The organism is Psychrobacter sp. CX14, from assembly GCF_057396205.2.
Genome location: NZ_CM183187.1, coordinates 807,400 through 1,268,772, shown reverse-complemented (window position 1 = coordinate 1,268,772; position 461,373 = coordinate 807,400). Strand labels below are relative to the sequence as shown.

Sequence of the window (461,373 nt, the reverse complement as noted above, 5' to 3'; positions counted from 1 at the left end):
CAGTGCTTGGGCGATAATTAAAGCGGTCATGGCAGTCAAACAGTACAAACAAATGGGAATTATCTCCAAACTGATATTACTGACTGTCGGTAATGGGCTTTGTTATTGGGGCGCTTTTAGTGGTGAGCAAAACTACCTGCGCATCGGAACGTATCTCGGTCTATATCTAGTCATTGGTGTGGTATTAACGATTGGTCGACGTGTTGTGCCTTTCTTTATTGAGCGCGGGCTTAGTGCCGATAGCAATGAAAAGGTGGTGGTCAAAAACAGCAAACTGCTTGATGGGTTAAGCCTAGTCTCATTTCTTGTCTTTATGATTGCCGATGTGTTCTTGACTAACCCTTACATCATAAGTATTAGTGCGCTGGTGGTCACGGTGGTCAACGCAATACGTCTTATGGGTTGGTATCATCCGCGCATTTGGCAAAAGCCACTACTTTGGTCGTTATTTATTGCCTTTTTGGGTATGTGTATTGGCTTTTTATTATTTGCAATACAGCCTTGGTTAGAATACAACCATAGTCTTGCTGTGCATGCGCTTGCCTTATCTGGCATCGGTATGATGACCATTGCAATGATGGCACGCGTGTCACTCGGGCATACCGGTCGTAGTATTCATGCCCCGCCCAAAACCGTTCCTATTATGTTTATATTAATGGTCATCGCCTTTGTATTTAGAGTTGTTGCGCCTTTGATTGATGTTGAGCATTACATTATGTGGATTATGATTGCTCAAACCGCGTGGATTGCGTCTTTCGCTCTGTTTTGCATCAGTTACATGCCCATACTTGCAAAATCCAGAACCGATGGACTGTTTGGATAATCAAGAACACCTCATCTAGGCTTGATGCATTGCGGCTTTAGCAGACACATGTTAGGCTTGCATCTCGCTGGCTTGAGTACAAAGGCTTGAGTAAAAAGCCTAATGGCTAGCCGCCTAGACCGGTGCGAAATAAAGAGCCCACAATCACAAAACTGACAGAGAGCAAGGTAATAGCAGCGATATGTAAGCCGAAAAAGTTTAATGTCGCCGCTGACAGTTTAGGGATGACGCGAAATCTTGCATGCAGCGCAATAAGCAGTGTCAGTGTTAACAAAGCAATTTTGGTAGTGATAAGAATACTTAGGTCATTATCTAAGCTAAACCATCCTGACGGATTTGGTAATATCTTATGCGCCATCCATAACCCTGTCGCTATTTGTAGCAATAATGCTGGCATCCCTATTTTCTCAAACTGCGCTTCAAATGCCATGAGTCCTGCGACATCTTTGGCTGCTAAAACTTTTGGCAATATAATCAGTGCTAAAATCAAATGCCCGCCGGTCCAAATCGCAGCACCTAAAAGATGGGCTACCAATACATAATTTATCATTTTAGCGACCGCTTAAAAGTTATAAAATCAACCTTATAATTATAACAGTTATTTATAATATACCTTCTATCTAATACCACTCACGGTGGAATTTACTTATGCGCCTGACAAACTATAGCGATTACGCCTTACGTACCTTAATGTACTTAGCGGTTATACCCGAATCCGATACGCTCGCTACCATCTCTGATGTGGCTGACAGCTATCAGATATCCAAAAGCCACTTAACCAAAATCATTCATCAGCTCGCACAGCTCGGTTATATCAAAAGTATCCGAGGTAAAAATGGTGGCATCCGCCTTGCTATGCCGGCCAGTGATATTAATCTGGGTATAGTGATGCGTCAGACTGAGCCTGACTTCGATATCGTGCCTTGTTTTAATGCTTTGGTAAAGAAGCCTGAGACTAAATACTCTAGTAAGCAAAATGCTATCGTCGTCGCAAAATCAGCACAACCTTGCGTCATTACATCTGCCTGTCAATTGAAGTCAGTATTTGCAGAAGCGACTCATGCCTTTTTGGAGGTTATGGATAAATATACCCTTGCTGATATTATTCAAAATGATGAGGTGCTTAGAGAAATCTTAAAGCGTCCTTTTTAATATCAGGCTTGGTGATAAATAGTTTCTAGTTACTATTAAAAAAGCCACTGCTCTATCACAGTCAGTGGCTTTTACTTTCAGATAACAGGGAGTGAATCAGAATTTGCTGCTGATTTAATCCTAACGTTTAATAACCATAAGGCGTGTTTCACTCATATCCTCAATCGCGTACTTAACCCCTTCACGGCCTAGACCTGAATCTTTCACACCGCCATACGGCATGTTATCAACACGGAAGGTAGGAATGTCATTAATTACCACACCGCCTGCTTCAATCTCATCCCAAGCCTGCATTGCCTTGTTTAAATCAGGCGTATAAACACCGATTTGCAGTCCGAAACGACTATTATTGACCAGTTCAATACCATGCTCAAAGTTGTCATAAGGCTCTAAAATCATAACCGGACCAAAGGCTTCATCTTTGTAAAGCTTGGCATCATGATCTACATTCTCAAGAATGGTGGCCTCAAGCATAACACCGTTTGCTTTACCACCGCATAGCAGTTTGGCCCCGCCGTCGACCGCTTCATCAATCCATTGTTTCAGACGCTTGACCTCCCCTTCATTAATCATAGGGCCGATAAGCACATCACCAGTGCTTGGATCGCCAGTTTTGACATCTTTCGCTAAAGATACTAGCTTGTCTTTCACTTCTTCATAAACGTCTTTGTGAATCAGCACTCGCTGCACACTAATACAAACCTGACCAGCTTGTGTATAACCGCCAGTAATAATGCGCGGTAGCGCAGTCTCTAAATCCACGTCTGGCTCAACCATCACAGCGGCATTACCACCAAGCTCTAAGACGACCTTCTTCTTACCGGCACGGGCTTTCATATCCCAGCCGACTTTGTCTGAACCTGTAAATGACAATAGTTTAATACGCTCGTCCGTCACAATGGCATCAGCAATCTTAGATGACATGGGTAGGATTGAGAAAGCACCTTCTGGTAAATTGGTTTGCGCTAATACTTCTGCAATCAGCAATGCCCCGATAGGCGTATAACTGGCAGGCTTAAGCACAAATGGGCAACCGGCTGCAATAGCAGGTGCAATCTTATGCGCAACTAAGTTTAATGGAAAGTTAAATGGTGAGATAAAGCCGCACAGTCCGATAGGTACCCGTTTGCTAAAACCTTTATAGCCTTGGCTTGCCTCTGTGCCATCTAATGCCAGCACCTCCCCTTCTGCCATGGTCGTTACCGCATCAGCAGCAAACTGAAAGGTATTAATCAAACGTTTTACTTCCGCTTCAGCCGCACTCTTGGGCTTACCACCCTCAGCAACCAAAGCTTCGGTAAACTCATCAAAGCGCTGTTTAAACTTATCAACACACTCTAATAAAATCTTCTGTCTTTCATATGGCGTCAGCGCCTTCATAGCCGGTATTGCCTTAACACCTGCATCAATGGCTTGCTCAAGCATTTCGCTGTCGGCACGCGCAACTTCTGCAACCACTTCTTGGCTGTATTTATTGACAACTTCTAGACTATCTGCACCTTCATGTGCTTTGTTAGCGAGGTAAAGAGGATAAAAATTTTGCATAGATCACCTTTTTTTAATTTTATTGAATTTAAGCCTTTGATTTAGCAGTTAGAGTTTAAATGTCTATACGAGTTTATGAGGTTTTATATAACTTGATAATCCTTCTAATATTTTAGGCTGTTTATATAATAGGATAATCAAAGTATCAGGCATCTAGTATTACTTTTTGTTGTTCATTGTTAAACCGCTTTTAAGAATATTGCTTTTTAAACGAAAAAACGCCCTCGTGAAGAGGACGTTTTTTTAAAGTGTAAAATTATTATAGGCTAAATAATGGTGATTGAGTCTTGCACCCAAATGAGATGTTCTGAGTTAGCGTCACCTTGGTACTGATAGATATTAAACACATTACCATCGGTGTCTGTATCAGATCCTACGTTATTCCAATATGTTTTATTAGAATTGATTGCAGAAGTATTGTCTTGGTATTTAATATCAGCCTGGTTCCCTGTTCTTGTACTATTATTACCAAAGTCAACAGTATCATTGGCATCACCATAAATGCGCACACCGTTAACACCCTCTCTAGCTAGTACATCAGCATAACTAATATCTAATTCCACTTCTCCATTTAGCGTTACGCCATCTCTTTCAAAGCCAGTAAGGTGAATTTCTTCAACACCTTCAAAGAAGGCTATATTGACATTATTATCATCACCTTCAATGTAAACTTTATCATTGCCTTCACCTCCGTTGATGTTAATTCTATCTATATTTGTACCATAAATATCATTTACACTGATAATGTCATCTCCACTACCGCCTTCAATGGTAATCGTAGAACCAGTTGCAGTACCTTGACTTAAACTACCTGAAACAATCAAAGTATCATTATCAGCACCCAAATCTATAGTGGAAGATACATTTGTAAGACCTCCAGCGCTTAAGTCATTAGCGACCTCAATGGTGTCATTACCAGCGCCAAGAGAAATATTGGATCTAGACAAGTCACCACTTCCGCTACCACTAAGTCCTACCTGAATCTTATCTTCTCCATTACCAGTAGTGATAGAAGTCCCATCAGCTATATTTTTAGCTGTGGTAATAACATTATTGCCATTGCCTAAATCTATTATAGAAGTTTGAATACCACCATTCTTAACCTCAATGGTATCATCACCTGTTTCGGTATTAATGGTAACGTTATTTATAGCTTCGGCACTATCATTTAGAGCAATTATTTTATTATTGCCACTACCAAGATTAATAATACTATTATTACTAATACCACCATTAGTCTGAATAGTATCATTCCCTGTAGTGGTTGTGATAACAGTGTCTCGTATTGAATCCGCTGCATTAGAATTAATAATAATGTCGTTATCACCACCCTCTGCAACAACCGTTATCGTAGCTAAAGCATTACCGTTATTATCAAGAGTTCTAAGTTGGTTATTACCGGTACCTAGATCTATAACGATACTAGAAGGTTCGCCTAAACCAGCTAAATTATCAGCTGCAAATGTATCATCACCCTCGCCCATTTTGATATTAACTCCGACATTAATTGCCCCTGAGACGTTCATGACATCATTGCCCGCACCAGTATCAACGAGGAAATAAGCGTTAGAGTAACTAGATATATTACCCTCTACATAAATAAATTGAGCATTTTCATCGAAGGTAGTTATATATTCGTCTACAGTATCACCATTTGTATTGGTCGTAGAACCTATCACTCCACCTGTTTCAAAGGCATTAATTGCCGATTCTGGACGATCATCAGGATTAAATACGCCATAGACACCGTCTGATTCATCAAAGTGATAAAACTCAATAGTCTCTGATAAAACATTACCTGCTTTATCGACAAATCCTAATGGCAGATACTCATCTAATGGATTGCCATCTATAGGTGTTGGTGCGCTACTTGGTGCTATAACAGTACTATTACCTCTGGTGTAGTTATCTTGATCGTTTTTGGCTTCGAAAGCAATTTTTTGCTCATCCGTTAGGGTTAACTCCCAAGTACCATCATCTTTAACAATACCGGGGTTCCCAACAGCATTGCCATTTTCATCCTTGACAAACACAGCACCCAACTCAGTATTAATACCCGTTAGTATTCCTAAATCTGGATCATAGTTTAATACAACTGGCATTTCCGCTACTGTATCGAGTGTCATATCACTAGATTTAATGACCTCTAATTTCTCTACGGTACCCCCTGCTGGGTTAACTACTTTAGCAGAGTATTGGTATTGCGTACCATTAGTATCTGCTAAATCAGTTTCAGTGTAGCTATAACTTAACTCTGATAACGAGTCAACAGATTTAACTACTGTTTCGTTAGTTGGTTCACCATTAACAACTTCAGAACGTATTATCTGTAAGATTTGACCAGGAGCCAAAGGATTGTCTAAAGTGACATCAATCGTTGGGGTCTTGTCATTCGTTAATCCTTGAAGTATATCTAAAGTTGAACTGTCGCTATCCGATACCAAACCTTCATATAAATAGTCAGAGCCAAATACACTACTATTCACATTTACGATCGTGTTTTCGTTACCGTCAGCTGACTCTGCCCCATCAATCAGATCATCCACATTATCAGTGATCGAAATATTGGTAACTTCTGCTAATGGTGTTACGTCAAGAATGAAGGTACTAGTGGTTGGCGTACTATCATCTTCATTACCATCTTCAACTGATACATCAAAACCAGCTTTACTATCAGTAGTAGAATCAGAACCATCATGGACAAAAGTTACAAGCCCTGCGTCTAGATCAGCTCCAGTAAAGGTTGACGCTGCGCTTCCATCTACAAATACATTACCATTCGAAAGATTAGTAACTTTAAAGGTTACATTCGCAGCGGAATCACTGCTATCTGGATCGGTAAAGTATAAGTCTTCTTTAGCAATCACCGTAGAATAGTTCTCAACGACAGTCGATTTAAGATCACCTGTTATAACGGGTGCTTCATTAACGTCTTGTACTTCAAGAGTTACCTTTTCACTCGCTTTATTGCCGGCAGCGTCAATAACTTGTATATCTAAGACGAATGAATTAGTGCCAGTTTCGAAATCATTTACGGCTGCCGCTTCACCAGCTGCGGTTAATGTAATATTGCCATCGTTATCGATTGCAAAATAACCATCATCGTTACCTTCAGTAATACTAAAGCCAGTCACCCCAATATCATCAGATGCAGTTACCTGACCTAGCTTAGCGTCTGCTGCTTGATTTTCATTGTATTGAAGCGTAGACGTAGTGATAGTAGGCGCAGTGGTGTCAAGGGTAAAGCCGCCTGTGGTGTCAGCATCACTGCTGTTACCTGCCACATCGGTGGTCACAGTACTCACGGTAATGTCACCATCACCTAAGGTTGTTAGCTCTTCAGCCGTTAATTGTACTGGCTGATCGGTACCATCATTAGTAATCGTCTTGGTTACTGTGCCATTAGGTCCCGTTAGCGTGACGACAGAGGTGCTACCGTCTTCTGCACTGACTGTAATCACACCATCAGCATCTGACGCTTCTGCTGCCGTTACGTCACCATCATTGGTATCGGTAATGGTTTGTGTTGGCGCAGTGGTGTCAAGGGCAAAGCCGCCTGTGGTGTCAGCATCACTGCTGTTACCTGCCACATCGGTGGTCACAGTACTCACGGTAATGTCACCATCACCTAAGGTTGTTAGCTCTTCAGCCGTTAATTGTACTGGCTGATCGGTACCATCATTAGTAATCGTCTTGGTTACTGTGCCATTAGGTCCCGTTAGCGTGACGACAGAGGTGCTACCGTCTTCTGCATTGACTGTAATCACACCATCAGCATCTGACGCTTCTGCTGCCGTTACGTCACCATCATTGGTATCGGTAATGGTTTGTGTTGGCGCAGTGGTGTCAAGGGTAAAGCCGCCTGTGGTGTCAGCATCACTGCTGTTACCTGCCACATCGGTGGTCACAGTACTCACGGTAATGTCACCATCACCTAAGGTTGTTAGCTCTTCAGCCGTTAATTGTACTGGCTGATCGGTACCATCATTAGTAATCGTCTTGGTTACTGTGCCATTAGGTCCCGTTAGCGTGACGACAGAGGTGCTACCGTCTTCTGCATTGACTGTAATCACACCATCAGCATCTGACGCTTCTGCTGCCGTTACGTCACCATCATTGGTATCGGTAATGGTTTGTGTTGGCGCAGTGGTGTCAAGGGTAAAGCCGCCTGTGGTGTCAGCATCACTGCTGTTACCTGCCACATCGGTGGTCACAGTACTCACGGTAATGTCACCATCACCTAAGGTTGTTAGCTCTTCAGCCGTTAATTGTACTGGCTGATCGGTACCATCATTAGTAATCGTCTTGGTTACTGTGCCATTAGGTCCCGTTAGCGTGACGACAGAGGTGCTACCGTCTTCTGCATTGACTGTAATCACACCATCAGCATCTGACGCTTCTGCTGCCGTTACGTCACCATCATTGGTATCGGTAATGGTTTGTGTTGGCGCAGTGGTGTCAAGGGTAAAGCCGCCTGTGGTGTCAGCATCACTGCTGTTACCTGCCACATCGGTGGTCACAGTACTCACGGTAATGTCACCATCACCTAAGGTTGTTAGCTCTTCAGCCGTTAATTGTACTGGCTGATAGGTACCATCATTAGTAATCGTCTTGGTTACTGTGCCATTAGGTCCCGTTAGCGTGACGACAGAGGTGCTACCGTCTTCTGCATTGACTGTAATCACACCATCAGCATCTGACGCTTCTGCTGCCGTTACGTCACCATCATTGGTATCGGTAATGGTTTGTGTTGGCGCAGTGGTGTCAAGGGTAAAGCCGCCTGTGGTGTCAGCATCACTGCTGTTACCTGCCACATCGGTGGTCACAGTACTCACGGTAATGTCACCATCACCTAAGGTTGTTAGCTCTTCAGCCGTTAATTGTACTGGCTGATCGGTACCATCATTAGTAATCGTCTTGGTTACTGTGCCATTAGGTCCCGTTAGCGTGACGACAGAGGTGCTACCGTCTTCTGCATTGACTGTAATCACACCATCAGCATCTGACGCTTCTGCTGCCGTTACGTCACCATCATTGGTATCGGTAATGGTTTGTGTTGGCGCAGTGGTGTCTACAGTAATAGCTCCTGCACTTGCCGTAGCAGTATTACCCGCAGCATCACTGGTATTGACTGTGACATCAGTGTAGACGCCTTCTGGTAGAACATAGTTGCCGTCTGCGTTTTTAACCGCGTTAACCGTACTGCCATCTGCTAAGGTACCGACCACTGAGTCAATGGTGTCGCCATTGTCATTGATGGTTAGGATACCGCTATTGGTAATGCCATCAGTTGCATCAGACCCTGAGTCCGTAGCAAGTTTAATCGTCGGATCAGTAATAGAGCTGTCTACGGTAATAGCACCAGTGCTTGCTGTCGCTGTGTTACCTGCAGTGTCCACGGTGGTGACAGTGACATCAGTGTACGCGCCTTCTGGCAAGACATAGTTGCCATCAACTGGGGCAATGGTCTCTTCACTACCATCTGCTTTAGTCGCTACTACTGATTGGATAGTCTCGCCATTGTCGGTGATGCTTAAGGTGCCATCATTGGTAATATCATCATCTGTAACGCTGCCTGTGTCAGTGGTTAGGCTAATAGCAGGCTTGTCGATTGATTTATCAACCGTAATTGGTCCTGCACTTGCCGTAGCAGTATTACCCGCAGCATCACTGGTAGTTACTACAACATCTGTGTACTCGCCTTCGGGTAGCACATAGTTGCCTTCTGTATTTTTAACCGCGTTAACCTCAGTGCCATCTGCTAAGGTGCCGACCACTGAGTCAATGGTGTCGCCATTGTCATTAATGGTTAGGATGCCGCTGTTGGTAATGCCATCAGTTGCATCGGCACCTGAGTCCGTAGCAAGTTCAATGGTAGGCTTAGTGATAGAGCCGTCTACGGTAATAGCACCAGTGCTCGCTGTCGCTGTGTTACCTGCAGTGTCCACGGTGGTGACGGTGACATCAGTGTACTCGCCTTCTGGCAAGACATAGTTGCCATCAACTAAGTTAATGGTCTCTTCACTACCATCTGCTTTAGTCGCTACTACTGATTGGATAGTCTCGCCATTGTCGGTGATGCTTAAGGTGCCATCACTGGTAATGCCGTCATCTGTAACGCTACCTGTGTCAGTGGTTAGGCTAATAGCAGGCTTATCGATTGATTTATCAACCGTAATTGGTCCTGTACTTGCTGTGGCGGTATTGCCCGCAGCATCACTGGTATTGACTGTGACATCAGTGTAGACGCCTTCTGGTAGAACATAGTTGCCGTCTGCGTTTTTAACCGCGTTAACCGTACTGCCATCTGCTAAGGTACCGACCACTGAGTCAATGGTGTCGCCATTGTCATTGATGGTTAGGATACCGCTATTGGTAATGCCATCAGTTGCATCAGACCCTGAGTCCGTAGCAAGTTTAATCGTCGGATCAGTAATAGAGCTGTCTACGGTAATAGCACCAGTGCTTGCTGTCGCTGTGTTACCTGCAGTGTCCACGGTGGTGACAGTGACATCAGTGTACGCGCCTTCTGGCAAGACATAGTTGCCATCAACTGGGGCAATGGTCTCTTCACTACCATCTGCTTTAGTCGCTACTACTGATTGGATAGTCTCGCCATTGTCGGTGATGCTTAAGGTGCCATCACTGGTAATGCCGTCATCTGTAACGCTGCCTGTGTCAGTGGTTAGGCTAATAGCAGGCTTGTCGATTGATTTATCAACCGTAATTGGTCCTGCACTTGCCGTAGCAGTATTACCCGCAGCATCACTGGTAGTTACTGTGACATCAGTGTATTCGCCTTCTGGTAAGACATAGTTGCCTTCTGTATTTTTAACAGCGTTAACCGTACTGCCATCTGCTAAGGTACCAATCACTGAGTCAATGGTGTCGCCATTGTCATTGATGGTTAGGATGCCGCTGTTGGTAATGCCATCAGTTGCATCGGCACCTGAGTCCGTAGCAAGTTCAATGGTAGGCTTAGTGATAGAGCCGTCTACGGTAATGGCACCAGTGCTCGCTGTCGCTGTGTTGCCTGCAGTGTCCACGGTGGTGACGGTGACATCAGTGTACTCGCCTTCTGGCAAGACATAGTTGCCATCAACTAGGGCAATGGTCTCTTCACTACCATCTGCTTTAGTCGCTACTACTGATTGGATAGTCTCGCTATTGTCGGTGATGCTTAAGGTGCCATCACTGGTAATGCCGTCATCTGTAACGCTACCTGTGTCAGTGGTTAGGCTAATAGCAGGCTTATCGATTGATTTATCAACCGTAATTGGTCCTGTACTTGCTGTGGCGGTATTGCCCGCAGCATCACTGGTATTGACTGTGACATCAGTGTAGACGCCTTCTGGTAGAACATAGTTGCCGTCTGCGTTTTTAACCGCGTTAACCGTACTGCCATCTGCTAAGGTACCGACCACTGAGTCAATGGTGTCGCCATTGTCATTGATGGTTAGGATACCGCTATTGGTAATGCCATCAGTTGCATCAGACCCTGAGTCCGTAGCAAGTTTAATCGTCGGATCAGTAATAGAGCTGTCTACGGTAATAGCACCAGTGCTTGCTGTCGCTGTGTTACCTGCAGTGTCCACGGTGGTGACAGTGACATCAGTGTACGCGCCTTCTGGCAAGACATAGTTGCCATCAACTGGGGCAATGGTCTCTTCACTACCATCTGCTTTAGTCGCTACTACTGATTGGATAGTCTCGCCATTGTCGGTGATGCTTAAGGTGCCATCACTGGTAATGCCGTCATCTGTAACGCTGCCTGTGTCAGTGGTTAGGCTAATAGCAGGCTTGTCGATTGATTTATCAACCGTAATTGGTCCTGCACTTGCCGTAGCAGTATTACCCGCAGCATCACTGGTAGTTACTGTGACATCAGTGTATTCGCCTTCTGGTAAGACATAGTTGCCTTCTGTATTTTTAACAGCGTTAACCGTACTGCCATCTGCTAAGGTACCAATCACTGAGTCAATGGTGTCGCCATTGTCATTGATGGTTAGGATGCCGCTGTTGGTAATGCCATCAGTTGCATCGGCACCTGAGTCCGTAGCAAGTTCAATGGTAGGCTTAGTGATAGTAGTATCAATGACTATTTCATTACTGCTTAAATCTTCAGTACTATTATTTGCAGAATCAATGATGGTTGCTACAACTTCATGATCACCTTCCGTCAGAGGTGTGAATTCCCCTGATACTGGCTCAGCACTCTCAGTGTCTAAAGTCCATTCATTATTGGCATCCGGTGTCACTTCATAAGTTGCACCACCAACAACTACTTGAAGAATATCGCCCTCTTCAAGGATTGCCGTTCCAGTTAGTATTGGAGTAGTGTCGTTTGTTTCAATTTCATTAACAGTTGGTGCGTTACTGGGCTTGGTAGTATCGACTTGAGCACTCTCATCAACCGGCGCACTCTCGTTACCGGCTTGATCCGTAATCGTTGCGGTCACATCAAGGGTCTCACCATCTACAGGAGCGGTTACTTTGGTCGTTACCTCACCGGCTGTGATAGCCTCCTCAGTCACTTCAACTTTAGTACCGTTAATCGAGACGATGTCACCTGCTTCAACACCTGCAGGTAGCCCAACGGTCACCTCAACGTTACCGTTTGCGTCAATCTCATCGGCAGTGATAAAGTCATCCCCATTACCAATGTCAACTTTGGTCGGTACTTTAGGGGCTGTGGTATCGGTATCCGCACTGTCTGTCACTTCGGCGCTTGGGTTTCCTGCCTCATCAGTGATGGTCGCTGTTACATCAAGCGTGTCACCTTCTGCTGGAGCCGTTACTTTGGTGGTGATTTCACCAGCAGTAATGTCGTCTTCTGTCAGTACAGTTTCAACGCCATTAACGGTGACGATGTTACCTGCTACCGCATCTGCTGGTAGACCAACGGTGACGTCAACCTTACCGTCTGCGTCAATCTCATCAGCAGTGATAAACTCATCACCGTTACCAATCGTTACATCAGTGGGTGCGTCTGGCGCACTGGTGTTTGTAGTGGCGCTGTCTGTTAAAGGCGCACTCTCGTTACCCGCTTGATCCGTAATCGTTGCGGTCACATCAAGGGTCTCACCATCTACAGGAGCGGTTACTTTGGTCGTTACCTCACCGGCTGTGATAGCCTCCTCAGTCACTTCAACTTTAGTACCGTTAATCGAGACGATGTCACCTGCTTCAACACCTGCAGGTAGCCCAACGGTCACCTCAACGTTACCGTTTGCGTCAATCTCATCGGCAGTGATAAAGTCATCACCGTTACCAATGTCAACTTTGGTCGGTACTTTAGGGGCTGTGGTATCGGTATCCGCACTGTCTGTTACTTCGGCACTTGGGTTTCCTGCCTCATCAGTGATGGTCGCGGTGACGTCAAGGGTGTCACCTTCCGCTGGAGCTGTCACTTTAGTAGTGATTTCACCAGCAGTAATGTCGTCTGCTGTTAGGACGGTTTCAACGCCATTAACGGTGACGATGTTACCTGCTACCGCATCTGCTGGTAGACCAACGGTCACCTCAACCTTACCGTCTGCGTCAATCTCATCAGCAGTGATAAACTCATCACCGTTACCAATCGTTACATCAGTGGGTGCGTCTGGCGCACTGGTGTTTGTAGTGGCGCTGTCTGTTAAAGGCGCACTCTCGTTACCCGCTTGATCCGTAATCGTTGCGGTCACATCAAGGGTCTCACCATCTACAGGAGCGGTTACTTTGGTCGTTACCTCACCGGCTGTGATAGCCTCCTCAGTCACTTCAACTTTAGTACCGTTAATCGAGACGATGTCACCTGCTTCAACACCTGCAGGTAGCCCAACGGTCACCTCAACGTTACCGTTTGCGTCAATCTCATCGGCAGTGATAAAGTCATCCCCATTACCAATGTCAACTTTGGTCGGTACTTTAGGGGCTGTGGTATCGGTATCCGCACTGTCTGTCACTTCGGCGCTTGGGTTTCCTGCCTCATCAGTGATGGTCGCTGTTACATCAAGCGTGTCACCTTCTGCTGGAGCCGTTACTTTGGTGGTGATTTCACCAGCAGTAATGTCGTCTGCTGTTAGGACGGTTTCAACGCCATTAACGGTGACGATGTTACCTGCTACCGCATCTGCTGGTAGACCAACGGTCACCTCAACCTTACCGTCTGCGTCAATCTCATCAGCAGTGATAAACTCATCACCGTTACCAATCGTTACATCAGTGGGTGCGTCTGGCGCACTGGTGTTTGTAGTGGCGCTGTCTGTTAAAGGCGCACTCTCGTTACCCGCTTGATCCGTAATCGTTGCGGTCACATCAAGGGTCTCACCATCTACAGGAGGGGTTACTTTGGTCGTTACCTCACCGGCTGTGATAGCCTCCTCAGTCACTTCAACTTTAGTACCGTTAATCGAGACGATGTCACCTGCTTCAACACCTGCAGGTAGCCCAACGGTCACCTCAACGTTACCGTTTGCGTCAATCTCATCGGCAGTGATAAAGTCATCCCCATTACCAATGTCAACTTTGGTCGGTACTTTAGGGGCTGTGGTATCGGTATCCGCACTGTCTGTCACTTCGGCGCTTGGGTTTCCTGCCTCATCAGTGATGGTCGCTGTTACATCAAGCGTGTCACCTTCTGCTGGAGCCGTTACTTTGGTGGTGATTTCACCAGCAGTAATGTCGTCTTCTGTCAGTACAGTTTCAACGCCATTAACGGTGACGATGTTACCTGCTACCGCATCTGCTGGTAGACCAACGGTGACGTCAACCTTACCGTCTGCGTCAATCTCATCAGCAGTGATAAACTCATCACCGTTACCAATCGTTACATCAGTGGGTGCGTCTGGCGCACTGGTGTTTGTAGTGGCGCTGTCTGTTAAAGGCGCACTCTCGTTACCCGCTTGATCCGTAATCGTTGCGGTCACATCAAGGGTCTCACCATCTACAGGAGCGGTTACTTTGGTCGTTACCTCACCGGCTGTGATAGCCTCCTCAGTCACTTCAACTTTAGTACCGTTAATCGAGACGATGTCACCTGCTTCAACACCTGCAGGTAGCCCAACGGTCACCTCAACGTTACCGTTTGCGTCAATCTCATCGGCAGTGATAAAGTCATCACCGTTACCAATGTCAACTTTGGTCGGTACTTTAGGGGCTGTGGTATCGGTATCCGCACTGTCTGTTACTTCGGCACTTGGGTTTCCTGCCTCATCAGTGATGGTCGCGGTGACGTCAAGGGTGTCACCTTCCGCTGGAGCTGTCACTTTAGTAGTGATTTCACCAGCAGTAATGTCGTCTGCTGTTAGGACGGTTTCAACGCCATTAACGGTGACGATGTTACCTGCTACCGCATCTGCTGGTAGACCAACGGTCACCTCAACCTTACCGTCTGCGTCAATCTCATCGGCAGTGATAAACTCATCACCGTTACCAATCGTTACATCAGTGGGTGCGTCTGGCGCACTGGTGTTTGTAGTGGCGCTGTCTGTTAAAGGCGCACTCTCGTTACCCGCTTGATCCGTAATCGTTGCGGTCACATCAAGGGTCTCACCATCTACAGGAGCGGTTACTTTGGTCGTTACCTCACCGGCTGTGATAGCCTCCTCAGTCACTTCAACTTTAGTACCGTTAATCGAGACGATGTCACCTGCTTCAACACCTGCAGGTAGCCCAACGGTCACCTCAACGTTACCGTTTGCGTCAATCTCATCGGCAGTGATAAAGTCATCCCCATTACCAATGTCAACTTTGGTCGGTACTTTAGGGGCTGTGGTATCGGTATCCGCACTGTCTGTCACTTCGGCGCTTGGGTTTCCTGCCTCATCAGTGATGGTCGCTGTTACATCAAGCGTGTCACCTTCTGCTGGAGCCGTTACTTTGGTGGTGATTTCACCAGCAGTAATGTCGTCTTCTGTCAGTACAGTTTCAACGCCATTAACGGTGACGATGTTACCTGCTACCGCATCTGCTGGTAGACCAACGGTGACGTCAACCTTACCGTCTGCGTCAATCTCATCAGCAGTGATAAACTCATCACCGTTACCAATCGTTACATCAGTGGGTGGTGTGGTGTCCACTGGCGTCTCGCTACCTGAGGTGGCTTCGCCAGTCGATTCGTTACCGGCGTCATCACTGTTAGTCGCTTTAACTGGCGTACCATCTTTGACAGCGTCTGCGGGTAAGGTGGTTTCACCTGTGGCTGGGTCAACACTCACGCCTTCTGGCAGTGTAGTGCCATCAGCTGGCGCCCACTCTCCGGTTGCGGGATCTTTGGTCAATTCAACCGTTTGTGGGTTACCCGCTTCGTCGGTGTAAGAGATGGTGGCTTTAGTGGCGTCATCCGCTGGGGTGATTGACACTGAACCGTCGTCATTAGCGTCAACGATTGGGGTCGCCGGTGGTGTGGTGTCCACTGGCGTCTCGCTACCTGAGGTGGCTTCGCCAGTCGATTCGTTACCGGCGTCATCACTGTTGGTCGCTTTAACTGGCGTACCATCTTTGACAGCGTCTGCGGGTAAGGTGGTTTCACCTGTGGCTGGGTCAACACTCACGCCTTCTGGCAGTGTAGTGCCATCAGCTGGCGCCCACTCTCCGGTTGCGGGATCTTTGGTCAATTCAACCGTTTGTGGGTTACCCGCTTCGTCGGTGTAAGAGATGGTGGCTTTAGTGGCGTCATCCGCTGGGGTGACTGACACTGAACCGTCGTCATTAGCGTCAACGATTGGGGTCGCCGGTGGTGTGGTGTCCACTGGCGTCTCGCTACCTGAGGTGGCTTCACCAGTCGATTCGTTACCGGCGTCATCACTGTTGGTCGCTTTAACTGGCGTACCATCTTTGACAGCGTCTGCGGGTAAGGTGGTTTCACCTGTGGCTGGGTCAACACTCACGCCTTCTGGCAGTGTAGTGCCATCAGCTGGCGCCCACTCTCCGGTTGCGGGATCTTTGGTCAATTCAACCGTTTGTGGGTTACCCGCTTCGTCGGTGTAAGAGATGGTGGCTTTAGTGGCGTCATCCGCTGGGGTGACTGACACTGAACCGTCGTCATTAGCGTCAACGATTGGGGTCGCCGGTGGTGTGGTGTCCACTGGCGTCTCGCTACCTGAGGTGGCTTCGCCAGTCGATTCGTTACCGGCGTCATCACTGTTGGTCGCTTTAACTGGCGTACCATCTTTGACAGCGTCTGCGGGTAGGCTGGTTTCACCTGTGGCTGGGTCAACACTCACGCCTTCTGGCAGTGTAGTGCCATCAGCTGGCGCCCACTCTCCGGTTGCGGGATCTTTGGTCAATTCAACCGTTTGTGGGTTACCCGCTTCGTCGGTGTAAGAGATGGTGGCTTTAGTGGCGTCATCCGCTGGGGTGACTGACACTGAACCGTCGTCATTAGCGTCAACGATTGGGGTCGCCGGTGGTGTGGTGTCCACTGGCGTCTCGCTACCTGAGGTGGCTTCGCCAGTCGATTCGTTACCGGCGTCATCACTGTTGGTCGCTTTAACTGGCGTACCATCTTTGACAGCGTCTGCGGGTAAGGTGGTTTCACCTGTGGCTGGGTCAACACTCACGCCTTCTGGCAGTGTAGTGCCATCAGCTGGCGCCCACTCTCCGGTTTCGGGATCTTTGGTCAATTCAACCGTTTGTGGGTTACCCGCTTCGTCGGTGTAAGAGATGGTGGCGCTAGTGGCATCATCCGCTGGGGTGACCGTCACTGAACCGTCGTCATTGGCGTCAACGATTGGGGTTGCCGGTGGTGTGGTGTCAGATGTCTCAGGTACGGCAACAGGCTCAACAGCGTCCGCTCGATTAGCAAGATCCGTTTTGTCGTCACTTGCTGGTAGTGCATCAACGGCTGCTTGCGCCGCAGTTTTGTCATGGGCAACTTGATCGTTGGCCTCTTCAATGGTAGCCACTTCTTCTGGGGTGATTAGACCGTCTTCATTGGCTTTGTCTAGTACCGCTTGGGCAGCGTCTTCACTCGCTTCGGCTTTAGCCACTAAGTCCTCAGCGGCTTTAACTAAGGCGGCAGCATCTTCTTCAGTATCTTTTTGACCATTGCTGTTAGCGTCATTGACAGCAGGTACGGCAACAGGCTCAACAGCGTCCGCTCGATTAGCAAGATCCGTTTTGTCGTCACTTGCTGGTAGTGCATCAACGGCTGCTTGCGCCGCAGTTTTGTCATGGGCAACTTGATCGTTGGCCTCTTCAATGGTAGCCACTTCTTCTGGGGTGATTAGACCGTCTTCTTTGGCTTTGTCTAGTGCCGCTTGGGCAGCGTCTTCACTCGCTTCGGCTTTAGCCACTAAGTCCTCAGCGGCTTTAACTAAGGCGGCAGCATCTTCTTCAGTATCTTTTTGACCATTGCTGTTAGCGTCATTGACAGCAGGTACGGCAACAGGCTCAACAGCGTCCGCTCGATTAGCAAGATCCGTTTTGTCGTCACTTGCTGGTAGTGCATCAACGGCTGCTTGCGCCGCAGTTTTGTCATGGGCAACTTGATCGTTGGCCTCTTCAATGGTAGCCACTTCTTCTGGGGTGATTAGACCGTCTTCATTGGCTTTGTCTAGTACCGCTTGGGCAGCGTCTTCACTCGCTTCGGCTTTAGCCACTAAGTCCTCAGCGGCTTTAACTAAGGCGGCAGCATCTTCTTCAGTATCTTTTTGACCATTGCTGTTAGCGTCATTGACAGCAGGTACGGCAACAGGCTCAACAGCGTCCGCTCGATTAGCAAGATCCGTTTTGTCGTCACTTGCTGGTAGTGCATCAACGGCTGCTTGCGCCGCAGTTTTGTCATGGGCAACTTGATCGTTGGCCTCTTCAATGGTAGCCACTTCTTCTGGGGTGATTAGACCGTCTTCTTTGGCTTTGTCTAGTGCCGCTTGGGCAGCGTCTTCACTCGCTTCGGCTTTAGCCACTAAGTCCTCAGCGGCTTTAACTAAGGCGGCAGCATCTTCTTCAGTATCTTTTTGACCATTGCTGTTAGCGTCATTGACAGCAGGTACGGCAACAGGCTCAACAGCGTCCGCTCGATTAGCAAGATCCGTTTTGTCGTCACTTGCTGGTAGTGCATCAACGGCTGCTTGCGCCGCAGTTTTGTCATGGGCAACTTGATCGTTGGCCTCTTCAATGGTAGCCACTTCTTCTGGGGTGATTAGACCGTCTTCATTGGCTTTGTCTAGTACCGCTTGGGCAGCGTCTTCACTCGCTTCGGCTTTAGCCACTAAGTCCTCAGCGGCTTTAACTAAGGCGGCAGCATCTTCTTCAGTATCTTTTTGACCATTGCTGTTAGCGTCATTGACAGCAGGTACGGCAACAGGCTCAACAGCGTCCGCTCGATTAGCAAGATCCGTTTTGTCGTCACTTGCTGGTAGTGCATCAACGGCTGCTTGCGCCGCAGTTTTGTCATGGGCAACTTGATCGTTGGCCTCTTCAATGGTAGCCACTTCTTCTGGGGTGATTAGACCGTCTTCTTTGGCTTTGTCTAGTGCCGCTTGGGCGGCGTCTTCACTCGCTTCGGCTTTAGCCACTAAGTCCTCAGCGGCTTTAACTAAGGCGGCAGCATCTTCTTCAGTATCTTTTTGACCATTGCTGTTAGCGTCATTGACAGCAGGTACGGCAACAGGCTCAACAGCGTCCGCTCGATTAGCAAGATCCGTTTTGTCGTCACTTGCTGGTAGTGCATCAACGGCTGCTTGCGCCGCAGTTTTGTCATGGGCAACTTGATCGTTGGCCTCTTCAATGGTAGCCACTTCTTCTGGGGTGATTAGACCGTCTTCATTGGCTTTGTCTAGTACCGCTTGGGCAGCGTCTTCACTCGCTTCGGCTTTAGCCACTAAGTCCTCAGCGGCTTTAACTAAGGCGGCAGCATCTTCTTCAGTATCTTTTTGACCATTGCTGTTAGCGTCATTGACAGCAGGTACGGCAACAGGCTCAACAGCGTCCGCTCGATTAGCAAGATCCGTTTTGTCGTCACTTGCTGGTAGTGCATCAACGGCTGCTTGCGCCGCAGTTTTGTCATGGGCAACTTGATCGTTGGCCTCTTCAATGGTAGCCACTTCTTCTGGGGTGATTAGACCGTCTTCATTGGCTTTGTCTAGTACCGCTTGGGCAGCGTCTTCACTCGCTTCGGCTTTAGCCACTAAGTCTTTTGCAACGCTCAGATCGTTATTAGAGTTAGTAGGCGGCGTATTGTCATTATCATCATCGTTGTTTGCTATAGCAGCGCCTACAATACCGATACCTGCTAGACCAACAAGCCATGGCAAGGCATTAAAACCTTCTACATTACCTGCATTAACCCACCAAGGCGTAACTTGGTGCTCACCACCTAATGCCTGGCCCTCAAGATTTCCAACTTCTAATTCAGTAACATAATCGGCTACTTCTCCAGAATCTGGAATATAGTAATAGTAACCACCATCCTCTGCGATACCAATTAAAGCGCTTTGAGGATATTCATAAAAACCTTCAATAATTAAATCACTACTATCGCCCTGATCTTCCATAGAAACATGTAAATCATCACCTACACGCTTGGTAACGATATGATTCGGTGCACGGCCTATTGCTTTGTCAAACAACTCATAGTTTGCATTTTGGACTGCACGAATAACGGTTGGCTTGCCGTCTTGGGTGACAACAACATGTTCGGCGATAGTTTGTGTGGCATTGTTTACTTTTACGATGATATTTTTCATAAGAACCTTTGTATTTATATAATTAAATTTTAGATAAGAGAAAGTCGATAAAATTATTGACTAATGATAGCAACGACGCGTCGATTGCTTTGACGGCCTTCATCAGTGTCATTGCTTGCTACCGGCTGCGATTCACCATAGCCTTGAGTCGTTAAACGTTGGCTTCTAATTCCATATTGATTAACAAGCATATTTTTCACCGCATCAGCGCGCTGTTGGGATAGCTTTTGATTATAAGAAGCTGCACCCTTACTATCGGTATGACCTTCTAAGACAGCAGTTACCTCTGAATTTTGTTTCATATAATCAGCAACTGCTTGGAGTTTTTGAGAATAGGTAGAGCGAATATTTGCGCTATCAAAGTCGAATAAGACATCTAACTTGATAGGCTGATTAATAACGATAGGTTCAGGTTCTACTTGTACAGGCTTCTGCTGAGGTTGAACGATTGGCTGACAGTCATTCGCCACTACTCGGCTGATTTGATGAGTCTGTTCAGGAGAGTTTTGCAATAAATTAATCGCTGTCGATTCATCAAGAGCACGTGCAACAGGCAGATTATGCTGTTCGTCAATGGTTACTTCATAATAATAGGTTTGCTTTGGCTCTAGAAGCTTTATTGAAGCAACATTATTTAGGAAGTTTGTCTTAGTACTGGTTATTTCTGTACTTAGGTTATGCTGACCAGTACATACAATTGATTGAGAATACTGACCAGGCTGCAAACTCGTTTGGAAGCGATCATCAATACCAACATTGATACTGCCTTGATAGTCTTCACTTACATTTGCTGATGGATTTGCTTGACGAAAAACGACAATGCGGCTTTGATTTTCTTCTAAATCCGTATTATTAGGAACCGTAAAATTCGCACCTTTTTTCTCCCAACGCACATTATTAACTTGTCGGCTACTGCTTCCATCAGAAGAAGAGTTTGTAGCTGACGCTGAGTTATGTGAATTATTAAAGTCAGGTAATGATTGGCAGCCACTTAAAGTAATAGCTGCAAATAAAGACGATAATGCGAGTGTTTTGAGTTTCATTTGGTTGTTCTCTATTAATTGTGAGATGAAGATAAAATTATGTTGATAGTGTAATAATTACAAAAGTTAATAGATGGTTAAACGGTTGAGTAAAACTAGGTCATCAAAGAAAGTAAATCATTATTGTTTTAAAATGATGAAATCATAAGATAATGAGAATTATTTATACAATATCAGAAATATACTGAGGCTCTATTACAAACCTTTTTTATATAGTACTCAAATGTATAGTAATTACAATGACTTATTAAAACTGATAAGTACATTTAAATAAACATTACTTAAAGAAATTAAAAGTAACTAAATGGAAAGGAGTACTTACTTATCTAAACATTCCTGCATTACATTCCTGCATTTTTAGCGCACGGATTTTTTTAATTAAAATTTGATTAAGGGATATACGGAATGAGTTTAGTCTGCTTAAACTAGAGGAAAGATATGATATTTCTCTTAGAGATTTATAAAGGAAGGTTGGATTAATATGACTTAGTATAGAATATAAGCGGAGGATCGACAGACATAAAAAAACCCCAAACTAGGATAAGTTCGAGGTTGAAACCGTTAAGCTAATATTGGCTTATAAGGTTTAAAATATGGCGCAGCGGACGGGACTCGAACCCGCGACCCCCGGCGTGACAGGCCGGTATTCTAACCAACTGAACTACCGCTGCTTAGGTCGCTTTAGAATATTTAGCCACTCTCTAAAATGAGTGGTGGGTGATGACGGATTCGAACCGCCGACATTCTGCGTGTAAGGCAGACGCTCTACCAACTGAGCTAATCACCCTAAATCTTAACCAATTGCATCAGCAATTATAGGTCTAGATACCAATAAAAGAAACAAGCTAATTACTGCTAAGCTCCCTTACTGTGGATGTGTATTATATACATTTCACATAGAGTGTCAAACACTTTTTTCAAAAAAACCAAATTCAGTTCAAACGCTTATTTGGTTATTCGAAACTGTCCCAATACCCACCCACCTCATAATGTCATTATTATTGATTAACGCTCACCGAGACCTTCAGATAAGGTCTTAGTAATCGGTTTGGTTAAATATGACAATACAGTACGCTCCATTGCTTTAATGTCAACGCTAGCTGTCATACCAGGTTTAATAATAATTTCATCACCACGACCTGCAAATTCAGCTTCACCAATTTTGATAAGCACACGGTAATAAGGCTCTTCACCTTTTGGTGTTTTCTCCATAAGCGTGTCAGGACTGATATAAGTCACTGTACCATGCATTGCACCAAAAATAGAATAGTCATAAGCATCTAGCTTAACCGATGCGGCCTGACCTTCTTTCACATACGCAATATCAGCAGGTGTGACTTTTGCTTCTACAATTAGATCACTACTGGTCGGTAGTAGCTCCATAATGACCTCGCCTGGCTTAACCACGCCGCCGATGGTAGTAATATTAATATTATTCACTTTACCATCTTGAGGCGATAACAGACGCTTTTCTTCTAAAACCTGACTGCGATCACGTAACTGCTCAAGCTCACTGTCTAACTCTTCTTGAGCTTTTGTCATCTCAGCCTGTGCTTCTTCGAAATACTTATTACGCTTGTTATTAATTTGCGCCTCGATATCTGCAACCTGTCTACGTAGCTTGATAACATCGGCTTGACTCACGTCACCATACTCTAGCAAAGGCTCGTTCATGCTAAGCTCTTTTTTGGCCAGCACAAGCATTTGCTCAAGAGAAGATACTTCTTCATTAATCGCTTGTTTACGGCGATTATAAAGCTGAGTTTGGTTCTCGACATATTCAGGATACTTAGCGACACTATCAGGGAATATCAGCGGTCGATCAAAGATTTCTGCTTGTAGACGCGCTAGTTTGGCCTCTAGGGCTGCTGATTTGGTTGCTGAGTTGTCATAAGCGGCTTGCGCTCGTTCTTCCTCAAGAATAACTAACAACTGCCCTTTTTTAACATCGTCACCTTCAGAGACCAGTATGTCAGTTAAGACGCCACCTTCGGATGCTTGTACTTCCTGCGTACGTGCGCTCGCAATAACCGTCGCCTTCGCTCGAGTTACCTGATCAATCGTTGCAAAGTAAGACCACACCAGAAGTATTGTAATACCGATAAGTGCAATCCAGATGCTGAGACGAGCACGGCCAATCTTAGGCTTGGTGGGTGTATATTGATATTCAGACATGCCTATTTCTCTTCTGGTTTGGGTTTAATAACAATGCTATTGGGAATACTTGGCTTGCTCTTAGGTGTACTATTTACCGAGTCCGTTTTATTTGGCTCTGACTGAGTGCTGGTATTGGTCGCTGATTGACTGTTTTCAGACTCAGGTTGAATAATAATCTTTGGCTTTTTAGCTGATGGTGCAGCCGGCTTATTATTCTGATTGGTTGACTGACTAATGTTTGGTTTAGATGCTTGCGGGGCAACCGGATTATTGGGTTGTGCCGGACTGCCAGAACCATTTGGTCCACCTGAGCCGTTCGGATGGTTATTCGGCGCATCAGGATTGGTCTGAATTGCTGGACGATTGGCGTTTTGCTGCGCTATTTTATCAGGACCACCTTGACGCTTGGCTTGCTCATTTTGCATCAGTTGCTTAAGTACTGCCTCTTTTGGACCATCCATAACAATTTGATGATTGTCCATAATAATAATACGGTCAACCAAATCAAGCAGTGCGGTTTTATGAGTTGAGACAACCAAGGTTTGGCCATCTTGTAACTCCTGATGCAATACTTGCAGACAGCGCTGCTCTTGACGGTTATCCATAGAGGCCGTTGGCTCATCAATGAGCATCACTGACGGTTTGGTTAATAACAATCGAGTGAAGGCAACTAACTGCTTTTGACCACCAGATAGCCCTCGACCACCCTCACTAATTGGCAGGTCTAGACCGCTTGAATGGTTTGCAACTAGGTTGAGTAGCCCTGTTTTTTGCATCGCTTCATGTAGCACATCATCGTTCGGTGCTGCTAAACCAATCAGTAAGTTTTCACGTAACGTCCCTTGGAATAAACGATGATCTTGTTGAAGATAGCCGACCTGCTCACTCAAAGACTCACGGCTGATTTGCTGAATATCAAGACCATCTAATAACAAACGCCCAGAGGTTGGTGCATACAAACCTGATAACAGTTTTAGTAAGGTTGATTTACCTGAACCAATCGGGCCCAAGATAGCAATACGCTCACCTGGCTGGATAACTAACTTTTTAACGGTTACCGCAGGGCGGTCATTGCCTAAATAATTAAATACCAAGTTATCACATTGATAATGACCTCTAATTTTGGTCGGTGATAATGGGTAGTTTACGCCGTGATTGTCTTGCTCAAGCGCGAAGATACCTTCAATCATACTCTTAGCCGCTTTGGCATGAGAATATTGAACCAATAAGTTAGGAATGCCCATTACTGGGGCAAGAACACGGCCACCTAAAATCGAACAGGCAATCAAACCACCCATAGTCATATCGCCACTCATCACCACAAATGCACCCATGATAACAATACCGACATAACTGGTCTGCTGTAGCATCTGGGTAAAGTAGCTTAAGTTATCGTTGGCATGCTTCATGTCCAAGTCATTTTTGATGGTGACATTCATCACATCAAGCCAACGTGATAGGAACTTCCAGCTACCTGCGCCTGCTTTGATGGTTTCCACGCCTTCAACGGTTTCAACTAACAGACCAGTTTTATAATAAGATGCTGATGCACCCGTTGCCGCAATCTCATCGATGCGTTTTCGTGCTGATAAGCCCATGATAATAGCAATCGTCGCTGCTACAATTGGCACTAACGCGACTAGTGGTGAGCCGATATAGGCAATAATAGACAAGAAAATAATCGTCATTGGGATATCGACCAGAGCGAACAAGGTACTGGCAGTAAAGAAGCTTCGTACTTGCTCATAACCACGTAACTGCGCAGCCATCGAGCCCACTGAGCCAGGCATTTGGTCAATTCGGACTCTGAGCAAACGCTGGAACACTTCACGAGATAAGTACTGATCCAACCCGACGACAACTTTATCCATGATTCTTGAGCGAGCGAATTTCATAAACGCTTCGAACAGAATAAATAACGCCACACCACTGGCTAGGATGATTAAGGTGCTTACCCCTCGCGTAGGAATAACTCGGTCATAAACCTGTAGTGAGAATAAAGATACCGCCAGTGCTAAGAAATTAATCAGAAAAGAGGCAACCACTGCCTCAACAATAACGCCTTTATAACTTTTTAAATCCGTCTTTAGCAGCGTGGTAAATGAGGCATTGCGTGTTTTGATATGGTCTTCTTTTAGACGCAAACGCAGCACTAAAGTTAAATCACTTGCCAGTACCACATGGTTGGTTGTTTCTTGGCGTAAGTTCCAGTTGCCTTGCGGTGTCTGTCCATCAACAATACCCCATCCGAATCTTGGATGATAAGCCAATAATGGTAGGAAGGCGGCATCAGGCTGTTTGAGGATTTCAGGGGCCTCATTAATACCCAATCCGTTTAATACCTCAATAATACCGCCAAGCGTATTAATACCACGCCCTTGGTTTACTGCTGCTTGGGTATCATGTTTACGGATAATATCTTGCAGACGAATATTATCAATGGGATAGCCTTGCTGACTAAGCAAGTGTCTGAGCGCATCGGCTAACGATTGTGCGGTAGTTAGGTTGTCAGAATTTGGGACTAAATCTCCATTAAACCCTGCATTTCCCGACTCTAAATTATCTGATGACGCTTGATGATTACTCATGAATGACTACTTATTAAAAATTATTATTACAGTATTAATTAAGATGACGATAAAGCAGCGCTTAGTCAGTACAGTAAAATGATTCATTTTACGGTTTATTATTTAAATTATTTACTAACCGCGATACTGCTTAAACGATAAAGCTACTTATTGGCTAGGCTCATTATCAGTGTGAGACTGATCATCTTCCTGAGATTCATTATTAAGTTGAGGCTCACTGTCAATCTGAGTAGCTCTATTCATAGACCCAATCTGATCTTCAGTAATAACGATAACGTCCCCATTATCTAATTGCTGCTGAGTAGAAGCTGGTAGATTCACAGAAATGTAGCTGTCCTCAAAACTGTCTGGAATATTTGACGGTCTTTGACCATAACCAAGCTTCTGACTGTCAGAATTTACCTTTTGCGTCTGGATCCACTCTCTCACCGGATCCATTGGGCTAAACTCTTTAACCGGTTCACGGTTATGTGCAAAGGTCTGCCATGGCATTAAACCGAAATCAACTTGTAGGTTATAAAAGGCAGCTAAAATATCTGAACGTGTTTGCACCAGGCGGATTTGATAATCACTAAGTTCACGAACCGCGTTTAGCACTTCAAGCCAAGTCTTACGGCCAGCGATAAACTGACGACGATAAGAGTTAACCACAATTTGAGCTCCGGCAACTGCTGCCACTAATGACAACTCTCGATTCTTAGCACTAGAGAAGCGTTGATATTCAACTTGAATATTTTCCATTACCTCACGGCGTGACGCTTCTTGGTTTTGCAGCAAACTATTGACACGTGCTTCTGAGGCACGGGTTAATGCAAGATTTGAAAAACCAGCACCCGGCTGATAGTTTAGACCCACATAAAATCTACCGTCATCTTCATTGGTATCATGATCATAGGTGTGTTTGTATTCAGCAAAAACGGTGGGATATTTGGAGGCATTCTGTGCTTTTACTTCTTGCTTTGCAGACTCTGCCTGAAAGTAGCCTTTTACCACAGAAGGGTTATAGAAACTGGCTTGGTTAAAGGCCATCTCTTCAAATCCAATGGCTGAGGTTTTGGCTTGATCGACTAATACTTTAAGCTGAGGCACATTATAAGCACTGCCCTCAGAAATAGGACGACCAACGATTTGCTCTAAACGTGCCGCTGCAATTCTTTGCTGTTCAACGGCCGCTTCATAAGCATTTTGCTCTTGTAGAATACGGTTAGTTACTAAATCTAACTCAATACGTGCAGATACCCCTTGTTTAACGCGGCGCTGCATCATCGCCTCAAAGTCATTAAGCTGTTCAAGGTTTTCAAGATAAACACGTTGTTGAGCAACGGCTGTGATATAGGTTCGCCATGCTTCAATAGTGGTCTTAGCAACTTGGTTTTGCTGCTCGTAAATATTTTCAACCGCTGCTTTGTCATCAAAGATAGCTTGGTTAACGTTGGCCGTTAGTCGACCACCAGTCCATAACGCTTGGCGTAGTCCGACCTCAGAGACGATATTATTGTCTGAGTTATAAGAGGTTGCTGCGCTCGGCTCTGGTAACAAATTAAGCTTGGCCGCGTTAATACCTTCAGTCGTTGCTTGTTGCTCTGCTTTAGCAGAACGAACCAAGGGATGCGTTTGAATCGCTTGAGATATAAGCGAGTTGATCTGGATATCGGTGATTGGCGTATTGGCGTGAGCAGATAATCCAACACCAGTAAGCAGCAATAAAGCAGTTAACAGTTTATTTTTATAACGCTGTTTGTGGTTATTTATTTTTTGATTACTTTTGCTAAACATCATAATGTATGAACTTATTGATTAATGGTTGATGCACTGTTTGGGTTACTATTGAGAAGGTAATAACTGTTATTTTTATATTGATAACCACTTTTTTTAGCGTTGATAATCCATGAAAACTTAAAACAAATTCTTGCAATTTTCATACATTATAACAACAGATATGACCTAATATAAGTTAATTTGTCGCAACATACAATTTATTTAAATTAATAGTCTACATCATACTTATAGCGATTTTATGACATATTAAGAGACAATATCAATATTGACCGATGCTTCTTTGGTCACTCTTAATACTTCTTCTAAGGTGGTTTTGCCTGCCAAAACCTTTCTAAGACCATCCGCGCGAATGGATGGCGTTAACTGGCGCGCATAGTCTTCTAGCTTATATTCTGCTGTACCGCCATGAATCATACGGCGTAAAGTATCATCAACGGGTATCACTTCATAAATTGCCGTCCGACCTTTAAACCCAGATTGATTACAGACATCACAACCAACGGGCACTGGTAACCTTAATGCCTCTGTTTGCACACAAAGACTGGCATTATCTTTTCGAATTTCATCAAACAGCTGCGATTGTACAGCATCTGCATCTTTCCACTCATGACAGTTTGAGCAGAGCGTGCGCACCAAGCGCTGAGCGACAACACCGATTAAGGATGAAGCCAATAAAAACGGCTCCACGCCCATATCTTGCAGGCGAGTTACCGCACCAATGGCCGTATTAGTATGGAGTGTGGATAATACTAGGTGACCGGTCAGAGACGCTTGGACCGCAATCTCTGCGGTTTCTAAATCACGTATCTCCCCCACCATGACCACATCGGGATCTTGACGCAGCATAGCCCGCAAACTGCGCGCGAAGGTCATATCCACCTTGGTATTAACCTGAGTTTGACCAATACCGTCAAGCTGAAATTCAATCGGATCTTCTGCAGTCAGAATATTACGTGTTTGATCGTTTAAATCGGTCAAAGCAGCATAAAGGGTTGTGGTTTTACCAGAACCGGTTGGACCTGTGACCAGAATAATGCCATGCGGACGATGAATCAGTTTTTTTAGCTGCTCATAATCTTTATCATCCAAACCAAGATAAGTCATATTCAAGCGACCTGCCTGCTTATCAAGCAAACGCATCACCACACGCTCACCAAAGCTTGACGGTAGCGTCGAGACACGCACATCAACTTCACGGCCGGCAAGCCTTAAGCTAATGCGTCCATCTTGAGGCACTCGCTTTTCAGCAATGTCTAACTTTGCCATAACTTTGATACGCGACACCAATAAAGGCGCAAGTTGACGTTTAGGACTGACAATCTCTTTGAGCTCCCCATCAACCCTAAAGCGAACCGATAACCTTTTTTCAAAAGTTTCGATATGGATATCAGAGGCATTTAGCCGAATGGCTTCGGATAGCAGCGCATTAATTAGGCGGATGATGGGCGCATCGTCTTGACTGTCCATCAAATCCTCAGTCTCAGGCACACTGTCTGCTAAGCTCACTAAATCTGGATGATCCTCTAAGCCCGCAGCAATATGTTGAGACTCCCCAGTATTCCCTGCATACGCTGCAGTCATACGTTTCTCAAATTCCTCTTGACTCACGTTTTGCAGTTCTGGAGGCTGGTTACTGCCCTGACTTACTGCAAAATGAATGGCTTCATTAATCGCATTAATAGGCGTCTCTTCAGTGAGTAAGAGTGTTGAAGCAGCCGTCGAGTCGGCGGAAGGCAATAATAAGAGCTGATGTCTTTTGGCAAAGCTGTACGGCAAAAACAACATAAATAGGCTACTTTTTCGACGGTCTATTATAAAAGGGAAATGAGCATAACTTTTGGTTAAAGCTATTGTAATGCAGGCAAAACCTCACCAATAGTATGGAATGAGCCACAGACTAAAATTAAATCCTCAGTCTCCGTACTCTCTACGACACCTAAACCAGCTACCGGTAAGGATTCATAGGCGGTGACATTAGTTTGCTGATGTTGCTCTAATATTTGTTTTAACTGTTGAGTACTGGCGGCTCTTGGATGGTCAATCTCTGCGATATGCCACGCTGCAATCGGCAGCTTTGAGTCGGTTAATAGCGTCACTACTTGTGCGATGTCTTTATCGGCCAGCATAGAGAACAGCAAGTGCAGTTTTGCATCCGGATACGCCTGTTTATGTTGCTGCCATAAAGGGATGAATTGGCTAAGTAAAAAGGTCATTCCGCACTCGTTATGCGCCACATCAAACAACCAATGACGATTTGATAACTGCCTATTATCAAAGCGACCTGCTAATTTAACTTGCGATAATGCTACTTTAATATGCGATTGGGTAATATTTAACTTGCTTGCTAATACCGCAGCAACTGCATTGGTAGTATTGGTCAAAGACAATGCTGGCTTAGGCAGCTGCATCGTGACCTGCGCACTGCTAAACTGCCACTGCGACTCTTGCTCAGTATAATCGTAATCTATGCCCACTTGAAAATACGGACAATCAAGCGCCTTGATTTTCTGTTTTACCGAATCCGGCATATCCGTTTCACCATAGATAAGTGGCATACCCTGTCGCAAAATACCGGCTTTTTCATAACCAATTTTATCACGCGTATCACCCAGCCAATCGACATGATCAATACTGATGTTGGTAATCACTGCCAAATCTGGATCAATGATATTCACCACATCAAGGCGCCCACCAAGACCTACTTCCAGTACCCAAACATCGCAATCTGCTTGAGCAAATATTAGCATTGCAGCCAAGGTAGTCATCTCAAAAAATGACAAGGTCAATTCGCACGCTAAGCGGGCCTGCTCGACTTGATAAAAAGCATCGATTAAGGTTTGATCACCTACCGGCTGACCATCAATACGAACACGCTCATTAAAATCAATCAAATGCGGTGATTGATACAGTGCCGTTTTATAACCTGCCTGCTGACAAATAGCGCTAATAACCGCTGTGGTAGAGCCCTTACCATTGGTACCCGCGACGGTAAATACAAACGCATCATCTTTGGCAGATTGAACCAAGCCCAAATGATTTGCCACTGGCATAACACGAGATAATCCCATATCGATGGCAGAGACATGAATTTGCTGCATATAATCAATCCACTCTGACAAAGAGCTAGATTGAGTTGGCGCAGTTTCAGGAGATAAAGAGGTATTGTTGGTCACAAAAAATCTCGACTAAGATAAAAGGAATAAGTCACCGCATAAGATTACTTATAAATATATTATTTCGCTATAAAGCTGCTCGTTGGTACGGATTAATAATGCATCAGCTTTGCAAGCAAACGATACACGGTATCATTTAATTGATGACGGTGAACCACTTGATCGATAACCCCATGCTCAAGTAGATATTCCGCACGTTGGAATGGCTCTTCTAGCGTCTCACGTACCGTTTGCTCAATGACGCGCTTGCCTGCAAAGCCAATCATCGCCTTTGGCTCAGCAATATGAATATCACCAAGCATCGCCAGTGAAGCTGTCACTCCGCCATAAACCGGATTGGTCAGTACCACAATATAAGGCACGCCGGCCAAACGCAGACGTTCAATTGCAGCGCCAGTACGCGCCATTTGCATCAACGATAATAAGCCTTCCTGCATACGGGCACCGCCTGAGGCCGCAAAGCAAATAAGCGGTATCTTCTTCTCAAGCGCAGCTTCAGCAGCGGCAACAAAACGATCGCCAACCACGGAACCCATCGATCCGCCCATAAACCTAAAGTCAAACGCACAGGTGACCACATCCATATCGCGCAGCTTGCCTTGCAGCACAATAAGAGCTTCTGTCTCACCTGTCTTATCCTGCATTTGCTGTAAACGCTGTGGATAGGGTTTGCTATCCACAAACTGTAGTGGATCGCCACTACTAAATTCTTGACCGAGCTCAGCATCTATCTGGTCTAAAAAGCCAGACAAACGTTCGCGCGCTGTCATTGCCAAATGATAATCACAATGCGGGCAGACATAACTATTAAAAATCAGTGCGGTGTTGGTAGTCATCGAGTGGCACTGCGGACACTGTGTCGACGGCTCAGTCTCTACCGCAGATAGCTGCGGTAAGCTATGTCTCTGCACCTTAGGGACCGGACGACTTAGCCAGGTATCACACTTTGGGTCCGTTTGAATGGAGGCCGGCTTGTCTACTTTTCCGCCCGTCTCATTGTTATTTTTAGCCATAGCTTAATCTACTTATGTTACTGTTAGTAGGACTTAGAAGATGTGCATTAAAATTACGCTAGCAATCGTTTTGAAAACAATAACTAAGCGTTAGGTAAATTATCCAAGGCTTGACGTAGCTCATCCATCTTATTCATGATGTTATCTTGAGCCGCTGTGATATCCGCGTCACTTGAACTGCTATCTAAGCCTTTGAAATGCTTCACAAGCTCACTGCCAACAATCACACCATCGGCAAACTGCCCGATTGCAGCGGCTGACTTGCCATCGCGAATACCGAAGCCAACACAGATTGGCAAGTCAGTTTCACTTTTAATGGCTTGCACCTGCTTGCCAACCTCAGCGGTATCTAGGCTAGCAGAGCCTGTTACCCCTTTTAAAGACACATAGTAGATATAACCACCACAGTGCGTCATCACTTGCTTACGGCGCTCAGGCAGCGTTGTTGGTGACAATAAGAAAATCTTATTCATATCATGCTCAGCCAGATGCTGTACAAATGTGCCCGACTCTGCTGGCGGTAAGTCAACAACCAATACCCCATCCACACCGGCATCTTGGCAAATATCGATAAAGGCATCATAACCAATAATTTCAATCGGATTTAAATAACCCATTAGAATAATTGGCGTGGTGGTATTGGTTTTACGAAACTCTTTCACCATAGCAATGGCTTTACGAGTACTGGTACCGCCCGCTAAAGCACGCTCGCCAGCTAAGGCAACGGTCGGACCATCTGCCATCGGATCTGAAAATGGCAGACCCACTTCAATCATATCAGCGCCATGCTCAACCAGTTTGTGCAATAAGCCCACAAAGCTATCTGGCGTTGGGTCACCGGCCATCACATACGGAATTAAGGCTTTTTTCTTCTGTTGTTGTAGCGTATTAAATGTGGTTTCAATTCGGGTCATGATATTCCCTTAAATAACGATTTTAATAGGGGCAATTATTAATGGATAACATCTATACTGCCCCAGTTTAATTAATTCTGGTTTATGCGTTTATACCTACTTCATTTAGCTTAAAGCTCGATACCTTCAGCTTTCATCACCGAATGCAGATCTTTATCACCACGACCTGACATATTGACGATAATGGTCTGCTCAGGGCTCATGTTCTTTGCAAGCTCTAACGCATAAGCAACGGCGTGAGACGACTCAAGCGCTGGGATAATACCTTCTTTACGGGTCACTTCATGGAAACCATGTAGCGCTTCTTTATCGGTACAGCCCACATATTGCACACGCTCAATGTCTTTTAAGAAGCTATGCTCAGGACCAACGCCTGGATAATCCAGACCTGCCGAGATTGAATGCGTCTCTAAGATTTGACCATTATCATCAGCCATTAAGTAAGTGCGATTACCATGCAATACACCTACACGGCCTGCCGCAAGTGGTGCAGAGTGACGACCCGTTTCAATACCGTCACCGGTCGCCTCTACGCCATACATTTTGACATCGGTATCATTTAAGAACTCATAAAATAGACCAATTGCGTTTGAACCGCCACCAACACAGGCCACTAAAGCATCTGGCAGCTTACCAGTTTTTTCTAAATGCTGAATACGTGCCTCTTTACCAATAATGGCTTGAAAATCCCGTACCAATAGTGGATATGGATGCGGACCTGCGACCGTACCAATAATATAATAAGTGGTATCAACATTGGTCACCCAGTCTCGCATTGCTTCGTTCATCGCGTCTTTTAGCGTACGTGAACCAGAATCAACAGGCACCACTTTGGCACCTAATAAACGCATACGGTAGACGTTCATTTTCTGACGCTCAACATCATCAGCGCCCATATAAATGATACATTCAAGCCCTAAACGCGCTGCAATCGTTGCTGTCGCCACACCATGTTGACCGGCACCAGTTTCGGCAATAATACGTTTTTTACCGCTCATTTTTGCCAATAATGCCTGACCAATGGTGTTATTTACTTTATGGGCGCCCGTATGGTTTAAATCTTCACGCTTAAAATAAATCTGTGCGCCACCAATCTCATCGCTCAGACGCTTGGCATGATAAAGCGGCGTTGGACGACCCACATAATTCACCAAATCATTATGATACTCTTCCCAAAATTTAGGATCTTGTTTGACCTGATAATACAGCGTCTCAAGCTCTTCTAGAGCTGCCATTAGTGTCTCAGACACAAAGCGACCGCCATGAATACCAAAGTGACCACTGGCATCTGGATACTGATTAAAATCTACAGCATCATCGTCTATTTCATCGTTGTGCGGAATATTATTAAAGGTTGTTGTCATAGTAGGTTTCGCTCTATAAATAGTGAAATATTAAAGTGTTATATGTTAGTTTTTGGATAGTGGAATTTAATTTGTGTTTTTATCATACCTCAGGATGGTTTAATCTTGCCATCGACTGCTTTTTACCGAACGAATAAACGCTGCCATCTTACCGGCATCCTTAACGCCCTTTGCCGACTCAATACCACCGCTCACATCAACGGCATGTATCGGTAAATTCTGACTCATAACCTCACCTATATTTTGCGGGGTTAATCCCCCCGCCAAAATAATCGGTAAGCTGGTATCATTCGGGATCAGCGACCAATCAAAGCGCTCGCCTGTGCCGCCATACGCGTCTTTATGATAGGCATCAAGTAGAATACTGCTGGCACCCACTTGTGCAAACGCATCAATCTTGGTACGAATCGAATCAGGCGTATCCTGCTCTTTATTAATGCGTAACGCTTTAATCCAGCGTTTGTTCACCGCTTTGGCTAACGATTGACACTGCTCTGGGCTCTCGTCACCATGAAACTGAATCACATCAAAAGTCGCGGTGTTCGCCAGTTCAACAAGCTCGTCTTTATTCATATTAACCACTAAGACAACCACGCTCACAAAGGCCGGGATATGCTGAATCAAATCTTTCGCCTGCGCGGCTGTCACTGTGCGAGGACTGGGCGGGTAACACACAAAACCTAAGGCATCTGCGCCAATATGCACCGCCTGCTTTACGTCCTCTACTCGCGTCAATCCGCAAAACTTAACCTGCATTATGCCCTCGTCTTCGCTAAATATGTTTGACCGTGTAACGTGATTAAATGGTTTTTATCAATCACTTATCCTATCATACTTTTTAGCATGATTAACGCACCGTCTATTACCCTTTAGGTAGTCGACGACTGTGCGTAAAGTATATGACATAAATTAATAAATAGCGCCATAATCAAACAATTAAATCACACTTTTTGAGGAGCACCACATGGCTGATGAAAATAAAATATCTGCACTGATGTGGTTTCGGCGCGACCTACGTCTGCATGATAATACGGCGTTAACTTTGTTAATCGAGCAAGCCTTAGAGTATGCAGACAACCATCATTTTGCAAGCTTGCAAGCCGTGTTTATCTGTACACCTAAGCAGTGGCTTGAGCATCATATGTCGCTTGTACAAGTGGACTTGATGATGCGCACCGTCAACAAGCTCAAAGATAACTTAGCAAACAAGCTTGGCATCACATTGCATCTATTGCAGGCCGATAGCTATGCAGATAGCGCTGAAGTGCTCACTGAGTTTTGTGTGGATAATAAGATTACTCATGTTGCGTGTAATTATGAATACGAGCTCAACGAACAACAGCGTGATACTAAGGTAAACAAAAAGCTATCAGCGCTAAACATCGATTTCAAGCAGTATCACGACCAATGTATCTTACCGCCCGACACCATTAAAACCGGTGATGATACGATGTACAAAGTATTCACCCCTTTTTATAAAAAATGGCTACAAACCTTAGAGATTAGCCCGCCAGTCCTTTATGAAATCGACTCTTTAGATATTAATCAACAACACTCAAATAATGACATAAATATTAAAGCGAATAACCTATCGCTCTCTCTAGATGACATACATCATGCGGTTTTAGATGCCTTTAAAGCGTATTACCAACTATCAGACAGTGAGGCAGATGCTTTATTAAAAATAGCACGGGCCGATTATCCTGCCGGCGAGCAAGCAGCTATCGAAAGACTGCATTATTTTATTAAAGAGGATATTGAAGAATATACCTTAACGCGTGACCAGCCAGCGTTAATAGGTACCAGTCATCTCTCTGCCTATTTGACCATTGGTGCCATTAGTCCACGTCTATGCTACCAACAAGCAGAGGCAAAGCTGCAAGAAAATAGCTTGAAATCTAATGGCTCAACCGATATTGAGCGCTGGATAAGCGAGCTTGCTTGGCGTGACTTTTATCGTCATGTGATTGTTGATAGACCTGATATTGTTCAGGGTGTGGCCTATAAAAAGGATACCGATGGCAAAGTAAATTGGTCATATGATAGTAACGATTTTGAGAAATGGTGTACCGGCATGACCGGTGTTCCATTAATTGATGCGGCAATGCGCTGCTTAAACCAAACCGGCTTTATGCACAATCGTCTACGCATGGTCACCGCGATGTTTTTGACCAAAGACTTGTTTATAGATTGGCGCTTGGGTGAGCGCTATTTTATGCAAAATTTAATTGACGGTGATTTTGCGTCCAATAATGGCGGTTGGCAATGGAGTGCATCGACAGGAACAGATTCAGCGCCCTACTTTCGCATCATGAACCCATTTAGCCAAGCCAAGACCCATGACAAAGAGGCTATTTTTATTAAGACATGGCTGCCAGAATTAAAAGACATCCCTGTCAGAATTTTGCACGATGAAAGTAAACTACGCAAAGCACTAAATGAAAAAGGCGAGTTTGCTCATGTTAACTACCCTGTACCGATGGTAGAACACATACAAGCCCGCCTGTATGCCATTGCTCAATTTAAAGGCGAATGACTTAAAACAGCAGTGCCTTATAAGAAAACGTACTCGTTTACCTAGTTGATAGTTTAGCTAATTGGCTGGCACGCACCTGTACCTTGCGTATGCACAGTGACTTCTGCGCCAGTCATCGCAAACAATTGTGTCATCTCTTTTTTGGCATTGGCTTCTGCTTGCTGCATTACCCCATCCGCACAAGCACGCTTAAGCACTTCAGCTTTAGCACTGGCCTGCGCCTGCTTTAATACTTCAGGCTCTGCTTGTACCATGCCGAACATACCGCCTGCCTGCCAATCATAGACCTCCAGATCATCCAGATATACTGAGAAAATCTGAGCAGGCGGCAAAGTAATCATAATGTTAGGCATGATGCTAATAGAATCCTCATTACCGTCGGCTTCTGCCTGAAGCTTGGCTTCCTCTATCTGCTCAGATGTTGGCTCAGTGATTTGCACCATCTCTGGGCTTATCTGACTTAAATCCACGCCAGCGACAATACGACCACGCGCAATAAACAGCCCCTTTTGTTGGTCTTGCCAAAGGCGCTGCCACGTGCCTTGCTGCTCACTGGTAATCACGGTATCGACATTATAGGCCATGGTCTCTAGACGGTTTAGCTCTTGAATTTTGGTTACCACGCCTTCTCGAGTAATGGTCTGTATTTGTAGCTCGTCCTTATCTTTTGACTGCTGCCACAATAATATGGCCAGAAAAATCAAAATAAGCAGTACGCCTAATTTTAATACCACCCCACTACTTTTTGTTGTGTTTTGTGTTTTAGTTGTCATAACCGTCACCGTATTCAATAAGAGAAATCAGAACAGAGTATTTTATCAATGTTATTAGCCTCTAATATAGCCAATAACCCCCATTTTGTCTGCTATTTTACGTTACACAAATGCCCGCCTAATCCGGCCAAAAAACCACATAATTTAAAAAAGGATTGCGTCATTGGATGACTTTACCTAACATAGGCGGATTGAACTTATTAATTTGAATAGTTTGTCTATATTTAACACCCAAAATGATGGTAGATTGATTACTCATTAAGGTGTTTTTCATCGTTTAATTTAGCTATTGATAGCTAATCTATACAAAGTAAAGTTGAGTCCGTTATGAGAGCCAGCCAGTTTTTATTTGCTACTTTAAAAGAAACACCAAGCGATGCTGATATCGCCTCCAGCCAGCTGATGGTCAGAGCAGGTCTTATTCGTAAGCTTGCCTCGGGTCTGTACGTCTGGTTACCTATGGGTCTGCGTATTTTGCAAAAAGTTGAGCGTATCGTGCGTGAAGAGATGCAAAATATCGGTGCCCAAGAAGTCCTAATGCCGATGACCCAACCGGCTGAGCTTTGGGAACAGACAGGCCGCATCACTGAATATGGCCCTGAGCTTTTACGTTTTAAAGACCGTCATAACCGCGACTTCGTGCTTGGGCCTACACATGAGGAGGTTATCACGACGATTGCTGATGGTGAGCTTAAAAGCTACAAGCAATTACCGCTGACCCTATTTCAAATCCAAAGCAAGTTCCGTGATGAGATTCGTCCGCGTTTTGGGGTAATGCGTGCCCGCGAATTCACCATGAAAGACGCCTACTCGTTCCATGTTAATCAAGAGTCATTGGCCGATACCTATCAAGATATGTACAACGCCTATTCACGTATCTTTACCCGTTTAGGTCTAAACTTCCGTGCGGTATTAGCGGATACCGGTTCTATCGGTGGTTTTGCCTCTCACGAATTCCATGTATTAGCTGGTAGTGGTGAGGATGCGATTGCCTTCTCTGACGGCTCTGACTTTGCCGCCAACGTTGAGCTTGTAGAAGCGATTTGTACCGATGAGCGCCCAGCACCGACCCAAGAGCGCCAAAATGTTGACACGCCTAAGATTCAGACCAATGAAGCATTGGCTCAATTCCTAGATATCCCTCTATCAAAAACCGTGAAGACCTTAATTGTTAAAGGTCATGATATTAATGACGACGGCACTGAGGGTGATGAAAAATTAATCGCGCTTGTGGTACGTGGCGATCATACGCTTAACGAAATCAAAGCGGAAAAAATTGCCGAAGTGGCAGTACCATTGACCTTTGCAACCGATGAAGAAATGAAAAACGCCGGTCTGAAAAAAGGCTACATTGGTGTTGATTTAGACATACCTGTTTATGTAGATCGCGCAGCAGCAGCTATGAGTGATTTCGTTTCAGGCGCTAACGAATATAACATGCACACTACCGGTATGAACTGGGAGCGTGATGCGCAAATTACCGAAGTCGTTGATATCCGTAACGTGGTTGAAGGCGACATCTCTCCGGATGGTAAAGGTACTTTAAGCATCAAACGCGGTATCGAAGTCGGTCATATCTTCCAGTTGGGTGATAAGTATTCTAAAGCGCTGAACTGTACAGTAATGGGTGAAGATGGTAAGCCAGTGACCTTAATGATGGGTTGTTATGGTATCGGTGTGAGCCGTATTATCGCCGCCTCTATTGAGCAAAATCATGATGATAACGGTATCATTTGGGCGAAGACGCCTGATATCAAAGACTCTATCGCACCATTTGATATCGCTATCGTGCCAATGAAATCTAAAGAAGAGACGGTCATGAACACTGCTGAAGCCTTATATGACGAGTTAAAAGCGCAAGGGCTAAACGTGATTTTAGATGACCGTAACGAGCGCCCAGGTGTTAAGTTTGCTGATTTAGAATTGATTGGTATTCCGCATCGTATTGTTGTTTCAGACCGAAACTTAGCTGAAGACAAATACGAGTATGTGGATCGCCGTACTGGTGAAAAAGAACTACTAAGCCGTGAAGAAGTCATTGCACGAGTCAGTCAGTAATTCAATGCTGCAATAGATACATTCTATTTTTACTGAGTTTTAACAGTCTTAAGCATAAAATCTTACAAAAAAGAATGCCAATTGGCGTTCTTTTTTTGTCTATATTTGGTATCAAGCTATATTAAACAATGAGGTAAACTGTCTACATCGCTGAATTTAGGCGTATAATTCTTATAAAGTTAACCCAATTGTTTTTAGGTTCATAAACAAATAACGAGGTATCAACATGCAATTTGCCGTAATCGGACTGGGTGTATTTGGTAAAGCCTGTGCGTTTGAGCTACAGAGCCAAGGCAACGAGGTACTAGGCATTGACCTAGATGAAGAAGAAGTTAATAAAGTCAGCGATACGTTGGCACACTCGGTCATTGCAGATGCGACCAATATTGAGACACTACAAGAGCTAAATCTTAGTCAATTTGATGGCGTAATCGTGAGTATTGGTGACGATTTGGAAGCCAGCTTATTGTGTACGCTAAATCTAATTAAACTGCCCGTGAAAAACTTGTGGGTGAAAGCCAAAACAGACGCTCATCACGATATTTTGCATAGCTTAGGTGTTGAAAATATCATCCATCCTGAGCAAGACATGGGTATTCGTATTGCTCAGTCTATGGCCTACCCGATGATGAAGCAGTATTTGGCACTGGGTAATAAAGAGTATTTAGTCCGTATCGATATGCCAGAGACTATGCCCCCTATTAGTATTGATAAAATCAAAAGCAAAAACCTTGATACGGATTTGTTACTTCTTATCCGCGGTGATGAGGTTATCCAAGACTTCAGCTCAGATATGATGATTCAATACCCTGATCGCCTAGTCTATAGCGGACGCGTCACTGCATTAAAGCATTTAGCCAAGCACTTCTTAGGTGACTAGACCGTCTCGACTTATTCTAATGATTGGTAAATCTGGTTTGTTCTGCGTTCGCTTTAAACGGACGCCCTAAAACAAGGTAACGTTCATGCCTAAACCCAAACAAACGCCGCGTTTGCTTTACTCTCCGCCGATGATTTTGGCCATTGGCTTTTTGTTTTTAATATTGTTGGGCAGCTGTTTGTTGATGTTGCCATTTGCTACTATTGAATCTATCTCTTGGCTTGAAGCAGCCTTTACGGCGACATCAGCTGTCACGGTAACTGGTCTTGCTGTGGTTGATACTGCTAACTACACTCACTTTGGACAAGTGGTGATTGCTATCTTGATTCAGTTCGGTGGCCTTGGCTTTATGACCTTTGCCGTATTGGCATTTTTTAGCTTACAGCGGCGACTGAACATTACGGGCCAGAAGATTGCCCGTGAAGCTTTTGCTGAGACCAGCTTTGGCAAGATTACCACCACTGCAAAATCGGTTGTCAGTATTGCACTTTGTGTTGAGCTGGCTGGATTTTTTGCGTTAACAGCCCTGTTTTCAAGAGACATGCCCATTGCAACTGCCATGTATCATGGGTTTTTCTATACCATCTCTGCATTTAATAATGCTGGATTCGCCTTATCCGGTGATAGCTTATCGCCTTATGTCAGTGATATTGGCATAAACATGGTTATCACCTCGCTTATTATGATAGGCGGCTTAGGCTTTATGGTGATTAAAGATTTAATCGATCACCGCAGTTGGCGCAAGATAAGCGTCAATACCAAACTGGTGGTAGGCACCACAGTGCTCCTTAATTTTGTAGCTTTTGTGTTATTTTGGCTACTCGAACATAACAACCCCAACACTTTAGGCTCATTAAGTCTTGGGGGTCAGTTAACAGCCGCTTGGTTCCAGGCCATTACTCCGAGAACTGCTGGCTTTAATACCATCCCCATTGATCAGCTGACCGATGCCAGTACTATCTTTACCATGTTCTTGATGTTCATTGGTGGTGGCTCATTGTCTACTGCCAGTGGTATTAAAATCGGTACCTTCGTTATTCTAATTTTGACCACTTGGGCATTTTTGCATCAGCGCGATCATGTGACGATTTTTGAGCGCCGTATCCCTGATAGACTGGTACGTAAATCTTTATCGATTATTAGTATCACCATGATGTTAATATTCTTAAGTGTGTTTATTTTATCGGTCGTTGAAGCGGAGCACGCCTTAGAAGATGTGTTATTTGAGGTGGTTTCTGCACTGAGTACCGTTGGCCTGACACGAGGGCTGACCACTCAGCTAAGTGACCCCGGCGAGGTGGTGATTATGTTTATGATGTTCGCCGGCAGAATTGGACCATTGACATTGGCATATTTGATTGCGATGCCCAAAAAATCACGCATTCATTACCCTGAAACTAATGTACTTGTTGGCTAGAGAAATTACTCATTTGTGGCGGCTTTTTTGTTTAGAGCCTATCTTTGACAGCCGCTGCAAATTTTAAGCGGTAAGGAAACGATATGAAAACCAAATCATTATGCGCAGCCCTATTGATACTTAGCGCTGGTTTAACAGGATGTAACCCGCCTGAGCATGATCCTAATATCTTATATAGTGAAGAGCATAAAGACCCCATTAAACAACTCGAGATTGATGCGGTGCCCGAGGGTAATATGCCCTATCAGCAGCTGTTTTATGTGCCCGTTTATTCCAATATCTATGTCGATGAGGACAATCCGAAAGTGATGCTCTCAGCCACATTAAGTATTCGAAATACCAGTTTAACCAGTAGTTTATATGTCACTAAGATTGATTATTACAATACCCGAGGCGACTACGTACGTCCTTATTTGACCAAGTCAATTGAATTGCCGCCTATGGGTACACTGAACTATATTGTTGAGAAATTTGATGATACTGGCGGTGATGGTGCCAACTTTGTGGTAGCGATTGAAAGTGATTCAAACAAAGTCAAACCCTTGATTGAGACTATTATGCTGGGTACCTTTAGCAACAAAGGCTTCTCATTTACAAGTGACAGCATCACCATAGATGAACTAGAAGCAGGCGATGCCTTTAACAAACCGGCGCATTAACATGTAGACTCAGAGCGTTTGAAATCCTAAGTAGTTAATATCGCTAATATCAATAGATAGATCGGCTAAAAGAGGCCTTAAAGGTTAATGAAAAGTTGTTATGAAAGTCTAAAAAATTATAAAACCTTACTAAGTGCACACCTAGTAAGGTTAAAAAATAGAACAGTATTATTATTTTTAGTTTTATCGTTTCACTTATGCTTTCATCTAACCAACAAATGGATGGAGGTAAGATTGGCTTGTACTAAGTGAAAATAAATCATTCACTAATAAAAGCAATTTTAGTCAAATTAGCACTACTGGCCGTTGCCAAGATTTGTGCCACCGTTTCATATCGCGCATCTTTATCCGCTCGCAAATGAATGGTTGGCTCTTGCTCAAGCTGTGATTGCGCTGCCATGCGTGTCTCTAATTCTTCCATCGACACTGGCTGATCATCCCAAAATATACCCGCATCTTTATCAACACTCACCTGAATCACTTTAGGTGGTTGCTCTTGCACGCTAGCACTGGTCTGCGGTAAATCCAAAGGCACCGACGGGTTCAAAACCGTTGCCGTCACCATAAAAATAATCATCAATACCAGCATGATATCGATCAAAGGAATGAGGTTCATCTCACTCATCCCTTGCATGTCATCTTCACCCAATTGAAAGGCCATATTACGCTCCTACCTCATCGTGATTATCTAGTCCGATATCTTCAATCACTATGCGCCTACTGGGCAGCAGATGATGAATACTGTCTTTTCTCGGAAGACTGTGACTGAGCAGTGATTGGTTGCATGTTACTAGAGGCAACGCCAGATTTAACGCCTACACTTTGAATTTTCGCTGTATCACCCAAGATACCATAAGCGGTGTCATTGGCATTAAACTGAGTTTGACGGTTCAAACGTACCGCGATGTTATAAAAAATAACCGCCGGTATCGCAACTGCTAAGCCAAGACCCGTCATAATCAACGCCTCACCCACAGGACCTGCCACTTGACCTAAGCCTGCTTGGCCAGACTCACCAATATTATGCAAGGCATGGAAAATCCCCCATACCGTACCAAATAGACCAATAAAGGGGGCGATGGCAGCAGTAGTCCCCAAAATCGGCAACCCTTTTTCCCCGTTATAACGATAACGACCAATTTGCTGCAAAAGTAGCTGCTCTGTAACGGTTTTGCGTTCAGCACTTGATAAGCTCGCCATATTCTGTGACTGCGCTTGATAAGCTTTCGAGATATCTGTAGCAACTTGGCCTTTCATTTTATAGCTGTTATAAAGCCGTAAAATACCGGTAACCCATGACAAGATAGAGAGCGCAATGAGAGTAAAAAACAGAAATCTAGTAACAATATCGGTATATTGCCAATAACTTGCAAAGTCCATAGTAAGTCCTTACTAAAATAAATTTAAACCGATTCATATAATAAAAATATCGTGTGCTTATTTTGTTTGACGTTTTAATTCGTGTGTTTGGTCTGCGATAGCTTTAAGGTACTCGGTAGTTAAAGGGTAGGATTAAATAGCCCATAATTGGCACCCCATTTTTGGTAAAAGGGTTAAATTTAGCCCGCTTAACGGAGTTTAATGCTTCATTGTCGATGGCATCATTTCCTGATGACTTTGTTACAGTAGCACCCGTTACATTACCTTGCTTATCAACCTCTAGTTTTAACGAGACACTAAACACATCTCCAGAGTTTGCTCTTCTTTCAACAGATGCAGGGAAGGTGAATTTAGGTTTACGTCGCCAACTTGCCTGACTCGCTGACAGTACTTGAGGTTTATTGCTTGCCGCTTCTGCCTCAGCGGCTTCTTTTGCTGCTCGTTCTTTTGCTGCTCGCTCTGCTTGTGCACGTGCTTCTTGCTCAGCACGTTGCTGTGCTTCACGCGCAGCCTGTTCTCTTGCTTCCCTCTCGGCGCGCTCTTTGGCTTCCTGTTCTGCTTTTTGTTGAGCTTCACGCTGCGCACGTCGCTTGGCCTCTTGTTCCGCTCTCACTTGGGCTTCTCGCTCAGCCTGCGCTTGTGCCTCACGTTCTGCTCGCTCCTTTGCTTCGAGCTGACGTTGTTGTTCAATTTCCCATTGGCGCTGTCGCTCAGCACGCTTCTGTGCGGCAATCACTTCGCTTTGATCAGGCAGGGGCTTGGGCTCTGTATTCGGTGATTTCTTAGGCTTAGGCTTAGGTTTAGGCTCCGGATCGGGTTGCGGCTTAGGGTCAGGCTGCGACTTAGGCTTTGCAGCAGGCTGCGGCTTTGGTTCTGGCTTAGGCTTGGGTTCGGGAGCAGGCTGCGGCGCAGGTTTAGGCTCTTGTGCCCCTCTTGGCTGAGGGGCTGCTTTTGGCTGCTCTGGCTGTGACTTAATCTCCACTACTTCAGGTGGCTTTTCTTGTATTGGTTCAATAAGCTCAATTTCTAAAAGCAGTGGCTCCTCGACCTTGGGCGGCTTTTGATGAGGCATTTTCATATTTACCAAAGCAGTAGCGACGGTACCATGGAACACAACAACAGCAACAAGTGTGGCTAGATTAAACGGCGTTAAACTTCTGGTTTTACGGTTATTTCTCATGGTGGCAGTCTTTTTGTCGTAAAAGTTTGCTTAAATTCGCACACGTCCCTACTTGGCACCTAACGCTCCCTATATATATAATTGTTCAAGGTTGTGCCCGCGTATTTTGTTATTGATATCAATCAAAATACGATAGCTTAGAGCGGAATATTAATACAAAATACCCTTTATGTAAATAATAATCGTTATCAATGGAGTATAAATATAGCCATATACAAGCAGCACAGTTCGCCGACACGGTGGTCATGCTAAAAAAAGGCCACATTATTGAGACCGGCCATCCCACAGATGTATTAATCAAAGACACTATTCGCAAGCTTTATAAAGTAGACGCCACCGTACTAGAACACGAAGGACGCCCGGTGATTGTTGATACGCTTTAGTGCTCAACTCTATAAGACTGGCATTATGATAATCTATTCTATTGCTATCGTTCATATTGCTCATAAAAAACGCCCATTAACTATTTAATGGGCGTTTTTTATTTAGGCTGGTTTTAGTTTTCGTTATTTGAACTAGCGATTATAATTTGAATTAGAGATTATAAATAGTATCACCATTTTCTTTGGTAAATTCAGAAACTGGATTCTCCAATACCTCAAATATGCGCTCTAACGGACGGCATAATACAGCGCCTTTATCAGTAACCACTACCGGACGATTAATCAAAATCGGATGCACTGCCATGGCATCTAATATTTGCTCGTCTGTAGCATTAGAACTGTTTAAACCCAGCTCATCACTTAAGTTCTCTTTACTGCGTAGCAATTCTTTTGCAGGTACTTTCATCAAACCAAGCAGCTCCACCAAATACTCTTGGGATGGCGGATTTTTTAAATACTCGATAACCTCAGGTGTCTCACCAGAGGCTTTCATGATGGCTAAGGCATTGCGTGAAGTGCTGCAATTTGGATTGTGCAGAATTAAAGGCGTCATGATTATTTTTTCCATATCAATTAAGAAAAAATCGCTTGAACTATCAATAGTGCGAGTGTATTGCGCCAGAGCTAAGCTGTCAAACTCCGCTATCAAGTCTGTCTATTGCTATTATTATCAATCACTCGCTTATATTATATGCTTAGGCTAGTATTATATGCTCAGGCTAGTTTACTTGGCCGCACTGGTTCACAGTCCACAATTAAGTTACCATAACCGCAATTATATTAACCGATAAACACCTGATAACTTTAAGGATTGTTATGGCCACTTATATACTCGATACCGAAACAACGGGGCTTGATGAGCCGCATATGACCGAGGCCGCCTACTCTATTGTAGAGATAAACCAAGGCCAAGTGGTCGTCATCCAGCCACCTAGATCCAAACGCTTCAACCCGCTTAAAAAGATTAGCTTGGGCGCGATGGCAACCTCGCATATTTGTGATGAAGACGTGACTCATGAAACGCCGCATACGGACTTTAGATTGCCTGCCAGCGTTGAGTACCTTATTGGCCATAATATCGATTTTGATATGCAAGTACTTAAAAATGCCGGCGTCACGCATACACCCAAGCTTATCTGTACTAAGGCCATGTCGAGCTACCTGTTACCGACGCTTGAGAATCATCAATTGGTCGCACTGCTTTATCACTTCCATCGTGATGTCGCCCGCGAGCAAGCCAAGCATGCGCACGCTGCGGTATATGATATTTACTTTACCCAATTGGTACTGAATAGCCTTATTGACTTAGCAAATACCCAAGGTCACACCATTACCGATGTAGCGAGTCTATATGCGTTTAGCGAATTGGCCCGTATTCCGACCCATTTAAGCTTTGGTAAACATAAAGGCAAAGCGATTGCAGAACTTGCCGCAGATAGCGAGGGTGCCAGCTATTTACAGTGGTTATTAAAGCAAGATACGGTTGATCCTTATTTGGCCGAAGCTTGTAAGAAAGCGCTATAGGCCATTTAAATGCCAGTATTGCTATAAATATATTTAAAGATAATTACTATATAACCCACTGCTTTAAAATTAATAAAATTAAATATATAGTTACATCTTACTTAACTTATAACCTATAATAGTCTTGTTGTTTTCTACCCTACTTTATAGTAGTAAAGATAGGGGTAAAAAATATCATTTGATAATAATATTAACATTAATTTTATAAGGTTTTAGGCAGGGATGAAGCAAATACGATTTAATGGCAGCGGCGAAGAATATTTTAAAATCTGGATTGTGAATGTCTTACTATGCATTCTCACATTAGGTATTTATTACCCTTGGGCAAAAGTACGAACACGCCGCTATTTTTATGCAAACACCGAATACACAGACCGCTACTTTGATTATCACGCCACTGGCAAACAGCTTTTCTTAGGCTATTTAATCGGGGTTGCGATACTCTTTGTATTACAAATCATCGGCTCTATATTCCCACTTGCCGGTGTCATTTTACCCATCGTGTTATTTACTATCATCCCTTGGATTGTGTGGCGCAGCTTAAAGTTTAATATGCGTATGACCAGCTTTAGTAATGTCCGCTTTAGCTTTGTTGGCAACTTAAAGTCCTCCTATCTTATCTATATGTTGATACCTGTTTTGGGCTATATCGCGTTTGGGCTTATTATTGCCGCTGCTATCGCTATTGCACAGACGCTGATAGGTAATACAGCAGGTGCGGAGTCAACCACCCCAATCATTATTATCTCTGTGCTCGGCTTGCTTGCTGCTATTGCTGTTGGTGTTTATTTTGTTGGTCTATTTACCAAAAGGGCTTCTGAATACCAGATTAGTCAGACAAAGTTTGGTCAAGGTCGCTTCCTTACTGATATTCGCACCCGAAAGTTTGTTGAAATTACCTTTAAAGCAGCGCTGATTGGCATCGCCTCTACCCTTTCCGTTGTTGTGTTTTTGGGATTGATACTCTTTGCAATAACACCAGGTGAATTTAGCTTTGAAAATATAATGGCATCACTGTCTTATACTGTTGAAAGCTCATTGTTCTCCGTCGCTGTCGTGATTGCCTACATTAGCTTTATCGCCGCATCCTTGTTTTCTGCCGCTTATAGCTACAGCCGCCAACGTCAGTACTTGTATGCCAACACTACCTTAGATAAGGCTATTACCTTTAAATCAACAGTCACCACTAAAGGCTACTTCTTTGTACTATTAACTAATATGCTGCTAACTATCTTCTCCTTGGGTCTGGCGCTACCTTGGGCAAAAGTACGTGTGGCACGGTATATTGCCGAAAATACTTGGATTGAAGCATCAGATATCGATATGAATCATTATCTGACCCAAAAAGAGCAAGAACAGTCTGCTATTGGTGAAGAGGTTGGTGATGTATTGGATATTGATATAGACATTGCTATATAGGCTGACATTTAAGTGATTTTATTATGAACATAATATCTGGTAAGTGGTATCCAAAGGACAGTGCAACGCAATATGCAGCCGAGCTTATAGTCGATAAAGATAGCTATAAGGTGAATATTACGTCCTCTGATTTAAACCCTGAGCTTTCAAGTGATAGTGATTCACAAGGTCACATATTAACTGGTGAATGGTCACAGATTAAGATTAATGATCGGTTAGGTAATACTGAGCGTAAGCTAATACTCGCTGACGGCTCCTTGTTTACCACCCATGAAAATGGCGACATTGACACCCTAATTCAGAGCAATAAAAGCAGTGGCTCAGAATCAAAACTAAGCTTACTGCTGCACCGACATGAGACAAAAATGAGTAGTGTCTTGGTGATGCTGGTGCTAACGATTGCTTTCGTTTTTGGCTTTATTAAATGGGGTATTCCATGGACAAGCCAAGCGGTTGCTCATGCCCTACCGCAGCAAACCGGTGACTTTATTGGCAAGCAGTCACTAGATTTTATAGATAGCTACTTCTTAGAGCCCACGACCATCAGTGAGGCTAAGCAGCAGCAAATCATCGATCGATTTAATACCCGACTTAAGCCTGTTGGTGGTGATGATCGCATTCATTATCAGCTGCATTTTAGAGAGATGAATGTCAATGGTGTTAGCTTACCGAAAGCTTTTGCCCTACCCTCTGGCGATATTGTTCTGACAGATGAATTCGTTAAGCTAAGCGAAAATGATGATGAGATAGATGCTGTCTTATTGCATGAGATGGGTCATGTTGTAGAGCGTCACAGCTTAGAGATGCTGACGCAGAACTCATTAACCACTATGATTGTGATACTCGTATTGGGTAACCCTGATGGTATCAGTGAGTTAGCCACAGGGCTTGGCACAGCGTTAGTTTCGAACCACTATTCTCGGCAATATGAAACCGAAGCTGATAAATTTGCCTTTAATAAAATGCTCAAGATTGGTATTAACCCTCAGTCCTTTGTCGATATCTTAAGTCGTATGGAGGATTATGCGACGGCAGAGATTACTGCTGATAATGAGCATGAATCGACACAGGAGCAGCAGACCCAAGACGTTGAGGAGGATAAAATATCTGACTTTTTATCAACCCATCCCAATACTCAATTACGCATTAAGATGGCTGAAAAATACAGTCAATGCTTTGAGCAGGGATTGCAAATCTGCGAGTGAGAGTAGAGATTTTATTATTGTCAGTTTGAGGGTTAAGAATGAATAACGGTCACTCCCGTTTACATCCTTCAAAGTTAAACTGTATTGTCTACTGAACCTTCCCGACTATATCGGGGAGTATTTTACTTGAGTTAAGCAGCAATACTTAACAGATTAAGGTTATCATAATACTGCTTTTCAAAATCAAAAGATGACACATAGCCAATCGCACTATGAATGCAAGTTTTGTTAAACCTGAGAAGCGTTAAAAATCGGTTAAGTATCGATTTAGCTTTGCAAGGCGATAGCTATGCTCGAGTGGCGACATCCAAGGGTTGCCAGTTCAACATCGTTTACTCCACTCCACTCCTCATTTAAATAATTGATCACTTCATACTTGTACAGCCCATTAACATTTCAGCCAACCCACTTTAATTCAATCATCAATTATTACTGATTAAGCATATTGGTTTTATCACCATAAGTTTAAATACTGTTCTTAAAAAATTACTTGCGACACTTATTGTCGTAATATAGTCAGACACTTATTGATAACCTAATTATATCAGCGTATCTTAAAAAGATAGATAATTGTTAGGAAGATAGGATTGATGGACTCTATAAGTAAGGTACAAAATGCATTACAGTTTATTGCGCATGTTCGTGCCAGCGATGGTGCAGAACAACCACTGTATGACCATTTAACGGGCACGGCTGAAATATCCAAACGCTTAGCTACTAAAATTGGGTTGCCTCTATCAGGTGAGCTGATTGGTTTGGTGCATGATTTGGGGAAATATAGTCAGGCGTTTCAGGATTATCTAAGGGAGTGTGTAAAGTATGATAATTATAAAGATTTAGGTCTTGATGAAGACGAAGAAGCTGATATTTTAATGAAAGGAAAACCTAAACGAGGCTCAGTTGACCATTCTACGGCTGGAGCTATATATCTATATCAGCAGTTTAAAGACAGACCCAAAAAGAACAATTTCGCTCAAGGTGCTTTGTTAGCCGATATCTTATTTATCTGTGTGGCATCGCATCATAGCGGTTTGGTCAATGTGGTGGATAAAGAAGGTCAGCCTTATTTATATAATCGTAAAATTAAACCTGAAGCTAAAGTCCATTTTCAAGAAGCATTACACCATTCAACTACTAACGAACTATTTGCTCATTTAGACAGTAAGATATTTAACGCTACAGTTAGAGAGTTTCATAACGCCTTTATTCCTATCCTCGCTGATAATAATATTAAACCCAAACAACAAGACTTTTATATTGGTTTTTATACCCGCTTATTGTTCAGTTGCCTTATTGATGCAGACCGTAGCAACAGTATCGCCTTTGAGCATCCTAGCCAAGCCCATCTCTTAGATTATGAGCGTCCAAACTGGCAAACCGCTATAGATAAAGTGGAAGCCCTCTACCAAGGTTTTGCAGAAAAAGCGAAGCACAGCCCGCCAAATCCTATCAATGAGCAACGGGATCGCATCGCCCAAACTTGTTATGAGGCAGGACAGCAAGCTCAAGGTATCTATACCTTAACTGTACCAACAGGTGGCGGTAAAACCCTTGCCAGCCTGCGCTTCGCTGTGCAACATGCCAAGAAACACAACCTTGATCGCATTGTTTATGTCATTCCCTTCACCAGTATCATCGAGCAAAATGCCCATGAAGTTCGCAAGATTTTAGAGCATCAGCACTCTGATGGTAGTTATGTTGGCGATTGGGTACTTGAACAACACTCAAACTTAGAACCAGACGTTCAAACGTGGCAAAGCAAACTCATTATGGACAATTGGAATGCGCCTATTGTGTTTACTACTATGGTGCAGTTTTTAGAGAGTTGTTTTGGGGGCGGTACTAAAGGGGTAAGACGTTTACATCAGTTAAGCCGAGCCGTGCTTATCTTCGATGAGATACAAACTCTACCCATTAATTGCTACTACCTCTATTGCAATGCGATTAACTTTTTGACCAGTTATGTCAAATCTACCGCAGTGCTATGCACCGCAACCCAGCCTGTGCTAGATAAACTGCCTATTGCGCAAAATGGCAGTCTTAACCCCGCCACTGAAATTATTGGTGACCGTGAAGATTTAGCCGTATTATTTGACACCTTAGAACGTGTAGACATTCATGACCATACTAAAAACCCACAAGATTTAGAAAGCTTGACAGAATACGTTAATAAAAATTTTACCAACTTCGCCAGTACGCTCGTTATTGTCAATACTAAAGCATGGGCAAGTGATTTGTACAAAGAATTGTCTAAAACGATTGGTTCGAATGAGTTATTTCATCTAAGCACAGGACAGTGCGCTCGCCACCGTAAAGACTTATTAAACACCATTCGCAAACGCTTAAAAGAGGGATTGCCTACTTTGGTTATCTCAACCCAACTCATTGAAGCTGGCGTGGACGTGTCATTTAAATCAGTGATACGCTTTTTAGCGGGGTTAGATAGCATTGCGCAAGCCTCAGGACGCTGTAATCGACACGGTGAAATGCTAGATGCGACAGGCACATTGACTAAAGGTCAGGTATTTATCGTCAAACCTGATAAAGAGAGTTTAAGCAAACTACCAACGATTGCGTTAGGTAAAGCGCAAATGGAGAACACTATTTTACCTATGTTAAGTGATTCTGAGAATTCAGGTAAGCACTTACTTGATCCAGATATTATGAACATATTTTTCAAAGGCTTTTATCAGACAGACCATGCTGAAAAACAAATGGCTTATCCTGTAGGTGATATTCATACCATATTTAATTGGCTAAGTAGTAACAAAGGTAATATTGCAGTAAATAACGACAATGAACGGCGTCTTAAAGAGGGGCAATTCCCCAAGCTGTGGCAATCGTTTATGGAAGCAGGTACAGCCTTCAAAGCAATTGATGCACCAACCAAAGCAGTTATTGTGCCTTATGGTAAAGGAGGTCGAAATATGATTACTGCGTTATACGGGACACAGGTTAGTGATAAAGAATTTTATAAATTGGTACGAGAAGCACAGCAATACAGTGTCAACGTGTTTCCATTTATGCTCGATAAGCTAATAGATGAAGGTGCTATTAATCAAGTACGTGATACGGGTATCCTTACGTTATCTGAAACATTTTACGATGAAGAGATGGGGTTGAATTTAGAGGGAAATAGTAAGTTAGATTTCATAGGTGGTTTTTAACCGATACAAAAATGGCAATGACCGTGGTGAGACGGGCATTGCCAATATAAGTTCAAATTAACCTATCTACCTTATAGCTTCAATCCGCATCATTAAAGAACGATGAAACAGTATTATAGCAAAATGATAAATTTCTGACTCAATACAATAACAATTATTTTTTAATGCTATCTACTTTATAGAAGATTTATTCATCAAATTAATATATACTCATGAAATAAACTAGATAAATACGGTTTATCGGGTAAATAAATTTAATGATAAGGAATCGCTAAAATGTTAAAAAAAATTATAAACATGTTTGTTACTAATCTTTCAAAAAATAATAAAGACAAAACCATGATCTATCTTACTCAAGCGACAACTTACTTTCTGATTTTTCTAGCTATTGCATTAATCGCATGCTACTTATCCATTATTCCTGCTAAGACCTCAATGACGCCAACCAAAGTAGCTATAACCTTTGCTTGTATCCTTAGTGCCATACAGGTATTCATGCGATTCTTAGATGTAGCGTTTGAAGGTGCAAAGCACGATCATGATAATAGGAATGATAAATGAAAAACTCAATAGAATTTCTTCTCACAGGACGTAACGCCCTATTCACCGACCCCATTACCCGTATCGGCGGTGAGAAAACCAGTTATCATTTACCAACCTATGAAGCATTGAAAGGCGTCTGTAAAAGCATTTATTGGAAGCCTAGCATTATTTGGGTCGTCGATAAGGTGCGTGTTATTAACCCTATTCGTACCCAAACCAAAGGGATGAAGCCAATACGCTATCATAAAGATGGCAATGATTTGGCTTATTATACTTATTTGCAAGATGTGGCTTATCAAGTGCAAGCACATTTTGAGTGGAACATGCATCGTCCAGAGCTAGAAGCTGACCGTATTGATGGCAAACATTACAGTATTGCCAAACGTATGGTCGATAAAGGCGGTCGCCAAGACATCTTTTTAGGTACAAGAGAGTGCCAAGGCTATGTTGAGCCTTGTGAGTTTGGTAGTGGGCTTGGTGCTTACGATGACATTGATGAGCTTGGTTATGGCTTGATGTTTCATAGCTTTGCCTACCCTGATGAGACAGGATTAGACGAATTACACAGTCGCTTTTGGCAGGCGGTAATGCGTTTTGGTGTTGTTGAATTTCCAAAACCGACCGATGACCTAGAGTCTGATAGTCGTAACGGAATGCCCAACCGTTTTGTCCGTGATATGACTGCTAAGACATTTGAGTTAGAGAACAACGTTGAGTCTGTTAGTCAAACGGAGGCATCACTATGAGTTGGTTGCAACGTCTTTACGAAACTTATGAGCAAGCCAGTCGACGCGATGAGAGTGAGCAAGCTCAAGATACCCACGCATTAATGCCTTTCTATCATGTTAATCAAAATGTGCAAATTATTGTGACTATTAATGACAAAGGCGATTTTGTCAGCGCAGAGCTATGTCGAGACGATAATGGTAAAGTTAAATCACATCAGTTAGTCATACCTGCAACTAATGAATCAGCTAATCGTACCTCAGGTGCAGTCGCCCATCCTTTAGCTGATAAATTGCAGTATGTGGGTAAAGACTTTTTCGAATATAGTGATAATAAAAAGGATTTATACCCACTTTATGAAGACGTTTTATTTACTTGGTGCGAATCACAATATACCCATCCAAAAGCTAAGGCAGTTTTAACCTATACACAAAAAGGCACACTGGTCAAAGACTTGCTCAATTCAGGTATATTAATTGCTGACCCTGATGACGCTAGTAAACTGGCATACCCCGAACAAGCAGGTGACTATCCAGACAGTATCTTATCATCACTTAATAAAAACAAAGGCGTGTTTGATCAAGGCTCAGCATTTATCGCTTGGCGAGTAACACTCACCGATATGGATGGCCAGCAAGATAATTGGGGCAAAGTTGAGACATGGCGAGATGAGAGCCTTTTTGAAGCATGGCAACAGTTTTATGCCACGCTAGATAGTGTCGATGGTTTTTGTTATATCACGGGTAAAGACAGTCCGCTTGCCAGCAAGCATCCTAATCGTATTCTGCGTAGTGCCACCAATGCCAAGCTTATTTCAGCCAACGACTTGTCAAGCTTTACCTTTTTAGGACGTTTTACTGATAATGACAAATCTATTAAAGCCTCTGGTTTGCAAGGCGCAAATATTAGCGCAGTAGTAACCGAAAAAGCCCATTCTGCTCTGTCATGGTTACTGGCTCGGCAAGGCAGAGAAGAGGCAGGGCAAGCCGTGGTTGCTTGGGCAATATCGGGCAAAACAACTGTACAACCTATAGAGGATGCCACCGATGATAATCCTTTTGATGTTGCGGAAGTCACGCAAAGTCTGCAACCACCTAAAGATAATAATAAAGGTTTTGAAGAGTTAGATGACGATGATTTTGAAGATGATGAGGAAGATATTTTTGGCAATATAAGTGGTGTTAGTGAGAGCCAACCTATCGTTAATGATACTCCGCCCCCTATTGAGCATAGTAATAATTTAGGGCATACCTTTGCCAAGCATCTTAATAACACTCTTAATGGTTATCGGCAACGCCTTGATAAACACGACCAAATATCGGTTATTACCTTAGATTCTGCAACCCCTGGGCGTATGGCTGTCACTTATTATCATGAAAGCCTGCCAAATGATTATATAGATTCGCTGGAAGCATGGTATACCCAGTTTGCATGGTACGCCACCTATAAAGACCCTGAAACCGAAGTGCGTAAGCTAACCATCAAAGCACCTATCCCTCGACAAATTGCTCAAGTCGCTTATGGGGCACGTCTTTCGGATGCTTTAAAAAAACAAGTCGTCTCGCAAGTATTGCCCTGTATTGTGGAGGGAGAAACTCGACAAATACCGTGGCAATTAGTGGACTTGTGTATTAAGCGTGCATGCAACCCATTGGCTTTAGAGAACTGGGAATGGGAGCAAGCATTGAGCGTGGCATGTGCTTTATTCCGTGGTTATCATTTGCGAGGGTTATCTACGAATACATCTTTATCAAACCAAAATAACGTTTTAAACGATCATACAGACAATAATAAAAGGAATTACACCGTGGCATTACAAACTGATTATACCAGCCGAGATTATTTATACGGTCGACTGTTAGCCGTAGCAGAAGATATCGAAAGCTTAGCTCTATATATTGCTGGAGAGAAGCGCAACACCACTGCACAGCGTTATATGCAACAGTTTGCCAATCGTCCGTTTACTACATGGCGTAATATCGAGCTGGCCTTAAAACCCTATGAAAACCGACTTAAATCCAACCGAGGAGGTTATCTTGCCAATATGCAAGATTTGCTAGACCAAATCATGAATGGTTTTGATATTGCAGACTTTAACGATGATTCAGCATTAACAGGTGAATTCCTGCTCGGTTATCACAGTCAAAAAATGCAGTTAAAATTAGATAAACAGCAAGCAAAGAAAACCCGTGCCGACAAAGAAGAATTAGACAATGATACTTAAACGGCTTAACTTTAATTTATAGTAAACCCCTATACAAATTAACTAAAAACACTATTATTTAAAAGGAATTCATATGACAACTTCAACTCCCATCGACCATAAAATTGATTTCGCTATTATCATGGGCGTACAGAATGCTAATCCAAATGGTGACCCGTTAAACGGTAACCGCCCACGTACTGACTTTGCAGGCAATGGTGAAATCACTGATGTATGCTTAAAGCGTAAAATCCGTGATCGTTTGCAAGAAGATGGCGAAGCAATCTTTGTACAATCTGATGAGAAAAAAACAGACGGTATGACCAGCCTTAAAAATCGAGCCTATGACGAGGAAGTCGGTTTAGGTAAAAATGCTTTTGAAGCCAATAAAAAAGAAAACATCGAAGCCAAGCGTGATGAAACTGCTCAAAAAGCATGTGATAAATGGTTTGATGTACGTGCTTTTGGTCAAGTATTTGCCTTTAAAGCGGATAGCAAAGGGGCTGATGGTGTATCTATTCCTATCCGAGGGCCTGTCACTATTCAATCTGCCTTTAGCTTGGAGCCTGTAGACATCACAAGTACCCAAATTACAAAAAGTGTTAGCGGTGAAGGTGATGGTACTAAAAAAGGTAGTGATACTATGGGGATGAAACATCGTGTCGATGAGGGGGTTTATGTGACTTATGGTGCAATCACCCCCCAATTAGCAGAGCGTACAGGCTTTAGTAATGCCGATGCCGAAAAGCTTAAACAGATACTACCTAAGCTATTCGAAGGCGATGCGTCGTCTGCTCGTCCTGAAGGTAGTATGCAAGTTAAAAAAGTGGTTTGGTGGGAACATAGCAGTAAATCTGGTCAATACTCCTCTGCCAAAGTACATCGCAGTTTAAAAGAATTGCTTGATGATAAAGGTAATTTTGATGAAGAGGCTTTGAAAACTGCTTTGGATGGTTTAGAGCCTGAAATTATTGAAGGATTTTAAGTAAAAACATGCAAACCCTTTACCTCTCACGCCTACAACACTACCTATTCTGTCCTCGCCAATTTGCGCTGATAGAGTTGGAGTGTGCGTGGGAGGAAAACGTCTATACCGCTGAAGGGCAAGTCATGCACGAGCGAGTCAATAGTGGCGAAAATGAAACCCGAGGCACTATCAAAACCGTGCGTACCTTACGATTAGGTCATAAAACTTTGGGGTTAGAAGGGGTTGCCGATGTGGTGGAATATCATACAAACGAGGACGGCACTCAAACTCCCTACCCCATCGAATATAAACGAGGCAAACCAAAGGCCCATCGAGCCGATGAAGTGCAACTGTGCGCTCAAGCCTTATGCTTAGAGGATATGCACCAGTGCATGGTTCATGAAGGAGCATTATTTTATGGTAAGACGCGTCGTCGCCATAAAGTTGAGTTTGATGATGAACTTCGCCAAATCACCCTAGACGCCATTATGGATTGTCGTCATATCATCGACAGCGGACACACACCCAAACCCATCTATAGCACTAGCAAATGCCGTAACTGCTCTTTAAAAGAGATTTGCCACCCGAAAATATTTAACAAAAACGCTAAGACTTGGTTAAACAAAAAAATAACGTCAAGTTTGGCAGATAGTGACTAAGACTTGAAAAGCTTATTGTTTAACAGGGTTTTTGTATTGATACGTGAGCGATAATGGTGAGAGCGGTTTAGCCCCGATTGACGCGGATATACTGGTGGCTAAAGTCGGTTGCGAGGGCTAGGTTTTGGCGTGGCGCGCGAAGCAGGCGACATGCCAAACCTTAGCCATCGCCCGACTTAAGACGGCAGATAGTAGCAAAAAGCGGGAGTGGCTACAAATTTCTTGTATTATGTAAATGACATATATGAATCCTACAACGAGACACACTTATGCACCCTCTAAAAAACACCCTGTTTGTGCAAACCCAAGGCGCTTGGCTCAACAAGCAAGGCGAAAATGTGGTCATGAACATCGATCACGAGGTCAAAGGACGTGTACCGATTCACAAGCTTGATGCCATCGTTTGCTTTGGACAAGTGTCGCTCTCCCCTGCCCTTATGGCGCACTGCACCGACAATGGCATCACTATTACTCATCTTAATCAATATGGCAAATTTCAGGCCCGAATCGAGGGTGCCGTCAGTGGTAACGTGCTATTACGCCGTGAACAATACCGCATCTGTGACGATGTGGAACGAGTACAACCCATCTGCCACAGCATCATATTGGGCAAAGTCCATAACCAGCGCCAAGTCGTACGTCGCTATCTACGTGATTATAAATCTGAACTGGATGATGCCACCATCACCAAGCTTGAGCGTACTCAAAAACGCCTACAAAACGGACTAGGTAGTATCCTAGCCACTCAAAACTTGCCCGACTTATTGGGCCGTGAGGGCGAGATGGCAAGCTATTATTTTAGTGTATTCCCGCATCTTATTCGTAACCCAGAGTTTGAGTTTAACAAACGCACCCGTAACCCGCCAACCGATGCCGTCAATGCTCTACTGTCATTTACCTATACTCTAATGACTCATGAATGCCGTAGCGCTTTAGAGACCGTTGGACTCGATCCTGCTTGTGGTTTCTTTCATCAACTGCGCCCTGGGCGTCCGTCACTGGCCCTTGATTTGGTAGAAGAGTTCCGCCCTATGGTCGATAGATTTGTGCTATCGCTTATCAACAAAAAACAACTGTCCAAAAAAGACTTTAAGCAAGAACCGAACGGTGCGGTATGGCTTAAAGACGACGCCCGCCAAACCTTTTTTAAAGCATGGCACGACCGCAAGCAACAAACGCTAAAACATGATTGGTTTGAAGAAACTGTGCCCTTTGGACTACTACCGCACTTGCAAGCCACCATAATGGCCCGCCATATTCGTGGTGATATTGACGCTTATGTGCCCTTTTTGTGGCAATAATTTTGATAATAATAGATTTGATAATGGATTGATAATTAACTCGATATTTTGGAGCTTACCATGATGGTACTGGTCACTTATGATATTGGCATGACGGAGGGCACTGGAGCTAAAAGACTGCGCCAAGTTGCCAAACACTGCTTAAACTTTGGTCAACGGGTTCAATATTCTGTGTTTGAAATTGAAGTGAACCCTGCCCAGTGGACGACGCTTAGAGCCACCTTGGAGGGTATTATTAACCCAGAAACTGACAGCCTGCGCTACTACTATATGGGCAAAAACTGGCAACATAAGGTTGAACATATCGGTGCAAAACCTGTGCTGGACCTTAATGATGTGTTACTATTTTAAAGTGGTATTATGAGAAATGATTTGGGGCTATTACTTAAAGTGAACCTGTTATTTGCTTTTAGTGGGTTCTCTTAGTTCTTTTGCGAACCCTAAGCACTCATAAAAACCCTAGAACACTCGCAACTCATGCACAATACTATTTAACAACATGATTTTAAACACTTTATTGTCTTACGTTACTCATTTGGCAGATGTCACATTTGCCAAATTCGCCTATGTTTTACACGCTCGCAGATTTCAGGGTTTTAGTCTAACCCAATCAGCGACTTAAACCATAGGCTGTCGCACCCATCACGGGTGCGTGGATTGAAACGATTTGAGTAAGAGTGATGAATAAAGGTTTTGAGTCGCACCCATCACGGGTGCGTGGATTGAAACAATGCACAGAAATGACTTAAATAAACCTGAATAGTCGCACCCATCACGGGTGCGTGGATTGAAACTTGCAAGTTTTACTCTTTTACCCAAAGCCATGGTCGCACCCATCACGGGTGCGTGGATTGAAACTAGCTGGATAAGCTGCGTCCAGCAGGTCGGATTGTCGCACCCATCACGGGTGCGTGGATTGAAACGATATTTGAGTTTGTAGATATTAATAGAGTTAATTATTGTCGCACCCATCACGGGTGCGTGGATTGAAACTACATGTCGCACCAAGCATCAGAGCTCAATACGTCGCACCCATCACGGGTGCGTGGATTGAAACTTGCAAGTTTTACTCTTTTACCCAAAGCCATGGTCGCACCCATCACGGGTGCGTGGATTGAAACGGTCTTGATGAATTAATTGATGTCAGCGAAGTGGTCGCACCCATCACGGGTGCGTGGATTGAAACGTCGCTTGGCATCCCAATTGGATCTTTACTAAGGTCGCACCCATCACGGGTGCGTGGATTGAAACGCCGTCACTGATCACTTTGCTAACTTTGATTAGGTCGCACCCATCACGGGTGCGTGGATTGAAACTGCTGTTAACTTGATTGGTTTAACAATGTCGTATGTCGCACCCATCACGGGTGCGTGGATTGAAACTTTGTACTACATAAACAAGAATTATCAAAAAATGTCGCACCCATCACGGGTGCGTGGATTGAAACACTAACGTTTTGCTAACTTTTTGCTAACTATTTGCGTCGCACCCATCACGGGTGCGTGGATTGAAACTTGCTCGTCATACTTCATGTATTGTTCAACAAGGTCGCACCCATCACGGGTGCGTGGATTGAAACCCACACTCCGTACCTTTTGGCTGTGTCCGCTGATGTCGCACCCATCACGGGTGCGTGGATTGAAACCGTTTGATTTTAAAAATCCTGATTATGCCCAAGTGGTCGCACCCATCACGGGTGCGTGGATTGAAACTTTTAACTCAACAATCATACTGCTATGGCAATGTCGCACCCATCACGGGTGCGTGGATTGAAACAAAAAGCACTTAATAATCTAAAGCCTAATAGTGGTCGCACCCATCACGGGTGCGTGGATTGAAACTGATTGGAGATTGTTAGCTTTATTTTTAGGGACGTCGCACCCATCACGGGTGCGTGGATTGAAACTTTAAAGATGGTGAGACTTTAGAAACTGAGGATGTCGCACCCATCACGGGTGCGTGGATTGAAACGTATGCAGCGTGGTGGTGGTGTTATAAACGTATGTCGCACCCATCACGGGTGCGTGGATTGAAACAGTTATACAAGCAAAGAGCCACTGCAATTTTTGTCGCACCCATCACGGGTGCGTGGATTGAAACCAAACTTTAATTCGCAGTCTGCATGGGCGCTTAGTCGCACCCATCACGGGTGCGTGGATTGAAACAAACCTTTTAGGGTAATCATGATAAACAACACTAGTCGCACCCATCACGGGTGCGTGGATTGAAACGATATCTAAAATAACTTGGTCTGCGTCATAGCAAGTCGCACCCATCACGGGTGCGTGGATTGAAACCTCCTGAATTTAGAGGAGGTTGGCAAAGGGAAAGTCGCACCCATCACGGGTGCGTGGATTGAAACAAAAAGAATGGCTGGACGTTTTGGAGTAAGTTGTCGCACCCATCACGGGTGCGTGGATTGAAACACACCAGTTTGAGAGTAAAGAAAAAGCTATGCGTGTCGCACCCATCACGGGTGCGTGGATTGAAACTGACGGCAAAAAGACAGCAAAGAAAGACCACAATGTCGCACCCATCACGGGTGCGTGGATTGAAACAAAACAGACAGGAAGCTAAAAAGCTTAGGTATGACGTCGCACCCATCACGGGTGCGTGGATTGAAACAACCGTCCATTTAGCGACACGCCCATACCCCTGGTCGCACCCATCACGGGTGCGTGGATTGAAACATTTCTTTGGCTTCTTTCACACCGCTGAATATCGTCGCACCCATCACGGGTGCGTGGATTGAAACAGCTAAGTAAGTCATCCTGCTGTAGGCCTCGCGTCGCACCCATCACGGGTGCGTGGATTGAAACTACATAGTAGCTTACTGATGCCATAGCAGGGGAGGTCGCACCCATCACGGGTGCGTGGATTGAAACGATGTCACAGCCAGTGATATTGCCTTCGGCCTTAAGTCGCACCCATCACGGGTGCGTGGATTGAAACGCTTACGCGATTGGACTTGGTTATATCGACAAGTCGCACCCATCACGGGTGCGTGGATTGAAACGTAATCGGTATTTGTTTCAAGCGAACTGCAATTTAGTCGCACCCATCACGGGTGCGTGGATTGAAACTTGAAACCATCTTGTGACAAATGCTCCGCAGAAGTCGCACCCATCACGGGTGCGTGGATTGAAACGACCGTTAAATCTATCCTAAATCTAACGCCCCTAGTCGCACCCATCACGGGTGCGTGGATTGAAACGGGTTAACTTGCAGGGCAAGAGTGTTGTAATTAACGTCGCACCCATCACGGGTGCGTGGATTGAAACCCAGTTTGGTTGGCTTAATCTGATCAGCTTACGGTCGCACCCATCACGGGTGCGTGGATTGAAACTTTAGAGGCTATAGAAGAAGATACAGCAAAAATGTCGCACCCATCACGGGTGCGTGGATTGAAACGCGGAAAATTTAAGGGTAAATAATGCGACAGTTGTCGCACCCATCACGGGTGCGTGGATTGAAACGCTTGCATGGTTTGTATAGGTTGCTGTTGATAGGTCGCACCCATCACGGGTGCGTGGATTGAAACTTTAACGTAACTTGCAGGACTCCAAGTTGATTTGGTCGCACCCATCACGGGTGCGTGGATTGAAACGTCTAAACTCGTCTAGTATGGCGCCGACATTGTGTCGCACCCATCACGGGTGCGTGGATTGAAACAACCAATATGGCAACTGCATCATCAACATATCGTCGCACCCATCACGGGTGCGTGGATTGAAACTGTACTCGGCCCATCCTGAGTTACCCTGATAAGTCGCACCCATCACGGGTGCGTGGATTGAAACACATAGCATTTGCTATCATGTGCTAAACAATTTGTCGCACCCATCACGGGTGCGTGGATTGAAACTAGCCACCAGTTATCATCACGCTCATAGTCTGACGTCGCACCCATCACGGGTGCGTGGATTGAAACAGGTTATCCATATAATGCTACGGAATGGGTAAGAGTCGCACCCATCACGGGTGCGTGGATTGAAACAAAGCCCTATTCCAAGCTGTCACAGTCAATGGGTCGCACCCATCACGGGTGCGTGGTGAGCAGCGTTAAAAAATTGCATTGCAATTTTAGTTGCGCAAGAGAAAATCCCTTTAAGGGGATTTTCTGAGAAACAACATACTCGTCGTGGAAAATTGTAAATTTTCCCTTGCGGTGGGCTGAACGTTCCCCAAACGTTCAGAAAACCCCCACCTCACATCACAGGTGCGTGGTGAGCAACGTTAAAAAATTGCATTGCAATTTTAGTTGCGCAAGAGAAAATCCCATTAAGGGGATTTTCTGAGAAACAACATACTCGTCGTGGAAAATTGTAAATTTTCCCTTGCGGTGGGCTGAACGTTCCCCAAACGTTCAGAAAACCCCCACCTCACATCACAGGTGCGTGGTGAGCAACGTTAAAAAATTGCATTGCAATTTTAGTTGCGCAAGAGAAAATCCCTTTAAGGGGATTTTCTGAGAAACAACATACTCGTCGTGGAAAATTGTAAATTTTCCCTTGCGGCGGGCTGAACGTTTCCCAAACGTTCAGAAAGCCCCCACCTCACATCACGGGTGCGTGGATTGAAACCATTACCGCCGGGCAAGCAATCACACGCACGACGTCGCACCCATCACGGGTGCGTGGATTGAAACATGTATTTGCACCTTACGGCAAACAAGTTAAGGTCGCACCCATCACGGGTGCGTGGTGAGCAACGTTAAAAAATTGCATTGCAATTTTAGTTGCGCAAGAGAAAATCCCTTTAAGGGGATTTTTTGAGAAACATCGTACTCGTCGTGGAAAATTATAAATTTTCCCTTGCGGCGGGCTGAACGTTTCCCAAACGTTCAGAAAGCCCCCACCTCACATCACGGGTGCGTGGTGAGCAGCGTTAAAAAATTGCATTGCAATTTTAGTTGCGCAAGATTCAATCCCTTTAAGGGAGTTTTATGAGAAACATCTTAATAACTAAGCATCGTGGAAAATTATAAATTTTCCCTTGCGGTGGGCTGAACGTTTCCCAAACGTTCAGAAAGCCCCCACCTCACCATCACGGGTGCGTGGTGAGTAGCGTTAAAAAATTGCACTGCAATTTTAGCTGCGCAAGAGAAAATCTCTTTAAGGGGATTTTCTGAGAAACATCGTACTCGTCGTGGAAAATTATAAATTTTCCCTTGCGGTGGGCTGAACGTTTCCCAAACGTTCAGAAAGCCCCCACCTCACCATCACGGGTGCGTGGATTGAAACCGTCACCAGTCACATCCCAAATGCGTTTTTCTAGTTGTCGTATCCATCACGACCTTGTATTTATTCTACATTTTCATAAAATTGTAACTATCCCCTAAAATAACAAAGCTCAAACGTAGAATTTCTTATAAGATACCCATAAGGAGTTTTGATATGAGAAAACGAACGACTGAGACTTTTTTTATAATCTGAATTTAGGATAAGATAAAATGTATAAAAAAATAAATCCAAAATTGCTAAAGTAAGTTTACCAAGACAAGCTTTGCAACAAGGACTTATTACATAGACAATCTAATTAAACTTACTGCTATATTGACGATTTTACCAAGCATTCAAACCAAAGTTTGAACGGTATCTTATCGAAAACAGCATGAAGCAATTAAGACCATGCAAGATAAGTGCACAAGAGATGATGACCCTGTTAATACTGCTTCATCAACGGCGTTATCGGCAGTTTAAAGGCTTTTACTATCATCATATGCTAGCCATGAAAAGACGCGAGTTTCCTAAATTTCTAATCTACTCGCGCTTTATTGAACTAGTACCAAAAACCATTATGGCACTGTTGTCTACCTTAATGGATTGATGGGAGCATGCACAGGATTTAGCTTTGTTGATGCTTGATTAATCAACTTAGCATTAAAAAGCCCCAACATAAATATAGCTTATGATGGGGCTTTTACTGTCGTCAAAATCTATTATCTATCTAAAATATCCGTAAACCACACAAGTCACTTTCAAAAGTATACATCACTCTGCTTTAGCAGGTTGGATATCAAACTTAAACGTCCATTTGCTAGGTGTTGTTGCCATGTCATCAACGTAGGCAATATCTTCTAGATAGAAACGAGCATAACTGTTGCCCTCGCTTGAACGAATCAACCCACCAATACGCTCTCCCTCAGGCTTAGCGAATAAGCGATGACCTTCATTTCCCTTATACACATACCAGCCATAGTCAATAACAGGATAGGTTCCGGTTGCCTCTGGATTTAACTGTGAGCTTGCAGCATCGGTTATCCATGGCACACCATCGGCACTAATGTCATAAGCGGACACCGTCGTTAAATCGGTTAGGCTTGCTGCCGTATTGTCCTCGGCAAACTTAGCTTTAATAGGTTCGCCATTAGCATCGTAATAACCTGCTGGTGTCTTTGCCACATAGCCGCCTACGTTACCAGAACCAGAAGCACCGCTGTTAAGTATAACGTCATAGCGTTTTATCCCTACTTGCCAGTCGCCCGATTTGGTAGTGGTTTCACCTGTGGCTAAGTTTAGGTATATCCAATCGTCACTTGAGCTGGCATCCAAGGTTTTGGTTTGTACTTGATTTGGGAGGGCGGTATCAATCCAGCGTATTGTAGGATGACCTGATTGACCAGCATCATCATAATAGTTGATGAATTGTAAGGCATAGACTGGCTTATTGACCAAGCTTGTTGTGGTGGCATCATTGGCATCTGTCGTGACCAGATAAACACGGTTATTGGGGGCAAGCTTGTGCTGCTCATTTAAGTTATAGGCATACCAAGGGTTTACTTTAAATACCCCAGAACCACTATCTGGTTTAAAGCCGACTGCAGGTACTTCTTGGGCATTTTTTAGATCAGTAAGCTCACTCCAAGGCATGGTATAAAAGGCTGCGCCTTTACCGTCGCCACTAATGCCACTATTGGTCCATAGGCTAACTGAACGATTTTTGTTTTCAAACTTGATATCCCAAGTGTCACTGGTACACGCTAACTGCTTTTGGGTATCAATGTCATAGCAGGCCTCGGCTGCTGCGCCATCCACTTCCCAAGTTGCTGACTCGCTAAAATCAGCCGTCGTCGGTTCAGGCTCTGGCGTAACTACGGGGTCATTGCTACTGTTATGGTGGTCATCACTGCCGCCGCAAGCCGTCAAACCTAACCACCCTAATACAAACAGCCCTGTCCCCATAACCCGTAAAACTGACTTAGTGATATTGGACAACTGGGGTTGCTTGGATTGCTGGGCGGTGCCTTGTAACATTGAAATCTTCATCGTGTTATGCATAGTTGTATCCTTAGTGGGTCGTTGGAAAATGGAGGATTAAAGTATTACCTAAACTTACCTATGACAGAGTATTTTGGCGACTGGTAATCATTTATGACTCATCTTAAGGTAGTGCCAGTCGATTCATAAATAACAACCAGTTCCCTCCAAAGTTGTGACATCTTATTTTTGTGTGAGTTAAGTCATTAAACTTTTCTTCTAAAAAACCTTTTTACCAATGATAGCTTGCCCCAAATAGCCACTGGCGATTGTCAACGGGACGTTGATCATTGGTATCAGTGGCATCTCGCTGCTCATCGAGTAGGTTGTTAATCGCTGCATAAATATCTAAATTAGGCGTAGCACTATAATTGACTCGACTGTCCAGCCCCCACCAGCTAGGCGAATAGCTTTGGCGGGTGGTATCGGTTAGTTGTTTTGACTCATAGCGAACTTGCTGAATCAGTTGTAAGGCGTCGGTTAACTGATAGTTTAGATTTGCAGTAACTTTGTGCTCGGGGCTGTAGGTTAAGTCTGACCCTGTGGCTTTATTTTCGGTATGCAGATACGCATACGCTACGTTTAGTTTTGCCTTATCATTTAGTTGCCAGTCCATGCTAGCATCAGCACCATAGGTGACGGCTTTATCAATATTGTTATAGCGATAAACGGCAATGTTGCCATCATAGTCAGGATTGCTATTATCGGTTTGAATCAGGTCTTTAACATCATTGTAAAAGCCATTAAGGGCTAATGAGAGGTCTGCCTTGATATTGGTTTGATAGCCTAACTGATAGCTGGTTGAGGTTTCGGGTACTAAATCGGGATTGCCCATGACCTTGTAACCAAAATTACTGTGGTCAAAAACATAATGACGTTCTTTTAAATTCGGTACTCGGTAGCCACTACCGATGCTGGCTCTAAAGCTGTGTTTGCGGTCGCTACTATCGAAATAATCTTGCTTAACGGCAAGCTTTGGCGCAAAGTGACCGCCAAAATCGCTGTCATTTTGATAACGTGCTCCAATGACAACCTCTAAACTATCACCAATCATCCAATCGTCTTGAATATAGGCCTCTAACACATGACGACTGACATCATCGCTGCTTAATTCAGAAATCTCATTTTTAGTTTGCTTTAGGCTATCTTGCTGCCATTTTGTCCCTACTTGTAAGCTATGCGACTGATTATATGAGTTGCTATTGCCACTATAGATAATGGGGAAATCAAGCTGGACTTGTGCCAAACTTGTCTCAATTTGGGCATCACGATTGCTGGTTAACGTGCTTTCTGATTGGTTGTAAGACTGCTTATAAGACCGGGTATCAGACTCGCTGTCATAGTTTTCATACAAAGCGGAACCTGATAGCTTATAGACTTGATTCGATAGGATAGGTTTATCAGAGTTACTGGCTTTATTATCACCACTAAAGAGGTGGGTAATCTGTGTAATACCGCCCACACTAAACCGCTGACGCTTAATATCTTCATTGCGCTGCTGTTTTAGATATTTTGGTGGCACATAATAACTAAAACGGCTGACATCCTCTTCTGCGTATACGTTTGCTTCAAGCCAATATTGATGACTGGGATTGATCTGGTTGACGTCATTTATATTAGGGGTATAGGTAACTTTTGCTGTCAGCTGTTGCTGCTTGCTAGGGTCTTTGAGTAGTGGCCAAGCCTCGGTATCCACACTCAAGCCTTTATCATCAAGGTGAGATCCTGATACTCTGGCTTTAAGGCGTCCATCTGCCGATATAGCCCCTTGTATGCTGCCCTCAATATAGCTGTGATTGTTATCTAGTCTCTTACCAGAGGGGTTTTGAGAGCCATTACTGCCCACCTCCATAGTTATCTCTGATTGGCTATCTATAATGGGTTGGGTAATGACATTAATGACACCACCCATAGCTGAGCTTCCATATTGTGCCGATGCAGCCCCTTGAATCACTTCTATTTGTGCCACATTGGTGTTTAAATATTGGTTCAGGTTTACGGTTGAGCCAGTGCTGGCACTAATGGGCAAGCCGTCTATCAGTATTAATACTTGGTCGCCTGAAAAGCCTTGCATCCGTACTTCATAGCCTGTTTTTCCATGTAAGGGCACCAAATTAACATTGGGCAGCAGTTGCAAAGCCTCTTTTAGCGTATGGGCATGGTGGTCTTTTAAGGTTTGTGAGTCTATAACCTGCATAGCAATTGGCGCATCACTAAGACTTTTTTGAGAACGAGTCCCAGTGACGACGATAGGATCAAGATAGGCAACTGGCATACGGGTGTCAGATCTGTTATCAAGGCTAGCATCAGAGCTAGATGGTGTACCCACACTTTCTTGCCCGTTATTGAGTGCTGTATTGGTATTTAATACTACATCGGCTTGGGCACTATTATTTACACTACTATAAAACAGCACAAAGGCACTGCTAATGGCCACTTTGCTAACCAGCTTAGCTTGGAACATAATATTTTCGGCAATATAGCCTCGTTTAATGATATCCAACCTTGTTTTCCTTTTTGTAAAAAAACCTCTAGGAACGTCTGTACTCTTTCATCTTTATGTATGATTTGTATCATACTGTAACTTAATTGCAAATGATAATCAATATCAATTGTTAATAATTATTATTTACACTTACTCTGTTAGTGTTTATACTTACTGTCGTTATTGGTATACATCAAACCCTGACTGGCTATAGGATGGTCTAAGCGCGAGTTGCGGATATTTCCCCTATTTAGTAGGCCTAAGTTAGTAGGATTAAATATGCTTTTAGCGATAAATGCTGCTATAGAAACTTAACTATACTGCAAAGCATTATTCAATTACTCAGCACAAGGATTGCTATGTCTGTTGCTAAACTAAACCCATCCCAGAATCTACTGTCTAAAAAGAATGCTTCACTGTGGGACGATTATCAAAAGCAAAAATCGCAAAATCGCATGTTATTTCCGCTAGAGGGGGCTAAACAATTAGCAGTGAGTGAGCTTGAGCTGATGCTAGCATCACCGCATAGCCAATATTTAGGCACAGATTGCCACTCACTACTACAGACATTGACCCAATTTAGTAAAGTCGAGAGCATCGTACGCAATGAGTTGGCGGTACATGAAAAGCTTGGCCAATTACAGAACCTAAAACTGGGCGAGCGTATGGGTATTGCGCTGAATGTGGGTGGGCTAGATTTACGCTTTTTTATGAGTCAGTGGCAACATATATTGGCAGTAACTGTACCTAGCGAAGCCAATAGCAAGACTCATAATAAAGCGGATAGCCAAGCAGATGACAAAACGAATGACCAATCTAATGTATCGTTGCCTGAATCGCTTAGTATTCAGTTTTATGACGGTTATGGCAGTGCCATTTGTAAGGTGTTTTTACGTGATTATAGCGATACGGCCCTACAGCAGTGGCAGGATTTAATCGCTGAGCATGCCAAGACAGTAGCCGACATTGATACAGACAAGGTGGTTGCTGATTTGGAAACGCTTCCTTCTTTTGCAAAATGGCAGCCTAAAGTTTTGGCAGCAGAGAAGAGGCAAAAGCTACAACGAAAATGGCTGGCATTAACCGATATTCATCAATTCCATATGCTACTAAAAAGCCTAGATGTTGATAGAGCAAGTAGCTATCGTCAAGCGCCAGAGGGTATGGCATGTCAACTAAAGCCAGAGGCTATCGAAGCCCTGTTGTTATTTACTGAGCAAAAAGCCAAGCCAATCATGGTTTTTGTGGGTAATAATGGTGTGGTGCAAATTCAAACGGGCGTAGTGCATCAGATTAAACGCATGGGCGATTGGATTAATATTTTAGATAAGAAGCAGACCGACTTTACTTTGCATCTTAAAGACAACGCTTTAGCTCAAGTATGGTGTGTTAAACGCCCTACTAAAGACGGCATTGTAACTTGTATTGAAAGTTTTGATGAATTTGGCACTAGCATTATTACTTTTTTTGGTCAACGCCAAGAAGGTGAGCCAGAACAAGATTACTGGCAGGAAATAACGGCTCATCTGGTTGAGAGCTATGCTCAAGTATAAAACTAGTCTTATCGCTACTGCAAAACTTTTTATACGTAAAGCTTTAATAGGATAGTTATGAATTTATTCACCTCGACTTACCCCCCTAATTGCTACGCTTTAGCAAGTGTACAGTCTGCTAAATCATTCTCAAAACAGGTAGCTGCTTTTAATGCTGTTAAAAGGTCAATTTTAGGCGGTTTAATTTGTAGCACTATATTGCTTAGTCAAGCCGCAAATGCTTATGAGCGCATCGTGGTACTAAGCCCTGATGTGGCAGATATCGTGGTTGCCGTTGGCGGCGCTAACAAAGTTGTGGGTAAGAATGCACTGAATAAAAACCCTGCATTACGCAACGCCAAGCCCGTAGGCATGCACCGCAACGTGACTGCCGAATCGGTATTGGCAGTGAAACCAGACCTAGTTTTGGGCAGCTATATGGTGCAGCCCAGCAGTATTTACCAGCGCTTAAATAGCCTTAATATAAAAGCGGTGAATGTGGCATCTAATGAAGACGTCAAAACGTTTGCCAATAGTATTAAGTTGGTCGGTAGCTATGTCGGACAACCGAGCAAGGCCAATCGTTTAGCGTCAAATTGGATGCAAAATATGGCCGCCAAGCCAGACACACAAACACGTTATATCCTAAGCTATGACGGGCGTATCGTTGCTGGTAAAGGCACGGTAGGTGATGAGTTAATTAGACGAGCGGGCGGTATCAATGCTGCCAATGTGACAGGTTTAAAACCCTTATCTCGGGAAGGCTGGCTGGCTGCCAAGCCCGATGTCATTATTATTGCAGACCATAATAAACCCGTCATTGGGTCGGTGGCTAAGTTTCGTCAGCGTCCCGAAGTCGCCATTAGCCCAGCAGGCAAAAATAATAAAGTCTATTTTTGGCCCGCCAATGACTTTTTGCGCTATGGGCTGGACTCGCCAAGAGTCATAAATAACTTGCATCGGCTATCATCCACCAGATAATGGGTTAGGTCATGTCCTCCTTTAAACTTACTCTCCTGTTAACGGGCAAGGCCTATGTCGCATTCAGAGTTATCTAAACAACAGTTATCTAAGCAGCAGCCCTGCAAACGCTTAAGTCCTGCCACTGTCAACAAAGCAGATGCTAGGCAAGCAGCTGTTCAGCAAGCAGCTGACAATCAGCAGAATACTAAGCAAAAAAATGACCAGCAAACAGCGGTCAATGAGTCATCTATCATCTCTACCTACCCTATTTTAGAGACAACACCGCCCTCACATTTGCGCCGATATTTATTGGCCTATACCTTTGCCCTTCTGGCATCAGCACTTATCATTTGGCTGAGCCTAGGGGTGGGCTTTGGCGAATGGCAGAACCCCGCAACGCTAGACGATATCCTTTGGCAGCTACGCTATCCACGTATTGTGTCTGCTCTTTTAGTCGGCATGGCATTGTCCGTCAGTGGGGCGGCGCTGCAAGCTTTGTTCGAGAATCCCTTGGCAGATCCTAGCCTTATTGGCACCTCAGGCGGCGCCGCTTTAGGTGTGGTATTAGTGCTTGCCTTTGGTATCTCAGGTATTGGTGTGCCTCTAGCTGCCTTTGTGGGTAGTCTAATTGTGTGTCTGTTTATTTTAGGCTGTCATCGCTTTTTGGGCGGTGGACAAATGGGACTGCTCATTTTAGGCTTTGTCATTAGTGCGTTTTGCGGTGCTTTGGTCAGCCTAATATTATTTATGTCTGATGATATGGTGCTGCGTAGTGCTACCAATTGGCTGGCAGGCAGTATGGCGGAAGCAGGCTTTGTACCGATGCGTTACGCCATTGGCTGTATCGTATTAGGTTTGGTACTTATCTTACCGCTTGGTCGCCAGCTAGATAGCTTAATGCTGGGTGAGAACACAGCATTATCTTTAGGTATTAAAGTGGGACGCACCCGCACCTTAGTGGTGATAGCCTCGGCGTTACTGACTGGGGCATCAGTGTCTTTATCTGGTGTGATTGGTTTTATTGGCATGATGATACCCAACCTGCTCGCTATTTTGTTTGGTGGTGGTAGAATGCGGCTAATGATATGGTCAGGCTGGCTTGGCGGCATCTTTTTATTAGTCATCGATAGCTTTGCCCGTCATATTGCCTACCCTGTCGATTTGCCCATTAGTATTGTGTTGGCATTATTAGGCGGCCCCTTCTTTATTTGGTTATTTATGCGCCGTTCTCGTCTTTAAGACGAGTCGACCCTCTCTTTTTAAAATGAAAGATGCTCATTGCATCTGTAGCATTTTTTTATATTAGGATAACAGCGATATGCCCTCCCCTCGTCATACTGTTAACCCATCAAAACCTACTAGCTCACACAATTCTTTGCTTAGTGCTAACTTGCAATCAGCAGAACCCAAAATTAGTGCACCTAATAACACTAATAAAGTGCCAAAAAAAGCATTGTTTGAAATACAAAACCTCAAAGTATATTCAGGCACTAAGCCGCTGTTAAGTGTTGATAATTTAACCATTTATAAATCGTTATTCACCACGTTTATTGGCCCCAATGGTGCAGGTAAAAGTACGTTATTACACAGCTTACTCAATCAGCACAGTGGTACAGGTTTAACAACAACAGGCTCTATTGACAGCACAATCGGGCAGCAAAACCAGCTAGTCAGTCAAGGGAAAATAGCGTGGGTTGGGCAACATGAGCGCTATGAGCTGCCATTAAGTACTTTACAATACGCCCTACTGGGTGCCTCGCCGCAACTAACTTGGTATCAGTCGCCTCGTCCTAGCCATACGTTAAAAGCCCATCAGCTGTTAATGGATTTTGAGCTGTATGATTTAAAAGACACACGGGTACAGCATTTATCGGGTGGCGAAAAGCAGCGGTTATCTATAGTTAGGGCGTTGATGCAAGATACCGATATCTTAATGCTCGATGAACCGACCAATCATCTTGACATTCGTCATCAACGTTTTTTGCTGGCCTATTTGCAAGACTTGGTTCGCCAGCAGCTTAAGACGGTGATTGTAGTATTGCATGATTTGACCCATGCCTACCGCTACAGTGATGAAGTTATTTTAATGAAACAAGGCGGCATCGTTGCCCAAGGCATACCTGATGCGGTGATGATTCAACAATTCTTAAACCCTGTTTATCAAGTGTCCATTGAGTCCTATGATACCGCAGGTGGCCGAGTGTTTATTTAGGCTAAACCATTCAGATTTGGTAACCAATAAAAGCTCATTAAGCAAAGGCTTAATGAGCTTTGAAAAACCCGCTTTATAGTTATTGTTTTTAGTTCTTTTGATATTCTCGGTTTTTTCTTTTACCGTTGCTGCCATCCATGCAGTAAAGACAGTCTAATACATTTATACCTAAATGTAAATAGTAATTATTATCATTTACTTCTTTTATTTTTAATTTTGATTACCGCCTTAGCTACTATAAATAAACCCCGCAAACTGTTGATTGATCTGACAAACGACCATAAAAACTGGAGCTTTAAACTATGCTTTCTATACTTAAGAAATGTACTCAGATTACCTTACAATCATAAGCGTGTTTATCGTATCTACCGTGAGCTTGAATTAAACCTAATCAAATCAGGGGTAATAATGGTCCTGAGTATATTAGCAATGATTTAAAGGACTGGGCTGATGAACAAGAGATTATCGTCGAGTATATCGAGCCTGGTAATCCTCAGCAAAACGCTTATGTTGAGCGCTTTAACAAGACAGTACGTAATGATTGGCTTAATCAAGAGTTGTTTGATAGTTTAGAGCAAGTGAGACAGCAAGCCCAAACTTGGCTCAATCACTATAATAACGAGAGACCCAATATGGGTAATGGTGGCTTTACGCCAATTCAGAAACTTAATATGACAGCTTAGTTCTACTTATTTAGTGTTTTAAATATGGGGGTGTTTCCCATCGGGCGTTGAAGCAGTTGTGCTCTGTAGAGAAGTTTCAAGTAAGACACAAACGGTTGATTAAAAACCATGTGTTTGCATCATTATTTGGCTTTGGCTATTTATCGACGATGTTTAAGTCCATGTACCAATGGCATATTAAGTTATTTAGACCTATTGTGGCTCCTGTTTGTCAGTTAGTCGATAATCAGTGGTGTCATTTGAGACCTAAGTTAAGTTCGATCTAGCATAGTCTTTGCGCCTATGATAGTGCGTAAGTTCTATTATTTAAACTAATCGGCCTAATTTACTCGCTATTGATAACCACTGGCATACGTAGCTCTAACAATAACAATTGTCGACATAAATAGACCAACTGTAGTAGGCTGATCGTTTGTAAGGTGTTTGATATAGTTAAAGAATTTATAGGCTCTGTACTTTCTACTGTATTAGTTCTGGTTGTATTTTTGGTCGTATAAAGAGACTTAATACTATTGGCGATAATACTAAGGCCTGCATCACTGGCCAACTTTTGTTGATAGCGTAACTGTTTAATTTGGCCTTCAGTAGGCTGAATTCTGCCATTAGCGGTTAAGCTTTCTAAAACAGTTAAAATAGGCTCACAAATTAAATGCGACAAAGTCATAGGTTTAATAACATCGATCTCATCCAGCCTTCTTTTTTTACTCATCAATTTACTTATTTTGCCAGATAACAGCTCTTTTAAAGTCAACTTCTTAGTAGGTACCCTATCGTAATTTAAATGAAATAATCCGTCATGCAATATTAAAGTTAAAGGGAGTAACTCTATCTTATCCTGATCAAAACTGACTTTTGCGACTACCATTTTGATATCATGCATATTGAGTCGTTCTAACTTTTTGATGCTATTTATACTTTGAGCATCGTCACTATCCCAATCCAAACGTAAACGCAGTTGGTTATTAGCCTTGTCAGCCAGCTGCCACCACACACATTGCTCAATTTCATCAACTAATAACTCCCCTATTTTAGTAGGATTTAACACCACAACTTTATCTAACTCACTATCTAAAGACAGTTTATCCTGCCAAGTTTGCACCAGCTCTGACCAATCTGCCACTGACACCGTTTCAACGCACGCCAAATAATCACTATAGTTATCCTTTAAAGAACTTTTCTCAGTGACTTTACTGCCCGACACTGCCAACCCCCCATTAGCATTAAACCTTGGGTTTGATAAGGTATTGACATGATTCATTAAACTTTGACTTGAAGATAGCCAGACCGCATTAAACCAAGCAGACTGTTTGTCAAAATTTAAATCTTGACCTTGCGCTCTAGCTTGAGTCAAATCTATGATTTGCTGCTCATTAGGTTCATAAAAGTACAAGGTAAGCCCTCTCGCTTTACCTTGACTCTGCCACCACTCAGCTGCAAGAGGATATAATGTTAACTTTGGAAGGTTTTGATCAGTATCATAAGCATTCCGCAATTTACCACGAAGAGTGACCAACTCATCGCCATCACAATGTTTTAACTGATAAAGATAGGCTGTTAAATCTGCCAGCCCAAATAAAATCTGCCGTTCATTAATATGATTATTACCCTTAACAAAATCATGCATCTGACCACTTATTTGACGTAATTGTGTCGCTAATCTAGGTAAGTGGTGACTGCGAGCTAAGGTATTATTGAGATGCATACGATTGGCTGCGAACGCATCAATGTGAGTCAAACCTCGTGTCACTAATTTTTGAATTTCACTCTCTATATCTTCAAGTAACACAAGCGTTGACTGTGGCAACTGCTGCATTAAATAAGGGTTTGAAGCTGGATTATTGGACGTTGAATCGGTTTGTAAGCTTTGTATCAACCATTGTTTAATAGGTTGAAAGTTCTGCTCAGAATCATAGGCACGTTTTACTTCCAGTATCGCTAACCAATGATAACTATCAGGGTCTTTTTCTATCTTAGATAGCATCCCTGAAAAACCTGCTCCTTGTATGTAACGTATCCGCTGACTTTGGTTGGCCAATTGAATATTGATACTGTTTTGCTCAATATCTATCTGGGTTTTATCGTTATCAGTGGTAGTAGTGGTTGCAATAGGGTAAGTTTCAAAATAAGTAAGCGCCATTGCCACCGCTTTTAACCGCTTCGCTTTAGTGATTTTTTTAGCTATCTTCTGTAAGTCTTCTAATTGCAAAGCCAATAATTCATTAAGAACAGTTGGACTTTTATACTCTGTAGCTGTCTTTAAGTCCTCAATATTAGTTTGGGCTTTTGCATGCTCAGTCGAACCATCATCAATTATGCTAGGCTTGCTATCTGACTTTACACTATCTTGCGCATCATTTTCCTCCGCTAGCTCATTTGATTTTACTAGCTTATTGGATTTTTGTTGCGTGCCGGCTAAGGTCTGAAGATACAACACTGAAGCAACGATATGCTTGCAGGCACTCACTGCGGGGCAATCACATTTGGCGTGGGTCAAACCATTATCTGGTAAAGTTACTATCTGGCTATCGCTGTTTAGTCGAACTTCTGTGGCAGATGGCTTTTTAGTTGATTGGTCATCAATGGACTCATCGTCGATAATTTGTATTTTGCCTGCCGCCACATCTTTTTTGGCTCGACGTAATAATCCGGCATTGGCATAAGTTTTCAATGCTTCTTCATCATAAGCTTGATAATGTGATATCAGGCTACTGATAGCCCTGTTGAAGGACTTGGTATTGGTATTTGAATTTGTGTTGGTGCTGATATTGGAATTGGGGTTGGCATGATTCATTAATTCATTACCTCTGCCAACCAATCGGCAAAATGCTCTGGGGTTAGTGCCGAAACCTGCATGCCGTGTTGCACCAATTTTTGGGCCATCTGAATATCGTAGACACTATTGGCATTATCATCAAGAGCCCCTAATCCTAATAATTTAACCTGTTGACCATGCATTCTAGCAACTGAACTTAACAAATGCGGTACCGAGCCCCCTTCTTCAAAGTCACTTATTAACGCAAATACCGTTCGTTTCGGCTCTGTAATAATAGACTCAGCATATTGTACAGCCTTTGCAATATTGGTCCCACCCCCAAGCTGCACTGTCAGTAAGACTTCAACAGGATCATCAGCCATATGACTTAAATCAACCACATTGGTGTCAAATACCAATAACTTAACGGTAACTGCAGGCAAACTGGCCAAAATACTGGCACAGACAGCACTGTACATTACTGAACTTAGCATAGAAGCACTTTGATCCACACATAATACGACCGTCCATGGCAAATGTCGCTGCACACGGGCATTAAATATAGGTTCACGTATGATTATCTTACCCAAATCATGATTATAGTTTTTCAGGTTGGCCATGATTGTCCGTTTCCAGTCAAAGTTTTGACTGTTAGCAATAAAGGATCGCCGAAAACGATTTCGTCGACCTTGTAGAGCATTGACAAAATTTGGCCGAAGTTTGGCAACAATATCAGCCACTACTTTTTCAATAATACGACGGATATTATCGCGAACTTCTTCGCTCAAGGTTCCTCTTAAACTAAGTAGGGCTTTGGCCAATTGTGGCGTGGGTTCTAACTGTTGTAAAACCTCCTCATTTTTGAGAAGTTTGGTTAATTGATAGCGTTCGAGGGCGTGATTTTGTACTCGTTCAAAAGTGCTTTGGGGAAACAGTTCACGAGCTTGATTCAGCCAATTTACGGCAGTTAATTGGGAGTCATCGAGTGAGCCACCACTGCCTTGTTTGCCTCGTTTATTACTTAATAAGTCGCCCCGATTATCATATTCCCGGTTATACAAATAATCCAAACTACGCTCCAACCGCATTTGATCTCCAGATAAAGCCACATCAGACAAAGCTTTATCACTATAGCGACCAAGTATTAATCGCCAACGGCTAAGGGCTGGATTATTAGAATTTGCACGGGTTTCGCTAAGATTCTCCGTATCTTTGAAGGGGTCTTTTTGAAAATTTTGATCACTGCTCATAGCTTATTCCCACCCCTATCACTCTACGCCAAACCATTGTTGTAATCCTCGGTCGTGCAATAGTTTTTGTAATCGCTGATTTAATCCTAAGCCATGCATCAAGTCCGACTCGCTTAACTGTCCTTGGTATTGAGTAACCTGAACAGCAGAGACACTATGTAATTTGGCAACCTGATTAGCAAGATCATTGGTCTGTATGGGTTTTAGTCCTGTAAAAGCCAATCGTAAATCTGGCAATAAACTGATAAAGGTTTCTTCATCCCAACTGGTTATTAATCTATCTAACATTGCGGTAGCTTCTGAGTAATGCAAAAATAAGGTCGGCACCGCTTGCAACATACCAGATATATAAGCCACAGCAGTTTCAGCATTAGCGCCTACGCCAAAATGTTGTTTTAAACGTAGTGCTAAATTGGTTTCATAAGTGATGCCATCAATAAACTCAAGAGCGTGTACTGCCCCTACCAAAAGTTCTATATCCTGCCAACTGGGTAATAACCTACTCAATGTTTCGTGAAAATCTGCAATTAGATCTACCTCAGTAGTTACCACCCTTTGTTCGTTCTCAGCAGCAATGCTCATCGAGTTATCAGGACTTATAGCTTGAGTGACTACTTGAGAAGTATCATTAATAATAGGACCGATTTGTTTTAGCAGATTATGCAAACTTAAAATATTGGCCAGCGTATCCGAGACTTGATCTTCATTAGGGTTTTGCAATTGTGATAATAAAAACAGAGCTGTAGACGGAACTTCAGCAATCAGAGTAGCAAGCTGTTCGTCTTTTTGTAATTGTAAAAAGGCTTTTCCCGTCCATAAATATAATAAATGCTGACCGCAAGCTATAACTGAACCTAAATCAGGGTCTTTAGGCAGAATACTTGTCATTTCGTCAAATAAGACGTTAATTTGAGAGTTCAACCCCATGAGTGAGGCTTGAATAAGTAAAGAAATAAGTTGTGCTGAAGATTGGTTTTGCCCCTGCTCAGCATAATCTTGGCGTTTACGTAACAGCTGCGTCGTGGCCAGTTGATAAATGTCCGAGCCTTGTTCAGACAATTCAATTAGTCGAGATTCAACTTGAGGAGTCCAAGCATATTGCCATTCTTCAAATAATAAGTGCAGTTGTCCTCCATGTAAGAAGTCCGGTCCACTTTGACGCCTTGCAAACCCTACATCCAAAAATGCGAGTAAATGAAGTAAGCAACTTCGTTTGCGATGGTTCGAATTTCGTAACACATCAAGCTTTGCAGTTTTGCTCAAAGTATCATTCAACTTGAAACGATTGGCTTTTACCAACTCATAAACCTGTGCCAAGATGGGTGGGGTTCTTTGATTACTAACCACCTCACCGAGTTTGGACCCACTAAGGTTTTGCCGCAGTAAACGATTAAAGCCTGAGCTACCTTCATCATTGCTGCCTTTTAAAAAACTACTAGCACAGGCATCTATCAAATCATAACGACCGATCAATCTATGCTCACGAAGTTCAGCGAGCCGCATAGCCTGTTCACTGGCCGTTTTAACGGTAATATAATTACTTTGAGTAATCTGCTCTTTTCGTAATTGGTGAGAAAAATCACTTAAAAAATTGATCACCAGTTGCAGTCGGTTTTGTGGCTCATCGCAGTTAACCATTTGTTCCCAGCAAGCTTGATAAAAAGCTGGTGAGGGCATGCCAGAAGCATAACCATTTAACGCATCTAACTTATCGAAACTGTACCTAATTAGCCAAGACTCATCTGCAGAGGTAGTGATAGACTGATTAGCGGTCGTTGAATGGGTTGTATCTATTGACTTGGTGCTTGTGATTGACTTGGTGCTTGTATCCGATGGCTTATCTAATGGTTGTGAGGCTTCTTTGTTGGTATCGGATAAGAGTGATTGCTGTAGGCTTTCAATTAACGCTAAAGTATGAAAACCACCAGTGACCACTACTATTTTTGGGGTATCTTTTAAAGGGTTATTTGAATTTTTTGAATTTTCTGGCTTTTTAACAGAGCCACTTTTCAGCGACTGATAGCACTCGATTATACGTTGGCTCATATAATCTTCGCGCACCACTGAACCTTCCATTTCAAGAACTTTTTGCTCATAGTCAAGTCGGGACATGGCACACCATACCAATACTTTGTCAAAAAAGGTTTGCCAATCCCTAAGCTGATAGATGCTATCTAACTCAAATAAATGCTCCCAGACTTCATCATGGTCTCGGCAATGTAGCTTTTCTGCCAATCTTTTGATATAAGTGCTATGGGCCAGATATCGCTCTTGTTGCAGGCTTTGTGACTCCCAGTTCTGTTCAGATAGTACCCACTGACGATGGGCGACTTGTTCTGAAAAAGGCAGATCTATACATTGCAGTTGACAGCTATTCAAGGTGCTTCTACCTGTTTGGCAGGTATTTGTTTGACTGGTATCAGTATTCTCTTGACCCTGAGACGCATAACGCAGTGCTACCCATTCCGGGGAGTATTCACAAAAGGGAAAATATGCAGAATAAGGATGCTGTACTAGACGTTTGCTTTTCTGTTTATCGGATGAGTTACTTTTATCGGAAGGCTTGTTGCTTTGCAAATCTTCTGATTCAATCTCGACTGAATCTGAATCTGAATCTGTAACGAAATAACTGACTTGGGTTTGACACAATACCGCTAGTGGCGGTTTATTATCAGGATGCTTTAAGTCCTCAAGCATCTCATCAAAACTGGCAGGCGCTTCAATTAACACCGCATTCGGCTCAATACTAACCAATGCTTGCTTAGTAGCATAGGCACAAGCTGGACTATGATGGCGAATGGGCAGTAGATAAATGCCCAGTTCATTCAATTTCGCTAAATCATTGAGTGCTGTTGCCAAACGCTTGGGGAGTTGTCCAGCTTCAAAGGTCAATGAATGTCTATCCCCTTGAGCCGTATCTACTGCCAAAATGTCTTACCCTCATTATAAAATGCCTTCCAAGTTTTATCTTTTCGCGCTCGTTCCTTAACCACATTATCCATATAAAAACGAATACGTTTAATATCATCGGCGTTGTCTTTAAGCACCACCCCAATTATCTGCTTCGCCACCGCAGCAGCTGATAGCGATTTATCTCCCAAATAATACCCCTCTAGTGCTGAGGCATAAGCCACATTAAACGCTTCTGCAGAAGACATTACAGCATCTGGTGTCTTAATAGCAGTGCCCGCCTTAGTCTGTCCTTGACGCAACTCTTGAAAAACAGTTACCAACAGATCAATGACTTCATCTTTTAAATCAATTTCATTGCCTATATTGGCTTCTAGATTACCAAGCTCGGTTTTCAACTGTTTTAAAATCAAAGACTTTTCAAACTCAGCATCGCTAATCGGGTGTACCGTCTCAAAATTAAAACGACGCTTTAAAGCTGAAGACATTTCGTGGACGCCTTTATCTCTAAGGTTTGCCGTAGCAATCACATTAAATCCGGGTTTGGCAAACAACCTACCTTGCTCACCAAACTCTGGGATCATCATGGTTTTCTCAGACATCATAGATACCAGCACATCCTGAATCTCAGGAGGACAACGGGTAATTTCCTCTAACCTGACTATTTTGCCTTGTGACATGGCTTGATATATCGGAGACGGAACCAAAGACTTTTGATTCGCCCCTTCTGCCAATAATAAAGCAAAGTTCCAAGAGTATTTAAGATGGTCTTCGGTGGTACCTGCTGAGCCTTGCACCATCAGTCCTGAATCATCACAAATGGCCGCTGTTAATAGCTCAGATAACATGGATTTGGCGGTACCTGGCTCACCCACCATCATCAAGCCTTGTTTGCCAAGTAAAGTAACTATACAGCGGTCGACTAGCGCATCATCGCCATAAAACTTACGGCTAATGTTTAGGGATTCATCGCCCAATATAAATTTTCGGACCGCTTTTGGTGAACGAAGCCAGCCACTTGGAATAGCATGTCCGTTAGCTTTGTCATCTTGCGACAGTCTATCCAGTTCTTGCTTATAACGCTGCTCCGCGGATTGCTTCAGAACGTTTTGGCTACTGTTATTAGCCTCATCATTGTCACTGTTCATGGAGTTGCTAACGTCGCTATCATTTTGAGCGGCCTTGGTCACAGTTTCGGTCGACATAATTTATCCAAATTTGCAATTTACTGTTTTAATTTTATTGCTTAGGTTTTAATTGATTGCTTTAAATATACTGCTCTAAAATTAGAGTTACTTTTATCATAGTGTCTTACCACAGTGTTTTCTTTTCCCACTCCTCATCATAACCTGACGTTGCTTCAGCGACCTTTTTATATTCAGCATAACTTTCTGCCAACAATATGGGGTTTACGTCTTTTAACAAGATATAATCAGTATTCCATGAATAAGATTGCTTGGTTTCAAAACACAACTCAAAAAGCACAGTGGGAATGTTCTCTTCTGGGACATAACTGCCACTAAATACTATTACAGCCGAGATACCCAAACTGTCGTAGTTTTTAAAATAACGATCAAATGAACCAGCATCTTCGATACTGGCCCTTTGATACCCCATCTTAGTTAACACTCCTCTTAAGGTGAAAGTATCGGTGACATAACCTTTAAATTCATCAATTTGGTTTGCCTCTTTTTCAAACTGTGGACAATGATGATCAAATTGACTGAATAAAGGTTTAACCTCATAATCTTTTAGATGCTCTCGCCAATTATCACAAGCTTCTTGATCTACTAATACTGCATGAGCCAGCTTTACAAAGCTATCATCACTTAGGCTAATTTCTTCATCATCTATGTCTAACAACGCGCCATCTTCATCTGGACGGAAAACTCGAATTAACTTGCCCTCAGCATCCACTTCCAGCCATACTAGCCTGCTAATCAGTCGCTTCATAATCGGATGGGTAAACAAGTATTGTAGCCAGTCACTGCTATGCCACATACGCTCACTACACATAGATTCATAGAGTCGAGCCGTTTGTAAACTGAGCACTTGTTTCAACTCTTTTTTACTATTGCTAAATAGCGATTTGGCTTCTTTAATTATTGCCGCATCGTCATTTTTCCTAGGTGCAGGCATCGATTTAATGACTTTCCCAGACTCGTTTTGCAATACAAACTTGTCTTTTTCATTGACAAAAGCAGTTAGTGTTCGTGAATCGTAATCCAGGATTAACAGTCCATTATCATCCAATCCAGCAGTAGGTATAGTACGGTCTGCAAGCTCGTCTGCTGTCCAATTATTGCGTTCTGCAATTTGAGTAACCAACTCTTTCGCCAAATCTTGAATTGAAGTAGTTCGGTAACGTCGAGATAAGCCCAATAACAACTGAATAACAAGCGGATCATCACTGTTGGCAAAGGCTGTCAACATCGCCATAATCTGTGCATTACGACGATAATGCTGTTTCATAAACTCTTGCAAGATACTTACTGCTTTACTACCCCTAGCTTTATAAGTTAATGCCAGTAAGCCTTTACTTTTAATTGCTGAGCCTAGATAAATACTCAGTTGCTCTCGTTTTATTTCTTCTATAACTTGTTCGAGAGTAATGTTCTCATACCGTGCCCACCAACTGTCTTCACTATCTTTGCCCCAGCGATTGTAAGAGTCTTTATAACTTTGCAATCTTGCCGGAGCTTCTTTCTGAGCCGTCTCAGTTGCTTCAGTCACGCTAACGGTACGGGTATCTTCTGCAATAAAGGTTTGCAATAAATATTCCGCCAAGGCTTGCTGACTGTTCTCATCAAGTAGCCCCATGTAGCGTTGCAGCAACCCATTGGGATTAGGGTCTTTTAGTTTTTCGGCCAAAGTTACCCACCATTGAATTATCAAAGGATTAACCGTTTCGCCATTTTGCCACTTCACTGGCGGCAAACTTTGTACATCAAACCACTGAAAACTTTTTAAAGTTTTGCCTTTAAGCCCTTTTTCGGCATCTTTTAATAAAGCTGAAGGGGATAGATACTTTGAGATATCTTCACCCAAGTCTTCTAATGCGGTTAGAATACTGGCGATAACAATCTCTTTTTTCTCTTTTTTCAGCAGTTGATAAAGGGCTTTTATTACTTGCTCCTTATGACTGTCATCCTGCTCATTAAGACGGACTAACCATTCAACAGCTGTTACTCGTATCGCTTGTTTGCCATTACCCAGAGCTTCTATAGCCCGCTCATGGATATTAGGTAAGTTAGATAACAAATCTTGAGCGTCTTGCCTTACTGTTTTACTTTCACCCAAAGCATACTCCAATAATCTAGGAATAAACTGCTTAGGGATGGTTTCAAACTTAGCTAAGATCTCCATTGCTTTAACAGGCTCAAATTTATACCAACTGCTTTCGCTTTGGTTAGGTAACAATCCCAGTGCTTCCGATAAATAATCTATATGTTGTGTAAAGAAAGGGACGATTTGTTCAGGACGATTGAGAAACCTAGGTAGCACAGGCGCCCAAGTATATTCCAAATACTGTTCGCCTATTTCTCGTTCAGGGTTTTCAATATCACAATCTTTCATTACCTGAGCCAATTGTCTAAGCTCAATATTGATCAACATTTCTGGGGTTATAACATTTTCAAATTTGTGCCACATAATCCCATTATTTTTTCTATTATTGTTCACTGAAAGTCTAATAGCGTGATGCAGACCATATTCAGGTAAACTTTGTAGCCTTTTTTTATAGCCAATAATTTCATTAAGGGCATTGTTATTAAACAAACCTTTATTGCCTTTGCCATTCAAAGCTGCTAGAAGATTAGCTCCATACTGAGTGGGCTTCAATTTATTCCAATATTTGTAGTTATCTTGCATCCATTTTCTAGGGTGTTCTGAGCTCTTATTGTCCTCAATCTCTTTTTCTGCCATTATTCGTTTTTTCTCAAGTAACTCTTGATAGTTTTCAGTTAAAATTTCGATAACATTATCAGTAAAAGGTTGAGTAACAAGAGGTTCAATCTCAGGTAATTTATAACTACTTTCTTCCATCTCATCTAAGCTTTGTAAGCGGCTTAAAGCAGACTGAATGCCTTGAATAACTGATGTTTGCTTTTCATTTTCTAAAGCTGCTTTTAAAATTGAGTAGGGAGTGTCTGCACTATTGGTTTCTGAACCCTCAATATTTTTATTCATTTCAGAATCTGTATCAGTATTTGAACCCTGCCTTGCAATAATATCTGCTGCTTGCCGGCGCTGACTGGCATTACCCTTATGTAATAGCTCTATTAAATAGGGTTGAATCATCTCTTTTGGCAAAGTATTAACTTTTGAGGCAGCTATTTCACGGACAGTTTTACTTTTACTGGTAGATAGAATGGCGACCAGCGAAGGGAATTTTTGAATTACATTTGGTTGCAAATTAGCTAAGTTGTCAATAAACTGCTTTTGTCCTTTGGCAGACAAGGTGGGAATTAACGATTCTACAAAAGCTCTGTTGTTTTCTAAAACTTCAAGCGTATCAGGCAATTGATAGATTAGATCTATTGAATTGGTATAATATTCATCGATTTCTTTACGCTCGAACATTAATTTGATTAATAATTCATTATTTTTGGCCACTAATGCTTGTTCACTTTCGTCAGTCAAACCATCACTTTCCGAGTCATCTTTATGTAACACATCATCGGCCATAAGTACTTTTAATAACTTCTCAAAAGTCCAGTTTGAACGATATTTAACCTCCCTATCTCTATCCATTGTGGACTTAAGACCGTCTACTACTAAATAAGTAAACCATTTTGGAACTGCTGGCGATATAACGCTATAGTTTTCTGATTTGGTCGCAGCTGCTAGTACTTTGCTATATCGAATTATTTGCTCTGGGGTCAGAGTTTTGAAAATATGCTTATAGAGTTTATGCCTAGCATTTTTGCTTTGGGTGATATGGCGGTTAATATTAGTGGTCATGTTATGTTGATGACGATAGCTGCCCCAATAATATCCAATCGTACCTGGAAAATCTAATAGGGTTCCGAGCATGTCATCATTACGATTGGCAAAGTCTTGCAATAGGATGGGATCTTTACCATGGATTATATAGTTGATGACTCGCTCTGGATACTTTTCATCAGCTAAAGATAACCCATTGAAAATAGGTAATAAGCTATCAATGGCGGCTTTATTTTCTTTATCCCCAAACGAGGCTATTGATTTTATCTTATCAAACAGACTTGCCATTTAATTTCCCTTCTTATTTTTTGAATTATTTAACTATATATTCTAGTTTGTTAATTGCTTATTACTAACTCTCCTTTAAATAAAATATAGTACATCTAAATGGTACAGTCTATAAAAATAATATTAAATTTTACTTTTGCTTTAATTTAACCTGGCAAATTCATGGAGGAAAATGCCCATGTAGATACAATTCGGGCTATAGCGCACCGCCTTTAATAATATCTAATTAAGATTGGGCCAATACCTTATATGGCTATAGCCGTATTAACAAAGAAATACGTATTTTTTAGTATACTTACCTTAGTAAATATTATTTTATTCTAAGCAATTGTTAGTCATTGCAGTAATAGGAACAGCGACGGTACACCATTAGGGTCTTATAAACAGCAAGCCTTTAAGCTTATAGTAATATTTCCATACAAAGCTCATCTTCACTACGGATTTTAATTACTTTAATAAACTTTAGAAATGCAATTATTAGATAACTAAAATGAGGTAGTAAAGATATAGAAACACCACAGCGCTAATCTCCATGCTTCAAATGATACTGCACTATTGACACCCACAGGTAATACTACATTCTTAACATATGGAATATCATTTGTTCTATATTTATTGAGTCCATTACACCTTGAATAAAAAAAACCAGACAACTTCAGCTATCTGGCTCTTAAATCTCAAAAAAATTAACTACCTACCATAGTACTCTTGCCATGTAGCATGCTCACACACCTCACAGCACCAACTCTCTTTAGACCTCATATAAGGAATGTCCGCAGGAACCTCCAAAGGGCATACATACCCACAGAAGTCGCACGTTACATCATCTAAGTAAGCAAAGCATTCAGCTACCTCTTTGAACAAAGCTTGAACTGTAATGCCGTATTTAGAACAGACATATTCAACGTGCTTAATATAATTCGTTGTAGGTTCGTATGCCCAGTAATCTTCACACATATTGAGCTCTTGGATACCCTGAGTTATGTTAGGTTGAAGTTTTAAAGTCATAATAAACGCCTCACTTAATAGCCATAACCAGGGTTTGTAAATAAATCTCGTAACTCACGCTCTAAAGAGGCGCGGAACTCCTCTGCTACAACAGGCTTTGTTGCCGCGTTGTCCAGCTTGTTTTGTACCCATACGCGCAGCGCCATATGGTTATTGAAGCAAGTGTCAACCTCTAAGAAGCGTGCTAAATCATTACCTGCCTGAATACAGTTATCACGTATTAAGGCATTTGCAATGCTATTTGCCTCAGCACTAATATGTCCTTGAGGTTTGTGATCAGCTAATAGTGTTTGATAATCAATGGTCTTCATTGTTAACCTCCTTGTCCATATCCATATTGCTCGTATCAAACTGTGCTTGACTACGATTGACCAACGCTTCAAAAGCGCTACCATCTTGACGAGTCATGTTAGGTACGTAGCGACTGTAAGTATTAAACAGCATCTTGGTGGTTGAATGACCCATCTGATATGCAATCCATTCAGGGCTCTCACCAGCGGCTAACCACAGAGTGGCTGCAGTATGCCTAGTTTGATAAGCATTGCGCTTTTTAAGGCCTAATGCCTTGAGCGTAGGGTGCCAAACACGCTTATTCACATTGTTGTAGTCCAGTGGATCACCAGTATGAGAACAAAACACATAGTCTGACCTCCCGAATGTGATTTTATACTGCTCTTGCAAGGCCTCATACACCCAAGGCGACATTTGAATCGCTCGATAGGACTCTTGAGTTTTAGGCGGTACGATTTTGCCCTTTACTAGTGCTTGATTAATGACAATCTCCCTGCGGTCAAAGTCAACATTCTCCCAAGTTAAGCCGTCAATCTCGCTGGTTCGCATACCTGTAAAAAAGCGCACAAGATAGTAAGCCTTATAGTCTACTCTGACACCGTTTAAAAACTTCCAAACCTCCTCTAATGTGAAGGGCTGAATGCTAACCTTAGGCTCTTTAAGTGCTTTGATGTCTTCATAAGGATTTTCAAACTTGTAGCGTTTGGCTGCTTCTTTTAGTATCATACCCAAAGGTACCATGATAGAGTTTATGCGTGCCGCTGACAGATGTTTGTTAGTTTTTCCGCGCGTAACTTTGGCGAGTGATGAGCGGAAGGCTAATACATCTGTCTTTTTTATGCCTTCAATGGGCCTGTTTTTAAACTCAGGCAGTAAGTACATATCGAGTATTTCTCTAACTTTGCGTCTTTGGGTAGCACGCCATTCAATCTCTTTTTCTGAAAACCAGAGCTCTGCAAACTGGGTAAAAGATGGCACATTGGTTGTGATGCATTCTTTTCGCTCACTTAGATACATCATCCGTTCAGCTTTATCACTCTTAGGAAAGTACTGAGCATAGTTGAATGTACCTAGTACTATCTCAGCTTCCATCCTCTCAATTATCTTTTGAAGCTTCTTACGGTTTTCAGGGGTATCAATCAAATTAGTTGTTTCGCGACAACGGACACCTAAGTACCGAAAGTCGACAAACAGTTTTTTACCTCGGCTTCTAATGCTGGCCATAATAGTCTCCTTATTGTAATGCCATGGCGTTGATACTGCCGGATACGCCGACACGCATGTCTTTTTCAATTTCTTCCCAAACATAAAGGATTTTTCTACCACCAAATGGTCTGATGTAGTGAATGCCTTCAATTAAGACACTGTCTTTGAGCTCATTTCGAATTGTACGAGGGGTGTACTTGATGCGTTCAGAAAGCTCTTGGGTTGTTAAGTAAGTATGTGACATAATACATTCCTTATATAAAGTTTAATCATGATGGTACTTTTAAATACCATAGTTGTAATTTAGCACATATTTATAACTATGCAAGTACTTTTTACAACTAAGATTGGAGTTTTTCTGTGATAGTTAATCATTTACCGACTTTGTTAGCGGAAAGAAGACTAAAGGTAGCGGATGCCGTACGAGCGACAGGAATTAGCAAAACAACGTTACATAAAATATATAATGACCAGTCATCAAGAATCGACTTCGATACTATTGATAAGCTGTGTGAGTTTTTAGAGGTTGGGGTCGGGGATATATTTGAGTATGTGCCTAGTGCAGAAGAGCTGGATTTGAAAAATTAGAGTAGAGGTCAAATTTAAGAAATTTATGAGTGCAAAAATATAGGGCAGGCACAGCTTGGGCACAATCTGGGCACACGGTTTTTTTGCAGTTTATAAAGATAGACTGAATCGATGTATTGTGGCGAGAGTTAGAATTAGTGTCAGCCCTTATAAAATGGACACAAAAAAAGCCCCAATCATAAAGATTGGGGCTTTCGAATTTGGTAGGCGTAACTAGATTCGAACTAGCGACCTCTACCATGTCAAGGTAGCGCTCTAACCAACTGAGCTATACGCCTATTGAGGTCACGTATTTTAGCAAGTTTTTGGGCTTTTGCAAGTGTTTTGTCATAATTAATGGTGATTAACCCTAAAATATTATCCTACTCCATTAACCACTTATAGAGTTTGAAAATAAGTTTAGCACCACTACCCCAGCGACGATCAGTCCAATACCAATAATTGCCGGTGTATCGATGCTATGCTTAAATACAACCAGCCCTATTAGTGCCGTTAATACGATACCCACACCGCCCCAAAGTGCATATGCGATGCCCAAAGGAATAACCCTTAACGACTTGGTTAAAAAGTAAAAAGAGAAGGCATATAAGATGACCATTGCTAACGTCGGCAATGCCTTAGTGAACTCTTGTGATTTAACCAAGAAGGTAGTGCCGATAATTTCGCAAATAATGGCGGCAGCCAAATAACTATAAGCAATAATAGTAGGAGACATAAAATCCGCCATTAATTCTTCACCATAGACCTAAAGAGCAATTAACGCTCAAGATGCAAGAACTGCATATGACGCTCATATTGATTCAGAATATCCACCAATACTTGCTCCTTCGTATAGCCGACTAAATCATACTCCTGAGAGCCTTCACTTAAGAACACCTCAGCACGGTAGTAATATTCCGCCTGAGTGCTTGAAGAGGCTAACGTAAAGCTCGGACGTTCTGCTTTTACCAAATAGACATCATATACAAAGTCATTTTCAGAACCATGACCGACCTCTAAGCTCAAACCTTCAAAGCCTTTGGTGCCATCGCGCTCTACTAATTTAGTCACTAGCCCGCCCTCATTAAGCTCTGCCCTTACCTCTTGCATAGCTGATAAAACGACTTCTTGCATAAAGCGTTCAACTTGTTTCTTATTTGGGAAACTAACAATACGCTGTAATCGCGCCTTCCAGCTTTTACCATTATTAAGCACATTCGCAGTACCTATAACACTGGCTTTACGCTTATTACCCTCTTCTTTTAGGCAACCCCACATAGATACCATATAAAGTAGAAGAATAATTGAGAAAGGTAGGCCTGCTATCACAGAGACAGACTGTAACGAGGTAAATCCACCTGCAAATAATAAGCCTAAAGTAATAAGACCTGTCGCTGCGGCCCAGAATAATCTTAACCACACAGGCGCATCCGCATCATTGGTAAGACCCCGTGAACTCAAGTTAGACAGCACTAGAGCGCCAGAGTCAGCCGATGTCACAAAGAACACCAGACCAATTATGACACCTGCAAAAGACAGTACATCGCTATAAGGATAATGTTCAAATAAAGCGAACATACCCATGGCAGCGTTGTCTACAGCAGTCTGACCTAACTCAGTCGCCCCATTATTAACCAAATCGATTGCTGAGTTACCAAAGATAGAGAACCAAGCGAATATAAAGCCCAATGGAATAAACATCACACCAAATACGAATTCACGTAAGGTACGACCACGGCTAATACGCGCGATAAATAGACCGACAAACGGTGCCCAAGCAACCCACCAAGCCCAGAAGAAGATGGTCCACCATGACTTCCATTCCGCACCAGCTGCACCTTCATACGCATAAACATCAAATGTTTTGGCGACGACAGTTTGGAAATAATCCCCTACGTTTTGAGTAAAGGCATTCAATAAATACACCGTATTGCCCATTACTAAAATGGCAATTAGCAACAAAGTTGCGGTTATCATATTAAATTCAGATAAACGTCTAACCCCTTTTTCCACTCCCGTCATGGCAGATAATCCCGCTGCCACAATAACCAGTACGATAATAATACTTTGTACTGTTTTACTATCTGCAATACCAAACACATGGGTAAGACCAGCATTGGCTTGTAATACACCAATACCTAAGCTTGTCGCAATACCCATTAGCGTACAGACGACACCAAAGGTATCAACGCTATCACCGAGCCAGCCTTTAACCAAACGCTCACCGAAAATCGGGGTCAATGCCGAACGCAACGCCAGTGGCATATTCTTACGGTACGCAAAATAAGCTAAGGTCATACCAATTAAGGCATAAATACCCCAGCCATGTAATCCCCAATGTAAAAACGTCTGTGGTAGCGCAGCGCGCATGGCCTCTGCACTCTCTGGAGTTAGACCGCTATGAGGTGTTAAGTAATGCATCAAAGGTTCAGACGCACCAAAAAATAACAGGTCGATACCAATACCTGCTGAAAAAAGCATTGCCGCCCACGTTATAAATGGGAATTGCGCTTTTTCATGATCTTGACCTAGCTTAATATCACCATAACGCGACATGCCCACGAATAGGGAAAATATACTATAAGCAGCAACGACTAACATGTAGTACCAACCAAAACTATTGGATACCCATGCCATGCCAGAGCTTAATAAATTTTCACTATAGGTTGGAAAAGAAATGGTCCAAATAATAAGTAAAATAGAGATAACGGCTGAACCAATAAATACCGTCTTATTTAATCTCAGGGTTTCCGTAGATTCCTCGGCGGGAGAACTGTGCATGAAATTTCCTTATCAATAAATAAAATGGTACTACTTACATAACCTCTTGACTAGTGATGAGACACTTTCAGTAGTACCAGTCCCAAAAATGGACTCAAAATATGAATCCCTATTAAGTAGGTCAATAATAATAAACTTTTATAACCACAATTAACTGGTGGCATCATATTGACGCATAGGCTCGCCGCGAATTGGCGCACCATCTGCCACATAATAATCCGCTGTCGAACGTGGCAGTTTTTTACCGCGCATCTTATCGGCAATCTTTTCAGCAATCATAATCGTCGTTGCGTTCAAGTTACCGCTAATAATGTTCGGCATAATAGAGGCATCCACCACACGCAGTCCTTCCATACCATGCACCAGACCTTCGGCATCAACCACCGCTTGATTATGATACCCCATCGCACAGGTACATGATGGGTGATAAGCGGTTTCACCATGTTCACGCACAAACTCATCGAGCTGTTCTTCAGTGACAATGTCTTCAGTCGGCGAGATAGCCTTACCGCGATATGGATCCATGGCAGGCTGAGCGATAATTTCGCGAGTCACACGAATAGCTTCTCTAAACTCGCGCCAGTCTTGTTCAGTTGACATATAGTTGAATAAAATACTGGGATGCTCATTTGGGTCACGTGATTTTAGTTTCACGCGGCCACGGCTTGGTGAACGAAGCGACCCAACATGCGCTTGGAAACTATGCGCATCAACCGCACTGCGGCCATCATAACGAACTGCCAATGGCAAGAAGTGATACTGCACGTTTGGATGGGTAAACTCTTCGTGAGTACGAATAAACCCACCTGCCTCAAATTGATTTGAGGCACCCAGTCCTGTTCCCATAAATAACCACTCTGCTCCAATAGCTGGCTTGTTCCACCATTTATTGGCAGGGGCGATAGAAACTGGCTGCTTACACTCGTACTGCAGATAAAGCTCTAAGTGATCTTGTAGGTTATTACCGACACCAGGTAAATCTTTTACCACAGGAATGTTTAACTCATTGAGCCATTCAGCAGGACCAATACCAGAGCGCTGTAACAGCTGAGGTGAGCCAATTGCGCCTGATGACACAATGACCTCACGATTGGCATGGAAGGTCTTGGTTTGACCCTGATGCTCAACGTTGACACCGATGGCACGATTGCCGTTAAACAAAATAACGTCCGTCAGTGCACCGGTTAGAATAGTGATATTGCTACGTGGTTTGGCTTTATCTAAATAACCACGCGCTGTGGATGCACGGCGGCCGTTTGGTGTCACAAATCGATCCATCGGGCCAAAGCCTTCTTGCTGATATCCATTTAGGTCCTCAGTGCGTGGATAACCTGCCTGCACTCCCGCCTCAATCATGGCTTCATACAAAGGGTTTACACCCGGCTTAGATGTTGTCACTTCTACCGGACCGCCCACACCATGATAGTCATTCTCGCCCGCATCACGGTTTTCACATTTTCTAAAATACGGCAAGCAGTCAAGATATGACCACTCTTCTAGACCTTCAATCTTTGCCCAATCATCAAAATCAAGCGCATTACCACGGATATAGCACATACCGTTAATCAATGATGAGCCGCCCAAGCCTTTGCCACGGCCACAGTCCATCTCTCGATTATTCATATAAGGCTCTGGGTCTGTTTTATATCCCCAGTTATAAGTTGTACCTTGTAATGGCATGGCTAACGCCGCTGGCATTTGGGTACGAAAGTCTAAACGATGATCGGGGCGCCCTGCCTCAAGTAGCAGTACTGTGGTATCCGTATCTTCCGTTAAGCGCGTGGCCAAAACGTTACCTGCTGATCCTGCGCCAACAATAATATAATCAAATTCTGATTTTACTGATGTCATAATCCTGTCCTTTTAAGCGACCCTTTTAAACCAGCAGAGTCATTTTTAAAACATAAGTGATTCATTCACTGCAATCATCGTTTGAGCATCTAAACATTATTTTGAGCATCTAAACAAAGAAAGCAGTGGCATAAAAAAGACGCTAAGCACTGTTACCGGATACTCAATACAGTAGTAACACAGTGAGTATTAGCGCTTTATATTAAAGAACGTCTTAAAATACAGATTCAAAGCCGCCCAGTTCAATTTGAACCGATTTGGTCTGAGTGTAATGCTTTAAGGTTTGCACACCATTTTCACGGCCAACACCTGAATGCTTATAACCGCCCACTGGCATTGGCGCAGGTGACTCGCCCCACGTGTTAATCCAGCAAATGCCTGCCTCAATCTGTGCAATCACACGATGGGCTCTAGTCAAGTCTTTGGTGACAATACCAGCAGCCAATCCGTAATTGGTATCGTTGGCACGGCGAATAACTTCTTCTTCGGTGTCATAACCTAAAATTGACATCACTGGACCAAAGATTTCCTCGCGCACAATACGCATCTCATCTGTGCAATCTGTAAATACGGTAGGCGCAATATAAGCCCCTTTAGCAAACTCACCAGAGGTTAATCGCTCACCGCCACACAGCAGTTTGGCGTCACTGGTTTTACCATCCTCGATATAGCTTAAAACGTTGTCCATATGCTTGAAGCTGACCATTGGCCCCATGGTCACGCTTTCATCCATTGGGTCACCAATTTTGATGCGATTGACACGCTCAACAATGGCTTGTTCAAACTTCTCTTTGATAGAGTTTGGTATAAACACGCGCGTACCGTTGGTACATACCTGACCTGAGCTGTAGAAATTGGCCATCATCGCAATGTCTGCCGCCATATCGATATCAGCATCATCAAAGATAACCAATGGCGATTTACCACCCAGCTCCATGGTGACATCTTTAAGTGATGAGCCGGCTGCTGCTTCCATTACTTTCTTACCGGTGTCGACACCCCCAGTGAAAGACACTTTGGCAATGTCTGGATGATTGGTCAGCGCTGTACCCACTTCATAATTACCTTGTACTACACTAAATACACCGTCTGGCAAACCGGCTTCTGAATAAATTTCAGCTAGTTTTAATGCAGACAGTGGCGTCACCTCCGATGGCTTAAATACCATGGCGTTACCTGCCGCTAGAGCCGGGGCTGATTTCCACATTGCGATTTGAATCGGATAGTTCCAAGCACCAATGCCAGCAACCACACCCAACGGCTCTTCACGGGTATAAACAAAACTTGTCTCACGTAATGGAATTTGACGACCTTCTAATGCCGGCGCCAAACCTGCATAATATTCAATGACATCAGCACCAGTGACAATATCTACCGCTTTGGTTTCAGACAGACCTTTACCCGTCTCATAAGTCTCAAGCACTGCTAAGTCGTCATTACGCTCACGTAAAATATCCACCGCTTTTAGCAAAATACGACTGCGCTCAACCGGTGTCATACTTGCCCAAATCTTCTGACCCTCTTGCGCCGCTTTTACCGCCTCATCGACTTGCTCTTTGGTTGTTTGCTGAATCGTCGCCACAACCTCGCCTGTCGCAGGATTAACGGTATCAAATTTGGTTAGTGACTCATCAACAGGCAAATAAGCGCCATTGATATAGGCGGTTTGCACTGCGTCATATTTAACCTTACCTTCGCTAATATTAGAATGATATGTATTGGTCATAACGAACTCCTTAAATCAAAAGAAAACAACACCACATACTCAACATCACGAAGAGCAGGTTGCTTACACTAAATTCTTATTCGGTAATACGGATGCTGATTAAAATACGCTAGTAACGAGTCATTTATATTCACTCAATGGCTAAAATCGTTTAATCAGATACTAAAACTATTAAATTAGGACGATTGGTCTAAAACCCAAACATTCGTACAAAACGTAACGTCTAATCGGCTATATAAACAGTAATAAATAAACACCAAGTGTCGTATAAACGCCTTAATTCAAGGCTTAATGGCTGATTAACATTGCCAATAGGCTAGCCATGATAGTCATGAGTTAATCAAAAATCTACACAATAGCTATCTGCAATTGGCTTTTTTGGGAATAAAAAAAGAGCTCAACCGCAAAGCAAACTCAATTTTACTTATCAGGTAGCTCTTCACTCAATAATTCTTTATTTTTCAATATAGTAGAATATAGTAGGCAGTCATGGAGCAAACTATTGTTCACTTATTATAACAAATTCATCAAAAAACGGTAGCCCGAATTCATCCTATTCAGTTTACGATACCTACTCCACAGCCAGATAAATCTCAATATTTAGTATATTATCCAATATATTTTACGCTTTTTTTAATTAACTATAACTTCATAAAATATATCTCATCTTATTTATTATTATTCTTATTGCTCACTATAAATAACTGTCATATATTAATTAGACCAATCAAGAATTCACGATTAATTTAATTTTAAAATGATAGTAAATAGGGTTAAATGAATATTGAAAAAAGACCGGTTAGCAATAAATTTAAGAGTTTGCTAAGGCTTGAGAGAGTCACTGTATTTAAGATGTGGTATCTAATGACGCTTTATTACCACTGAATTGATAACCTATATTAAGAATATAGCTTTATACCGTGATTGTTAGGTATGAGTTAACAATGTTTAGCTCGTGAGCAGCAACAGCACTTGGCTTAACCGTTGAAGATTCTAAAGCCGTTCGTGAGACAGACCCAGCTCGTCATTTGTCCAGTTTCCTTTAAAATTAAAACTGATACTTTTTGAAAGTATTCTATTGAATAGACTGTTAAGAAGGCTTCTCAAATGATGGCTTAACTTAAAATTATCATCAATAGATAAACAGCTGACGAATAACGCCGACTGCTCTATAATAATAACCCCTTAAAAACCTTATGATAATCTCTGCTATATAATGCGGGCCAACACACTATTTTGCCACTCCTATTGTAAAGGCTATTGGATGAGACCACCCCAACCACTAGAGCTCTACTTCGACCCTATCCTAACGTCAAGACAACGTCTACTGTGCCGCCTGTTTTGGACAAAAACCAAGATTGCGTCTTATAATGATATCGAAAGGCAAATAGAGAGGTTTCGCCAATTATTTAGGTTACCGAGCTCGACTGAAGTCTTTGCCATATTAGAATTTTGTCACGTCTATGATACGCGTTACCATTGCCAAGTATGCCAACGCCTACGCCGTATCCACTACCCTACTGAGTTAATACACTTGCCTGATGAACCTTGGCGCTGTGAAGATTGCCTAACCCTTATTGATTAATTACTGTGCCTATTGACTCGGTTATCCTTATCTCTCGTCAATCCAATCTCTACTGCCTGTGATAAAGGCCAAACAGGTTGTCACTGTTCATTAATAGACTTTTATTCACTGCTAAGGCAGTATGGTTCATATACTAATTACAGCGCTTTATCCGTTGAATAAAACTCATCCATTAATAAATAGAGAAAAATATGGCAGATAAGATAATTGACCTAGGTTCGGGATTTTGGAACATACGTGGCTCATTCAAACTGGGCGGATTTATAGATATCGGTACTCAGTGTTCATTAGTACAACTAGAATCCGGTAAATTTATCTTTTTGGACAGCTACACCCTAACCGGCGAAGTACGCGACAACGTAATGCAATTAACTGATAATGGTGAGAAAGTAGAAGCTATTTTAAACCTGCATCCTTTTCACACCGTACATTGTAAACAGATGGCCAAAGATTTTCCAAATGCTATTAACTACGGCAGTAGCCGTCATAAGACAAAGATACCTGAAGTAAACTGGGCTGATGACTTGGTAGAGAGTGATGCTGTTGCTGCCCGCTACCCTGAACTTGAGTTCTCATTACCAGAGGGTATTGACTATATCTCTGAAAACGAGATGATTCATGCCAGCTCACTGCTTGCTCACCATCCTGCTAGCAAAAGCTTGCACGTTGATGACACCTTTGTCACTCCGCCAGCAAAAATCCTACAAGCCGTTATGCCTGAGCTGTCACTGCACCCAACCACCAAAAAGGCGTTGAAAGACGAGCCTAATGCCGGACAAAAATACTGTGATTGGGCAGAAGAGTTAGCAGATAAATGGCAGGAGACACAAAACTTTTGCGCTGCTCACTCAGATTTAGTGAAGTTTGGACCAGGCGAATTTAAGGCCGCCCTATTAAAAGCAGTTAAAAAAGCACGTCCTAAATTACAAAAGTAATCACGCTATTTAAATACGCTTGTAGAACCCAGTATTTAAGCTAGTTTAATACTGCGCCTGATGATGATATAACCTAAGACTGTTAAGCGGTCTTAGGTTAATTTTTTGAATACTCCCCTTTATCCTGCCAACATGTATGCTCTTACAACTAACTTAAGCTTCTAGTTTAATCGGGACAACAACCGTACCTGTGGTGGGGTTACCTTGGCTGTCGGTAAAGGGGACAAGCTCACCGGTCTTTGCGATACGCTCCATTTCCTTATCAATTGAGGTATTACCAGAAGAATCTAAGGTTCTAGCGTTGGTCACATTCCCCTGCTTATCAACGGTTAGCTTAAGCCTGAGCACATAAACAACAATTGGCCCGCTGTTACGTCTAAATCTATTCGGTAGCTTAAATTTAGGTTCAGTAATCCATTTTGCATCACCTAATGCAAATTCTTTAGGCGGTTGATTGGTACGCTCTCCTCCTTTTTGACCGTTCTCGTTATGGACTTGTCCTTTGATAACATTGCCATCTTGATCATTACTGGCACTGTTGCTTTGTGAGGAGGCATCTTTAGTGGCAGTATCACTACCCGTATTACCTGCCTGCCCACCTGTATCTGGTTCGTTATCAACATCTAAATTGTCAATTAAATCGTCATTTAATATCTGATTATTGGACTTATCGAGAGGGTTGTTGGACTGATCCGTAGTCTGCGTAGCATCATTATCTACCGACTTTTTAGGAATCAAATTATTAGATGGCACCTCTTGTTGTTGCGCTTTGGGCTTAACGACATCTACACTCCTATCACTGTCATCAATATCAGCCTCTCCACTTTCACCAGTATTACTAGACAATTTATTGTTTGCATCAATAGCAGCCTTTGCAGATGCTATATCTGAACCAGCACTTGAAGCAGATGAATCAGAGCTGTTAGAACGACTAGCGGAGACATCAATAAATTGCACCTGCATTGGCCGTACTTTCTCAACCGTATCATTTTCTATCGTTAACACAGCAGGCTTAGGCGGCTGAGGCACTTTTGAATTAACAAACACCCATGCAAAAAACGCATGCAGCATAATAACGATGAATGTAGTGATGATATGAACTTTACCAAATTTGGATTTGGTCTTAGCGATTTCATCCATAGGCTTTTATAACTCATTGATTTGTTTATTGGTTAGGCTGTGTTAACGCGACAGGTCTAACTATAGCGTTTTGTTGGACTCAGGTTCTCGTATTAACAACGAGTGATACTTGTATAGAGAGCTATAAGGCGATTTAAATTTTTATTATTATTAATCATCATTGAATTAATATACACTATATAATTAGCATCACAACCTAGCAAACCTATGGGTTGATGACCAAACTTATCGCTTATTGACACGCACTCAGCACCCTATTCCATGAGTAAGTTATACAAATGGTCAAAAAAACTCAGCAGTAAGATAAGATTTCTCGAAAAATAGTATAAAATGATATGCCATTAAATTATCACTCATAAGGCAATATCTCTTATCTAAGTATTAAAGCATCTAAGCCGGCGTGATAATACGTTATTATGGAGTTCACTCCCATTCGTACCTTTCTTCTACTAGTCAGTCGCCATTATGTCATTATTTAAGTCAAAATCCGTTACCGCTGCTGATAAAAGCACTACCTCTATAGTAACAGGCTTAGCCTCTTACTGTGGCCAACCTCTTGTGCGCTCAAAAAACACGTCTTTAAGTCGTGCCATTAGCATTGCTTTAAAACTACCTACTGCACTAGGCATCTCCCTAGTACTCAATACGCTCAGTGCGCATGCCGAGAGTTTGGATGGCTATATCACGCCTTCTAATCAAGCCCATCAAATCAGCACCACCACACCAAGTATTACTGAAATCGCTGAAGGCCTAGAGGCCGGTAGTTATCAAACCTTTCCACTACAAAATATTATCGATCCGACGACTGGTATTGCGATCAACGATACTTATTCCATTGATGTCCCTGAAAAGCTAAGTCTAGGCCAAGCACAGCATGTGTTGTTACAAGTCTCACCGAAACTGGCAGGGAATAATGCGGGTATCGCAGCCAATCAGCTGCTGTCTGAGGCCACAGAAGACTTAAACAAGCCGATAGTTTTTTTGCGGGCTGGAGCAACGCGTTTTAGAGTAGATACAGATGTTGATTTAACCAGTATCAAAACAGATATTAATCGAGAGCTTGATAGAAATCTCTCCTCACTACCTACTATTGGCTCAGGTATCATATCGGAGCTACCTGCTATTGCTGATAGAAGCATCCCTGATGAGTATGAAATAAGGCGTGAGTCAAGTAATGTTAGTGCTGGAGTCGCCGTGTTATGGCCAATTTATACTGCGGGGCGTACTAAAGCCATTACTAGCCTTGCTGATGCACGTACCGAAGAGAGTCAAGCCGATGCGTTAATGGATAACGATACGTTGCAGACGACGCTGATTAATCGCTACTTTACCGCACAGCTTGCAATAATTGCGGCCTACTTACGTGAAGATGCGCTCAATACCATTAAAGAGACAGACTATACCGCAGAACGCTTATTGCAAGAAGGCTTTATCTCACGTGTTGAACGGTTAGAGGCAAAGAGCGCCTTAGCAGAAGCTGAGAGTGAGTCAATTAAAGCCAATCATGATGCACAGCTCGCGATGACTGCTCTACAGCGCTTACTACGTACACCTAATCCTGTTAAACCGGTTACGCCCCTATTTGTGTCATCAAAACCTTTACCCCCTTTAAAGCATTTTCAGGATATAGCTCTACAAAATCACCCAGGGCTAAAAAAAGTCGATGCCAAATACGCACAAGCCGAATCGTTAAGTCAATTCTCTAACACTGGATATAAACCAACCGTATCTTTATTTGGCTATCATGAGATTGATGATGACCCCAGTTGGATTGCTGGTATCTCAGCCAGTTGGAAACTATGGGGTGGACTCAATAAAAACGCGCAACACGCCTCAAGTAAAGCAAGAATGCGTCAAGCTCTATTAGCCAAAGTCGATGCCAGTGATAATATTATGTTATTGGTTGAGAAAAACTGGCAGTCGGTCGAGAACGCACGTATTCGCTATCACTCGTTAAACAGCAATATATTATTAGCCAAAGAGTTACTGCGCCTAAAACGCCTTGGCTTAGAAGAAGGGGTTAATACCGCACTTGATGTGACCACCGCACAGACCCGTTATTTGCAAGCGCAAACCGAGCAAACCTCAGCAGCTAACGATTATGTACAAGCACTGGCAGCATTGATGGAAAGTATCGGCACGCCGCAGGCCTTTAATGACTATATGGCAGCGGCAGATATTAAACTGCCAACTGTCTATTAATATTGAATATTAGCGAGCCTCCATTTCTAGGGCTCTTTATTTAATACGGCAATCAATGCCCATTTGCTCTTAGACTTACTATTAATTTTATTTTTATCGTCAGGATAAATGCATGAACGCTTCAAAAAAACCCAGCCCTATAATGCTTAGAAATATTATTATCACCCTAGTCGTTCTTATCGTTATAGGGCTTATCGTCTATGGTTTGAACAAAAGTGTTCAGAGTACTGAGCAGACAATTACTCTGCAAGGTGAGATGGAGATGCAGTCGACAGCGATTGCAGCCAAAGTACCGGGGCGTATTGCTAAAATCTTGGTAACGGAAGGCGATGCGGTAGAAGCGGGCCAGCAATTAATCGAGATGGACTCACCTGAGATTAGTGCTAAGATGAATCAGGCGCAAGCAGCACGTGATATGGCGCAAAGCCAGTTAGATAAAGCCGAAAATGGCGCACGTCCGCAAGAGATTGGACAAGCTAAAGCAGCATGGCAGGCCAACCAAGCCGCTGCCGATCTAGCAAAAAGCACGTACGAGCGCGTCAACCGCTTGTATCAAGAAGGCCTAATGGCACGTCAAAAGCGTGATGAAGCCTATACCCAATATGTGGCCAACCAAGACAAAGCCGATGCCGCTCGCCTGCAATATGAATTGGCACTAGAAGGCGCGCGCGAAGAGGACAAACAAGCGGCACAAGCGCAAGTAGCACAAGTTGATGCTAAGATTGAAGAGGCGCAAGTAGCGCAAGATGAGGCCAATCTAAAAAGCCCAATCTCAGGTATCGTTGATGATGTGATTATTAATCCAGGTGAAGTTATTGGTGAAGGTGTGCCTATCATGACCTTGGTTGATCCGAACCAGCAATGGGTGGTGCTCAATGTCACAGAAAATAATTTAAATCACTTTAGTATCGGCAAAGAGTTTGTCGGGACCTTACCTGCCTTATCGACAGCAGGCAGTCCATATAAGATGACGTTTAAGGTGTTTAATACCGCCTCAATGTCTGATTTTGCCACTTGGCGTGCCACCAATAGTGAAGACAATTATGATGTGCGCACGTTTGAAGTCAAAGCGCGCCCCACTACCCCAGATGCTAAGATACGTTCAGGTATGAGCGTGGTAGTCGAGCTTACCGCCGCCAGTGAAAATCCTAATAATGCCAATTAATATTGCGAGTATAGGCTAGATTATGTCCGAGTCTAAAAGCGATAAACCTGACATTGTCTTTGATAATACAAGCAATAGACGCTCATCCTTGCTGTCTGTATTTTTGCGCAGTGCGCGTTATGAAGGCAGATTCCTGCTGCATAACTCATGGGATTATGTGATGCTGCTATGGCTACCGCTGCTGACTATTTTGGGCGTATGGTGGATATTCTCAAAACCCTATATTGTCGATTTACCTATTGGTGTGATAGATAATAGTAAAAGCAACTACTCGAGACTGCTAACCCGTTATTTGGATGCCAGTCCTGATCTCAAAGTTACTGGTAATTATCAAAACCTTAAGCAGGCCAATGAAGACATCCTAAGTCAAAACATATATGCGGTCGTGGTCATTCCCAATGATTTTGCTGACCAAATAAACCAAGGAGCACCCTCTCCGGTCATCTTAAAGGTTAATGCGCAATACGGGACACACTCTGGTATCGTGCAACGCGGGGTGCAGACGGTAGTCGGAACTGTATCGGCAGGCGTGGAAATCAAGCGTACCGTCAAGCAAGGTAGCTATAGCGAGCAAGCCCGTATCTCCTACTCGCCTATCGGGGTTGAGCGCATTAACCTATTCAATATTGGTGCAAACTATCAACAGTTTCTGGCCTCAACCGTCATCCCTGCGCTGTTACATATTCTAGCGATGATTATTGGTGCCACGACCATTGGCCGAGAGGTTCGTGATAAGACCTTCTCTTTGTGGTATCACACCATGATTTATAAGGATATGCCTTATCCTGACTTCAAACGCCTCAAGCACGTACCTCCGAAGAAGAAACTGGCTTTTTTGCATGCCAAATTAGACAAGAGTTGGCAGCTGCCGGTTGATTTTAGCAAGTTACCTGAACTGAGCTATAGGTATCGGCAGCAGGTCGACCGTGTGCCTAATGAATTTAAATATCCATACCAGATAGATTTTAATAAAAACGTCAAACCCCGCATGCCAAAGAAGGTCTCTATTTTAGCTTTAGTGGTCGGACTTAATGGTAAACTGATTTGGGCACTGCTGTTCTTTATGTTATGGGGTGGCCTAGCCGTTACCCTAGCAGTGATTTCGCATTCTGCCAGTTTATTATCTGTGTTTATCGTCTTTATTGCGTTTATAGCGCTGACCATGATTTCACTTTGGCTGGGTGCAATTTTTAGCTTAACCAGTTATTCGCTGCGTATGGGGTTGTCGAGCACTGCTTTTGTGTCTGCACCCTCGTTTGCCTTTGCCGGTGTCACCTTTCCTCTACTGGCAATGAGTGATGGCGCTCAGCGCTGGGCGAATGCCCTGCCACTCACCCATTATCTAAAAATACATATCGGTCAGCTGCAAATGCTCGCACCTGCTAGCATCGCCTTGCCGACGTTAATGGGGCTCATTATTGCGGTCGCAGTTACCTTAGTGCTCACCGCCCTACTGAGTCTTCGTGCCTTTAAAAATCCAGATCGCTGGGGAGCACGTTAATGCCAAAATTCACCAAACCGTCTCCGCAGCAAATCACCCACCGCACCTTTCTGCAAGGCTTCTTAGGCACGCTTGCCTCTATTTTTAAAGACAAGGGCGTGTTATTAATGCTGATTATCGCGCCCATTATTTATGGCTTCTTCTACCCGTGGCCGTATCGCAGTGAAGTGGTCAAAGAGATTCCAGTTGGTATCGTCGATAAAGACCACAGTACCTTATCCAAAACCATCGCCCGATACAGTGACGCCAGTCCAAATCTTAGCGTGCGTGCTTATCCGACGCAGCAAGATGCGGTAGAAGCCATGTACCGTGATGAAATAGCCGGTTATCTGATTATTCCCAACAATCTAGAGAAGGATGTGTATGCCAGCAAACCGGCACATGTTTCTATCTTGGGTAATAACGGCTATTTTCTATTGAACAAGCAGGTACAAGTAGGCTTTACTCAAGCTATCGGAACCGTGTCGGCAGGCGTGGAGATAAAACGCAATGTGGCACAAGGCGCATACATAGAAACTGCCAAAACTAGCACTCAGGCGGTACCACTACGTATCGACCCTATGTTTAACCGCAGTGAAGGCTATGGCGCCTATGTCGTGCCTGCCGTGGCCCTATTGATTTTGCAGCAGACACTAATGATGGGAACTGCGCTGCTTATCGGTACATGGCATGAAAACAGACGTCAAAATGCCAGTATGTCTGGCTGGATTGGCCGCATATTGGCTTTATCTTTTATCACCTTTTGGGTGGCCTGCTTCTATTATGGTTGGGTATTTACCTTCCAAGATTACCCCCGTGGACATAATATATTAGGCACCTTAGTATTTATGGCGATATATGCACCCGTTGTCGCTACCATGGGCTGCTTGCTTGGCATGTGGTTTAAAGAGCGCGAGCGCAGCATGCAGATTCTTATTTTCAGCTCCCTGCCCATATTCTTTTTAAGTGGGTATCCATGGCCAGTTAGCCAATTACCCGTACCCTTGCAATATATACGTTGGATGTTTCCTTCGACCTCGGGTATGAATGCATCGGTTCAGCTAAACCAAATTGGCGCTTCCCTGTCGCATGTCAGTGGTTATTTATACCATTTAGTCGCTCTTGGTTTGATTACCTTTTTGCTACTACTCTGGGCTCAGCAGCGTCAGCTCAAACGAGCACCCAGACGCTAGGCTTAGCCTCTAGAAGCGTATAGCAAACCATACTCTACCGCATTAAAATAAAGCCGATTTTGACAATTTTATTATCAAAACCGGCTTTTTTATGTCTGCATTTATGCGCTATTTCCTAAACCAACACCGTATCGTTAAAGCGCCCAAAACGATTCTAACAGCATAACCGTTTAGTAGTCTGCTGACTATATTTTGTATACACAGTAACTTAAAGATAGTTTATTGCAGCATAGATACTGCCTATAATCGGTTTATGATTATATTTTTATATTTATCTTTATCGAAAGCTTAATACTTAATATTCAACACTTAGCCTAGAACTTAACCTATTTATCAAGGTCAATCGATACGATGGAAACCCTAAATATCATATACTTGGTAAGCGCATTGCTTATATTCTCAAGCATTATGGCCAGTACCTTATCGGCCCGCTTGGGTATTCCGTTGTTACTGCTATTTTTAGCCGTGGGAATGCTTGCCGGCGAGCAAGGTATTTTAGGGATTGAGTTTTCACAATATGGCTTAGCTAACTTTGTCGGACAAGCAGCCCTCGCCTGTATTTTGCTTGATGGCGGATTACGCACCTCATTTCAATCATTCAGGGTCGGTCTAAAACCAGCACTTACCCTTGCCACTTGGGGGGTGTTTGCTACTGTCTTAATATTGGGCTTATTCGTTACGTGGCTATTAGATGTCGACTGGCGTATTGGTCTTCTGATGGCAGCTATCGTGGGTTCAACCGATGCCGCTGCTGTATTCTCCTTGCTGCGTAATGGCGGTGTAAAACTCAACGACCGCGTCCAAGCCACTCTAGAGTTAGAGTCTGGTGCCAACGACCCCGCTGCCATCTTGTTGGTAACTGGTTTAATCGCCCTAAATGTTGATCCTGAAGGTCAAACGGCTATGGGCTTTATTGGATTATTGGTTGAGCAACTCGGCTTTGGCTTGATTATGGGTCTACTTGCCGGCTATCTGCTATCTAAGTTATTACCAAAAATCCATTTGGCCGAAGGTATGTACGCCATTCTGATTCTATCAGCAGGTTTAAGCGTATTCTCGGCAACCAACCTGATTGGAGGTAGTGGATTTTTGGCCATATATTTGGCAGGGATACTCATCGGGAACCATAAGGTACGTGCAACCGAACACGTTCTGCGGGTTATGGACAGCTTTGCTTGGCTATCACAAGCCATTTTATTCGTTGTACTGGGCCTGCTTGTCACACCCTCTAACGTGCTCAACGTCTGGCACTATTCTGTGGCTATCACCGCCTTTATGGTATTTATCGCACGCCCTATTGCGGTTTATGCCGGTATCAAACCTTTTGGGTTTAAAGACCGTGAAATTGGTTTTATTTCATGGGTAGGTTTGCGCGGTGCAGTACCCATTACGCTGGCTATATTGCCAATTATTGCTGGTGTCGAAGATGCATTTTTACTGTTCGATATCGCATTTGGCGTGGTAATTTTATCTCTGGTGGTACAAGGCAGCAGCATTCCATTTATGGCCAATGTATTCAAAGTACGCATTCCCAAAATTGCCGAGCCTGAAGAGGAAATGGAGATTTGGGTATCCAACCAAGCCCGCATTACCCTCTATGAATTCGAGGTCAAGGCAGGTTCCTTTGCGATGGGACGCCATCCCAAAGCCATCTCTACCACTATAGATACCGAAGAGATTGCGGTATTTGCACTAGTCAGAGCCGAAAAGATTGTCATCGTTGATAGAGACACCCGATTAAAATTTGGTGATCGGGTCTGGTACGGTCTTCGCGGTGATCATGCCGGCAAAATCGCGCGCATATTTAACAACATCAAACTCGATAGAAGATCTGTAGAAGACTTCTACGGCGACTGGATGATATCGCCGAACGTAAAACTCGGCGATTTACCCTTCTTTAATGAACAAATCGCCGCCACCCCGCCTAACACCAAAATGACTTATCATAAAGATGGCTCACTTATTAATATGTGGGAACAGACCGTCGCAGAATTTATTGAAGCCAATTTGGACACTGCTCCCGTTGCTGGCGATACGGTCAGAGTCAACGAAGAATGGTCATTAATTATCAAAGATATCGACAAGCAAGGTATATTGAGAACCGTCGGCCTTAAGCACTATTAAACCATCGTAATAAATTGTTCATAAATAATTGATATAATTAGCAATAACTTAATAACAGACAAGGGTATCCCCTACCTAAATCCGTTAAATAGAGAATGTTTTCTGCAATTAGCAAGGTAAATGCATACCTTATATTATGATTAACCATACCAGCTCAAAGCTGAATTTCTTGCGTAAGCTCTGACTTATTTTATATTTATTTATACTTAATTAAGAACAATACTTTGCACATAGGTTATTGATTTTATACTAAATTCCTGCAAGTCTAACACCCTAACCAATTCATTTTTAACTGTGATTGCTTATCAATATTTCCGCTTTTAACTATGCTATTTAAGGATGACCGATGAAATCTATGAAATTATCAGCCACAGGTCGTATCACCGCATTTATCGCCATCGCATCACTGTCAGGTACAGCGATGGCTGATATCCGCGCACTGGGCAATGTCAATGTGCAGAAACAGGCTAACGGCGTAGAAGTGGTGGACATCAACGCACCAAATGCACAAGGGTTATCGCATAACCAATATAATCAATTTAACGTTTCTAGATCTGGTGCCGTTCTTAATAATGCCACTCAAAGCGGACAATCTGTTTTAGCGGGCAACTTAGGTGCCAATGCTAATTTAAAAAATCAAGCTGCTACGGTCATTTTAAATGAAGTGGTTAGCCGTAAGCCCTCTTTGCTACTGGGTAAACAAGAAGTCTTTGGGATGGCGGCGGACTATGTACTCGCCAACCCCAACGGCATCAGCTGTGAAGGCTGTGGGTTTATCAACGCTCCAAGAGTGAGCCTAGCGGTCGCTAAGCCTGAAATTACCGATGGCAAACTCACAGGCTATAACACCAAAAACGATCGCGGACTACGCATTTACGGTGGTGTTCAGTTTGACGATACCAAAGTGGTGGATTTAATCGCCCCGCTAATCTATGCCGATACGGATATTAAAAATGCAGACAACGTCAATGTCGTGATGGGACGCAACAAAGTCGGTATTAATCCAGACGGTAGCTTAAGCGCAACTTCTATCGCTGCAAAAAGCGACCGTGTACTAGACGGTAATCTTTTAGGTAGTATGCAAGCTGGGCGTATCACGCTGCATAGTACCGACGATCGTGCCACTATGGATGTGAAAGGTGTCGAGTTTAATACTAAAGATTTCAATGCCCGTGCCGGTAATCTTAATATGCACGGTAACATTAAGAACTTCGAACAACAATACAGTCAAAAAGACTCTCCGCTGATTACCTCGACCACGTTGCAAATCGGTCAACACTATTTACCAACACGCATTAATGCCGACAATGTAGATATTCAAACCACAAAAAATTTATCGCTCAACGGTACCCAAATAGTCGCTAATAAAGTCAATCTTCAAGGCGATAATATCGGTCTAAACGGTGAGAAAACAATTAATACTATCTATCGCTCTACCAATACTCAAAAAGGTGGACTTAAAGAAGAGACCCTGTTTCATACCGATAAAGTAACCGCACTATATGGTTCTAGTATTCGAAGTAATAATATCAATATAGACGCTAAAACCGGCAGTATCTCCGGCAATTCCTCACAAATTGTTGCCCCTGTGGTACGTCTAAACGCAGGCAATGGCATTGCGTTAAGCGGTGGTAATGCCAATGAGTTTCACGATATTACCTTTGAAAATAGACTAGGTACTATTGCATTAAAACGCGTTGTTGATTCTGAATCAGCGAGTAGAGATTACTATATTCCAACCGCCATTTTGGCGAACAAAGCGGCGATGACCAGCGGCGGTGATCAAGAATACGCAGGGGCGCAAATTGTCGCAAAAGATATGGAATTTAAAACGCCAGGCACCGTATCTTTTAGTGCCGAAACCAGCAAGGCCACCCATAATATCGATCATAAAGTAACTTATTGGGGCGGATTATTTGGCTCACAAACCGACAATAATGACACCACTATCATTACTCAAAACGGTGCCGATGTGCAAGCCAGCAACTTGTTATACATTGATGCAGGCGAAGGGCTAAACCTGACGGGCAGCCGCGTATTGGCCGTTAAAAACGCCTACCTAAACTCTCCGCACGGTGATTTTAATATCAAAGGCGCAACCGAAACCACCACAAATGTAGACCTGCATCGTACCGGTACTATTTTTGATATTCCTATCGATGTCCTTACTACGACCACAACTGATCAGACAAATCATGAATCGGTCTTAGAATCCTATACCAATTTAGCCTTAGTCACTGACCAAAACATCAATATTGTCGGTAGCCAAGTGAAAGCAGCAGGACTACTTGATTTAGAAGCCGGTAAAGAGCTTAATATTGTGGGTGTTAAGGATGTTCATGATGTGACTACTGTTCATGACACCCTAGGTATCGTAGCGGATATAACCACAAAGCCTTCGCTCTATGCTGCTGATGCAAAAGTGGCTGATACTAATCTGACTGAAGCAAAAGCTTCTGAACCTACTTCAAAATCAGCTCAGGTAGCACAGCCTATAACTACTGCATTATATGCAGCTCAACCTGATGCAGGCACATTAAATGAAGTTACCCCTACTGAATCTACCCTTGAAGAAGATGCCTCCATACCAGAAGAAACTAATGTAATTGCCTTAGATGATGCGTCAGTTGATTGGCGTTTTGGATTGGGTATTACCCATGATGTCGATACTGACAATACCCAAACCGTATCAGGCTCTCTTGTTTCTGGCGGAACAACCAACCTTAAAGGGGGTGATGTTAATATTGCTGGTAGTCAAGTAACTTCTGAAAATGATCTTAATATCAGCGGTAATAATGTCACTACCTCTGCTCAAGATGACAGCCATACGGTTGCTAGTGACTATACCGATGTATTTTTAGGTCTTAAAGGCAGCGTTGATACGTCTGGTGTGACCGTTGGATTAGGACTAGATGTTAATAATCAGAAGAAATCTGATCAAACAACTACCCCATTGGCGAGTCAATTAAGCGGCCAAAACGTTACTATCAAAGCAGACAGTGACATTCATCATTCAGGCACAAATATTACTGCCCAAGATACCGTCAATGAGCAGGCGACCAATATTACCCATGACCAAGCCCATGCGACTCAGACCAAATCTGATACTAATGTCGATATTAATATTGGCCTTTCAGCTTCTGCAGATTATAAAGGAGGCCTAAGTGCTGGCCTTAATATTGGTGCAAGTGGTTCTGGTAACAATAATGTACAAACTCAAGGTTCAGGCACAACGATCACCGCAGGCACTATCAACGAACAAGCTACAAATGCCCTTAACGATGAAGGCACCCATTACAAGGCAACAGGTGATGTGAACCTGTCTGGTAAAGATGTAACCCTTGCTTCAGGCTATGACAGCACAAAAGACACCAGTAACACTGGTGGAGCTAGCATTAATCTCGGACTTGGCGGTCTTGAAGGCGCTAGCCCTACAGGTTCAGTTGGCGTATCAGCCAATTTCCAGCATGAGCAAACCGGTACCACCACTGCCAAACCTGCCACAATTGAAGGCGCAAACGTTAATATTCATGGCGATGATACGGTGGTTTCTCAAAGCGATATCACCACGCCAGGTAGCTTAAATGTTGATGCCGGTAAAGAAGTTAGCCTTGTCCAATCTGAAAATACCAGCAATGCAACTGGCGGTGGCTTCGATGTTAGCGTCAATGTTGGTGGTCTTGCACTAAATAAACCGACCCCTAAACCTTCGGTTGGCGTATCTGTTGGGGCAAACGGGCATAACGGTTCATCAGTTGAGGGCGTCAATAATACCGTTACCGCAGGTAATGTTAACCTGTCAACAAGCGGTACTAACGGTACAGTCAACGTACAAGGCACCAACCTCACTACTGACAAACTAAATATTGATACCAACACTGCTAATATCGCAGGCACAACAAATAACGCACATAGTAGTTCAGGTGCAGTTGATGCCAGCGTTAAAGTTGGTTCAGGAGGTAGCAGTTTAGATATTGGCGGCAATATCAAAGCAGGCACTAGTAATAGCCAAAGTACTGGCACCAGCGATGTCAACGCAGGCGAGATAAATATCAATGCCGATAAAGGCGTCAATGTGAGTCATGCCAACGTTACAGCGGACAATGCTACTATTAATACTGATGGCGACTTTAATGTTTCAGCGGGTTCAAACCATGGTCAGCACACATCTGTCGATCTTGGTGGCAAGATTGAAACCAAAAAAGAAAATGACGCTCTTGTTCCAAAAGCTGGTAATATCCATGTTGGCGTTGACACTGGAGACAGTCAGTCTTACACCCCTGCCAGCGTGAACGTCAGTCACAATGCAAATGTTAACGTTGGTGGTAATGTCAACGTATCAGGCAGCAGTGTCAATGCAGGCAACCTGCAAGGCAATGTTGGCGGCAATGTTAATAATGAGGTATTACAAAGCCATAGTAATGAAACTAAGGTCGATATCGCATTAGGAACAGAAGGCTCTCCGGTTAAATATACGCCTGAAAATGCAGCGTCTCAGCTTGCCTCAGATATTAAAAATGGCACGATTGCTGGAGTGAAGCCTATTGCCAATATTGACATCGATCATAGCGATGCCACGACTACCGACACGACACCTGTCGGCATTAAAGCAGGCGTTAAAGCAGATTATGATCAACTCACCATCGGTGGTAGCAGCACAAGCGGAGCGTTTGCGCCTAATAGTCAACACTCTGGGAGCTTTCACTTTAACCCAGACTTTAATTCAAACCCAATGGACTATTTGAAAGGTTATATTGGCCGTAATTAATCCCTTTAGACAGTAACCATAAGGGTGGCGTTTACAGTAAGAGAAAACTGCCCTTTTATTCAAACTAAAACGCGATAAGTCACCTTATCGCGTTTTTTATTTTCATTATCTTTCCACCTTTGTTGCATAACCCTTCCTTATGACATCTCTAAGATAACCTTAACTTGTTTTTACGCCTCACCTAAACAAACAATATAAAGGTCGTCTTATGCAAAAAACCCTCATTATCAAATTATCCATCATCGCAGGACTGTGCATGATATTTGGGATTGGTCTTAATATGATCAGCGCTTTAATCTCTGAACGGCAACACTATTCAGAAGCCGTTATCAAAGAAATCGCTGAACAGCACGTCAATCCACAACAAGTCATCACCCCGTTTATCACGGTCCCAGCGCTCATCACACCAAGCTGTTCAGCCCAACCTACGGATCTCAACGTCAAATGTGCCAAACCCTATACCGTGATAGACACTTTTTTCGCGTCACAAACCACGGCTACCCAAGATCTTGATGTCAGCACCGATACCTACCAGCGCGGCATCTATCATGCTACCAGTTACAATGGAGACTTATTATTTGACCAAACATTTAAAATCAAACCCTCAACTGACTCTCAGCAGGCCGAACTGACAGTCGCTACATCTAATGTCAACGCTACTAATGCCAGCGCTTCTAGTACTAATGCTTCCAATGCCAATGCTTCAACGGCTGATCAAACCTATCGTAAAACGATTCAGTGGGACAAAGCCCGCATCATTATACCGGTATCAGACCTACGTGGTGTCAATACACTTCCCACCATTACTATCAATAAACAGCACATTAAAGCCACTTACCCTGAGTCAAACACTCTCGGCAACTCATCGCAACTGAGCTATGTAGAAGCGCCCCTTCCCAGCTTTATAGCAAATCAATTAGCATCAGCTTCAAACCAGTCAACAAAACAGGCTTCTCAATCAAACACAGCTGACTTAGATAACTCCAAAGCCAACTCTACTGTCTCTTTTAACGCCTTAGTCACTCTGCCCTTATCTGGTATCAGCACCTTAAACACCGTACCAACGGGACAAAACTTCGAGCTTGCCATGACCAGCAACTGGCATGCGCCCAATTTTATTGGCAAAGCACTCCCCAATGCCAAAACATTTTCCAAACAAGGCTTTGAGGCAAACTGGCAAAACCAATACCTAACCATTGCAAATAACCAGTATCTGAACAACTGTCTCAGCCAATCAAACAGCTCTTGTGCATTCAATGACACGACGTCTTTAAGCACCGACGCCTCACAATACAATGATTATTATGATGACAGGTCGGCTATAGAAGTGGGTGAAGATAAGGGCTTAGGTTTCAATAGCTCTGGTTTAAGCAGCTTTGGCGTCAGTTTTGCCGAACCGAACGATGTTTACCTACAAACAGAACGCACCATGAAGTATGCGCTATTATTGATACTGGTATCTTTCGGAACCTTCTTCTTATTTGAAATCATCAAAGCAAGTCGCATCCATCCCATCCAATACTTGCTCGTAGGCAGCGCCTTATTGGTCTTCTACGTATTATTATTACCACTTGCCGAACAAATCACATTTTGGTTAGCATATGCCATTGCCGCCTGTGCCTGCGTCGGTTTAATCGGCTGGTATTCATACTATTTGCTAGGTAGTGCCAAACGCGCCGTACTGTTTACCGCTATATTGGGCGGACTCTACGCCTCATTTTACGGCATATTGACCATGGAAGATTTAAACCTGTTACTCGGCGCCGTCTTCTGCTTTGCCCTACTCGCCAGTGTCATGATAATGACTCGAAAAATCGACTGGTACAAAGTCGCATAACGCACATTATCACAACTCTAAAAGTAGCCGTATTTAAAGTTCTGATATTTAAGGTAGCGATATTAAAAGTAGCGATAAGCAGCCATTCTCGCTTTTCACACTTCGCTATCATTCCCAGTTGTGTCAATTATTCAATCTTTAGAAAGGTTAGCTCCCTTCCTTTTCCAAAGGAAGGGTTGGGGATGGATTTTCTAACTCAAATAAAAACAATGGCTTACAAAAGTTCTTATCCCGAATTTAAGTTTCTATAGACTCATAGACCTAGGAAGCGCTTCGATGGAATAGCTTAGGCAATAACTAGGAAATTAGCGTACTTTTTTAAAAACCAATATTTGATTGTTCGCAGGCATCTGATACTGCGAATGTAAGGTTAACTGATGGGTTGATGCTAGGCTAATAACATCCTCTTTATTACGAATTCCACTTTTTGAATCGCGCTGACGCAAATGTCTATCAAACTGTCGGTTACTGTCACTCGTAAAATGTCCATTTTCATTAAATGGCCCATAAATAATTAGCTTACCGTTTGCTGGTAGCGCATCCCCCACCAACTCAAACAGCCTCTCAACCAATTCCCAAGCAATGATATGTAATGTATTGGCGGTAAACACAGCATCATACCGTTTACCAGACAGTGCTAGTGGTATTGAGTCTGTGGTTAAATCAAACGCTAAAGGCGCATGCAAGTTCGGTGCAGGATGACGATCGTGCCAGCCTTTAATCACAGAATGGTTCTGACGGACATCGCTGGTCTGCCAGTCCAGATATGGCAGTCTTGGCGCGAAGTAGACACTATGTTGACCAGTACCTGACCCAACCTCCAACACATGATAATAGTCTTGCAGCTCGTTTTGCAGCACCTTTAAAATGGGGTCTTTATTATTCTCACACGCCTGAGAACAAGGCAGTCTAGACATATGCAAATTATTGACATCTGTGTTTCCTAAACTCGCTTGACTCATTACACCACTTCTCCGACCAATTATAATTTTGAATTAATAGATACCTGCTTCCAATCCAGCAGCCAGCGTCATTGCAAGCTCTGATACTTGATCCGTAAATGCTTCCTGCCAATCGCCTTTTAATATTAGCGCATCTTGCACCCACTCCCAACGAAGACCTGTGGTTATCGTCTTTAAAGCTCGTTTTGTGCCCGTACCATCTTGTCCTGCACGGATATACACCGCCAATGGTAGCCCTTGCTTTTTATCTAATACAGCATAATAACAACGATCAAAGAAGTCTTTGGTAAGTCCTGCCATATAGGCTAAGTTTTCAGTCGTGCCTATCAAAATGGCATCAGCAGCCAGCACATCTTCAGGTTGCGTGTCTTGAGGAGATTTAAGAATGACATTGATATCTATGTCAGGATGATTAGCACCCTCAAAAGCGACTTGTGCCAACTTTTGGGTATTTGGTGACGGTGCGTGGGCTATGATGAGTAGGATTTTTTTGGGCATTTTTGTTGTCGATTCGGTGAGAGAGCGGGATTTTATTAAAGGGGTTTAATGTCTTTCGTTTTAACTTATGTTCTTATAAACTTTGAAGGATCAATTGCGCTAAATAAACTTCTAAGCTAAAAGAAGACTGCGAAAGCGATCAACTATGACCCTTATGCAAATAAGATCATTAGGAACGTGATGTTTTAAGTATTCTAGTTTGAGCATTGAGATGACTAAAGTGTTGAAAAATGAATCTAATAATAATCTCTAGTTGTTTCCTTTATTATTGTATATTCCATAATGAATACATTCTATTATTAACTGGTTTTTGTAAGTATGGTGTTTTTAAGCCTAAACAAGCAGAAATAAGCTTAGCATTAAAAGCAGAAAATTCGAGGTTATAATTTTCTTCTGGATAACTGAAACCTATTGGTTGACCGGCATATATAGCTTCATGAGCTAAATCATTGCGCAGGGTACTAAGTTTACTTTTTCCTTTAGAGTCTAATTCAGCCCATATAGGTAAATCTATACCATATTTATCGGCTAAATACTTAGGTCTTTGAGCATGCGAAGGGTTTTTATTCGTATTCTTTGATTTTGCTAAGTGATATATACCGTCTAAGACTTTATATTGTGCATCAAACTTATCCCAAGCATACTCGTAGCTTTGTCCTAATAAAAACCAATGTATACAAGCAAACATGTTTTTTCTTTCATTTACACTTGAGTCAATATAAAACCTATTTACTTGCTCCATTCCTTTAATATAATCATTATTAGTCAAATATAATCCATTTAACAAGCCTGGTTCATATGCGGTTCGACTTAAATGACTCCAACCTTTTGGTACTAGATATAAACCTTGTAAGAACCCATAACCTAAAATTAGAAATCTAATATGTTCTTCTGTACATTTAGTTGATGAAGTTATTATATGCGTAGGACTCATTTCGAAGAATGAGGAATAAATAACGGGAGCGTTTGATCCAAAAAACTTTTTTTCTTTTGAAGATTTTGGTAAAGATGTTTTTGGACCATAAAACCACCCTTTACTAACTTCTGCATGATTATAGAAATTTTGCAAAATAGAGGGAAAGTCGTTTTTAGGAGCTATTTCAAATTCATCAAATTTAAAACTTTTATCATCTATTAAGAATCCAAATTCCATACTTGCTACTCAATAATTTAAATATATTCTGACCATAATAGAAAAAATACTTTATTTATAAAATTAAAAGTTTGGTTAACTCTTTTATTCTATTCTTGTATCTTACACATAAACCTACTCTTAATTTATGTGATAAATATAATTAATCCTAACACATGGGGTTTAATGAAGTGATAGCACGAATAATGTAGCCCTATAACCTCAAAGATTACTCTTAAAACCTTAACTAGGATAAATCATGAATAAAAAAATAGATACGCAGCACTTTTTATCGACCCATCAACTACCAGATAGTTATGAAGCTATAGCACAACAATGGTTCGAACCCTTATGTGAACGAATATTACAGCATCAACGTAATTCATCTAAACCATTTATCATTGGCATTACAGGGTGCCAAGGTTCTGGTAAAACGACCTTAAGCAGCTTTATCGACACCTATTTAACATCAGTACAGGGTAAGACCGTCGTCTCGCTATCGATAGATGACTTCTATCTAGACCAGACAGCTAGATTGGCTTTGGCGAACACGATACATCCCTTATTGAAGACGCGTGGTGTCCCCGGAACCCATGATATTGAGTTGGCCCTCAAAACCATTCGTCAATTACAAAATGGAACTCCCACACGGTTACCCCGCTTTGACAAAACGACCGATAACCCCTACCCTATAGATCAATGGCAAACCATTGATTATTCACCTGACTTTATTATTTTAGAGGGCTGGTGTGTTGGATTGAAGCCTCAGCTAGAGGCAGCATTACAGCACCCTATCAATGCCTTAGAAAGATCGCATGACCCACAAGCTATTTGGCGTTCATTTGTCAATACAAGGCTTGCCGGTGAGTACCAAACTCTATTTGATACGATTGACTATAGCGTATTGCTAAAAGCACCGTCGTTCGATTGCGTGTTTAATTGGCGCTTGGAGCAAGAGCAGAAGTTAGCAAAAGCAGCGGCGGCTTCACATAACGACAAGCTTCAACACGCCATTATGACCGAGAGTCAGATAGCGACCTTTATACAGCATTATCAAAGACTGACAGAGCACGCTTTAGAAACCCTTCCTAATGTAACCGACACGGTATTTTTTCTCGATGAAACACGAACCATTGCTTATCAAAAAGTGGCCAAATAACCTAAGATTGATTAAAAAATATGACTAAATCACTGATTTTCACTGACATGGACGCCACACTGCTTGATCATCATACCTATTCTTTTGCAGCGGCTAAACCCACTCTTAATAAACTAAAATCGAAAGACATTCCTGTCATACCAACCACCAGTAAAACCTATGCTGAGATGCAACCCCTTCGTGAGCAAATTGGTCTTGATGGTCCTTTTATTATTGAAAATGGTGCTGCTGTATTTATACCCCCTAGCTTTTTAAAGCATAAGCCCATCGACACGGTTGAAATAAATGGCTATTGGTGCAAAACCTTTAGTGCTAAAAAAGACCACTGGATTGACCTACTCGCACAAATAGGCGATGACTATGCGGGACAATACCAACAGTTTTCCAAAATGAGTGTCTCAGACATCCAAGATTGCACAGGGCTAGATGAGCAATCTGCCTCATTGGCTGCTAGACGTCAGTTTGGTGAGCCTGTTTTATGGTTAGGGAGCGAGGACGATAAAGCGAGGTTTATTGAGTCCTTAAAAGAAAAAGGCACAACTCCCTTAGAGGGTGGCCGCTTTATCCATGTGTCAGGCAACTGCGATAAGGGACAAGCGCTACAGTGGCTTGCCAATGAATATCAGAATCAATATAAAACCGAAGTAAAAACGATCGCCCTTGGGGATGGTAAAAATGATATTGCGATGCTAGAGGCCGCTGATGTGTCAGTAAGAATTTTATCGCCCGCTAATCCACCTTCAGCCGTGCAAAATGAAGCGGTCTATACCAGTACGCTTATGGGCCCTGAGGGCTGGAGCGAGATGCTGACTAAACTATTAGAACTCTAAATACTACCGTACCCTACTGACTTTAACGTTAACCGCTTTAACGTTAACCGCTTTAATGTTAATCGCTATAACGTTAATTACTTTAAAACTGAGCACTGAGCACTTTAACAATAACTATTATAATTAGGAATACTAATGGCCGACTTTTTCCAAAATGGTGTAGTAACAACCTTACATAACTTAACGCGCCGTCCCAGCGATGAGATTGAAGCTGAACTGGTACAATTCTCTAAAAAACGTCCTATGGGGCTTATACTGCCCTCTTTATTTTCGGAGCTTGAAGGCGAAGCACTGCCTCATATCGTGAGTGAGCTTGAAACTGTACCTTATTTATCTGAAATCGTTATAGGTTTAGATAGAGCGACTGAAGATCAGTATCGCCACGCTTTGACGTTTTTTAGCAAACTGCCACAACATCACCGAGTGTTATGGAATGATGGCCCGCGATTAAAAGCGCTTGATCAAGAGCTTGAGGCGAAAGGTCTCGCCCCTAAAGAGTTAGGTAAAGGTCGTAACGTGTGGTATTGCATGGGTTACATCTTAGCATCAGAACGCTCGGAGTCTATTGCCCTACACGATTGTGATATTACTACCTATGAAAAAGATTTGCTCGCCAAGCTGATTTATCCCGTCGCTAACCCTATGTTTAACTATGAATTCTCCAAAGGATACTACGCCCGTGTCGCTAATGGCAAAATAAATGGCCGAGTATCTCGTCTATTGGTTACGCCCCTCATTCGTGCTTTAAAGCGAATTTTGGGAGACAATGACTACTTAGAATTTATGGACAGTTTCCGTTATCCTTTGGCGGGGGAATTTTCGTTTAGACGGGATGTGTTAAACGATATTCGCATTCCTAGTGACTGGGGTTTGGAGATTGGTGTTCTATCTGAAATGCATCGTAACTACTCCCGTAACCGCCTATGTCAGGTAGATATTTGTGACAATTACGACCATAAGCACCAGGATTTATCGCTACATAATGACCAAGGTGGCTTATCTAAAATGTCGATCGATATCACCAAAGCACTATTTAGGAAATTGGCGACACAAGGTCACATATTTAGCACCGAAACCTTCCGATCTATCAAAGCCACTTACTACCGGATTGCCTTAGATTTTATTGAGACTTATCATAATGATGCGGTTATGAATGGCCTGACTTTGGATATTCACGTAGAAGAAAAGGCTGTGGAGATGTTCGCTAGCAATATTATGAAAGCCGGTGAAAGTTTCCTAGATAACCCTATGGAAACTCCATTTATTCCTAGTTGGAACCGAGTGACCAGCGCCATACCTGATATTCAACAGCGTTTACTGGCTGCCGTCGAAGCCGATACAAAAGAGTTTATGGAGTAAGTAATATGGTATGGCAAACGCTCTATGACAAGGTCATTCACCATTTAGAAAATATCTATACAGATGTTAATAGTGACGATAATAGCGATATAAATTATTCGGCTTTAGCCACTGACTTGCTTGCAACCATCGGCATCGAGTCAGAAGCTGATATCGTCTCTCCGCAATCTCATCACAACTACTGGGATCAAAGCGATATTGTTATGATTACCTATGGCAATAGTGTGGTTAAGAAAGGTGAAAAGCCTTTAATTACTTTAAATAAGCTTTTAGACGGTTACTTTGGCGACACTATAAACACTGTTCATATCCTTCCCTTTTATCCTTATAGCTCTGACGATGGCTTTTCGGTTATAGACTATACAGCTGTTAACCCTGAATTAGGAACTTGGGATGATATCGTTTGCTTGGGCAAGGATTATGGACTAATGGTCGACTTGGTCATTAACCACTGCTCAGTGCAGAGCCATTGGTTTCAGAACTTTATCGCGGGTAAAGGAGATGGCTCTGACTTTTTCTTTACAGCAAAACCAGGGGATGACTTATCTGAAGTGACGCGTCCCAGAGTGTCACCTTTGCTACGGAAAACTCAAACAGCAAAGGGGACTAAGTATGTATGGTGTACATTCAGCCACGATCAAGTAGACTTTGATTTTATAAACCCAAAAGTTCTGCTTAAGTTTATTGAGATCATTCGATTTTATATTGATAAAGAAGCTAAATTATTTCGAATCGATGCCGTCGCATTTTTATGGAAAGTGATAGGAACGAAATGTATTAACTTACCACAAACCCATGAAGTGGTTCGTTTAATTCGGACTTTAATTGAACATATCGATCCGTCTATTATTATCATTACGGAAACCAACATACCGAACCATGAGAACCTGACCTATTTTGGTAATGCCAACGAAGCGCATGGCATCTATAATTTCTCATTACCGCCCTTATTACTATATACACTAGCCTCAGGAGACTGCACCTATTTGAACAGTTGGCTGCTCAGCATGCCCCCCACTCAAAATGGTACGTTTTATTTTAATTTTATCGCCTCTCATGATGGTATCGGGCTGCGCCCTGCCGAAGGCTTACTAGATGATGAAGAGATTAATAAGCTTGTCAATAAGATGAAAGAGTTTGGCGGGGAGGTTTCATGCCGCACTTTAGAAAATGGGAATCAGAAACCTTATGAGATAAACATTACTCTGTTTGATGCGCTACAAGGTACTTTTAAGGGCCCTGATAACTATCAGATCGAGCGGTTTATATGTGCTCAAACCATTATGCTAGGTATGGAGGGCATACCTGGCATATATATTCATAGTTTACTAGCCACTTCTAATGATTACGATAAAGTAGCGCTTACGGGACACAATCGCTCTATCAATCGTCACTGCTGGGATTATGATGAGTTAGGATCTTTACTTGAGAACCCAGAATCTAACAATTACATCGTAATAAACATGCTAACTAGGCTTTTGAAAATAAGGAAAGCTCAGCCCGCATTTCATCCTAATGCGTCGCAATATACCTTACAATTAGGACAACAAGTATTTGGATATTGGCGTCAATGCTTGCAAGGTAAGCAAAGCATCTTCTGTATTAGTAATATTAGTGATCAAGACCAAACCCTACTGGTATCAGATATAAATTTGCTTGATACGGAAGTTTGGGTAGATCTTATCAAAAATAAGAAAATCGAGTTATCGAATGACTTTTTAACTCTACAACCTTATCAAACTGTATGGATAAGTCATTTATAACCTAATTTGAAACCTATTAACTCACTCAGCATACTTTAAAGGAATTACGCATCAAGCATTCTGGTTTGTAGGCTTGCCACCCTTATAAGTTGCTTATGCCCATTCATTAGGTTATTGATTATAGGTTTAAAGCATTATAGCTTAATCGTCTGAATAAATGACACTATTATAGCCTGTTAGTACGTCAAGTTCTACTGCCCATTGCATTAATTATTCGGATAACTAAACGTGATATCTTGATGGATATCAGGGTGTAAGCTCTTTGCTACTGGACAAGTCAAAGCTGCCGCTTCTAGCACCTTACGAGTACGCTCATCAAAATGCTGTTTAAACTCAATGGTGACTTTCACCTCACTCACACGGCGAGGGTCAGCCGCCATTATCTTGGTCACTTCAGCTTTAGTACCGATAACATCCACGTCCATACCAGTGGCCTTAATCCCAATTATAGTCAACATACAACTGGCTAAACTGGTCGCTAACAGATCAGTTGGAGAAAACGCTTCTCCTTTGCCATGATTATCCGTTGGCGCATCGGTGATAATTTCATTGTTTGATTGTATATGTAAAGCTTGGGTGCGTAGATTACCTTGGTATACAACGGTTGAAGTAGTCATATGAACTCTCTCTAGTTGAAGCTTGTGGAAGTTAGAAGTTTATAGCCATCATACTAGCTTATTTGGACATAATGATAAAATAAGCTACACGTTTGAATTAAACTTAAAAACTTAACTAATAGTGAGAACTGCCCTTAAGATAAAAGCCCTCTCAAAGAAAAAGCCCCCACAACGTAAGTTGCGGGGGCTTTTAGGTATAGGGAGCTGACGATGACCTACTCTCACATGGGCGAACCACACTACCATTGGCGCTACGATGTTTCACTTCTGAGTTCGAGAAGGGATCAGGTGGTTCCATCGTGCTATTGTCGTCAGCAAAGGGGGTATAGATATGAGTTGGTTAAGTGTTAGCTTAACTTTGTGTTGACTAGTATATCAAGAACCTGAATCAATGTATTATCAGGATGATATCGAAATAATTGGCTGTCTCTGTTTTATCAGAGCTACAAAACCACTTGGGTGTTGTATGGTCAAGCCAAACGAGCAATTAGTACAGGTTAGCTACACGCATCACTGCGCTTCCACACCCTGCCTATCAACGTTGTAGTCTTCAACGGCTCTTAAGGGAAATCTAATCTTGAGGTTGGCTTCCCGCTTAGATGCTTTCAGCGGTTATCCAATCCGAACGTAGCTACCGGGCAATGCCATTGGCATGACAACCCGAACACCAGCGGTTCGTCCACTCTGGTCCTCTCGTACTAGGAGCAGATCCTCTCAAATTTCCAACGCCCACGGTAGATAGGGACCGAACTGTCTCACGACGTTCTAAACCCAGCTCGCGTACCTCTTTAAATGGCGAACAGCCATACCCTTAGGACCTGCTTCAGCCCTAGGATGAGATGAGCCGACATCGAGGTGCCAAACACCGCCGTCGATATGAACTCTTGGGCGGTATCAGCCTGTTATCCCCAGAGTACCTTTTATCCGTTGAGCGATGGCCCTTCCATACAGAACCACCGGATCACTAAGACCTACTTTCGTACCTGCTCGACTTGTGGGTCTCGCAGTTAAGCGCGCTTTTGCCTTTATACTCTATGAACGATTTCCGACCGTTCTGAGCGCACCTTCGTACTCCTCCGTTACTCTTTAGGAGGAGACCGCCCCAGTCAAACTACCCACCATACATTGTCCTCGGTATTGTTATACCTGAGTTAGAACCCCAACATGACCAGGGTGGTATTTCAAGGTTGGCTCCACAAATACTGGCGTATCTGCTTCAAAGCCTCCCACCTATCCTGCACAAGTCAGGTCAAAGTTCAATGTAAAGCTGTAGTAAAGGTTCACGGGGTCTTTCCGTCTAGCCGCGGGTACACAGCATCTTCACTGCGATTTCGATTTCACTGAGTCTCTGCTGGAGACAGCGCTGCCATCATTATGCCATTCGTGCAGGTCGGAACTTACCCGACAAGGAATTTCGCTACCTTAGGACCGTTATAGTTACGGCCGCCGTTTACTGGGGCTTCGATCAAGACCTTCGCATACGCTAAGCCCATCAATTAACCTTCCAGCACCGGGCAGGCATCACACCCTATACGTCCACTTTCGTGTTTGCAGAGTGCTGTGTTTTTAATAAACAGTTGCAGCAGCCTGGTATCTGCGACTGTCAATAGCTTACGGAGCAAGTCCTTCACCATCGACAGCGTACCTTCTCCCGAAGTTACGGTACCATTTTGCCTAGTTCCTTCAGCAGAGTTCTCTCAAGCGCCTTGGTATTCTCTACCTGATCACCTGTGTCGGTTTAGGGTACGATTCGTTTATGACTATCGTTTAGAAGCTTTTCCTGGAAGCATGGTATTTGCCACTTCGCTGTACAAGTACAGCTTGCTATCAGATCTCAGTATTAACAGCCCGGATTTACCTAAGCCGTCTACCTACATCCTTTCACTCAGACAACCATCGCTGAGCTGGCATAACCTTCTCCGTCCCTCCATCACATCATAAACAAGTATCAGAATATTAACTGATTTCCCATCGACTACGCCTTTCGGCCTCGCCTTAGGGGTCGACTCACCCAGCCCCGATTAACGTTGGACTGGAACCCTTGATCTTCCGGCGTGGATGCTTTTCACACCCATTATCGTTACTCACGTCAGCATTCGCTCTTGTGATACCTCCAGCATGCCTTACGACACACCTTCACAGGCTTACACAACGCTCCCCTACCACTTGAAACATGTTCAAATCCGCAGCTTCGGCTCCTAGTTTGAGCCCCGTTACATCTTCCGCGCGGGCCGACTCGACTAGTGAGCTATTACGCTTTCTTTAAAGGATGGCTGCTTCTAAGCCAACCTCCTAGCTGTCTATGCCTTCCCACTTCGTTTCCCACTTAACTAGGAATTTGGGGCCTTAGCTGGCGGTCTGGGTTGTTTCCCTCTCCACGATGGACGTTAGCACCCACCGTGTGTCTCCCGGATATCACTCATCGGTATTCGGAGTTTGCATCGGTTTGGTAAGTCGGTATGACCCCCTAGCCGAAACAGTGCTCTACCCCCAATGGTGTTCGTCCGAGGCGCTACCTAAATAGCTTTCGGGGAGAACCAGCTATCACCGAGTTTGATTAGCCTTTCACCCCTATCCACAAGTCATCCCCTAGCTTTTCAACGATAGTGGGTTCGGTCCTCCGGTGCCTGTTACGGCACTTTCAACCTGCTCATGGATAGATCACTCGGTTTCGGGTCTATACCCTGCAACTAATTCGCCCTATTAAGACTCGGTTTCCCTACGGCTCCCCTAATGGTTAACCTTGCTACAGAATATAAGTCGCTGACCCATTATACAAAAGGTACGCGGTCACGGATCAAGTCCGCTCCCACTGCTTGTACGCACACGGTTTCAGGTTCTATTTCACTCCCCTCACAGGGGTTCTTTTCGCCTTTCCCTCACGGTACTGGTTCACTATCGGTCAGTCAGGAGTATTTAGCCTTGGAGGATGGTCCCCCCATCTTCATACAGGATTTCTCGTGTCCCGCACTACTTAATATGCTTGCATTTATGTTTCGAATACGGGGCTATCACCCACTATGGCCAGTTTTCCCACACTGTTCTTCTACATAAAATTAAGTCGGCTCCTCCCCGTTCGCTCGCCGCTACTAGGGGAATCTCTATTGATGTCTTTTCCTAAGGGTACTGAGATGTTTCACTTCCCCTCGTTCGCTTCCTAATAAATTAGGATACCTAACTTACGTTAGGTGGGTTTCCCCATTCAGAAATCTCCGGATCGCAGGTTATTGCCACCTCCCCGAAGCTTATCGCAGGCTGTCACGTCTTTCATCGCCTCTGACTGCCAAGGCATCCACCATGTGCGCTTAATTACTTGACCATACAACCCCAAAGGGTCTTTGTCAGCAATTATAACGATATCACCTTGATAATTTACGCTTGATTCAGTTCTCTTTACTTTGTAACCAACCTCTTGGGATAACAACTGATGTCGTTAAAGAGGTTGGTTACTGGTTGACACCTAAACGTGAAAGATTAGGTATCAACCGTATTACAACTCATATCTATGTTTTTAAATAATAATAACGCTGTCATCCAGTCGTCATATGCTTTCTGTATAAAACAGAAGTAAGTAATCAGTAATCACTTAATTCTGGTTTATCTATTACTCTTAATCTGTATCACCAAATGGTGGAGCCAAGGAGAGTCGAACTCCTGACCTCCTGCGTGCAAGGCAGGCGCTCTACCAGCTGAGCTATGGCCCCTGAGAAGCGTGAAGAAATGTGCTGGGAGCACATTTTAGCTTCGCAAGAGAAAATCTGTGATTTTCTAGTGCTTTCCGTATGATAAGTGGTGGGTCTGATAAGACTTGAACTTATGACCCCCGCGTTATCAACACGGTGCTCTAACCAGCTGAGCTACAGACCCTGAGCTTAAAGCTTACTAAAACCAAAGAACAACTTGTTGTGAATTCTTGCTGACCGGATGCGTCAATAAGGAGGTGATCCAGCCGCAGGTTCCCCTACGGCTACCTTGTTACGACTTCACCCCAGTCATCAACCACACCGTGGTGAGCGCCATCCTAAAAGGTTAGGCTACCCACTTCTGGTGCAATCAACTCCCATGGTGTGACGGGCGGTGTGTACAAGGCCCGGGAACGTATTCACCGCGGCATTCTGATCCGCGATTACTAGCGATTCCGACTTCATGGAGTCGAGTTGCAGACTCCAATCTGGACTACGATAGGCTTTTTGAGATTCGCATCACATCGCTGTGTAGCAGCCCTCTGTACCTACCATTGTAGCACGTGTGTAGCCCTGGTCGTAAGGGCCATGATGACTTGACGTCGTCCCCGCCTTCCTCCAGTTTGTCACTGGCAGTATCCTTAGAGTCCCCGGCCGAACCGCTGGTAACTAAGGAAAAGGGTTGCGCTCGTTGCGGGACTTAACCCAACATCTCACGACACGAGCTGACGACAGCCATGCAGCACCTGTATTCTAATTCCCGAAGGCACTCCCGCATCTCTGCAGGATTCTAGATATGTCAAGACCAGGTAAGGTTCTTCGCGTTGCATCGAATTAAACCACATGCTCCACCGCTTGTGCGGGCCCCCGTCAATTCATTTGAGTTTTAACCTTGCGGCCGTACTCCCCAGGCGGTCTACTTATTGCGTTAGCTGCGTCACTAAGGGATCAAGTCCCCCAACGACTAGTAGACATCGTTTACGGCGTGGACTACCAGGGTATCTAATCCTGTTTGCTACCCACGCTTTCGAACCTCAGTGTCAGTATGATGCCAGGAGGCTGCCTTCGCCATCGGTATTCCTTCAGATCTCTACGCATTTCACCGCTACACCTGAAATTCTACCTCCCTCTCACCTACTCTAGCTCACCAGTATCAGATGCAGTTCCCAGGTTAAGCCCGGGGATTTCACATCTGACTTAATAAGCCACCTACGCTCGCTTTACGCCCAGTAATTCCGATTAACGCTTGCACCCTCTGTATTACCGCGGCTGCTGGCACAGAGTTAGCCGGTGCTTATTCTGCAGCTAATGTCATCGCTTATGGGTATTAACCATAAGGTCTTCTTCACTGCTTAAAGTGCTTTACAACCAAAAGGCCTTCTTCACACACGCGGCATGGCTGGATCAGGGTTGCCCCCATTGTCCAATATTCCCCACTGCTGCCTCCCGTAGGAGTCCGGACCGTGTCTCAGTTCCGGTGTGGCTGATCATCCTCTCAGACCAGCTACAGATCGTCGCCTTGGTAGGCCTTTACCCCACCAACTAGCTAATCCGACTTAGGCTCATCCAATAGCGAGAGCGCAAGCGCCCCCTTTTCCCCGTAGGGTGTATGCGGTATTAATACGAGTTTCCCCGTGCTATCCCCCACTACTGGGCAGATTCCTAAGTATTACTCACCCGTCCGCCGCTCGACGCCTGATAGCAAGCTACCATCGTTTCCGCTCGACTTGCATGTGTTAAGCCTGCCGCCAGCGTTCAATCTGAGCCATGATCAAACTCTTCAGTTTAATCTTGCTATGAAGTCCTTTAAAGAGACTTCTAAACTTGGCTCATCCTATTACTAGCAAATTTGCTTTCCGTATGTTTCATATAATGAATTAACTTCGAGTTTCTTTACTAATTAAAGAATGATAATTTTTATAGTTAGTCACTACCCCGATAAGAGATAGCCCCAACTTTAATTTTTAGCATCCTAAATCAGCAAAAATCCACACAAGTTGTTCTTTGATTTTAGCTTTTAAATAGTTTCTTAGCTTGTCGTCCAAGCCTAAGTTAAATCTTTTGCTACACTCAGTTATTATTAATTAGTAATAACGTTGTTGCTTAGCAGGCTGACAATTATATAGATTTCGATATCTTTGTCAACACTTAATTTTAATTCTTTCTAAGTGAACTCGCTTCTAATCTCTCGATTAATTCGCTGTTGTCCGTCTTAGTGAGGGCGTATTATAGAGGGTTTAATTCTAGTGTCAACCCTTAACGAAAAAAATTTTCATTATTTTAATCAGTAGCAATTTTTTTGAACCGTTTGTTAGACAGGTATTGTATTAAGTTACTGCTACTATTTAATACCTACACCCAGTGGCTTACCGCTATGCCAGCGACAAACAATAGATTAGTTATGAGCGTTATCATGACGATATTTTTAAGCTGTTTACCTATTGATACTGTATCCACACGTGTTACTTGATCTTCATCTGATAAATTTCTTAGTAGAGTAAGATGTATAGCATTACTATGCTTTATTGCTAAGGGGTAAACAATTAATACAGACAATGTATACCAATTAAAGTTAATCGCATACGTTAGATAGCACATGTAAGAAGCCATAAACAGTAAACCATAAGCCGATTGCATACGGCTGTCACCTAACAAAACCGCCAATGTTATTTTGCCTGCTTGTTTGTCACTATAGATATCTCGCATATTATTTACGAATAACACGCAGGCCGCTAAGCCGCCACAGCCAGTAGCAACAATCAGATGAGCGATATTAAATTGGTGGGTTTGCAGATAAGCGCTACCGATTACTCCGAGCCAACCGAAGAATATCAGTACAGCCACCTCCCCCATTGCGCGGTATCCATAAGGACGTTTGCCCATGGTGTATGCCATCGCAGCGATAATAGCGAGAACACCAAACCCTAGAAATAGCAGAAAGTCGCGCAGGCTATCAAAGCCAATGGCAATTAATATAACACCTGAGCAAAAGGTTAATAATGCCCAACCTACTATTACTCGCTTTAAGTGTTTTGCGCTAATCTGACCACTGGCCATCACTCGCTGTGGACTATTATCATCCCGATTGGCATCAGTGCCTTTAACACCATCGCCATAGTCATTAGCAAGATTGGATAATATTTGCAGAGCCAGTGCGACCCAAAGTGTTAATGCAAAGACCAGCCAATTGTGACTGGTAAGCGATTGATTAGAAGAGACTATCTCAGAAAAAGCTAAGCCAGTACCACAAAGGATACTGGCTAGGGCTAAAGGAAAGGTGCGAGGACGAGCGGCTTGAATAAACGTAGAGACAGTAGACATTGTTAAACCATCGCTCACAATAAATAATAGAGGACTGACAGCTATTAATTTAACCTTTAACTTTGGCTTTTAAAGTAGACACAATGCCAGATAACGCATAAAGGACACCGATGGCTAAAATACCAACGGGAATATCATACAAAACAATACCCATCACCAATACAGCGATAATCAATGCCACAAAAGGCACTTTCTTTTTATCAAATTCTTTAAAGCTATAGTATTTAAGGTTACTGACCATTAATAAGCCGCACATTACGACCCACACAGCAGCGATTATCATCACTTGCGTGTCATATTGACCGACCCAGTGATTGTGATCAATCGCGACCATTACTGCACTGGTTACCAAAATAGCCGCTAACGGACTGGCCAAACCAATAAAGAATTTCTTATCAACTTCACCGATTTGCACATTAAAGCGTGCCAAACGAAATGCGGCACAGGCAGTAAACACAAAGGCACATGCCACACCGATACGACCTAGAGGCTGCAGCGCAAAGCTATAAATAAGAATTGCTGGTGCCACCCCAAAAGCAAGCATATCGGCTAAAGAGTCATATTGCTCACCGAACGGGCTTTGCGCATTTAGCATACGCGCTACTCGCCCATCTGCCCCATCCAAAATACCGGATAAGAAGATGGCCAATGACGCTTTATAAAACTCACCTTGGGTACTCGATAAAATAGAAAAGAAGCCAGACAACAAAGATAGCGTGGTAATCAGGTTAGGTGCTAGATACACACCGCGGCTAACCACTGGCTTACCGTCAGCTACTTCTTCTTCAATAATATCAAAGGTCAAACCATCATAATCACCACTTTCAGCAATGCGGCGATTGTAATCACTGTCTTGATGGGATATAGGTACATTGGCCGTACCCGACTCACGTGTTATAGACGCAGTGGTATGATTGGATTTGCTATTATCTGGTGTGTTTGAATGTGTTGGTGGTGTGGTCATAATAAATCCCTAATTTCTAGCACTCTGTTCCCTAACTGCTTAATATGCAATCGTTATTATGATGATAGATGTCAATGAGCTGATCAACTTTCAGACTGGGGTTATTAGATTTAACGCAGTAAATACTTGGGCCCACTGTGAGCTGAGTATAGGCGTCACCATCAGATTACTCTAATAATGACACTTCTTTTAGCTCCCTATAACGATAGACTTAAGAAATGATAGAACCCTGACTATTCTCCAACAAGCCAGCGAACGTTGACTGCTTGACTTTGTGGTAACTCAGGGGCATCTTCAGGACGCAGTAATGGCTGTAGGAAGTTTAAAATCTGACGTGCACTTTGATCAAACTGCCAAGGCGGGTTAATAATCAGCATGCCGGTACCGTTTAGGCCCGCTGCTACATCATTTGGATAAACATTTAGCTCACATAACAGCTGTTTGCGAATCTCTGTACGCTTCATTTTCTTATAAAACAGCTCAACCGCATCAATATTCTTGATTGGGAACCAAAGCGCATACACACCTTGTGGCCATTTATTAGTGCTTGCCACAAGTAAATCGACCAATCGGCTAAAGTCTTTGTGCTCTTGCTCATAAGGTGGGTCAATCAAAATCACACCACGGCGTTCTACTGGTGGAATAACCGCACGGATACCTTCAAAAGCATCACGGTTATGAATACCAATCGGTAGCTGATACAGCTGATAATTTAGCGCATCGTATTCTGTATTTTTGAATTCGAAAGCTTCGGCACGTAAGTTTGCATCTGGATTCTTCTCGGCATGGTTAGCAATCCACCATGGTGAACCAGGATAAACGTGCTTGTCGTAGGTTTGACGGGCTTGCTTGATATCATCAACATATTGACGAACGGCATCTGGTGCTTCAGAGATATCGGCATCCAAAATCTTTTGTACGCCGCCTTTGGCTTCGCCTGTTTTGCGCGACTCTTCACTGCTTAGCGAGTAAAGACCACGACCGCCGTAAGCATCAAGAACATAATAAGGCTTACCCTTTTTGCTCATTTGATTAAGCAGTTGGACAAGTAAGATGTGTTTAACAACGTCGGCGAAATTACCGGCGTGATAGGCATGTTTGTAATTCATAAGTTGGCTTGTTTTATTGTAGAAAGTTTCGGTATCAAAAATTAGTTCTATGGTAGCATAAGCAGGTTTAAAATGAGTATATTAATAGTTAATACCCCTATTTAGCTGACTGCTTGAATGCACCCATTATAGCCCATTGCTGTTCTTTATATCTGACAATCCTATAATTGATAATTGGTTGAAATTTATTCAGGCTGTAAGGGTTAGCCGCTGATTGGCAGCTAATTCAGAATTGATAGGATACTGTACCACCCTCTACCGACTTCTATATTTTCCTTAACCTATACAAGGGTATCGGTTCATGACTAAAGTCGTTGATACGGCCGTTGAAAGTAATTTAGACACTACCCAATGGGGCTATCAAGACCCTATTACCGTCGATATTCCGCCACCGCTGAAGCCAGAGGCACTAGAACAGTCCAGAGACATTGCCGACCATATTGCGCAAGAGATTTTATCAGGCGTGCCAGCAGCAGATATAAATCAGCTAGACTTGTCTGACACTCAGCAGGCTTTAAGACAAGCAGATTTTGAGACACATTGGCAGCAACGTTTGGACGACACGGTTTTAGATGATTTTGTCAATAAAGGCTTCATCGTATTAGATAATGTATATCAGCCCACTGCGCTACTGGCGCTGCAAGCAGAGAGCGGCTTTGTTGATTACCGTGATGCGCTATTAACAGAAGGCGTTCGTCAAACGGATATCCGTGGCGACCGTATTCGCTGGATTACCAAACACTTTTTTGCCGGCTACAACTATTTACAAAGTATCAATGAATTAGCGCATCTGTTTAATCGACTGTTTTTTGCTGGTATTCGCCATAGTGAAGCACACTATGCCTGCTATCCGCCAGGGTTTGGTTATAAATGGCATTCTGATAACCCCGTTGGCCGTGATGAACGCGTTATCTCAGCGGTATTTTATTTAAATGATGAATGGACGCTTGAGGATGGCGGCGCCTTATCGCTGATTGATATGCAAAATGAGCAGCATCAATTACTACCGAAAGCTAATCGTTTGGTTGTTTTTGATAGCAATCTACAGCATCAAGTCGAGATTGCCCATCGTCAGCGTTATTCTATTGCCACTTGGCTGCGCCGTGACGATGCGGTCTTTATCCCTGAACCTTAATAGCTGTTATGCTTATAAACATTAGAGTTATAACAACAACATTATCACCTACTTTATTGACTGTTTTGACCCTTTATTAACGGTTATTTATTTTCTATACATTACTTTGAGGTACCTATGAGCGCTAACAACCAATCGGATAATACCACCCATCATCAACAAGCCACGTTAGAGTTAAGTATTGATTTAATGCGTCGTGACTCTGTGACCCCGAATGACAAAGGAGCGCAGGATGTATTGGTTGAGCGCTTAGAGCCACTAGGATTTAACAGTGAGTTTATGTACTTCGGTGATAAAAATGCGACGGGCCGTGATGCTGAGGTCAAAAACTTATGGACACGACGCGGCAGCCAAGAGCCTGTTATCTGCTTTGCCGGTCATACCGATGTGGTACCAACCGGTAATCCTGATAACTGGAAAATCCCGCCCTTTGAACCGACGGTTAAAGACGGCTTTCTTTGGGGTCGCGGAGCTGCCGATATGAAGACAGGTATTGCCGCTTTTACCGTTGCTGCTGAAAGTTTTGTTAAAAAACACCCTGACCATAACGGCTCGATTGCGATGTTAATCACCTCAGATGAAGAAGGTCCTTCTATCAATGGTACAGTCAAAGTGATTGAGGCGTTAGAAGCACGCAATGAGAAAATCACTTATTGTTTGGTTGGTGAGCCTTCTAGCACAGACACGCTTGGTGACATCATCAAAAATGGTCGCCGTGGTTCGTTGGGCGGTATTTTGACCGTCACTGGTAAACAAGGTCATGTCGCTTATCCGCATTTGGCAGTCAACCCCATTCATGCCCTCTTGCCAGCGCTAACCGAATTTGAAAGCGCCGTTTGGGATGAAGGTAACGACCACTTCCCTGCTACGACTATGCAAATCTCTAATATTAATGGCGGTACGGGCGCTAACAATGTCATTCCTGAAACGGTAGAAGTGGTTTTTAACTTTAGATTCTCCACAGAAACCACAGAAGAAGAGCTTCGTGCTAAAACGCATGAGATCTTAGACAAACATTTTAATGACAGCCAGGCCACTTACAATATTGAATGGAAACTATCAGGCAATCCATTCTTAACCGCTGAGGGTAAGTTGGTGGATGCGTGTAAAATAGCCATCAAAGAAGTGACTGGTATTGATACTCAGTTATCGACCTCAGGCGGAACCTCTGACGGTCGTTTTATTGCGCCAACTGGTGCGCAAGTGGTTGAGCTGGGTGTACGTAATGCGACCATTCATCAGGTTGATGAAAAAGTAGAGGTAGACGACTTAGGTAAACTGGCACAGATATATGAGAAGATGCTAGAAGAATTGTTGTTGGGTTAATTTGCAATTCTGATTGAATTTTTTGGAGCTAATCCTGCTATCCGCTTGTAGTTGGTTGCCTGTGGGGCACAGCATCTAAACACAAGAGTGTTCCATTATTCAAGCGACCACTCCTGTGTAAGATGCTATATGCCCCACAACCCACCAAGCTACCGCTTCTATCAGGGCTAGCGGTAACATCTCATTCTTGCAAATATATTTTGTAATTATAAAGAGTGTGTAGGGTATAGGGTGCGGTTAGCAAAACGCCACCAAAATGGTAGGACAAAGATTGTTTTTCGCCACAAAAAAGGTAGGGTACGTTTTTATCTTCACCTCTTCGAGCCTTGATAAAACTAACCACACCCTACGTAAGCTTCCGATGGTCGATTTATTGCGCCAACGGCGCTCAAGTGGTTGAGCTAGGCATGCGTAACTCCATCATTCATCAGGTTGATAAAAAGGTAGAAATGGATGACATTGGCAAGTTGGCGCAGATATATGAAAAGATACTTGAGGCGTTGTTAGGTTAATATTTGAACCGCCCCGGGATTGTCGGAGACTCAACTTTCTGAGAGAATACGACAATGAAAACACGAAACTATACCCCTGAAATGAAAGAGCGAGCCGTCCGTATGCTAATTGAAGCTAAAGACGACTACCCATCCACTTGGTCAGCCATCAAAGCCATAGCGCCAAAGATAGGTTGCACGCCTGAGACCCTAAGATCATGGCATAAAAAGCACATTGATAAAACTATTCCTGCGAATATTCAAGCTCAAAGTCAAGCTGAGCGTATTAAAGAGCTTGAACGTGAGAACAGAGAGTTAAAGCAAGCCAATGAGATTATAAAGAAAGCAGCTGGTATTGAAGCCCAGGCGGAGCTCGACCGCAAACACAAGTAATGGTTGATTTTATAGACGATCACAAACAACAATATGGAGTCGAGCCAATCTGTAGAGTGTTACCGATTGCTCCATCCACATACTATCGTGCTAAAGATCTAGAAGAAACGCCTGAAAAGCGTTCACAGCGTAGTTGCCATGACGACTTCTATCTTAAAGAGATTAAACGTATTTGGAAGGACAGCAAATGCCGATACGGTGCTCGTAAAGTCTGGAAACAGTTGAAATCCGAAGGTGTACATCCTGCACGTTGCACTGTAGAGCGGTTAATGCGCCAGCATGGCATGCAAGGTATTTGGCGAGGTAAAGGTAAGATAACCACTAAGTCTCGTGATGATCAAATACGGGCAGACGACTTAGTTAATCGTAATTTCAGCGCACATAGACCGAACCAGCTATGGGTGGCTGACTTTACCTACGTTAAAACGCTGAGTGGTTGGGTTTATACCGCCTTTATCATTGACGTGTTTGCCCGCAGTATTGTTGGCTGGAAGGTGTCTAATCGTATGAACACCGATATGGTGATGGCAGCACTCAACCAAGCGATAGCGGACAGAAATCATCCTAAAGATGTGATTCATCATAGTGATAGAGGTGTTCAGTATTTATCCATTCGCTATACGGATAAGATGGCTGATTCAGGTATCATTGCATCTGTTGGCACGACAGGTGATTCATACGATAATGCATTAGCTGAAACGGTTAACGGGCTTTATAAAACGGAGGTGATTGATTATTTAAAACAGCAGTGGCAAGGTGTGAATGATGTTGAATTAGCAACTCTTGAATGGGTTGATTGGTTTAACAAAACACGTTTGCATAGTACGATTGGTTATGTGTCGCCTTTTGAGTTTGAGAGACGATACTATGATAGTCTTAGTGAGTCAGACAAAGCTGCCTGACTCAAGTAATCCACTCTCCGATATAGTCGGGGCGGTTCAGTCCTTATCAGAATGCTTATATTGAACGGTTTAATCGTAGTTATCGCAATGAGGTTTTGGATTGTTATTTATTCAATGATTTAAATGAAGTCAATAAGCTGACTGAAGAATGGATCAAGGTTTATAACACCGAAAGACCCCATGATTCACTTAATGATATGACACCTGCTGAGTACAGGCAGGTGGCTTAATTATTCTACGATGATGTTGTGTTAAGAATGGGGTATTTACAGTAATATTCTGATTGTGTAATTAAGTAAAAGATATAGAGAAATAAGGGGTTTACTCGTCAGGTTACCTAACAATCAACAGTAGATAACTCATTTTCGTTAAGCTGGAGTTGAAGATTTTTCTTTAAAAAGTCAGTAGCACAAAAGTCTGCCTGTCTTCGTATAATATCTAATGCGGCTAGAAATAAATGCTTTCCTTTGGAAAGATCACCTATAACATATGTCGTATTATTGACAGTATTGTCTGCATTAACAATATTATTGTTAATATCTACAGTTACTCCACCCCAATAGTCTGGAGAGAGTAGGCCTTTTTCAATAAGAAGCTTTCCTAAGGTAAAATCAGAATCGTTTATAATAGTGGGGCTACTTATTGCAAAAATAGCACCTTCAATATTTGACTGATGACAACCTGAATCTGATTTAAATACGATATTATCGTCAATTTCATTGACTAGATCGAAACTTCCCGATGAAAATGTTAGAGAGCCACTTCTTATGTATGACAAAATCTTCTCAGCGTTTTCCAAAGGTATTGATATTCGCATTCCTGTAAGCTTATTCATAAAGTTCTGGAGGAAACGCTCCTTATCGTTATCGTCTAAAAGCTGCCAAATAATTGAAACTACTTTATTAGTATCATAGAATATAGCCTGCCAAGCTCTTGGTTTCTTTGCGATTTCAATTTCGTACTCTAAAGTTTCCTCAAGCGAAGTTAGTGGGAAACGGTCGAAAATTTCTTGCACTCTTTCATTGCTAGAGCATCCAATTGTCGCTTGATAATTCTTCAATTCTAATTCAAATGCTTTTAAAACGTCATTAAAGGTGATTTTATCTTTATAATTATTTTGAATATAGTGTGGGCATAGATACTTATTCTCATAGCGTCCTTGTGTTCCTCTCACACTAGGGAACGTACCATTAATACAGTGCATAATAATCTTCCCGTCATAGCCAGATTCTTTTATAGTGATCACTGTATCTATTGCACTTAAACGTGCACCAATAACGACAATGTTTTTCATACCTTCTACAAGACTTGGAAGCTTCTTTGTTGGATAAGGGTTTTTAATCAACTTTATGCCCAAGTCTTCATATTCAGCGCTTATTATGCGATTAGAAGTTCCTGTAGCGAGTATCAAATAATCAGAAAAACCTACCTCTCCATTACAGCAATATAATATATATTTCGTGCCTAACTGATCAATGTCATCAACCTTAGTTGAATGAATTTCTATTTCGAGATTATGAGGAAGTTCGCTAATCACAGTCTTCCATTTCTCGGCTAAGTATTCACCGAACATACTTCTTGGAACATAAGTATCGCCATCAAGAACTTCCATTTGATAATTAGTTTTCAAGTAAATGTGTTTTGAAAGAATCCAAGAATAAAAATCACCTGGTAATCCATTATCATAAGTTAAGTAATTGGCTTTAGTATTCATTAAATTTGAGTTTAGATCATCAATGTATGCGTTTCCTCTACCAAAATTGTCAGAGTCATCATATACTTTGAGAATGATTCTTTTATTATTGTTATCTTTCAAATTACGCTTAAGTGTACTAACGAATGCAAGACCTGCTGCACCAGCGCCTATGATGGCTACCCTAATATTATTAGAATTCATTTTTTTCCTTATTTGAATGTATGAACGATCTGGTTATTAAAAAATTTTCCATTTTTTATACGAGATATCCCTTTTTCTGTCACAATAAGAATTTCCTTGTCAAAGAATTGGGGATGAGCTAAGTCTAAAGTTAAGTGTTCGACTCTATAGACAAACTTTTCTTTTCCATTAGAAGCTTTTGAAAGGCCGCATAGAATTATGTTTTTGGATGAGTTAGCAATATCAATGAAGCCTCCACAGCCTTTCAAAGCATCCCCAAACTTACTTACATTTACACAGCAATTCTCATCTATTTCTGCGAAACCTAATACTGCTAAATCAATCCCTATACCATGGTAAATATCAAATATAGTCGAAGGTTCTAAAATAGATTGGGGATTTTGCGAAGCGCCAAAAGCCATACCACTGAATGGCGTTCCGCCAATTACACCTGATTCAACAGTAACAGGCTTAGTAGTCCTAAGATGTTTTGGTACAAGAGCTGGGACACCAATACCAAAGTTAATATATTTAATATCATCTGGAATGATTCTAGCTACTTCTTTAGCGATTTTTTCTTTTAATGCTTCCGTAGTATCACCTGGACCTGAGATAGGGGTAGAACAGTCCTCGTAACACGATGTATGATATTTTTTATGCTCTGAAACTACTATGTAATCGACTAATAATCCTGGTATTTTTACTTCATGAGGCTCAATTCTCTCTACCAACCTCTCTACTTGAACTACTACTTGACCTCTAAACCTTTTACATGCAATAGCATCACTAATCGAAGAACCAGCGACTACTTCTCCTTCAAAACTGATATTTCCATGTATATCTGCACTTGTCCCTCTTAACAGTGCCCAATTAATTTCTATTGATGGAAAGTGAATTTTTTGCAGTTTATTGTGAGTCACAATGTTTAAAATAGGTCGTGTCATATCATTTAGGCAACCTCCACCGAGGTTTGGATCAATAAAGGTGCCTAAACCGACGTTCGAAAAATAACCGTCTTCTCCGCTTGCTAAAGATCTAATCCACTGCCTAACAACACCTAAAGGCCAATTATGAGCTTCTATCTCGCCTTGTAAAGCAAGCTTAGCCAAACTAGGAGTAAAGCCCCAGAACCCACTCATTGCAAATGATACCAACCCTCGGCTGGACAACAAATCCAATCCTAGTCCTTGCTTATTGCCTACCCCTGAAACTGAAAGCAACTTTAAAGCTAGAGGTTCAAGCGATTGTTCATATCTCTCTTTAATAGATACTAATAACTCGTCAGGAGAGCTACAGCATCCAAAGCCGCCCACCAATAAAGTTTCAGATTCCTTAATTTGATGGGCAAAATGCTCCTTACTAACTACTAACGCCATAGCCTATTCCTTAATAAGTTGAGTAGGCTTATATCTTGAAGCTAGGATTAGGCAACCTTCATCACTCTTTGCTGCTAAACTATGAGCTGTACCAGGTGATCTAACTATTAATGACCCTAGTTTAAACTCGATTCCGTTCTCAATATAAGTACCCTTTAGAACCAAAACACTTTCAAAACCGCAGTGAACATGAGCAGGAGATTTAGAACCGGGCGCATATCGCAAAATAGCCATATCTGCTCCATTCTGAATCTCTTTTGTCTCATCAAATATAATTGCAATATCTACTCCTTCTCGGACTCCTGGTAAATAAGGAATAAAATTGAGTAAGTCTTCATCGAACTGGCATTCAGAAAACATCAAATTGAATACAAAATCTTTTTCTTGAGGTGGTCTATCAAAAAAACGCATTCTTAATCTCTCTTATTGCTTAGCGAAAGTTGTGTTAAACCTCCATAACCCCAAGAATCAGCAGAGGTTTCCTCAATAGTTATATAGTTAAGAGTCTCACCCCCATCTGACATGAAGTATTTGTTCATGAAATGGTTTACCGTATTAATCCAGAGTTCTTTTTCTTCCTTAGAGTTAGTTTCTTTTGTTATTCTTATGTTGAGGCTGAAGTAATGCTCCCGTTTCTCTGAACCCGTAAAAATAGTGTCAGAGTTAACTTCATTTATTTTCACTAAGGTAGCTTTTGGATCTTTATAGAGAATGTCAGCAGTTAGTGAAATGAGCGCATTAGCAATGTACGTAAAGTTGACTTCTTTTTTATTTTTAACAAAACTTAATTCTATTACAGGCATATCTTATTCCTCTTTTTTAGAATCAATGAAGCCGAACCAATATTCAGGCCAAGCAGACAGAGATTTAGTGTTATTTACAAGCCAAGCAACTATAGTGAGTGCTACAGCACCTGATACTACTGGGAAAAGTAAAAAATCCCAGTTATAATTAATCTGATCTGCGGTTAGTAATATAACTAAGGGATTAGCACCAGCTGGTGGATGAACGCACCTTAATATTTGCATAGCACATATCGCAACCCCAACTGCCATGGCAGTTATAAGTAAAGAAACACCGAACACTTTTAGAAAAGCTAGTCCTACGAAAGCAGAAACAAAATGTCCGAAAATGACATTTCTTGGTTGAGCAAGTGGAGATTTAGATGCTGCAAAAAGTAGAACACAAGTAGCACCAAACGGAGCCATCATAAATATTGAACCTGAGTAAAGAGTTAAAATTTCTAAAATCAAGATAGCTAAAGTCCCCCCTAGCAACGAGCGTAAGAGACTTAGCAAATCTGATCTAGGTGGCAGCTTATGTGCTCTGTCAATAAATCGTTTCATTCGGAGTCCTTCATTAAATTTAAGAAATTAATTAGTAGCTCACTACAATTCGAACTTACTAATTTGTTATATAAAGTCCACGGGCGTATAAATGTACAGACCTGTACACAGGTTAACACGATAAAAGCTGATTGCAACTAATATTTGTTAGTCCTAGTCCTTAAAGAGAGAGAGATATGACAAAAGCTACTGATAGAATTATTGAAACAGCGGAAAGACTTTTTTATAGTAATGGGTTCATCAATACAGGCGTTGACCTAATTCGCGATGAGGCCAATTGTTCTAAAACTACTATGTACAAAAATTTTGGTAATAAAGATAACTTAACTTTAGAAGTCTTAAAAAGAAGAGATATGAACTTCCGTAACTCACTAAAGAACTATGTGGGAAATGAATTAAAAGATTTTGAAGCATTAGCTAAAATTTTTGAATGGCATGAAATGTGGTTTAGTGAGCTTAGTTTTAATGGATGCTTATTCATCAGAGCTTCATATGAGTTACAAAGAGAAAATACAGAAATATATGAAGTGGTTTTAGAACATAAATCGTGGGTTAAGGGGTTCATAGAAGAGAAGTTATCCAATAAATATAGTCAAGATGCAAACTTAGACTTCATTATGGTTCTTTTAGAAGGGTTAATCAGCCTTCACTCAGTCTACAGAGAAAGTGAATGCCGTGATCAATATGTGTATTCATCCTTAGAAATAATAAGGGTTACTATGGATAGGGTTTGTTGAACATTCGAAGTTTTAACGGAGCCCATCCCACATTCTGTGTAACTGCAATTTAGATTAAATGCTTACTAACACGTCCATCAAACATAATCATAAAGCGATTAAGAGCAGAGGTCCAGTTTCGAATGGGCATCGACCACTTTTTAGATGTCTGCTGAGTGGCTAGATAAACAACCTTGAAAGCTGCTTGATCAGATGGGAATATCTTACACTTATTCACAGCTGTACGAATCACACTATTTAATGACTCGATAGCATTGGTCGTATAAATGGCTTTTCTGATGTCTTTAAGATAACCAAAGAATATCGTTACGCCTTTCCAATTATTGCGCCAAGAGGTGATGTAGTGGTCAAGTAAAACTGGACAACTCATAAGAGGTGTTTATTGAAATAAAGCCTCTCTTTGGCTGTTGGTGTCAAATAATCATTAAAGCTAGGCGGTCTGACTGAACCGCCCCGACTATATCGGAGAGTGGATTACTTGAGTCAGGCAGCTTTGTCTGACTCACTAAGACTATCATAGTATCGTCTCTCAAACTCAAAAGGCGACACATAACCAATCGTACTATGCAAACGTGTTTTGTTAAACCAATCAACCCATTCAAGAGTTGCTAATTCAACATCGCTCACACCTTGCCACTGCTGTTTTAAATAATCAATCACCTCCGTTTTATAAAGCCCGTTAACCGTTTCAGCTAATGCCTTATCGTATGAATCACCTGTCGTGCCAACAGATGCAATGATACCTGAATCAGCCATCTTATCCGTATAGCGAATGGATAAATACTGAACACCTCTGTCACTGTGGTGTATCACATCTTTTGGGTTGTTCCTATCTGCAATGGCTTGATTTAACGCTGCCATCACCATATCGGTGTTCATACGATTAGATACTTTCCAGCCAACAATACTACGGGCAAACACATCAATGATAAAGGCGGTATAGACCCAACCACTCAACGTTTTTACGTAAGTAAAGTCAGCTACCCATAACTGGTTTGGTCGATGAGCATTAAAGTTACGATTAACCAAATCATCAGCACGCTTTTGATCATCACGAGACTTAGTGGTTATCTTACCTTTACCTCGCCAAATACCCTGCATATCATGCTGATGCATTAAACGCTCTACAGTGCAGCGTGCAGGATGTATACCTTCGGATTTCAACTGTTTCTAGACTTTACGAGCACCGTATCGGCATTTGCTGTCCTTCCATATACGTTTAATCTCATTAAGATAGAAATCGTCATGCTGACTACGCTGTGAACGTTGCTCCGGATTGTCGCTTAAGTCTTTTATGCGGTAGTAGGTTGATGGAGCAATTGGTAATATTTTACAGATTGGCTTGACCCCATATTGGCGCTTGTGGTCGTCAATAAAATCAATCATTACTTGGGTGGGCGGTCTATTTCCGCCTAGGCGAAAAAAGCAGCGGCTTTCCTTATGATTTCATTGGCTTGCTTTAATTCTCTGTTCTCACGTTCAAGCTCTTTAATACGCTCAGCTTGGCTTTGAGCTTGAATATTTGCAGGAATGGTTTTATCAATGTGCTTTTTATGCCATGATCGTAGTGTCTCAGGCGTACAACCTATCTTTGGCGCTATGGCTTTGATAGCTGACCAAGTGGATGGGTAGTCGTCTTTAGCTTCAATAAGCATACGGACCGCTCGTTCTTTCATTTCAGGGGTATAGTTTCGTGTTTTCATTGTCGTATTCTCTCAGAAAGTTGAGTCTCCGACAATCCCGGGGCGGTTCAGACACTCTGATAATAATCCCAAATATAAGCGCTTACAGCCTGTTTTGCCTCATCGATATTTTCGTAACCGCTCTTTGGCATCCATTCAGATTTAAAGCTTCTAAAAAAGCGTTCTGTAGGCGCATTATCCCAACAATTGCCACGTCGGCTCATGCTATGCGTCATATCACTACAGATTTCTACGAAATCAGAAAATGCTTCGCTAGTGTAATTGATCCCAATGTGTTTGATGTTGGGTTGTGTCATCACTAATAGGTAAAGCTAAAGCCCATATAGTGTCAGCTTGCTGAATAACCAAACAGTTATTTTCAATAGCTAATACCCCATATTTTCTACCACTTGCAAAAACTGGCGTATTACTACTTACTTTATATCTTAGAATTTCTACGTCTTCATTTTGGTTAATACTATTAATAACAGTATCATCTATGTGTGCATTTAAATTAGTTTTGTCATCTATATCATAGCGTATATCACTAGTCGTCAGAGGCGGGTCATAACATCCAGATAATGAAAATAGGATCATAAATAACAGTGTATTTTTCTTCATAATTATCCTAATAGAGTTAAGAGAAATACTAATCCGCTTCATCAATCCAGTTCATTTGGATGGCTTCTAAGATACCTTCGTTTGATTTATTAGGGTCATCATCGAAGTTCTCTAACTCAGTTACCCAGCGGTGTAAATCGGTAAAGCGAATATACTGTGGGTCGGTATCTGGAAATTTCTCGACAAGCTCGATAGCGATGTCTAGGCTATCTGTCCATTTTAGTTTTTGGTTCATAGTGGCTTCCTTTTGGCATGAAAGTAAAGTTAACTTGTAATTTATGGCTTAAGCTCAGCTAGCATACCAGCTAGTTATAAAGAGGGTAGATAGCTAGTGCGACTCTTAAAGTATGCGATAGATTTTAGCATATTTTGGATATCAGCTTTGCGTTAGGTGTGGTTTAGCCTCGATTAAAGCGGATATACTGCATGGCAGGACGAGTTGCAGGCGCTTGTGATGCAGTGGCGCGCAGAGCAAGCGACACGGCATCGCTTAGCGGCTGCCTCGTCATGACTTGCAGATAGTAGCGAAAAGCGAGAGTAGCTACTGATTGGATAGCTTTCAAGCCAAAATCTGTGGTTGCGATGAGTTATTGAGATTTGATGGCTTGTTGATTGCTATTCCATGTGGTGATGACTTCGGTTAGGTGCTCGTGTTGCAGACCCAAAATTTGCGGTTTGTGCAAGGTGTCTTCCTCGGTTAATACAAATTTGGTCAGACCGATTGCCATTAACGTGTTTTTGACATAAAAATGATGCTGAAAGTAGAGGTATTTGCTATCCCAGCCTTCAAGCTTGCTGGTGACGGTTATTTTGTTCCATAGTTTGATTTCTTTGAGATAAACCATTTCTTGCATGGCGATGACCCAGCCTAGCTTTTGGTACTGGGTTTGATGGGTGAGCGTGGTGAGCCAGCCGGTGATGTTGAGCTCGATAAAGGATAGATAGCGGTAGTTGGGTAGATGGTCCCGAAAGCCCATATCGTGTGGCAAAATACGATGACTGCGGGTGAAGGGTTCAAAGGTGTCTCTTTCATTGTGGGCTGTGCTGTATGTTACAGTTTTGGATGACGGCTTTTTGGGTTTTGAGAGCTCACGTTTTAGGAGCATCATTAAGATAAAAAATCGGATTAACATATTCATGGGCAGCGCTCCTATTAAGGTGTTCAGTATTTATGACATAGATTACATAAAGGATATAAATGAGTAAATGCCAGTCTATACAGGCATGTAGCTGTTGTCAGCTGACAAAATATAAAAAAATTAACGTTTCGTAGGTTGAAACTTTATCCACTTAACCCCATTTTCAATACAACCCCATAGCTCATTGTAGAATGACATTAATGATTAAAACATTCTGCCCAATAACAATACTTTATGAGTGATATGGGTACCTTTTATTAACCTAACTGAACTTTTTAATGGAGTGAACAATGAATATTCGCCCTTTACATGACCGCATCGTTGTCCGCCGCGTGGAAGAAGAACAAAAAACTGCTGGTGGCATCTTATTGCCAGGTTCTGCTCAAGAAAAACCATCTCAAGGTAAAGTCCTTGCTGTTGGTAATGGTCAAATCCGTGAAAACGGTGAAGTACGCGCTCTTGACGTAACAGTTGGCGATACTGTTTTATTCGGTCAATATGCAGGTCAAACTGTAAAAGTTGACGGCGAAGAATTATTAATTATGAAAGAATCTGATGTATTAGGTGTTCTAGAAGGTTAATTAATTCGATTGCGATTGCAATCGGGTGCCTCTCTCATTGAACAATTAACAACAGATACTTCTCATTCATAAACAGAAAACTCATTAACTAAAATAATTGGAGAGTAATTCTCATGGCTAAAGACGTAAAATTTGGCATTGACGCCCGCAAACAAATGATGGACGGCGTAAACATTCTAGCAAACGCTGTAAAAGTAACGCTAGGCCCTAAAGGCCGTAACGTGGTTATCGATAAATCTTTTGGCGCACCTTCAATCACTAAAGATGGTGTTTCAGTTGCTAAAGAGATTGAGCTTGAAAACAAATTCGAAAACATGGGTGCTCAGCTTGTTCGTGAAGTTGCGAGCAAAACAAACGACGTGGCCGGTGATGGTACGACTACGGCAACTGTATTGGCTCAGTCTATCTTACAAGAAGGCATGAAGTCTGTTGCTGCTGGCATGAACCCAATGGATCTTAAACGCGGTATCGACAAAGCGGTTAAAGTATCTGTTGAAGAGATTCATAAACTTGCGACGCCTGCTGACGATTCTAAAGCGATTGCTCAAGTAGGTTCTATTTCTGCTAACTCTGACACCAAAATTGGTGAGCTTATCTCTGAAGCAATGGAGAAAGTAGGCAAAAAAGGCGTTATCACTGTTGAAGAAGGTTCAGGCTTTGAAGATTCTTTAGAAGTGGTAGAAGGTATGCAGTTTGACCGTGGTTACATTAGCCCATACTTTGCAAACAAGCAAGACAGCCTAACTGCCGAGTTTGAAAACCCATATATCCTTCTTGTTGATAAAAAAATTAGCAACATCCGTGAAATCGTACCATTACTTGAGCAAGTAATGCAGCAAAGCAAGCCACTATTAATCATTGCTGAAGATGTTGAAAACGAAGCATTAGCAACATTAGTTGTGAACAATATGCGTGGCGGCTTAAAAACGTGTGCGGTTAAAGCACCAGGTTTCGGCGATCGCCGTAAAGCAATGCTACAAGACATCAGTATTTTAACTGGCGGTACGGTTATCTCTGAAGAAGTGGGCTTAAGCTTAGAGACTGCTACTCTAGAGCACCTAGGTACTGCTAAGAAGGTAACGGTTGGTAAAGAAAACACCGTTATCGTTGATGGCGCTGGTCAAAAATCTGACATCGAAGCACGTGTTGAATCAATCAACCGTCAAATCGAAGAGTCTACTTCTGACTACGATAAAGAGAAACTACAAGAGCGTGTTGCTAAATTATCAGGCGGCGTCGCCGTTATCAAAGTTGGCGCAGCGACTGAAACCGCTATGAAAGAGAAGAAAGACCGTGTTGATGATGCCCTACATGCGACTCGAGCTGCTGTAGAAGAAGGCGTTGTACCCGGTGGTGGTGTTGCTCTAGTACGTGCATTAAACGCACTTGCTGACCTTAAAGGCGACAATGACGACCAAAACGCAGGTATCAACATCTTACGCCGTGCGATGGAAGCCCCTTTACGTCAAATCGTTACTAACGCCGGTGCTGAAGCATCTGTTGTGGTAAACGAAGTGAAGAATGGTTCTGGTAACTATGGTTACAACGCAGCTTCTGGCGAATATGGCGATATGTTAGAGATGGGTATTCTTGACCCTGCTAAAGTGGCTCGTTCAGCGCTTGAGCATGCAGCATCAGTAGCAGGCTTAATGCTAACTACTGAAGCGATGATCACTGAGAAAGCGGAAAGTGATGATCCTATGGCTGGCATGGGCGGTGCTGGTGGTATGGGCGGCATGGGTGGTATGATGTAATCATCTCCCTATCCGCTTATGATACGCTTCATGCGTAAATAGCCAACAAAAACCCCGATAGGCAATCGCTTATCGGGGTTTTTTTGTCTTTTTATTTTGATGGTTTTACCTTAGAAGTCATTTCAATTTATTGACTCGCCTCATCACGTCTAAACACCCACGTTTTATCATCTGATAAATCATCAACATAATAATAACCAGCCAAATCAAACTGCTTTAAATCTTCAGCCTTAGTGATTTTATTATCAGCGGCGTATTTCACCATTAGGCCACGTGCTTTTTTGGCATAAAAACTAATGACTTTATATTGGCCATTTTTCTCATCTTCAAATCGCGGTGTGATGATATCAGCATTCAAAGACTTCTTTTTAACCGCTTTAAAGTATTCATTTGAAGCAAGGTTAATCAGTACATTATCTTCACCTTGCTTGGCAGTATCTTGCATACGCTGATTAATCACTTCAGTAATATGCTCACCCCAAAACTCATATAAATTATCGCCCTGCTCGTTTTTGAGCTTGGTGCCCATCTCTAAACGATAGGACTGAATTAAGTCTAGTGGCTTTAATACACCGTACAGTCCTGATAATACCCCTAAATGCTCATTCAGGTAAATGACCGTCTCTTTATCAAGATTATAGACATCAAGACCAGTATACACGTCACCGTCGAACAGATAAGCAGCCGGTTTGGCATTGTCATCGGTGAATGGCTTATCCTCACTCCATGCCCAATCTTGATTGCGCTGTGCATTGAGCTGAGCCAAATCATCAGAGATGCTCATTAATTCTTGCAGATCAATCGGTTCTTTTGACTTTAATATCTTCATCAATGCTTGCGAGTACTCAATCAGCTCTGGCTGACTATAGTAGTTGCCTACATTAACCGGTACCGCATCGCTCTCATTTAAGCTCTTTGCTGGAGATAATACGAAATACATAACGCCTCCTCGATGTATTGAAATTTAATTGATTATTATTTTAACTAAGCTGTTTTAGATGTATTCCTAAAAATGTAGTTCTAAATTCTTAGGCTCGCTATTTATGAACACTTAGTGATTGATTTGTTATTTTAACTGCTATGGTGCGCTATATGTGTTTAATTGACCTAATTATTTAAAGATAGGCTATTTGGATTTAAGCGTATCATAACTTTTTATAATGAGACAGTCGTTGTATCACCTCTAAACCTACCTTCTGATATTTTCCCAAAATCATTTTTTTAACGATACACATAACAGTATGTTATGTGATAGCCTGTAATTCATTGTCGGTATAACCTAAAGTTTGTTTCTAAAGGTTACTGGTCGGTCATGTTTCTGCAATGAAATTATTTGATTTATATTCTTATAATAAATATTAATGATGACTTTCTCATAACCATTTATTTAAATGATAACCTTTAGTTTTGTATTGCGTAACCGGAGGTTTTTTAGCGGCTAAGATAATTGCGCTTAAACATCGGATGTGAATGCGGGGAAAGTTTAGATAAACCATACAGCTAGGAGCGAACATGATAATAGGCACTATCCAAGCAAAGCAGGCACATGAAGGTCGCGTTGCCATCACTCCAGATTCAGTTAAGAAGCTGACCAAACTTGGTCACGAAGTGATTATTGAATCGGGTGCAGGTCAACATGCCTATTACGATGACACCGCTTATACCAATGCTGGCGCCAAAGTAACCAGCGAAGCTGAGGTCTTAAGCAAAGCGCAGATTATTTGTGTTGTGCAGAATCTAACTGCTGAGCAAATCGCTCAGTTGTCCTCTGGCAGCATTGTGATTGGCATGCTTGATCCTTATCGCAACGATCAGCTAGATAATTATGCCAAGCAAGGCACCACTGCTTTTGCGATGGAGCTGTTGCCACGTACCTTATCGCGTGCGCAAAACATGGATGTGTTGTCCTCACAGGCCAACCTTGCCGGTTATAAAGCGGTGTTAATGGCAGCCAACGAGTATGCCCGCCCCTTCCCTATGTTTATGACCTCAGCCGGTACCGTTAAGCCTGCCAAAGTCATCGTGCTTGGTGTGGGTGTTGCCGGTCTACAAGCCATTGCAACAGCAAAACGCTTAGGCGCTGTGGTTGAGGCCAGTGATTTACGCCCGTCAGTAAAAGAGCAAGTAGAGTCTCTAGGCGGCAAATGGCTAGATGTACCGATGAGTGATGAGGAAAAAGAAAAAGCCAAATCAACTGGCGGTTATGCATGGACACCGTCTGAGCAGTATATGAAGGATCAGGCAGCGGTGGTCGATAAAGCCGTTTCTAATGCTGACATTATTATTACCACTGCACAGATTCCAGGACGCAATGCGCCGCGTCTGATTCATAAGACGACGCTGGATAAAATGAAAGCCGGTTCGGTGCTTATTGATATGGCAGCCAGCTCAGGCGGTAACGTTGAGGGTACCAAATCTGGCGAAACGGTTATCACTGATAATGGCGTGCGTATCATTGGTGCGGCGAATATCCCTGCCACATTGGCAGCACAGTCCTCGGACTTATATGCCAACAACTTAGTGAACTTTATTACTACCTTATTTGATAAAGAAAATGGCAATGTACTGACGATTAATCTTGAAGATGAAATCCAAGGCGCATTGGCAGTAACCCATAATGGTGAAGTGCGTTTGCAGCGTAAATAGTCGCTTTAGGGATTAAAGCAGCTGCGCTTAGTAGGTAGTTAACACTTATAAATTTAAGAATTAGCTATCTACTAATTAAGTATTTAACATTCAAATACTTAGCGCTTATATGTACAAATTTTAGAAGATATTAGGAGAAGATTATGCTTGCTACGGTATTAGCAACCGCACCACTGGGGGCAGCCGTTACTAGTGGCACGCCGTTTGTGGCGATATTTACCATTTTTGTCCTTGCAATTTTTGTGGGTTATTACGTGGTTTGGGGTGTTACCCCTGCCCTGCACACGCCGCTTATGGCTGTGACCAATGCTCTATCAAGTATTGTGATTGTTGGCGCCATGCTGCAGACCATTTATATTAGTGGCAGTGCCATTTCAGTGACCAGTATTTTAGGTGCCTTTGCTGTGTTTCTAGCCAGTATTAACATCTTCGGCGGCTTCGCAGTCACTGAGCGTATGCTTGCTATGTTTAAACCAAAAGTCAAAAAAGCCAAACCAGCGACAGATACCGAAGGAGGTGATGCATGAATCCAGATGTAACTCATATGAATTGGATTGCGGCTCACGCAGATTGGTTCTACCTCGTTGGTGCGATACTATTTATCTTAACCTTACGTGGTTTATCTAGCCCAAAGACGGCTATTCGTGGTAACCGCTTTGGTATGGCGGCAATGGCCATCGCTGTTGCGACTACTTTCTTCTTAGCAGAAGGTCCGGTATTGTGGCTGATTATTAGTGCGATGATATTGGGCGCTTTAGTCGGTATCTGGAAAGCCAAAACCGTTGCTATGACTGAAATGCCAGAAACCGTGGCCTTGATGCACTCCTTTGTTGGTTTAGCAGCAGTCGCGATTGCGCTAGCGACAGTTTTAAACACGACTCATGAGCACAGTACAATTGCCCGTGTTGAGCTATTTATCGGCTGCTTTATTGGTGCCATTACTTTCTCAGCTTCTGTCTTTGCCTTCGGTAAATTGGGTGCGAAAAAGTGGGCGAAAACAGTGGGCGGCGCTTGGGTTAAGCCCGTTCAACTGATCCTATTTGTTGCCATGATTGCCTTTGGTGGTATCTATTTTGTCACCGAATCAATGGCTGCTTTCTATGCTATGACAGCCTTAGCGGTTGTGTTCGGCTGGATGTGGATTGCGCCAATCGGTGGCGGTGATATGCCAGTGGTTGTGTCATTACTGAACTCATTCTCAGGTTGGGCAGCAGCAGGTATTGGTTTTACCCTTGGTAACTCAATGCTTATCATTGCAGGCTCATTGGTTGGCTCGTCAGGTGCGATTTTATCTTACATCATGTGTAAGGCTATGAACCGCTCACTATTAAACGTATTGTTCGGCGGCGTAGGTACAACAGCTGCGGTAGCAGGCGATGGTGATGGCGCGCCTAAGACTTATAAGTCTGGCTCTGCTGAAGATGCGGGCTTCTTAATGAGTAATGCCAGCGATGTGATTATTGTCCCAGGTTATGGTATGGCACAAGGCCGTGCACAAAACGCGGTAAAAGAGCTGTATGAGTTATTAAAATCTGAAGGCGTTAATGTTCGCTTTGCTATTCACCCTGTAGCAGGTCGTATGCCAGGCCATATGAACGTTCTACTTGCTGAAGCAGACGTGCCTTATGATGACATTTTAGAGATGGATGAGATTAACTCAGATTTCCCCAGCACTGATGTGGTACTCATTATTGGAGCAAACGACGTGGTTAACCCATCTGCTAAAGATGATCCAAACTCACCAATTTTTGGTATGCCAATTTTGGATGCCGCAAAAGGTCAAACCGTTATGGTCATCAAACGCTCAATGAGCACGGGTTATGCTGGTCTTGATAACCCATTGTTCTACTTAGACAAAACTATGATGATCTTTGGTGATGCTAAGAAAATGGTTGAAGAGATGGTACGTACTATTAATGGCGGTGGACACTAATCCCCTATCTATAAGTAATAACTTAATAAAAAGACAGCTTAGGCTGTCTTTTTTATGTCCTCTTAAAACTGGCTATAGTCTGAAATGTTTACAAGGCAAGCGAGCGCAAGTACTACAAGTGTAGGCTTAGCAAGGTTAACGCCGTCACCCTTTAGCTAGCCGTTCTCTGACTAGTTGTTACTCGAAGCCATATTACTTACCCTATGGTTACCAATCCTTATGAATACAGTGCCTGTGGAAAGGTTGGCTAACAAAACAACCCCAATAGCGCCCTTGGAAATGTAACAAGGTATGACCATATATAGGGTATAGTAAGTAATAATTTATCCCACTTGAATACGCTGCTTGTTAATCGCTAGATATTTAATTATTAAAATAACCGCGAATAATAGCACAAACGAATACTAATTGATGAGGTCAACCCTATGTTTAACGCATTAAAAAATATCAACACTAAGAAACTTGCTGCCAGCATTGGTTTAGCAACCGCAACTGCCGTTGCTTCTACCTCGGGTATTGCAGCGAACAGCTTAACGCCTATGACTGCTGATTATAATTTGACGGTGGATAACAAATATAACGGTACCGCAACGCGTAGCCTAACCAAATCAGGCAACACTTGGAACTATAAGGTAGATGCAAGAGCCGCCGGTATCGCTTCTGCTAAGCAGCGTAGTACTTTTACGCTCAATGGCAATACCATTATTCCAACTTCTGCTAGCACCAATTTTAAGTTATTCGGTGTCGGTAATACGCATAATATTAAATTCAGCAACTCTGGTAAGACCATTAGCAGCACTTATCGCGGTAAAACCAGTAATTTATCAGCACCAAACAGAGCTTTTGATGATTTAAGCCTTGAAGCTCAAATTAGACAAGACTTATTGTCAGGTAAATTTTCTGGCAACTACAATATGGTTAAGAAAAACAAAATCGAGAAAGCACCGTTTAGACGTGCTGGTAATGCCAAAGTAACCGTTCCGGCTGGTACTTTTGATACTGTCCGTATTGACCGTATCCATGACGATAATGACCGTGCTACTAGCTTCTGGTTAGCGCCAAGTTTGGACTATCTACCGGTTCGAGTACTACAGAACAACGATGGTCGCCGTATGGAAATGACATTAACCAAAGTTCGTTAATAGCGGCTTATCGTTATAAATAACTAAAACAGAATCGTTGAATATAAAAGCAAAAAGCACCACCAGTTATCTGACGGTGCTTTTTTATAGCGATTTATTAATACAGTTGGCTTAAGCCATACTTATGCTGCGTAACTGAGTGTGATGACGCTTCATTTGTAGCCAATAAATCACTGCATATAAGCTAACGCCAATGGCGTAACTGACGTATTCATGTGGTAGGTTTAACCAACCTTGAACCATATTCGGTATCATTAATAAGACAGTAATGCCAATTAGCAATATCACTTCCAGCCAGTTGGTTTTAACACGTATCCAGCGCTGAGTGGCTGATGAAAATGCCAACATACCAAGTACCGCCATACCGAAGATAAGACCAATCTCAAATGGATTGGTAATCCACTGCCATCCTGACGGGTCTTTTGGATTAGCAGGATCTACCCCATCAATCAATAGCAATTTACTATTGAAGAAGAACATAAAGGGTAGAATCGCCGTTCGAATATCGTAAGCAAAGCCTTGCAAACCTGTCTTAATAGGATCAGATTTGGCAATCCCTGCAGCAGCGTACGCTGCCATACCCACAGGCGGCGTATCATCCGCTAAGATACCAAAGTAGAAGACGAATAAATGCGCGGCAATCGCAGGCACTAGATAGCCCAAGTCGCCACTTAACCCGAGAATAACAGGTGCCGTTAATGAGGCCATAACGATATAGTTGGCAGTGGTTGGTAGACCCATACCCAGTATGAGCGATACTACCGCAGTTAGCGCCAACACGGCTAAAATATAACCACCTGACAGCACTTCGATCACATCGGCTAATATCAGGCCTATACCGGTGATGGTCACTGAGCCGACCACGATACCGGCCACACCGGTCGCTACCGCAATCGGTACCATATTTTTGGCACCGTTAATCATACCGGCGATAATATCAACGAAAGCTGATTTACCGTTATCAACGACACTACGACCATCTTTTTTCCACAGCGACTTAATAAAGGGCTGAACCACCATAATCGCCATCAATACCAAAATACCATTAAAGGCAGCACGCTGCGGTGACATACGTAGTATCACTAAGGTGTACATCAGATAAAACACTGGCAATAAAAAGTGTAACCCGCTAACAAATACGGTCCAAACTTTTGGTAAGCGATCTTTGGCTTCCCCTTTAATACCCAGTTTCTTTGCTTCTAAATGCACAATATAGAACAGAGCAATGTAGCTCACAAAAGCAGGAATCGCTGCTGCCATAATAACGCCAGCGTAATCCATACCCAAAAACTCAGCAATAATAAACGCCGCTGCGCCCATAATCGGTGGCATCAACTGACCATTGGTCGACGCTGCAACCTCAACAGAAGCCGCTTTATGCGCAGGAAAGCCCAGTCGCTTCATTAACGGGATAGTAAAGGTACCGGTCGTTACTGTGTTGGCAATCGATGAGCCTGAAATAATACCCATCATACCAGAGGCAGCAACAGATGCTTTGGCAGGGCCACCATCGAATCGGCCTAACGCTGCATAAGCCAAATCAATAAAGTACTTACCCGCACCGGCTCGCTCTAATAGCGCACCGAATAAGACAAACAAGAAGACATAACTAGCACTAACGCCCAATGGCACACCGAAGATACCTTCAGTGGTCAAAAACATCTGACCCATCATTTTATTGATGCTAGCGCCTTTATGCGAGATCATCTCTGGCATAAATTGACCAAACTTCACATAGCCCAAAAACGCTAGGGCAATGATTGCTAAGGCCGGACCTAAGGCGCGACGTGATGCCATGAGCAATAGCACAATACCAGCAATAGCCGCCCAAACATCGACGGGTAACCAAGCACCGGAGCGTGCATTAAGTGCATCATAGAATATAAAGATATATAAAGACGTACCCCCTGCCGCAATCGCCAACGCATAGTTCCATATCGGAATACTGCTCATGGTCTTTTTGGTACGGAACATGGGGTACATCAAGAAGGTCATGACCAAGGCAAACGCTAAATGAATGGATCTAACAAACACGTCATTAACGGGTAGCAATACCACGTACAACTGAAAAAATGACCAGAAAAAAGCGATGACACCAATAATCATATAGCCGAATGAATTGGTCGGCAGCACACGCTTACCTTCCAAAACATCTGCGCTATCGATATTAGGATCATTAATATCTGTATTTAGCGGATCTGAGTTTGCTATTGCAGGCTCTGAGTGATTATTATTCACGGTCCTCTCCAAAAGGGGTGGTAGTCAGCGCTTTATTCAATCAAGGTCATATAGAGGTGCGTAACGGTACTGGCTACTGCCCTACTTTTACTGTGCTATGTATGATGACTATCGGTAGGCTGACTATGATTTGATTATATGGATTAAAAAAAATAAGCACAGACAAGGTGCCAGTGCTTATTCTTAAGTTAACGCATCATAATTGCTTACGATTGAGCGCTGTCTGTACCGATACCTTCTTTTGCAAACACAGCCGCTGCTGCTGGATGCTGAGGAACTGCTAGACCGTCTAATAAAGATTCTTTAGTGATATTCTTGTAGGCCGGATGCGAATCTTTGAACTCATCAAAGTTGTCTAAAATCGCTTGAGTAATCGCTGTTACTGCATCATCACTCATATTTTCACGAGTAACCAATACTGCTTTTACACCCAAACTTGGTACATCGGCTTCAACACCTTCATAGTCAGAAGCCGAAATCACACCTTTGGCATAATAAGGGTTATCTGCAATTAGGCCATCAATAGCCGCGCCATCGATAGGCACTAAATCGATACCAACTGAGTTAGCCGCATCTTTAATATTGGCAGTAGGATGACCAAACATACCGAAGTAACCATCAACCTTTTTGTCTTTTAGCATGGTTGGGCCTTCAGATGACTTAAGCTCATTTACAAGCGCTAAATCATCTAAGCTAATATTTTCAGCAGCCAGTACAGACTCTGCTGTCATACGCGTGCCACTACCTGGTACATCGATATTAATACGCTTGCCTTTGATATCCGCTAAGGTTGCGATGTTGGCGTCTTTACGCACCACAAGCGCTAATAGCTCTGGATAAATAGCCAATACACTGCGAAGCTCTTCAACAGGTGCATCACTGAATTTACCTTGACCATTGAATGCTTGATAAGCGGTATCACTTTGGCTAATACCAAAATCAAGCTCGCCGGCTTTAATGGTATTCACGTTATAAACTGAGCCGCCTGTTGATTCCACAGAACAACGAATTGGCGATTCAGCTGCTTTTACCATACGGCAAATGGCGCCGCCAGTAGGATAATAAGTACCGGTTACACCGCCAGTGCCAATAGTAATAAACTTCGTATCGCCAGCGGTTTCGCCGCCAGTTGCTGTATCGTCAGCAGGTTGTGAACAACCGGTAATTATCGCAATACCGAATGCCATTGCGGTTAAAGAGGGAAATAATTTCATGGGGACCTTCCGATTTGGTTAAATAGAGTTAACTTATTCGTCCTTATCAATTTTTATTTAATACAATTTGATAACAATAAGTTGCAATCTGTTAATACTAATACAGATTGTTAACCAAGTCTAGTGCTCATCTTTTTAATAGATTATTAAACCTCTCTTAGTACCACTAGTGACAGCCAGTTTTATCTACAGTCTATTTATGCCCTTGCGGACCGTTCATTGATGGCAACTTTTTGAGCAGTTTAAATAGCCACACATTAACCAACAAAATCAGTAGCGTATCTAACAAATAAATAGGTAGCGCCAGTCTTCCACTGTCATAAAAACGCTCAAACACCGTCACGCCGCTTGCCCCCAAGTATACCAAGGTCAGCATACTAATCACTAATAGCATATACGGTGATTTACCCTTAACGAGCCAAGGCGTTACCAACAGTGCGGGTATTAACCACAGTAGCTGCCAAACCATACCCCCGACAATATTAGGTTGGGTACCGAGTATTTGATTGAGCAGAATTGGTAACCCAATAGCTCGGTAAGCCAACCATGCCAGCCACGTTAATCGTAAACGACCTTGTAGCTTATTAATCACAGCCAGCGCATTCGCCTCATTTTCAATAGGCGTTTTCGTACCACGAGCTGCCATAAACTAAGCCCACTTCGCATTTAATAAAGCTTTGGTCGCAATCGCCAAACGTTTACCTTGGGCAATGGCCAATGTGCGCTCATCTTGAGTAACCGGTTCATCATGAGCAACACCGCTGACATGAGTGGCGCCATAAGGGGTTCCGCCGCGATTGGTATTGCCAAGCTCTGGATTTGAATATGGCAGACCCAAAATCATCATACCGTGGTGCATAAGCGGCATCATCATAGTCAGTAGCGTTGTCTCTTGCCCGCCGTGCATTGAGCCGGTACTGGTGAATACGCAAGCAGGCTTATTCTGTAGATTACCTGCCAGCCATAAAGTCACTGTGCTGTCCCAAAAGTGCTTCATCGCGCCGGCCATATTACCGAAATGGGTTGGGCTACCTAAAGCCAGACCAGAACAATTTTTCAAATCATCCATAGTACAATATAAATCGCCTTCATCTGGAATAGACGGTTTAATCTCAGTGGTCTCTGCAGCCACAGTCGGTACAGTGCGAATACGCGCTGTCATACCGGCATCCTCAATACCCTGAGCAATGGCATAAGCAAGCTCTTTGGTGGTGCCATACTGTGAGTAATACAGCACAAGTACGTAGTTTGATGCGATTAAAGAAGTGTCTTGAGTTGTCATAGTGTTGGGCCTTCTAGAGTTCAACGGTATTAATAGATGGATGCTAGGGTAATAAATAAAGTCATCAATCCGTAAAGATGCATATAATAATCATTAAAAAGGGGTTAATAAGGCGCTTATATTGTCAAATTAAAGGGGGACTATCATATAAGACACCATATAACATCAGCATCATATCATTATGGCATAAACATTCTTCACAATTAATATACGAATTTTTGTTAAACTAGCCACAATTTCCACTACTAACCATAAGCCGACATGGAAAATTTATTAAAAAAACTGCCCTTTTATGACCAAACTTGGTTTAGCTTTCTACGCTTTTTAATCAGTCATTATTTTGAAGACAATTGCCAACAGAAAGCCGCCTCACTAACCTATACCACCCTGTTATCCATCGTTCCTATTATTACAGTGCTACTGATGATTTTATCATCTGTACCTGCATTAGAATCGGTGCGTGAGCAGATATCACAGGTTATTTATAGCAACCTATTGCCGCAATCAAGCATTCAGGTTAGTGATTACATCAATAACTTTGCCGAAAAATCGAGCAACTTAACCGCTATCGGTGCCATGGTATTGTTTGTCACTACTATTATGACACTGACTACGGTTGAGCGTGCCTTCAACCAGATTTGGCGCGTTGAAGACCGTTCGGGTGGCCTTAAAAGTGTGATGCGTTATTGGACCATCATTACGCTAGGACCTTTGGTTTTAGGTACAGCATTTATCGTCTCAAGTGCGGTTCAAAGCTTAAGCTTTTTAAACCAACAAGTCGCCGGCTACGGCATTGATTGGGGCTTTTGGGTTCAAATTGCCTCTTATGCGGTGACTATGGCCGGCTTTGTCGGTATGTACTGGTTTATTCCTAAGGCAAAAGTGCCGATTAAAAATGCCGCTATTGCTGGTATTTTTGTGGCGGTTTTATTTGAGCTATTAAAGCATGTCTTCGGTACCGTTATGGCGAACTTCACCAGTTATGAAGCCATTTATGGTGCCTTTGCGGCATTGCCGATTTTCTTATTATGGATTTATCTATCTTGGAACCTAATCTTAGTTGGGGTCGAGATTAGCTATACCTTGACTATCTTTGAAACTGGTGAGGTCTATCCACGCCATCCTCTGCTTAGCTTATTGGATATGCTCAATCTGGTTTATGACCGTTATCAACAAGGTGAGTCCGTTAGCGAGCAAGAGCTACGTAACGTGCTCGGCCGTAAAGAGTTACCAAAATGGTACACCTATATTAACTATCTAAAAGATTGTCATCTAATTGCAATTACCGATGACGATGACTATATCCTCAAAAAAGACTTGGACAACATCACGCTTTGGGAGTTTTATCGCACCCTGCCTTATCCACTACCAATTAAAGATGAACTTGATGAAATGGATCCTAATACCAAGGATCCTTGGCTGAGCTTATTAAGCAAGCGTTTTATTCATACCGAAGATTACGCCAAGCAAGAGTTAAACATTCCTCTGTCTGTTGTCTTCTCAAAAGGGGGGCCACGTGCAAAAACGGACACCGATGAGGAAAGAGAGCGCAAAGAGCAGCAAAAAGGGACTCTTGAAGCGGAAACGTTTGAAAGAGACGCTAAGGTAACAAAGGATAATAAGGGTAAAGAAGCCATCATTCCTCAAGGAGATGATGAGGACTATGCCTCTGATTCAAGTAAAAAGAAAGGGCATAAAAAGCACGGTCTGTTAGGTGTGCTAGCACCGCATGGTGACAAGCCACTGATTACTGAAGACGATAACCCTGAAAAGTAACTCAAATATGGTCTATAGAGCATGGTAATAATTCTATAGAGCATGCTATTAATTTGACCGTTCTCTTATCCTCTTAATAACATCCAAACAAGCGCGGTCTAATATTGCTCTTATTTGGGTTCATCTTTTTCAAATATATTTAGGAATAATACAAATATCATGGAGCACAATACCGGCCTCAGCATTCTGGAAATCAGTGCTATTTTTTTAAGTATTACCGCCCTACTGGCTTATGTAAATAAGCGGTTTATCGGCTTGCCTACTACCATCGGCGTGATGGTCATCTCGCTTTTAGTGTCTATATTTGCCATATTTTTAGGGTTTATGGGATTTGATGAGCTAATTGATTATGAAAAAGGCTTATTGGCAGAGCTAGATTTCACAGAAGTGCTGCTTGATGGCATGTTATCGATGCTGCTGTTTGCCGGCGCTCTGCATGTCAATATCAGTGACTTGCGCGCTTATAAATTGCCAATCGCTATCTTGGCCTGTTTGGGTACGATTATCTCATCCGTTTTAATCGCAGCCGCTGTCTACTTCACTATGCCACTGCTTGGTTTTGACTTATCTTTTATCTGGTGCTTATTATTCGGCGCGCTTATCTCACCGACTGATCCTATTGCGGTGATGGGTATTCTAGCCTCCGCCGGCGCTCCAAAAAGCTTAGAGACGGTTATCGCAGGCGAGTCGTTGTTTAATGACGGCATTGGTGTGGTTATCTTTGTTATCTTACTGGGCATTTTGGCCAGTGGCGACATTCCTACCGGCTCGTACATTATGCACGCTTTAGCCGTAGAAGCCGGCGGTGGTATCGTCTTTGGACTTGTTCTAGGCGGATTTTTGTATTATCTACTACAAAGTATCAATAGCTATCAAGAAGAAGTGCTTATTACCCTAGCGGGCGTTCTAGGCGGTTACGCGCTTGCCAGTCATTTCCATTTGTCTGGTCCATTAGCTATGGTCATGATGGGCTTAATGCTTGGTAACCATGGCCGAGCTTATGCTATGAGCGATGAGACTCGCCATTACATTGACTTATTTTGGGAATTAATTGACGAGATATTAAACGCTATTTTGTTTGTTCTGATTGGTTTGGAAGTGGTGGTTATTGCTTACTCTGGCAACCTATTTATTGCCGCTGCCTTGGCTATTATTATTGCGCTAGCAGCGCGCTTTATCGTGGTCGGTATGACTACCAAGACCTTTAGAAAACAATTAGATTTGCCTACCGGTGCTTGGAAGGTACTGACTTGGGGTGGTTTGCGCGGCGGTATCTCGGTAGCATTGGTATTACAGCTGCCTGTTGGCCCAGAGCGTGATATCTTATTGAGCCTGACCTATGCAATTGTCATCTTCTCCATCTTGGTCCAAGGTCTGACCATTGGTAAAGTCGCACAAAATATAAAGCCAAGTAAAACCAAAGTACTCGGCCCTAGCGTATAGCGTGACAGCAATCCGTTGAACTGTCATATTTAAAGACTGCTTATCAGATAGCTTGCGCCAAAAAACAGCCACAGACACAAACTATATCTGGGGCTGTTTTGATTTATAGCGCTATAAAGACTAAGAGTCGGCAGTTAAGGCTTTACCCAAGATGACAATATCCGCCATAAAGTCTTGCATATCGCAGACATTAGGCAGCTTGCCCCACTGCTCAAACCCAAACTTGCTAAACAGTGCCAGACTGGCATGATTGTGTGCAAAGATTAGGGCCAAGATATTAGTAATACCCAGACTCGGCGCTTGTGCTAACATCCATTCTAATAGCGTGCTAGCAAGACGGCGGCGCTGAAACTGATTGCTAACATAGATGCTAATCTCACTACTGATATCATAGGCCGGACGGCTTTTGACATCACTAAAGCTGCCCCATGCCATAACCTCACCCATCTGATTTTTGACCACATAAATTGGCCGCGTTGGGTGAGTTTTATGCTCATCAAACCAAGCTTGTCTATCGGCAATCGTCACTGGCTGCAAGTCTGCAGTTGAAGCTTTGGTCAAGATACTTTGATTATAAATGGCCACAATCTCAGCCAAATCATGAGCAGCGGCACACTCTATTATTATCGAGTCTACCTGCCTTGTGATAGGGTCAAAGACCTGTGATGCCCGTGTGTCTGTTTGAATCTCGTTAATATCTAAATTTTTATTTGGCATAAGCGCAAACCTTACAATAACAACCATTAACTCATTTTGAGCATCTTAAGCTGCGATTTTACATTATAATGGGTCATTATTATTCTAGAACTTACGCAGAATACAGCTATTTGTGTCCCACATTAAAGCAAACCAATGGTCAGGCGGTCATAGCGACCATGCTTATCCGTCTTATCTTTGGTTGATAATATTTTTATATAACCGTTTGCGTTAATCAATAAGGCGTTATGAAAACAATTTTTTTAGACTTAGAACATCTCGATACCCTTAGCCAAACTCTGCCTGCTGCCAATGCCTTGACCATTGGTAATTTTGATGGCGTACATTTAGGCCATCAAGCCATGCTTGATCAGCTTAAAGCGACTGCCAGTGAGCAAAACTTGGCAACAATGGTGATGATATTCGAGCCACAGCCACGCGAATACTTTGCTCAGCTAAAGTCAGAGCCTCAGTCTGCACCGGCTCGACTGACCTCTCAAGATGAGAAACTAAGTCTATTAGATGAGTTCGGTATCGATACAGTGGTGATTGCCAAATTTAATGAAGACTTTCGCTCATTATCTGCCACTGAGTTTGCCGACCTGCTAACCGATAAGCTTCGTGTTACTGCGCTTGTCTTGGGCGATGATTTTAAATTTGGTCATGACCGAACCGGCGACAGTGAATTTTTGCGCAATTATGGCTTACCAGTGACCAACTTGCCGACCATTACCGATAGCCAAACAGGTGATGATCGTATTAGCTCAACGCGTATACGCGACCTATTACATGAAGGTGATTTGAGCGCAGCCAATCAATTATTAGGCCGAGATTACAGCATTACTGGAGTTGTGGTTGGCGGTGATAAGATTGGTCGTACGCTTGATTTTCCAACGGCCAATATTGAGCTAAATCGCATTCGACCTGCCCTACATGGTGTATACGGTGTTGATGTGGTAATTTTGGATGAGGCAGGTAATGTCATCGCCAATGCGTTTGACGACTTAGCCAAACCTGAACAATCTGGTATATCTGGCCTACGGGAGCACAGCTTATTTGGCACCGCTAATATTGGTATCCGCCCTTCGGTAGACAAACCACAGGATTGGCGACTTGAGGTGTTCTTTCCAGAGTTTGCCGGTGATTTATATGGTAAGACATTAAGCGTGCGGTTCTTGCATTACCTGCATGCTGAACGTAAATACGATGGCTTAGATGCCTTAAAAGCAGGTATCAAACAAGACGTTGTTGACTTGGTTAATTGGCGTCATAAGGCAGAATAATAGCCATTAATATCGACATACGCTCAATCTCATAACAACACATCGAATAAAAAGAGGGCCTATAATTTATCAGCCCTCTTCTTATTCGATGTAAATGGGTGGTTAGAAAGCAATGATATCAACTGCCTTATTTGCCGCTTTAAAGCAGCTCTCAATACGCCCTTCGCCACACCAATCTCCGGTCACAACCCACTGTCTTTTATCATCCACGTAAGCAATCTGCTCACTGACATTCGGCTGCTGGGTAGCCGCATAACGCCAACGATGACAATCAATATAATTAGGAGCTCTAGTCTCATCCCAGCCCAATAACGCTTGGGTAGCCTTTAACATCTGGCGCTTGATAGACTCGATATCTTCATCGACATGCGCCTGCGCCCAAGTATTGGAGGCGTGAATAGTAACACTGGATAATAATTGCTCACGACTGGGCTTATGATGTTCAAGGAATATGCGATCGACAATCGAGTGGTCGTTATTCTCAACTTCTAGAATATCCCATTCTAATGTTTCTAAAGGCTTAGGAAGCGACTGTTGTTCATGCCAGCCGAGCATTAAGGTATAGCACGCCAGCATTTGCGGCTGCTTAATAGCTGGTAGATGCTCAAAATCTGTATTAGTCAGCAGCTCAATTGCTTGTGCTTGCGGTGCGGTGCAAATAACCCAATCAAATTTGCCCAACTCATTATCTTGTTCATCAGATAAAGTCGTTCGCTTATTCTCTTGCTCAGTAACAGACTGAGTTAAAGGTGCAACTCTAGTTTTATACTTTAATGTTGTTTGGGTGAGCGTTTTGGCAAGCTCACGTCCAAAACTGGTCATTTTCGGGCTAGCAATATAGCGCGGCTGATGAGTGGTCCACTGCTCTACCTGAGTAATATCATAGTCATTATTAGATTGCCCCTTGCTAGCTGCTTGAGCCACTTTGGCAAACCATGGTTCGACTACACCTCGTTCTATCCAAGGCTGTAAATAAGATTGAAACGACGCTGATTTGGCAGTAAAAAACTGAGCGCCAAAATCAAACTGCCATTGTTTTTGACTCGCTGCCTCTGTCTTTTCAGTCGTCTGAAAATCACTGGCCTGTTTGTAACGTGTGGCCAGACGTCCTACACCAGCCGATTTTTCAAAAACGGTAATTTCAATATTTTGACCGACTTGCTGAGCCTTTTTTTCTAAAAGACTTGCCGTCATCAACCCTGTCAGACCAGCGCCAATAATGGCAATGCGTAGTGGTTCATTATTATCAGAATAAGACGGGGCTTGGTGCTCATTTATAGAGTGAGTGGTTTTTGAAGGCATAGTTAGCGTCATAATAAGGATATACTGTTTATAAGTAGTTATCGCTATTGTGACAAACTGGACAGCATTAAACCAGTGATATCAAACTCATGCCACAAAAAAGCACCGCCCAACTTAATATTGGACGGCGCTTTTTGGTCGAACATAATACTCTGGACTAATAACGCTAGCCTGCTTTAACTGTAGCAATTAAATCATCAATCACACTGGCGTCGGCTAGCGTCGACATATCGCCTAGACCTTCAAACTCGCCCGCTGCTAATTTGCGTAAGATGCGGCGCATGATTTTACCAGAGCGAGTTTTCGGTAGGGCATCCACCACATAAATCGCATCTAAGTTGGCAATCGGGCCAATCTCATTGCGTACATGACGATTAATCTCATTACGCAGTCTCTCGCTGTCCTCTTCACCATGTTTCAACACGATATAAGCACAAACGCCTTGACCTTTTAGCTCATGCGGCATACCGACAATCGCGGTTTCTGCCGCAGCTGGATGCGATACTAGCGCACTTTCAATCTCAGCCGTACCTAGACGGTGACCTGATACGTTTAACACGTCATCGACACGACCCGTAATCCAGTAATGACCATCTTCATCACGTAGCACACCATCACCTGTGAAATAGCTACCAGGGTAAGCGCTGTAATAGGTTTCTAAGAAGCGTTTATGGTCGCCATAGATAGTACGCATCTGCCCCGGCCAACCGTCAGTGATAATCAGATTGCCCTCAGTTTGACCTTCAATCTTTGTACCTTCTGAATCAACCACAGCAGGTTTGACACCGTAGAGCGGGTTCATCGCTGCACCAGGCTTCATATCCACTGAGTTCGGTAGTGGCGCCATTAAAATACCGCCAGTTTCGGTCTGCCACCACGTATCAACGATTGGGCAACGACCTTCCCCAACCACGCTGTGATACCAATCCCACGCCTCTGGGTTAATTGGCTCGCCCACTGAACCTAGCAGACGTAAACTAGAACGATCTGATTGACGGACATAGGCATCGCCCTCTTTCATCATGGCACGAATCGCGGTCGGTGCCGTGTATAAAATACTGACGTCATGCTTATCAATAATTTGACCGATACGCGCCCACGTTGGGTATTGCGGTACACCCTCGAACATCACTGTGGTCGTACCATTGGCTAATGGACCATAAGTTACGTAGCTATGACCAGTTACCCAGCCAACATCGGCGGTACACCAGAACACATCGTTGTCTTTGATATCGAACACATCACGAAACGTCGATAGCGCATAAGTCAAATAACCACCTGTGGTATGTACCACACCCTTTGGCTTACCCGTCGAACCAGAGGTATATAATAAGAATAGCGGATCTTCCGCGTTCATTACTTCAGGTTCGCAGTCTTCATTGGCATTGTCGATAACGGTGTGATACCACACGTCACGGCGACCACTCATTGGTACTGAATTACCAGTGCGATGCACTACGATTACTTTTTCAACACATTCGGTGCCGTCTACATCCAGTGCTTTATCGACATTGGTCTTAAGCGGTGTATGCTTGCCGCCACGCACCCCTTCATCAGCAGTGATGACCAATTTGGCTTCACTATCGACGATACGGCTGGCCAAGCTTTCTGCAGAAAATCCACCAAACACCACGGTATGAATCGCACCAATACGCGAACATGCCAGCATAGAGACAACTGCTTCTGGTACCATTGGTAGATATAAGACAACACGATCGCCTTTACCAACGCCCATTTTGCGCATGGCATTACCTAAGCGGCAAACTTCTGAATGCAGCTCTTTAAAGGAGATGATTTTGTGTAATGAAGGGTGATCACCTTCCCAAATAATCGCTGGTTTAAAGGGATTGTCTTTTAGGTGACGATCAAGACAGTTTACCGAGACGTTTAATTCGCCATCTTCGAACCACTTGATTTTAAAGTTGTCTAAATCGTAATTAACGTCTTTTATTTTAGTTGGTTTTTTGATCCAATCAATCAGCTCAGCGCGCTTTGCCCAAAACGCTTCGTTATTTTCAATAGAGTCTTGATAGGTCTCTGCGTACTTCTCAGGAGTAGTATTGGCTCGACTTGCAAATTCGTCGCTAACTGCAAATGTTTTCATAGAATAAAGTCCTTTTTATTGTGATTCCATGCCATAAAACATGAATACCATGTTACGCCTGCATAATATAACCGGTTATCATGATAAAATGCCCATGGTGATTAAGATAACCATTTGAAATAAAAATCACAGCAGGGAAACCACGATACAAGCCTTTGATTAAGTAACCTATTTATTAACCCATTAACCAATCGCTTAGCCACTGTTTAATACTCACGTTACTCGCACTTTATAGCGCTTGTTAGTCCTATCCCTTTGACTGTGGTACCTCATAGTTTTACTAGATTTTGATACAGTTGTAAACTGTTATTTTATCTAAACCCCTCAAATATTTATAATTTTTTATCAAATCACAGCAGTCAAATGACTGTTATTGACTGTTATTAATTGTCGAACTGCCCATAATGGCTGTTGTTTATTTCGCCTAAACCCTCTAATCTTTATTTAAAAGCCGATTACCATGACCCAACACTCAAAACACACTGCCTCATCTTCCTCAAACCATTCTGCTCAGACGACTGAAATCGATGTACTGATTATTGGCGCAGGTGCTTCTGGATTGTACTGTGGTATGACGGCAGGACAACGAGACCGCTCCGTATTGGTTATCGATCATGCCAATAAGGCCGGTAAGAAGATTTTGATGTCCGGCGGTGGTCGCTGTAACTTCACCAACTATGTGGTCGAGCCTGAAAATTTTATCGGTGAAAACAGTCACTTTTGCAAATCAGCATTAACACGTTATAGCCCTTGGGAGTTTATCAGCTTGGTTGAAAAGCATGGCGTGGCGTATCAAGAACGCGACCATGGCAAGCTATTTTGTGAAGACTCAGCCAAAGATATCTTAAATTTATTGCTCGATGAATGTCGTGATGCAGGCGTGCGTCTCCAACTCAAAACCTCTGTAACAAGCATTACTCCCATTGAATCACATAATGAATCACAGACGGAAGGCTTTGTTGTAGAAACCTCCGCAGGCAACATTAAATGTGCGTCATTAGTGATTGCCACAGGCGGTCTATCTATCCCTACTATGGGTGCCACTGGCTTTGGTTATGAAGTCGCTGAACAGTTTGGTCATAAGATACACCCCACGTCAGCCGGCTTAGTACCCTTTACTTTCACTGACAAGATTGGCGATATGATTGCATCACTGGCCGGTATCAGCTTGGATGTCGTGGCATTTAATAATCGCATCTCTTTCCCAAGACCGATGCTGTTTACTCACCGCGGTCTATCAGGTCCTGCGATGCTACAACTGTCTAACTATTGGGAAGTGGGCGAAACCATTCATATCAATCTGATTCCAAACGTAGATGTGGCCGACTTATTGATTACAGCAAAATCTGAACATCCGAAACAGAAAATTCGCAGTGTCTTGGCGGAATATTTCCCTAAGAAACTACTGCTAGCACTACAAGACTTGCACTGGGCAGATTATAAAGACAAAGAGCTTGCAAACCTTAAAGATGAGGTGCTTGCCACAATTGGCGAGAGTATCAACAACTGGACTATTAAGCCCTCTGGCACAGAAGGTTATCGCACCGCTGAGGTCACTCGCGGCGGCGTGGCGACTGATGACGTGTCATCCAAGACCTTTGAGAGTAAATTACAGCCTAACTTGTACTTTATCGGTGAAGTGCTTGATGTGACCGGCTGGCTTGGTGGTTATAATTTTCAATGGGCTTGGGCCAGTGGTAAAGCGTGTGGTGAAGCAGTTTAAATATTATTATGAATAGAGATGACAATGAAGTTTAGGTATGCAAGACACACTAATAATCTCAATGTGTTAGTAGATTTTTATCAAGACATTATTGGATTAAATAAGCTTGGTGAATTTACTCAGCATAATGGCTACAACGGTGTATTTTTAGGTTTCGAAGGACAAAATTGGCATTTAGAGTTTACATCTTCAAACGATGAACCAAACCAGCAACCAGATAAAGATGATTTAATTGTTTTTTATCTAGACAGTGAACAGCAGATTCAAACTATTTTAGAGAATGCCTCTAAAGCTGGGGTTATACCAGTTATTTCCCAAAACCCTTACTGGAATGAAAATGGTATAGAGCTCATAGATCCTGATGGGTTTGGTGTGATTATTACTACCAAACAAGTAAACTTATAAAAGATATAACCGTTATGACAAAGCCGATATCAATAGGGTTTTCTATATTCTGCTATTAATCTGTCACACTTTTTTAAAAATTAGTATGACAGACCTTCTAATATTTCTAAAACTAACATCTAACTCTTTAAAATTAAAAAGCCGGATCAGTAAACAGCCCTGCCGACTCAAACTGTGCCGCCAATGCAAATAAAGTCGCCTCATCATTCATACGCCCAATAAACTGCATCCCGACTGGCAAGCCCTTATTACTCATACCGAGCGGCACCGACATTGCCGGCAAGCCTGTGATATTGCCCAAAGTCGTATATGCCATTTTACTGAGCACAGGTGTGCTTAACTTCTCTACTAAATCTGAATGATAAATCCACTTACCGATATTCAATCCCTTATCCAAAATACCTGTGGCTTTGAGCATTAGCTCATCAATTCGGCTTGGGGGCAATACACCATGCTTCACTGCCGTAGTCGGGATGGTCGGGCACAAAATCATATCGTATTTTTCAAGCAGTAATCCGGTTTGATACTGCACCTCATGCCAGCCTTGTTTCGCATTGAGTAAATCTAGCGCAGTTAATGAGCGCCCTATCATCGCCATATTTAAAGTTTGTGGCTCTAATTTTGCCACCTGCTCTTTGCCATAACGTGTGGCTAAATCCTCTACCGTAAAGGCCGTATGTGCACATACCACAGTAAAGAAGTCACGCCACATCTTATTGATATCAATTTTAGGCGCAGCTTCATTGACATAATGTCCCATTGACTCTAACTGCTGCACAGTTTTATTTAAGGTTTCTACAACCGATTTTTCGACCTTGGTATCTGGAAATAATGGCTCTCGCATAATGGCAATTTTTAGTTGTTTCGGCGGTCGCTGAGTAGCGGCCAAAAAAGTGCCTTCATCAGGGCTAATCACATAAGGCGCGCCTACTTCACGTCCTGCGGTGGCATCGAGCATCGCCGCACTGTCACGCACACTGCGAGTAATCACATGATCGGCAATGGCTCCTTCCCAGCCCTCTCCATAAAAGGGGCCTGTAGGATTACGCCCACGACTGGGCTTAAATCCAAATACACCGCACCACGATGCCGGAAAGCGAATAGATCCACCCCCATCGCCTGCACCAGCCATAGGTACTATGCCTGCGGCGACTGCTGCTGCGCTACCACCAGAGGAGCCACCAGTGCTATAACCTTTTTTGAAAGGATTATGTGCCGCTCCAAATGATTTAGGCTCCGTGGTAATGATCAAACCAAACTCTGGGGTATTGGTCTTACCAAAGGTATTCACCCCCGTAGCGCGCATCCGCTTAACCAGTTCGCTGTCCTGCTCTGGAACAAGATTAACGCTACGGCTACCCATTCTTATTGGCTCATGGGCAAATATGAAATTTAAATCTTTTAATAGATAAGGTACACCACTAAAGACCCCTTGCGGCAGTCCTTTTTGGGCCGCATTAAAGGCACGCTCGTCAAAGCGGTGAATAATAGCGTTGAGTGAAGGGTTTAGTCTATTGGCTTGATAAATGGCGGCCTCTAAAGCTTCCTTTGCACTGATATCGCCGGATTTAATAAGACTGGCCAATCCCATGGCATCATATTGTGGGTATTCTTGAAACATAGCGTCCTCTGCTTTTATGTCTATTGGATAGTCGTCTGATAGCTTATATTAAAGTGTCCCGTCTTAAAATAGGTTGATAATTTAAACTTAGCCAGATACCCCGTATATCTGGTTTTCTATGCAGAATACCCCTGACTTTGATGAATATCGAAAGGCGCTCTCATATTCAAACTCAAATGCGGTCTCATATGATTATAAATATAAAGCGACTCATCAACGAGCACTCTTAGCTCATCTATCGTATTACACTGATGAATTAAGAACGCATCTTTTAGAATATCATTAACGCGTTCAGCTAAGGCATTTTGATAATAATCATAGTCATCTGTCATAGACGGTCTAGCACAGTACTGTAAACCCCTATCTGAATGATAATGAATATCCTCATAGTATAGTCATAGGCAACTAAATGAGATACAAGGCAACCGAGTGCAAGTACTGTACTACTCTAGTAGGCTTAGTGAGGTTAACGCTGTAGCTCTTTAGTTTGGCTAAGACTATATGCAATGACTTTTATCATAAAGTCTAGGTTGTAACACATGAAAATACCCCATAAGCTGTGTCGAACTTATGGGGTTCAGTTCAGTTAGAGAGTATGTTTAATTAAAATATGCAGCGCTTTAAATAACGCTAACCATAATTAATTAAGCACTTGGGTGTAAGCTCACATTTAGCTCATCAATGACTTCTACCCACGCCGCATCATTACTCCACTCTTCTTGTAAGAAGGCACGCTGTGAGTCTGTCCAAAAATCTGCTTCGATAAGCTTTTCATCTTTACCAAGCTTGTGCTCACTGATGAATTTTTCAATGGCTTCATCCGAGCTTTCAAGACCCAACTGGGCAAATAATTCGTTCATGTTATATTCTGGTTCGCCTAACATAGTTACTCCTCAAATTTACATTGTTTGTTGTTATATCCACGTTCGCATTGTAGCAAATTCTATTTAAAGTACTGTGCGTTTACTATTTAGAAGCTTTACGTTTATGTTAACAAATCGCTTTTAGTCAGCTCGATTTATATTAAGTCATAAAAAAAGCCTGCAATGGCAGGCTTTTATTTTTATCATCAAGATTTTCTTTCGTTTAAAGCAATGAAGATAGAGTGACTTATGGAAGTAAGTGCTCTACTGCATCACGCTCTTCGCTAAGCTCTTGCTCAGTGGCTTTCATTTTCTCTTGTGAGAAGTCAGAAGAGGTGTCTAGACCTTCAACAATTTTCCAATCACCATTGTTGCAAGTACATGGGAAAGAGTAGATTAGGCCTTTAGCGATACCATATTCGCCTTGTGAATAAACACCCATAGATACCCAATCGTTCTCATCAGTACCTAGAGCCCAAGTACGCATATGTGCGATAGCAGCATTTGCAGCAGAAGCGGCTGATGATGCACCGCGCGCTTCAATGATAGCTGCGCCGCGTTTTTGTACGCTTGGGATATACGTGTTTTCGTACCAGTCACGGTCTACTTGATCTAGAGCAGGTTTACCATTAACCGTACACTCAGTTAAATCTGGATACTGAGTTGATGAGTGGTTACCCCAAATGATCATTTTTTTGATGTCATTTACTGTGCTGTTGGTCTCTTCAGCAAGCTGAGCCATACCACGGTTGTGGTCTAGACGCGTCATAGCTGTGAAGTTACGTGGGTCTAGATCTGGTGCGTTACGCTGAGCGATTAGCGCGTTGGTGTTAGCTGGGTTACCCACAACCAATACTTTAACATCACGGCTAGCCACTTCGTTTAGTGCTTTACCTTGAGCTGAGAAGATAGTTGCGTTCGCTTCAAGTAGGTCTTTACGCTCCATACCTGGGCCACGAGGACGTGCACCAACTAATAGTGCATAGTCTGCATCTTTGAATGCAACATTTGCATCGTCAGTTTGAACAACACCTGCTAATAATGGGAACGCACAATCTTCAAGCTCCATCACAACGCCTTTTAGTGCGTCAAGTGCTGGTGTGATTTCTAAAAGCTGTAGAATAACTGGCTGATCTTTACCTAGCATCTCGCCTGAAGCAATACGGAAAAGCATAGCATAGCTAATATTACCAGCAGCACCAGTAACGGCAACGCGAACAGGTTGTTTCATGTAATTCTCCTAGTGATTTTTAGTGAGGTTGTTTGACAAAACAGTTATGACAAAGATGTCATAAATAGGCAGCTATTAGTAGCAGTGCGCGATTTTAAAGTTATAAACGATTATTAAAATATATATACCGCGGCACTACCTTAACACCAGAGTGTCAGCAAGTTATGCGACTTGGTGACGAGTCTACTATAAGTAACGCTACAAACAGCAAACTATCAAGAAGAATCATAAAGGCGCTGACAATGCCTAATTTGGAAATAATCATTCGCTTATTGGATTAGCAACGTATTGATTAATAATACCAAAGCAGTCGCTAAGCCCATATTATTTGAGCGTTAATTCTTAGTATTTTGCTAAGATTTCATTGCGCTAAAAGTGTAGCACCTTTCAAAATTTTGCTCAAACCTATTTATTGTACCAAGCACCGCTCTAAAGCGAGGGATGATTGCTAACATTGGTACCTGTTAGCAATCATCCCTCGTGCTTTATTGCCGTAAAACAGGTTTAGTATTCTGCCGGAATCGTACCCATACGCTGTGATAGCGGGGTTGTCGCACCCAGCAAACTGCTATAGATGGTGGCGTTCTCCATCACTCGCTTAACATAGTTTCGTGTTTCAGGATAGGCAATAGTTTCAACATACTGGTCTGCAGCAAGCGAGCCATATACCGGCTGCCAACGCTTGGCTTTGTTCGGCCCTGCATTATAACCGGCAGTTGCCAATACAGGCTGATAATTCAGCTTACCCATGATATCACTCATGTACCACGTACCGTATCGAATGTTGGTATCGCCGCTGTTTGCACGGCTAGCACTATAAGATTCACCTAAATTACGTGCAATATACTTGGCAGTTGCTGGCATGATTTGCATCAAGCCACTTGCACCCACGCCCGATTGTGCACTGCTCACAAAGCGGCTTTCTTGACGCATAATGCCGTATGCCCAAGCAGGGTCAATACCGACATTGCGACTATAACGCACCACAGAGTCTTGATACGGCATTGGGTGCGATAAACCATAGCTGTTAACGCTATCAGTATTATCAATGGCGTAAATCGAGCGGTCTAGCCAGCCAATATCGTGCGCATATTTAGCCGCTGCTAAAATCTTACTGGTGTCATTGGCATCACGCGCCACTTTTACCGCCCAGTTCCACTCACGGTTGGCATAACTACGGCTTGAATTGTTGTTATATAAAGCAAAAGCGCGCGCAAAATGTGGATCATTAAGCATGCGATTGGTATCACTGCTTGATACGTTAGGAATACCGTTACCACCGGCGCGGCGTGCGTTAAAGCGTTGCCCTACTTTGTCTTGAGCTAAGAAACCATAGTAATTATTGTGGCTAGCCAAACGCTGATAGATTTGTGTTGCTAAGCCTTTTTTACTGCGGTCACTTGAGCCTTCATAAGCACGAGCCAACCAATATTGCCAAATATCTTCTTTTTGAGTGGCATTGTCCATGCTACCGATGGCATTAATCACATCATCCCACTGGCTAAAGCGGATGGCGGCCATCGCGTAATCTTCTGCTTCCTCATAGTTGAATCTTTCGCCTAAACTCTTACGGAACCAAGTTACTGCTTCTTCGTTAAAGCCATCATCGGTGTTAAAGTTCATACGCTTTACGCCAATAATACGGTAGGCATGACGACGCGTCTCTTCGCTAAGCAATGGCTGACCGCGCATGCTGTCTTGATTGACATCAAAATCAATCTGCATCGCCGCTTCACGATACGATTTATCCGCAATACGGCCAATGGCATATAGATACAAATATTGATTCTTCTGACTAAAACCCTGATTCTTCATGCGGCTAATAAATGCCGTTGGATTTAGCTGAATCTCACTTAATTCACTATAACTAATGGGTATACCAAGTGACTGCGCAAGCGCCATAATATCGCCAGTCCGGCCAATACGTAGCATGCGGAATAGACGCTCTTTACGGTCAGTATTGCTAATCATAGGGTTGCTAATCATTTCAGTACCCAGCTGAGTACACAGCGCAGGCTGCTTTTTGGTGGTTAGCCAAACTTCGGTCTTTAATGACATCGCACGCATTGCATCGCCGCCATTATTAAAGCCAAGCGCCACCGCACAGCGCTCACTGTCATCTGCGTTGATAATGTAATTAGCCACTTGACGCACAGCAGCATAATCACCAGCTTTGGCCTTGGTTTCAGCATAATCGGCAGCTAACTTCTCTGCCATTACCGAACCACGATATTTACTTGCAAACTCTGTCACCACACTGGGGTGCAAAGTAGAAATATCATTATCTAAACGCCAATAGGCAGGATACATAGCAAATAGACCGCCATTCATCATCTGCTCATACTGATACAGCGCACCTGAATCGTTACGCTGACCGGCAGAGAGCGCCTCATTAAAGTAGTTAATACTGGTGTCATTGGCATAATTGGTGGCTGAGTCTTGAAAGCTTAACTGTGCGCAGGCAATCTGCGACATGCCTAGCATCCCCATTAAACAGAGGGCAAGCGAAGCCTTAGAGTTCGTTAAGGCTTGAGCATTAAAACGAGTCATAGAAGAGGTCTTGAGCATAAAAACGGTCTTATTGTTAAAGTGAATCTAAAGGGATAATCGAATTAGGGTAACGTCATTAAAGATAAACTGACAAAATAATGCCTGAAAATTAATTAAAGTTAGCGTACCGATTATAGGCAACAATAGCCACCACACCAAAATGCTTTATGTAAGCCGATGTTGCAGATAGCCCTATAAGCGGATAAAACAGCAATAAATCAGACACTATGAGCGTTAAACACATGAACTGCTTAACAATAATAAGTCACAATAATGCATACGCCATTTTCACTCAACCCTATAAGGCTTATGATATAATAACGCTCTTTTATTTTAGTCAACATAGTCAGCGACTGTTTAAATGGTCATTACTACAAAGCTTATAGTGAACATAAATAAGTCGTAACTGCCTGTACAAAGTCCGTTAAATTAGCTATCGCTTGATTGTGATGGCGTTATTTAGCCCTATCTATCGATAAAATAGCCAAATTCGACGTTTAGTCTATTAGCCATTGGCAACCCTTTAAATCAACACAACCTTGGACTGCTTAATATGAGTGCTACTTTATTTGACCCCAAATCTATCCGTAACACAGATGCAGAGACCAACCCTCTAGCATCGTCTGTGGACAGCGCCAGTCAAGAACAGCCCACTACTGAGCGCCCAAAAAAGAAAGTGTATATCGCAACCCAAGGTTGTCAGATGAATGTGTATGATTCTGAAAAAATGGGTAATGTGCTTGGTGATTCACACGATATGATTGTGACCGATAACATCGATGAAGCCGATGTGTTACTGATGAATACCTGCTCTATTCGTGAAAAAGCACAAGAAAAAGTATTTTCAGAATTAGGCCGTTGGCGTAAGCTCAAAGAAAAAAATCCAGAGCTAGTGATTGGTGTGGGCGGCTGCGTGGCATCACAAGAAGGCGACAACATTCAAAAGCGTGCGCCTTATGTTGATATGGTATTTGGTCCACAAACCTTACATCGTTTGCCAGAGCTATATGATCAATCCACCAGTCAGAAAAACATCAAACCAAAAGACCGTATCGGTACGGTCGATGTGTCTTTCCCAAGTATTGAGAAGTTTGACTTCTTGCCTGAGCCAAAAGTAGAAGGCTACCGCGCGTTTGTCTCTATTATGGAAGGCTGCTCAAAATACTGCTCATTCTGCGTGGTACCTTACACGCGCGGAGAAGAGTTATCACGTCCGCTAGATGATGTACTAGCCGAAATTGATAGCTTGGCTGAGCAAGGTGTGCGCGAAATCACCCTACTTGGTCAAAACGTAAACGGTTACCGCGGTGAGAAAGACGATGGCAGTATCTGCCGCTTCGCTGAACTATTACATTATGTGGCACACGTCGATGGCATTGAGCGTATTCGCTATACCACCAGTCATCCACTAGAATTCACTGATGACATTATTGAAGCCTATGCCAAATTACCGCAGCTGGTATCACACTTACATCTTCCGGTACAAAGTGGCTCAAACAAAATCTTAGCGGCAATGAAGCGTAACCACACCATTGATGTCTATATCAATCAGATTAATAAATTGATGGCAGTGCGCCCTGATATGCATCTATCAAGTGACTTTATTATCGGCTTCCCAGGCGAGACCGAAGCGGACTTCTTAGAGACGCTAAATCTAGCCAAAGCATTAGACTTTGACCACTCGTATAGCTTCATTTACTCAAAACGTCCAGGTACTCCTGCCGCTGAATTGCCAGATGATGTGAGCTTAGCGACCAAAAAAGAGCGTTTGGCTATCTTCCAAAAAGTGATTCGTGACTCGACGCTTAAGAAAACCGAAGAGATGGTAGGTAAAACGCTGCGTGTGATGGTGGAGGAGATTGCTGATCGCTATCCAGACCAACTATTAGGTACGGCAGACAATACCCGCTCTGTGTTATTTAAAGCCACCGAGCAACAAAAGTCAGACTTAATGGGTAAATTTGTGACCGTAAAAATCACCGACTTTGTGAGCCCGCATATGGTGCGTGGTGAATTGGTCGAAGTTTTAGATTAATTTGACCTATTTAAATCTATTACCGTAATTTAAGTGTTTTTACTCTAGACAACAAAAAGCGCCCAATGACTCATCATTGGGCGCTTTTTGTTGTTTGCTCGTTGTTGTTTACTCGTTGTTGTTTACTCGTTTATAAAGCTTGACCGACTTTGCTTAACTATTCGCTAAACATTGGTATGGCAACTTCCCACAATAAAGCAGCAGCGATAAACACAAACAACACACCACATATGCGGTTTAGCCATAACAATCTAGAGCCACTGCCTAACCAGCCTGATAACTTCGTACCACCTAGGGTATAGACAAACTGCCAAGTGGTTTCACTGACAAAAAACCCAATCGTTAAAATTACGTATTGTGGCCACAGCGGTGCATCAAAGTTAATAAACTTAGGGAAAAAGGCGGCAAAGAACAGTATTGCTTTTGGATTGGATAAAGACACCCATACACCGCGGCGAAAACGCTGCCCTACACTCTTAACACGATTCATTTCAGATGCATTATTGCCTTTAGAGAAAGACACATTATCATCGGCATGTCGCCATGCTTGAATGCCTAAATAAACTAAATACAGCGCGCCCACTACTTTTAATAAGGTGAGTAACCAAGGCAGTCTGCGGCTAATAATATCAATGCCCAGTAGCGCAGAGACCAATAAGATAAACAGTCCAGCACTTAACCCTGCTAGCACCCATACGCTCCGGCGTATCCCATGATTGATACCAGACTGAAAGGCCAATAGCATGTTTGGCCCGGGTGATGCAGAGATTAAAAAGACGCTAAAAAAGAACACTAAAAATAGGGATAAGCTCATGCCACTTGGCCTTAATAAAAGACTAAATCAGAAAAAAAAGATATCCATATAATCGGTATCTATAAAAAGGAGACAGTCGTCTGTCTCCTAGCTATTCTGACTAAACCACTTAGGCTTGTAATGAGCTTAGCAGTTTATCTAAGAAAGCATCACACTGTGCCAATTGCTCAAGCTCAACAAATTCATTGGCTTTATGTGCCTGCTCAATACTACCTGGGCCACAAATAACGGTCGGAATACCGGCATTGGTAAACTGGCCGCCTTCGGTAGCATAAGCAACCTTGTGACGCGCAGAAGAACCGACCAATCCAGCAATGAGCTCTTGCAGTGCAGCACTGTCACTATCGGTCATGGCCGGCACGCTTTCTAACTGCTCAATCTCGATACCCGTATCGCTATCTACCTGATGCATTTGCTTATTAAGCGCATCAATCTTTTGCTTAATTGCCGGCAGGATATCCTGCGTACCCATCATCGGCAAATTACGATAATCAAAAGTAAATTCGCATAAATTAGGCACAATATTGGTCGCAGTACCCCCTTGTATCGTACCAATAGACATGGTCGAGAATGGCACATCGAACTCATTATCTTGCTGACCCGATGCTGCTAATTCACTGGCTAACTCATCAATAAAGCCAATGAGTCTCGCGGCATAACTAATGGCATTTACCCCTTGCAGCGTCAATGACGAATGGGCAGATTTGCCATGTACAGTGCAGCGAAATACCGAAATACCTTTATGAGCAATCACCATTTTCATAGAAGACGGCTCACCAACGATACAATAATCAGGGCGAATACCGCGCTGCTCTAACTCCGCTAACATTAGCGGCGCACCCAAGCAGCCCACCTCTTCATCAAAAGATAAAGCAATGTGCAGTGGCTTATTAAGCTTGCCCTGCTTAGATAATTCAACAGCTTTGGGCAGCAGACTTAGCGCGCAAGCAATAAAGCCTTTCATATCACATGCGCCGCGACCATATAATTTATCGCCGCGTACTTCCGCATCAAAAGGGTCAGAATCCCACTCTTGACCGTCCACTGGCACCACATCGGTATGACCTGACAACACAATACCGCCACTCATAACCAAAGACTGATTATTTGACTCATTATCTGCAGCATCACTACCTGCCGGCACGGTCACAAACAAATTGGCCTTACTTTTATCACCACTGAAGGTTAATACCGGCTCTAATCCCAACTGCTGACAATAAGCCTGCACGTCATTGATAAGCGCTAAATTAGAGTGACGGCTCACCGTATCAAAGCTGATCAACCGAGTTAACCAATCAACACTTTGCATGGGATAATCTCTGTCCGTATCTGGCTTGTTACTTTGATTATGTGTGGTCATAAGACCTCCTTATTTTTGCGCTGCAAAGACAGTTGATGTAGAACTTTGACCTCGTCATCTAATCCTGCGACTGGACCTTCGACCTCGATATCGGGCGCTACTTCCTGAATGCTTAGGCTATTAATAGGCGACTTCGACTTGACTCCGAATTCTTGTAGCCACTCACCCAATTGCTTAGATGAGCTGACATAGACAATGCGGCCCAATCCTGCCCAAGCATGCGCAGCAGAACACATTGCACAGTGCTCACCTGAGGTATAGACCACTGCCTTTGCACGTGCCTTAGCGCTCATGTTTTGAGCAGCCCAGTGCGCTAGAGCAATCTCAGGATGATACGTCGCCTCAACCGTATTGATTCGGTTGCGATCCTCAGCGAGCACCTCACCATGTTCATCAACCAAGACACTGCCAAAAGGCTCATCGCCGGCAACGACTGCTTCGGCTGCTAATTCCACGCAGCGCTGTAAGTGAATCATATCGTTATCAGTAATCATAGTATCTCCTTTTAACGTGTATCGGTTAACCTTAGCTGACGGCTCTATAAATCAGTCCTCAATTAAGAAGGGTTGTCTTGATTCATAATATCAATGACCGGAGGTATCGGCTTTGGTTTTAAACCAGCTTCTTCAAGCTCTGCTGCTGTTTTCGCTGTTGGAGACAGACCAGCAATCAAAGGCAAGTCCATCATTTTCTTACGCTTACGGGTCGCCAGACTCACCGGCACCATGCGCACAAATTCATATAAATATAAATAAGACTCCTCACCGCCCTCAAACTCATCATCCGGTGTAATACGAATACTGCCAATTTTTGCCAAATCTGCAAGCATCACATTCTCTTCGGCGGTTAAGCTACAATCAGTCACACCAAAGCCTGTCATAAAGCCATTTGCCCACTGTTTTAGCGCAATCACACGCTCATATAAGTCGTGTTCATCATCAGGCACGAGCGGCGAATATTGATATGCATCGTCTTTGTCTTTTAGCTGAAACGAGGTATCTTCTGCCTCTTCTGTCAGTAGCGTCAACGCTGCCTCATCAGGAATAGAAAAGCTTAGCTCTGACAATAGACGCTCCCACTCCTCTTCTTTGGCGGGTGCATAACACACCGTCATCAAGCCGGTCATTAAGCCATGCAGCTCACTGATGCTCACATCCGTCCAATTTTCAAACACGTTTGACCACTCATTCCAGCCAGAAATATCATCGTTCATAAATAACCTCATTAAAACACTTGTGAAAATCAGATGCTGTTAACCAACATTTATCTTGTAGCACACCGCTTATTTAAGCCAAGTAGCAAAAACATTCATTAACATCCTAATGCTAGATATAATGTGGGCATCTGTGGCATTATTAAAGGTAATATACACATAACCTTTTATTTAAATTAAATCAAACCCGATTAGAAGTGACTCCTCATGACTGAACCGTTAATTGAAAAATTGCAGTACCTAGATGCCACCTTGCATGATATACGCCAGCGTTATGATGTCGTATATAACGAATTAAATGAGCTAAAATCAAACCCTCAAAGCAACACAGAGGAACTAGAACAATTACAGCAGCAGCTGGCAGACAGCCAAAACACTCAAAAACAAGCCAGCCAAGCGCAAAGCGAATTAGAAGAAAAACTTAGCCAATTAGATGAGTCTTATCAAAGTCTGGCAGAAGCGCATCATGAATTAAATGACAAATACACTGAGTTATTGAGTAAGTGTGACGCGCTTGAGAAATCCAATCAGCTGCTATTAGAGAAAAACCGTTTGGCCAAAGAGCATACCAAGATTGTTATGAAACGACTGACCATGATTGATCAGGCAGTTGATTAATGGCTCGGCTGCTTAGTCGATTAACCTATTAATCGCTAATACGGTCATTATTGACCTCTAATTACCCTATGAATTTCACCCTTATTTTTATGGTTTAACTGTCGCCACGACAATAATTATTCAAACCCTGTGGCTCATTCGGTTAGGCTGCCAAATACCCAATATTTGAAGAGAGCATTATGTCGAACCCATATCCATCTGAGCAAGAGTACCCTACTGACGATAATATCAATGATTTAGATAATGACGCCGTAGAGTCTCATGAGGTAAATCACTCCGAATTAGAAGCTGAGCCATCAAACTTGGTAGAAGTGGATGCGGATAATTCGCTACCGTCAGAAGCCTTTGCTGAAGAAGATTCGTTATCTGACAATCAAGATATGCAGTCTTACGACACCGAGTCAGAAACCGTCTCTGAAGTGATTGATATCGCTCCTGAAAGTGAAACCATCCCTGAAGATGAGTTAACTGTTTCAACACCGATTGATATTACTATTTTAGGTGAACAGTACACGATTAACTGCCCAGTAGGCGAAGAAGACGAGCTAAGTGAAGCGACCGTCTATATTAACGAATTTGTTAACGAGATTCGTGAAGCTGCGCCTCAACTGTCTGCAAAAAACTTACTGGTGCTCTCTTGCTTGAACTTATACGATAAGATGCAAAAAGCAACATCGGCTGCAGCAGTAGATTCAGAAACCCTACAACAAGCCAACCACTTGATTGATCAAATGATTGAAGACATGCAGTTGACCGATGACTAAACCAAAGCTTGCAAAATGCTAAATGGGTTTAACCCGTCCTAGCTTTTGTTATCAGGCTTTACGATAGTAGAATTACCCGCTTTTTGGTTATGAAACTGCGTTTGATGCTCATAGTTACAAAAGAACCAAGTCGTCAACTTTTTGACGGCTTGTTGTTTTTCGAACAGCGCTTCTTTCTGAGCTTCATACTGGCGTTTTGATTGCTTCTTCTGTTGACGTGATAAGCCTTTCACCCCTTTTTGCTCAACCACTTCTGTCGCAATAATATCCGTCTCTAATCTGTCTTTTTCGGCATTAAGGCGTGAAATCTCTGCTTGCTCTGTCTCAGTGACTGCTGAATCGGGCTTCTCTTCGATAACACCACGGTATTGCGCCAGTGGATAACCACAAAAATCACAATCTCTTGGCGTTAGCACATCGCCTTTTTTGGGCATAAACTCTCTAGGCGGCTTAGGGTACATAAACTTGAAGAACCCCCACATAACCACCCAAATAATAGCCAACGTAAATAAAAACGAAAAAAATGCACCCATGATAGTTTCCTAATCTAATGCCTACTTATAATCCCATCGCCTTTATTGAGGCCATCAATTACACATCGGTTAGACATAACAACAAAAATTTGATGTTATACTAAACCTAATTGCGTCTGTTTTCGACTAAAAGTTGAGCAAAGCTGTGGGATTAGAGTATCCCAAACCAAGACGTGACCAATATAACTCTTACCCCGCTTATCTATTTAATCTTTTGTTTGCGTGGTAGTTGGCTTTTTAGCATTGTTTATATTTTATGATATTCTCAAAAATAATGAGATTTAAATTAAATTTTAAATAATTTAGTGCTAAATGACTAAGTATAGGTCCAACAATAAAAAAACTTAATAAGTTGCTTCTATATATTTAGCATTTAGACATTAGACTCCATTTCACATACTAATAGGACCCTACAATGTCTACTGATAATAATCAAAATCAACCCAAAGGACGTATGCTCAAGTTCGCTTTGGCGCAATCGCACTTTATGGTTGGTGATATCTCGGCCAATATTCAAAAAATGCGCCAACAAGCTATTGAAGCGCGTAACAAAGGCGCTGATATTATCGTCTTTCCAGAGCTCGCCTTATTAGGTTATCCTCCTGAAGATTTATTACTGCGCCCAAGCTTGTCTGACCGTGTTAAATCAGCATTAAGCTCTTTAAGTGATATCGACGACATCGTGATGATTATTGGGTATCCGCATGTCGATTATCATGGTACCTTTAACTCTGCAGCCATTATCCAAAACGGTCAGCAAAAAGGCTTTTATCATAAGCAGTATCTACCAAACTATGGTGTTTTTGATGAACGTCGCTACTTTGATAAAGGCCGCAATCAGGTGCTGTTTGATTATCAAGGCGTGACTATTGGCCTGCTTATCTGTGAAGATTTATGGCAGAAAGAGCCGTTTAAAGCACTGAAAGATCAAGGCGCTGATTTAGTAGTAGTGATTAACGCCTCTCCCTTTGAAGCAGGCAAACAAGACTCGCGTCAGGCGATGCTAAAAGAGCGTACCGGTGATAATCAGTTGCCTATCGTTTATGTTAACTGTGTTGGCGGTCAAGACGATTTAGTCTTTGATGGCGGCTCAATGGCAGTTCAGGCTAATGGAGATATCGCTCATGAAGCACCCCGCTTCCTTGAGCATATGATGTATGCCACTTTTGATGTAGATCAAGGTCAATTTGATACTCAAGACAAAGCACCGCTTCAGTTAAGCCCAGAGTCTGAGATGTATCAGGCATTGGTGGTTGGCTTACGTGATTATGTCAATCATTCAGGCTTTGAGGGCGTGATTGTTGGCTTATCAGGTGGTATCGATTCAGCGCTGACCCTATGTATCTCAGTCGATGCATTGGGCGCCGATAAAGTATATGCGGTGATGATGCCGTATGAATACACCTCACAAATAAGCTTAGAAGATGCTCAAGCCCAAGCACGCCGCTTGAATGTATCATACACAGTTTGCCCAATTCATGACGCTGTTGATGGCATGCGTCACACCCTTGCACCGCTGTTTAGCAAAGCCAAAGCGGATACTACAGAAGAGAATATCCAAGCCCGTGCCCGCGGTATGGTACTCATGGCATTGTCGAATAAATTCGGTCATCTGGTTATTACCACCGGTAATAAGTCGGAGATGGCAGTGGGTTATTCAACCTTATATGGCGATATGGCTGGCGGCTTCGATGTCTTAAAAGATGTTTACAAAACCGAAGTATATGCTCTAGCCAATTACCGTAACCGCTTAGAGGATACTGACGTTATTCCAGAACGAGTTATCACACGTGCACCATCAGCTGAGCTACGCCCTGATCAAACAGATCAAGACAGCTTACCTGATTACGCTATCTTGGATGCGGTGTTAAAAGATTATATTGACAATGACTTAGGCTATGACGAAATCGTTGCCAAAGGGTTTGATCCAGCCATCGTTCGTCAGACCATTCGCCTAGTCGATAATAGCGAATACAAACGCCGTCAAGCGCCTATCGGTACTAAGATTAGCCATAAAGCGTTTGGCCGTGAACGTCGTTATCCATTGGTCAATGGTTGGACAATCGAAGGTTAATAGATTAATCCAAGATGACTTTTAGAGTCTTAAATATAAAAAAAGAGCCAAAGTGGCTCTTTTTTTATGTTTGTGTTTATGACTTGTCAGCTATTACCTAACTGGCAAGCAATAAGCAACTAGCTGTAATCTCTAGCACCAAAGATGGCACTGCCCACTCGCACCAAGGTTGAGCCTTGCTCAATGGCTTGTTGCAAATCCGCACTCATCCCCATACTCAAAGTATCCCAGTGCTCAAGTTCAGGATGGGCTTGCTGCAATTCATCGAATAGTGTTTTAGTGCGCTCAAAAGCGCTGGTGTCTTCTGGTGATGGAATAATCATCAAACCACGTAGATTTAAATTCTCATAACCCTTAACCGTATTAACCAAACTATCAACCTCATCCGGCAGACAACCTGACTTGCTCTCTTCATTATCAATATTAACCTGAATGAGCACATTAAGCTGAGACAGGCCCTCGGGGCGCTGATTGTTTAAGCGCTTAGCAATAATATCGCGCTCAATGGTATGCACCCAATCAAAGGTCTCAGCAATATCTCGGGTCTTATTACGCTGGATATGGCCGATATAATGCCAGACGATGTTGTCTTGCGAGTCATGCCCTTCCTCTTCTAATAGCTGCTTTACCTGCGCAATTTTATCCACTGCTTCTTGCAAATAATTCTCACCAAAGTGGTATTGCCCAGCTTTAGCAAGCGTGGCAACCATCTGCGCAGGCTTAGTCTTTGATACCGCTAACAAGGTTACCTCATCTCGACCACGGCCGCTTTGGGTGCAAGCAGCGTCTATCTGTGCATTGACCTCTTGCCATTGTTGTAGAAGATTAGACTCGCTCATGGTATGCCCTCTTTAATAACAATTTATCGCAAAATACTAAATGCTGTTCATACCTTAAATCATACCACTTCCTAAGCCACTTCTCTAATACCGCCTGTAGCGTATGCTTATCAGCCTACAGCTATTAAAGCAAAGTCCATCTATCTTCTTAAAAAAATAAACTCACCATCCGTGCAAAGCGCTTGTTATGATACAGGCAATGAGCCGTTCACTTTATTAAATAACGCAAGGATGCAATGTGCAACCCAACCCAATAACCCCAACAAATCATAGCGGCGACCAATTGCTGCGCCTTGCTCACAGTCAGCGCGCATCAGACTTGCACCTGTCCTCTGGCATGCCTGCTGTCCTACGTATCGATGGCGACATGATTCAGAGCGATACGCCCCCTTTATCGGCTAGCGAAGTCAAAGAGATTGTCTATGCGCTGATGACAGAGAGGCAAGTATCAGACTTTGAGCGCACGTTAGAAGCAGACTTTGCGTATGATATCCCAAACTTAGCCCGCTTTAGGGTCAATGTCTTTTGTCACAATCGTGGTATAGGTGCCGTTTTTAGAACCATTCCCTCCACCCTATTATCAATGCAAGCACTGGGAATGGGCAATATTTTTAAACAGATATGCCAATTCAAACGTGGTCTGGTATTGGTTACGGGACCAACAGGATGCGGTAAATCAACAACCCTTGCTACCATGATTGACCATATTAATCATACCCGTAAAGAGCATATCCTGACCATTGAAGACCCTATAGAGTTTATACATGAATCCCAGCAAAGCCTTGTTAACCAGCGAGAATTGTTTCGCCATACTGTAAGCTTTGAGTCTGCGTTACGTGCCGCCTTGCGTGAAGACCCTGACGTGATTTTAGTAGGTGAACTGCGTGACCTTGAGACCATTCGTTTTGCGCTGAGCGCCGCAGAGACAGGGCACTTGGTCTTTGCCACCTTACATACCAGTTCAGCAATTAAAACCATTGACCGCATTGTCGATGTGTTTCCAGCGGCAGAAAAGGAGATGATTCGGGCTATGCTATCTGAGTCTTTGCAAGCGGTCATCTCACAAGTGTTAATTAAAAAGCACAATGACACCGGACGCATTGCTGCGCACGAAATTATGCTCGGGACGCCTGCCATTCGACATCTGATTCGTGAAAACAAACTGGCACAGATGTATTCCTTGATACAAACTGGCGCTCATGCCGGTATGCTGACACTTGATCAGGCGCTACAAGAACTGGTCAATCAAAACCGTATCGATAAGCTTGAGGCTCAAAAAGTTGCCAAACAGCCGACCGCTTTTGCCTAACAGCCCTTATTTCATAAAGCGCAATATTCCATAAAACCTTATGTCATAAACTAAAGAAGCCCACACATTGTAGGCTTCTTTGCTAGATAGTTTTATGAAATAGCGGATTGCTAACGGTTAAAGCAACTCAAAATCAAGTCTTAAGACGCTGCATCTTGACATTCTTCATCATCACAAATACCGTATAGCACCAGTGAATGACCCGATAATTTAAAGCCGTTTTCTGCAGCGACTTTTAACTGCTCTTCTTCAATTTTCTCATTATGAAACTCGACGATTTTGCCACAGATATCGCAAACCAAATGGTCATGATGTTGTTCTTGAGTGATTTCGAACACTGATAGATTATTCTCGAAGTTATGACGTTCGACAATACCGGCCTGCTCAAACTGAGTTAGTACACGGTATACCGTTGCCAGTCCGACATCCTCACCTTGCTCTATTAGCGCCTTATACACCTCTTCTGCACTCATATGATGCATTTCGGCACTTTCTAGAAGCTCTAAAATTTTGACGCGTGGTAAAGTGATTTTTAAGCCTGCTTTACGTAAATCTTGATTGGTAAATTTCATTATAATCCTTATGACGTTATAATTTATGAGTTAAACAAGAATAAAACTAAAAATTAGTGAGAAATTAGTTAAATAGTGTCGCAAGTGGTAGGCAATTGCAAGTAATTGACGTATCATTTATCAAAATGAATCTATCCTTGCCAGAGTTTTGGCACCTTAAGTCGGTGTGTCAATCACCGTTATTATAACGGTTTGCCTGTTCATTAACCCACTCTAGCAATAATACTGAGTAACCATAAAACGTGAAACTATGAATATATTAAAAGCCTTACTGTACCCTGTCGCTGTTTCAGCTGTCTTGTCACTTTCTGCCTGCTCAATCTTTGGTGTTTATACCATTGATTTGCCTCAAGGCACGCCGATTACTAAATCGCAAGCACAAAACATTCGCCCTGGCATGACCAAAGACCAAGTGCTTTATCTCATTGGTAGTCCTGCTTTAAGAGACACACTTGAACCAAATCGTTGGGATTATATCTACGATTATACGCCAGGTACTTATGGTATTCGAGATGGTAAAGAAGTGGTTCGTAATGCCAGCCAACATTTGATTATCTATTTTGATAATGCCGATGTGGTGACTCGTATTGAAGGGCTTGAAACCCTACCAGAGACCCGTCAATAATCTTTAATAAGCTCTATCTGCAATACTATACCGATTAACCTATGATAATTAAAATTGACCCGCTTTACTCTTAAGGTCAATCATGGGTAATCGGTATTTTTATGTTCTATAACCTATATGGTGTCATCTTTAAGCGTTACAAGCACGCTAGAGGGCACTGTCTATAATTACTGTTGGGTTGCACGGCGCTGACGTTTACGCATCGGATCTACAGTCAACGGTCGATACACCTCAATTCGGTCGTGTGCTTGCAATACATAGGTCAATGGCTTTTTGTGAGAGAAGATACCCACACGCCAGTCTTTGTTATTAATTTTAGTATCGTCTTTATGCTGCTCACACCACTGCTTTAATGACGCATCTGTATCAAGCCAACCTACTTGAGTCAGCGCGTCAATTAACTGAGTACCGCTGGCCACTTCAAGCTCTTTATATAACATTACATCGGGCGTTGGTGCATAAGCCAAACTAATCGGTATCAGCGTGTCTATTGATTGTTGATTGTCCAAACTCATGAGATAAACCAACCAATTACCGCAGCGATAATCATAATCGGCACCAAAATACGCACAAACACACGCCAGACGTTATAGATGGCTTCAGACTTAAAGTTGAGCGATTTGCGCATGTGACTAATCTTCATCTGCCAACCAGAGAATATCGCCAATATTAGCGCACTTAACACGCTGATAACTACTAAAATGGTGCTGAGCACTTGAGTGCTAAACACAGCTACTAAGACAACAGTCACTGCAATACTAATGACTGACGCAATCCAAATACCAAAGCGCTGAAACCGAGTCGCTATCTGAGTGCTCGCATAATACATAAAAAATGCTGCGGCCGCCAACACACCTAATGCGTAAACTATAGTCGCTACAGGTGGTAGTGCGCCTGTAGTAAAGATAAGTGCCACACTACCGATAACTAACTGCGTCAGCCAAATTGGTAATACGGTTTTGGTTGCGACCTCACGGGTTTTACGACCAACTTCAGCATCTTGTGTCACATTTTGATGCACAAGTGGATTGTTAAACCAATATAAGCCGGTACCCACACCCACACTAACCAAGGCCAACGTCACCGCTCGTGCCCATTCACCTAAGCTGGCCTCTGTCATAACCAGGCTTAAAGAAGACAGGTTAGTCACGGCTCCGATGATAAACGCTATCGCAATCAATGCAATCGATGCTATCAAGGTACCGCCACCTAATAGACTAAGCATACCGGCAATAATAACCATGACAATCGCTAGCGCAAATGCGGGTACATCAACGTTAATACCCAAACGACCGGTCGCATCCAGTAAGTTACTGCTCACCGCATCAACACTCAGACCGGCGATAACCAAAGACAGTAAAACCGTGAGCCACACAAAACTGCGCCATATAGTACTGGTATCTGCTTGCCGGGTGAGCTCTTGAATACCCCGCGCCGGTGTTTGTTGACTGCGATGCGCCAAACCAATCTCAGCGTACAAAAGTGGTAACCCTACTGCCGCCATTGCTACCACCCACATTATCCAGAAATCAATCTGGCCGGCAGGCGATGGGACAAACCAACGAAACAATAAAAGTGGTAGTAGAGCAGCAATAAATAAAGAGGCGAATCGATTTTGCATGGTAATACCCACGGCTATTAAAGAATATGTGATGTAAAACAATCAACAAAGATAAAGCAGTCGAATGCGTGCAGTGTATTATAAATATTAAATCGTATAATAACAAAAACCCCGATTAACGGGGCCTTTGTTTACCAAACTCTGTTCATAAATATAAGCAGTTATAGGGCTAAGCGATAACGCCTAACTACTTTATTAATATTTTAGTGAACTGCACTTAAGAACTGCGATAAGATTTTGATATCGCGGTCTGTTAGACGAGCGGCTACGACCTGCATCATCCCTTTGTCGCCCTCTTTAGCGGCATCGTTAACACGCATCTGATCTTTAGATACATCATCTTCACGACCTGCCGCACGGAACATCTTAAGCTGTAGGCCTAAGTACTCTGCATGCTGACCACCCAGACGTGGGAAGGCTGCATAGGCATTACCGCCAGCTTTGGGACCATGACAACCGGCACAGCCGATTACGCCGCGATCTTTTGCACCGCCTAAGAATAATTTAGACGCTTCAGCCGCAGTCGCTTTGTTACCCGCGAAGGCACCCCAAGGCTGCTGAGAAGAATAATAGCCGGCAACGTTGGCTAAATCTTGCTGTGATAAGTTAGCAACTTGACCTTGCATGATACCATTGACACGATATCCAGTTTTGAAGTTGATTAACTGTTTATAGAGATAACGTACGTTCTGACCGCCAAGATTCGGCTGAGTTGGCACAACACTGGTGCCAGTCAAACCATGACAGGCCGCACAAACGGTCTCAGCAATCTGTTTGCCTGCTTCAACATCATACTTAGGAACCGTAATAACGGCATGAGCGCTGAGACTGGCAACACATAGGCTGGTGGCAACGAGCAATTTTTTCATTGTAGTCTAATCCTACTAAGTCTTTCAGGCGGTAGCTAAGTAACTATAACTTGAATAGCTGAAACGGTAATTGTGTGACGCACTCAAACCAAATAATCAGGCTTAAGCTATCAGCTTATGTTTAAGCTATAACTACTCACAGAGAATAATTAATACCATTATTATATCAATAGTTTTGTAAAAATAGCTACCCATCCGTGACATATTAGTCAAAGCAGCGCAATAAATAACACTAAGCATAACCCTTAATGTCAAAAAACCCTGATTTAATCAGGGCTTTTGCTACTTTGTAATGATTTTATTAACCGTTATTTTAGTAGTTAAATGTCATTTTTAAATGCGTCAGGTCGCCTATTCTCTTGAGCAAACTTAATTAACGCAATCAAACTCAATTAATAAACATCCGGTTAATCAGCTATAAATTATTTAGACATATATTCGATAAGCGCCGCATAATCTGCATCGCTGCAATTGCTGCATAAACCGCCTGCTGGCATTTGTTTGCCGCCATTTTTTACAGCATTGACCAAGGTTTTGATTCCTTTGTCTGCTTTTAGGCGCGACCAAGTGGCTGTATCACCGGTTTGAGGTGAATTCAACGCTCCTGTCTCATGACATGCCGCACAACTTTCTTGGTACTGTTGAGCCACGTTCGCATTGCCTAACAAAGGCATGCCAGTCATAACCAAGCCTGCAAATACTGGCGCAAATACTTTTGTGAATCTCATTGATGTTCTCCTTACCTATGTTGACACCCAATAGCAAATCCATATTTGCGTCAGGTGCGTTAGGTATCGTGCAATATTTAGAATAAGTATTACGGGTCTATATTACCCTATGTTTAATACATTTCGATGAACTTCAGTAAACACTTATTCACTTAATACTATTATGGCGACTTTTGACAAGAATTCAATAAGCTTTGATTTGCTTTATTCAATAAATTGACCTTGTTTTTAACGATCCGCTTTACGCTAACCTTAATCACATTAACTTATCTCGCCATCAATGCTAGAGACTACTGTCATTTAATTGGGCTTAGTTTAGCATTTTGTTATCTAAATAAAAGTATATTAATTCAATACGTAAGTTTAAATAAACTAAACTATCGTAGTATTATTTTAATATTAACTAAAATATAGATAAATTTATTTGGCTATATAACAGCTAAATACCAATCGAAACCCACAACAGATTCAATGCTTATATGAGGCGTTAATATAAGCTTAGTGAGCATGATGTACGCCCCCTATTAAAGCAGATGGATACGATATAATAATAGCCATTGTTCAGGCTATTATCATTCAAGCGCAAGAGTGGTTATAATGGGAGCAATAATACTTATTTATGACCTCTCTATTTGCGAATAACAACGCCTTAGACACCTATTTATACTTAGTTCAAAACTTGAGACACCCTATGGCTAATGCACCAAAAGTTAAAAAGACCAAAGCACCTGAGTACGTGGCGCCTGAATCTGCGGCAGATTTATCACATTTGTCACCCAGAAAGCGCTTAGAGCAAACTGAATTTATGATGTCTGCGCCGACCTTTAAGCTGTGTCCGCCTGATATCGGTTATGAAGTTGCCTTTGCCGGTCGCTCTAATGCAGGTAAGTCTTCTGCAATTAACGTGTTGACCAATCAGCGTCAATTAGCACGCTCGTCAAAGACACCCGGACGCACACAAATGATTAACTTCTTTACTATTGGTAATGAAGAGGCGCGTTTGGTTGATTTACCAGGCTATGGCTATGCAGCTGTTCCTGAGAAGATGAAACTGGTTTGGCAAAATGAGTTAGAAGAGTACTTAATTGCCCGTCAAAGCTTGGCAGGTTTGGTGCTATTAATGGATAGCCGTCATCCGTTGAAGATTTTTGACCAACAAATGCTACAGTGGGCTAAATTAGGTAACCTACCGGTTCATGTGTTATTGACCAAATCAGATAAGTTTAAATACGGGCCTGCCAAGACCATCCTACTGAATACCAAACGCGAGATGGAAAAGTTAGAATTACCCTTCTCTATTCAGCTCTTCTCTTCGCTTAAAAAGGAAGGTATTGATGAGCTTGCCGAAGTCATGGGTCGATGGTTAAGAATCGATGGCCATCCTGACAACAAAGACAGCCGAATTATTCGCTACTAATTACTACTTTGCTTTATGGCTAGGCCTCTAAGTCGATATTAAACTCATTTAATAAACACAATAGTATAAAATAGCCCTTACTAATGCGTTAGCAAAATAGGCATTATCTGAATAACGCATACCCTAGACTGCCGAGTACTATTTTTATACCCTTAATCTTTTAATCACAATATATAAGACTGCATTATGACTGATAATCAAACTGATACGCCAACCAAAGACTACAAAGACACGCTGAATCTTGCCGATACTGCTTTTCCTATGCGCGGCAACCTTGCCAAACGTGAACCGGATTGGTTGAAAGCATGGGAAGCCGATGACGTGTATGGCAAAATCCGTAAAGCCAAAGCCGGCCGTGAAAAATATATTTTGCATGATGGCCCTCCATACGCTAATGGTCAGATTCACTTAGGTCACGCGGTTAATAAAGTATTAAAAGATATTATTGTCAAATCAAAAACCTTATCTGGCTATGACGCACCTTACGTACCAGGTTGGGATTGTCATGGTTTGCCAATCGAACAGAAGGTCGAAGCCAAAGTCGGTAAAGTCGGTCAAAAAGTAACGGCCACAGAATTTAGAGGTCTGTGCCGTGAATATGCACGCAGCCAAGTCGACTTACAAATGGCTGACTTTAAACGTCTAGGTGTATTTGGTGATTGGGAAAACCCTTATTTGACCATGAACTTCCATCAAGAGGCCAATATTGTACGTGCCTTGGGTAAAATCTATGCCAATGGTTATGTGACCCGTGGCATGAAGCCGGTGAACTGGTGTCTAGACTGTGGCTCATCACTGGCCGAAGCGGAGGTTGAATATGAAGACAAAACCTCAGATGCTATCTATGTGGCCTTTGATATAGTTGACCCAACTCAAGTGCTACCAGAAGGCAATAGCGATAAAACGTCTGCTGTTATCTGGACGACCACACCTTGGACCCTGCCAGCTAACCAAGCCATTGCAGTTAGTGCTGACTTTGAATACAGTGTTATTAAAACCAGTAAAGGCAATCTGATTTTAGCAGCTGACCTAGTCGATGATGCTCTTGAAGCCCTTGGCTTAAAAAACGACGGCGTCGTAACTTCCTTGACTGGGGATAAGCTTGAGCTTATTAAAGCGCAGCATCCGCTTATTGCTGATCGCCAAGTACCAATTATCCTAGGTGATCACGTAACCGCTGAGAGTGGTACAGGTCTTGTACACACTGCGCCTGCACACGGTGCGGACGACTATGTGGTAAGCCTACGTTATAACCTGCCTGTTGTGAATCCTGTGGGCGGTAATGGTGTTTATTTAGATACCGCAGAAGTCTTTGTTGGTGAACACATCTATAAAGCACAGCCGAAAATCATTGCTGCGCTCAATGACAGCGGTCATCTATTAAAGCATTATAAAATGGAGCACAGCTATCCGCATTGCTGGCGCCATAAAACACCAATTATTTTCCGAGCCACACCGCAGTGGTTCATTCGCATGGATCATCAGGTAGAAGGTCGTAACAACACCTTACGTCAGCAAACCATGCACGATATTCCAAACGTGACTTGGACGCCTGCTTGGGGCCAAAACCGTATTGAAGCGATGGTTGAAGGTCGTCCAGATTGGTGTATTTCTCGTCAGCGCACGTGGGGCGTGCCCATTCCATTCTTTACTCATAAAGATACCGATGAGCTGCACCCTAATACCCTAGAGCTGATGGAAGACATCGCCCAAGTAATTGAAAAAGGCGGTGTGGAAGCTTGGTTTGATGCTGATGCCAAAGACTTTATTGGTGACGATGCCGATGAGTATGTGAAATCAACTGATACCTTAGATGTGTGGTTTGATTCAGGAACGACGCACTTTGCTGTACTTGAGCAAGAGGATGCTTTAGTGAATCCTGCTGATATGTATTTAGAAGGCTCAGATCAGCATCGCGGCTGGTTCCAGACCTCATTATTAACCTCAGAAGCCATGTATGGCAGAGCGCCATACAAGCAAGTTCTAACTCATGGTTTTGTGGTTGATGAAAATGGCCGCAAGATGAGCAAATCTTTGGGTAACATCATCAATCCGCAAGATGAGATTAATAAAACCGGCGCGGATATGCTGCGTATGTGGATTGCCTCAAGCGATTACCGTTATGAGATGAACGCCGGTAAGCAAGCCTTCAAAGGTGCGACTGATATGTATCGTCGTATCCGTAACACTTTACGCTTCTTACTTGCCAATACCGATGATTTCAATCCTGAAACAGACTGTGTGCCAATGTCTGAGCTAGTTAGCTTAGATAAATACATTATGCTACGTGCGCAAAAAGTACAGCAAGAAATTGTCGCGGCTTATGATGCAATGGACTTCCACCAAGTCACACAGCAAGTGACTGCATTTTGCTCACAAGACTTGGGCGGCTTCTATTTAGATATCATCAAAGACCGTCAATACACCACGATGGCAGACGGTGAGCCACGCCGCTCAGCACAGACGGCCATGTACCATGTGACGCATGCACTATTGCGCTGGATTGCCCCTATCTTAAGCTTTACCGCTCAAGAAGCTTGGGAAGCCTTCTTAAAAGACAGTGCGACCGGTGATAATGCATATGTATTCACTCAAGACTGGTATGAGCTGCCTGACTTTAGCATGGACACAATCAGTGAAGCAGATTGGGCGACTATCTTAGAAGCCAAAGATGCCATTAACAAAGTGATTGAAAACGCCCGTGAGCAGAAAATCATCAACTCTAACTTGTCAGCGGCAGTGACCATCCATGCTGATGGCGACGTATACGACAGCTTAGCCAAGCTTGAAGACGAGTTACGCTTTGTACTCATCACCAGTTCAGCCAACTTGCTTAAATTACATGATGCTCAGCCACAAGGTGATGCTACAGATATGGATAACCTTCATGTCAGCGTTGGCCCAGCACAAGGCGAGAAGTGTGTTCGCTGCTGGCACGTACGTGATGATGTAGATGCTAATCCTGAATATCCAGGCATTTGTACCCGCTGTGTGAGCAATATCACAGGTCCTGGTGAGGTTCGTCATTATGCCTAATTCGACTGGCTCTGATGTTAACTCGACCTCGCCTGCTTATGCGACAGCGACGCCTAGTTTGACCAAGCGCCCTAAACTCGTACCTAATGGCTCAAAAGCCTTATTATGGTACGTGTTATCGCTGATTGTGATTGGTTTAGATCAATGGACTAAGTGGCTTGCCGATACCAAACTTAATTTTCATGATCCGATACCAGTAATCGAGCCTTTTTTGAACTGGACGCTGGCTTATAACTATGGCGCTGCATTTAGCTTCTTGGCGGATCAAGGCGGTTGGCAAAAATGGTTTTTTGCAGCGCTGTCGGTTGCTATGTCGCTGTTCTTGGTGATTTATATCACAAAAGCACCGCGCCAAGCTAGATTATTAAATGTGGGTCTGGCTTTAATATTGGGCGGTGCCATCGGCAACCTTATTGACCGTATTCGCATTGGTAAAGTTATCGACTTTATTCATGTCCACTATGCGGATGTATGGCACTACCCTATTTTCAATATTGCTGATATTGCTATCTGTATTGGTGTTGCTATCGTGGTTATCGATATGCTGTTTTTAGAAGGCAAGCGTAACACTAAATATCAGCCTTAAGATGCAACTAAATGTGACTTTTATATCAAGAAGCCGCCCACTAGATTAGTGGGCGGCTTCTTTTTTATCTATTAAAAATTTGGTCGTCACTTTGTATTCAGATTATAAATACCCTTAAATCTGTGAGAAATCACCACCTGATACTAAATACAATAGTCCTGCTAAATTAATAACCACGGTTAGATAATACATTATTCGAAACTCAGACTTTTGCGTTTTGTGGCGTAAATGATTTTGAGCAATCATTGCCCCAACCCACCCGCCTAGTGCACTTAGTAGATGTAGCGTTGATTCTGGCGTACGCCATTTGCCTTGCTGCGCTGACTTCTTATCTTTGGCATAAACAAAATAAGTCACGATACCAATAATGACATACCAACCTGCTATAAGTGGGCTAATACTACCTGCAAATACGAGTACCGCTACCACCCCATAAAAGCCGAGAGCCAAAAATAATGGCTGTTTTTGTTTTTGTTGGAAGCTTTTTTGTCGCTTTGAGTGTCTTTTTTTACTATTTGTCATCACATTCCCATCATAAGCTAAACCAAATCCAATAAAGATAAGGTGTATTCTAGCCTCACTGTAAACGATGTATCTGTACATTACTAGCGCTTGTATATCACCTTATTCATCACCATACAATAGCTAACATCTGATTAAAGCTCGACTTTTATCTTGTTTGAACAGTCGTCCTTATTAAATCTCTTAATCGACTCAAATATAATGATAACTAGAACCAAAGAGAATACCCAATCTATGTCTGATTTATCGCAGAATCATACCCCAATTATTAATGACCAAAATAAAACGACCAAGGTGGGCATTATTGGCGGCGGTGTGGCAGGCTCTACTATCGCGCTGCGCCTAGCTGCTTTGGGCGTGCAGACTTATTTGTTTGAAGCCAGGCCAAGCCTTATTGATGGCCCGCCAATGTGTCACTTACATGCTGGCGGCAATCTATATCGTGAAATTCCAGATGCTGATTGCATTGAGCTGTTAAAACAGTCTATTGATATGTTGCGCTTATATCCTTATAGCATTGATGTGCGCCCAACTGTGATTGCTATCCCAAAACGTGATGAGGGCAATCCACAGGACCTACTGCCAAGACTTAAACGGCTCACTCAAGTGTATACCGATATGATTGTCGCAGACCCTGATAATAAAGTATTGGGGGAACCTGAAGATTATTATCGACTGTATGATAGAGCAGCTTTGGATGACCTAATCAAGTCTCAGGATACATCTTCACACCCATCAGATGCTTGGGTGGCGGCGGCTGCCAAGCAATTGGACTTGGATAAGCTCAAATTTCCGATTGTTGCGGTCAATGAATACGGCTGGAATATCTTCCGTCTCGCCGCTTCTGCTCAAACCGCGCTTGGGTTCTATGATAATGCTAGGATCATGCTTGCCACTAAAGTCACTAATGTTGAGCAAATTGAATTAACGAATGGTACAAAACAGTGGCAAATCCATTATGCTAATAAAGAGACGAATAATACTGAAAATAATGTGGTTAATGTCGACTATCTGATTAATGCTTGTGGCTTTAGAACTGGTGTTATTGATAATATGGTCGGCATTCCGGCTAAGCGCATGGTCGAATTTAAAGCCTCTTACGTGACCCATTGGGATGGCTTAAAAAACAACGAACCACAGTCTAATACTCAATCTCAATTGGGGTCAAATTCGATGGTCAATCATCCAACTAAACTGCCCGAGATTATTATTCATGGTAAACGAGGTACCCCACATGGGATGGTGCAACTCACGCCTTATCCAGATGGCTACTATCAAATCCATAGCATGAACAAAGCGGTGACTTTGTTTAAAGACGGCTTAGTAGCGACCACTGAAGATGATGCTCAGCCTGAACTAAAGAGCACGTATCTGGACTTTATCGATGAGGGTTGGAATCCAGACACTCTGCATCAACGTAGCCAAAGAGCCATTGATCAGGTGAGCGAATTCGTTCCTCGATTTGCAACAGCTAAACCGGCGGGTAATGCGCTATACGGCGGCCAACAGATTCCGGGTACCAATGATACCTTACGTGTGGCAGATGTGAGTCTATATCCTGAGCTACATTATGCACGTGCTGAAAACGTCAAAGCCTCATCCGCATTATTAGCAGCGGATGATGTGGTGGCTCAATTGCAAAGCCAGGGCTTGATTAAGGAGACTGAAGAGCAGTGCCAAGAACGCAACCATCACTATTGGCCTTACTTGCAGCATACTAATAAGCAAAATATCGATGAATTGGCATTATGGTTGGCAAAGCAACGGGCCTTCCCACTGCCCATGTCGGGTGTGGTTACGCCTTATCAACCTAAATCTCAATCTCAAAGGTAGCATGGACAAATAAACAGTCAACAAAAAAGTCCGCTTATCAGGTTCTGATAAGCGGGCTTTCATTAAGTATCTACACTACTAAAATACTGAACGAATTAATCTTAGATTTTGTGCGTGTCAACCGGATCGTGGATATGAACGTACTTGTTTAATAAGTCGATGGCCGAGTCAATATCGTTACATACTACCAATCTTTCTAAATCTTCTTTCTTCATAAATCCTTCTTCTGCCGTATGCTTTAAATGCTCAACTAGCGGATTATAAAAGCCATTAATGTTTAGAATAATCATTGGCTTTTCATGCTGATACAGCTGACGCCAGGTTGCAATCTCCATAATCTCTTCTAGAGTACCAAGACCACCAGGCAAAGTAATAAAGGCATCGGCATATTCTGCCATAATTGCTTTACGGGTGTGCATGGTATCCGTCAAATGCAAACGGGTTAAGCCTTCGTGAGCAATTTCATGATCAAGCATGAAGCTAGGTATCACGCCCACCGCTCGTGCGCCGCCTTCAATAACGGTATCGGCAACCGCACCCATTAGACCAATACTGGCACCACCGTAGACTAAGCCCATATTATTCTTAGCCAATGCCGTACCCAATTCTCGAGCTGCGGCTTCATAGATAGGATTTTTACCCACACGTGAGCCGCAATAGACCGCAACTAATGGCTGATCTATCTCGCCCTTATTTACCACTTCACTGACATGTTCAATATCTTTACTGGTAATAGTTTTAGTGCTTTCTTTCATTGCCGATTGGCCATTTTTCTCAGACAAATTTGTCATAAATAAAGGTCACCTTTATTAATTGATTTGATTTATTGTTAGTCTAATCATCATAACACAGTCGCTCGCAGTGGTATTTATCACTATGTTTTTTTTGGTTTATCCCTGTATGCATTACATAGCAGGATATAAGCTTAACGCATATAAGCTGAGTTCAGAGTCTGTACTTGCTACTGCTTTATATATGAGCTATAACGTATTGAGCCATCTGCTATTTAGGTGAGTTAAACGATATTCCACCCTAATCACTTGACGATAATAATACTAGAAGGATTTAGAGATGACTAAGCCTAGTAACGCGCAAGACTACACAGCAGACATAGACACATTGACGGTAATGACTGAGCGTAATCAGCCACTAACTGCCAGTGTATACCTTCCTAAAGATACCAAAAGCGAAGACATCAAAAATGCAATTATGATTGCGCCTGCAACAGGTATTAAGCGCTTTTTTTATAACAGTTTCGCCACCTATCTGGCCAGTCAAGGCTATGGCGTGATTACTTATGATAACGAAGGTATCGGTGACTCGTTAACCTCTGAATTATCAAAATGTGATGCCTCATTAATCAGTTGGGGCCGTCATGATGCAACCGCTATTTTGGATGCGCTGCAAGATGAGTTCCCTAATGCCAAATATCATTTGGTAGGTCACAGTGCCGGCGGTCAGTTAATCGGCTTAATGCCAAACTATGAGGCGCTCTCATCGGTAGTTAATGTTGCCTGCTCATCAGGTCGTATCAAAAACATGGACATGCCCTTTAAAGCACAAGCCATAATATTTATGGATGGCGCTATTACTTTGGGCAACTTAATATTGGGCTACACCCCATCAGATAAGTTCGGTATGGGCGAGCCGTTACCGCGCGGTGTGGCCAAGCAGTGGCGCGACTGGTGTAATGGCAAAGGCTATATCAAAACCGCCTTTGGCAAAACTGTCTTCACCCATTATTACGATGAATTCGCAGCGCCCTCATTATGGTTGAACTTCACCGATGATGACATCGCTAATGCCAAAAACGTCGACGATATGTTGGCTGTCTTTACCGCTATGCCCGCTGAGAAACGTATGATGCAGCCTAAGGAGTTTGGCTTACGTCACATTGGTCATATGAAATTCTTTAGCAGTAAAATCCATGCCAAAGCGCCACAACTTTGGAAGATTGCAACAAACTGGATTGAACAACACGGTAATCCATCGGCATCAGCTGATACATAGGGTTCGATTTAAACCTTATCTAATCTAACCATGATATTATTCTTCTGTCTCAGATAACCGTTTTTGTAACGCTGAATAGAGCGCAGGCTTTAGATTGGGAATGTTTTTTATCATCCATGTCACATAATCAACCGGTATCTCGCTAATCAACCGTCCTTTATATTTACCAAACGGCATTCTACTTATAGGCTTGGCAGTATTAGAGATTCGATGTGCAGCGGCAAAGTCCGTTGGTGCTATCTCCAAACGCTCACAGCAAGCCTGATATAGCAGATAACACATACGTGCATCACCTAGCGCATCATGAGCATGGGCTGTCATAGCTGCCGCTTGTTCACGACCTATTAACTGCTCGATACATCGAGACTGTGAATAGCGGTCCCATTCCGGAAAAGCAGCACGAGCGAGACGCACAGTACAAATGAGCTTAACGGATGGTCGACCAATAACACCCCAATCAAACCGAACATTATGTCCAATTAAATAATCACCCAAACTCATTTTATCAAGCTCGAATGGCTCAAGCCCTGCTACATCAGCATCAGTAATACCATGCACACGAGTCACCACAGGCGATATAGGGCGGCCACTATTAAAATAGGACATCCACTCATGACCTGTGGTGGCATCAATGGTTGCCACCTGAATGGGTCTTGGCTCACGACCTTGATCTGTTTCGGTATCAATCACCAAAGCCGTTGCCGCTATAGGGTCAAAAATAGGGTTGGAATTAGCCATCAGATATGCCTTTTATGTGTTACCAATAGCCATTTAGTATGATGACTATCAGCTGCTAAAACGTTTATCATTCATTATCGGGTTTTGGATTACTTGAGATAAGGGACTATTTAAATCTAAGATTTCGGATAATAATCAAGTATCGTTTCGGTAAGTGTTCGGCTTGAATCATACAATGTATACCACGGCGCTTGTTATACTCACAACATCACTTTAACAAATACATACTGATATGAATGCTATCTCTAATACCGAAAGTCCAACTCAAAAGATATCTCAGCTGTGGCAGCCTTGGTATCAATATAAGCGTCCCTTTGTTAGAGATTTGGCCTTTGCCTTAGCCTGCCCCGATGTTTTAACGCACTGGGTATCACCCAATGCCAATCTGGTATCACCTGAGATTCGTGTCCATCAGTCCGACTTTTGGCAAAGACAGTACGCTATTTATGCTGAGCGTTTGCATCAGCTCGATACCACCACTGCTTATCAAGACCTCACCCGTTATCTAATGTCTCGGCCTAGTCCATATCGCCTTGGCTTTCATTTTGAAGGCTTAATACACTTTTGGTTAGAGGATGGTTATCAGCTAAATCTACATCCTTATGAAGTCGTGGCTCATAATGTACAGCTGTATAACGGTGCTCAGACCACAGGTGAACTTGATTTTATTTTACGTAATCAAGAAACCGATGAGATAGAACATTGGGAGCTGGCCGTTAAATTTTATCTCGGCTCATCGCCCTATGATTTTGCTCATTGGGTCGGTATTAATTCACGCGATACTTTAGAGCGCAAGCTAACACATATGCAAACCAAGCCCTTTCGTAGCGTATGGGTAGATTTAGACTTCTACGAGAAAGTTAAAATAGATAAGCGTTATGTGGTAATGAAAGGCCGTTTTTTTCAACCTAAAGCAGCCCAAGGCAGGCGTCCTGAATGGTTAAATGACAGCTTTCCTTTGCATCTATGGCACTCTATCAGCAACACTGCCGATTTTAAGGCATTAGATGCAGATGATTTACGACCGACTCACTATATCGAATGGTTTACCGCACGTCCCTTTTATAACGCCAGCTATTTAACAGCAGCGTCTCATAGACAGAGTGAAGCAGAGCTTGAACAATTACCGATTAGCAAACAAGAGAGACGACTGCGCCGTAAACGTTTTGGGCAATGGCCCTATGTACCTCTCACCTTTGAAGATTTAGAAACCAATTTATATATGCAGCAAGATACTCCAGTCGTATTAGTCGTCGATAAGTAGAATCAGTGAACCAATAAACGGTTACGGTGTTAATCTCGCTAAGCCTACATCTGTAGTACTTGCACTCGATTACCTTGTAAACATATTAGACCTCTCGATGATAGCTTAAGTATATTAGCAATAGCCAAAAAGCCTCCATATCGGAGGCTTTCTTTATATCAAGTAAAGATTAAATCACTGTCGTACTTAACGCGCTAAGCGCCACACGTTTACTTGACCTGATTTAGTTTCTGTTAATAAATAACCAGACTCTGTGGTTAGCTTGTTAATAGCACCTTTTGATTTAACTCGGCTGACGATACGGCCATCTTGTGGCGATAAGAGATGTACCACACCATCTAAATCACCGATAGCAATATAGCTGCCAATAAGCACAGGATTGCTTAGCTTACGATAAGCCAGTGCATCGCTTTCCCATAATTCTTCACCGCTCACACGGTCAAAGGCTTTAACCAGTCCATCAAGTGTGGTCACGATAACAGCATTACCGGCCACGGCGACACTGTTTTTACTAGCGGCTTTCTGGATAAATAGAATTTGGCGACTTGCTAAATCCACACCAATTAACTGACCACTATAACTAACCGCATATAGCTGATTGTTATCAATGGTTGGTGTACCATCAACATCCGTCATGCGCTGGATTTCACTTGCGCCCGCTGGAATGCCTACACGGCGGTTCCAAAGTGGAATACCTGATTCGATATCTACTGCATGTAAGCGACCATCAGCACTGGCAATCAAGACTGTCTCATCATCTAGTAGTGCAGGAGAAGCCGTACCTCGTACGCTGATGGTTGGTGTTTGGGTTGCAAACTGCCAAATAGAATCACCCGTTTGTAGTGATAAACCATGCATAATGCCATCGTTACCAGACAATACCACTCTGTTATTGTGAATCAAAGCAGGTGCCAATACTGTACCCGCAATAGCCTTTTGCCATTTGATGCTACCATCATGGGTGTCAAAAGCAATGACGCGCGCAGAACGGGTCGTTACTACCGCTGTTTGTGTTGCGCTATCGAAGCTCACACCGCCCACAATATCTTCTTTTAGGTTTACCTCCCATAGCTTGTCGCCGGAAAGTGTGTAGCTTTCTACTCTACCTGCACCAGAGGCTGCAACGATTTGATTACCATCAAAACCAACATTAAAGCGGTTCACATCAGACAGTTTGGTACGGTTGCTAAGTGACGAATGGAACACCTCATCAACCACATTGACTGACTGCTCAAGTTGAACCAATTTTGTTGGCTTATGAACTTCAGGCTTAATGGTTTTACCACAGCCGGTTAGGGCAATTGCCGCACATAACAAACCAACTTTAGAGGTTTGCATGATGATATTTGCTCGTGATTGTTTGGTTTCGTTATTATGCATAGTTGGCTCAGCTCAATTAGGTTATCAATAAAAACACTAACCAATGGTTATTTACGATTATTTCTTTGCGAATGCTTCAGTTTTTAATCTATATTTTCTATATAAATAGGGGTGTCTAGAGGGTTGTTTAGTCTCCATTATTCTGGAGCGATGTCCTCTGTACCGGCTACTGCATCGGTGCCGATATCTTCAAGTAATGCGTCATCAGTCTCATCTTGTGCGATATCTTCAGTCATAGCTTCTGGCGCCGCAGTCTGCTTAACAATTTCGGGACGTGGCTCGATAGGCTCAGGATTGACACCCATACTCTCAAGCTTAAGTCTTAAGATAGCACGCTCTTCGTTACGCTTAGATAACAAGCTCCATGCATTTTCGTAAGCACGGACCGCTTTATCATTCTCTTTTTGTGCTACATAGATGTCGCCTAACAGCTCTTGCTGCGTCGCCTCAAAAGGCACAGGTACATCTCTTGACGCTTCTGTCATTGCCGCGTCAATATCACCGTTGGCTAGTAATATCGTGGCATAACGCAGCTGAGTGATTGATTCAAGGCCCGCATCATTTAGCTTAATCTCTTTGGCCTTTTTTAGCGCATCTAATGCCGTTTCATAATCACCAGCATCCACCGCATTGCGGGCTTTAATCATCAATGCTTGCCACGCATAAATGGTTGACCCATGCTCAGCAACCAGCGCATCGATGTCTGAGTTTAGCTTTTTACCCGCCTCTCCATCTTCGGCTTGGGCAAGACGTACTGTTTCATTGGCGGTCTCAATTGCTGAATACTTATCCGCGGCTACAGTATCGGTCTTCATTCCTGAGCTTTGTAGATAACTCCAACCAAAATAACCTGCCAAAATCAAAACAATGGCGCCCAGAATATAGCCGGCTGATTGCTTGAGCTTCTCTATAGACTGCTGATCACCGTTTGGCTGATTTAAATCAGGTGATGTGGGAGTAGGACGTTGAGCCATAAATCTACCTAATATGTTAATAACTTAATATAAAATAAAGCGCGCGGTTAATATATTTTGAGTAACCAGAGACTAACTATACCTTGTTTTGAGTCGATACAAAACAGGGTTTAGACACTCAATGTCTTACGTAAAGTTCTCAGCACTGTGTAACCACTGATTGTCATGGCTGACCTGCTCACCGGTTTGCATGGTTTTAACGCTGATACTGTTATTTTCAATTTCATCTTGAGCAATAATCACCGTTAATTTTGCGCCTGATTTATCCGCTTTTTTCATCTGTGATTTGAGACTGGTTGCGCTCGACATCTTAATACGTAAATCAGGACGCGCTTCTCTTAACGACTGTGCGTACTTTAAGCCTTCAGCATACAGCTCTGGATGCACGACCACGAAGACATCACAAGCGGTCATTTCAGGTAGCGGATTAACTGCTTGAATCAGTAACAATAGACGCTCAAGACCCATGGCAAAACCAACTGCCGGATCTGATTTAACCGCTTTTGCTTTGTCCGCAGGCTTACCAATAGACTTTAATTGCCCAATGAGACCATCATAACGACCACCGGCACAAACTGTGGCTTGCGAGCCAAGCTTATCAGTTACCCACTCAAAGACCGTTTTGTTGTAGTAATCCAAACCACGCACTAGGTTTGGATTCACTTTATAGTCAATGCCCAAAGCGGTTAAATACGATTTTAACTGTTCAAAATGAGCATTGCTCTCTTCACCTAAGAAGTCTGCTAATTTTGGCGCATCAGCTAATATGGCTTGGGTATTTTGATCTTTACTGTCCAAGATGCGCAGTGGATTGGTGGTCAATCGGCGCTGACTGTCGCTATCTAACTCATCTTTTTTGTCCGTTAAAAAATCAACCAAAGCGGTACGATAAGCCAAACGCTCATCTGATTCACCTAAGCTGTTAATCTCTAAGGTTAGCTCATGGTCAATACCGAAGCGTTTCCACATCATATAAGTCATGGCAATCAGTTCTGCCTCGACATCCACATGCTCACTACCGAAGGCTTCCACACCCAATTGATGAAACTGACGATAACGGCCTTTTTGCGGCTGCTCGTAACGGAACATCGGACCCATGTACCAAAGTTTTGGGCTGTCACCACGTAATAGATTATGCTCAATCACCGCACGTACTGCACCGGCAGTGCCTTCTGGACGCAGAGTAATCGGTGTCGGTGGGTCAGACTTATCGGTAAAGCTGAACATCTCTTTTTCTACGATGTCTGTCGCATCACCAATGGCACGGGCAAATAATTGGGTCTCTTCAACGATTGGCAGACGAATCTCTTCATAGCCATATTGATCCAACACATCACGTAGCAAACTCTCAAGACGACGCCAATCACTGGTCGGATAGCTCGTCGAAGTTGCTATGTGCAAGATGTCATTAAACCCTTTAATCGACTTAATCATAGTTAGTGCCCAAATTATTTGTCATTATTGTCAGTGCAAATTATTAGTGTTCATTATCAGTAATGAGCTATCGGTAATGATTTAAACAAATCAACTATTTAGTGATTAATTTAATGCTTGCTACCGTCTACACGTAGTATCTCATTGGCAGCTTTAGCTTCCGCTTTCGCGACACGCTCGCGTACCATCTTCTCAATATTATCCACTAAGGTGGTGGTATCAATCAGGTGGCTCTTCTCACCTTCTAAATATACCAGTGAATTAGGCGATGCGCCTACTACACCAATGTCCGCTTCTTTGGCTTCACCTGGGCCATTTACTTTACAGCCAATCACAGATACATCCATAGGGATACGCACGTCTTCTAAGCGCGCTTCTAGAGCATTCATTACGCGAATCACATCAAATTCTTGACGTGAACAGCTTGGGCAAGCAATAAAGTTAATACCGTTGGCACGGATATTAAGCGATTTTAGAATATCAAAACCAATTTTAATCTCGTCTTCTGGCTCAGCCGCTAGTGAGATACGAATGGTATCGCCAATGCCGTCTAATAACAAGCCGCCTAGAGCAATCGCTGATTTAACGGTACCTGTACGGTAAACACCGGCTTCAGTAACGCCAAGATGCAATGGATTATCAATCTGCTGTGATAATAAGCGGTAAGCATCCAGCGTTAAGAAAACATTACTGGCCTTAACCGATACTTTGTATTGATCAAAGTTTAAGCGCTCTAAGATATCAACATGGCGCATGGCAGATTCAACCATCGCCTCACCGGTTGGCTCTGTGTATTTGCGTTGAATCTCTTTTTCTAAAGAGCCTGCATTGACCCCAATACGAATTGGAATATCATAATCGCGTGCACAGGCCACTACTTCACGAACCTTGGCATCATTACCGATATTGCCTGGGTTAATACGCAAACAATCCGCGCCTGCTTTGGCTACCGCAAGGGCAATTTTATAATCAAAATGCACATCGGCAATTAGCGGAATATTAACGCGTTTTTTGATTTCAGCAAAGGCCGCTACGGTATCCATGGTAGGGGTTGAGATACGCATCATATCGGCACCGGCATCGACGCAGCGCTCAATTTGCGCAACCGTCGCATCGACATCACAGGTGTCAGTATTTGTCATACTCTGTACACTAATAGGCGCATCGCCACCGACTGCCACATCACCGACATAGATTTTTTTGGTTTCACGACGTTTTATTGGAGAGGGAGTAGACATAAAGCTTCTCAGTTGACTGAAAGTTTATTTGGAAGGGCTAGATTATTTTATATTAACTGTATTCTGTTTATTCTATTTAACTTACTGCACTTACTACATTGTGGGCTTGGTTATAAGCATTCATATAAAAGGGCGGATTGGCTGATTATACCAGTGACATAATCAACCCGTCTTTTCATAGCTACTTATACCAGTAACAGCATCTAGAGTTAAGCTAAATCTAAGGGGCTAAGCTAAAGTTGGCTTGGTTGCCTTGTGCAAAATCATTAAGCGCAATCGGTTCGCCATTTAGGTTTAAATTAACTTGAGAGACGTTATTGATTTGCACTTGAAACGGCGGCTTACCGGTGAGCTTATAGCCACCGCGTGACTGATTACCCGTTAATAAGGTTTTGCCTGTGGCATCGACCACACTTAATTCGGTCGGACCTCTCACCCAAAAATCTAGCGTCGCATCTTCTGCATTAGTCGCCGCTTGTTGGTTATTGGCATCATCAGCATTCGCTGTATTGTCTAAGTTCAGCGCTGAGCCTGAGTTATTAAGGTTAACCGCACTGCCACTACTGACTATAGCGGCACCGGCTGACTGCTCGCTGTCTGATAAATCATCAATGATTTGAGCATTTTCAGTTTCAGCTTCTGTCGCATCTTGAGCGTTTGACACGGTACGAATTAAGAAGACCGCTAGAATGATTAGACCAATTAAACCCAACACCAATAAAGGGTTGATACGGATGGAGCGTTTACCTTCACGCTGCAGGGTACCCATCGGCTTTAATGGCGACTCAATATCACCGACACTCTTCTTTTTGAGCTCATCAGGATAAGCACGATTAAAGCTCTCAGCGATTTGATCAGGATCTAATCCCAGATACTTGGCGTAATTAATCACGAACCCGCGAGAAAATGCTATCTGCGGTAGTGCCTTAAAATCCTCTGATTCAATAGCTTCTAAATGTCTGCGCAAAATAAACAGCTCACCGGCCACGTCATCTAGGCTTAAGCCCTTACTTACGCGAACTTGTTTGAGTCGATTACCGAATGAGCCGACAGTTTGATTAGATGTATCTAAGGTATTGTTCAACGGTGTTTGCTTGTCTATTTCCATGATGCCTCTGGGTTACGAATCCAAACTTCTAGCCTTTTTGATTCCTCACTTAATGGAAAGTCAGCCAAAAGTTGTCGCGAAAGTTTCTCTTGCAGTGATAAATTTTGTTGTTTATGAGCAAGCTGAATGCCTTGCAATAGCGTGCGTGGCATCTTATTAGCCATATCGCCCGTTTCGGCTAGCATCTCATTATATAATGCTTGGGCTTGACTGACTTTATTATTATTCATCAAAATATCAATCAGCTCAATGGTCGCTGTCATTCGGGCTCGGCGGTTATTGGGTCGACTGCTCTCTAACACTTTAACAAACGCTTGACTGGCAAGCGGCCAATTTTCTACCTTTGTAGCAGTTCGACCTAAGTTTTCTAACGCACCGATACGCCCTTCATATCCAAGTGCTGATCCGGCAAGTTCAAACTGCGCTATCGCCTCGTCATATCGCCCAACTTGGGATAAATACACCCCATAATTATTACGCGCTTGCATAAAGCTTGGGTCAAGTTCAATTGCTTGCTCGAAGTACTGCTCAGCCTTGTTAATGTTGTGCCGGCTGCCTTCTTGTTGCAACAAAACGCCCATCATATCATAGGCAGGCGCATAGTGTTTATTTGCCGCCAACGCTTTTTCAAGTTGCCGATATGCGGCGTCTAACTTATTGTCAGATAAATACTGCGCCGCCATTTGAGTTCTAATAGGGGCAACCTTATTGGCATTGCTTTCTTTGTCAGCAAAGGTGGCTGTATTAACTGACTGGTAGCCACCATTGGTAGACTGACAACCGGTCATACTCAAAAAGCCTATCACACCAATACTTAGCACACTGATAGCCGCTATATTAGCACCTTGTACTGTGCGGCCGCGGGTCATCATCCTGATTCCCAATCTCTTATCGCCTGTCTGGTTGCTTTCATTGTTTAAAAACAGTCGTCTATTGTTTTTGCGCATTCAATTCATATTGACATGATTGTACGCATTAATAATCGTATTGTAACCACACCACCGGCTTTGTGCACTTAAAAGATATAAAATTTTTATCATAATGCAAGCCAATGGTTCCTTTCAAGTACTGATAGTGTTTATTTTAGGCCATAATCTGACAGTGAATACACACTTAACTCAGTCTTATTCTAATTAGCTTTGTGCTTGCAATTCTTGCTCACGGTCTTTGATACTTTGCTGCCATTTGGCTGAACGACGGGTTCTATCTGCAACCTGGCCAACCAACTGACCACAAGCAGCATCAATATCATCTCCGCGGGTTTGGCGAATGGTACACACAAATCCGGCGTTATTTAAAATATTGCTAAACGCATGGATGCGGTTGTTGCTTGAGCGGTCATAAGGCGCATGTGGGAACGGGTTAAAAGGAATCAGATTAATTTTGCTTGGTAGCCCTTCTAATAACTCTACTAACTGATGCGCATGCTCATCACTATCATTGACGCCAGCAAGCATCACATATTCAATAGTGACGTGCTTTTTATGACGTGGATTATTATCATGCACATAGGCTTTTGCCGCGGCAATCAGCTCGCTTAATGGATACTTTTTATTAATGGGCACCAACTCATTACGCAGCTCATCGTTTGGTGCGTGCAGTGAGATTGCCAACGCCACATCGATGTCTTTATATAAGTCATACATCTTAGGCACAACGCCTGAGGTTGATAGTGTCACACGGCGTTTTGATAAGCCATAAGCGTGGTCTGATAGCATCAGGCTCATTGAGGATACCACAGGCTTATAGTTAAGCAGCGGCTCGCCCATACCCATCATAACCACGTTGGTAACGTTATTGTGCCATTCAGTGTTGTCCACGCCTTCCATGTACGAGGCGTTAGCGACCCAAAGCTGACCAATGATTTCTGCAGGGGACAAATCACGCTCAAAGCCTTGCTTACCGGTACTACAGAAACTGCAATCTAGCGCACAACCAACTTGTGAAGACACGCATAGAGTCTTACGTCCATTAACCTTACTGTCATCTGCTGGAATCAATACTGTTTCCACAAGCGACCCGCCAGCCACTTTGAATACCCATTTACGGGTACCGTCGTTACTAAACTCTTTATGCACCACCTCTGGCGGACGCACACAGGCTTGCTGTTTTAGCTTTTCGCGCAAGCCTTTTGATAGATTCGTCATCTCATCAAAATCAGTCACTCCATGCTGGTAAATCCATTTCATTACCTGTGTGGCACGAAACGGCTTCTCGCCTATCTCTTTGAAATAGGCGCCAAGTTCTTCCTGACTCATACCCAGAATATTGGTTCTGTGGTCATTAGCATTTGAGTCAGTTTGGCTTGGGTCAAAAGAGGTTAGCTGGCTGTCAGCAGGCTGCATAGGAATTTTGGTCATGATAACTTATCTAACCTAATATGGTGTGTGAATTAAAACGTTTTGGTATTCAAAGGCATATTATAACTTAATTTTATTAAGCACATGTTGTCGTATCTTACCATGCCTGTGAATTAACAATGAAAACGGCCGAGCAAATGCCCAGCCGTCTTTTTTAGAACGCGTATAGAACCAGACTTAAAAGAACTAAATCGCTTGGATTAACGAGTACGATCTAATACTTCGTCATCAGAGAAGAAATAAGCGATTTCGCGTTTTGCTGATTCAGCAGAATCTGAACCGTGTACTGCATTTTCATCGATGCTTGAAGCGAAATCTTTACGGATGGTGCCTTCAGCAGCTTCGCTTGGGTTAGTTGCACCCATGATTTCACGATGCTTAGCAATTGCGTTTTCGCCTTCTAGTACTGACACAACCACAGGACCTGAGGTCATGAAAGATACTAGATCATTGTAGAATGGACGTTCTTTATGCTCAGCGTAGAAACCGCCTGCTTTTTCATTGTCAAGATGTAGCATTTTAGCGCCAACAATCTTAAGACCAGCTTCTTCAAAACGGCTGTAGATAGCGCCAATGTGGTTGCCGCCAACAGCGTCAGGTTTGATGATAGATAGAGTACGTTCGATAGCCATGAGAAGCTCCTTAAAATAAATTATATAGGATGGATTTAAAAAGTATTGAAGGCCTGTCATTATATCTAAGCGCGTTATATTAATAAAACACCCTTCAAACTGTTGCTTATTATAGCGACTCATATGGTAAATGATAGGAAAAAGTGGTGCTTATTCGCAAAATCCAAACATTTTGACATCTGTGCTTAAAAATCAGGTGCTTAACCCAGACTATTGCCTATTCATTCTCCCATTTCCCACCTGTTTAAGCCTCTTTATCCTTATCGCTTTTTTAGTGCGCTCAAAAATAGGATTCGTTATCAATCTTGGTTATAATTAGAGACTCAACACTTAAACACAACTAACTCAGCGACGAATAGCCCATAATAGCCGCTTTGCGCTTTTGATGGGCTATTTCAGTATCTACTGACTTTTAATCATAGGACGGGCTAACTATTTGAGCCACGATTAATCAGCTTAACTAAACAGCAGTTGCTATCTATTTGTGGTGACGTGGCATGCTTTATTTTAAACTTATGATAACTGTGACCCTTAAAGACGTTATATAAAGTATGCTTTATCCCACACATTGATTTTGCTTAAAACACCTGTATTAAAACCTTCAACATTTAAGGGCAGATTGATATCAATTTGTCTGAACCAGACCCACTATTACTTGCTTTATCAAAGGAGCATTCATGCCCCAATCTCGTACCAATCTGAATCCAAAAGAAGACCATTTTGACAGTCTTAATGAGCGCAACTATCAAGTCAGCTTTTTAAAGCGTTATGGACTATTAATCGGTGTGTCTCTTGGCTTTATTATTGCCGTACTATTGTCTGTCTGGTGGCTTGCTATCTTATGTGGCGCCCTTGTTATCTTAGGCATTTATGACACGCTGCAATCAAAACACGCCGTTTTGTACAACTACCCGATTGCGGGTCATATCCGCTACTTTTTAGAAGACTATCGACCCGAAATACGCCAGTATTTCATTGAAGATGACAAGGAGCAGGTGCCTTTTTCTCGTCAGCAGCGTGCGTTGGTTTATCAGCGCGCAAAAGATGTTAGTGATACCAATGCCTTTGGTACATTAGATGATTTGTATGCACAAGATAAAGAGTGGTTTTTGCAATCGCAGACCAGCCATCCGCTTCATGACAAAGACTTTCGTATTACTGTGGGCAACCATTTATGCCAACAGCCCTACTCGATGTCTGTGTTTAATATCTCAGCAATGAGCTTTGGTAGTTTGTCTGGTAATGCAATTATGGCATTAAACCAAGGCGCCAAAATGGGCGGCTTCACCCATGATACTGGTGAGGGCTCGATTAGCCCATATCACCGTAAATATGGCGGCGACCTTATTTGGGAGATTGGTACTGGCTACTTCGGTTGCCGTGATGCTACGGGTAACTTTGATCCAGAACTGTTTCGAGAGCATGCCCTTGAAGAACAGGTTAAGATGATCGAAATCAAACTGTCTCAAGGCGCAAAACCTGGTAAAGGCGGTGTGTTACCGGCAGAGAAAATTACAGAAGAGATTGCCGATACCCGCCGTATTCCAATGGGCGAGGATTGTATTTCGCCTTCTACTCACTCTGCGTTTAGCACCCCTCGTGAATTGGTGCATTTCTGGCAGCAATTGCGTGAGCTTTCTGGCGGCAAACCGGTTGGCTTTAAGTTATGTATCGGTCAGCCTTGGCAGTTTATGGCCATTGTTAAAGCCATGATTGAAGAAGACAACTATCCTGACTTTATCGTCGTTGATGGTGCAGAAGGTGGTACGGGCGCTGCCCCTGTTGAATTTATGGACAGCGTGGGCATGCCGTTATTAGATGGTTTCTTATTTGTTCACAATGCCTTAGTCGGTGCCGGCGTGCGTAAAAAAATCAAAGTGGGCGTAAGCGGTAAAATTGTCTCAGGCTTTGATATTGCGAAGATGCTAGCCCTAGGTGCAGACTGGTGTAACTCGGCGCGCGGCTTTATGTTCGCTGTTGGTTGCATTCAGTCGCGTTCTTGCCACACTAATACGTGCCCAACTGGGGTCGCTACTCAAGACCCGTATCGTGAAAAAGCACTGGATGTACCAAGCAAATCTGAGCGAGTGGCTAATTTCCATAAAAACACGCTCAAGTCATTGGCAAACATAGTCGGTGCTGTTGGTCTGTCGCATCCTAATGATTTACATGCTTACCATATTGCGCGCCGTATGAATGATGGCTCGATTAAACTGCTGTCAAAATTCTTCTACTTTATGGATGAAGGCGTGTTACTCAATACAGCTGCGCGCGCCGATATTTATAATCAAATGTGGGTAATGGCCAATCCAGATAGTTTTCAGGCTGATAATGAGGCGTATGTGGCATATAATGAGGATTCTCGTGACTGCCACAAGGATCCTGATGAACAGCCTTAATACCTCTAAAAATATCGCAAAACTCAGCATCGCAGCGCTCGCTGTGATGCTGAGCTTAAGCGGATGTAAAGCTGAACAAGACAGCATTCACCGAAATGCTAAAGGCTCAGATAACAGCATAGTGGGCGGCGAGTTTTGCCAATCCGCATCAACGCCTTTTGTCCACTCCTTATGCGCGGTATCACAACAAAAATTATCCGAAGCCGATAGTCGGTTATCACTGCGTTTGTTTTGGAAAACGGGTAAAGAGAAGTCCGAGATATCTGACTCTTCTAGCACATCAGAGATGGCCGATAAACAGTCATCGCGTGAGCCACTATTTACATTCGATGCATTATTAAACGACTTACCCAAAGATAGCAGCTTAAGATTCGCTGCCAATGCTGGCATGTATGATGCCGAATTTGCCCCCATCGGCTATACCGTAATGCAAGGCGAGCAAATACTGTCTTTGAATTTAAAAGAAGGCGGCGGTAACTTTCATTTAACGCCCAATGGTGTTTTGTGGTGGGATAAAGACAGTCGGGTGTCGGTTACTGAAAGTCATCAATTGGCACAGATGCTCGAAGATGGTAGCGCCAAACCTTGGTACGCATCGCAATCCGGCCCTATGCTAGTCATTGATAATCAGATTCATCCTAAGTTTAATGCTGATAGCACTTCGCTTAAAATTCGTAATGGCGTGGGCGTTTGTGATGATGGCAAGATTAAGTTTGTCACCAGTCATGAGCCGGTTAATTTTTATCAATTTGCCAATTACTTTAAGCAAGAGTTGCAGTGTCCGAATGCGCTATTTTTAGATGGGGGTATCGCTTCTGCCCTCTACGCGCCAGACATTCATTATCAAGATAAAAAGAATATGGGTGTGATGGTTGGTCTTGTTGAAAAAGATTAGACGTAATAAACAGCTGATTAGGGCGTAAAAACAAATAATTGTTGCACTGGTACATTACCACACCCACTATCTGGCGAATTTTGCTACAATACGCCTTAATTTATTTAAGCAGCTGTTTTATTCACCTATTTAAAGCCATAAAGTGAAACGCTTAAAGTAATACCTTCTATTTAATACGTATATTCAATAGTCATTGTTATCCAATATCGCTATTCAATACATCACTTCATTTCAATTTTCATTAAATCAAGTTAAGAGAGACAAAACATGGGCTTTAATTGTGGCATCGTGGGCTTACCAAACGTCGGAAAATCAACCCTATTTAACGCATTAACCAAAGCAGGTATTGCCGCTGAAAACTTTCCTTTTTGTACCAAAGATCCCAACGTGGGCATCGTACCTGTTCCTGATCCGCGCTTAAAGAAACTAGCTGACATCGTACAGCCAGAGCGTGTATTACCGACCACGATGGAGTTCGTAGACATCGCTGGTCTGGTCGCAGGCGCATCACAAGGTGAAGGGATGGGTAACCAGTTCCTAGCCAATATCCGTGAGACCGATGCGATTGCCCACGTGGTTCGCTGCTTTGACGACGATAACGTGATTCACGTTGATGGCCGTGTCAGCCCAATCGACGATATCGAGACCATCAATACTGAGCTTGCTTTAGCAGACCTAGAAGCCGTAGAACGTGCGATTGTTAACTTAACCAAAAAGGCTAAGGGTAATGACAAAGACGCACAAGCTACGCTTGATGTGTTCAAAAAGATTGAGCCTTTGCTAGCAGAAGGTAAAGCTGCGCGCGCTGCAAACCTAGATGACGATGAGAAAAAGCTAATTAAGAGCTATGGTCTAATCACCTTAAAGCCAACCATGTATATCGCTAACGTTAGCGAAGATGGCTTTGAGAATAACCCTTATCTAGACGCAGTACGCGAGTATGCGGCAAAAGACGACGCTATTGTTCTGCCGCTGTGCAACCAAATCGAAGCAGAAATCTCTCAGCTTGATGAGAATGACAAAGCTGACTTCCTAGAAGCGATGGGTATGGAAGAAGCGGGTCTAGACCAAGTTATTCGCTTAGGCTATAAATTGCTTGATATGCAAACTTACTTTACCGCTGGCGTAAAAGAAGTGCGCGCTTGGACCGTAAAAGTAGGCGCGACTGCTCCTGAAGCAGCCGGTGTGATTCACACTGACTTTGAGCGTGGTTTTATTCGTGCCGAAGTAATTGCTTATGAAGACTTTATCGAATATAACGGTGAGAAAGGCGCTGCCGCTGCTGGTAAATCTCGCTTAGAGGGCAAAACTTACATCGTTCAAGACGGTGATGTGATGCACTTTAGATTTAACGTATAACACTAACCTCCTATCTGTAATACTAAACAGATTATAAATAAGGTTCGCAAATACGGTTAATACAACATAGCAATAAAGCCGATAATTGATTTATCGGCTTTATTTTGGATTGATATTGATATAATATAACATATCAACTCAACCACCATTCTTTTCATTCTGCTAATACTATTATAGGAAATTGCTTATGTCCGCCAATTTTACTCGTCTGTCTGGCTTAGGCCTTGTCACTGCCATACTTACCCTAGCCGCTTGCCAGCCTGCTGATGATCACTCGCAAACCAGTCCAGAACATACTGCAACTGATACTGCAGAAGCAATGCATGAGCATCATGAAGAAGATGAGATACATGAGCACCATGAGGAAGACGAGATACATGAGCACCATGAAGAAGACGAGACGCATGAGCATCACGAGCACGAAGCTCTAGAAGGCGAGCATGCAGAGCATGACGCACATCACGGCCATGAGCACCATCATGACAGCAATTATATTGCCTTACACTGTGAGCCTGAAGCGGATATTAGCGTTTACTACCACACGGATGTCACACCCAAAACAGCGCATTTACTAATTGACGGCATCGAATATGATTTAACCGAAGACAAAGCGCTGCAGCTTGAAAGCTACACCAGCAATCTTGGTTTAGATGAGAACCATGGCCTAGTTTGGCAGCGACAAGATGGCCAAGCCAGCCTATTTTCTGTTCCGGTCAGCATGGTACAAGCCAAGACCTTTGACGATCAAAGTCAGTTAAGTGCGCAAAACAGACTGTATCAATGTGAACAGGCTTCCTAGTTAGTGATTTAACCATTCATTAAATGCTCGATTTAGTCCCATTTAACCATCAATAATGGCTAATTAGTCCTAGAATTTTTACCGTTTGGTAACAGTTCTGACAACGCTAGGCTGCCTATCCGTTTTTCTGTTATTCTAATTAGCAACTGTCTTTTACTTTGTTGATTGGGTGACCTATGACGCAGCCTAGCCTTAATCTAAAAAATCCGCTTAACTCTTCCCACTCGGCTACTCTCCCTGCCAATAAACGCTGGTCGTATTTATTTACTGACCGCCGCTTAGGCAATATCAAAAAACGTAATCCGCAAGAAAAATCCCGCACGCCATTTCATAAAGACTATGATCGACTTATTTTTTCACAGTCCTTTCGTCAGCTAAACCAAAAGACCCAAGTGCATCCATTAACCAATCAAATGGGCATTCACACCCGACTAACTCACTCACTTGAGGTGTCTTGCATTGGGCGCTCACTGGGTATGATGGCAGCAGAAAAATTACAAGATACCCTGTCTGATGGTCTGCCGCGCGGAGTCAGTGTCGGCGATGTCGGTGTCATTGTGCAAGCGGCTTGTCTTGCACATGATATCGGTAATCCGCCCTTTGGTCATGCCGGCGAATACGCCATTCGTGATTGGTTTAATCAGCCTAGCCAACAGGCGTTTTTGAGCCATATAGCGCCAGAGCAACGACTTGATTTGCAGGGTTATGAAGGCAATGCTCAAGGCTTTCGATTATTAACCCGTAACGAGCACCATCCTGATCGCGGTGGTATGCGCCTGACCTGTGCCACTTTGGGCGCATTTATGAAATATCCGTGGCTTGCTGAGCATAGCAATATCATAGATACCCATTCAAATAATGGCTCGTACAATCAAAGTAGTGAGTCGCAAGCCCTCTCTCCCATCGGTGCGCTAAATATTAATAAATATGGCTGCTTTAATAACGATGCCCATTTATTAGACAAATTAGCCAGCCAATTAAAACTACCCTACTCGCCCAATCATGATGGTTATGCACGCCATCCGCTTGCTTATCTGTTAGAAGCCGCTGATGATATTTGTTATGCGCTGATTGATTTGGAGGATGGCATTCATTTAAATATGATAAATTATCAGGATGTCGAGCCACTCATGTTAGAGCTTATCGGCTCTCGTGGCGCGCCACCTGAAGTGACAAACAATGCACCTATCGTACAAAAATTGGCTGCTCTACGCGGACGTGCCATGATGCGCTTGGTCGATAAAGTGACCCAAGCCTTTGTAACGCATGCCGATGCCTTGCTCGCCGGTGAACTTGAAGGCAGTTTATTTGATCATTGTGAGCCCAGTGTCTGTAACGGTATTGCGCGTGCCAAGAACTTAGCATCCAGTCAAATCTTTGCTCACCCTAGCAAAGTACGTATGGAGCTGATGGCCAATCGCTGTCTGCAAACACTACTGGATGCCTTTATGCCGCTGGCCTTATTACCCGTGACCAAACAGCCGATGCATTTTGAGCAAAAGCATTTAACCCAGTTGCTTAATCAGCATTTGCATACGCTCAACCGTCAATTGGGCGAAGATATTTATGATAATGCTTTAAATATCCTAGACTATCTGACCGGTATGAATGACCATGAGGCCTACCATCTGGCGCAAGATTTAAATGGTATTGGTGATAAAGGTTGGTAAGCTAATGAGCGTTGCTATCAGTTATCACTTTGTGCCTTTGAAAATTTTAGTTACTACCTTGTAAAGACTTGGCTGCGTTATTCGCTTTTGAAGATGCTATTATTAAGCGATACGATTCACTTTTATTTATTGAGACCGCTGATATGACCACACCCTTAAACAGTCGCGAACAAAAGAAAAAACAGACCCGCCAAGCCTTTTTTAATGCGGTGCTTGATTTGTGCATGATGGGACAGTCGTTTGGGTCAATCAGCTTACGCCAAGTCACCCGTGAGGTTGGCGTAGTACCCACCGCTTTTTATCGCCATTTTGACGATATGGAGTCTTTGGGACGCAGCTTAGTAGAAGAAGAATTAGGCGAGGCACTGTCGACTCTACGTAGCGGCCTGCAAATGGGGCGCACCCGCAGTTACGATCGTCAGATTGCCAAAAGCATTCAGCTGTTTTTTGCCTCCATCGACGCCCACCCTCGTTACTGGCAGTTTATGGTCAGTGAACGTTTTGGCGGCTCAGAGTCGGTACGCAATGCCATTGATGCTCAAATCAAACTGTTCGCGCAAATCATGAGTGAAGATCTTGGCATTCAGCCGGCCTTTAAACATATTAACGCTAAGGACAGACGTCTATTAGCGGAGGCTGGATTAAATCTATTTTTGACATGGATTATCGATTGGTTGGATTTAACCTACTCGCAAACGCATGATGAAGATGTGGATGTTGAAAATTTAGAAGCCAAAAAAGAGCAAATGCTGCGTCAATGTACCCGTCAGGCGCAAATGCTGTTTTATGGTGCTGAAAACTGGCGCTCTAGTGAAAAGACATTTTTAGAAAACGATTAAATATGACATTCAAATAAGACTAAAAAGCAGGGCGGTAGGTCCACAAACGTGTACCAAATGGCTCAATGGTGACAGATGCCGCTGCTGCATCAGAGCCATTCATACCTCCTGCTCCAAAGACTGCACCCGAATTACTGCTCTCTTCACCCTCAGACTCAGTACTTAGCTTACTGATAAAAGTAGTGGCATAGCGGTGCTGCTCTTCTTCTCTTTTCTTGACAACCACATCAATCAACACATAAAAGCCATGGCTGCGACTGTCAATCAACGACGGTGAATCGCCTTGCACCGCCTCTATACTCGACCACGGTGCTTGTTGCAATAAGTCACTGATATTCTCAGTCGGCGCTGTTTGCCGAGCGGTCACCCAAGGCTCAAACGGCTCTGGCTGAATGTCCTTGGCCAAAGCGCTTAATAACATTGGTTCGGCAGTATTCACATTAATCGGTAAGTAATAAGGTACAGCGATAATATAAGGCTTTAATGAGGTGATAATCTCAGGCGTAAACCCTGTCACTGAGCTAAGCTGCTCCACGCTTAAAAACGGCTGATTAGGAATCGTACTTGCCGCCGACTGAGCTGAGTTTTTATTTAAATAAACCTCTGACTCACTACTGCCTTGTTCAAAGGCCTCATCATCTGCATCCTGCCAATCTAGCACTGCATACGCCAGATTCGGCTCATGACCCAATTGACTTAATAAACGCTGAAAGACTTCAAGCGCTTGCTGATCAACCTCACCATCATGATATAAATTATTCACATTAAACCGAGCAGATGCATCTTTGATGGTCAGCCGAATATCATGTCCACCTAGTGCAGTGGTTATCATTGGCTGAGCCCAAGCATCTTGCAGGCTATCGCTATCATTGACCTTAGCATCAGCCGCAATTAAGGTCGCCGCCAAATCTTCTGCAGCACGGATATCCTGAACAATTTCATCTTGAGTGACTAACAGCTCATATTGGCGCAAAGACAGACGTTGACTGGCCATCATAGAGCCTGCAACAACGGTAATAGCAACGACCAATAACAATACGGTCAATAGCGCTACACCTTGCTGATGGTCATAGGACACAGGGCTTAAACCCTTTTTGTGTCTACTAATAGATAGTGTGTTGACTGTCGATGTCAGCTTAGAATGACGCATCGGTAGCCCCTACATTCTGGTTAGTGCTTGAGTTGGCATTACCATTACTGGTATTAGTATTAGATTCCGTGTTAGTGTTCGTAGTGCCACTGCTTCCATTGGCTGTATTATTCTCATCGGGGACACCGTTTTGGTCAGCACTCCCGTTATTATTGGTCCTATTATTATTCTGAATAGCATTGCTAGCTTGGGCTGATTTGGGCGGTAATGGACTTAGCGCATACGTCCAAGAAATTGGAATATCCTCACTGCCCAATTGAATATTAAAACTCACCTGTAAGCCTTTAGGGAGCAAAGGTGGCGACTCCTCATTTTCTGGGCCATTGATAGTGGTATTAGTGGACAGACTTTGTTCTTCTGGAAAGAGTGTGGCAGGTTGCGGTAATAAGACGTGAAACTGACCACCAGTGACTTTTTTTAACACAACACTTTGTAAGGGGTGCTCATTAGTTCCGGGCTCTAGACTACGATAACGTTGACGAATTAAGTTACCCTGATCAAACACATAGACGATACGCTCTAAACTTGGCGAGCGCGCATAACGGGGATCAGGGTCAGCATAACGCACAAAACTCAACTCGTTTTTCTTAAGCTCAAAAGCAGCCAAAGCGAGTGACACGACGCCTACAGTTGCAGGGTTTGACGCTTGTGAGTTTTCATCGACTACTGACTCATTTTGAGCATTTTGGCTTGAGTTATTTGGACGATTAGCGGCTGCCTGAGTTGGCTGCTGATATGGTGCGGCTTGTAACATATCGCGCTGTATTTGAGCGTAGCCGTATTGCAGTTCGGTCAAAACGTCCAGCTGAAGTTTAGCACGTTCTTTACTGCGGCTTAGACTGTCAAAAACCTGCCAGCCTGCCACAGCTAGCATAGCAAAGATGGCCATCGCTACCATCAACTCTAAGAGCGTAAATCCATTTTGTTGATGGCTGTTGGCTTTAATTGGCATCTTGATTACCGTCATTTACATTCAAATTAGCATTGGCATTTGCAGGCGGCACAGCGGTATTGGTTATACCTGTTGCAGGACTTGAAGTTTGATTTAACACCTTGCCTTGAGTATTACTCGGATTAGGCACCAACAGGGTGACATCAGCAATTGAATGCTGTACCTCGTTTGTCTGCTCATTGATGGGAGCCACTTCGATAGATAGCGGACGAATACTGTCCTCTATATTACTCACAGAATAGTTGCCACTCCCTTCACCTAATACCTCGTCTATGCTCATAGGCACGATGGAAACTTGCCACGTTCTGCCTTGGCCAACTACTTTATTGACTTGGGTACTTTGCGGCCATTGTGGGCTTATTTGTAGATCCGCCGCAGTATTTTGTGCCACAAAATGGGCTAAGGTACGTGTCTTTAGATTATCAACGGAGCGCAGATACGTGCCACTTGCCTGACTAGCAACCACAGCAACGGTTGCTAGTATAGCAAGCGCTACCATGACCTCAATTAAGGTAAACCCTTGCTGAGCAGATGTATGCAGTGTTTGAGACTGTAATGAATCGTTAATTGTAGGTCTCATTATTCACCCACCTTAAGTCGCCCATCCGGCAATAAGATAATGGCATCACCGACTAGACGCCCATTGTGTCTTACCTCAATTCGAGCAGGCGCTGCCTCTCCTGTCCCAAACCATAAAGCTTGCGGCACGTCTGTACCCAAAAACCAAGGCTGTAATTGGTTGGTCTCAGGTTGGGATGTTGAAAAAGAAAAGGACATATTATTAGCGGCATTAGCACCACTTTGCGAGGCGACTGTATCAAGCGGGCTGACGTCAATACTGACATTAGACGGTAACTGCGGTAAATCCATATCCGGATCGACTACCCAGCTTGGCGTAGTTTGTGCACCGTCTCTTGACATCGCTGTCAGTTGCATACTGTTTCGGCTACTGGCTGATGACCCTGATTGGGTGTTTTGAGCCGCAGCTTCAAAGGGCGCATAGGCATTATTGAGCGTTACAATAACGGGTTGTACTTGACCTTGATTATCCGCCTGCATGACCAGACCCATCGGCTGCATACGCTCCGCTGACACCAGTCGCACATAGCTTAAGCTGTCAATCAGATGCTCATAAAAGGCACGGTTTTTGCGAGATTCGGTACTACCGACTGATAACGTCATCATGCCAGCAAAAATAGATAAAATAACCACCACCACCATGAGCTCAATTAACGTAAAGCCGTGCTGTGACTTAGTAGAATAAACCACAGGCTGATGTCGGCTGTCACGTTTTGGTGCTTGTGTCATAGGCTATGCCCTATGCTATATAAATAAATTGGTGGTCGTTGGTTTATCGTTTAACGATATGATTAACTCGTCTAGTACAGGTTATATTATTAGGAAGGATTAGGAGGTTTTAGATTGTAAATGAGCTTCGCTTTCTGAATCAATTTGCTTCATCAAATCAACCATATCATCGTCAACTTCGTTTAGGCTTGGATACTGTTTTGGTAAATCAAGCATCTGACGCACTAACGCTAAACGTAGCGTATCGCGTCGACCCAAATAACGCTGATAGAAGCTTGAGTTAAGCAGGCTTGCACCGCCCTGACCGATTGACCAAATGGTAGACAGATAATCGCGCGTACTTAAGCCGCTGTTTTGGCTTTTTAGATACTGACTGGTGATATCAATCAAACGCTTCATGCGTGCGCGTCTGATTTCATATAACTCGCCAAACATACGGTTCAAACCGTGGGCTGACGCTGCTAGACGCTCTTCAATCTGATTAAACAATAGCGCTTTTTGCGGATTAAATAGCTGCTGCAAAATCATGCGTGAGACACCAGCTGCAGCACAGTCATCGATTTTATTAATATTAAATAACTGCTCTTCATAACGAATAATAATACGAAGATATAGCTCATCTTTACTTGAAAAGTGCTTATACAATGTCCCTTTGGCCAGATCTAATTGATCAGCCAAACTGTCTAACGTAATATCACCACTACCTGCTTCAAGTAAGAGTTGCTCAGCGGTGGCTAAAATCTTCTCTTCGCGGTTCTTGAATTGCTGCTGCCTGCTCATGCAAACTCCTAACCTTGTATAAACTTTAATAAAAATATCTGGCGTTAAAGCTCGGTGATGTATTGAACAAATGACGCTCTAGCACCGAGCTTTAAACACAAATCCAATAAAAAAGAGGTATGACTCATTGGTCATAACCTTGCATAGGATACCCATTTTATTAGTATTGTGCCAGTAAATCCTCGAAGTTTTTTGTTGTGAGCTGTGCAACCTGCTCCTGACTCATATCAAACAAATCTGCCAAGCACGCTGCGACATAGGGCACATACGCAGGCTCATTCGACTTACCGCGCTTAGGTACCGGTGCTAAGTAAGGGCTGTCGGTTTCAATAAGCAGACGGTCTTTGGGTACTTTAACCGCAGCATCACGTAAGCTTTGCGCGTTTTTGAAGCTAACAATGCCCGAAAATGAGATATAAAAGCCCAAATCCAACGCCTTTTTTGCGGTATCCCAATCTTCTGTAAAGCAGTGAATGATGCCGTGCTCTGCTTTTTCAGCTTTTAGAATATCAATGGTGTCATGCTTGGCCTCGCGGGTATGAATAATTAGCGGCTTCTTTAGGCTTTGACTGGCATGTATATGACGCGCAAGACTCGCTTGCTGCTCCTGCTTATTCTCATCACTCCAGTAGTAATCAAGCCCTGTCTCACCAATGGCCCACACATGGTCTTTTGAAGCCATATCAACAAGGCGCTCAGTGGTCGCCGATTTTAAAACTGCCAAGTCTTCACACGGGTGGATACCCACACTCATACCTAGATTTAGCTTATCATCGCCATGCGTTGTAATGATGTCGTAAATCTCATCGTATTCAGCAAAGTCGCACATAATGGCCATGGCTCGGCTCACATTTGCCTCTTTCATTGCGGCAATGGCACCGTCGAGTTTGCCATCATATTTGCTTAAATCTAAACGGTTTAGGTGGCAGTGGCTATCTGTAAACATAAATACTCTTTTTAAATCAAATAAGGGTTTTGTGAATAATATTGCACATAATTGTCGTATCTACTTATTATCGTGACAACTGAGACAAATTCAAGCACCGCTTAACGGCACTGACTATTTAAAGCCTTTATTTTGCTGTCGTAAAGGTTATGAATCAACAGGCTGTATCGAGACGATTTGCAATATATCCTCATTAATAGGCTGCAAATCAGCACCCTCTTTTAGCACCTGCTCACTTGCTTGGCAAAAGCCGATATCATAGTGTTTATATCTCATAAAAAACACCCGCTCACTTTCATGCTGACGATACGCTGGACGTGGGTCTTGCGCAATGAGCTGAATAATGACACCCCTATCATCCAGAGTTAATGTACTGGCCGCTTGCTGACAGTAAGTGTCAAAATCAGACTGGGCCTCAGGCGTTACTATTACCTGCTTAAGCGGCGGCTTATCAGGAGCAAATCCGCTCACGGCATCACTTAGCGCATCGCTATAGCTAATATAGGGTTTGATATCGACAATCGGCGTGCCATCTACCATATCCGCCCCACTGATATGCAGTCGCACCGAACCTGAAGCGACTTCTACCCGCACCAATTTGACCACGGACAGTCCCAATTGTGATGGACGATAGGTGCTACGTGTGGCAAATACCCCAAGTTTGGTATTACCACCCAATCTCGGTGGACGCACTTTTGGTTTAAAGTCCTCTGCTGCATTTGTCTGAGAATTAGCTGCTTGTTTTAAATGATTATGATGGGTATGCCAAGTAATCCACAAATGGCTAAAGTCCTCAATACCCATAAAAGCGTCAGGTGTATCGTAGGGTGCGACCATCTCTATCACACTCGATAATGCCACTAGATTTGGCTGACGTGGAATGCCAAACTTTTGAGATAAGGCAGAGCGGTGATACCCAATAATCGGCAAGGTGAGCTGGGGATATTGTGTATGAGGCTGCGACATGGCTGTGGGTGAGGTACCTTTAATAGTCGAATAATAATTAAAAAAGTAGTTGTATTAAATAAATGAAATGAATCGTTAGACTGTAAAAGCCAGAATATAAGCAGTCTAAAATGCGGCCTTATATTGTTTTGAGCATCTGTTATTCCATTTTACTATGAAACATTCATCCATTTTTACACTTATTGCCGTTATGATAAGCAATAATTTGTTATGATGTGCATCTTTGAATTACCCCTTAGGTTCGGCTTGTATTAACTCGATACTGTCAATATTAATAAAGTTGCTACCTAATATAATGTACCATCGCACTGCTTAGTAAGTTAATCGTTTAAATAATCAGTCGATGGCACCATAACATAACGATGTTTTAGTCCTTGTTCTTATAAGAAAACTCTTTTTTTAATTCTTTGCCATCATTTTTTATTGAGGCCTTTATGTCAAAATTTCACACTGAAACAGTGACACACGTACACCACTGGAATGACTCTTTATTCTCTATTAAGACAACCCGTGACGCCGGCTTACGCTTCCGTAATGGCGAATTTGCCATGATTGGTCTTATGGTAGATGGTAAGCCATTGATGCGTGCTTACTCTATCGCGAGTCCAAACTATGAAGAGCATTTAGAGTTCTTTTCAATCAAAGTACAAGACGGTCCATTAACCTCACGTCTACAGCATATTAAAGTCGGCGATGAACTTATGATCAGTAAGAAACCGACGGGCACTTTAGTCTTAGACGACCTATTACCGGGCAAAAACCTTTATATGCTGTCTACGGGTACCGGTCTTGCGCCTTTCTTAGCGCTGTCTCGTGACCCCGAAGTCTTTGAGAGATTTGATAAAATCGTTTTATGCCATACTGTGCGTAAGGTTGAAGATTTAGCATATCGCGAAATGTTTGAAGAAGAGCTGCCTAATGATGAATTGTTCGGCGACTGGTTTAAAGAGAAGTTCATCTATTACCCAACCGTAACGCGCGAAGCGTTCCGTAATGAAGGCCGCATCACTGATTTGATGAAGTCTGGCAAGCTGTTTGAAGACATCGGCTTACCACCGATTAACAAAGACGATGACCGTGTCATGGTCTGTGGTAGCATGCCTTTTAACGCTGATATCTCTGAAATCCTTGATGGCTTTGGCCTAACAGTATCCCCTCGTATGGGTGAGCCTGCGGATTATGTGGTTGAGCGTGCTTTCGTTGGTTAGTGATTGTGTGATGAATAAATACTTATGAGCCGTAAATTGGCAATAAAACTTCTTGACCGTGTTTGAGAAGTTGCTATAATACGGCTCCTAGCTTAACTACCCTGTTACCTATCATATTTATATATGATTCAGAATTAACAGCAAGCTAACCCTACATGCCGGTGTGGTGGAATTGGTAGACACGACGGATTCAAAATCCGTTGCCTTTAAAAGCGTGTCGGTTCGAGTCCGACCACCGGTACCATATATAATTAAGCCCCTAAATTCATTTAGGGGCTTTTTTGTGTCTATTAACTCTATATCAGATGAGTCTAAAACGATTACAAGGCAGCCAAATACAAGTATGGCAAGTATAGGCTTAGCGAGGTTGACACCGTAACCGTTTAGTAGTTCGCTGACTATATAGGAGGGCCCCTGTTATTGATTAATACCAAGGGCCTTATTATTAGCAGTTTAAAATTGGATACGGGTCTACATCAAGAAAAAGTAGGCCCATGATCCAACGATAACGGATGCAATAATATTTAATAAAACGCCAGTTCGTACCATCTCGGATTGCTTAATCAATCCGGTACCAAACACAATAGCATTGGGCGGAGTTGCCACAGGTAACATAAACGCACATGAAGCACCGATACCAATAATCATCACTAATACATGTGTCGGTATACCCATCTGCTCTGCAATAGCGACGAAAATAGGTACCAGTAATGCCGCTGAGGCTGTATTCGAGGCAAACTCGGTTAGGAATATAATAAATAATGCCATCGCCAATAAGATGATAAACAGGGGTGCAGTTGCTAACGCGCCTGCCACCGTCTCCCCCATCACCACAGAAGCACCGGATAGTTTCAATACATTAGACAGCGCAATACCGCCGCCAAATAGCATCAATACACCCCAATCGGTGTTATCAGATACCTGCTTCCAAGAGACTAGCCCGAAGCTGACCACAGCGGCAGCGGCTGACAATGCAATGATGGTATCTGTCTTTGCGATACCAAAGGTAGCACCAATCTTCTTACTGAATATCCAAGCAAGTACCGTTAGTGCGAAGATAATAATGGTTAATACCCTAGACTTAGTCCATGGAATATCAGCGGCTTTTACTTGTGTGAACTTAACATTTAAGTTCGGTTTTAAGAACAAATACATCGCACCGATTAATAATGGCAGCAGTACCAGCATCATTGGAATACCAAATTTCATCCAATCTGCGTTTGATAGTTGCAGCGCTTCTGCAGCAATGCCGTTTGGTGGGGAGCCGGTAATTGAGCCTAGGCCGCCGATACTGGCAGAGAATGCGATACCCAGTAAAATAAACACAAAGGTACCACGGTCCTTCTCTCTATCTACTTGTGTCAACATACCAATAGCAAGAGGCAGCATCATCGCCGTGGTTGCTGTATTTGATATCCACATGGATAAAAACGCAGTTGCTGCAAATAGTAGCATCACCGCATTACCCAGTCGCCCACCAGATAAAGCAATGATATTTAATGCAATTTTGGCATCAAGCTTTTGTACATGCAGAGCGGCTGCCAGCGCAAAACCACCAAAAAATAGATAAATAAGAGGGTTCGAGAAGCTTGATAGCGCTTTGGTGGTATCAAAATCTGGAATACCAATGACTGCACCAATAATCGCCACCAATAGTGCTGTGATGGTAACGTGAATAGCTTCGGTCAGCCAAAGCCCACCGATGAATACTAATAAGGACAAGCCCTTATTCACATTAACATCAAAGGGTAAGACATTAAAAAGTATCAGGCTAATAGCAGCAAACAAGGCAACAACAATTAAGCCTTTGCCAGTACCCTTGGGAAAAGTATCGGTAAATAGGTATTCATTGCCATCATTGGGTATGTGGTTGTCTAAGTTTTGATTGTCATTGGGCGATGGTCGTACGTTATTAGGCTCTGTCATCGGACATCCTTATCCATAAAGTAGTTGTGTATCCCTTTTAATTCTTCTCAACTATATCACAACATTTAAACCAATTAATTAACTATCATAACAGACCGTCAATTTTTTACTTAACAGTTATTTCGAGACTGAAGACTGCACCGGCTACAACGACTATAGTTAAGACCCAAAATTGATAAGCGATAAATTAGTTGAGTGCTTTAGACCCCACTCTTAATATTGACTCTCCCTATGTTTGACGGTGGTGACGTGGATTCAAAGCCTTGTGCGCAGTGATGAAAAACGTCAGCTTTTGCATGATTCAGACATCAGTCATATTTTGCTACGTCAGCAATTACAAGCCAATACCAATGCCAATTCGACCTCGATTTCAATCAAAGATACACTAATTAATGAGCAACTCGATAAGCTTAATAAGAGCTATCATAATCTACTGCGCCTGTGGGCGGAGTAGGTTATGATAGCTTTTTTTTCTAAAGGGTCTACTCCTGAATCAAATAATCATAAAGCGAGTCTTCCACTGGCTTATCAAGTAAGAATCTAAAATGAACGACTGGCTGACCTTTGTCAGTCTCCCCTTGCTCAATCGAATCTGGCTCAATGGCAACATCGCCTAAATAATAAAAATCTGTGCCTTCACCATCTTCTTTTTTAACAAATAAAAGTATGCGCTTAGAGTCGATAACGTTCTTAATCTCAGCACTGCTAAGTTTTCTGTTTGATCGTGACTCCCAAGCAAAATCAGAAGGATTAATAAAGTGGTCGTTGTAATTAATATCACCTTCTAACTCTTCTGCCTTATGATAGGTAACGAAGCAAGGTGTGACCTCATTTCTTGTTCTATACCCGTAAACAGTACTACTAATATCATGTTCCCAGTTTAGTAATCGGCAAACATCTTTCCTGCTGTATTTGTGATATCTAAGTAGACCATCGACGTACTCTTTATCAGAAAAAACAGCGTTAAATGTGGTAATGGAATATTCAATCGAATCAACTAAAAATAGCTTAAACGTATTGTTTTCTAATGCCTTTTTTACGTCTTTACCTAATTTAAAGACATCATCTTCTAGCCTAATATTGTCATAGTCTTTTTTGATGAAATTAAAGTTAATATTAATCAGCATTGATTTGATGGTTTTATCATCAATAATATAGCCATACATGCTTTGTATTGCGCTTATAAAGTCGTCTTTATGTAGACTACCCTCTTTAATCAGTCGTCGTAGTAATAAACTTTCCTCAACACGCTTGCCGTTATTGATATTAAGCGTAAACAGCTCTAGAAGTGTCTTTAAATCTGGTGAAACTGTACCTTGATAATCGTTTTCAACTCTTTTAATGAAGTTTAAATAAGACTTTGAATATGATGCGAATAACCACGGGTCTCTTGAGCCATACTTGATGAAATCCATCATCATCGGGATTCTACCCGTCTTATGTTTTAATTCCTCGTAGTCCTTTTTTAAGTCCGCTAACTTTTGCATATTGGCATTTTTGATAGACTCAAAAATCTTTTCTCGTGCTATCTCATCAAAATTAACGGTCGATGCACCTGGAATAAAATCACTGCCACTTCGAATCAGTTTTCGAATCGTATCTTTGTTAAACGAGCGGTCACCATACAAGGCAATAGGCACTAAATAGTTATTGGAATAATTGCCTATAAAGTCGATAACCGTTAGATACTCTTTACCTTCTGCTTTTCTTAGACCTCGACCCAATTGCTGTACAAAGATGATAGCCGACTGAGTCGGTCTTAACATCATAATTTGATTCACGCTCGGTATGTCGATACCTTCGTTGAAAATATCTACCGTAAAGATATAGTCAATTTTGTCACTGTCTTTGCTCTCTAGCCGTCGAATCGCCTCTACTCTGTCATCCTCTGAACTTGCACCTGATAAAGCAATAGAAGGATAGCCCTGCCTGTTAAATTCATCGGCCAGTTGTGCCGAAATTTTATTGCTCGAACAAAATACCAGACCCCTCACTTCTCCAGAGTCGGTACCATAGAATTTGGATTTGGCAATAATATGGCTCACTCTCTCTTGGCTAGTCAATTTATTAAAGTCTGAATGCTCATCAATGACTTCATTATTAACAGTTATATCTGTCACCCCATAATAATGAAATGGCGATAGCATACCTTCATCAAGCGCACGATGCAGTCTAATCTCATAAGCAAGATTGTAACTAAACAACTCAAAGATATTAGCCCCATCCGTACGTTCTGGCGTCGCTGTCATTCCTAGTAAGAAACCATGATTAAAGTGCTTTAATATCGCCTTATATGAATGCGCGCCTGCCCTGTGGGTTTCATCAATAACGATGTAGTCAAAATACTCAGGACTAAATAGATCTAAGTTTTCTTGTTTTGATAAGGTTTGTACAGTCGAAAACAGATAGTCACATTCGGTCTCCTTATATTGACCCGAGAATAAACCCATAGATATTTTAGGGTCTAATAAGCTTTTAAAAGTTCGCATTGCATCTTCAGCAATCGTTCTTCTATGCACAATGAATAAGAACTTTTTAGGCCGATATTGCTGTACATCAAAGGCAGATAAATAGGTCTTACCTGTTCCCGTCGCAGAAATAATGAGCGCTTTATTCTTACCCTGTTTACGTGAATCACTTAGGTTTTTTAAGGCCTCATGCTGCATTCGATTTGGCGTGACTAACTTAGGTATGACCTTTTCCTCTGCAACCTTAACCTGCTGTCTGAGTAACTTTGCTCTATTCCAAACCTGTGAATACTCTTGAATAAAGTCAGGCGTGACATCTTTCGCTACCGCAAGCTCTTTATCAAATTCACTAATGACTTGCTCATATAGCAGTCCATCACCAGTAGTTGAAACTTTTAGATTCCACTCCTTATTGGAACAAAGGGCACTTGCAGTAAGATTACTACTGCCAATAATGACGTTATTTGTACGACCGTGTTTAAACAAATAGCCTTTTGAGTGAAAGTTATTGGTCGCAATTTTTAAAACAATATTCTTAAATTTAGACAACTTTCTTAACGCATCAGGCTGGGTAAAGTTTAAGTATTGCGAAACAAGTAGCGTCCCTTTAACGTTTTTTTTCTCAAGCTCTTGCAGGCAATTAATAATGGTTGCGACACCGCTATTTGTCACGAAAGCGACAGAGATATAAAACTCATCGCAGCCACTAAGCTCTCTTAATAAAGTAGATAAAAACTTCTTACCTTCTTTTTTATCATTGGTCAGCAAAGCAGCCTGATAATTTTTATTGGCATTATAATGTTTGTTGATAAAGCTCTTTTTTAGGCTTTGATCCAGAGAGTTAATCTCCATCATCTAGCCATCTCCTCAACCAATTTATTGACGATAGGAATATCAGCAGCAGCCCAATCTAGCTGCTTTAGTTCACTAACATTCAACCACTTAAATGAGATGTGCTCTGAAAGCTCAAACTCTCTGGTTGGCGTCGAACAGATAAATGCATGCATTTGAATCTTAAAATCAGGATACTCGTGATTCACAATTAAAAAGTCTTGTTCAACAGCCACGTTCATTTTCAGCTCTTCGTAAATCTCTCTAACCACAGTCTCTTGTGGTGACTCACCCGATTCTATTTTGCCGCCTGGAAATTCAAACTTTTTTGAAATGTACTCAAGTTTATTAGGACCCCTTTGAACACATAATATCTTGTCATTATTTGTAATAATCGCTGCCGCTACATTCACTTGTTTCATTTTTTCCATGCCCTTAAAATTTATAAATACTATTATTTTTATTAAATGCCGCTATTTTAAAGATTATATATGCTTGATTAAATTACCAATATCACTGACATCTATCACTTTATCAAATATTTATCGCATTATAATAAGGGTTTAGACACCAGAAACATATCTTAACCTCCCCGTTGACTGTTTTACACGCTACTCTATGTTTTAACAAAAACTCTAGAGATATCGGCCCCCGGTTTTGAAATACTTAATATCAGAACATCAAGATTTATATGATTTATCAGTATTTAAGGAGTTCACTATGAAAACCTTATCAGTATTAGCAACGTCAGTATTATTAACCTTTGGCGCAGTGGCACCAAGTGTTGCAGCGACCACACAAAGTGCCACCACTCAAGGTCAAATTGGCATTAATAAAGCCATCAGCATTGCCAAGCAAAAAGCGCAAGGTAAATTAAAAAGCGTTGAGTTCGATGATGATGATGCAGAATATGAAGTAGCGTTTGCCTCTACCACGAGCAAATCTGAAGTCAAAATCAATGCACGCACAGGCGCTGTCAATAGCAGCATACAAAAGCGTTTAGACAGTGCCGAAGTGGCAAAATATACATCGTTAAATAATGCCAAAGTAGACTTAACCGAAGCGATACAAATCGCTGCTCGCCAGTCAAAAGGCCGAGTCATTGAGGCGGAGTTTGATGTTAAGAACAACACGCCAGTCTATGAAGTGAAAACGGTACGTAGCGGCGAAGAATATGAAGTGGTCGTCAATGCCAATACGGGCCGTGTCATTAGTATGGAGCGTGATTAAGCCCATTTATGTACTCACTACCAGTCACCGATTAATAAAGACTTGTGTATTGTTTAATGAGTAACAACCACTGGTTTAAACAATAGCCGCATTGGCTATTTACCCCTTACAGGCTAGGTTCTGTAGGGGGTAATTTTTGTGGAGCGTATAAGACTGATATACTACAACTATAAATAGGCAGCCCGAATAAACCCCTATAATTTAGCTCTTTACTGACTTGATGACACCGTTGTTTATGATAACCCTATGAGCGAACCACTCACCTCTCCGACTGAGGAAACCACACCGCCACAGCGTAAAATTATTCATCTAGATATGGATGCGTTTTATGCCAGTGTCGAGCAGCGCGACTTTCCAGAGCTTAGAGGAAAGCCTTTGGTGGTGGGCGGTGATCCCAGTGGTCGCGGCGTGGTCGCGGCTGCAAGTTATGAGATACGCAAGTTTGGCGTACGCTCTGCTATGTCTTGCTATGAGGCCAAGCGCCGTTGCCCTGAGGCTATATTTGTACGACCAAGATTTGAGGTGTATCGCAGTGTGAGTCAGGACATTCGAGAGATTATGCTCAGCTTAACTGACAAAGTTGAGCCGTTATCACTTGATGAAGCTTATCTTGATGTCACAGGTATCAAAGAGCATCATGGCTCAGCCACTTTAATGGCGAACTGGCTACGCGCGCAAATTTATGAAAAGACGCAGCTACGAGCATCCGCTGGTGTATCCTTTAATAAAATGCTTGCCAAAATTGCCTCCGATATTAATAAACCCAATGGCATTGCCGTTATCACTCCCGAGCAAGCCGAAAGCTTTATATCCAGCCTGCCTATTGAGCGCTTTCATGGTATCGGCAAAGCCACGGCAAAACGCATGCATGAAATGGGCATATATAACGGTGCAGACTTAAAAGCCATGTCGGTAGATACCTTGGTACATGAATTTGGTAAACGAGGACGCTTTTATTCAGAGATTGCACATGGTAATGATACCAGACCGGTTAAGTCTGAACGCAAACACAAGTCAGTCGGCTCTGAGACTACCTTTCGCGATAATTTAAGCGATACTGAAAGCTTGCTGGTACAGATATTTGAACAAAATGCCGATGCCTTTGAACAACTGTCTAAAAAGGGGCGCTTAGGTCATACCATTACCCTTAAAATTAAGTATTCAGACTTCACCCAAATTACCCGCTCGCACACACTACACACGCCTTTCCCCAGTGCAGACTCCGCTCATTACTGGCTACGCAAACTGCTTGATGATGCGCCGCGCCATTTACCTATTCGTTTGGTTGGGGTCACATATTCTAACCTTACCACCTTGGACGCTGTGAATAATCAGCCTGATTTATTCGGTCTATAGCCTGTTTATACAACCAATACCTAGTCAAACTGACTCAAAAAAGCCGCGTTTCTGTTAAACTAACCGCCATTATTGATAGCCTAGATATAGGCTACATCTCTCATACCTCTAAATCGATTAAAGACCGCATATGACTCACTCTACTGATCAAAAAAATGACCAACATACAGACACTGCTGGCTATCTGAGTGTCAACGACTATGACTATAATCTGCCTGATGACTACATCGCCCGTTATCCACTGGCTGAGCGCAGCGCCTCACGCTTAATGTACTTGCCGGCGCAAACTGGCCCTACTATTGACATTCAAGACAAGCAATTCGCTGACCTACCGGACTTATTAAACACGGGTGACTTGATTGTGTTTAACGACACAAAGGTCATGAAAGCACGTCTGTTTGGTCAAAAAGACACCGGCGGTAAAGTCGAAGTATTGGTCGAGCGTTTAACCGATGACGTGCAGTTTACGACCAATGAAGAAGGTCAGACCTTTGACAATGTGGCACTGTGTCATGTGCGTGCTAGCAAAGCGCCAAAACTTGGGCAGACTTTGTTACTCGGTGACGGCAATATCGAATGTGTGATGATAGGTCGTCATGAGAACTTATTTATCTTAAGCTTTAAAAATCCAATACTGCCTGATTTAGAGCACTATGGTGAATTGCCGATCCCGCCGTATTTTGAACGTCATGCTGATGAAACCGATAATGTACGCTATCAAACTGTGTTCCATGACCCAGCCAAGCTAGCCAGCGTGGCGGCGCCAACCGCTAGCCTTCATTTTGATGATAAAGTGCTACAGCAGCTTGCTGACAAAGGCATTAACACCGGTTACGTAACCTTGCATGTTGGCGCTGGCACATTTGCGCCAGTCAAAACCGATAACTTACTCAATCACACCATGCACAGTGAGTATGCCAATCTGCCACAAGACACTGCGGACTTAATTAATCAGACGCATAAAAATGGCAACAAAGTGATTGCTATTGGCACCACCGTTACCCGTGTACTGGAAACAGCTTATCAAAAGACTGCCAATGACAACGCAGAGGTTTCCGCTTGGTCGGGTGATACTGATATCTTTATCTATCCTGGCTTTAAGTTTGGGGTGATTGATATGCTATTAACCAACTTTCATTTGCCTAAATCAACGCTATTAATGCTGGTCTCTGCGTTTGCTGGCAAACCTAATATTGAGCAGGCTTATCAACATGCTATTGAGCAAAAGTACCGCTTCTTTAGCTATGGTGATGCGATGCTTTTAGAGCGTCTGAGGTCATAATTACTATTGGCAACAAGAATATCTATGTCTTATAATGTATTAATCACGTTAATAATATGTTTATTTCAGGTGAATCTAACTCACTAAAGTTTAAACCAGCAATATATTCTTAAGTCTATGTAAAATAAAACGAGAATACTTATGAACCCTTATATTAAAATCACGACCCTTATGTTAGCCACTGCTTTAACCGCTTGTGGTGGTGATTCATCTGATTCAAGTCCTACTACTAAAGTAGCTAATCCGGCCTCACCTAAAAATATACAAGGGTATTATGAAAGTATCGTGCAAGCTGACAATGGAGATGAACTTGTATTAACCATGTTGGTTAAACCTAATGGAGAATATTTCGGTAGCTTCAATAACTACATAGGAAATACGACTGCCTACAACAAAGAAGTTTTTAGTGTTTATAGTGGAGAACTTACTCTCCAAGATAAGGTTATTTCAACTCAAGTCACTGAGTTCGATGATGCTGATCTTATTAGTACTATTCGTAATTATTCTGCTACTGCCAACCATACACCAAAACAAAGTATCGTATTTGATCTAACCAATACTAATACAAGTCTTGATAAGAAAGCTTACACCCTATCCTATATAGATTTTAACGGTTTACCATTAAATGACTTTAGCGGGACTTACACTGGCGCAATTTCCCAAGTAGCTTTCAAAAACAATATATCTTCTATGACTATCAGCAACACAACAGATGCCAATCGTAAAAGCCTAAATCTTAACTATTCTCAAAACTGTCGTTTTGAGGGCTCCATAATAGACAACAATTATGACATCAAGTTTTATGATTACGATGGTCACTTCTTCGGTACAGGGTGCCCAAGTACTGATCGTTTCCACGGCGTCACCTATGTTTTGAATAATACTTTTATATTAGTAGGTACTAACGATAACAAAACTAAAGAAATGAGGGTTCTTAAGCTGGGATTTAATAAATAATCATCCTAATCACTTAACTAAACATTAAAATCTCAAATTCTAGAATAGGTTTGAGATTTTTTTGTACACGCCTTTATGCTGATAGCGTTTATTTATAAAATAATAAAATCGCTTTTCTTATTTAATTAGCGCAATTTAACAAATGAGAATAATAGGATGCACAAGATTACTCCCATTAATTCAATGGACAATAAAACTGAAACATATAACCTTTTGCTCAAACAAGCCGAATCTATCATTAGTAATGAAAGTGATTTAATTGCCAATATGGCTAATCTGACTGCGTTATTAAAAGATACCTTTGGCTGGTTTTGGATTGGCTTTTATCGCGTTGATACTGCATCGAATCAGCTTATTCTTGCGCCATTTCAAGGCCCTCTAGCCTGTACTCGTATTGATTATGGCAAAGGGGTTTGCGGTGAAGTTTGGGCAACCGGCGAGACCCAAATCGTCGATGATGTGAATGCGCATCCGAACCACATTGCTTGCTCATCATTATCACAGTCAGAGATAGTGGTTCCGGTGAAAAATCAAGACGGTGAGGTTGTTGCGGTATTGGATATCGATTCAGATAAGTTGGCGACGTTTGATAACGTAGATGGTGAGTATTTGGAGAAGTTGGTTGAGTTGTTGAAGTAATCTCTATAAAAAAGATGAAGTTCATGGCAACTTTGTCTTTTTTAAGATTTTAAATACTTTATCTAGATAGGCGATAGAAAGCTGACGATCACTGCATTGAATATAAGCACTTAAACAATTCGTTACCAGTCTTAAAAACGTCACTTGCTTTCATCTAGTTCTATACATGCCAAGTTAAATCCATTATCACAGCTTTGTTGTAACAAGGATGCAGCTGTTACATAATCTTGATTAACGCCGATGCCTTATTCATATAAGACAGCAAGATAAAATTGCGCTTCTACATGCTTCTGGTTTGCAGCCGCTTGTAGCCATTTAAATGAGTGTGTCAGATTTTTCTCGACGCTTTGACCAGTGCCATACATTAATCCAAGTTTAAATTGGGCATCTGCATTACCCAATTCGGCTTCTTTCTGAATTGCATTAGTTAAAGTCATACCCACCCTTAACATTTAAAAAATTATGTATCATACACAGATGCTATATCAATAGTATGAGCTTAGAATGTTATTAATTGACTCAAAATATAGATAAAGCAGAACCAAAAATACTTGTATTTTAATACATTATAAGCGCAAAAAAAGCGAGACTGGCTAAGCCAATCTCGCTTTTACTCTCAAGCAACTGCCTAAGACTTGAATGACTAAATATTAAAGACTATTCAAGCTCTAAAGCCGGAACTTCTTGACCACGTTTGTGATAAAAATCAGCCACAAACTCATCGAAAGTGTCGTTATCAATCGCATCACGAATGCCTTGCATCAAGCGCTGATAATAACGTAGGTTATGAATAGTCGCTAATTGTGCGCCCAGCATTTCTTTGCATTTGTTTAAATGATAAAGATAAGCACGGCTGAAGTTTTGGCAGCAGTAGCAGTCGCATTCTGGGTCAAGTGGACCTGTATCTTCACGGTATTGACTGTTGCGAATACGCACCACGCCTTGGTTCTCTTCATTGCCAGTCACAAAATAATGACCATTACGGGCGTTTCGAGTTGGCATCACGCAGTCAAACATATCCACGCCGCGTCGTACCGCTTCTAAGATATCTTCTGGCTTGCCCACTCCCATTAAATAGCGCGGTTTGTCCGCTGGCATGATCGCTGGCATATAATTTAATACCCCGATCATCTCATCTTTAGGCTCGCCTACTGACAGGCCACCAATGGCGTAACCATCAAAGCCAATCTTTAACAAGCCCTCCATAGATTGACGACGCAGGTCTTCATACATACTGCCCTGCACAATCCCGAATAAGGCATTGGTATTGCCCAGTTTGTTGTGCTCATCGACGCAGCGCTGACCCCAACGTAACGATAGCTCTAGTGATTTTTGTGCTTCACCAAAGGTCGCAGGATAAGGCGTACATTCATCAAACTGCATCACAATATCTGAGTTTAATGAGTACTGGATTTGCATTGATTTTTCAGGCGATAAAAACACTTTAGCGCCATCAATCGGTGATTTAAATGCCACGCCTTCTTCGGTGATTTTACGCATTGCACCTAGGCTGAATACTTGGAAGCCGCCTGAGTCTGTCAAAATAGGCTTATCCCAGTTCATAAACTGATGCAAACCACCGAACTTATCGATAATATCCGTACCAGGACGCAGCCATAAATGGAAGGTATTGCCCAAGATAATGTCGGCACCAATGTCCTCTATATCACGTGGTAGCATGCCTTTTACGGTGCCATAAGTACCGACTGGCATAAAGGCTGGAGTTCGAATATCACCGTGAGCCAAATGGACGGTGCCTCGGCGCGCACGTGATTCGCCCGCTGCGGTTTTGTGTAGGGTAAATTGCATAGAATTAACTCTGAATAAATAGATTTAAAAATAGGATAAAAACTAGATAGTGCTCAAGCCAAAGGAAGTCGTGATTCGGTTGATTTGTACTAATGCGCTCAATGAAACAAATCGGCGTTAATCAATAACGTGAATTATAACATTGCTGGAATAATTGAGGGTGGCTATTGGGTATAATTGTTACGCTCACCAAACTACCCATTAACGGCTAATCATAGAATTAGCTAGTAATCGTTTGTTTACTTTGGTATAAAAGCGGTAGCACTGCGATAATCACTCGACTTCATACCTTATTTATGAGGCATAAATCGTGTATATCAATGCTGCCATAAATGACCGTTTATTTTACAGGGAATAGTTCTGACATGATATGCATTCGTAAGCAGCGCCCCGCGTTCGCAACAACCTTAGGCATGTCACTGTTATTGCTCGTTAATGTGTCTGCTATGGCAAATATATCTTTAGCACCTATAGCCCAGACACCCTCTGCTTTTAGCGTATTAAAGACCCAAACTATCGAAAGCCACGCCCTGCCAACACTTGGTACCTCTTCAAATAATTTTACTGCTTTAAGTTTGATAAACAACCAGACTCTGCCTCCCCTATTTAATAATACGTCTTCTACCGGCTCGTTCAATACGCTGTCTAACAAAGGGGAATACACACCGCTGAATCTATTAGCAGCCAATAAAATGCCCGTTTTTATTAAAGACTTAAAGCCATCTATTAAAGATGTATCAAATCATCAGCGCTTTCAGCCACTATTTCTATTTAATACAGTACCGCCAATGATGCCAACGACTGAGTCTTTTAATAAAAACAACAACAGTTTGCCCTATTATTTATCAGACAATTTGCCAAATTTTGCTAAAGAATAACCGCCAGACCCTATTATTAAAATCATAAGCCGCCTAACATTGACTTAATCTATTTTACTTATCTCACATCACTACTTATATTATGATGACATACAATTTAAAGGTGAGGACCATTTTATGCTGTTAAAGATTACCATCGTTTTTATTTTAATTGCCCTAATCGCAATCCTCGCCTATATCATTTCGCGTCATAATGACGGCGGCGCCATGCCAAGTAAACAAGGCAAGCATGAGCTGCCGCCTGAGCCTGCTAAAATAAGAGAGAATAACTACTTACATAATCCAGAAGCAAACGAACCTATTGCCAAGGCTACAGCAGACAGCTTACCTGAGAATCTAAAAAATCAGGCGCCGTTAGCAGAAAAACCAACAGACCAAAACCTAGAGCAATCGGCTGCAAAGGCAGTAGATAAGAAGGATGTCTTAGCCTCTTCTACTGCGCCTGTGACTACACTAGAGAACACACCTAAAGATTTACAGCCAGAAAAAGCTGCGACTAAAGCTATTGACGAGCCTAAAGTAGATAAGTCTAAGACGGCTGAGGTTAAACAAACAGATACCGCTCATAAAGCAATCGTTTCAGATGACGATACTGCTAAAACAGATACGCGTAATCAACCTTCTTTGTCTAAAGCAACCTTTAAACCAATCAAAACCAACACAGCTGCTAAACCAGAAGCACCGATTACTATTGATAATTCGGCCAATACCTTAGCCGAAACCAAGGCTAAACCTGTCACTGAAGCTGAAACCAACACTGACGTTGAACAACCGAAAACTGATGCTGAGCAGCCTATCGTAGTTGCTGCTAAGCGAGTTGATAAGACAGAAGCCAAATTAGATGATATAGAGGCAAAACCTGAGCCAACATCGAAATCGGATGTGAAAACGGAATCTAAAGTTGATGACGTATCACGCTCAGAATCAAAAACACATACCATTACTATTAAGCCGGCAGCAGCGCCAGAGATTAGTGAAGACACACAGGTCACTAGCAATCGTTACATCGTAGATAATGAAGAGAGTCAGAAGTCACCATTAAAAACTGATAGCTCTTTAACAGATACCGCTTCAACTGAAAGCCGCGAATCTGATAACGCAGCAGCTAACGACTTAGTTTCTAGCCTGCCAGCTGACATAGACTCACAGGTTAATGAGACAGCGGGTCAAAGTGATTCTCAAGACGCAAAACAGGTAAACGACGATACGACAAGCGAAAGCGAGTCAATGCCTGCCTTTGACTTTGTTAAGCAGATTGATAATGCACAGCTGACGTTAGATCTAGCTCATAAATACTTAGAAGTCGGTGAGTATGACAGCGCTAAACGTTTGGTAAGAGAAGTTATTTTGTCTGATAATGCTACAGCAGCGCAGAAGCAGAATGCACAAGAGGTACTCGACCGCTTATATTAAAAATCACTAAATAGGCAAACCTCATAGGCAAACTTCTTTTGAAAAGGCATCAGGTTATCACTTGGTGCCTTTTGTATTTTAGTCTCGGCTTAGAAGCGGTATACTGTTAGGCTAGCCTGCACGCTGCAAACACAAATACGATTTAGCCTTAAATAATAAGAGCCAGATATCTAATATGACCTCAACACATCGCTCAGATTCGACAGCCAATCTCCACGATCAAGCCAATCCTAATAAGATACAGCTGATTTATGCCGGTGGTACTTTTGGTAGCTATGGCAAACCTTTGGCTGCTCTACCCGCAACAACCTTCTTACCGCTGTTGATGGATAAAGTTCATCAAAATATCACTCCGAATATTGAGGTGTTGCAAAATAGTTGCGTGAAGGACAGTAGCCAGCTATCGCCGCAAGATTTGGCGCATTTTTATCAGCTTATTCTGAACCGTTATGCCAAAGGTCACAGGCAATTTGTATTAATCACCGGAACCGACACCTTAAGCTATCTCGGGTCATTTCTGGCAGAGGCCTTCGCCGGCTCTGACATTTGTGTGATTCTAACGGCTAGTATGCGCCCGTTATTCGATGCCGACGACATTCATAATTACAGCATCGATCCCAATAGCGATGCTTGGGGCAATTTATCTGAGGCCATAGGTTTATCTGCGTATGGTGAATCTGGTGTCTACATCACCTTTGCCGGAGAATCTTGGCCGGCTCAAACCGTGCAAAAAATCCACAGCCATGACTTAATGGCCTTTACCGGACACAGCCGTGCCGGATATCCGGCGACTAGTTATGTCAAATCCTTGCCTACCGCTAGGCGCAATAACTGGATTTCAGATGCTCAAGATAACTTAGCTCCCGTATTAGATAACGCGCGCGAAGCGGTCGTTGCTACCCTTTACTGCGTACCTAATAACGTTGATTGGATGGTAACCCAGCTAAAGAACTTACTGAACTTGCCACCTTGTGGCGTGATTTTAATTGGCTTTGGTGCCGGCAATATTCCCTTTAGCAAAGTCATTGCCAGTACCATGGACGACCTCTATCGACATGGGCATATATTGGTTTGTACTACCCAGTGCCCTTACGGCGGGGTTAGCGAAGCGTATGCAGCAGGCAGTTGGCAATATGAACATCATGTTCTCTCTGCCGGCAGACTCACTATTCCAGCGGTATATGCGCGCTTAATGTGGCTGCACCTTGCCTATAACACACCTACCCGCCGCAGACAACGTTGGCGTTATAGCGTGACCCAGCAATAGTTCAATAAACGCTCGCATTGATATTAATCTGCACGCCTTTATTCAAATTAAACCTTCCATCATTCCATCAATAGCATTTGGCAATACACATGACATCTGAGACCCAAGCAGCAGCACAAACCTCTATGGACGCACCTTCTGAGAAGCCCACACAAACTTACGCCCTAGGTATTGAGTTTAATGGCTCAAACTATCATGGCTGGCAGCGACAACAAGAAGTACTGTGTGTGCAGCAAGTGATTGAAGAGGCGCTTAGTAAAATTGCCAATGAGTCTGTCGAAGTCGTTGCGGCAGGACGCACCGATGCGGGTGTACATGGCGGCAACATGATGGCGCACTTTACTACCAGTGCCAAGCGCGGTATCTATAACTGGCTACGCGGTGCTAATAGTCTATTGCCTGATGATGTGGCGATCCGCTGGATACAGCCTATGCCAGATGAGTTCCATGCCCGCTTTGGTGCCATTGCTCGCCGTTATCGTTATATTACCCTCAATCAGCCGCAGCGCCCTGCCATGCTCAATCACTTAGTAACACACATTCATGAGCCACTCGATTTAGCATTGATGCAGCAAGCGGCAGCTTATATTGTTGGTGAGCATGACTTTAGTAGCTTTAGAGCTGCTGCCTGTCAGTCTAATCAGCCGGTGCGCAATATTCACCATGCCAAACTGTTTGAGCATGGGCAGTTTATTGTCTTTGATATTCAAGCCGATGGGTTTTTGCATCACATGGTTCGCAATTTGATGGGTACGTTATTTGCCATTGGCAAAGGTGAGCTACAACCAGAAGATTACCTACGCATCCTCGAAGCCAAGGACCGTACTATCGCACCGCCGACTGCTTCTCCTGATGGTCTGTACTTTATTAATGCCTACTATCCTGAGCATTTGCAAAAGCTATTACCTGAGCTGCCGCTGACACCGCAGTGGTTAAACTTGGCAGAGTCGCCTTAATGGTTAGCAGGTTGTATGTAAAACATCTCTACTTGCCCTATGCTTACAGGGCATAACAGGAAGCATACACAGTGCTAGTTTGCTAAATTGGCGCTATTTGCGTATAATAATGACCTACAATTCTATTAAACGGGTTAACCCAAATAATTATGGCAAAAAAAGACGACATTATTGAATTTGAAGGCGAAGTCATCGATACCCTTCCAAACACGCTTTTTAAAGTGCGCCTAGAGAATGGTCATGAAATCATTGCCCATATCTCAGGTAAGATGCGTAAACACTATATTCGTATCTTAACAGGCGATAAAGTTAAAGTTGAAATGACGCCTTATGACCTAACTAAAGGTCGTATCACTTACCGTGGCAAGACTTAATCGTCTGCTCTACGTTGAGTTGATAAGATAACAGGTGTCAAACAGCTGATTATCTTATCACTATAGAAAAAGCCGCTTAGTAAGCGGCTTTTTTGCGTGTATAATTCTTAACGGCTCTCTTAATCGGTCAGGCTTAAGCTTAATTATTAAAACTTGCTTATTAAAAAAAGCACCCAAATAAAACGGCCCTACTTTTAAAGTAGGACCATTTTATTGTATAGCGGATCATTAACGATATAGTCTGACAATAGCAATCAAATTGGCTTATTCAAATTCTACTGTCGCATCATCGTCAATTGTACCAAATAAGGCTAGCGCATCCCAGTTAGTAAGACGGACACAGCCTGCAGAGGCTTGACGGCTGATACGCTCAGGATCTGGTGAACCATGAATACCATATGACGGTTTGGTTAAACCAATCCACACCATACCAACTGGATTGTTCGGACCTGGTGGAATAATAGTTTTGCTACCATCATCCCCAGTATAGGTATAGTTTGGCTCATGGACCTTTACTTTTACCTCATGTGTACCTGAAGGCGATGGTGTCGCGGTGCTGCCCACAGTAGTGGGGTAAGTCGCGACTAAATTGCCGTCCTTATCATAGGCATATAGAGTTTGATTGCTCTTTTTAGCAACCACTCGGCTGACTGCAGCGGTATTTGGATTGCCTGGGTTATATACCGTGATGGTCTCGCCTGCTTTAAAGCTTTTACCTGGATTTAGCTGTTTAAGATACTGCATATCCATATGGAATTTCTCAGCTAGGCCCTCTGGAATGCTTTCATAATACATGCCTTCAAGCTCCCCTTTGGCTTCTGCACCTGCCGGAATCTTAGTAGTCTTAAAATTCACATCATCATCTGTCAACGTGTAATTAACCAACACAGGTTGATTGGCCAATTCACTGTTATTAGTCAATGCATTCCATGTCTCTTGGTTTAAGTTATTAGTCACTGACAACCCATTGGCTTGTTGGAATGCCTGCATCGCTTTGCGTGTGTTCTTGCCCCACTTACCATCAATAGCACCCACACCATGATGATTCCAGTTAAGCATGGCTTGTACTTTGGTGCCAATGGTTTGATTTAACTTAGTACCTGACTTCCAGTTACTGCTATTTACTTTTTTAGCGGTGCTAGATAAATTGTCGGTAGAGTATTTAAGCGTAGGTAATACCTTATTCAAGGTGCTTTTTACCTCACCGCTGCCCTCTAACTTTTGGCTTACACCAGTTTCAGCGATTGCGCCAGTAGATAATAAGATCGCACAAGCCAGTGCAGTCATTTTTTTGGTTAGCCCGAAGGGAGTATGCGTTTGCAAAGTCATTATTAGATATCCTCAAATTAATACAATATGAATGGTTAAATCAGGCGCTTGGTTCTAGTAGTCTTATCGTTATTCAATTGGCAGTATTGACCTATAGCTAAAAATTAAAAGTTAAAAGTTAAAACCGTTTGCCCTGCTAGATGTTCTTCTTATTGTGTGATGTCTATATTACCTATTAAGTAAGATGCTTTGAACGGCATAAAAGTTAAGATATGCTAACTTATGTATATCTGAACGTAAAAAAACGCATCAGACTCTTAAAGAGTGTAATGCGTTTTGAATTTTTATGGCCTTGTGCTTTGAGCCTTAACGATGTATCGCTTGGCTTATTGCAGTTTGGCAAGTACCGCTTGACCCATCTCTTTACAGCCAACCATTTTGAGGCCTGCCTCAGAGCTGTCCATGATATCGCCTGTACGTAGGCCATCGTCTAATACATCGCTAACCGCTTGTTCAATCGCAGCGGCTGACGCTTCATGCTTAAAGGTATAACGCAGCATCATCGCAACGGATAAGATAGTCGCCAATGGGTTAGCCTTATCCTGACCAGCGATATCTGGCGCACTGCCGTGACACGGCTCGTACATACCTTTACCTTGCGCATCCAAGCTTGCTGAAGGCAGCATGCCGATTGAGCCGGTCAACATCGCAGCTTCATCAGACAAGATATCCCCGAACATATTACCTGTAACCATCACATCGAACTGCTTAGGGTTTTTAATCAGCTGCATACACGCATTATCAGCGTACATATGGCTTAAGGCCACATCTGGATACTCAGACTCTTGCAACTTAATCATGGTCTGCTTCCAAAGCTCCGTCACTTCAAGCACATTGGCTTTGTCCACGGAGCAAATCTTTGCCGGTGTGCCATTGGCTTTGGCACGCACTTGCGCCAAATCAAACGCCACTTTACCAATACGCTCAATCTCTGAGGTCTTATAAACCATGGTGTTATAGCCTTGCTGCTCACCATTATCTAATGTACGGATGCCGCGCGGCTCACCGAAATAAATACCACCTGTCAATTCACGTACAATCAGCAAATCTAAACCAGAGATAATCTCAGACTTAATACTTGATGCATTTGCTAGTTGCGGATACAGCTTAGCGACACGTAGATTAGCGAACAAACCCAGTTCACTACGAATCTTAAGCAAACCGCGCTCTGGACGAATACTGCGCTCAATACCATCCCACTTAGGGCCACCAACAGCGCCTAACAACACTGCATCCGCTTTACGCGCTTTATCTAACGTCTCATCAGGCAGAGGCACGCCATAATTATCAATAGCAACGCCGCCAATATCAGCCGCTTCTGAGGTAATACCTAAGTCAAACTTATCATTGACTGCTTTTAAAACATCCACGGCCTGAGTCATAATCTCAGGACCAATACCATCACCTGCTAACGTTAATACGGTTGCCATGTTTTTATTCCTAAATAATATTCTTTTAAATGGGGAAATTATCGAGCAATTTGCGATTTATATCGTTTTGCTTAGTCATTTTAATTTTGCTTAGTTATTTTAATATAAATAACCTTTACGCTTTAACGTCTTTAAATATCCATGGGGTCTTTTGTAGCATCTTGGTTTCATACTCTTTAATCGCATCGCTTTGCTGCAAGGTCAAACCAATGTCGTCAAGACCGTTTAACAAGCAGTGCTTACGAAACTCGTCAACTTCAAACGGATACTCAGTACCATCTGGTGCAATGACCACTTGACGCTCAAGATCTGCTGTTAGCTCATAGCCCTCATTAGCAAAGCATTTCTCGAACAACTCATCTACTTGTTCTTCGGTCAGTACGATTGGCAACATGCCATTTTTAAAGCAGTTGTTATAGAAGATATCAGCAAAGCTTGGTGCAATAATCGTACGAAAGCCATATTCTGATAATGCCCAAGGCGCATGCTCACGGCTTGAACCACAGCCAAAGTTTTTACGGGCAAGTAAAATATTAGCACCTTTATAACGTGGTTTATTTAATACAAAGTCTGGATTAATCACACGTGTTGACGGGTCTTGACCTGGATACCCTTCATCTAAATAGCGCCAATCATCAAACAAGTTCACACCAAAGCCGGTGCGCTTGATTGACTTCAAAAACTGCTTGGCAATAATTTGGTCAGTATCTACGTTTGAGCGGTCAAGCGGACAAACAATACCAGTTTGAATATTATAAGCTTGCATAATAAATATATTCCTTAAAAATGGTCGAGAAGAGAGCGTCTATATTGGGTCAATGGGTGCAAATATGACTAGCGACTAATGAGGACTCTTTGCAAACCGCTAAGTGTCTGCAAATCACTAGGCGTATTATTAAAAGTGACGCACATCCACAAAGTGACCAGCCAATGCTGCCGCTGTTGCCATTGCTGGGCTTACCAAATGGGTGCGACCGCCATTACCTTGGCGACCCTCAAAGTTACGGTTTGAGGTTGATGCACACTGCTCACCTGGCTCTAATTTATCGGCATTCATCGCCAAGCACATTGAACAACCTGGCTCACGCCACTCAAAACCCGCTTCGATAAAGACCTTATCAAGTCCTTCTTCTTCTGCTTGCTGCTTCACTTGTCCAGAGCCGGCAACCACAATCGCCTCTTTGATGTTATCGGCGACTTTACGGCCTTTAATCACTGATGCCGCTGAACGCAAATCTTCAATACGCGAGTTGGTGCATGAACCGATAAAGATACGGTCTAATTTAATATCAGTAATCGGCTGACCAGCAGTTAAGCCCATATACTGATACGCACGCTCCCAGGCTTCGGCTTGAATCTCGTCTTGAGCTTGATCAAGTGTTGGTACATTATCAGTCACATCCACGACCATCTCAGGAGAGGTACCCCAAGAAACCTGTGGTGCAATCTCGCTACCGTCAATTTCAATAATTGCATCAAAATGAGCGTCTGCATCTGAGTGTAGCGTATTCCAGTATTCAACTGCTTGCTCCCACTCTGCACCCGTTGGCGCAAATGGACGGCCTTTAACATAATCGATGGTAGTCTGATCGACAGCAACCATACCCACGCGAGCACCCGCTTCAATCGCCATATTACATACAGTCATACGGCCTTCCATGCTCATGTTTTCGAACACATCACCAGCGAACTCAATTGCGTAACCCGTACCGCCTGCTGTGCCAATCTTAGCAATAATCGCTAATACCACATCTTTAGCAGTTACGCCCTCGCCAAGCTCACCATTAACGCGAATTAGCATATTTTTAGACTTTTTCTGTACCAAACACTGAGTCGCCAATACATGCTCAACCTCAGAGGTACCAATACCATGAGCCAAGCAGCCCAATGCACCATGAGTTGCCGTGTGTGAATCACCACAAACAACCGTCATACCTGGTAACACTAAGCCTTGCTCTGGACCCACAACGTGCACAATACCTTGACGCACATCATTGATGGTGAATTCAGCGATATTAAATTTGGCACAGTTGTCATCAAGCGTTTTTACTTGTAAACGAGAAATCTCGTCCTTAATGCCTTTAACACCTTCTAAACGCTCTTTACGCACAGTCGGTACGTTATGGTCTGGAGTTGCGATATTAGCAGACAAGCGCCAAGGCTCACGATTAGCCAATGCTAGACCTTCAAAAGCCTGAGGACTGGTTACTTCGTGTAATAAATGACGATCGATATAAATAAGACTTGAACCGTCATCGCGTTTGCTCACCAAGTGGGCATCCCAAAGCTTGTCATAAAGCGTTTTTGCAGTATTTGAATTTGTTGCTGACATGGAAGGTATCCTTGCTGGCTTATAAAATTAAATTAACTAAATATTGTGTTCTAAAAGCAGGTTAAAAAATTGAATAATAAAGAATAATAAGGGTTTTATTAAAGATAATGATAAAAATCAATTAAAACTAATCGCTTGATGCAAACATATAAATAATAATCAGATGTCTCATAACAATATTATATATAATAATAGGAATATGACTAATGGCATCTGTTGCTATAAGCTTAGCAGCTTTCTTAATTCACCCTCTCTTATGGGTTGACATTAGATTTAATGTTAGGGCGGTAGATTGAAACTTCAATCAACGTGTCTCTTATCTATTGAGATTATAACAGCTAAGTTATATAATAATAATTGATGATTTTTATCATAAAGCAAACTTTACCTTATATGTAATTCATACATACACTTTTTTTGTTTTAGGCTGACCATGAATACCACAAATTTGACAACCTTTATTACCGTAATGCAAACGGGCAGTATATCAGGGGCGGCTGAAAAGCTTTTTATCACTCAGCCTGCTGTCAGTAAGCGCATCAAGAATTTAGAAGATGAGTTTAAGGTCACCTTATTTGATACCTTAGGCCGCGGTATCGTGCCGACTGCGGCTGCAAATGAGCTGCTACCACATGCCAAGCGTTGGCTAGATGATTATGATAATTTTAAGATAAATATTCAAAATTCACAGCAAACAATCTCTGGTAAGTTGGTCATTGGTACCAGTCACCACATTGGTCTACATCATTTGCCGCCAGTTCTAAAGCAGTTTATTCAAGCTTATCCATCGGTACAGCTTGAGGTGCATTTTGTTGACTCAGAAGCGGCTCACAAAGCAGTATTAGATGGCGAGTTGTCTTTGGCCTTTTTGACCCTACCACCTGTCTATGACAAGCGCTTAACCTATCATACGTTATGGTCAGATCCGCTGTTTTTTGTGACTGGCACCTTATCACCCCTTGCACATAAAAATGCCGTAACTTTAGAGCAACTGGCACATTACTCTGCTATCTTGCCTGCCGCCAACACCTTTACGAGCCAGATTACCCTAGCAGAATTCGCTAAGCAGAACCTTAAGCCTTACGCGACCATGACCACCAACCCTCTAGAATCGATTCGTATGCTGGTATCGGTCGGACTCGGCTGGTCAGTATTACCGCAGACCCTAATTAACCAAGAGCTTGCCTGTATTGATATGGCAGATGACCTTGAGCTGCAGCGTTATTTGGGCGTGGTGATTAACCCAAGTCTAACCCGTTCAGCCAGCGTTGATGCCCTAATGCAGATGCTCGCCCCTATCGATTAATCATAAAAGTCTTTAAAGCATGGCTAATATCTGGGCAAAAACTGGTTGAATAGCAAATTTATCATCTATAACCATTAATGCTATTCGTAATAACCTTTATTTTGCTTTATAATACTCCTATATTGCCAAAAGTTAATAGGATGTAACCCAATGGTGAGAGCGCTGATACTAGGGCTTTTAAATTGATAGTGGATGATTGCTATGCAGGTAAACTATGTGAGAAAATCCATCAAATTATTCTATTAATTTTTGTTGATACATTTTTAGTTCACATAACAAAACCATTATGATACTAGCTGCATAATGGTTTTTTTGTGCTTAAAAAAATAAATCATATAAGGATTTTATTATGAATGGAGTATCAACAGGCGTGCTGATATCGCTCGCCTTATATTTTCTACTGATGATTGGCATCGGTATCTGGGCCTACTTCAAGGCTGAGAATGATTCTTCAGGCTATATGCTTGGCGGTCGTAACCTTAGCCCAGGCGTTGCAGCTCTTTCTGCTGGCGCATCTGATATGTCAGGTTGGTTGTTACTTGGTCTACCTGGTTATATGTACAGTTCAGGCGTGGTGAGTATTTGGATTGCGTTAGGCCTGACCATGGGCGCTTTTGCAAACTATATCTTAGTCGCACCAAGACTGCGCGTCTATACTGAGATTGCAGATAATGCCATCACCCTTCCCGACTACTTTGCTAACCGTTTTGAAGACAAGTCTCATCTGCTTAGAGTTATTTCAGCCATTGTTATTATCTTATTCTTTACCGTTTACACCGCAGCAAGCTTAGCTGGTGGTGGTAAATTATTCGACAGCGCTTTAGGCATGTCTTATAGCACTGGCCTTTGGGTAACTGCAGGCGTTGTTGTGGCTTACACCTTATTTGGCGGCTTCTTAGCGGTATCGACCACTGACTTCGTGCAGGGCGTTATCATGTTATTTGCCATGATTATCGTACCAGTTGTTGCCTTCACGGACCTTGGCGGTATTAGTGCAACGACCACAGCCATCCGCAATATCGACTCTGAGATGCTAAACATCTTTAGTGGCATGACCTTCTTTGGCATCATTTCATTGATGGCATGGGGTTTAGGTTACTTTGGACAACCACACATCATTGTACGCTTTATGGCCATCCGCTCTGTCAAAGATGTGCCAACTGCACGTAACATTGGTATGAGTTGGATGATTGTCAGCTTAATCGGTGCATTAATGACAGGTTTTGCTGGTCGCGCTTATGTACAAAAAACAGCGATGACCTTAGATGATCCAGAGACCATCTTCTTAGTATTTACTAACTTCTTATTCCATCCGCTGGTATCTGGTTTCTTATTGGCCGCTATTTTAGCCGCTATTATGAGTACCATTTCATCTCAGCTGTTGGTGGTATCAAGTTCATTAACGCGTGATGTTTATAAGCTTTTCTTTGATAGAGACGCGCCAGAGGCACGTCAAGTGTTAGTCGGTCGTATCTCTGTTGTACTTGTCGCTATCGTATCTATCTTCTTAGCATCAGATCCAGATAGCTCTGTTCTATCATTGGTTTCTAACGCTTGGGCAGGCTTTGGTGCTGCCTTTGGTCCATTGGTTGTGATCAGCTTAATGTGGAAACGTATGAACCGTAATGGGGCTCTAGCCGGTATGATTGTTGGTGCTGTAACTGTCATTCTATGGGTTTACGGCGGCTTTGAAACAGCAGACGGTACTGCGTTAAATGACTGGTTATATGCCATCATTCCAGGCTTTATCTTAAGCTCAATCGCTATCGTTGTTGGTAGTTTAGCAACTGCTGAGCCAAGCGATCACATTAAAGCGAAATATGAAGAGATGGAACTAAACCTAAAGTAAATCTTTTCTTACAAAAATCTTATTCTTAAATCTAAAAAACCTCGTCATTGAATGACGAGGTTTTTTTTGTAGGTTTTTATGGACAATTATTAGAATAATCTTAGAAAGTTTTAGTTAATAATACCGTTGCCGTCTTATCATCACGATCATCATAGTACTTGAAGTTACTCGAGGTTTTTTCATAATCAAATACCAGACGAGGGGTTAAACCCAATACAGTTAAGTCACGTCTCCAAACTTGTAACCCAATTGATTTAGTTTTGTCTTTTCGGCTTGTATCGGTGCCATCTACTCTATAGGTTCTATAGAAGAAATCAGCGATATCATCAGAAGGTTTGTCATAATCTTTGACCGCATAACTCATGGATGTCAATGTCGAAATACCTTGATTCCATTCCTTACCCCAACCGACATTGACTGAATTACGATCATAGCTCAGAAAGCTTGTCTTATCGACATCGTTTATATTATGACCGATACCTCCATAAAAATACTCGTTAGCATCTTTGATATACAGTCCATTTAAACCTAAAAATACACCATCTGCTTCACGAAGATTTTTATCATCATCGTCAATTGTTTCATTCGAAAACATTCCGGTTGCTGTCAATTTCAACTTTGGTTTCACCCAACGTGAACCACTCACTGTTATCCCTTTACGCCAACTGTAAGGTTCTTCACTATAGAATCGTTTGGTAACAAAAGGGCTGATTGAAATATCATTCTTGGCATCATCATAACCTAGTCCTACAGATGCCGTGACTAAATAATCATTATATTCACTATTATCCCAATACCCTTTAAGGGAGGCATTGCCACCTACTTCTGCATAATAATTCTGTGGTAAATTTATACGCTTATTGGCACTGGTAGATACCTGAAGGCCTTTGCCTGACTCGGGTTTATTCGTTGTTCCAAATTGACCATTGACAATAGGCTTTTCAGGAACGCCATTTAAGTTATCATCTTGAATATAACTTATTGATGCATTAAAACGCCACTGCTCTTGCATTTGAATACGTTCGATTAACTTATTAACATTGGCCATAACAGGCTCGGGTATATCAGCCCCTCGAAGCTTCAGTAGCTGGTCATGCGCAGCAGCATACTGTTTATCAGCATATAAAGTCTGAGCCAAGTTTAAACGTACCGGATGAAAGTCAGAGTTGTCTGCTAACATCCCTTTATAAATCTCAATGGCCTTTTTATTCTGACCTTCACTACGATAAACGAGTGCATCCGCAAACTTAATCAGCATCGGATCATTCACTTGTAGTGATTTATAGTGAGGTAATAGTGCTTTCACTGTTTCCATATCTTGAGCAGCGATTGCCGCATTCAGATATTTAGTGAAGATCAAAGGATCAGCTTTTAACTTGTCTAAATCATAACGCTGAGCGGTTCGCAATGGCTTACGCTCATTGATAGCTTTTTGCGCTTCGGCATTTGAGATATTAGCGGTTGGTACTGTGTTGCCTAAATTTATATTTTGTCGTTCTTGTTTGATAAGCTCTTCCGAAAGATCGTTCTCATTCTGTGCAAGCTCATCAACCTCTTCTGGATTAAGTTCAGCAGCATATATCATGGGAGCATAAACTGTGGCTGCCGTCAAAATTGAGGCACTAAGAGTTTTAAGAAAAAAAGATTGCGTCATAGTTATCCTTAACATTGTAACTTGAGTCAAATATTCCGTATTTATAACTGATTAAAGCACTTAACCTAGTTTGACTAGGGTACTAACACGAATACTGATCGTAAATTTAGTAGTATTTCGCAAAAGTAATATAAGCTACCTTAACTATAAGATATTTATAGCAATTTTGCGAGTAAAAAATATCTTTAAGCTGTTATTTTTTCTAACAACAGTCTATCTAATAATTTATGCTATCTAATTCAAATCGTTAACATCACCTCTCAACTAAAAAAGCGCCCCCATTTGGGACGCTTTTCTACTATAGTTCAAATAATCGTTAGGCTTTTGAATTACTGCTTTTCAGCACCGAACGTACCTTGGAACCTAGTACCTGTACCAGCAACTGTACCTTTGCCACCTTCCACAGAAGCATCTTGATATATACCTCCTAAGAACTTAGCGTCTGAACCATAGAAACCACCTGCAGTATCGATGCCATTGACATTACCAGCAAATGTATTACCATCAATAGTTGCTTCAATACCAATCTTATTACCTTCAGGCATATACTTAAAGTTACCATCAAACGCAAGCTCACCAGCTACTGAGTTATTCACGAAGTCAACGTCAAAGCTAGATGTCCCGTTGACTGGCGCTGTACTAGTATTGTCATCTAAATGAATATTCTCAATATAAGTTGCTATACCAGTGTACTGTGCCTTACCATCATTAACTTGTTTTAAGTAGTCAATATCAGCTTGATTGGTTAAATACCCTTCAACATAAACATTAGTCGCTCTAGAAACATCTCCTACAAGTGAGTTAAAGTTTCCATACACGTGTCCAACCTGCATCTGCTGGTCAAAGTTTTCATATACTGAAGTATACTCATATGTTGGATTTGAACCCCCTTTACCAGCATCTACTTTAATTTCTCCAGAGCTTTGTAAGGACACTTGGATGGGTTCAAGCACACTTGAAGGTTGAACCATATCTCCTCGAACAACGCCTTCACTGAAGCTCTTGAAGTTATCGCCTTGACGATTATCTACTGGAACTTCAGCGCCATTTTCTACGGTAGTTGTCGTAAATTCAGACTTATCATCACGTATAGCAACATAGCCTATAGCATTATCGAGCTGACCAAGACCAAATGGAAGGGTCTTCTCCTTACTACTCAACGCAGTTGATTGGAAGCCTGTCATTTTAGGATCAGGAGCTACTTCTGGATTAGTTGGCTCGCTTGGGTTTGTAGGTTCACCTGGCTCTACAATAACTGGTTTAACTCTTTCTGCACCATAAGTACCTTGAACGCCATTGCCGGCATAAACACCGCCTAATAAATCAGCACCTTTACCATAGAAACCGCCAGATGTTTTAATACCGTTCACATTTCCTGTGAATTTATTGCCGGAGATATCAGCACCAACTGTTATCGTATTGTTATCGTTAAATGATAGTTCACCATCAACTGACTTTGCAACAAAATCAACATCAAACTTAGAGCTACCGTTAACATCAACAATAAGGTCCTTATCATCCATCAACGTTGCGACACCAGTATATTGAGCTTTACCCTCTTCTGTTTCTTTACCTGCAGCTAACTTATCAATATCACTAACGCTCGTTGAATTACCTTGAACATACGTAGTAGAGGTGAAGTCTTTACTGACGCCACGTTGCAATTCACCATATACATGACCAATTTGCATTTGATCATCAAAATTATTATAAACTGACGTGTAGTTAAGTTTACTATTAACAGGTGAGTTTGCCCAGTTTTTAGCTAATACATCGACAGAACCTTTACTTTCACTAAATCCATTTTCTAAGTTAGTATCGTTATCACCCTTCAAATTAACTTCGATCGGATTTAGAACTCTATCACTTAACTCATTTGTGCGAAGTAATAGTTTGTCATACCCAGCCGAATAATTGTCTAGTATTTCAGACTTACCTTCAATTACTGAGTTTTGAACACCAGCAATTGCAGTATCAGGGTCATCAAACTGATTGGCTAATATTTCAGCCTCCTCAGCTCGTTTCTGAGCTTCTGCAGCTGCTAATTCCGCTTCTTGTTTGGCTACCTCAGCCAAAGCTTTCGCTTCTAAAGCAGCTTGCTTAGCCGACTCAGCTTCTGCTGCTTCGGCTTTAGCTTCTTCTGCTTGTGCTTTTGCAGTATCCGCTTCTGCTTGGGCGGCGTCTACTGCAGCCTCTGCTTCGGCTTTAGCCTCGCCAATCGCTTGCTCTGCTGCTACTTGTGCCGCAACTAAAGCTTCTTCTGCGGCGGCTTGGGCAGTTTGGGCTGCCGCTTCCGCTTGAGCAGCCTTAGTTGCCGCCTCTATTGCTGCCGCCTCTGCAGCTTCTGCTGCTTCTGCACGATCTATTGCAGCCGCCTCAGCAGCTTCCGCCGCTTCTGCACGCTCTATGGCTGCGGCAAGTCCACCATCTCCTCCTTCACCTGCATTAGCTAGGGCTTCTTGGGCTTTCTCTAACGCTTCTTGTGCCTTAGCTGCATCTTCTTGTGCTTTAGTCGCCGCCGCTTGGGCTGCTTCGGCTTTCGCTTGTTCCGCTGCTAACGCTGCTTGGCTAGCGTCTGCTGCGACTTGAGCTTCTGCTGCGGCCTGTTCTGCTGCTGTTTGTGCATCTGATTTAGCACCATAAGTACCTTGTGCGCCATTGCCTTCATATATGCCGCCTATATATTGGGCATCGCCACCGTAGAATCCGCCTTCGGTTGCATAGCCTGCGTTGTCATCAGCACTACCTGAGAACTTATTGCCTTCAATACCTGCAGTTAAACCAATGTTACCTGCTTGGTTAAAGCTTAAGATGCCATCTAGTTTCTTAGCCACAAAGTCTGCAGTAAATACTGAAGTTCCAAATTCAATGTCATTACCAATGCCAATTTCACGATACGTCGCATCACCTGTATAACCTGCTGTACCATCTGTTGGTACGTTCTCAGCTAATGTGGCATTACCGATAACGGCTGCTCCGTTCACAGGAATCTTTGTATCGCTTAGACTAGCAGTACCGTCAATATGACCAACAAGCAAGTCATCACTATAGTTTTTATAAACTGAGGTATAAACCAGTGGTAACACACCTAAGTCTGTAGCGATTTCAGTATTATCTTCATGACTCATAAAGCCATTAGCCAGTTCTGTATCACCCTCTCCAGATATAACCACGTCAACGATAGGTAATAAATTATCAGAAGCTATATCAGCTCGAGCTTGAAGGCTATCACCTGCTACCTCGAAATCACGTGTAGTTGTAATAAAGTCACCTAAGAGACCGGTTACTGATGCGCCTACATTGATAGTTTGCACGCCAGATTTGTCAGCTTCAGGATCATTCTTGATAGCAGCAGCTTCTGCTTTATCTGCGGCAGCTTGTAATGCAGCTTGGGCCGCATCTGCCTCAGCTTGGGCTGCTGCAATAGCCGCTTCTGCTGCTTGTTGGGCTGCGGTGGCTTCAGCAAGGGCTTCTTGTAATGCTTCTTCTTTACGGGCTACTGCCGCTTCTAAGGCGTCTGTGTTACCACCGCCTGCAGCTAGTGCATCGGCTAGGTCTTGCTCAGCTTCGGCTAGGGCAGCTTGTGCTTCTGCTAAATCAGCTTTGGCTTGATCCGCTTCTGCTTGTGCTGTTTCCGCTTTGAGCTTTTCAGTAGCGGCTTGTGCTCGGGCTTCATGAGCTGCTTGCTGGGCGGCGGCAGCTTGGGCTTCGGCTTGTTGCGCTTTGGTGTTCGCTTCTGCTATCGCTGTTTCTGCCTGTGCTTTTGCAGTTTCGGCTTCGGCTTTGGCCGTTTCGGCTTCCGCTTTGGCTTCTTCTGCCTGTGCTTTTGCAGTATCCGCTTCTGCTTGTGCGGTATCTACAGCGGCATCCGCTTCGGCTTTGGCTTCACCAATGGCTTTGTCTGCTGCTTCTTGTGCCGCCACTAAGGCTTCTTCAGCTGATTGTTGGGCGGACTTCGCTGCAGCTTCTGCTTCTTGCGCTTTAGTTGCTGCTTCTTCAGCTGCTGCTTGTGCGGCTTCTGCGGCTGCGGCTCTCGCTAGTGCGGCTGCTAGTCCACCGTCTCCACCTTCACCTGCATTGGCTAAGTTCTCTTGCGCTTTAACTAATGCCTCTTGTGCTTTCTCAGCATCGGCTTGCGCTTTGTCTGCTGCTGCTTTAGCAGCGTCTGCTACTGCTTGCTGCTCTGCAATGGCCGCTTGCGCTGCATCTGCTGCAGCTTGTGCATCTACTGCCGCTTGCTCTGCTGCTGTTTGTGCATCAGATTTAGCACCATAAGTACCTTGGGCGCCGTTACCTTCGTATACACCGCCTAGATATTGTGCGTCACCACCGTAGAATCCGCCTTCGGTTGCATAGCCCGCGTTGTCATCGGCACTGCCTGAGAATTGATTACCATCAATACCTGCGGTTAAACCAATGTTACCTGCTTGGTTAAAGCTTAAGGTGCCGTCTAGTTTCTTAGCCACAAAGTCTGCGGTAAATACTGATGATCCAAATTCAATGTCATTACCAATTCCCATCTTGCGATACGTCGCATCACCTGTATATCCAGCTGTACCTTCTGTTGGTACGTTCTCAGCGACTGTGGCGTTACCTATTACGGCTGCTCCATTTACGGGTAGTGCACTGTCTCCTAGTGCTGCTGAACCATCAATATGACCAATACGCATGTCATCTTGATAGTCTTTGTATACTGAACTATAAGTTAGTGGTAAGTCTGCTTTGATTGGACTGGTGATCGATATCAGAGCTTCACCATCATACTGCTTGAAGCCATTACTCACCTCAGCGTCATTGTCTGATGAGGTGGTAATCTCTACTGCGGGTAGTAGGTTGTCTGATGCCACATCTGATCTTGCTTGAACACTGGTGTCATCCGCTGCAAAGTCACGTGTTGTCGTGTTGAAGGTCCCAAGTGGCCCTGCGTTAACGTTTAAGGTCTGTACGCCAGATTTGTCTGCTTCTGGAGCATTCTTAATCTCAGCGGCTGCGGCTGCATCAGTAGCCGCTTGTAATGCGGCTTGTGCGGCATCTACTTGAGCCTCAGCGGCTGCAACTGCTTCTGCTGCTGCTTGTTGGGCGACTGCCGCTTTCTCATTAGCCGCTTTTAATGCAGCATCTCGGCGATCTACTTCTGCTTGTAGCGCGTCTGTATTACCACCACCAGCGGCTAAGGCGTCTGCTAGTGCTTGCTCAGCTTCTGCTAATGCCGCTTGTGCGTCTGCTAATGCCGCTTGTGCGTCTGCTAATTCTGATTTAGCGGTTTCTGCTTCGGCTTGTGCACTCTCAGCTTTTGCTTTTTCAGCAGCGGCTTGGGCTCGGGCTTCTTGAGCTGCTTGCTGGGCGGCGGCAGCTTGGGCTTCGGCTTGTTCCGCTTTGGTGTTCGCTTCTGCTATCGCTGTTTCTGCCTGTGCTTTTGCAGTTTCGGCTTCGGCTTTGGCCGTTTCGGCTTCCGCTTTGGCTTCTTCTGCCTGTGCTTTTGCAGTATCCGCTTCTGCTTGTGCGGCATCTACAGCGGCATCCGCTTCGGCTTTGGCTTCACCAATGGCTTTGTCTGCTGCTTCTTGTGCCGCCACTAAGGCTTCTTCAGCTGATTGTTGGGCGGACTTCGCTGCAGCTTCTGCTTCTTGCGCTTTAGTTGCTGCTTCTTCAGCTGCTGCTTGTGCGGCTTCTGCGGCTGCGGCTCTCGCTAGTGCGGCTGCTAGTCCACCGTCTCCACCTTCACCTGCATTGGCTAAGTTCTCTTGCGCTTTAACTAATGCCTCTTGTGCTTTCTCAGCATCGGCTTGCGCTTTGTCTGCTGCTGCTTTAGCAGCGTCTGCTACTGCTTGCTGCTCTGCAATGGCCGCTTGCGCTGCATCTGCTGCAGCTTGTGCATCTACTGCCGCTTGCTCTGCTGCTGTTTGTGCATCAGATTTAGCACCATAAGTACCTTGGGCGCCGTTACCTTCGTATACACCGCCTAGATATTGTGCGTCACCACCGTAGAATCCGCCTTCGGTTGCATAGCCCGCGTTGTCATCGGCACTGCCTGAGAATTGATTACCATCAATACCTGCGGTTAAACCAATGTTACCTGCTTGGTTAAAGCTTAAGGTGCCGTCTAGTTTCTTAGCCACAAAGTCTGCGGTAAATACTGATGATCCAAATTCAATGTCATTACCAATTCCCATCTTGCGATACGTCGCATCACCTGTATATCCAGCTGTACCTTCTGTTGGTACGTTCTCAGCGACTGTGGCGTTACCTATTACGGCTGCTCCATTTACGGGTAGTGCACTGTCTCCTAGTGCTGCTGAACCATCAATATGACCAATACGCATGTCATCTTGATAGTCTTTGTATACTGAACTATAAGTTAGTGGTAAGTCTGCTTTGATTGGACTGGTGATCGATATCAGAGCTTCACCATCATACTGCTTGAAGCCATTACTCACCTCAGCGTCATTGTCTGATGAGGTGGTAATCTCTACTGCGGGTAGTAGGTTGTCTGATGCCACATCTGATCTTGCTTGAACACTGGTGTCATCCGCTGCAAAGTCACGTGTTGTCGTGTTGAAGGTCCCAAGTGGCCCTGCGTTAACGTTTAAGGTCTGTACGCCAGATTTGTCTGCTTCTGGAGCATTCTTAATCTCAGCGGCTGCGGCTGCATCAGTAGCCGCTTGTAATGCGGCTTGTGCGGCATCTACTTGAGCCTCAGCGGCTGCAACTGCTTCTGCTGCTGCTTGTTGGGCGACTGCCGCTTTCTCATTAGCCGCTTTTAATGCAGCATCTCGGCGATCTACTTCTGCTTGTAGCGCGTCTGTATTACCACCACCTGCTAATGCATCTTGTAAGGCAGCTTCTGCTTCTTCAAGCGCCTTTTGAGCGTCCGCTAATTCTGATTTAGCGGTTTCTGCTTCTTTCTGAGCCGCTGCCGCTTTGGCTTTCTCTTCAGCAGCTACTTGATTAGCCGCTTCTGCTGCTTGCTGCGCTTGTAGCGCTTCTTGCTCTGCTTGGTCTGCTTTAGCGTTGGCTTCAGCTACCAAGCGGTCTTTTTCTATCTTCGCTGTAGCAGCGGTATCTTTGGCTGCATCAGCTTCTGCTTTCGCTGTCTCGGCTGCTGTGTTGGCAGCTTCGGCTTCGGCTTTGGCTTCAGCAACTAATTTCTCAGCTTCCGCTTTGGCCTCACCAACTGCTTTGTCTGCAGCTGCTTGAGCAGCTGCTAGAGCATTTTCTGCGGCAACTTTCGCTGATTCAGCGGCTTGTTGCGCAGCTTGTGCTGTTGCAGCAGCATTTTCTGCAGCTTCTGCACGCGCTAGAGCGTCATTTAACGCCTCTTCATTGCCCACGTTATTATCTGCGTTTTCAGCTCTTTCTTTTGCTTTTTCTGCGTCTAGTTGCGCTTTTTCTGCATCGGCTTTCGCTTGTTCAGCAGCGGCTTTCGCTTGTTCAGCCTCTGCGTTCAACGCATCAATCTGTGACTGTACCGCATCAGCTGCAGCTTGTGCATCTACTGCTGCTTGCTCTGCTGCTGTTTGTGCATCAGATTTAGCACCATAAGTACCTTGGGCGCCGTTACCTTCGTATACACCGCCTAGATATTGTGCGTCACCACCGTAGAATCCGCCTTCGGTTGCATAGCCCGCGTTGTCATCGGCACTGCCTGAGAATTGATTACCATCAATACCTGCGGTTAAACCAATGTTACCTGCTTGGTTAAAGCTTAAGGTGCCGTCTAGTTTCTTAGCCACAAAGTCTGCGGTAAATACTGATGATCCAAATTCAATGTCATTACCAATTCCCATCTTGCGATACGTCGCATCACCTGTATATCCAGCTGTACCTTCTGTTGGTACGTTCTCAGCGACTGTGGCGTTACCTATTACGGCTGCTCCATTTACGGGTAGTGCACTGTCTCCTAGTGCTGCTGAACCATCAATATGACCAATACGCATGTCATCTTGATAGTCTTTGTATACTGAACTATAAGTTAGTGGTAAGTCTGCTTTGATTGGACTGGTGATCGATATCAGAGCTTCACCATCATACTGCTTGAAGCCATTACTCACCTCAGCGTCATTGTCTGATGAGGTGGTAATCTCTACTGCGGGTAGTAGGTTGTCTGATGCCACATCTGATCTTGCTTGAACACTGGTGTCATCCGCTGCAAAGTCACGTGTTGTCGTGTTGAAGGTCCCAAGTGGCCCTGCGTTAACGTTTAAGGTCTGTACGCCAGATTTGTCTGCTTCTGGAGCATTCTTAATTTCAGCAGCTGCAGCTGCATCAGTTGCTGCATTGATAATATCCTGAGCCTGTTGTGCTTTAGCATCTGCTGCTGCAATAGCCTCTTGAGCAGCTGCTTCAGCTGTTTGTAAAGCTTGTAGAGCTTCTTCAGCTTGCTTAGCTTTTTCTTCAGCTGCTGCTTGAAGCGCTTCTGAGTTGCCGCTACCTGAGTTAAGCGACTCTTCTAATTCCTGTTTAGCTTTTTCTGCTTCAGCCTTCGCCTGCTCTGCTTGAGCTTTTGCATCCTCTAATTCAGTTTTAAGTTTCTGCGCCTCTTGTTTTGCCGCTTCAGCTTCAGCTTGTGCTTGTTCTTTGGCCTCTCTCTCAGCTTCAGCCTCTGCTTTGGCTTTTTCTAAATCTTCATTTGTTGAATCATCAGGTGGGGTGGGGTTGTCTGATTCATCATTATTGTCTCCAACGTTTTCATCATTCGTATCACCATTAGAATTATCTCCGGTATCACTATCGGCCATAGGTGTAGGGGCTGAATAATAAGACGTAGAGCTGCCGTCAGATCCGCAAGATGCGAGAATTACTGAGGTTAAAAGAACGACACTGGCTTTAAGGGGGGTATTTAATTTTTTCGCTGTAACATCTGCTAAGATCGAATGACTGATAGGTGACATTCTACTTCCTCCATGAAAGTTTTAAGATAATCCATTATGTGTGATACATACTTAATTAGCTTATGGAATAAAACTAAATAGATATATGTACGTATATTTAAATATGCTACAAAAACACAATAACTTCAAGTAAAAAATTAATCTAAATTTACTTTACTTTTATAAGTTAGCTTGTTTGACACTATTATTAATATCTTATCTATAAAAGCGCACAAGAAAAAAGCGTCCCAGTTGGGACGCTTTTCTACTATAGTTCAAATAATCGTTAGGCTTTTGAATTACTGCTTTTCAGCACCGAACGTACCTTGGAACTTGGTACCGGTACCTGGAGTCGTCCCTTTACCGCCTTCAACTGATGCATCTTGGTAGATACCACCTAAGAACTGAGCATCTTCACCATAGAAGCCGCCGGCAGTGTCGATACCATTCACATTTCCAGCAAATGTATTACCATCAATGGTCGCTTCAATGCCAATCTTATTACCTTCAGGCATATACTTGAAGTCACCGTCAAAGGCAAGCTCGCCTTTCACTGAGTTATTTACAAAGTCAACATCGAAGTTTGAAGTACCATTAACTGGTGCAAACGTTCCGGTATCACCTAAGTGAATGTTCTCGATGTAAGTGGCTTGACCTGCGTAGCTCGCTTTACCATCGTTAACTTCTTTTAAGTACTCGATGTCTGCTTGAGCCGTTAAATGACCTTGTACATACACATTAGCAACACGTGAAACATCACCAACAATACCTGAATTAATAACACCATACACATGGCCAGTTTGCATTTGAGTTTCAAAGCTTGCATACGTAGCCTTATAATTAAGGTCAGGGTTAAAGCCACCTAAACCTGCATCAACTTTAACTGTTCCTTCTCCAGCTTGTAAGTTAACTTCGATTGGGTCTTTAACACTGGCTGGCTGAACCATATCACCACGGACAACACCTTTATCAAACGCAGTGAAATTATCACCTTGACCATTATCTACTGGTACTTCTGCGCCATCTTTTGTGGTTGTCTCAGTAAAGTCTGAAGCATCATCACGGATAGCTACATAGCCGATAGCATCTTCAAATTTCTTAAATCCAGATGAATTGGCTTCAAGACTACTAAATGCACTCGACTGGAAGCCAGTCATTTCAGTATCAGGCATTGCCTTGTCAGCAGCAGCTTTTAGTCCAGCTAATTGAGCATCGACAGCGGCTTGAGCATCAGCAGCGGCTTGAGCATCGGCAGCGGCTTGAGCATCAGCAGCAGCTTGAGCGTCGGCAGCGGCTTGAGCATCAGCAGCGGCTTGAGCATCGGCAGCGGCTTGAGCATCGGCAGCGGCTTGAGCATCAGCAGCGGCTTGAGCATCAGCAGCGGCTTGAGCATCAGCAGCGGCTTGAGCATCAGCAGCAGCTTGAGCATCGGCAGCAGCTTGAGCATCGGCAGCAGCTTGAGCATCGGCAGCAGCTTGAGCATCGGCAGCGGCTTGAGCGTCGGCAGCGGCTTGAGCATCGGCAGCGGCTTGGTCTGTTGTTTCAGCTAGTTGCTTGGCACCATAAGTACCTTGAGCGCCATTACCTTCGTATACACCACCCAGATATTCAGCATCACTGCCATAGAAGCCACCTTCGGTTGCATAACCGCCGTTAGCATCTGCAGCGCCTGAGAATTTATTACCATCGATATCGGCTGTTAATGCAATATCACCAGCATTGGCAAAGTTTAGGTCACCTTTTACATTCTTAGAGACAAAGTCTGCAGTGAATACTGAGCTACCAAATTCAATGGCATTGCCAAGTCCCATTTTACGATGTGTGGCATCACCGCTGTATTGTACGGTGCCATCTGTCGGTATATTCTCAGCTTCGGTCGCATTACCTATTACGGCTGCTCCATTTACGGGTAGTGCACTCCCTCCTAGATCTGCTGAACCATCAATGTGACCAATACGCATGTCATCTTCATAGTCTTTGTATACTGAACTATAAGTTAGTGGTAAGTCTGCTTTGATTGGACTGGTTATCGATATCAGAGCTTCACCATCATACTGCTTGAAGCCATTACTTACCTCAGCGTCATTGTCTGATGAGATAATAATATCTACTGCCGGTAATAGATCGTTTGATGCAGTGTCAGATCTTGCTTGAACACTGATATCATCAGCTACAAAGTCGCGAGTTGTTGTATTAAAGACTCCAAGAGGTCCTGCAATAATGTTTAATGTCTGTACGCCAGATCTATCTGCATCTGGAATATTGTCTCCACCAGTATCATCTCCAGTGTCTCCACCAGTATCACCTCCAGTGTCTCCATCAGTATCTGAATCTACATCAGTATCTGAATCTACATCAGTATCTGAATCTACATCAGTATCTGTATCTACATCTGTATCTACATCAGTATCTGTATCTACATCAGTATCTGTATCTCCACCAGTGTCTACATCAGTATCTGTATCTGTATCTGTATCTACATCAGTATCATTATCAGCATCATTATCTGTATCAGCCATTGGCGTAGGCGCGCTATAATAGTCTGTAGAGCTATCATCTAATGCACAAGAAGCTAGAATAACAGACGTTAGAAGAACAACGCTGGCTTTAAGAGAGGTATTTAATTTCTTTGATGTAACAATAGAAGGGGTAGGTGCTAAGTTGCCGTTAAATGACATTATATTTCCTCCATGAAATATTTAATTAATCCATTAATAAACGTTACTACATAGAAAATTTAATCAATGTAGTTGAATAGATACTCACAAATTCCTTATACATTGTCAATACATATTATTTATATAATCTAACACTCTCCCTGATTAATGAGGTCAGAGAGCTATATGGACTATAGGTTTATCTGCTGATATTATATTACTCAAATAATTATAGAACTTACCTTTTGAATAAGAACAGAAAAGGGCAAACCACGATTCGTGATTTGCCCTTCTTGATATATATTGAGACTTAAACGTGCTTAACTCTTATTTGTCTTGATAAGAAAGTTTTACGCCGAGTACAAAGCCGTCGTTGTCATCAAAATCACTAACGATTGTACCGTTAGGGATACGGCCTTTGGCATCACCAAACCATAGATACTTACCACCGGCTGAGATAGCCCAGTTTTCGTCAAGATTGTATTTAGCACCTGCGCCAACACTGTAGTAACCTTCGATAGGACCTAAAGAAGTGGTTGGATCGCCTGCACCACTATCCCAACCAATCGTTCCTGAAACGGCTAGGTTTGGTTGTAGGCGCTTAGCTAAGCCCAGTTCAACTTGCCACTGATCATCATCATAATCAACCAAGTTTAGACCGTTTGGATTTTCTGGATATGCCAGTTTTGTGGCAGCATTATACAAAGGAGGTGTAATTGCAAAATCACCCCAAGGTACCCAGCGCACTTTAGCAGTAGCTAGTGTGGTTGGGTTAATACCAGTTTGGAAATCAAAGTTAACTGATTCTGGTGTGGTGATTTCCATTTTATTTGATTGGCTTGGTGAGACGCCGCGCAGTGCTGCTAAAGGTAAATATTCACCTGCGATCAAATCATGGTCAATCTCTGAGCGGTACGTTAACGAAGCTTTTAAGGCAATCTCAGGCTTACTGTATTGCAAACCAGCAATCCAACCATAGTCGGTGTCAGGGTTAACATTTAAATCATAGCCTGTTGCTGTATCATACGCATTACCACGAAGCTTCACTTTTGCTTTTAGACGCTGAGCAACTGGACCACCATATACTTGGAAGTTGTTATTTTGGCCAAACTTCATGCCTAATAAACCTGTCAAGCTTTCAGAGCGTACTTCTACTTCTGTTGGATCAGTATTTGCAAGTGATTGATCTAGCACCCCTTCTAGACCTTTCAGACGTTGATACTGAGCTTCACCTGCGGCTAATTGCTGCTCGGTTTGCGCTATAGTGCCTTGCAACTCCTGATAGGTATTGATTTCTTTGTCACCTAGCTGTGTGGCTACCATTTGATCAATTTGTGCCTGTGGAGCCCCTGCACTAATTGCTTGACTTAACTGTGACTCAAAACCTTGTAATCCAGCTAGCTGCTGACGACCTGCTTGAATCTGTGCTTCAGTGTCTGTGACAAAGCCTTTAAAACCTTGAACGTCAGTAATACCTTTATCACCTAATTGTGAGGCAATAATTTTATCTGCTACTTTATCTGGTGCACCCACAAAGTCATTATTGCCATGGTAATCAGCAGCTGCGCCCCAAGGCTCATCATATAAGACACCAATACTAAATCTGTCACCAATATCTGTTTTTACACCATAGCGGAAGAAGTCATAATCTTCAGCAATATCTTTTATCTTATTGCCTTTGCTACCGTCAGCATTCAGGTCATGACCAGTAACATCAGCATCAATGTAAGTATAGACCGCTTCTGCATACGTGCCGTCTTGGAAGAATGCAGTGGTATCTTGGCCTGAGCGATCAAGACCGGCAGCAGAGGCAATACTTGCTACTGAAAAAGCAGCGATAGCAGTAACAAGAGGTTTGATATTAAAAGATGAGCGCATTAATTTCTCCAAAAGTCCATTTACAGGATTCACACAGGGGTTGACGATTTGAATCATCGCAAAAGATAGGATGAACTAAAATACAATTGATTACTGACTAGCAATTAACTGTTCAATTTAAGGTAATACTAGCCAACTCTGTAATTAATTGCAACACTTTGATATGATTATAATTATTTTGTAAAGTTATGGTTGGCTATTAATTCTTAATGTTACTTTATAAGCGGTGTAGCTAACTTATACAAATTATCCGACCCAACCTACGCTTTCATGAGAATCTTGAATATTAACATTACTTTAATATGTTTTTATTACTAAATACATACTTAAGAAAGTTTATTTAAAATAAAAGGTCTTAACCATCTGTCCTACTTATCTTCTCTCGCTTGTCTTACATATAATAGGTAAATAAGACCATCATCTTTAATGTGTTTAAAATTAACATACAAACACTGAATATTAGTAATGAGGCGGGATTTCTGCGGCGGCATCAAAGGGAGCAATCCCAGAGTCACTTTGTCTATTTAACTGCATATACATCAGCTGTAATTGACGCTGCATATCTTGTAGCTGTTTGTCTTGTCTGGTAATGACAGCATCTAAGCTATCGACGGTCAACTCTAGATAAGCAACAGTAGACTGCAGATCAGCAATCTGCTTTTGTAGCTCAGTGTGAACGTCATTGTCAGGGTTTGTGGCAGGCTGTGACATAAAATCAACTTTCTGTTAAATCATAAAGATAGGACGTATTTATCAACATCACAGTGGTGAAATAAACTCACGTCATGAATGATGATGTGCGTGATATACTGTGTTTAATTTTAGCATGTAGCACACGGTGATAATACAGTTATGGCACTTATTAATTTAAAAAACATTCACTTAGCATTTGGCGTTGCGCCGGTACTTGATGGCGTTGACCTAAGTATTGAAGCCGGCGAGCGCGTTTGTTTAATTGGCCGTAATGGCGAGGGTAAATCCACTTTATTTAAGCTCATTGATGGCCGCATTACGCCTGATAGCGGCGAAGTGGTGATTAATAGCAGCGTGAAAGTAGCGATGCTTGAGCAGGATGTACCAGAGAGCAGCGGCCGCATCTTAGATATCGTGATGGGCGGCGATAAAAAAACGGCTGATCTTTTAATCGCATACAACCAAAAAGCAGATGCCTGCGCCACAGGTGATATGGATGCCTGTGAAGCCATGTCAGATTTGCAGCATGACATTGATGCCGCGCATGGTTGGGATTTAGAACGTGAAGCCCGCCAACTATTAACCACCATGGGTCTAGACCCCGAAGACGACTTGTCTGCCCTATCGGGTGGTCGTAAGCGCCGCGTACTATTAGCGCGCTCACTGGTTACTAAGCCAGATATCTTATTACTCGATGAGCCGACTAACCACTTGGATGTGGCCAGTATTGAGTGGCTTGAGCAGTTCTTAAAAGATTGGCAGGGTCTGACCTTGTTGTTTGTAACGCATGATAGAGCCTTTGTGGATAAGCTTGCGACGCGTATCATCGAGCTTGATCGTGGTAAGTTATCAAGTTACGACGTGACTCAAGGTGCTGGCGGTTACGCCCGTTATCAAGAGCTTAAAGAGCAGCAATTGCTTGCCGAAGAGAAAAACAATGCCAACTTCGATAAGAAATTAGCGCAAGAAGAGGTGTGGATTCGCCAAGGTATTAAAGCACGTCGTACCCGTAATGAGGGCCGTGTACGTGAATTAGAGCAATTACGTGAAGAGCGTAAAAAGCGCCGTGAGCAAGTGGGCAACGTCAATATCACCATGACCAGTGGCGATAAAAGCGGCAAGTTAGTTTGTAAAGTTAAAGACCTGCATCTTGAATATGACGGCAATGTACTGGTTGATAACTTTAGCACCACGATTGTGCGCGGCGATAAAATCGGTATCGTTGGCCCGAACGGTGCCGGTAAGACGACACTAATTAAAGCCATATTAGATCAATCTGATGATGACGTAATTCAGAGCGGCACCGTAACTTTGGGCACCAACTTACAGATTGCCTTCTTTGACCAGTTGCGTGATCAGCTAGATTTAGAAGCCAGTGTGGTTCAAAACGTAGCTGAAGGGTCTGACTTTGTTGAAGTTGGCGGCCGTAAAACGCATATCATGAGCTATTTACAAGACTTCTTATTTGCGCCAGAACGTGCACGTACACCGGTTAAAGCTTTATCAGGCGGCGAGCGTAACCGCGTATTATTAGCAAAGCAGCTGTTAAAACCTGCTAACATTTTAGTACTTGATGAGCCAACCAACGATTTAGATATGGCAACCCTTGAGCTATTAGAGGAATCGGTCTCAAGCTTTAACGGCACCATCCTACTGATTAGCCATGACCGTGCCTTTATGGACAACGTGGTTACCTCAACTTGGGTATTTGACCAAGACGATGAAGGTAAAGGTATCGTTAAAGAATATGTGGGCGGTTACCAAGATTACTTAGTACAAAAGCAGCGTGAAGACGGTCACATGAGTAAGGCTGATAAAGCTGCTGCCAAGACCAAAAAAGAAAATGCTAAAAAGGCAGCTGCGGCTAATACAGATGACAAAGAGCCAACAGCTCCGAAACGTAAGCTTAGCTATAATGAGCAACGTGAACTCGACGCCTTGCCAGAACAAATGGCCGCGTTAGAAACAGAGCAAGCAAAGCTACAAGCGAAACTGGCCGATGGTTCATGGTTTACCACTGACCTAGAGGCTGCCACTGCTGCAAGTGAAAGACTGGCAGAGATTGACGAGCAATTGATGCAAAAACTTGAACGCTGGGATGAGTTAGACAGCTAATATATAGCGTGTACCGATTCGTTATTATTTGACTGACTAAAAGCTGCCTGACCCAATGGAGTCAGGCAGCTTTTTTATTCTCCATCACATTCATAATAAAAATAACCGTCATATCATAAAGGGAGGATGTCTGATGACAGACCCTAATTTTAATAATTCCAATAAGCCTAATAAAAACAACCCACCCAGTCGCTCTTTGGATAATAACGCCTCAAACAAGCCATCTACTGAACCAACGGTGCAGTTTTATACGCCTGATGCCACCAAACCAACGGTTAAGAATGAGCCGATAACTGATTTGGATGCCATACAGTCTTATTCAAAGCAAAATCCAAAACCTGTGCCTATCCCCAAAGGTATGCCCAGTATTAGCGACACTCATAAACAGCGTCAGAAGGCTGAGAAGCGTCCCTTTAAGGCATCCTTTATAGCACCAAAATATTGGGGTATCTGGCTGTTGTTATTGCTGATACTACCACTTATTTATCTGCCGCTACGTTATCAGTTCTGGTTTGGTCGTCAACTTGGCATATTAACCTATCATTTAGCCAAAGACTGGAGACAAACTGCCCTTTCTAACCTAGAACTGGCCTATCCAGAAAAAATGGCAGAAGAGCGTGAGCGTCTGGCCAAGCAGGTCTTTGTCAATCAAGGAATCGGTCTGTTTGAAACTCTGTGCGCTTGGTTTCGCCCCGATGTCTTCACCCGTACTCTGTCCATCTCTGGGCTACAACACTTGATGACGGCTCACAAAGCAGGCCAACCGATTTTGCTGTTGGGTGCGCACTATACGACGGTTGATTTGGGTATGCGCCTATTTACTCAATTTTATCCGATAGACTATGTGTCTCAGCCACAGAGCAATGAGCTGCTTGATTGGCTTACCTATAACGGCCGTCGTCACATCGTGGACAATCATCTGGCAGCAGCGGATACCTCTGTTATCGAGCAACGACTTAAACAGGTTAATATTGTTTATTACTCGGCAGATCAAAGCGATACGGTAGTGAATAATAATGTTATGGCGCCCTTTTATGGTGTACCTGCTAAGACAACGACGCTACCACATCAATTAGCTTACTTTAAAGAGCCTTTAAACCCGCCAGCGGTGATGACGTTTCATATTTATCGTCAAACTGCCGACAAGTTATCGCGAGGCAGACGTCCGCACTATCATCTAACCATCACGCCAACTTTAGACAGTTATCCTACAGCTAACGTGCGTGCCGATGCGACCCGTATTAATGAGACCTTAGAGAGTAGTATTCGCATTGATCCAACTCAATATCAGTGGTTCCGTCATATTTATGACACTCCTCATAAGAGTCTTAAATAGAGCCTGATTGACAATAAAAGCAATCACAAAAGTAGCCATAAAAAACGCCAGATAACTTAGTTGTCTGGCGTTTTTTATGGCTGTATATAATCTGATATTAAGTATTTAAACGTTTAATACCAAACAGACTGTCTTAGACCTATAGAAAATTAAATAATTACTGCATTATTGACTACATCATCAACTGTCGAGTTTAAGATTGTCAGATAATCAGTCGTATTTAAGGTGATTAGTACGTCCGTAGTCGATTGAACGACATTACTGATTAATGATGACATATCACTGAACAGCTCTGATGAGAATTCTAAGATATCTTTATAACCAGCATCGTTATTAAAGTCTAAAATCACATCCGATCCTGATGTTTTATCTATAACAAACACATCATTACCAATGCCGCCACTTAGGCTGTCATTACCTGCGCCGCCATTTAATACATCGTTACCCTCTGCACCGAACAAACGGTCGTTACCGCCAAGAGATATAATAACGTCGTCACCGCCGCCTGCGTGTAAGGTATCATCTGATGAGGTACCGGTTACGTTATCGTTACCTTCACGAGCGAAAACAGTTTGACCGATGAGCACGTCATCTCCTTCACTGCCTTCTTTATGGTCTAAAAATGCTTTATCCCCATTATCAAACCACTTCATTAGAAAACGGTTGTCTTGTAAACCAGTGTCTGTGATTTCGTAATTATTGGTATGGCTGGCTATTTCACCATCGAAGCTAACTGATTCAACATTGTCTGCTTCTACTAAGTTAATGCCATCTTTATCGACAAAGAACAAGGTGTCATCTTGCATCTGATACACATCCCACTCTTTACCACGTCCTTCGATACGTACTTCATCGATACCGGAGCCTCCATCAATATGATCAACACCAATACCAGCTTTTATAAGGTCATTACCTCGTCCACCATCTATATAATCATAGTTAGTGCCGCCCGCTATTTTATCACCATACTGAGTGCCTATTAAAAAGGCTGAGGTGCCAAAGTGGCTTGAACTGGTAGGGGCAGCGTCATCTTCGACCCATAACATCCCGCGATTAATAGCACTGAGATCGGAGACGATCACGGTGCTGTCTTGTTTGGTATCTTCGTAAAATGAAGAATCAATTACTCGAGAAATAGCATCTGTTGTAATACCATTAATATGCGCATACCATCCTGTTGGGATATTTAAAAATGTAAATGGACTGATATCCCATATTGGAGAAGCATAGACATCGTTATAGAGTACAAAGTTATCAGTCGTACTGCTAAATTCTTTGTCTGGATTACCAAAACCGAAGTCCATCGCTTGAATGGCGCTTAAGAAGTCTGGCTCATTACCCGTAATGCGATGTGTTACATCATTTTCATAACCGACGTTTAATACCACATCACCATTGTCATAAATTGTGGGTACGGCATGAGCAATAAAGTCTGATTCAGTAAAAAAACCATCTACCAGATTTTCTCTTTCAGCCGCCAGCACATTAGTAACGGACGCTCCTAAACTATAGCCACTAAATACCACGTCAGTAGCTTCAAGCCCATTATCAAGGGCAAAATCACGAACCATTTCAAGAATAGGCTCATAGAGCTCCACCCCTTCGCGACTATTTAAATTTAAATAATCAAGCACATCAGTGATGGCATTGGTACCAGCCACATTAAAGTTGATGCGAACCAGGTCGCCTGCCTCATCATACTGCCCAAAAATTTTAGCTTGAGGTCCTGGCAATGCAGTACCACTATATAGACTTGGAATAGTAAAGTAACCAGCATGATCTACTAGGTCTTCACTAACGCCAAAATCAGTTGACGTAAGCTCCATCCATCCATCGGGTATGCCTACATTGGTATCATTGGCAAATAAATCACCCGTAATGCTACCTAGTAAATTAAGGGCATCTACGCCTGGTATAAAATTGAAAAAGTTATGCGAATTGGTATATGCAGCCAGCTTACTGGTATCTTCTACCAATTGTGAAGCGTCATCACTTGAATAGTTTTTGTAATCGAACATGCCCATAAACGTGTATCCTTACATAGTGTGGGGAGTGGGGAGTGGAAAAATTTGATATATTTTAAGAAGGAAAAATAGCTTGCATGAGATAGCGCTTTGTCCCTAAATGCGCTATCGAATGAAAGTATTATTCAAAATTTTAAATAATCAACTTAAAAATATAATTAAGACTATATTAAAAATAACATCAAACTATTTGGAATGAGTTTAAAATATAATTAAATTCACTTTAGTTTGATTATTATTGAACTCCCATTCAGAAAAACAACAAAGATTTGATATACTGTTTCATTAAATTTTTAGAGGTATATTCATACTTTGAAATTCGACTATCAACCTTAACTCCCTTACCCCCTTATCCATAACAACTCAAATAAGCTATTTTATAAATCGGGAACATTATGAGCCACACTGATGCCAATCAAACACAAAAAACCTCAATAGACAATCAACCAAAACGAACCTTAACGGGTGTTACCACCACAGGTATTCCGCATTTGGGGAACTATGTAGGGGCTATTCGTCCGGCCATTCAATCGGCGCAAAATAGCACCAATGAAGAGGATCGTTCGTTTTTCTTTTTGGCCGATTATCACAGTATTATTAAATGCTCAGACCCAAAACAAGTTCATGAATCTACCAAAGCCATTGCAGCAACATGGCTCGCTTGTGGTCTAGATCCTGAAAAGGTGGTATTTTATCGTCAATCTGATGTCCCTGAAATTCAAGAGCTAGCTTGGGTATTAAATTGCTCCTGCCCTAAGGGTCTAATGAATCGTGCGCATGCTTATAAAGCCGCAGTCGATGCCAATGCTGAAAAATCAGACGTCGACCCTGATCATGGTATTACTATGGGCCTATTTGGTTATCCGGTACTTATGGCGGCTGATATCTTGATGTTTAACGCCACCCACGTACCTGTCGGGCGTGACCAAATTCAGCACATCGAAATGGCGCGTGATATGGCCGGAACCTTTAACCACAAGTACAAGCCTCTATTCACTCTACCCTCTGCGGTAGTTGATGATAATGTCGCCTTATTAACTGGTCTTGACGGCCGTAAGATGAGTAAAAGCTACGGCAACACCATTCCGCTATTTGGTGAATATAATCCCCAAGTTGATCCTGAAAAACAGATGCGTAAAGCGATTATGCAAATTGTTACTAACTCGCAAGCACCAGAAGAGCCTAAAAATCCTGATGACTCTGTGATTTTTGAGATTTACCAAGCCTTTGCAACGCCAGATGAAATCGCTGATTTGCGCGCTCAATTTGAAGCCGGTATCGCTTGGGGTGATGCAAAACAGATTTTATTTGAGAAAATTAATGGTGAAATCGCGCCCTTCCGTGAGCGCTATTTTGAGCTAATGGCCAATCCAAAAGAGTTGGAAGAAATCCTGCAAATGGGGGCAGATAAGGCTCGCCGCTATAGCCGTAAACAACTGGACAAGACCCGCCGCGCAATTGGTATTAAGCCATTGGCTAAACTAAAATAGCGCGCCCATCACCAAGAGTCTCTGATGATAAGTGAACAACAACAAACCAAGCTAAGTAAATTTCTTAGCTTGGTTTTACGCCATAAACCAGAAGCCATTGATTTGAGCTTAGATGACAATGGCTGGGCAAGCGTCGATGATTTAATCCGTAAGATGAATCAGCATGGCAAGCCGATTGACTTTGAGACACTTAGTGCAGTGGTCGAAAATAACCGTAAACAGCGTTTTATTTTCAGCCCTGATAAGTCTTTGATACGGGCCAACCAAGGCCATTCGATTAAGGTCAATTTAGGTTATGTGGCAAAACCGGCAGAGCAAGTTCCGGCTATCTTGTATCATGGTACGGCTAGCCGGTTTGTCGATAGTATATTTAAGACCGGTGCCATCCAAAAAATGCAGCGTCACCATGTGCATTTAAGTAGCGATATTGAGACCGCACGTGCTGTGGGTCAGCGTCATGGCAAACTGGTGATTTTTGCGGTGGATACCCAAGCCATGTTTGATGATGGCCATCATTTTTATCAAGCGGATAACGGCGTTTGGCTCACCGACTCTATTCCTGTCTCTTTTATCCACAAACTCGATGGCAATAATGACGAATCTAACTGAACAACCTTTAAGCGTTCGAATTTATACCACGCCGGTGCAGTCTTTGCCCGAAGACTTATATGTACCGCCGAAAGCCTTTGCCATTTGGCTTGATCAGTTTGAAGGTCCCCTTGATTTCTTGCTGTATCTGGTCAAAAAGAACAACTTTGACATTACTGATACCGCTATTTTGCCGATAACTGAACAATATTTAGCCTATATTGATGAGCTTGATGCCGATCACTTTGAACTGGCAGGCGACTATCTATTGATGGCATCCACCTTAATTGCTATTAAAACTGAATTGTTGCTACCGGCACCTGAAAAAGTAGAGGATGAGCGTGACCCAAAAGCAGAGCTGATTGCCCGCTTGGAGGATTATGCACAGATTAAAGAGGCAGCACGTCGTTTGGATACCTTAATCCGTCTTGAGCGTGATGTGTTCTTAGCGATGGCTAGCCTGCCTGACCCAGAGGTTATGGCTGCCCAGTTGCCGAATTATCCGTCTGAGATGCTGGTCGAAAGCTTGCTTAAAATGCAGCTAAAACCGGATTATCAGATGCACAATATCAAAGTGGACCCCATACCCCTGTCGGATCGTATTGCCAGTATCAGCCGCCAATTAAGTGAGCGTGGTGAAGGCACCTTTATTGAATTGCTTGATCAGCGTCAGGGTCGGCTTGGTGTGGTGGTGAGCTTTGTGGCAGTGCTTGAGCTGATGAAGCGGCACATTATCGACGTTATCACTGATGACACTATTAATGATGAATCAACTAATAGCAAACCCTCAGAAAATTTAACAGACTTAGATAAACATGACACTCAGCAAGCTAATTTATCGGACTATTTAAATCAAGTGTCTGACTCTGATTCGCGAACCTACAGCTTATCGAAATTAAAGCTACGTTGGGTTGGCTAAATTCTATTTAAAAAAGGTTCTGCCAACCAGACACCTTAATAAAATACTCCTATTAATCTAATTGCTAATAAGTTTAATTGCCCTATGCCGAAACATCCCAGTCAGCCACTTAATGTGGCATCGTCGTCTAATGTGCAAACACCATCCGCTGCTACAAACAGTGATTTACACAGCTTTAATCGCTACGATCAGTTAAGTCGCCGTATTGAAGTATTGCTGCATGCTTCTGAATCACCACTGACCGCCAATCAATTAAAAAAGCATCTGTCATTATCAGCCCAAGAGCTTGAGACCGCGCTAGTTATGCTACAGCAGCGTTTGACTACGGGTGTATTGAGCTTGAGTGAGTCCGCTAGTGGTTATCGTCTGCAAATTCGCAGTGAATACAGTGCACTGATTCAGCAAGTATTCCCGCAGCGACTAGAACATCTAAGCCAAGCGCTGCTTGAAACATTAAGCGTCATTGCCTATAAACAGCCGGTCACCCGTAGCGATATTGAGCATGTGCGCGGGGTAACTGTGTCGAGTAATATTTTAAGACAATTGTTTGATAAGGGCTGGATTGTTGAGAAAGGCTATCGCGAAACCTTGGGTCGCCCCGCCCTGCTACATACCACACCTGAGTTTTTGGACTCTTTTGGGCTTGAGAGCTTAGAGGATTTACCACCGCTACCTGAATTAAATTTAGAAAAGGATTAATTAATCCTTTAATATTTCTTTTTCATCTAGTGAGCTCCTATAAAACGTCTCTACTTACAATTAAAAGAGAGTATCGATGTTTAAAGATGTCTTACGGTCAAATCATACCGAGTTAACAAAAGTTGGCGATTAAACCTTAAAAATAGCGTACAATAGCTCCCGTTACTTCACCACCTGAATAACCTACATTGTGAAATGTAGTCACCCACCGATTCAAGGATGCATAATATGCCTCATTCAAATCAAAACGACACCGCACCTGACAGCGAATTTTTAACCGTTGATCACAATGGTGATTATCAATTCGCCGAACCGACCACCAAAGCCAGTACTGCCGGCACTGAAAAACTTCAAAAAGCATTAGCACGTATGGGCCTTGGCTCACGTCGCCAAATGGAAGAAGTGATTAAATCAGGCCGCGTATCAATCAACCAAAAGCCTGCCACTATCGGCGACCGTGTCACCCAAGGTGACGAGATTCGTGTCGATGGCCGTCTGATTAAATACAAATCTGAGCGTGAAAAACGCCGCCGCGTATTGGCATACTACAAGCCTGAAGGCGAGATTTGTTCTGCCAATGACCCTGAAGGTCGTACCACGGTATTTGAGCGCTTACCTAAGCTGACACATGACCGCTGGGTAATGGTTGGTCGCTTAGATATTAACTCTACTGGCCTGTTGCTATTTACCAATGACGGCGAATTAGCGCACCGTTTAATGCACCCCTCAAATGAGATTGTGCGTGAATATGCAGTACGTATTTTGGGTGAATTAACTCCAGAGATGATGCGTAACCTAACTGATGGTGTGATGTTAGAAGACGGTCTTGCTAAGTTTGAAGACATCAAGCAAGGCGGTGGTGAAGGTGTGAACAAGTGGTATCACGTCAAGTTAAAAGAAGGTCGTAACCGTGAAGTTCGTCGTCTGGTTGAATCACAAGGCCTAAAAGTGAGCCGCTTATTACGTACACGTTATGGTTCTGTTGATTTACCAAAAGAGCTACGTACCGGCCGCTTTATTGAGCTGGATAGAAAAGACATTCACCGCTTAATCGAACTGGTTGACTTGCGTCCACGTGAAGACATGGGTGTACATGGTAAAGCCAAAGAGAAAAAAGAGCGCTTCCAGAAAAAACCAATGAAAGCACGTACTGTTCGCAATACCAGCAAAGAGCGCAATGCCAGAGCAGGCGGTGGTGGTCGTGACGCAAGCAGTACTCGCGGTAGAGATTCAAATACGCCTCGTGGCCGTGATACAGGTAATAGAGGCTCTAAGCGTTAGTCGAACAATGATTGTTGCTTAAAAGCCCTCTAATTAAATTATTAGAGGGCTTTTTAGTGGCTAGACTATCTAGCTAAATAGGGTCATTACTGGCGCTCATTCAAATAACGATGCATTACCTGCATATCTTGCAAAGAGTCTGCATGGCAACGCTTTAATAAATCAGCTAGCCTGTTCTCTATATTAGATAAAAGCTCACCAAGTAACTTTAATGCTTCACTATGGCTTTCACTCAGTGCATTATTATTATCAGGCATGTATCGATAATTAGGACGGATCGCCTGCTGCACCCTTATATCATGGCGCACGATACGCTGATAGCTATTGAGCATTTCTGGCAGGCGCACATCGAGCAGTTTTCTAACCACAAACTCTTCTTCTGTGGCAGCAATACTCTGCCCTGCTTGCTCTGCTTCTTCACGCCACTGCTGATAAACGGTCGCTTGACTATCGATACGCTGTATTTGCTCTAGGATAGCAGCCGGCAGGTAAGACAATTGCTGCTGCTCAACGCTTAGCTGCATCATCTGTGGCGGCGGACGTTTTGAGGGTTCAACATATTGTAGCGTGCCAGGGGTAATACCGACTGCACGATGAAATGCAAGCCAACCTTTACGTCCCAAATAGCCGGTAGCCACTAAGGCCACGACCCCTGCACCCACCATAATACTCATCGAACGACACTGTCTCCTTTACCTAAAGCGCTATGCTTTAACTCACAATCAAGAGCTTATTTAATCTGAATTGTTCTACTTCTCAAAACGCTGTTGTAGATAGCGATTGGTTGCCAATAGCTTTTGACCGTCTTGATGATAGGCTGCATCAAGTAAGTCATCAAATTGCTCATTTACTGTATTTAACACCTCAAGTAATGCCTGCTTGCCAGTCACATCAGAGTGTTTAATTTTGGTGGTATCGGCTCGGCTTGCCGCTTCTTCTTTGCTGATAATACCGCTGTCTAAATCATGTAAGCGTCTATAATCCGCCACCGCTTCAGGAATATGTTTGTCCATCACGTTTTTAATCATGATATAGCTTTCACTTACTGTATCCTTATCATCAATAACGCCGTCGTTATTGGTATCGCCATATAGCACACGCAGCTTCTCGCCTTTTTTATTAATGGCATCTAGCTGTTGTTTGATATCTGCAGGCAAACTCTTTTCAGGAATATAACCCAATTGCGGCATCGCTTTGTACTCAAGCATTTTGGGCTGAGTTACTTTTTTGATACCGCGGTAACCCAGATATATACCCGCAGCAGGCAATACGCCATATATGATAAACATCAATAGCATTGCAGTCGCTTGGGTCATAAATTCATCCTTTAATGATTAACGTATGAAGATCAAAGCACTCTATACTCTATAGTAGCAGCACAGTGCTTTAATACTTATATTTTAATAACTTTAACTGGGATGACTAGATGGATTATGTATCAGGCTTTGGTCTTGGACTGTCGCTTATTTTGGCGATTGGCTCACAAAACGCATTTGTCCTCAAACAAGGCCTGAAAAAACAGCATGTGTTTGCTATCTGTCTGTTTTGTGCGGTGTCTGATGCTATCTTGATTTCAGCAGGCGTGGCAGGCTTTGGCGCAGTGACTGCCAAATATCCTAATATTGTCACTATCGCTAAAATAGCCGGCGCACTGTTCTTGCTTATCTATGGTCTGCAAAGCTTTCACGCCAGTTTAACTAAAACCCATGCAATGACAGACAACACCGACGCTGTCAGCAGTTTACGAAAATCACTGCTGCTATGCTTTGGGTTTACGTGGCTAAATCCGCACGTCTATTTAGACACCTTGATACTGGTCGGCATGGTCTCGACAGGTGCGGCAAGTAAGCTGCTATTTGGTGTCGGTGCAGTTAGCGCCTCATTCATATTTTTCTTCAGCTTGGGTTATGGTGCTCGTTTACTGGCGCCTTTTTTTGCCAAGCCCAAGGCATGGAATATCTTGGACGCTCTTATCGGTATATTAATGATGTATCTGGCGTGGCATTTAGCGTTTGGCTAGTTAAATAAGCAACCATCATCTGCAAGCTGCTAAACAGTTACGGTCTTCGCCTCGCTAAGCCTACTTTAGTAGCGCTCCGCACTCGATTGCCTTGACACTATGTTGGAGTTTTTTGACTATACGCTATTAAGACAATAGAAATAGTAATAACCAAAAAAAACACCCATTCTCTAAATAATTGCTAAAAGCGTAATAGAGAAAGGGCATATAAGATTTTGAAATTATTAGAAGAGCGAAGAGTTATCGCTTTTAGATGAGATTAGGAAAGATAGTACGCAGGCCACTTACTAGAATCTCAATAGAGACCGCTGCCAACAGCATACCCATGATACGGCTAATAATATTCAGACCGGTATCGCCTAAAAAACGGCTTAATCGACCCGCTGCCATTAAGGCTAAATAACAGAAGATGGCAATTAATAGACCGGCAATAATAATGGCTAGTTTTTGCTGCCAGCTGTGAACTTGCGCCGAATAAATAATCACGGTTGAGATACCACCGGGTCCAATCATCATCGGAATCGCCAATGGTACGACAGCCGCTGCGGTACTGCCCATGGTCTCAAGACTGTCATCGAACTCAACGTTTTCTTGATCAGGTTTTACGGGGTTACCATCACCATTCATCATGTTAATGGCAATCAAAAATACCAAAATACCACCAGCTACCTGGAATGAGCCGATAGAAATACCCAGTATGCGCAGCAATAGCTCGCCGGCAACCGTAAAAAAGGCAATCGCTATAAACACAGTTAAGCTGCTGATACGCGCAAATCGGCGCCTATCAATCATTTTGTAGCCACGTGTCGAATCTAAAAATAGCGTCAGGGCACTAAAGGGATTAATTAGTACCACAAATGCCAAAATGATTTTGACAATTTCGGTGTCCATAGCGGGCGCCTCAGTTTGCAAAGGATGGCGATTTTAACATAAGAGGTACATCGGGGATAACCCCGTTCCGTGACAATATGTACCCTCTAGCGGCTTAAGTTTTGGTTTACTATACTAAGGAAATAAAATGCAACTCTTAAAGCTAACACAGTGAATAAAGCAGCGGCAAGTTTAACTAACATTCATTGCGGCATAATTAATAGACATCGGTTAATTCTTAGGATAAGTATTATACCTATTATTTTACATTGGGCGCCACCCACATACCTAATAAGGGGCAAAATGCCCCTTATTTAACTTTAAATAATTTCAAATATCTGCTCTCTTAAATGCTGTACGCTTAGATCTATAGCTTTCGCTTAGGCTGAAAAATCCATACCAATGTCTAACGCAGTGGTACTGTGCGTCAAATAACCCATAGCAATGAAATCAACGCCGGTTTCGGCAACCGCAACTACGCTATCAGGGGTAATACCACCTGAAGCTTCGGTTTTTATGCGTCCGCTTGGGTGATTTTTGCACATGGCAACCGCTTTACGCAGTGTGTCTGGACTCATATTATCGAGTAATACTAGCTCAGCACCGGCATCAATCGCTTGCTGTAACTGCTCTAACGTATCGACTTCAATCTCGATAGGAATCAAGTGACCTGCTAATTGCTTAGCTTGAGCCAAGGCATTGGGAATATTACCGGCAATGGCAATATGATTGTCTTTTATCAAAATCGCATCGTCTAAGCCCAAACGGTGGTTTCGACCGCCGCCGCAGCGCACTGCATATTTTTGTACAGTGCGCAGCCCAGGAATGGTTTTTCGGGTACAGGTAATTTGTGCCGGATAATCTGCTACCAAATTAACAACCTGTTTGGTGGCTGTGGCAATGCCACTTAAATGAGTCATAAAGTTAAGTGCTGTACGCTCAGCCGTCAATAAGTTGCGCGCGTTGCCGCTAATAGTCGCAAGCGTCTGACCCTTGGTTACCAGCGCACCATCATGGGTATGCGCCGTAAACTCAATGCGGCTATCAACCTGATCAAAGGCTAATCGTGCCAAATCAAGTCCGCACACCACACCTTCTTCACGAACGGTTAAGGTCAATGTCGCTTGCTTATCGGCTGGAATGGTCGCTTGTGAGGTAACATCACCGCGGCGACCTAAGTCTTCTAACAAGGCGGCCTCTATCAGTGGCAATAGCAGCACATCATTTAATGGTGGCTCAATAATGGCCTGAGAAGTGAGGTTGTTTTGGTTATTATTATCGTTAGCCGAAACGGTTGACATGGCGTGTCCTTAAAATGGGTTCAATACAAAGTGCTTGAAATAGTGGCTAAGAGACTAATGCTCATTATGAGCATAAATATAACTGAGAATAAACGCATTAGCAATGAATAATGCTTAGTGACTAACCAATCACCAACAGGGATATGACGACTAACGATGATTGCGTTTAGGCAACTTACTGTCCATCAGCAAGCTTTGTAGCTCTACATCAAAGCGGAAACGATATAATTTGGCAGGACGCCCTCGCCCTGTCTGACTACTATTGCCAGTGGGCTCAAGAAGGTTTTGACTCTCAAGCAATCGTCTAAAGTTTTGCTTATGTAGTGTGACTCCAGATAAAGCCTCCACACTTTGTTGCAGCTGTAGTAAGGTGAATTCCTGTTGTAACAAGCCAAAAATAAGCGGACGGTATTCAATCTTGGCACGCAGCCGCGAAATAGCAGTAGCAATCACACGGCGGTGATCATAATACATCGGCTCACCGGTAACTTTTTGCCATTCCTTGGGCAGTTTGGCAGCATTATAATGCGGCGATTCTGGTAACAAGCCCGCCTCATATAGCATCTCGTAACGCAGCAGAGCATGTTCGGCAACCCACTTGGTAAACATCTCTTTGGCGCTACTGCTTTGAGTGGTAATCACCTTATCAAACTCAGATTCATTCTCTTCCCAATCACCACCCCAGCACAGATAAATACGCTGTAGACGTTTTTTCTTTAGATCGGCTGTCTGCGCTGCATCTGCCCATTTTTTTAACTCAGCAGTAATGGCTTTTACTGCCTCAATAGGCTCCTTATTAATATGATTTTCCCACGGGAAATAATCGTACCAATCTCTCCATAGGGCGGCGTTGTCTTTCGGTAACTGCGTTTGATTGGCTACATTTTTATGAGGTTGCGGTTTATCTAGCGGTATCGCCCCTTCCTGCACCAATCCCATGTAACTGACATAGACCAGCGCATGCCCCTCTTTATTACGCCTATTAGTATCTACAAAGGTATATAACTGCTCAATGTAGCCTAGCGGTTGGTGAGTTTGCTCCTCAACCCACTGGCGTACGCCCGCTTGCAGTGAACGATGCAGCGGCATCAATGGACCGTTTGGTAATAACTTGCCATCTTCGACCGTTAACACTCGCGCAGTGTTATTAGTGATGGCAATCAGCACCGCCACCACCTCTGTGGTGCCGCTGCCTTGAACATGGGCGTGAGAAAACGACAAGCTCATATTAATTAATTGGGTCAAAATAAAGAGCTCTAGTATATCGAGAAATCCACACAATTACACGATAAGTGCAACACAAGTACTTAGATAGATATAAAAAAGACCTTGTAATTATGCTCAAAATGAGCATAATTACAACACTGGCCTATTTTATGACATACATTACTTCATTCAAGACTTCATTCAAGAAACAAGGGATTTTTCTATGACAACCTCACAAGCCACATCAACACAGCCCGCTGAGAAAATAGAGTTATTCGCATATGATGCGCCAACACTGGCGCAAAGCAATCAACAGAGCTCATCGCCGGTTACCCAAATCGATATTGATTATGCTAAGGCTAAGATACCTGCTGAGTTATCGCGCAGTGAGCGCCAAGAGGTGGTCGCTAATATCAAGCGTCTGCTAAAAGAGCACAATGCCGTACTGGTAGCGCATTACTATGTAGACCCTTATATTCAAGATTTGGCATTAGAAACGGGCGGCTGTGTCGGCGACTCGTTAGAGATGGCACGCTTTGGTAAAGAGCACGAAGCCCAGACCTTGGTCGTTGCTGGTGTGCGCTTTATGGGTGAGTCTGCCAAAATCTTAAGCATGGAAAAAACCGTATTAATGGCAGATTTAGAGGCAGAATGTTCGCTGGATTTGGGCTGTCCTATTGATGAATTCAGCGCGTTTTGTGACCAACATCCGGATCGCACAGTCGTGGTCTATGCCAATACCAGCGCCGAAGTAAAAGCGCGTGCAGACTGGGTTGTGACGTCATCTGTTGGTCTAGAGATTGTGACGCATTTGCATGAACAAGGTCAGAAAATCATCTGGGGCCCTGATCGTCATTTGGGTAAATATATCCAAAAAGAAACCGGCGCTGACATGCTGCTTTGGCAAGGCTCATGCATTGTGCATAACGAATTTAAAGCCCGTGAGCTTGAGCAATTAAAAGCAGAAAATCCAGATGCTGTTGTTTTGGTTCACCCAGAATCTCCTGACAGCGTGGTGCAACTGGCCGATGTGGTCGGTTCAACCAGTAAGCTGTTAAACGCAACCAAAGAGATGGACGCTGAGACCTTTATCGTCGGTACGGATTTAGGCATCTTGCATGAAATGCAAAAACAATCACCGCATAAGCGCTTCTTAGCCGCCCCTACCGCAGGCGAGAGTGCCACCTGTAAGAGCTGTGCGTTCTGCCCTTGGATGGCGATGAATGGTCTTAAAGGTATTGAGCAATGCTTAGAAAACGGCACGGGCGAGATTAAGCTTGAGCCTGAGTTAGCCGCTGCTGCCTTAAAGCCGCTACAGCGTATGCTCGACTTTGCTGCTGCACAAAAACGCCGCGTGGCGACCAGTGGTGACTTCCTTAAAGACCGTCCTTTATTTGAAAACGTGGGTCCTGCTTAAGTTTACCAGCACTCATTTATTAAACGCTCGCATAACTATAAGAGACCAAACAATGCCAACACGCCAAACTGCTCATACTCTTAGCGCAGACTTTAATAGCGCTGCGTCTTCTGTTAATCAGACTAAAGCATTGCCTGTAAAACATAGCATGAGGCATGAGCAGTGCGATGTGTTGATTATTGGTGCTGGCCTAGCAGGGCTGAGTACTGCGTTATCTTTACCAAGCCACCTAAACATAGTGGTATTGGCAAAAGAGGATTTGCAAGCGTGCTCGAGCCATTATGCTCAAGGCGGTATCGCAGCCGTGATTGATAGCAATGACAGTGTGGCTGAGCACGTAAGCGATACCTTAATTGCCGGTGATGGCCTATGTGATGTGAGTGCGACCACTCAAATTTTAGCGCAAGGTGCCGATGCCATTGATTGGCTACTTAAGCACGATGTGCCGTTCACCACCAATGGTGACGGTGACAATATTGAGTCTGACTTATCCAAAAACGCAACCTTAGCAGAGCTGCATCTAACAAAAGAAGGCGGACATGGTCGCCGCCGTGTAGCGCATGCCGATGACGCGACTGGCAAGCACATTATGCAAGCGCTACATCAACAAGCACTTGCTGCAACCCATATTGATGTTCGTCCTTATCATGAAGCACTGCGCTTACTAACAGATAATCAGCACTGCACGGGTGCCCAAGTGATTGACACCCAGAATAACGTGCTTATTAAGTTTGACAGTCAAGCAGTGGTTATTGCCAGTGGCGGATTGGGCAAACTATTTAGTCGTGCCACTGCCCCTGATGTGTGTGTCGGTGATGGGATTATGATGGCGTGGGAAGCCGGTTGTCGATTGGCGAATCTTGAGTTCATCCAGTTCCATCCCACCGGACTGGTCCATAGCGACAGCGAAGGCAATCAGAGTAATTTTCTGATATCAGAAGCGGTTCGCGGTGAAGGCGGATTGCTACGTTGCCCCCTTACCCATGAACGCTTTATGCCAAATTATGACCCTCGTGAAGAGTTAGCACCGCGTGATATCGTGGCCCGTGCTATTGCCAACGAGATTAGTATGAATAAGCTTGGCTACGTGCATTTAGACATCTCTCACAAGCCTGCCGCTTTTGTTCAAGAGCATTTCCCCGATATCTATGCTCACTGTCTAGAGCTTGGCATAGATATTACCAAGGCCCCTATTCCAGTGGCGCCTACCGCGCATTACACGTGTGGCGGTGTTGTTACTACAGCAGAAGGTAAGACGGATATCAAGGGTCTATATGCTGCAGGCGAAGTCGCTAATACAGGGCTACATGGTGCCAATCGTCTTGCTAGCAACTCGCTGCTTGAGTGCGTGGTTGTAGGCCGTGAGATTGCTCAGCATTTACCGCGTTATCTCAATGATAATAATGACTGGAACTGCTTTGGTGAGCTAGAAACTGTTGAGCAAGCAGCCATTCATGCCAATAAAAATGTGTACATATCTGAGCCTGACGCAGTCGCCGCTCATGCTCAATTTGATGTGCCATTAACTGATTTATTGAATCAAAACTCACCTCTATTAGCTAACTCAGACTTAGACGTCATTAGCGATATCAGCACGATTAAGCAATTAAAAACCCTGATGACTAATAAGATGGGCATTAGACGCAGCGCGGATGAGTTAAAAGAAGCACTGAATCAGGTTTTGGCCTGCAAAAATCAACAGCGATCGATAACAGCTTTGACCGATACAAACTTTGATTTAGATAACTTTCGTTGGCAGCGTTTATTAACCTTGGCCTCGTTATTATTGCAATCGGCGCTAACTCGTGAGGAAAGCCGCGGCGGGCACAGTCGTAATGATTTCCCTGCTCTAAGCAACATACCTGCCATTAGCGTGGTGCGCCCGATTGACTCTACTGACAATAGTTCTGAGTCTCAAACAGTGGACAATCCTATCTTGGATGAGACTGTGGCTGTTCAACCGGTTATTCAACCAGTAAAGCAGACCAAGGCTCAATTAGCACAAACTGCTTAGATTAGTAAGCTTGGCGTAGTAAATTTAATCAGGCAGGTAAGCACATAAATCAGCCAAAAGCCTAATCATAAAAGAGGATGTTCGTAGCGCAATACGAGCGTCCTCTTTTTGGTTACCGGTCTGCTTATAGGACTTCGTGAGTAGCTGTGATAGAATCGCCAGTTACATTTTTTCTTATTGCTACCGACTTAGCTCATAACCCCAACCTCTCTTAGTCTGCGTGCCGTCATCATGTCTTTATCTCAGAATATGCAAAGCTTTGTCACTCTTGTTTTGGTTTTAGCGCCTCTTTTTATCGGTTTTGCGTTTCCCTTAAATAAGACCTTGATTCACTACTCAGAGCGGATATTGGGCTATTTGGTCTATATTATTCTGACCTTGATCGGTATTGAGCTAGCACAGGTCGAGGGCTTAGGTAGCCAAATCGGCGATATCGTACTTTATGTCAGTGTGCTGTCAATATTGACGATTGGTACAGGCTTAGCAGGCCTAATGGTGTTTGATCGACTGGTACCTTGGACTGCGGCCGGTAAGCATAGTCATGCGGCTCCCAAGGTCAGTATCCGTGGTAGTCTTATTCAAGTATGCTGCGTGGCGTTTGGCTTTATCATTGGGCTGTTTTTACCCGAGCATTTTATGCCGCCAGCAAACACCATGACTGGTCTGTTAATGATATTAATTCTACTGGTTGGTATTGGCTTGAAGGGTTCGGGGATTACTCTCAAAGAAGTTCTACTGAGTAAACGCGGCATCCAAACCAGTGTGATTTTTACAGTCTGTGTGCTGCTTGGTGGCGTGATATTCTCACTGATATTCTCTGAGGCATCGTTAACTAAAAGTCTCGCCTTAGCTTCAGGATTTGGTTGGTATTCGCTATCGGCCATTGTCATGACTGATGCTTACGGTGCAGTTTGGGGCAGTGTAGCGCTGTTTAATGACTTGGTGCGTGAGTTCTTTGCCCTGTTGTTTATTCCGCTATTTATGCGTAACACACCATCGGCGGCAGTTGGGCTTGGTGGTGCAACCAGTTTGGACTTTACCCTGCCTGTTATTCAGCAATCAGGCGGACTGGGCGTGGTGCCTTTGGCCATTAGCTTCGGCTTTATTATTAATATTGTGGCGCCAGTATTGATGGTGGTGTTTTCGTCGTTTGGGTAGAAATGACTGATTAAGATAAGAACATTATTTTACAGGTTGAGAGCGTGAGATATGATGAGTAATACTGGCTGACTATTTATCCAACTCATTCACTAACTCACAGCTCTGCGAGTAAGTTTTATATTCACTACTTAAATGAGAAGACTTAATAGTATTTAAATCCTTAACTTCAGTACTTACTTTAACGGTCACTCTACCGTCTTTAGTCTCATGCATTTCATCATATGCTATTACACCTCTTGTCTCTTTAAGCGGCAACCTATTTAAACAATCATAAGTTGTAATTCGCTCAACTGGAATATTGTAATCCATGACCAGTCTATACTTTACCATTACAGCGCGGTCTTGAGATAATGTATTGTTGCTATCTGTTTTGCGTATTTCATTAGAAGATGCATGACCAAATAATAAAATTTGAGTCGTCGGATATTCAATAATCTTTTCTTTTATCTTAAGGAATTCAAGATGATAAACATTAGGTACTTGACGAGTAAACGACGGGAAATAAATCTGCATCTCTAATTCAAGTTCATTCGTAAAGTCATTTAAAATGATAGTACATCCTTTATCATCTACAACCATATGTTGTGGTGTGTTTGGACAGACATCCTGATGGTCGATAACCCCATCTCCATCCCTGTCTGGAACAATAGCTTTGAATTTTGGTATAGGAGTAGACTCGGGGATAGATTTTGGTGTAGGAACAGTGGTGGTCGAAGCAGTTTGACATCCGAATATGGTTAACGTGCTAATACTTAGCATAGCCACTGAAGCCAACCTAGAAACTTCCATCTAAACCCCGCTTGCCCTCTTCGTAAAGAATCTCATCAACGGCTTAATCTTACCTACTTGATACATGCCCTCACTACGTATCTGCTGAACCGGACGCAGTGCCGCAAAATCACCGGCAAACAGCCAATTCATCAAGGAGAAGCTATGCATCATCACACTATTATGAGGACGACACTCACGCTCATAACGGCGCAAAGTCGATAGCTCGCCCCAAAGTTTGTGACCGCTACGCTCATAATCAGTCATCAAAGCATCTACTAAAGCAGTCACATCGAGCATACCTAGATTCAAGCCCTGACCTGCCAGCGGATGCACACCGTGTGCCGCATCACCCACCAATGCTAAGTTCTCTTTGACATAATGAGTGGCCTGCTGTGCATTTAGTGGGAAGCTAGCCACGGATTCAAGCTGTTCAATATCGCCTAAGGCGTACTGGCTTGCCGCTGCTAACGCTTGACGTAATACCTCATTATTCGGCTGATTATTACTGTCCTGATTATTCTCACTTGTCTCGGCATTGAGTTGTAATAACTCTAACGCTCGATTGGTTGGCAGTGTCCACACCACCGATTGCCAATGCTGCGGATTGGCTTTGTCAGTATCAGTGACATCAGCAAGCGGCAATAGAGCCAGTGTGCCGGTCGGTAACATAAGCTGACGCGCTGTGGCTTGATGCGGCTTTTGCGTTTTGATTGCACAGCAAATGGCCGTTTGTTTGTAATCGAGTGAATCGATACCAATACCGGCCTCACGTCTTACCAGTGACCCACGCCCATCAGCCCCAATGAGTAATTTTCCTTGTAAGGTATCCCCATTATCCAAACGAACTTGATACCCTTTTTGCTCACCAAACCAATCGAGCTCAACCACTTTGTGACCTGCAACAAGCGTTAGATGCTCGCCCACATCGGCCGCTGCCAAACGCTGATATAACGCATGCTCAATGACAAATGGCTCAACCATACTACCAAGCAGTTGCGGCACTGCCTCATCACCAAACTTCAGCTCACCCTTGCCGTCTTGTTGCCATACCTGCATTTGGGTGTAATTCGCTTTTCGCCCACTTTGGGTAATCAATTGCCATGCGCCTACCTCTTTCAACAGCTCAATACTGGCCAGACTTAAGGCATAAACGCGTGCATCACGATGAGTCAATTTTTGTTGCCACGCAGCCTCTGTAAATTCGGGACGGGCATCAATAAGGGTCACTGGGCGCTGCTGCTGAGCCAATTTAAGTGCCAAGGTTGCGCCAACGATACCACCACCAATAATAAGGGTATGCTGTGATTGAGATTGATTTGCGGTTGCCATAACGACTGTCCAATAGTTAAATATGATAAGCGTGGTTAATAGTCAGTGATAACGTGATTGTGATTAATCATCAGTATAAATAGCCAAAGATTAGGATTTTAATCCCATCGCATAGGTGGCAACCAATGGCTTAATATTTGGCAATTTGTTAAATGCAACCAGCGCCACATTGCGCGCAAGCTTCATTGCTGGATTGGGATGGGTAAATCCATGCACCACAGCATCACAAAAACGAATCACTCGTTTCTGATCCTTTTGACGGGCACGCTCATAGTTTTTGAGCATCTGATTATCGCCAATATCTGCACTACGCATGACCTGGTTCTCAAGCATTTTTGCTAGCACATGCGCATCACGCATACATAGGTTAAAGCCTTGACCTGCCACGGGGTGCAAGGTATGAGCGGCATTACCCATAATTACTACGCGCCCCTCTACCTGCTTGTCAGCTAGCACTCGAGTTAGTGGATAAGCACCGCGTCGGCCTGCCTTTAAGAACTTGCCGGCACGCTGACCAAACCCTTCTTGTAAGGTCGATAAAAACAGCGATTCATCATCCAAATATTGCTGTTCTTCACCGCGCTTGCAAATCCATACCACAGAACGTCTATAGCCGGCCTGCATAGGATGGTTACCATCGCCATTGGCATCAGTTAATGGCAAGACTGCCAGTGGCCCTGCTGGGCTAAAACGCTCAATCGCAATATGCTCATGCGGCTTATCGGTTTGCACCACGCCCACAATAGCTGATTGTCCATAATCGTAATCTTTGATGCCAATATTAAGCAGATTACGCACCGTTGAATCTCGGCCATCACACGCCACCAGCATACTTGCCGTTAGCGTTTGCTGAGTTTCAGACTGTGTATCATAGTGAATCGTCACCGAATCATGGGCTTGATTCACTTCAGTAACCGTCGCTCCATCGATGACTGTAATCAGCGGATTATTTTTGACCGCCATTAACAGCTTACGACCTAGCCAAGCGTTTTCCATCACTTGACCAAAAGACTCGACCTTCTCTTCTTCTTTTTTAAGCTCTGCATAACCAAAGCTGTTTTGCTCACTGACTTGCACAGAGTCAATACGGCAAGCATGACTCTGAAGCTCATCCCACAGTCCAATTTCTTGATAAATTTGCACTGTACGGCGTGATAATGCGGTGTTACGGCTATCCAAATAATGCGTGCGTTTCACATCGTCTTTGGGGCTAACGTCAGGATAGGTGTTTTTTTCAATTAAGGTGCTGGCGATGCCTTTATCCGCTAATAATAAGGCAAACGACAGACCCACATGACCGCCCCCAGCAATCAGTACGGTTTGGTCAGTGATGGGCTCGCTTGGCTTACTCAAATGATTCTTACTTGTATCAGTTATCATAGTGCTACTCGTTTTTATTATTTATTTAAAAAATCTATATAAATAGAGAGAAACAGTCTTTTCATTCAAAAATTATTATCTGATTGAGCCAAATATAGTATTTAAATATCTTTTAATATATTACCATGTTAACGCCATTGACTTGATTAATATACCTCAATTCTGCCAAATATTACGCGTCTCAAAAAAGAGTCAAATCACCCCGCTTTGAGTATCTAATCGATATTTGCCGAATATCTGTCATAAATCATAATGTTATTAACCCATCTCAATGAGATAGAACGATTACCTGTAGATAACAACATATGATAGTGCGTATGACATGAAGGTTACAAAAACCGTCTTAATGCCTATCCGTATTCTCTTGAATTTCAATATTAAACAGCCATAATAAAGACAGTGCTTAAATAACAATAAGCGAGACATAACTTATAAACCACAGACTCTATAAATAATAATTAATTGCCTCACATTCATTATCTATTATTGGCCCTTTAAAAATCGACTCAATTTAAGACAAAAAATCTTTGAACACATTCATTACAAAAGGATTATCACTTGACTGATACTGTCACTCGAAAAGTAAATCTCGATTTCTTAACCTCACCCCAGCTAAAAGTACTGGTGGGTGAATACAATAACCACCTCAAATATATTCAAGATCGTCTAGGTATTCATATTAATCAGCGCCAGTATAAATTCACTTTAGCCGGTGATTTAACCGCTGTGGAACGTGCTGATTATATTTTGAATAAACTCGCTGACGAAGCTCAAACCGCTGATGACATTAGCCCAGAAGAATTGCATCTGATTATTCAAGCCAGCCTATCGCGTGACTTTGAAGGTGCAACAGCCATCGAAGATGAGTCTGCTGACGATGACAAAGACATCAAAGATGACGATGGTTATAGTCAGGGCAATAGCTACCGTCATGACCCAGAAGCCAATTACGACACCATCGCTCTACGCACTCGCAAAGGTAAAATTATTCCTCGCGGCGGCAATCAGCAGCATTATGTCAATCGCATCTTAACCTCAGATGTGTCCTTCGGTGTGGGTCCTGCCGGTACCGGTAAAACCTATTTGGCGGTTGCCTGTGCAGTCGATATGCTAGAGCGTAATGAGATTGAACGTATCTTGCTAGTGCGTCCAGCGGTTGAAGCGGGTGAAAAACTGGGCTTCTTACCGGGTGATTTAACCCAAAAGATTGACCCTTATTTACGTCCTTTATATGATGCGCTTTATGAAATGCTTGGCTTTGAAAAAGTAGGCAAACTCATCGAGAAGCAAATTATTGAGATTGCACCACTGGCCTATATGCGCGGTCGTACATTGAATAACTCATTCGTTATTTTGGATGAGGCGCAGAACACAACACCCGAGCAGATGAAGATGTTCTTAACTCGCTTAGGCTTTGGCTCACGTGCGGTCATTACCGGTGATGTGACTCAGGTGGATTTACCACGTGGTCATAAATCAGGCTTAGCGCAAGCGATTCAAATCTTAGGTAAAATTGATGAGATTCATGTAACCAAGTTTGAGTCAAAAGACGTGGTACGTCATCAATTGGTACAGAAGATTGTTGAAGCCTATGGTGTCTGGGACGAAGAGCAAGAAGCCTTAAAAGAGGCGCGTAAACGTGCACGTATTGCTGAGCAAGAGCGAAAAGAAGCTAAAGCAGACGCTAAGTCGTAGTCGATAGCTTTTGTTTATCAAATGAGACAATTAGCTTAGCTTTTATTAAAACGCTTTAAGCCAAAACAGCACAGTGTAAGAAAGTCGGATAGCTATCCGGCTTTTCTATGTATTGAACCTATACAATATCCGCATACTTCTATATTCAATTAATTTTATGAGTTTGTTATGACTGAATTGATGATTAATATCAGTGCTGCAGAAACATTATCTGATGAGCTTGTCTCTAATTATTATCCTATTGATAAGCTGCAAACCATTTTAGTGACCACATTAAATGTGATGAATGAGCAGCAAGCGTCTGGTGTTAGCCTGCCTTACTTTTCTGAGCTTGATACCTCGCTTTGGCAAGACAAATCTAAAGAGCTTGGCGTGTATCTGACCGATATTGAAGAAGGTCGAAACCTAAACCTTGAAGCGCGTGATAAAGATTACGCGACTAATATACTGTCGTACCCTAGCGACTTACCGCCGTTTATCTTACAGCAAATGCCGACCATTCCACTTGGCGAATTAATCATCTGCCATGAGGTAGTCGCCACTCAAGCACAAGAGCAAAATAAAAGTACCGATGAGCATATTACTCATTTGATAGTACATGGTATTTTGCACTTGCTCGGCTTCGACCATGAGCTTGGGCAGGCGGAGCAAGATGAGATGGAAAGCTTTGAGATTACTATTTTAGAGAAGCTTGGCGTCAGTAATCCATATATTGCACGATAATGAGTATATTAGTCGTACCTCTGATGTTAAAGATGAGAGTGATAAAGCTAAAACTCTTTATTTTAAATCAGGGGCTTTCTGCTAATATATGGCTTTAGGTGAGATTACATAACGATTCGTCTTTAGAAATAACAATTGCGAATAATTATTATAGAAACACGCTGATAAAAAAAGACCTTGCCAAATAAATGACAAGGTCTTTTTAGTTTTCAATTTAAAAGCTTAAATCAAATGTTACAGCTAACCTTTAATTTTCTTAACGGATTTGGCATCGCAGCCTTTATAAAGGATTTCACTGTTTGCATTTTGAATGTTGACGTTTGATTTATGATAGTTATTAAGTCGTAGGGCGTCACTCATTATGCTAAAGTTCTCTTCATCGCCAAATACGGTGTCCACATCATCTGAGCGTCCAAGATTAATCGGTAAAAATCTAGATTTCCCGTTTAGATAAGCTTCCGCATACGTTGGTAGGTTTTGTTTATTAAATCCATATTTAACACTGATCTTATTGTTATTTTGGCAAGTATAATTAACTTGTCTGATTTTCACCGCAGAATCATAGCTCTTTGCAGGATCCATAACTTGGTCAGTATAAGCAAGCGCTGATCCTGAAACTAAGGTTGCTGCTAAAACTGTGGCAGATGATAATAGGGTTGTTAATTTCTTCATAAATACACCTCTTTTGAGTGAATAAAACATGATAAATGACTTTAAATAAAACTGAGCCATTACCACCAAAAGAGAAACTTCAACAGCCTCTAATTAGTGTCTATGTTAGGGTCTGTTCAACAGACCCTATATATAGCGTATAGCTTTTCGTGGAGTTTTACTTTAGTTCTAATTGAGAGGATATAATAAATTATTTTTAATGTTACGCTGTTGTTTGTGCGTTATCTTGATAGTATGTTTTGTTATAACATAACATAAAATGTGAGTTATTAGCCGTTTATTCTGTATGGAATGTTACTGGTCGAGTTTTTTGCGAAAACCAGATTGAGAGAATAAATCCAAAAGGCTAACAACGGCCTCACCCATTCTTTAAATTAACTCATGATGTGGCCTTGGGGTGCGGTTTAGCCACGATTGAAGCGAATATACTTGGTGAAGAACGACGTTGTGGGCGCTTAGCCAGTCGCGTTATCGCAGCGCAGGAACGCGACTGGCTTTAGCGCCCGCCGTCGATCTCACTAAGATAGTAGCAAAAAGCGTGAATAGCTCCAGAATTAAAATTTATAGAGACACGAACGAAAAGACCTTGCCATATGAAATGACAAGGTCTTTATTATTCAATAAACAATATTATTAATCTTGCATATCTATTCAGAATTTGAGTAGCAAGTCAATCAAGTAAAAGCACGAAAAGCCATAGGCTGAGCTTGATTCATACTTAAACTTAAGTGGGTTAAATTTGAGTCTGCTACAAGGCGACCGACCGAAGATTGTACAAGGCGTACATCAAGGACGGTCAACACCGTAGCGTCTCAAATTTAGCCCACGCTTATTTAGGGTGAACCATATCGGCTGGCGTAACCCACTCATCAAACTGAGCTTCAGTCATTAAATCAAGCTCTACCGCTACTTGCTTAAGGGTTTTATTTTCTTTATAAGCGGTTTTGGCAATCTTAGCGGCATTCTCGTAGCCCACATGACGGTTTAGCGCCGTTACTAACATCAATGAGTTATGTAAGAAGTCATCAATCTTATCCTTAACTGGCTCGATACCTACTGCACAGTTCTCATTGAAGCTGTTGCACGCATCGCCAAGTAATTTGATAGATTGCAGTAAGTTATAAGCGATAACTGGCTTATAAACGTTTAATTCAAAGTTACCAGACGCGCCAGCCATGCTGATAGTCATATCGTTACCCATCACTTGCGCCACGACCATGGTCATCGCTTCTGATTGAGTTGGGTTAACTTTACCTGGCATGATTGATGAGCCTGGCTCATTTTCAGGAATGGTTAATTCGCCAAGACCACAGCGAGGGCCAGAGGCTAACCAGCGAACGTCGTTAGCGATTTTGTTCAGGCTTGCCGCTAGTGTTTTTAGAGCACCTGATGCAAATACTTCAGCATCACGGGCAGCTAGGGCTTCAAATTTGTTTGGAGACGTTACAAATGGCAGGCCGGTTAGCTCTGATAATTGCTCAGCGGCTTTAACCGCATAGTCTGGGTGTGAGTTAAGACCGGTACCTACCGCTGTACCGCCTAGTGGTAATTCGTATAAGCCTTGTAATGCGTTGTCGATACGCGTTAACGCGTGGTCAAGCTGGCTCACATAGCCGCTGAATTCTTGACCTAAAGTCAATGGCGTTGCATCTTGTAAATGCGTACGGCCAATTTTTACGATGCTATCGAATTCTTTGGCTTTTTTGTCTAGCGTGTCACGTAGCGCTTTAACCGCTGGGATTAACAGGCTATTGATTTGACGCGCTGCTGCCACACGAATAGCCGTTGGGAAGCTATCGTTGGTTGACTGTGCATGGTTAACATGGTCATTTGGATGGATTGGCTTATAAGTACCACGCTCAGAGCCGGCAATTTCGTTCGCACGGTTAGCCAGTACTTCGTTCATGTTCATGTTTGACTGAGTACCAGAACCGGTCTGCCATACTACTAATGGGAACTGATCAGTAAGACCACCATTAATCACTTCGTCAGCGGCTTGGATAATTAAGTCACGCTGGCTCTCTTCAATACGGCCAAGGCTTGCATTAGTGATAGCCGCTGCTTTTTTAACCAATGCCATCGCTTCAATCATTGGACGAGGTAGGGTTTCACCACCAATTTTGAAGTTCTCACGGCTACGCTGAGTTTGAGCACCCCAATAGGCATCCTGAGGTACTTCTACATTGCCCATGGTATCTTTTTCGGTACGAGTTGACATGATGTCTCCTGTTTTTGTTATAAAAAGCTAAAAGAATTTGTTATGGTATTACTGATTATAAAATAATGACTGGCTATAAAATAACTGGCATTGATTGCTCAGCTCACCAGCAAAGGCGGTATAAGTTAAATCGAGCGCAATTATGATAGCATGACTCACTGCCAAACGCATTTAGAGCGGCCATAAAATCATGATGAAAATAAGCACTCACTTACGATAAGATGCCGTTAATAATACGCCTAGTTTGTCAAACAATTCAAGCTAAGTGCTGTGTCTATATTTTACCAAGCCCTGACTACTCAGCTCCCTAAATTTTGACCCGACTATTATAAAGCAAACTATGACCAATAACCCTTCTCGACATGATATTAATAAACAGCGCCGCGCCCTAACCGAGCAGCAGCGCCGCAATGCCGGCAGTCTTGCCAGTCGCCATTTACCTAAGCTTGCATCTCGCCTATCTAAAGGTGCTAAGGTGGGTATATATATTGACGGCTTTGGTGAACTGCCAACGCAGCCCCTGTTGGATTGGTGTCAGCGTATGGGCTATCAGGCTTATCTGCCGGTGATTAATACTCGAGGTCGGGATAATAAACACATCCGCTTTGCACCTATCTATCACAGCAAACTAGCGAGCATTCCAACGGTTCGCCACAGCTTCGGTATGAAAGAATCTAAGAGCAAGCATTTACTCAATGCTGATGCATTAGATCTGATTATGTGTCCGCTTGTCGCCGCTGATGAGCATGGCAATCGTATGGGGATGGGAGGTGGCTTTTATGACACCACACTTGCCAAATCTCATCAATATTGCAGCTCAAAAAACCATCGTCGCCATCCACTGCGTGTTGGCTGGTGTTATGAGTTCCAAGTCGTTGAGCAATTAGACACTAAGCCGTGGGATGTGCCCCTAAATGCTTTAATTACCCCTAAAAAAATACGTTGGTTTTCATAAAGGCAAATGGATGAGTAACGATATGAACCATAAAGACAGCGATAAAAAGCCAGATAAAGCGGCAAGCAGTACTGGCGTGGACAATGTTGCCGATTATGTGGACAACCATCTACAGACATTAGAAAACAGTGGCCGTGTGCCGCAGCAGCGTCCCCTATCTCCTGAAGAGCAGCTGTTTACCGAAGAGGAGTTAGCCAGATTAATTAATCCTGACAAGTTGAAAGTTTTGATGGAAAGTGGTGATGATCTAGTCGGCTATTTGACGTCTGAAATTGATAAGTTTGAGGACTAAATAGCGCATTAAAATAGTAAAATAAAGAGCAATCTTATAAAAGGACCATATGAAAAATACAAGGCAGTATCTACTTTCTATTCTCGGTTATATTAAAGCCCAGCCGTTTAAGGTCGTCTTTGTTATCTTATGGGCTGTATTTGTCTATAAAATTATCATGGCAGGCTATATACCTGATTATTATGCGATAGAGTACATTGATCAACCTGACGACTATTATCCTATCAATTTGGTTATTAATATGAATGCGGTGATGTTATTTCATATAACTGTATTGGGGGTGATTGATTTTTATATAAAAAGTCTCTGGAAGTTCCTGCTAATGTTAGCCATCACTTTGTTGCTCCTAAGCTTCTTTATATCGTTTATTATGTTTGCGTCGCTACCTCTGGCTAACCTTGTATTTTGGCTATTAATCTCTTCTGCTTATCTGTTATTAACCTGCATTTGGCAAGTGTGTCGCTATTTTTATAACTAGCACATCTAATCTCATTCCACAAAAAAAGCGAGTGCCAAATCGACACTCGCTTCTTTATTTTAAAATTTAAGATTAAAACGGCTGGTTAATAACCCGATTCATCTAAAATACGATAGCTTTCACATCCATTTTGGTACCCATTATCACACGCCTCTCCATAATAGATTTTGGCTTTAGCCTTATCCTGACGCACACCGTCGCCATTAGCGTACATAATGCCTAAATAATATTGTGCATTTGCAAGACCTTGATTAGCTGCCTTTTGAGTCCACTCTACTGCTTTGGCATAATCCTGACGTACACCTTCACCAGTGTTATACATAACACCCAAATAGAGTTGTGCCTCTGCAAGACCTTGATTGGCTGCTTTTTGAAACCATTCTACTGCTTTGGCATAGTCTTGGCGCACACCTTCCCCATTATAATATTTAACACCTAAATTGTATTGCGCCTCTGCATAATCCTGATTAGCGGCCTTTTGATACCATTCTACTGCTTTGGCATCATCCTGACGCACGCCTTCGCCAATATCATATCTAACAGCTAAATTATATTGTGCCTTTGCATGACCTTGACTCGCTGCCTTTTGATACCACTCTACTGCTTTGACATAATCCTGACGCACGCCTTCGCCATTAGCGTACATAAGAGCCAAATTAAATTGAGCCTTTGCATAACCTTGATTGGCTGCTTTTTGAGTCCATTCTACTGCTTTAGCTTTATCCTGACGTACGCCTACACCATCATAATACATATTGCCCAAATTAAATTGTGCATCTGCATCACCTTGATCAGCAGCTTTTTGATACCACTCTACTGCTTTGGCATAATCTTGACGCACCCCGTAGCCATTAGCATACATAACTCCTAAATTGTATTGCGCGCCAACATAACCTTGATTGGCTGCTTTTTGATACCACTCTACTGCTTTAGCCTTATCTTGACGCACATCTTGACCATTATCATACATAACGCCTAAATTATTTTGTGCAACGGCATTACCTTGATTGGCTAGGCTTTGAGTGTCTGTAAAAGAGGCAGCTAAACCAGCCGTGCATAAAGACAAAACAAATAGAGCAATGGATAGCTTAGACTGAATGCGTGATTGCTTCATAAGATTCGTATTTTTTTGTGGTTGTTGCTCGATATTACCACTAATAAACCAAACAGGCCCACAAAAAAGCGAGTACCGAACCATCGACACTCGCTTTTTTATTGTAAAACCTACCACTAAAACAGCAGGTTACAATACCATCGCCGCAATCCAGCCAAAAATAAGTAGCGGGATATTAAAGTGTAAGAAGGTTGGAATCACACTGTCTTTAATATGGTCGTGCTGACCATCTACACCCAATCCTGATGTCGGGCCAAGTGTTGAGTCAGAAGCAGGAGAGCCTGCATCCCCAAGCGCCCCTGCCGTACCAATAATGGCCACCGTCGCCAGTGGTGAAAAGCCCATCGCCATACACAGTGGCACATAAATAGCAGCAATAATCGGAATAGTCGAGAAAGACGACCCAATACCCATAGTCACAATCAGACCAATGGCAAGCATGACCAAAGCGGCGATACCTTTATTACCTGCGAATAAATTGGTTGCCCCTTCAATAAGCGGTGCAATTTGATCCGTGGCTTTCATCACCTCTGCAAAGCCTTGTGCGGTAATCATAATAAAGCCAATCATCGCCATCAGCTTAATGCCTTCATTAAAGACGCTGTCCGCTTCGTTCCATTTGACCACACCAGTTGCCATAAATACGCCAAAACCAAACAATGAACCTAAGAGCAATGAGTCCGTATAAAGCTGAACCACAAAGGCTGTAACAATCGCAAGCAGTGCAATAATAGTTTTACTTTTACTCGGCGCTTTTGCACCGGCAGCAGCGTTAGATAAAGCATCTTTTTGGACGGTGCTCTCTGTATCGGAATAAGACTCGACATTTTGGGCGTTGAGCTGATACTGACGCGGCTTACGATAACTAAAAAATACTGCGATTAATAAGCCGGTCAACATGCCAAGTGCCGGAATAGCCATGGCGTGCATCACTGAAATATTTGCGGTATCAAGCCCTGCTTCACCGACGTTTTTTAACATAATTTGGTCGAGATAGATTTCACCAAAGCCGTAGGGCAGAAACATATAGGTGGTGACCAAACCAAAGGTCATCAAACACGCCAGCAATCGTCTGTCTATCTGCAAGCGGTTAAATACCATCAGTAATGGCGGAATAATTAGCGGAATAAAGGCGATATGAATCGGAATGAGGTTTTGACTAAACACACTCATCAATACCAGACCAAAGAACAACAGCCACTTAATAGACAATGTACTGCCGCCAGTTTGCTGACTATTAATGCGATTAATTACACTATTGGATAACGATTGCGGCAATCCTGAATGTGCAATGGCCACCGCAAATGCACCAAGTAATGCATAAGATAAGGCAATCTGAGCCCCGTTTTTAATTCCTTCTTGGAAGGCAGCAAGAGTTGCATCAATACCGAGCCCACCGACCAAGCCGCCAACCATAGCGCCGATTAGTAAGCTCAGCACCACATGCACTCGAACCAGTGACAACCCTAGCATGACCACCACTGCTAACAATACCGCATTTATCATAATCAATCCTCTTATCTGCCCTTAGTTTGGCCGTTATTTTTAGCACCCTTAAAACAGGATTAAGCCCTATCGACACTTGCCAACCAGCGCTATTGGATGATTCATACCGTATCGCGCTTCTTACTTGCAAAGTGTCTTACTTGTAAAGCGCTTATATCGACCTTATCTATAACTGTCCTGCCACAAGTCGTGATACATTAAATCTATTAGGAATCTTAACAGTGCGTAAAAATGACGTTACAAATCGCTCATTCTAACCGATTTTTGTTTTTAACGGCCGCTTAGATGCAAAAGCTCGCCGACAAAGCTTGCAATTCTCACTTATCACCACCATTTAGTTAGTCATAGCATAAAATAACTTCAGTTTAAGAAGGTTTATGTCAAACGACAATAGGAAAAAATATGAGTAAATCAGATAAAGATTATGACAGCAGTGTTGAGCAGCTTAATGATGACATTGAGCGCGACCTAGATAGTGAATTAGAGCAGGACGCTCATGACACCATCAAAGCCAGTGCGCTTTCTGCTGATGATTCTGATACCCAAACAGCATCTCAATCAGCGGATGATGCTCAAGATAATGAAGACTTAAGCCACCTACCACTTTTAGCATTACGTGATGTAGTGGTTTATCCGCACATGCAAATTGCCTTATTTGTGGGCCGTGCGCCCTCTGTAAAAGCCATTGAATTCGCGCAAGCGGAATATGACGACCGCGTATTGGTCGTGGCTCAAAAAGACTCACTGACCGAAGACATTGATCAAGATAATTTATATCAATATGGTACGGTTTGCCGCATTGTCAGCACCATGCCGCATGACAGCGATGAGAACTGCATTAAGGTATTGATTGAAGGTCAATACCGTGCCCGCCTAGATGGTCTACAAGACCTTGGCGAATTGTTGATGGCAGATTTTACTCGCAGCGACATTACGCTAGAGATGAGTGAAAATCAGCAAGAAAATACGCTTAAAGCATTACGTAGCTTATTTGCAACTTATGCAGAAGCACGTCTACGCAACAGCCGCGAGTTAACCCGCGTTATTGACCGTATTGAAGATGTGTTAGAAATGATTTATTTCATTGCCACACGTGTGTCTATCGACTTGGCCGAAAAGCAGCAGTTGCTAGAAAAAGACGATCTCTCGGAGCACATCAATACGCTAACAGAATATCTGGCCAAACAAAGTGCCGAGCAGTCGATTGAGCAAGAGATTCAAGATGCCGTGCGTCGCCAGATGGAAAACAACCAGCGTGAATATTTCTTAAATGAAAAAATGAAAGCCATTAAAAATGAGCTGTCTGATATTAGCGATGGGGGTTTTGATGCCGAAGACGATATCGAAGAGCTTGAGAATCGTCTAAAAGAAGCGGACTTGCCAGACGACGTGCGCAAAAAAGCCGAGCAAGAGCTTAAGAAGCTTAAAATGATGCCACCAGCATCAAGTGAGTCTTCGGTAGTACGTAACTACATCGAGTGGATTTTGGACACGCCTTGGAAAAAATCAAGCAAAGTGTCTATTAAACTCGACAAAGCCGAGAAAGTACTTGATGAAGATCACTATGGTCTAAAAGATGTGAAAGACCGCATCTTAGAGTATTTAGCGGTTCAATCACGTGTTAAAAAGCTACGTGGTCCGATTCTGTGCTTAGTCGGCCCTCCAGGTGTGGGTAAAACCTCACTTGGTGAATCGATTGCGCGTGCGACCGGTCGTGAGTTTGTGCGTATGGCACTTGGTGGCGTACGTGATGAAGCAGAAATCCGTGGTCACCGCCGTACTTATATCGGTGCGATGCCAGGTAAAATCGTTCAATCACTAGCAAAGGTAGAGGTAAATAATCCGCTATTCTTGCTAGATGAGATTGATAAGATGGCGCAAGACTTCAGAGGTGACCCTGCGTCTGCTCTGCTTGAGGTATTAGACCCATCACAGAACCATAAGTTTAATGACCATTATCTTGATTTGGACTTAGACTTATCGCAAGTGATGTTTATTTGTACCGCCAATAGCATGGATATTCCGGCTGCACTGCTTGACCGTATGGAAGTGATTCGTCTGCCAGGCTACACCGAAGATGAAAAAATCAACATTGCTGAGAAGTACTTAGTGCCTAAGGCGATTAAGCAAAATGGTCTGAAAAATGACGAAATCGAGATTGTGCCAGAAGCATTGCACAGTATCGTTCAGCGTTATACGCGTGAAGCTGGTGTGCGTAATCTTGAGCGCGAAGTCAACAAGATTTGTCGTAAAGTCGTACGTGAATCGATTGAAAAATATGGTGTGCGTCCCTCTAAAAAGACCAAGATTGATACCGTTGTAGTCGATGAAAATAACATCGTCGATTATCTTGGCGTACATCAATACGACTTTGGCTTAGCTGAAGAGCAGCCTGAAATTGGCCGCGTGACTGGCCTTGCTTGGACCAGCGTTGGTGGTGAGTTATTAACCATCGAGGCGATTACCATGCCAGGTAAAGGTGAATTTGTTTATACCGGCTCACTAGGCGATGTGATGAAAGAGTCGATTCGTGCAGCCATGAGTGTTGTTCGGGCTCGCGGTGAGACTTTGGGTATTGATTATGAGACCTTTAAGTCGAAAGATGTGCACGTGCATATGCCAGAAGGTGCGACGCCAAAAGACGGTCCATCAGCAGGTATTGCACTGACTACAGCTCTCGTCTCTGCGATTACTGGCATTGCCATTCGTCCAGATATTGCAATGACAGGTGAGGTCACCTTGCGCGGTAAAGTACTGCGTATTGGCGGTCTTAAAGAGAAGCTACTTGCCGCGCATCGCGGTGGTATCAAGCATGTACTGATTCCTGAATCTAATGAACGTGATTTGGGTGAAATCCCAGACAACGTCAAAGAAGGCTTGACCATTCAGCCGGTAGCAACCATTGATGAGGTATTAAAAACGGCCTTGGTTACCATGCCAAAACCGATAAAGCCTAGCAAGGTCGCGGTTGATACAACCAAATCGCAAAAAGCGTTACGTAGCTAACCTATAAATTTATCTAAATCTAATAGGAAGCTACTAAGTACTTAGTTTCGATGTATTTCTAATAGACCGTTATTGTCAAAAGCTGCTTATCTATAAGATAAGCAGCTTTTTTTATCTCTTAGGTTTGTTTGTCAGGAATATATGATGCAAGAGTAGCTTATAATACCAAATCTAGAAATTAACCTATCGAGGAAGGCAAGTCCTAACGTAACAAATCAAACGCTACAAATATTAGGTTCAATGAGCCTGACAAAGATAGGTTATTTTATAGAAAAGGTATAACTGTTTTTTACTTTATTAACATTAAATAACTTATTGCAACGCTTACACTAATTGTTTCTTTAATCATAGCGTTATACTAATTCATGTAAGTATTCTAATAATAAACCCAAACATTAATTTAGTGCGTATTTGTAAGTATTAGTCAAATATACTATAAATTTATTGGAGTCAAATATGAAAAAATTATTAACCGCATCAGCTATTATAGCTTCTGCCATTACCCTTAGTGCGTGTCAAAGCAGCAATCCTAATATAAATGGCATTGATCATACGGATCCTGTTCTAAAGTCAAAAATTTATACCGTTGATCAAAACCATGCACAACTTGGCGAGATGTATTTGCGTCCTGTGGTTGGTGGCGTACAAGTATTTGGTAAGCTTGAGGGATTAAATCCTGGTTCAACAGTTGCCGTTCATATTCATGAAACAGGTAGCTGCAAAAATATGGGCAAAGCAGCAGGGGGCCACTACAATCCCTATGATAAGCCACATGGTAATCCCGCTTCTAAAGAGAGCCATGCAGGCGACTTGCCTAACGTCACTGCTGATGAGAATGGTGTTGCTACCATGAACTTCGTTAAGAAGGACATCTCTGTTGCAATGTCAGGCGTTAACAGTGTCTATCGTCGTGCTTTTATCGTACATGCCGGCGCTGATGACTATGTTAGCCAACCATCAGGTAATGCTGGTGACCGCATCGCCTGTGGTATCATTGAAAAAATCTAATGTGATAATTTTAAATTAATATTCGATTAACTTATACATTGCTATAGATAAAGGGTCAGCTTTTCATTAAGCGGGCCTTTTTTTATCATTAGATAACCTTAGTTTACTAGGGTCTGTTGAACTAAAGCCTTTATCTACGCCTTTACCTACCTTGGGTTATGACCTTATTTGTCTCATCCAAACATTCCTTTCATAAATGTGCCTATCCGTTTTATTTATTCACGACAATACCTGTCGCATGGTCACCGCTACCCCCTATCTAGTTACGCTCAATTTGTTATACTTATCTCATATCAGAGACACCCTGTCTCCTCCTATTATTAACTCAAAACCTTCATTCAAATTCATTAAGAGTCGCGCTCAAAAACTTATTTTTGGTAGCACTACTAATAACCCATTTAAGCTTTATAATAACGCAACACTGACATTAAATAATCAATAAAATTAGGACATCATTATGGATGACAACAAAGCCAAAGCGCTCAAAGCTGCCTTAGGTCAGATCGAAAAACAATTTGGTAAAAATACCATCATGCATCTCGGCGACAACTCTGCGGTATTAGATGTTGACGTTGTGTCAACCGGTTCGCTCGGTTTAGACATCGCACTAGGTATTGGCGGCTTACCAAAAGGTCGTATCGTTGAGATTTATGGTCCAGAAAGCTCGGGTAAAACAACCTTAACTCTACAAGCCATTGCTGAATGTCAAAAGCAAGGCGGTACCTGTGCCTTTATCGATGCCGAACACGCTTTAGACCCTATTTATGCACGGAAGCTTGGTGTGAATACCGATGACTTATTGGTGTCACAGCCTGATAACGGCGAGCAAGCATTAGAGATTACCGACATGTTGGTACGCTCAGGCGCTCTTGATATGATCGTTATTGACTCGGTTGCCGCATTGACGCCACGTGCCGAAATCGAAGGCGAGATGGGCGACAGCCACATGGGTCTGCAAGCACGTCTTATGAGTCAGGCGCTGCGTAAGATTACTGGTAATGCCAAACGATCAAACTGTATGGTTATCTTTATTAACCAGATTCGTATGAAAATCGGCGTGATGTTTGGATCGCCTGAAACCACAACCGGTGGTAACGCCCTTAAGTTCTATGCCTCCGTTCGTTTAGACATTCGCCGTATTGGTGCGGTTAAGAGTGGCGATGAAATTATTGGTAACCAAACCCGTGTGAAAGTTATCAAAAACAAAATGGCGCCACCGTTCCGTCAAGCAGAGTTTGAAATCACTTATGGCGAAGGTACCAATCATTTAGCCGAAGTCATTGACTTAGGGGTTGATATTGGTGTCGTCGGTAAAGCCGGTGCTTGGTATAGCTATGGTGATGAAAAGATTGGTCAAGGTAAAGCCAACTCAGTGCTGTTCCTAAAAGATAATCCAGCCATTGCCGAAGAAATAGAAGCTAAGATTCGAGCGGAAAAACTGGCCGTCGAACCTGAAAAAGGCTCTGAAAAAGAGACTGATAAGCCCGCAGATCCTAAACTTGTGGCTAAAGAAAACTCTGAGGTTTAAATCCTTATTGAATTATGGAAATAAAAACTTTAGCGCAAATTCTAGCTGAAACTCCGCAAACATCAAAGGGGTCTCACGAGAATAAAGCCCTAAAAAAACAACCGAAACCAGCCCAGAAAAAGCCACGTGCAGCGTTAACCTCTGCCCGTGGCTTTGCTGTGTCTGACAATAATGAAGATACTCACTCAGACCAATCAGACCTAGACACAGTAACTCATTCCTCTTGCTCCATTGAGCAGCAAACCGATGGTCATAAAAATAAGACACGGACTAAGCGGCGGAAAAGAACCTTTCACCCCGCCTCTCCCTACCGACCCAAAATAGAGGTTAGCGAGCCTATTAAAGAGGTCGACCCCAACAGTATCAAAAGCTTACTCGCGCAAGTAAAAGCCGAAGGTGAGCAAGCCGACAAGGTATTGGCGGAGAACGTGGAAACTGAAACAGGTCAACAGTATAATCATGTCCCAAGTGAACATTCTGAGTTAGACAATCTGCCGGCAGCACTCAAAGCTTATCTTAAAACACCGGAACAACGGCAAGCGGAAATCGAGGCTATCAAAGCCAATAGTCGTCTACGCTGGTTGGCGTTTTATTATTTATCACGGCGCGAACACTCTGCCGGAGAGCTGCGTCAAAAGCTGCTAGATAAAGAGCAAGACCCTGAAAAAATCGACGAATTATTAGAAGAGTTCCAAGAAAAAGGCTACCAGAGTGATTATCGCACTGCCATCATGCTTATTCGTGAGGGTATTCGTAAGCGCCGTGGCCGCGTGCGTATTAAAAATGACTTCTATAAACGTAAAGTGGATATGCCAGCCAATATAGATGAACTCATCGATATGGCCATGGAGGACAATGAAGCCTTTGTTGATGTGCTATCTGATAATGACTTGGTCGATGGCGTAGATTGGCTGCGTTTGGCGGTTGAAGCTCGGGTCAAAAAGTACGGTTCTGAGATTCCTCAAGAGCAAAAGGACAAAGCGCGGCAACTGCGCTTTTTGCAATACCGCGGCTTTAAGCCCAATATCTGCTTTGAGGCAATTAACTATAATTTAGAGTCGATTGATGATCGCTTTTAGCTGCCTGCTTTAACGATTCTATTGTTTAATGATTCTATGACCTTAGCTAAAGCATATCTAACTCTTGCCTATAACACTCGTTTTTGAGTCATAGATGACCTCATTATTTACCTATTCAATTTGAAAATTATTGCTAGCCGACCCTGCTATCAATGTAATACACTCTGTTGTGAACATTAATAATAACTTGCTATTATTTTAAGCAAATATGACTCTATTTGACTGCTTTTATAATGCACTCAAACAAGGCTAAAATAATAACAAAGCAATCGAGTTCAAATACTATTAGAGCAAGCTTAGCGAGATTAACACCATAAGCATTTAGCAGTCCACCGACTATAATTTTATAAATAAGAGTGAATTTCATGACCTCTCCTATTATTGGTATTGATTTAGGTACAACCAACAGCCTTGTGGCACTTTGGCAGGACGGCAAAGCTGTATTAATTCCAAACTCTCTAGGTCGACCGCTGACACCCTCTGTGGTCAGTGTTGATAAGGACGGCTCGATTTTAGTCGGTCAAACTGCCAAAGAGCGGCTGATTAGCCATCCCGAACAGACCGCCAGCGTATTTAAACGCTTTATGGGCAGTCAAAAGACCTATCGTCTGGGTCAACATAAATTCAGCCCAGAAGAATTATCATCCCTAGTGTTAAGCGCCTTGAAAGCCGATGCCGAGGCCTATCTAAATTGTACTGTCACCGAAGCGGTCATTACCGTGCCTGCTTATTTTAACGACCATCAGCGCCAAGCTACCAAAAATGCAGCACAGTTAGCGGGACTCAATGTTCGCCGCCTACTTAATGAGCCAACAGCAGCAGCGATGGCGTATGGCCTGCACGAAAACAGCGATGACCGTAAATTCTTGGTACTTGATTTGGGCGGGGGTACCTTTGATGTGACCTTGCTAGAGCTGTTCGCCGGTATTATGGAGGTGCGTGCCAGCGCTGGTGATAACAGCCTTGGCGGAGAGGATTTTACTCAAGTCTTGATCGATGGCTTTATTGCCCATCAAGAGCAGGTAAATGCAGATATCACCCGTGACTTCTGGCAGCCATATCTTGCCCTACTATATGGCGTTGCAGAAAACGCCAAACGTGAGCTGACCAGTAGTAACAGCGCGCAACTCTCGTTAACCATTGACGGTACTGCCTATGAATGGCAGGTTAGCGCAGCCCACTATGAAAAGCTGGCCGAACCATTACTACAGCGTTTCCGTCAACCGATTGAGCGTGCGGTGCGTGATGCCAAACTGCGTATTAAAGAGCTTGACGATATTGTGCTTGTTGGCGGCGCCACGCGTATGCCTCTGTTTCGTCAGCTAATGACCCGACTACTTGGCCGCTTCCCATCTGTCGGTCTAAATCCTGATGAAACCATTGCCATTGGCGCCGCTATTCAGGCAGGATTAGTGGCAGAAGACGCCGCTTTGGATGAAGTGATTTTAACCGATGTCTCCCCTTATTCATTAGGTGTCGATACCTCTATTCAAATCGGTAACAATCAGTATCAGCATGGTGTTTTCGCGCCTATTATCGAACGCAATACGGTCATCCCAACCAGTAAAGTACATACCTTCAATCCTATGGATGACAATCAAACCGAGGTGCAATTTAATATCTATCAAGGTGAGGCACGCCTGACCCGAGACAATATAAAAATTGGTGAAATGAGCGTAGCCCTACCACCCAAATACCGTGGTAAAGCGCGTGAGCTACCGCTAAACGTCCGCTTCTCTTACGATGTGAATGGGCTTTTAGAAGTAGATATTGATATTGAGGGCAGTAACGAGCAGTACAATCTGGTCATTCAAAATGGGGCCAAACATATTGATGCCGCTGAAATGCGGCGCTCAAGAGAGAAGCTGAGTGCACTAAAAACCCATCCCCGTGATCAAGCTGAAAACCGCAACCTACTGGCCCGTGCTGAGCGATTATATACTCAGCGCCTTGGCTTTGAGCGTGACCAATTAGCCCGATTAATTGGTTGGTATGAATCTATTCTTGATGCTCAAGACCCAATTAAAATTCGTCAAGCCAATATTGATTTGCAAAAAAGCTTAGATCAATTCGAAAAAGATGAATGGTTTTAAGCGCCCTGATGACTGTCTAAGTTTACTTGAGTATCTAAAATGAGCGAAACCTGCTGGGATGTATTGGGCATTGAGCCAACTCATGACGAGAAGGCCATTAAAAAGGCCTATGCCCTTAAACTAAGAGACAATAAACCTGATAAAAACCCTGCTGGCTTTCGTGCGCTGCGAGAGGCCTATGAGCAAGCGTTAAATGAACGTTTTTGGATAGAGTTATCTGAAGAGGGCGACTCAGAGTTTGAGTTTAAGGCAGAGGCCGAAGAGCCTTTAGACACCATTGCAACCGTTGATGAAACCGCTGACACAACCTCCTTATCTAATTACTCACCGTTAGATGACTCTCCTATCGATGATGCTTTAGATAGCGAAACATTTGAAGAAAAAGACTTAACGGTTGATGACAGTGTCTATCCAGTAGAGCAACCACCAAGCCATGAAGTCTCTTTATTAACCCAAGCAGAGACTCAGCTCAGTCAGTGGCAAAAGGAGTGGCAGGACAGTATTCTCGACACCGCTCAACCATTCATCGATAGCGATGACAGCGAGCAGGATTACCTTTACTTTAATGACTATGCTTTAAAGGCAGACCGTGAAGCCGCGGATAAATTATTATCCGAGCACTTAACGCAGCAATTTGAGCAACTCAAAGACTATCCACTGGATATCTTAGATGAGTACGAGCAGGCGTTAATTGGCTTTTTTGATGATTGCCCAAAGGCTTATAGTGAGTCCTACTTTTTAGCCAAATCTCACTTTTATTGGCAGCAACATATCGACGGCTGGGATAATTATGACTATCCTTGGTATCTGCTGCGTCATTTGGATGAAAGCTATACCAAACTTGCTTACTTTGATACACAGGAAAAATTTCTTAAATATATTGCCTCTAAATATCCGCTTGTTTATCAGCACTGGGATTTTGCGTTAGCTTATCAAGACACAATGAGCCGCTGGGCATTTATCCGCGCCCTTAAGTGGCCACATCAGGCTTATATCATAAAACAACAGCTTGATGATTTAGAGTTTGAACTTATGCAAGCACCGCCCGCCTCTACTAAAGAAACTGATTGGATTAACCATCCTCAATTTTTGGCATTAAAGCAGCGTCTTAGTGGCTGGGGCGTGGTCAAATGGATGGACTTAGTGCTGCTTGTCATAATAGGTCGGATGTTCTTTAGACTTCTCGGCGCTCTATATAATTACCCCACTGCCCATTTAGATGGCCTTGTCACTATTGCGACTTGTGCGCTTGTCTATTTGTATTGGCAGTATCAGCTCAGCTTCTTTACGCGACCTGAGCGGTTTAGTTTGCCCAATCATTTGCAGTGGGGATGGACGATTGGCAGCGTATTTTTAGGCGGTCTGTTTGCCATCTCAACCACCATAACGGACGCTCCGCCATCGGCTTATTATTGGGCAGCGCATTTAGCAGGGTTTAGTGCCCTGCACTCCTTAAATATCAGAAATCAGGCGATTGGCTTTAAAAGTATTATAGACATGGTCGCCACTTTATTATTGACGCTTACCATCGGCCTACCGCTTATAGATATTGCTACAGATGCTTATACCAATCAAAACATAGAAATAACCACTTTGACCCCGCCTTTTGCTTGGATATTAGTGATGTCACCGCTAATATTTACTGAGCTTGGTAAAAAGTCCTCCTTTTTTGCCTATATTGGTGATTACCTTGCGGGCTTAGTTTTCCTTGGCTCTATGATATTAATATTCGCCGTTCTTTCTGGTGGCCTATCAAAGCTTCTATCAGCAAATCTATTTGTATCAGCCGTCGTACTCTCTATCAGTGTCGCCTATGTGGTGATAATGACCTTTAAATCTGTGAACTATTTCAATCAATCCGACTATTTTGATTAGGGCGTGTCCTCAATTCGTACGATTACATTTAAATGGGCTAAAAATAGCTAAATCTTGTCATACTGCCTCAAATAACGGGTAAATATCTCGATATTTACGCCATTATTTTCCTTGTCTGACTGCGATTTATCTTATTTTTATCACCATTTTCAAAATGAGGACACGCCCTAAGCTGTTTCGATTGAGATCATACCTCTAGGTCTTTCATATTAATGATTGAAAAATAGCTGTTCAACATATCTCAAAAGCTTTAAACAGTTGACAGTTGTAAGAGACTCCAAAAAGGGATATACCCTAATGAATGAAACGTGCTGGGATATCTTGGGCATTATGCCCACAGCAGATAAAAGCGTTATCAAAAAAGCATATGCCCTAAAATTAAAAGACAATAAGCCGGATAAAAATCCCGCTGGCTTTCGGCGCGTTCGAGAAGCGTACGAGCAAGCGTTAGGTGAGCGCTACTTTTGGTATACAGATGAGGATGACTCAGAGGCAAAAGATGAAGACATACCGTCAGCACATCAGGGTTCAGCTGACTTGGCACAGACCTCCGATGATACTGAGCTATCAGACCGTTTTTTGCAGCACTACTCACCCATCGACGATACATTAAATCATGATGTGCCTAGCGATGGGCTACTAATCATTGACAGTTTAGGCAATGAAGATGGCACTTATTATTTTAACCCGACTGAGCAAGCAGATTTAGCCGGTACCCTTTTGTTACGACATGCGCAGCAACAGCTCATTGAGTGGCACAAAGACTGGCAAGACTGCCTTGTCAATGACAGCGACACTGGCGAACAATCAGATGACCCTAGCCAACAAGAGCCCATGCTAGATAGCGATCATCTCTCTAACAAAACCGCAGACACACGTTTGACCCAGTGTTTGACTGAGCAATTTGAGCAACTGACAGAGTTTCCGCTCGATGCTTTAGAGGATTATGAAAAAGCACTAATTATCTTTTTTGATGATCATATAAAGGTGTATCCTAACGCCTACTCACTTGCTATCGATTACTTTGACTGGCAACAATATATCGATGGCTGGCACTATCCGGATTATCCGTGGAGTCTACTGCGTGATATTGAGGACGGTTATACGGCAAATAGTCACTTCGCCAATAAGCAGCGCTTTCGGCAGTATATGGCTGAAAAATATCCTTTGCTTTATCAGCACTGGGACTTTGGATTGCCTTATTCTAAAGCGCCCAGTCGTTGGCAGTTTTTTTGTCAGCTTTGGTTTCCCATACCGGCCATAGTGCTTAATCAGCAAGTCAATGCACTGCAAGCAGAACTGCTCTCTGCCAGTGCATCATCGGCCATAACGAACAAAGAATTAAACTACCCACAGCTTGTCATCCTTAAAAAACGACTGAGCCCATTTGGTTTTATTAGATGGACTGATTTTTTGTTTATTGCGCTTATCATCGGCGCTTTAATTTTAAATTTAGAACTGATATTTCCATATACTTCGGCTTTATATGATTATATCGGTGTGGTGACGCTTATTAGTCTTGCTTATTTATATTGGCAACTGCAACTCAGCTATCTGGCAGACCCAGAGCATCATATTCTAAGCAAAGGCCTACGTATCGGCTGGGGACTTGTAAGCCTATTATTATGGATATTATTCGCCGATTACATTCCCATATACCAGCTCTCTTTTGACGGCTACTACTTTGCCCATCTTGCTGGCTGTAGCACACTGTTGGCGCTCACCAGCTTTATGCAGCCTGCCCACTTAAAACATATCATATGGGTTGCCGCACTGTGTTTGCTGTTATTTATCGTCGTATTGCCAGTGGCCGCTGAAGCAAGCGGTGGCTTAGATTATATGGTACTTACCAAAGGCTCTATACCGCCGCTGGTTTGGCTTGCGCCTATGCTGCCGGTGTTATTGGTGACGCTTGGCTCATACGCTTACCCACTAAGACCCCTGCTTATCATTGGTAAACATATATTAACCGGCTTTAGCTTAGGCTCTGCCCTCTTAGCTTTCCTGATTTTGGTTTCTGGCTCTGATATTTTGACCTCAAACTATTTGCTATTAACGCTGTTGGTCTCACTATTTGCATTAGTATTGCTATTTATGTTGATGTTTGTCTCAACCAACAGCTTTAATGAGCCTGATATGTTCTAAGCCCTGTGCTTCTCTTTAACTCTATAATTAACCAATCAGTATTAAACCATCTTAACCAATTCTAATAAGCGCAAACCCTCAATTTTTGGCTCGCCATTATTGCTATCGACTGGGAAGGGCTGACTGTTACCACTTAGCTGATAGCCACGGCGCTCGTAATAGGCTTGTAAATCTGGGCGCTGTGACAAGATGTTCATGGTCAAACGCACCCCATCTTTATTATCATTAGCGCTAAGGTGTCGGGTAGCAAAGGTTTCAGCTGCTTCCAAAACTTGGCTGCCCACGCCTTGACCTTGCAGGCTTGGATCTACTGTGAACAATCCAATGTAAGCGCTATTCGATTCTCGCTTAAAGGTCACCAAGATAGTGGCCAAGATTTTGCCGGATTCTTCTTTATCCGTTTCTTGAGTGCTATTAGATTTAATTTCAGGATAAACAAAGAAGTAATTATCAGGGTTCTCAAGAATAGATTGAGTCTCCTCAATTGTGGTACGAATACCACCGACCAGATTTGCTTCGTTGGTCCAGCCCACATCACTGCGGAAGGTTAGGTTCAATAAACTAACGATGGCTTCAGCATCCTCAAGGATTGCTCGGCGTAGAAATAAATCAGAATGAGACATAGCTGCTCCATAATAATATCAACTAGAAGTTAGAAAAATAACGATATATTTATACTAGACGATATATTTATATTAGGACACGCCCTAATTAAATCATTACCTTCTATAAAATAAAAAGAGCATTAAAGTAAACATGCTACTATTAAGCGTAATCACATCTTCCTCTATTTCGAGCTTTATATGACCAATACCAATAATACGAATAACCATAACGAACCAACTAATTGCGTTGAAATCACTCAAGATGAAGTTAATACCCTTACCTGTACGGGCAACCTGCCTCAGCCCTATCCGGCGCCTATTTTAAGTGCCTCATTTAAACACAGCCCCAGTGATTTTCAGGTTGATGAAGTGTTAGACATTGAGCTAAGCGGTGAGGGTGAGCACTTATGGCTATTGATTAAAAAGACCGGTATGAATACCCTTTTTGTGGCACAGCAATTAGCCAAATGGGCCAGGATACCCAGCCGTGATGTTGGCTACTCTGGACTTAAAGACCGTCAGGCAGTCACCACGCAGTGGTTTAGCTTACGTATTCCAAAAGGCGAATTACCAGAGATTGGTTTTGCAGACTATATTCAGCAAAATGCGGTGCCAAGCAGTCATACTGCTGATGAATCGCTAGAGGTGCTCAAGCAAATTTGGCACAGCAAAAAACTGCATAAAGGCGCACACAAGGCCAATCGCTTTGTGATTCGCGTACAGAATATTGTGTTTAATAACAGGGATAAAGGTAATAGCAATACTGACTCGACAGTTGGCCAAGAAACGGTCGATAGCGTGTTAAATACGATTAAGACTCACGGCGTGCCTAATTATTTCGGTGAACAGCGCTTTGGTCGTAACGGCAATAATATTGCGACTGCTTTGGAGTGGTTCGAGGAAGGTACCATTAACGGTCGTAAACCGCATCCGAAAAAGAGCCGTGATTTGCAATCTTTGCTTTTGTCATCTGCACGCAGCGCTATTTTTAATCAAATCGTTGCCAAGCGAGTTATTGATGGCACATGGAATACAGCGCTTGAGGGTGATGTATTTAATTTAGATGGTTCAGGCTCGGTATTCACCGTTGAGCACATTGATCAAGAGATACAAGACAGACTTGCCAGCGGCGATATTCACCCGACTGGCGCGTTATGGGGTATCAAAAATGACAAAGTGGCCGCAGATGCCAAAGCGTTGGAGGAGCAAATAGTCAGTAAAGATTCGACTCTACAAAGATTGGCACACGGCTTAGAACAAAAGCAGATTAAAGCCATGCGCCGTGCCCTACGCCTGCCAGTTAGCGAATTAAACTGGTCGTGGGCTGATAATACGACGCTTGTATTAGACTTCACCTTATCGACTGGCAGCTTTGCCACCAGTGTATTGGCGAATTTAGTTGAGCAATTAGACAGTTAGATTTTTAAATCAAGACTTAAATCTACGCACTAAGGCCATCAAGCATATCGGCAATTACCAACGTTTGACCCTCGGCTAAACTTGGCACATCGCCAAGTTTACGCCACGGCATGCTGCTGCCATGAAAATCACTGCCGGTTGATACCATCAAATTATGCTCAGCGATGCTGCGATCAACCATACGGCGTTTGCTAATTGGCTCATCATTGCTCGGAAGCTCACAGCCGTCACCACCAAATTCAGCAAATTCAGCGATTAATTTACGTACTCGGGTCGCCGATAAGTTATAACGAGTTGGATGCGCCAGTACTGCTTTGCCACCGCAGCGATGAATCAGCTTAATCGTGTCCTCCATACTCAAGGTTTCAATCGGCACATAAGCGGCTTTGTTATCCGCCAGATACTTATCAAACGCCTTTTGCATAGTCGGTACAATCTCTTTTTCTAACAAAACTTTAGCGATATGCGCGCGCCCTACTGCATCGGCGTTACCATCAGCCTTATCTAAAACCGCTTGCCACAGCTCATCAAAATCACGGCCGGTTAATTCCGCCATTTTCTCTACAATCATACGTCCACGATTACCACGGCTGACCTGAATATGGGTCAAAGTGTCATTCATCTCATCGAAATTGTCAAAGCCCAATGCCAAGACATGAATCACCTTATCTTTGGCTTTATTTTTGCCATAGCCTCCGGTTAAGGTATGCTGACAGCTAATCTCCACCCCATTAATTAAAGTAATTCCCAGCTCTTCAGCTACCTGCCTAGCCTCTGGGATACCCTTTAATGTATCGTGGTCGGTTAAAGCAAAGATATCGATATTGGCATCATGCGCCTTTTGCAATAACTGACTGGGGCTATTACTGCCATCCGAGCAGGTGCTGTGGCTGTGTAAATCGATGCGTTTATAAGCAAGGGTTTTGTGAGTATTTTGTGGCATAGAAGTTGGTGACGTTGAGCTGTGCGACATAGTTGCGGTCTTTATTAATAACAATGAAATAGGACTGTTATTGTAACGGTTAATCGTTCTGTTTTGGTAATCAATTGGTTTTTATATAAAGTGAATGAGTTGTTAATAAATAATTGGCAACGAAACGATATATTCCATTTACATTGCACATACTGATAAATACGCGTAAATAACTCAGCGATATCAGAGCTTTTAGAGTCAGTCCTTTTTTTTGCTAGCAAGGGCGTGTAAACTATCGACAGCTTATTTCCTTTAATTTTACAACTGTGGTCACTATGAAAGCATTGCTCGATTTTATTCCGTTACTCGCCTTTTTTTATGTGGCTAAAACGCAAGGTATTTTAGCCGGCGCTGGAGCAATCTTAATTGCTACTGTGGCCGTTGCTGTCATTCATCTAATTACTCAAAAGGGTAAACTGACCAAACAGCAAACCATTACCCTAGTGTTGACCGTTATCTTCTGTGGTTTAACCTTATTATTCCATGACGATATTTATCTTAAATGGAAATCAACAGTGATTAATGGCATCTTTGCGTTTGCTTTATTAATGAGCGTTATTGTGGGCAGACCGCTGCTACAAATGGCGATGCATAATATCTTCACCTTGACCAAGTCGGGCTGGAATAAGCTGACTATCGCATGGGCAGGCTACTTTGTTATTATGGCCGGACTGCAATACTACTTCGCGTTTTATACCAGCGAGCAGACTTGGATTAACTTCAAAAGCTGGGGCTGGCTACCCTTCATGTTAGTGTTTATGGTTGGGCAGTTTGTTATACTTAAAAACCATATGAACCCTGAATTAACCGATGATAAAAACAAAAAATAGCATCACCGTTTAATACTTAAATCAGGATAATTAGAGCGATTTTTACTCTCAAAGGTTTTCCAAAAGGATAGATTATGCCTTTATTTATGATTGTCGGTCATGACGTTGCCAATTCAGCCGAGCTTAGAGCCCAAACACGTGAGGCACACCTTGCCCGCCTAAGACAGCTTGAACAAGAAGGCCGTCTTGTACTTGCAGGCCCCTGCCCTATTGAACATGGCGACAATGCGATGTCTGGCAGCTTAATTGTGGCTGCATTTGATAACTTAGAAGCGGTGCAAGCTTGGGCAAATGACGAGCCGTATCTAACCGCTGGCGTTTATAGCCATGTCGACATCAGACCTTTTATTAAAGCACTGTCTAGCGCTTAAAACACGCTGTACTATGCCTGTTATTCTTTATTTATTCGATTTTCTACCCGTTTTTTTATATACCTTTCTATAACATTATCGATTTTTTTCACCGGAAATGATAGCCATGTCTGTCTCAGCTTTAGCACCTAAATGCCATAATATCCCTCGCTCTATTGCCCTTTTGAGTCGTGCTATTTATTTTACGCTAGCGGCAGGCTTGTCTATAGCGGCGCCAACTGCTGCGATTGCCGCCCCGACCGTTGTTGTGAATAATCAAAACAATACGGCTAATGATGGCAACGAACAAGCTGCTGACCCACAAGTAGCACCGCTGCCTGCGTCCCCCTTTAATCAAGATGCCAATCAAGCAAATCAAGCAAATCAAAATGGCAACACTCAGGACAATCCTGATGCACTTGCTAATCCTAACAGCCTCGCTAATGATATGCAGCCTAATGACAGCGAGCTTTCTGTAGCTAACCAAGAGCTACTGAGCCGTAATGCGCAGCTACAGCGTGATGTCAATGACCTTGAAACCCGCGTCAATGTACTGATTAACGAGCGCAGCGGCCAGCTATTTATGTATGGCGCGGTAACCGTTGCTGTGTCGTTATTTTTAGGCATTTTATTGGGCGGGTTTATCTTTAGCCGCCGTGAGCGCTGGTAGAGCTAGACCACCTAGTATTCGCTAGACTGTCTTTTTAATCACATATCCTGTTTATCATCTTGAGCTTAGCCCATGACTGACAATACTAAGCACACCCCCAAAATGCCGCCTTCCATTAATCTTGATGAGATAGATAACAACGTCTCGCCGGCGGCATTAACGTGGCGAGAAGATGAGCTAGGTAACTTAGTACCTGTCTCTGATATCTTTGGTGATGTGTATTATTCATTAGCCGATGGTCTGGCTGAGTCACGCTATGTCTTCGTTGAGCAAAACAAGCTACCCAAACGATTCCGCCGATTATTTGAGACGAATAGTGTACACGCGCACCACGGTGATAACCACTTTACCATTGCTGAGCTTGGCTTTGGCACAGGGCTCAATGTCTTGCTCACCTGGCAGTTATGGCAGCAAGTACGTGATGAAATGAGCGCTATCGCTTCTGATAGTAATCATGCCGACGCCACTCTTAATATCCAAAATGTAAATGCTCTACCAAAGCAACCGCGCCTGCATCTCATCAGCACCGAAAAATACCCATTAACCCATGCCGACTTAAGTCGTAGTCTTGAGAGCTGGAAACAGCGTGATGCCAGTTTAATCCCTTTTATCGATCAGCTGTTGGCTCAGTATCCGACCTTGGTATCTGGCTGTCACCGCTTGCACCTAGAAGCGGATGTGACATTGGATTTATGGCTCGGTGACGCGGTATTAAGCTTGCAAAGCTTGAGTAATCGTCACAGCAACCCGTTCAATCAAGCGCATGTGGATGCTTGGTATTTAGATGGATTTGCACCCTCTTGCAATGAGTCATTATGGGCACAGCAGATTTTTGAACAAGTCGGACGTCTGTCCAAACCTGGGAGCACCGCCGCTACCTTTAGCAGTGCTGGCGTTGTAAAACGTGGATTAAAAGCACAAGGCTTTGCCATTAAAAAGGTCAAGGGCTTTGGACGTAAACGCGAAATGCTCACCGCTACCATGCTTGAGCAGGAGGAGCCTGATTTAGTAGAAGCCTCTGATATAGTAGAAAGCAATCAGGGGACTCAACTGGACAGTCAAACGGCAAGCAAACGATCGGCAACTCATACAGATTACAATCACGTTGCCATTGTTGGCGCGGGGGTCTCTGGGCTTATGGCAGCATGGTCATTGGCACAGCGTGGTATTCAGGTTACGCTACTTGATAAATCAGCACCCCTATCAGGTGCCTCGGGCAATCCAAGAGCCTTACTTGCGCCCAAAATGACGCCACTTGCGCACATCGCCGAGCATTTGCACAGTATTGGCTATCTATACAGTCAACGATTATATAAACAGTTACAGCAAACCGTGAGTAATCAGAACGTCTGTATCTTTGAACCAACCGCAACACTTGATTTACTGCTCAAAGCCAATGTAAATGTGACCCAAATCGCTGAGTATCCGTCACAAATGGCAACGACCCTATCTATTGAAGATGCCAAAGTGATTTCTGGATTAACTCAGCAAAACTTTGAAGATAATTTGTACCTACCGCAAGCCGGTCTAGTCAATCCGCAGGCACTGGCCAATCGGGTTTTGGCGCATCCAAATATCACCTTTACTCAAGCCATTATTAATCAGATTAAGTCTGTCGATACGTCTAAGCACGTGCAAATAGAGTGTGATGGACAAGCGTCAATTAACGCCGATGCAGTAATTATTGCCGCTGCTTTTGACAGCAAAGCATTGGATGCACGTATATTTGAGTTCCGTAAAATCCGTGGTCAATTATCGTGGTTTGAGCCGACTCACCAGCAGCAACAAGTCCTGCCTAAACTGCCGCTAAAATACGGTGGCTATTGTGCTCAGTTTACGCCAAGCCAAGGTGATGATGCCTTAAATCCGGTCAGTCCCAATACGCCAAGCTTTTTATTGGGTGCAAGCTTTGTGCGTAACGACACAGATACCCAGATTCGCAGCTCTGAACATGCGGTAAATCGCGACAAGCTCATCACCGCTATTCCAGAACTAGCAAACGTATTGTCAAATGATAGGGCTACGGCTGATGATATATTCGGTGGTTGGCAGGCACGAGTGGGTATTCGAGCGCAAACGCCTGACTATCACCCCTTAGTCGGTCAGCTCGATGAACTAGGTTTAATTTGGACACTGAGCGGGATGGGCTCTAAAGGTTATGCCTTTGCACCGCTCTGTGCCGAAGTTTTGGCGGATATGATGACAGGACAATTTGTGCCCCTACCGCACGCCTTATTGGCTAAACTATCGCCGCAGCGTAAAAGTTTACAAAAGCAATTAAAGTAGCGTTTCTAGATTTAGAGACATCATTAAAAAAGCCCTTAGAGTCAATCTAAGGGCTTTTTATTCAAATCTATATCAGCGGTATATAATCCGAGAAGTCTAAAATGGTGACAAGGCAACCAAGCGCAATTACCACAAGTGTAAGCTTAGCAAGGTTAACACCGTAACTGTTTAGTAGCTCACTGACTATACTTACTACTTAGCAAGGCTAAGGTCTCACTCACCATCGCCATGCCCACGACCGAGGTCACCGCTACTGCAGAGCCATAGCCGCCGCAGTGTAGCCCGCCGACCTGACAGCTGCCATCAGCCGATTTATTAACAATCGGCGGCTGAGTAGAATAGACGCATTTAATGCCAAATTTCTCTTTCATCTCTTTATTTATATTGTGTTCATGACGCAGCTTACTACGCAGGCGTGCCAACAATGGATCTTGATAGGTATCTTTTAAATCACTGACCGTAATCTGTAGCGGATCAGTTTTACCGCCAGCCCCGCCAGCGCAAATTAGCTTTAATTTATTAAAACGGCAATGCAGTGCAATCGCTAATTTTGCCGACATATCATCGGTACAATCGAGTATTACCAACTGCTCGCCTGCTGCTGCCGCCTGCTTTGCTGCAGCTCTATTTGGCAAAAGCTGTGCCACATTATCTGCAGTCAAAAAGTCGTCCACTAAATTGAGTGTAATCTTAGGGTTAATCTGCGTAGCACGCTCTGCCATTGATTCAATTTTACTGCGTCCAAAAGTACTGTCCATCGCCGGCAGCTGACGATTGACGTTTGATGCTACCAATACATCCATATCAATCAAGGTTAATTTTCCGACACCGGTACGTGCCAATCCCTCAACTACCCAAGTTCCAACGCCGCCAACGCCTATCACTACCACATGCGCCTTCTCAAAATTTAAAAAGCTATTTTGACCATAAAGAGTACGTGTCCCTTGGAAACGGCGGTCATATTGTGTGGTGTCTTGTGGCTGATCAGAATTTGAGTTCGTCATAAGGCGTTCAATCCTAATAGATGGTTAAATTAATCGATATAAATTAAATCAGGCAGCTATTTTAGCCAATAGCCACTGTATAACATATGCGAATTTATCTTGTGTTAGTGAGGTTGATGGCACTTATTCAGGATATGCCCAGTCGACTCTTAACGCATCACAACTGTTTTGCCAAAGCTGTTTGGCCAACTTGGGTTTTTCAATATTAAGCAGCTCACTTAATGCGTCGAGCACAAAGTTTAAATTACCCGGTACATTACGCGTGGGCGTAACGCCATGTTGGCAGCAAACCGGCGTCATATCAGGGCAGTCTGTTTCTAATACTAGATATTCAATGCCGTACTCATTCACCGCTTCAGTAATGGCACGGCGCAGCTTTTTGGCATTGGTATTGGTCACTTGGCCAGTCACGCCCAGTCTAAATCCAAGTTTCACAAAAGCTTTTGCTTCTTGCTCACCGCCGCTGAAGCTGTGTGCAATACCGCCTAATTTGTGTGCATCGTAGTCATGCTCTTTGAGCAGCGCTAAACATTCAGCATGTGCCTTGCGAATGTGTAACAGCACTGGCAATTGATGTTCTACCGCCAAATCAAGCTGTGCTCTAAAAAACTGCTTTTGCTTTTTAACAGACTTCTCTGTTTTTAGCTCATCGGTAAAAGTATCCAAACCAATCTCGCCAATCGCAATGTGATGATGCGCCCTCACAAAATCTGCTAAATCTTCTAAGTCTTGCTCAGTATGATCAGCAATATAAGCAGGGTGCAATCCTGATGTCAGATGCGCTTGGGGCACTTGATAGGTTTGACTCAATTCATCTAATTGGTCTTGGGTGTCTTTTAGGCGCTGAAAGTATTTTGCTAGATAACCGATAAGCAGCAGATGCTGCACGCCTGATTGATAAGCAGACTGAGCAAGCGCTACCCTGTCGTCATCGAACACAAAATCATCAAAGTGAGTGTGCGTATCGATGAGCGGATAGATTACGGATGGTTGGTCATCTAAATTATGAGACATAATAAATTTCACCGTTAAGTATGAGCAGTGAGTTAAATATTGGATAAAAGTGATATATATAGCAAATAATCTAGATAATCATATAGAAAGCAACAGACGTTAACCCTATTGCCCTTGCCCCTCTGTTTGAATTTACAAACTTTCTTCTGGGACTTTAGCGATTACCGTCTGTATTTCATTCAGAATTAGGATGAATAGAGGTACTATCGGCTGACTTTTTATTTTGATTATTGATGGAATGTGACTCACCATCAACCGTATTGTCAGCGCTATCAGTAGGTCTAGGATATCCACCGGCTAATCGGCTACTGCGGCGTGGAATCAATAATAACGCCAACCCAACAGCGCCAAGCTTCATTAATTTTATATAACGCATGTGCAAGTCCTCTTTTGTATCTAATTGCCTTTAGGATGCTACCTAGTCGGCGATTCTTCAAGAGGGTACGTTTAGCCAATATGTAAGCGTATTTAATTACTCCTGTGTATCAGCAAGGATGAATTAACGATTTTTAGAGCCAGAGCTTAAATCAATATAGGCATCTTGCTGACCACTATCAGGCTGACTATAGACAGGGAACGTATCCGATTTTGGCAAGCTGATACTGCGGTTCGAGGCAGGTGATACCGGGCTTAATGGCGCTAATTCATAATTGGTATTGCCTTCATCGCCCCAATTGGCTGCCCCTGACATGGGTATCTTTTTGATAGTACCGTTTTGATCGATAACCAGCTGCATGACGCGCATTTGGTCATAACGCTTCTCGGTAACACTGGCGACCGCCCCACCATCTCTTAAGATAGTTGGCTGCAAAAAGATAATCAGGTTGCTTTTTTCAGTATTGCTGCTGTCTGAGCGGAACAAGCGACCCAAAAGTGGAATATCACCCAATACCGGTACCTTTTGAGCGCCATTGGTGGTGTTGTCACGCATTAAGCCACCAAGTGCGATGGTTTGCTGATCATCTGCCAAAATGGTGGTATTGATTAGGCTTTTGTTGGTAGTCAATCCGCTGGCATTACTGGTACTACCATTCACCACCGAAGACACCTCCTGCGACACCTCCAAACGCACAGTGCCATTATCACCAATATGCGGTATCACATTTAAATTAATACCCACATCTTGACGCTCAATGGTCTGGAATGGGTTAGTCGAGGAGTTACCACTGGTGGTGTAAGAGCCGGTCACAAATGGCACGTTTTGGCCGACCAAGATACTGGCTTTCTCATTATCGAGTGTCAAAATAGACGGCATAGATAACAAGTTAGCACTGGTGGTTGAATCCAGCGCTTGCAAAATAGCACCATAGAATTCACGATTACCACGGCTATCGGTTTTGCTATCTCCAATACCTAAAAAGGCACCGGCAATGGCACTGGCCGCTTCACTAACGCCTGCTCCAGTTAATGCCGCTGATGCCAATGAGGTTGCTGTAGCGCCCACATTATTAAAGTTCACCACGCCATAACCACTATTAGCATTCCCCAGCGCCCACTGTACGCCCAATTGCTTGGCATCGTTACCCGATACCTCGATAATTGCCGCCTGAATAAGCACCTGCGCACGGCGGGTATCTAATTGATTCACCGCTTCTTCTACTTCAGCAATCAGCTCAGGTTTACCATTAACAATCACTGCATTTTGAGTTTCATCAGCAATAATACTAAAGGCTTCACCACTTGAGCGACTAAGTCCGGCACGAGGCGTGCTATTTGCTGAGGACGCCGACGAACTACTATTATTAGCACTGCTATTTATCGTGCTACTGCGATTAAGGCTTGAGCCTTGCGCCGCACTATCAGTCAATGAGGCCGACTCTAAGGTAGATACCGCACCCGAGCTATTAATCGATTGATTGGACAGTAAACCGCGCAACATATCGGCCACATGCGGGGCACTGGCGTATTTTAGACGAAAAACTCGCAGGCCACTTAAGCGTTTGGATGAGCTGACATCGAGTTGATTAACCATGGTACGCACTTTGGCAATCATCTCCGGACTGCCCTGCACCAGTAAACGATCGCTGGCAGCATCGGCAATGACTTTAAGCTGTCCACCGGTACCGGCGCCATTAGCCGCAGTACCTGTCAATCCACTGATTAAATCCATCATACGCTCAGGGTCGACGTGTTGTAGTGGAATAACACTTAAGGCGTTGTGGTTGCTGTCATCTAGATCACGAATCAAGGTAGTAATTTGATTTAGGCTATCGGCACGGTCTGATAATACTAAAGCGTTAATACCAGGAACGGCAGCGGCATGTGCTGACTGCGGCATTAGCGGACGGATAACTGTGAGTATCTCAGCGGCCTGAGTATTCTCTAAATAAACCACCCGCGTTTTAAGCGCCTCGCCTTGTGAGTTGCCCTCTAAATCGACCGCAATACCCGATTGTTTGGCAACGTTATCTGGTACCAGTTTAATCGTGGTGCCGGTATCAATGGCAGCGATACCGTTGACTTGCATGACACTTAAAAACAGCTCGTAAATCTCATCACTCGATAGCGCTCGGTTAGATATGACCGTCACATTACCGTTAATACGAGGATCTAAGACAAAGTTTTGATTGGTAATGGTCGCCACTTCATTAATAAATGCCTTGATATTGGCATCTTGCAGATTCACTTTCCAGCTTTCGGCATAAGCCGCTTGAGTAGATAAGCCGATTGCTACTGGCAGCACCAGCCAGCCGATCGACTTAGCAGATAAGCTACCCGAGAGGGCACTCGGTGATATTGGAGAGTGATTCAACCTGACTGATAATATAGCCTGAGATAGCTTTTTGACTAACGGTTTAACGGCTTGAGAGGGTCGCAAATTCAACATGCAATATCGTACCTAAATGATGACGTTCTGTTAATGAATCAAATAACAAGCACCAAAGGGTGACGCTTATTTTAAAGAATTTAAAACTGCTGACGGACGGTAAATATCTGATCGCCGCGCTGGACTTCTATAGTGGCTTGACCCGACTGCTTGACCTGACTAAGTATATCAGCATCACTGGCAGGGTTATTGCCCACGCTTTGACCATTGACTGACAGCACTCGGTCACCTGCCTCTAATCCAAGCTTACTACGCAGCCCAGATGGCATGCCGTCTGTCACCTGATAACCTTGACCGGTTGCCATAACGCCCATCCTGCTTAGATAATTAGCGGGATTTTGCTTCAGCTCACTGACCGCATTATCAATGGCAGCCACCGGACTTGTACCACTGGGTGCAGGGCTTGCTGGCTGCTGCATATTGTCTTCATCTTGCTGATTGTCAGCATAACCAGAAGGCGTCTGCTGCGCCGGCATGGCAGGTATACTACTACCATTAGCCATACCAGAGTTTAGTGGCAGATTTGGGTTACCCGCCTCATCATACAGCCCGCTTTGATCAAGCGGCATCCGCTCGGGCATATCCACCACTACCTCATTATTGTTACTGTCGGCAATGACGGCCTGGTTCCAGTCTACTTTAACCAACTTATAGTTGGTACCTGCTAGTGTCTCGCCAACGCGATAATTCTCCATCACCCCATTGACACTCAACATAGCCGACGACAAGCTACTAGGAGACGCCAACAGTACCCCTGCTAATATCACATCAGGCGGCGGCTGCGTTGGCTGGCTCTGAACTTGTGGCGACTCAAAAATAGACAAAGCGGCACTGGCATTAATACTAGAAGGCGGTTTGACTTGTAATTGTGCAAGCGGCAAATTAGGCACTTGCGGCGGTGCTAAAAGTAACCAAACAATACGTGCTATACCCCAACACAGCCAAACAATAGCCACCAGTAACAGCCAACCTGATAATTTATTGAGCCAATCTGTCAAGGATTTATTGAGAGTAGCCAGTGAGCCAAAGGATTTCGCCATTACTGAGCCCCTCCACTACCAAGACTACTCAGTAGCGGCTGACGCACGCTAACAACAGCCGTATCAGCCGGCGCGCTGCCTTTATAACTTGGCATATGCTCAAGCATACGCTGAGTTAAGCCCACATCGAGCATACCCTCTGCATCTAAGTAGATATCCCCCAAGCGCTTGCTATTTTTGTCGATCAAGTTGGCATGTATCACTTCGCTGTTATTACGGCTCTCTTGGCTTAAATCCGCCTGCATTGAGGGTAATAATAACGTATAAGTCTGACCACCACTCGGATAACCCAGCTCACCGCCAGCCCATATTAATTGGCCATCGACATCACTAAAGCCTTTGTCTTTATTGAGCGTCGCAGAAACAGCATTAACCTGAATCGGTGCATCCGGTAGGCGCCAACTGACTAAAGAGGCCAAGGTTTGTTTATTAATTCGACCTGATAAATCGGTCACTCGCCAACCACTGAACCCTCGACTTACCTCTCCGGTAAGACGCGTCTGCCCTGATGTCATTTCTACATCCGCACCAAGCCGTCCCAAGAATAGTGATAAGGGTTTTAATTGCCAAGTGATTGTGCCTGATAAAGGTGACGCGCTTATATTCGACGACTGCTGCGGAACTTTAGCCACCACTGAACCTTGCCAGATATTACCAGAGACCTGCTGAATATATGGGGAGCTTGGCAAAAACTGATTGACCAGCCACACCGCTGGCATTTGAATCATGACGCACAGCATCAGTATCAAAGCACTGAAGAGCCACCAAAGCTTACTTGGTTGAGCCGCTTTGACATTCTTGTTTTGCCTAGAGGAGGAAAGAGTCGATTGCAAGATATATAAAGCCTAAATATGTTAAATGAATGACGTTAGGGTTAGCATAACTAAAAATCGTTAATTATTATACCTAATGATGACAAGAGGATTACATATTCTTTTTAAGTCAGAATCAAACTAGATTTGTCTTGTGGATCAAGCCCAGACTTTTAAGAAATAAGCCTTTTCATTTATTCTATTAACATTTAATACAGACTGACAACATTAAACAATACACTATAATGCATCTTGTCATATTATATAAATGGTTTTGATCATAAATCACATCATTTTAGTTAAGATAATGGTTAGTTTAACAAAATAATCTACCTTTAATATTTCGAACACCCATTAATTATCTATCCTTATGATATTAACTTCATAATATTAACGTTCATAGCTTTAATACTTACTTTTACAACTTAACTATTTAAACTATTAAGTAATAATTTAAAACGAGTGACTGTTATGATACGAATAGGCAGACCACTCTACTAAATCCTAAAATAAGTATAAATAAAAGGAGAGAATGATGACCCAAGATCAGTCAATTTTATTTCAATGGGAAGAAGCTGAAAAAACTCTGAAAAAATTCATGCCCATCATGGTTGAAGAACAGGCAAATGTTGCCAAAACTGATATCCTCAACCCTTTGCCTAAGGAAAAACAAGAGGCTATCAAAAACATCCCCTTTCTTGAAGAGTCGCGTTCTGCAGAGGATGTTTTACAGGATATGCATGATCTGATTTATAAATATCGCACCAAGCAAAACAACCCAAGATTTTTCTCTTTTATCCCTTTAGCCTTATCTCCCATATCTGTGGTTGGCGATGCGATTAATGCTTTTTATTCGCCTTATGGTGGTAGCCATACGCTGAGTCAGGGCATGGCAATCGCTGAAAAAAGACTGCTTAACTGGATGGGTGAGCAAATTGGTTATCCCGTCAAAGAGCTTGGTGGATTGTTTGTCTCCGGTGGCTCAATGGCAAACTTAACCGCGTCCATTGTGGCGCGAGATGAGAAGCTGAAAGATGAGGAATTCGGTAAAGGCACCGTTTACGTCTCAGACCAAACCCACTCATCCGTGGCAAAAGGCATCCGTGTCATGGGTATCCCTAAAGCCAATATCCGCAAAGTCAAAACCAATGAGCGCTTTCAAATCATCCCAGATGACTTAAGAGCGCAAATCGAACAAGACAAAAAAGATGGCTTTATTCCCTTCTTAATCGTAGGGACTTGCGGCACTACTAACACGGGCTCTATTGACCCGTTACATGAGTTGGCAGACATCAGTGAAGCATACAACACTTGGCTACATATCGATGGTGCCTATGGTGCTAGCGCACTATTGTCCTCTCATCGTGAGCTGTTAGATGGGATTGAGCGCAGTGACTCAGTGAGCTGGGATGGTCATAAATGGCTGTTTCAATCATATGGCTGTGCCACTGTCATTTGTAAAGACCGCCAAGCTATGTCACGTACGTTTATGGAGAATCCTGAATATTTAACCGACATTCAATCAGATGATTCTAACATTAACTTCTGGGATATGGGGATTGAGTTAACGGCGCCCGCTCGTGGTATGCGCTTATGGTATACCCTACAAAGAGTGGGACTTAAAGAGATGAGACGAGCCATTGATAAAGGCTTTGATAATGCTGAATATTTTGAGCAATTGTTCCGCGCTGAAGACTACTTCGACATTGTCTCGCCTGCTCAGTTAGGTATTGTGAATATAAGATATTATGACGACCGCCACACTGAAGAAGAGATCAATGAGATTAACCATAAATTGTCCGAAATGGCAGAACAGAGAAATCAATCCATCTATTTCACAACCATGCTAAATGATAAGATTGTTTTAAGATTCTGTGCTATCAACCCATTATTAACCAAACAAGATATTGAAGACGTGGTGAATAAAATAAAAAGCGATATTGCTTCGCTTGGTTTGATTGAACAATAAAATTTGTGCACTAGATCTTTTTCTATTCGGTATCTATAAAAAGAGAGCCTATTTACATAGGCTCTCTTTGGCTTAATCAACATTATTATACTATGTATTCCTTAGAATGGGATGTCGTCATCTTTTGGCGTGTCTGTCATGCCGCCAGCAGGTATCGTGGTTTGGTTGTTAAAACCAGGCGCTTGTGCAGGTGCGCTTGGTGCTTGCGGTGCCGTATTTTGCGGGCTGCTTGGTGCTTGATTAAAGGTATTACCACCTTGAGCGCCGCCTTGCTGACCTTGGAAACCGCCTTGTGGGTCTTGATTACCACCAAAGCCACCTTGGTTATTACCGCCTTGATTGCCATAGCTACCACCTTGCTGAGGTTGTTGCTGGCCACCAAAGTTGCCACCGCCGCCAGAACCGCCGCCTAACATTTGCATTTGGTCAGCACGGATTTCGGTTGTATAACGGTCTTGGCCGTTTTGATCCTGCCATTTACGCGTACGTAGGCTGCCCTCGATATAGACTTGGCTGCCTTTACGTAGATACTGAGCGGCAATTTCACCCAAACGGTTAAATAGAGCAATGCGGTGCCATTCGGTCGCTTCACGCTTCTCGCCGGTTTGTTTGTCTGTCCACTGCTCAGAGGTCGCAACAGAAATGTTGGTTACACTGCCGCCATTACTGAATTGACGGGTCTCAGGGTCATTGCCTAAATGGCCTACGATAATTACTTTGTTAATACCACGCATAATACTTCCTTTAGGGTTTCGTATTGATTTTATTTATCATTCGATAGTCACGTTTATTGAGCATCACTCTACCGAAATTTTGGTTAAATATCTAGCTTAGTTTCGGTTAGTTGCGACAGTAATTGTCGTGAATTATCGGTAAGTTTTTGTTTATCCAGTTTTAAATAAGCCACACCATCTTTTGGCATCACTACCACTTCATCGACTCCGCCAATATTCATCACTTGTTGCGACCATGCACTGATATTGGTCTGCTTAGGAATCGCCAAAGTGGTACTGGTCAGATACGGCGGCTGTGAAATCGGAATAATCAATAATAGCGCTACCGCCATCACCACACCCAATATGCCCCATGAGAGCAGTGGGCTGTGTGTTAATAGTAGCCCGCCCAACGCACCACCAAAGAAGGCGCCCAAAAACTGACTGGATGAATTAATGCCCATCGCCGTCGCTTTATTCGCCACTGGTGCTTTTTTGGAAATCCAAGAGGGAATGGTCGCTTCTAATAAATTAAAGCCAATAAAATACAGACCCAGACCGACAATCAGACCAACGCTTAAACCACTGCCCAATGCCAAACAAACAAACGCCAATACAATCGTGGTTAATGCGGTCAAAAATACCTGACGCATTTTACGCTTCTTTTCGGCGATGATAATAAACGGAATGGCAATCGCAAAACCAATAAATAGTAGCGGTAAATAGACCAAACCTTGCTGACGCACGCTTAGTCCAAGCACATCTGACAACTGCTGCGGAACAATCACAAAAATAGCGGTCATGGTCAAATGCAGTGCAAAGATACCGATATGTAAGCGATTTAAATCGCCAATCTTTAGCACGTCTTTTAATTGCTCGCCAATCGATTTGTTGGCCAAGTTGTGCCTGAGCACCCGCAGCGGTGTCGGCACTATCAGCAGCAAAATCATCGCCAATACCGCAAAGACGGTGGTTAACCAAAACAACCCTGAGATCCCCACACTTGCCACCATCATCGGCCCAATGGCGAAGGACAACATAATAGAGGTCGCAATCGTCAGGCCCATGGTCGCCATGGCTTTGGTACGTACCTGCTCACGGGTCACATCGGCCAATAGCGCCATCAATACCGCAGATACTGCCCCACTACCTGCCAGCGCACGGCCAATAATCACTTGATAGATATCGGTGGCCGTCGCTGCAACAATACCGCCAATGGCAAATAAAGCCAGACCCAACAGAATCATCGGCTTACGCGGAAACTTATCGGCAGCAAGGCTCATTGGTATCTGAAATATCGCCTGCCCAAGACCGTAAATACCCACTGCCAAGCCGATTAATAGCGGTGTGGCATGCGCATAATCATGACCATAGACTGAAAACACTGGCACGATCATAAATAGCCCGATCATTCGCAAAGCAAATATACCACCTATCCCTGCAATGGCTCGTTTCTCAATGCTATTCATGCTATTGCCTCGCTTTGTCGCTGCCACAATGTCATCTATGACCCTCTATTTTAGGACGAATCATAGACAATGGATTTGTTAGGGGTACATTATAAAGTATCTATGCAAAAATATGGTGTGAACCTACGATTATGCGCTCAATGTTGTGCAAAAGGGCTGGTATTTAAAGCGTCTTTTATTGAACTGACCAGTAACGGTATTTGGCAACGATTCGTTAATCGCCCTTGAATTTCGGCTAAATTATAACCATTAAAGACATATCTTATTACATTATACAGTCACATTTATTGTCATAACTTTATTATAAAATAACAGACAATTTATGCGTTTGTGTCTACCCTTTTACTATTTGATTAACCTTAACAACCTCATGTTGACCTTATTTAAATTAGTCAGCATGTCTCTCATATTATTCATTACTTTATTATTTATCTAGTTATCTATTTAACACATTCAATAACAAAGGCTTTATATGGCACACGAACACATTAAAATTCGCGGCGCACGTACGCATAACTTAAAAAATATCAATATCGACATTCCCCGTGATAAATTTGTGGTTATCACTGGGCTTTCTGGTTCCGGTAAGTCATCTCTGGCCTTTGACACCTTGTATGCTGAAGGTCAGCGCCGTTACGTCGAGAGCTTGTCAGCGTATGCGCGCCAGTTTTTATCGCAAATGGATAAGCCGGAAGTCGATAGTATCGAAGGCTTATCGCCGGCCATTGCTATTGAACAGAAATCTACCAACCATAACCCGCGCTCTACGGTCGGTACCATTACCGAGATTTACGATTATCTTCGTTTATTATACGCCCGTGTTGGCACGCCTTATTGCCCAGTGCATGACCTACCGATGGTGGCACAAACCATCACCGAAATGGTCGATGACATTATGGCATTGCCTGAAAATACTAAGCTGATGATATTAGCGCCTGTGGTGCGTGACCGTAAGGGTGAGCATGTGGTGCTACTCGAGCAGCTTGTGGGACAAGGTTTTGTGCGCGTGCGGGTCGATGGTAACGTCTATGATATGGATGAGTTGCCTGCCCTTGAAAAGAATAAAAAACACACGATTGAGGTGGTGGTTGACCGCTTCAAAGTACGGGATGACTTAGGCAACCGTGTTGCCGAGAGCTTAGAGACCGCACTGCGTCTTGGTGGCGACTTAGCGATTTTGCACTATATGGACGGCAACCCAAACCCAGACGCGTCCAATCAAGATAGTGACGACCAAGTATTATCCGCCAAGCACTCTTGCCCAATTTGTGACCGTGCGGTATCAGAGCTTGAGCCTCGCCTATTTAGTTTTAACAATCCTTACGGCGCTTGCCCTGCCTGTGACGGACTCGGCAAACGTCAATATTTTGCGGCTGAAAAGCTGGTAACTAATCCTGAGAAAACCTTAAACCAAGGCGCGATTAACGGTTGGGACAGACGTCATGCCTATTACTTTGGCCTACTGACCACAGTAGCCAAGCACTTTGATATTGATATGGATACACCGTGGCAGGATCTGGATAAAGAGCACCGCGATATTATCCTAAATGGCTCAGGTAAAGAGAAAATCTTATTTAACTTTACCGATGAGCGTGGTCGTAAAACCAAAAAAACCACCCCTTTTGAAGGGGTATTGCCCTACCTTGAGCGCCGCTATGCCAAGACGCAAAGTAACTTTGTGCGTGATGAATTGGCAAAATATTTAGCCGATACCACCTGTAACGTCTGTGATGGCGCCCGTCTCAATGAGATAGCCCGTAACGTGCGTGTGGACGGTCGAGGCATTGCTGACATTGTGCAGCTGTCTATTGGCGATGCGGCAAACTATTATAGCGATTTGCACATGGGCGGCGCTAAAGGGGAAGTCAGTGACAAGATTTTCAAAGAGATTAACGAGCGTCTGAATTTCTTAGTCAGTGTCGGGCTTGATTACCTAAACCTTGCGCGCTCAGCTGAAACCTTGTCAGGCGGTGAAGCTCAACGTATCCGACTTGCTAGCCAAATCGGTGCAGGCTTGATGGGCGTCATGTATGTGCTTGATGAGCCTTCTATCGGTCTGCATCAAAGGGACAACGACCGTCTGCTACAGACCCTTGTACGTCTTCGTGATCTTGGCAATACCGTGTTGGTCGTTGAGCACGATGAAGATGCCATTCGCCAAGCCGATCATGTGATTGATATCGGTGTCGGTGCTGGCGTGCATGGCGGTCATGTCATTGCTGAGGGTACGATGCAAGACATTATGGATGTCGAAGAGTCATTAACCGGTCAATACTTGTCAGGTAAAAAGAAAATCGAAATCCCTAAAACCCGTCATAAAGCCAAAACCATTGATCTCAATAATCCGCCTGAAAAAGCACGTATTATGCCAATGGGTAAAGCCAAAGCGGCGGCGGCTAAAAAAGCAGCTAAAAATGCAAAACCCAAGCCCAAAAAGATAGTGCCAATGCAGATTGAGCTAAAAGGCGCCTCAGGTAACAACTTACAGGATGTCGATCTCACCATTCCTATCGGCACCTTTACCTGTATTACCGGTGTATCAGGCTCAGGTAAATCCACCTTAATTAATCGTACCCTGATGCCGTTGGCGGCCACCCAATTAAACAACGCATCGACCTTAGTACCTGATAAATACGACAGTATCACTGGGCTTGAGTATCTCGATAAAATGGTCGATATTGACCAAAGCCCAATTGGGCGTACACCCCGCTCTAACCCAGCGACCTATACGGGCGTATTTACCCCTATTCGTGACTTGTTCTCGCAAACTCAAGAAGCCAAAGCGCGTGGTTATAAAGCCGGTCGCTTTAGCTTCAATGTCAAAGGCGGTCGCTGTGAGACCTGTCAGGGTGATGGCCTAATTAAAGTTGAAATGCACTTCTTACCGGATATGTACGTGCCCTGTGACAGCTGTCATGGCAAACGCTATAACCGTGAGACGCTTGAGATTCATTATAAAGGTAAGAGCATCGCTGAAGTATTGGACATGACGGTAGAAGATGCGACTGAATTCTTCTCAGCCATTCCGCCGATTCATCGCCGGCTACAAGCATTAGTGGATGTTGGTTTAAGCTATATCCGCTTGGGTCAGTCTGCCCCGACATTATCGGGTGGTGAAGCGCAACGTGTTAAGCTGGCGCGTGAGCTTGCCAAACGCGATACCGGGCAAACGCTCTATATCTTGGATGAGCCAACCACTGGTTTGCATTTCCACGATATTTATAAGCTGCTGAATATTCTGCATGCACTGCGCGACAAGGGTAATACCATTATTGTCATTGAGCATAACCTAGACGTCATTAAGACTGCCGACTGGATTGTCGACTTAGGTCCTGAAGGCGGCAAGAATGGTGGCATGATTATCGCGGAAGGCACGCCTGAAGAAGTGGCTGAAAATAAAGCCTCATTTACAGGAGCGTTTTTGAAGCCGATGCTTGAGAATGCTTCTTAAGCTGTTCGTAGTTATTTAAATAAGAAAAAGGCCGTCCTGAGTGGGATGGCCTTTTTTGTGGATTTTATTTGGTAGCATTTCCCTGAAAAGCGTCAAAAAATTGCACTGCAATTTTAGCTTTGCAAGGAAAAATCCTTTAAATAGGATTTTTTAAGAAGCTACTATCTTGGTATGCACAGGGTGAGGAAGGATTAAATGAAGCACTGCTTCATCCTGACGCAAGAGAAAATCTATGATTTTCTTAAGTCTATTAGCAAGGGTCATTCCTGAGTTACGATACTGCCCCTAGCCAAGCACCTGTAACCCCGTGCTTTACCAAGTATATCCACTTCAATCGGGGCTAAACCGCTCCTCTGAGATTGAGGTGTATCTATGAATTAAACTCTTAACGAATATATAATATATTGTGGTGTAATGGACAAAATTCAGGCTAAAAACGAGCGGTTAGTCTCTAATGGACAAAATTCAGGCTAACCTTCAGAGTATGTCATTAAAAAGTATTTAATAAACTTAAGCTTACGTTGTTTATTGAGCCCATTATGACTACTTAATTGTCGTTTTAACTCGCTAAACAAACCTTCTAGAGAATTAGTTGTATTTGGAATGTTTAAGTCATCTAATTTTCTAGAAGTGAATAACCAATCACTATTTACTCGCAAGCTTCTATAAGCACTTCTAAGACGCTTATGGGTGTACCAAGTCTTACCAGTATCTATATTGGTACTACGCTCATTTAAGTAGTCCTCATGAATCAAATACCAGCTATCTAGAGCTTGAATGAAGGTTGTCTTATCATAATCCTTTATATTTAAAGCTAGCTGTCTAAGTGCAATACTTGCGATATTTTGAGGCCTACGAGTTAAGTATCGAGTGATGATCTGTAGCTGATGAAACTGGCACATTTGTATCGGTATATCTTTAAACAAAGCATTAAGACCTCGTCTTCCATCGCAAGTAATGCTAGTGATATCAATGCCTTGTGATTTTATATGCTCTATTCACAGTTTATACAGAGCGTTGGTCTCATAGTGAATAATACGGTGGTGTAATACCGCTTTGCTTGTATAGTCGAGAAATACCATTAAGCCAAATGTTCTACCAAAGTAGGTCGTGTCTATCACTATGTTGGCACGAGTAGGTAGCTTATTAAGTGACTTTATCTCAATAGTATCTAGTCGCCTTTGTATGGTCTTTATGCTACAGCCATACTTATGAGCAAGTTGTTTATAAGTCTGTTTACCTTGAGTATATTCTTGCCACAAAGTTGTATTATTGAGCCGCCTGCCACCTAAAAACTGCCGATTACAAACAAGGCATTTGTACTGCTGTTTCCCTGATTTATAACCATTCTTTTTCGTGTGTTTTTCACCACAAAAAGGGCAGTTTTTTGATTCATGGCTTTCAATCCTTGCAAATACTTATAGTATATAGCTTTAAAGGGGGTGTCAGCCTGAATTTTGTCCATTACACCTATATTGTTTATCAAACACTGAAAATATTAACTATCTTTTCTTCTTTATTCAGTCTTTGATCTATGATGAGTTCTAAATATTGAGTCAGCTAGTCTAGTTCCTGTTGAAACTAACTTGGATAATACTCTTAGTTGTTCTTTACAAGCTTCACTATTTGTAGGATTAGGATAGTTAATCGTATGATCAATTTCTCCCCATATTTCTTCAAAAAGTGTTCTAACTTGTATTTCGCAACAAATATCCGAATCTTCTTTAGGCTTTATTACATAATGTATACTTGTATAATAAGAGTCCTTAATTTTTGGTTCTAGTCCTAAATCTACGAAAAAATTGCTAGATTCAGGATCCCATGAATATGCAACTGGTTGTTCTCTGAAAAACCAATCTCCGTTATCAACTTGTTTTTGTATATGATTATGAATAGTAGTAAGTTGGTCTTGATATAGGTGAATAACTCTTACCCCAGCCAAATCTGTTACTTTTTCAAATATATTTTCTACAGTAAAAGGGTTCTCATCATCCCACTTCCTTTCTAACTTACCTCCTAAATGTGAAGGATCTTTTAATCTACTTTTTACAGTATAGATAATTGGGTTTCCATATTCATTTAAGCTTGGCTCTAACTCAAAAGTATCTACCACTCCCTTCATAAAACGTTCAAAAAGATGCTTATTAGACTCATATTCCTTTACTAGACTCGCAATATCTCTCGTATCATTCATATTATTCATTTAACAACTCTATACGTTTTAATAAATCCGTACAAAAATCAATATAACTCTTTTTGGTTTCTCTATATTGAGGACCGGAGCCCCCCAAGGTACTTTTATGCTCAGCATCTATATTCTGATCATCAGGTACTTCCCACATTGGCTTATTGTAATATTGTGCCATAGAGGGAAATGTATTATGGGTATGCATTACAGAAGTTAAACCTATAGGTTGCTCCATCATACCTTTAGATAAATGCGATCTCATATCTTCTTGAATATTCTGCTCAATCGTATTAGGTATTTTTTGCGCATAGTTTAGATGCGCTTTAGCTAAACCCCATTGATTGCTACCCTTATATTTCTTAGCATTATATATAGTGTAACCTAAAAAAGTAACAAAATTCTTTGGAAATCCGTGCCTCTTTTCGTCAGAAATTAACTGATAAACTATATCGAACTCATCCTTCCATGCACTCAAAGCTTTACCAATATTTTTGATTCCGTATAAACTGAACAAGTCAGGAGAAGCAGGTACAAAGAAGCCATCTACTGTAGATATTATGACTTTATTTAAAGACCCTAGGCTTGGTGAGGTATCTATTATTACATAATCATACCCATGCTCTTCAGTATAAGATTCGGCTAGATTACGTATTTTAGTTATAGTTCTGATAGCTAAAGGTTCACCTCTGTATATATCCGTCCATCGACTAGCTACTTTCTCTTCATATAGATGTAAAGTTAGTCTGCCAGGAATAATATGTAGATTATTATTATCTTTTATATTTATTGGTGGCGGTAATTTTTCAAGCTCTCCTGTCCCTTCCTCTGTAGGTTTGAGTAGAAAATGCAAACTGCGTGGCTCTTCTATAACTTGATTAAACTCTTCTACTGTTAATTTCTTCTTTGAAGATTCAAAACCTTCGTCTATAAAATCATCTTCCACTGCCCACAAATCATGAATATAGTCCTGTTTTAAAGCATATATAGTTAAGTTGCATTGTGGATCAGCGTCTATGAGTAATACCTTTTTCCCCATTTCAGAGAGAGCATGTGCAACGTGGTAAGTAAGAGTTGTTTTGCCTACACCACCTTTATTATTAAATACTGATATTATTTTCATTTATAACTTCCGAATACTGTAAGTTTCAAAAACTGTGGAAATTAAGATTATGTTATACGAAAAATTTGCTTTAAGCGAGTAAGTATTAATTTCCATTGCTATTAAGTTATAGTGTCACCTAATAAGATACTTCGCTTTTTCAATGTATAATTTAACTTAATACCTAGACTAAAATAATATTGAGACCATCATGTCTCTATCCCTAAAATAACAAACAATCTAAGGTTAACTACATAGCGCAACTTAACAGTGCCTGCTTTATCCTAAGCTCATAATTGGATTTAAAGATTAAAACCTAGTAGTCTAAAATGCAATATTAGGTTTATGCTCCTCTATGTCAACCTACTGCATATTAGTCTCTTTTATAACTGGTATCGCCTGATTAATATAGTTATCCCAAAAATTATCTGAGATAGAGGCATCTTAAATATTTTTAAAAAAATCCAACATCTCTCAACGGATAGATCAGTACAGTTACTACATAAAAACCCTAAAGCACCAATCATATTAAGTGTGTTTATTTGTTCATTATTTAACGTGCCCGCATCATTAGTTAAAGTATTTACCTCTTCCCAAAGAGTTTGGGTTTAATTCAAACTTTGCCTCAACTCTTCTCCATCTTCATAAAATATCCTTTTACCCGTTTCAAGGATTTGATCACTAATCTGAGGAGCATTATTTTCAAAGTTGTTGGAGAACACCATTATAATGGTATACATAAATCCAGCTTTAAATAGACTGTAATCAATATCACTTAATTCAATGTTATTTACATCCCTTGAAAAGGGATTTAATACTTCATTATCAAAAATATTATTCGAATTTTGAGCATGAAGTGTGCAGGATAAACAGAGTACTGAATAATAGTCAAGCTAACCAGACTTAATCAGTTTAGAAACATTATGAAGTCCTTTTGAAAAATAGATATCTGTACATTAGAGCAGCAATAAAGGATATAACAAATGATAAATTTATGACTGACTTAATCTCTGCAGAAGAACAAGCAAAATATATCAGATCTATTTGCATTATGGTGTGCGATATATCCACTAAGTAAAAGGGGGCCGTTATCTGAAAACGAAGCACATAGATTGGGTGAAGTTTACGACACCCAACACCAAGTAATTTAATTCAACCAATAATATGTTGGGTCTCGTGCCTCGATACCAACCTACACTGCCTGACACATATACGAAAAATCTGTACAAGGCTAGCTTGAAGTTTACGACACCTAACATACATCAAAATATCAAACCAATCTACCCAAATAAACATCAACTAAACCATCCTCAACATACCGATGAAACGACGAATCTTGCCAATGCAAAACCTTATATATGTTAACGCGTACTGGCTTTAACCCTGAGCTTGAGCATTTAGAACCGTTGATTGTTATAGAAGATGACGGAAAGATATTAACCAAGCATGGCCATTCTGTGAAGGAGCCATGCTTATGGTTATTTGGGTATGGCGAGTGGGCAAGCCCTGCCTTGTATACGCCACTATTGTTGGTGCAGGGCGAAGCGCACGAGAAAATGTGCCTGCGTTGGTTGAGTTTTTGAAGGGTGATTTGTAGGTTGGCGTGGTGCTTTTCATACTCAGGAAACCATCCTAGCTAGCTAACCAAAACACTACTGGCCTATTCTTACTGCATGGAACCACCCTTTAATTTTTGTTAATCTATATTTAAAAAGATATTCAAAGTGTCACGAAAAATGTGTACACTAATATTATTTATTATAAGAGAATATCTCATGAAAAACTTACATGCACTAACATCAGGTTTATTGATTGCAACCCTTAGCTTAGCCGGCTGCGGTGGTGATGATTCATCAGGCACTCAAAAAATAACCAGTAGCAAAGACACCTCAAACCTTACCGTTAGTGGCATGGTTAGTGATAAATCAGGCAACCCTATCCAAGGCGTGACCATTCAAGCCGCTGACAAGACAGTGACTACTGACGCCACTGGAAAATATACGCTAGAGTTAGCAGATATCGATACAGACGACTCAAGCATAATCATCTTAATTAAAAAAGATGGCTATATGACTACTGCTAAAGAAATTAACGCAGTAACAAGCGGTACCTATACTGTCGATGTCATCTTGTCTGCTGACCAAGTTACTACTGAGTTTTTCAGCAGTAATGGTATCAATCAGCTTCAAGTATCAGGCGCCACTGTTACTATTCCAAGTAATAGTATTGTGACCGCTGATGGTAAAGACTACATCGGCAAAGTTAATATTGCCAGCAACTACTACAATCCTGACTCAGTTGAAGGTGCTCAATCTTTTGCACAGCCCTTTGCTGGTCAAGACAAAGACGGCCGAAATGAGACAGGTCTGGTCACCGTTGGTGTGATTGATGTGAAATTGACTGACCCTAATACAGGTGCCAAGCTCAATTTAAAAGAAGATACTAGAGCAACACTAACCTTTCCAGAAGCCACCACCGATCAAGATTTAGCACAAATACCATTATGGTATTACGATGAAGAGCAGATGATTTGGATAAAAGATGGTGTCGCAATACGTCAGTCTGACGGCACCTATCAAGGACAGGTCACTCACTTTACTTTATGGAACCTCGACATTGCTGTGCTTGAATATTCAGCACTGGTGCAAGGCTGTTTTGTTGAAGAAAATACTCAAAAGCCAATCGCTGGTGGCATCGATGCCATGATAAAAGGGCGCGGCTTTGTTAATTACGGCAGTATTGATGATGAAGGCAAATTTAGCGCACGTGTGCCTATCAATACACCATTGACGTTAGCACCTCATTACAATAAAAACAGCTTCAACGCCGTTGATATTCCTGCGTTAAAACAAAACACCATTTACAAGATCAATAACGGTGATTGTATTACTGCCAAAGACCCTAGCTCAGATGATGTCTTTACCTATGTCGATGTGTTCCAGACGCTACCACTGGTACCTGTACCAGTAACGCCAAACCCGCAACCTAAGCCGCCTTTAACGACTATCGATCCGAAGCCTGTTGATACTCAAGCCGGTATCATTGGTCATTTTTTCTACTTTGATGAGCGCTATAATGGGACTAACACTGAGCAATTAAATGACGTCCATTTAGAAAGCTTCCGTGCGACAAACAGCAATACCATGGAATTCATTGAGCAATCCCTGTACAACAAGAGCGACTATATCAATGATAATGTAGAGGACACGATTGAATACGCCCTAACAGTAAATGGGCTTGAAGCGAGATCAAAATCTACACTTATCGCTGATAATAACTTCCGAAAAGTTGAGTGGTATAAGACCACGTATAACAATAATGTTCTCACTCAGCGATTAAGTAACGGTGCAACTTATACTTTCAAAATGAAAGACGTATCAATTGCTAATCAAAAAATTGGAGATGTTTTTGCACTTGAGAATATCGACGACGAGTATATTTCAGCTGAAACTCTTGAACGTCTAAATAACTTACCGAATCAGCTAAGTGTGTTTAATAACAACGCCACTTGTAAAAAGCTCGTTTCAATATCGCATGGTGATATACCTTATATCGATTTTGAAACTGACAGTATTAGCGATAATGGCTTTGATGGTAGTTATAATACTGACCTACTTGAAGGGACATGGGCAGGTATTCCATGGAAGGCATCATCTAATAAAGATGAGTATGAAGATAATACATCTAGCGCCTATGTAAAATATGACAATAAAACTTACTACGGCATCTATTACTGGCCAGGCAGTGAAACACTGACAGAAGCTGATAAAAATGAGTGCGCTCTTTATAATGATGCAGCAAAAGAACAAATTATTGCGGCATTAAAAGAAGCCTACCCTGCGCTATAAGTTGCACTAAAGTCAAACTCAAAGATAGATTATTAGGTGTAATGGACAAAATTCAGGCTGAGACCCCCTTTAAAGCTATATACTATAAGTATTTGCAAGGATTGAAAGCCATGAATCAAAAAACTGCCCTTTTTGTGGTGAAAAACACACGAAAAAGAATGGTTATAAATCAGGGAAACAGCAGTACAAATGCCTTGTTTGTAATCGGCAGTTTTTAGGTGGCAGGCGGCTCAATAATACAACTTTGTGGCAAGAATATACTCAAGGTAAACAGACTTATAAACAACTTGCTCATAAGTATGGCTGTAGCATAAAGACCATACAAAGGCGACTAGATACAATTGAGATAAAGTCACTTAATAAGCTACCTACTCGTGCCAACATAGTGATGGACACGACCTACTTTGGTAGAACATTTGGCTTAATGGTATTTCTCGACTATACAAGCAAAGCGGTATTACACCACCGTATTATTCACTATGAGACCAACGCTCTGTATAAACTGGGAATAGAGCATATAAAATCACAAGGCATTGATATCACTAGCATTACTTGCGATGGAAGACGAGGTCTTAATGCTTTGTTTAAAGATATACCGATACAAATGTGCCAGTTTCATCAACTACAGATCATCACTCGATACTTAACTCGTAGGCCTCAAAATATCGCAAGTATTGCACTTAGACAGCTAGCTTTAAATATAAAGGATTATGATAAGACAACGTTCATTCAAGCTCTAGATAGTTGGTATTTGACTCATGAGGACTACTTAAATGAGCGTAGTACCAATATAGATACTGGTAAGACTTGGTACACCCATAAGCGTCTTAGAAGTGCTTATAGAAGCTTGCGAGTAAATAGTGATTGGTTATTCACTTCTAGAAAATTAGATGACTTAAACATTCCAAATACAACTAATTCTCTAGAAGGTTTGTTTAGCGAGTTAAAACGCCAATTAAGCAGTCATAATGGGCTCAATAAACAACGTAAGCTTAAGTTTATTAACAACTTTTTAATGACATACTCTGAAGGGTAGCCTGAATTTTGTCCATTAGAGACTAACCGCTCGTTTTTAGCCTGAATTTTGTCCATTACACCGATTAATTATTATAAAACCGCTCATAGCCAACGCTATGGGCGGTTTTTATTTTAAGGGGTGATTACCGTTACACTTTGATTTTTATTAAAACGGTAGAACTGCTTTTAAGGTTAATAAAGTATAGCTAATATTAATAAAGTATACGCTCTAAAAATACCTTAGATAATGCTGATATATTTTAATTGTACTTTTGATGCTATTGAGCGTAATATTTTTAAGCGCTATCTTTTAAAGCGCAGACTTTTAAAAATTAAGTCACATAATTAAAACCATAAAAAAGGAATGTTATTAATGACTCTAAAAACAAATTTACTCTTTTCTATGATGATGGCGTGTGGCGGTATCGCCCACAGTGCAACTGCGGCAAAAGACGCACTTCCAGGCAATCCTGCACTGCCCTCCTCGCCCGCCGTTTTAGAAAAACTGGCTAATTCAGCGAATAATGACTCTCCTTATAAAGTAGAAGATTTCTTTACCTTACCTGAGGTTAGTGGTTATCAAATTGCACCAAATGGCAAACACCTCAGTTGGCGTAAGCGTAATGCTCAAGGAAAACGAGACATTTGGATAAAAAATGTTACCACAGGTAAAGAACAAAAATTCATCACTGAGGGTAGCGACGTTATTCGCGGCTATGGCTGGATTAATGATAACACGCTTATTTATATGCAAGATAATGGCGGTGACGAAAACTATCACATTCACGCCAAGGGCATCACTGATAACGTATCTAGAGATTTAACGCCCTTTGATGGTGTACGAGCTATGATTAATAATAGCTTAAAAGATGACAAAGAACACATCATCATCCAAATGAATAAAGACAATCGTGAACTGTTTGAGCCATATCGTCTCAACGTCAACAGTGGCCAAATGGAAAAGCTTTATAGCAATCCTGCCAGTGAAGAGCCTATTGACGACTTCACCTTTGATAAAGACGGCAATCTGCGTATCATTGCCCGTATTGTCGATGGTATCGATACCGCATTATTCTACAATATAGAGGGTGAATTTAAGAAAATCAAACACGTACCTTTTGGTGAAAACTTCTACGTACTTGGTTTTGATGAAAACACCGAAAACCCTGATGATGCCTATGTTGTCTCTGATCTTGACAGTGATAAAGCCAAAATTTACCGTTACGACTTAAAGAAAAATGCTGTTATTGAAAAGGTTTTCTCTCATAATACCTATGATGCAGGCAGTGTCATTTTATCTCGTAAACGTGGCTACGAATTAGATGCAATTACCTATAATGGAGAAAAACCGCAGACCATCGCTAAAAGTAAAACCTTCAAAACATGGATGGATGATTTAAAAAAACAACTGGGCACAGACAATCAAATAGAGATTGTTGATAATGACGATGATGAGCTAAAAATGTTGGTTTATGTGTCAAGCGACCGTAACCCTGGTAGCTATTATTTGTATGATACCAAAACCAAAAAGCTTGATATGCTGACCAAAATATTCCCGCATTTAAAGCGTCAAGAGATGTCACAAATGACGCCGATAACCTTTAAGTCACGTGATGGGCTGGATTTACATGGTTACTTTAGCCGTCCAGCCACCGCCAAAAAGGATGAGAAAGTGCCTGTGGTGGTTATCGTTCATGGTGGGCCGCAAGGGGTGCGTGATAGTTGGGGCTTTAGCCCTGAAGTGCAATTATTGACTAGCCAAGGTTATGGGGTTTTACAAGTGAACTTTCGTGTATCAGGGGGTTATGGTAAAACCTTCTATAATGCTGGTATTGGCGAGGTCGGACGCAAGGCAATGGACGACGTCGAGGACGGTGTGCAATATATTATCGATAAAGGCTGGGTCGACCCTGAACGTATAGGTATTTATGGCGGCAGTCATGGTGGATTTGCGGTATTACGTGGGCTGATTAAAACACCTGATTTGTATGCTTGTGGCGTTGATTATGTTGGCGTCTCTAACCTGTATACGTTTATGAAAACGCTACCACCTTATTGGGAATCATACCGTAAAGCGATGTACAAGATTTGGTATGACCCTGATAATGCCGAGCAGCGTAAAATCATGGATGAGGTATCGCCACTACAAAATGCGGATAAGATTACTAAGCCCTTATTTGTTATTCAGGGCGCAAATGACCCTCGTGTGAACATTAATGAGGCTGACCAAATTGTAGAGAGCTTACGTAAACGTGGTGTTGATGTGCCTTATATGGTGAAATATGATGAAGGTCATGGTTTTGCTAAAGAAGCCAATCGCCTTGATATGTATCGTACGACTGTCGGATTCTTTCATAATTGCTTGGCTGAAAAGCCAGAAAACCAGCTGGAGGATACCGTTGGTACAACTGAAAAAATGGCAGTTACTGATGATAATACAGAATCTGTAAATATTACTGAGAAGCGTATTATTCGTCCGACAGATAAATAACGTCGAATAAATAAAGACAAATTAGTTTGATAAGTTTGGACAAAATACCAAGATTTCAATGCTGGATTAAAGTCGCTTAAATTGGTAATCTACAGAAAAACCGCCTAGCAGTGCTAGGCGGTTTTGATTTTATTAAAATAAATTATTTAGCGAATAGCCCTAACTTGGTTTAAAGTTAGCCATCATAACTTTGTTCCAAGCTTTCACAAAGTCTTTAACAAATTTCTCTAGGTTATCATCTTGTGCATAAAGCTCTGCATAAGAGCGTAAGATTGAGTTTGAACCAAAGACTAGGTCAACACGCGTCGCTTCCCATTTTATATTACCCGTACGACGTTCACGTATAATATAAGATTGAGCAGCAGTATTATCAGTCTTAACAGGTTCCCAAGTGTAGTTCATATCCGTTAAGTTAACGAAGAAATCATTGGTTAACACACCTGGGCGATCGGTAAATACACCTTTATTACTGTGACCATAATTAGTATCAAGTACACGCATACCACCGATTAATACGACCATTTCAGGAGCAGTTAGACCCATTAACTGAGTGCGATCCAATAGCATCTCTTCTGGAGACACCGCATAGTCTTTCTTCACCCAGTTACGATAGCCATCGTGTAAAGGCTCAAGGTCAGAGAATGAGTCAACATCCGTCATCTCATCAGTTGCATCACCACGGCCTGGTACAAAAGGTACTTTGATATCAACGCCAGCATCTTTAGCCGCTTGCTCAATCGCAGCATTACCACCCAATACGATTAAATCAGCTAGGCTAACTGGCTTATAAAATTCAGACTGAATGCGAGTTAAAGACTCTAACACACGTTTTAACTGTTCAGGCTCATTACCAATCCAGTCCTTTTGTGGAGCAAGACGAATACGAGCGCCATTAGCGCCACCACGATAATCTGACTGACGATAAGTACGTGCGCTATCCCAAGCCGTAATGATCAGCTCGCGTCTTTCTAAACCGCTGTCTAGAATTTGAGCGCTTAGTTTAGCGATATCATCATCGGTCAAATTAGCATTGCCCTCTGGGATAGGATCTTGCCAAATGAAGTCTTCAGCAGGAACATCTGCACCTAAATAGCGAGACTTTGGACCCAAATCACGGTGCGTCAATTTAAACCAAGCTTTGGCGAATACTTGATCAAAATACTCTGGATCGTTATGGAACTTCTCAGAGATTTTACGATACTCAGGATCTTTAATCATGGCCATATCAGCATCTGTCATGATTGGGTTACGGCGTACACTTGGATCATGAGCATCGACTGGACGGTCTTCCTCAGCGATGTTAACAGGTTCCCACTGCCAAGCACCGGCAGGGCTCTTAGTAAGCTCCCAGTCATACTTGAATAATAAGTCAAAGTAGCCATAGTCCCACTGCGTCGGATGAGTGGTCCACGCACCTTCAATACCACTGGTTACCGTGTCGCCCGCATTACCTTTACCTTTAGGATTGCGCCAACCTAGACCTTGCTCTTTCACATCCGCAGCTTCTGGCTCATCTTCTAATAATGAAGCATCGCCATTACCGTGAGTTTTACCGACTGTGTGACCACCTGCTGTCAAAGCAACTGTCTCTTCGTCATTCATAGACATACGGCCAAAGGTCGTACGAATATCAGCAGCGGTTTTTAATGGATCAGGATTACCATCCACACCTTCTGGGTTCACATAGATTAGACCCATCTGCACGGCAGCAAGAGGATTTTCAAGACTTTCACGTTTGGCATCATCTTCATAACGGTTTTTAGTTTCTGCCAACCATTCACGCTCTGAACCCCAATAAATATCTTTTTCTGGGTGCCAGATATCTTCACGACCGCCCGCGAAACCTATAGTTTTAAAGCCCATAGATTCATAGGCCATGTTACCGGCTAAAATGAATAAATCAGCCCATGATAGCTTGTTACCATATTTACGCTTAATAGGCCATAAAAGGCGACGTGCTTTATCTAAGTTTGCATTGTCAGGCCAGCTGTTAAGAGGCGCAAAGCGTTGGTTACCAGTGCCAGAGCCACCACGGCCATCAGCACGTCGATAAGTACCAGCCGAGTGCCATGCCATACGAATCATTAAGCCGCCGTAATGACCCCAATCCGCTGGCCACCACTCTTGAGAGTCTGTCATAAAGTCTTTTAGATCTTGCTTAACGGCCTCTAAATCAAGCTCTGAGAATGCCTTAGCATAGTCAAAATCCGGATCCATTGGGTTGGTCTTTTGATCATGTTGATGCAAGATATCTAGGTTAAGCGTGTTTGGCCACCAATCAGTAACTGAAGACGCTTTGGTTGTGTGTGCTTGATGCATCACCGGACATACGCCCATACTTGGACGTTCAGGAGTGTTGCTATGATCCGCATTTTCGCTGTGAATTGTAGGGCCTTCCCCATTTCCTTGATCGTAAGTTGTGTTTGTATTTGAGGTATTTTGGGTATTATCAGTATTAGACACTTTTAAATTCCTATGATGGTTTGGAGCAATTTAATGCTCTGTTTTAAGTTTAGTAGAGATAGTCCACTCCTCAGTGAACCTTTCTACCAAACTGTTGATTAAAAAGTTGTTTTTATAATCGTCTTATAATCGTTACTATAAGTTCAGATTATGAATGAGATATTGCAAGAAACGGCAAGATTCCTCCCTTGCCTATCCCTTAACAAACAAGATATACCAGACGTCACCCATAGTGAACTTTATATTAGGAAAAACTATGATTGATTTATTAAATCATCATTATAATTTTGATAATTTATATCATACAATCAACAAATGTTCTATAATTTATTTTTAATTACCAGTCAACTTAGATGAATGCTTGGATGCCCGTTTGCGCACGTCCCAAAATAAGAGCATGAATATCATGGGTGCCTTCATAGGTATTAACGGCCTCTAGATTCATGGCATCACAACAACAATATTTGGGTTAAAAAATGTGCCCCAAGTCCGACCACCGGTACCATTTAAAACAACTAAGCCCCTATTAAGGGGCTTAGTTGTTGTCTGGTTTTTTGAGTATTTGGATGAATAAATTTATAATTCAAGGAATACTACTACGTGCTTTTATTTTTTCACACCTAGTTCATCTTACTACTCAAAGTTATTCAGTCACTCTTTCCAAAAACATCACATGAGCTTCAACCAATGCATAAGGTCTATGGGCAACCATTTTTGGAACTTTAATAACCTCACCCTTATTAACTTCAAATGTTTTATCTTTTGTCTCTAACATGAGTTGTCCATCTAAAACAATAAACAATTTTTCTTCGAATTCATGAGTATGCCATTCATACTCACCTTTAAGCTTGGCTATTTTCATAACCATATCATTAAATTGAAAGACATCTTGAGGTTTCCAGTACTTTGTAATACTGTCAAATTCTTGCTCTATATTTTTTACAATAGCTGTCATCTTGTTACTCCTACAATAAATAATTTAACTGCATAGATATTTTAAAAGTCTACTGTCGCAGACAGTTTTAATGTTCTTGGCTCACCTAAACCCAGCTGTAAATAATAAGGCTTTGCCCAATGTTCTTTATCTAAGGCATTAGTCAGATCAACACGTAAGATTACTGGATGCTGCCACGCTTGAGTCTCATATCGTGCACCTAAATCCAATAAAGCATAGCCAGGAATGGCAACCGAGTTATTTTGATCGACATACTGATCGGAAACAGCGGTAACATTACTCGTTAATGTTAAGTTCTCAATGTAAGGTTGATCCCATTCAACACCGAGTTTTGACTGCCATTTTGGTACACCAGCTGCTTCATTACCTTTAGTCATATCAGTTGCAGTTTTAGTTAATTCTGCATCTATGTATGAGATACCACCCATTAGACGTAGGTCTTGCATAGGAGACCCGAAGAAACTCCACTCTACTCCACGGTTACGCTGTTCACCCCCAGATGAAAATACCTTGGACACTGGATCTAAATAGCTAGAAGGTTTTTTTATTTCATAGGTGCTCAAAGTATGAACAAAATCTCCTAAGTCCAGTTTGATACCTACTTCTTTTTGTTTGGTTTTATAAGGCGAAAAAACCTTGCCAGCATTAACAGCTTCAACAGGTGCTCTGTCACCTTGGCTCAGCCCTTCGATATAGTTTGCATAAATAGATACATTATCCGTAAGCTTAACAACACCTGCAACGGATGGCGTGGTTGCGCTTTTGTCGTAACCTTCAGAGGCAAGTAAACCACTTTGATCAACTTTTACCTTTTGATGTCGTACCCCTAAAGTTAGTTGATACTTATCTTCATCAAACGACAATGTGTCCGCTATACCATAACTGGTTAAATCTGTGTCAGTATTAAGTAATGCTGGAACCTTAAAAGGAGTATTAAATGCAGGCCATTTAGGATCATAAATATTGGTCGTTATATCCATACCTCTTAAAAAACGTGCGTTTAAATTGTAATCCTCCTTAAACTTAGTCGTGTTCACTGCCAATTCGTGTCCTATTGTGCCTGTCGTAAATTCTGTTCTTAGACCAATTTCACCAGATTTTCGTTCCCAATCATCACCTACCTCACCCAATGATGTCGTGTAATCACCTGCATCGTTGATTACCGTAGCACGTGAAGCACTTTGAGACTCAAAATCAGTCTCACTGCGCCCAATGGATCCATAAATTCTGGTAGTATCATTAATTTCATACTCACCTTTAAGCATAATGCCTGTATCTTTCGACTTATTGTATGCCCAGTCTGGATTGAGTTGAGTACCTGATTTTGGCGGTTTGGGTAGCTTCACACCAGGCGCCAATTGTATTCCCCTAGTTGGTGCATCCACCGTCTCTTTACTATGGTAGATATCTAAACTTGCCTCTGAACGATCCCCTCGATAATCTAAAGCTAAAGAAGCTAGACCCATTTCACTCTTTTGATCATCAACTGCTGTATCACCATCGCGGTACATTCCATTCAAACGCATTCCAAATTGATTGTCCTCACCAAAACGTCGACCAATATCAATATGCCCACCAAATTGTGAGTCCGATAAATACTTCAAAGTTACTTGTGTTAATGGCGTATCATTGGCTCGTTTTGGTACCAGATTTATTGCTCCCCCAACTGAGCCATTAGGGGCCATTCCATTTAACATTGCTGAGGGACCTTTTAATACCTCTACCCTTTCAAACATTTCGGGTGAGCTTCGATAATAAGGCGCGATACCATATAACCCATTAACCGTTGCATCTTCCAATGTAGAGGTAAATCCACGTATTTTATAATTTTCAATGTTCTCACCAGCAATGTCACTACTATAAACAGCAGCATCTGTTTTTGATATTACCTCTGTAATATCCATCGCCTGCGTATCTTCAATAAAATCATCTGTATAATTGATTGCACTAAAAGGCGTATTAAGTAGGTCTTTATTGCCTAAAAAACCCATATGATTGTTATAGGTAATCTGTCCACCTGGAAAGGTGGGCTCAGCATTCTTTAGTGCCATCACTTCAATAGTAGATAAAGTTGCAGAAGGCCTCTCTTCTGCTTGAGCGACTGGTAAAGTAATGTATATTATGCTTGCTATTAAAGCAGTCTCGCTTGAAACATTTATCAATGATTTGATAGAAGCGTGTAAAGTGGATATTTTGCTTGGTACGATTTTTGAAGCTCTACTATTTTTATATTTTATTGATTTGAGCATATAAATCTTCCTTGTTTTAATCGTTAAAATATTTGAAAATTGAACTACTGATAGGCTTGAATAACATCATCCATAATCAACATTAACGAGGTTGGACTAGCCGATGTGGTATACCATGCATCTGCATCTACAAAAACAACACGATCATTTTTCCAGGCTTTAGTCTGGCGCAGTAAGGGATTGGTAACAGTCTCAGGTTTGATGACATCTCGATGCTCCATCACAGCTGTTCTATCTATGATGTATAAAATATCGGGATCAGCGTGTTGGATAAATTCACTCGATATAGGTTCGCCATGAAGACTTGTTTCGACGATAGTACTGGCGGGCTTCACACCTAAATCAGTAAAGATAAACCCATATCGGGATTTAATACCGAAATTGCTAAAAGAGCCATTGTTGTGAAGCACAACCAAGGCTTTCTCTGGACGCCCTTGAGTTATTGCTTTTACCTTATCTACTTTGGCATCGAGCATCGCAACTTTTTGTTTAGCCAAATCTTGCTTGTTAAAGATTTTTCCCAGTGTTAAAAGATGGTCTTTAACTTTAGAAATATGCCCTTTCTCACTATCGTTATAATCGATATCAAAGTGTAGTGTCGGTGCAATTTGAGTTAGCTCTTTATAATTCTGAGCTTGCAATGGTGTTATCAAAATTAAATCAGGATGCAAAGCATATACTCGCTCCATGTTAGGCTGAACAATGGCGCCTAAATCTGCAACTTGATTATCTTTTTTATACTTTGATAAAAAATGTGGTACAAAATCTTTTACCATACCGTTTACAGGCACATTAAGCTGATCTAAAAAGTCCACTTCATTCATCGATAAAGCAGCAACATGTTGGGGTTTTTTGGAGATGACGGTCGCACCAAGCTGGTGGGTAATCGTCATTGGAAACTGGGTATTACTAACCTTCTGGTTGTCAGACTCGATTAAATCTTGTTTTTCTACGCTTTGTTTTTTTTCTTCTGCCTTATCTTCTACCTTTTGGCAACCTATGATAAGTAGTGGCAAGGTCAATACAGCAATAAAGGGGGCTATCTTTAATTGGTTTTTCTTGGAAGGTTCATTATTAGCAATCACGCCACTCTCCTTTGTTTAGGTTGTATTGTTTTTGGTCTTAATCAAAAGCTAGATTCAGGGACTAAGTAAAATAATTGCACAATATCCCTTGATCATTATTGTGGATGCTGAAATTAAGCTCATATAGTGCATTTAAATTCTGTTCAGTTATCACTTCATCGACAGCGCCAGAAAAAGCTAATTTTCCCTTTTTTAATGCCACCAAATAATCAGAATAATTAGCGGCAAAGTTAATATCATGAATAACCAAAATAATGGTACGGCCATAGCGATCACATAGATGTCGCAAAGCTTGCATAATCTGTAAAGCGTGTTTCATATCTAAATTATTTAATGGCTCATCGAGTAACAGCACATCAGTCTGCTGAGCAATTGTCATTGCCAAAAAAGCCATTTGACGTTGGCCACCACTAATTTCATCTAAATATTGATGACGCAATTCTTGTAAGCCTAAAAAATCAATCGATTCATCAATGACTTTATTATCATGCTCTGTTAACGCTCCGTGGCTATAAGGGAATCGACCAAACGATATCAACTCCTCGACAGTCAATCGAAGCCCAACATCCAGAGACTGACGAAGCGTTGCTACCTTGCGTGCATAATGAGTAGTGCTAATATCAGCAATGTTTTGTTGGTCTAAAAACACTTGGCCACTACTGGATTGCATGAGCTTAGCGATAATCATTAATAATGTAGATTTTCCCGCTCCATTCGGTCCAATTAACGAGGTGATCGATCCCTTTTTGATATAGAAACTCACCTCATTTAATATATTTTTATCGCCATAGCTTTTGCTAATCGAGTCGATAAAAATCATAAGTTACCTCTACTGCGAAGCGTCAATAGTAAAAAGTAAGAGCCACATACTAAATTCACCAAAATACTCACTGTGGTTTTGTAATTAAAAACATGCTCTACTAAAATTTGTGCAATTAAAAAAAGAGCGATCGCCACCAAACACCCCGTAGGTAAAATGTACTTGTGATGAAAACTACCTGCTAACGCATACGCAATGTGGGCGACGAATATCCCCATAAATACGGTTGGCCCAATTAAGCTAGTAGATACCGCAACCAAAACGCCTATAATCGCCAATATCAATTGTGCAAATTTAGGATAATCAACGCCTAGTGATAAAGCCTGCTCCGCTCCTAAAGCCATTACATCTAAAATAGGTAGCCATTTACGCGCTAACCACAGTACAACCAGAATTACCGCACTGCTATAAAATAAGGTTTGCTCGGTTGCTCGATTAAAAGAGGTGTAACTTACTCCTTGAAAAACAGAAAACTCACCAGGACTTATTCGCAACTGTATAAATTGGGTTATGGTGCTAATTACCATGGTCAGCACAAAGCCAAATAACAGCATAATGAACATATTGTTGTTGCAATAAGGCAAAAGCCAGCGAAACAACAGCCATGAATAAAACGACATTAAAATTAGCGATATTAGAAAGTTTCCACTTGCACCTAGTGTGGCAAATCCTTGCGCACCCACTATAAAAAGGAGTAATGCTTGCCATAACAAAAACACTGCCTCATAGCCCATGATGGAGGGCACCAAAATACGATTGCCCACTACCGTCTGAAAACTAATAGCCGATACTGCTAAGCACACGCCGCCAACCACTAATGTGGCAAGTCTCAATAGACGCTTTGGCATCAGATAATCAAAATCCAAAGACTGACCTTCGCTAATGCCTGTATCAAACAGCATAAAACAGGTGATTAAAAATAAAATAAATATCAGGCCTAACCACAGCTTTACACTGGCAGACAGTTGCCTGTTTAAAATCATGCTCATATTTTTTAGTGCTTTAAATACTGTAGTAATAAGCTTTACTCGCTGTGTGCTAACGCTATTATTAGACGTCGTTTTTATTAAATTTATAACTTTAGTTGCTCTTATTTTGTTGCTCCATAACCTTCATAAACGTGTTGTTATACTCGGCTAGTTCGTCTTAAACCCCTTAAAATTAGGACTAAAAACAAAATCCCACCAATAGCACCTGCGGTCAGCCCAATGGGTACTTCAAAGGGATATATAACGAGGCGTCCGAAAATATCGCAAACTAACAATAAACAAGCACCACCTAAAGCAACTATCGGTAAAGTGTTCGCTAAGTTATCGCCATATTTTAAAGCTACTAAATTTGGTATTACTAAACCGATAAAGGGAATAGCGCCAACAATAATGACGGTCGTCGCTACTGTTAAAGAAACTAACATTAATCCCAAGGCGACCATTGCTCCGTAAGCCAAACCTAAGTTTTTTGCCATATCTTCCCCCATACCTACAACGGTAAAGCGGTGTGCATATAGATAGGTAATTGCAATAATAGGTATGACCAGATATATCAGCTCATAATGACCTTGTACTACTTTAGAAAAGTCTCCTAACAGCCAGCCCTGCATACTTTGTAAAATATTATGTTTATAGGCATAAAATTCAGCGATAGCGTTTAACACACTGCCATACATCAAACCTATTACTGGTATGAGTACTGCGCTTTTAAACTGAATACGTCTGATAAATAAGACAAATAGCACACTAGCAACGACGCTAAAGAGTAGTGCAAACAAAATTTTTGCAAATATACCGATATCTGAGACAACAGTTAATGAAACCAAAACTCCAAGTTTGGCAGCATCTAATCCACCTGATGTTGCTGGCTCAACAAATTTATTACGTACTATGTGTTGCAAAATAACACCACTAATAGCCAAGCCAATACCCGTTAGGGTTAATGCTATCACTCGAGGAATGCGGCTAGCTGTTAAGGTTAGCCATGTATCATCTGATAATATCCATAACCCATGCCAAATTATCGGATTAGAACCAATAATGAGCGAAAAAAAGCACAAAATAAGAAAGATATAAACTAATCTTAGTGTCATTAATTTCGAACTTCTTTATAAAGCTGATAAGTAGGCTTATAACTAATGGACTCAACAATGAATCTTTAGTTATAAATGAGAATGATAATTATCCACAATATAATTTATAATGATGTCTAAATCGGGAAAAACTTGCTTTAGAAAACGGGAGTTTTGCAAGTAATCATTGCTATTGATGTTATGAATATAGATTTGAAGCAGAGTGAGGATGGATGTTACCAATATATGAGGCGCTTAAATGGCAGAGTTCTACCGTTGACAACGTTAAGATTGACACAGTTGAAGGGCAGATAAATGCTTTAAGAGAAATACATCCTATTAAACCAGGGTTTCGATTGGTACGTGAAAAAATAAAAACCACAACCCCTTTACACTATCTTGAACTTGAAACAACAGATTATATTGGGGTGTGTTTTGTTTTTGCAGATAGTCATACAGATATTAATGATCTTGCGTATAAACAGCTATATCACGATAACCTGAATATCACTAATGGATTCCGCTTTTCAGAGCAGACATTGCGGGTTACTGGTCAGCACCTATATTATGTCAGCTTGCAATTTGATGATGATTTTGTGAATCAATTAGCAGAAAAGCAAAAACTACCATATTGGTTATCTCATTTAATTAAATATCCTGATGATCAAATTTTGGATAAAGTAGAAATCCCATCCCAGATAAGACAGTTAGCGTGGCAGACCTGTCGTCTACCTAAAACTCGACAGTTTAGCGATACCCTTCAGATGCAAGCTAGCGCACTTCAGTGGCTTGGCTCAATATTAGATCTGGATCAAACTACCAATGATAAATCAAATTTTGCGACAGAGTCAGTGTTTGATGAGCAAAATCGTGCTAAAAAGTTTGTCGCCGATACTTGTGACATTATTCAAAAACAATATTCTCAGCCATTGACCATAAAATCACTCGCTACTCAAGTTGGTACTAACGAGTGTTATCTTAAGCAGTATTTTAAATCCTATATGGGTAGTAGCATTCATGATTACCTGACACAATATCGATTGGATAAAGCCAAAACTATGCTAACCAATTACCCCACACTTAAAGTTAGAGTAATTGCTGAGTTATGTGGTTATCATGCGACTCACTTTAGTCAATTATTTAAAAATACTTATGGACTTACACCTTCCCAGTATCGTGAAAAAATATTTAAATAAACTCCCGTCTCACATCCATAATCCGTGCCTCAACCACACGCTGAATCTTGTCTTCAATCTGACTAAATTCGGATTCAATCTCACGCTTGTTTAGCCCTACCACCACAAACGTCCATTCACTGGCATCATGACGGTTACGCTCACCGCTTTCACACACCGCTACCGCAGGATTGCGCCCAAAACGCTCATGCAATCCGCCCATACGCATCCGCTTTTCTTTTAATGAACCACAACCAGGAAGTGAGAAAGTCAGGGTTAAAATTCCGATTGGCATAGTTGTCTCCCAAAATATTAAATTTACTACTGTATCCTAGCTTATTTCATACTCAGCCACACAATCCAATATGATTTGTAGATAAAATTTCTGTGAACTGTAATCATTAGTTACTAACCAAATCTAACCAGTTGTAAAAAAATTTGGCTAATTGCTTATCAATAGCACGCTTAAGTATTTATAGAAAGGCTATTGTTGATAGAATGGCCTTTTTTGTTATCCAGATGGGTTAAAATAGCCGTTTAGTAAAGTGTCTTTCGCTTTGCTCTCAAAATTTATATACTCTTTTTTTATCTCTTATCTTGCAAGGAATGTCTATGACGACATCACACTCACCCAGACCGCCTCATCAAGAATCGTCATCACAACCGCATAACCCCGATGTTCAGACTAGCCCAGACAACAGCCCCAAAAATCTAGCTGCCACCTATGTCAAGGGTATGGCGATGGGCGCTGCAGACATCGTACCCGGTGTGTCCGGTGGTACCATTGCATTGATTGCCGGTATTTATGAGCGCCTTATTAATGCGCTGGGCAGTATTGGTCCAAGCTTATGGCATGTGTTTCGTGAGCATGGCGGATTAAAAGGCTTAATGGCGATTTGGCGTGAAGTCGATGCGACGTTCTTATTGGTGTTGATGTTAGGTATCGTCACCAGCTTTGCCACATTAGCGGGCATGATTAAATACCTGTTGGACAATCAGCCCCTATTTATCTGGTCGTTCTTCTTTGGCCTAGTAATGACCACCGTAGTCATTTTGCTGGCCGAGATTAAGCAGTGGAATATAACCCGCGGCGCCTTATTTATCTTCGGTATCGTCGCTGCTGTCGGTGTTAGTAATATGCCGATACTGAGCACGGAGCCTAGCCTTCCTTATATCTTCTTTGCTGGCGCGATTGCTATTTGTGCGATGATTTTACCTGGAATATCAGGCTCCTTTATATTACTGCTGCTTGGTGTTTACGATGCGGTATTAGAGGCAGTGCATAACTTTAATCTACCTGTCATTGTCACCCTGATGGCCGGCATGGTCACGGGACTATTGCTATTTACCCGCGCATTAAAATGGTTATTAGCACGTTATTATCAAGGCACATTGGCCTTGTTAACTGGCTTTATCGCAGGCTCTTTGGTCAAGGTCTGGCCTTGGAAAGTCGATGCGTTAGGCGCGTTAAATACTGAGGCTGTACACAATGTGGCACCATGGAACTATCCTGCCGGCGCGCAGTGGTTCACCACTATTGGTTTAATGATTTTAGGTGCGGTATTGGTATCAGCATTGTCGTGGTGGGGACAGCGTACCAACGCGAAAAGGTCATAATTCACCTCTAAATTGCCCTATAACACCTGCGCTTAAATACAGAGATTTATAGCTAGCAAACAAAAAGCCATTTCTAAATAATAGGAATGGCTTTTTTGATGTAAACAGTGCTATTTTACTTTGCTTTTAGACCCCAATTTGCATGACAATACATATAACAATCGCTCGCAAACCTATAGAATCAAAGACCATCATGACTCAAATCACCTACACTCAGCAGCAACTTACTACCCGACTATGCGTGCGCTGCGGATTATTACTCATGCAATATGGCGCTGAGTCAGCCGTCGTGGTGGATTTATCAAAGCGTCTGGGACTGGCTCTTGGCATGGACAGCGTCGAGTGTGCGCTGAACTTTAATGCCATCACCTTGACCACTATCTACAATGAGCGCTGCATTACCACCACTCGCGATACGATTAACCAAAGTATTAACGTTAATTTATTGGTGCAGATTCAGCAAATCGTCAATAAGACCGAAGAGACGCCCTGTAGTGGCGAGTTGGTGGTAACGACCTCACGTGCGCTTGATGAGCTTGATAAGACGGTCTACCCGACGTGGCTCGTAGCCATATTCGTTGGCTTATCTTGTGCAACTTTTGCTTATCTAAATGGCGGCGGATGGATGATTTCGGTAGTGACCTTTATGGCTGGCATGGTAGCGATGTTCACCCGTATCTTCCTGTCAAATCATCATTTTAATCCGTTTATTACGGTCATCGTAACTGCCTTTATCGCCTCATTAATCGGTGCGACTACTTATTATCTAGATATTGGTCATAATGCCGATATTGCTGTGGCCTCAAGCGTGCTACTACTGGTGCCTAGCTTCCCTTTGATTAACTCGTTATCTGATATTTTAAAGGGCTATGTCAATATCGGTATTGGACGTGCAGTCTTTACCTATATGTTGACATTGTCATCGTGCGTGGGTATTGTCATCGCGCTGATTCTACTTCAAATTCAGCATTGGGGGTTTTGATATGTGGCTTATTGAAAGTGCAATACTCGCCTGTATTATCACCCTAGGTTGGACGCTAATGTTTACTGTGCCCAAACGCTATATTTTGCCTTGTTTGTTAATGACGGCGTTTGGGTTTGGCTTAAAGACTGCACTGGTTCATGAAAATGTTCATTTGGTCGTTGCAAGCTTCTGCGGTGCGATGTTATCGAGCTTCTTGGGCGTTTATTTTTCCAAAAAATATACCTTGCCACCCAAGGCGCTTATCTCGCCTAGCGTTATCTGTATGATGCCAGGTATCGCCGCTTATAAAGCCATGGTCAGCATGGTGCAAATTGGCTATTTTGGTTTCTCAGATGCGTTATTTAGCCAGATGATGATTTATCTGTTTGAAGCGCTGTTTGTCACTTCAGGCTTGGTATTAGGTATCTCTATTCCAGGACTGCTATTCTATCGCCGCCGGCCTATTGTGTAATAACCGAACCTGTTCTAGTGACATGTCAAAGCTGAAGCAGATAATATATCAAAGGTATTGTTTTGGTTAAGGATAAGCAATTCAAGTAAACACCAGGCTCAATAACCTTTACAATTAATCCATCTGATAAGCGGTTTTTGATTTACTCTACTTCTAGACGCTTGCAAACATTGTTAATCTAATATCATTCGCTAAACTACGGCATTATTTGCTATCGAGATAAGCGACATCATTTTTTTGATCACAAATAAAAAAGGACTCATTATGAGCAGACACTATGACTATATCGCCATTGGCGGCGGTAGCGGCGGCATCGCTTCTATCAACCGAGCAGCCATGTATGGCAAAAAATGCGCCATCATCGAAGCCAATCATTTAGGTGGCACTTGCGTTAACCTCGGCTGCGTACCCAAAAAAGTCATGTGGTATGGCGCTCAAGTAGCCGAAGCCATGCACAAATACGCCCCAGATTATGGCTTTGATGTTGATGTTAAAAGCTTTGATTTTAGTAAACTGGTAGAAACACGCGAGAAGTATATTGGTAATATCCACCGCTCTTATGAGACCAACCTGGCCAAAAATAACGTCGAAGTTATCAATGGCTTTGCTAAATTTGTCGATGCCAAGACTGTTGAAGTCAATGGCGAGCACATTACAGCAGACCATATATTGATTGCAACCGGTGGTCGTCCTATTATGCCTGATGTTAAAGGTGCAGAATACGGTATTGATTCAGACGGCTTCTTTGCATTGACCGAGCAACCAAAGCGCGTAGCTATTGCTGGCGCAGGCTATATAGCCGTAGAGGTTGCCGGTGTATTACGCAGTCTAGGCTCTGAAGTTGATTTGTATGTGCGTCAACATAAGCCACTTCGCTCATTTGACCACAGCATCACTAACCTATTACTCGAAGTCTTTGAGCAAGACGGCATTCGTCTACACACTCATAGCCAAATTGAAGAAGTCACCAAAAATGATGATGACAGCTTAACTATCCGCCTAGCAGACGGCAACGAGAAAACGGTTGATTGTTTAATTTGGGCGGTAGGTCGTGAGCCTTCTACCGATACCATTAACCTAGAAGTTACTGGCGTGAAGACTAACTCAGCGGGTAAAATCAAAGTCGATAAGTTCCAAAATACCAACGTAGATGGCATCTATGCCGTTGGTGACATTATTGAAAATAGCATCGATTTAACGCCTGTGGCCATTGCTGCCGGTCGTCGTCTGTCAGAGCGCCTATTTAATAACAAGCCAAACGAGCATTTAGATTATAGCCTAGTACCAACGGTTATTTTTACACACCCGCCTATCGGGACCATTGGTCTCTCTGAAATACAGGCGATTGAGCAGTATGGCAAAGATGATATTAAATGCTACACCTCAACCTTTACCCCAATGTACAGCGCCGTTACTCAGCACCGCCAAAGATGTACCATGAAATTGGTATGTTTGGGTGAAGAAGAGAAAGTCATCGGCCTACACGGTATTGGCTTCGGTGTGGATGAGATGATTCAAGGCTTTGCAGTCGCTATTAAAATGGGCGCTACCAAAGCCGACTTCGATAACACAGTCGCTATTCACCCGACCGGTTCTGAAGAGTTTGTGACCATGCGTTAATGGTATGTAGATTCAGACGATTTATATAATTTATTAGTCAAAAGTCACTCAAATCTGAGTGGCTTTTTGCTATCTGTCTCTCTCTCTATACAACTGCTTTTGATAAAGAATGGTTAATCACTCTTTGTGATTTTAATAACATTAGCTGGTCTTATTTGATATAGTTAAAAACCTGATAATACGTTATGTATTTTTAAAAAGCCCTACCTCCGTCAATAACAAAGCCACCTAGCACAAGGCCGTTTATGAACAATCAATCACCCGAATACCGCCGCGATAATCATAACCAAACCCCAAACGATGAGCAGTCAAAAGGAAATATGATTGGCAGCTTTTTTTTAGGTATGGTGGCTACCTTATTAATTGGCGGTGGTATGTGTGTGGCTATGCTATCTGATATAGGTGGTGGTGGTAGTTATGAAGAGGAGGATATCGATGCTCAATCGCTTAGTATGCTGCAGCAAAATCAGCAACAAGCACTCAAAGCAGACAGTCCTGCCACAGATAAATGGCTCTATGCACACGTTCTAAAAAATGCTGAATTGCGGGAAGCACTAGAGCTTGATCTCAGCAAAGAGCAGGCCCTCGCTCAAGCAAAAGCACTCACTGAACAAGCCATTGCAGCAAATGAAGTCAACGCGATTTATGAGAGAGGCTTTGAGCTGATTACTCAGGCTTTTGTGCTGCCAGACTCTGATACTGATACTGATACTGATACTGATACTGATACTGATACTGATACTGTGGATAATAGTTATAGCTATCGTACTGATACTATTAATGATATCCATAAAATGGATACTGGCATTCAGCTTATCGCACAAGCTGTTGAGCAGCAATGCGACTTTCTAGTGATTGATACGACGGATAAATATGACATTATCAATGCCATAGAGTCTGGTAATGGGCTTCAATCTGAAGTGTCTTATTACCTATCAAGTATCATGGCCAATCCGGCGCTACAAGATGCCCAAATGCGTTATAAAATTATGGCGTTGTATATATATGATGAGGCTAAATGCGATGGTAGTGTTTATCAAGACCAGCTTTTTCAACGTCAAGCATTAGCGCAGACAGAGGTTTATAGTCTTGAGCATCGTGCCTTTGACTATGTATTGGCACAAGCGCTACAACTTGAATCATTACAAAAATCCATTCGCATTAATATCAATGAGGCAGATTTGCCAAAGTTTGAGCAAATAACCCAAGCAATAACTGAACAATATAAAGCGCTCTTCGATACCACGCCTCAACAAACACCTCTTCGTGAAATTGATTCAAATGACAGTCATTGGGCAAGTAACAGTCTGCTCTTTTAACTTGATATTTTTAGAATATAAGAAAGGCAGAATCTATTTATATAGATTCTGCCTTTTTGTCTTTAATGAAAGTCGAGCTTCGTTAAAGCTTATTTAATCAGACGAATATTGAAAGGCACTTTAAAGTGGTCACCGCTTGAGCATTTAACAGCACCCATAACGCAGAATGCTAAGAAACCAAGTCCCAAGATACCCATGGAAAATAACTCATATTTCTTGAGTCTTGAGAGACTACAGCAGGACCAGTAACTTTATTAACTGTACTATTTGTTTTGTTCTTAGAGCCATCTACTGAGTTTGTTGTAAATTTCTCTTCGCTTAATGCCTACCTTTTTTAATTATATTAAGCGCTATATAGAAAAGCATCTAATCCAAATGCTGTTTGAAACCGCGCTGCTGATCGCGTTCCCAATCTCTATCTTTCAGTGTCTTACGCTTATCGTGCAGCTTTTTACCTTTGGCTAAGCCGATTTTACATTTCACTAGCGAGTTTTTCCAATAGACCTCTAACGGCACACAAGCATAGCCTTTTTGATTTACCGCACCGAATAAAGTATCAATCTCTTTACGGTTTAATAGCAGCTTACGGGTACGAATGCTGTCAGGATCAACATGGGTTGAGCTCGATAACAGCGGCTGAATGTGTGCACCGAATAAGAAGGCTTCATTACCACGGAACACTACATAAGCCTCTGTGATACTCATCTTGCCAGCGCGAATTGCTTTCACTTCCCAGCCTTGCAATACCAGACCAGCTTCAAAGGTCTCTTCAATAAAATACTCATGCCGCGCTTTTTTGTTAGCGGCAATCTGATTAGACGGTTTTCTTGATTTCTTCGCCATAAATAATGTCTCATTAAAATTCAAACCGACTGGCTACGTAATATCTATATTGCCAATGGTTTGTCGTGCATGTCCCTAATCTTAAAATAGCCACAGAATAATAAAGTAGCCTTTAAGTTAGGTCGAGCCGACAGTATACCAAATTTGACCAGCTCACTTTTTCGTCGCTTTGTAAGCAAGTATAGGTCGTAAGCTTGCAACAAACAGGTTGAGATTTAGACAATATTCTCCCTGTGACTGCTAAAAAACTACCCAAACTCACCAAACACCTTGCTAATTAGCTTACCTCAATGCCTAAAATTTGTTACGATAAGCGCTTATTTTAAAGCCTATTTAATCATCATGAATAAATCGTCATCGCTGTACACAAAAGTCGTCTACCCTGGCACCTTCGACCCTATTACCAATGGTCATATTGATTTGGTTAACCGCGCCGTCAAGCTCTTTGATGAAGTGGTTATCTCTGTGGCACTTGGACATCACAAAAAACCCATGTTTAGCTTCGAAGAGCGTGTCACCTTGGTAGAAGAGGTGTTTGCCGACCTACCCCAAGTATCGGTCGTCGGCTTTGAAGGTCTCTTAGTTGACTTCATGCGTGAGCAAAAAGCGACTGCCGTATTGCGTGGACTTCGCGCCATGTCCGACTTTGAGTACGAATTTCAGTTGGCCAATATGAACCGTGAGCTTGATGATAACTTCGAAGCCGTATTCTTAACGCCTGCGCCTGAGTATTCGTTTATCTCATCGACCATGATTCGCGAAATAGCTAAGCTAAACGGTGATGTCAAAAAGTTTGTACCGAACAATGTGCAGCAAGCCTTTCATGACAAACGTGCGAATGACTGGAAATAGGCAAATATTTTAGAGATTTAGCGATAATGTATTGCTGATTTAATAGGCGTTATATAACGGCCTATTAAATCACTTTATGAGCCGTTTATTCTAAATTAACTAGGAGCATAAAATGGCCTTAATGATTACTGATGAATGCATCAATTGCGATGTGTGTGAGCCTGTTTGCCCTAATGATGCTATTTATGAAGGCGAGGATATCTACGAGATTAATCCTGACTTGTGTACTGAATGTGTTGGCCATTTTGATGAACCGCAATGTGTAGAGATTTGTCCGATTGACTGTATTCCTAATGACCCAAACCATGTCGAATCTGATAATGATTTGATGGCAAAATATAAGCGGATTACGGGGCAAGGTTAAGGTTATTAAAGGTTTATAAACCTAGCTTATTCTAAGCATCTTAAACTATCAATCAAACTAAGTAATTTCACTTCTCTAATATAGCCCCGTTAGTATTTTATTCCAGTGGTTTATAATTAATAAACCACTGCCGTTGTTAACCAAATCTTATCCTTATCACACTCATATAGATAAGGATTTTTATACTCCGAATGTGAGCCAATATCATTACCCTCAAGCTCAGTAGAATCCAAAGCACCTCCAGCAAGCGTGATCATATCTCCAACCTTAAAAGTAACTAGATTACTTTCATCGACTAAAGCTAAAGGTGCTTCAGTAAAGCTAAGCTCCTCAGTTTGAATCATAATTAAGTAATCATCTACAAAGAGGCAATCACCCCTTTTATTGATAACACCTATCATTTCATCAGTACTGACCTCTTCTCCTGGCAGTCCATCAATGTTAACTATTTTGTCCTGTTCTATAGCAGTAACGATGGTATCGTGCAATGCTTTTTGAGAATGATAGTAAGGAACCTCTGGAGATTTATTTTCATCGCCTCCCTCAGGTTGACAGGCCAATAGAGGATAACTTATAACTAAAAATAAACTAACTCTAAAATAGCCAAATATTTTTTTATATAAATTGTTGTATAAATTAAGGTTGTATAAGTTCAGATTAGGTAAGACCACGTATATCCTTAATGAATGATTTTTTAAGAGATAATGCTGAGCAGTTAAAGAGGCGGTTATAAACAACTAGCACCAAGATAGCCTTTTAAGTTTATTAAGGAAAGTAAATAGCAGCTGAATTTATCACTTCGGTTTGGCTATGCTCATCACATACGGCAAAGCAGCTAGCACCATTAATAAAGCATAAACCCCTAATCCAAAGTCATTGGCGTTATGATAGGTATAGGGCATATCCTCAAAAACCTCATACAGCAGAATGACTGTGCCCATCAAAGGAAAAAGCATAGCAATTTGAAAATGGATTAACCCCACTTTCTTAGATTTATAATCCCCTTTCAGATTTAATACCAGACTAGCTATGAGGTGTAATAGCAAGAAAGGGATAATAACCAACCAAAAAAACTGACACTAATACTCGAAGACTGCCAATTTGCATAGACCGGATTGGCTATAAATAACATTGAGCAAAGGGCGGTAAGAGGAAAAGCTTTAGACAACATATTTTAATCCACTTTATATCAAGTTATTTGTGTTAATTTTTTTATTTTCTAAAGTTAGTTTTAGGATTTTAGTTTGAATGTTTAAAATATTATGGTTTCAATTAACTTTGTTTTACTGCCATACCCTATATTCTACATCTTAATAAGTCATAAAAATAACTTTGATTATAACTGATGTAATCACACCCTAATCTATTCTTCGTTATGTAACTCATTATGAAGCTCATAATGTAACCATCATTGTACTACTACAATTAAAGCAAACAGGGCTTGGTTTATTGCCAACTTGAACCAAATTCATGGTAAAATGAGCGTTATTCTTTTTTGCCTACCCTCTGCAATACCTCTTTTATATTCTATTGTTTATTTAAATCATTACCTAGGTCATCCCCATGTCTGCTGAAACCATCGCCCGCACTGCCTTTAAACAAGGCGTGACCCCTTTATACGACTACGATAAGCACTGGGCAAGCTGCTACGAGCCTGCCCCCTTCTTGCCGATGAGCCGCGCCGAAATGGACGAGCTAGGCTGGGATGCGTGTGATGTCATTATCATCTCAGGCGATGCCTATGTCGATCACCCAAGCTTTGGCATGGCGATTATTGGTCGTTTGCTAGAAGCACAAGGCTTCCGAGTCGGTATCATTGCGCAGCCTGATTGGACCAGCAAAGATGCGTTTATGGAGCTAGGTAAGCCCGTTTATGCTTATGGCGTAACCGCCGGTAATATGGACAGTATGATTAACCGCTATACGGCCGATCGCCGTATTCGCAGTGATGATGCGTATTCACCTAATAATGCACCAGACAAACGTCCTGATCGTGCGGCAATTGTGTACAGTCAGCGCTGCCGCGAGGCTTATCCTGATGTGCCAATTCTTTTAGGTGGTATTGAAGGCAGCTTACGCCGTATCGCACATTACGATTATTGGTCAGATAAAGTACGCCGTAGTATCTTGCTCGACAGCCGTGCAGATGTACTGTTATATGGTAATGCCGAGCGTGCGATTGTCGATATTGTACATGGATTATCAAAGGGCTATACCTTTGAGCAAATGAGCGATTTGCGCGGTACCGCTTATCTATTGACGCCATCACGTCGGCACTGGAAAGCGGGCATGATTGAGATAGCAAGTAATGATGTGGACACGGTCGGTCGTGTTGACCCTATTATCAATCCGTATGTGATGACCGAAGATTTAGACAGCTGCTCTATCGAAAAAGAAAAAGGCCATTCTGAAAGTAAAGTCAGCCAAAGCTTATCAGCGATGGAGCGTCAATATAAAGGCTTTAAAGCCGAGCCTGTCGATAATAAGATTATCAATGCCGATCAAGTTAACGATGATGTGCAAGTGGTCAAAATGGTGGGGCTTGAAACCCCTGAGCCTGAGCACAGACCTAAGAACAATGCACCCAAAACAGCACGTAAGCACAAGCTAAAGCTGCCGCCTCGCGAAAAGACGGTAATTCGCTTGCCAGATTATGAGCAAGTAAAATCAGATTCCGTACTTTATGCACATGCCAACCGTATTTTGCATTTAGAGACCAACCCTGGTAACGCGCGTGCGCTGGTTCAGCGTCATGGTACCGGCGGTGGTAACTCAAGAACTGACATTGATGTATGGTTAAATCCGCCACCAATTCCATTATCAACCGAAGAGATGGATTATGTGTTTGATTTGCCCTACGCGCGTGTGCCGCATCCTAGCTATGGTGATGCCCGTATTCCGGCGTTTGATATGATTAAGTTTTCAGTCAATATCATGCGTGGCTGTTTTGGCGGCTGTACCTTCTGTTCAATCACTGAACACGAAGGCCGTATTATTCAAAACCGCTCTGAAGACTCTATCTTACGTGAAGTGGAAGCCATTCGGGATACCGCACCGAACTTTACGGGTGTGATTTCAGATTTGGGTGGCCCGACTGCCAATATGTATCGTCTCAGCTGTAAAGATGAGAATATTGAGAAGAATTGCCGTAAGCCATCTTGTGTCTATCCAGACATCTGTGAAAACCTATTAACCGATCACAGCAATCTGACCAAGCTGTATCGTAAGGCCCGTGATATTAAGGGTGTGAAGAAAATTCTAATTGCCTCTGGTCTACGCTATGACTTAGCGGTAAAAGACCCAGAATATGTCAAAGAGCTGGTGACCCATCACGTCGGTGGTTATCTAAAAATTGCGCCTGAGCATTCAGAAGAAGGCGTGTTATCGAAGATGATGAAACCGGGTATGGGCTCATATGATTTGTTCAAACAGATGTTTGAGCAGTATAGTCAGGAAGCTGGAAAAGAGCAGTATTTGATTCCCTATTTCATCGCAGCGCATCCAGGTACTACGGATGAAGATATGATGAATTTAGCATTGTGGCTCAAGCGTAATGACTTTAGAACCGATCAGGTTCAAGCCTTCTACCCAAGCCCAATGGCGACAGCGACCACTATGTACCACACCCACAAAGATCCGCTGCACAAAGTGACACGCAGCGAAGGCGATGTGGAGATTGTGAAATCAGGCAAACAGCGTAAATTGCACAAAGCATTCCTTCGTTATCATGACCCGAAAAACTGGGGTATGTTACGTGCTGCGCTTAAACGTTTGGGCCGTGAAGATTTAATTGGTACTGCACGTCACTGTTTAATTCCGCCATTTAACTCACGTTTAGAAGGTCGTGACAGTCAAGATACCTATCAATCGGCTCGTAAGAAAAACAGCCGTGTGGGTTCAGACTCAGTGAAGCGTCAGAATAACTCAGCGGGTAAGCCTGCAACCAATAAGCGCTCAAGTGGTAAGCAAATTAAAAAGGGTAATTTCCAAACTCAGCATACTGGTTTACCGCCACGCGCTACAAAATAGCAGATTAGCTATTTAGACTAAATTTGCCATAAACTTGACATAATAATTGCCTCACTGTTAACCGCAGTGGGGCTTTTGTTTATCTCAATTATATCGTCAATATAATATGCTAAACTGACGCTGACTTTGATTAACACAACATATTACCCCTCATATTTTTAAGAGTTACCCTTTAAGAGACATCCGTTATGACCCTTACATTCCAAAAACAATTATTAAAAAAATCTCCAGCTTTAACCAAAGCCTCATTGATAGCACTCGCCATTGCGGTCGCCGGCTGTAATAGCAATAGCACCGAAGCCAAACAAAATGATGCGAATGCTTCTAACTCTGTGAGCGCAGCCACTCAGGCCGATCCTGAATCTGACCCACAAGTGGTCGCCGCCTTAGAGAAAAACTTCAAAGCTTCAGGTTTCGAGCAAAAAATCATCTCCGCTGTGCCTACTCAAATGGAAAACATCTACTGGGTGACCAGCGAGGGCATGCCCGCATTCTTTAGCGACAAAGAAGGCAAACACATTATCCAAGGTCAAATCGTTGAAATTGGTCAGCCGCAACCGGTCGATATCAGCTCCGCACTTATCGCAAAATCGGCTAAAAAGAAACTGGCTGAAGTCGATAAAGACGAGATGATTATTTATCCCGCTAAGGGCGAGACCAAAGCGGCCGTTTATGTCTTTACCGATGCCGACTGTCCTTATTGCACCAAGCTGCATTCAGAGATGGATGAGATTAATAAGCTCGGCATTGAGGTGCGTTATTTAGCTTGGCCACGCAGTGAGCAAAGCGTGCCTAAGATGCAAGCCATCTGGTGTAGTGATGACCGCGTTAAAGCGATGACTCAAGCAAAATCAGGTCTGCCACTATCGACTAAATCTTGCGATGACCCAGTGCGCAAACATATGCAACTTGGCTTAAGCTTAGGCGTGAGCGGTACCCCTGCTATCTTTACCGAGTCAGGTAATCAAATCGGTGGCTATCTGCCTGCACAGCAATTAGCAGAAGCAGCCATTGCTAACTAATTTGCCTAACGTAACCGCGGTATGGAATATGCTAATCGCTTTATTCACAGCAGATTGGCTGCTAATATAGAGTACGTTTTGGACTCAGCCGTCAGTTAAACTCAGCACAGTTAAGTGACTTTTAAAGCGCTGCCGTGTTACCGTTTATTAACGGCTGTTTTTTGACCTTCTAAATCCGTATTATTTAGTTTTTTAATATCAGGGTGGTACTATTTGCTAGATAGGCTGACCATACTCTCAAATGGACTAACCCTAAAACAAGCCTGACAGCTTGCCGTGATTGCTGACGTATTGTTAGGCAAATCCAAATGTCCGCTGTCACAGATTAACTCTATATACACTTATAATAATGCTTGATAACACTACTGAGGATACCGTGAGTAAATCAATTAAACTTGCCATATTAGGGCTAGGTACTGTCGGCACGGGCGTGCTTGACCTACTTAAAGATAACTTGTCAGAACTACAAAGACGTAGTGGTCATGACATTGTTATTACCCAAGTCGGTACCCGCCGCCAACGTGATGATATTGACCAAAGCATCAAACAACAAAGCAATTTAATGGCGATCGCTGAAAGCGATGATGTCGATATTATTGTTGAGGTCATTGGCGGTATGACTGTCGCCAAAGACGTGATTATCCATGCGATCAAAAATGGCAAGCATGTGGTTACTGCTAACAAAGCGCTACTGGCCGAACATGGTAATGAGATTTTTGCCTTAGCCGATAAGCACAATGTACATGTGGCCTATGAAGCAGCAGTGGCTGGCGGTATACCTATTATCAAAGTAATGCGTGAAGCGCTTGCTGCCAATAACGTGAACTGGCTAACTGGTATTATTAATGGTACGGGTAACTTTATTATGTCTGAGATGCGTGACAAAGGTCGCGACTTTGATGACGTTTTAGCCGAAGCGCAAGCACTCGGTTATGCCGAAGCTGATCCGACCTTTGATGTCGAAGGTATCGATGCGGCGCATAAGCTGACCCTCCTTGCTTCTATCGCTTTTGGTATCCCATTACAATTTGACAAGGTGTACTGCGAAGGTATCACCAATATTACTTTGCAAGATGTGACCTATGCCGAAGAGCTTGGTTATCGCATTAAGCATCTAGGCTTTGCAGTGCGTCGTTATAACGATGAGAACAGCCGTAGTATTAACAAAAAAGCCGACGGTATTGAGCTACGCGTTCATCCAACCCTAATTCCAGAAGATAAGTTACTGGCCAACGTCAATGGCGTTAAAAACGCAGTATTGGTCAATTCTCACCCACTGGGCCAGACTTTATATTACGGTGATGGCGCGGGTGCCGGTGCGACTGCTTCTGCGGTTATGGCCGACGTAATGGATTTAATCCGAGTGCTAACTGTTGATGATTATGGTCACCATGTCCCACATTTGGCCTTTATGCCAAATCAGCTGTCTGATACGCCTATTTTACCGGCAGAAGATATGATTACAGGTTATTATCTTCGCCTGCAAGCCAAAGACACTCCAGGTGTGCTTGCTGATGTGACTCGTATCCTAAGTGATGCAGGCATTAACATTGATGCTATTTTGCAAAAGCCTGCGCATCAAAAAGGTCAGGTGCCTATTATTATCCTGACCCTACCGGTTGTTGAAAGTCAGATGAATGTCGCCATTAATAAGATTGAGAAGCTCGACGCCATCACCTCAGATGTGGTGCGCATTCGCTTACATGAGCTTGATTAGTTTTTCGTAATTTGTATATTATAAAAATAACTGTTTAACAAAATATTGTTAAACCCTATAAACGTAGCAGTTTTCGGCCTATTCAGCGCTTACGTATAGGCCATTTAATAAGGATAATATTATGTCATCAGATTCAATTGTTATTGTAAATGGCGCACGTACTCCTATGGGCGGCTTCCAAGGCGCCCTTACTGGTGCTAATGCCCCTCAGCTTGGTGCCACAGCTATCAAGGCTGCTGTAGAGCGTGCCGGTGTTAAGCCCGAAGAGATTGATGAAGTTATCATGGGCTGTATCTTGACCGCAGGTGTCGGTCAAGGTCCTGCTCGTCAGGCCATGCGTCAAGCAGGCATTCCAGACAGCACTGGTGCAGTGACGATTAATAAACTATGTGGCTCAGGCCTTAAAGCCGTGATGCAAGCACACGACGCTATTAAAGCTGGTAGTGCTGAAATCATTGTTGCAGGTGGTATGGAATCGATGACTAACGCGCCATATGTTCTACCGCAAGCACGTGCAGGCCTACGTATGGGGCACAAAGAAATCAAAGACCATATGTTCCTTGATGGCTTAGAAGATGCTGATACCGGTAAGCTAATGGGTCAGTTTGCTCAAGAAATGGCAGACAAAATAGGGTATACCCGTGAGCAGATGGATGACTTTGCTATTGAGTCATTAAATCGTGCGTTAACAGCAATCTCTGAAGGCCACTTTGATAACGAAGTTACGCCAGTGACCGTTAAAAACCGTAAAGGTGAAATGGTTGTTGATACTGATGAAGAGCCAGGTCTGGCTAATGCAGAGCGTATCCCTACCCTGCGTCCAGCTTTCGCGAAAGACGGTACAATCACTGCAGCAAACGCCAGCTCAATCTCTGACGGTGCAGCCGCGGTTGTTGTCACCTCAGAGCAAGTAGCAAATGATAAAGGCCTTGATATTCAAGCGCGTATCGTTGCGACTGCCACACATTCTCGTCACCCTTCAGAGTTCACCATTGCACCTATCGGCTCTATAGAAAAAGTACTAGAAAAAGCAGGCTGGTCAGTTGATGATGTGGATCTTTGGGAAATCAACGAAGCTTTTGCTATGGTAACGATGGTAGCAATGGATGAATTAAACATTCCACATGCCAAAGTAAACATCGAAGGCGGTGCTTGTGCTCTAGGTCACCCAGTAGGCTGTTCAGGCGCACGTATCCTAATAACGCTTATCAACTCATTGAAGCGTACTGGTGGCAAAAAAGGTATTGCCTCATTATGTATCGGCGGCGGTGAAGCAGTAGCCGTTGCTATTGAACTACCATAAGCGTATTTAAGCATTAATTATAGGTTTGAAATAAAAGCCCAAACCTAAGTTAATTACTGAATATAAATTCGATGGCTCTATAAACAAGGCCTTATAAGAGAGTCTCCTTCGGGAGGCTCTTTTTTTGTTACCTAAAGAACAGAAAAATGCACATCATAGTGAGCGAATGTAAAGCAAGGAATAAGATGTGTTATTTCAATTACAGCTGATTACATGATTTTACGAGCCTTAATACAGTGATACCTGTTTACTATATAAACCTCGAAACCCAGTTGTTAAAGTATCTACCAAGTCATCGAGATTAGCTTTGAGGAACAACAGCACTTCTCGCTAAGCCATCTAAATTATTGATTATTAGATTGGACTGGTTAATAAGAGTAAGGACTGTTTTTAAACCAATGGCTATTTAAGTTAAATAACCTTGTTTTTAAAAATCAAATCCGATGATGGTTATGACAAAATTAATTACTTAGAAAAATAGTAACCTGTAAAATCCATCTACGGATTTAACATTCACAATAAATAAAAGGAAAATTATAATGAGTCAACTAATTCGATTAAAAGATATCCAAGCAACTCACCGCGACCTAATCGGTGATGATTATTATGATCCAACTGGCAAAAGCGCTTATGGTGCTGGTGAAGAAAAAATCGGTAAAATTGAAGGTGCTCTAGTTGAAGACAGCACAGGCCGTATCCGTTACTTAATCGTTGATGCTGGTGGTTGGTTTTCATCTAAGGAAGTATTAGTACCAGCAGGTCTAGCTCGTATCGTTGGTGATGATGTATTCTTTGACAGCTTAACCAAAGCACAAGTTGAAGCGATGGAAGAGTATGACCACGACTATCAGTACAGCTATGAAGAACAGACTCATAAAGATCGTGCTGCATTCGTTGCTGACACTGTACCAGAGCAAGAGCGTGTAGATGTTAAAGAAGATTTCTACAATGCACCAAACACGTTAGAGCTTTTAGAAGAACGCTTAACAGTGAATAAAGATCGCATCGTTGCCGGCCTAGTTAAAGTTGGTAAGCACGTAGTAACTGAAGATCGTCAAGTAGATGTAGAGCTTGAAGAAGAGCATGCACATATTGAGCGTACTGATGTTGATCGCCGTACTGACCGTAAAATCGGTGATGACGCTGGTCACAATACAGTAGAAGTTGAGCTTGAAGCTGAACGTGCTCGTGTTGGTAAAGAAACTTACGTAACAGAAGAAGTAAACGTCGGTAAAACAACTGAGCGTCATACTGAAACTATTCGCGAAACTATCCAACGTGAAGAACTTGACATCGACCGTGATGGCAACGTTGTAGACCGTGAAGGTAACATTGTGAACCGTGATGACATCACTGCTGATGACGTACGTGCCGCTCGCGGTAAGTAATTGACAGCATTGTATTCGGCCAGCTTTAGGTAATCATTATTAATTATCTAACTGGTTAATGAGTACAATAGTTGAGTGTATACTTAACAAGAAGCCAGGGTTTTTACTCTGGCTTTTTTAATGTCTGCACCTTTCTTGATAACTGAATTTAATACTGGTTATATTGGACCACTAAACCCAAGTATAAAACCAAAGTTTGTCTATTTATGCATATTATTAACCTGATTAATAAGTAAAATATACAGTGCACACGCTGGCAATGCGATACGATAGACAAATCATAATACATAATATTAGTTTAACCTGTCTTAAAAAACTAAGACTGATAAAGATTCATACCTATCTTAAACATTAATTTTGGAGAACTACCTTATGGATAATAATATCAATGATAAAAATCACAATACCATCACTGAATTATCAGAAGAACGCCGCAGTGCGCTGAGACGTGAAGCGTATGAAGCGCCTATTAATGAGCAGCGTACAACAGTTGGTAAAATTGAGCTGCTAGAAGAACGTGCTGTGGTAGATAAAGAGCGTTTGGATGTGGGTAAAATTACCGCTACTAAGCACGTGCGTACCAGAACCGTCAACGTACCTATTGAGCTAAGTGAAGAAGTATTGGTTATTGATACTGAGTATTACGATGCCGACTCACAAAGATTTTTAGCCAATGATGTAGGCGATCAAGATATTATCCGCCATATCGAACCTACTTTAAATCACACAGCGACTATCAAAGTTAACGGTTCAGATATATCGTTAGAAGATGGTCCGGTTGAGATTGTTATCTCTCGCCAAGTTGCTGTTATCAAAAAAGAGACGTATGCAGTGCAAGATATTGCTATTGAGAAATCAACACATGTCCATAAAGACAGCTTCGAGGTTGAGCTGCGTCATGAAGAGCTTGAGGTTATTGAAGAAGGCGACTTTACTCATAAAAATGCAGCTACTCAGCCTAAATAAAACGGGCTATTTGATTGTATGTAAATCAAAGGTATTTAAACCAAAAAGAGACCGCTCATAATGGGCGGTCTCTTTTTTTATGGTTATCGTTGTAAACAGTTAATCTACAAATAACCTATTCAATAACAGCTAAAGCTAATCAACAAATATTATTGTGCGGTGGTTGTCCCTTCTTGAACTGTACCTTCGGCAGGTCCAATCGCTGAATCAGTTACTGGTGCATTATCAATAGCATCTACTTCACTGCTGTCATCAATAGCAGAAGCTGACGGAGTACTGCTTTCTGCACCTACTTCAGGTGTTTCTACTGACTGCTCATGTGCGTCTGCACTGTCTAAATCATCGAGATCATCTGCCACAATCGCAGGCTGATTACCCTCAGCTGGATCAGCTGACATTGTCGCTACTTCAGCATCCGTCTCTTGCTCTGGTGCGTCTGCAGCATCTTTTTGACATGCACTTAGCCCAATAGTAGCGGCAAACATGGCGGTCCATAAACTTAATTTTAATGACTTGTTGTTTATCATACTACTTATCCTTATGTGCAAAGTGGCCTTAAAACAAGCCTAATTTGGCGAAACCATTTACTACTGACTACTATCAAGGCTGCGCCATTTATCAAATTATATACGCAATAGCATGACTTATGCTAGAACCCAATTCATCTAATTTAACCCATATTTTAAAATTAAACCAGACGACATTAGAACTAGATTTTGCCATGACACTGCTTGTAGCGTAGACCAGAACCACATGGGCATGGTGCATTACGGCTGATACCCATATTGGCATAAGGATTTTCACCTTGATTACCCGCTGCGCCTGCCGCTTGTGCCGCTGCTAAGTTATTCAGTTGTGTATTGTTGTTTACTGGACTATTATTCGCCTGAGATTGGTTAAGCGCAGCAACCTCTGGTGAATTATGACGCTCACCGGTCAAACTATCGACTTCGTCGTGCTCAAACATCATTCTCTGACGTTCGGCTTGAGCCAGACGCTCCGCTTCCATCGCCTCTAATTCTTCTTTAGTCGGGATATGGACACGCGATAAATCTTGTACCGTATCTGATTTAATAGCACCCAGCATCATCTGGAATAAATCAAACGACTCACGCTTATACTCTTGCTCTGGATTTTTTTGAGCATAACCACGCAAGTGAATCCCTTTACGCAGCTGATCCATTTGAGTTAAATGCTCTTTCCAGTGACGGTCTAAGCTTTGTAGCATAAAGTGACGCTCAAGCTGTGCAGCATTCTCTGGTGTCATTTGCTCGCGGCGATGACGATAACGCATAATTGCAGTGTCGATGATTTTCTCACGCAGACCATCTTCATCTAAGCGGCGATCTTCATCAAGCCAATCATTAATCGGCATATAGTATTTGAACTCGCTTTCAAGCTCATCTTCTAGGCCGTCAATATCCCACTGATCATCGATAGAGCCTGGTGGCACAAACTGGCTGATTAACGCATCATAAACATCACGATGCATCTCTTCAATCGCCTCTTTAAGGTCCGCTTCTGCAAGCAAATCATCACGCTGTGAGTAGATAACCTTACGCTGCTCGTTTGCCACATCATCGTATTTTAGAAGGTTTTTACGCGCGTCAAAGTCGCGGCTTTCTACTTTACCTTGCGCGTTCTCGATAGAGCGAGACACCATTTTATGTTCAATCGCTTCATCTTCTTTTAGACCCATGGCGCGCATCATATTCACCACGCGGTCACCGGCGAAGATACGCATTAAGTCATCTTCAAGCGATAGGAAGAATCGAGATTGACCTGGGTCACCTTGACGACCGGCACGACCACGCAGCTGATTATCAATACGGCGTGACTCATGACGCTCAGAACCGATAATGTGCAGGCCGCCAGCAGCGATGACTTCGTCATGCTTTTTCTGCCAAGCCGCTTTTAATCGCGCCATCTCCTCTGGGCTAACATTGTCAGGGTCAGTAATATACGCCTGCCAGTTACCACCCAAGATAATATCGGTACCACGGCCGGCCATGTTAGTCGCGATGGTCACCGCACGTGGACTACCCGCCTGCGCAATAATCTCAGCTTCACGTTCGTGCTGTTTGGCGTTTAGAACGTTGTGCTTAATACCTTCTTGATCCATCAAATAAGACAGCTCTTCACTGGCCTCAATGGTTGCGGTACCAACCAGTACTGGTGCGCCTTTTTTCTGAATCTCTTTAATCTCGCGGATAATACCTTTGTATTTACCAAGCTTGGTTAAGAAAATCTGGTCATCTAAATCAATACGTGCAATCGGCTTATGGGTTGGGATAACCACGACGTCGATGTCATACGTTGATTTAAATTCAGCCGCTTCGGTATCGGCTGTACCGGTCATACCTGATAGCTTCTCATAGAGACGGAAATAGTTTTGGAAAGTGGTTGTTGCAAGCGTTTGGTTTTCTGCTTGAATCTCAACGCCCTCCTTAGCTTCAACTGCCTGATGCAGACCATCTGACCAGCGGCGACCCGGCATGGTACGGCCCGTATTTTCATCAACAATAATTACTTCGCCATCATCAACGATGTAGTGCACGTTTTTCACAAAGATATGATGCGCACGAATTGCTGCTTGTACATGAGCTAATAATGGCAGACGGGTTGGGCTATATAAACTTTCATTCTCGTCAAGCTCGCCCACTTCGATTAAGAAAGACTCAATCTTCTCGTAACCTTTTTCGCTAATCTCAATTGAGCGGTTTTTCTCATCAATCCAGAAGTCGCCATCTTCATTATTCTTATTAGCTTCTTCATCTTGCGAACGGTTCAATCGAGGAATAATGGTATTAATCAGCGCATAAGTTGCAGATGAATCATCGGCTTGACCTGAGATAATAAGCGGCGTTCGCGCCTCATCAATTAAGATAGAATCAATTTCATCAATAATACAGTAGTTAAGCGGGCGCTGTTTTTTCTCAGCTAGGCTAAACACCATGTTATCGCGCAGATAATCAAAGCCGTATTCGTTGTTAGTACCATAAGTAATATCAGATTGATAGGCTTCAATCTTCTCTTGAGGTGGCTGCTGCGAGTAGATAACGCCAACCGTTAAACCTAAGAAGTCAAATAATGGACGGTTTAACTCTGCATCGCGCGCCGCTAAGTAATCGTTGACAGTAACTACGTGCACGCCTTTACCGCTGATGGCATTTAGGTAAATGGCAAGAGTCGCCATTAAGGTTTTACCCTCACCAGTACGCATCTCGGCAATTTTGCCTTCATGCAAGGTGATACCACCGATAATCTGCACATCATAATGGCGCATACCCAGTACACGCTTCGAGGCTTCACGACACACCGCAAAGGCTTCGGGCAACAAAGAGTCTAAACTGGCGCCTTCATCGAAACGACGCTTAAACTCTGCTGTCTTTTCGCGAAGCTGCTCATCTGTGAGCGCAGCAACTGCCTCTTCTTGAGCATTTACTTTTGCGACAATCTGACGCATACGTTTCAGCTCACGATCGTTCTTTGTTCCAATAACGCTTCCGACTATTTTTGACAACATAACTTTGTGGACCTATCTATCGACTGAGTCTGGCATCTTTAGGTGCCGACCGAAAAAAATTTTATTTATTATATATGGTAACAGTATTGATAGATACAAGGGCAAGTGATTCTACACTCACAATATATTTATTCTTTTTCCTAAAATCAGCATGAATGTTTACTATCTCTGGTTGTTCAATAAGGTATGCGCCCCCATTATTTATTAGGCAATAGATGTTAAAATGGTGGTTTTTGACAACCTCTTTTATAACATCGAATTCGGCTGTCTCCTCTCTTTTTAATTCTTATTTGTGACTTTGCTTAAGCGTCTACTATGTCTAATACCCCAAGTAATCGAAGTAATACTAATATCTTAAACATCGCTGGCACCCAGTATAATCTGGATGACCACACGCCAATGATGGTGCAATATCTCACTTTAAAAGCTCAATATCCGCATGCATTACTGCTATACCGTATGGGCGACTTTTATGAGCTGTTTTTTGAAGATGCACAGCGCGCCGCTGATATCTTAGACATCACCCTAACCCGTCGCGGTAATGACAAAGCCGGAAATAATATTGCCATGGCAGGGGTTCCCTTTCACGCCGCAGAAAGCTATATGGCACGTCTCATTGCGGCAGGCGAAACTGTAGTGATTTGTGAGCAAGTCGAAGAAGAGCCTACTGCCGATGATGAAGCAGACAAACCGGCCAATAAAGGCATTATGCGCCGTGAAGTAGTTAAAACGCTAACTGCGGGAACATTGACCGATGATGCTCTCATTGCGCCCAATCAAACACCGAGCGTGGTCGCCATTGACCTAAAGCTTGGTAAAGGGGCTAACAAGCTTAAATACATGCAAATTGGTGTCAGTCAGCTGGACATCAATGCCGGTACTTTACGCACTCAAACACTGCTCAACACTGATAATCAGCTAGCGTCGCAGAGTCAGAGTACTGATTATGAAAATATCCTAAAACAGCGCTTACTTACGGTGTTAACCCGCTTTGCGCCAAGTGAAGTCATCATTTCTGAGACCCTTAGTGATGATTGGCGACACTGGCTACAAGACAAGCTGTATTGTCCGGTGATTAGTGTCGCCGCCAGTGACTTTCATCCACAGCATGCCGGCGAAACCGTATGCCGACAATTTAATGTACAAACATTAGAGGGTCTTGGCATTGCTGATAGCATAGTCGCTCAGACCAGTAGCGCAGCACTGATTCATTATGCACAGCAAACGCAGCAGCGCCATACGCCGCAAGTGACCGAGCTTATCGTTGAACGAGATGAAGACTATCTGATTATTGATGATATCAGCAGTCGTAACCTAGAGCTATTTGCGCCAGTTAGTCCGACCGGCACCAGTCTATTGACCGTGGTTAATCAGTGTCAAACGCCTATGGGTAAACGCCTGCTCGCTAATCAATTAAAGCGTCCCCTACGTTTGGCTCAATCACAAGGCACCTTAATACAACGCCTTGATGCAGTTGAGTGGTTGGTAAATCAGCCTACGCTATCTAACCTTATAACACTACAAGAAACGCTACATAATATCTTTGATATTGAACGTATTAGCAGTCGTATTGGTCTGCACAGTGCTAAGCCTCGTGACCTACGCCGCTTAGCAGACAGTATCCATCACAGTCAGCAATTGGCAAACTCCCTACAAAATATGGGGCTAAATTCTGATAATTCAGGCTTGCTACCGATGCTAAGCGGTCAACTGCCCGAACAGCATGTAGAGCTGTTGGATATCAAAGCACTTTTAGAGTCTGCAATCGTAGAAGAGCCACCAGCGCACATTCGTGATGGCGGTATGATTGCGACAGGCTTTGATGAGGATTTTGATCGTCTGGTGCATTTGCATGACAATATTCAAGAAACCTTGGATGACATGGCAAATGACGCACGCCATGAACATCAATTGCCGAGTTTAAAAGTTGGCTTTAATAAAGTGAGCGGTTTTTATTTTGAACTGCCAAAAGGACAAGCGGCTCAAGCACCTGATCATTTTATCCGCCGTCAAACCTTAAAGAACAGCGAGCGCTTTATTACCGAGCCGCTAAAAGATTTAGAGATTAACTATCTTGATGCGCAGACTAATGCACTGGCCCGTGAAAAGGCGCTCTATCAAAAGCTATTGCTCGATTTAAGCGAGCAGCTAAGCCATCTTCAGCGTCTCAGTGCGGCAGTGGCTCAAATTGATGTGTTGCTTAATTGGGCAATACTGGCCAAAGAGAATAACTGGGTGCGTCCTGCTCTCGATAGCAGCAGCAGTTATATTAATATCGAAGCCGGGCGTCACTTGGTGGTTGAAGCCATGAGTCAGCCCAAAATCGCCAATCATCAAGCCGGCAGCACCTCCAGTCCTCAACACTTCGTGGCAAATGACTGCCAGTTAGGTACGGTAGAAAATCCCGAGCGACTTTTACTTATTACTGGCCCGAATATGGGTGGTAAATCCACTTATATGCGTCAAACAGCTTTGATTGTATTGCTTGCCTGCTGTGGTAGCTTTGTGTCTGCCTCAAAAGCCATTATCGGTGATATCGACCGTATTTTTACCCGTATTGGCTCTGCCGATGACTTGGCAGGCGGTAAATCCACCTTTATGGTTGAGATGATTGAGACCGCTCAAATTCTAAATTTAGCCACTGATCGCTCCTTGGTGCTGATGGATGAAGTTGGACGCGGTACCTCGACCACAGATGGTCTGGCCATCGCTCATGCTTGTGCAGTACAGCTTTGTGTTATGCGTAGCCTGACTTTATTTGCTACCCATTATTTTGAGTTGACCGAGCTTGCCCATCAAGACGCGCTTAGACATCAACTGCGCAACGTGCATGTGGCAGCCAGTCATATTGATGGACAGCTATTACTGCTGCACAAAATTCAACAAGGCGCTGCCAGCTCAAGCTTTGGTCTGCACGTGGCAAAAATGGCCGGTATCCCCGACAGCGTTTTAGAAGCCGCTCAGCATTATCTTAACGAGCAAAACACTTTATTGACCAAGCCACTAAACCAATCAATAGATAGCATTGAGAATGGATTCGATTTTGAATCGTTAGATACCGATGATAATCATGCTAAATTCGATAAAGCTTATGCAAATGCTGACGATAGCGGTGTAAATAAGCGACAAACCGAGGCTGGTTCTGCGACGGAACACTATAATTCTCACTTAGAAAAAGAGGATTTAGTTGCCCAGCAGTCAGCTATAAATATAGCGCCTAGCCCTATAGACGCTAAGGCTAACGCTCTTTTAGAGAGGCTACAGCAGCTGCAACCTGATGAGCTTACGCCGAAGCAAGCACTGGATTTAATTTATGAATTAAAACAGGCAACAAAACTTGACTGATGCGAATTTGTGAAATAGACCTTAACAGGGTAAAATAGCACCCTAAATTAATCTTATTACTCACTCCTAATTTATCTTGGTTGCACATTTCACTTAGCTTGAGATGGACTCTTGGTCACTGATAATAGATTTTTATCCAGTGATTATCATAAGAGCACCATACGCCATAGTGACTGACATAGACTGCTAAGATAACTTTTATAAAGGTAGCTCGCTATGACATTTGTTGTCACTGATAATTGCATCCGCTGCAAATACACCGATTGTGTTGAAGTCTGCCCTGTGGACTGCTTTTATGAAGGGCCTAACTTCTTGGTTATTCACCCTGATGAATGTATTGACTGTGCGTTGTGTGAACCTGAATGTCCAGCAAATGCGATTTTCTCTGAAGACGAAGTGCCTAAAGGCCAAGAAGAGTTTATTGAGCTAAACGCTGAGCTTGCAGAAGAATGGCCAAACATCACTGAAATGCAAGGTCCACTACCTGACGCTGAAAAGTGGGACGGTGTGGAAGGCAAGATTCAGTATCTAGAGCGTTAAGCCACTTTAAGCATAAATAACTTAAAGCACAAATGAGATAGTTCATCTTATTAGCTAAAAAAGCGACCCGAATTGGGTCGCTTTTTTATGGTTTCTTTATTAGGGCGTGTGGAACATTCGCAAATTAGCACTGCTGATAGCTAAAATTGTTTCAGACTAGGCGTAAACCGTAGTTAATGTCTAGACCTTGACTAGGTTTGCAACAACGTCTGGGGCGATTTTAGCATCAGCCTCACTCGAGCACAGCTCTCGCCTTGCGAACGGGCAAAGCAGTGCTTTGCTTAATCCGCTCTCAGGGGCGGGACTCTTTTTTGCCAATATATTGCGAAATTGTCTAACTTAGAATGACTAAGCGTCAAAAATTTCACTGCATATTGACTAAAAAAGAGTCGCCGCCAGTGCCATGGTCGAATGTTCGACACGCCCTAGTTTAAAGAAGCCAAGTAGTCTAAGCTGGTCTAAGTATTAAGTGGTAATCTCACATTTAATCACCTCACCAATACGGCACAATGCGTTCTTTTTATCTTCTAAAGGCTTCAAAATAGTACCGTTAATCGTCGAATCAGTTGCTGGAGTTTCAGCAATAGCAGGTGTCACTGTCGTATCGGCCACAACCGCAGCTTGGCCTGCAGTGTATTCTATCTTGGCACAGGCTGAGGTACCTTTATCTAATAATGCTTGTATCTGATCGTATTCTAAATCAGTGGTGGCCGTATGCATTTGTACGAACACCTTATTGCTCATTAGCTTGGTTTCAGCAAGGCAGGCAGTACTTGAGGTCTGGCGCGTATAGTCTTTATAGGCTGGAATGGCAATTAATCCCAAGATGCCGATGATCGAAACCACCACCATTAACTCGATTAAGGTAAACCCTTTTTGAGTATTCATTTAATGTCCTTATTGTTAGAAACATCATTGTTTCAAACTATTTTGTATTTATACTTCCGCTCATATCTTCGTTTATGCCCCAGCCCCAATCTTAAGCAGCTATTTAGTTTAGCGCTTCACTATCTAAGTTAATTCAACGCTTGAAGCATTTCTGCGCTCTATCGTATCACACCTACATCATTTAAAATTACCAATGCCTTGCACCTAACAACTGACACTGTGCACCTATGTAATATAATTGCTGACCTGTTACGGTGTTCGAGGGATAAGCAAAGCTACAGCGCTGGCCTAAGCTATTCATATAATAGATAGGCGAATTATCAAACGCGCGCAAATTGATATTCGGCTGAGCAATGATTTGCCATGTATTGCCATCACTCACATCGATGGTTGTCTTATAGCGATAGCTTCGCTCATCACTGTCTGACGGAATATAAATAACTGCCCCTCTCTCTAGCTGCTGCTGAGCAACAAAGTTATGATAAGTTAAGGTCTTGGCACGCCAGCGAGTTAGCTGATTGGCGATATTTAGGTTTAGCTGCTGCGCCTGCGCATGGATATTTTGCTGCTGGTAGCGCTGATAATTGGGCATAGCAATACTGACTAAAACAGCAATGATAACCAAGGTAATAACCATTTCAATAAGTGCAAACCCTTGGGCTAATCTCAATCTTTATTCTCCATCTGATATAAGCCCCATATAATCAGTCCACTGCCCTTTTAATATTTAACAAAAACCAACCTTTATTTCTTAGAATGAAAATCAAACCACATCAGTGGCGTCAAAGTTCCCTTGACCTTAAAACTGGTTTTTATATCAGCATCATCTGTCTGTAGAGCGATAAACTCTTTTTGTATACTACCCTGATTAATCAGTCGCCGCGACTTGGCGTTAAGCTTGCCGTCAATAAAATCCGTCCCAAATGTTGGCGGCAATATGCCTTTACCGGCTCTATAACGCTGATATTGATGATGACTGCTACTGTTATTCACATCATCCGTAGAGCCACTTGCCGTTTGGCTAGTATTTGAACTAGGGTCACGCTGACAAATGCCATACGGCAGACAATATTGATAAATCTCTGTCGTGCCAAGCACTTCTTCTAAGCAGCCATTTTGAGCATCATGACCGCCATCTCTTGGATTATAAGCAGCGGCATAAAGCTTATTAGCGATTGCTGCCATCTGGCCCAATCCTTTAAGATAATGACTGCCTGCTGCATCAAATGCTGACTGCGTATCTGAACCATAATACTCAAAGGGTGCCATCCAACCGTCATAATCTTGATAAACCTGACTCATATTATTGTTAGAAGTACCATTATAATTAAGCGGCTCACCCTGTAATGATTGTACTCCTAGCCCTAGCTCCGGCAGCTGTGCGGTTATCGTTGCTGCTAATTTAAAATCTGAACTAAACAAACCCTGCTTTGCAATGTCTTTATCATAAAACGTATAAACCGCTTGTGGCTGACGACTGGCTGACAGTGGATTGCTGCGATCACCAGATACCACACTAATGGTCGCAAACTTATTACCTTGAGCATTGCTTTGAATAGTTACCGTGGGCGTCTCATAAAAACGAGGAGTTGGTAAAGACGCACCGGTATTCAAGTAGCTATTTGAGTAGCTATTTAAATTGGCAATACGCTGTACTCTAGCGCGTGAATTACTGAGTGATTTATTATCAATATCAAGTCTAAATACCTGTCCATTTAAATCAGCGAAATAAACGTGGTCAGCCAATTCGTCGGCATCTCTATCCAATACTTTGACACCACCGGTAATGCTGTAGCGCATATGGCTATTTAAAACTGCTAGAGGAGAGGTTGTATGATTACTACTGACATATGCACCATCTGCATTATTAGCTTGTGGCTGATTGACGTCATCACCTAAATGACTGACGACAATTAACGGCTTACCGCTAATAGCATCGACAATATAAATGGTATTACCTTCAGTTTTTGAGTTACTAGAATTATCAGCGTTGCCATTCGCTGACATCTGTATTATTTGGCTATTGGTCTTATCATATTTAGAATCATAACCACCAGAAAATATCACCACTAACTTTGGCTGACCCAGCCAACGTATCTTGGTAACGGCAGGCTTGCCCCACCCATATCCCAATCGTTTGAACACTCCAGACTTCCCAGAATTTGTGATACTAAATAACTGTTTGGGTGCTCCGCCTTTATCAATATCAGTCAAATCCAAACCATAATAAGCTTGTGCACCCAACCTAGCACCGCCATACGCATAAATGGCTTCTGCAACTATCGTCGTATCTGTGAGCGCTTTATATTTTGTATACACCTGCCAAGGGCCATCTACCCCAAAGCTTGGCGTATTATCGCCCTTATGTTTGTCTGCTGTTAGCTCAGCTGTGATGCCTTTATATTGACCTTTATGAGCCAATACCTCACGCGGAAAATAAGCAAATACTTCTTTGCCGCTGTGGCTATTGATTACATGTAATGCATTATCCATTGCCCCAAATAATAGATATTGGTTGTCAGCAATATAGTCTCCACTTTCTTCATCTAGTGTGGCTTTTGCAGCAAAAGAGACTGGTATTGAATGAATTACTGCGCCTCTATTTAGTGCTATGCCATTAGATGTATTGGGTATTTTGCTTAACCGTATTTGACTATCCGTTGTGCTCTCAGGATGATAATCATCGACGGAATAACCCATATAATTTAATAGCAGCCGCTGTAATAAAATATCTTTAGAGGTAACCGTATCAGTAATGTCAGAAAACAATCGAACATGGCTAATCGAGGACATGGCTGGATCTATTTTTGTTAACCTGCCTGTCTGTGATCGGCTGAGATAAACTACATTGGTGTCTTGTGCATGACTATCTGTTTCTAAACCAGTGATAGATGATTCGGATAAACCATAACCAGCGTTCACACCTTGCATCAGTCGAGACGTTGCTTGAGAAGGCCTTTCACCTTGCTCAGTCATGTAGCCCTGATAACTATCGATGTATCGCTGTAGTCCACCTTGCCACTGAGATTTTCCGGCTCCCAAATTAGGCACTACCATTGGCATAAATCCTTGCGTCATGAGTTCGCCAGATCCTAACGGGCTAGCAGGTACACTCATGGAGCCACTGGCTAACATACCTGCCGGCTTCATGGACAAGCTACTTAAGCTTTCTGAACGCTGCTTGATGGCATCCGCAAAAGTTTGAATACTGCGATTACTGATGTCTAGGTCAGTAATATAAAAGCCGCCACCCCCTACCTGACGACTGCCCAATTGACAGGCATTTTGATAGTTTGTTATCTGCAGCTGTCTACTAGTATTTGATAACGGGCTGTTGATACTCGTCACTTTACAGCTGTTGTTATTCATCACTATCTTATCGGGCGCAATAACAAAAACACCGGTATTAATAGCACGACTACTTGGATTGCTCGTGGAATTTAGACGTTTGGCATACTCACTCATACACTGCCAATGTTGTTGCGGTGAACTTATCAATGAACTAAAGCTGCAGAGGTTCTGATTACTAATACTACTAGCCGACGTCATAAGCTCAACCTGAGCCATTAATGGATTACTATTAATATCTCTTTCAGCTGCTCCCGTTTGCAAAAGCGGATTCAAAGACTGACGAATAGCAGCAAGCGGTAAAGGTAGACTTGTTGATGGCATACCAGAGGTCATAAAAAATATTGCGCCATGTTGCACAACAGCAGATTCTGCTAACGAGCTATTTTGATTATCAAATGTACTATAAGAGAGATAAGGATTTGCCGATGTTGCTAACTCTGCATTGGGGCGACAGACCCGATAATTAGGTACAGTATTATTATCTTGCTTTGTTCCCATCATATACATGCCCGCTTCGGAATAAGCGGCTGACATAGAGCCAATAGCATCTGTATTTTGTAGTTGATTAACAGAGATCAGCAACCTTTGTCGATGTGCTGAGCCTATAGGGCCCAAACGTCCGACAGAAACATGGATACTCGCCGTGCTTGGCCTACTATTGGGATAACTGCCGAGACCTGCTAGGGTATCTTCACTAAGTCGATTCTCGCCTGTGTCTTCAATTAAGAGCTTAACCGTACTTATCATTTTGGCTTTTCGTGCATGAAACTCAGTATTTAAAGCTTCTCCCTCAATAGGGCTCATATCCAGCATCAATAAAATGGCATTGCCAGAGGGTGGTTGCGGCCTAAGTAACTGCTCACCGATTGGGCCAACAGGTAGACCGCCTTTATAAATCACCAAATCGCCTTGATGGTTCGCGGCAAAGCTAGAAGAGATGAATACACAGGTTGCCAATACGGGCACACTTATCCCAAACATCACTCTTAATGTTTTGAAAACACTACAAATTTTGCTGATAATGCGACTAACTCCCTGTCTGCTATTCAAAATTACTGTGATATATATAGTCTTGTACTTGGATATTATTCGGCGCATCGGTGTTGTTTAAGCAGTGGATTTGATTGTTATTAATCTCATTACCGGCCAGACTGCCTGCTGCTAATTTAAAACAATCGTCAATCTGTTTAAGACTGCTACGATTGGCCATAATGGGTAGTACAGAGCTGACAACCGCTCTTATGCGTAGGCTACTTGCGCCATTAACTGTTTCTTCATCAACACCTTCGGCAGTACTTTGAAATGGCAGCGACTCAATATTCTCGCTGCTTACTTCATTCGGAAAAACCTGACTAAGCGACACTTGGGTAGCCACTGTTTTACGGGCACTGGTGTAATAGGTGCTATTGCCACTGGCAATATGACAATAGCCATCATGTTTACCGAGCGTGCGACTGCCATCAGCACTCAATAAAATACGATGCTGATTGGTTTGATATAAATTATTCCGCTGCACCGGCTGATAACACAGGGCGTATTCTGCATGTTTATACAGCCCCTGACGCTGCCACACCTGAATCGGACCAAGTGCATCAGTACTCATCTGCTCTAATAGCGTCAGGTTTGACGCTTGGGATGCTATCGTGATACCTGCCATATGCAGCTGAGCCAGAGGCAAATCTGAGGATTGCATGAGTAGCTGCTGCACCTGCGCGGCAGTGGTTACCTTTAACGCTGTCTGGCTATTGCGTATGCTGATACTGGCGATAATGGCCAAAAACAACAGCATAATTAATACGATTATTAAGGTCGCACCCAATTGACGGTTAGGCAATGTGAATAGGCTATTATTCATATTGACTGCCCTGCCTGTAGGAAGCAGCAAACGCATGGGTAGGCAGCACGCTGTTTTTTAATCGGATGGTTTTTTCTAATACTCGGCGGGTATATTTATTCTCTGTTTTGCTCGTGTCTAAAACCACATCCTCACCCAATACTCGATATTTATTGTCACCTTGAGCGCCCACTGGGTATCTACTTCGAACAATCATGCCCAGTTTAATCGCCACTATGGCACCTTGCGCCACAGGCCTTTTTATTTCATCGAGCGTATCGCAGCCGCCACCGCAATACTCCTTGATAGTCATATATTGTAGACCTTGCTCACTCATAACACCCAGCTTTACCGTAAAATAATCCACTCGATTGATTAGTACGCTGCCTTTCCTGCGTGAATTTAATTTACGTAATAGCTGCGTTGCAGTGACGGCATATTGATCTGTTTTGGTCACAAGACTATCTATAGCAACCGGTCTATCATAAGTACCTGCGTTACATGCCAGTACCAGTTCATTGGTCGAGTCATCAGTCGCTTCACGCGTGAAAATGCGCTCTACCACAACCTGCCCTTTACGCACGATAGCGCCTTCACAATTTGCTATCTCAAAAGGTGCTGTATATTGAATGGTTAGCTGATCACTATTTTGCAGTTTTGTATTTGAAGGATGGCTATTACTGCTTGAGACCAATGCAGCAAATTTCTGCTGATGCCCAAAGCCTGCTAGATTGCCGATAAACTGTGAACCGGATGCTATGGAAGTCGATAGCAGCAGCCCAGTTGCCGGCGAGTTGGCGCTCATCGGGCGATAAGCACCTAGATTCGCCATGGCAATCTCTTTTTCTAGATAATGCAAACCAAATACTGCCGCATCTTGAATATCATCCACGCTTTCTTGAGCTCGTTTATTGTTTGCACTTTCTAAAAACAAAGCCAAAGCCGCACCGCTTATCAGTAATCCTAATGCCAGTGAAATCAGCAGCTCAACTAAAGTAAATCCATGTGCAGACTTTACAAGGTCGGCCGGTTTTAAGTGACTAGCCACCTTTAGTATGCCTCCATAAACACGCAGTCTGCCTCTTTACTATAACCACCCAATTGGGCTTCAAAGCAGTCTTGGCTTGTATCGCCTCGGGTCGCTGTGGTTGCATTCCATGCGGCAACCAAACAGTAGCTAGAGATAGCCGTATTATTAGCTGTAACCTGACCATTAGGGCAAGCCACCAGTCCTAACGTCACACCAATATTCGCTGCGCGGGCTTTTAATTCGAGTACATCATAAGTTGCCCTATCTTTAGGTAGACACGGCTGATTTTGGCAATCTATGGAAGTTAATGCAGTATCAGTGGATACAGAGGGTTCAATCGCAAACTGCTTAGCATAGTGAGCAAGAACGTCAGAGGCGGTTTCATTAGCAGATGTATTATTAAAGGATTGCTGACTGATTAGCGTTTGATTAATGACATTATCGACGGCATTGATGCGAATCTGTTCTGCTGCAGAGTGTAATAAGGTTATAGACTGAGTACGGATTAACGCATCATCTGTTGCGCCCAACGTTTGAATTTGCAGCGCTGCATATCCTAGTGCTGCAACCGCAAGTAACAGCAAAGACACCAATACTTCCACTAGTCCCAAGCCCGACTGCTTGTCTGATTGCTGATTTGGTTGCTTATGCTTTGTCGTCGAAATACAAATAGATTATTCATCCTGATATAGAAGATTATCAATCAGCGCCATTCATTACCATTACCACACTGAGTTCGGTGACATCTTTGACCAAAGGCATCTATGCTTAGGATACCATCACCACTCATATTACTGCCCTCAATGGGTATGGCTATTAGTATCCAATGAGTGTCACTTAAGTGAGTAAGAGACACGCTATACAAGCTTGCATCATCTGTTGCTTGCAACGTTAACTGAACATCACTCGCTCGTATCAACTTCTGTCTATGAATATGACTGGCCTGATTTTGTAACTGCGTCATCATTACAGTACGAGCATTTAGCTTAGAATAATCTTGATAATTGGGATAAGCGATAAGACACAATATCGAAATAACAGTCACCACCAACATCATTTCAATCAGCGTAAATCCTTTAACCCTACTGCTGTCCCTAATATCATCACCTCTCATTGCCAACTAATACCTACCTATCCTATCGTCTTTGGTACCAAGCACCTGTCCATTTATCGGAATGAAAAAGCACAGTGCTGTAGCATAACTGCTTTGACTGTTAAATGTCGGCTTATTTACCACTGGTTAAGGTATATGCCGATAAGACAATGGATGGGCTGCTTTTCGTTAAGCTCAATGCCAATGCTGATAACGTGGTGCCGGTGGTCATGACATCATCGAATAAAAGCAGTTTTTTATTGGTAGGTAAACGTGAGGTCAGATGAAATGCGTTATCCATATTCTGCTGTCGTTCTCGCCGATCAAGGCCTTGTTGATTCACCGCATCATCACTGCGGCCCACACCAAGCCATAGTGGAATCTGCCAATGCCTCGATAGATAATGCGCTAAGATAATGGTCGGATTAAAGCCTCGTTTGGCCAAGCGATTACCTGTCGTCGGCACTGGTAAAATCACACTATTATTAGCATCACAGCCAATAGGCTTGGGTAATTGACGCAGCGCGTGAACCAAAATAGGCAGGGCACTTAGCTGCTCTTGATATTTAAAGGCAATAAGCGCAGCACGCATATATCCGCTGTGAATCGCTGCTGCTTGAACGCTTAGCTCTGAGAGATGATTTGAGGTATGAGAGGTCGAATTTTGGGCAAAAGAAGAGCCTAATGGAGAGGCTCTATTAGGCTCTTTTAAATATAAAAAATTTGCAGATGGTCGCCATACTGTCTCGTTGTGACAGGCGTGGCAAACCAACGCCGCAGTCAACCTAAAAGAGGACTTATCACGGCTTAAAGACTCATTATTGTGCTCAGCAGTGGCTTTGTTATTAATACCGCATAAACAACACTGGCGCTGTAAATACTGTATCCGCCACATGCCAAAGGCATAGAAGGCGGGTACACCGCTGCTAAAATCGATTATAAGCCTTTCCAGTCGTTTAGTGAAATACCAACACCAACGGCTGTTGTTTTATCGTTATAATCGATAATAGATTCGCCATAACCATGGAATATCTGGAAGAAGCCATGTAGGTCGCGCGTGATAGGATAAGTATAGTTCAGCTCAATGGCACCATTACCCTCTTCGATATTATAACGACCTGTTGCCGCTAAAGACTCGCCTCTACCAAAGTCATAAAGTGCTTTTAGCTCACCATGGGCATAGTAATCAGTAATATCTGGGTTGTCGCCTTTGTCAGAATCTTTGATATGAGTCCAGACTTTTGGAACTAGGGTCAACTTGCCCCACTCCGCACCGCCCATCAGATACAGTCTATTCCACGAACGTGATAGAGGATCTGATTGGCCATTTGAATGGTGAATCGCACCGGCACCTAACATACGTAGACGACCATTAAAAGGTAGGTCCATTCGTACAGGCTGAGTTATGAATATCTCAGGCATGTAGTCTGTGGCACGGAACGGGCGTGAGTATTTTTCGTTATAAACCTGCCAATGCATTTGCTGAGTATAACCAAACCAAAGGTCAGCATTGGTATCAAACAAATCTTCCGCCACTTTAGTTTTCAATGATATCTGAGCTTTCAATTCCAATGAATCATCATATTCTTCACCATAGTCTTGAAGCTCATCTGGGGTTGGGTCCTGCGTTGGTGAATGTGGTGTACGGTTTGGATCAAAGTGTGCAAACGCTGGCATGAAATAAATAAAATCATGTGGTCTGACACGCCACGTACCAAGCTCACTGTTTTGGTCTAAGTCGTAGGCCAAGCTTAAAGGCGTATAAGCAGCAAAATCATCAACGGTAACGCCCGCTTTTGCTAAACGCGCATTGCCTTCTTCCGTTGGCGCGCCTGGATTAATCTCACCATCTGCACTTAAGTTATCTGCATCATCAGCAATAACAGGGGTTGGACGTAAATCGCTAAACGATGCTTTAACGGTGCGAGATAAGTCTAACGGGTACTTTTTGCGGCCTACTGTGCTCTTTTGACCATTTACTGTTTTGTCATAACAGGCCAATCGTGCTGCTCCCAATTTTAATTCGGCACATTGCATAAAGCTATCTACAGTCAACTGAGGTTTCTCAGTCTCCGCAGCATTTGCTACTGTCATAGCTAATGCAGGTGCAAGACATACAGCAGCTATTGATAGAGTTAAATGGTTGATACGTGGAAGTTTGTTCTTGAAACTTGGTGCTAAAGGCTGCAGATTTGTCATGCCTATTCCTGATAAATATTGTAAAGTCATCGTTTTGCTATTGAAAATAAGGTAAACCAAAGAGGTATGAGTAAACCAAGTAGCTAGGCGCTAACTTGTTAAATCATTATGCCGCAGACAAACCTTTAAATAGCGAGAAAAAAGAGGGGTTATTTTGATAGGATAATGAATATCGCACTAGCATAAAGCCTAACCCTTTACACTAGAATTAACACCTGTTTTACTACTGAAAGCGCTTACCTTCTCGCTCAATCCAGCCATGTTGATGTCTTGCTGCAGGGTCATGATGGGTCCAGTGAACAACGCCGCCTTGCTCATTGTATTCATACTCACCATAAAACACAATATCATCACCTTGCGTAAGTCCTGCAACTCGCGGCGCCAAATCAATATTATGGGCAATCAGCACAGTGTGCTTTGGTTTTGTATTATCCAGCTCTACTATGAAGCGTTGATGACGGCTTCCCTCGGTATCATCACTGAGTACCGCTTTTACATTGCCGCAGCCTTTAACTTGAATAGAGGACTGTTTATTGTTGTAGGCAGCAATAATATTGTCATTGCGGCAAGAGATAGGCAAAGTAATCGAGCTTTCATTATATTCTGAATTAGGTTTTAAATTTCCTATCGAATCAAATTCTAACTCGATAGGATTGATAGCAGGTGTCTCTAATTCTGCCGAATTTAACCCAAGTACCTCTGTCGTATTTTGCTCACACCCTGACAATAGTAGTGCTGACATCAAAAAGAGGCTTGTTGATACCTTTGTCATTAGAGATAAGCAGCCGCTCAATGAGAAAATAACATTGTTATTATTAGCGTTATTTGTATAACTATGACTACTTTTTAAAACCATTATATCACCCTCATCTGAACACGTAATATAATGTAAGATTATGTAAATATCAAGCCATGTTAATTAGACGTTCGTAAATGATAAGCATTACTACAGACTACGCAATGTTTTCTCAAAGTCACTTCGCTCTACGGTACCGACCTGCTGTTCTTTTAATTGACCGTCCACAAAATACAATAATGCAGGCGGTCCAAATAAATTCAGTTCAGATAAAATACGCGCAGATTCTGCGTTGGTCTCCGTCACATCCAAACGCACCAATTGCCAAGACTGCATCTCAGCAGGGCGATTGGTAAATAACGTTTTATCCATAATACGGCACTCAACGCACCATTCCGCTGTCAGATCAATCAGCAATTTATCGTTTTGCTCGATAACAGGGATTAAATCATCCAGTCGGGTCAAGTGTAAGTCAGAAGGCTGTGCAGCAGACGCCACCCCTGTCGTCAATGTCGACGTGGTTTGGTTAGGTAGAGTTTGAAGAACCTGACTGTTATTGGGTTGATTAAAAATACGCAGCGGTTGCCATGCATCATGACTACCGGCTGCAGCACCAATTAAAATAATAGTCGCCCACAATCCTAAGATAACAGCCACTGGCTTGCTAAAGAGCTGACCTTGGCCTTTCCATGTCCACACCCAGCCGGCAACAACCATAAACCAAGCAGCCCAAAGCATTAGCATCATTGGATTGATGAAAACGCGCTCTATTAATAGTAGCGCAACAGCAAATAGTAATAACGCAAAGCCCTGCTTGACCCAGTTCATCCACTCGCCTGCCTTCGGCATTAAATTACCTTGGCTAATACCCAGTAGCATTAGAGGAGCAGATAACCCAAAGCCCAACATAAATAACGCAGCGAAACCTAGCAGCGGATTACCGATTGTTGATACGGCAAGTAATGCGCCAAATAAAGGCGCTGAAACACAAGGTGATACTACCAATGCCGATAGGAATCCTGCAATAAAACTACCAAAACTATTACCTAAATATTTATCGCCTGCTTGGCTCACCGCATGTGACTTTTGTTTGATCACATTGGGCACAGGTATGCGAATCACATCGAGCATATATAAAGCAAGCAGCACAAATACTGCAGCAAAGGCCAGTAAAATAACCGGATTTTGAAGCCAGCCAATAATACCAAGCGACTGCCCAAAAACAGCAATCACCGCACCAAGCACACCATAAGCAATGGCCACACCTAAGGCATAACTGCCGCTGAGCATCAATCCTTTTCTGGCCGTTGGATTGTGCTGACGCGCCACAATATTACTGACAATCGGTAGCATCGGTAACACACATGGCGTGAATGCTAAACCGAGACCTGCCAAAAATAGCAGCAATAATGCCAACCAAGGATGCTCTGCTAGGCCAAAGGGGTCTTGATCAACTACGCCTTCCACATTTAGCGACGCCCTATCTGTAGTAGATAAGCCATCACCTGACAAAGCTGCATTTTGAACCAAAGTATTTGCGTCAGTGGTATCCCCTGTCGCTACTGCTTCATTCTCAATTATTGTCTCTTCAACCAGCGTCTCGTCTAACCCCTCGGTTTGATTTTGATTGTCATCGGTTAAAGCTGCTGTATTGGTGTCTGTGTTTTCATTTAACTGTTGTTGAGCGCTCTGAGCGGCCACTTGCGTAGATACTTCATCGTTACTTTGATTACCCTTGGTATCGGCTGCCGTTTTTGCCGCTACCGCTGTGGCCGTTTTAGTCGCCGCTGACGTATTGCTTTTGTTTGACTGCGCATTATCTACCGGCTTTTGCGCTACATTTGGCTTGGCGACCGATTTGGCAGCAGGTTTTGGATTTTCTTCGGTTTTAGTACTCGGTGCTGCAGCAGCTAATTTTAGAGCCACTGTCTCACGCTGCGGCGGATAACACAGCCCAGCATCCGCACAGCCCTGCCACCTCAAAGTAACGTCTTGATTGATAGGCTGACCGGTCTGATTAATTAAAGTGGTCTTAGCGGTAACTTGTGGCTGCTTAAATACGGCCACCTTACCAAAGGTAGGGTCATCAATAGACTGTGACGGATGGGAGAACTCAAAAGGTGACGCTGTCACACCCTCAGGCAGCTTTAGCGTTATCTTGTCTTTATAAATATAGTGCTTGGGCGTGATATCAAGCGAAACAGTCAGCTGATTGCCTTGCTGAACTGTGCTAACGGAGAAAGCATCTTCCACTTTTAAGAACTTAGGTTGGCTCGATGTCGCGCTACTAGAAAACAAATCGCCCAGACTTGCTGCTTGCGAATGCCCCGACTCAATAAAACTTGACCCTACCGTACAGGCGATAGCTAAAGATGCTATCCATCCTAAACGACTGAATGTTCTGACTGATTTAGCTACTTGCTTCTGGCCTGTATAGCGTATTGTTTTATCGTTCACTTTTTTCATCGTATTCGCTTCATAAAAGACGGGGGGCTAGCATGCTCAGTCGCCTCTATTAAAAAGAGGTGCCTTAACCAAGCGGCTAACGTAAAGGGTATAAAAAATGGTCGCTACCCGCAAGATGCGGATAGCGACGATGTCTGCTCTCAATTTCTATTATAGGGAGGGATAAAGGAGGGGTAAAGTCACAAAAGAGTACTCTTATCCTTGCTGGCTAGTTTACTATCTATTGGTTATAGGACAATTGACTTTGGTTACATAACCTTGCTAAAGGCTAATATTAATCCAATTTAGTCATCCTAGTTAAATAACCAAGCTTTAACTAAGCTCAACTCTAAGGAGTGGCATAAATATCTGCGTCTAATCCTTCACCGCCTTGTTGACCATCGGCGCCTAAAGAGAATAAATCATATGGGCGGCCCTCTGAACCAGGTGACACATATTGTAATTCGTTATCCCAGCCATCAGTTGGATAGCCGCCTTTGATATAACCACCTTCTGGATAGTTTTTTGCATCCGCAGGTGGGGTAATTAGTGCATCAAGGCCTTGGGCAGTCGTCGGGTAATGTGCGTTATCAATACGGTATGAATCGAGTGAATTAGATACTGTCGATAAGATAGTTTCTGTGGTGCCCACACGTGCTTTATCGCTTTGACCAACAACACGCGGCACAACCAATCCGGCAAGTATCGCCAAAATAACGATAACCACCATAATTTCAATTAAGGTAAAACCGGCTTGACGCTGCGCAGTAACAGGAAGCATTGTTTTTATTTTCATAGTTCTCTACTTTATTGGCTGATATAAGGGTTAAATAATGGTCTACTTGATAAAAATATTACCACAGTAATCACGGTGCAAACAGGGGTATGGGTCATTATTACCATCTAAAGCTTTCTAAAATAGTAGCTAACCTGCCAAGTCATTCATATTAACAATCGGCAGCATAACCGCCATCACGATAATCATTACCACCACGCCCATTAGCACCAACATCAGCGGCTCAAGCAATGCCAATAAGGTACTAATAAAGTTTGTGGCCTCAGCTTCTTGCATATCTGCTGCTCGGCCAAGCATACCCTCAAGTTCACCTGAATTCTCACCACTTTTTATCATCTGTACCATCATTGGCGGAAAATAAGGAGAGTGTTCGAGTTGGCTCGATAGGCTAGCACCTTCCGTCACTTTTTCAGCGGCGGCTTTAATGGTCTGGGTAATATGAGTATTGGTTGTGACTGCCGCACTAATTTGCAGTGCATCGATTAAGGGTACACCTGAGCGTACCAAAATAGAGAGCGTACTGGCAAAACGTGCTGCATTTAAACTTTTTGATAAGCGGGCAAACACAGGCATTTTTAAAATAAGCCCATCTAAGCTGTGTTGACCGACCTCTGTTTTGGCAAAACGGTATAGTAGCGTTGCCACAATGGCTATCACCAGTAATATCAACCACCACCACTGCGTAATAATATTAGACAGCCCCAATACAATTTGGGTAATCAGTGGTAGTGCTTGCTCTGATTGCTCAAACACCTTGACGATTTTTGGTACCACAAAGCTCATTAGGCCAATCACAACCGCTAAGGCCATCACCATTAATACGATGGGGTAAATCATCGCACCTTGGATTTTCTTTTGGAGTGCAAATTTATTCTCAGTGTAATCCGCAAGCTGCTTTAAGATTAAATCCAAGTGACCCGAGCGCTCACCGGCGGCAATGGTTGCCACATATAATTTAGGAAAATTAGTCGCTCGCTCCAATGCTTCAGCCAATCCGTGGCCTTCTAACACCAAAGAGCGAATAGACAACATCACTGATTTTACATGCGGTTTTTGCGACTGTTTTGCTACCGAAGCCAGCGCTTCTTCTAAGGGAATAGCCGCAGCTAATAACACCGATAATTGACGGGTAACAAGCGCCAAGTCATAGGCAGATAACCGCTTTTGTGAGGAGGTATTACCTTGACTACTATTGGCCTGCTCGACCACATCGACGCTGACCGGCATTAACGACTGGGCGCGTAGCTCTTGTCTGACTTGACGTGAAGAATCACCTTGCATCACGCCTTTTTTGATTTTTCCAGCCGTATCTAACGCTTTGTAATGGTATGCAGGCATGAGTATGTTATAACCCGTAAAAGAACAAATTAAATAGCTGCTTGAATGATATTTCGATGAGGTTAGTCATTGCCAAACGCACCAGGAAAATCTTTTAGACCCATCATGTCTGGCATCTCAGGCATCAACCCTTTTACTAACAACATATCTAAATGAGCAATCTGCTGCTTTTTATCAAACTCGTTAACCTCAGCAATAAGCAGCTTCTCCACATATTTATCAAGCTGATAACCACTTAATCGCGCGCATAATACCGCTAGCTGATAAATACGGCGCTTACAATGTACATCGACATTATGTAGCAGGCGCACCATTTTGGCAGTTTCTAACGATGCATAATAATAATTGGCCACGGTTTTCTCAGGCAACGGTGTTACGCCATAAGCGATAGACAGATGCGCTAAATAATAGCAGCAAAATAAGTAACCCATCACGTGACCGATAAAATAAGCACGATCATAGGTATAGCTAGTTACCCCAAAATGCCCCAACACATAACTGGTTAGACTGCCTTGGTCGGCAATACTATTAGTATCGCGTAAGCGGCCCACGGTAGGAACTTTCAGATGGTTTTTATTGACGGAAGTTAGCTGCCAACCTACTGGCTTTTGCGCCGGCATATGACGTACGATATCTGCGATCAAATCATCTACGACGTGTATTTGCTTCCACGCCATTGCCACTTTATCAAGATCTAAAATACCGCGCTGATCAAGCTTCTGTACCATCTCATACTGCTGATATTCGGCAAACTGTGATTTAAGCGAATGCACCATATAGGTAGGACGAATGGTATTATCTGCGGTATAAAATAGCTCGGTACGGCGACGCTGTCTGTTATATAAAGCGACTCTTTGCTGAGCTACTTTTTCAAGCTCTTTGCTATTTACCGCATTATTAATTGGCAATGGATCGGTCTGATACAGCGCAATCAACTCATCTTTGGTGGTTGGCGCAGCGGCAGGCTCGACTTTCGCTGCAATAGCCTCAGCATTTGGCTGATTCTCAGTGGCATTGTCAGTCGTATTTGTGGCTGGATTTGGGTTTTTCTTAACAGAAACAGTCACTGAAGGGGTTGCCATAAAATTACTCACACTATTTTGCATATATGCTTATCATAGCATTATTGCTACCACACAACACAGCCGTTTAAGGGCAAGTGGTAACCGCTTATCTTAAAATATGTTTATGAGAGTATGATGACTATAATATTATTTTTAAACCACTTCTAACGATAGATGGGTGTTGATAGGTGTTATTAAAGCTATCGATCTATGAAGTAGGCCGAGATGATAATAGATAAGTTAAAGAGATATTTATAGAAAGGCTATTGCAGAACTAACAGACACAAAAAAACCAATCGTGGCATAGCCAGATTAGCAAATAAATAACTGATAATTTATAATTTATAGAGAGAATACTGCAGAGAAATAAATTGGGGCGACTGATGGGACTCGAACCCACGACAACCGAGATCACAACCCGGGGCTCTACCAACTGAGCTACAACCGCCATAATCAATAAATTGATTGGTGTAAGGTATAGTATACCTTATTTTGTTACTACAGGCCAAAGTGGTGCGCCTGGCAGGATTCGAACCTGCGACCACCTGCTTAGAAGGCAGATGCTCTATCCAACTGAGCTACAGGCGCTCATAGTGCTGACATAATCTCATTATAGCAATAAATATACTGAAATAATGACTCAATGTCGTATTTAAAGCATAAAAAAAAGCCTGTAAGGCTCTAATTAAAAAAGTGGTCGGAGTGATAGGATTCGAACCTACGACCCTCTGGTCCCAAACCAGATGCGCTACCAAACTGCGCCACACTCCGATATCTTACTTTTTACAATTTCAATAACGTTATGATTAACTTAACCATTTGCGTCATTGCTATCGAGGTGCATATAATAGGATTAAAACCTCTTCCTGTCAACACCTTTTTCAATTAATTTGCAAAGTTTTTGAAATAATTGAAAATCGATCATATCAACAAGGCTCCCCGCTTCATATCGAAGGGTATGACACTCATGAAAGTGCTGCCGTCCTGTTGATGGCGCCTATTTTCGTCGAAATGACTGCTCACGTCAAGCCTTTGATTAAAATTTTTATTTTTAGGATAAATTAGCCAAGCATGCGCGCATCCCAACCGCTGTTGGTAAACAGATAATTGCTGCCAATCAGAGCCACTGACATCCTGTATTTTATCCACGGCTTTATACTTAACATCGATCACGTGCGTCTCCCGCCCATCCGCAGACCGTATACACGCATCCGGTATCAACTGCTGCACTACATTACACGCCTCATGACTACCTGTCTGCCCCTGCTCTACGCTCATTAGCCAATCTAATGTGGGCTGTATAACCAAATGGCTATCCGGCAGCTGTTGCTCAACATAGCGGGTCAACTTACCCAGTACCCAGCGCTCAAACGCAGTATTCATATTAATCATTAACGCTGGGGTTGGCGCATGCGATGAGAGAGAGATATCCTGTTGATTACTCTGTTTATCACTATAAATATGATTAAGCAGCCACCAGCACCACTGCAGCCCTTGATTAAGCGTCTGCTGCTGATAAGACGATAATTGCGCCGACCATATTACCGATTGTTGTCTGATCTGCTGATAGCTAGATAGCCAATCTCGAGCTGCCAAACGCTGAATACCTTGATAAGGATTATGGCTAATTAATGCAGCTTTAGAGCTTTGAAAATTAATATCTATTTGCAGACGTTGCAGCTGCGACCAACCTGTCGCCAAAAACTGCGATAGTAATTTATCATTATCAAAGACTGATTGCTCACTGTATAGATAATGCGGACGATGCCAGTTATTTTTGAGCTGTGCTTTTAGGTTAATCCTACCTTGCGCTTTGGGACTGTTATTGACCTGAGTCTGATAGCGATTGGGCAATATTTTCGCCGATGCTGCTATCTGCGCTTCAGCAATATTCAACAGCCCTTGGTACCAAGGCTGCTGTGAGTCGCTAAATATGGTATGAGGTAAATTTGGCAGCTCTAATTTGTTATAGGCTAAGTTATCGGTAGCACTTTTGCCCCACTCAATAGCCGCTATCGACTTGTATAACGAGTCATTCGCTATATCACTAAGCATCTGTGCTACCCAGCCTCTCGACTTTACTATATGATGTTGGCGAGCGTGGCGGCCTCTTAGTGATGTCATGCCTACTTTGGGTAAAATCTCTAGACTCGCACCACTTGGCAGAATAACTTTGGCCAGATAATGACGTACTCTTAATACTATCTCTCCCTGCTTTACTTCAATGTTAAAACAAGGCAATTCTTTTTGAATCAGATAGTCAAAGTCGTCTTTGTGGCTAAAATCTTTGATGGTTAGCCACTCGTTCTCCAAACAGCTCATCACAGATTCAGCAGGCGTATTAAAAGATGATTTTGATCGAGTTATTAACATGAGCCTGTCTTGTTTAAATGGCTATAATTCAAATGGCTATAATTTGAGTAACTATAATTTAAGTAACTATAATTTAAGCGGCTATCATCAATTTGCGATTTAACGATACATCTGCTGATAAGGCGCTGCCGTTAGATAGATATTTATTTTTTCAGCTGATTCTTCTGCATTAGTAGAAATATTCTGCTCTCTATTCTCCTTATTAATCTGACTGTCTATGCCGCTCGCTATCTCAATAAAATCATCAGCCAATGTGACAGACTCACTAACTAAAGGCTGTTGATAGCCATATTGCAGCCTATTAGCGTGCTCTGAAGAATTGGTATCAGTATCTGTCTTATCCACCTCAGTATTAGCAAAGAGACTGGCTGTGCCGACTTCCAGTAGCGTCTTAGTTGAGATGCCATATAATACTTGTACTAAAATCTCAGTCGTCTGATTTGGTGAGACGCTGTGTTTAGCATACTCCATAATTTGTGGAATAATTTGTTGATATAAGCGTTTGGCTAATTCAGCGGCCGTAGTAATATTCATAAAATAAGACTGCCCAAGCTGCGCCTCATTGCCCAACAAGCCAGATAACCGCTGATTAATCACACGCATCATTTGAGCCAAATCAATCTCATTACCCTCGTTATCTTTTATCCTATCAACCACGCTGCTATCAGGATAACAGGGGATAAAATCAAAACGACGTCTAAAAGCGGTATCGAGTACTGTCAATGACTGATCTTGAGTATTCATGGTAGCGTAAATATCTACGTTACTAGGCACGCTAAACATCTGCCCTGAATACGTCAGACGTACCGTCATCGGCGTGCTACTACCTGCCCGTTTGCTCGGCTCAATCACACTCATAAGCTCACCGAAAACTTGAGCAGTATTGGCACGATTAATCTCATCGATGAGCATCGCATAACGATGCTCAGGGTCGGCACTGGCTTTGGCACACAGGCTCAAAAAAACACCAGGCTGAATCTCATACTGCATCTGACCCGTTTGCGGATTAATACGCGGGCGAATTCCCTCCACAAACTCATCATAACCATAGGATTGATGAAAGCTAACCATGCTACTACGACTCACTACATGCTGCTCGGCATACTGCTGTTGACTGCTTTCATCGTAAAGCGACATCAAATCCGCAAGCCGATCCTTAAGTGTTGGTATCACCTCATCGAGTAAAAACCACTGGCTAGACTCGGTTTTATCAAAGTAGTAGTTTGCTGAGCGCTGAGTGGTATTAACCGTTACTGAATCGGGGTGAGCATGTTTGTTAAGCTGCACCCAAACCGTCTGATTAAGATTATCATTACGTTTGTTTGCTGCGGCCTTATCTTGGATTAATGGATGGCGCATCATCTCCGGCACGGTCATCATCCGATTTTCTAACAATAGAACCGTACACACCACATCGCACCAACCATAATGACTTATTTGCTGCAACCGCCACTGGGCCCATGGCGCATCAATAGACTCGTCGTAAAGCTTTTGAATAGCAAGCAAACGGTGCGTTTTTCCGGTACCCGCAACACCGGTAAAGATAACATTGGTAGGCTGATTTGGTAATTTGGTCAATAACTTATTCAAGATAACTCTTCTTACTCTGATAGGATAGTTTGGTTTTGGGCAATAATTATTTGTGAACGCAGACGGCCTTTAGTTTAACCCAAGCTTTGCTATAATAAAAAAGATAGTCTCATTCTGTCTTGCTTAATATTTTAACAGTGCTCTACATCTCACTATTTATTGCGCAGTTATCTGTATTAATAATGGTAAGCTTAGGGCGTGTGAAACATTCGCAAATTAGCACTGCTGATAGCTAAAATTGTTTCAGACTAGGCGTAAACCGTAGTTAATGTCTAGACCTTGACTAGGTTTGCAACAACGTCTGGGGCGATTTTAGCATCAGCCTCACTCGAGCACAGCTCTCGCCTTGCGAACGGGCAAAGCAGTGCTTTGCTTAATCCGTTCTCAGGGGCGGGACTCTTTTTTGCCAATATATTGCGAAATTGTCTAACTTAGAATGACTAAGCGTCAAAAATTTCACTGCATATTGACTAAAAAATAGTCGCCGCCAGTGCCATGGTCGAATGTTCCACACGCCCTAATATAAACTTTGTACAAATTTGACAAAACCACCCCTTACCCAATTGATGAAAGGACTCACTATGAGCCATCTAAATACTGTAATAAACATGGTTTCTAGCGCTGCCAGTAAAACCATGAAGGCAGTAGCACAAGCGAAAGGCACGACTAAAACGGTCACACAAACGTCATCAACAGACAAATCAGCTCATAAAAAGCTTGATGTAAATAATCCATTTACCAAGATTTTGAAGACGGTTCGTTTATTACCACAATCAGCGCAGTCATTTGTATTAACCAAGGCATTTAGCCGAATCGTCCCTTATGTGGGCACAACCGGTGTGGTTTATGAAGAGGTAACCCCAAATAAACTGGTTGTCAGCTTAGATAATAAAAAGGGTGTACAGAATCACATTGGTACCGTACATGCAGTAGCGGTCACCTTATTGGCTGAAACAGCGACTGGTTTTATTTTGGGTATTAACCTGCCTTCTGACCGTATCTTGCTGGTTAAGTCGTATGAAGTGAACTTTTATCGCCCCATTCAAAAAGGTCAAATTGCTGCCGTTGCAACATTAAGTGATGAGCAACGTCAATATATCTTAGACAATCCAAAAGGTGAAATGGTCATTCCTTGTGTGATTGACGACCGCGACTCTACCAATGAACGTGACCCTATCACGGTTGAAATGACTTGGGCATGGATTCCAAAATCAGAGCTAAAACAGCGCCGAGAAGGCAAAACAAAAGCATAAATCAATAGCCATATATCGATACTTAGCTAACGTATTAAAAAATATAAAGTACTGCCGATTATCGGCAGTGCTTTTGTATCGTTAAATTACATATAGCCGATTAATACTCAACCATACCACCGCGTATCTCATCAACCAAACTCATAAATTCTGTACGCCATTCACGAATGGTTTGCTCATCAGGTAGCCACTGATTCGATAAGGTCACTACATTCACAATCAAATCATGACTGCTGTTCTCTAAGCCTTTGCTGTCTGGCTCAGGCGCATACTGACAACGCTGATAGGCCTTGCCAATATTTGCAAGCACCCCGGACTCAAGAGATATCTTTATACGCTGTAATTCAGGAGAGATTAATGTCTTCTTCTCAAGCTCACTCTCAATATACTCAATAGTCGGCTGACTGGTATCTAGATTATAAAAATGCGCCAGCTCTTGAAGCAATGCCCATAAGGCGCCTTGCAAATGGAATATTGCCGTCTCACAATGCGCTTGATAATGCTGCTTGTCGGTGGTCTCACCCGCTTGTTTGCAGGCCAAACGGCAAAAGTAAAACTTCTGATTGGTGCGATCTGCTTGATAGCGTGCGACTCTGCCCTTATCCGCCATAGATTTCTCTACCCTGTTTATATTTGTAAGGTTATAAATGTACCATAAAAAAAGCCGACATAGCGCCGGCTTTTTTTATCTTAATTTTATCTTAAAAGGTCACTTCAAAAGCAATGAGCTTTGAAAGCTTAAATCATTAAGCGGTGGTTTGCTTATTGACCTGGCTTGTCTTGGCTAAGCTCTTGAGCAAAGGCTTCGTCAAAACTTCTGAAGTCTTGAGCTGAACTGTTTGCTTCCATATCAAATGCTGCATCTAGCGCACTTTCTACGTCATAAGCAGGCTTGCCTTCTTTCGCTTTCTTACGAGCGGCATGATAAGCAAGACCGGTACCCGCTGGGATCAGACGACCCACAACCACGTTCTCTTTCAGGCCACGTAACTCATCCACTTTACCAGTTACGGCAGCAGCAGTTAGTACACGTGTTGTTTCCTGGAACGACGCTGCGGAGATGAAGCTCTCTGTTGCTAAGCTTGCTTTGGTAATACCAAGCAATTGACGCTCAAACTTAACTGGGAACTTATCTTCAGCCAATAGCTTCTCGTTGGTCGCTTTCACATCAGCGTATTCAACTTGATCGCCCTTGAAGTAGTTAGAATCACCGGCATCAGTTACTTCTACCTTGCGTAGCATCTGACGGATAATGACTTCAATGTGCTTATCGTTAATCTTAACACCCTGCAAGCGGTAAACGTCCTGTACTTCATCAACAATATAATTAGCCAGTGCCGTTTCGCCTTGTAGACGTAAGATGTCATGCGGATTTAATGGACCATCTGCAATCACTTCACCACGGGCAACGGTTTCGTTTTCGAATACGTTGATTTGACGCCATTTTGGAATCAGTTCTTCGTGTACTTCACCATCTTCATTAGTGATAATGAAGCGGTTCTTACCTTTGGTCGATGTACCGAAGCTTACCACACCTGACATCTCTGCCATGATAGCGTGATCTTTCGGACGACGCGCTTCGAACAAGTCAGCAACACGTGGCAGACCACCGGTAATATCTTTGGTACCAGAAGTCGCTTGTGGTACACGGCCTAGTACAGAACCGGCAGTTACTTCTTCACCATCAGATACACGGATGATAGTCTCTGCAGGTAAGAAATAAACCACTTCTTTACCTTCAGTCGTATCTAGAATAATCGCTGGACGTAAGTCTTTGGCGTTACTTGGTCTATCTTTAGGACCAAGAATCTCAAAAGAGCTCATACCCGTTGCTTCATCAATTTTAACGGTCGCTGTTGCGCCATCAGTGATGTCGCTGAAGCGTGCTTTACCCGCGAATTCGGTGATAATTGGGTGAGTGTGCGGATCCCATTTAGCGATAGACTGACCGCTTTCAACTTCGTCGCCATCTTTAACAAGAACACTTGAACCGTAAGGTACTTTATAACGCTCACGCTCACGACCAACATCATCAGCAACGCCGATTTCAGCAGAACGTGAAACGATAACTAAGTGACCATCAACGTGTTCAACCGTCTTCATATTATGGAAGCGTACGAAACCAGCATTACGGACAGAAACACTGTTGTCTACTGATGTTGAACTTGCTGCACCACCAACGTGGAAGGTACGCATGGTTAACTGAGTGCCTGGCTCACCAATTGACTGAGCCGCCATAACACCGACAGATTCACCAATGTTCACTTTATGACCACGTGCTAAGTCACGACCATAACACTGGGCACAAACACCATGTGGTACATCACAAGTAATCACTGAACGTACCCAAACAACGTCGATACCGTTACCATCAATCACTTTAACGCCATGCTCATCGATTAGCGTACCAGCAGGTAACAATACTTCGTCATCACGGCTCATAACGTCTTGAGCAACAACGCGACCTAGTACACGGTCACCTAGCTTCTCAATAACCTCACCACCCTGAATATGTGGGGTCATGCGAACACCTTTGTCAGTGCCACAATCGTTTTCAGTAATAACCAAATCCTGCGCCACGTCAACTAAACGACGCGTTAGATAACCCGAGTTCGCTGTCTTAAGTGCGGTATCAGCAAGACCTTTACGTGCGCCGTGAGTCGAGATGAAGTACTGAAGAACCGATAGACCTTCACGGAAGTTTGCTTTAATTGGCGTTTCGATAATAGAGCCATCTGGCTTAGCCATCAGACCACGCATACCGGCTAACTGACGAATCTGTGCCGCACTACCACGAGCACCGGAATCTGACATGATGAAGATAGAGTTAAATGACTTCTGCTCTTCTTCTTCGCCCTGCGCATTGATTACTTTATCAGTCGCTAGGTTATCCATCATCGCTTTTGCAACTTTGTCATTGGTACGTGACCAAATATCGACAACTTTGTTATAGCGCTCACCGGCCGTTACGAAACCTTGCTCAAACTGTTGCTCGATTTCACGAACTTCAGCGTCAGCTGCTTCGATTAACTCTTTTTTCTTAGGTGGAATAACCATGTCTTCGATACCAATCGATACACCTGATAGCGTCGCTTGAGCGAAACCTAGATACATTAATTGGTCAGCAAAAATAACACTGTTTTTCACGCCGCGAGTACGGTAGCAAGAGTTCATCAGTTTTGAGATGTTTTTCTTAGTCATCTCAACGTTACACTCTTCAAACTTCATACCTTTAGGCATGATGTTCCAGATTAATAGACGACCGGCAACAGTATCTTTTAATGACGTAACCTCAGTCTCTGTGCCATCTTCTTCATTGATGATGGTTTCAGTCACACGTACTTTAATTTTTGCGTTTACGTGTAAATCGTTTGAACCAATCGCACGCAGTGCCTCGTTAACGGTTGCGAAAATCATGCCCTCGCCTTTTGCGTTAACTGACGAGCGGCTGATATAGTACAAGCCAAGTACAACGTCTTGTGATGGAACAATAATCGGATCGCCGTTTGCTGGTGATAAGATGTTGTTCGTTGACATCATCAAGGTACGGCACTCTAACTGTGCTTCTAGCGTTAACGGTACGTGTACCGCCATTTGGTCACCGTCGAAGTCAGCGTTGAACGCGGTACATACTAGTGGGTGCAGCTGAATCGCTTTACCTTCAATAAGGACTGGCTCAAATGCCTGTAGACCTAGTCTGTGAAGTGTTGGTGCACGGTTAAGCATTACTGGATGCTCACGGATAACCATGGCCAGCATATCCCAAACTTGTGGCTCTTCACGCTCAACCATCTTCTTGGCTTGTTTGATGGTTGTCGCCATACCGTGTGATAACAATTTTGAATAAGTAAATGGCTTGAATAGTTCAAGTGCCATTTTCTTAGGCAGACCACACTGATGTAAACGTAGTGTCGGACCAACAACAATTACTGAACGGCCAGAATAGTCAACTCGCTTACCAAGTAAATTTTGACGGAAACGACCTTGCTTACCTTTAATCATGTCAGCAAGCGATTTTAATGGACGCTTATTGCTACCAGTAATAGCACGGCCACGACGACCGTTATCTAGTAAGGCATCCACTGACTCTTGTAGCATACGTTTTTCGTTACGTACAATAATGTCAGGAGCGTTAAGCTCTAATAGACGTTTTAGACGGTTGTTACGGTTAATAACACGGCGATATAAATCGTTTAGATCTGATGTCGCAAAACGGCCACCTTCTAGCGGAACGAGGGGACGTAAATCTGGTGGTAGTACTGGCAAGATGCTCATTACCATCCACTCAGGCTTGTTATTAGAATCACGGAATGCTTCTAATAGCTTAAGACGCTTAGACATCTTTTTAAGCTTGGTTTCAGAACCGGTATTTGGGATAGCTTCACGTAGTTCATCAATCTCTAAATCGATATCGATATCTTTTAATAAGTCTTGAACCGCTTCAGCACCCATTTTAGCGATAAATTCATCACCAAATTCTTCTAATGCTTTGTAGTAATCTTCATCGTCAAGAAGTTGATACTTCTCAAGTGATGTCATACCAGGATCAGTTACCACATAGCTTTCGAAATACAATACGCGCTCGATATCACGTAATGTCATATCAAGTAATAGACCGATGCGGCTTGGTAATGATTTTAGGAACCAAATATGCGCAACTGGGCTAGCAAGATCGATGTGGCCCATACGGTCACGACGAACTTTAGCTGTGGTTACTTCTACGCCACATTTTTCGCAAATCACGCCTTGGAATTTACGGCGCTTATATTTACCACATAAACATTCAAAGTCTTTTACTGGGCCAAAGATTTTGGCACAGAACAGACCGTCACGTTCAGGTTTAAAAGTACGGTAGTTAATTGTTTCTGGTTTTTTTACTTCGCCATGTGACCATGACTTAATAGTCTCAGGAGCAGCCAATGAAATTTGAATGCTGTCAAATTCACGTTTGCCATTGTCGGCAGGGCTTTTCATAATATCGAGTAAATCTTTCAAGTTGCTTCTCCGTTATATGTGTTCACGGTATGTTGGTCTACGTATTTCTAATAAATCTGTTGACGTTAACATCCGTTTGAAGGCAATGAATTAGGCTGAGTTAAGGGTAATAAAAGTTGCCATTTAAAGATGCGAAATAAGTGCAACAATAAATAGACTACCTTCATCAAGACTAACGGAGCAGACACAAGATGATTAACACCTTGCATCTGCCCTATCAATGCTAGTTGCTTTCTTTTAGCTCAATATTAATACCCAATGACTTAATCTCTTTGGTCAGTACGTTGAACGATTCAGGCATACCTGGATCCATGTACTGCTCACCATCGACGATGTTCTTATACATGCGCGTACGACCTTCAACATCATCCGATTTCACTGTTAGCATCTCTTGCAACGTATAAGTTGCACCGTATGCTTCTAGTGCCCAAACTTCCATCTCACCGAAGCGCTGACCACCAAATTGTGCTTTACCACCTAGTGGCTGCTGCGTTACTAATGAATATGAACCTGTTGAACGGGCATGCATCTTGTCATCAACCAAGTGGTTCAGTTTCAACATGTACATGTAGCCCACAGTCACAGGACGGTCAAACTTAACGCCTGTACGACCATCATATAAAGTTTGTTGACCAGACTTATTGAAACCCGCAAGCTCTAATAACTCATCAATCTGAACTTCGCGTGCGCCGTCAAATACAGCAGTACCCATAGGTACACCTTCACGTAAGTTTTGCGCCAATGCCATGATATCATCATCGCTTAGGCTGTCTAAATCAACTTGCTCACCGCCGACTTTGTTGTAAATTTTATCTAAGAATTCACGTAATTCGGACACAGCAGCTTGCGCTTTTAGCATACCGTTAATCTTGTCGCCAAGACCTTTAGCAGCCATACCTAAATGAGTCTCAAGAACCTGACCGATGTTCATACGAGAAGGGACACCTAGTGGGTTCAATACGATATCAACTGGGTTACCGTTCTCATCATAAGGCATGTCTTCAACAGGCATAATGCGTGATACAACACCTTTGTTACCATGACGACCAGCCATCTTGTCACCAGGCTGGATACGGCGTTTAACCGCTAGATAAACCTTAACGATTTTCTGTACGCCATGCGCCAGATCATCACCCGCTGTTAGTTTACGTTTCTTCTCAGCGAACTTAGTATCGATGTCTTTTTGCTTATCCACCAAGAACTCTTGAATCTGCGTCATACGCTCAGCGATTTCTTCCTCTACTGGCTGAATGTCTAGTAATGTTTCTAATGACATCTCGCCCAGTTCTGAAGCTTCAAGCTTAGTACCAGATTTAAGACCAGCACCGCCGCTGATAGGTTGACCATCAAGCAAGTTAGCAATACGACTACGTGCTGCGTCTTCAAAAATACGTAGCTCTTCTTTTAAATCTTTGCGGTAGTTATCAAGCTGCGATTTCTCGATTGCACGAGCGCGGCTATCTTTTTCTACGCCATCACGGGTAAATACTTGAACGTCGATAACCGTACCTTTGGTAGACGTTGGCACACGTAAAGAAGTATCTTTAACGTCTGCTGCTTTCTCACCGAAGATGGCTCTCAGTAGCTTCTCTTCTGGCGTTAATTGGGTTTCACCTTTAGGAGTTACTTTACCCACTAGGATATCACCAGCATCTACTTCAGCACCGATATAGACAATACCTGACTCATCAAGTGCAGATAGTGCTGCTTCACCAACGTTTGGAATATCGGCAGTGATTTCTTCAGTACCTAGTTTTGTATCACGTGCTACACAGGTTAATTCCTGAATGTGAATCGTCGTGAAACGGTCTTCTTTAACCACACGCTCAGATAATAAAATCGAGTCTTCGAAGTTATAACCGTTCCATGGCATGAATGCTACACGCATATTCTGACCTAGAGCCAATTCACCTAAATCGGTTGATGGACCATCAGCTAGAATGTCACCGCCAGCGATTGCATCGCCTTGGTTTACAATAATACGTTGGTTAATACAAGTGTTCTGGTTAGAACGCGTGTATTTGATTAGGTTATAAATATCGATACCCGCTTCACCAGCTTGAATCTCATCTTCGTTTACACGAACGACGATACGCGATGCATCAACATCTTCAATCACACCACCACGGCGAGCGATAACACAAACGCCCGAATCACGTGCAACATGACGTTCCATGCCGGTACCTACTAATGGCTTATCAGCACGTAAGGTAGGAACAGCCTGACGCTGCATGTTAGAACCCATTAATGCACGGTTAGCATCATCGTGCTCTAGGAATGGAATCAAACTTGCTGCAACTGAGACAACCTGGCTTGGTGATACGTCCATATGCGTTACTTTATCGCTTGGCATACGTACAGATTCACCACCGCTACGTACCATTACCATTTCTTCAGCGAGTACACCATTCTCATCTAACTCAGAGTCAGCCTGAGCAATAACAGTGCCTACTTCTTCAATAGCAGATAGATATTCGATGTCGTCAGTTACTTTACCGTCAACAACTTTGCGATATGGCGTTTCTAAGAAGCCAAACTCGTTGGTCTTAGCGAATGTCGCTAATGAGTTAATCAGACCAATGTTTGGACCTTCTGGTGTTTCAATTGGACATACACGGCCATAGTGAGTGTTGTGAACGTCACGTACTTCAAAGCCTGCGCGTTCACGTGTTAAACCACCTGGGCCCAGCGCTGAGATACGACGCTTATGCGTAACTTCTGACAATGGGTTATTTTGGTCCATGAACTGAGATAACTGGCTCGAACCAAAAAATTCTTTAACCGCAGCTGCTACCGGCTTAGAGTTAATTAAATCCTGTGGTGATAAGTTATCAGACTCAGCAGAGCTTAAACGCTCTTTAACCGCACGCTCCACACGTACTAGACCCACACGGAATTGGTTTTCTGCCATTTCGCCCACTGAACGAATACGGCGGTTACCTAAGTGATCGATATCATCCACTTCACCAATACCGTTACGGATATTGATAAGCTCTTTAAGTACATCAATGATATCTTCTTTGGTTAATACGCTTTGTTCACGTTTGATATCTGGATCATCCGTGTTTTCAAACGTACGACCCAGACGGCGGTTGAACTTCATACGACCAACGTTAGATAAGTCATAACGATCGGCGTTAAAGAACATACTATCGAACAATTTTTCAGCCGTATCAATCGTTGGCGGCTCACCTGGACGCATCACTTTGTAGATTTCGATTAGTGCCTCTTCTCGGCTACCGGTGCTATCAGCACGTAAGGTATCAGCGATATAGGTACCATGATCGATATCGTTAGTGAATAGAATCTTAAACTCTTTGATTGAATCACTGGCTTCAAAGGCACTTAGCTTAACCAATAGTTCATGGTCAATAAGCGTGTTTGCTTTAGCGATAACCTCATCGTTAACAACGATATCTTCAGCTAAAATACGCTCATATAAATATTCATCAGGTATGGCCAGCTTCTTCATGCCAGACTGTTCGATTTGGCGAATACGGCGTGCGTTAATACGTTTACCTTGTTCAACCAGCACTTCACCTTCTGGAGATACGATATCGAACTGAGCCATTTCGCCGCGTAGACGATCAGCAACTAAATCAATTTCAAACTGCTCTTCGCCTTTATAAACAGATACTTTTTCAAAGAATGTATCTAGAATCTCTTGAGTATCCATGCCTAAGGCACGTAGGATAATCGTACCAAGTAGTTTACGACGACGGTCAATACGAGCGAATACTAAATCTTTAGCATCAAACTCAAAGTCTAACCATGAACCACGGTAAGGGATAATACGGGCGTTATAAAGTACTTTACCACTTGAATGTGACTTACCTTTATCGTGGTCAAAGAACACACCAGGTGAACGATGTAGCTGAGACACGATCACACGCTCAGTACCATTAATAATAAAGGTACCATTGTTAGTCATTAATGGGATTTCACCCATATAAACATTCTGTTCACGAATGTCTTTAATAGCCGCTTTGCTATTTTTATCTTTGCTATCTTTATCTTTGATTACTAGGCGAATTTTAACGCGTAGCGGTGCTGCATAGGTCGAACCACGAGAAATACACTCGCGCTCATCAAACTCTGGCGCACCTAAATAGTACTCAACGAACTGAAGTTCAGCGTTATTTGAATTGCTTTCGATTGGGAAAATAGATGAAAATGCAGCTTGTAGGCCGGTATTCTCACGCGCTTTAGGCTTTTTATTTTCCTGCAAAAATTGCTCATAGGAATCCACTTGAATTGCCAGTAGATACGGGATATCCATTACGTGCGGCAACTCGGCAAAACTTTTGCGAATACGTTTTTTTTCAGTATAGGAATATGCCATCGAGAGTCCTTACAGTAGACAGTAAAATAAAAATGATCTTTTTTAAATCTTGACTATTTAGTAATTACCAAACAATCGAGCATTTAAGCGAGAATCATCAGATTGAAACAGTGAGAATGACCTTTGATAAATGCCTGTTGTGCATGACTATCATGACGTGTAACTCATTATTTTGAGCGTCGACGCCGCCAAACCCATTACATACGTTAATAGCTAATGGTTATTATAGTAGTTAATAATGAACTTATTAGTACAAAAAAAGTGGTTAATTTAGGTTAAAAGATGCCAAATGACAGATGCAAGAAAACCCCAAGCACGAACGTACCTAGGTCTAAATAAAAAGGATAGAAGCTAACGATGTTTTAAACATGCAAATTGTCTGTCCCTTGGTCTGTATTAATCGCTAAACGTTCGTTGAGCTGATGTTGGTAAGATATTAACGTGACGCTTGCCAACCATTTAGGCTAATACAAAAGGTCAAGTGCGGAATTATACAATAAGTTGAACCAAATATCAAGTCAAAAGGTCTAGCATTAAAAAAGCCAACAATGAACTTACCATTGTTGGCTTTTTAGTATTATAAGACAGCTATTAAAACGACTGCCTATAAAATCTTTCAAGTATTAGATATAAAATCTATTACTTAAGCTCTACAGTAGCACCAGCTTCTTCAAGCTTTTTCTTAAGCTCTTCTGCTTCTGCTTTGTTTGCGCCTTCTTTAATTGGAGCTGGAGCGCCTTCAACTAATTCTTTAGCTTCTTTCAAGCCAAGGCCAGTTGCTTCGCGAACTGCTTTAATTACAGCAACTTTCTTCTCGCCGAAGCTAGCTAGAATTACGTCAAATTCGTCTTTTTCTTCAGCAGCAGCAGCGCCACCAGCAGCAGCGGCAGGTGCAGCAGCAACAGCAGCAGCAGCTGTTACGCCGAATTTTTCTTCCATTTCGCTGATTAGTTCAACGATATCCATTACTGACATTTCAGCGATTGCGTTTAACACATCTTCTCTAGATAGTGCCATGGGATTTCTCCATTTCTGATAAATTTAAAGTGATTAATTAAGGTTTATACAATTGGGTTATGCCACTAGGCATTCATTCCATTGCACAAACCGAAAACAGCTAATAGTGATTAAGCAGCTTCTTTTGCGTCTTTTACTGCTGCAACAGTACGAACAAACTTGCTTGGGACTGCGTTTAAAGTCTGAGCTAGTTTCGTTACTGGTGCTTTCATTGTTGCCATCAAGATAGATAGTGCTTCGTCGCGTGTTGGAAGCTTAGATACGCGCTCTAATTCCTCAGGACCAAACAACTCGCCACCAACTGATACAAGCTTAGTTTCTAAAGCTTTATTTTCTTTGCTGAATTCAAAAATAACTCGAGCAGCAGAACCTAAATCTTCAGTAGAAAAAGCCAATAACAATGGGCCAACCATCTTATCTGACATGCACTCAAAGCTAGTACCTTCAAAAGCACGCTTAGCAAGCGTGTTTTTAACAACTTTAAGTACAACACCTTTCTCACGAGCTTGGTTACGTAACGCAGTTAACTGAGCTACTTCAAGGCCATGATAATCAGCAGCAACTGCTGAATAAGCATTTGCAGCAACTTCAGACACTTCAGCCACAACTTTTTGTTTCTGTTCTAGCGTTAATGCCATGAGTTGACTCCTTGATCTCATCAACATTGAATAAACAATGCTGAATTGACGTTTCTATTATTAAAGCCTTGTTGCCAACTAAGTAAAAGCGAACTCTTATTTAGAAGGCGGCTTTAATAACGCTGAATACGGCACCTTTATCAGAATGAATGAGAGAGTCAATTAGTTAACCTAATACAATTCCCACGATCAAACCTTTTTGGTCACCGTCTGCGTAGGCCAACATTGGGCTAAATCCAGTTAAATACATAACCCGCTTTAACACCAATATCAATTAACAGTACTGTTGTTTTCATTAGCCTCATAAAGAGATTAATCAAAGACTGAGCACTTACCTACGGTCTTAGACAGCATAGCTTTGGCTAAGCTGACCTAATATTTAAAACTTTAAATTTGGGGGATAATTTAAGAGACTAAATAAACAGCTCTAAAAATATCACTAATCATCAATAAAACGGCTATATTACTTAGCGATACGATATGGAACTGGATCTAAAGTGATACCAGGGCCCATCGTGCTAGAAATAGTGATTTTCTTGATGTAGATACCTTTAGAGGTGGCAGGCTTCGCACGCTTAATATCGCTGATTAGCGCTTTAGCGTTTTGCTCGATCTGCTCAACAGTAAAACCAACCTGACCGATAGTTGTGTGGATGATACCTGCTTTATCTACACGGTAGGTCGCCTGACCTGCTTTAGCATTAGTAACTGCTTCAGCAACGTTAGGAGTAACTGTCCCCACTTTAGGGTTAGGCATAAGGCCACGTGGACCTAAGATAGTACCTAACTGACCCACAACGCGCATTGCGTCAGGCGCTGCGATAACAACATCAAAGTCTAGATTGCCCGCTTTAACTTGTTCCGCAAGATCGTCCATACCAACAACATCAGCACCAGCTTCTTTAGCAGCATCTGCAGCAGCGCCTTGAGCGAATACAGCAACGCGCTTAGTTTTACCAGTACCAGCAGGTAGGTTAGTTGCACCACGAACTACTTGGTCTGATTTGCGTGGATCAACACCTAGGTTGATTGCGATATCAACTGACTCTTTAAATTTAAGAGGTGGTAGGTCGTTTAAGATGTTTACTGCTTCTTCAAGAGTGTATAACTTTTCGTTTTCTACACGCTCAGCGATCATTTTTTGACGTTTAGTAAGTTTACTCATTTACACACCCTCCACTTCGATGCCCATTGAACGTGCAGTACCAGCGATGGTACGTACAGCAGCATCCATGTCAGCAGCGGTCAAATCAGCGTTTTTAGTTTGAACGATTTCTTCAAGCTGCGCACGAGTTACTTTACCAACTTTAGTTACGTTAGGTACACCAGAACCTTTAGCAATACCTGCTGCTTTACGCAGTAAGAATGCTGCCGGTGGCGACTTCATGATAAATGTAAATGATTTATCAGCATAAACTGTAATTTCAGTTGGAATTGGCAGACCAGGTTCCATGCTAGCAGTTGCTGCATTGAACTCTTTACAGAATGCCATGATGTTCACACCTTTTTGACCCAGTGCAGGACCAATTGGTGGTGAAGGGTTTGCTTTGCCAGCAGGCACTTGTAGTTTGATGTAACCATCAATCTTCTTAGCCATGAGTTTTCTCCTTTACGGGTGATAACGCTTTCTGCTCATACTTACCAAGTTCTTTAAAGCAAGTTGATAAGTACAGCGATCCGCTCCCCGGGGGTTAAAATATTTAGCTTAGCTGATTAGCTTAACTTCTCAACTTTACTAAACTCTAATTCGACCTGAGTTGGTCTGTTAAATACGTTTACTGTTAACTGTAATTTAGACTTTTCGTAGTCGACCTTTTCAACCAAACCTTTAAAGTCTGTAAACGGTCCATCAATAACCAGAACTTCTTCACCTGGTTCAAACAGTGTTTTAGGACGCGGTGCTTCTTCAGTTTGTTTTAGACGATTTAAAATACGATCCGCTTCAACTTTAGTAATCGGTGCTGGATTCTCTGGTGTTCCACCGATAAATCCAGTAATACGTGGGCAATCATTAACAATGTGCCAAGTATCATCATTCATTTCCATTTCTACTAATACGTAGCCTGGAAAGAATTTACGTTCACTTTTACGCTTTTTGCCGTCTTTCATTTCAACGACTTCTTCAGTAGGTACTAAAACCTCACCGAAGCTATCAGCGAACTCACTGCGATTGATACGATCCGTCAAATAGCGTTGGACTTGCTTTTCATATCCTGAAAATGCTTGCACGATATACCAGCGCATATGTTTCTCCATGACGTCAATCAAACGATTGCTGATTAAAAAAAACAGGCTGCATTGCTTAAAATATCTTCTTAAGCCCAGCCCTGACAATATTAAATTTTGTTTTGTTAACGCTTATGGCGGTGCCAATACTTATTCAAATTCTTCTAAAGAAACCTATCATAGAAGCTGATTAACCGATAAATATACCGACCAACCAATTAAATAAGTTATCTAACAACCAAACGATCACTGCCACAATACCGATGACTAATAATGATTGCCATGTGTACTGAATGGTCTCACTTTTCGTTGGCCAAGTTACTCGGCGCAGCTCGATACTGGCATCTTTTAGTAAGATTTTAAAACTACGACCTTGGTTGGTTAATGCCAAACAAATCATGGCAAAAATGACCAAAGCAGCCGTTAAGCCAATACGAACCCACAAATCGTTAGCAGGTTGCCAGATACCTGGCAGCTTGTAGTTAACAAGAGTCGCCCCTATTAACGCAACAAATGCAAGTGCCCATAACGCCATATCTTTTGGCGAACGGGTTTTTGCAACTTCAACTGCGCTCTGTTTATTAGAAATCGTTTTACCTAGCGAATTATGAGCGCTCTGCTTTTTATCAGATAACTTGTTATCTAGGTTATCTTGTTGGTTGCTCATAATTGATTTGCCTTACGACTTAGACGATAGAGTTAAAAACCGCCTATCTGTATGGTAAAAGGAGAGAGTGTACTAATAAACTGAGACAGTTAAAAAATGTGGCAGGCGATGAGGGACTCGAACCCCCAACCCTCGGTTTTGGAAACCGATGCTCTACCAATTGAGCCAATCGCCTGTAGTTAAGGCTGACCATTATACAACTTTTTTTATGTATTGCAACCCTTGATGAGCCTACTAAGTAGGAATCTTCACTAATCTTTTGATCTTAATCGGTTTTGGGTCGATTCAAGCCCCCTATTCCATACTCAAATCTCAAAATTTAGGGTGAGTATAATTAATTTAAACGGTTTAATTTTTACGAGTCACTAAATATCGAGTCACTAAATATAAGGTTACCCTCTGTCAGTCTTTACTACTGGTTCCTCAAAAGCAGCTTAAAGAGGTGGATGAGCTGCTCAGTACCTTACAGATATATAGAGAGTCTATGTCTATCATATAACGATGATTACCAATAATCAGCCACAAAAAAACCGTCTCGAATGAGACGGTTTTTTAGCTTTACGCTGTATTAAGGATTAAAGATATTAGTCTTTAACGCTAGCAACAACACCCGCACCTACAGTACGGCCACCTTCGCGAATTGCGAAACGTAAACCTTTGTCCATAGCGATTGGGTGGATTAGCTCTACGCTCATCTCAACGTTATCGCCTGGCATTACCATTTCAGTACCGTCTTGTAATGAGATAGCACCCGTTACGTCAGTAGTACGGAAGTAGAACTGTGGACGGTAACCATTTAGGAATGGCGTGTGACGACCACCTTCTTCTTTTGATAGTACGTATACTTCTGCGTCAAACTTGGTGTGTGGAGTGATTGAACCTGGCTTGGCAAGTACTTGACCACGTTGTACGTCTTCACGCTTAGTACCACGTAATAGTACACCACAGTTCTCACCAGCACGACCTTCGTCTAGTAACTTACGGAACATCTCGATACCAGTACACGTTGTCTTTTGAGTATCACGAATACCAACGATTTCGATTTCGTCACCAACACGTACTACACCAGACTCAACACGGCCAGTTACAACAGTACCACGACCTGAGATTGAGAATACGTCTTCGATTGGCATTAGGAATGCTTTGTCAACGTCACGCTCTGGTTCTGGGATGTAAGTGTCCAGAGTTTCTAGTAGTTCGATAACTGCTGGCTCACCATACTTACCGTCGTTACCATTTAGAGCTTCTAGTGCAGAACCTTTGATGATTGGGGTGTCATCACCTGGGAAGTCGTAGTCAGAAAGTAATTCACGTACTTCCATTTCTACTAGCTCAAGTAATTCTTCGTCATCAACCATGTCACATTTGTTCATGAATACGATGATGTATGGTACGCCAACCTGACGTGATAACAAGATGTGCTCACGTGTCTGTGGCATTGGGCCGTCAGTAGCAGATACTACTAGAATAGCGCCGTCCATCTGTGCCGCACCAGTAATCATGTTTTTAACATAGTCAGCGTGACCTGGGCAGTCTACGTGTGCGTAGTGACGTGCTTCAGTGTCATACTCAATGTGTGAGGTGTTAATGGTAATACCACGTGCTTTTTCTTCTGGTGCTGAGTCAATTGACGCGTAGTCTTTTGCTTCGCCGCCTGAAGTTTTAGCAGCGACAGTTGCAATAGCAGCTGTTAGTGTGGTTTTACCGTGGTCAACGTGACCGATGGTACCAACGTTAACGTGCGGTTTGTTACGTTCAAACTTGGCCTTTGCCATGTGTGTGTCCTCTTTTTTTGGGTTTACTGAAATAAATAGTATTTATAGGATAGTTATCAGTGATTTTTCTATTATTTAATTTATTACAACACTAAAAGGCAACACTAAGTGCTGCCTATCTAACAATTATCGATGTGATGTAATGTGGTGCAAGGTCATTATTTGCCCTTGTAAACGTCTTAATCTTAAATAGTCACCTAACGCTTAATCTTTATTTAATATCCAGTCAGCAAGCTAATTATAAATAGTGGAGCTCATATCGAGAATTGAACTCGAGACCTCTCCCTTACCAAGGGAGTGCTCTACCGCTGAGCTATATGAGCGTGCTTTGCTATTAACTGACTTATCTTAAATAGTTGGAGCGGGTGGCGGGAATCGAACCCGCGCCATCAGCTTGGAAGGCTGAGGTTCTACCATTAAACCACACCCGCAATATCACAGCGATGATAATCTGCCCATTCATTTATATTAGGCAGCGTCTGCTGATCTAGGTAGATAATGCTTGAACACTAATTGAAATTGTAACTAGAAAATGGTGGTGGGGGAAGGATTCGAACCTTCGAAGCTTTCGCGACAGATTTACAGTCTGTTGGGTTTGACCGCTCCCCAACCCCACCTGAGAAGTAAAACTAAAATAGATAATAGTTTTACTAAATTGCAATAAAGCAATAGTACTACGAAGAATGGTGCCGACTGCCGGGATCGAACTGGCGACCTACTGATTACAAGTCAGTTGCTCTACCAACTGAGCTAAGTCGGCGTGTTCCTTCGAAGTGGGGAGTATTCTAGCAAATATTTTCTAAAACACAACCCCTGATTTCATTTTTTTTGAAAAAAGTTCAATTTTTTTTCTTTATTATGCCAAAGCACCGCTATTAAATAGCCATATAGCAACCCCTAAGGCCAATAAAATCAACAGGACCCAGAGAATCCCACTACCGCCATCTTTTTTTGTACTTTCAGGCGCTGCATTTGAATTTTTTACGTGTGCAACGCTATGCTGCTCAGATTCACGTACCGTATTGAAGGTTTTATTATCCGCTTGTGTTTTTTCAACGTGCGCCTCTTCAGTTGCAGAGAGTTTTGCAGTAGCCGCTTGTTTAGAACGTAATACATCTGGATCGGCTTCTTCTGCCAATTCTTTGTTATGCTGCGATAAATTCGTACCATCGACATTCTTTTTAACTAATGATTTATCCGCATTGTCATCTAGTGTCTCAACAGGTCCTGGATGCGCGCTGTCTTGATCAGGATTACCAAAGGCAATCGGTTCTTCTAGTTCGGCTTCTAGTGCCTCCTCTAGCTTCTCCTCGCTAATCTGCTCAACCGTTTCTGTCTTAGCCGGCTGTTTTTCTACTGTGCTTGTTTCTACTGTGCTTGGTGCGACAGTTTCTGTGGTTGTGCTGGCTGTATTAACTTCTGGCTCTACGACAGGCGCTTGTGTTGCCGTAGTGACTGGCTTTTGATCTACTCTAAAGCGAAACACCGCAAAACTTATCACATCGCCTGTATTTAGCGTTTGAGCGACATTGGGCTCAATCTTGGTATCATTTACTGAGGTGCCATTCGATGAGCCTAAGTCAGTGACTTGTAGTGTGCCATTATTAACGGTTAATTCAGCATGCTGACGAGATACCTGCTTGCTGCCAAGTACTACGTCATTGTCTTTGCCACGGCCAATAGTCAACTTATCGTCAATTGGTAACTCTAAATCGCCTAGCGCTTCGGTAATGGCTTTTAACTGCCATTGTTTGTTATTACTGTGCTCTGGTGTAGTCATAAAGACCTCCTTATCAATGAATAAATCATAAAAATAAAACGGATAAACATAAACTAAGTGCTCAATTACTCTCTATCTTACAGTATTCCTTGCTACTTTTTATGCTGAGTCCCTGCTGATTATCGGTGCTAGCCGGTAATATGAAGGACTTAAACGAGCTAAGAGCCCATTAGCCTATTCATATTTAGCTGTCCCTGTCCTACTGTCTTTAGTGAGCTTAATTATGTGCTTACTATACCCTAAAACAGCTTAGCCCTGTGTTTAAAGTGTGTTGAGCAGTATTACAAGTAAAACATCGCTCAAAAAAAAGACGCCCTTTACATATAAAGGACGTCTTTTTAACATTAGTCAGAATGATCTGACGTGCTTAGCTTATTATTCTAATGATTATTCTCATAGCCAATTAGATAACTAAAAAGATTAAGCTTAATGTTCACGTGTGCTGCTAAAGGTGATCTCTGGATAACGGTCTTGCATCAATTGCAAATTGACTCGGCTTGGTGCTAAATAGGTCAAATGTCCGCCACCATCTAGCGACAATTGGTCGTGTGCTTTTTTCTTAAACTTAGCCAATACCGCTTCATTATCACAATGAATCCAGCGTACGGTCGCAATAGATACCGGCTCAAAAACACATTGCACTTTGTATTCTTCTTTGAGGCGATGCGCCACCACTTCAAACTGAAGCACACCGACTGCACCCAAGATCAAATCGTTATTAATCTGCGGCATAAATACCTGAGTGGCGCCCTCTTCGCTTAGCTGCTGCAACCCTTTTTGTAGTGCTTTAGATTTTAACGGGTCCTTTAAAACCACACGGCGGAACAGCTCTGGTGCGAAATGCGGAATACCGGTGAAATTCAGCTCTTCGCCTTCCGTAAAGCTATCGCCGATACTAATCGTACCGTGGTTATGTAAACCAATAATATCTCCAGGATAAGCCTCTTCTAACGCTTCACGGTCACCGGCTAAGAAGGTTAGCGCATCAGAGATACGCACGTCTTTACCCAGACGCACATGCTTCATTTTCATACCCTTCTCATACTTACCTGAGCAGACACGCAAGAAGGCAATACGGTCACGATGGCGTGGATCCATATTGGCCTGAATCTTAAATACAAAGCCAGTAAAGCTGGTTTCATTGGCTTGAACCACACGCTCATTAGTGGGATGGTTTTTCGGTGGCGGTGCATGTTCAATTAAGGTATCTAAGACCATGTTAACCCCAAAGTTACCCAGCGCAGTACCGAACAACACAGGTGTCATCTCACCTCTTAAAAAGGCCTCTACTTCAAAATCTTCTAGCGCCATTTGTACCAACTCTAATGACTCTTCAAAAGCTGCAAAAGCCAACGTACCCAAACGTTCACGAATATCTGGATAATCATAACCATCACGGGTTTCAATCTCGGTAATCTCGCCGCCATGACCTTTTTGATACAGATAGGTTTTGTCTTCGGTTAAATGATACACACCGACGAAATCCTGCCCCATACCAATAGGCCAAGTCACGGGCACACATTTGATTTTTAGAACCGTTTCAATCTCGTCTAATAGCTCTAACGGGTCGCGAATTTGACGATCTAGTTTGTTAATGAACGAGATAATCGGTGTGTCACGCATGCGGCACACTTCCATTAACTTAATGGTTCTTTCTTCCACACCTTTTGCGCCGTCGACCATCATTAAGGCACTGTCTACCGCGGTTAGCGTACGATAAGTATCTTCTGAGAAATCGGCGTGACCTGGGGTGTCAAGTAGGTTAACGATGTGCTTTTTGTACGGAAACTGCATGACAGAGGTGGTAATCGAGATGCCACGCTCCTGCTCCATACTCATCCAATCCGAGGTCGCATGACGATCAGACTTACGGCTTTTTACTTCACCGGCCACCTGAATGGCTTGACCCCAAAGCAATAGCTTTTCGGTCATGGTTGTTTTACCGGCATCGGGGTGAGAAATAATCGCAAAGGTACGACGCTGGGCGACTTCTTTGTTTAAGGTTTTTGGATCTATTGCTTTTGCTTCTTGGCTCATAATTTGGGTATCAACTGTAAACTGTGTTTCTAATAATAGACAGGGCTATTAAGAGAAAATTTGAATAGAAATAATGAATAACAGAATTTAGATAAATAAGTGTGCGTATTGTAACGGATTTCAACTAGGGGTGCAGAAGATGTTAATAACCTCTCCTCCTAACTATTCAACATGACAAGGTTAAAATTTGATAATTTAAACGTAACTAAATTAAAGAATACTTCAATCCATCGTAGGTTACCTTTACAAACTGCTAGCAAATACTTACAACCTCAGAACGCTAATTGAAACAGGGTTTGTTAATATCATATTTGATAATTTGATATTGATTTGAATGCGTCAATCAAGTGTCAATAATTGACTCATTGTAAAAGTAACCCTTTATCCCTAACAACATCCAAAACAAACTTAAAATAAAAAAGGAATAATTATGAAAACAACCTACTCGACAACAGCGACAGCAATCGATGGCCGTATGGGCGAGGCAACATTGAGTGACAGTAAGTTAATCGTTAATATGCAGCCCCCTAGCCCTTCAGCAGACGGTAATAACCCAGAACAACTTTTTGCAATGGCCTTTGGTGCCTGTTTTGATGGTGACATAGACATCGTTCAAAAAAACAACAAGAATAAATTTAATCATTCCACCCAAGTAGAGGTCGACCTTTTAGTGGGTGAGCATAACGAACATAGATTAGCCGTAAAGATTCATGTTGTCGCTAGTAATACCGATCTTAGTGCCGATGAGGTTCAAAAATTAGTTGATGACGCTTTTGAGATGTGTGCCTATGTAAATACCGTTCGTGAAAACGTAGTGGTTGAAGTGACATCTGAAATAAAATAGAACTAATGTTGAAATCGAAAGCCAACCTTTAACTTATCTCGCTATTCGATTTAAACCATCTTAATACTTTAACTTAATACTTTAAATAGTACCTTATTATTAAAATAGCTATTTGATAACTTCGATAGCAAAGCATACTAGGTTATTTGTTAGACTTAGACCTTGCAAATATCTATAAAAAAATCAAAAGGGATTATTATGAAAACTTTATATTCAACTAAATCTTCAGTCACTGGCGGACGAATGGGCTCTGCCAAAGTTAGTGACAGTGACTTAGTCATTAATATGACACCACCAGGTACAGGCGATGGCAACAACCCTGAACAGCTTTTTGCAATGGGCTATGGCGCTTGCTTTGACAGTGCATTAGGCGTGGTCAAAAGAATGCAAGGTGTTGAGTTTGATTCGACTACAGAAGTGGAAGTAGACTTATTACAAAGCGAAAACCATCAATACAGCTTAGCCGCTAAAATTCATGTTATCGCAAGTAATACAGACTTAGGTGCTGATGAGGTGCAAAAGGCGGTTGAAAAAGCACACGAAGTTTGCCCTTATTCTAAAGCCACTCGTGGCAATATCGATGTCGAAGTGACATCTGAAGTAAAATAAATAACCGATTATTGATATAAGTTAACTGCTTAGAGTTAACAAGTATACCCCCTGTATTAATAGTGTGCTCAAACACGAAAAAGCCCAATTCGTCTTTTGCGAGTTGGGCTTTTCTACATCTATTAAATTTATATCTAGGGTTAGCTCAATATCGTTCTGTCTTTTTCGGCCGTATATGACTACTTTAACAATCACCCGATAGCGTCTCTTATTTTTCGTTATAATGAGGGCACAGCGAATTTAACCCAATTCCCTTTTTTATTTTGATTGCTTTTTAGGATAGCTATGACTGACACCAACAATAATAATCTGAATACCTCTGACACCTCGCATGACGCACTTGACCCCAATGTTATGCCTACGTTTGATGACATGCCCAATGTAGCGACTATGCAAACCAGCCATATCAATAAAGATGAACCGCCTTTTATTCTTGTTGATGGCTCATATTATCTGTTCCGTACTTATCATGCGCTACCTAAAACCATGATGACCACTCAAGGGCTAATGACCAATGCGGTGCGCGGGACATTAAATGCTTTATTGAAGCTGATGCGTCGTTACCACCCCACACATATGGCGGTGTGCTTTGATACCAAATCGCCTACTTTCCGTCATACTATGTCCGAGGAATACAAAGCCAATCGTCCTAAAATGGATGCAGAATTGGCAGAACAGATTCCTTATATCCACCGCTTGGTGCGAGCGCTTGGCATCCCTCTATTGCGTATTGAAGGCGCTGAGGCCGATGACATTATTGGTACCTTGACTCAGCGCGCTGTTGCAGAAGGTCATCACGTCGTCATCTCAACCGGTGATAAAGACATGGCTCAGTTAGTCAATGATTGCGTGATATTAGAGGACAGCTTTACTGGTAAAATTACTGACGTGCAAGGTGTCATCGATAAATTTGGCATTAAGCCAGTACAGATGATTGATTATTTAACCCTAATGGGGGATAGTTCAGATGGTATTAAAGGTGTCGCTGGCGTTGGTAAAAAGCGTGCCAAAGACTTATTGGTTGAATACGAGACCATCGATAATATCTTGGCAAACGTTGCTGATATTAAGGGTAAAGTCGGTCAAACTTTGCAAGATTCTGTAGAGACTATTGCTCAAGACAAACAACTGGCTACTATTGTGACTAATTTAGAGATTGGTCAAGACTGGGAAGATTTGCGCATCAATACCGACAGCTCGGCGTTTATTGATGAGCTTCGTGATCTATACAGCGAACTTGAGTTTAAAAATGAATTGGCATCACTTGACCATCCCAATCACCCTGCCAATACTCACAGTCAAAGCGTTGATGAGAGCAAAGCCGATGCCGAGTCGCAGGCACAGATTGCCAAAACCTTAAAAAACCAGAAGCAGTCTACGATTGTCGAACACGTTAAAGACAGCAAAAATCATGAGAAAGCTTGGCACACTGTACTCGACGAGCCAGCTTTCAACAGCTTAATAGAGAAATTAGAATCTGCCCCCTACTTTGCAGTAGATACCGAAACCACCAGTATCAACTGGCGTGAAGCAGATATCGTAGGCTTGTCATTTGCGCTTCAAGCACATGAGGCCTATTACATTCCGTTAAATCATAGCTTAGAAGATGATACGCTGACGGCCAAGCAGTTAAACCAAGACTTGGTACTGTCTAAGTTAAAACCTATTTTAGAAAATGCAGGCATCGGTAAAATCGGGCAAAATCTAAAATACGATGCTCATATTTTGCGTCGTTATGACATTGACCTAAACATTAGCCCTAAAAATTGGGCGATGGATACCATGCTGGCAAGCTATGTCTTGAATGCTGCCGCTACCCGTCAGGGTATGGATGATTTAGCGCGTCACTATTTGCACACCCAAACCATTACCTACGAAGATGTGGCAGGTAAAGGCGCTAAGCAAGTTACCTTTGATAAGGTCGCTGTCGATATCGCCAGTGATTATGCTTGTGAAGATGCTGATATTACCTATCAGTTATTTGAGCTATTCTCTGATAAGCTTAAAGATGATGATACCAACCAACGCTTGCTACATGAACTAGAAATCCCTGTATCGCAAATTTTAGGCGAGATGGAAGCGACGGGTATTTTAATCAAACGCTCTTTCTTAAATGAGCTGTCTGAGCGCTTTGATGAAGAGATTGGTGAGCTTGAACAGCAAGCCTATTACGAGGCTGGTGAAGAGTTCAATCTTGGCTCCCCTAAACAATTGGGCGAAGTATTGTTCGATAAATTAGGCGTGATTGGCGGTAAAAAGACCAAGTCTGGTCAATATTCTACCGGTGAAGCCGTACTATCAAAAATCGACCACCCATTGGCAGAGATTGCCCTTGAATACCGCGGATTATCTAAACTCAAAAACACTTATACCGATGCGCTCGACGCCGTTGCCGATAAAGACACTGACCGTGTGCATACCAGTTATCATCAAGCCTTAACCAGTACCGGTCGTTTGTCTTCAACTGAGCCTAACTTGCAGAACATTCCGATTCGTACCAAGACTGGCCGCTTGATTCGCCAAGCATTTATCGCGCCCGAAGGCCGCGTTATTTTGGCAGCGGATTATTCGCAAATTGAGCTGCGTCTGATGGCGCATTTCTCTGGTGATAAAAACCTAACCCGTGCGTTTAATGAGGGTCTGGATATTCATAGCGCCACTGCTGCAGAGGTATTGGGCAAGCCGGTTGCTGATGTAACCTCTACCGAGCGCCGTAATGCTAAAGCCATTAACTTTGGGCTGCTATATGGTATGAGCTCTTTTGGTTTGGCTAAACAGCTGCAAATGACCCGTGGTGAGGCGCAAGATTATATCAATCAGTACTTTGCGCGCTATCCTGGTGTGAAGCAGTATATGGATGACACCCGTAATAGTGCAAAACAATACGGCTATATTGAAACTATCTTAGGCCGTAAGCTATATACGCCAGATATTGAACACACTAACCAAATGGTACGCCGTGGTGCAGAACGTGCTGCGATTAACGCCCCACTTCAAGGCAGTGCTGCCGATCTGATTAAACTGGCGATGATTGCCGTGGATAAAGTATTACCTAAAGACAATGCCAAAATGCTGCTGCAAGTGCATGATGAATTGGTCTTTGAAGTGGATGAAGATAAAGCAGCTGACATTGCAGCACTTATTAAAACAGCAATGCAAGACGTACTAAGCGACACTGCTAAAACGCTTGGCTGGGATGTTGATTTTGCTGTACCGTTGTTGGTTGAAACGGGCGTAGGCGAGAATTGGGATGAAGCGCATTAAATTATGTGTTTGATTAAATTCCTTTTTAATAAAATAATATTTATAAGAGTAAAGCTATGAAAGTTCAATACAAAGATAATGAAAGACAAATATATGTTCCACTAAAGGATAAATGGCTAGTCAACACGCCAGAAGAGCGAGTAAGACAAGAGTATATCTGTAGACTGGTTGAACATTACGGATTTACCCTTGAGCAAATGGCGCAAGAAGTTACTGTAAGTAATTCACAGCGGGGTCAAGGGCGTGCTGCTGCGGATATTTTAGTATGGAAATCAGCCAAAGATAAAGATGAAGAGAACAGTCCTATTATCGTAATCGAATGCAAAGCAGAAAACATCTCAATTCATGAAGAAGATTATTTCCAAGGTATGAATTATGCTTCTTGGGCAGGTGCGGATTTTTTTGTGACTTCTAATTTAAAAGAAACTCGTATTTTTAGAGTAATAAAAGGAAAAATCCCTAAGCGGCTTGATGAAATTATTGATATACCCGATGCAAAATCTATTACCGATGACAAAAAGATAGATAAAATTCTCAAGCAAACAAAAGCATTTACAAGAGATGAGTTTTCAAAACTACTATTCCAATGTCATAACATTATTCGCAACAACGATAAACTATCACCCGAAGCTGCATTTGATGAAATCAGTAAAATCTTATTTATAAAGATTCGCTATGAACGTGATATGACAAAGGCTCAAATTTTTTCAAAAAATCAATTTGAAAAGGACAAAGAATCCTATGACCGATATAAGTCCAAAGGCAGCAAACCATTCTATCAGCAATTGTTTGACAATACTAAAGAAGACTTTAAGGATGACGATTTATTTGCTGAAAATGAAACTATTAGAATTAGAGAAAACAGTTTCGAAGAAATTGTAAAAAAGTTAGAAATTTATAATTTGTCTAAGACCTCTGATGACGTCAAAGGTATCGCTTTTGAGCAGTTTCTAGGTCGTACGTTCCGTGGTGAACTGGGACAGTTTTTCACCCCTCGAACGGTCGTAGACTTTATGGTAGATGTCTTAGACCCACAAGAAGGCGAGATTATATGTGACCCATGCTGCGGTTCTGGGGGTTTTCTGATTAAAGCCTTTGAATATGTGCGTTCTCAAATTGAGGAAGACATTCATCAACAAAAAGAGCTTTTAAAAGAACAGTTTTTTAACGAGACCTACTTAGCGTTACCAGACGACGAAAAAAGTAAAATTGAATCACAGGTCAACGACTACTTTACTCAATTAAATGCTGAACTAGATATCACTAATAAAAAAAGTAGATTAAGAGTGCTATCCCACGATTGCATTTTCGGTACAGATGCCAACCCACGTATGAGCCGAACCGCTAAGATGAATATGATTATGCATGGCGATGGTCATGGTGGTGTGCATCACAATGATGGCTTACTAAATGTTAATGGAATCTTTGAAAGTCGCTTTGACCTTATTCTAACCAACCCCCCTTTTGGCTCACGAGTAGAAAAGAGCCTTAAAATCACAGAAGCTGATAAATACAAAGATACCCAGCGTATTGAGAAATATACCGAACAGTATGGTGACGCTTATATTGATGCGCTTAAACAAATTAATGACCATATTGACAAGCCATTACTCAATCTGTATGACACAGGTAAAATGAGTACACTTACCGAAGTTTTATTTATAGAACGCAGCCTTAAACTATTAAAACCTGGTGGACGTATGGGTATTGTGCTACCTGAAGGTGTCTTAAATAATCCCAAAGGACAGAACATACGAGATTATGTTGAGAGTAAAGCAAAAATTATCTTAATTACCTCTATCCCTCAAGACGTATTTATTGCCAGTGGTGCTACGGTAAAACCTAGTTTATTATTCTTTAAAAAGTTTACTGATGAAGAAGCCGAGCAATGGAGGCAGTATACCGATCAAGCCACCTCCGATGTTAATCATAGATATGCCAGTCAAGTTAACCCTATTAATGCAGCCTTAAAAAAGAAACCTAAAGAGGATGGCGCTCCAACAACGACGGAGAAAAAGGAACTTCGTAAACAACTAAAACTATTAAGAGAAAAAATGGCAGAGGAAATAAAAGCACAAGTAAAACAAAAGTTTGATTATCAAATCCCGATAGCAGAAGTAGAAAAAGCAGGCATCAGTACCACAGGGTCTGTAATAGAAAATGAACTTGTACCACTGGCTAAAGAGTTTACAGCTTATCGTAAAGAGAACAAGCTATGGCAAATGAGCCATACCCAATACACTTACAAAATAGTAGGGGATGAGCTATTACGTAATAGTGCTAATTCAGATAGTCAAGAAATGGTGAAATTCTATGAGTGAAATATCTAGTATGTTAAAAACTATACCATTTTCAGAAGTCTTCTTATGGGATGTAAAAAGATTTTTAGCAAATCAAATTGAATCTAACTATCCAATTGTCAGATTAGGTGATTATATTAATCAAAGAAGTGAAAAAATTAAGCTAAATGACTATCCTGAAAAAGAATTTGGGATTTTAGGGGTTAGTAATAAAACTGGTATTTTCGATGCTTATGTAGAAAAAGGCGAAAATATAAATCAGCCTTATAAGGAAGTCCATTTAAACGACTTGGCTTATAACCCCTATAGAATTAATGTGGGTTCTATTGGTTTAAAAACTTTGGAACAAGAAAATAACTATATTAGCCCCGCTTATGTAGTTTTTGAATGTTTAGAAGGTTTAAATGCTGATTATTTATTTAAGATGTTTAAAACGCCTACTTTCAATCAAATTATTAGAGATAATACGACTGGCTCCGTTAGACAGAATTTAACGTATGATACTTTACAAGAAATTAGAATTCCTTTGCCATCAATCGATACCCAAAACCATCTTCTTAAAAAATATATCTTTAAGATAGAACAGGCAGAGCAACTAGAAGGGAAAGCTAAAAACCTTGAAGATAGTATTGAAAACTATCTCCATTCACAATTAGGTATTAAAAAACTAGAAGAAGAAAAAGCCAAATCTTTTAGAATGATTTCATTCACAGAAATTGAGCGTTGGTCAGTCGATACTTTAGGAAAAATAGCTAAAATAGCGGATAAATTTGAAGGACTTTATGATTTAGTGCCCTTTAAACGTTTAATAATTTCTTATCAGTATGGATTATCAGAAAAGGCACATAAAGCTGAAACTGGTTATCCAATGTTGAGAATGAATAATATATATGATTCTGACTTAGTTATAGATGACCTCAAATATATCTCTATATCTGAAACAGATTTCAAAAAATTTCAACTTAAAAAAGGTGACTTATTATTTAATAGAACTAATAGTAAAGAGTTAGTTGGAAAAACTGCTATATTTAATTTAGAACGTAATGACTTTACCTTCGCTTCTTATTTAATAAAAGTAGAAATTGACAATAAATTAGCGTCCACAGAGTATATTAATCATCTGTTTAATTCTAGCATCCTTCAATACCAAAAGAATTTAGTAAGCAGGCAGGTTACAGGACAAGCAAATATAAATGCACAAGAAATGCAGGCATTTGTGTTCCCTTTGCCCCCACTAAATATTCAAGAGAACATAGCTAACTATTTATCAGAGATTAAAGATGAAATCAAGTCTTTACGAAATCAAGCCAAACAAAACCGCTTAACTGCCATTACTGACTTTGAAAAGGAAATATTTGCAGTATGAATATCACTAAACTTATAGTTAAAGGCTACAAAAATTTAGATATAAAATTAGAACACCAAGCAAAAGTGATTACCTTTATAGGTAATAATGGTAGCGGTAAAAGCAACCTACTAGAGGCGTTGAGTATAATTTTCAGAGACCTTTATACTAAAAACGAGAGTCATACTGATTTTGATTACCTAATAGAATACGATATAGATGTTCATAAAATAATTATTAATAAAACAGCTAAGACTGTTAAGTATCAAATTAATGGTACTGAAGTATCTAGTATAACTGAATATTTACCGAAAAAAGTAGTTGCTATATATAGCGGTGATTCTGATAAACTATGGAAGATCTGCTATGAAGAATTCTATAAAGAATTTATTAGAAGTATCAATAGCAACGTTCAAGTAGATACACCAAGAATGCTATTAATTAATAAGTATTACTGGGAAATATCTTTGCTTGTCCTAATATTATCAGATGGTGAAGACAAACAAAAATATATTAAAGAAGTCTTAGGTATTGAAGATATTATTGATATAGTTTTTGAGTTCAATAAAGGGAACTACAAAAATTATAACAACAGCTCTGCTTTAGAATTTATCAAGAAGATAGATAACAAAGAGAGATATACAGTAGAAGAATTAAGAAATACTCTTTTATATACGCATGAGGATAGCGTAGAAGCTTTAGACAAACATAGTATTACAGATATCTATTCCTACCTATATATTTTATACACTCCTAAAGATGACAAGATAATAGAGAGTATTACAATCAATTTTAAAAATAAGACGTCTAATAACAGGACAAATGATAAATTAACTACCGACTCGCTTAGCGAAGGCGAGAAAAAGCTCTTATTACTCAAATCAGCCTTTGAGTTTGCTGTACAAGAAGATAGTTTATTTTTACTAGATGAACCTGATGCCCATATTCATATTAACAATAAAGACCAAATTATCAAACTAATTGAACCTTTTAAGATTAATAGACAAGTTATACTAACTACGCATTCACCAACTGTGACGAAGTCTATAAGTAATGATGAATTATTTATGGTGGATAGTGGCACAATTATTAATAAAGAAGAACAGGAAATATTAGACCATCTCACTGGAGAGTTTTGGAATCGCCATCAACAAAGTAGTTTTTTATCAAGTGATAAAGATGTTATTTTATTAGTAGAAGGAAAACATGATAAAACTCATTTAGAAAATGCTTTTTCAAAGCTTAAAAGTGAGTTTTCAGATTTAGATTTTGATATATTCTCACTAGGCGGAGAAAGCAAAATCCAACCATTTATGACTGGATTATATGAGACAGGTAAATGGGGTGATAAGATATATATTGCAATTTATGATAATGATACTCCAGGAAGAAAAACATATGATAATAATTATGACAAGATATCTGGCAAGCAGTATAAAAAGCTTAAAAAAGACGAAATAGATCATAATAACTTTTTTGCCATCACTCTTGTCAAACCAGATGGTTTTACTGGGGACTGTACAATTGAATCTATGTTTAAATCAGTAAGATACCAAGAAGCCTATATAGAGTCAGCAAAAAAAACGGATTACTTTGAAAATGATTCTATTGATAATATACATAAAAATATAAAAAAGAATTCAAAAAACTTATTGGCTGAACAGTCTAGCAGTTTTCCAGTAGAGGACTTTGAAAATTTTAAAGCAATATTTCAATTGATTCTGGAAGTTAAAAACGACACAACAACTACTTTAGATGAGCAAATTCAACCAAATACTATAGATCCAGAGCAATCTAATAAATCTGTACCGTATAATGAAGCTGAAAATAATGACTCTAATTTAGTCGAAGTCTTCTACAAAGGTGCAAATGGTCTCTATAATTCAGAAAACCATCATCTGACAGTCAAAGCAGGTAGCGAGATTAGAAAAGACTATATACCTTCCTTTAGTCAATCTGAAATTGACAATAGGGAAAGAATTATATCAATCATAGGTGTTGAAGATAAGGGAGATACTTTTATAACGCTTACTGATTATGAGTTCTCAAGCCCTAGTGGTGCAGGAAAGTTTGTTTTTAACAGTAATGTCAATGGTAAAGAGGTCTGGATAAATTCTGCAGGAGTCAGTTTGAAAAAGTTATTTCCTAACTAATTTATAAAGGGGCTGAAGTAGATAAGGGTTAAATATCACACCATTTTCTCAGAGTTTTAAGCTGATCGGATGGTGACCCATAGTTAAATCTAAACCCACACTCTTTTAAAAACAAGTGGAAGTTCTTTTTATCTATTCCATTATATTTTCTAAGAATACGTTTAGATTGATTCCAGAAGTTTTCAATGCCATTGATATGATTACGACCTTGATCAAACTCTTTAGAATGATTCACTCTAAAATGCTTAAATTCACTCACGTCCAAGGCGTTATAACTACGATAGTTATCGGTATGAACAAAGCTGTCAGGCTTTATTTTACGCTTAATAACAGGCATTAGAGTGTTCTGTTTGGTATTATCTACGACAACGGTATAAACCTTACCGTTTCGTTTTAAAATGCCAAATACGGCCGTCTTACCAGCAGCGCCTCGACCTCTTTAACCTTTGCGTACACCACCAAAATAACTTTCGTCTAATTCAACTTCACCATCGAAGATTTCATCTGCTTCGAGTGATAGATAATAATTTATAACGAGTCTTATCTTTCGATAGAATAAGATAGCTGAATTTGGTTGTATACCGAGTATATCAGCCGCTGAACGAGCAGTTACTTCAAGCACAAAGTATTCAAGCAGCTTTAATTGTACTTTTTTACTTAATTTACAACGGGTTAGCTTCATAAGAGTAGTTTAGCATAGTGATTATCTACTTCAGCCCCAAGATAAAAGTTAGGACGACCCTACAGCGTTTTTTTATTGGCATAATAAGGGTCGTTTTTTTTAAGCCACCAGTTCATATTGTCTTGCCGAGTGCGTCTAAACCGCTCAATACGTTTCTCAAGCTTAGGATGCAGGCGGCGCGCGGTGTCTATGCCAAACAATATAGGCGCACTAAGTAATACGCCTTGCCGCAACGGCAGCTTAGGCAAATTTAACCCATCGCCAATATCATCACCCACAAAAGTACGAGTGACACTGGCATTGACCAGCTCAACCGCATGACCACGCCAATTGGTCTCACCCATAATTTGTGATGGCAAATCATGCAATGCTTTAGAAAGCGGCCTGCCGATCTCAAAGTCTAGCTTCTGCACCGATAAATAGTTATAAAACCACTCCCATGACTCTTGTTCAGTCTTGGGAATACGCGCTAAATCTACCCCCATCCACCAAGTTGCCAAACGCCACAAATGCATAATCCCTTTTGCTTCTTCTTTGGTGATGCGCGCGCCAAGCCACTTTAGACCGTTTGAAATCAGCAGGGAGAACTGCAAATGAGTGGCTACCATATCTGATTGATTAATCGGCTGCGCCCAATACTGTGTATCAAAGCCATCTTTTACCAAGCCTTTTCGAATCATGCTGTGCAGCTGACGCACTCGAATGGTCTGGCGCCACGCTTCTCCGCCTATCGCTAACACGGTGTCATCACCTGTGATTTTCGGGTGCTCGGACACCGCCATCATATAGCCGTAAGTACGGTACAAACGTGCCAGCGCACCGTGTACCAATGCTCCGGTTTTAATCAGCGGTAATGATAAGGCAGGAATACTGTAGCCGGCCATCAAAGCCACATTGCGCAGTAGCCAAACCAGGGTCAGTGGATAGCGCCGATAGGCAATTGCCCCTTTTTTAGCAAGCTTAGCGTCGAACCAATCAGGATGCGTGGCAAACTGCTTACGTAGCTGTTGAAAATCAGAATCGTTTAACAGATGCGCCTGATCAGATGCTTCAAATCTAGCTTTATCGATAATAGATTGCTGCAGCGCATCGGCAAATCTACCGTGTCTGTTGATAATCGCATCAACCGCAGGATCAGTAATCTCGTAGCCATCGGCGATTTTGTCTAATAATTCCGGCTTGAGGGTATATCCTTTGGGCAATAAAAACCTGCGCATACGTTGTAGCACTTGCAGGTCTTTATTATCACTCGGATGTGCGGTGCGGCCGTAGTTCTCAATCTTTGAAGATGCCTTTAAGGATGAGCTTGATTGGTGCAGCGCTGTGCGAGAAGACATATCTCTGACGTCCTTTATTCGATAGCTAAACTTATATTAAGTCATTAATTTTACATTAATAACCTAACCAGTCTAACCCTTTACGAATCAGTTTTGTGGCTTTTTGCATACGCGGGCTCAGCGGTTTGTGGTACATATTAATTCGGCTTATATCGCCCTTATAATGCTCAATCACTCTTTTATTCATGATGGCAAACCACAATGGCGGAAAATAAGCCGGTATAATCATACTGGCATAACCGCTCGGCAGCTGTGGTGATTCATCAAAGTGGCGCAATACTTGATAAGACGGTTAATCGCAAATCAAATAAACTCTCTCGTTTTCTTATTTATATCACTAAGTATGTAGGTGGATAAATATATTTTGGTATTGATGACCATGGCTACGAACTTATTGCTTTTTGCAATAACCTTTTAACTATTTGTAATAAACCGCCTATTATTTAACATACATAACAACCCTTACGCCTTTATTATCTATGTGTTTAAGGTTTTGTTATCCACTATCTATGACTGTCAGTACCTATGCAAATCGCACAGCAGATAGCGCAAAACTTATTATAGGGGTAGCAACACCTTTAGATTAGCGTTATAATTAAGCTTAATTAAACCTGAAATGTCAACTATTTAATAAATATTAATAGTCTTTTTTCATTACCTGAAAGTCAGGTCTGCACCATACCAATCCTTATTAGTATGCAATCAAAATTAAGCGCTGCTAACTGTGTTCAGATGATACAAATCGTATATCACATTAATTAAATACGCACTGTTTTTAAAAGGGTTGTCTATATAGATATCAGACCGTTACTAATCTATACGTTGGAGAACCACTATCGTTACCGAAGACAGCTTCATTGAAATTTTTGAAGCACTCTCTTTATTCATCTGCTTAATTATCTGTGCCTTATATGCTAGAAAAAGCCACCTTAAGATTGGTCAATCTTTCTGGTTTGCCTCTGCATTGGTCTTTTTCGCAGCCGTCCGCCGTGAGTTGAGTTTTTTGTCGGATCTTTATATACCAAAGACCTTTTTATTGTTAGGTAAATCCTATGAATGGTGGGAGGACTCGGTCTTATTGGCCGTTGGAATCACGATACTGGTCTTTTTGATTCGCAGTTGGCACTATTTATGGGCCGTATTAAAAGATGTACCCAAAACGATCTATTTTTCTGTGCTTGCTTTAGCTATTCTGCAGTATAGCGGCGAGCATGGTATTGGCTTTGGTCATGATTTAGGTGTCTGGGTAGAAGAGATTTCTGAGGGAATTATTTATATTATTACCTTGGTGTATTTAATTCGCTTCCCATTAACGCCCTTTGAGTGCTGCCTAAAACAGCAGCTGCCGTCTGCCATCCAGACGCCTTCTTCAGCCATAACAGAACCTCAATTAGCCAATCAAAATCAGTGTTAGATAAAAAACATTTGATTTGCTATAGTCATATGGTTTGTGCACTATAGCGCACACGTTAATAATTCGATTATATCTACTTATATTATATAATCAGTTAAGTAAAATAACTTATGGGCGTATCGATGATTGTTGAGTCATGTTTATTGGACAATGATTAACGCTACCTCATAAGCCTCTCCTCCATAATTAAGACAAGGATGCTTTTAATGACCCCACTAAATATTCTAATCACGGGTGCCTCACGCGGCATTGGCCTGACCACTGCAAAAAAACTGGCTTCAAAAGGTCATAATGTTGGCTTATTTGACATTGATGTTAACGAGCTTGAGTCCGCGCTTAAAGACAAAGCCTTTAAAAAGGCGATTAAATCTAACGCCATCGCTCATGGCAATCTAGACGTGACACTTCCTGAAGACTGGGACAGCGCTATTGAAGAGATGAATGAAAAATTTGGCAGCATTGATGTATTAATCAATAATGCCGGTATTTTGGTAACGGGTGATTTGCCAGATACTAAGCTGGAAGCACAGCTAAAACTGGTTGATATTAACTGTAAAGGTGTTTTAATCGGCTGTCATAAAGTAGGCAGTCAAATGAGTGGTCAAGCGCATCAAAAAATCATCAACCTCTCTTCCGCTTCTGCTATCTATGGTCAGCCTGAAATTGCCCCTTATTCTGCCAGTAAATTCTTTGTGCGCGGCTTAACTGAAGCGTTAAACATTGAGTTTGAGCCTAAGGGTATTAAAGTTATCGATGTGATGCCACTTTGGGTACAAACCGATATGACCAAAGGCGTTAGCGTTACCAGTATTGATCGCTTGGGTCTAAACCTAACCCCTGACGATGTGGGTAAACTGCTGTATAAATTATCTGTTTCACCGAATAAGAAATTACATAAAACCCATTACTCAGTAGGTATACCTGCCAAAATATTTAGCACCCTTGCACAGGTTTCGCCAAGTGCCTCTATGGTACGCTGGGTAAACAAGATGGTTGGTGCTTAATCCATTTATTGTCATTAACACGCTCTAATATTTATTAATAAAAAGTCGGCTTAGTGCCGGCTTTTTTTTGTTTCAATATTTTTCTTTAGTTTATGTTACAACTCTTAACCTCTCTAACATAATATGCACAACTCATAACTCAAGCCTTACCTATATTCCTTATTTCACCCCTTATACTTTAGTTGCTTCCAAATTTTAGGTTTAAATTTTGGTTTATGATTTGAAATATACAGTGATACTAATAACAATAACGACTCACTGTTTTTAGTCTTAAACCTGAGACAACGAACCTTTTTCTTAAAAGATAACATTCAAACATTGAGGAGTATATTATGGGTGACAAGCGTATTTCTGACAGTATGGAACAAGCGTTAAATGAACAGATGAACAATGAAGCTGCTCAAGCACAAGCGTATCTTGCGCTTGGTATTTGGGCAGATTCTAATAATTATGCAGGTATCGCTGAATTCTTTTATAAGCATTCAGAAGAAGAACGCCAACATATGTTTAAGTTCTTAGAATATATCCAAACTCGCGGTGGTGAAGCTAAAATTGGTTCAATTCCTGCACCACGTGATAATCCTGTAGATTTAGAATCTTGTATCGAAGATGTTTGGCAACATGAGTTAGATAACTCCAAAAAAATCTATGCATTAGTTGATAAGGCATTGGATGAAAGGGATTGGCCAACCTTTAACTTCTTACAATGGTTCGTGAAAGAGCAAATTGAAGAAGAAGCGCTTATTGATGAGCTGCGTGATAAATTTGCACTGGCATCAGAAAGCAAAGACAATAATGCTAACTTCTACTCTCTTGACCGTGATATGGCTAACGCACCTCAGGAAGCTGAAATTCCTCGTGAGCAAAACCTATAACGGTTTGTTTTGCCAAAAAATAGACTCTAAAGGAGTAGATTATGAAAGATCCAATAGATACGGCAATCAGCTTAGATTCGATGAATGAAGGTGAGAACCTACAAGAAGGCTTGACGCCGATGCACCGTCAGAATATAGATGAATCACGCATTGATGAAGTATTGGTCGATGATGCGTTAGATGATGAAGATTATCCAACCATTCGTGATATTGCTGATGATGATGCCGTTGAGCAAAGCTTTGAAGATGAATAGTTTTTAAACACTCATTATTATTCATATATAAAGCAAAAACACCGCTAGTTAAACTGGCGGTGTTTTTTTGGATAACATATTTAAAAGCTTATATTTTTTAAAGCTATAGTCCGCTAACTACTAAACGATTAGGGGTTTAACCTCGCTAAGCCTATATTTTTCGTATCTAGGCTCGATTGTTTTTTAACCGTCTTTGACTTTTTTGACTTCTTTGACTATCATTAGGCCCAACCATCTAAGGTCGCTACCCACCCTTCAACCAATGGTTTCGCTAAGGCTTCCATCATATCAATATGACCCTTATCAGTATTTAGCGCAGGAATATAGTGATACTCTTGTCCGCCCGCATTTAAGAAGTTATCACGATTTTCCATCGCCAATTCCTCTAGCGTCTCTAAGCAATCTGCTGAGAAAGCAGGACTGACCACTTGCACCGAGCGTACACCGGATTTACCCCATTCCTCCAAAGTGACATCAGTATAAGGCTTGACCCATTCTTGCTTACCAAAGCGAGATTGGAAGCTGATAATCCATTCATCTTCATTAAGTCCTAGCTCGTGTGCCACTTGTGCTGCGGTGCACTTACAGCGTTTAGGATACGGATCGCCTTTATCAGCATAAGGCTGCGGAATACCATGGAAGCTAAACATCAGTTTGTCAGGCTTACCGTGCTCCGCTTGGAAGCGGCGAATAGAATCAGCCAATGCTTTGATATATAGCGGATGCGCAAAGTAATCTTTAACAATGGTTAAATTGGGCAGATTACGCTGCTCAAGCGACCATTTAGTAACCGCATCATAAACTGCACCACCTGAGGTTGCTGAGTACTGCGGGAACAAAGGCAAAATAACAAAATGATCAACGCCCTCACTGCGCAGCTGACTCATCACATCAGGAATACCAGGGTTACCATAGGTCATCGCAGGATGAACCGACACCTCAAACGGTGACATGCTGCCATCTAAGCGCTGTTGTAATAAAGCGACCTGCTCCTTTAAGATTCTACGGATGGGAGAGTCGCCCTCCCACACACTGGCATAGGCTTCTGCCACGCGTTTAGGACGTGACGGCAAGACAAACAGATTTAGAATAATCGCCCATAAAAACTGCGGTATCTCAATAACCCTCGGGTCTGACAAAAACTGCTTTAAATAACGACGAACCGCAGGCGCTGTCGGCTCATCTGGCGTACCAAGATTGACCAATAGAACAGCAATACGGGGAGGTTGATTGGGTTTCATAACGAGACGGATATCCTTACAAATCTAACTAAATATATAATCATGTACTGTCTGTAAAACAGGCATTAAATCATATCATTGATACGCATCAGTGTAGCATTATTCAGCTAATGTTGACTAAAACGATGCCATTAAATTACGTAAGTTTATGCAAAAGCCGTTTGTGTACTGACTTGTGGTTATAATTCGTACTTGGTCATGTTGTACTTAATCCTGCTTACGCCTACAATACAAAACTATAGCAGTGTTGCGACCCTGATATGACCGTTTCAATATCATACAAACTCATACAGGTGCAACTGTGACCGATAAAAATATTTAACTATCCTTACTGCCCTTTTAAAATCAATACTGAGGTAATTTTGAGCATCCAATCGACCACGACCGATCCAAAACTTGCCAACTCTGTGGGTATCGTGACGCCGCAGATGATGCATTTTGACACGCCGCTCACCTTAGAGTGTAATCGGACCTTATCTGAATTTGATTTGGTTTATGAAACTTATGGTGAGCTAAACGCCGATAAGTCCAATGCGATATTAATATGCCATGCCCTATCTGGTAGCCATCATGCTGCAGGCTGGCATAGTGCTGATGATAAAAAGCCTGGTTGGTGGGATACCATGATTGGTCCTGGTAAAACCATTGATACCAATCGCTTTTATGTGGTTTGTCTTAATAATATCGGTAGCTGTCATGGCTCTACCGGTCCGACAACCCCAAACCCAGAAACGGGCAAACCCTATGGCCCTGACTTTCCGCTAATTACCATTAAAGACTGGGTCAAAACTCAAGCCATGTTCTCTGATCGATTAGGCATAGATGTTTGGCATGCTATTGTCGGTGGCTCAATGGGCGGTATGCAGGCACTACAGTGGTCGGTGGATTATCCTAATCGCCTAAAGCGCTGTGTGATTATTGCCAGTACGCCTAAGCTGTCGGCACAAAACATTGCCTTCAATGAGGTCGCGCGTCAGTCTATCTTATCAGACCCGGATTTTAATAAAGGCCGCTACTTAGAGGCGGGCACTTATCCGCGTCGCGGGCTTATTTTAGCGCGTATGGTCGGTCATATTACTTATTTGACTGAAGAGGCAATGAAGTCTAAATTTGGCCGCGACTTAAAGTCAGGTAAATTTATGTATGGCTATGATGTTGAGTTTCAGGTCGAAAGCTACTTGCGTTATCAAGGTGAGCGCTTTAGTGAAAACTTTGATGCGAATACTTATCTGTTAATGACCAAAGCGCTGGATTACTTCGATACCAGCCGCGGTTATGTTACTGATGAAAGCCTGTCCGAGCAGCAAGCATTAGAGCAGACCTTAAACCGCAGTCAATGTCAGTTCTTAATTGTGTCGTTTACTACAGATTGGCGCTTTGCCCCTGCCCGCTCAGAGGAGATTGTCGATGCGCTCATGGCCAATGACAAACAAGTCAGCTACGTCAATGTCGATGCGCCGCACGGTCATGACTCTTTCTTATTTGATATCCCTCGCTACATGGGCGCGGTCAAAGGCTTCTTGAATGCGCCTTTCTTAGAGCATAAAAATAGCAGCAATTTAAAATCTGAGACTAAGGAGCACCTAGCATGAGAATAGATCATGAACTGGCCAAACGCTGGATTACCCCGAAGTCTCGAGTACTGGATTTGGGTTGTGGTGATGGCTCACTATTAGAGCATATGCAGCACACGCTTGGGGTCACCGGCTATGGCCTTGAGCTTGATGGCGACAAAATCAATGAGGCCATCGCTAAAGGCTTAAACATTATCGAGCAAGACTTAAACGACGGGTTAGCACGATTTGCAGATAATAGCTTCGATACCGTAGTCATGGCTCGTGCGTTACAGGCTGTAAAATCACCAGATACGCTGCTGCTTGATATGCTACGTGTCGGTCGAGAGGCCGTGATTACTTTCCCAAACTTTGCCCACTGGCAGAACCGGTTGCATCTCGGCCTTAGAGGTCTAATGCCTGTCTCCGAAGCGCTGCCTTATGAATGGTATAACACCCCAAATATTCACTTATGTACCTTCAAAGACTTTGAAGAGCTGTGCGCGGATAACAATATTAAAATCATTAACCGTTTTGCAGTGACAGATTCTGGCTTTGGTGGTAAAAAGCGCTCTGCGTTAATGACCACGTTAATCAAACAAGCACCAAACTTATTGGCCGATGTTGCGATTTATCGTGTTACCAAATCAGATGGATAAATAGCCAAAAGCTCACTTATTTATTAAATGGTAAATAATGAGCAACATTATAAATACGGGTTTTGCGCCCTCATTTATTGCTTGATTCTTACTGGTATTACTTTGTTACAACTGATTGGCGGTTTTTGACAGTAAAATTATTTATCCAAGCTATTTATCATATTTATGGGTTTGAGTTTCTTTTATGTCGATGTTAAGCTATGTAAATCTTGTCGGTTATCTGTTATCGGCACTGTAAATCTCATTCAGCTTTAATTGCTATTTTTGTTAATAACTCACGACCAACTAATAGATCTTAAAGTAAAAGATTAAAATGGCTTGTACTGTTGTTGCCGTTGGTCGGCCCCTTTTACTGTTAAGTTTTCGCTTAAAATATTTGCTTAAATACAGTCAATTTTTGGATGTACCCGTATGAAACTTTTAAAAGCCGCCCTATTCACTGCCCTATTTGCTACTGCTGGTTTAGCCCAAGCTGAATTGGTTGCCAACGTACCATTGGATACGTCACGCTATGAAGTAATGAGCATCAATGATTTAACTGCTCGTGCAAACCAAGGTAGCGATCATGCTCAGTTCTACTTAGCAAAGCGCTATCAAAAAGGCATCGGTGTTACTAAAGATTTGAAAAAAGCATTAGAGTGGTACACCCGCGCTGCAAACCAAAACGTAACGCCAGCACAGCTTAACCTAGGCATCATGTATGCTCGCGGCGAAGGTGTTGCCGTAAACGAACAGCAAGCCCGCTATTGGCTTGAACGTGCGGCAAAACGTGGTGATAACCGTGCCAGCTACACGTTAGCTTTGATTGATGAGAAGCAGCGTAAATTGGTTGACGCTTATAAATGGTATGAACTATCTGCCCGTGACGGTATGTTAAATGAGCAAGTACGTAACAAAGCACGTGGTAAAATCGGTCAATTGGCACTGAACTTATCAAGCTCTGATGTTGCTACTGCTCGTAACCAAGCAGACAGCTGGTTCCAAAGCAAATAATATCTAATGTCGTCATCATTCTGACTGAAGCTTAATACAATCAGTTCTTAATACAATCAGTTGATGAAATAAAACCCAGCCCAGGCTGGGTTTTTTACTGTCTGTATTATCTCTATCAGTTATTTCACACTCGTTCCCTAAATAGTCGGCTAGCTCACACAGTCCAACTCAAGTCAGAAACTTATTTCGGTACTTTTAGAGTAGCGGTTGCTATTATCTCGCCTGTCTCTGAAACTTGCTCTAGCATCGTATCATGACTTAATGCAGTTTCTGTTTCATTGGCAACACGCCATACGCCTTTTGATTCAACAGCAGTCGGTGCTCCTGTCGCACTGACTGAAATTGACTTATTCTTTAGGCGAATCATAGGCGGCTTATGAGTATAGGATTGATGCTGATAATCATCACTTTCTTGACCAAGGATATGCTCAGCAATGGTCGCCGCTTGCGCTCTGAGGGGTGCGACATAACGACACGGTTCGTTGTCTATCGACATACAATCACCAATGGCATAGATATGTGCAGCGCTGGTTTGTAAGCTCGACTCATCGACTGCAATACCTGTCTGCGTATCAAACTCAACACCTGCGCTATTTGGCAAATCGGCAGGTACTTTTAGACCGGTGCTAATCAAAATATGATCGACCTGCAGGCGGACTTCACTGTTATTGTGACAATTAGTAATAACCAATTGATAGCCACTATCCGCCACTTGCTCTACCTTATCGACACGACTGTTCCCAATAAAGGTAATACCTTGCGCCTTTAATGCATCGCTTATCTTTTGGGTGGCAACTTTTGGAAGCATGGCCGCTAAAGGCGCATCATTCATATCAATTAACGTTACCTTTTGACCTGCCTTGGTTAAATCTTCAGCAATTTCAGTACCGACCATACCTGCCCCAATAACAGCAATATGTTTGCTTTCGTTATCTGGATTATCGGACAGCGCAGTCTGTATCTTAGCGAAATTATCGATATGATTCACATGCCAAATATTATCACTATCAAAGCAAGGCGGTATTGCCGGCGTGGCTCCCATTGCCAACACTAAATTAACATAGTGACTCTCACCTTTATCAGTCTGCAACGTTCGATTCTGGCTATCAATTGATAAGACCTGAGTTTGAGTCAGCAGCGTAATATCTGATTTTTTGGCTGCCTCTTCTCCTGTCATTCGGATTAAATCCTCTGGTGTTTTGTTTTGACTAAAGGCTGCAGATAACATCGGTTTATGATAGCGGTTGGCACAGTCGCTACTGATTAGAGTAATACCAATATCGGCATCTTTAGCACGCAGCGCATCGACCATTGACCATCCGGCAAGCCCTCCGCCAATAATCACCACCTCGTTATCCTTATGCTCTGTACTAAAAGGGAGCGGCTGATTTACAGAATGCGTTTGCTCAGATGGCAGCGGCTTAAACTCCGACTTGCCCACACCGCAAAGCGCACAGCGAAAACTGTCTGACAGCTGTTCAAAGGGGGTGGTTTGGGACTCACTCAACTTAGAATCAGGTGGATACACCCAACCACAAGCTTGGCATTCATAGGGGGTAATATTTTTGGTATTTGTTGCGTGCGGATTGTCGCTCATAATAAGTCCTTTTATTATTTTGGTTGGCTGTTTTAGAAGGTATGGCAGGTGCATTTATCGCTTTATTATTTAAGTTCACTCTTATTTTAGGTCGTTTACCTGACTTAGTTGATTAAATACCGCGCGCTAAATGACCTGCTTTTATGCTTAAATAATAACATTAAAAGTTAGCATACCGTTTGATAATCTAACAACCGTCCCCATAAATACAGCAATGACAGCGGGCGCCCTAGCGCGGCCCTCTCTCTATCACATTGACCAAATAGAGTAATTTATGACCACAGCTATAAATGATTTACGCCAACGCTTTTTTATTGAAGACTCACCTGTCCGAGGTGACGTGGTACGCCTAAAACAGAGCTACGCCACCATCACCGCGCAAAAGGATTATCCTGAGTCTATCAAACGCTTGCTTGGTGAAATGCTTACAGCGGCCAGTCTATTAATTGGTACGCTTAAAATTAACGGCACCCTATCTATCCAGCTGCAGTCATCAGATGAGCACAGCCTGCTGAACTGGGCAATGGCAGAATGCGATCAATCGGGTATTATCCGTGCGCTTGCCAGCTGGAAGCAGGACACCGATGAGCAAAAGCAAGCTTGGGCAGATAAGACGACTGCCGATGATGCTTTTGCTGAACTGGGTGCTGTGGGTAAAGGGGTAATGTTCATTAATATTCAGCCCGAGAAGGGCGAAGCCTATCAGGGTATTGTTGAGCGTAGCCATGACAATCTTGCTGAATGTTTGGCACATTACCAATTGCAATCAGCACAGATTCCAACGCTGATTAACCTTGCGTGTGATGGTCTGCAAGCAGGCGGTATTCTAGTACAGATGCTACCGCGCACTGCTGCTGAAAGCTATGAAGTTGAGCAAAATGAAACTGCAGGTATTGATGATGACTTGTGGACGCGCTTAACCCTATTAACCCGTACCGTTAAGTTTGAAGAACTCACCACGCTTGATGCCAGCGAGATTATCTACCGCTTGTACAATGAGGAAAGCGTGGTTGCCCCTGATCCTGTACCGCTTGAATTTGGCTGTACTTGTTCACGTGAAAAATGTGAATCGGCCATTACCCAAATCGGTGAAACCGAAGCGCTAGATATCATTGAAGAGCAAGGCGGCGTGTTCGAAATGGATTGCGGCTTCTGCGGCTCTGTATATAAATTCACTAAAGCTGATGTTGAACAGATTTTTAGTTAAAAATACTTTGTTCACCTAATCGTTTATCAAGTGACAAATAAAAACCTCAAGCAACGGCTCGAGGTTTTTTTATGATCTTAATTAGGGCGTGTGGAACATTCGCAAATTAGCACTGCTGATAGCTAAAATTGTTTCAGACTAGGCGTAAACCGTAGTTAATGTCTAGACCTTGACTAGGTTTGCAACAACGTCTGGGGCGATTTTAGCATCAGCCTCACTCGAGCACAGCTCTCGCCTTGCGAACGGGCAAAGCAGTGCTTTGCTTAATCCGTTCTCAGGGGCGGGACTCTCTTTTGCCAATATATTGCGAAATTGTCTAACTTAGAATGACTAAGCGTCAAAAATTTCACTGCATATTGACTAAAAAATAGTCGCCGCCAGTGCCATGGTCGAATGTTCCACACGCCCTAATATAGTCTGTTTGTTTGGCTGGCGTTAAACAATAACTTCCAAATCGTTATCAGGAAACGACTCCACTCTAGGTTTAAGCGAATATTCCGTCTTACCATTATCGGTTAACCAAGCGATGACTTGCTGACGCACCCGCTCATCATATTGCAGATTAATATGATTGACCTCATAAAATACTGCTTTCTGCCCTTCTGGCACATAAAGCGTATATTCATCGTGCTCAGGGTTTTCACCGAGTGCAGACTCTACCATGACCAGACCATCACCGACCAAACTGGTAGCGACAGAATCATAAAGCCCCTCGGCAATCGTACCTGCAATAAAGAAGGTTCTTACGTGGCTTGGCAGCTTGGCAGGATGACGAAAATCTTCGGGCAGAACGTCACGCACATCAAGATGCTGCCAATCTTCATCACGGATACTGCCGTGACGCAAATCAATAATACCGGCACTACGAATATTACCAAGCTTAGATAACGAACCAGCAAACGGCACTTTGCCGATAATATCGAGTACATGATAGCTAATGCGCTCTAATATCGCTCCATGATGCGGCGTACCGATGGTGATAAAGTTGCCAACACGCTTTATCCAATCAAGCCCCTCTTGCTCAGCATAATATAGCGCACTGCGTGATATCAGTCCGCCCATACTATAGCCGACCAAATCAATTTGAGTGATATCAGGATTGTCATCAACCAATTGTTGCATCAAAGCAGACAGGCAGTGCCCATTTTGTGAAATACGCCTACCGGTATTGTAGTCGAGATACAGCACCGTGGCTTTCGGCTCTGCTAATACAATGGCTTCACCCAAGCTGTCCTCTTCGCAAGGATGCCAAGTCAAATAACTCAGACACAGACCGTGGCATAGCACAACGATACGTCCAGACACTGGCAAACGTTGCGGCTGACCATAACGATCATAGAATCTCATCGGTACTGCAAGCGGATTATTCTGCGTAACTAAGTGATCGCCCATCATACCATTAATCACATTGACTAAGCGTTTGAGCACATCTGGTAATGGTTTATTTGAATGCTGCAGACTGCGTCTATATAGGTGTATACCCGTTGCCGTCAGGTTGGTACCCAAAAGCTGCATGGTTTGGCGCACCCCATTATAGACGCGGCGCGTTAATCCATTTTGCCAACGACTCAGGTTATCGTCATTGTAGCGGCCTAGCGGTCGCAATATCATCTCAGAATGAATCGCTTCAACTATTTCGGTAACTTCAACGGCCCCTGTGGTCGTCAACTGCGCAAGCCCTTCAAAAAGGTCACTTAAAGAGACTGGCCCTGTTTTGGGGTTACACTGAGCTGAGGTCTTGGTACCAATATTGGCTTGTTTAAGAATCTCATCTACATCGACATTATCTAGCTCGTCTAGTTTTTCATGTAAGTCACTTAAAAAAACAGGCGTGCTAGCAGTGATTAAATCGCACTTAGAATCAATGGGATATTGATTTGATGACTTAGAAATAGACATAGTTTTATAACGTTCAATAAGAATAATAGTGACATATTATCTTGTCTGTACCCTAAAGTAAAAACCCCAAGTGTTAACTTGGGGTAAATTTACATCTAAATAATATAATAAAATGTTAAAAGTGGAGACTAGGGCTTATTCTATAAACGCTGTCTTCGTGCTATTAGCTGTTTACTAAGCCAAGATAGCCAACCGCAGCACCAAAGTTGTCTTTGTAATTGCGTTTTAGAATTGGCATGACCTTAGCAGCAACTACCGGATTGTCTTCAAGGCCTTCACCTGGATGCTGGAAGTTACTCATGATATAGGTATAACCGTTTACTTCGTCAATGGCATGTAGGCCTGTTGACTCAGCACCAGCAGGCGTTGATAAAATACGGGTCAGCTCCTTGGTATCTACGTTATAAGCCCACAAGAAGTTATTGACATGAGTGCCTGAATCTTCACCAATAAATAAGGTACGCAGCTTTTCAGAGAACTTAAGGTTATCAGGGCAAGAGACTTTGTCTGGATGAGACTTATTACCTAGGGCATCGGCTTTAATATCTTGACCGGCTAAGTTAGTCGGAACAGACATATGAACGGGCACCCATTCTGAATTAATGGCTTGATTGGTATTGATGGTTTTTTGGCCACCACGTAGCTGATGCGCATACACTGCCCCTGATTTGTTTTGAGCAACGTGAACACCGTAATCACCATATTTAGCAGGGTCAACCATTGATTTTTCAATACGCGCCATTGCTGAATAAGCAATCTTGTCTTTAACGTTAACTGAGGTGCCCTCCATTTTGGTAAAGGCCAGTGATGCGCCTTTTAATGCAGCATAACGATGCGTCTCTAAGAAAGCGGCTGCTTTTTCTGCTTTAGGGTTACTGGTATTTAATTTAACCCAGTTTGGCTTACCGCCATAATAGATTTTGGTATAGCTACTATCATTTGGATCTTCGTATTTAACACTCATGATATCTTGCGGCTTGAAGGTATTTGCCATCGCTTCAATCTCGGTGCTGGTCGCATGACCTAAATGAATCCACTGCGTGTTAAATTCGCCGGTACCAACACCTTTTGGTGTGGTCTGAGTTACTTTGGCAACATATAGATTGCCTGATGATAAATCGCGAGGCTTATCGGCAACGAACATAAACAGACCACCATTGGTCGCATCATCACCCATTAATGCGGTGCGCTCATCTGGCATCATTTGAATCAGCTCATGTGAGATACGGCCTAAGTTATAATGCTTTTTCACAAAGCCGGTGCCGTCTGGATTTACGAATACTTCTGGCATATGACCATAGTGATATGGATTGGCTTTGTTTTTATCGCCGTATAACATCTGGCTGAAATCTAAGAATTTACCATCATGCTCGCCCACTAGGTTGTGTGCATCTGGCTCATACTCTTCTGATGATAAATGTGTGCCCCATGGCGATAATGACGCGCCACACGTAATCCATAAACCATGCACTGGTGAGGTGTCTACGTTATGATATTTGACCAGTCTTAACTCGCCAGTTTCAGGGTTTTGGTCTAGCGTTAATACTGCGATTGGAGACGGTACACGGCCCCACATATCTTTACCGGCGTGGTTCATGCTGGTGTATTCAAACTGCACCACAGCAAAGACCGGATTGCCTTGAACGCCTGGTACTTTGGCACCCTTAACTGTTAATAATGATGAGCCGTCTGGACAGTTAGAGAAAAATGGCACAGGCTCGCCAGCCGAGGCGTCATAAATAGGACGGTTTTCAATATTATATAGCTGACCGGCACGAGTTTTACCACCCTTACCGTCTGGCACTAAATCACCAGTCACAAAGAACGGATTATATTCAAGGTCAAATACTTGCTTGCTACCGTCAGTGAACGTTGCCTGCATTTTGGAATCAACGTATACCGTTGCCATATTCTCAGGGTTTTCAAGCGATGGTGCATCCATACCGATAAATTTAACAGATTGAATGGCTTTTGCCATTGCAGAAGGGTTGTGGCTCTCCGCTGGCTGACGCAGGATTGAAGAGTTATTAGAGCATGCCGCCAGCGGTAAAATTGGGACACCGGCTAAAAAACGTAATACGCTACGACGTGTGGTGGTTTGTTTTAAAGGAGACTGGCTGTGGCTGATGTTTTCATTTTTTTCAACGCTGTTAGCAGGTGCTGTGGCTTGGCTCATATAGCTGTCCTAGAATAATAAAAATAACAATGTTTAAGTAAATGTTGCTAAATAAGTAATAGCTGTGCTTATTAAATAAGTTTCGGCAGGCCGAATATCTGGCCTAAAAAGTTCGTAAGCTTATGTTAAGAGAAGAATGTGACAACTTAGTGACTTAAGCAAAACTAGGCTGGCTATCTCTGACTTACATTTGATCTAGTACTTATTCTGACACTAATTTTCTAATACTAATTATTAGTCAAAAATAACCCCGTAGCGTGACCTACGGGGTTAGAATAATTAGGCTGCCATAAATATTAAAGACTACTTATTTGAATTTAAGCATCAAATGACTCGGCTAAAATCACATCACCATCTTCACGTGTAATCATCACTGTGGCTGAACGCGGCGTGTTACCACCAGCGACCGCGCCCCAGTTATTACCTGGATGCTGAATATTGATAAACAGGGTTTTGAAGTCTGGCGTCATGGTGATGCCGGTGACTTCACAGCCTTCAGGACCAACAAAGAAGCGCTTGATGTTCTCATCATTAGCTTGTCTGCCCACACGGGTTTGCTGACCTGCTGATGTGGTTTTAACCTCTCCATCATTGACCTTGCCCGGTAAGGCAGCAAGTAGCATACAGTTAGTGGTATCCGTATAAGCACCGTCATCCGTTTCAATCCACAGCACACCGCGTGGATCGAAATACAGACCATCTGGTGATGACAAGTCATTATTATCATTTAGACCAGATAAATTCTCTTGAGCCTTGTCGCTTGGTGCAGCGAACAGATAGATATCCCATTCAAATGAAGTCGCAGCATGGTCTCCATTTGACTCAGCCCAGCGGATAATATGACCATTGTCATTACCCTTATCGTCATAACTACGTGGGTTAGACGCACTCACTGGCTGATCGTCACGCTCGCCGCGGTATTTGTTATTGGTCAAAGTCACATAGACTTCACCTGTGATTGGGCTTACTGATACCCACTCAGGGCGGTCCATTTTGGTTGCACCCAACACATCAGCAGCGGCACGTGCGAAGACCAATACATCCGCTTGGCTAGTAAATGGCAATACCGCATTGCTGTTATCTAGACCATTTTGACCTTGTACTAATGGGCGCCATTCGCCGCTACCATCTTCATTAAATACAGCGACATACAGCGTGCCGGCATTCATATATTTATCACCTGCAGACAGACCACCACCGATATCACGATTAGACCAAGTCGCATCAGACACAAACTTATAGATGTATTCGCCGCGAGAGTCATCACCCATGTAGAATACCACTGGCTGACCTTCTTTAACCGGTGCAAAAGCACAGTTCTCATGAGCAAAGCGGCCTAAAGCCGTACGTTTACGTGGCAGTGCCTTTGAATCAAATGGGTCAATTTCGGTAATAAAACCAAAGGTGTTAAAGCCATTGCGGTAATCTTGAGTTGCATCAGTGCCAGTCGCTGTCATATCCCAGCGGGCAAATTCATCTTCTACTTTGGCTTCAGAGGCTACTGGCGAATGCCATTTATAATCCCAGCTTGCGAAGTTTTCTTTAGCACCATAACGCACACGACCATAATTTTCAGCACTGCTTATTTTGTTGGCATCACTACCACGGGCGAAGACACCTAGGAAGTTTTCTTCTGTGGTTAAGTAAGTGCCCCAAGGTGACATGCCAGCACCACAGTTATTGTTAATACCGCGTGTCTTGTTACCGGTTGGGTCGTATTTGGTCACTAATAAAGAAGACCCTGCAGCAGGACCGGTAATTTGTGCTTCAGAAATACTGGTAATACGGCGGTTATATGCAGAGTCTTTGACCATCTCATAACCTTTCCCATCAGCACGGCGACGCATCTCTACCACAGCCACACCGTGGCAGTTTACTTCACGGCGCACATCACTACCTAGACGGCGCTTTTGATAAATTGGCGCTGCGTCTTTGTCTTCAACCACTTTATAACCGTATGGACTAAGCTTGTCCATGTTGACATACTCATGGTTCATAACCAGTAAGCCAGACTCTGCTGATTTCGGGTCATAGTTGTTACCATTTTTGCCAAAGAACCACATACCATCATGGTTATCACCCATGCGATACTCAAATGATTCTGCAGACTGCTCACGGTTATCTTTCCAATCTTCAATACCAGACATAAGCGGCGTGCCTAGTGGCAAAATTATCTCGGCTTTGTAGCCTTCAGCGACGCTCATATCTTTGGCAGTTGAATGAGGAACTGCGGTAAATTTCAACGCTTGCGGACGGGTTAAATCGCCACTGGCTGGAAGCGCAGGATTGTTGTCAACAGTCGGATTATTATCCGTACTACCACTATGCCAATCATCGTCATCCCCACAGCCCGCTAGAGGAAGCGCACCAAAAAATGCAGCTGCGGTTAGACCCGAACCCCCTTTTAACACGCTACGGCGATTCATACGATGCTGTATAATGGATTCAAATTCAGGGTTATTGGTTGGGTTTGAATCTTCTACAAATTCTTTAGCAACATATTGATTGGTTTGGTTTGAAGTTGGATGTGTCATAAATAGTTACCTTGCCTATGCGAGATGCTGGGTTAATGAAAAGAAATCTGCTCTATAGAGCAATTTTTTTAATTAGACTACGTGTCTATGATGACACCCTGCTTAAAGATTTATGACATAACGATGACATGACAAATTAAGCCAACAAAAAAGCCGGCTAATGCCGGCTTTTTAACACTTGTATTTCAAGTTGTAAATCTATTGCTTAACGTCCATTATCTACTTAAGGCACGGTGTGTGTGGCCACATCTGGCGGTACATAACTGGTATGACGATTAAAGCGTTTTTCTAAGAAACGGAAGGTCAATAAAATCACCCAAGACAAGACAAGGTAGATGACACCTGCCGCAAAATACAACTCAAAAATCGTATAGGTACGCGCACTGATGGTCTTGGCAATACCAGTGATATCCATAAGCGCAATAGTCATCGCAAGCGAGCTGCCTTTTAGCATGAAGATAATTTCATTACTATACGCTGGCAGCATGATACCAAATGCACGTGGCAAGGTAATGCGGGTCAGCTTTTGCCAACTTGACATACCGATAGCATCTGCAGCTTCTAACTCGCCTGGTGGTATCGACTGGATCGCACCACGGATAATCTCTGCTGTATAAGCACTGCTATTTAGAGTAAAGGCGATAATCGCACACCAAAATGGCTGCTTAAGTACGGGCTCCCATAAGAAGGAGTTGGTTATATACTCAAACTGCGATAGACCATAATAGATAAGGAATATCTGTACCAGTAGCGGTGTACCGCGGAAAAAGAAGATATATAAAAAAGGTAGCACCTGCACCAATTTATTAGATGACAAACGCAGCAATGCGAGAATCAAACCAAAAAATAGCCCCAATACTCCAGAGAAGACTACCAGCTCAACGGTTAACACAACGCCGCTTAATAAATCAGGTAGGTATTTGAAAATGACTTCCCAATTCCAGTCCATAGTTGCCTCCTACCCTTTTGCCGCGTTAAGTGATTGTGATACCTTTTGTTTCAAAAGCTTCTTGGCATAACGCTGTGCAGGATTAGCGCGCCATTCAAACCACATCATTACACCGGTAATCACAACCGTCAGACCTAAATAAATAATCGCTGCGGCCATATAAAAGGTAAATGCTTGCTGCGTTGCTTGAGCACCACGCGAGGCATGATACATAATGTCTTTTAGACCCACCACAGAGACCAGCGCCGTATCCTTTAATAGCACTAAGAATAAGTTACCCAGACCTGGCAGCGCCAAACGCCACACTTGCGGCACGATGATGCGTGTATAGACCTGCATTGGCTTCATACCGATAGATTGCGCCGCTTCCCACTGCCCTTCGGGAATCTCTTGGATAGCCATACGGAACACTTCGGTTGCGTACGCACCAAAGGCAATGGATAAGGCCAACACACCTGCCAAAAACGGACTGACTTCGACATACTCGTTGTAGCCGAATCGTTGTAGCACCGCCATGATAAGCATGGAACCGCCGTAATATAAAAACAGCACCAATAGTAGCTCAGGAATACCACGCATGGTGGCGGTATAAACAGTAGCCAACTTACGTAAAACCCAAATCTTCGAGCTTTTAGCACTGGCGCCTAGCAGTCCCAATACTAAACCTATCGCAAGGCTTGATAAAGCAAGCTTGATGGTGATCAAGGAGCCGCTGAGTAGGAGATGTCCAAAACCTTGCAGATCAAACACGTGAGTAGATACCTAAATGAGTGAGAATGAGTGGAGAAACATACATTCGTTACAAGCGGGCATAAATCTGCCTTATCATAAACGTGCAAGCGCCGAATTCTAACACATTCTGCCTACTTTCGTTAAGCAGAAGATAAATTCTAAATCATTGCTAATCAATTTAGCCAACTGACATAAAAAAGCCTCACATAACGATGAGGCTTTCTCTTACCTTAACTCTTTTTAAATCGATTGGCATACGACCTATTCGTCGTTTATGGATTCGATTAAAGCCTATTATTTAACTGAAAAGTGCTTTTCATTAATGCGGTCGTAAACACCATTGGCTTTAATCGTCTTTAGCGCAGTATTAAACTGCTCTTTAATCGGGTCATTTTTACGCACAGCAATAGCAAAGTTATCTCCGATATCAATGTCGCTGCCTTTGATTTCAAACTCAGCGCTCTTTTTACCTAACCAATCAATAGCTGGCAATTTATCAGAAACCATAGCGTCAACACGTTTGGCTTCTAAATCCAAAAAGGCATTATTAAGCGTGTCATAAAAATGCTCATTGGCATCAGGATAATACTCATCTAGCCACTGTGCTGAAATGGTAGAGCGCTGCGCGGCAATATCTTTGCCATTGATAGCAGTCTCAACACTTGGGTCAAAGTTGCTGTCTTTTGGCGCGATAAATACAAGCGTATTGGCAAAATACGGCTCAGTAAAATCAACCTGTTGTTGACGATCTGGCGTAATTGACATGGCCGCGACAATCGCATCATATTTCTTGGCTTTTAAGCCTGGGATAATACCGTCCCAATCTTGAGCGACGATTTCACACTGCGCTTTCATCTCTTCACACAGCGCATTGGCAATTTCAACATCAAAGCCCGCTAAGTTGCCAGCAGAATCGGTATAGTTAAAAGGCGCATATGCTCCTTCTGTTGCGATACGGATGACTTGCTCTGAGGTTTGCGTTGCTGATGTTTCATTGCCCTCTGTGCTAGCTGCTTCAGTCTGACTCTCTGATCCTGAACAACCAACCATCACCGCTGATAATGACAGTGCTGCTGCCACAGTGGTGATGCTTTTTTTGATACCATCTGAGAAGATACCGCGTTGTGTCGTTGTTATTTGGTGCATGTGATTTTATATCCCTATATGACCAAGCATTTGATATAACCCTTTATTAGATAGCGCTATTATGACTCAATCAAATGCTTATCCTTTATCCTTTATGCTTATGAGCAATCTCTACGACTTACTGAGCAGCGGCTTGTGCTGCTGCCGTATTAATCGTACCAAAGTAGGTATCAGAGATTTCATCATATTTACCATTTTCTTTTAATGCTGCTAGTGCCGCATTAAATTTACCTGCTAGTGCATCGCCTTTACGTACAGCGATACCCATGGCGTCATTACCGGTGTCAATCTCTTGACCTTTACTTTCAAAGTTATCGCCGCCTTCAGAGTTTAACCAGTTAACCGCAATCACTTTATCTGATAAAACCGCACGAGTACGACCTGATGTTAAATCTAGGTACGCATTCTCTTGCGTATCATACATTTTGATATTGGCTTCAGGGTAGTTGTCTTCTAGATACTGAGAAGATACCGTTGAACGCTGTGCGCCAACAGACACGCCGCTTAAGTCGCTGTCTAGGCTAATATCATCACCTTTTTTAGCGATGAAGATAACACCGCTATTAAAGTACGGATCAGTGAAATCAACCACTTCTTGGCGCTCTGGCGTGATAGACATACCAGCGATAACCGCATCAAACTTCTTAGCTTGTAGACCTGGAATCAGACCATCCCACTCTTGTGAAGAGATATCACATTTGGCTTTCATCTCCTCACATAACGCATTCATTAGGTCAATCTCAAAACCCATTAAATTACCACTGGCATCGGTATAGCTTAATGGCTTGTAGGTTGACTCGGTTGCAATTTTCAGCGTTTCTGTCGGTGCAGCGCTGTCTTCGGTCGCTGCCGCTTCTGGCGCAGTCTCTGCCGTTTCATTATTGCTGCTACATGCTGCTAGCATTAAGCCTGATAAAGCGATTGGAAGTAACGCCCACTTGCTTTTCATTTTAAATGTATTTGTCATCATGATCTCTCAACTTATTAATAAAAATACGGATTACTATTGACCGAAGTTCGCTTTCTCAAGCTCTTCAAGCTTGCCATTATCACGTAGAGCAGCGATGGCTTGGTTAATCTTCTCTTTTAGAGGATCGTTTTTGCGCAGCGCCACACCAATGTGGTCATCATTATCAATCTCTTCACCGATAATTGCATAATCTGGGTTTTCAGGTAGCCAGTCTGCAGCTGATACTTTCTCAGCCAATACCGCATCGACACGGCCAGATTTCAAATCAAGGTACGCATTTTCATAAGTGTCATACAAGTTAACAGTGTTGCCATTTTGGCCATCATAGTTGTCTTGTAAATAAGCACCTAGCGTGGTTGAGCGCTGACCGCCCAAGTCTTTATTGCTAATATCAGCTGGATCAAAACTGCCATCATCTTTTGCTAGCCACACCATAGTGTTCACAAAATATGGCTGACTAAAATCAACTTTTGCAGAACGTTCAGGAGTAATAGACATACCGGCGAAAATAGCGTCATATTTATTAGCTAATAGACCAGGGATAATACCGTCCCAGTCTTGAGCAACGATTTCACATTTGGCCTGCATTTGATCACAAATTGCATTAGCAACGTCAACATCGAAGCCGCCTAAGCTGCCATCATTATTGGTATAGTTAAATGGAGGATAAGCGCCCTCAGTGGCGATACGAATGGTGTCACCGCTTGCAGCCTGTGCCGCACCGTCAGCCGCTGTATCATCAGACTTTGTACAGCCCATAAGACCCACTACACTCGCTAAAACCAGTGAAGGTAATGCTTTGCGTGAGATATCTGTAATAAAAAATGTCATAACTTTTTCTCCAAAGCCAATAATTGGCTTGTATTAAAGAATATTCCGTACTCAATCCATCAACTTATAGACCTTGACCGCTCCCGTCACCTACAAAAATAAAGAATGAGACTGAGGGGCATTAAATGGGCTGTAGGCATTTGACTGTCTTATATAGACAATTAAACTCAATGTAATGGGCGAAATAGGGAATAATATTTGTGTAAAACTTTATAAACAAAAATAATACATGAGGGTATGACTAAAAACAAATGTTTTCGTCGGACTCGTCATCTAGGTGTCATCGTAATTTGTTAAAGCCGATTGCAGGATTTAAACAATAGTAGCAATATTACCTTTATGCTAGCCGATAAAAAAAGAGTAAGTATCTTCCAGATACTTACTCTTTTTGCTCAACGAAAGCCCTAATCACACCGTTTATTTCAGTCAACAGACCCTAGCGGTTATAAATTAAAGATTAGCATTCAACTCTGCCGCTGCATTTTGCTCTTTAGCCGCCAGCGCAGCTGCTTGAGCTTTTGGCGTATTGGCATCAGCACGATGCGACGCCATAAACTCACGTACCCGTGGTGACGTTGGATTATCAAAAACTTGCTCTGGCGTACCAGATTCTTCAATACGCCCCTGATGTAAAAATACTACTTGCGTAGATACATCACGCGCAAAGCGCATCTCATGGGTCACGATTAACATAGTGCGACCTTCTGCTGCTAAATCGCGCATAACTGCCAACACTTCGTTAACCAGTTCGGGGTCTAGTGCTGATGTTGGCTCATCAAACAATAATACCTGTGGTTTCATTGCTAACGCACGGGCAATGGCGACACGCTGGCGCTGACCACCAGATAAATTGGCAGGATAAGCTTCTTTCTTATCAAGTAGACCCACTTTTTTAAGCAGCTGCTCTGCCTCAACAATGGCCGCTTCTTTTTTCATCTTCAGCACTTGCGTTGGGCCTTCGATGATATTTTCTAAAATAGTCTTATGCGGCCATAAGTTGAAGTTCTGGAATACAAATCCCACACGTGCACGCAGACTCTCTAACTGTGCTCGGCTAGAGGCTTGCAACTCACCTGACTTACTAGGCACAAGCTTTAAGGACTCATCACCTAGAGTGATGGTGCCTTGATTGGGCTTCTCGAGTAAGTTGATACAGCGCAGTAAGGTAGATTTACCCGACCCTGATGAACCTAAAATAGAAATAACATCGCCATCATAAGCGGTTAGTGACACCCCTTTTAATACCTCAAGCGAGCCGTAGCTTTTATGAATATTTTGCAAATCAAGGGCAATAGGTCGATCTGACGTGGTGTATGACATAAGAGTGGGCACGTTTCCAATAAGTGAAAATGAATCTAAATTAGCCAACCCAAATAAGCGAAGAGACGGCCATTATTATTGCCGCTTCGCTTTGGCTAAAAGATTAATGGCTAACCTTCTAGCCAAAGGTGATGTAAGGCTATTGATATAAAGGCTATATTGTCGCTTAAAACGCTGCCTATAAGCAAATATTTAGTGTCTTTGTATTAGTGACTTGATATTAATACGTTGAAACGTGCTCTTCTTGCTCCGTACCATCGATAACATTATCGTTAGGCGTATCTAGCTGATGTTCATTCACATCAATATCGCCTGCTTCATCTGATTCTACAGTATCAGTACCATCTGCGTCAGGAAGGGATAAATCAGCATCTTCATTCTCTAAATCATTATTAGGCATACTATCGACATCATCAGCCTCGCCTTCGACCGCATCTACTTGAGCGCTATCTTGTGCAGTCGTTGTTGATTCTTGAACATTGGCAGATGCTGCAGGCTCTTCTTGAACTTCTGCATCTTGCTGTTCAGGACTATTACAAGCAGTTAAGCCCAAGCCTAATACGGCGGCCATTAAAACTTGACTCAATACTGATGCGTTACGTTTAAGCATAATCAAACCTCTTGGTTATTAGTTAAGTAGTAAATAAATTTAATTAAACATCTAATAAATTAATCAGGAAGCAACATGTTGACTTCTGACTTTTTCTTAGTCATCACTTTAATGGCCTGATATGATATTAAATAGCTAACTTTGGTAGCAGTTTGTGAGCAACTGTGAGTTTCATAATATCCTTGTAGCTAATGTATACCGTTTATTATGGCGTGCCAGAGGTCTATTTTGTTAGTAAAACATGTATTCGACTTTACTATTGACAGCATCTGCTTTATGTTAATGACAAAATAAATTTGCACTTTTTAATGAACCGCTGTGATATTTAGCAACTCATTTAGAACAATTTACGCTTTAATATAAATACATTAAAACAATTAGGAGATAACAAATGACTCAGGGTATAACAGATGTTAAAGAATATATGCAACAAGTGGGCAGTCAAGCGCGTGCGGCATCAAGAGCACTCGCTGCTGCTAATACCGGTGATAAGAACGACGCCTTATTGACTATATATAGTAAGTTAAGAGAGGCCAAAGCCGATATTTTAGCGGCCAACAAA

Annotated in this window: 332 protein-coding genes, 14 tRNA genes, 3 rRNA genes, 11 pseudogenes, 1 CRISPR repeat array and 2 other annotated features (2 of these 363 cut by a window edge); of the genes and pseudogenes, 153 read left to right on the top strand and 207 right to left on the bottom strand. The window is 42.6% G+C overall.

Annotation, left to right across the window (positions count from 1 at the left end):
* Positions 1-823, top strand: partial view of an NnrS family protein gene (locus tag AC2SLO_RS05225; RefSeq protein ID WP_486543219.1) — the 3' portion only. It extends 410 nt beyond the left edge of the window; only the last 823 of its 1,233 coding nucleotides appear in the window; its start codon lies off the left edge, out of view; its stop codon occupies positions 821-823.
* Positions 824-929: 106 nt separating this feature from the next.
* Here the strand turns inward: AC2SLO_RS05225 and AC2SLO_RS05220 are convergent, their stop codons facing one another.
* A complete protein-coding gene (locus tag AC2SLO_RS05220) occupies positions 930-1,373 on the bottom strand; it encodes a CopD family protein (RefSeq protein ID WP_486543221.1) in 444 nt (147 codons plus the stop codon).
* Positions 1,374-1,471: 98 nt separating this feature from the next.
* Between AC2SLO_RS05220 and AC2SLO_RS05215 the strand changes: the two genes are divergently transcribed.
* Positions 1,472-1,975, top strand: a complete 504-nt coding sequence (locus tag AC2SLO_RS05215; RefSeq protein ID WP_486543223.1) for an Rrf2 family transcriptional regulator — start codon at positions 1,472-1,474, stop codon at positions 1,973-1,975.
* A 120-nt stretch (positions 1,976-2,095) separates the two neighbouring features.
* Here the strand turns inward: AC2SLO_RS05215 and AC2SLO_RS05210 are convergent, their stop codons facing one another.
* The 14 genes from AC2SLO_RS05210 to AC2SLO_RS05145 all read right to left on the bottom strand — a co-directional run bounded on the left by AC2SLO_RS05210 (position 2,096) and on the right by AC2SLO_RS05145 (position 34,977).
* The gene (locus AC2SLO_RS05210; protein WP_486543225.1) at positions 2,096-3,520 is read right to left on the bottom strand and encodes an aldehyde dehydrogenase family protein; all 1,425 of its coding nucleotides are present in this window, start codon (positions 3,518-3,520) and stop codon (positions 2,096-2,098) included.
* A 266-nt stretch (positions 3,521-3,786) separates the two neighbouring features.
* Entirely contained in the window at positions 3,787-20,190 is a 16,404-nt protein-coding gene (locus AC2SLO_RS05205; protein WP_495637092.1) for a GA-like domain-containing protein, read from the bottom strand.
* Positions 20,191-20,243: 53 nt separating this feature from the next.
* Entirely contained in the window at positions 20,244-21,233 is a 990-nt protein-coding gene (locus tag AC2SLO_RS05200; RefSeq protein WP_486542675.1) for an OmpA family protein, read from the bottom strand.
* Positions 21,234-21,827: 594 nt separating this feature from the next.
* Positions 21,828-21,904: transfer RNA gene (locus tag AC2SLO_RS05195), tRNA-Asp, on the bottom strand.
* A gap of 40 nt (positions 21,905-21,944) precedes the next feature.
* A tRNA-Val gene (locus AC2SLO_RS05190) sits at positions 21,945-22,020 on the bottom strand.
* Positions 22,021-22,238: 218 nt separating this feature from the next.
* Entirely contained in the window at positions 22,239-23,408 is a 1,170-nt protein-coding gene (locus AC2SLO_RS05185; protein WP_486542677.1) for an HlyD family type I secretion periplasmic adaptor subunit, read from the bottom strand.
* Between the two features lie 2 nt (positions 23,409-23,410).
* Entirely contained in the window at positions 23,411-25,978 is a 2,568-nt protein-coding gene (locus AC2SLO_RS05180) for a type I secretion system permease/ATPase (RefSeq protein ID WP_486542679.1), read from the bottom strand.
* Positions 25,979-26,125: 147 nt separating this feature from the next.
* The gene (locus tag AC2SLO_RS05175; RefSeq protein ID WP_486542681.1) at positions 26,126-27,757 is read right to left on the bottom strand and encodes a TolC family protein; all 1,632 of its coding nucleotides are present in this window, start codon (positions 27,755-27,757) and stop codon (positions 26,126-26,128) included.
* Between the two features lie 246 nt (positions 27,758-28,003).
* Positions 28,004-29,542: a type II secretion system ATPase GspE gene (gene gspE / locus AC2SLO_RS05170; RefSeq protein WP_486542683.1), complete on the bottom strand. Its 1,539-nt coding sequence runs from the start codon at positions 29,540-29,542 to the stop codon at positions 28,004-28,006.
* Positions 29,543-29,604: 62 nt separating this feature from the next.
* Complete coding sequence (locus AC2SLO_RS05165; protein ID WP_486542807.1) at positions 29,605-30,855, bottom strand: bifunctional folylpolyglutamate synthase/dihydrofolate synthase; 1,251 nt, start codon at positions 30,853-30,855, stop codon at positions 29,605-29,607.
* 167 nt (positions 30,856-31,022) lie between these two features.
* Complete coding sequence (gene accD / locus AC2SLO_RS05160; protein ID WP_486542685.1) at positions 31,023-31,943, bottom strand: acetyl-CoA carboxylase, carboxyltransferase subunit beta; 921 nt, start codon at positions 31,941-31,943, stop codon at positions 31,023-31,025.
* 83 nt (positions 31,944-32,026) lie between these two features.
* Positions 32,027-32,857 carry a tryptophan synthase subunit alpha gene (gene trpA, locus AC2SLO_RS05155; protein WP_486542687.1) on the bottom strand — a complete coding sequence of 277 codons (831 nt, stop codon included), beginning with the start codon at positions 32,855-32,857 and terminating at the stop codon, positions 32,027-32,029.
* Between the two features lie 110 nt (positions 32,858-32,967).
* Positions 32,968-34,221 carry a tryptophan synthase subunit beta gene (gene trpB / locus AC2SLO_RS05150; RefSeq protein ID WP_486542689.1) on the bottom strand — a complete coding sequence of 418 codons (1,254 nt, stop codon included), beginning with the start codon at positions 34,219-34,221 and terminating at the stop codon, positions 32,968-32,970.
* A 99-nt stretch (positions 34,222-34,320) separates the two neighbouring features.
* Positions 34,321-34,977, bottom strand: a complete 657-nt coding sequence (locus AC2SLO_RS05145) for a phosphoribosylanthranilate isomerase (RefSeq protein WP_486542691.1) — start codon at positions 34,975-34,977, stop codon at positions 34,321-34,323.
* A 208-nt stretch (positions 34,978-35,185) separates the two neighbouring features.
* On the opposite strand from AC2SLO_RS05145, the gene AC2SLO_RS05140 reads away from it, so the two are divergent.
* On the top strand, positions 35,186-36,757 hold the full coding sequence (locus tag AC2SLO_RS05140) for a cryptochrome/photolyase family protein (protein ID WP_486542693.1): 1,572 nt from the start codon (positions 35,186-35,188) through the stop codon (positions 36,755-36,757).
* Between the two features lie 53 nt (positions 36,758-36,810).
* Here the strand turns inward: AC2SLO_RS05140 and AC2SLO_RS05135 are convergent, their stop codons facing one another.
* The gene (locus AC2SLO_RS05135; RefSeq protein ID WP_486542695.1) at positions 36,811-37,530 is read right to left on the bottom strand and encodes a DUF4230 domain-containing protein; all 720 of its coding nucleotides are present in this window, start codon (positions 37,528-37,530) and stop codon (positions 36,811-36,813) included.
* 327 nt (positions 37,531-37,857) lie between these two features.
* On the opposite strand from AC2SLO_RS05135, the gene AC2SLO_RS05130 reads away from it, so the two are divergent.
* The 4 genes from AC2SLO_RS05130 (at position 37,858) to AC2SLO_RS05115 (ending at position 42,544) form a co-directional block, all read left to right on the top strand.
* Positions 37,858-39,588 (top strand): proline--tRNA ligase, encoded by a 1,731-nt coding sequence (locus AC2SLO_RS05130; RefSeq protein ID WP_486542697.1) that lies wholly within the window; start codon positions 37,858-37,860, stop codon positions 39,586-39,588.
* Between the two features lie 226 nt (positions 39,589-39,814).
* Positions 39,815-40,468 carry a potassium channel family protein gene (locus tag AC2SLO_RS05125; protein ID WP_486542699.1) on the top strand — a complete coding sequence of 218 codons (654 nt, stop codon included), beginning with the start codon at positions 39,815-39,817 and terminating at the stop codon, positions 40,466-40,468.
* An 85-nt stretch (positions 40,469-40,553) separates the two neighbouring features.
* Entirely contained in the window at positions 40,554-41,885 is a 1,332-nt protein-coding gene (locus tag AC2SLO_RS05120) for a TrkH family potassium uptake protein (RefSeq protein ID WP_486542701.1), read from the top strand.
* Positions 41,886-41,968: 83 nt separating this feature from the next.
* On the top strand, positions 41,969-42,544 hold the full coding sequence (locus tag AC2SLO_RS05115; protein WP_486542703.1) for a DUF3124 domain-containing protein: 576 nt from the start codon (positions 41,969-41,971) through the stop codon (positions 42,542-42,544).
* A gap of 259 nt (positions 42,545-42,803) precedes the next feature.
* Here the strand turns inward: AC2SLO_RS05115 and AC2SLO_RS05110 are convergent, their stop codons facing one another.
* From AC2SLO_RS05110 to AC2SLO_RS05100, 3 genes are all read right to left on the bottom strand, one after another.
* Positions 42,804-43,205: an ExbD/TolR family protein gene (locus AC2SLO_RS05110; protein WP_486542705.1), complete on the bottom strand. Its 402-nt coding sequence runs from the start codon at positions 43,203-43,205 to the stop codon at positions 42,804-42,806.
* Positions 43,206-43,261: 56 nt separating this feature from the next.
* Positions 43,262-43,924: a MotA/TolQ/ExbB proton channel family protein gene (locus AC2SLO_RS05105; RefSeq protein ID WP_486542707.1), complete on the bottom strand. Its 663-nt coding sequence runs from the start codon at positions 43,922-43,924 to the stop codon at positions 43,262-43,264.
* A 103-nt stretch (positions 43,925-44,027) separates the two neighbouring features.
* Complete coding sequence (locus AC2SLO_RS05100; protein ID WP_486542709.1) at positions 44,028-45,104, bottom strand: energy transducer TonB; 1,077 nt, start codon at positions 45,102-45,104, stop codon at positions 44,028-44,030.
* A gap of 191 nt (positions 45,105-45,295) precedes the next feature.
* On the opposite strand from AC2SLO_RS05100, the gene AC2SLO_RS05095 reads away from it, so the two are divergent.
* On the top strand, positions 45,296-45,487 hold the full coding sequence (locus AC2SLO_RS05095) for an ATP-binding cassette domain-containing protein (protein WP_486542711.1): 192 nt from the start codon (positions 45,296-45,298) through the stop codon (positions 45,485-45,487).
* Between the two features lie 151 nt (positions 45,488-45,638).
* On the opposite strand, the gene arsC is transcribed toward AC2SLO_RS05095, so the two are convergent.
* Positions 45,639-46,040 carry an arsenate reductase (glutaredoxin) gene (gene arsC / locus AC2SLO_RS05090; protein WP_486542713.1) on the bottom strand — a complete coding sequence of 134 codons (402 nt, stop codon included), beginning with the start codon at positions 46,038-46,040 and terminating at the stop codon, positions 45,639-45,641.
* 263 nt (positions 46,041-46,303) lie between these two features.
* Between arsC and AC2SLO_RS05085 the strand changes: the two genes are divergently transcribed.
* From AC2SLO_RS05085 to AC2SLO_RS05030, 12 genes and pseudogenes are all read left to right on the top strand, one after another.
* Positions 46,304-47,011: an exonuclease domain-containing protein gene (locus AC2SLO_RS05085; RefSeq protein ID WP_486542715.1), complete on the top strand. Its 708-nt coding sequence runs from the start codon at positions 46,304-46,306 to the stop codon at positions 47,009-47,011.
* A 222-nt stretch (positions 47,012-47,233) separates the two neighbouring features.
* Entirely contained in the window at positions 47,234-48,430 is a 1,197-nt protein-coding gene (locus AC2SLO_RS05080; RefSeq protein ID WP_486542717.1) for a YjgN family protein, read from the top strand.
* 23 nt (positions 48,431-48,453) lie between these two features.
* Positions 48,454-49,635, top strand: a complete 1,182-nt coding sequence (locus AC2SLO_RS05075; RefSeq protein WP_486542719.1) for a M48 family metallopeptidase — start codon at positions 48,454-48,456, stop codon at positions 49,633-49,635.
* A gap of 590 nt (positions 49,636-50,225) precedes the next feature.
* Positions 50,226-52,802 (top strand): CRISPR-associated helicase Cas3', encoded by a 2,577-nt coding sequence (gene cas3 / locus AC2SLO_RS05070; protein ID WP_486542721.1) that lies wholly within the window; start codon positions 50,226-50,228, stop codon positions 52,800-52,802.
* Positions 52,803-53,078: 276 nt separating this feature from the next.
* Complete coding sequence (locus tag AC2SLO_RS05065; RefSeq protein WP_486542723.1) at positions 53,079-53,363, top strand: hypothetical protein; 285 nt, start codon at positions 53,079-53,081, stop codon at positions 53,361-53,363.
* Positions 53,360-54,091: a type I-C CRISPR-associated protein Cas5c gene (cas5c, locus tag AC2SLO_RS05060; protein ID WP_486542725.1), complete on the top strand. Its 732-nt coding sequence runs from the start codon at positions 53,360-53,362 to the stop codon at positions 54,089-54,091. The genes AC2SLO_RS05065 and cas5c overlap by 4 nt, the downstream gene beginning before the upstream one ends.
* The gene (gene cas8c, locus AC2SLO_RS05055; protein WP_486542727.1) at positions 54,088-56,295 is read left to right on the top strand and encodes a type I-C CRISPR-associated protein Cas8c/Csd1; all 2,208 of its coding nucleotides are present in this window, start codon (positions 54,088-54,090) and stop codon (positions 56,293-56,295) included. Before cas5c ends, cas8c begins: the two co-directional genes overlap by 4 nt.
* A gap of 73 nt (positions 56,296-56,368) precedes the next feature.
* Positions 56,369-57,259 (top strand): type I-C CRISPR-associated protein Cas7/Csd2, encoded by an 891-nt coding sequence (cas7c, locus tag AC2SLO_RS05050; RefSeq protein WP_486542729.1) that lies wholly within the window; start codon positions 56,369-56,371, stop codon positions 57,257-57,259.
* Positions 57,260-57,267: 8 nt separating this feature from the next.
* On the top strand, positions 57,268-57,900 hold the full coding sequence (cas4, locus tag AC2SLO_RS05045; RefSeq protein ID WP_486542731.1) for a CRISPR-associated protein Cas4: 633 nt from the start codon (positions 57,268-57,270) through the stop codon (positions 57,898-57,900).
* A 269-nt stretch (positions 57,901-58,169) separates the two neighbouring features.
* On the top strand, positions 58,170-59,201 hold the full coding sequence (cas1c, locus tag AC2SLO_RS05040) for a type I-C CRISPR-associated endonuclease Cas1c (protein ID WP_486542733.1): 1,032 nt from the start codon (positions 58,170-58,172) through the stop codon (positions 59,199-59,201).
* Between the two features lie 60 nt (positions 59,202-59,261).
* The gene (cas2, locus tag AC2SLO_RS05035; protein WP_486542735.1) at positions 59,262-59,552 is read left to right on the top strand and encodes a CRISPR-associated endonuclease Cas2; all 291 of its coding nucleotides are present in this window, start codon (positions 59,262-59,264) and stop codon (positions 59,550-59,552) included.
* Between the two features lie 281 nt (positions 59,553-59,833).
* A CRISPR array of direct repeats spans positions 59,834-63,262; the repeat unit is 32 nt; unit sequence GTCGCACCCATCACGGGTGCGTGGATTGAAAC.
* A gap of 1,493 nt (positions 63,263-64,755) precedes the next feature.
* Positions 64,756-65,065, top strand: a pseudogene (locus AC2SLO_RS05030) (IS982 family transposase); the annotation flags it as partial.
* A gap of 129 nt (positions 65,066-65,194) precedes the next feature.
* Here AC2SLO_RS05030 and AC2SLO_RS05025 read toward each other — a convergent pair.
* Positions 65,195-66,481 (bottom strand): HmuY family protein, encoded by a 1,287-nt coding sequence (locus AC2SLO_RS05025; RefSeq protein WP_486542737.1) that lies wholly within the window; start codon positions 66,479-66,481, stop codon positions 65,195-65,197.
* A 211-nt stretch (positions 66,482-66,692) separates the two neighbouring features.
* Positions 66,693-68,963 carry a TonB-dependent receptor plug domain-containing protein gene (locus AC2SLO_RS05020; RefSeq protein ID WP_486542739.1) on the bottom strand — a complete coding sequence of 757 codons (2,271 nt, stop codon included), beginning with the start codon at positions 68,961-68,963 and terminating at the stop codon, positions 66,693-66,695.
* A gap of 341 nt (positions 68,964-69,304) precedes the next feature.
* On the opposite strand from AC2SLO_RS05020, the gene AC2SLO_RS05015 reads away from it, so the two are divergent.
* The 5 genes and pseudogenes from AC2SLO_RS05015 to AC2SLO_RS04995 form a co-directional block, all read left to right on the top strand.
* Positions 69,305-70,498 carry a ChuX/HutX family heme-like substrate-binding protein gene (locus tag AC2SLO_RS05015; RefSeq protein WP_486542741.1) on the top strand — a complete coding sequence of 398 codons (1,194 nt, stop codon included), beginning with the start codon at positions 69,305-69,307 and terminating at the stop codon, positions 70,496-70,498.
* A gap of 57 nt (positions 70,499-70,555) precedes the next feature.
* On the top strand, positions 70,556-71,458 hold the full coding sequence (locus AC2SLO_RS05010; RefSeq protein ID WP_486542743.1) for a heme/hemin ABC transporter substrate-binding protein: 903 nt from the start codon (positions 70,556-70,558) through the stop codon (positions 71,456-71,458).
* A 54-nt stretch (positions 71,459-71,512) separates the two neighbouring features.
* Positions 71,513-72,679, top strand: coding sequence for a FecCD family ABC transporter permease (locus AC2SLO_RS05005; protein ID WP_486542745.1), 1,167 nt, complete (start codon positions 71,513-71,515; stop codon positions 72,677-72,679).
* 79 nt (positions 72,680-72,758) lie between these two features.
* A complete protein-coding gene (locus AC2SLO_RS05000) occupies positions 72,759-73,652 on the top strand; it encodes an ABC transporter ATP-binding protein (protein ID WP_486542747.1) in 894 nt (297 codons plus the stop codon).
* A 258-nt stretch (positions 73,653-73,910) separates the two neighbouring features.
* Positions 73,911-74,335: pseudogene (locus AC2SLO_RS04995) on the top strand (integrase core domain-containing protein); the annotation flags it as partial.
* 325 nt (positions 74,336-74,660) lie between these two features.
* Here AC2SLO_RS04995 and AC2SLO_RS04990 read toward each other — a convergent pair.
* The 8 genes from AC2SLO_RS04990 to AC2SLO_RS04955 all read right to left on the bottom strand — a co-directional run bounded on the left by AC2SLO_RS04990 (position 74,661) and on the right by AC2SLO_RS04955 (position 89,228).
* Entirely contained in the window at positions 74,661-77,126 is a 2,466-nt protein-coding gene (locus AC2SLO_RS04990; protein WP_486542749.1) for a YehQ C-terminal OB-fold domain-containing protein, read from the bottom strand.
* The gene (locus AC2SLO_RS04985; protein ID WP_486542751.1) at positions 77,126-78,337 is read right to left on the bottom strand and encodes a VWA domain-containing protein; all 1,212 of its coding nucleotides are present in this window, start codon (positions 78,335-78,337) and stop codon (positions 77,126-77,128) included. Before AC2SLO_RS04985 ends, AC2SLO_RS04990 begins: the two co-directional genes overlap by 1 nt.
* An 18-nt stretch (positions 78,338-78,355) precedes the next feature.
* On the bottom strand, positions 78,356-81,265 hold the full coding sequence (locus AC2SLO_RS04980) for a DUF5682 family protein (RefSeq protein WP_486542753.1): 2,910 nt from the start codon (positions 81,263-81,265) through the stop codon (positions 78,356-78,358).
* Positions 81,256-82,395, bottom strand: coding sequence for an ATP-binding protein (locus tag AC2SLO_RS04975; protein ID WP_486542809.1), 1,140 nt, complete (start codon positions 82,393-82,395; stop codon positions 81,256-81,258). The genes AC2SLO_RS04980 and AC2SLO_RS04975 overlap by 10 nt, the downstream gene beginning before the upstream one ends.
* 163 nt (positions 82,396-82,558) lie before the next feature.
* Entirely contained in the window at positions 82,559-86,479 is a 3,921-nt protein-coding gene (locus AC2SLO_RS04970) for a DUF4132 domain-containing protein (RefSeq protein ID WP_486542755.1), read from the bottom strand.
* Positions 86,480-87,501: 1,022 nt separating this feature from the next.
* Positions 87,502-87,798: a hypothetical protein gene (locus tag AC2SLO_RS04965; RefSeq protein ID WP_486542757.1), complete on the bottom strand. Its 297-nt coding sequence runs from the start codon at positions 87,796-87,798 to the stop codon at positions 87,502-87,504.
* Positions 87,785-89,002, bottom strand: a complete 1,218-nt coding sequence (locus AC2SLO_RS04960; protein ID WP_486542759.1) for an Arm DNA-binding domain-containing protein — start codon at positions 89,000-89,002, stop codon at positions 87,785-87,787. Before AC2SLO_RS04960 ends, AC2SLO_RS04965 begins: the two co-directional genes overlap by 14 nt.
* A 10-nt stretch (positions 89,003-89,012) precedes the next feature.
* A complete protein-coding gene (locus AC2SLO_RS04955; RefSeq protein ID WP_007393965.1) occupies positions 89,013-89,228 on the bottom strand; it encodes a hypothetical protein in 216 nt (71 codons plus the stop codon).
* A 116-nt stretch (positions 89,229-89,344) separates the two neighbouring features.
* Between AC2SLO_RS04955 and AC2SLO_RS04950 the strand changes: the two genes are divergently transcribed.
* Positions 89,345-89,572, top strand: a complete 228-nt coding sequence (locus AC2SLO_RS04950; protein ID WP_486542761.1) for a helix-turn-helix domain-containing protein — start codon at positions 89,345-89,347, stop codon at positions 89,570-89,572.
* 201 nt (positions 89,573-89,773) lie between these two features.
* Here the strand turns inward: AC2SLO_RS04950 and AC2SLO_RS04945 are convergent.
* From AC2SLO_RS04945 to betB, 5 genes are all read right to left on the bottom strand, one after another.
* Positions 89,774-89,850 (bottom strand) — tRNA-Val (locus tag AC2SLO_RS04945).
* Between the two features lie 92 nt (positions 89,851-89,942).
* Entirely contained in the window at positions 89,943-90,299 is a 357-nt protein-coding gene (locus AC2SLO_RS04940) for a DMT family transporter (RefSeq protein WP_486542763.1), read from the bottom strand.
* Between the two features lie 29 nt (positions 90,300-90,328).
* A complete protein-coding gene (gene betT / locus AC2SLO_RS04935) occupies positions 90,329-92,332 on the bottom strand; it encodes a choline BCCT transporter BetT (protein ID WP_486542765.1) in 2,004 nt (667 codons plus the stop codon).
* A gap of 150 nt (positions 92,333-92,482) precedes the next feature.
* Positions 92,483-94,183, bottom strand: a complete 1,701-nt coding sequence (betA, locus tag AC2SLO_RS04930) for a choline dehydrogenase (protein ID WP_486542767.1) — start codon at positions 94,181-94,183, stop codon at positions 92,483-92,485.
* Between the two features lie 214 nt (positions 94,184-94,397).
* Positions 94,398-95,909 (bottom strand): betaine-aldehyde dehydrogenase, encoded by a 1,512-nt coding sequence (betB, locus tag AC2SLO_RS04925; protein ID WP_486542769.1) that lies wholly within the window; start codon positions 95,907-95,909, stop codon positions 94,398-94,400.
* Positions 95,910-97,685: 1,776 nt separating this feature from the next.
* Here betB and AC2SLO_RS04920 point away from each other — a divergent pair.
* On the top strand, positions 97,686-98,429 hold the full coding sequence (locus AC2SLO_RS04920) for a hypothetical protein (protein WP_486542773.1): 744 nt from the start codon (positions 97,686-97,688) through the stop codon (positions 98,427-98,429).
* Between the two features lie 153 nt (positions 98,430-98,582).
* Here the strand turns inward: AC2SLO_RS04920 and AC2SLO_RS04915 are convergent, their stop codons facing one another.
* Entirely contained in the window at positions 98,583-99,569 is a 987-nt protein-coding gene (locus AC2SLO_RS04915; protein ID WP_486542775.1) for a TonB family protein, read from the bottom strand.
* Between the two features lie 465 nt (positions 99,570-100,034).
* Here AC2SLO_RS04915 and AC2SLO_RS04910 point away from each other — a divergent pair, with 465 nt between their 5' ends.
* The 7 genes from AC2SLO_RS04910 (at position 100,035) to creD (ending at position 114,338) form a co-directional block, all read left to right on the top strand.
* Positions 100,035-101,771, top strand: coding sequence for a TolC family protein (locus AC2SLO_RS04910; RefSeq protein ID WP_486542777.1), 1,737 nt, complete (start codon positions 100,035-100,037; stop codon positions 101,769-101,771).
* 112 nt (positions 101,772-101,883) lie between these two features.
* Positions 101,884-102,936: an HlyD family secretion protein gene (locus tag AC2SLO_RS04905; RefSeq protein ID WP_486542779.1), complete on the top strand. Its 1,053-nt coding sequence runs from the start codon at positions 101,884-101,886 to the stop codon at positions 102,934-102,936.
* Positions 102,937-102,958: 22 nt separating this feature from the next.
* Complete coding sequence (locus tag AC2SLO_RS04900; RefSeq protein ID WP_486542781.1) at positions 102,959-104,437, top strand: ABC transporter permease; 1,479 nt, start codon at positions 102,959-102,961, stop codon at positions 104,435-104,437.
* A complete protein-coding gene (locus AC2SLO_RS04895) occupies positions 104,437-105,609 on the top strand; it encodes an ABC transporter permease (RefSeq protein ID WP_486542783.1) in 1,173 nt (390 codons plus the stop codon). The genes AC2SLO_RS04900 and AC2SLO_RS04895 overlap by 1 nt, the downstream gene beginning before the upstream one ends.
* A 351-nt stretch (positions 105,610-105,960) precedes the next feature.
* Entirely contained in the window at positions 105,961-107,733 is a 1,773-nt protein-coding gene (locus AC2SLO_RS04890; RefSeq protein ID WP_486542785.1) for a potassium/proton antiporter, read from the top strand.
* Between the two features lie 346 nt (positions 107,734-108,079).
* On the top strand, positions 108,080-112,501 hold the full coding sequence (locus tag AC2SLO_RS04885) for a two-partner secretion domain-containing protein (protein ID WP_486542787.1): 4,422 nt from the start codon (positions 108,080-108,082) through the stop codon (positions 112,499-112,501).
* Positions 112,502-112,709: 208 nt separating this feature from the next.
* Positions 112,710-114,338, top strand: coding sequence for a cell envelope integrity protein CreD (creD, locus tag AC2SLO_RS04880; protein ID WP_486542789.1), 1,629 nt, complete (start codon positions 112,710-112,712; stop codon positions 114,336-114,338).
* A gap of 305 nt (positions 114,339-114,643) precedes the next feature.
* Here the strand turns inward: creD and AC2SLO_RS04875 are convergent, their stop codons facing one another.
* The 3 genes from AC2SLO_RS04875 to AC2SLO_RS04865 all read right to left on the bottom strand — a co-directional run bounded on the left by AC2SLO_RS04875 (position 114,644) and on the right by AC2SLO_RS04865 (position 116,951).
* Complete coding sequence (locus tag AC2SLO_RS04875; protein ID WP_486542791.1) at positions 114,644-115,300, bottom strand: DUF938 domain-containing protein; 657 nt, start codon at positions 115,298-115,300, stop codon at positions 114,644-114,646.
* 33 nt (positions 115,301-115,333) lie between these two features.
* Positions 115,334-115,798 (bottom strand): flavodoxin family protein, encoded by a 465-nt coding sequence (locus AC2SLO_RS04870; protein ID WP_486542793.1) that lies wholly within the window; start codon positions 115,796-115,798, stop codon positions 115,334-115,336.
* A 265-nt stretch (positions 115,799-116,063) separates the two neighbouring features.
* The gene (locus AC2SLO_RS04865) at positions 116,064-116,951 is read right to left on the bottom strand and encodes a hypothetical protein (protein ID WP_486542795.1); all 888 of its coding nucleotides are present in this window, start codon (positions 116,949-116,951) and stop codon (positions 116,064-116,066) included.
* 238 nt (positions 116,952-117,189) lie between these two features.
* On the opposite strand from AC2SLO_RS04865, the gene AC2SLO_RS04860 reads away from it, so the two are divergent.
* The 4 genes from AC2SLO_RS04860 to AC2SLO_RS04845 all read left to right on the top strand — a co-directional run bounded on the left by AC2SLO_RS04860 (position 117,190) and on the right by AC2SLO_RS04845 (position 122,041).
* Entirely contained in the window at positions 117,190-118,089 is a 900-nt protein-coding gene (locus tag AC2SLO_RS04860; protein ID WP_486542797.1) for a hypothetical protein, read from the top strand.
* 20 nt (positions 118,090-118,109) lie between these two features.
* Positions 118,110-118,919: an HAD-IIB family hydrolase gene (locus tag AC2SLO_RS04855; RefSeq protein WP_486542799.1), complete on the top strand. Its 810-nt coding sequence runs from the start codon at positions 118,110-118,112 to the stop codon at positions 118,917-118,919.
* Between the two features lie 135 nt (positions 118,920-119,054).
* Positions 119,055-120,278 (top strand): glycosyltransferase family protein, encoded by a 1,224-nt coding sequence (locus tag AC2SLO_RS04850; RefSeq protein WP_486542801.1) that lies wholly within the window; start codon positions 119,055-119,057, stop codon positions 120,276-120,278.
* Between the two features lie 5 nt (positions 120,279-120,283).
* The gene (locus AC2SLO_RS04845) at positions 120,284-122,041 is read left to right on the top strand and encodes a sugar phosphorylase (protein WP_486542803.1); all 1,758 of its coding nucleotides are present in this window, start codon (positions 120,284-120,286) and stop codon (positions 122,039-122,041) included.
* A gap of 206 nt (positions 122,042-122,247) precedes the next feature.
* On the opposite strand, the gene AC2SLO_RS04840 is transcribed toward AC2SLO_RS04845, so the two are convergent.
* The 9 genes from AC2SLO_RS04840 to AC2SLO_RS04800 all read right to left on the bottom strand — a co-directional run bounded on the left by AC2SLO_RS04840 (position 122,248) and on the right by AC2SLO_RS04800 (position 131,735).
* Positions 122,248-122,658: an OsmC family protein gene (locus tag AC2SLO_RS04840; RefSeq protein WP_486542805.1), complete on the bottom strand. Its 411-nt coding sequence runs from the start codon at positions 122,656-122,658 to the stop codon at positions 122,248-122,250.
* A 202-nt stretch (positions 122,659-122,860) separates the two neighbouring features.
* Positions 122,861-122,974, bottom strand: a 5S ribosomal RNA gene (rrf, locus tag AC2SLO_RS04835).
* A 150-nt stretch (positions 122,975-123,124) separates the two neighbouring features.
* A 23S ribosomal RNA gene (locus AC2SLO_RS04830) occupies positions 123,125-125,977 on the bottom strand.
* A 309-nt stretch (positions 125,978-126,286) separates the two neighbouring features.
* Positions 126,287-126,362, bottom strand: a tRNA-Ala gene (locus tag AC2SLO_RS04825).
* An 86-nt stretch (positions 126,363-126,448) separates the two neighbouring features.
* Positions 126,449-126,525, bottom strand: a tRNA-Ile gene (locus AC2SLO_RS04820).
* Positions 126,526-126,591: 66 nt separating this feature from the next.
* Positions 126,592-128,128, bottom strand: a 16S ribosomal RNA gene (locus AC2SLO_RS04815).
* The 16S, 23S and 5S rRNA genes sit together here with 2 tRNA genes alongside, the layout of an rRNA operon.
* A gap of 565 nt (positions 128,129-128,693) precedes the next feature.
* Positions 128,694-129,662, bottom strand: coding sequence for a 1,4-dihydroxy-2-naphthoate octaprenyltransferase (gene menA, locus AC2SLO_RS04810; protein WP_486543877.1), 969 nt, complete (start codon positions 129,660-129,662; stop codon positions 128,694-128,696).
* Between the two features lie 49 nt (positions 129,663-129,711).
* The gene (gene pssA / locus AC2SLO_RS04805) at positions 129,712-130,626 is read right to left on the bottom strand and encodes a CDP-diacylglycerol--serine O-phosphatidyltransferase (protein WP_486543876.1); all 915 of its coding nucleotides are present in this window, start codon (positions 130,624-130,626) and stop codon (positions 129,712-129,714) included.
* A gap of 233 nt (positions 130,627-130,859) precedes the next feature.
* The gene (locus AC2SLO_RS04800; protein ID WP_486543875.1) at positions 130,860-131,735 is read right to left on the bottom strand and encodes a 23S rRNA (adenine(2030)-N(6))-methyltransferase RlmJ; all 876 of its coding nucleotides are present in this window, start codon (positions 131,733-131,735) and stop codon (positions 130,860-130,862) included.
* Positions 131,736-132,036: 301 nt separating this feature from the next.
* On the opposite strand from AC2SLO_RS04800, the gene AC2SLO_RS04795 reads away from it, so the two are divergent.
* The 4 genes and pseudogenes from AC2SLO_RS04795 to AC2SLO_RS04780 all read left to right on the top strand — a co-directional run.
* Positions 132,037-132,870 carry a 2OG-Fe(II) oxygenase gene (locus AC2SLO_RS04795; RefSeq protein ID WP_486543874.1) on the top strand — a complete coding sequence of 278 codons (834 nt, stop codon included), beginning with the start codon at positions 132,037-132,039 and terminating at the stop codon, positions 132,868-132,870.
* 117 nt (positions 132,871-132,987) lie between these two features.
* The gene (gene dapE, locus AC2SLO_RS04790) at positions 132,988-134,196 is read left to right on the top strand and encodes a succinyl-diaminopimelate desuccinylase (protein WP_486543873.1); all 1,209 of its coding nucleotides are present in this window, start codon (positions 132,988-132,990) and stop codon (positions 134,194-134,196) included.
* A 566-nt stretch (positions 134,197-134,762) separates the two neighbouring features.
* A protein-coding gene (locus AC2SLO_RS04785; RefSeq protein WP_486541428.1) for an IS3 family transposase occupies positions 134,763-135,982 on the top strand; the annotation gives its coding sequence in 2 pieces (ribosomal slippage) (positions 134,763-135,045 and positions 135,045-135,982; 1,221 coding nt in all).
* Positions 135,038-135,154 (top strand) — a sequence feature (AL1L pseudoknot). (Overlaps the previous gene by 117 nt.)
* 41 nt (positions 135,983-136,023) lie before the next feature.
* A pseudogene (locus AC2SLO_RS04780) lies at positions 136,024-136,212 on the top strand (integrase core domain-containing protein); the annotation flags it as partial.
* Positions 136,213-136,319: 107 nt separating this feature from the next.
* On the opposite strand, the gene AC2SLO_RS04775 reads toward AC2SLO_RS04780, so the two are convergent.
* Genes AC2SLO_RS04775 through AC2SLO_RS04755 form a run of 5 tightly spaced genes read right to left on the bottom strand, consistent with a single transcriptional unit; the run spans position 136,320 to position 140,580 of the window.
* The gene (locus AC2SLO_RS04775; protein WP_486542073.1) at positions 136,320-137,879 is read right to left on the bottom strand and encodes an FAD/NAD(P)-binding protein; all 1,560 of its coding nucleotides are present in this window, start codon (positions 137,877-137,879) and stop codon (positions 136,320-136,322) included.
* Positions 137,880-137,887: 8 nt separating this feature from the next.
* Positions 137,888-139,234 carry a CoA-transferase gene (locus AC2SLO_RS04770; RefSeq protein ID WP_486542075.1) on the bottom strand — a complete coding sequence of 449 codons (1,347 nt, stop codon included), beginning with the start codon at positions 139,232-139,234 and terminating at the stop codon, positions 137,888-137,890.
* Positions 139,235-139,237: 3 nt separating this feature from the next.
* Positions 139,238-139,645, bottom strand: a complete 408-nt coding sequence (locus AC2SLO_RS04765) for a cupin domain-containing protein (RefSeq protein ID WP_486542077.1) — start codon at positions 139,643-139,645, stop codon at positions 139,238-139,240.
* Between the two features lie 2 nt (positions 139,646-139,647).
* Complete coding sequence (locus tag AC2SLO_RS04760) at positions 139,648-140,037, bottom strand: hypothetical protein (RefSeq protein ID WP_486542079.1); 390 nt, start codon at positions 140,035-140,037, stop codon at positions 139,648-139,650.
* A gap of 3 nt (positions 140,038-140,040) precedes the next feature.
* The gene (locus AC2SLO_RS04755; protein ID WP_486542081.1) at positions 140,041-140,580 is read right to left on the bottom strand and encodes an HPP family protein; all 540 of its coding nucleotides are present in this window, start codon (positions 140,578-140,580) and stop codon (positions 140,041-140,043) included.
* Between the two features lie 176 nt (positions 140,581-140,756).
* On the opposite strand from AC2SLO_RS04755, the gene AC2SLO_RS04750 reads away from it, so the two are divergent.
* Positions 140,757-141,317: a TetR/AcrR family transcriptional regulator gene (locus tag AC2SLO_RS04750; protein ID WP_486542083.1), complete on the top strand. Its 561-nt coding sequence runs from the start codon at positions 140,757-140,759 to the stop codon at positions 141,315-141,317.
* Positions 141,318-141,366: 49 nt separating this feature from the next.
* Here AC2SLO_RS04750 and AC2SLO_RS04745 read toward each other — a convergent pair.
* The 7 genes and pseudogenes from AC2SLO_RS04745 to AC2SLO_RS04715 all read right to left on the bottom strand — a co-directional run.
* Positions 141,367-141,651 (bottom strand): annotated as a pseudogene (locus tag AC2SLO_RS04745) (transposase); the annotation flags it as partial.
* 149 nt (positions 141,652-141,800) lie between these two features.
* Positions 141,801-143,020, bottom strand: a pseudogene (locus AC2SLO_RS04740) (IS3 family transposase).
* Positions 142,629-142,745, bottom strand: a sequence feature (AL1L pseudoknot). It overlaps the preceding pseudogene by 117 nt.
* 59 nt (positions 143,021-143,079) lie before the next feature.
* A pseudogene (locus AC2SLO_RS04735) lies at positions 143,080-143,235 on the bottom strand (integrase core domain-containing protein); the annotation flags it as partial.
* Positions 143,236-143,272: 37 nt separating this feature from the next.
* A complete protein-coding gene (locus tag AC2SLO_RS04730) occupies positions 143,273-143,620 on the bottom strand; it encodes a hypothetical protein (RefSeq protein ID WP_486542085.1) in 348 nt (115 codons plus the stop codon).
* 28 nt (positions 143,621-143,648) lie between these two features.
* On the bottom strand, positions 143,649-143,855 hold the full coding sequence (gene iscX, locus AC2SLO_RS04725; RefSeq protein ID WP_486542087.1) for a Fe-S cluster assembly protein IscX: 207 nt from the start codon (positions 143,853-143,855) through the stop codon (positions 143,649-143,651).
* Positions 143,856-144,018: 163 nt separating this feature from the next.
* Complete coding sequence (locus AC2SLO_RS04720; RefSeq protein ID WP_486542089.1) at positions 144,019-144,183, bottom strand: hypothetical protein; 165 nt, start codon at positions 144,181-144,183, stop codon at positions 144,019-144,021.
* 24 nt (positions 144,184-144,207) lie between these two features.
* Positions 144,208-144,759 carry an acyl-CoA thioesterase gene (locus tag AC2SLO_RS04715; protein ID WP_486542091.1) on the bottom strand — a complete coding sequence of 184 codons (552 nt, stop codon included), beginning with the start codon at positions 144,757-144,759 and terminating at the stop codon, positions 144,208-144,210.
* Positions 144,760-145,049: 290 nt separating this feature from the next.
* On the opposite strand from AC2SLO_RS04715, the gene groES reads away from it, so the two are divergent.
* Both groES and groL read left to right on the top strand, forming a co-directional pair.
* On the top strand, positions 145,050-145,340 hold the full coding sequence (gene groES, locus AC2SLO_RS04710; RefSeq protein ID WP_486542093.1) for a co-chaperone GroES: 291 nt from the start codon (positions 145,050-145,052) through the stop codon (positions 145,338-145,340).
* Positions 145,341-145,453: 113 nt separating this feature from the next.
* Entirely contained in the window at positions 145,454-147,094 is a 1,641-nt protein-coding gene (groL, locus tag AC2SLO_RS04705; RefSeq protein WP_486542095.1) for a chaperonin GroEL, read from the top strand.
* Between the two features lie 127 nt (positions 147,095-147,221).
* Here groL and yaaA read toward each other — a convergent pair whose 3' ends face one another.
* The gene (gene yaaA / locus AC2SLO_RS04700) at positions 147,222-148,034 is read right to left on the bottom strand and encodes a peroxide stress protein YaaA (protein ID WP_486542097.1); all 813 of its coding nucleotides are present in this window, start codon (positions 148,032-148,034) and stop codon (positions 147,222-147,224) included.
* 572 nt (positions 148,035-148,606) lie between these two features.
* Between yaaA and AC2SLO_RS04695 the strand changes: the two genes are divergently transcribed.
* The 4 genes from AC2SLO_RS04695 (at position 148,607) to AC2SLO_RS04680 (ending at position 152,815) form a co-directional block, all read left to right on the top strand.
* Positions 148,607-149,740, top strand: a complete 1,134-nt coding sequence (locus tag AC2SLO_RS04695; protein ID WP_486542099.1) for a Re/Si-specific NAD(P)(+) transhydrogenase subunit alpha — start codon at positions 148,607-148,609, stop codon at positions 149,738-149,740.
* A gap of 206 nt (positions 149,741-149,946) precedes the next feature.
* Positions 149,947-150,267 carry a proton-translocating transhydrogenase family protein gene (locus AC2SLO_RS04690; protein ID WP_486542273.1) on the top strand — a complete coding sequence of 107 codons (321 nt, stop codon included), beginning with the start codon at positions 149,947-149,949 and terminating at the stop codon, positions 150,265-150,267.
* Between the two features lie 17 nt (positions 150,268-150,284).
* Positions 150,285-151,673, top strand: a complete 1,389-nt coding sequence (locus tag AC2SLO_RS04685; protein WP_486542275.1) for an NAD(P)(+) transhydrogenase (Re/Si-specific) subunit beta — start codon at positions 150,285-150,287, stop codon at positions 151,671-151,673.
* Between the two features lie 425 nt (positions 151,674-152,098).
* Complete coding sequence (locus AC2SLO_RS04680) at positions 152,099-152,815, top strand: DUF3108 domain-containing protein (protein ID WP_486542101.1); 717 nt, start codon at positions 152,099-152,101, stop codon at positions 152,813-152,815.
* A gap of 111 nt (positions 152,816-152,926) precedes the next feature.
* On the opposite strand, the gene AC2SLO_RS04675 is transcribed toward AC2SLO_RS04680, so the two are convergent.
* From AC2SLO_RS04675 to wrbA, 4 genes are all read right to left on the bottom strand, one after another.
* Positions 152,927-155,053, bottom strand: coding sequence for a TRAP transporter permease (locus tag AC2SLO_RS04675; protein WP_486542103.1), 2,127 nt, complete (start codon positions 155,051-155,053; stop codon positions 152,927-152,929).
* 206 nt (positions 155,054-155,259) lie between these two features.
* Entirely contained in the window at positions 155,260-156,267 is a 1,008-nt protein-coding gene (locus AC2SLO_RS04670; protein ID WP_486542105.1) for a TAXI family TRAP transporter solute-binding subunit, read from the bottom strand.
* A gap of 193 nt (positions 156,268-156,460) precedes the next feature.
* The gene (locus AC2SLO_RS04665) at positions 156,461-156,913 is read right to left on the bottom strand and encodes a hypothetical protein (protein WP_486542107.1); all 453 of its coding nucleotides are present in this window, start codon (positions 156,911-156,913) and stop codon (positions 156,461-156,463) included.
* A gap of 3 nt (positions 156,914-156,916) precedes the next feature.
* Complete coding sequence (gene wrbA, locus AC2SLO_RS04660; RefSeq protein WP_486542109.1) at positions 156,917-157,549, bottom strand: NAD(P)H:quinone oxidoreductase; 633 nt, start codon at positions 157,547-157,549, stop codon at positions 156,917-156,919.
* A gap of 261 nt (positions 157,550-157,810) precedes the next feature.
* On the opposite strand from wrbA, the gene AC2SLO_RS04655 reads away from it, so the two are divergent.
* On the top strand, positions 157,811-159,325 hold the full coding sequence (locus tag AC2SLO_RS04655) for a YihY/virulence factor BrkB family protein (RefSeq protein WP_486542111.1): 1,515 nt from the start codon (positions 157,811-157,813) through the stop codon (positions 159,323-159,325).
* A gap of 159 nt (positions 159,326-159,484) precedes the next feature.
* Positions 159,485-160,768 (top strand): cation:proton antiporter, encoded by a 1,284-nt coding sequence (locus AC2SLO_RS04650; RefSeq protein WP_486542113.1) that lies wholly within the window; start codon positions 159,485-159,487, stop codon positions 160,766-160,768.
* Between the two features lie 120 nt (positions 160,769-160,888).
* Here AC2SLO_RS04650 and AC2SLO_RS04645 read toward each other — a convergent pair whose 3' ends face one another.
* Positions 160,889-161,485 (bottom strand): GNAT family N-acetyltransferase, encoded by a 597-nt coding sequence (locus AC2SLO_RS04645; protein ID WP_486542115.1) that lies wholly within the window; start codon positions 161,483-161,485, stop codon positions 160,889-160,891.
* A 227-nt stretch (positions 161,486-161,712) separates the two neighbouring features.
* Here AC2SLO_RS04645 and ribF point away from each other — a divergent pair, with 227 nt between their 5' ends.
* Entirely contained in the window at positions 161,713-162,747 is a 1,035-nt protein-coding gene (gene ribF / locus AC2SLO_RS04640) for a riboflavin biosynthesis protein RibF (RefSeq protein ID WP_486542117.1), read from the top strand.
* A gap of 102 nt (positions 162,748-162,849) precedes the next feature.
* Here the strand turns inward: ribF and AC2SLO_RS04635 are convergent, their stop codons facing one another.
* Positions 162,850-164,049: an NAD(P)/FAD-dependent oxidoreductase gene (locus tag AC2SLO_RS04635; RefSeq protein ID WP_486542119.1), complete on the bottom strand. Its 1,200-nt coding sequence runs from the start codon at positions 164,047-164,049 to the stop codon at positions 162,850-162,852.
* Positions 164,050-164,215: 166 nt separating this feature from the next.
* The gene (gene acs, locus AC2SLO_RS04630; RefSeq protein WP_486542121.1) at positions 164,216-166,153 is read right to left on the bottom strand and encodes an acetate--CoA ligase; all 1,938 of its coding nucleotides are present in this window, start codon (positions 166,151-166,153) and stop codon (positions 164,216-164,218) included.
* 571 nt (positions 166,154-166,724) lie between these two features.
* Here acs and AC2SLO_RS04625 point away from each other — a divergent pair.
* The gene (locus AC2SLO_RS04625) at positions 166,725-167,876 is read left to right on the top strand and encodes a BaiN/RdsA family NAD(P)/FAD-dependent oxidoreductase (RefSeq protein ID WP_486542277.1); all 1,152 of its coding nucleotides are present in this window, start codon (positions 166,725-166,727) and stop codon (positions 167,874-167,876) included.
* A gap of 18 nt (positions 167,877-167,894) precedes the next feature.
* Positions 167,895-168,281, top strand: coding sequence for a VOC family protein (locus AC2SLO_RS04620; RefSeq protein ID WP_486542123.1), 387 nt, complete (start codon positions 167,895-167,897; stop codon positions 168,279-168,281).
* A 133-nt stretch (positions 168,282-168,414) separates the two neighbouring features.
* Here the strand turns inward: AC2SLO_RS04620 and AC2SLO_RS04615 are convergent, their stop codons facing one another.
* From AC2SLO_RS04615 to AC2SLO_RS04595, 5 genes and pseudogenes are all read right to left on the bottom strand, one after another.
* Entirely contained in the window at positions 168,415-169,902 is a 1,488-nt protein-coding gene (locus AC2SLO_RS04615) for an amidase (protein WP_486542125.1), read from the bottom strand.
* A 116-nt stretch (positions 169,903-170,018) separates the two neighbouring features.
* A pseudogene (locus AC2SLO_RS04610) lies at positions 170,019-170,285 on the bottom strand (integrase core domain-containing protein); the annotation flags it as partial.
* 261 nt (positions 170,286-170,546) lie between these two features.
* The gene (locus AC2SLO_RS04605) at positions 170,547-170,786 is read right to left on the bottom strand and encodes a DUF2789 domain-containing protein (RefSeq protein ID WP_486542127.1); all 240 of its coding nucleotides are present in this window, start codon (positions 170,784-170,786) and stop codon (positions 170,547-170,549) included.
* 226 nt (positions 170,787-171,012) lie between these two features.
* Positions 171,013-171,996 (bottom strand): malate dehydrogenase, encoded by a 984-nt coding sequence (locus AC2SLO_RS04600; RefSeq protein ID WP_486542129.1) that lies wholly within the window; start codon positions 171,994-171,996, stop codon positions 171,013-171,015.
* A 504-nt stretch (positions 171,997-172,500) separates the two neighbouring features.
* Positions 172,501-174,546 carry a lytic transglycosylase domain-containing protein gene (locus AC2SLO_RS04595; RefSeq protein ID WP_486542131.1) on the bottom strand — a complete coding sequence of 682 codons (2,046 nt, stop codon included), beginning with the start codon at positions 174,544-174,546 and terminating at the stop codon, positions 172,501-172,503.
* Between the two features lie 553 nt (positions 174,547-175,099).
* Between AC2SLO_RS04595 and miaB the strand changes: the two genes are divergently transcribed.
* Complete coding sequence (gene miaB / locus AC2SLO_RS04590; protein WP_486542134.1) at positions 175,100-176,581, top strand: tRNA (N6-isopentenyl adenosine(37)-C2)-methylthiotransferase MiaB; 1,482 nt, start codon at positions 175,100-175,102, stop codon at positions 176,579-176,581.
* A 157-nt stretch (positions 176,582-176,738) separates the two neighbouring features.
* On the opposite strand, the gene AC2SLO_RS04585 is transcribed toward miaB, so the two are convergent.
* From AC2SLO_RS04585 to AC2SLO_RS04570, 4 genes are all read right to left on the bottom strand, one after another.
* Positions 176,739-177,395: a LysE family translocator gene (locus AC2SLO_RS04585; RefSeq protein WP_486542136.1), complete on the bottom strand. Its 657-nt coding sequence runs from the start codon at positions 177,393-177,395 to the stop codon at positions 176,739-176,741.
* 109 nt (positions 177,396-177,504) lie between these two features.
* Entirely contained in the window at positions 177,505-178,755 is a 1,251-nt protein-coding gene (gene argE, locus AC2SLO_RS04580; RefSeq protein WP_486542138.1) for an acetylornithine deacetylase, read from the bottom strand.
* Positions 178,752-179,249, bottom strand: a complete 498-nt coding sequence (locus tag AC2SLO_RS04575) for a nucleoside deaminase (RefSeq protein WP_486542140.1) — start codon at positions 179,247-179,249, stop codon at positions 178,752-178,754. Before AC2SLO_RS04575 ends, argE begins: the two co-directional genes overlap by 4 nt.
* 62 nt (positions 179,250-179,311) lie before the next feature.
* Entirely contained in the window at positions 179,312-179,968 is a 657-nt protein-coding gene (locus tag AC2SLO_RS04570; RefSeq protein ID WP_486542142.1) for a UPF0149 family protein, read from the bottom strand.
* Positions 179,969-180,175: 207 nt separating this feature from the next.
* On the opposite strand from AC2SLO_RS04570, the gene AC2SLO_RS04565 reads away from it, so the two are divergent.
* Positions 180,176-180,586, top strand: coding sequence for a hypothetical protein (locus AC2SLO_RS04565; protein WP_486542144.1), 411 nt, complete (start codon positions 180,176-180,178; stop codon positions 180,584-180,586).
* Positions 180,587-180,765: 179 nt separating this feature from the next.
* On the top strand, positions 180,766-181,350 hold the full coding sequence (locus tag AC2SLO_RS04560; RefSeq protein ID WP_486542146.1) for a cell division protein ZapA: 585 nt from the start codon (positions 180,766-180,768) through the stop codon (positions 181,348-181,350).
* A gap of 38 nt (positions 181,351-181,388) precedes the next feature.
* On the opposite strand, the gene AC2SLO_RS04555 is transcribed toward AC2SLO_RS04560, so the two are convergent.
* Positions 181,389-181,883 carry a hypothetical protein gene (locus tag AC2SLO_RS04555; protein WP_486542148.1) on the bottom strand — a complete coding sequence of 165 codons (495 nt, stop codon included), beginning with the start codon at positions 181,881-181,883 and terminating at the stop codon, positions 181,389-181,391.
* 415 nt (positions 181,884-182,298) lie between these two features.
* On the opposite strand from AC2SLO_RS04555, the gene AC2SLO_RS04550 reads away from it, so the two are divergent.
* Complete coding sequence (locus AC2SLO_RS04550) at positions 182,299-183,957, top strand: NAD+ synthase (RefSeq protein WP_486542150.1); 1,659 nt, start codon at positions 182,299-182,301, stop codon at positions 183,955-183,957.
* A 119-nt stretch (positions 183,958-184,076) separates the two neighbouring features.
* On the opposite strand, the gene AC2SLO_RS04545 is transcribed toward AC2SLO_RS04550, so the two are convergent.
* The gene (locus AC2SLO_RS04545; protein ID WP_486542152.1) at positions 184,077-184,796 is read right to left on the bottom strand and encodes a YggS family pyridoxal phosphate-dependent enzyme; all 720 of its coding nucleotides are present in this window, start codon (positions 184,794-184,796) and stop codon (positions 184,077-184,079) included.
* Between the two features lie 253 nt (positions 184,797-185,049).
* On the opposite strand from AC2SLO_RS04545, the gene AC2SLO_RS04540 reads away from it, so the two are divergent.
* Complete coding sequence (locus AC2SLO_RS04540) at positions 185,050-186,105, top strand: type IV pilus twitching motility protein PilT (protein WP_486542279.1); 1,056 nt, start codon at positions 185,050-185,052, stop codon at positions 186,103-186,105.
* Positions 186,106-186,245: 140 nt separating this feature from the next.
* Here AC2SLO_RS04540 and fur read toward each other — a convergent pair whose 3' ends face one another.
* Positions 186,246-186,677, bottom strand: a complete 432-nt coding sequence (gene fur / locus AC2SLO_RS04535; protein WP_486542154.1) for a ferric iron uptake transcriptional regulator — start codon at positions 186,675-186,677, stop codon at positions 186,246-186,248.
* A 250-nt stretch (positions 186,678-186,927) separates the two neighbouring features.
* Here fur and AC2SLO_RS04530 point away from each other — a divergent pair, with 250 nt between their 5' ends.
* Positions 186,928-187,302 (top strand): outer membrane protein assembly factor BamE, encoded by a 375-nt coding sequence (locus AC2SLO_RS04530; protein ID WP_486542156.1) that lies wholly within the window; start codon positions 186,928-186,930, stop codon positions 187,300-187,302.
* A 167-nt stretch (positions 187,303-187,469) separates the two neighbouring features.
* Here AC2SLO_RS04530 and AC2SLO_RS04525 read toward each other — a convergent pair whose 3' ends face one another.
* The 4 genes from AC2SLO_RS04525 to AC2SLO_RS04510 form a co-directional block, all read right to left on the bottom strand.
* A complete protein-coding gene (locus AC2SLO_RS04525; RefSeq protein ID WP_486542158.1) occupies positions 187,470-187,817 on the bottom strand; it encodes an RnfH family protein in 348 nt (115 codons plus the stop codon).
* Positions 187,814-188,923 (bottom strand): hypothetical protein, encoded by a 1,110-nt coding sequence (locus AC2SLO_RS04520; RefSeq protein ID WP_486542160.1) that lies wholly within the window; start codon positions 188,921-188,923, stop codon positions 187,814-187,816. Before AC2SLO_RS04520 ends, AC2SLO_RS04525 begins: the two co-directional genes overlap by 4 nt.
* 203 nt (positions 188,924-189,126) lie before the next feature.
* Entirely contained in the window at positions 189,127-189,792 is a 666-nt protein-coding gene (locus tag AC2SLO_RS04515; RefSeq protein ID WP_486542162.1) for a c-type cytochrome, read from the bottom strand.
* A gap of 422 nt (positions 189,793-190,214) precedes the next feature.
* Positions 190,215-190,520, bottom strand: a complete 306-nt coding sequence (locus AC2SLO_RS04510) for a c-type cytochrome (protein ID WP_486542164.1) — start codon at positions 190,518-190,520, stop codon at positions 190,215-190,217.
* A gap of 691 nt (positions 190,521-191,211) precedes the next feature.
* Between AC2SLO_RS04510 and yihA the strand changes: the two genes are divergently transcribed.
* From yihA to lspA, 3 genes are all read left to right on the top strand, one after another.
* The gene (yihA, locus tag AC2SLO_RS04505; protein ID WP_486542166.1) at positions 191,212-191,937 is read left to right on the top strand and encodes a ribosome biogenesis GTP-binding protein YihA/YsxC; all 726 of its coding nucleotides are present in this window, start codon (positions 191,212-191,214) and stop codon (positions 191,935-191,937) included.
* 186 nt (positions 191,938-192,123) lie between these two features.
* Positions 192,124-194,973, top strand: a complete 2,850-nt coding sequence (ileS, locus tag AC2SLO_RS04500; protein WP_486542168.1) for an isoleucine--tRNA ligase — start codon at positions 192,124-192,126, stop codon at positions 194,971-194,973.
* Entirely contained in the window at positions 194,966-195,559 is a 594-nt protein-coding gene (gene lspA, locus AC2SLO_RS04495) for a signal peptidase II (RefSeq protein ID WP_486542170.1), read from the top strand. The genes ileS and lspA overlap by 8 nt, the downstream gene beginning before the upstream one ends.
* A 114-nt stretch (positions 195,560-195,673) precedes the next feature.
* Here the strand turns inward: lspA and AC2SLO_RS04490 are convergent, their stop codons facing one another.
* Positions 195,674-196,081, bottom strand: coding sequence for a DUF1294 domain-containing protein (locus AC2SLO_RS04490; protein WP_486542172.1), 408 nt, complete (start codon positions 196,079-196,081; stop codon positions 195,674-195,676).
* A gap of 234 nt (positions 196,082-196,315) precedes the next feature.
* On the opposite strand from AC2SLO_RS04490, the gene AC2SLO_RS04485 reads away from it, so the two are divergent.
* A complete protein-coding gene (locus tag AC2SLO_RS04485) occupies positions 196,316-197,914 on the top strand; it encodes an FAD-dependent oxidoreductase (RefSeq protein WP_486542174.1) in 1,599 nt (532 codons plus the stop codon).
* Between the two features lie 101 nt (positions 197,915-198,015).
* On the opposite strand, the gene AC2SLO_RS04480 is transcribed toward AC2SLO_RS04485, so the two are convergent.
* Positions 198,016-198,705 (bottom strand): LOG family protein, encoded by a 690-nt coding sequence (locus AC2SLO_RS04480; RefSeq protein WP_486542176.1) that lies wholly within the window; start codon positions 198,703-198,705, stop codon positions 198,016-198,018.
* 280 nt (positions 198,706-198,985) lie between these two features.
* On the opposite strand from AC2SLO_RS04480, the gene AC2SLO_RS04475 reads away from it, so the two are divergent.
* Entirely contained in the window at positions 198,986-199,924 is a 939-nt protein-coding gene (locus AC2SLO_RS04475) for an alpha/beta hydrolase family protein (RefSeq protein ID WP_486542178.1), read from the top strand.
* 36 nt (positions 199,925-199,960) lie between these two features.
* On the opposite strand, the gene AC2SLO_RS04470 is transcribed toward AC2SLO_RS04475, so the two are convergent.
* Positions 199,961-200,662, bottom strand: coding sequence for a 3'-5' exonuclease (locus tag AC2SLO_RS04470; protein WP_486542180.1), 702 nt, complete (start codon positions 200,660-200,662; stop codon positions 199,961-199,963).
* 232 nt (positions 200,663-200,894) lie between these two features.
* On the opposite strand from AC2SLO_RS04470, the gene AC2SLO_RS04465 reads away from it, so the two are divergent.
* Positions 200,895-201,926, top strand: a complete 1,032-nt coding sequence (locus AC2SLO_RS04465) for a DUF1853 family protein (protein WP_486542182.1) — start codon at positions 200,895-200,897, stop codon at positions 201,924-201,926.
* Between the two features lie 186 nt (positions 201,927-202,112).
* Here AC2SLO_RS04465 and bamB read toward each other — a convergent pair whose 3' ends face one another.
* The 8 genes from bamB to ndk form a co-directional block, all read right to left on the bottom strand.
* Positions 202,113-203,306, bottom strand: coding sequence for an outer membrane protein assembly factor BamB (gene bamB / locus AC2SLO_RS04460; protein ID WP_486542184.1), 1,194 nt, complete (start codon positions 203,304-203,306; stop codon positions 202,113-202,115).
* A gap of 137 nt (positions 203,307-203,443) precedes the next feature.
* Positions 203,444-204,280: a YfgM family protein gene (locus AC2SLO_RS04455; RefSeq protein ID WP_486542186.1), complete on the bottom strand. Its 837-nt coding sequence runs from the start codon at positions 204,278-204,280 to the stop codon at positions 203,444-203,446.
* Positions 204,281-204,406: 126 nt separating this feature from the next.
* Entirely contained in the window at positions 204,407-205,714 is a 1,308-nt protein-coding gene (gene hisS / locus AC2SLO_RS04450) for a histidine--tRNA ligase (RefSeq protein ID WP_486542188.1), read from the bottom strand.
* A 110-nt stretch (positions 205,715-205,824) separates the two neighbouring features.
* Positions 205,825-206,952, bottom strand: a complete 1,128-nt coding sequence (gene ispG / locus AC2SLO_RS04445) for a flavodoxin-dependent (E)-4-hydroxy-3-methylbut-2-enyl-diphosphate synthase (RefSeq protein ID WP_486542190.1) — start codon at positions 206,950-206,952, stop codon at positions 205,825-205,827.
* Between the two features lie 220 nt (positions 206,953-207,172).
* Complete coding sequence (locus tag AC2SLO_RS04440) at positions 207,173-208,060, bottom strand: helix-turn-helix domain-containing protein (RefSeq protein WP_486542192.1); 888 nt, start codon at positions 208,058-208,060, stop codon at positions 207,173-207,175.
* On the bottom strand, positions 208,051-208,932 hold the full coding sequence (locus AC2SLO_RS04435; RefSeq protein WP_486542194.1) for a tetratricopeptide repeat protein: 882 nt from the start codon (positions 208,930-208,932) through the stop codon (positions 208,051-208,053). Before AC2SLO_RS04435 ends, AC2SLO_RS04440 begins: the two co-directional genes overlap by 10 nt.
* Before the next feature lie 261 nt (positions 208,933-209,193).
* The gene (gene rlmN / locus AC2SLO_RS04430) at positions 209,194-210,420 is read right to left on the bottom strand and encodes a dual-specificity RNA methyltransferase RlmN (protein WP_486542196.1); all 1,227 of its coding nucleotides are present in this window, start codon (positions 210,418-210,420) and stop codon (positions 209,194-209,196) included.
* Positions 210,421-210,620: 200 nt separating this feature from the next.
* Positions 210,621-211,052, bottom strand: a complete 432-nt coding sequence (gene ndk, locus AC2SLO_RS04425) for a nucleoside-diphosphate kinase (RefSeq protein ID WP_486542198.1) — start codon at positions 211,050-211,052, stop codon at positions 210,621-210,623.
* Between the two features lie 677 nt (positions 211,053-211,729).
* On the opposite strand from ndk, the gene AC2SLO_RS04420 reads away from it, so the two are divergent.
* The 6 genes from AC2SLO_RS04420 (at position 211,730) to AC2SLO_RS04395 (ending at position 219,013) form a co-directional block, all read left to right on the top strand.
* Entirely contained in the window at positions 211,730-213,451 is a 1,722-nt protein-coding gene (locus AC2SLO_RS04420) for an FMN-binding glutamate synthase family protein (protein WP_486542200.1), read from the top strand.
* Positions 213,438-214,346 (top strand): phosphodiester glycosidase family protein, encoded by a 909-nt coding sequence (locus AC2SLO_RS04415; protein WP_486542202.1) that lies wholly within the window; start codon positions 213,438-213,440, stop codon positions 214,344-214,346. Before AC2SLO_RS04420 ends, AC2SLO_RS04415 begins: the two co-directional genes overlap by 14 nt.
* A 267-nt stretch (positions 214,347-214,613) precedes the next feature.
* Positions 214,614-215,705, top strand: coding sequence for a redox-regulated ATPase YchF (gene ychF / locus AC2SLO_RS04410; RefSeq protein ID WP_486542204.1), 1,092 nt, complete (start codon positions 214,614-214,616; stop codon positions 215,703-215,705).
* Positions 215,706-215,892: 187 nt separating this feature from the next.
* Positions 215,893-216,504 (top strand): hypothetical protein, encoded by a 612-nt coding sequence (locus tag AC2SLO_RS04405; protein WP_486542206.1) that lies wholly within the window; start codon positions 215,893-215,895, stop codon positions 216,502-216,504.
* Positions 216,505-216,680: 176 nt separating this feature from the next.
* Positions 216,681-218,174, top strand: a complete 1,494-nt coding sequence (locus AC2SLO_RS04400) for a deoxyguanosinetriphosphate triphosphohydrolase (protein ID WP_486542208.1) — start codon at positions 216,681-216,683, stop codon at positions 218,172-218,174.
* 143 nt (positions 218,175-218,317) lie between these two features.
* Positions 218,318-219,013, top strand: coding sequence for a TetR/AcrR family transcriptional regulator (locus AC2SLO_RS04395; RefSeq protein WP_486542210.1), 696 nt, complete (start codon positions 218,318-218,320; stop codon positions 219,011-219,013).
* Positions 219,014-219,032: 19 nt separating this feature from the next.
* Here the strand turns inward: AC2SLO_RS04395 and gspK are convergent, their stop codons facing one another.
* The 7 genes from gspK to tsaA all read right to left on the bottom strand — a co-directional run bounded on the left by gspK (position 219,033) and on the right by tsaA (position 225,115).
* Positions 219,033-220,091, bottom strand: coding sequence for a type II secretion system minor pseudopilin GspK (gene gspK / locus AC2SLO_RS04390; RefSeq protein WP_495637091.1), 1,059 nt, complete (start codon positions 220,089-220,091; stop codon positions 219,033-219,035).
* A gap of 58 nt (positions 220,092-220,149) precedes the next feature.
* Complete coding sequence (locus tag AC2SLO_RS04385) at positions 220,150-221,115, bottom strand: type II secretion system protein GspJ (RefSeq protein ID WP_486542214.1); 966 nt, start codon at positions 221,113-221,115, stop codon at positions 220,150-220,152.
* A complete protein-coding gene (gspI, locus tag AC2SLO_RS04380; RefSeq protein ID WP_486542216.1) occupies positions 221,105-221,695 on the bottom strand; it encodes a type II secretion system minor pseudopilin GspI in 591 nt (196 codons plus the stop codon). Before gspI ends, AC2SLO_RS04385 begins: the two co-directional genes overlap by 11 nt.
* Complete coding sequence (locus AC2SLO_RS04375; protein ID WP_486542218.1) at positions 221,695-222,423, bottom strand: pilus assembly FimT family protein; 729 nt, start codon at positions 222,421-222,423, stop codon at positions 221,695-221,697. The genes gspI and AC2SLO_RS04375 overlap by 1 nt, the downstream gene beginning before the upstream one ends.
* A gap of 99 nt (positions 222,424-222,522) precedes the next feature.
* Positions 222,523-223,203, bottom strand: coding sequence for a TetR/AcrR family transcriptional regulator (locus tag AC2SLO_RS04370; RefSeq protein ID WP_486542220.1), 681 nt, complete (start codon positions 223,201-223,203; stop codon positions 222,523-222,525).
* A 160-nt stretch (positions 223,204-223,363) separates the two neighbouring features.
* Positions 223,364-224,149: a TatD family hydrolase gene (locus AC2SLO_RS04365; protein WP_486542222.1), complete on the bottom strand. Its 786-nt coding sequence runs from the start codon at positions 224,147-224,149 to the stop codon at positions 223,364-223,366.
* A gap of 147 nt (positions 224,150-224,296) precedes the next feature.
* The gene (gene tsaA, locus AC2SLO_RS04360) at positions 224,297-225,115 is read right to left on the bottom strand and encodes a tRNA (N6-threonylcarbamoyladenosine(37)-N6)-methyltransferase TrmO (protein WP_486542224.1); all 819 of its coding nucleotides are present in this window, start codon (positions 225,113-225,115) and stop codon (positions 224,297-224,299) included.
* Positions 225,116-225,549: 434 nt separating this feature from the next.
* Here tsaA and AC2SLO_RS04355 point away from each other — a divergent pair, with 434 nt between their 5' ends.
* Positions 225,550-226,323, top strand: a complete 774-nt coding sequence (locus tag AC2SLO_RS04355; RefSeq protein WP_486542226.1) for a ferredoxin--NADP reductase — start codon at positions 225,550-225,552, stop codon at positions 226,321-226,323.
* 157 nt (positions 226,324-226,480) lie between these two features.
* Positions 226,481-226,567: transfer RNA gene (locus AC2SLO_RS04350), tRNA-Leu, on the top strand.
* Positions 226,568-226,794: 227 nt separating this feature from the next.
* On the opposite strand, the gene AC2SLO_RS04345 is transcribed toward AC2SLO_RS04350, so the two are convergent.
* Positions 226,795-228,249 (bottom strand): SLC13 family permease, encoded by a 1,455-nt coding sequence (locus AC2SLO_RS04345; RefSeq protein WP_486542228.1) that lies wholly within the window; start codon positions 228,247-228,249, stop codon positions 226,795-226,797.
* 244 nt (positions 228,250-228,493) lie between these two features.
* Between AC2SLO_RS04345 and AC2SLO_RS04340 the strand changes: the two genes are divergently transcribed.
* Positions 228,494-228,703 (top strand): hypothetical protein, encoded by a 210-nt coding sequence (locus AC2SLO_RS04340; protein WP_486542230.1) that lies wholly within the window; start codon positions 228,494-228,496, stop codon positions 228,701-228,703.
* A gap of 28 nt (positions 228,704-228,731) precedes the next feature.
* On the opposite strand, the gene AC2SLO_RS04335 is transcribed toward AC2SLO_RS04340, so the two are convergent.
* Both AC2SLO_RS04335 and AC2SLO_RS04330 read right to left on the bottom strand, forming a co-directional pair.
* A complete protein-coding gene (locus AC2SLO_RS04335; protein WP_486542232.1) occupies positions 228,732-231,572 on the bottom strand; it encodes a DEAD/DEAH box helicase in 2,841 nt (946 codons plus the stop codon).
* Complete coding sequence (locus AC2SLO_RS04330; protein WP_486542234.1) at positions 231,569-231,970, bottom strand: (deoxy)nucleoside triphosphate pyrophosphohydrolase; 402 nt, start codon at positions 231,968-231,970, stop codon at positions 231,569-231,571. Before AC2SLO_RS04330 ends, AC2SLO_RS04335 begins: the two co-directional genes overlap by 4 nt.
* A 298-nt stretch (positions 231,971-232,268) precedes the next feature.
* On the opposite strand from AC2SLO_RS04330, the gene AC2SLO_RS04325 reads away from it, so the two are divergent.
* From AC2SLO_RS04325 to msrC, 5 genes are all read left to right on the top strand, one after another.
* Positions 232,269-232,778, top strand: a complete 510-nt coding sequence (locus tag AC2SLO_RS04325; protein WP_486542236.1) for a PepSY domain-containing protein — start codon at positions 232,269-232,271, stop codon at positions 232,776-232,778.
* 246 nt (positions 232,779-233,024) lie between these two features.
* Positions 233,025-234,134 (top strand): DNA polymerase IV, encoded by a 1,110-nt coding sequence (gene dinB / locus AC2SLO_RS04320; protein WP_486542238.1) that lies wholly within the window; start codon positions 233,025-233,027, stop codon positions 234,132-234,134.
* A gap of 130 nt (positions 234,135-234,264) precedes the next feature.
* A complete protein-coding gene (gene queA / locus AC2SLO_RS04315; protein ID WP_486542240.1) occupies positions 234,265-235,416 on the top strand; it encodes a tRNA preQ1(34) S-adenosylmethionine ribosyltransferase-isomerase QueA in 1,152 nt (383 codons plus the stop codon).
* Positions 235,417-235,557: 141 nt separating this feature from the next.
* Entirely contained in the window at positions 235,558-236,373 is an 816-nt protein-coding gene (locus AC2SLO_RS04310) for a hypothetical protein (RefSeq protein ID WP_486542242.1), read from the top strand.
* 156 nt (positions 236,374-236,529) lie between these two features.
* Positions 236,530-237,012 carry a free L-methionine (R)-S-oxide reductase MsrC gene (gene msrC, locus AC2SLO_RS04305; RefSeq protein WP_486542244.1) on the top strand — a complete coding sequence of 161 codons (483 nt, stop codon included), beginning with the start codon at positions 236,530-236,532 and terminating at the stop codon, positions 237,010-237,012.
* Positions 237,013-237,257: 245 nt separating this feature from the next.
* On the opposite strand, the gene AC2SLO_RS04300 is transcribed toward msrC, so the two are convergent.
* Both AC2SLO_RS04300 and tgt read right to left on the bottom strand, forming a co-directional pair.
* Positions 237,258-237,449, bottom strand: a complete 192-nt coding sequence (locus tag AC2SLO_RS04300) for a tetratricopeptide repeat protein (RefSeq protein ID WP_486542246.1) — start codon at positions 237,447-237,449, stop codon at positions 237,258-237,260.
* Between the two features lie 220 nt (positions 237,450-237,669).
* Positions 237,670-238,821, bottom strand: coding sequence for a tRNA guanosine(34) transglycosylase Tgt (gene tgt, locus AC2SLO_RS04295; protein ID WP_486542248.1), 1,152 nt, complete (start codon positions 238,819-238,821; stop codon positions 237,670-237,672).
* 446 nt (positions 238,822-239,267) lie between these two features.
* Here tgt and AC2SLO_RS04290 point away from each other — a divergent pair, with 446 nt between their 5' ends.
* From AC2SLO_RS04290 to infA, 5 genes are all read left to right on the top strand, one after another.
* A complete protein-coding gene (locus AC2SLO_RS04290) occupies positions 239,268-239,699 on the top strand; it encodes a hypothetical protein (protein ID WP_486542250.1) in 432 nt (143 codons plus the stop codon).
* A gap of 117 nt (positions 239,700-239,816) precedes the next feature.
* Positions 239,817-241,112 carry a FimV/HubP family polar landmark protein gene (locus AC2SLO_RS04285; RefSeq protein ID WP_486542252.1) on the top strand — a complete coding sequence of 432 codons (1,296 nt, stop codon included), beginning with the start codon at positions 239,817-239,819 and terminating at the stop codon, positions 241,110-241,112.
* 175 nt (positions 241,113-241,287) lie between these two features.
* Positions 241,288-242,379, top strand: coding sequence for an asparaginase (locus tag AC2SLO_RS04280; RefSeq protein WP_486542254.1), 1,092 nt, complete (start codon positions 241,288-241,290; stop codon positions 242,377-242,379).
* Between the two features lie 125 nt (positions 242,380-242,504).
* Entirely contained in the window at positions 242,505-243,335 is an 831-nt protein-coding gene (gene truA / locus AC2SLO_RS04275) for a tRNA pseudouridine(38-40) synthase TruA (protein WP_486542281.1), read from the top strand.
* A 149-nt stretch (positions 243,336-243,484) separates the two neighbouring features.
* The gene (gene infA, locus AC2SLO_RS04270; protein ID WP_011961149.1) at positions 243,485-243,709 is read left to right on the top strand and encodes a translation initiation factor IF-1; all 225 of its coding nucleotides are present in this window, start codon (positions 243,485-243,487) and stop codon (positions 243,707-243,709) included.
* A 264-nt stretch (positions 243,710-243,973) separates the two neighbouring features.
* Here infA and AC2SLO_RS04265 read toward each other — a convergent pair whose 3' ends face one another.
* The 4 genes from AC2SLO_RS04265 to leuC form a co-directional block, all read right to left on the bottom strand.
* Positions 243,974-245,038 (bottom strand): L,D-transpeptidase family protein, encoded by a 1,065-nt coding sequence (locus tag AC2SLO_RS04265; RefSeq protein WP_486542257.1) that lies wholly within the window; start codon positions 245,036-245,038, stop codon positions 243,974-243,976.
* 326 nt (positions 245,039-245,364) lie between these two features.
* Complete coding sequence (gene leuB, locus AC2SLO_RS04260; protein ID WP_486542259.1) at positions 245,365-246,468, bottom strand: 3-isopropylmalate dehydrogenase; 1,104 nt, start codon at positions 246,466-246,468, stop codon at positions 245,365-245,367.
* 115 nt (positions 246,469-246,583) lie between these two features.
* Complete coding sequence (gene leuD / locus AC2SLO_RS04255) at positions 246,584-247,234, bottom strand: 3-isopropylmalate dehydratase small subunit (protein ID WP_486542261.1); 651 nt, start codon at positions 247,232-247,234, stop codon at positions 246,584-246,586.
* A gap of 129 nt (positions 247,235-247,363) precedes the next feature.
* Positions 247,364-248,800, bottom strand: coding sequence for a 3-isopropylmalate dehydratase large subunit (gene leuC / locus AC2SLO_RS04250; protein WP_486542263.1), 1,437 nt, complete (start codon positions 248,798-248,800; stop codon positions 247,364-247,366).
* A 433-nt stretch (positions 248,801-249,233) separates the two neighbouring features.
* On the opposite strand from leuC, the gene AC2SLO_RS04245 reads away from it, so the two are divergent.
* A complete protein-coding gene (locus AC2SLO_RS04245; RefSeq protein WP_486542265.1) occupies positions 249,234-250,106 on the top strand; it encodes a LysR family transcriptional regulator in 873 nt (290 codons plus the stop codon).
* 349 nt (positions 250,107-250,455) lie between these two features.
* The gene (gene putP, locus AC2SLO_RS04240) at positions 250,456-251,955 is read left to right on the top strand and encodes a sodium/proline symporter PutP (RefSeq protein ID WP_486542267.1); all 1,500 of its coding nucleotides are present in this window, start codon (positions 250,456-250,458) and stop codon (positions 251,953-251,955) included.
* 100 nt (positions 251,956-252,055) lie between these two features.
* On the opposite strand, the gene AC2SLO_RS04235 is transcribed toward putP, so the two are convergent.
* The 5 genes from AC2SLO_RS04235 to AC2SLO_RS04215 all read right to left on the bottom strand — a co-directional run bounded on the left by AC2SLO_RS04235 (position 252,056) and on the right by AC2SLO_RS04215 (position 267,725).
* Entirely contained in the window at positions 252,056-253,609 is a 1,554-nt protein-coding gene (locus AC2SLO_RS04235; protein ID WP_486542269.1) for a surface lipoprotein assembly modifier, read from the bottom strand.
* A gap of 329 nt (positions 253,610-253,938) precedes the next feature.
* Positions 253,939-262,500 (bottom strand): transferrin-binding protein-like solute binding protein, encoded by an 8,562-nt coding sequence (locus tag AC2SLO_RS04230; protein WP_495637090.1) that lies wholly within the window; start codon positions 262,498-262,500, stop codon positions 253,939-253,941.
* Between the two features lie 278 nt (positions 262,501-262,778).
* A complete protein-coding gene (locus AC2SLO_RS04225; RefSeq protein WP_486543439.1) occupies positions 262,779-265,157 on the bottom strand; it encodes a transferrin-binding protein-like solute binding protein in 2,379 nt (792 codons plus the stop codon).
* Positions 265,158-265,463: 306 nt separating this feature from the next.
* Positions 265,464-267,014 (bottom strand): OmpP1/FadL family transporter, encoded by a 1,551-nt coding sequence (locus tag AC2SLO_RS04220; protein WP_486543438.1) that lies wholly within the window; start codon positions 267,012-267,014, stop codon positions 265,464-265,466.
* A gap of 459 nt (positions 267,015-267,473) precedes the next feature.
* A complete protein-coding gene (locus AC2SLO_RS04215; protein ID WP_486543437.1) occupies positions 267,474-267,725 on the bottom strand; it encodes a SlyX family protein in 252 nt (83 codons plus the stop codon).
* Between the two features lie 141 nt (positions 267,726-267,866).
* Between AC2SLO_RS04215 and AC2SLO_RS04210 the strand changes: the two genes are divergently transcribed.
* Together AC2SLO_RS04210 and AC2SLO_RS04205 are read left to right on the top strand one after the other, a co-directional pair.
* Entirely contained in the window at positions 267,867-269,822 is a 1,956-nt protein-coding gene (locus AC2SLO_RS04210) for an ATP-binding cassette domain-containing protein (protein WP_486543436.1), read from the top strand.
* A gap of 133 nt (positions 269,823-269,955) precedes the next feature.
* Positions 269,956-271,158: a lysophospholipid acyltransferase family protein gene (locus AC2SLO_RS04205; RefSeq protein ID WP_486543435.1), complete on the top strand. Its 1,203-nt coding sequence runs from the start codon at positions 269,956-269,958 to the stop codon at positions 271,156-271,158.
* 149 nt (positions 271,159-271,307) lie between these two features.
* On the opposite strand, the gene AC2SLO_RS04200 is transcribed toward AC2SLO_RS04205, so the two are convergent.
* On the bottom strand, positions 271,308-273,182 hold the full coding sequence (locus AC2SLO_RS04200; protein ID WP_486543434.1) for a calcium-binding protein: 1,875 nt from the start codon (positions 273,180-273,182) through the stop codon (positions 271,308-271,310).
* Between the two features lie 395 nt (positions 273,183-273,577).
* On the opposite strand from AC2SLO_RS04200, the gene trpS reads away from it, so the two are divergent.
* The 5 genes from trpS (at position 273,578) to rluB (ending at position 278,159) form a co-directional block, all read left to right on the top strand.
* Positions 273,578-274,672, top strand: a complete 1,095-nt coding sequence (trpS, locus tag AC2SLO_RS04195) for a tryptophan--tRNA ligase (protein WP_486543433.1) — start codon at positions 273,578-273,580, stop codon at positions 274,670-274,672.
* Between the two features lie 24 nt (positions 274,673-274,696).
* On the top strand, positions 274,697-275,281 hold the full coding sequence (locus AC2SLO_RS04190; protein WP_486543432.1) for an RNA 2'-phosphotransferase: 585 nt from the start codon (positions 274,697-274,699) through the stop codon (positions 275,279-275,281).
* Positions 275,265-276,179, top strand: coding sequence for a segregation and condensation protein A (locus AC2SLO_RS04185; protein WP_486543431.1), 915 nt, complete (start codon positions 275,265-275,267; stop codon positions 276,177-276,179). Before AC2SLO_RS04190 ends, AC2SLO_RS04185 begins: the two co-directional genes overlap by 17 nt.
* Positions 276,180-276,263: 84 nt before the next feature.
* The gene (gene scpB / locus AC2SLO_RS04180) at positions 276,264-276,878 is read left to right on the top strand and encodes an SMC-Scp complex subunit ScpB (protein WP_486543430.1); all 615 of its coding nucleotides are present in this window, start codon (positions 276,264-276,266) and stop codon (positions 276,876-276,878) included.
* A 369-nt stretch (positions 276,879-277,247) separates the two neighbouring features.
* Entirely contained in the window at positions 277,248-278,159 is a 912-nt protein-coding gene (gene rluB / locus AC2SLO_RS04175; RefSeq protein WP_486543445.1) for a 23S rRNA pseudouridine(2605) synthase RluB, read from the top strand.
* Between the two features lie 86 nt (positions 278,160-278,245).
* Here rluB and AC2SLO_RS04170 read toward each other — a convergent pair whose 3' ends face one another.
* Together AC2SLO_RS04170 and AC2SLO_RS04165 are read right to left on the bottom strand one after the other, a co-directional pair.
* Entirely contained in the window at positions 278,246-278,833 is a 588-nt protein-coding gene (locus tag AC2SLO_RS04170) for a hypothetical protein (protein ID WP_486543429.1), read from the bottom strand.
* 75 nt (positions 278,834-278,908) lie between these two features.
* Positions 278,909-279,475 carry a hypothetical protein gene (locus AC2SLO_RS04165; RefSeq protein ID WP_486543428.1) on the bottom strand — a complete coding sequence of 189 codons (567 nt, stop codon included), beginning with the start codon at positions 279,473-279,475 and terminating at the stop codon, positions 278,909-278,911.
* Between the two features lie 110 nt (positions 279,476-279,585).
* Between AC2SLO_RS04165 and AC2SLO_RS04160 the strand changes: the two genes are divergently transcribed.
* Entirely contained in the window at positions 279,586-280,179 is a 594-nt protein-coding gene (locus AC2SLO_RS04160) for a LysE/ArgO family amino acid transporter (RefSeq protein ID WP_486543427.1), read from the top strand.
* 249 nt (positions 280,180-280,428) lie between these two features.
* On the opposite strand, the gene AC2SLO_RS04155 is transcribed toward AC2SLO_RS04160, so the two are convergent.
* The 3 genes from AC2SLO_RS04155 to AC2SLO_RS04145 all read right to left on the bottom strand — a co-directional run bounded on the left by AC2SLO_RS04155 (position 280,429) and on the right by AC2SLO_RS04145 (position 283,577).
* Positions 280,429-281,070: a MarC family protein gene (locus AC2SLO_RS04155; RefSeq protein WP_486543426.1), complete on the bottom strand. Its 642-nt coding sequence runs from the start codon at positions 281,068-281,070 to the stop codon at positions 280,429-280,431.
* Between the two features lie 359 nt (positions 281,071-281,429).
* Positions 281,430-282,350 carry a carboxylating nicotinate-nucleotide diphosphorylase gene (gene nadC, locus AC2SLO_RS04150; protein ID WP_486543425.1) on the bottom strand — a complete coding sequence of 307 codons (921 nt, stop codon included), beginning with the start codon at positions 282,348-282,350 and terminating at the stop codon, positions 281,430-281,432.
* Positions 282,351-282,500: 150 nt separating this feature from the next.
* Positions 282,501-283,577, bottom strand: a complete 1,077-nt coding sequence (locus tag AC2SLO_RS04145) for an NUDIX hydrolase (RefSeq protein WP_486543444.1) — start codon at positions 283,575-283,577, stop codon at positions 282,501-282,503.
* 202 nt (positions 283,578-283,779) lie between these two features.
* On the opposite strand from AC2SLO_RS04145, the gene nadA reads away from it, so the two are divergent.
* From nadA to AC2SLO_RS04130, 3 genes are all read left to right on the top strand, one after another.
* Positions 283,780-284,973 (top strand): quinolinate synthase NadA, encoded by a 1,194-nt coding sequence (gene nadA / locus AC2SLO_RS04140; protein ID WP_486543424.1) that lies wholly within the window; start codon positions 283,780-283,782, stop codon positions 284,971-284,973.
* A gap of 148 nt (positions 284,974-285,121) precedes the next feature.
* Positions 285,122-286,987 carry an L-aspartate oxidase gene (gene nadB / locus AC2SLO_RS04135; protein ID WP_486543443.1) on the top strand — a complete coding sequence of 622 codons (1,866 nt, stop codon included), beginning with the start codon at positions 285,122-285,124 and terminating at the stop codon, positions 286,985-286,987.
* A gap of 249 nt (positions 286,988-287,236) precedes the next feature.
* Positions 287,237-288,145 carry a LysO family transporter gene (locus tag AC2SLO_RS04130; RefSeq protein ID WP_486543442.1) on the top strand — a complete coding sequence of 303 codons (909 nt, stop codon included), beginning with the start codon at positions 287,237-287,239 and terminating at the stop codon, positions 288,143-288,145.
* Between the two features lie 72 nt (positions 288,146-288,217).
* Here AC2SLO_RS04130 and AC2SLO_RS04125 read toward each other — a convergent pair whose 3' ends face one another.
* From AC2SLO_RS04125 to AC2SLO_RS04115, 3 genes are all read right to left on the bottom strand, one after another.
* Positions 288,218-288,913 carry an OmpA family protein gene (locus AC2SLO_RS04125; protein ID WP_495637089.1) on the bottom strand — a complete coding sequence of 232 codons (696 nt, stop codon included), beginning with the start codon at positions 288,911-288,913 and terminating at the stop codon, positions 288,218-288,220.
* Between the two features lie 24 nt (positions 288,914-288,937).
* The gene (locus AC2SLO_RS04120; protein ID WP_486543422.1) at positions 288,938-290,248 is read right to left on the bottom strand and encodes an FAD-dependent oxidoreductase; all 1,311 of its coding nucleotides are present in this window, start codon (positions 290,246-290,248) and stop codon (positions 288,938-288,940) included.
* A gap of 90 nt (positions 290,249-290,338) precedes the next feature.
* Positions 290,339-291,628: an FAD-dependent monooxygenase gene (locus tag AC2SLO_RS04115; protein WP_486543421.1), complete on the bottom strand. Its 1,290-nt coding sequence runs from the start codon at positions 291,626-291,628 to the stop codon at positions 290,339-290,341.
* A 558-nt stretch (positions 291,629-292,186) separates the two neighbouring features.
* Here AC2SLO_RS04115 and AC2SLO_RS04110 point away from each other — a divergent pair.
* Positions 292,187-293,323 (top strand): PhoH family protein, encoded by a 1,137-nt coding sequence (locus AC2SLO_RS04110; RefSeq protein WP_486543420.1) that lies wholly within the window; start codon positions 292,187-292,189, stop codon positions 293,321-293,323.
* 168 nt (positions 293,324-293,491) lie between these two features.
* Positions 293,492-294,046: an rRNA maturation RNase YbeY gene (gene ybeY / locus AC2SLO_RS04105; RefSeq protein ID WP_486543419.1), complete on the top strand. Its 555-nt coding sequence runs from the start codon at positions 293,492-293,494 to the stop codon at positions 294,044-294,046.
* A gap of 240 nt (positions 294,047-294,286) precedes the next feature.
* Here the strand turns inward: ybeY and AC2SLO_RS04100 are convergent, their stop codons facing one another.
* Together AC2SLO_RS04100 and fumC are read right to left on the bottom strand one after the other, a co-directional pair.
* Positions 294,287-294,718, bottom strand: coding sequence for an ACP-like domain-containing protein (locus AC2SLO_RS04100; RefSeq protein ID WP_486543417.1), 432 nt, complete (start codon positions 294,716-294,718; stop codon positions 294,287-294,289).
* 829 nt (positions 294,719-295,547) lie between these two features.
* The gene (gene fumC, locus AC2SLO_RS04095; protein WP_486543415.1) at positions 295,548-296,936 is read right to left on the bottom strand and encodes a class II fumarate hydratase; all 1,389 of its coding nucleotides are present in this window, start codon (positions 296,934-296,936) and stop codon (positions 295,548-295,550) included.
* A 340-nt stretch (positions 296,937-297,276) separates the two neighbouring features.
* Here fumC and AC2SLO_RS04090 point away from each other — a divergent pair, with 340 nt between their 5' ends.
* Genes AC2SLO_RS04090 through AC2SLO_RS04080 form a run of 3 tightly spaced genes read left to right on the top strand, consistent with a single transcriptional unit; the run spans position 297,277 to position 298,661 of the window.
* On the top strand, positions 297,277-297,891 hold the full coding sequence (locus AC2SLO_RS04090) for a 5-formyltetrahydrofolate cyclo-ligase (RefSeq protein ID WP_486543413.1): 615 nt from the start codon (positions 297,277-297,279) through the stop codon (positions 297,889-297,891).
* Between the two features lie 10 nt (positions 297,892-297,901).
* The gene (locus AC2SLO_RS04085) at positions 297,902-298,183 is read left to right on the top strand and encodes a hypothetical protein (RefSeq protein WP_486543411.1); all 282 of its coding nucleotides are present in this window, start codon (positions 297,902-297,904) and stop codon (positions 298,181-298,183) included.
* A 49-nt stretch (positions 298,184-298,232) separates the two neighbouring features.
* Entirely contained in the window at positions 298,233-298,661 is a 429-nt protein-coding gene (locus tag AC2SLO_RS04080) for a hypothetical protein (RefSeq protein ID WP_495637088.1), read from the top strand.
* A gap of 85 nt (positions 298,662-298,746) precedes the next feature.
* Here AC2SLO_RS04080 and AC2SLO_RS04075 read toward each other — a convergent pair whose 3' ends face one another.
* Entirely contained in the window at positions 298,747-299,775 is a 1,029-nt protein-coding gene (locus AC2SLO_RS04075; RefSeq protein WP_486543409.1) for an SEL1-like repeat protein, read from the bottom strand.
* A 129-nt stretch (positions 299,776-299,904) separates the two neighbouring features.
* Positions 299,905-301,281 (bottom strand): Na+/H+ antiporter family protein, encoded by a 1,377-nt coding sequence (locus AC2SLO_RS04070; RefSeq protein ID WP_486543407.1) that lies wholly within the window; start codon positions 301,279-301,281, stop codon positions 299,905-299,907.
* Positions 301,282-301,683: 402 nt separating this feature from the next.
* Between AC2SLO_RS04070 and lon the strand changes: the two genes are divergently transcribed.
* From lon to AC2SLO_RS04035, 7 genes are all read left to right on the top strand, one after another.
* Positions 301,684-304,287: an endopeptidase La gene (gene lon, locus AC2SLO_RS04065; RefSeq protein WP_486543405.1), complete on the top strand. Its 2,604-nt coding sequence runs from the start codon at positions 301,684-301,686 to the stop codon at positions 304,285-304,287.
* A gap of 456 nt (positions 304,288-304,743) precedes the next feature.
* Entirely contained in the window at positions 304,744-305,295 is a 552-nt protein-coding gene (locus tag AC2SLO_RS04060; RefSeq protein ID WP_486543403.1) for a superoxide dismutase family protein, read from the top strand.
* Positions 305,296-305,752: 457 nt separating this feature from the next.
* A complete protein-coding gene (recA, locus tag AC2SLO_RS04055; protein ID WP_486543401.1) occupies positions 305,753-306,823 on the top strand; it encodes a recombinase RecA in 1,071 nt (356 codons plus the stop codon).
* Between the two features lie 14 nt (positions 306,824-306,837).
* Positions 306,838-307,902 carry a regulatory protein RecX gene (locus tag AC2SLO_RS04050; RefSeq protein ID WP_486543399.1) on the top strand — a complete coding sequence of 355 codons (1,065 nt, stop codon included), beginning with the start codon at positions 306,838-306,840 and terminating at the stop codon, positions 307,900-307,902.
* Positions 307,903-308,267: 365 nt separating this feature from the next.
* The gene (locus AC2SLO_RS04045; protein WP_486543397.1) at positions 308,268-309,995 is read left to right on the top strand and encodes an Hsp70 family protein; all 1,728 of its coding nucleotides are present in this window, start codon (positions 308,268-308,270) and stop codon (positions 309,993-309,995) included.
* 39 nt (positions 309,996-310,034) lie between these two features.
* Entirely contained in the window at positions 310,035-311,870 is a 1,836-nt protein-coding gene (locus AC2SLO_RS04040; RefSeq protein ID WP_486543395.1) for a hypothetical protein, read from the top strand.
* A gap of 297 nt (positions 311,871-312,167) precedes the next feature.
* Positions 312,168-314,015, top strand: a complete 1,848-nt coding sequence (locus AC2SLO_RS04035; protein WP_486543393.1) for a J domain-containing protein — start codon at positions 312,168-312,170, stop codon at positions 314,013-314,015.
* Positions 314,016-314,056: 41 nt separating this feature from the next.
* Here AC2SLO_RS04035 and AC2SLO_RS04030 read toward each other — a convergent pair whose 3' ends face one another.
* Positions 314,057-314,638, bottom strand: a complete 582-nt coding sequence (locus tag AC2SLO_RS04030) for a GNAT family N-acetyltransferase (RefSeq protein WP_486543391.1) — start codon at positions 314,636-314,638, stop codon at positions 314,057-314,059.
* A 180-nt stretch (positions 314,639-314,818) separates the two neighbouring features.
* Here AC2SLO_RS04030 and truD point away from each other — a divergent pair, with 180 nt between their 5' ends.
* Positions 314,819-316,039: a tRNA pseudouridine(13) synthase TruD gene (gene truD / locus AC2SLO_RS04025; RefSeq protein ID WP_486543389.1), complete on the top strand. Its 1,221-nt coding sequence runs from the start codon at positions 314,819-314,821 to the stop codon at positions 316,037-316,039.
* 22 nt (positions 316,040-316,061) lie between these two features.
* On the opposite strand, the gene AC2SLO_RS04020 is transcribed toward truD, so the two are convergent.
* Positions 316,062-316,982 carry a PHP domain-containing protein gene (locus AC2SLO_RS04020; RefSeq protein ID WP_486543441.1) on the bottom strand — a complete coding sequence of 307 codons (921 nt, stop codon included), beginning with the start codon at positions 316,980-316,982 and terminating at the stop codon, positions 316,062-316,064.
* A 305-nt stretch (positions 316,983-317,287) separates the two neighbouring features.
* Between AC2SLO_RS04020 and ispZ the strand changes: the two genes are divergently transcribed.
* From ispZ to mnmC1, 4 genes are all read left to right on the top strand, one after another.
* Positions 317,288-317,842, top strand: coding sequence for a septation protein IspZ (gene ispZ, locus AC2SLO_RS04015; protein WP_486543387.1), 555 nt, complete (start codon positions 317,288-317,290; stop codon positions 317,840-317,842).
* Positions 317,843-317,916: 74 nt separating this feature from the next.
* Positions 317,917-318,213 (top strand): YciI family protein, encoded by a 297-nt coding sequence (locus tag AC2SLO_RS04010; protein ID WP_486543385.1) that lies wholly within the window; start codon positions 317,917-317,919, stop codon positions 318,211-318,213.
* 106 nt (positions 318,214-318,319) lie between these two features.
* Positions 318,320-318,862 (top strand): SH3 domain-containing protein, encoded by a 543-nt coding sequence (locus AC2SLO_RS04005; RefSeq protein WP_486543383.1) that lies wholly within the window; start codon positions 318,320-318,322, stop codon positions 318,860-318,862.
* Between the two features lie 72 nt (positions 318,863-318,934).
* Positions 318,935-321,148, top strand: a complete 2,214-nt coding sequence (mnmC1, locus tag AC2SLO_RS04000) for an FAD-dependent 5-carboxymethylaminomethyl-2-thiouridine(34) oxidoreductase MnmC1 (RefSeq protein ID WP_486543381.1) — start codon at positions 318,935-318,937, stop codon at positions 321,146-321,148.
* A gap of 176 nt (positions 321,149-321,324) precedes the next feature.
* On the opposite strand, the gene AC2SLO_RS03995 is transcribed toward mnmC1, so the two are convergent.
* The 6 genes from AC2SLO_RS03995 to gspN form a co-directional block, all read right to left on the bottom strand.
* On the bottom strand, positions 321,325-322,152 hold the full coding sequence (locus AC2SLO_RS03995; RefSeq protein ID WP_486543379.1) for a tRNA threonylcarbamoyladenosine dehydratase: 828 nt from the start codon (positions 322,150-322,152) through the stop codon (positions 321,325-321,327).
* Positions 322,153-322,275: 123 nt separating this feature from the next.
* Positions 322,276-323,166 carry a TatD family hydrolase gene (locus AC2SLO_RS03990; protein WP_486543377.1) on the bottom strand — a complete coding sequence of 297 codons (891 nt, stop codon included), beginning with the start codon at positions 323,164-323,166 and terminating at the stop codon, positions 322,276-322,278.
* Between the two features lie 175 nt (positions 323,167-323,341).
* Positions 323,342-323,542, bottom strand: coding sequence for a hypothetical protein (locus tag AC2SLO_RS03985; protein ID WP_486543375.1), 201 nt, complete (start codon positions 323,540-323,542; stop codon positions 323,342-323,344).
* Between the two features lie 123 nt (positions 323,543-323,665).
* Entirely contained in the window at positions 323,666-325,993 is a 2,328-nt protein-coding gene (gspD, locus tag AC2SLO_RS03980) for a type II secretion system secretin GspD (RefSeq protein ID WP_486543373.1), read from the bottom strand.
* Between the two features lie 80 nt (positions 325,994-326,073).
* Positions 326,074-327,033 (bottom strand): type II secretion system protein N, encoded by a 960-nt coding sequence (locus AC2SLO_RS03975; RefSeq protein WP_486543371.1) that lies wholly within the window; start codon positions 327,031-327,033, stop codon positions 326,074-326,076.
* On the bottom strand, positions 327,033-327,866 hold the full coding sequence (gene gspN, locus AC2SLO_RS03970) for a type II secretion system protein N (protein WP_495637087.1): 834 nt from the start codon (positions 327,864-327,866) through the stop codon (positions 327,033-327,035). The genes AC2SLO_RS03975 and gspN overlap by 1 nt, the downstream gene beginning before the upstream one ends.
* Positions 327,867-328,380: 514 nt before the next feature.
* Between gspN and AC2SLO_RS03965 the strand changes: the two genes are divergently transcribed.
* A complete protein-coding gene (locus AC2SLO_RS03965; RefSeq protein WP_486543367.1) occupies positions 328,381-329,814 on the top strand; it encodes a pyridoxal phosphate-dependent decarboxylase family protein in 1,434 nt (477 codons plus the stop codon).
* 101 nt (positions 329,815-329,915) lie between these two features.
* On the opposite strand, the gene ssb is transcribed toward AC2SLO_RS03965, so the two are convergent.
* A complete protein-coding gene (gene ssb / locus AC2SLO_RS03960) occupies positions 329,916-330,548 on the bottom strand; it encodes a single-stranded DNA-binding protein (protein WP_486543365.1) in 633 nt (210 codons plus the stop codon).
* 83 nt (positions 330,549-330,631) lie between these two features.
* Positions 330,632-331,996, bottom strand: a complete 1,365-nt coding sequence (locus AC2SLO_RS03955; RefSeq protein ID WP_486543363.1) for an MFS transporter — start codon at positions 331,994-331,996, stop codon at positions 330,632-330,634.
* A gap of 472 nt (positions 331,997-332,468) precedes the next feature.
* Between AC2SLO_RS03955 and uvrA the strand changes: the two genes are divergently transcribed.
* Positions 332,469-335,447: an excinuclease ABC subunit UvrA gene (gene uvrA, locus AC2SLO_RS03950; RefSeq protein WP_486543361.1), complete on the top strand. Its 2,979-nt coding sequence runs from the start codon at positions 332,469-332,471 to the stop codon at positions 335,445-335,447.
* A 470-nt stretch (positions 335,448-335,917) separates the two neighbouring features.
* Here uvrA and AC2SLO_RS03945 read toward each other — a convergent pair whose 3' ends face one another.
* From AC2SLO_RS03945 to AC2SLO_RS03930, 4 genes are all read right to left on the bottom strand, one after another.
* Positions 335,918-336,436 (bottom strand): IS256 family transposase, variant Zn-binding type, encoded by a 519-nt coding sequence (locus AC2SLO_RS03945; protein ID WP_495637097.1) that lies wholly within the window; start codon positions 336,434-336,436, stop codon positions 335,918-335,920.
* Between the two features lie 9 nt (positions 336,437-336,445).
* On the bottom strand, positions 336,446-336,853 hold the full coding sequence (locus AC2SLO_RS03940) for an IS1/IS1595 family N-terminal zinc-binding domain-containing protein (RefSeq protein ID WP_495637096.1): 408 nt from the start codon (positions 336,851-336,853) through the stop codon (positions 336,446-336,448).
* A 110-nt stretch (positions 336,854-336,963) separates the two neighbouring features.
* A complete protein-coding gene (locus tag AC2SLO_RS03935) occupies positions 336,964-337,650 on the bottom strand; it encodes a GTP pyrophosphokinase (RefSeq protein ID WP_486543878.1) in 687 nt (228 codons plus the stop codon).
* The gene (locus tag AC2SLO_RS03930; RefSeq protein ID WP_486543879.1) at positions 337,643-338,755 is read right to left on the bottom strand and encodes a ParA family protein; all 1,113 of its coding nucleotides are present in this window, start codon (positions 338,753-338,755) and stop codon (positions 337,643-337,645) included. Before AC2SLO_RS03930 ends, AC2SLO_RS03935 begins: the two co-directional genes overlap by 8 nt.
* Before the next feature lie 1,337 nt (positions 338,756-340,092).
* Between AC2SLO_RS03930 and AC2SLO_RS03925 the strand changes: the two genes are divergently transcribed.
* The 4 genes from AC2SLO_RS03925 (at position 340,093) to AC2SLO_RS03910 (ending at position 346,090) form a co-directional block, all read left to right on the top strand.
* Positions 340,093-340,317 carry a hypothetical protein gene (locus AC2SLO_RS03925; RefSeq protein WP_486543880.1) on the top strand — a complete coding sequence of 75 codons (225 nt, stop codon included), beginning with the start codon at positions 340,093-340,095 and terminating at the stop codon, positions 340,315-340,317.
* A 192-nt stretch (positions 340,318-340,509) separates the two neighbouring features.
* Entirely contained in the window at positions 340,510-342,582 is a 2,073-nt protein-coding gene (locus AC2SLO_RS03920; RefSeq protein ID WP_486543881.1) for a carboxypeptidase regulatory-like domain-containing protein, read from the top strand.
* 100 nt (positions 342,583-342,682) lie between these two features.
* Positions 342,683-343,618: an IS256 family transposase, variant Zn-binding type gene (locus AC2SLO_RS03915; RefSeq protein WP_495637095.1), complete on the top strand. Its 936-nt coding sequence runs from the start codon at positions 342,683-342,685 to the stop codon at positions 343,616-343,618.
* 354 nt (positions 343,619-343,972) lie between these two features.
* A complete protein-coding gene (locus AC2SLO_RS03910; RefSeq protein ID WP_486543346.1) occupies positions 343,973-346,090 on the top strand; it encodes an alpha/beta hydrolase family protein in 2,118 nt (705 codons plus the stop codon).
* A gap of 159 nt (positions 346,091-346,249) precedes the next feature.
* Here AC2SLO_RS03910 and katG read toward each other — a convergent pair whose 3' ends face one another.
* The 8 genes and pseudogenes from katG to AC2SLO_RS03870 all read right to left on the bottom strand — a co-directional run bounded on the left by katG (position 346,250) and on the right by AC2SLO_RS03870 (position 355,745).
* Entirely contained in the window at positions 346,250-348,427 is a 2,178-nt protein-coding gene (gene katG, locus AC2SLO_RS03905) for a catalase/peroxidase HPI (RefSeq protein WP_486543356.1), read from the bottom strand.
* Between the two features lie 475 nt (positions 348,428-348,902).
* A pseudogene (locus AC2SLO_RS03900) lies at positions 348,903-348,998 on the bottom strand (hypothetical protein); the annotation flags it as partial.
* Between the two features lie 198 nt (positions 348,999-349,196).
* Positions 349,197-349,508 (bottom strand): cupin domain-containing protein, encoded by a 312-nt coding sequence (locus AC2SLO_RS03895; protein WP_486543344.1) that lies wholly within the window; start codon positions 349,506-349,508, stop codon positions 349,197-349,199.
* A 41-nt stretch (positions 349,509-349,549) separates the two neighbouring features.
* The gene (locus tag AC2SLO_RS03890; RefSeq protein ID WP_486543342.1) at positions 349,550-351,757 is read right to left on the bottom strand and encodes a TonB-dependent receptor; all 2,208 of its coding nucleotides are present in this window, start codon (positions 351,755-351,757) and stop codon (positions 349,550-349,552) included.
* A 44-nt stretch (positions 351,758-351,801) separates the two neighbouring features.
* Positions 351,802-352,692 (bottom strand): siderophore ABC transporter substrate-binding protein, encoded by an 891-nt coding sequence (locus AC2SLO_RS03885; RefSeq protein ID WP_486543354.1) that lies wholly within the window; start codon positions 352,690-352,692, stop codon positions 351,802-351,804.
* A gap of 211 nt (positions 352,693-352,903) precedes the next feature.
* Complete coding sequence (locus AC2SLO_RS03880; RefSeq protein ID WP_486543340.1) at positions 352,904-353,662, bottom strand: iron ABC transporter ATP-binding protein; 759 nt, start codon at positions 353,660-353,662, stop codon at positions 352,904-352,906.
* Positions 353,659-354,645, bottom strand: a complete 987-nt coding sequence (locus tag AC2SLO_RS03875; protein ID WP_486543352.1) for an iron chelate uptake ABC transporter family permease subunit — start codon at positions 354,643-354,645, stop codon at positions 353,659-353,661. Before AC2SLO_RS03875 ends, AC2SLO_RS03880 begins: the two co-directional genes overlap by 4 nt.
* 143 nt (positions 354,646-354,788) lie before the next feature.
* Entirely contained in the window at positions 354,789-355,745 is a 957-nt protein-coding gene (locus tag AC2SLO_RS03870) for an ABC transporter permease (RefSeq protein ID WP_486543338.1), read from the bottom strand.
* Between the two features lie 212 nt (positions 355,746-355,957).
* Between AC2SLO_RS03870 and AC2SLO_RS03865 the strand changes: the two genes are divergently transcribed.
* A complete protein-coding gene (locus tag AC2SLO_RS03865) occupies positions 355,958-356,920 on the top strand; it encodes an AraC family transcriptional regulator (protein ID WP_486543336.1) in 963 nt (320 codons plus the stop codon).
* On the opposite strand, the gene AC2SLO_RS03860 is transcribed toward AC2SLO_RS03865, so the two are convergent.
* The gene (locus AC2SLO_RS03860) at positions 356,913-357,194 is read right to left on the bottom strand and encodes a DUF503 domain-containing protein (protein ID WP_486543334.1); all 282 of its coding nucleotides are present in this window, start codon (positions 357,192-357,194) and stop codon (positions 356,913-356,915) included. The two genes, AC2SLO_RS03865 and AC2SLO_RS03860, sit on opposite strands and share 8 nt — an antisense overlap.
* Before the next feature lie 317 nt (positions 357,195-357,511).
* On the opposite strand from AC2SLO_RS03860, the gene AC2SLO_RS03855 reads away from it, so the two are divergent.
* From AC2SLO_RS03855 to AC2SLO_RS03835, 5 genes are all read left to right on the top strand, one after another.
* Positions 357,512-358,516 carry a DUF368 domain-containing protein gene (locus AC2SLO_RS03855; protein ID WP_486543332.1) on the top strand — a complete coding sequence of 335 codons (1,005 nt, stop codon included), beginning with the start codon at positions 357,512-357,514 and terminating at the stop codon, positions 358,514-358,516.
* A 193-nt stretch (positions 358,517-358,709) separates the two neighbouring features.
* Positions 358,710-359,498 (top strand): threonine/serine exporter family protein, encoded by a 789-nt coding sequence (locus AC2SLO_RS03850; RefSeq protein ID WP_486543330.1) that lies wholly within the window; start codon positions 358,710-358,712, stop codon positions 359,496-359,498.
* Position 359,499: 1 nt separating this feature from the next.
* A complete protein-coding gene (locus AC2SLO_RS03845; RefSeq protein WP_486543328.1) occupies positions 359,500-359,952 on the top strand; it encodes a threonine/serine exporter family protein in 453 nt (150 codons plus the stop codon).
* Between the two features lie 264 nt (positions 359,953-360,216).
* On the top strand, positions 360,217-361,572 hold the full coding sequence (gorA, locus tag AC2SLO_RS03840; protein ID WP_486543326.1) for a glutathione-disulfide reductase: 1,356 nt from the start codon (positions 360,217-360,219) through the stop codon (positions 361,570-361,572).
* A 245-nt stretch (positions 361,573-361,817) separates the two neighbouring features.
* Positions 361,818-362,891 (top strand): hypothetical protein, encoded by a 1,074-nt coding sequence (locus tag AC2SLO_RS03835; RefSeq protein ID WP_486543324.1) that lies wholly within the window; start codon positions 361,818-361,820, stop codon positions 362,889-362,891.
* A 366-nt stretch (positions 362,892-363,257) separates the two neighbouring features.
* On the opposite strand, the gene smpB is transcribed toward AC2SLO_RS03835, so the two are convergent.
* Positions 363,258-363,734, bottom strand: a complete 477-nt coding sequence (gene smpB, locus AC2SLO_RS03830) for an SsrA-binding protein SmpB (protein WP_486543322.1) — start codon at positions 363,732-363,734, stop codon at positions 363,258-363,260.
* A 342-nt stretch (positions 363,735-364,076) separates the two neighbouring features.
* On the opposite strand from smpB, the gene coaD reads away from it, so the two are divergent.
* The gene (coaD, locus tag AC2SLO_RS03825) at positions 364,077-364,586 is read left to right on the top strand and encodes a pantetheine-phosphate adenylyltransferase (protein WP_486543320.1); all 510 of its coding nucleotides are present in this window, start codon (positions 364,077-364,079) and stop codon (positions 364,584-364,586) included.
* Positions 364,587-364,698: 112 nt separating this feature from the next.
* Positions 364,699-364,950, top strand: a complete 252-nt coding sequence (locus AC2SLO_RS03820; RefSeq protein ID WP_486543318.1) for a YfhL family 4Fe-4S dicluster ferredoxin — start codon at positions 364,699-364,701, stop codon at positions 364,948-364,950.
* 116 nt (positions 364,951-365,066) lie between these two features.
* Here AC2SLO_RS03820 and AC2SLO_RS03815 read toward each other — a convergent pair whose 3' ends face one another.
* Positions 365,067-365,621 carry a hypothetical protein gene (locus tag AC2SLO_RS03815; protein WP_486543316.1) on the bottom strand — a complete coding sequence of 185 codons (555 nt, stop codon included), beginning with the start codon at positions 365,619-365,621 and terminating at the stop codon, positions 365,067-365,069.
* 892 nt (positions 365,622-366,513) lie between these two features.
* Between AC2SLO_RS03815 and AC2SLO_RS03810 the strand changes: the two genes are divergently transcribed.
* The 6 genes from AC2SLO_RS03810 (at position 366,514) to AC2SLO_RS03785 (ending at position 375,375) form a co-directional block, all read left to right on the top strand.
* Positions 366,514-368,979, top strand: a complete 2,466-nt coding sequence (locus AC2SLO_RS03810; RefSeq protein ID WP_486543314.1) for a YgiQ family radical SAM protein — start codon at positions 366,514-366,516, stop codon at positions 368,977-368,979.
* A 188-nt stretch (positions 368,980-369,167) separates the two neighbouring features.
* Positions 369,168-370,001: a DsbC family protein gene (locus AC2SLO_RS03805; protein WP_486543312.1), complete on the top strand. Its 834-nt coding sequence runs from the start codon at positions 369,168-369,170 to the stop codon at positions 369,999-370,001.
* 376 nt (positions 370,002-370,377) lie between these two features.
* Positions 370,378-371,718 (top strand): homoserine dehydrogenase, encoded by a 1,341-nt coding sequence (locus tag AC2SLO_RS03800; protein ID WP_486543310.1) that lies wholly within the window; start codon positions 370,378-370,380, stop codon positions 371,716-371,718.
* A gap of 121 nt (positions 371,719-371,839) precedes the next feature.
* The gene (locus tag AC2SLO_RS03795) at positions 371,840-373,021 is read left to right on the top strand and encodes a thiolase family protein (protein WP_486543308.1); all 1,182 of its coding nucleotides are present in this window, start codon (positions 371,840-371,842) and stop codon (positions 373,019-373,021) included.
* A 539-nt stretch (positions 373,022-373,560) separates the two neighbouring features.
* Positions 373,561-374,409, top strand: coding sequence for a DUF2382 domain-containing protein (locus AC2SLO_RS03790; RefSeq protein WP_486543306.1), 849 nt, complete (start codon positions 373,561-373,563; stop codon positions 374,407-374,409).
* Between the two features lie 372 nt (positions 374,410-374,781).
* Complete coding sequence (locus AC2SLO_RS03785) at positions 374,782-375,375, top strand: YsnF/AvaK domain-containing protein (protein WP_486543304.1); 594 nt, start codon at positions 374,782-374,784, stop codon at positions 375,373-375,375.
* Positions 375,376-375,524: 149 nt separating this feature from the next.
* Here the strand turns inward: AC2SLO_RS03785 and AC2SLO_RS03780 are convergent, their stop codons facing one another.
* Together AC2SLO_RS03780 and secA are read right to left on the bottom strand one after the other, a co-directional pair.
* Positions 375,525-375,902 (bottom strand): hypothetical protein, encoded by a 378-nt coding sequence (locus AC2SLO_RS03780; RefSeq protein WP_486543302.1) that lies wholly within the window; start codon positions 375,900-375,902, stop codon positions 375,525-375,527.
* 182 nt (positions 375,903-376,084) lie between these two features.
* Positions 376,085-378,901: a preprotein translocase subunit SecA gene (gene secA, locus AC2SLO_RS03775; RefSeq protein WP_486543300.1), complete on the bottom strand. Its 2,817-nt coding sequence runs from the start codon at positions 378,899-378,901 to the stop codon at positions 376,085-376,087.
* A gap of 315 nt (positions 378,902-379,216) precedes the next feature.
* On the opposite strand from secA, the gene mutS reads away from it, so the two are divergent.
* Together mutS and fdxA are read left to right on the top strand one after the other, a co-directional pair.
* Positions 379,217-382,246 carry a DNA mismatch repair protein MutS gene (gene mutS / locus AC2SLO_RS03770; RefSeq protein WP_486543298.1) on the top strand — a complete coding sequence of 1,010 codons (3,030 nt, stop codon included), beginning with the start codon at positions 379,217-379,219 and terminating at the stop codon, positions 382,244-382,246.
* Positions 382,247-382,462: 216 nt separating this feature from the next.
* On the top strand, positions 382,463-382,786 hold the full coding sequence (gene fdxA, locus AC2SLO_RS03765; protein ID WP_486543296.1) for a ferredoxin FdxA: 324 nt from the start codon (positions 382,463-382,465) through the stop codon (positions 382,784-382,786).
* 465 nt (positions 382,787-383,251) lie between these two features.
* On the opposite strand, the gene AC2SLO_RS03760 is transcribed toward fdxA, so the two are convergent.
* The 19 genes from AC2SLO_RS03760 to AC2SLO_RS03670 all read right to left on the bottom strand — a co-directional run bounded on the left by AC2SLO_RS03760 (position 383,252) and on the right by AC2SLO_RS03670 (position 403,583).
* Entirely contained in the window at positions 383,252-383,674 is a 423-nt protein-coding gene (locus tag AC2SLO_RS03760) for a prepilin-type N-terminal cleavage/methylation domain-containing protein (RefSeq protein WP_486543294.1), read from the bottom strand.
* A 187-nt stretch (positions 383,675-383,861) separates the two neighbouring features.
* Entirely contained in the window at positions 383,862-384,344 is a 483-nt protein-coding gene (locus tag AC2SLO_RS03755; RefSeq protein ID WP_486543292.1) for a type IV pilin protein, read from the bottom strand.
* 74 nt (positions 384,345-384,418) lie between these two features.
* On the bottom strand, positions 384,419-388,006 hold the full coding sequence (locus tag AC2SLO_RS03750) for a PilC/PilY family type IV pilus protein (protein ID WP_486543290.1): 3,588 nt from the start codon (positions 388,004-388,006) through the stop codon (positions 384,419-384,421).
* 61 nt (positions 388,007-388,067) lie between these two features.
* A complete protein-coding gene (locus AC2SLO_RS03745; RefSeq protein WP_486543288.1) occupies positions 388,068-388,880 on the bottom strand; it encodes a pilus assembly PilX family protein in 813 nt (270 codons plus the stop codon).
* Positions 388,873-389,907, bottom strand: coding sequence for a prepilin-type N-terminal cleavage/methylation domain-containing protein (locus tag AC2SLO_RS03740; RefSeq protein WP_486543286.1), 1,035 nt, complete (start codon positions 389,905-389,907; stop codon positions 388,873-388,875). The genes AC2SLO_RS03745 and AC2SLO_RS03740 overlap by 8 nt, the downstream gene beginning before the upstream one ends.
* Before the next feature lie 2 nt (positions 389,908-389,909).
* Complete coding sequence (locus tag AC2SLO_RS03735) at positions 389,910-390,554, bottom strand: prepilin-type N-terminal cleavage/methylation domain-containing protein (protein WP_486543350.1); 645 nt, start codon at positions 390,552-390,554, stop codon at positions 389,910-389,912.
* Positions 390,555-390,592: 38 nt separating this feature from the next.
* A complete protein-coding gene (locus tag AC2SLO_RS03730) occupies positions 390,593-391,003 on the bottom strand; it encodes a type IV pilin protein (protein WP_486543284.1) in 411 nt (136 codons plus the stop codon).
* 112 nt (positions 391,004-391,115) lie between these two features.
* On the bottom strand, positions 391,116-391,877 hold the full coding sequence (locus AC2SLO_RS03725; RefSeq protein WP_486543282.1) for a ComF family protein: 762 nt from the start codon (positions 391,875-391,877) through the stop codon (positions 391,116-391,118).
* A gap of 41 nt (positions 391,878-391,918) precedes the next feature.
* Positions 391,919-393,181 (bottom strand): phospholipase A, encoded by a 1,263-nt coding sequence (locus tag AC2SLO_RS03720; RefSeq protein ID WP_486543280.1) that lies wholly within the window; start codon positions 393,179-393,181, stop codon positions 391,919-391,921.
* 223 nt (positions 393,182-393,404) lie between these two features.
* Entirely contained in the window at positions 393,405-393,923 is a 519-nt protein-coding gene (locus AC2SLO_RS03715; RefSeq protein WP_486543278.1) for a DUF3465 domain-containing protein, read from the bottom strand.
* Between the two features lie 204 nt (positions 393,924-394,127).
* Positions 394,128-396,443 (bottom strand): cytochrome c biogenesis protein CcdA, encoded by a 2,316-nt coding sequence (locus tag AC2SLO_RS03710; protein ID WP_486543276.1) that lies wholly within the window; start codon positions 396,441-396,443, stop codon positions 394,128-394,130.
* A 328-nt stretch (positions 396,444-396,771) separates the two neighbouring features.
* Positions 396,772-397,218, bottom strand: a complete 447-nt coding sequence (gene gspG / locus AC2SLO_RS03705) for a type II secretion system major pseudopilin GspG (protein ID WP_486543274.1) — start codon at positions 397,216-397,218, stop codon at positions 396,772-396,774.
* Between the two features lie 129 nt (positions 397,219-397,347).
* Entirely contained in the window at positions 397,348-398,556 is a 1,209-nt protein-coding gene (gspF, locus tag AC2SLO_RS03700) for a type II secretion system inner membrane protein GspF (protein WP_486543272.1), read from the bottom strand.
* Between the two features lie 62 nt (positions 398,557-398,618).
* Positions 398,619-399,638, bottom strand: coding sequence for a hypothetical protein (locus AC2SLO_RS03695; RefSeq protein ID WP_486543270.1), 1,020 nt, complete (start codon positions 399,636-399,638; stop codon positions 398,619-398,621).
* 354 nt (positions 399,639-399,992) lie between these two features.
* Positions 399,993-400,068, bottom strand: a tRNA-His gene (locus tag AC2SLO_RS03690).
* A 63-nt stretch (positions 400,069-400,131) separates the two neighbouring features.
* Positions 400,132-400,208, bottom strand: a tRNA-Arg gene (locus AC2SLO_RS03685).
* Between the two features lie 106 nt (positions 400,209-400,314).
* Positions 400,315-400,391: transfer RNA gene (locus AC2SLO_RS03680), tRNA-Pro, on the bottom strand.
* A gap of 150 nt (positions 400,392-400,541) precedes the next feature.
* On the bottom strand, positions 400,542-401,993 hold the full coding sequence (locus AC2SLO_RS03675; protein WP_486543268.1) for a 5-methylcytosine restriction system specificity protein McrC: 1,452 nt from the start codon (positions 401,991-401,993) through the stop codon (positions 400,542-400,544).
* A gap of 99 nt (positions 401,994-402,092) precedes the next feature.
* Positions 402,093-403,583 (bottom strand): McrB family protein, encoded by a 1,491-nt coding sequence (locus AC2SLO_RS03670; protein WP_486543266.1) that lies wholly within the window; start codon positions 403,581-403,583, stop codon positions 402,093-402,095.
* Positions 403,584-404,164: 581 nt separating this feature from the next.
* Between AC2SLO_RS03670 and AC2SLO_RS03665 the strand changes: the two genes are divergently transcribed.
* Positions 404,165-404,836: a DUF4442 domain-containing protein gene (locus AC2SLO_RS03665; RefSeq protein ID WP_486543264.1), complete on the top strand. Its 672-nt coding sequence runs from the start codon at positions 404,165-404,167 to the stop codon at positions 404,834-404,836.
* Positions 404,837-404,936: 100 nt separating this feature from the next.
* Here the strand turns inward: AC2SLO_RS03665 and AC2SLO_RS03660 are convergent, their stop codons facing one another.
* The 17 genes from AC2SLO_RS03660 to AC2SLO_RS03580 all read right to left on the bottom strand — a co-directional run bounded on the left by AC2SLO_RS03660 (position 404,937) and on the right by AC2SLO_RS03580 (position 424,313).
* A complete protein-coding gene (locus AC2SLO_RS03660; RefSeq protein WP_486543262.1) occupies positions 404,937-405,446 on the bottom strand; it encodes a DUF6586 family protein in 510 nt (169 codons plus the stop codon).
* 152 nt (positions 405,447-405,598) lie between these two features.
* Positions 405,599-409,831, bottom strand: coding sequence for a DNA-directed RNA polymerase subunit beta' (gene rpoC, locus AC2SLO_RS03655; RefSeq protein ID WP_486543260.1), 4,233 nt, complete (start codon positions 409,829-409,831; stop codon positions 405,599-405,601).
* 223 nt (positions 409,832-410,054) lie between these two features.
* Complete coding sequence (gene rpoB, locus AC2SLO_RS03650) at positions 410,055-414,173, bottom strand: DNA-directed RNA polymerase subunit beta (protein ID WP_486543258.1); 4,119 nt, start codon at positions 414,171-414,173, stop codon at positions 410,055-410,057.
* A 639-nt stretch (positions 414,174-414,812) separates the two neighbouring features.
* Entirely contained in the window at positions 414,813-415,190 is a 378-nt protein-coding gene (gene rplL, locus AC2SLO_RS03645; protein WP_486543256.1) for a 50S ribosomal protein L7/L12, read from the bottom strand.
* Between the two features lie 110 nt (positions 415,191-415,300).
* The gene (rplJ, locus tag AC2SLO_RS03640) at positions 415,301-415,828 is read right to left on the bottom strand and encodes a 50S ribosomal protein L10 (RefSeq protein WP_486543254.1); all 528 of its coding nucleotides are present in this window, start codon (positions 415,826-415,828) and stop codon (positions 415,301-415,303) included.
* Positions 415,829-416,291: 463 nt separating this feature from the next.
* Positions 416,292-416,993 carry a 50S ribosomal protein L1 gene (gene rplA / locus AC2SLO_RS03635; RefSeq protein ID WP_486543252.1) on the bottom strand — a complete coding sequence of 234 codons (702 nt, stop codon included), beginning with the start codon at positions 416,991-416,993 and terminating at the stop codon, positions 416,292-416,294.
* The gene (gene rplK / locus AC2SLO_RS03630) at positions 416,994-417,425 is read right to left on the bottom strand and encodes a 50S ribosomal protein L11 (protein ID WP_486543250.1); all 432 of its coding nucleotides are present in this window, start codon (positions 417,423-417,425) and stop codon (positions 416,994-416,996) included.
* Between the two features lie 116 nt (positions 417,426-417,541).
* Entirely contained in the window at positions 417,542-418,072 is a 531-nt protein-coding gene (gene nusG, locus AC2SLO_RS03625) for a transcription termination/antitermination protein NusG (RefSeq protein ID WP_486543248.1), read from the bottom strand.
* 172 nt (positions 418,073-418,244) lie between these two features.
* Positions 418,245-418,721: a preprotein translocase subunit SecE gene (gene secE, locus AC2SLO_RS03620; protein ID WP_486543246.1), complete on the bottom strand. Its 477-nt coding sequence runs from the start codon at positions 418,719-418,721 to the stop codon at positions 418,245-418,247.
* Between the two features lie 99 nt (positions 418,722-418,820).
* Positions 418,821-418,896: transfer RNA gene (locus AC2SLO_RS03615), tRNA-Trp, on the bottom strand.
* Between the two features lie 409 nt (positions 418,897-419,305).
* Positions 419,306-420,496, bottom strand: coding sequence for an elongation factor Tu (gene tuf / locus AC2SLO_RS03610; protein ID WP_486543348.1), 1,191 nt, complete (start codon positions 420,494-420,496; stop codon positions 419,306-419,308).
* Between the two features lie 248 nt (positions 420,497-420,744).
* A tRNA-Thr gene (locus tag AC2SLO_RS03605) sits at positions 420,745-420,819 on the bottom strand.
* A 34-nt stretch (positions 420,820-420,853) separates the two neighbouring features.
* Positions 420,854-420,927, bottom strand: a tRNA-Gly gene (locus AC2SLO_RS03600).
* 102 nt (positions 420,928-421,029) lie between these two features.
* Positions 421,030-421,113, bottom strand: a tRNA-Tyr gene (locus AC2SLO_RS03595).
* A 67-nt stretch (positions 421,114-421,180) separates the two neighbouring features.
* Positions 421,181-421,256, bottom strand: a tRNA-Thr gene (locus AC2SLO_RS03590).
* A gap of 96 nt (positions 421,257-421,352) precedes the next feature.
* Positions 421,353-422,276 carry an FHA domain-containing protein gene (locus tag AC2SLO_RS03585; protein ID WP_486543542.1) on the bottom strand — a complete coding sequence of 308 codons (924 nt, stop codon included), beginning with the start codon at positions 422,274-422,276 and terminating at the stop codon, positions 421,353-421,355.
* A 426-nt stretch (positions 422,277-422,702) separates the two neighbouring features.
* Positions 422,703-424,313: a peptide chain release factor 3 gene (locus AC2SLO_RS03580; RefSeq protein WP_486543541.1), complete on the bottom strand. Its 1,611-nt coding sequence runs from the start codon at positions 424,311-424,313 to the stop codon at positions 422,703-422,705.
* Positions 424,314-424,743: 430 nt separating this feature from the next.
* Here AC2SLO_RS03580 and AC2SLO_RS03575 point away from each other — a divergent pair, with 430 nt between their 5' ends.
* The 6 genes from AC2SLO_RS03575 to AC2SLO_RS03550 all read left to right on the top strand — a co-directional run bounded on the left by AC2SLO_RS03575 (position 424,744) and on the right by AC2SLO_RS03550 (position 434,828).
* Positions 424,744-425,157 carry an Ohr family peroxiredoxin gene (locus tag AC2SLO_RS03575; protein ID WP_486543540.1) on the top strand — a complete coding sequence of 138 codons (414 nt, stop codon included), beginning with the start codon at positions 424,744-424,746 and terminating at the stop codon, positions 425,155-425,157.
* 198 nt (positions 425,158-425,355) lie between these two features.
* Complete coding sequence (locus tag AC2SLO_RS03570; RefSeq protein WP_486543539.1) at positions 425,356-425,766, top strand: Ohr family peroxiredoxin; 411 nt, start codon at positions 425,356-425,358, stop codon at positions 425,764-425,766.
* A 354-nt stretch (positions 425,767-426,120) separates the two neighbouring features.
* On the top strand, positions 426,121-429,030 hold the full coding sequence (gene polA / locus AC2SLO_RS03565; protein ID WP_486543544.1) for a DNA polymerase I: 2,910 nt from the start codon (positions 426,121-426,123) through the stop codon (positions 429,028-429,030).
* A gap of 56 nt (positions 429,031-429,086) precedes the next feature.
* On the top strand, positions 429,087-431,351 hold the full coding sequence (locus tag AC2SLO_RS03560; protein ID WP_486543538.1) for an N-6 DNA methylase: 2,265 nt from the start codon (positions 429,087-429,089) through the stop codon (positions 431,349-431,351).
* Complete coding sequence (locus tag AC2SLO_RS03555; protein ID WP_486543537.1) at positions 431,344-432,696, top strand: restriction endonuclease subunit S; 1,353 nt, start codon at positions 431,344-431,346, stop codon at positions 432,694-432,696. Before AC2SLO_RS03560 ends, AC2SLO_RS03555 begins: the two co-directional genes overlap by 8 nt.
* Complete coding sequence (locus tag AC2SLO_RS03550; protein WP_486543536.1) at positions 432,693-434,828, top strand: DUF4357 domain-containing protein; 2,136 nt, start codon at positions 432,693-432,695, stop codon at positions 434,826-434,828. The genes AC2SLO_RS03555 and AC2SLO_RS03550 overlap by 4 nt, the downstream gene beginning before the upstream one ends.
* Before the next feature lie 28 nt (positions 434,829-434,856).
* Here AC2SLO_RS03550 and AC2SLO_RS03545 read toward each other — a convergent pair.
* From AC2SLO_RS03545 to AC2SLO_RS03535, 3 genes and pseudogenes are all read right to left on the bottom strand, one after another.
* Positions 434,857-435,510: pseudogene (locus AC2SLO_RS03545) on the bottom strand (IS1595 family transposase).
* A 59-nt stretch (positions 435,511-435,569) separates the two neighbouring features.
* Positions 435,570-436,847 carry an oxygenase MpaB family protein gene (locus AC2SLO_RS03540; protein ID WP_486543535.1) on the bottom strand — a complete coding sequence of 426 codons (1,278 nt, stop codon included), beginning with the start codon at positions 436,845-436,847 and terminating at the stop codon, positions 435,570-435,572.
* Between the two features lie 55 nt (positions 436,848-436,902).
* Positions 436,903-437,133: pseudogene (locus tag AC2SLO_RS03535) on the bottom strand (alkane 1-monooxygenase); the annotation flags it as partial.
* Positions 437,134-437,883: 750 nt separating this feature from the next.
* Between AC2SLO_RS03535 and AC2SLO_RS03530 the strand changes: the two are divergent.
* The 4 genes from AC2SLO_RS03530 to AC2SLO_RS03515 all read left to right on the top strand — a co-directional run bounded on the left by AC2SLO_RS03530 (position 437,884) and on the right by AC2SLO_RS03515 (position 440,394).
* Positions 437,884-438,261, top strand: coding sequence for a hypothetical protein (locus tag AC2SLO_RS03530; protein ID WP_486543534.1), 378 nt, complete (start codon positions 437,884-437,886; stop codon positions 438,259-438,261).
* A gap of 206 nt (positions 438,262-438,467) precedes the next feature.
* Positions 438,468-439,265: an SDR family NAD(P)-dependent oxidoreductase gene (locus tag AC2SLO_RS03525; protein WP_486543533.1), complete on the top strand. Its 798-nt coding sequence runs from the start codon at positions 438,468-438,470 to the stop codon at positions 439,263-439,265.
* Between the two features lie 332 nt (positions 439,266-439,597).
* Complete coding sequence (locus AC2SLO_RS03520; protein ID WP_486543532.1) at positions 439,598-440,140, top strand: ferritin; 543 nt, start codon at positions 439,598-439,600, stop codon at positions 440,138-440,140.
* Between the two features lie 41 nt (positions 440,141-440,181).
* Positions 440,182-440,394, top strand: a complete 213-nt coding sequence (locus tag AC2SLO_RS03515; protein ID WP_486543531.1) for a hypothetical protein — start codon at positions 440,182-440,184, stop codon at positions 440,392-440,394.
* Between the two features lie 221 nt (positions 440,395-440,615).
* On the opposite strand, the gene hemH is transcribed toward AC2SLO_RS03515, so the two are convergent.
* A complete protein-coding gene (gene hemH, locus AC2SLO_RS03510; RefSeq protein ID WP_486543530.1) occupies positions 440,616-441,635 on the bottom strand; it encodes a ferrochelatase in 1,020 nt (339 codons plus the stop codon).
* Between the two features lie 428 nt (positions 441,636-442,063).
* On the opposite strand from hemH, the gene metX reads away from it, so the two are divergent.
* The 3 genes from metX to AC2SLO_RS03495 all read left to right on the top strand — a co-directional run bounded on the left by metX (position 442,064) and on the right by AC2SLO_RS03495 (position 444,840).
* A complete protein-coding gene (gene metX / locus AC2SLO_RS03505) occupies positions 442,064-443,227 on the top strand; it encodes a homoserine O-succinyltransferase MetX (protein WP_486543543.1) in 1,164 nt (387 codons plus the stop codon).
* The gene (gene metW / locus AC2SLO_RS03500) at positions 443,224-443,847 is read left to right on the top strand and encodes a methionine biosynthesis protein MetW (RefSeq protein WP_486543529.1); all 624 of its coding nucleotides are present in this window, start codon (positions 443,224-443,226) and stop codon (positions 443,845-443,847) included. The genes metX and metW overlap by 4 nt, the downstream gene beginning before the upstream one ends.
* Before the next feature lie 411 nt (positions 443,848-444,258).
* Positions 444,259-444,840 carry a tetratricopeptide repeat protein gene (locus tag AC2SLO_RS03495; RefSeq protein ID WP_486543528.1) on the top strand — a complete coding sequence of 194 codons (582 nt, stop codon included), beginning with the start codon at positions 444,259-444,261 and terminating at the stop codon, positions 444,838-444,840.
* A gap of 181 nt (positions 444,841-445,021) precedes the next feature.
* Here AC2SLO_RS03495 and AC2SLO_RS03490 read toward each other — a convergent pair whose 3' ends face one another.
* Positions 445,022-446,437 (bottom strand): FAD-dependent oxidoreductase, encoded by a 1,416-nt coding sequence (locus AC2SLO_RS03490; RefSeq protein WP_486543527.1) that lies wholly within the window; start codon positions 446,435-446,437, stop codon positions 445,022-445,024.
* Positions 446,438-446,711: 274 nt separating this feature from the next.
* On the opposite strand from AC2SLO_RS03490, the gene hslO reads away from it, so the two are divergent.
* Positions 446,712-447,644: an Hsp33 family molecular chaperone HslO gene (gene hslO / locus AC2SLO_RS03485; RefSeq protein ID WP_486543526.1), complete on the top strand. Its 933-nt coding sequence runs from the start codon at positions 446,712-446,714 to the stop codon at positions 447,642-447,644.
* Between the two features lie 435 nt (positions 447,645-448,079).
* On the opposite strand, the gene AC2SLO_RS03480 is transcribed toward hslO, so the two are convergent.
* From AC2SLO_RS03480 to AC2SLO_RS03435, 10 genes and pseudogenes are all read right to left on the bottom strand, one after another.
* Positions 448,080-449,543 (bottom strand): PGAP1-like alpha/beta domain-containing protein, encoded by a 1,464-nt coding sequence (locus tag AC2SLO_RS03480; RefSeq protein ID WP_486543524.1) that lies wholly within the window; start codon positions 449,541-449,543, stop codon positions 448,080-448,082.
* Between the two features lie 163 nt (positions 449,544-449,706).
* Positions 449,707-451,719: a PhoX family protein gene (locus tag AC2SLO_RS03475; RefSeq protein WP_486543523.1), complete on the bottom strand. Its 2,013-nt coding sequence runs from the start codon at positions 451,717-451,719 to the stop codon at positions 449,707-449,709.
* Positions 451,720-452,036: 317 nt separating this feature from the next.
* Positions 452,037-454,253 carry a PhoX family protein gene (locus tag AC2SLO_RS03470; protein ID WP_486543522.1) on the bottom strand — a complete coding sequence of 739 codons (2,217 nt, stop codon included), beginning with the start codon at positions 454,251-454,253 and terminating at the stop codon, positions 452,037-452,039.
* 223 nt (positions 454,254-454,476) lie between these two features.
* A complete protein-coding gene (locus tag AC2SLO_RS03465) occupies positions 454,477-455,202 on the bottom strand; it encodes an ABC transporter permease (RefSeq protein WP_486543521.1) in 726 nt (241 codons plus the stop codon).
* A gap of 9 nt (positions 455,203-455,211) precedes the next feature.
* On the bottom strand, positions 455,212-455,952 hold the full coding sequence (locus AC2SLO_RS03460) for an ABC transporter permease (RefSeq protein ID WP_486543520.1): 741 nt from the start codon (positions 455,950-455,952) through the stop codon (positions 455,212-455,214).
* A 276-nt stretch (positions 455,953-456,228) separates the two neighbouring features.
* On the bottom strand, positions 456,229-456,984 hold the full coding sequence (locus AC2SLO_RS03455) for an ABC transporter substrate-binding protein (protein WP_486543525.1): 756 nt from the start codon (positions 456,982-456,984) through the stop codon (positions 456,229-456,231).
* Between the two features lie 214 nt (positions 456,985-457,198).
* Positions 457,199-458,047, bottom strand: a complete 849-nt coding sequence (locus AC2SLO_RS03450) for an ABC transporter substrate-binding protein (RefSeq protein ID WP_486543519.1) — start codon at positions 458,045-458,047, stop codon at positions 457,199-457,201.
* Positions 458,048-458,083: 36 nt separating this feature from the next.
* Complete coding sequence (locus AC2SLO_RS03445) at positions 458,084-458,881, bottom strand: transporter substrate-binding domain-containing protein (RefSeq protein WP_486543518.1); 798 nt, start codon at positions 458,879-458,881, stop codon at positions 458,084-458,086.
* Positions 458,882-459,430: 549 nt separating this feature from the next.
* A pseudogene (locus tag AC2SLO_RS03440) lies at positions 459,431-460,201 on the bottom strand (ABC transporter ATP-binding protein); the annotation flags it as partial.
* A gap of 220 nt (positions 460,202-460,421) precedes the next feature.
* Positions 460,422-460,811 carry a hypothetical protein gene (locus AC2SLO_RS03435; RefSeq protein ID WP_486543517.1) on the bottom strand — a complete coding sequence of 130 codons (390 nt, stop codon included), beginning with the start codon at positions 460,809-460,811 and terminating at the stop codon, positions 460,422-460,424.
* Between the two features lie 391 nt (positions 460,812-461,202).
* Here AC2SLO_RS03435 and AC2SLO_RS03430 point away from each other — a divergent pair, with 391 nt between their 5' ends.
* Positions 461,203-461,373: the 5' portion of a glutamate-5-semialdehyde dehydrogenase gene (locus AC2SLO_RS03430; protein ID WP_486543516.1), read on the top strand. 1,128 nt of this gene lie beyond the right edge of the window; only the first 171 of its 1,299 coding nucleotides appear in the window; it begins with the start codon at positions 461,203-461,205; the stop codon falls past the right edge of the window.

What these genes read in the sequence shown, in the direction of transcription:
- AC2SLO_RS03550 (WP_486543536.1), top strand. Translation starts at nt 432,693, where the DNA reads ATGAATATCACTAAACTTATAGTTAAAGGCTACAAAAATTTAGATATA.
- AC2SLO_RS04865 (WP_486542795.1), bottom strand. Translation starts at nt 116,951, where the DNA reads ATGGAATTTGGATTCTTAATAGATGATAAAAGTTTTAAATTTGATGAA.
- AC2SLO_RS03990 (WP_486543377.1), bottom strand. Translation starts at nt 323,166, where the DNA reads ATGTCTCATAATTTAGATGACCAACCATCCGTAATCTATCCGCTCATC.
- AC2SLO_RS04955 (WP_007393965.1), bottom strand. Translation starts at nt 89,228, where the DNA reads ATGTCACATACTTACTTAACAACCCAAGAGCTTTCTGAACGCATCAAG.
- AC2SLO_RS04475 (WP_486542178.1), top strand. Translation starts at nt 198,986, where the DNA reads ATGACTAAGCCTAGTAACGCGCAAGACTACACAGCAGACATAGACACA.
- AC2SLO_RS04870 (WP_486542793.1), bottom strand. Translation starts at nt 115,798, where the DNA reads ATGCCCAAAAAAATCCTACTCATCATAGCCCACGCACCGTCACCAAAT.
- AC2SLO_RS05080 (WP_486542717.1), top strand. Translation starts at nt 47,234, where the DNA reads ATGAAGCAAATACGATTTAATGGCAGCGGCGAAGAATATTTTAAAATC.
- rluB (WP_486543445.1), top strand. Translation starts at nt 277,248, where the DNA reads ATGGGCCTTGGCTCACGTCGCCAAATGGAAGAAGTGATTAAATCAGGC.
- AC2SLO_RS03580 (WP_486543541.1), bottom strand. Translation starts at nt 424,313, where the DNA reads ATGAGCCAAGAAGCAAAAGCAATAGATCCAAAAACCTTAAACAAAGAA.
- accD (WP_486542685.1), bottom strand. Translation starts at nt 31,943, where the DNA reads ATGGCTAAAAATAACAATGAGACGGGCGGAAAAGTAGACAAGCCGGCC.
- AC2SLO_RS04730 (WP_486542085.1), bottom strand. Translation starts at nt 143,620, where the DNA reads ATGAAGAAAAATACACTGTTATTTATGATCCTATTTTCATTATCTGGA.
- AC2SLO_RS04400 (WP_486542208.1), top strand. Translation starts at nt 216,681, where the DNA reads ATGACGCAGCCTAGCCTTAATCTAAAAAATCCGCTTAACTCTTCCCAC.
- trpS (WP_486543433.1), top strand. Translation starts at nt 273,578, where the DNA reads ATGAGCCACACTGATGCCAATCAAACACAAAAAACCTCAATAGACAAT.
- AC2SLO_RS03835 (WP_486543324.1), top strand. Translation starts at nt 361,818, where the DNA reads ATGAACAATCAATCACCCGAATACCGCCGCGATAATCATAACCAAACC.
- AC2SLO_RS04155 (WP_486543426.1), bottom strand. Translation starts at nt 281,070, where the DNA reads ATGGACACCGAAATTGTCAAAATCATTTTGGCATTTGTGGTACTAATT.
- AC2SLO_RS04485 (WP_486542174.1), top strand. Translation starts at nt 196,316, where the DNA reads ATGTCTGATTTATCGCAGAATCATACCCCAATTATTAATGACCAAAAT.
- AC2SLO_RS04170 (WP_486543429.1), bottom strand. Translation starts at nt 278,833, where the DNA reads ATGAGTATTATGGTGGGTGCAGGGGTCGTGGCCTTAGTGGCTACCGGC.
- AC2SLO_RS04575 (WP_486542140.1), bottom strand. Translation starts at nt 179,249, where the DNA reads ATGATTACTGATAACGATATGATTCACTTACAGCGCTGCGTGGAATTA.
- AC2SLO_RS04030 (WP_486543391.1), bottom strand. Translation starts at nt 314,638, where the DNA reads ATGTCTCATTCTGATTTATTTCTACGCCGAGCAATCCTTGAGGATGCT.
- AC2SLO_RS03985 (WP_486543375.1), bottom strand. Translation starts at nt 323,542, where the DNA reads ATGCGTTATATAAAATTAATGAAGCTTGGCGCTGTTGGGTTGGCGTTA.
- AC2SLO_RS04070 (WP_486543407.1), bottom strand. Translation starts at nt 301,281, where the DNA reads ATGATAAATGCGGTATTGTTAGCAGTGGTGGTCATGCTAGGGTTGTCA.
- AC2SLO_RS04100 (WP_486543417.1), bottom strand. Translation starts at nt 294,718, where the DNA reads ATGAAGAAATTAACAACCCTATTATCATCTGCCACAGTTTTAGCAGCA.
- AC2SLO_RS03995 (WP_486543379.1), bottom strand. Translation starts at nt 322,152, where the DNA reads ATGACGAACTCAAATTCTGATCAGCCACAAGACACCACACAATATGAC.
- AC2SLO_RS03895 (WP_486543344.1), bottom strand. Translation starts at nt 349,508, where the DNA reads ATGACAGCTATTGTAAAAAATATAGAGCAAGAATTTGACAGTATTACA.
- recA (WP_486543401.1), top strand. Translation starts at nt 305,753, where the DNA reads ATGGATGACAACAAAGCCAAAGCGCTCAAAGCTGCCTTAGGTCAGATC.
- hslO (WP_486543526.1), top strand. Translation starts at nt 446,712, where the DNA reads ATGACCACAGCTATAAATGATTTACGCCAACGCTTTTTTATTGAAGAC.
- fur (WP_486542154.1), bottom strand. Translation starts at nt 186,677, where the DNA reads ATGAAATTTACCAATCAAGATTTACGTAAAGCAGGCTTAAAAATCACT.
- metW (WP_486543529.1), top strand. Translation starts at nt 443,224, where the DNA reads ATGAGAATAGATCATGAACTGGCCAAACGCTGGATTACCCCGAAGTCT.
- AC2SLO_RS03470 (WP_486543522.1), bottom strand. Translation starts at nt 454,253, where the DNA reads ATGACACATCCAACTTCAAACCAAACCAATCAATATGTTGCTAAAGAA.
- AC2SLO_RS04960 (WP_486542759.1), bottom strand. Translation starts at nt 89,002, where the DNA reads ATGGCCAGCATTAGAAGCCGAGGTAAAAAACTGTTTGTCGACTTTCGG.
- AC2SLO_RS03715 (WP_486543278.1), bottom strand. Translation starts at nt 393,923, where the DNA reads ATGTCAGCACTACTATTGTCAGGGTGTGAGCAAAATACGACAGAGGTA.
- AC2SLO_RS05145 (WP_486542691.1), bottom strand. Translation starts at nt 34,977, where the DNA reads ATGCAGGTTAAGTTTTGCGGATTGACGCGAGTAGAGGACGTAAAGCAG.
- AC2SLO_RS04600 (WP_486542129.1), bottom strand. Translation starts at nt 171,996, where the DNA reads ATGAAACAACCTGTTCGCGTTGCCGTTACTGGTGCTGCTGGTAATATT.
- gspE (WP_486542683.1), bottom strand. Translation starts at nt 29,542, where the DNA reads ATGTTGTTTTTGCCGTACAGCTTTGCCAAAAGACATCAGCTCTTATTA.
- AC2SLO_RS04765 (WP_486542077.1), bottom strand. Translation starts at nt 139,645, where the DNA reads ATGCGTTTTTTTGATAGACCACCTCAAGAAAAAGATTTTGTATTCAAT.
- AC2SLO_RS03935 (WP_486543878.1), bottom strand. Translation starts at nt 337,650, where the DNA reads ATGAATAATATGAATGATACGAGAGATATTGCGAGTCTAGTAAAGGAA.
- AC2SLO_RS04570 (WP_486542142.1), bottom strand. Translation starts at nt 179,968, where the DNA reads ATGAACGATGATATTTCTGGCTGGAATGAGTGGTCAAACGTGTTTGAA.
- AC2SLO_RS04395 (WP_486542210.1), top strand. Translation starts at nt 218,318, where the DNA reads ATGACCACACCCTTAAACAGTCGCGAACAAAAGAAAAAACAGACCCGC.
- AC2SLO_RS03790 (WP_486543306.1), top strand. Translation starts at nt 373,561, where the DNA reads ATGAGTCAACTAATTCGATTAAAAGATATCCAAGCAACTCACCGCGAC.
- AC2SLO_RS03810 (WP_486543314.1), top strand. Translation starts at nt 366,514, where the DNA reads ATGTCTGCTGAAACCATCGCCCGCACTGCCTTTAAACAAGGCGTGACC.
- AC2SLO_RS03450 (WP_486543519.1), bottom strand. Translation starts at nt 458,047, where the DNA reads ATGACAAATACATTTAAAATGAAAAGCAAGTGGGCGTTACTTCCAATC.
- AC2SLO_RS03920 (WP_486543881.1), top strand. Translation starts at nt 340,510, where the DNA reads ATGAAAAACTTACATGCACTAACATCAGGTTTATTGATTGCAACCCTT.
- AC2SLO_RS04895 (WP_486542783.1), top strand. Translation starts at nt 104,437, where the DNA reads ATGCCAAAATTCACCAAACCGTCTCCGCAGCAAATCACCCACCGCACC.
- cas2 (WP_486542735.1), top strand. Translation starts at nt 59,262, where the DNA reads ATGATGGTACTGGTCACTTATGATATTGGCATGACGGAGGGCACTGGA.
- AC2SLO_RS03850 (WP_486543330.1), top strand. Translation starts at nt 358,710, where the DNA reads ATGACTCAAATCACCTACACTCAGCAGCAACTTACTACCCGACTATGC.
- AC2SLO_RS03720 (WP_486543280.1), bottom strand. Translation starts at nt 393,181, where the DNA reads ATGACAAATCTGCAGCCTTTAGCACCAAGTTTCAAGAACAAACTTCCA.
- AC2SLO_RS04645 (WP_486542115.1), bottom strand. Translation starts at nt 161,485, where the DNA reads ATGCCAAATAAAAATTTAGATATTAACGAGATTCAAACAGACACACGG.
- AC2SLO_RS04375 (WP_486542218.1), bottom strand. Translation starts at nt 222,423, where the DNA reads ATGACACAAGCACCAAAACGTGACAGCCGACATCAGCCTGTGGTTTAT.
- AC2SLO_RS05210 (WP_486543225.1), bottom strand. Translation starts at nt 3,520, where the DNA reads ATGCAAAATTTTTATCCTCTTTACCTCGCTAACAAAGCACATGAAGGT.
- AC2SLO_RS03855 (WP_486543332.1), top strand. Translation starts at nt 357,512, where the DNA reads ATGACGACATCACACTCACCCAGACCGCCTCATCAAGAATCGTCATCA.
- AC2SLO_RS04985 (WP_486542751.1), bottom strand. Translation starts at nt 78,337, where the DNA reads ATGAGCAGTGATCAAAATTTTCAAAAAGACCCCTTCAAAGATACGGAG.
- AC2SLO_RS05175 (WP_486542681.1), bottom strand. Translation starts at nt 27,757, where the DNA reads ATGATGTTTAGCAAAAGTAATCAAAAAATAAATAACCACAAACAGCGT.
- AC2SLO_RS04595 (WP_486542131.1), bottom strand. Translation starts at nt 174,546, where the DNA reads ATGACTCGTTTTAATGCTCAAGCCTTAACGAACTCTAAGGCTTCGCTT.
- AC2SLO_RS04085 (WP_486543411.1), top strand. Translation starts at nt 297,902, where the DNA reads ATGAGTAACGATATGAACCATAAAGACAGCGATAAAAAGCCAGATAAA.
- AC2SLO_RS04770 (WP_486542075.1), bottom strand. Translation starts at nt 139,234, where the DNA reads ATGGCGTTAGTAGTTAGTAAGGAGCATTTTGCCCATCAAATTAAGGAA.
- AC2SLO_RS05110 (WP_486542705.1), bottom strand. Translation starts at nt 43,205, where the DNA reads ATGGCCTTTCAATTGGGTGAAGATGACATGCAAGGGATGAGTGAGATG.
- AC2SLO_RS04795 (WP_486543874.1), top strand. Translation starts at nt 132,037, where the DNA reads ATGACTAAAGTCGTTGATACGGCCGTTGAAAGTAATTTAGACACTACC.
- rplK (WP_486543250.1), bottom strand. Translation starts at nt 417,425, where the DNA reads ATGGCTAAGAAGATTGATGGTTACATCAAACTACAAGTGCCTGCTGGC.
- AC2SLO_RS04920 (WP_486542773.1), top strand. Translation starts at nt 97,686, where the DNA reads ATGGCAGATAAGATAATTGACCTAGGTTCGGGATTTTGGAACATACGT.
- AC2SLO_RS04075 (WP_486543409.1), bottom strand. Translation starts at nt 299,775, where the DNA reads ATGAAGCAATCACGCATTCAGTCTAAGCTATCCATTGCTCTATTTGTT.
- AC2SLO_RS04910 (WP_486542777.1), top strand. Translation starts at nt 100,035, where the DNA reads ATGTCATTATTTAAGTCAAAATCCGTTACCGCTGCTGATAAAAGCACT.
- AC2SLO_RS04200 (WP_486543434.1), bottom strand. Translation starts at nt 273,182, where the DNA reads ATGGGCATGTTCGATTACAAAAACTATTCAAGTGATGACGCTTCACAA.
- AC2SLO_RS05120 (WP_486542701.1), top strand. Translation starts at nt 40,554, where the DNA reads ATGCCTAAACCCAAACAAACGCCGCGTTTGCTTTACTCTCCGCCGATG.
- AC2SLO_RS03965 (WP_486543367.1), top strand. Translation starts at nt 328,381, where the DNA reads ATGACCCAAGATCAGTCAATTTTATTTCAATGGGAAGAAGCTGAAAAA.
- trpA (WP_486542687.1), bottom strand. Translation starts at nt 32,857, where the DNA reads ATGACCCGAATTGAAACCACATTTAATACGCTACAACAACAGAAGAAA.
- AC2SLO_RS04220 (WP_486543438.1), bottom strand. Translation starts at nt 267,014, where the DNA reads ATGCGCTCATCTTTTAATATCAAACCTCTTGTTACTGCTATCGCTGCT.
- secE (WP_486543246.1), bottom strand. Translation starts at nt 418,721, where the DNA reads ATGAGCAACCAACAAGATAACCTAGATAACAAGTTATCTGATAAAAAG.
- AC2SLO_RS04005 (WP_486543383.1), top strand. Translation starts at nt 318,320, where the DNA reads ATGTCTGTCTCAGCTTTAGCACCTAAATGCCATAATATCCCTCGCTCT.
- wrbA (WP_486542109.1), bottom strand. Translation starts at nt 157,549, where the DNA reads ATGACAACTCAAGACACTTCTTTAATCGCATCAAACTACGTACTTGTG.
- AC2SLO_RS04520 (WP_486542160.1), bottom strand. Translation starts at nt 188,923, where the DNA reads ATGCAAAATCGATTCGCCTCTTTATTTATTGCTGCTCTACTACCACTT.
- AC2SLO_RS04440 (WP_486542192.1), bottom strand. Translation starts at nt 208,060, where the DNA reads ATGGAAATAGACAAGCAAACACCGTTGAACAATACCTTAGATACATCT.
- AC2SLO_RS04420 (WP_486542200.1), top strand. Translation starts at nt 211,730, where the DNA reads ATGCCCCAATCTCGTACCAATCTGAATCCAAAAGAAGACCATTTTGAC.
- rpoB (WP_486543258.1), bottom strand. Translation starts at nt 414,173, where the DNA reads ATGGCATATTCCTATACTGAAAAAAAACGTATTCGCAAAAGTTTTGCC.
- AC2SLO_RS03455 (WP_486543525.1), bottom strand. Translation starts at nt 456,984, where the DNA reads ATGGTTGGTTGTTCAGGATCAGAGAGTCAGACTGAAGCAGCTAGCACA.
- AC2SLO_RS04330 (WP_486542234.1), bottom strand. Translation starts at nt 231,970, where the DNA reads ATGAAACAAGTGAATGTAGCGGCAGCGATTATTACAAATAATGACAAG.
- groES (WP_486542093.1), top strand. Translation starts at nt 145,050, where the DNA reads ATGAATATTCGCCCTTTACATGACCGCATCGTTGTCCGCCGCGTGGAA.
- AC2SLO_RS03795 (WP_486543308.1), top strand. Translation starts at nt 371,840, where the DNA reads ATGTCATCAGATTCAATTGTTATTGTAAATGGCGCACGTACTCCTATG.
- gspG (WP_486543274.1), bottom strand. Translation starts at nt 397,218, where the DNA reads ATGAAAATAAAAACAATGCTTCCTGTTACTGCGCAGCGTCAAGCCGGT.
- AC2SLO_RS04635 (WP_486542119.1), bottom strand. Translation starts at nt 164,049, where the DNA reads ATGCCTTCAAAAACCACTCACTCTATAAATGAGCACCAAGCCCCGTCT.
- iscX (WP_486542087.1), bottom strand. Translation starts at nt 143,855, where the DNA reads ATGAACCAAAAACTAAAATGGACAGATAGCCTAGACATCGCTATCGAG.
- tuf (WP_486543348.1), bottom strand. Translation starts at nt 420,496, where the DNA reads ATGGCAAAGGCCAAGTTTGAACGTAACAAACCGCACGTTAACGTTGGT.
- AC2SLO_RS04755 (WP_486542081.1), bottom strand. Translation starts at nt 140,580, where the DNA reads ATGAAACGATTTATTGACAGAGCACATAAGCTGCCACCTAGATCAGAT.
- AC2SLO_RS03585 (WP_486543542.1), bottom strand. Translation starts at nt 422,276, where the DNA reads ATGACTACACCAGAGCACAGTAATAACAAACAATGGCAGTTAAAAGCC.
- AC2SLO_RS03665 (WP_486543264.1), top strand. Translation starts at nt 404,165, where the DNA reads ATGAGCCATCTAAATACTGTAATAAACATGGTTTCTAGCGCTGCCAGT.
- AC2SLO_RS03555 (WP_486543537.1), top strand. Translation starts at nt 431,344, where the DNA reads ATGAGTGAAATATCTAGTATGTTAAAAACTATACCATTTTCAGAAGTC.
- AC2SLO_RS05180 (WP_486542679.1), bottom strand. Translation starts at nt 25,978, where the DNA reads ATGAGTAATCATCAAGCGTCATCAGATAATTTAGAGTCGGGAAATGCA.
- dinB (WP_486542238.1), top strand. Translation starts at nt 233,025, where the DNA reads ATGAGCGAACCACTCACCTCTCCGACTGAGGAAACCACACCGCCACAG.
- AC2SLO_RS03695 (WP_486543270.1), bottom strand. Translation starts at nt 399,638, where the DNA reads ATGGCAACCCCTTCAGTGACTGTTTCTGTTAAGAAAAACCCAAATCCA.
- AC2SLO_RS03760 (WP_486543294.1), bottom strand. Translation starts at nt 383,674, where the DNA reads ATGAATACTCAAAAAGGGTTTACCTTAATCGAGTTAATGGTGGTGGTT.
- AC2SLO_RS04905 (WP_486542779.1), top strand. Translation starts at nt 101,884, where the DNA reads ATGAACGCTTCAAAAAAACCCAGCCCTATAATGCTTAGAAATATTATT.
- AC2SLO_RS04290 (WP_486542250.1), top strand. Translation starts at nt 239,268, where the DNA reads ATGGCAAATATATCTTTAGCACCTATAGCCCAGACACCCTCTGCTTTT.
- AC2SLO_RS03520 (WP_486543532.1), top strand. Translation starts at nt 439,598, where the DNA reads ATGGGTGACAAGCGTATTTCTGACAGTATGGAACAAGCGTTAAATGAA.
- AC2SLO_RS04615 (WP_486542125.1), bottom strand. Translation starts at nt 169,902, where the DNA reads ATGTTTCAAGAATACCCACAATATGATGCCATGGGATTGGCCAGTCTT.
- AC2SLO_RS04515 (WP_486542162.1), bottom strand. Translation starts at nt 189,792, where the DNA reads ATGAAAAAATTGCTCGTTGCCACCAGCCTATGTGTTGCCAGTCTCAGC.
- truD (WP_486543389.1), top strand. Translation starts at nt 314,819, where the DNA reads ATGACCAATACCAATAATACGAATAACCATAACGAACCAACTAATTGC.
- putP (WP_486542267.1), top strand. Translation starts at nt 250,456, where the DNA reads ATGAATGGAGTATCAACAGGCGTGCTGATATCGCTCGCCTTATATTTT.
- leuD (WP_486542261.1), bottom strand. Translation starts at nt 247,234, where the DNA reads ATGCAAGCTTATAATATTCAAACTGGTATTGTTTGTCCGCTTGACCGC.
- AC2SLO_RS04585 (WP_486542136.1), bottom strand. Translation starts at nt 177,395, where the DNA reads ATGAGCTTATCCCTATTTTTAGTGTTCTTTTTTAGCGTCTTTTTAATC.
- AC2SLO_RS04750 (WP_486542083.1), top strand. Translation starts at nt 140,757, where the DNA reads ATGACAAAAGCTACTGATAGAATTATTGAAACAGCGGAAAGACTTTTT.
- AC2SLO_RS04145 (WP_486543444.1), bottom strand. Translation starts at nt 283,577, where the DNA reads ATGAGCTTGTCGTTTTCTCACGCCCATGTTCAAGGCAGCGGCACCACA.
- uvrA (WP_486543361.1), top strand. Translation starts at nt 332,469, where the DNA reads ATGGCACACGAACACATTAAAATTCGCGGCGCACGTACGCATAACTTA.
- AC2SLO_RS03570 (WP_486543539.1), top strand. Translation starts at nt 425,356, where the DNA reads ATGAAAACTTTATATTCAACTAAATCTTCAGTCACTGGCGGACGAATG.
- AC2SLO_RS04265 (WP_486542257.1), bottom strand. Translation starts at nt 245,038, where the DNA reads ATGACTTTGCAAACGCATACTCCCTTCGGGCTAACCAAAAAAATGACT.
- AC2SLO_RS04120 (WP_486543422.1), bottom strand. Translation starts at nt 290,248, where the DNA reads ATGGCAACCGCAAATCAATCTCAATCACAGCATACCCTTATTATTGGT.
- AC2SLO_RS04670 (WP_486542105.1), bottom strand. Translation starts at nt 156,267, where the DNA reads ATGAAATTATTTCCCTCTTTAACCGCAATGGCATTCGGTATTGCGATA.
- mutS (WP_486543298.1), top strand. Translation starts at nt 379,217, where the DNA reads ATGTCTAATACCCCAAGTAATCGAAGTAATACTAATATCTTAAACATC.
- AC2SLO_RS03820 (WP_486543318.1), top strand. Translation starts at nt 364,699, where the DNA reads ATGGCCTTAATGATTACTGATGAATGCATCAATTGCGATGTGTGTGAG.
- AC2SLO_RS04405 (WP_486542206.1), top strand. Translation starts at nt 215,893, where the DNA reads ATGTCCGCCAATTTTACTCGTCTGTCTGGCTTAGGCCTTGTCACTGCC.
- AC2SLO_RS04335 (WP_486542232.1), bottom strand. Translation starts at nt 231,572, where the DNA reads ATGATGGAGATTAACTCTCTGGATCAAAGCCTAAAAAAGAGCTTTATC.
- AC2SLO_RS04625 (WP_486542277.1), top strand. Translation starts at nt 166,725, where the DNA reads ATGACGGCAGGACAACGAGACCGCTCCGTATTGGTTATCGATCATGCC.
- AC2SLO_RS04480 (WP_486542176.1), bottom strand. Translation starts at nt 198,705, where the DNA reads ATGACAAATTTGTCTGAGAAAAATGGCCAATCGGCAATGAAAGAAAGC.
- AC2SLO_RS04655 (WP_486542111.1), top strand. Translation starts at nt 157,811, where the DNA reads ATGGAAAATTTATTAAAAAAACTGCCCTTTTATGACCAAACTTGGTTT.
- AC2SLO_RS04695 (WP_486542099.1), top strand. Translation starts at nt 148,607, where the DNA reads ATGATAATAGGCACTATCCAAGCAAAGCAGGCACATGAAGGTCGCGTT.
- gspF (WP_486543272.1), bottom strand. Translation starts at nt 398,556, where the DNA reads ATGCCTGCATACCATTACAAAGCGTTAGATACGGCTGGAAAAATCAAA.
- cas8c (WP_486542727.1), top strand. Translation starts at nt 54,088, where the DNA reads ATGAGTTGGTTGCAACGTCTTTACGAAACTTATGAGCAAGCCAGTCGA.
- scpB (WP_486543430.1), top strand. Translation starts at nt 276,264, where the DNA reads ATGCCGAAACATCCCAGTCAGCCACTTAATGTGGCATCGTCGTCTAAT.
- AC2SLO_RS04185 (WP_486543431.1), top strand. Translation starts at nt 275,265, where the DNA reads ATGACGAATCTAACTGAACAACCTTTAAGCGTTCGAATTTATACCACG.
- cas5c (WP_486542725.1), top strand. Translation starts at nt 53,360, where the DNA reads ATGAAAAACTCAATAGAATTTCTTCTCACAGGACGTAACGCCCTATTC.
- AC2SLO_RS05185 (WP_486542677.1), bottom strand. Translation starts at nt 23,408, where the DNA reads ATGTCTGAATATCAATATACACCCACCAAGCCTAAGATTGGCCGTGCT.
- AC2SLO_RS05065 (WP_486542723.1), top strand. Translation starts at nt 53,079, where the DNA reads ATGTTAAAAAAAATTATAAACATGTTTGTTACTAATCTTTCAAAAAAT.
- betB (WP_486542769.1), bottom strand. Translation starts at nt 95,909, where the DNA reads ATGACCAATACATATCATTCTAATATTAGCGAAGGTAAGGTTAAATAT.
- AC2SLO_RS03865 (WP_486543336.1), top strand. Translation starts at nt 355,958, where the DNA reads ATGTTACCAATATATGAGGCGCTTAAATGGCAGAGTTCTACCGTTGAC.
- AC2SLO_RS04680 (WP_486542101.1), top strand. Translation starts at nt 152,099, where the DNA reads ATGTTTAACGCATTAAAAAATATCAACACTAAGAAACTTGCTGCCAGC.
- leuC (WP_486542263.1), bottom strand. Translation starts at nt 248,800, where the DNA reads ATGTCAGCAACAAATTCAAATACTGCAAAAACGCTTTATGACAAGCTT.
- AC2SLO_RS04875 (WP_486542791.1), bottom strand. Translation starts at nt 115,300, where the DNA reads ATGAGTCAAGCGAGTTTAGGAAACACAGATGTCAATAATTTGCATATG.
- ispG (WP_486542190.1), bottom strand. Translation starts at nt 206,952, where the DNA reads ATGTCTACTCCCTCTCCAATAAAACGTCGTGAAACCAAAAAAATCTAT.
- secA (WP_486543300.1), bottom strand. Translation starts at nt 378,901, where the DNA reads ATGTTGTCAAAAATAGTCGGAAGCGTTATTGGAACAAAGAACGATCGT.
- AC2SLO_RS04225 (WP_486543439.1), bottom strand. Translation starts at nt 265,157, where the DNA reads ATGTCATTTAACGGCAACTTAGCACCTACCCCTTCTATTGTTACATCA.
- AC2SLO_RS04490 (WP_486542172.1), bottom strand. Translation starts at nt 196,081, where the DNA reads ATGACAAATAGTAAAAAAAGACACTCAAAGCGACAAAAAAGCTTCCAA.
- AC2SLO_RS04190 (WP_486543432.1), top strand. Translation starts at nt 274,697, where the DNA reads ATGATAAGTGAACAACAACAAACCAAGCTAAGTAAATTTCTTAGCTTG.
- AC2SLO_RS05015 (WP_486542741.1), top strand. Translation starts at nt 69,305, where the DNA reads ATGTCTGTTGCTAAACTAAACCCATCCCAGAATCTACTGTCTAAAAAG.
- AC2SLO_RS04890 (WP_486542785.1), top strand. Translation starts at nt 105,961, where the DNA reads ATGGAAACCCTAAATATCATATACTTGGTAAGCGCATTGCTTATATTC.
- AC2SLO_RS04115 (WP_486543421.1), bottom strand. Translation starts at nt 291,628, where the DNA reads ATGATAACTGATACAAGTAAGAATCATTTGAGTAAGCCAAGCGAGCCC.
- AC2SLO_RS04665 (WP_486542107.1), bottom strand. Translation starts at nt 156,913, where the DNA reads ATGGCAGCTCGTGGTACGAAAACGCCTATTGAAAATGAGGCGAATGCG.
- AC2SLO_RS04685 (WP_486542275.1), top strand. Translation starts at nt 150,285, where the DNA reads ATGAATTGGATTGCGGCTCACGCAGATTGGTTCTACCTCGTTGGTGCG.
- gspI (WP_486542216.1), bottom strand. Translation starts at nt 221,695, where the DNA reads ATGAGACCTACAATTAACGATTCATTACAGTCTCAAACACTGCATACA.
- yihA (WP_486542166.1), top strand. Translation starts at nt 191,212, where the DNA reads ATGGCTAATGCACCAAAAGTTAAAAAGACCAAAGCACCTGAGTACGTG.
- AC2SLO_RS04565 (WP_486542144.1), top strand. Translation starts at nt 180,176, where the DNA reads ATGACTGAACCGTTAATTGAAAAATTGCAGTACCTAGATGCCACCTTG.
- nusG (WP_486543248.1), bottom strand. Translation starts at nt 418,072, where the DNA reads ATGCGCTGGTATATCGTGCAAGCATTTTCAGGATATGAAAAGCAAGTC.
- AC2SLO_RS04020 (WP_486543441.1), bottom strand. Translation starts at nt 316,982, where the DNA reads ATGCCACAAAATACTCACAAAACCCTTGCTTATAAACGCATCGATTTA.
- AC2SLO_RS03845 (WP_486543328.1), top strand. Translation starts at nt 359,500, where the DNA reads ATGTGGCTTATTGAAAGTGCAATACTCGCCTGTATTATCACCCTAGGT.
- AC2SLO_RS04620 (WP_486542123.1), top strand. Translation starts at nt 167,895, where the DNA reads ATGACAATGAAGTTTAGGTATGCAAGACACACTAATAATCTCAATGTG.
- AC2SLO_RS04850 (WP_486542801.1), top strand. Translation starts at nt 119,055, where the DNA reads ATGGCCGACTTTTTCCAAAATGGTGTAGTAACAACCTTACATAACTTA.
- AC2SLO_RS05095 (WP_486542711.1), top strand. Translation starts at nt 45,296, where the DNA reads ATGGAGTATAAATATAGCCATATACAAGCAGCACAGTTCGCCGACACG.
- AC2SLO_RS03575 (WP_486543540.1), top strand. Translation starts at nt 424,744, where the DNA reads ATGAAAACAACCTACTCGACAACAGCGACAGCAATCGATGGCCGTATG.
- dapE (WP_486543873.1), top strand. Translation starts at nt 132,988, where the DNA reads ATGAGCGCTAACAACCAATCGGATAATACCACCCATCATCAACAAGCC.
- AC2SLO_RS04555 (WP_486542148.1), bottom strand. Translation starts at nt 181,883, where the DNA reads ATGGGTGCATTTTTTTCGTTTTTATTTACGTTGGCTATTATTTGGGTG.
- AC2SLO_RS04035 (WP_486543393.1), top strand. Translation starts at nt 312,168, where the DNA reads ATGAATGAAACGTGCTGGGATATCTTGGGCATTATGCCCACAGCAGAT.
- AC2SLO_RS04860 (WP_486542797.1), top strand. Translation starts at nt 117,190, where the DNA reads ATGAATAAAAAAATAGATACGCAGCACTTTTTATCGACCCATCAACTA.
- AC2SLO_RS03870 (WP_486543338.1), bottom strand. Translation starts at nt 355,745, where the DNA reads ATGACACTAAGATTAGTTTATATCTTTCTTATTTTGTGCTTTTTTTCG.
- nadB (WP_486543443.1), top strand. Translation starts at nt 285,122, where the DNA reads ATGAGGCATGAGCAGTGCGATGTGTTGATTATTGGTGCTGGCCTAGCA.
- AC2SLO_RS03780 (WP_486543302.1), bottom strand. Translation starts at nt 375,902, where the DNA reads ATGATAAACAACAAGTCATTAAAATTAAGTTTATGGACCGCCATGTTT.
- cas1c (WP_486542733.1), top strand. Translation starts at nt 58,170, where the DNA reads ATGCACCCTCTAAAAAACACCCTGTTTGTGCAAACCCAAGGCGCTTGG.
- betA (WP_486542767.1), bottom strand. Translation starts at nt 94,183, where the DNA reads ATGACATCAGTAAAATCAGAATTTGATTATATTATTGTTGGCGCAGGA.
- AC2SLO_RS04840 (WP_486542805.1), bottom strand. Translation starts at nt 122,658, where the DNA reads ATGACTACTTCAACCGTTGTATACCAAGGTAATCTACGCACCCAAGCT.
- AC2SLO_RS05025 (WP_486542737.1), bottom strand. Translation starts at nt 66,481, where the DNA reads ATGCATAACACGATGAAGATTTCAATGTTACAAGGCACCGCCCAGCAA.
- arsC (WP_486542713.1), bottom strand. Translation starts at nt 46,040, where the DNA reads ATGACGCCTTTAATTCTGCACAATCCAAATTGCAGCACTTCACGCAAT.
- nadA (WP_486543424.1), top strand. Translation starts at nt 283,780, where the DNA reads ATGACAACCTCACAAGCCACATCAACACAGCCCGCTGAGAAAATAGAG.
- AC2SLO_RS04355 (WP_486542226.1), top strand. Translation starts at nt 225,550, where the DNA reads ATGTCAAAATTTCACACTGAAACAGTGACACACGTACACCACTGGAAT.
- AC2SLO_RS04130 (WP_486543442.1), top strand. Translation starts at nt 287,237, where the DNA reads ATGCAAAGCTTTGTCACTCTTGTTTTGGTTTTAGCGCCTCTTTTTATC.
- AC2SLO_RS04800 (WP_486543875.1), bottom strand. Translation starts at nt 131,735, where the DNA reads ATGAATTACAAACATGCCTATCACGCCGGTAATTTCGCCGACGTTGTT.
- AC2SLO_RS03750 (WP_486543290.1), bottom strand. Translation starts at nt 388,006, where the DNA reads ATGTTTGGGATAAGTGTGCCCGTATTGGCAACCTGTGTATTCATCTCT.
- lspA (WP_486542170.1), top strand. Translation starts at nt 194,966, where the DNA reads ATGCCTAATTCGACTGGCTCTGATGTTAACTCGACCTCGCCTGCTTAT.
- AC2SLO_RS04040 (WP_486543395.1), top strand. Translation starts at nt 310,035, where the DNA reads ATGAGCGAAACCTGCTGGGATGTATTGGGCATTGAGCCAACTCATGAC.
- AC2SLO_RS04885 (WP_486542787.1), top strand. Translation starts at nt 108,080, where the DNA reads ATGAAATCTATGAAATTATCAGCCACAGGTCGTATCACCGCATTTATC.
- AC2SLO_RS03955 (WP_486543363.1), bottom strand. Translation starts at nt 331,996, where the DNA reads ATGAATAGCATTGAGAAACGAGCCATTGCAGGGATAGGTGGTATATTT.
- katG (WP_486543356.1), bottom strand. Translation starts at nt 348,427, where the DNA reads ATGGGCGTATGTCCGGTGATGCATCAAGCACACACAACCAAAGCGTCT.
- ribF (WP_486542117.1), top strand. Translation starts at nt 161,713, where the DNA reads ATGAAAACAATTTTTTTAGACTTAGAACATCTCGATACCCTTAGCCAA.
- polA (WP_486543544.1), top strand. Translation starts at nt 426,121, where the DNA reads ATGCCTACGTTTGATGACATGCCCAATGTAGCGACTATGCAAACCAGC.
- AC2SLO_RS04550 (WP_486542150.1), top strand. Translation starts at nt 182,299, where the DNA reads ATGTCTACTGATAATAATCAAAATCAACCCAAAGGACGTATGCTCAAG.
- AC2SLO_RS03785 (WP_486543304.1), top strand. Translation starts at nt 374,782, where the DNA reads ATGGATAATAATATCAATGATAAAAATCACAATACCATCACTGAATTA.
- menA (WP_486543877.1), bottom strand. Translation starts at nt 129,662, where the DNA reads ATGTCTACTGTCTCTACGTTTATTCAAGCCGCTCGTCCTCGCACCTTT.
- AC2SLO_RS03435 (WP_486543517.1), bottom strand. Translation starts at nt 460,811, where the DNA reads ATGCTTAAACGTAACGCATCAGTATTGAGTCAAGTTTTAATGGCCGCC.
- AC2SLO_RS04080 (WP_495637088.1), top strand. Translation starts at nt 298,233, where the DNA reads ATGAAAAATACAAGGCAGTATCTACTTTCTATTCTCGGTTATATTAAA.
- AC2SLO_RS03745 (WP_486543288.1), bottom strand. Translation starts at nt 388,880, where the DNA reads ATGAATAATAGCCTATTCACATTGCCTAACCGTCAATTGGGTGCGACC.
- AC2SLO_RS05165 (WP_486542807.1), bottom strand. Translation starts at nt 30,855, where the DNA reads ATGCAGCAAATTCATGTCTCTGCCATCGATATGGGATTATCTCGTGTT.
- cas3 (WP_486542721.1), top strand. Translation starts at nt 50,226, where the DNA reads ATGGACTCTATAAGTAAGGTACAAAATGCATTACAGTTTATTGCGCAT.
- AC2SLO_RS05140 (WP_486542693.1), top strand. Translation starts at nt 35,186, where the DNA reads ATGGCTGATGAAAATAAAATATCTGCACTGATGTGGTTTCGGCGCGAC.
- AC2SLO_RS04205 (WP_486543435.1), top strand. Translation starts at nt 269,956, where the DNA reads ATGACAGACCCTAATTTTAATAATTCCAATAAGCCTAATAAAAACAAC.
- nadC (WP_486543425.1), bottom strand. Translation starts at nt 282,350, where the DNA reads ATGTCAACCGTTTCGGCTAACGATAATAATAACCAAAACAACCTCACT.
- AC2SLO_RS03660 (WP_486543262.1), bottom strand. Translation starts at nt 405,446, where the DNA reads ATGGCGGATAAGGGCAGAGTCGCACGCTATCAAGCAGATCGCACCAAT.
- AC2SLO_RS03475 (WP_486543523.1), bottom strand. Translation starts at nt 451,719, where the DNA reads ATGAGCCAAGCCACAGCACCTGCTAACAGCGTTGAAAAAAATGAAAAC.
- mnmC1 (WP_486543381.1), top strand. Translation starts at nt 318,935, where the DNA reads ATGACTGACAATACTAAGCACACCCCCAAAATGCCGCCTTCCATTAAT.
- AC2SLO_RS03890 (WP_486543342.1), bottom strand. Translation starts at nt 351,757, where the DNA reads ATGCTCAAATCAATAAAATATAAAAATAGTAGAGCTTCAAAAATCGTA.
- AC2SLO_RS03875 (WP_486543352.1), bottom strand. Translation starts at nt 354,645, where the DNA reads ATGATTTTAAACAGGCAACTGTCTGCCAGTGTAAAGCTGTGGTTAGGC.
- AC2SLO_RS04990 (WP_486542749.1), bottom strand. Translation starts at nt 77,126, where the DNA reads ATGAATCATGCCAACCCCAATTCCAATATCAGCACCAACACAAATTCA.
- AC2SLO_RS03540 (WP_486543535.1), bottom strand. Translation starts at nt 436,847, where the DNA reads ATGTCTTCTCGCACAGCGCTGCACCAATCAAGCTCATCCTTAAAGGCA.
- AC2SLO_RS04775 (WP_486542073.1), bottom strand. Translation starts at nt 137,879, where the DNA reads ATGAATTCTAATAATATTAGGGTAGCCATCATAGGCGCTGGTGCAGCA.
- AC2SLO_RS04915 (WP_486542775.1), bottom strand. Translation starts at nt 99,569, where the DNA reads ATGGATGAAATCGCTAAGACCAAATCCAAATTTGGTAAAGTTCATATC.
- groL (WP_486542095.1), top strand. Translation starts at nt 145,454, where the DNA reads ATGGCTAAAGACGTAAAATTTGGCATTGACGCCCGCAAACAAATGATG.
- rplA (WP_486543252.1), bottom strand. Translation starts at nt 416,993, where the DNA reads ATGAGTAAACTTACTAAACGTCAAAAAATGATCGCTGAGCGTGTAGAA.
- AC2SLO_RS04010 (WP_486543385.1), top strand. Translation starts at nt 317,917, where the DNA reads ATGCCTTTATTTATGATTGTCGGTCATGACGTTGCCAATTCAGCCGAG.
- AC2SLO_RS03930 (WP_486543879.1), bottom strand. Translation starts at nt 338,755, where the DNA reads ATGAAAATAATATCAGTATTTAATAATAAAGGTGGTGTAGGCAAAACA.
- msrC (WP_486542244.1), top strand. Translation starts at nt 236,530, where the DNA reads ATGCACAAGATTACTCCCATTAATTCAATGGACAATAAAACTGAAACA.
- AC2SLO_RS05000 (WP_486542747.1), top strand. Translation starts at nt 72,759, where the DNA reads ATGCCCTCCCCTCGTCATACTGTTAACCCATCAAAACCTACTAGCTCA.
- AC2SLO_RS03910 (WP_486543346.1), top strand. Translation starts at nt 343,973, where the DNA reads ATGACTCTAAAAACAAATTTACTCTTTTCTATGATGATGGCGTGTGGC.
- gorA (WP_486543326.1), top strand. Translation starts at nt 360,217, where the DNA reads ATGAGCAGACACTATGACTATATCGCCATTGGCGGCGGTAGCGGCGGC.
- AC2SLO_RS04855 (WP_486542799.1), top strand. Translation starts at nt 118,110, where the DNA reads ATGACTAAATCACTGATTTTCACTGACATGGACGCCACACTGCTTGAT.
- AC2SLO_RS05125 (WP_486542699.1), top strand. Translation starts at nt 39,815, where the DNA reads ATGCAATTTGCCGTAATCGGACTGGGTGTATTTGGTAAAGCCTGTGCG.
- AC2SLO_RS04045 (WP_486543397.1), top strand. Translation starts at nt 308,268, where the DNA reads ATGACCTCTCCTATTATTGGTATTGATTTAGGTACAACCAACAGCCTT.
- AC2SLO_RS05115 (WP_486542703.1), top strand. Translation starts at nt 41,969, where the DNA reads ATGAAAACCAAATCATTATGCGCAGCCCTATTGATACTTAGCGCTGGT.
- hisS (WP_486542188.1), bottom strand. Translation starts at nt 205,714, where the DNA reads ATGATTAAGTCGATTAAAGGGTTTAATGACATCTTGCACATAGCAACT.
- truA (WP_486542281.1), top strand. Translation starts at nt 242,505, where the DNA reads ATGGACGCACCTTCTGAGAAGCCCACACAAACTTACGCCCTAGGTATT.
- AC2SLO_RS03560 (WP_486543538.1), top strand. Translation starts at nt 429,087, where the DNA reads ATGAAAGTTCAATACAAAGATAATGAAAGACAAATATATGTTCCACTA.
- queA (WP_486542240.1), top strand. Translation starts at nt 234,265, where the DNA reads ATGACTCACTCTACTGATCAAAAAAATGACCAACATACAGACACTGCT.
- AC2SLO_RS04760 (WP_486542079.1), bottom strand. Translation starts at nt 140,037, where the DNA reads ATGCCTGTAATAGAATTAAGTTTTGTTAAAAATAAAAAAGAAGTCAAC.
- AC2SLO_RS03675 (WP_486543268.1), bottom strand. Translation starts at nt 401,993, where the DNA reads ATGTTAATAACTCGATCAAAATCATCTTTTAATACGCCTGCTGAATCT.
- AC2SLO_RS03860 (WP_486543334.1), bottom strand. Translation starts at nt 357,194, where the DNA reads ATGCCAATCGGAATTTTAACCCTGACTTTCTCACTTCCTGGTTGTGGT.
- miaB (WP_486542134.1), top strand. Translation starts at nt 175,100, where the DNA reads ATGAGTGCTACTTTATTTGACCCCAAATCTATCCGTAACACAGATGCA.
- AC2SLO_RS04310 (WP_486542242.1), top strand. Translation starts at nt 235,558, where the DNA reads ATGAACCCTTATATTAAAATCACGACCCTTATGTTAGCCACTGCTTTA.
- creD (WP_486542789.1), top strand. Translation starts at nt 112,710, where the DNA reads ATGCAAAAAACCCTCATTATCAAATTATCCATCATCGCAGGACTGTGC.
- rplJ (WP_486543254.1), bottom strand. Translation starts at nt 415,828, where the DNA reads ATGGCATTAACGCTAGAACAGAAACAAAAAGTTGTGGCTGAAGTGTCT.
- hemH (WP_486543530.1), bottom strand. Translation starts at nt 441,635, where the DNA reads ATGAAACCCAATCAACCTCCCCGTATTGCTGTTCTATTGGTCAATCTT.
- AC2SLO_RS04090 (WP_486543413.1), top strand. Translation starts at nt 297,277, where the DNA reads ATGACCAATAACCCTTCTCGACATGATATTAATAAACAGCGCCGCGCC.
- AC2SLO_RS04560 (WP_486542146.1), top strand. Translation starts at nt 180,766, where the DNA reads ATGTCGAACCCATATCCATCTGAGCAAGAGTACCCTACTGACGATAAT.
- AC2SLO_RS04530 (WP_486542156.1), top strand. Translation starts at nt 186,928, where the DNA reads ATGAATATATTAAAAGCCTTACTGTACCCTGTCGCTGTTTCAGCTGTC.
- AC2SLO_RS03805 (WP_486543312.1), top strand. Translation starts at nt 369,168, where the DNA reads ATGACCCTTACATTCCAAAAACAATTATTAAAAAAATCTCCAGCTTTA.
- AC2SLO_RS03490 (WP_486543527.1), bottom strand. Translation starts at nt 446,437, where the DNA reads ATGAGCGACAATCCGCACGCAACAAATACCAAAAATATTACCCCCTAT.
- AC2SLO_RS04060 (WP_486543403.1), top strand. Translation starts at nt 304,744, where the DNA reads ATGAAAAAATTATTAACCGCATCAGCTATTATAGCTTCTGCCATTACC.
- AC2SLO_RS04845 (WP_486542803.1), top strand. Translation starts at nt 120,284, where the DNA reads ATGGTATGGCAAACGCTCTATGACAAGGTCATTCACCATTTAGAAAAT.
- AC2SLO_RS05220 (WP_486543221.1), bottom strand. Translation starts at nt 1,373, where the DNA reads ATGATAAATTATGTATTGGTAGCCCATCTTTTAGGTGCTGCGATTTGG.
- rplL (WP_486543256.1), bottom strand. Translation starts at nt 415,190, where the DNA reads ATGGCACTATCTAGAGAAGATGTGTTAAACGCAATCGCTGAAATGTCA.
- trpB (WP_486542689.1), bottom strand. Translation starts at nt 34,221, where the DNA reads ATGACAACAACCTTTAATAATATTCCGCACAACGATGAAATAGACGAT.
- bamB (WP_486542184.1), bottom strand. Translation starts at nt 203,306, where the DNA reads ATGCATAATAACGAAACCAAACAATCACGAGCAAATATCATCATGCAA.
- AC2SLO_RS04215 (WP_486543437.1), bottom strand. Translation starts at nt 267,725, where the DNA reads ATGTCACAGCCTGCCACAAACCCTGACAATGACGTTCACACTGAGCTA.
- AC2SLO_RS04470 (WP_486542180.1), bottom strand. Translation starts at nt 200,662, where the DNA reads ATGGCTAATTCCAACCCTATTTTTGACCCTATAGCGGCAACGGCTTTG.
- AC2SLO_RS04300 (WP_486542246.1), bottom strand. Translation starts at nt 237,449, where the DNA reads ATGACTTTAACTAATGCAATTCAGAAAGAAGCCGAATTGGGTAATGCA.
- AC2SLO_RS04245 (WP_486542265.1), top strand. Translation starts at nt 249,234, where the DNA reads ATGAATACCACAAATTTGACAACCTTTATTACCGTAATGCAAACGGGC.
- metX (WP_486543543.1), top strand. Translation starts at nt 442,064, where the DNA reads ATGATGCATTTTGACACGCCGCTCACCTTAGAGTGTAATCGGACCTTA.
- AC2SLO_RS04365 (WP_486542222.1), bottom strand. Translation starts at nt 224,149, where the DNA reads ATGTTTACAGATAGCCACTGCCACCTAAACCGTTTAGATTTAAGCAAA.
- AC2SLO_RS04415 (WP_486542202.1), top strand. Translation starts at nt 213,438, where the DNA reads ATGAACAGCCTTAATACCTCTAAAAATATCGCAAAACTCAGCATCGCA.
- rlmN (WP_486542196.1), bottom strand. Translation starts at nt 210,420, where the DNA reads ATGACCAAAATTCCTATGCAGCCTGCTGACAGCCAGCTAACCTCTTTT.
- ndk (WP_486542198.1), bottom strand. Translation starts at nt 211,052, where the DNA reads ATGGCTATCGAACGTACTCTATCTATCATCAAACCTGACGCTGTTGGC.
- AC2SLO_RS05105 (WP_486542707.1), bottom strand. Translation starts at nt 43,924, where the DNA reads ATGGACTTTGCAAGTTATTGGCAATATACCGATATTGTTACTAGATTT.
- AC2SLO_RS04650 (WP_486542113.1), top strand. Translation starts at nt 159,485, where the DNA reads ATGGAGCACAATACCGGCCTCAGCATTCTGGAAATCAGTGCTATTTTT.
- AC2SLO_RS04465 (WP_486542182.1), top strand. Translation starts at nt 200,895, where the DNA reads ATGAATGCTATCTCTAATACCGAAAGTCCAACTCAAAAGATATCTCAG.
- leuB (WP_486542259.1), bottom strand. Translation starts at nt 246,468, where the DNA reads ATGGCAACCGTATTAACGTTAGCAGGTGATGGTATTGGTCCTGAGATT.
- AC2SLO_RS04370 (WP_486542220.1), bottom strand. Translation starts at nt 223,203, where the DNA reads ATGAGCAGGCAGCAGCAATTCAAGAACCGCGAAGAGAAGATTTTAGCC.
- yaaA (WP_486542097.1), bottom strand. Translation starts at nt 148,034, where the DNA reads ATGTATTTCGTATTATCTCCAGCAAAGAGCTTAAATGAGAGCGATGCG.
- fdxA (WP_486543296.1), top strand. Translation starts at nt 382,463, where the DNA reads ATGACATTTGTTGTCACTGATAATTGCATCCGCTGCAAATACACCGAT.
- AC2SLO_RS03925 (WP_486543880.1), top strand. Translation starts at nt 340,093, where the DNA reads ATGTTAACGCGTACTGGCTTTAACCCTGAGCTTGAGCATTTAGAACCG.
- AC2SLO_RS04965 (WP_486542757.1), bottom strand. Translation starts at nt 87,798, where the DNA reads ATGAAGACCATTGATTATCAAACACTATTAGCTGATCACAAACCTCAA.
- AC2SLO_RS05215 (WP_486543223.1), top strand. Translation starts at nt 1,472, where the DNA reads ATGCGCCTGACAAACTATAGCGATTACGCCTTACGTACCTTAATGTAC.
- pssA (WP_486543876.1), bottom strand. Translation starts at nt 130,626, where the DNA reads ATGACCACACCACCAACACATTCAAACACACCAGATAATAGCAAATCC.
- AC2SLO_RS03975 (WP_486543371.1), bottom strand. Translation starts at nt 327,033, where the DNA reads ATGGCGAAATCCTTTGGCTCACTGGCTACTCTCAATAAATCCTTGACA.
- ychF (WP_486542204.1), top strand. Translation starts at nt 214,614, where the DNA reads ATGGGCTTTAATTGTGGCATCGTGGGCTTACCAAACGTCGGAAAATCA.
- ybeY (WP_486543419.1), top strand. Translation starts at nt 293,492, where the DNA reads ATGACTGAATTGATGATTAATATCAGTGCTGCAGAAACATTATCTGAT.
- AC2SLO_RS04510 (WP_486542164.1), bottom strand. Translation starts at nt 190,520, where the DNA reads ATGAGATTCACAAAAGTATTTGCGCCAGTATTTGCAGGCTTGGTTATG.
- AC2SLO_RS05010 (WP_486542743.1), top strand. Translation starts at nt 70,556, where the DNA reads ATGAATTTATTCACCTCGACTTACCCCCCTAATTGCTACGCTTTAGCA.
- AC2SLO_RS04975 (WP_486542809.1), bottom strand. Translation starts at nt 82,395, where the DNA reads ATGAACAGTGACAATGATGAGGCTAATAACAGTAGCCAAAACGTTCTG.
- fumC (WP_486543415.1), bottom strand. Translation starts at nt 296,936, where the DNA reads ATGTCAACTCGTACCGAAAAAGATACCATGGGCAATGTAGAAGTACCT.
- AC2SLO_RS05130 (WP_486542697.1), top strand. Translation starts at nt 37,858, where the DNA reads ATGAGAGCCAGCCAGTTTTTATTTGCTACTTTAAAAGAAACACCAAGC.
- AC2SLO_RS04715 (WP_486542091.1), bottom strand. Translation starts at nt 144,759, where the DNA reads ATGAATATGTTAATCCGATTTTTTATCTTAATGATGCTCCTAAAACGT.
- tsaA (WP_486542224.1), bottom strand. Translation starts at nt 225,115, where the DNA reads ATGTCGCAGCCTCATACACAATATCCCCAGCTCACCTTGCCGATTATT.
- AC2SLO_RS05100 (WP_486542709.1), bottom strand. Translation starts at nt 45,104, where the DNA reads ATGAGAAATAACCGTAAAACCAGAAGTTTAACGCCGTTTAATCTAGCC.
- AC2SLO_RS03480 (WP_486543524.1), bottom strand. Translation starts at nt 449,543, where the DNA reads ATGTCTATTTCTAAGTCATCAAATCAATATCCCATTGATTCTAAGTGC.
- AC2SLO_RS04545 (WP_486542152.1), bottom strand. Translation starts at nt 184,796, where the DNA reads ATGAGCGAGTCTAATCTTCTACAACAATGGCAAGAGGTCAATGCACAG.
- tgt (WP_486542248.1), bottom strand. Translation starts at nt 238,821, where the DNA reads ATGCAATTTACCCTACACAAAACCGCAGCGGGCGAATCACGTGCGCGC.
- AC2SLO_RS04970 (WP_486542755.1), bottom strand. Translation starts at nt 86,479, where the DNA reads ATGGCAAGTCTGTTTGATAAGATAAAATCAATAGCCTCGTTTGGGGAT.
- AC2SLO_RS04210 (WP_486543436.1), top strand. Translation starts at nt 267,867, where the DNA reads ATGGCACTTATTAATTTAAAAAACATTCACTTAGCATTTGGCGTTGCG.
- AC2SLO_RS04280 (WP_486542254.1), top strand. Translation starts at nt 241,288, where the DNA reads ATGACCTCAACACATCGCTCAGATTCGACAGCCAATCTCCACGATCAA.
- smpB (WP_486543322.1), bottom strand. Translation starts at nt 363,734, where the DNA reads ATGGCGAAGAAATCAAGAAAACCGTCTAATCAGATTGCCGCTAACAAA.
- AC2SLO_RS05005 (WP_486542745.1), top strand. Translation starts at nt 71,513, where the DNA reads ATGTCGCATTCAGAGTTATCTAAACAACAGTTATCTAAGCAGCAGCCC.
- ileS (WP_486542168.1), top strand. Translation starts at nt 192,124, where the DNA reads ATGACTGATAATCAAACTGATACGCCAACCAAAGACTACAAAGACACG.
- betT (WP_486542765.1), bottom strand. Translation starts at nt 92,332, where the DNA reads ATGCACAGTTCTCCCGCCGAGGAATCTACGGAAACCCTGAGATTAAAT.
- AC2SLO_RS03710 (WP_486543276.1), bottom strand. Translation starts at nt 396,443, where the DNA reads ATGAAAAAAGTGAACGATAAAACAATACGCTATACAGGCCAGAAGCAA.
- AC2SLO_RS05205 (WP_495637092.1), bottom strand. Translation starts at nt 20,190, where the DNA reads ATGAAAAATATCATCGTAAAAGTAAACAATGCCACACAAACTATCGCC.
- ssb (WP_486543365.1), bottom strand. Translation starts at nt 330,548, where the DNA reads ATGCGTGGTATTAACAAAGTAATTATCGTAGGCCATTTAGGCAATGAC.
- AC2SLO_RS03725 (WP_486543282.1), bottom strand. Translation starts at nt 391,877, where the DNA reads ATGTGGCGGATACAGTATTTACAGCGCCAGTGTTGTTTATGCGGTATT.
- AC2SLO_RS04525 (WP_486542158.1), bottom strand. Translation starts at nt 187,817, where the DNA reads ATGAGTTTGGACAATCAACAATCAATAGACACGCTGATACCGATTAGT.
- AC2SLO_RS05200 (WP_486542675.1), bottom strand. Translation starts at nt 21,233, where the DNA reads ATGAAACTCAAAACACTCGCATTATCGTCTTTATTTGCAGCTATTACT.
- ispZ (WP_486543387.1), top strand. Translation starts at nt 317,288, where the DNA reads ATGAAAGCATTGCTCGATTTTATTCCGTTACTCGCCTTTTTTTATGTG.
- argE (WP_486542138.1), bottom strand. Translation starts at nt 178,755, where the DNA reads ATGACCACACATAATCAAAGTAACAAGCCAGATACGGACAGAGATTAT.
- lon (WP_486543405.1), top strand. Translation starts at nt 301,684, where the DNA reads ATGAGTAAATCAGATAAAGATTATGACAGCAGTGTTGAGCAGCTTAAT.
- AC2SLO_RS03880 (WP_486543340.1), bottom strand. Translation starts at nt 353,662, where the DNA reads ATGATTTTTATCGACTCGATTAGCAAAAGCTATGGCGATAAAAATATA.
- AC2SLO_RS05085 (WP_486542715.1), top strand. Translation starts at nt 46,304, where the DNA reads ATGGCCACTTATATACTCGATACCGAAACAACGGGGCTTGATGAGCCG.
- coaD (WP_486543320.1), top strand. Translation starts at nt 364,077, where the DNA reads ATGAATAAATCGTCATCGCTGTACACAAAAGTCGTCTACCCTGGCACC.
- AC2SLO_RS03525 (WP_486543533.1), top strand. Translation starts at nt 438,468, where the DNA reads ATGACCCCACTAAATATTCTAATCACGGGTGCCTCACGCGGCATTGGC.
- acs (WP_486542121.1), bottom strand. Translation starts at nt 166,153, where the DNA reads ATGAAAACATTTGCAGTTAGCGACGAATTTGCAAGTCGAGCCAATACT.
- AC2SLO_RS05075 (WP_486542719.1), top strand. Translation starts at nt 48,454, where the DNA reads ATGAACATAATATCTGGTAAGTGGTATCCAAAGGACAGTGCAACGCAA.
- AC2SLO_RS04325 (WP_486542236.1), top strand. Translation starts at nt 232,269, where the DNA reads ATGAAAACCTTATCAGTATTAGCAACGTCAGTATTATTAACCTTTGGC.
- AC2SLO_RS04285 (WP_486542252.1), top strand. Translation starts at nt 239,817, where the DNA reads ATGCTGTTAAAGATTACCATCGTTTTTATTTTAATTGCCCTAATCGCA.
- AC2SLO_RS04165 (WP_486543428.1), bottom strand. Translation starts at nt 279,475, where the DNA reads ATGACCCAAGCGACTGCAATGCTATTGATGTTTATCATATATGGCGTA.
- AC2SLO_RS03465 (WP_486543521.1), bottom strand. Translation starts at nt 455,202, where the DNA reads ATGGACTGGAATTGGGAAGTCATTTTCAAATACCTACCTGATTTATTA.
- AC2SLO_RS04235 (WP_486542269.1), bottom strand. Translation starts at nt 253,609, where the DNA reads ATGACGCAATCTTTTTTTCTTAAAACTCTTAGTGCCTCAATTTTGACG.
- AC2SLO_RS04050 (WP_486543399.1), top strand. Translation starts at nt 306,838, where the DNA reads ATGGAAATAAAAACTTTAGCGCAAATTCTAGCTGAAACTCCGCAAACA.
- AC2SLO_RS05135 (WP_486542695.1), bottom strand. Translation starts at nt 37,530, where the DNA reads ATGACAACTAAAACACAAAACACAACAAAAAGTAGTGGGGTGGTATTA.
- AC2SLO_RS03730 (WP_486543284.1), bottom strand. Translation starts at nt 391,003, where the DNA reads ATGAGAGGTGATGATATTAGGGACAGCAGTAGGGTTAAAGGATTTACG.
- AC2SLO_RS03515 (WP_486543531.1), top strand. Translation starts at nt 440,182, where the DNA reads ATGAAAGATCCAATAGATACGGCAATCAGCTTAGATTCGATGAATGAA.
- AC2SLO_RS03495 (WP_486543528.1), top strand. Translation starts at nt 444,259, where the DNA reads ATGAAACTTTTAAAAGCCGCCCTATTCACTGCCCTATTTGCTACTGCT.
- AC2SLO_RS04900 (WP_486542781.1), top strand. Translation starts at nt 102,959, where the DNA reads ATGTCCGAGTCTAAAAGCGATAAACCTGACATTGTCTTTGATAATACA.
- AC2SLO_RS03445 (WP_486543518.1), bottom strand. Translation starts at nt 458,881, where the DNA reads ATGACATTTTTTATTACAGATATCTCACGCAAAGCATTACCTTCACTG.
- cas4 (WP_486542731.1), top strand. Translation starts at nt 57,268, where the DNA reads ATGCAAACCCTTTACCTCTCACGCCTACAACACTACCTATTCTGTCCT.
- gspD (WP_486543373.1), bottom strand. Translation starts at nt 325,993, where the DNA reads ATGTTGAATTTGCGACCCTCTCAAGCCGTTAAACCGTTAGTCAAAAAG.
- AC2SLO_RS04455 (WP_486542186.1), bottom strand. Translation starts at nt 204,280, where the DNA reads ATGGCTCAACGTCCTACTCCCACATCACCTGATTTAAATCAGCCAAAC.
- cas7c (WP_486542729.1), top strand. Translation starts at nt 56,369, where the DNA reads ATGACAACTTCAACTCCCATCGACCATAAAATTGATTTCGCTATTATC.
- AC2SLO_RS04605 (WP_486542127.1), bottom strand. Translation starts at nt 170,786, where the DNA reads ATGTTAGGCGAACCAGAATATAACATGAACGAATTATTTGCCCAGTTG.
- AC2SLO_RS04385 (WP_486542214.1), bottom strand. Translation starts at nt 221,115, where the DNA reads ATGCCAATTAAAGCCAACAGCCATCAACAAAATGGATTTACGCTCTTA.
- AC2SLO_RS04435 (WP_486542194.1), bottom strand. Translation starts at nt 208,932, where the DNA reads ATGATGACCCGCGGCCGCACAGTACAAGGTGCTAATATAGCGGCTATC.
- AC2SLO_RS04345 (WP_486542228.1), bottom strand. Translation starts at nt 228,249, where the DNA reads ATGACAGAGCCTAATAACGTACGACCATCGCCCAATGACAATCAAAAC.
- AC2SLO_RS04160 (WP_486543427.1), top strand. Translation starts at nt 279,586, where the DNA reads ATGGATTATGTATCAGGCTTTGGTCTTGGACTGTCGCTTATTTTGGCG.
- infA (WP_011961149.1), top strand. Translation starts at nt 243,485, where the DNA reads ATGGCAAAAAAAGACGACATTATTGAATTTGAAGGCGAAGTCATCGAT.
- AC2SLO_RS04230 (WP_495637090.1), bottom strand. Translation starts at nt 262,500, where the DNA reads ATGTCACCTATCAGTCATTCGATCTTAGCAGATGTTACAGCGAAAAAA.
- AC2SLO_RS04940 (WP_486542763.1), bottom strand. Translation starts at nt 90,299, where the DNA reads ATGGCGGATTTTATGTCTCCTACTATTATTGCTTATAGTTATTTGGCT.